Here is a 461373-nt window from a genome sequence, read left to right on the forward strand (position 1 = left end):
GGTAGCGAAATTCCTTGTCGGGTAAGTTCCGACCCGCACGAAAGGCGTAACGACTTGGGCACTGTCTCGACGGGGGGCTCGGTGAAATTGTAGTACCCGTGAAGATGCGGGTTACCTGCGGTAGGACAGAAAGACCCCGTGGAGCTTTACTGTAGCCTGGCATTGGGTTTTGGTACCTCATGTACAGGATAGGTGGGAGGCGTAGAACCACTCTCGCCAGGGGGTGGGGAGCCGGCCTTGGGATACCACCCTTGGGGTACTGAAATTCTAACCTGGGGTCGTGAACCGGCCTAGGGACAGTGCCAGGTGGGCAGTTTGACTGGGGCGGTCGCCTCCTAAAGGGTAACGGAGGCGCCCAAAGGTACCCTCAGCGCGGTCGGAAATCGCGCGTGGAGTGCAAAGGCATAAGGGTGCTTGACTGCGAGACCGACGGGTCGAGCAGGGACGAAAGTCGGGCTTAGTGATCCGGTGGTACCGGATGGAAGGGCCATCGCTCAACGGATAAAAGCTACCCCGGGGATAACAGGCTGATCCCGCCCAAGAGTCCACATCGACGGCGGGGTTTGGCACCTCGATGTCGGCTCATCGCATCCTGGGGCTGAAGTAGGTCCCAAGGGTTGGGCTGTTCGCCCATTAAAGCGGTACGTGAGCTGGGTTCAGAACGTCGTGAGACAGTTCGGTCCCTATCCACCGCAGGCGCAGGAAACTTGAGGGGGGCCGTCCCTAGTACGAGAGGACCGGGATGGACAGACCGCTGGTGTACCAGCTGTCCCGCCAGGGGCATCGCTGGGTAGCCAAGTCTGGAGGGGATAAGCGCTGAAGGCATCTAAGCGCGAAGCCCACCCCAAGATAAGGTTTCCCACCGGGAAAGCCGGGTAACGACCCCTGGAAGACTACCAGGTAGATAGGCCGGGAGTGTAAGGGGGGTAACCCCTTTAGCGGACCGGTACTAATCGGTCGAGGGCTTGACCCTAGCACACTATGCAGTTTTGAGGGAACAAGGCCAAGGATAGGTTACAAAGTGAAGAAGAGAAGGAGAGTTAAGAAGAAGATAGAGGGTATAGAAAAGAGGATATAAGGGAAGGAAGGCTTTCTGGTGGTTATAGCGGAGGGGAAACACCCGTTCCCATCCCGAACACGGAAGTTAAGCCCTCCAGCGCCGATGGTACTGGGGGTCCGTCCCCCGGGAGAGTAGGTCGCTGCCAGAAAGCCTGCAATAAGAAAAGGGGCGCGTGAAGACGCGCTTTTTTATTTCCATGAGAGATCATGCCCTGATAATATTTAGGAAGTGATGTAGTATCCTGGCAGTTAATCCCCAGATGATGCGGCCTTCAAATTCGTAAAATAATTCGGGCCAGCGGGCCTGCCGCCAGCGGTAGTTACGTCCGCGGGGTATTTTATGAAAGGGGAAATCGTCGGGAGGCTGGGCCCGGATAGTTATCTCATGATATTCAGGGGAAAGCTTAAGGAGGAGCTCTAGCGGGGCAGTAAAAATCTCTTCTACCTCTTCCGGATTAGGTTTTAGGTTTTGGGGCTCCTTTAACAGGCCTACGAAAGGATGGATAATTTGCATAAAAGGAGTTATAAGGATATCTAGACCACCCCAAGGTTCGAGGGTACCAGGGGAAACCCCTAGCTCTTCACAGGTTTCCCTTAAAGCTGCCTCTTCTTCATTAGCATCCTCCGGCTGGATATGCCCGCCGGGAAAACATATTTCTCCGGGTTGCGTTTTAAGGTGGCGGGAGCGGACTTCAAAAAGCAAAGAACATTTCCCATCTTCCTGCTGGATAAGGGGTAAAAACACAGCGGAGTGTATATACTTATGAGTATCTAGAATGCGGGTTTTGTGCTGCTGGACTTTAGCCTTGAGCCCTAAAGTATTTAGGATAGTAGACATAAGACTAGATAACCACCTTTGCTAGAGAACCTTAGAAGACTACCATAAATTTTTGTAGATGTTTTCCAGAAGGTAGCCACCTTCTAAGAAAGGGATTCGCTTTTGCGGTAGTTTTTCCTCCTTAAAGGGAAATAGCGAAGAAGGGGAAGAAGTATCCATAAAAAAATTAATAGAGGAGGCAATTTATCTTCCGCTTGCAAAAATGGGCTAAAATAGAGTAGGATAGGCCAAAATAATCCATAACAGGATTTGCCTGAGCGCTTTTTAGGCGCTATAAAAAGAATAAGAAGGTCAAATAAAATCAAAAGGTAAGAGTTAGTCAAAGGTGGTGCTATGGAAGGGAAGACTTTAGCTGACCGGATTGAGGAATACTTGAAATGGCTCCTTAGTTCTAATCCAGAAGGAGTAATTGAAGTCCAGCGGCAGGAGCTAGCCAGGGTCTTTGCCTGTGTCCCTTCGCAGATAACCTACGTCCTAGGTACTAGATTTACTGTGGAACGTGGGTATCTAGTGGAAAGCCGGCGGGGTGGGGGCGGCTATGTGCGTATTATACGTTTACCTTTAAGGGATCGCCAGCGTTTTCAAGAATGGGTGGAGAGTGTAATAGGTGAATATGTTTCCCAGGAGGCGGGCGAAGCTATTCTAGCCCGGCTTTGCCAGGAGGGGCTCCTGTCAGAGAGAGAAAAAATACTTCTTAAGTCTGTTATTCACCGCCAGGCCCTACCCCTTGAGCTTCCCGAAAGGGACCGGGTGCGCGCGGCCATCTTGAGATCAGTACTTTTAACCCTGCTGCGAGAAGACCTTTAGTAGTGAAAATAAGGAGGATAATTACCAATGCTATGCGAGCGCTGCCAGCAGAACCCGGCCAGCGTCCATGTTACCCAAATTATAAATAACCAAAAGACTGAACTCCATCTGTGTCAAGAATGCGCCCGAGAGCTTGAACCCCAGTGGCACTGGGATTTCTCTTTACCTAAGTTCTTGGCCAGCCTATTGAACTATGAGCCTAGCCTGGGGTTAAGCCTAGAACAGGGGAGCTCCCGTTGCGGAGAGTGCGGGCTTACCTTTTCCCAATTCCAGCAGACAGGGCGCCTGGGCTGTCCCGAGTGCTACCGCTATTTTGCCAAACGGCTGGATCCTTTAATTAGGCGGCTTCACGGAAGCAACCATCACCGGGGGAAAGTACCTCGGCGAGCAGGGGGAAATTTACGGGTAATGCGGGAGATAGAAAGGCTTAGACTCGAACTACAGGAGCTAGTGGCGCGGGAAGAATTCGAAAAGGCTGCTCAAATCCGTGACCGCATCCGTGAGCTAGAGGCTAAGCTGGAAAGGCAGGGATAAGTATGGGTATCCGTTTAGAGCATTTGAGCAAGTGGATGGAAGGTTCCGGACCCCATGCTGACATAATCATATCCAGCCGCATACGCCTGGCTCGCAATTTAAAAGGGATGCCCTTTCCCCATCTTATGGATTCCCGCCAGGAGGGCCGGGTGGTGCAGCTTGTAGGCCGCGCCATTCAAAGCCCTACAGTAGAGAAAACTTCAGGCCAGTTGTACTTGCAGCGCCTCCGGGAATTGACCCCCCTAGAGCGGCAGATACTAGTAGAAAAACATCTTATAAGCCCCCAATTGGCAGGGGATAACGGGGAAAAGGCAGTGGTCTTAAGGGAAGATGAAGCTATAAGTATTATGGTCAATGAAGAGGATCATCTACGCCTCCAGTGTCTGTTACCTGCCCTTATGCTTCATGAGGGTTGGCGTATGGCCACGAGCTTAGATGATGCCCTGGAGGAAGAGTTAGATTATGCCTTTGATCAGGAACGGGGGTACCTTACCGCGTGCCCTACCAATGTAGGTACGGGTTTAAGGGCGTCAGTGATGGTCCATTTACCGGCCTTGGTGATAAGCAAACAGGCTGGTCAAGTGTTATCTGCTCTAACTAAAGTGGGGTTAGCTGTGCGTGGCCTTTATGGGGAAGGCACAGAGGCGGCAGGGAACCTCTTCCAGATTTCTAATCAGATCACCTTAGGCCGGACAGAAGAAGAGCTCATTAACAACCTTTCTGCTGTAGCTGTTCAATTGGCTGATCAGGAGCGGGCAGCAAGAGAGCATCTTTATAAAAAGAGCCGCTGGCAGCTAGAAGATCGGGTGGGCAGGGCTTATGGAATACTTGCCCACGCCAGGATCTTGAATAGCCAAGAGGCCTTAAAACTCCTTTCCGATGTCAGGCTGGGGGTAGAAATGAAGATAATACGAGGGGTAGACCAACGAGTAATAAATCAACTTATGTTCATGATCCAGCCGGCTTTTCTGCAATACCTAGCTGGAAGGGAGATGCCCCCTCACGAACGCGATGTCCAGAGGGCTAATCTTATCCGGGAACGCCTGCAGGGTAGGTCATCTTAATTCGAGGTACCTTGTTGGATATTCCTTATCCAGCAGGGCAAGTTTTTCGGTTATAAAATTTATTATAGAAAAGCCAGTTTTTACCTTAGAAATTATTTACCTTAGAATATTGTTAGAAAGGAGGAAAATAATTTTATGGGTTTACGTTTTACAGAAAGAGCGCACCGGGTTTTACGTTTAGCCCAGGAGGAAGCGCGGCATCTTAATCATCCCGCGGTGGGGACGGAACATCTTTTATTAGGCCTTTTGCGGGAAGGGGATAGTGTAGCAGCTAGGGCTTTGGCAAGCCTGGGTGTAAATCTTAAGAGTGTACGGGAGGAGGTACGCAAAGCTGTACGACCAGGGGAGGGGGTACCTCCAGGGGAGCTGGGCCTTACCCCTAGAGCTAAGAGGGTCCTAGAGTTAGCCCAGGAAGAGGCTCGACGCCAAGGTGTAAACTATGTGGGTACGGAACATATACTTTTGGGGCTTATGGAAGAAGGAGAGGGTTTGGCCGCGCAAGTACTGGGCTCCTTAGGCCTTACTCCCGAAAAGGTGCGCGAGAGAATAATGGCCTTGTTAGGCGGTGCACAACAGCAGCCTGCAGCCCCCTTCGGTATTCTCTTTGGTAATCTACCCTTTGGTATGGGGGGTATGGGTATCCCTGGGTTCCAGCCGGCGGGCGCTCCTATGGGAGCCAAAGCTACTCACCGTCCGGGGACCAATACCCCAGTTTTAGATCAGTTCAGCCGGGATTTAACAGCTTTGGCCCGGGAAGGCAAGCTAGACCCAGTTATTGGCCGGGAGAAAGAGATCGAACGGGTTATCCAAATTTTAAGTCGGCGCACCAAAAATAATCCGGTACTCATCGGCGATCCAGGTGTGGGTAAGACCGCCATTGTGGAAGGTTTAGCCCAGCGCATTGAACAGAATCAGGTACCAGAGGTCTTAAGAGGTAAAAGGGTAGTAGCCCTAGATATGTCCGGTATGGTAGCCGGGACTAAATACAGGGGCGAGTTTGAAGAGCGCTTCCGGCGGGTCCTAGATGAGATCCGCGCCGCGGGCAATATAATTCTTTTTATTGATGAACTCCATACCCTCATCGGTGCTGGCGCGGCCGAAGGAGCCATAGATGCTGCTAACATCTTAAAGCCCGCCCTGGCCCGTGGCGAGCTCCAGACCATCGGGGCTACTACTATAGATGAATACCGTAAGCATATTGAGAAGGATGCAGCCCTGGAGCGCCGCTTCCAACCCGTTATGGTTAGTGAACCTACAGTGGAAGAGACTATAGCTATTCTAAAGGGCCTGCGGGACCGTTATGAGGCCCATCACCGCGTCAAGATAACAGATGAAGCCTTAGAGGCAGCGGCTAAGTTATCTGACCGATATATTACGGATCGTTACTTGCCCGATAAAGCTATAGATCTTATTGATGAGGCTGCTTCGCGAGTCCGTCTGGCTATTTACACAGCACCTAAGGAAGTTAAAGAATTAGAGGCTCGGTTGGAAGAAGTGCAGAAAGAAAAAGAAGCAGCGGTACACGCTCAAGAGTTTGAGAAGGCAGCCCAGTTGCGGGATGAAGAGAGAAGGATTCGCGAGGAATTAGAGGCTAAGAAGAGTAAATGGGAAAAAGAAAAGGGGATGGAGAAGTCTACGGTTACAGCGGAAGATATAGCTTATATTGTCTCCAGCTGGACAGGTATTCCTGTAGCTAAGCTGGCCCAGGAAGAGACCGAACGGCTACTTCATCTGGAAGAAATTTTGCACCAGCGGGTCATAGGCCAAGATGAAGCGGTTCACGCTGTAGCGCGAGCTATCCGCCGGGCGAGAGCTGGTCTTAAAGATCCTAAGCGACCTATAGGTTCCTTCATTTTCCTAGGGCCTACAGGGGTGGGTAAAACAGAACTAGCTCGAGCCCTAGCTGAAGCCCTTTTTGGGGACGAAGATGCCATGATCCGCCTTGATATGTCGGAGTATATGGAGAAGCATACGGTCTCCCGCTTGGTGGGTGCTCCTCCAGGTTACGTAGGATATGAAGAAGCTGGTCAGCTTACAGAAGCTGTACGCCGCAGGCCCTACAGCGTGGTTCTTTTTGATGAGATAGAGAAGGCTCATCCTGAGGTGTTTAATATTCTCCTTCAAGTTTTGGAAGATGGGCGTTTGACTGATGCTAAAGGTCGGACGGTAGACTTCCGTAACACAGTAATTATTATGACCTCTAACGTAGGGGCTTCGACCATTAAGCGGGAAACCCTGGGCTTCAAAGCAAGCGCGGTAAAGGTAGGGGCGGAATCCTACGAAGAGATGAAGAAGCGGATCATGGAAGAGCTACGCCGTACCTTCCGGCCGGAATTCCTTAACCGTATCGATGAACTAATCGTCTTCCATGCTTTGACTGTGGAGGATATAAAGAAGATTGTAGACCTGATGCTTAAGCAGCTCAATGAGCGCCTTAAGGAGCATAACATTCAGGTAGAAGTCACGGAAGAAGCTAAGGATATCCTTGTGAAGGAGGGTTTTGACGAGGCTTATGGCGCCAGGCCCTTGCGACGGGCCATCCAGACTCTTATTGAAGACCAGCTTTCAGAAGATATGCTCCAAGGTAAGTTTGGGCCAGGCGATAGAGTCCAGGCCGTGGCTGAGAACGGTAAGATAGTGTTAAAGAAAGCCCCGGTAGCTTAAATTGGACTAGGCCTTGTTAAGATGCTTAGTTGGGGAAGGTCGGGATAGCTTCCCGGCCTTTCCCCGTTTCCACTAACTTAAAAGTTTGGGCCAACCAAACTTAATTCCTTCCACCGTCGACAGGGAGGTAGTAAAGTGTTAAAATACTAAACATGAAAGTGTTAGGGATAGCTTCTAGTCCCCGGCGTAGAGGTAACTCGGAACTCCTTTTGGACGCTGCCTTACGCGGCGCTCAAGACCAGGGAACGGAAACCCAGAAGATAATCCTGGCAGAACTTAATATATGGCCTTGTCGAGGGTGTGAGACTTGCCGACAAGGGAATTGTATCCAGCAGGATGATATGGAGAAGCTTTACCCCCTGCTAAAAGAAAGCGATGCCTTAATTTTAGCCTCTCCCATTTATTTTTACGGCCTGCCAGCCCAAGCTAAGGCTATGATTGATCGTTGCCAAGTTTTCTGGCATCGCAAGTATGATACAGGGAATGAGGGTAAGAGGGAAGTGGTGGCTAGGCGCGGGGCTTTGATAGCTGTAGGAGCTACCCGTGGTGCTAAATTGTTTGAAGGTGCTGTGCTGACCACTAAATATTTTTTTAAAGTTTTAGGGATAAGTTATTGGGGCGAGCTTCTTGTACGGGAAGTAGAAGGCTATCAGGAGATCCTAAAAAGGCCAGATGTTTTAGAGGCTGCCTATTCTTTGGGGAAGCAATTGACCCAGGGTTAAAAGCCTAGGTTATGGCGAATGCTTCAAGAAAGAGAGGGAGATAGGAGGTTAAATGTATATGGATAAGGTTAAGACGGCTTTAGAAATAGCCCTCGAGCGGGCTAAGGCTATAGAGGTAGATGAGGAGAAAATCTTAGAACTAGAAAATTTACCGCGGGGCAGGGTTTTAGGAGCCCAATTCCTAAGCAATAAAGATTTTAATCTAGAAGAGGAGTTACAGAAATTTAATGGAAAGGCTAAGGCACATGTAGTGAAAGGCGTAGAAGAAACCTTTTTGGGTAACCTCCGGTTGCCGCGGGACGGAAATTCTATGGAGACCAACCGCCGGTGCATGGAGGGGCTTCTCCTTATTAAAAAGAATAAAGCTGCGCTTAAGCAAGTGTTTAAAGAAATAGAAATGCTTTTCCAGTATTATGCTCGGGCCCTAGAGCAGGCTTATGTTAACTTAAAGGAAGAGTATGCAGCGCGGCTGGCGCAAGCTGGGCGTAGCTTGGGAAAACAAGTTGTTCCTTTACGCCTTCCCAATGTGGAGACTTTACCCGAATTCCAAGAAGAGTGGTTACGCTTCCGCGAACAGCTCTCTGCCCAATATGAAACCCTTTTAGAGGAAAAAAGGCAGTACATCCGTAGTATAAGCTGACCTACCTTAAAATTTTGTTGACCCCAGAGGTAGCCCCACTAGCTATCTTCTTTATCGTTGCGCACCTGACTATGAAAAATTTCTTCTAAGGTCTTAAGGGGTTTTTTCACTTTTACCTGGCTTATTACCCTTTTTACACCCCGGGCTTTAGCTGCAGCGCGGCGGGCAGCTTCTATTTCGTGAGGCTTAAGAGCCTCTCCTTTAAGGAGCACTGTTCCCCGGTGGCTTTTGCCCCCTATATGCTGGAGTTCTACCCCTGGGGCTTGAGCTAGCTCTTCAGCAACTTCGAATTCCACTTCGCTATCCGTTATAGGTCCATCGGTACTTATAGATATAGCATTATCTACCTTTTCCACGCCAGGTATATCCTGGGCTAGGTTAGTGGCCCGTTCTTTTTCTATTAAAGTGTCTACTATACCCTGAAGGCGGGCTTTCCCTTCTACCACTTCTACTTTAAGGCCGTAACCTTTAAGGTCTTTATCAGCTTTAAATGCACGTTGGAGTTCTTCTTGCACCTTTTTAAAGTTGTTTTTCTTTTTTCTACTTGACATGTGACCCAACTCACCTTAAGCTATTTGATAAGCCCTTTTTATTATTCTCCATAGGCCCTCTTTTTAGCAGGAAAATTTATAGGGATGGCGAATATAGTTATATCTAATCGTTATATAAAAAGTGTATACCAATACCCCGGGGGTGCCCGGAAGGGCTGAGAAGTGCTACTTTGGCACTAACCCTTGGAACCTGATTCTGGGTAATACCAGCGGAGGGAAGTGGGGTTTTAAAGTTTTTAAAGTCACCTATTTCCCGGGGTGACTTTTTTAATAACTTGTTAGAGGAAGGGCTTAAATTTTATTTATACTTAAGGCTTATAAAGGAGTGGTATACCATATGACACAGCTAGAAGCGGCTAAACAAGGAAAGATAACGCGGGAAATGGAAAAGGTGGCGGCTAAAGAAGGTATAGATGTAGAAATCTTACGGCAGCGCGTGGCTGAAGGTAAAGTAGTTATACCAGCCAATAAAAACCATACCAACCTGGATCCGTGCGGTATCGGCTTGGGCTTAAGGACCAAAGTTAATGCCAATATAGGGACTTCTACAGCTTACCCGGACATAGAACAAGAACTAAAAAAATTAGAGGCAGCTTTAGAAGCAGGTGCTGACGCAGTTATGGATCTTAGTACCGGTGGGGATATTGACGCCTGTCGCAGGGAGGTTTTGGCCCGCTCCCCGGTAGCTGTAGGAACTGTCCCTATCTATCAGGTTACGGTAGAGGCTCAAAAGCGTTATGGTAGTATGGTAGAGTTCACCGCTGATGACTTATTCCGGGTGATTGAGCTTCAGGCTGCTGATGGGGTAGATTTTATCACTGTGCATTGCGGTGTAACCTTAGAAACGGTGGAAAGGCTAAAAAGGGAAGGACGGCTTACCGATATAGTAAGCCGTGGGGGCTCTTTCCTCGTAGGATGGATGCTCCATCATAGGGAAGAGAATCCCCTTTACGCCCAGTATGATCGCCTTTTGGAGATAGCCCGGCGGTACGATGTTACTTTAAGCTTGGGTGATGGCCTGCGGCCTGGTTGTTTGGCCGACGCCACAGATAGAGCGCAGATACAGGAATTGCTCATCTTAGGTGAATTAGTAGACAGAGCCAGGGAAGCTGGAGTGCAGGCCATGGTGGAAGGGCCCGGGCATGTGCCTCTAAACCAGATCGAGGCTAATATACTTTTACAGAAGCGCCTTTGCCACGGAGCTCCCTTCTATGTATTAGGTCCTATTGTAACGGATGTTGCTCCCGGATATGACCATATTACTGCGGCCATTGGAGGAGCAATAGCTGCTGCGGCTGGTGCTGACTTTATTTGCTATGTTACGCCTTCCGAACATTTGGGCCTTCCTACAGCAGAAGATGTGCGGGAGGGGGTTATTGCGGCCCGCATTGCTGGACATGCGGCTGATCTGGTAAAAGGGATCCCGGGGGCTTGGGAATGGGATAGGGCTATGGCCCAAGCTCGTAAAGCTCTAGACTGGGAAAAACAAATATCTTTGGCCTTAGATCCTGTTAAAGCTAGGCATTACAGATCCAAACGGAACGTAGAAACAGCCGAAGCCTGTTCCATGTGTGGCGATTTTTGCGCCATGCGTATTGTAGGGGAGTATTTAGGTAAAACTATGGAACGTTGTTAACTTACAGTCGGCCACTGGAGCTTAGATGTTTCTTTTTTAAGCATAGTGTTACTTTGTGCCAGCATACGGGCTGGAGTATGGGGCTGACTAAGCTTTTCGTTAGTAAAAACTTAAGGATAGCTTTAGGAGCAAAGCTCTGTAGTAAACTAAGAGACGGCGAGGCAAACTAAACGAACGGTGAGGTTTTATGGCCAGGATAAAGTTGGCTCGAGGGCGAGAGGCAAGGCTAGAGAGTGGTCATCCTTGGGTTTACCAGACGGAAATTGAGGATATATACGGTGATTTTAGACCTGGGGATATTGTAGAAGTGGAAGACTGGCGGGGCAAGTTTTTGGGCCGGGGTTATATTAACCCGGCCTCTATGATTACTATCCGACTTTTAACTTATGACCCCCGGGAAGAGATAAATAAAAACTTTTGGCGCCAGCGCCTTCAAGCGGCCTGGGACTACCGGCAGAAGATACTTAGAGGGGCACCCACAGATTCTTTTCGGGTGGTTTTCGCTGAGGCGGATTTCCTGCCCGGACTTATTGTAGATAAATTCGCCTCTTATCTTGTGGTCCAGACTCTAGCCTTAGGGATCGATCGTCACAAGGATGTTTTGGTAGAAATATTGGAGGACTTAATCCGGCCAGATGGTATTTATGAGCGAAACGATGTGCCTGTCCGGGCCCTTGAGGGATTAGAATTACGTAGCGGGTTTCTTAAAGGGCCTTTTGACCCACTAGTAACCATTGTAGAGAACGGACTTAAGTTTTGGGTAGATTTAGCTCGAGGCCAAAAGACGGGGTATTTTTTAGACCAGCGTGAAAACCGGGCCGCTTTACGTCCCCTGGTAAAAGGTGCTCGCGTGTTAGACTGTTTCTGCCATACAGGTGGATTTGGTCTTCATGCTGCTTATTACGGCGCCCGTGAAGTTTTGGGTTTAGATATCTCGGAGGAAGCTATAGAGCTAGCTAGGCAAAATGCCGAACTTAATGGTTTAGAAAGTATTTGTTCCTTCCAGGTAGCCAATGTCTTCGATGCCCTTAGGGCTATGGATAAAGCCAAGGAACGCTATGATGTGGTGATACTGGATCCCCCGGCTTTTGTTAAAAATAGGAAAGCTTTAGAAGGGGCCATACGCGGATATAAAGAGATTAACCTTAGAGCCATGAAGATTTTAACACCCGGAGGTTTCCTTATTACTTGTTCCTGCTCTTACCATATGCCTCCCGAGCTGTTCTTAAAAATTATCCAGAGCGCAGCTAAGGATGCACGCCGGAGGCTACGCCTTTTGGCCTGGCGTGGCCAACCCCCGGATCACCCTGTGCTTTTAGGGTACGAGGAATCCTGTTATTTAAAATGCTTGATCCTTCAGGTTTTGTAATCGGTTTAGTAACTGTTAGGAGGTTTATTATGTCCTTAAGCCTCCCCTCGAACTTATATCCAGCAACTTTTATCGAACGTATCAGTCGGTTTTTAGTGCGGGCGAAAATGGGAGAGCGAGAAGTTTTAGCCTTTTTAGCTGATCCAGGAAGGCTTAAGGAGCTTTTACAGCCGGGGGCTGAAATTTACTTAACCCCTAGGGCTGGCCCGGATCGGCGGACCACCTTCGATGTGGTCCTGGTGCGCTATGATAGCGTACTGGTGTCTGTGGATAGTCGACTACCCAACCGTATCTTTGCTTTAGCCGTGGAGACCGGCGAGCTTCCGGAGTTTACTGGATACAGCATAGTAAGGCCCGAGGTAAGGGTTGGTGGAAGCAGGCTAGATTTTTTGTTAGAAGGAGAGGAGCAGCTGCCCTGCTACGTAGAAGTAAAGTCTGTAACCCTGGTGGTGGAGGGTGAAGCCCGCTTCCCGGATGCTCCAACTATACGGGGTGCCCGTCACTTAGAAGAGCTGGCTAAACTTAAAGCCCAAGGATGCCGGGCAGCGGTAGTATTTCTAATCCAACGGGAGGACGCCCTTCGTTTTGCTCCCAATGAAGATACAGATCCCTGCTTTGCTGCAAGCTTAAGGCGGGTGGTCACCCAGGGGGTAGAGATAGTGGCCTACCGGTGCCGGGTGGATTTGAAGACAGTAAGGATAATGGGCCCGGTAGAGGTAACGCTTTGAGGAGGTGTGCAGTCCGGTTACTTTTGCTGAAGGTGGGTAGTAGCCCATCTTTTCAGTTCACCCAGGAGGGCTTCCCGGGTGTTAAGGGAGGGGTCTTCCAGGACCTTTTCCAGTAGGTAATTTAAGGCTTTACCCACCGCTGGGCCGGGGGAGAGGTTTAAGTGTTCCATAACGTCGTAACCATTAATGGCGAGATTTTTAAGGCTAAAGGCTAAACTTTCTTGCTGGATCTTTTTTAAGCGCTGGGAGAATTCCTCCAAGGGTGAAAGATCAGCCTGAGGATCAGTCCCTAAGATATCGGCCCGTCTCAGTTCCAGGAGATCCTCTACCGCTTCTGGGCCTACGCGGCGCAAGAAACGTCGTAGTCCGGCTGGGGTGGTGGGATAAGAAAAGAGGTGGTGGCTAATAAGGTGGAGGACTTTCTCCCTAAACTCCCGGCTAAACTTAAGACGCTCCAAAACAAGTCTTGCCAGCTCTACACTTACCTTTTCGTGCCCATAGAAATGTATATTTTTTTCTTCCTCCTTCCGGCAGGCAAACTTTCCTATATCGTGAAGCAAAGCCGTCCACCGCAAGTGGGGAGAGGGGGAAATTTCCCGGACTACCGCTAGAATATGCTCAAATACATCCAATTTATAACTTTGATTTCCCTGGATAACCCCCTGATTCCGGCTAACCTCGGGTAATATCACTTCTAGTAAGCCTACTTGTTGCATTTTTCTTAAGCACTGGTCGGGATTGGGTCCTAGTAAAATTTTGGTGAGTTCTTCCCGTATACGCTCTGCTGAAACGCGAAGGATTTTTCCCAGGCTGGAAGATATAGCTTTTAATGTGGCTTTATCCCAGTAGATTTTGGCTCCCACGGCTCCTGCGCGACTCATAAGGTAAAAAGCGCGTAACATCCTCAAAGGGTCTTCTTCAAAGCGCTCTATAGGATTGCCTACTGCTTTTATTTCTAGAAGTTTACACTTAAGCTTAGGTATGACCTGGTAAGGATCATACCATTTTTGGGCTACCGGATCGTAGGCTAGAGCATTTACAGTAAAATCGCGGCGTTTAAAATCCTCTTCTAGGGAAACCCCAAAGTTTACTTGACCAGGTTTTCTTTTTAACGTATAGTCCTTTTCCTGGCGGAAGGTGGTAATCTCCAGGGCATGACCCTCTATCATTACAGTAACGGTTCCAAATTTAAGACCAGTAGGAATAGCCCTTTCAAAAAGGCTCATTACTTCTTCTGGAAAGGCGTTAGTAGCGATATCCCAATCCTTGGCTTCAAGCCCCAGCCAATAATCTCTAAGGGCCCCACCTACCACCCAGGCGGCATAACCTTTTTCTTGTAAAGTTTTAACAGCTTGATATACAAAATTAGGAAGCATTATTTTGGTAGGCAACCTATATTCAACTCCTTAATTTATCACTTTATCTTATTATCAAGTTACATCAATTCAATTCTAGCTTACTTTGGCTTACTCCTATAACTTAAACTTTGCAGAAACACTAGGCTAAAGATAGGGCAAAAATATGATAAAATTAAGGAGGAGCAATTTTGTTAACGCCCCAATTAAATAAAAAGCAAAAATGGGGGAGTAAAGTGCCGAGACCACCTAAATGTCGGCGTGTGGCTTTCATTCCGGGTATTACCTATTTTCAACCAGCTGGTATCCCTCTAGAACAGGTAGAAGAAGTTGTCCTGGCGTTAGAAGAATTGGAAGCTATCCGCTTAAAAGATCTAGAAGGATTAGAACAAGAAGACTGCGCTGCTAGGATGCATGTTTCCCGCCCCACCTTTGCCCGGATTTTAAATGCAGCCCGGGCCAAGGTTGCGGAAGCTTTAGTTAGCGGGAAGGCTATTAAGGTAGAGGGGGGTTGCTACCAGCTGGTGGGAAGAATATGCTGTCCCCAATGTGGCAGGAGATGGGAGCCAGAAGAGGATAGCTTAGAGTTTTGTCCCCACTGTGGAAATAGGGGCTCAATAAGGGGGGCAGGAGCTCCGCGAAGGTGCCGTAGGCGGCATGGATGGCAGGAAGGGGAGGATACTTCATAAACCTTGCCAGGCCCTAAGGTAGGAATTAAAGTAGGAATCAAGAAAAGAAGTAGCGAAGTACGGGTGCCCTTAACCTTTAAAGGGTAAAGGGTTAAAAGGGAAGCCGGTGAGAATCCGGCGCGGTCCCGCCACTGTGAAGGGGAGGGCCTTACATTTAGGTCACTGGGGTTTTAAGCCCTGGGAAGACGTAAGGTTCCGGTGAACCTGAGCCAGGAAACCTGCCCGTTGACTTTTAGCTTGCCCACCTACGCGGATAGGGAGGGGAGCGGGGAAAGACATCCTCCACCAAGGTAGGTGGAGGATTTTTTTCTGCGCTTTTAAATTAGAGGGGGAGGCTTAATGGGGTTTAAAATATGCTTTTATACAGCCATTGAAGGGGAATTAGGTGTTTTAAGCCGGGCTGTCCTAAAGGTACAGCAGGATTATGGCCAGATAGTAGAAGTTAGGGCTTTTTCTCACCGGGGAGAAGGTGGAGAGTCGACCAGGCAAATTTGTCAATTAGCCTGTGGTGTTGATCTCATTATTGTGCACCTCATGGGGGGGCCAGATTCCCTGCCCGGGCTTCAAGATCTGGTACAACTAGCCAGGGGGAATAACCTTCCCTTGGCTGTAGTACCTTCCGTGGGAGACGACAGCCAACTTCTTCTTTCTTTAAGCAATATGGAACCTGAGGATTACCGCCAGGTGCGACTTTATATCGCTTATGGTGGGGAAGAAAACCTTAAAAACCTTCTTCTTTGGGCGGCTAGCCGTTATGGTGGCGTAGAAGTGGTGGCAGCCGAACCCCGTCCCCTACCGTGGGAGGGTTTTTACCATCCGGACTACCCGGATCCAGAGAGGGCGGCCGCTTACCTAAAGGAGAAACTTAAAGAAAATAGGCCAGTAATAGGGATTCTTTTCTACCAGAGTTCTTGGGTAGCGGGTAATACAGCCTTTATCGATGAACTCGTTCGGCAAATAGAAAAACGGAATGGAGTGGCTCTTCCAGTCTTCCTTTACGCCACCAGAAATGATGAATTAGGTAGCCACGGCTTGGCCTGGGTACTAGAAAATTATTTCATGCAGGACGGCCTTCCAGTAGTAGATGTAGTGGTCAATACCCTCATGTTTTCCCAGACCATGGCTACACCTACTTTTAGCCGGGTAGGAGAAAAAGGGTTATACGAGCGGCTGGGCGTGCCCCTGATTAAAGCTATCGTTTCCTTAACACCTTATGAGGAGTGGGAAAAAAGCCAGCAGGGCCTGGGTCCCCTAGACGTAGTTATTAGCGTGGCTTTACCTGAGTTTGACGGGAACCTAATCAGCGTGCCTATAGCTACCCGGGAAGAGAGCGGGGAGGATCCTTTAACTGGGGCTGTCCTTACTAGGTATGTACCCATCCCCCAGCGGATAAATAAAGTGGCCTCCCTGGCCTTGCGCTGGGCCTGGCTCCGGCGCAAACCCAACCGGGATAAAAGGGTGGCTATTATCCTCCATAATTACCCACCGCGCAACGACCGGATAGGTTGCGCCTTTGGTCTAGATACTCCAGCCAGCGTGCACCGTCTGCTGGTAGCCATGCGGGCGGCCGGTTACCGGGTGGAGGACTTACCGCCGGATGGAGCAGCCCTTATGGAGAGGATTTTGTCCGGGTTGACCAATGAGCGGGGCTGGCTGGACCCGCGAGAACTGGACCAGCGAGCAGAGGCCCGGGTGGAAGCGGAAACCTACCAGGAGTGGTTTAATAGTTTCCCGGATCCTGCCCGAAAGCGTTTAAGCCGGGATTGGGGAGAGCCGCCAGGTGAGGTTTTTACCTATCAAGGCCACCTCCTTATCCCAGGCATTCTCTTAGGAAATGTTTTTATAGGCATCCAGCCACCCCGGGGGTTTTTGGAGGACCCAGCTACCATTTATCACAGCCCGGATCTGGCTCCCCCTCACCATTACCTGGCCTATTATCGCTGGCTGCGGGACGTATTTCAGGCGGATATGGTTTTTCATATTGGGAAACACGGTTCTCTGGAATGGTTGCCAGGGAAAGGGATAGGTTTGTCTGAAGCTTGCTTCCCCGACCTAGCCATAGGCGACCTGCCCCATGTCTATCCCTATATTATCAACAACCCTGGTGAAGGTACCCAGGCTAAAAGGCGGACCCATGCTTGTATCATTGACCATCTTCCGCCTATCATGACGCGGGCTGAAACCTATGATGAATTGGCTGAAATAGAAATACTGGTAAAGGAATACCACACGGCCAAAACCTTAGATTATAGCAAGCTTCCTACCCTCCGAAACTTGATCTGGCAAAAGGTAGAAGCTGCTAAACTGGAGTATGACTTAGGCCTTAAGAGGGAAGAGGCAGAAGCTAACTGGGAAAGCTTTCTGGAACGCCTTCACTCCTACCTTTATGAGGTTAAAGATAGCCTTATCAGGGATGGTCTCCATATTCTAGGACAACCACCTCAAGGTAAGGCTCTGGTGGAAATGCTTCTTTCTTTAACGCGCTTTCCCAACGGTGAACTTCCTTCCTTACGGGAGCGACTAGCTTCTTTAAAGGGGTACGATTTTAGAAAACTTCTTGAACAGCCCGGATACTTTGACCCTCAAAAGGGACGTACTTATGCAGAGGTCCTAGACGAAATAGAGGAGCTGAGTCGGAAGTTTATTGAAGGCTTATCAGATTCCGGTTTTAATAAGGAAGCCCTCTCCCGGATTACAGAAGAGTTATTGGGTTGCCAGGATGAAGAGATAGAACGTTTAGGCATTTATATTTGTTCTAGCCTGGTGCCAGCCCTAAAAGCCACGGAGCAAGAAATCGGTAATTGTATAAGGGCTCTGGAAGGAGGCTTTATCCCTCCCGGCCCTTCCGGCGCTCCTACCCGCGGTATGGCGGATATTCTTCCTACAGGGCGCAACTTCTATTCCCTAGACCCCCAGGCCATACCCACACGTGCGGCTTGGGAAGTGGGGAAGAAGTTGGCGGAGGCCTTGCTTGAACGTTATCTAAAGGAGATGGGGGCTTACCCCCAGAGTGTAGGTATGGTCATCTGGGCCACCAGCACCATGCGTACTGGCGGTGAGGATATAGCGCAGGCCCTATATTTATTGGGGGTACGGCCGGTATGGGAGGAAAAAAGCGGGCGGATAAAGGGCCTGGCTGTTATACCCTTGGAAGAACTGGGGCGTCCGAGGGTGGATGTAGTTATACGAGCTTCTGGCCTCTTCCGGGATGCTTTCTTAAACGTTATTCATCTGCTGGACCGGGCGGTGGAGATGGTAGCCGGGCTCAATGAGCCGGAGGATATGAATTTCGTTGCCGCCCATGTACAGGCTGAAGTGGCGGCCCAAATAGCAGCTGGAGTAGAAGAAGAACGAGCGTGGGAACAGGCTCTATGGCGCATTTTTAGCGATGCTCCTGGTACCTATGGAGCGGGCGTGAGCACATTGATTGCAGCCAAAAATTGGAAAGATGTTCGAGACTTAGGGGAAGTTTATATTACCTGGGGTGGATATGCTTACAGCCGCCGTGCATATGGCCAGGAAGCTAAAGAAACTTTCCGCCGTCGCCTCATAACGGTAGAAGCCACAATAAAAAATGAGGATACGCGGGAGATCGACATGTTTGACAGCGATGACTTCTATTCTTACCATGGCGGCATGGTGGCTGCAGTCAAAGCCGTAAAAGGAGTGGCTCCTATATCCTTTAGCGGTGACAGCAGTGACCCCAGGCGGGTACGGGTGCGCACTCTAGAGGAGGAAACAAGGCATATCTTCCGTTCTCGGGTACTAAATCCCAAATGGATAGAAAGCATGAAGCGTCACGGGTACAAGGGTGCTGCGGATTTCGCTTCTTTGGTAGAAGTTTCCTTTGGTTGGGATGCTACAGCGGAAGTCTTAGATGACTGGCTTTATGAAGCCTTAGCTCAAAAGTATGCCCTGGACCCAGATATGCAAGAATGGTTTAAAAAAGTTAACCCTTGGGCGCTCCAGACCATCACGGCCCAGCTTTTGGAAGCTATCGAACGCGGAATGTGGCAGGCTCGATCTGATATGGTGACGGCCTTAAAAGAACTGTACCTGGAGATAGAAGGAGAACTAGAGGCTAAAACAGAAGGACAATCTACATTAGAGATATCCAGTTTGCCAGTAGGTACCAGTAGAGAAGGAAAATGGTAAAGAGACAAATTATTAAAGAAAAAGTTGGGGAAATGGGTATTCCATGGAAGAGATCAAATTGTTGATCTTGCGCGTTACCGATGCCTGCAATTTATACTGTAGTTACTGTTATGCCCGGGGAGGAGAAAGCAAGAAAAATATGTCCTGGGAAGTGGCTAAACAGGCCGTAGATTATGTGGCTGCTAGGGCTTCCTCATTTAAGATCCAATTTTCGGGTGGTGAACCCTTGCTCAATTTTTCCCTTATTAAAAAAATAATCTCTTATGTTAGGGAGCAAGGCCTAAAAGCTACTTTCCAGCTTCAGACCAATGGAACTTTACTTACCCCAGGCCTTGTTCGGGAGTTAAAAAGGTTGGGCCTCTCCTTAGGTGTAAGTCTTGACGGTATGCCAGAAGTAAATGATTCTTTGCGACCCTTTGTAGGAGGCCGGGGTTCTACCTTGGCTACTATTCAGGGTTTAAGAAATTTGGCTGCCGAAGGGATTAAAGTAGGCCTCACCGTTGTTTTAACCAGAAGGAGTACAGAAGAGCTTCCTAGGCTAGTGGAATTATGTGCTTATCTGGGGAATATTTATGGTTTATCCTTGGATTTAGTACGGCCGTTGGGGAGAGCCCAAGATAATGAAATTCTACCTCCCGATGAAGAACTTCTTCGTCAGAAGCTTAGGGCTACTTTAAGACGGGCGCAGGAAATAAGCTCTTTAGGTGGGCCAGTTATACGGTTCCGGGAAGTTGAACGTATAAAGTACTTGTTAACCCATGGCTATAGACGCCTATATTACTGTTATGGTACTACAGGCCAGTCCTTGGCTATACTACCTGATGGTAGTGTTTATCCTTGTGCCTCTTTGAGCGAGTTACCGGATTTTTACTTGGGTAACATTATGGACCCCCATTTTTCCCTGCTACAGGCAGTCAAGGGGAAGCCGTGGTGGCAGCGGAAGGTCGAAAATATGGAAGGCTGCCGGGACTGCCCGGATAAACTCCTTTGTGGTGGAGGGTGTCTAGCCCGCGCTTATGCTTATACTGGACGGGTGGATAGGCCTTACCGGGGAGATTGTGTATTAAGGAAGGTCTTTATAGAATGGGCCTTACTCAGTGCTCAACGGTAATGAGCCTTCTTAAGTCGTTTCGCTGGTTACCTCGAATATCTTTCTCTACTATAGATATGGACAACTTATAAACTCTACTATAGATATGGACAACTTATAAATACCCATGCTAAACTATACTCGAATAGTTGGATATTAAAATTAAATAGCCTGTAGGAGGTAACGGGTGCCCTTAACCTTTAAAGGGTAGGGGTTAAAAGGGAAGCCGGTGAGAATCCGGCGCGGTCCCGCCACTGTGAAGGGGAGGGGCCTTACATTTAGGTCACTGGGGTTTTAAGCCCTGGGAAGACGTAAGGTTCCGGTGAACCTGAGCCAGGAAACCTGCCCGTTGACCTTTAACTTACCAACCTACGCGGATAGGGAGGTGGTTATTTTATGCCCGATTCCAGTCCCCCACTCCGGGTAGGGGGACTTTTTAGTTTGGCCAATGCAAACCTGGCTTTTCTTGATGTTTAAAGGATGGGTGGCTCTAGATTTAAATCACTATTGATTAGGAGGGTTCATAGTTATGATTAATCCCTGCGGATTTAATGATAAATTTATCCGGAAGCCTAAGCCCCAATTTCCCCATAGATTAAATTTGTTTCTCCTCTCTTTCTATATTTTACTTATTACATTTTTCGCCTTAAGTTTTTTAAACGGTTGTGGAACAAAGAAAGAAGCTTCTGCTCCGGTGGAAGCGTTAAATCTTAAGTATGCCACCGGATTCAAAATAGAAAAGCTACCTGGGGGATATCAAAAGATTACTGATGGCGAAAGCCGGACTTTACTTCTAGTGCCTCAAGGGAAGAAGCCGCCGGCCGAGTATAAGGATTTGCCGGCGATATATACGCCGGTTAAGCGGGTAGCGGTGTTTTCCACTACAGATGCCGCCTTGCTTAAGGCGCTGGGGGAACTGGATAGTATTGTAGGAGTAACCAGTAAAAAGGAAGAGTGGTACATCGATAAAGTTAAAGAGGGCCTCGAACGAGGTACTATCACTTATCTTGGAAGCTCTATGGCTCCAGATTATGAAAAAATAAAGGCCTTAAAGCCGGAGGTTGTTTTTATCTACACGGGAGCTATGGGAGGTTCGGAAATTGTAAAAAAACTGGATGAGCTAGGTATACCTTATGCCGTAAACAATAGCTGGTTAGAGAAGGAGCCCCTAGGGAGGCTAGAATGGATTAAATTTATGGCTGCATTTTACAACAAGGGCCAAGAAGCCGAAAGTTATTTTGAAGATGCAGTTAAAAAGGTAGAAAGCCTAAAAGGAAAGGTTGGTTCTGGACAGCGGCCGAAGGTGGTGTGGGGAAGCATCTTCAAGGGTAAGGTATATGTACCCGCGGGTGGTTCCTATGTAGCCAGGATGATCGATTTAGCAGGGGGCGATTATGTCTTTAAAGATCTAGAAGCTGATAAGGGAGGTAGTGTCACCATTAGCCTGGAAGAATTTTATGCCCGGAGTAAGGAGGCCGATATCTTTATTTATGCTAGTAGCCCCAATTACGGAATTTCTTCCCTGGAAAAACTTGTACAGCAGGGTCCGGTGCTAGCGGATATAAAACCTGTGAAAGAAAATAAAGTTTGGGCTTTCCAGCCTTGGTACTATCAGTCCTTGGATAAAACCGCTGAGCAGATAGAGGATCTAGCCGCCATCTTACATCCTGCAAGTTTTGCTGGCTACCAGATCAAGCACTTCTTGCTGCTACCACCTAAATGAACTTAAACAAATAAATGGTAGGACTTAAGCTCATAAGCCTTTTCTTAAGGCGGGATGGCGATTGCGAAGCTTTATTAACCCATGGCTTAAATACTGGTTTATTTTTCTAGCCTTTGTGGGCCTCTTGTGCCTTATCTTTTTTTTAAATATCGCGCTGGGTTCAGTTTCTATATCCTTGGGAGAAGTGGTCCGCATCCTTGGAGAGGGGCCAACGGGAAAGGGGGTAAATACAGCCGTAATCTGGGAAATCAGGTTTCCCCGGACGCTAGGTGTTATCATTGGGGGAGCCTCCTTGGCTACCAGCGGCCTACTCCTCCAGGTATTTTTCCGCAATCCTATAGTGGAGCCCTATGTCCTAGGGGTTTCGTCTGGTGCCACCCTGATGGTAGCCTTAACTATGCTTACTAGCCTTTCCCTAGGGATGACTAGGTTTTCCCCTTTGTTTTTAAGCGGAGCAGCTTTGACGGGTGCTTTGGGGGTCATGGTGCTAGTTATGATCCTGGCTGCGCGGGTTCAAAACATAATAACCCTTTTAGTTACTGGTCTTATGATGGGCTACCTGTGTAGTGCAATAACTACCATCCTAGTTGCCCTGGCCGAAAAAGAAAGGCTACATGGTTTCGTGTTATGGACTTTGGGGAGTTTTTCGGGTTTTACTTGGCAACAGGTCTACCTTCTGGTGATGGTTGCCGTCCCTTTGTTAGCCTTTTCATTTTTTCTAGGTAAACCCTTAAATGCCTTTTTATTAGGAGAAAACTACGCCCGCAGTATGGGAGTAAGTATCAAGGCTTTACGGGTAACCATAGTAGTCTTAGCTAGCTCCCTCACAGGTGCTGTTACTGCCTTTGCTGGGCCGGTGGCCTTTATCGGCCTGGCTGTTCCCCATCTGGCCAGGCTTCTCTTAGGCAGCTCCGATAACAGAATCCTTCTCCCTGCTGTAGTTTTACTTGGCGCAGTAGTTACTAGCCTCTGTGATTTGCTGGCCAGATCAATACTTAGCCCTGTAGAATTACCCGTAAGCGCCCTGACTTCTTTTTTCGGCGCACCTCTAATAGTAAGCCTTTTGCTTAAAAGGAGGACGGCTTTATGAAGGTGCTGGAGGCTAAGGAGCTGGCTATTGGCTACAGGGATCGTAAGGTAGTGGAGGGGGTAAATTTTAAAGCCTTTAAGGGTCAGTTTATCTGCCTTTTAGGACCTAACGGGTCGGGGAAATCTACCCTCCTCCGCTGCCTGGCCGGGTTACTGGCTCCCCAGAAAGGGGCGGTCTATCTTAAAGGCCAAAGCTTATACCACTTCCTAGCTAAGGATCTGGCTAAACATATGGCCGTAGTTCTGACAGAGCGCGTATCAGTAGAATTATTGAGAGTCTTTGATCTGGTAGCCATGGGGCGCTATCCCTATACCGGAATCTGGGGCCGGCTTAAGGAAGAAGATAATAAAAAGGTATGGGAAGCCTTAAACTTAGTCCATGCCCAGGACCTAGCCTTTCGATATTTTGGTGAGTTAAGCGATGGGGAAAAACAGAAAGTATTGTTAGCCCGGGCCCTGGCCCAGGATCCTGAACTGATTATCTTAGATGAACCGACCACCCATTTAGATGTACGTCACCGTCTGGAAGTCACTTCTATTTTACGTCACCTGTCCGGGGAAAAGGGTATTACCATAATCGCTTCTTTGCATGATCTAGATCTCGCCCTTAAAACCTGTGAGTTAGCCATACTAGTTAAAAATGGAAAAATTTTGGCTTGGGGGCCCCCGGAAGAAATTTTAACAGAGAACATAATAGCCGAGCTATATGATATTAAGGATGCTTGTTTTAATGAATACCTGGGAAGCCTGGAGTTAAAAGCAAGGGGCCATCCCGAAATATACGTATTCGGTGGAGGAGGAAGGGCGGCTACGTTGTATCGCATTCTGGCCAAGAGGGGGTTTGGTATCCTTACGGGGGTAATTCACGAAAATGATATTGATTACTATATCGCCCGAGCTATAGGGGCTACCATTATAAGTGAGAGGCCCTTCGAGGAAATAAGTTTAGAGGCCTTTAAAAAGGCGAGCAAGCTTTTGGAGCGGGTAAGTTGGGTGGTGGATGCTGGGTACCCCGTGGGGTTATTAAATAGGCGAAATTTAGAACTCCTTCGCCAGGCTGTGGCCAGGGGCAAAGAAGTTTATACTTTACGATCTCAGAAGGAGGCCTTTAATCTTTATGGAAACCTAGCTCAAGGATTTATTTACTGTTCTAACTGGAAAAACCTAATAGATTATTTCTGTAAGCCCCAGGAGAGGCCTAGGCAGGAGGCCTGGGCAGAGGTTAACCAGGCTTCGCCTTGTGCAAGTGTAGGAAGGGGCAGAGTTATACCTAAAGCAGATAGGGAGGAAGCAGGCCATGCTCCCGTATAAGATTGAGAAGGACACCCTTATTGTCCATTTCCCTGGCCCCCGCCGGGTAGTAAGCACAGCGAGATTTAACGGTGGATACCGTGAGGATTTAAAAGCTATATTCAACCATCACATTCCCGCAGATAGACATGATCCTTCCACCTTACCAGGGGGGAGCCTCCAGGGCTATTTTGATTATCTGGTAGATACATTAGGGCTTTCCCGGGAACATACAGCGGGGTTGTTTACAGCAGCTCATATGGAAAATGCTGCTGTCAAAACTATAAGCTTTCGAGAGTTAGAAGTTAGCGCCATAGTTACTGCCGGGGTAGATGTGAACGGAGGCCGGGCTGGAGATCCAGCGCGGTATTATGAAATCGATGGCCAGTGGATTTTTACCCCCGGGACCATTAACATCATTCTACTTATCGAAGGAAACCTTCCTCCCCCTACCCTGGTACGTACGCTAATTACAGCTACGGAAGCCAAGGCTGCCGCCCTTCAGGAGCTTATGGCCCCCAGCCGTTATTCCCGGGGCATTGCTACCGGATCAGGGACTGATCAAATAATTGCGGTAGCTAATCCTCAATCCCCTTATATGTTTTCTGATGCTGGTAAGCATTCCAAATTGGGAGAACTGATAGGTGTAGCGGTAAAGGAGGCCGTCAAGGAAGCGCTGGAGAAGGAAACTGGGCTAAATCCAGAGCGCCAGTGCAGCTTCTTGGTAAGACTTGAGCGGTATGGGTGGCGAGCGGAAGATTTCTGGCGCCAGGCTGTCCGGGAAGGGTTTAATCTTAACCGGGACCAGTACCTAAAATGTTTGGTTCAGATAGAAAAAGATCCGGCCTTGGTAGCTTTGGCGGCAGGCTTAATTCATTTGTGTGACGAATACGAATGGGGGCTTTTACCGGCTGAAACTGTGCTGGAGGCAGGCTATAAGTTTATCCAGGGCTACCTGGGAGGACCAGGAGACCTTCTCCTTTCTAGAGAAAAGGATCCGGTAACTTGTTTAGGAAAGTGGTTTATAAGCTTGGTGAATAAAGTAATAGGCGATGGATAGAGTATATGAAGCTACAAAAGCCTGAACCCTTAACAAGGGAACTGAACTAAGTGTTCCATTAAGGGTCAGCAGAACGCTGTTAAGGATTACCCTAAAAGAAGGAGGAAATAGGCGTAGTATGGAGAATTAAAAGAATACATATTACAGGCCACGGAGGCCTCGGGGTCCCCTGGGAGGGGGAGGGGTCAGAGTGGCCTTAATTTTTCCCTAGGAGATCTAAATCCTTTGGCTAACGGAGGAAATAAGAGGTATTATGCCGGCCTACCGACGTTATGTTTATCCCTTTACTGCCCTTATAGGCCAGGACAAGATGAAGTTAGCCCTTATCCTTAATGTTATCAACCCCCGGATAGGCGGGGTACTAGTGCGGGGTGAAAAAGGGACGGGCAAGTCCACGGCGGTGAGGGCCTTAGCTAATCTCTTGCCGGAAATTGAGGTGGTGGCCGGGTGCCCCTGCAACTGTGATCCCCGGGATACCTGCAGACTTTGCCCCTTTTGCCAGGAACGCCGGGCAGCAGGGGAGACTTTGGCCTCTATTACCCGCCCGGTTCCCGTAGTGGATCTTCCCGTTTCAGCCACCGAGGACCGGGTGGTAGGCTCCCTTGACATGGAATATGCCCTCCGCCAGGGCCGGCGACGCTTTGAACCGGGGATTTTAGCCCAGGCTAACCGGGGTTTCCTTTATGTAGATGAAGTTAACCTCCTGGATGATCATCTGGTAGACATATTGCTCGATGTAGCTGCTTCAGGGGTCAATGTGGTAGAGCGTGAGGGTATAGCCTTTGTCCACCCTGCTCGGTTTGTCTTGGTAGGCACCATGAACCCTGAGGAAGGGGAACTACGGCCCCAATTTTTGGATCGCTTCGGCCTCTGTGTACCGGTGGAGGGAATAACTGACCTTAAGGATAGAGTGGCCATCCTCCAAAGAAGGGAAGCCTTTGATAACGATCCCTTAGGTTTTCTAGCTTCTTTCGCCGAGCAAGAACAAGAGATGCGGGAAAGAATCAAAAAAGCTTGTGCCCTCTTACCGCAGGTTACCTTGCCCCCACCGGTACTAGCCCTTATTGCGGAACTTGTGGAAGAAGCTAAAGCGGCCGGGCAGCGGGCGGAGATCACTATGGCGGAAGCTGCCCGGGCTCTAGCCGCCTGGGAGGGGCGCGGGGTAGTAGAAGCTAAAGATGTAGAAAGGGTGGCTGATCTCGTTTTATACCACCGGCGGCGTAAAATAATGCCACCGCAGGAAAGGGAAGAACTCCAGAACCCCTCGCCTCCCTCTACAGATGATGGGGGAGAGCCCAAGGAAAATGAAACGGGGCCATCCTCAAGCCAGGAGAACTCTAGCTGGGAGGTCTCAAGCACTAAAAGGACGGAAGAATCTTTAACTACAGAAGAAACTCAGGAGGAAGGAAAGATAGAGAAGCTTCCTTCACCCGGCCGGGAAACAGTTTTTAGCATGGGTGAACCCTTCCCGGTAAAGCGGATCGAATACCAGCGGGACCGCAAATTACGCCGAGGCTCTGGTCGGCGCTCGCGGACCAGGACTCCCACCAAGCTTGGCCGTTATGTTCGGGCTACCCTATGGCGCGGTGGACAGGATCTAGCCTTTGATGCCACCTTACGGGCTGCTGCACCTTACCAAAACGTAAGGCCAAGGAATGGGCTAGCTCTGGCGATTGAAAGTTCTGACCTACGGGAAAAAGTGCGGGAGAGGCGCATCGGGAATTTCCTGTTGTTTGTAGTGGATGCTTCGGGATCTATGGGTGCTGAGCAGCGCATGGTGGCAGCCAAGGGGGCTATACTTTCTCTACTTATAGATGCCTACCAGAAGCGGGACCGGGTAGGCATGGTAGCCTTTAAGGGGGAAAAGGCTGAAGTTTTATTGCCTCCCACCAACAGCGTAGAGCTGGCCGAAAAGCGCCTGGCCGAGCTTCCTACCGGGGGACGTACTCCCCTGGCTGCTGGGTTATGGAAAGCCTATGAAGTATTACGCGCTCACTTGCTTAAAGATCCTTACCTGGCACCCATGATGATAATTGTCTCTGACGGCAGGGCTAATGTGAGCCTGACAGGAGGCAAGCCCTGGGAAGATGTCCAGCGGGTAGCCGGGGTTATCCGGGAGGAAAGAAGGATAAAAACCTTGGTAATAGATGTAGAAAAAGAGGGATACCTTTCCTTTGGCCTAGCCCGAAAGTTAGCGGAAGGGCTTGAAGCGCAGTATTACAAAATCGAAGATTTGAAGGCTGATATCCTAGTTAAAGCCATCCGGTCCTTTAAAGGTAGTTCATAAAGCTAGGATTGGTGTCTTCCAACACCCAGTACCGCGAAGAAAACCTCCTTAAAGTGGTTTGGTACGACCAAGGTTAGCGCTAATTTTGGTCTTTCTAAGAGATGGGGAGGAAGGCAATTTATGGAGAGATACGTTTATCCCTTTACTGCCATAGTGGGGCAAGATTTAATGAAAAAGGCCCTGCTTTTAAATGCTATTAATCCCAAGCTTTCTGGGGTGCTTATCCGGGGGGAGAAGGGTACTGCCAAATCTACGGCGGTCAGGGCCTTAGCCCAGCTCCTACCTGAAATAGAGGTGGTGGCTGATTGTCCCTTCAGTTGTGATCCCGAGGACCCCACTGCCATGTGCGAGGGCTGCCGACAGCGTCTAGATAATGGGGAGAAGCTTCCCCGTTTAAGAAGAAAGATGCGGGTGGTGGATTTGCCAGTTTCCGCTACTGAGGACCGGGTAGTGGGAACTCTGGACGTGGAGCACGCTATAAAAAGGGGTGAAAAGCGTTTTGAACCAGGGATTTTAGCTTTGGCTAACCGGGGTATCCTTTACGTAGACGAAGTTAACCTTCTGGACGATCACCTGGTAGACGTTTTGCTGGATGCGGCGGCCATGGGAGTTAACATTGTCGAGCGCGAAGGGGTATCCTTCATTCATCCGGCCCAGTTTATTTTAATCGGTACTATGAACCCGGAAGAAGGGGAACTTAGGCCACAGCTCCTGGACCGCTTTGGCTTATGTGTAAACATTACAGGGGTTACAGATCCGGCTTTAAGGGTAGAAATTGTAAAGCGCCGGGCGGCCTTTGAAGATGACCCGGCTGGTTTCCTTTTAGCTTGGGAAGAGGAGCAGCGGAAATTACAAGAAAAGATTGTGCAAGCCCGCCTGCTTTTACCCCAAGTCTATATTCCTGAGGAAATGCTTCTTTTAATAGCCCGGACAGCTATTGAGATGGGAGTAGATGGGCATCGGGCGGACCTCGTTATGATGAAGGCGGCTAAGACCCATGCTGCCCTAGAGGGGCGTACACAAGTGACTGAAGAGGACATCCGGGAAACTGCCGAACTGGCCCTGATCCACCGCATGCGGCGCCAGCCTTTCCAGGACTTAAGGTTAGATTATGAGAAGCTAGCGGGGATTTTAGGGAGTAGATAGACCATGGGGTCATAGGAGGAAGTAAAAAAAACAGGGCGAATAATATTTTATTAAAATAAAGGTGGCCGGAGCCACCGGGGTGAGTATAGAGAGCTATCTTTGGTAGCTTAAGTATGTGTGTGGCTTGAATCTTAAAGGAAGGCCACGGAGGCCTTAACTCCTGCCAAGGAGGACAGGTTTTTTCGTGGCCTTTACTTTTTCTTTTTAGCGGGGTGGAAAAAGCCATGCGGAAAATCACCGCCATTGTATGGCACAGTTACGCTACCACCATGCGCAGGGCAGCGGCCAAGGTACAGGATCGCCTTAAAGTAAAGGTATATTCTGCCCGCAACTTGCAAGAAGGAAAAGAAGATCTAAAGATGGCCCAGGCGGACTTGGCCGCTTCTGATCTCGTCTTCCTTTACCGTTCTACAGGGGAAACCATTTGGGAAGAACTGGAGGGTTTCCTCCGGGAGCTCAACCGGCCGGTGGTCTCTTTAGCCCATGACCCCTCCTTATGGTCCCTTTCTACAGTGCCTGCAGAAACTGTAGCCAAGGGGTATGAGTACATTGTACAAAATGGGGAAGAAAATTTCGCTCGCCTCTTTATTTACCTCGCCGCCACGGTTCTAGGTGCCCCCTTTAAGGTGGAGGAACCGTTGATTTACCCCTGGGACGGAATTTATCACCCTGAGGCCCCTTTCTATTTTTCTTCCATAGAAGATTATCTGGCCTGGTATAAGCGCGAATCTCCCTTAGTGGGCATTCTCTTCGCCCGCAACCACTGGGTGAATAGAAACCTAGAGGTAGAGGATGCCCTTATTCGAGCGTTAGAGGCCCGGGGCTTAGGCGTTGTTCCAGTTTTCTGTTACCCCCTCAAAGATGAAAGCCTGGGCACCAAGGGTGCGGGGGAGATAGTTAGGGAGTTTTTCTTAGAATCTCCCGGCCGGAGCCGTATAAGGGCTCTCCTTAAGCTTATTTCCTTTTTCTTAACAGCCCGGGCCCGCACAGATGAGGTAATTAAGGAAGGGGTCGCGGCCTCTGGTGTTAATATCCTAAAGGAACTAGGGGTTCCCGTTTTCCAGCCTGTTATTTCCTTTTATAAGACCATTGAGGAATGGTTGGCCGATCCCCAGGGATTAAACCAGGACATCTCCTGGAGCATAGCTTTACCTGAATTTGAAGGGGTTATCGAGCCTATATTTTTGGGTGGGGCCCAGAGGGAAGGAGAGCTGGAAGTAAGACAGCCGGTGCTGGAACGGGTGGAGCGCCTAGCTGATCGTGTGGCCAAATGGATAAATTTACAAGAGAAACCAGTGGAGAAAAGGCGTGTGGCTTTTATCCTACATAACAACCCTTGCGCTTCTGTAGAGGCCACGGTAGGCGGGGGTGCTAATCTGGATACTTTAGAGAGCGTGGCCAGGATTTTAAAGCGGATGCAAGAAGAGGGTTACCGGGTGGAAGCACCAGCGAGCGGCAAGGAATTAATCGATACCATAATGGAACGTAAAGCTATTTCTGAGTTCCGCTGGACTACTGTGGAAGAGATCGTTTCTAAAGGCGGAGCATTAAAGCTTATGACTGTGGAAGAGTACCGAGAGTGGTTCGATAAGCTCTCCCCCCGGGTGAAGGAACGGGTTATCCAGGCCTGGGGTACCCCGCCGGGAGAACCTAAGAATGGTGTACCTGCGGCCATGGTCTACCAGGGTAAGATTGTTATAACTGGAGTTAGGTATGGCAACGCCGTGGTGTGTGTACAGCCCAAGCGGGGATGCGCCGGTGCCCGCTGTGATGGACAGGTCTGCAAGATTCTCCATGACCCAGACCTCCCGCCTCCCCATCAATACTTGGCTACTTACCGTTTTCTAGAGCGGGACTTTGGGGCGGATGTAATTGTACATGTAGGTACCCACGGTAACCTAGAGTTTTTACCCGGCAAGGGAGTGGGCCTTTCCAGGGAATGTTATCCTGATCTGGCCATCGGCACTCTCCCCCACCTTTACATTTATAATGCGGATAACCCGCCGGAGGGAACCATCGCCAAAAGGAGAAGCTACGCCACCCTAGTAGACCACATGCAGACGGTGATGACTGGGGGCGGACTTTACGACGAGTTGGCCGAGCTGGAGCGGTATCTGGAGGAGTACGAAAAGGCCAAGGTAGCCGATCCGGCCCGGGCCCATACCCTAGAACATTTAATTATTAAAGAGATCCAAAAGACCAACCTGGATAAACAAATCCCTGTGGAAGACGGCCATGGGAACTTCGCCGCCATAGCTGAAAAGGCCCATGCTGTGCTCTCAGTTGTCCGCAACACGCAAATCCAGGACGGCCAGCACATCTTTGGTGAGCTACCGCAAGGAGAGCGGCGCATAGAGTTCATTAACTCTATCTTGCGCTTTGACGTGGGGGAAAAGGTTTCTTTGCGCCGGGCCGTGGCCAAGCTTATGGATCTGGATCTGGCCGAGCTTTTGGCTGACCAGGGGAGGTTTTCCTTACGCTTTGGCAAATCCTACGGCGCTCTTCTGGAAGAAGTTGAGACGGCGGCTAAGGCCTTTATTGGCCGTTTCCTAAAAGGCCAGGAAGTGGACCCCGCCTTTGCCCAGGAGGTCTTAGGGGATAAGTTCCTCTGCCCTGAGGCTTTGGCGGAAGTAAACGCCCTTTTGCCTCGGGTGTTGGATTTGAACCAGCGCATTGAAGCCTCCGAGGAGATAGAATCCCTTTTGGCCGGCTTTGATGGCAAGTATATTCCTGCTGGCCCCTCGGGGCTTATCACCAGGGGGCGGGATGATGTTCTACCCACGGGAAGGAATTTTTATTCCCTCGACCCCTACCGGGTGCCTACCCGCGCGGCCTGGGAAGTAGGCAAGCGCCTAGCGGAGAAGATCCTGGAAAAACACCTGGCCGAAGAGGGCCGTTACCCAGAGAACATTGCCCTTTACTGGATGGCTAACGACATTATGTGGGCAGATGGTGAAGGCTTAGGGCAAATGTTCTACCTTTTGGGTGTGCGGCCCAAGTGGCTGCCCAACGGCCGGGTGGCGGGTATCGAGGTTATTCCGCTAGAAGAGCTGGGGCGTCCGCGCATTGACCTGACCGTACGGGTTTCTGGTATCACCCGGGATAACTTCCCCAATTGTATAGAGCTTTTGGATGAGGCTATCCAGCTTGTGGCAGCTCTAGAGGAGCCCCTAGAACAGAATTACGTGCGCAAGCACACGTTAGAGCAACTGAACGGCCAGAAGGACCCGCAGGCCTTTAGAGAGGCCACCTTCCGCATCTTTGCTTCCAAGCCAGGTACTTACCAGGCGGGGGTAAACCTGGCCGTTTACGCTTCGGCCTGGAAGGATGAAAAAGACCTGGCGGACATCTTCCTTTACTGGAACGGCTATGCTTACGGCAAGGGCGTCTTTGGGAAAGAGGCCTTCCGCCAGCTTAAGGCTAGCCTTAAGACTGTAGACATTACCTACAATAAGGTGGTCACCGACGAATACGACCTGTTTGGCTGCTGTTGCTATTTCGGTACCCACGGCGGTATGACTGCTGCTGCCCGGGTGGCTTCTGGTAAAGAGGTGAAGACCTACTACGGCGACACTAGGGAGCCCGAGCACGTGGAAGTGCGGACCTTGGCAGAGGAAATTCGGCGGGTGGTACGTACCAAATTACTCAATCCTAAGTGGATCGAAGGCCAGAAGAGGCACGGCTACAAGGGCGCCGGAGACATTTCCAAGAGAATCGGACGGGTCTTCGGTTGGGAAGCTACTACCCAGGAAGTGGATGACTGGATCTTTGATGATATTACCCGGACCTTTGTGTTAAATGAGGAAAACCGTCGCTTCTTTGAAGAGCACAATCCTTGGGCTTTGGAGGAAATCGCTCGCAGGCTATTGGAGGCCCACCAGCGGGGCCTGTGGAACGCCGACCCCGAGGTGCTGGAGGGCTTAAAAGAATATTACCTGGAGATTGAAGGATGGCTAGAGGAGAAGATGGGCGAAGTTAAAGGCGACTTCCAGGGAGGCGCTATTGACATCCTCACCGCTGAAGAGGTAGCCGATTGGGGAGCTAAAATGCGGGAGATTAAAGAAAAATTAGGGAGGTAGAGGAAAGTGACTAGAAGCTACCGACTTCACCCAAGCGGCAGCTCTTCAAAAGAAGGCCTTGCAGAATCAGGTTCTAGGGCAGACAGTAACAAGCTTTTGAGCAGCCACAAGAGTTGTGCGGCAGCAAATTTAAATTTTGAGGGGGTTGGGTGATGCAGTTAAAAAAGAGTGCTTTTGCAAGTTTTATCATTGTTGCTATTATGCTTGTTGTTTGGCTGACTGGATGCGGACAGCAAAAAGAAAAACCAGAAACCGCTGGGATTGTGATTACCGACGCTGCAGGGAAAACTATTAGCCTATCCCGACCGTTGCAGCGGGTAGTGATATTGACCCCTTCCATTGCTGAAGCCATGCGCCTTTTAAAAGTGCCGGATGAAGCAATAGTGGGCGTAAGCGATAACGTGCAGAATATGCCATTCTTGGGCCTAAAGAACAAGCCCCTGGTAGGTAAATGGACTCAGCCAAATGTGGAAAAAATAGCGGAGCTTAAGCCAGAGGCGGTGCTTACCTATGGCAAATATCCGTCTAAAGAAGTAAGGGATAAGATTGAGGCCCTAGGGATTAAGGTAATTGGCGTAGATTTCTACTATCTGGATAAATACGATGAGGATTTTCTCCGGGTGGCCAAAGTCTTTGGTAAAGAAGCAAGAGCACAGCAGTTTCTACAGTGGAAAAACCAACATCTAGCAACTATTGAGAAGCGTCTGGCCGGGAGCAAAAATAAACCGGGGATACTATGCCTTTGGACAACTTACTTTACTAAAGGAACTTGGAAAACTTTTGCCCCGGGTTCTTCCTACGACCAAGCAATAAATTTAGCCGGAGGGATCAACCTGGCCAGCGAACTCCCTGCTTCGCCGGAAACACCGGAAGTAAGTGGGGAGTGGGTACTCAGTAAAAATCCTGAAGCTCTGGTGATGGTTTATACTAGCGATGGTCTGGGCTACAACATACAAGATCTAAATAAGGTTAAAGAGCTGGAGAAAGAGGTAAAGAAGAATCCCGTGCTAAGCAAAACCAAAGCGGTAGAAAATAAAAAAGTTTACTTTTTAAATATCTCAGGTCTGGGTAGGTTTGTGGAGGTTATTTACCTGGCCAAGTGGCTTCATCCTGAACATTTCCAGGATGTTAATCCCGAACAAATTTTAAAGGAATACTTCGAGAAGTGGCTTGAGGTGCCTTTTAAAGGCAAATGGGCTTATCCCGAGCCCTAAAGTTTTGAGGAAGGGAGTGTTTTTAAAAAGTGAAAACCCGGAGGATTTTAGGATTAGCAATTGGTTTAGTGCTTATTTTATCGACCTTAACAGGTTGCGTTCAAAAACAGACGGCACAGCCAGCCAAGGGAAAAATTACCATCACCGACTCTTTAGGCCGGCAGGTAGAAGTTCCCTGCCCACCCCAGCGCATAGTCTCCGTCAACAGCGATGTCTCGGAGGTGATCTGTGCCCTGGGAGCTCAAGATAAAATTGTAGGGGTAGCTGATACTGCTGACTTCCCACCACTTATTAAAGACAAGGCCAAAGTGGGACAGGCTTTTACCCCTAGCGTGGAAAAGATTTTAGAACTTAAGCCGGATATTGTTTTTGGCTACGGAAAGTTCCTCAAATCCGAATTGGCTCAAAAGATCGAGGCTGCCGGCATACCTTTAGTTTACCTGGACTGTTACAAAGTAAAAACCATGGCTCAGGACATAAAAACCCTGGGCCAGATCCTGGGTAGGGAAAAAGAAGCCGCGGAATATGTAGCCCTGTTTGAAAACTCCTTAAAGCAGGTTACGGAACGTGTAAAAGACCTTAAGCCCGAGGAGAAGGTACCTGTTTACCTGGAGGGCTATACTGATTATAGTGCCAACGGACCCGGTTCCGGCGGGGCGGAGATGCTGGAATTGGTTGGTGGGAAAAATATTGCAGCGCATGAGTCTGTCCCTTACCCTACGGTTAGCCCGGAGTGGGTAGTGAGCAAAAACCCGCAGGTTATTATTAAAGCTGCTAGCAGCCGTGTTAAACATGGCTATGGGGCTCCTGAGGAAGGGATGAAGAAAATGCGGGAGCAGATTATTTCCCGTCCCGGCTGGCAGCAGATCCGGGCCGTAAAAGAGGGCCGGGTTTACGTCATCTCTAGTGAAATTTACACTGGCCCACGAGCGTCGGTGGGTATAGCTTACTTTGCCAAGTGGCTTTATCCAAAGCTTTTTGCCGACCTTGATCCTGAGGCTATCCATAAAGAATTTTTAAGCCGGTTTCACGGGTTAGAATTAAAAGGAACCTGGGTTTATCCGCAAGCTCGTTAATTTGGATAAATTCCTCTTGGGGTAGTTTTAACCAGAGAGGAGCTCAACGGGTTATGGACCTACTGGGCCAAGTACATGGCCTTGCGGAAGAGAATTTACTAGCTATTAGAAAGGCTTATTCCCGTCATACTGGTCGCAAGGTGTTTTTTCTCATTATTTTGCTGGGCGTGCTTGTGGGAAGTATACTTTTTTCCACGGCTTTAGGAGCTGCCGGGATAAGTGTAAGGGATGTGGGGAGGGCTATCCTCTCCCATTGGGGCCTAAAGACTTTCCCAGAAAATGAGCTGGCGGAAACAGTGGTCTGGCAGCTCCGCCTTCCCCGCGCTTTTCTGGCTGTCCTTACGGGGATGAGCTTAGCCGGTGCCGGGGCAGTAATGCAGGGGGTTTTACGCAACCCCCTGGTCTCTCCTTATACGTTAGGTCTTTCTAGCGGAGCAGCCTTTGGAGCGGCCATGGCCATTGTACTGGGGACAGGTTTACTGGGCGGGAGCTATTTGACTCTTTCCAAGTGGCTGATCGTTACCAACGCCTTTATTTTCGGGGCTTTGACCATGGTTTTGGCCTTTTGTTTAGCTGCCCTTAAGGGGTTAGCCCCAGAGGTGTTGGTGCTGGGAGGGGTAGCTGTTGGCTATCTCTTTCAGGCTGGCGTCTCCCTTTTAAAGTACATTTCCAACCATGAGGCCTTAAGGGAACTGGTAGTGTGGTTGATGGGAGGGTTTTGGGGAGCGAACTGGCAGACTGTAGGGGTGCTAGCGCCCATAGTTTTGGGTTCTATTTTGGGGCTCCTCTACTTTGCCTGGGACTTAAACGTGCTGGGGGCTGGGGAAGAAGTGGCAGCAAACCTAGGGGTAAATGTAAAGCGGGTACGCTTTTTCACACTAGGGCTTTCTACCCTGGTCGCCTCGGCAGCAGTTGCCTTTACGGGGATTATTGGCTTTATAGGCTTGGTTTCGCCCCATATCTGCCGCCTGCTCATTGGCAGCGACAACCGGTTTCTTATACCATCTTCCTGCTTGATGGGGGCAGTGCTGTTGCTTCTTTCCGATACCCTGGCCCGGACTATTATAGCGCCTACTGAGTTACCAGTGGGAATCATTACTGCTTTTATTGGCGCGCCGTTTTTTATCTACTTGCTGGTTAAGAAGAAGAGACAGTGGTGGGGGTAGTAGGAGGGACTTGGGGGTGCGCCTTCAAGTAAAAGGGGTTTGTTTTTCCTACGGGAGTGTAGCGGTTTTGGAAGACGTGACTTTTAAAGTGGAACCTGGAGAGGTCTTAGGAATTGTAGGCCCCAACGGTTCCGGGAAGAGTACTCTTTTGCGGCTCTTGGCCAGGGTCTTACGGCCTCGCCTGGGAACCATATTTCTGGATGGGAAAAGCCTGGCTAACTTGCGTGGCCGGGAGGTAGGGCGTTATCTAGGCTATGTGCCTCCACCGGGTAACGGGCAGGCCTTTTCCTGTACAGTTTTAGAGGCAGTTCTCCAGGGACGCAGGCCCCACCTTACCTGGGGAGTGAGCCAGCGGGATCTGGCTGTGGTTTCCCAGGCTCTAGCCTACTTAGGGTTAACTGGCATGGAGGATCGGCAGCTCCATGAGCTTTCCAGCGGTCAGAGACAGAAGGTGTTTATTGCCCGTGCCCTGGCCCAGGAACCGGAGGTTTTTCTCCTGGATGAGCCAACGGCTACGCTGGATGTGCGCTATCAGCTGGAAGTCCTGGCGCTTATGCGGGAACTAGCCAAAAGCTATGGCCGGGTAGTAATAGTTGTTCTACATGATTTAAATCTAGCTGGCCGCTATACTGATCGTTTACTTCTTTTATACCAGGGATGTATTTTTGCGGCTGGGGTACCTAAGGCCGTATTAACACCAGAAAATATCAAAATGGTCTATGGTATAGAAGCAGCAGTAAATGAATCGCCTTGGGGTTTGCAAGTGATACCGGTTGCACCAGTTAACTACTTAAAATAGTGGCCGATAACCATCTAAAGCAGGGGCCTTTAAAAGAAGGGATTTAGAGTTTTTAAGTAGAATACCCAGTTAAAAACTATGGTTCCACATCCTTTGGTCTCCAAGTCATTAGAAAGGGTGAAAACTGAGCAGTTGATTAAAATCCTGGGCCTCACTAAATGCTATGGCCAGATCCGGGCAGTAGATAATCTGTACTTAAAGATACATGAAGGCGAAATTTTTGGACTCCTGGGGCCTAATGGTGCGGGGAAAACCACTACTGTTCGCATGTTGACTATGCTCACGCGCCCTACCTCGGGCGAAGCCTACATTGCGGGCTATGAAATACGCCGGGATCTCGCCAAAGTGCGCCAGGTCATCGGTGTAGTACCGCAGCACTTTAACCTTGATAACGAACTTACTGCTTGGGAAAACTTAGAGCTCCATGGACGGCTTTACCATATACCTGCTCCAGAGCGGAACCGGCGGATAGAAGAACTCCTAGATTTCGTGGAACTTAAAGCGCGGGCTGACGATCTGGTGGGCACTTTCTCCGGGGGAATGAAACGGCGCCTTATGATTATAAGAGCCCTCCTACATAAGCCCCGGGTTCTTTTTATGGATGAGCCTACCGTGGGTCTAGATCCCCAGGCCAGGCGCAAGATCTGGGACTTTATCCGGCGGCTAAATAATGAAGGGGTGACTGTTCTTCTTACCACCCACTATATTGAAGAGGCCGAAGCCCTTTGCCACCGGGTAGGCATTATGGATAAGGGGAAACTTATCGCCTTGGGGAGCCCGGCTGAGCTAAAGCAAAAAGTAGGGCGGATAGTAGTGGAAACTTTTAAGGATAAGGAAACAGAATACCGCTTCTTTTCTTCCCGAGAGGAGGCTCTAGGCTATGCGCGCGAACTCTCCGGCAATATAGTTATAAGGGAGTCCAACTTAGAAGATGTTTTTGTAGAATTGACCGGCCGCAAGGTCGAGGCAGATTAACTAAGATACGCCTTAAGTTAAGGTGGTGATAAAAATCGAGTTTTATACTGTTTTCTGGCGCGAGATGCTGGCCTTCAGGCGCACCTTTTACAAGTTTTTGGCCTCAAGACTCATAAGTCCCCTTCTTTATCTTGTAGCCTTCGGTTGGGGTTTAGGTAGGGGGATAAGGCTTAATGGCTATAATTATCTGGACTTTGTAGTACCCGGTATTATTGCCCTTTCGGCCATGAGCACGAGCTTCAATGCTGTCGGTTTCTCCCTTAACATGAGCCGCTTGTATTATAAAACCCTAGAAGAATATCTCCTGGCTCCCATAAGCAGCATAAGTTTAGTATTAGGTATTACCTTGGGTGGCACTGTGCGGGGGTTAGTGGCCTCCCTTATTATCCTGGTACTGGCTTTTCTTTTTGGTTCTTCTATGTTCCTTAATCCATGGTTTTTTGTAATAATTATCTTGACTAGCTTTCTCTTTTCTGCTCTGGGAGTGGTGGCGGCCATGACCATCAACTCCCACGAGGATATGTCTAACTTTTCTACCTTTGTTATTTTACCCATGTCCTTCTTAAGTGGGACCTTTTTCTCACCGGAACATTTGCCCCGCCTTGTGACCTATATCATCAATGTCCTGCCCCTTACACATGCTAGTTATGCCTTACGGGCCCTAGCCCAGAGGGGGGAACTCTTACCTTTTTCTTTAGTAGTGTTGCTGGCCTACGCCTCAGCCCTTTTTGCTGCCGCTGTGGTAATTGTTGGAAAAGCGAGGTAAATGGGGCCAAACGACTAAACGCGGAAGGAATTTCCCTTTTTATGTCGAAACGCCACTTTGATACGAAAGCAGGTTTAACCCAGGATAAGGGGGAAGCCAAAGGTGTTACCCAAGAAAATAATCAAACGAGATGGCCGGGTAGTTGATTTTGACCAAGAAAGGATAATCAATGCCATCTTTAAAGCAGCTAAAGCTGTAGGGGGCCAGGATCGGAGGCTGGCTTGCGAACTGGCCAACCAGGTTACAGCACTAATTGCCCAGAAATTTACAGATCGTTTACCTACAGTGGAAGATGTGCAGGATTTAGTAGAAAAGGTTTTGATAGAGAATGGGCATGCCCGGACGGCTAAAGCCTACATCCTTTATCGCCAGCAGCACGCGGAGTGGAGGGATTTCCGGAATCTTTTAGTTAATGTAGAGAAAATGGTACAGGACTACCTGGACGGACGCGACTGGCGTATTAACGAAAACAGCAACATGAACTATTCCCTCCAGGGCTTAAACAACCATATTATCTCGGCAGTAACCTCTAAATATTGGCTGGAGAAAGTGTATCCTCCAGAAATACGCCGGGCCCATGAGGAAGGTTTCATACATATTCATGATTTGAGTTTACTTGCGCCCTACTGCTGTGGCTGGGACCTAGCGGATCTTTTGGAAACCGGCTTTGCTGGAGTAGGCCAGAAGGTAGAGAGCGCCCCGCCCAAACATTTCCGCACAGCATTGGGCCAGATTGCCAACTTCTTTTATACCCTCCAGGGCGAGGCGGCTGGTGCCCAAGCCTTCTCTAACTTCGATACGTATCTCGCGCCCTTTATTCGTTATGACGGCTTAGACTATCGCGAAGTAAAGCAAGCCATGCAAGAATTTATCTTTAACCTTAACGTGCCCACCCGGGTAGGGTTCCAAACCCCCTTTGTTAATATTACCCTGGATGTAGTAGTACCCCAGATACTAGCTAACGAGCCGGTGATAATCGGGGGCAAACGGCAGAAAGCTTGCTATGGTGAATTTCAGAAGGAAGTGGATTGGCTAAATCAAGCTTTCTGCGAAGTAATGATGGAAGGGGATGCCCGGGGGCGCATTTTTACCTTCCCCATCCCTACCTATAACATCACCGATGAATTCCCTTGGGAGAGCCCGGTGGCTGAGCGTATCCTGGCTATGACTGCTAAGTACGGCATCCCTTATTTTGCTAACTTTATTAACTCTGATCTAAAGCCCGAAGATGTCCGGAGCATGTGCTGCCGCTTGAGGCTGGATAACCGGGAACTTAAGAAAAGAGGGGGCGGTCTCTTCGGTGCTAACCCCCTTACAGGATCCATCGGAGTAGTCACTATAAATCTGCCCCGGCTAGGATACTTAAGCTCTACAGAAGAAGAATTTTTCCTTAAACTGAAGCAGTATATGGACCTGGCCAAAGAAAGCTTGCTCATAAAGAGGGGTGTGCTGGAGAAATTAACGGAACAAGGCCTTTACCCTTACTCCCGTTTCTATCTACGGCATGTTAAGGAACGTTTTGGCAGGTATTGGGAGAACCATTTTAATACCATTGGCATCGTAGGGATGCATGAGGCTTTACTTAATTTCCTGGGGCAGGGTATAGAGACGGCGGAAGGTAGACAATTTGCCTTAAAAGTCCTGGATTTCATGCGGGAAGTCTTGACTTCTTACCAAGAAGAGACAGGACAGCTTTTCAATTTAGAAGCCACTCCGGCTGAAGGAACCTCTTACCGCCTGGCGAGGCTAGATAAGTCCCTGTATCCAGATATTATAACTTCGGGAAGGCAAGAACCCTATTATACCAACTCCACCCACTTACCAGTAGACGCTACCTGCGATGTTTTCGAGGCCCTGGAGCACCAGGATGAGCTACAGATCAGGTACACGGGCGGTACTGTCTTTCATGCTTACCTAGGCGAGAGGGTAACGGACCTTACGGCTTGCCGCAAATTTTTGCAAAGGGTTTTTACTAACTTCCGCCTACCTTACCTAACCATCACCCCCACCTTTAGTGTTTGCCCAGAACATGGATACCTTGCAGGGGAGCAATGGACATGCCCTTCTTGCGGCCAGGAAACTGAAGTGTGGAGCAGAATAGTGGGCTACTACCGGCCGGTCAAAAATTGGAATAAGGGTAAACAGGCTGAATTTAACATGCGCCGGACCTTCCTACTGGAGGGAGCAGCAGGATGAAAGGAAAAAATATAAAGATGAATGATAGCCTTTCTCCCACCTATGAGGAGCTGTATTTTAGGGGGGTACACAAGACTAGCCTGGTGGATTTTCCGGGTGAGGTCTGTACCACCCTTTTTTGTGGCGGTTGCAATTTTCGCTGTCCTTGGTGTCACAATGCGGATCTGGTTTTACGTCCCCAGGTTTTACCTATTTTCCCAGCTAAGGAAGTTATAAAGCTTTTAGAGCGACGGCGCCATCTAGTAGAGGCGGTTTGTGTAACCGGAGGGGAACCCACCTTAAGTAAAGGTTTGGAAGATTTCCTGGTTCAACTAAAGAATAAGGGATTTAAAGTAAAGTTAGATACCAATGGAACCCAGCCGGGTGTGCTAGCTAGACTTCTAGAAAAGAACCTGCTAGATTATGTGGCCATGGACATTAAAGCGCCTCCTGAAAAGTACGACCTACTTGCCGGAACTAAGGTAGAGATGACAGCTCTCTTAGAAAGCATAAAAATTCTTAAAAATAGCCCTATAGCTTATGAGTTCCGCACTACAGTAGTTCCTACTCTTATTACCCTGGAGGATCTTAAAGCTATAGGAAAATGGCTTTTAGGAGCTAGATGCTTTGTTTTGCAACCCTTTAAGGCTTCAAGTTCCCTTATTGATATGACCCTTGCCCAACTTCCCCCTTGCCCGGAAGAACTGTTAACTAAAGCCGCCTCCTACCTGCGGTACTACTTTATGAAGGTAGAAGTTAGAAACTAAAGTTCCCGCTGGCCGCTTATGCTTAAATAATGCAAGTCCTGCACGCTACAAGGTATTTGCCAACAAAAGCCAAGTAGCCTGTCCTAGGTGCAAAACAGGAGATAACTTAGGCAAATTAAGTATTGAGTTTCCTTTTTTCATACCTTAAAATAAAACTACATAAAGATTGTCGATTGTGTAGGAGGTTTTTGTTCAATGTCTGAGGATATCATTATTGAAACCCTAAAACTTGGAGCCAGGTGCCAAATGGTTTTGCCCTATAAAATCCGGAAAAGCCTTGGCTTGTCTGAAGGGGATGAAATTTTAGTCCAAAAAACAGGAAACACAATAGTAATAATCCCTAAACCGAAGAGTTATGCCGAACGTCTTTTAGGTCTCCACCGCGAGATATGGAACGGGGTAGATCCTGACAGCTATGTCAATAAGGAGCGGGATTCATGGGGGAATTAGCCAAAGTTATTCGTGGTCATAAAAAAGTTGCCCTTGATACCAACTGCTTTATTTACTACTTGGAGGCGGCTCCTAGGGCAACAATACTTAAGGAAGACGTTTTTAGCCCTTTAGAACAAGGGAGATTTCAAGCGGTTACTTCTACTCTAACATTGGCAGAAATACTGGTAAAGCCTAAATCGCTTGGTAGGGAAGACATCTGTATGGAATATGTAATATTACTTTCTTCCTATCCCAATCTGACCATCATTCCTTTTACCCTGCCGATAGCTGTCCGCTGTGCAGAAATCCGAGCCGAATACCATATCCGTACACCCGATGCCATACAATTAGCTACAGCAATCGAAAGCCAAGCTACCATATTCCTTACTAACGATTTGAATTTACCCAAACAAATAGGCCAACTTACCATACTGTTTCTCAAAGATTATTTATAGCCTTGAAATCGAGGCGTGCTGAAAAAATGGTGTTGGGAAAGGAATACCAGGTTTACCGCAATGTATGCCCACGGAATTGTTTTTGTACTTGTAGCATGCTTTCTTACGTCCGGCACGGGCGCTTAGAGAAAGTTGCCGGGGATCCCTTGCATGGCTTTACCCGGGGACGCCTCTGCGCTAAGGGGTATGCTTATGTTCAGCGCGTGTATGCTCCCGAACGTGTTGTATTCCCTTTACGTCAGGAACCCCGGGGTTCCGGGAACTGGAGGCGGATCTCCTGGACAGAAGCCTTGGATATTATAGCGCGTAAGATATTGGAAATTAAAGGTCGTTATGGCTCCCTTTGGCCCATAGCCCTTTATGTGCATTATGGGCACCTCGGTCTTTTGCACTTGGCCGTAGAGGGTTTTTTTGATGCCCTCGGGTTTATAACCAAAATTCAAGGAAACTTGTGCTGGTCAGCCGGTTTAGAGGCCAATCTCTTGGACATGGGCCGCAATCTACAACCGGATCCCGAAACTATGGCGAACGCCCGGTCAATTATAATCTGGGGGGCCAACCCTGCCTGGACAGCCCTCCATCAGATGCATTTTATAGATGCTGCTCGTCGCCTGGGGGCTCTAGTGGTGGTAATCGATCCTTTAATAACAGCTACTGCTGCTCAGGCTGACCTTCATATCCAGGTAAACCCGGGCGGCGATGGCGCTTTGGCCTTGGGGGTAGCTAAGTACCTGGTAGAAAAGGGATGGTACGAAAAAGATTTTGCTAAAAAATATCTCTTAGGTTGGGAGGAGTTCAAATCTTATCTCCAAAACAAAATAAAATATACCGATATATATCGGGTCGCCGGAGTGGACCAAGCTAGCATAGAAGAGCTGGCGAAAATCCTTGTAGAGCATCGGCCGGTAGCTTTATGGAAGGGCATGGGGCTCCAGAGGTATACCAACGGCGGACAGAACATCCGGGCTATAAACGCCCTGGCTGCTCTGGCTGGTTGCCTTGGTTCTTCTGGTGGTGGGCTTTACTACGCCAGCCTACAGACGTGGGATCTATTCAACTTTCATGCTAGGAACTGGTCGCCACCACCGGGGGTCAAGGGCGAACATCGGTACTTGCCCATCACCAGGGCGGGAGAAGGGTTACTTGCGGCCCAGGAACCCCCAGTCAAATTCTTATGGATTGCCCGGGCCAACCCCTTATCCCAGGCCCCGGATCCGGCAGCCTTGCAGCAAGCCATGTCCAATATGGAATTGGTGGTTCTGGTGGACCAGTTTTTGACTTCCACATCTCAGTATGCTGATCTATTTTTACCTTGTACAACTCAGTTTGAAGAATGGGAAATAATTCCTAGCTATTGGCACTGGTGGGTAGCCATCAATCAGCAGGCTATCTCCCCAGTAGGAGAATCCAAGTCAGATCTGGAGATTGCCTGGAATCTTTCTGCGCGCCTTAATGAACTCTCGCCTGGAAGTTGTAATTTCCCTACTGGTGGGGATGAAGAGGAGTGGGTAGCGGCCGAATTCAATCCTTATGTTTACCAGCTACTAGGTATCAAGGATTACCGCGAGCTCTTGCAGGGCCCGCGCAAGCTTAAAATGCCCGAAAGAGGAGGGGAGCCTAGCTTTGCCACCCCTTCGCGCAAGTATGAACTTTATTCTGCAAAGGCTAGGCAAGCGGGATTACCGGCCATTCCCGTCCTGACAAGCCCCCTTTCACCTCCTCCACCTTATCCCTTCCGATTGCTGACTCCTCACTTCCAGGGAGGTAACAATTCCCAATTTTTAAATCTACCATGGTTGATATCTGGTAGCCGGGAACCTGTGCTCCGGTTGCATCCTGCTATAGCGGATAAGTTAAACCTAAAAAGCGGGGACTTGGTCCGGGTTTACAACGACCAGGGAGAACTGGTTTTACCAGTCTTGGTGACCCAAAGGGTTCCTCCCCAGGTGGTCGTCTGTTACCAGGGGGGAACAGGTGGAAAGATAAATAGGTTATTGGGTGGCGTGGAAACCGACCTGGGTAAAGAGGGAGCGGGGGCCCCGGCTCCCGCTTACTTTGAAACTTTTGTAAATATAGCGCGAGTATAAAATAACTATTTTACCCTCATGCCGTACAGGCGGCATCATATTTTCAGAGCAGGCTACTAGTTTAAGGAGGTCTTATGGGATACAGAGTATTTTTGCTGGATATAACGCGCTGTATCGGTTGTCGTAGCTGCGAACTGGCTTGCAAGAGTGAATATCATTTGGCAGAGGGCCAGTCTTTCCGGCGGATATATGAGGTAGAGTGGCTCACCCCGGAAGGGTTAGTAGTCTTATATCTTTCCCTAGCCTGCAACCACTGCGAGCATCCAGAATGTTTCCGGGTGTGTCCTCACCGCACCTACCGGAAAAGGAGAGACGGGGTGGTGATTCACGAGGCAGGTCGTTGCGATGGCTGTGGCCGATGTGTCCAAGCGTGTCCCTATAAAGCCCCCCAATTTGACCAGGAGAGGGGTAAGGTAGATAAATGCCATTTTTGTTATGCCAGGCTGGATGCTGGTCTACTACCGGTATGTGTGGAAGCCTGCCCTACAGGGGCTTTAAACCTCGAGGAGGGAGAAAGAGGCCTGGCAGATACGGTAGATAAAATTCCTGGTCTTCCAGATCCTATACTTACAGGACCTTCCCTTCGTTTCCGTTTATCAGGGAGGTTAAAACCCTTGTTAAACAGGCCAAATATTCTAAGTTCTTTTTTGTAACTTTAGGCAACTAAGTGAAGGACTTAAACAAAGGATGTTTCCCCAAGCGCCAGTGCCCCGGTCTGGGAAATGTTTCGGAAACATCTAAGCAAGGATGAGGGTGGGAGGGATGAAACCTAAACCTGTAACCCGCCTGCTTTTAAGTATGGCGAGGGAAGAGGGCTTGACAGGCCTGGCTAAGATAGTCGCCGAGGAATTCCGGAATCCAGTAATCATCACTGACGCCACCTACCGGATCTTGACAGGCCAACCTTTCCTAGGGGTTCAATATCCTTGGCCTGAGCATCTGCCTCTACCAGTACCCCTTCCTTCATCTTGGCCAGAACTGAAAGGACGCTTGCTTAAAGGCACTCTGTGGAACGACGAAGGGTCTCCAGTGAATTACACGGCTGTACCTTTAGGAGAGGAGCGGTTGGAAGGCTTTCTTTTTGTCCTGGAGATGGTTGGCCCTGTAAATAAGGATTTGGGCGATCTTCTTACTGAGGTATCCCTTCCCGTACTAATAGAACTTAAGAAAGAGAAAGCCCTTTTAAACCAGGAGAAAAAGTATAAGAGAGAATTTCTTTTAGAGATCCTTTACAATAACTTCGAAGACTTTGAGAGCTTGGTAGATAGAGGTAAGACATGGGGGTGGAATTTAAACCTGCCTTATGCTTTGCTCGTCCTTCAACTAGACGAAGAACAAGGACTTCCAACGACAAGCGAAATCACACTTAAGGAAATTAACGAGAAGTTTAACGAAATAGTAGTGGCTTATGCCGAAAAGAGAGGGGCGATAGCTTTAGATATCAAGGGCCAGGTGGTCATCCTTCTACCTTACACTTTAAAGGAGGATAAGCCCCAAAGGAAAAAAGCCATAGAAGACTGGGTAAGGGAGCTGCGGAGATATATTCTAAAGCGATCCCCCAGTTTTTCCTTCTCCGCCGGGGTGGGTGAGTTTTATACCGGAGTGACGGAACTTTACAAGGCTTATCAAGAGGCCAAGACAGCTCTTAAATTGGGGGTGCTGTTTAAAGGTAGAGGAACCCTCACTTATTTTAGCGAGCTGGGGATAATCCGCCTGCTTTATAAATTAGGCGAGCTGGAGCTGCGGGACTTCTGGCAAGGGATCCTTGGACCACTGCTAGATTACGACCGGGAACAAGGCTACGAACTTCTTAATACTTTGAAAGTATATTTCCAGTGTAATGGTGATCAACAGGAGACGGCAAGAAAGCTATTCATCCACCCCAATACTCTAAAGTATAGACTAAAGAAAATTGAGGAGATCACAGCCCTGAAACTGGATAATATTGAGGCCTTGGTGAACCTGTATTTGGCGCTACAAGTTATGCACCTCCAAAGGGAAAACAAATAAGCTTAGGCTTTATTAAATTTGTCCCTCTATACAAAGGGGGCTTTTTTTATTTTAGCGGAGGGGACAAAGGAAGAGTACCTGGCCATCTAGAAAAAGTGAAAGCAATCTCAATATTTGTCTGGAGAGGAGGAGAAAGGATTGTCGGGCAGGATATCCCGCCGAACCTTTCTAAAAGGAGCGGCAGTTCTGGCCGCGACATCTGGGGTAAGCTGGTCAGCTACCAAGGCTTACCGGTGGCTGTCTCCTGCGGAAGCTGCTCCTTTAGCCCGGGAGGAAAAGGTGGTAAGAACCGTCTGTTCTCCTAATTGCTGGCAAACATGCAATCACCTGGTCACGGTCCGGGAAGGGAAGGTAGTTAAGATAGCTCCTGCCCCCATGCCGGATCCGGAATATAACCGCATATGTCTCCGGGGCCTTACCCATATCCAGCGCCTTTACCATCCTGATAGATTAAAATACCCTATGCGCCGCATAGGCGAGCGGGGAGAAGGTAAATGGGAGAGGATAAGCTGGGATGAGGCGCTAGATTTTATTGCCGGCAAATTCAAAGAGTTACGTGATAAGTACGGTCCCCAGGCTATAGCTGTAGTACATCAGTCTGGCAATTACGGGCTCTTGAACGGGGGATATGGTGGCGCTTACCGCTTCGCCGGGGTTTTAGAGAGCGTGTTGGCCTCGGGTAGCGTCGATCAGGCCGTATCCATCGGGTTTTCCTCTGCTCTGGGTACAGGTATTTTCGATGCTTATAGCAATGAATGCGCTGACTGGGTGAACGCCAGGACTATTATCTTGTGGGGCAGCGCCTGCGCTGAAAGCCAGATCAATGAATGGCATTTTATCTGGGAAGCGGTGGAAAAGGGTGCCCATCTAGTGGTTATCGATCCTATTTATACCACTACGGCCCAGAAGGCCCATACCTGGGTCAACTTAAGGCCAGGTACTGATATAGCCTTTGCCTTAGGCTTGCTTCATGTCATCATCACCAGAGGCCTCGTAGATAAGGAATTCACCTTAAATAAAACATGTGCTCCTTTCCTGGTAAGAGAAGATAACAGGTTGTTCTTGCGGCAGGGAGAAAAGCCGCTGGTGTGGGATACCCGTTCTGGGCGGGCAGTTCCCTATGATACTCCCAGTATTGTTCCTGCCTTAGAAGGCCTGTTCGAAGTAAACGGGGTTAAATGCGCTACTGTCTTTAGCCTACTTAAAACGGTCGTCCAGGATTATAGCCCGGCTAAGGTGGCTGAGATAACGGGTGTAAGCCCGGAAGTAGTGGTTAAGGTGGCCACTTTACTGGCTACCAACCGGCCGGGAGGTATCAAACATGGCTATGGTGCGGACCGCTACCACCATGCGGATCTCCTCGGCCAGGCCATGATAACCCTTTTAGGTCTTACTGGCAATATCGGAAAATCGGGCAATATTCTAGGGATTTTCTTTGCGGGCTTCGATCCTATGGTTTATAACGTTAATTGGCTATTCCCCCGAGGAACCTTTCCTAAGATGCTGCCCTTGGTCCAACTCCAAGATACAGTCATCAAACAAAATCCCTATCCTATAAAGGCCTTTTATATCACTTGTTCCAACCTGTTGGTTCAGACTGCTGACCGGAACAGATGGCTGCGCGAGGTATGGCCCAAGCTGGAATTGGTGGTGGCCGTGGACCAGTTCTTCAATAACACGTTGAATTATGCAGATATCGTCCTCCCCGCTGCCCATTATTACGAAACCGAAGAGATAGTGCTTTCCGGGGATGTTCCCTATGTCCTGTACCGGCAGAAGGTTATAGAGCCCTTATGGGAAGCCAGGCCTGACTGGGAGATATACCGCGGGATAGCTTCCAGGCTTGGTTTAGGCCAGTATTTCGGTTCTATAGAAGAAGAATGTGCCAAGTGGTTAGATATGCCTTTGATGCGCCAGCAGGGCATCGACTACCAGCGTCTTAAAAAAGAGCAGGCCATCCGGTTCCTGCCCAAACCCTATATCCCCTGGCAAGATGGCAAGTTTAAAACTCCCACCGGTCGCTTAGAGTTTTATTTAGAGAAGAAAGTGCCCCAGGGAGAAGAGCTGCCAGTGTTCAAGTGGCCCTTGGAAGCAGGCCCTGATAGCCCCCAGGCGGCTAAGTATCCTTTGATCCTTATTACTCGCCACGAGAAGTTCCGTATCCATTCCCAATACGAAAACCAACCTTGGTTGCGGGAAATTAATCCGGAACCCTTTGTGGACTTAAACCCCCAGGAAGCCCGTAAGCGAGGGATCGGCGACGGCGATCTGGTAGAGGTCTTCAATGATCGCGGCCATGTTACTTTACGCTGCCGCTATAACGAAGCTATCCCGCCGGGAGTAGCCCACATCCAGCAGGGTTGGTGGTTTTACCGTGACGGCCATCACCAGGAACTCACCCATGCCCGGTACAAAGAAAACACCCTTAACTATTCTTTCTTTGATGTGCGGGTAGAAGTAAAAAAAGCCTAAAGGAGAGGGGAGGTGCTCTTGGTGGCTAAAAAGTATGGTATGGTTATCGATCTTAGACGCTGCATCGGGTGCCATACTTGTGCTATAGCGTGTAAGCTAGAGAACAACGTACCTATGGGCTTGTTTTGGAATCGCGTTCTTACCAGAGGCGGTCCTGGCCTGGATATTCCTGAGGGGAGTTATCCTTATTTAAAACGGGAATATCTACCCGTAGCTTGCCAACACTGTGAAAATGCCCCTTGCGTTAAGGTGTGCCCCGTAGGGGCTACTTATAAAGATCCCGACGGACGGGTGCTCATTAAATATGATCGGTGCATAGGATGCCGCTACTGTATGACGGCCTGCCCCTATAATGCCCGGGTCTTCAACTGGCAGGAACCCCTTAGGATTCCGGGACACTCTTACGGGAGCCAAGGGGTGCCTGATCGTAAGCGAGGAGTAGTAGAGAAGTGCTCCTTTTGCCAGCAGCTGGTAGATGCTGGGGGCGAGCCCTTCTGCGTTACCTGCTGTCCGGCTAGGGCGCGGAAGTTTGGGGATTTAAACGATCCGGAAAGCGAGGTTTCCCGTCTCCTCCGGGAACGTCCTGCAGAACGGCTACTAGAGGACCGGGGTACTAGGCCCCAGGTTTATTATCTGCGTTAGGGGGGTTAAGGATGAAGGATAAAGGATATTATCTATGGCTGGGGATTTTATCGGTCCTATCAATCTTAGGCTTGGGGGCCTGGATTTATCAGGTGACCCATGGCCTGGTAGTTACAGGGATGCGCAACATCGTAACTTGGGGGCTTTATATTACCGCTTTCATGTTTTTGGTGGGGTTGTCGGCGGGGGGTATCATCGTATCTTCTTCGGCTACGGTTTTTAACCTACCTCAGTTTAAACCTGCAGCCCGGCCCGCCGTCCTCCTTTCGGTAGTTTCTATACTTATGGCTACTCTCTTCATCTTTGTTGATCTCGGTCGGCCAGATAGGGTACTGAATCTATTAACTTCGCCTAAGCTTAATTCTCCCTTGGTCTGGGATGTGATCATCATAACTTTATACTTGACCCTTTCCTTGTACTACCTCTATCTAATGGGCCAGCCAGAAACGGGTGAAGACAGGTTACGGGTGGTCTCGGCTTTAGCCCTTCCTACAGCTATACTGGTACACTCGGTTACCGCCTGGATATTTGGTCTCCAGATCGCCCGCCCCACCTGGCATAGCGCGTTGCTCGCCCCTTTGTTTGTGGTCTCAGCTTTGGATTCTGGGCTTGCCCTTCTGCTTTTGGCCTTGCTGGTTCTAGATCGTTCTGGCTGGTACAGGGTGGATAAATCTCTTTTTTCTACTCTAGGAGGAGTACTGGCAGTTTTAATTGCCGTAGATGTGTTCTTCGTATTTTCTGAGGTCCTTACCGCCCTCTACCCTGCTGAAGAACGGCTTATGAGGTATGTAAATCTTCTGCTAAAGGGGAGCCTGGCTCCCTATTTTTGGGGAGAGATTCTCCTGGCTGTTATTCCTTTCTTGCTCCTTGTGTTTCGTTCCAACCGAGAGAAACCTGGGCTGGTGGGCCTAGCCGCAAGCTTAGTAGTAATAGGTGTGTTTCTAAAAAGGATATGGTTACTTTTCTCTGCCTTACTTCTACCCTTGCTTCCCTACGCACCAGGGGTACCCTTGGGAAGCTATCTCTTTCCCCCTTTTGAATTCACCCGTTATTATCCTGTGGCTTGGGGGATAACTGGTAAGTATACCCCTACTTGGGTAGAAATAGGGATATTTATAGGCATTTTTGCCTTCGGCGCCCTTCTGTTTATTATACTTGCCAGGGCCATTTTAGTGCCAAGTACCCTTAAAGGAACCCGAGGGCTTTATTCTCGTGGCCTGACCAGCTAAAGAGACTAACTCCTAAAAGACTGAGCGTTTTATTTCCTTATAGTGGGATTGGAATGAGACCAGTATGGGCTTTAAGCCCCCGCTGGTCCTTTTTTTGCTAATATGTTCATTAAGCGGAGTAGAAGCGGAGAGAAAGTGGCCAATATAGGACCTCAAGGGATTTGTCCGCCTTTACTCCAGAAGAACTTATGGTCGGTTTGGTTTCCTAACCCCGGCAGTGTAACAATCCCGAAGAGATGATAACGCCCGGCCCTTTCACTAAGGCTGGGTTTTCTTGTTGCCCTTTTACATTTTGTACTTGTATAACTAAATGGAATACCATTTATGAAGGAACTTTTTTGATCATGCCGAACTATAACCTGTATCAATTACCTCTTTAATAACGCAGGTCACAATTAACAAAAAGATAAAAGGGGTGGTGGGGATGACGAACGAAGCTTACCGCCAAATGTGGCAGGAGCTAGGGATGGACTTAAGACAACATGATCTTTTTCTAGCCGCTTTACCAGAGGCCTTTAATACGGTTTTCCTATCCCAATCTAACCGGCCCCAGGGGATGGCTTATTTTGACAATCTTCTTATGGAGGCCCATGGAGGGCGTATCCGGGAGATTCTGGACCGAAAAAAAGAAGGGAAGCCGGTAGTGGGTACCTTTTGCGTTTTTGTACCGGAGGAATTAATCTTTGCCATAGATGGCGTTAGTGTAGGGTTATGTGGGGGTGCTCAGTTTACTGTACCTGCTGGAGAAAGGGTCCTTCCCCGTAATTTATGCCCTTTAATAAAGTCGCTGATGGGATTTAAATTGGAAAGAATCTGCCCCTACTTTCAGGCTGTGGACTTTTTGATTGGAGAAACAACCTGTGATGGAAAAAAGAAGACCTGGGAGATACTCAATGAGTACGTGCCCACTTATGTTATGGAGCTACCCCAACGCAAGGAAGAGCCCGATCTGGCTCTGTGGGAAAGGGAGATCTGGCGCCTTAAGAAAGAGGTGGAGCGGCGCTCTGGCCAGATAATCGATGAAGAGAAACTGGCCCGGGGGATAAGGCGAGCCAATGCTCGCCGGGAGGCCCTGCGGAGGCTATATAAAGCCCGGCAGGCAGACCCGGTGCCTATAAGCGGTAAAGATGTCCTGCTTATATCCCAGCTGGCCTTCTTTGATGAACCTGAGCGATTTGCGGCTCGGGTAAACGAGCTCTGCGAGGAATTAGAAGGCCGCATGGCCCGAGGAGAAGGGGTAGCTCCTAAAGGGGCTATACGTATCGTGGTCGCGGGTACACCTATGCCCATACCTTACTGGAAGCTCCACCATATAGTAGAATCCGCGGGGGCGGTTATAGTGGCCGAGGAGACTTGCACCGGTACCCGCTATTTTGCCGGTCAGGTAGAAGAAGGGGGGGAGACGCTAGAGCAGCAACTTAAAGCCCTGGCTCGGCGCTTCCTGGACATTAACTGCGCCTGCTTTACTCCTAACTCTGGCCGGGTGGAGGATATTCTAAACTTGGCCCGGGAATGGCGGGCTCATGGGGTTATTTATTATACCTTGCAGTTCTGCCAGACCTATGCTTTAGAAGCTAGGCGGGTGGAAAAGGCCTTGAAGGAAAGAGGTATACCGGTGCTCACTTTAGAGAGCGATTACAGCGAAGAGGATGTGGGGCAACTTAAGACCCGTATAGAAGCTTTCCTGGAGATGTTGAACTAAGCTTACTTGGTAATTACTGCAAAGGGGATAAAGTCGTACACAGAGCCCTGGAGCAGTTGAGCTTTCCACCGAGCGGCTGCTCCAGGGCTTGTTTTGTAGCAAAAAGCCCGATGTTTGCAGTTTGTATATCAATTGTGCTACAATGAATATATCACTTTAAGAAAGGTTGGGTGTTTTACATGCGTTTTATCAGCGTTCGAGACTTAAAATTAAGAACAAGCCAGATTTGGCATCAACTTAAAGAGGAAGGCGAAGTGGTCATTACTTCCAACGGCAAGCCTATTGGAATACTTTCTAGGATAGAAGAAGATAACCTGGAAGATTACCTTAAAGCACTTCGGCGTGCTCGTGCAATAGCTGCTTTAAACAAAATACAGGAACGTTCCCGGCAAAAAGGTTTAGATAAATTAACAGAAGAAGAAATAGAAGAGGAAATAAAGGCCACTAGGCGGGAGCGCTACCAATGAGGATTGTATTGGATACTAACGTATTAGTTTCAGGTCTGCTTAAACCTTATAGTAATGCTGGGATGCTCCTCCGTATGATTGTTGGAGGTTTAGTGCAAGTAGTATACGATGCCCGAATTATTTCGGAGTATAGAGAAGTTTTACGCCGTCCTAAATTTGGACTTAGCATGGCCGAAGTAGAAGCAATTCTGTCACAGATTGTAGCCGAAGGCATCTCAGTAATAGCCGAACCTTTAAAAGAGAGGTTACCGTATATAGATAATGAGCCTTTTTTAGAAGTAGCTAAGGCTTATCCGGGAAGTATTCTTGTTACAGGTAATAAAAGGCATTTTCCCCAAGAAGTTTGCGGAAATATAATTGTTCTAGATCCTTTAGAGTTTCTTGAGCTTTGGCGAAATAGCCCTATGGAGAGACCAGGAAATTGAGGTGAACTACCAGGCTATGCTTAAAAGCTACTCAAGTAAAAAAGGCCCTGAAAGATAATATACTCTAGCCCTAGCTTGGGTTCCAGGCGGGCCGTAATAAAAATATACAAGGGTAGGCTGTTTTTCTAGGGGCTTTTCCGGATGGCAGGGGAAGAGCTCCAGATATCCGTGACGGCGTAAGGTAGTCGGGTCTAAACTTAAAAGTTCTGGGAGGTGCTTACGCCGGAAGGCCTGGTCACTTAATCGGTCCATCCAAAGGGACCTTTCTTTTTCTGTCAAGGGTGAAGGCGGAGCCCAAGAAGGCCAGCGCCGGCTACGATCGTATAACAAGAGATCAAATTTGAGCAGGTGATAAAAGAGGTTTAAATCTATCTTGGCCCGGAAAGTAGCTGCAAACCGGGCTAGATTATTATATAGGTCTTGCCGGCTAGGGGCGCGGCGGTGAAAGCCCTTTTCTTCCCACCAGGAGGCCAAGGCCTCAAAAAGGTTAAAGGGGGTGGGAAAGGCTTGTTCGAGAAAACAAAGGGCGTGGTCAGCTATATGGGAGTTCCAGTATCTTTCCAGGAGCTCAGCTATACGGTGTAGGCGCAGAAGCTCAGCATAGGACATATCGCGGCTAGCTAGGACCTCGTAGGGAGGATCCTCCAGGAACACGTAGCCATATCTAGAAGCCTCCTGACGTAAAGGAGTCCCTTTCAGGAGCTTAAGAAACCCTAGCTGGATTTCATGGGGTCGCAAGCTGTAAACAGCATTGAAGCTTTGGGCGAAGGAGGAGTAAGTTTCTCCTGGAAGCCCAGCGATGAGATCCAGGTGCAAGCGGATGTTACCAATAGAATGGAGCTTTTTTATGTTCCTGGCCAACTTTTCCCAGTTCTGGCGGCGCTGGCAGCGCAGGTTGACCTCCTCATTGATGGTCTGGACTCCGATCTCAAATTGGAAAAGGTCTGGAGGGACACCCTTAAGGAAGTTTAGCATTTCTTCATCTAGTAAGTCCCCTACTATTTCAAAGTAAAACTTGGGTTTAGGGTTTAACGATATCAGGGGTTCGGTGATTAGAAATTTCCAGATAGATAGAGCTCTTTCCTTATGGGCATTGAAGGTACGGTCCACGAATTTGATCTCCCGTACCCCGGCTTTAAGGAGGCGACGGATATCCTCTTTTACCCGTTCTAGGGAGAAATAACGTACCCCAGAGGTGGTAGAAGATAGGCAAAAGCCGCACCCAAAGGGACAACCTCGCGAGGTTTCGTAGTACACAGTGCGCTCTTTGAGGCTTGCTAAAGTGTTTTCAGGGTAGGGGTTGGGGAGAGAGTCCAGATCTTCCACTACCGGTGCCCACCCGTTAGAAAATATATCCGCTCCTTTCCGGTAAACGAGACCAGGTAGGGAAGTTAAAAGGGAAGAGGAGATCCGCTGAGTTAGGTCTGTGACAGGGTACCGAGGGGGCGCTTCTTCCAGTAGAGCAGAAAGAAACCGGGCCCAGGCGAGCTCCCCTTCCCCACGGATAATGAGATCTACCTGGGGATTAGCTTTAAGGAAAGCTTCACTTTCAAAGGATACCTCCGGCCCTCCAAATATAATAAGTAGATCGGGCCGTACTTTTTTTAGTATAGCAGCTACTTCTAGGCTAGGTTTAATATTCCATATATAACAAGAGAAAGCCACTATCTCTGGATGGCGGCGATATATTTCTGCGGCTATGCTGGTTGGGAGATCATTGATAGTGAATTCCAAGACCTCTTGCTCTACAGGAAAGAAACACCCTACAGCCCAGAGGTAACGCAAGGCCAGGGAAGAATGAATATATTTGGCGTTGAGGGTGGTAAGGATGATGCGCATAAGAAGAAACCTCTTTTCGGTTTTCCCTAGAGACGCCTATCTTTAAGTTTAAAAGGTTTCTAAAGGGTTTTTATACAATTTGGCAGTTCGGTTTCTGATAATGTTCTTTAAGGGGTGATTTCCATTACCTCCAGGTTGTCCAAACATTCCTTTATAAGGCCTTCCACATTAAGCTTTTCTTCAGCCTTTTCCACCTTAGCCAGGCGAGGTTTGGTGGCCGGATGCCGGGGGATGAAGAGGGTGCAGCAATCTTCATAAGGCTTAATGGAAATATCATAAGTCCCGATTTTGCGAGCAAGATTCATGATCTCGGTTTTGTCCCAGGAGATAAGGGGGCGGAGCACAGGGAGATCTACGACCTTGTTGATCACTGCTATACTTTCTAGGGTTTGACTAGCCACCTGGCCCAGGCTTTCCCCGGTAAGGAGGGCTAAAGCCCCTTCTTGCTCGGCCACTTTCTTTGCTATACGGAACATCATCCGGCGCATGATGGTTATATATAGTTCTTCGGGGCAATTCGTGCGGATGGCCTTTTGAATAGCTGTAAAAGGAGCTATAAGTAACCGTAAGTCTCCCCCGTAGCGGGCCAGAACCCGGCATAGGTCGATGACTTTTTCTTTAGAACGTTCGCTGGTGAAGGGAAAACTATAAAAATGAAGGCCCGAAATTTTAAGGCCCCTCTTTAAACCTAGCCACCCAGCCACCGGGCTATCTAAGCCTCCCGAGATAAGGAGGATACCCCGGCCAGTGATGCCCACAGGGAGCCCCCCCGGACCCGGGATAACCTGGGAGTATAGGTAAGCTGCTTCTTCCCGGATCTCTATATGGATCACCCGATCAGGATTATGGACATCTACCGGATGTCCCGTGCAAGCCAGGAGGTAACCGCCCACCAAGCGGTTTACCTCTGGGGACTGATAAGGGAAGCGTTTATTAGACCGCTTGGTTTCCACTTTGAAAGTCTGGCCAGGGGTATTCTTAAGGAGATAAAGGGCTTTTTCTCGGAAGGCTTCGATGTTGAGAGATGTTTCTATCACGGGGCTTAAAGAAACTATCCCGAAAACACGTTTAAGCCTCTCTATCACCTCTTTAGCATCCCCGTTGACTTTTACAAAGATGCGTCCAAAGGTATGCTCGATCTTCCGGGAGGGAAGATCGGATAAGGCTTCCCGGATGTTATTAAGGAGGCACTTTTCAAAGTCCCCGCGATTCTTGCCTTTAAGGCTTATCTCGCCGTAGCGGACCAGCACCGCGGTATACACCCTTGGCGTACCCCTTTCTAGTTAATTCGAACCACCCTTGTAACAACGTATTCTACAGTCTACGCAGCTCCTCTACACATTCTTTGATGGAGCGAACGGCTTCATCTATCTCTTCCTCAGTATTAAGCTGGGACAAACTTATACGTATGGCTCCTTCCATGTACTTTAAGGGAATCCCTAAGGCCTTAAGGACATGGCTTACTTCCTGCCTGCGGGAGTGGCAGGCCGAACCCGTGGACACATAGATGCCCCTTTCCTCCAGCATATGGACCAGGACTTCTGCTTTAACTTCAGGGAAGGAGATATTAAGGATGTGGGGGGCACCAGTTTGGGGTTCCGGCCCGTTTAGATGTGCTCCGGGGATACCTTCCAGTAACCCTTCCGCTAGCCGGATTTTTAGCCGATGCATTTTCTCTGTGCTACCTGGCAGGGCTTTTCTGGCCAGGGCCGCGGCCACGCCGAAACCAGCTATACCCGGCACGTTCTCGGTTCCTGCCCTTAAGCCCCTTTCCTGATCTCCGCCCACAAGGAGGGGTTCGATACGTATGCCCTGGCGTAAGTATAAGGCTCCCACTCCTTTAGGCCCGTGTATTTTGTGGGCGCTTAAAGAAACAGCGGCTAGGTTTAACTTTTTAATGGGGAGGGGGATCTTCCCGTATCCTTGGATGTGGTCTACATGGAACAGGGCAGGGCTGCGGGCAGCTATTAGGCTGGCTATTTCCTCCAAGGGCTGAAGGCTCCCTAGCTCATTGTTTACGCTCATTACACTAACTAAAATGGTGTCTTCCCGCAGGGCTTGTTCTAAGGCTTCCAGGCGGACTATTCCCTGGCTGTCTACAGGTAGGTAGGTGACGCTAAAACCTTCCCTTTCTAGCAACCGGCAGGCCTCAAGCACAGAGGCGTGCTCTATAGCCGTGGTAATGATATGCCGTCCCCGTCGCTTTAAAGCATGGGCTAGCCCTCTTAAAGCCCAATTGTTAGCTTCTGTACCGCCGGAAGTAAAGTAAATTTCCCCCGGCTGGGCTCCTAGAAGATCTGCCACCTCTTCCCGAGCCCGACGTAAGATCCGTTCCGCAGCTACCCCCATACCATGGAGGGAAGAGGGGTTACCGTAGGTTACCGTCATAGTTTCTCTTACAGCTTCAGCCACTTCCGGAAGCACCATGGTGGTGGCGCTATTATCGAGATAAATTACTTTACCCATATACTTCCTACCCCTGTTGGCTAACCTTGTACTTACTCCGATTCTTCATTTAGTATACTATTTTTTTCTTCCTGTAGCTACTTATAGCCGTTCCCTGGAGTTTATCGGTTTAAATTCAGTGAGTAGCCAACCGGACGGGGGGCGCATATCCATAAAGTAAAATTTACTTGGCTTGTGGGAGTGTTTAGGTATGTACCAGGTAGAGAAAGCCTTTAACCGCTATCGCCAGGAATTGATGGAGCTACCAGGGGTGGTTGGAGTAGGTATAGGAAATAAATTGGTAAGGGGAGAGGATACCCGCCGTCCGGCCCTAGTAGTGTTGGTCAAAAAAAAGACCCCTCTTTCTTCCCTTAAAAGGGAGGAGAGGATACCTAAATTGTTGGGAAAGGCGGAGACTGATGTATTAGAAGTAGGGGAACTTCGCCTCCTAGGGAGGACTGATTACCAGCGGCCAGCCCAGCCGGGCTTAAGTATTGGGCACTACAAAATTACCGCTGGAACCTTTGGAGCAGTGGTAAAAGATCGGCGTACTAAGGAGCCTCTAATCTTGTCCAACAACCATATTCTAGCCAATATTACCAATGGCCATGATGGCCGGGCAGCTATAGGGGACCCCATACTCCAACCGGGTCCCTATGATGGAGGAACTAAAGATCAGGTGATAGGGTATCTTGAACGCTTTATTCCCCTTTATCCGGAGGTGGAGGAGGTAACCTGCAGCAAAGCTTTGCGGCTGGAACGGATGTTGAACGCTTTTCTTCAGTTATGGAAGACAGATTACCGCCTAAGCCTTCAGAAATTAACGGATGCGCCCAATAAGGTGGATGCGGCTGTGGCTCGCCCCGTAAGCCAGAAGGCCATTACTCCTGAAATCTTGGAATTAGGTTATGTTCAGGGAGTGAGGGAGCCCCAGGTGGGGATGGAAGTGGTAAAGAGCGGCCGTTCTAGTGGGGTCACCCGGTCGCGGGTCCAGGTAGTCCAGGCTACTGTCAGAGTGCTCTTGGAAGAAGGATTAAAGGGTATTTTCGAGGACCAGTTCATCACCGGTCCCCTGGCCAAGCCTGGGGATAGCGGTTCCCTGGTCCTAGATAAAGAAAACTATGCGGTGGGCCTGCTCTTCGCTGGCTCTGATAAGACTTCGGTGAGCAACCGTATAAGCAATGTATTGGAGGCCCTCCAGGTAGAATTTTGACATCTATATACGTTTGACCCTTACATGGTGAGCTGGCCTCCAGGCAGATCAATTATCTTCATTATCTTTTCTTCTTCACCAGTTAAGGCGTTAAAGTATAGTAAATAGCGCTCTGTATCGAGCTTGGTGGACACTTCATAGGTTAGGACCTCCCGCCCACCACCGGTGGGAATAAGGGCTAAGCGGATCCCTTCCACTTTAAGGTGGGGCTTGAGTTTGGCCGTAATCTCCTTGGCGCTTACCTGGGGTGTCGGCAGGTCCCGCTTATGATGAGCCATAAAGAAGGGAGTGGCATCGAACCCGACTATCTCCCCGTTGTCCAAAGCTACTTTAACCTTAATCTGATCTGGATAAAGGAGAATATCTCTTTCCCTGGCTACAAAGGTAAAGAGCTGGGCATGGCCTTGGCTAAGGGTATAAGTGGGTACCATATCGGGGAAGCCCTGGGCTTTGAGGAAAGCGGCGGCACGCTCCTGGGCAGCCTTAACGTCTATGGTGGGTGCCTCCACAGCACGGGGGTTTAAGAAAGAGATTATATGCCCGCCTTGCCTGCTTACATCGATGCGGGCCTGCCTGCCTGGCCTTTTTTCATCGGTCAGGGACATTCCAAAGCAGGGGATACGGCCATTAACTGGGTTTACGCTAGCTACCCGGTAAGTTGTGCCGCTGGCATCATTGGCGAACTTTAAAGCATTTTTTTCTGCTGCGGGCTGGTCGACGGACTGGGCTGCTAAACCTAAGGGTCGAGCTTTTTCCAGGTGATCCGAGAAGGGTCCGTCGTAATTTAAACTGGGCAAGGTTTGCAGGTGCCGGTCAGTGTTAACAAATCCTTCTAAAGGATGGGGCGTAGCTTGGACTGGCCGCGCTTTAAGCCAGGCCATAGTGCGCGGAAGGGAAGGCATGTGGAGGGAATAAAAGCTGCTCCAGCGTATGGCATGAGTAGCTACTTGGCCCTCAATATTGTGGAGGTCTGCCGCTAGCCTACCCATTTCCTGGCGCAACCGGATTAAGTTTTGTATTTCTTCGTTAGAAGGTGGCTGCCCGTGGGCTACCCTTTGGGCCAGGTACTGACAATAATCAGCTGTTTGAGCCAGGAATTTACGGGTACCGATGAGGTTGATACCCGGGGTAGGTAACTGGCTTAAAGAGGTTTGGGCCCCGGCAGCTTGGTTTGAGGCTTGCGTAAGCAGGGCTGCCTGCTGGGCCTTGGAAGTGGAAACTAAGGCTTTCCCTAAACTTACCTCGGTCTGTTCGACTTGGGTTAAAAGGTTATAAAAATCGCGCTGACCAGAACCCTCTACGGCATGAGCTAGGGCCAGACGGTTGGCCCGTTCCCAGAATCCCCAGCTTATAGCTGCTAAAAGTAACAAAGACAGAACCCAGACTGTCCACCTTTTACGCTCCATAGGTTAGAAACCCCTCCTTAATCTATCGGGCAAAGACATGGCTACCGATCTGAGTGATAATGGTCCGGGTCCATACCCAGGGGTTTACCGCCTTGGCGGGATTCCAGAAGAACAGGGCGCCGTAGGTGGGGTCCCAACCGTTTAAGGCATCGATGGCAGCGTTGGTAGCTGTGGTAAGGTCGGTAACTTGCCAGATTAGCCCATTATGGACGCTCTCAAAGGCCCAGGGTTCGTAAATTACCCCGCTTATAGTATGGGGGAAAAGGGGGGAACGCACCCGGTTTAAAACTACAGCGCCAACCGCCACCTGTCCTTCGTAAGGTTCGCCCATAGCTTCAGCGGCGATCAGTCGGGCCATTAAATTTATTTCATCGCTAGTGGCCACGGGAACTCCCGCCTGGGTGGGCTGGATCCGCCTGCCTGATATTTGACCTCCGGCCCATAAAGCGCCAATGACCAGCAGGATGGCTAAACTAACCGGTAAAATATATTTCCACCACTTAGCCATTGACTGTTTAGCCCTCCCTAAAACCCCTAATCTCTGTTACTTTTATAGTTTGGCTGGAAGGGCTAACTTCTATCCCTAAATTAAAAATAAAAGGCCGGGCGCTTTAACGTCCGCGCCCGGCCACCCGGTGAGGTTCTTCGTCTGGTTTACCCTCTGGTGTTTCCTTTTCCTTAGGCTTAATCTCCTTGGAGCTTAAAAGGAGATTTAAGAGGGTGTTGAACAGGGCAGAATTTTTTCCCAGGGTCCCGGCTAGTTCAGCTGGGTTAAAACTCGTTTCCTTTCCTTCCGAACCCTGTAGCACTGCCTTGAGGGCCTGCTGGAGGATCTGATTTCCCTTACTTTGAGCAGCGCTTCCCCCTTGCAGGAGAATAAGTATCCCTAAAAGATCTATCAGCCCCAGCAGCCCGGCTAGCTCCTGTACGCTTAAGTTTTGTAGCTCTTTGGGGTTAATTAACTGGAGCAACCCGGCGAGATCTGTGTTTTCCAGGGCCTCCCCCTCCCTTTAAAAGCTACCCTCATTTCCTTTTAATACACAATATATGCGGAAGAGGGGAATTTTCTGCACCAACCCTCCCCTTATTACATATTTTGAAAGCAGAGGAAGGCTTTAGAATAGGGGGTGGAAAGATGCCCGGCGAGCTGGTACACCCTAGTTTTTTAAATTTTATCCGGAGCTTAAAACCATATATGGGACGCACGGCTTTACAATATACGGAACTAGTAGAAAACTTGCTAGAACTTTTAGGTACGGAACAGGCCAAGAGAATCCAAGATGGTTTTGCCTCTCTAAGGGAGAAAAAGACCGCGCGTGTCTCTATTCTGGAACCCTCACCAGACAGGGATGTGGAAAGGGATCCTCCCCAAGGCCGGGACCCCTTTATCTTGTTTCTAATTCTTATCCTGCTTATACTGTCTTTCGATAAATAAATAGAATTAAAAAGGCGACGCCTTAACTGGCTGCCTTGGCGTCGCCTTTGTTTTCGCTTTCGGACTTGGCCTTTTCCTTATATTCTTTACTCCGATAATCGGTGGTATGGAATCCAGAGCCCTTGTAAATCACGCTTATCTTACCACTTATTAAGCGCTTAACCGGACCACCGCAGGTAGGGCAAGTTGCCAGAGGTGGCTCGGTGATACGCTGTTCTGTTTCAAAGGTTCCGCACTTGCCACATTTATACTCATAAATAGGCACCGCCCCTCACCTCCGTATCAGTGATCACTAAAATGATTTATATTCTTAACTTAAGGTCTTGTCAAGACTTATAAAAAACCCGTTGACGGCACACCGGACCCAGCCTATAATCAAGTGGGAAACCACACGCGAGGGGAACGCCAACGTGAAAAAAAGTATCAAGCTTTTGCTTTTTTTGTTCCTAGCCCTTGGTGTAGCCGCTAGTTTAAAGATAGCGGTAGAAAGGGTAAGGGTGGAAAGGGCTAACCGGTCGGTCACCCTGGCGGTGGACTATCAGGAGGTAAGTAGACTTGCCTGGTGGACAGGCCTAAAGGAAGAGGAAGTTTTAGATCGCTTTAAGGCCCGAGGTATAAACGCGGTGCTTTTTAAGGAGCAGACTCTAGCTGAGCTTGTACCCCAGTACTTGCGGGTGTACAGTGCCGAGGAAGCAGCACGCCTTTTCCCCGAAATGAAAGGTTACTTCCACCCTGGCCGTCTGTATTTGGTGGGAGATAGGGTTGTCCTAAAGAGGGTAAAAATCCACCTAGAAAATAAATTACCCTCGCCGCTGGAAGTTATACCGGATGTCTCTTCTGGCGACCTTTTAGCTTTAAGTATTCCTTCCTTTAATCCGGCGGAGCTAGAGAACTTGGGGGTAGGATTTCCAGAAGATAAGCTTGACATGGTTATAAGGAAGGGGCTTTATCTTCTGCCCCAGATCAGGACCTGGCCTGGAGCCCGCGCTGCTTCCGTGGCGTCTACTTTAAGGTCTATAGAGGGTTATGGTCCATATATTGCTGCTTTGCTCTTTAATGACAATGTACTGCCCGGCTATCCTGGGGCGCTACCTGTTATGGCTGAAGAGATAAAAAGGCTGGGGGTGCCCGTAGGGCTTATAGAGTTTTTCCCCCAGCAAGGTTTAAAACAGCTTGCTCTTTTGCTGGACAAACGGGCGGTGCGGGTCCATTCTATACCCCTTAAAGATATGGCGAGCCTTTCTTGGGAAGAAGGAGTAGAAAGGCTTAGTCTGGCGGCCAGCGAGAGGAATATCCGGATCCTTATCTTGCATCTTTTCTTCCGCGGGGATACCTCGGAGTGGTTAAATACTAATTTAAAATACGTGGACACTGTAAGAGCATCCCTAGCTAAGGAAGGGTTAGAAAGGGGCCTGGCGCAGCCTTTTTCTGGACTCCCCTCTTCTAGGATTTGGTGGTCTCTTATGGCTTTAGGCATCCTAGGTGGAGGAATCCTCCTCCTAAAGGAACTGGGTCTTTCCCGGTTGTCCTGGATTTTGGGGGGCTTGGGCTTGCTGGGCTGGCTTTTTGCTTTGGGGTTGGGTTACGTAACCTTAGCCCGCAAGATTATGGCCCTAGGATCGGCGGTTATTTTTCCTACCCTAGCCTTATGGCTAGCCTTTAAGGACGGGCATAGGCCCCTTGGGCTAGCAGCTTCCTTTAAGCTAGTTTTACGGAGCACCTTAATTTCCCTGGTGGGGGGCTTAATCCTAGCTGGACTTTTGACGGATACCACCTTCCTCCTTAAGCTGGATGAGTTTATGGGTGTGAAAGCCTCTTTTCTATTACCTTTGGTCCTCTTTATAGTAGCTGCTGTCTACTGGGAAGAGAAGGAGCGGTTCTGGGCAGTCTGGCGGAGGTGGCTTAACCAGAATTTAACTGTGCTTTTCCTATTGCTTGCTAGTTTAGGGGCTATAGTCATCTTCCTTTACCTTAACCGGACCGGTAATGAGAGCGTGGGTCTCCTTCCCCTGGAAGGACAGCTTCGCTCTTTACTGGAGCGGGTACTTCTGGTAAGGCCGCGGACTAAGGAATTCCTTCTGGGTTACCCCTTTTTCTTACTGGCCTTAGGTTGGGGGTATAGACATCGCTACCTGCCGTTCTGGCTTTTGGCCTTGGCAGGACAGATTTCTATAGTTAATACCCTGGCTCACCTTCATACCCCTCTTCTCATCTCCCTCCTGCGTATCTTTAACGGGCTATGGTTGGGTCTCCTTTTGGGTATAGTTTTGGTGGCCTTGGCTAATGGGGTAAGATCAAGGGTGAAGCTATAAAGAATAGGGGGCTAGGCCATGGCCAGGGTGGTTCTTTCGGGTTATTACGGGTTCGGCAACCTAGGGGACGAGGCCATTTTGTATAGCATGGTTCAGGCCTTGAAATCCCTAGAACCGGAACTAGAGATCCTTGTCCTTTCCCACGACCCCGCTGGAACAGAGAGATTTTTACCAGTTAAGGCTGTGAACCGCTGGAGGTTGCTGGAAGTGGCCTGGGCCCTTCGCCGGTCAGATCTTTTGATAAGCGGGGGAGGTAGCCTGTTCCAGGATACTACCAGCCCTCGGAGCCTCTTATATTATCTGGGAATCTTAGAACTCGCCCGGGTTTTAGGCCGGCCCAGGATGGTTTATGCCCAAGGGTTAGGGCCTCTAAAACGGAGCTGGGCGCGCTACCTTACAGCTAAAGTATTAGACCGTGTGCAGCTTATAACCTTGCGCGATAGCAATTCCCACGTCCTGCTCCGGGAGCTGGGTGTGCAACACCCGGAGGTCAAAGTAACAGCTGATCCGGTCCTGGGCCTTAAGGTAAGTGCTTTTAACCTGGGGGCTGGCCGAGAGAAACTTTTACGCTTAGGCTTTAAGGCGGGGGTTAAGCCTCTAGCTGGATTTTTTTTACGGTACTGGCTCCTCCCAGAAGGTGCTTTGGAAGCCCTGGCCCGGGCGGCGGATTACCTTGTAGATCAGGGCTGGGGGGTTTTGTTTTTACCCTTACATTTTCCGCGGGATGTAGAAGCCTGTTGGCAGGTGCAGAGGCTTATGAACCGTCCAGCAACGGTAGTTAAGGAAAAGCTAACTTTGGAGGATGCCGTGGGGATAATTAGCTCCCTAGATTTCCTAGTAGGCATGCGCTTGCATGCTCTTATTTTGGGAGCAGTTTTAGAGGTACCTTTTATAGGGTTATCTTACGATCCTAAAGTAGAAGCCTTCTGCCGTCAGGTAGAACAGCCTTACTTACCTTTAAATTTCTTACATTATGAGGACCTTATCTTTATATTCAAACGCGTATTGTATGAGCTACCCTCTATACGGGAAGGCTTACGCCGGGCGGTGGAGGAGCTACGACCCCTGGCCCAGTCCAATGCTGTATTGGCCTTAAAACTTTTAGGGGGTGAAAAGTACAGGGTGGGTAGCCAGCATGGATAGTCAGACTAAAGGGGTGAGCTTAGACCGCTTAGCCCAGGCCGCTTTAGCAGTATTCGTGCTAAATTTAGCTAGCCGGTTGCTGGGCTTTGTCCGGGACGCAGCTATAGCTGGTAAGTTTGGGGCGGGGCCCGAAACCGATGCCTATATGGTGGCTTATACTATCCCTTATTTCCTGCAGACTGTTTTGGGTATGGCCTTTGTCACGGTCCTTGTCCCCGCTTTGACTGCCTACCTTGTTAAAGGCGAGCGAGAAGAAGCATGGAAGGTAGGTAGCGCCTTAACTAACTGGATAGGGTTGCTTTTGGGTGTTTTGGCTATCCTGGGGGTGATTCTGGCTCCCTGGCTGGTAGCTTTACTTGCCCCGGGTTTTCCCGCAAAAGTCAAAGGGTTGGCTGTCCAGCTTACCAGGATTCTGTTTTTTTCCCTTCCTTTCATGGGAACAGGTATGGTGCTTAGCGGGATTTTAAATGCTGGTTATTACTTTACTTCTCCGGCTTTAGCTCCGGCAGTGAGCAACCTGATTATAATAGCCTCTGCCTTATTTTTGGCCCGGCCCTTAGGGATTTATGGTTTGGCCCTGGGTACAGTAGCGAGTTTCCTAGCCTTTTTTTTGGTACAGATCCCTGATCTTTTCCGTTTAGGTTTTCGTTATTTCTTCCTTCTGGCCCCTCGCCACCCCATGGTCAGGCGGGTAGGGATTTATTCTCTTCCCGTTATTTTTAGCCTGGCTGTAAACCAAATTTACCAGGCCACCAACCGCTTTTTTGCTTCTCATCTTGCAGCTGGAAGTATTACGGCCCTCGATCTGGGATTAAGGCTAGTAAGCGTACCTTTGGGTGTTTTTGCAGCAGCGGTTTCTACAACGGTTTTCCCGGCTCTTTCTGAGGAAGCCGCCCAGGGCCGAAAGATGGAGATGGCTAGGCTTACCCGCCAGGGTATTTCTTTAGTAGCCTTCTTGGTGATCCCGACGGCTGTGGCTTTGATGATCTTGCGGGAACCCTTGGTACGCCTCGTTTTTGAACGAGGAGCCTTTCAGGCCCGAGCCACTCTCATGACCGCGGAGGTGGTTTTCTATGCTTCCTGGGGGCTTTTGGCTCAAGTTGCCCAGCCCATATTGTTGCGTGCTTTTTACGCTTTAGGGGAGGTGAGGACCCCGGCGCTAGCCGGTTTGGCCTCCGTGGGGCTTAATATAGCCTTTAGCCTTATTCTTGCTCCGGCTTTAGGGCACGGTGGTCTGGCTTTGGCTAATTCCCTGGCGGCGAGTTTCTATGTTTTGGCTTTATATATTAGCCTTAAAGGGCGGCTTCCGTATTTAGAGACCAGAGCCTTGTTAAAAAGCTGTACTTCCATAGCTATGGCTGCTACCTTTATGGGGGGCACCCTTTATATATTGGGTAAAGTCCTTAACCTTTTTAACCCCCTTCAGGCCACCTGGGCGCTGGGGGTTAAAATATCCATTTTGGCCGGGGTTTCCCTTATAGTATTCTTGGTTTTAGCTTGGGCTTTTAAAGTAGAAGAGATGGAGTTGGTGCAAGGACTTGTTGGGCGGCGGAGATAGGAATAGAAATTTTGTCTTTAGGGGAGGGAGTGCCCTTCCTGTAGCGAATACATATTTGTATTGTTATTTGTATTGTTAAACTTGACGACGGAACACTGATACAGTAAATGAAAATGAGGGGAGGAAAACCCTTCGTTGGTGATGGATATTAAAGCCATACAACAGATTTTACCCCACCGTTACCCTTTTTTGTTGGTAGATCGCCTTTTGGAAATGGAGCCTGGCCGGCGAGCGGTGGGTCTTAAGAATGTTACTGCCAATGAATGGTACTTTAGCGGGCATTTTCCCGGTTACCCTGTCATGCCAGGGGTTCTTATTGTAGAGGCGCTGGCCCAGGTAGGGGCCGTAGCCCTGCTCAGCCAGCCGGGTTTCCAAGGGAAGGTACCCTTTTTTGGAGGTTTAGATAAGGTACGTTTCCGGCGCCAAGTAGTTCCTGGTGACGTGTTACGGCTAGAAGTAGAGGTACTGAAAATTAAAGGGAAAGCAGGTAAGGCCCAGGGACGGGCCTTTGTAGGAGAAGAACTGGTGGCAGAAGGAGAGTTACTTTTTGCCTTGGGGGAGAAGGAGGATCCGTCGTGAATTGGGGAGCTATAGCTCTGGCCTTTTTAGTCAGTTTATCGTTAACACCGGTTGTTAAATGGTTGGCTCCCCGTTTGGGAGCTCTGGATCAGCCAGATGCTAGGAAAATACATACTGGGGTTATACCCCGGCTGGGAGGATTGGCCATTTTTGCAGGTTTTATAGCTGGTTACTTGGTAGGGGGAGAAGGGGAAGCCAGTTTCCGGGGTATGCTGTGGGGAGCCGCCCTCATACTCTTGGTAGGCCTGGCCGATGATATTTGGGCCTTAAACCCACGTTGGAAGCTGGCCGGCCAAGTAGCGGCAGCCCTAATAGTCATGGTGATGGGGGTGAGGGTAGAGTTCCTCACTAACCCCTTTAATGGCCTCCTTTTTCTCGGACCTTTAGCCATCCCGGTGACCCTCCTCTGGCTGGTAGGTGTCACTAATGCCCTTAACCTGGTGGATGGCCTGGATGGGTTGGCCGGGGGTACGGCCTTGATCGCAGCAGTTACTATGTCTATAATAGCCTGGCTTCAGAAAGAAGTGGCTGTATCCTTTTTAGCTCTAATTTTAGCAGCCTCGATTTTGGGATTCCTCCCCTATAATTTCCATCCTGCCAGCATCTTCATGGGCGATAGCGGTTCCATGTTTTTAGGCTTTACCTTGGCCTCTTTGGCTGTACTAGGCTTAACTAAGACAGCTACAGTTATCTCCCTTTTTGTACCGGTTGTGATTTTAGGTTTGCCTATATTAGATACTTTTTTAGCCATTATCCGGCGTCTTCTAAACCACCGCCCTATTTTCCAGCCTGATAAAGGGCATCTACATCATTGTTTAATAGCCCAAGGATTTTCCCAGCGCCAGGCGGTCTTCGTTATCTACCTGGTAAACTTAATCTTAGGGGCTAGTGCCATTTTGCTTACGCGCCTGACCACCGACCAGGGGATGGTGATTTTAATCTTCCTTACCTTCCTCGCCTTGTGGGGAGGCAATAAATTAGGAGTTACAGGTTACCGTTTCAAGCCTTCCAAAACGCGGCGCAACGCCTTCCCCTCTTAAAAACCCTTTACTTCACTGCCAAATTTACTGCCAAAGGGCCTGGCCAGGTGCTCCTTCCCTGCATTTCCGGCCTTCTTGTGGAGATACTATACATTTAGAACATGGAGCTACAGGGAGGGAGTGTTACCTTGCGGGAAGTCGTCCTGGAGGGGTTAGCTATATTAGCCTTTATTGCAGCAGGCCTTGGCCTGCTCTTTTATCTCCACAATCGCGAACTCTTATAAAGCCTTAAAGAGAAGGAGGTTGGGCCCTTTGGAAAATACCCTGGAGGTAATTTTACAGACCCTCCTAGCCTTTGCGGCTATTTTAATCTACACGCGTATTTTAGGAAAGCAACAGGTTGGACAGCTCACTTTCTTTGAATATATCAACGGCATCACCTTCGGGAGTATCGCAGCTGCCTTGGCCACCGATATAGATCCTGATCGTACTTGGCTGCATTTCCTGGGGTTGACCCTTTTTGCTGCCTTGACTTGGGGTGCAGGATATGTGGCTTTGTTAAGCCGGCCAGCGCGCAAGCTCATTTCTGGTGAGCCCACAGTGGTTATCCATAATGGGAAGATCTTGGAACAAAATATGCGTAAGATGCGCTATAATGTAGATGAATTGACCATGCAACTCAGGCAGAAAAATGTTTTTGATATAGCTGATGTAGAGTATGCTATTTTAGAGCCTAACGGTAATTTAAGCGTCCTCCTTAAATCCCAAAAGAGACCTTTAACCCCAGCCGATCTTCAAGTGCCCACCGAGTACGAGGGGGTACCTACGGAGTTAATAGTAGATGGGGAGATCTTGTTTGAAAATCTTAAGCAAGTCAATCTAGATGAAAAATGGCTGGAACAACAACTTAAAGCCCAAGGGGTAGAGGATGTAAGCCAGGTGGATTATGCTGTGTTGCGGAGTAACGGCTCCCTATATGTTAATCTTAAAAAGGATCAGCTTACTACACCTGTAGACATTACAGATACTCCTCAAAGCCCTCTCAAATAAAAGATTTTTAGTTTTTAAGGGGGGAGGCCTTTGGGCATTAAGTTTGGGACTGATGGCTGGCGGGCCATTATTGCCGATGAGTTTACCTTTTCTAACGTACGCTATGTCGTGCAAGCCATAGCTGATTACTTACTAGAGGAAACAGATAACCGCCGGATCGTGATAGGTTACGATCACCGATTCCTGGCGGAGAATTTCGCCGCTTCTGCAGCTGAGGTCCTGGCTGGTAATGGGTTCACTGTGTTCCTCCCGGAAAAGGCGATACCTACGCCGGTGACAGCCTTCGCGGTTAGAAGTTTAGAGGCGGCGGGGGCCATAATGTTCACGGCTAGCCATAACCCGCCAGAGTATCATGGACTAAAGTTTATTCCTAGTTATGCTGGTCCAGCTGTTCCAGAAATAACAAGTAAGATAGAAGAAAGGATCGCCCTTAAACCCCAAATTAAGCATCTTAATTTAGATATGGCCCGCAAGAAAGGCTTGCTCCAAGCCTTCGACCCCCAGGAAAGATACCTTAAGCACCTGGAAGGCTTGCTAGATATGGAGATCCTTGGGCGTTCTGGATTAAAAATTATAGTGGATCCCCTCTACGGGGCTGGTTTGGGGTATTTAGAGAACCTCCTTTCTCGGGCAGGGTGCCAGGTAGAAAGTATCCATAACTGGCGCGATCCCCTGTTCGGGGGAAGGCTACCTGACCCCAGCGCCCGGGGGCTAGAAGAGCTAGCGGAAAGGGTGCGCCTCCAGGGTGCCCATCTGGGTTTAGCCTTGGACGGTGATGCTGATCGTTTCGGGGTGGTGGATTCCGACGGGACGTATCTTACGGCCAACCAGGTGCTCTTCTTGGTGCTGGCTCATTTGGTGGAGGTAAGGGGGAAAAGGGGTGGAGTAGCTCGGACCGTGGCCACTACCCACTTGCTGGACCGGCTGGCTAGGGCTTACGGGCTAGAAGTAGAAGAGACCCCCGTAGGTTTTAAGTATATAGCTCAAGCCTTATTACATAAAGGCTGTATCCTAGGTGGAGAGGAAAGCGGGGGCTTAAGCATTGAGGGGCATATACCCGAGAAAGACGGGATTTTGGCCACTGGACTGGTAGCGGAAATAAGGGCCAGGTCAGGTTGCCCCTTGAAACACCTTCTTGCGGAACTTCTTAAGCGTTATGGTCCCCTGTTCAGCGAACGCTTAGATATCCATGTTTCACCGGAGAGCAAGAAAAAGGTTTTAAATAAGCTAACCCATTATGAACCTGCTAGGTTAGGCGAGCAACCTGTAGTTGGCCGGGTCACCATCGATGGTGTTAAATTTTTACTGGCCGACGGGAGTTGGGCCTTGATAAGGCCCTCAGGTACAGAGCCCTTATTCCGGGTATACATAGAGGCTCCTAACCAGGAAACTCTTAAAGGGATACGGGAAGACCTTAGAGCAGGGCTAGAAATTTAGGGCCGGACTTTGGGGTCCGGCCGTACTTTTTTACGATTTAAAGTAGGAATTGTATTCTTCCGGGGATAAATCCCGGTAGCAGCTGGGGCATAAGGCCCCTCTGTGGGGGGCCTCTACTGGGAGTTCTCCTAGAACTCGTGTTATAAGGCTGATGGGTGCTCCGCAGCGCAAGCAAGCATCAGCCGCTGGTTCCATGGCTATTTCACCACCTTTATTTTTAAGTATGGAATCTTCAGAGCCAGGGCATACCCCGAGTAAGCTGGGAAGTATTGGAGGAGCTCCCTTGATACTAGAATTAGCATAAAATGAACTGAAGATAGATTGAGGGGATGCCCCATGGCTTTGGTAGTATGGTATATTGTAATCTTCTTTCTTTTTATGGTAATGTTTTGGAATTTTATTTCCCTCGCCCGGGTAGGAAAGGTTAAACATCGTCTTTTGCTCCTGGTCCAGGATCAGGAAGAAGCTATAGAAGGGATACTACGGGCTATCCTATGGTGGCGTAGTTTAAAAGGATGCTGGCTGGAACTAGTGGTTATCGATTGCGGATCGCAAGACAATACGTACCGTATCCTAGAGCGTTTTAATTTCCCTTACCCTATCTGCACCGTACATTATATACCTAGGGGGAAGGAGGAGGAAGAAGACCTGGTTGGTTTCCAAAATTACTTACAGGGGCCTTATAAGCTCCTTACCTGGGATCTAAGGGACCGGCTTTCTGGTAGATTATGGTTTAGGCAAATATCTACTTGGTTGGAAAAAGATATGGTATTTTAAGGAGGAAAGATGCTAGCAGTAGCGAATTGGTAATTGACTGGTGGGAAAGCAGGGTAGGTATGGAGAAGAAATACATTTTTACTTGGCGGTTGAGCTGGCTACTGGTGGGAATAGGAGCAGGCTTCTTTGCCCTGTTAGGGGGAAGGGGTCTCTCTCTTTTTTACGGCCTGGCCCTGGCCGCCCTGCATATAACGGCAGCCCTGTTACCACCTTCTTTGTGGCAAGGCCGGTTCTGGCAGAGGGGCCTTCTTTACCTCACAAGTTTAATCCTGGGCTGGCTGTGGTTCGTTTCCCGTCGGGGTTACATAGGAGATGAGCCCTCGGGTCCCCTTTTATCTCCGATTTTATTTTTAGCTACAGGGGCGGCCCTTTTTTTGGATCAGCCTGGGGAGGCCCTTATTTTGCTCTTGGCTTCGCTTTTACCCGTCTATGGCCTGGTGTTGGCCGCGGGGGCCATGAAGTTAGTATACCACCTACCTGAATTGGGGGGATGGATAGCCCTAGGCCTTGCAGCTTGGGCTCTTTTCCATCTCTTGCGGGAGCAAAGGGAACTATCTATTAAACAGGGGGAGGCTTTAAAAAAATTAGAGCGAGAATATAGGGAGCTTAAGGATAGGTTAGCCCAGGCCGAATACTTGGCTATAACGGATCCTTTAACAGAGTTATATAACTTGCGCTATTTTGAACAGGCGCTAGAGGTATGGCTAAAGGATCTGCACTCGGCTTCCAGGCTAGCCATACTTATGGTAGATATTGATTATTTTAAAGAGATAAATGATACCTTTGGTCACCAGGTAGGTAATAGGGTGCTGGTGGAAGTGGCCAGACTTCTTAAACGGCAGGTAAGGGAGAAAGACGTGGTAGCCAGATACGGTGGGGAAGAATTCGCCCTTCTTCTCCCAGGAGCAGACCGGTATCGAGCTCAACAGGTAGCTGAGCGTATCCGGAGTGCAGTGGCTTCTTCTGTTTTTGCTTTAGATATGGGATTAGAGGTGCGGCTCACTGTAAGTATCGGTATAGCTGCGTGGCCAGAGGATGCTAGGGACAAGGGAGAGCTTATTAGGCAGGCGGATGCCGCCTTATACGTAGCTAAGACCAATGGCCGCAACATGATCTGGCCTTATTATTTAGTTGAAAAGGGAAAAGGAGAGACATTAGGAGGACTGGAACAGGATGGTACCCTCCCGGAATAGCGTTTTCTGCTGGCAGGGCTATTTATACTTAATTAAGCAGGGAGGGTACGTACAAGTAGGTTTTAGCCACCAACCCGGTCTGGATCGGGGTTTTTGGGAGTCCCAGGGTGTACTTTCCTTCGAGCTTTTGTCCCCACTACTTAATTTGGGCCTCGCCGATTTTTTACTCCGTAATTTACCTATCCATGGACTAGCGACCTCAGAATCACCGCACCAGCTTAAATCCAAGTTAGAAGCCTTAGGCCGACGTTTTGGCTTAAGTTTTTCTTTTCAGCGGGCAAGACCTCCTTTACCCCCACCCCCGGAGGAAGAGTTAAAGCTTGTACGCGAGGTGTTGTCAGGACGCCTCCTCTTTTTAGAAGAAGTTGCTCGTGCCCTGGACGAGAACGGTATAAAGGTCAAAGCTTCCCTGGCTGATATCTTGCATTATCTTTATTTACAAGGAGAATGTGAAATCTGGCCGGCGGTAGGATTTACTGAACAAGGGGTCCCTTTCTGCCGGAGATGTGGTGGAAGAGAGCATCTATTTCAAGCCCGTTGCGGGGCCTGTAATAGCCACTTTTGCTATGTATGCGAGGGCTGCCTGGAGTTAGGAGAGGCCCGTTCCTGTCGGGCCCTTTATGCCCGGGCTGAGCCTAGAAAGCACTTAAAAGGACGTAGTATCAACCCCCAACTCCCTTTCCCCTTAAAGCTTGCCCAGAGGGAGGCTTACGAGCAAGCAGCCAAGTTTGTTGAAAAAGGGGAAGAGCCCCGGTGCCTGGTTTGGGCTGTCTGCGGGGCTGGGAAAACGGAAGTGGCCTATGGCGCCATAGCAGCTGCCCTCGCTCAAGGGCGAGAAGTCCTTTATGCGTCTCCGCGCAGGGAGGTGGTTAAAGAGATATATCCTCGTTTGAGGGAGAGTTTTCCCCAAGTCAAGATAGCTGTCCTACATGGGGAGACTAGCTTAAAATTTCTCCCTGCCGAGCTAGTGGTAGCTACTGTTCACCAGGTCCTGCGGTTTTATCAGCGCTTCGACCTGGTAATCTTGGACGAAGTGGATGCCTTTCCTCTGGCGGGAGATACCCGCCTTTACTATGCCTTAGAGCGCTGCCGTCGTCCCCAGGGCCAGGTTCTATATCTTACAGCTACCCCACCCCTTAAGTTAATACGGGAAGTACGCTGGGGGGTACTCCCTGTAATTTACTTACCCGCCCGCCACCACGGATATCCCCTTCCGGAACCTGAGCTAGTAGTAATTAGAAATCTTAAGGCCCAAGGCCAGTTGCCTTTCCCTTTAGAGAAATTTTTCCAGCTTAGTCTGGTAGTAGACCGGGCCAAAGTTATAGTTTTTGTACCTACGGTAGAATTGGTTGGGGATACAGTAGGATGGCTCCAAAGTTTTTTTGAGTACCAGGGCCAGGAATACGTCCGGGGATGTTATGCTGCGTCACCAGAGCGGGAAGAGGTCTTGGCTTCCTTCCGCCAGGGTGCTTTTCCTGTACTGGTAACCACTACAGTTATGGAACGTGGGGTTACTTTACCCCGCTTGAACGTTCTTGTCCTGTTTGCCGACCATCGCTATGTCTTCGATGAGAACACCTTGATCCAATTGGCTGGTCGCGCTGGGAGAACATCTGAATATCCCCAGGCCAGGGTATGGTTCGTAGCCAGGAAAGTTAGCCCGGAGATGGCTAAAGCCTTAGAGACCATCAGGTGGTTTAATCGTATGGCTGGGGAGAAAGGGTATCTAAAGAGTTATAGATAAATGGGTTTTCCTAGGAGGGCAAAATATGGGAAAGTGCTCCTTCTGTGGAAAGTGGGTATCCCAGGGTATCCTTTGTCCCGTTTGTATCAGGGCCCTGGAAGAGTGGAAAAGGGAGTTTCGGGTTTGCTTTTTATGCGGCCGTCTAATGGGTAAGGAGGTATCCCAGGAACTTTGCCCCCAATGCCAAGAGGAAAGGCCTCCCTTCCGCCTGGCCCGCGCCGTAGGTCCTTACCGGGGTTTATTAAGGGATATTATCCTTGAGTTTAAATATAAAGGCCGGCGCTCCCTTTATCGGCCCCTCGCTTACCTTTTAGCGCAAGCTGTGGCAGCAGAGCCTCTATTTGGGGAACCCCAGGTAGTGGTACCAGTTCCCTTGGCCCGCGAGCGGCTCCGGGAGCGAGCTTTTAATCAAGCAGAATTGTTAGCCTGGGAAGTAGGGCGGCTCTTAGGCCTTAAATTTTTTGGCGATGTATTGCTTAAAGGACGGGACACCCTCTCCCAGGCTGGGCTTAGTCGCCAAGCCCGGTGGCTAAACCTTAAAGATAGTTTCACCGTGGGAGCTACCTCAATAGTGACTGGACAAGACGTGCTGCTTGTTGACGATGTGTTGACTACTGGGGCCACAGCGGCTGCCTGTACTACAGTGTTGTTGCAGGCAGGAGCCCGTTCGGTGTGTGTAGTTACTTTAGCTACAGGCGTTTTTTAAAAAACGATAGGATTCGAGCTGTATTTTACCTTTTTCTTCTTGCTACGACACATTTTTTCTCCTTCCACATAGGAGTCCACAATATAGGGGCAGAGTTTCCAAGTTATTAACAGAGTTATCCACGTTATCCACAGGGATACGGGCTTGTCTTAAGCCTTAGGACAGGTGTTTTCGACAAGACAGCGTATGACAAAGGAAATTTTAACGGCCTAAACTTTTGACATGTGCTGCCTTCCGTGGTATAATGGCACTGCTTCTCGGGTTCAAAAAGCCTGGGGGTAACAATTTAAATAAATCTTTAAGGAGGAAGGTTGTTTTTTATGAAAATGTTGGGCAAGGTTAAATGGTTTAGCCCGCAAAAGGGGTACGGATTTATCGCTGGAGAGGATGGGAAGGATGTATTTGTGCACTATTCAGCTATCCAGGAGAAGGGTTTCAAAAGCCTAACTCCCGGGCAGGAAGTGGAGTTTGAGATTGTAGAGGGACCGCGTGGCCCCCAGGCGGCTAACGTGGTAAAGCGATAACAAAGGGAATATAAAAGAGCCCCGGAACACCGGGGCTTTTTAACATGGATGGCAGGAAATTGCCCTTTAAGCGGGAATAATATTTGGTAAAAGCCTAAAGATGGCATGAGGGGTGTTAAGTCCATGCGCTTGGTTGTGCGGGGTAAGAACTTTGAGGTTTCCGATGCCCTTCGCCAGTACGCGGAAAAGCGCCTTAAGAAACTAGAGAGATTCTTGGGTGAGGAAGTAGAAGTCCAGGTAACCATGTCAGTAAGCCGGGATAGGCATATTGTGGAGGTTACAGTGCCCCTGGACGGGTATTTACTGCGCGGGGAAGAAGCTACAGGAGATATGTATGGTTCTATTGATCTTGTTTTGGAAAAACTGGAAAAGCAGATGGAAAAATATAAAACTCGGTTGGCTAAGAAAGTCAAGGGGAATGCCTTGAAAGAAGAAGCTATTATTTCACTCCTTAAGGAAGAGGAAACTGAGGAACCCAAGGTGGTGCGTACCAAACGCTTTCCTATCAAGCCCATGAGCGTAGAAGAGGCTATACTACAGATGAATCTTCTAGGACATAATTTCTTTGTATTTGCCAATGCGGAGACCGAACAAGTAAATGTCCTTTATCGGCGGAAGGATGGTAATTACGGGCTGATCGAGCCAGAATTATAAAACCCGAACTTCTTTTTTTGCTCTGCTCACCCTTCCCCATGGGAGGGAAATCCTTCTGTAAAGCGAAATTAACGTAAAGTTAAGATATAAGGTCCTTAGATATAAGGTCCTTACAGGAAGTTTTGTAAGGGAGATTTTGCCACGGGGAGAAGGGTGAGGAGGCAAATTGGTCGCTGAAAAATCTACTGAACCGATAGCCGCAGCAGAATATGAACGCGTAATATGCCAAGTTAAGGGGGTACTTTCAGCCCGTCTGGTGACAGGTGTGGATGGGCAAATCGAGGAGATCCACGTCTTGGCTACCCCTGACCGGAATCCCAAGCAAGTGGTACGGGATATTGAGACCGCTGTTTTAGTACAGCTAGGTACTACTCTAGATCGTAAAAAGATTAGCGTAGCCCAGTTGGAAGAAGGAGTGGCTGGGGCTGACCATGTAAATGAGGCTGGTGCATCTTGCGGGAGGGCCCGGCGAACCCAGCTCCGGTTGGTTCGCTTGGGCTTTTTTTCCCGGGGTATCCGCCTGGAAGCCAATGTAACGGTAGAGATAGGTGAGGAAGGTAACTTCTATGAAGGTAGTGCTATAGGCGCCAATATGCCTGGTAAAGGCTGCTACTTGGTAGCCCAGGCCACCCTAGAAGCAATTAAGAAATACTTAGGGGAAAGCTGTATATTGACCTTAGAGGATCTTCTGCAGCTGGAAGTGGCTAAAACGCGAGCGATCCTAGTGGTTATAGGTATGTTAGGAGATTGGGGACGTGAACGTCTGGCGGGGATAGCTTTTTTGGATGAGAGCCCTGATGAGCTGCAAGCTACGGGTACGGCTGTTTTGAGGGCTCTAGCTTGCCGGTTCTGCATACATGTACATACATAGACCTGATTGCCTTTCTGCTAGAAAAAGTGCTACAATAAAAGTGATGTATAGGAGGCAAGCAAGGAAGGTCGAGGGGGTACTCTTCCCCCTCGCTTTATTCCAAAGGGGAGATATCCCGTGTTGGGGTTGCTTAAAACTATATTAGACGATAATGCCCGGGAGATTAAGAAGCTTTCCCAAAAAGTACAGCTTATAAACTCTTTAGAACCCGAGATCAGCGCCCTAAGGGATGAAGAGCTTCAATCCAAGACTCCGGAGTTCCGCCGGCGCCTGGAGAGGGGTGCTACTCTAGATGATCTTTTACCTGAGGCCTTTGCAGTGGTACGGGAAGTAGCGCGGCGGGTTCTAGGTATGCGCCATTTTGATGTCCAGCTTATGGGGGGCATTGTGCTGCACCAGGGCCGCATTGCGGAGATGAAAACGGGAGAAGGAAAGACCCTGGTGGCTACCTTGCCGGCTTATCTTAATGCTTTAACGGGCCGGGGGGTTCATATTGTAACCGTAAATGATTATCTAGCTCGGCGAGATAGCGAGTGGATGGGTAAGATCTATCGCTTTTTGGGTCTAAATGTGGGACTAATTGTCCATGGGTTAAGCACCCAGGAGCGACGCCGGGCCTATGCTGCTGACATAACTTACGGCACCAATAATGAATTCGGCTTCGACTACTTGCGGGATAATATGGCTTTGCACCCGGATGAACTCGTCCAGCGGGAACTCCATTATGCTATCATCGATGAAGTGGATAGCATCCTCATAGATGAGGCCAGAACACCCCTTATCATTTCTGGCCAGGCGGAAAAGCCTACGGAAATGTATTACCGTATAGCTCGTATCATTCCTAAGCTTAAAGCTGGTGAAGATTACCATGTAGATGAAAAGGCTAAAGTAGCCACCCTGACTGAGGCTGGGGTAGCCAAGGTAGAAAAGCTTCTAGGTATTGATAACCTGTATGACGATGCTAATATAGAGCTAGCCCACCATGTCCTTCAGGCCCTAAAGGCCCACACCCTTATGAAGCGGGACCGGGATTATGTGGTTAAAGATGGCCAGGTGATAATCGTAGATGAATTTACTGGAAGGCTTATGTTCGGCCGGAGGTATAGCGAAGGTCTCCACCAGGCCATCGAGGCCAAAGAAGGGGTAAAGATAGAGCGGGAAACCCAAACCTTGGCCACTATAACCTTCCAGAACTATTTCCGTATGTATGAAAAGCTGGCTGGTATGACCGGTACGGCCGCCACAGAAGAGGAAGAGTTCCGGAAGATTTATGGGCTGGATGTGGTAGTGATACCCACCCATAAGCCCATGATTCGCATCGATTATCCGGATGTGATTTACCGAACGGAAGAAGGAAAATTCCGCGCTGTTGTGGAGGAGATAGCTCAGCGACATGCTAAGGGACAACCGGTACTGGTGGGCACTACCTCCATTGAAAAATCTGAACGCTTGAGTGAAATGCTTAAGAAACGGGGTATTCCCCACCAGGTGCTCAATGCTAAATACCACGAAAGGGAAGCTGAAATTATAGCCCAGGCCGGTCGTCTAGGCGCGGTGACCATCGCTACCAACATGGCGGGCCGGGGTACGGATATTATGCTGGGGGGGAATCCTGAGTACCTGGCCAAGGAAAGGATGCGCCGGGAAGGTTACCCGCCAGAGATCATCGCCGAAGCCACAGGTTTTGGCCCTGTCTCCTCCCCGGAGGTAGAAGAGGCCCGCCGTGTGTTTAGGCAGTATTTAGAAGAGGCCCGGAAGGAAACCGAGGTTGAACACCAGAAGGTAGTAGCCTTAGGTGGCCTCCATATCATAGGGACCGAGCGGCACGAGGCACGGCGCATAGATAACCAGCTCAGGGGCCGCGCCGGCCGTCAGGGAGATCCGGGCTCTACCCGGTTTTACCTCTCCTTAGAAGACGATCTCATGCGCCTTTTCGGAGCAGAAAACATCGCTGGGCTTTTGGACCGCCTGGGGATGGATGATAGTCACCCTATAGACCATCCCCTGGTGTCCCGTTCTATAGAAGCAGCCCAGAAGAAGGTAGAAGCCTATAACTTTGATCTGCGCAAACATGTCTTGGAATACGACGATGTGTTAAACCAGCAGCGGGAGATTATTTACCGCCAGCGGCGCCAGGTGCTTATGGGCGAAAACTTGCGGCCCATCATTGAAGATATGATAACTACGGTGGTGGACCGCACTATAGAACGGTTTGCCGGGGATAGCAAATATCCAGAGGAATGGGACTGGGAGGGCTTCCTGGATTACGCTGGGAAACTATTTCTTCCTGGCTGCGACCGGGCTCTGGCGGACGAGTTACGGAAGATGAATAAAGAAGAGGTTTATACTTTCCTGCGGGAGAAGGCCCTAGAGCTTTACCGGCAGCGAGAGAAAGAATTGGGTGCGGAGACACTAAAGGAGCTTGAGCGGGTTATCCTCCTTAGGGTAGTGGATGCTAAGTGGATGGATCATTTGGATGCTATGGACCAGCTCCGGCAGGGTATAGGTCTTAGAGCTTATGGCCAGCGGGATCCTTTAGTAGAGTACAAGTTTGAGGCCTACCAAATGTTCCAGGAGATGGTCGCCTCTATCCAGGAAGAGGTTGTCCGGTATTTGTACCATGTTAAGTTAGCTATACCAGAGGAAAGACGGCCCCGGAAGCTCATTGAAAACCGCTACCAGGAAGAAGGCCCTCGCCAACCCATCCGGCGCGAACAGAAGATAGGCCGCAATGATCCCTGCCCCTGCGGTAGCGGCAAGAAATATAAGAAATGCTGTGGAGCCCTTAAGGGGGCTAGCAGCATGTAGAGGGGATTGACCGCACGCCTTAAATTAGAGGTAGGAGGGAGGAAGTAATGCTAGAAGATCTGAAGCCCTATTTTATAGAGCTTAAAGAACACCTAGAAGAATTGAGGGTTTCTCTTTGACCTGGATAAGAAGCAGGAAGAAATAGCCAGCCTGGAAGCTGAGATGGGTTATCCAGGCTTCTGGGAGGATCGGGAACGGGCAGAAGAGGTTACCCGGCGAGTAAGCTTTTTAAGGGAAAGGGTTAAGCGCTGGGAGGAACTGGCCAATAAGTTACAGAACTTGTATGAGCTTTGGGAGTTAGCTATAGCTGAAGGGGATCACTCCTTAGAGCCGGAGCTTGAGGAAGAATTGGAAAGTTTAAAGGCCCGGGTGGAAAGGATAACTTTAGACACTCTGCTTACCGGGCCCTATGACCGGAATAATGCTATATTATCCCTGCACCCTGGAGCAGGGGGAACGGAATCCCAGGATTGGGCGGCCATGCTCTTAAGGATGTATATGCGCTGGGCTGAGGAGCGCGGGTTTGAAGTAGAGATACTGGATTATCTAGAAGGTGAAGAAGCAGGTATAAAGAGCGCGACGCTACTCATAAAAGGGGAAAACGCTTATGGGTACCTTAAGGCGGAAAAGGGGGTCCACCGTCTGGTACGTATCTCCCCCTTTGACGCTGCTGGACGACGGCATACCTCCTTTGCTTCAGTGGAAGTGATCCCCGAAGTGGAGTTCGATAACGAGGTGGAAATACGGCCGGAGGACCTCAAAATAGATACCTTTCGTTCCCAAGGTGCAGGAGGCCAGCACGTTAATAAAACGGATTCTGCTGTACGTATCACCCACTTACCTACAGGTATTGTAGTGACCTGCCAGAACGAGCGCTCCCAGCATGCTAATAAGCTTACGGCTTTAAAGATTTTAAGGGCTAAGCTCCTAGAAAGGAAACTGAAAGAGCAAGAAGAGGAGCTTTTGCGGCTTAAGGGAGAACAGCGGGAGATCGCCTGGGGGAATCAGATCCGTTCCTATGTTTTTCATCCCTATAGCCTAGTAAAGGACCACCGCACAGGCGTGGAAATAGGGAATGTCCAGGCAGTAATGGACGGTTGGTTGGATCCCTTTATTAAGGCCTACTTACAGCAGCAGATTAACAAAGGGCTCTCTTAAAAAAGAGAGCCCAACTTTTTCCTTGACAGGTTTTGTTCCTTGCCTTAATATGGTATTAGTATTTTGGGTCTTTTGGGACATAACTTTAGGGATTTTTGGGTATCTTGGCTACTAGAGCATCCCTACACCTAAAAAGGGAGGAGGAAGCCCATGGCTTTACCTAGCAATTGGCAAGCGGCTAAAAAGTTGGTAGCGGAGAGAACCTTACAGGAGGTTTTCAGATATATAGAGCGCAATCCGGAGGAAAACTTCCCTCGCCTCTTGGGTATTGCGCGCCTTATAGCCCGTAAAGAAGAACATAAACAGCAGATAGAAAGTCTCCTTAGGGTCTACCAGCAAAATCCTGCCATCCGAGCTTATGTAAACCGCCTGTTTACAGAGCTCCATCCTAACGTAAAAAAGCGTATGGTATATAATTGGTTTGTAAACGCTATGCTCTTAGGTATCCCCCGGCAACAGCAAGTGGAAGAGGAAACTGGTATCCACATACCTAACTTTTTCTTGATCGATCCTACCAGCGCCTGTAACTTGCGGTGTTATGGCTGTTGGGCAGGGGAATATGCCAAGCATGATACCTTGGAGCTTGACTTAGTGGATCGGTTGTGCCGGGAGGCCAAGGAAGTAGGTATTTATTGGTTAGTCATGTCCGGAGGGGAGCCTTTCTTATGGCCCCATCTATTTGAACTAGCCCAGAGGCACCAGGATATGGCCTTTATGTTATACACCAATGGTACCCTTATAACCGATGAGATAGCCGACCGCATTGTGGAAGTGGGCAATATTTCGCCGGCCATAAGTCTTGAGGGATGGCGAGAGCGGACAGATGCCCGCCGCGGACGGGGAGTCTTCGACCGGGTAATAGCCGCTATGGACCGCCTGCGGCAGCGAGGAGCAGTCTTCGGAGCTTCTATTACCATTACTAGGGAAAATGTAGAAGAAGTAACTAGCGACGAGTTTGTGGATTTCTTAATCGAGCATGGTGTGGCTTATGTGTGGACTTTCCATTACATTCCTGTGGGTCGGGATCCGGATCTCTCCCTGGTGATAACTCCTGAGCAGAGGGCTTATTTGGCCGAACGCATTCCTTACCTCCGTACCCATAAACCCATTCAGATGGCCGATTTCTGGAATGATGGCGAATTAACAGGTGGGTGCATAGCCGGCGGTCGGCGTTACTTCCATATTACCGCTAGCGGTGATGTGGAACCTTGCGCTTTTGTCCATTTTGCTGTAGATAATATTAAAGAGAAAACTTTGAAGGAGGTCCTGGCCTCACCTTTCTTCCGGGCTTACCAGCGCCGCCAGCCTTTCAGCCCCAACCTTCTTCGCCCCTGCCCCATTATAGATGTGCCAGAAGCCCTGCGGGAGATTGTGGCGGAGACGGGGGCTCGTCCTACCCATCCGGGAGCGGAAATGGTTCTTAAGGGTTCCATCGGTTCCTTCTTGGACATGAACTCTAGGCGGTGGGCTGAGGTAGCCGATACTATCTGGCAAAAGCGGCATCCTGAGGATAGAGCAAGGGAATGGACAGCAGCAAGATAAGAATAAGGGAGCGATTAGAGAAGTGCTTACCAAAAGGCGGCTCCAGTTCTTAAACAAGATAAAGTCTTTATATGAAGAAAGCGCGGCTCCAGTCCACTATGCTACGGTGGCTGAAAAGCTAAAGGTGAGCAAGTGGACAGCTTATGATCTCTTGCGCGAACTAGAAAAGGATGGTTTCTTGCGCCGAGAGTATGTAGTTAACACTACAGAAAAGCTACCTGGCCGCTCCATGATAATGTTTGTTCCCACTTCCAAGGCCTATCAAATGGAAGCAGTAGAGGGAGAAGGGGGAAATCATCTTCACTGGTACCAGGACTGGCAGGAAGTTAAAGAGAGATTGCTTAAGATTTTTTCTGGGCTGTCGCCTCAAGAAGCTAAAGGGGCGGTAACCCAGCTCCTCCAGGAAATAAAAGGTAAAGAGCACCCCCTTATTTTAGCCACTTACACCTTAACTGTTTTATTGCTTTGCCTTAAAACTTTCGGGGAGAAGGGCTTGAATTTAATGCGAGCTGCTCTGCAACGGGTAACCGGGCCAGAGATGGGTCTTGTTCTAGCCACAGGTACAGGGTTGGGGTTGGCAGCTCATACCTCCCCTCATCTTCCCTTCGTAGGGCAGGTTACGGGACTAATCCACCGTTTTCACGAGCAACTGGATAAATTTACTAACCGCGAAAAAAAGCTGTTATCTGATTTTCTTAAAGAAGCCCTTGAACGTTCCCTTGGAGTAGGATAATCTTTTAGCCCGGGGGAGTAAATTCCCGGGCTTTTTCATGTAGGAGTACCTAACTTTTATGTGGAAAACAGTAAAACAGCACCCTATAGGGAGCTATTTAGGGATTACAGCTGGCTGTGCCCTTACGGCAGTGGGGCTAGCCCTTTTTTTAGTACCCAACAGAATAGCAGCTGGCGGGGTAAGCGGCCTGGCCACGGTCCTCCATTATGTTCTGGGGGTACCGGTGGGGCTAACCATGCTGGTTCTCAATGTCCCCTTATTTTTAGCTGGGCTTAAGATATTAGGTTTTCATTTTGGCCTTAAAACTTTATACGGCACTGTAGTTCTTTCCGTATTAACCGATTTCCTGGTCTGGGTAGCTAGGCCACCTACCTTTAATCCTCTCTTGGCCTCCATTTATGGTGGACTGCTTACCGGGGCTGGATTGGGGGTGGTTTTCCGCTTTGGCGGTAGTACCGGGGGTACAGATCTGGCCGCGCTGCTCTTTCGCAAACTTTTACATATAAGCGCTGGGATGGGGCTCCTTGTTACAGATGCCCTGGTTATAGGTTTGGCGGGGCTAGTTTTTAATATGGAGCTGGCCCTGTACGCGTTACTTTCCCTTTTTCTTACCAGCCGGGCTATAGATGCCATCCAGGAGGGGAGCGGATACGCTAAGGCGGCTATAATTATCTCGGATCATAGCGAGGAGATCGCCCGGCGTATCTTGACGGAGCTGGACCGGGGGGCAACCGGTATTCAGGGAAGGGGGCTTTATACCAGGAAGGAGCGGGAGATACTCTTGGTGGTGGTACATCGTTCAGAAGTAACCCGCCTTAAAGATTTGGTGGCCACCCTTGATCCCCAGGCCTTTGTTATAGTGAGTAATGTGCACGAAGTATTAGGAGAAGGTTTTCGGGAATGGAGGGAAGTGTAACCTTGGACCTGATAGAATTTTTGCAGGAGAAGGCTCGCCTTATCCGGCGGGATATAATCACCATGATCGGGAGAGCAGGATCCGGTCATCCTGGAGGATCTTTATCTGGAGTGGAAATTGTTACAGCCTTATATTTTCACCTTATGCGGGTGGACCCGCAGAATCCCGAATGGCCTGACCGGGATCGCTTTATACTTTCTAAAGGGCACGCCGCACCCCTTCTTTATGCCGCTTTGGCCCGCCGGGGTTACTTCCCACCAGAGGAACTCCTCACTTTAAGGAAGCTCGGTAGCCGCCTCCAAGGCCATCCTGACCGCAAATCCCTACCTGGAGTAGAGATGTCCACGGGGTCCCTAGGCCAGGGGTTGGCGGTGGCCAATGGGTTAGCCCTAGCTGCTCGTCTGGATGGACGTGACTTCCGCATTTATGTTTTACTGGGCGATGGCGAGTTAGAAGAGGGTATGGTGTGGGAGGCGGCTATGGCTGCTGCCCATTATAAGTTGGACCGGATAACGGCCTTTGTAGACCATAACCGCCTTCAGATCGATGGTCCTATAGAGGAAGTGTTGTCCCCGGAGCCTGTATCCGATAAATTCCGCGCCTTCGGCTGGGAAGTGCTGGTCATCGATGGCCATGATTTTCGCCAGATAATCCAGGCTGTGCACCGCGCCTGGGAGGTTAAAGGTAAACCTACGGTTATCATAGCGGAAACTGTTAAAGGTAAGGGTGTATCTTTCATGGAAAACCAGGTGGGTTGGCATGGCGTGGCGCCAAAGCCACAAGAAGTGGAAAAGGCCCTGGCCGAGCTGGGTGGGTCTTAAGTCAAGGAGGAGAGATCTTATGTCCAAAATTTCTACACGGGAAGCCTATGGCCGGGCCCTGGTAGAGCTGGGCCGCCAGGACGAACGTGTGGTGGTCTTAGATGCGGATCTATCCAAATCTACTAAAACCGAGTATTTTGCCAAGGAATTTCCCCACCGGTTTTTTAATTTAGGAATCGCCGAGCAAAGCCTTATGGGTACTGCGGCTGGGTTAGCCCTGGGAGGCAAGATACCCTTTGCCAGTACCTTTGCTGTATTTGCTACAGGCCGAGCCTTTGATCAAGTACGCAATTCCATAGCTTATCCCAAGCTCAACGTTAAGATCGCGGCCACCCATGCAGGGATCACGGTGGGAGAAGACGGGGCTTCCCATCAGTCGGTGGAAGATCTGGCCTTAATGCGGGCGGTACCTAATATGACAGTCTTAGTCCCCGCTGACGCTGTAGAAACGCGCCAGGCAGTGTTTGCAGCAGCTAAATATGAGGGGCCTGTTTACCTCCGCCTAGGCCGGATGAATGTACCCGTGATCTATGATGAGGATTATCGCTTTACCATCGGCCGGGCCCACTGGCTTAAAAAGGGGCGGGATGTCACCATCATAGCCTGTGGGATTATGGTGGCTTTAGCTTTAGAGGCTTCTAAAGATTTGGAGGCAGAGGGGTTAAGTATAGGGGTGATAAATATGAGCACTCTGAAACCCCTAGACAGGGAAGTTGTATTGGCTGCTGCACGGGAAAGTAAAGCACTGGTGACTGCTGAGGAACATAGCATTATCGGAGGGCTGGGGAGCGCAGTGGCTGAAGTCCTGGCTGAAGAGTGTCCTAAACCCTTAAAAAGGATAGGGGTGCCGGACACCTTCGGGGAATCGGGGACCCCGGAAGAGCTTATGAGCAAATACGGCTTGACTGTACAAGATATAAAGAAGGCTATAAAGGAAGTTCTCCTACAAAAATAGACGGGTCAAGAGGAATTTAAAGAGCTATGTCGAAAAACAACCCTACGGGGTTGTTTCTTTTTTGACCGTTTCTGGGGGTGGGGTAAAGGTTTGATCCAGTTTTTTAATGTTACCAAAGTTTACAAGGGAGATATTTACGCCCTTAAAGATATTACGGTAAAAATCGATAAGGGTGAGTTTGTATTCCTTGTCGGTCCTAGCGGTGCTGGCAAGACCACCTTTATCCGGCTTCTTTTTCGGGAGGAACTCCCTACTAAAGGTCAAATATTGGTAGGGGGGCGGAGCATAACTAGGTTGCGCCCTAAAGAGATCCCTTTTTTACGTCGCAACATCGGTGTAGTTTTTCAGGACTTCCGCCTTCTACCCGACCGTACTGTATATGAAAACGTAGCTTTTGCCTTGCAAGTTCTAGAGGTGCCTCCTAAAGAGATAAAAGCCAGGGTAGAAGAGGTGTTAGCGCGGGTGGGGCTTTCGGGAAGGGCCCATCTTTTCCCCCACCAACTATCTGGAGGCGAGCAGCAGCGCACGGCCATTGCCCGGGCTATTGTGAATAAGCCGCGGATCTTGGTAGCCGACGAGCCAACTGGTAACCTGGATCCCGTTACTTCCCGGGAGATCATCTCCTTACTGGTAGATATCAACCGTCTAGGTACCACGGTGATTATAGCCACCCATGCTTGGGATATTGTGAACAGCCTGAAGAAACGGGTTATTGCCCTGGATAAGGGGTGCCTGGTCCGCGACGACCGGGAAGGGGTTTATGGTTATGAAGCTTAGGACTTGGGGGTACTTTTTCCGGCAAGCCTTCCTCTCCTTATGGCGAAACGCTTGGATGAGTATGGCGGCAGGTACCAGTGTGGCCGTAACCCTCTTTATCCTAGGTGCCTTTATTCTTTTAGTTTTGAATATCAACTTTATTGCCCTGGCCCTTCAATCCAACTTGGAGATAGCTGCGTTTTTACGCGTGGATACCCCCCGATCCCAAGCGCTAGCCTTAAAGCATCAAATCCAAAACCTACCTGGGGTCAAGGAAGTGGAGCTAGTAACCAAAGAGCAAGGTCTTAAAATTTTAGCCCAACAATTTGGAAGCGAAGAAGAACTCCTCGGGGCTACCGGCGGTGTTAACCCCTTACCTGACTATTTCCGTATTAAGGTGGAAGATGCATCCCGCATAAGTGAAATAGCAGCCGCTATCCAAAACCTTCCGGCTGTGGAAAAGGTTAATTATGGCCAGGCGGTGGTGGAAAGGTTGCTGGCTGTGATCCGCTGGCTCCGGTACTTAGGGGTGGGGATAATCGGTTTGCTAGGGATAGCTTCTCTTATGCTTTTGATGATCACTATTCGCCTGGCTGTCTATGCTCGGCGCCGGGAGATTAACATTATGAAATATGTGGGAGCGACCGATTGGTTCATCCGCTGGCCCTTTTTGCTGGAAGGCTTACTTATAGGTCTCTTCGGTGGAGGGGTGGCTGCTGGGATCTTGGCCTGGGGGTACGGCCCCTTAACCCATAAAATCAAGCTTAGCCTTTTTTTCCTTCCCTTAATTGAAGATCCAGCGGTAGTTCGCTATACCACGCTGGGGCTGGTGGGCGGAGGAGGGTTTGTAGGTGCCTTAGGGAGCCTCCTTGCCATCCACCGTTTTCTAAAGGTTTAATTAGCCCTTATAAACGAGTAAAGGGAGGGATATCTCCTTTGCCTTTACGTTTAGTAGCTAGCAGCCTGATAGTATTACTGCTCTTACTTCTTTTCCCTACCCCGGGTAATGGCTCTACCTTAAAAGAACTACAAGAAAAGCAGCAAGAGATCCAGGTAAAGATCCGGGAGCAAAACGCCCTCCTAAAGAGTAAAGAGAGCGAGGGGCAGGAGCTTCTAGAACAGCTGGAAAAACTAGAAAGAGAGATCCAGGCCAAGGAACAAGAGGTCAGGCAACTAGAACTTGAGCTTAAGGTAGCTCAAGATAGGGTGAACCAGGCAGCTATAGAGCTTAATAAGGCAGAAGCCGCTTTAAGGCAACGGATGGATATCCTGCGCAACCGTCTAAAGGAAATTTACGAGAGGGGACCTGTCAACTACTTGGAGGTGCTCCTTAACTCCACCAGTTTTAGCGATTTCTTGGTACGCCTGGAGCTTCTGGGTAAAATTGCCCAGAACGATGCCCGCCTGGTGGAGGAAGTAAAACAGGAGCGGGCTAAAATAGCAGCTCGCAAAGCGGCCCTGGAAGCGGAAAGGGATGCTTTGGCTGGGCTTAAACGGCGGGCCGAAGGCGAGCGGGCCCTTCTAGCCTCACGTCAGGCCGAAAAGAGGCAGCTTTTAGCCCGGGTGGAAGAGGAAAAGAAGCGCGTGGCTCAGGCCCTGGATGAACTGGAGGCCCTTTCCCGGCAGATCGCCCAGAAGATTCGGGAGATCCAGCAGAGAAACAGGCGCCAGCTAGGCCCCCGTGGTACCAGCCGGTTCCTCTGGCCTGTACCGGGATACACTAGCATTTCTTCTGGCTTTGGATGGCGGATACATCCCCTTCTTAAGACTCCTCGCTTCCACCCTGCCATCGATATTCCAGCACCGGAAGGGGCTGAAGTTGTGGCTATAGAAGATGGGCAAGTGATCTCTACAGGATATCTAGGTGCTTATGGTAATCATATTGTAATAGACCATGGAGGTGGCCTGTCTTCCATGTATTCTCATCTGTCGGCTATTCTAGTACGGGAAGGCCAGGAAGTAAAAAGGGGGCAAGTTATCGGCCGGATAGGGAACACAGGATGGAGCACAGGGCCCCATCTGGATTTTCAGATACTACTGCAAGGGGAACCTACAGATCCCTTACAATATTACTAAAAGAAACTTCTCACAGCCACAGCAATAGCCAGGCTCATTACCCAACAAATCCCCTGCAATATGACTAAAGAAACCCTTATATCTAGAAGGCGAACCTGCGTAGGATAGCAAATACTACTTTTGATGGGACTAAAGCTAATAACGGCTACATATAATTGAGCGTAACTGTAAGTAAGCTTGAAGAGACAGGCGGTGACGGGTTTGCGCAGGAACTTGCGCAGAATTATTAACCTTTTTTTAGCCCTGTGCGTGGTGAACACCCTGGCTTTAATGCTGGTGGTCGCTGCCTATTATCCGAAGGTGGAACAGGTTATCAGGGTATATACTCTTTTGCGGTTTCAAGCTTTAACCCCTCCTACCCTGGATAAAATCTTCGAAGGGGCCATCAAGGGGATGGTAGAATCCCTTGGTGACCCTTATTCTTCTTATCTTACTCCTGAGGTTTATCGGCGGTTGGAGGAACATGTCCAGGGAACTTACGGCGGCGTGGGTTTACTTATTACTCTAGAGGAAAAGGAAAAGCGACCAGTGGTGGTATCCCCCTTTAAAGGGACGCCGGCCCAACGGGCAGGGATCACCAGTGGGGATTATATCCTGGCCATAGATGGCCGGGACACAGCAGGGATGGATCTGGAGACTGCCGCCAGCCTCATGCAGGGTGAGCCAGGAACTAAGGTGGAGTTAACGGTCCTTAAGCCGGGAGAAAAAGAGCCACGGCGGTTTACTTTGATCCGCGAGACTATAAAGATCCCTACTGTGGACGGCCGGATGCTTCCTGGTTATCCCGGGATAGGATATATATCTTTAAGCATGTTCAATGAGCAAACCAGTGGAGATCTGGGGAAGCTTTTAGAGGAATTGCGACGCCAAGGGCTCAAAGCCCTGATCCTAGATTTGCGCAATAATCCCGGGGGTTCCCTGCAGGCGGCCGTAGAAGTAGCGTCTTACTTTATACCTAAAGGCCCTGTAGTGTATATTGTGGACCAGAAGAAGAAGGAAGCCTTACAGGCTACGGGAAAATATATTAAGTTACCTTTAGTGGTGCTGGTGAACAAAGGAAGCGCCAGTGCTGCGGAAATAGTGGCTGGAGCCATTAAGGATTCCGGTTCAGGGGTTTTGATAGGCGAGACCACCTTCGGTAAAGGAGTGGTCCAGACCATCTTTCCTTTGAAGGGTGGTGCTGCCGTGAAACTAACTACCCATAAATATTTGACACCGGCCCAAAAGGATATTGATAAGGTAGGTATTACTCCCGATATCCAGGTTAAGCTCGATCCCCGGTTGGAACAGGAGGTCTTAAGCCATTCTCCAGATCTGGAACGGGATACCCAGCTTAAAAAAGCCTTAGAACTTCTTCAAGGGAAAATGGTTACTTCCAAAGCTGCCTGAACTTAGGAGGCGAAAGAACAGCCTTGTTACCCTTAAAGCAGATAGTACCTTTTATCCTCCAGGCCCAACTTAGCCTGCTCATAAGCCCCTTGTTCTGGCTGTTGGTCCTTGTTGTAGCCTATCAGTACCGGCGCCTGGCCCGCCTTAAGGAAGAGCTTTTCGGGGTGCGCGGGGAGTCTGCCTGGCAGCCCACCCTGACCGCCGTAGCCTATGGCGTGTTAGGGGGGTTAGGAGGGAGTTTTATCATGGTGCTGGTAGGTGTTTCCTTAAGCGGTATTGGAATTAACTATTTGTGGGTTTTAGCCCTACTCCTCATGCTCCTTAACCCCCGCTTCCTATGTTTTTCCTACGCGGGGGGCTTAATTTCCCTTTCCGCCCTTGTTTTCGGGAGGCCGCAGGTGGACGTGCCTCATCTTATGGGCCTGGTGGCCGTACTGCATATGGTGGAAGCCCTTCTTATCCGCTTGAGCGGTCATTTAGGAGCTATTCCCGTATATACCAGCCACCAGGGCCAGGTAGTAGGGGCCTTTAACATGCAGAAGTTCTGGCCGATCCCTATTGCGGCCTTAGCCCTTGTAACGCTACCTCCCTGGCTTCCCCCAGGAGCGGCGGTCCCTATGCCTAATTGGTGGCCCCTTATCCGGCCGGCGGTTATGCCAGAACCCGAGCAGGCGCTTTTTGTGGTATTACCTGTAGCGGCCGGTTTAGGTTACGGCGATCTGGCTTTAAGTTCTCGGCCTGAAGAAAAAAGTAAACTGTCAGCCCGTAACTTGGCAGTTTACAGCCTTACTCTACTAGGCCTTTCTATCCTAGCTTCCTATTATCGTCCGTTGACCTGGCTGGCAGCCCTCTTCGGCCCTTTAGGTCATGAGTATACTATATGGCTGGGGCGCCGGGTAGAAATTAGGGGTGAGCCCCTGTATGTACCTTCTGACCTAGGGGCCCGTATTCTGGACGTGGTGCGGAACAGCCCGGCAGCGAAGTTGGGTCTCAGATCCGGTGATGTATTATTAAAGGTTAACGGCTGGCCAGTCCGGGATCGGGAGACTTTGAGAGCGGCCTTGGAAGGAGCTTGGGAGCAAGTGGAGGTAGTATTTTACCGGGCTGGCGAGGAAGAGAGGACGGCAAGGGTTTATAAAGCTCCCTCTGATCCTTTAGGAGTAATTTTGGTACCCGAACCTGGGGATAAACCCCAAGTGGAGCTTATGTCCCCCGGTTGGCTTGGCCGTTGGTGGCGGGAAAAGAAGAAATAATTTGTGGTATAATACTCCCAAGGGGGGGTGCCATGGACCGTTTTATACTTAAAGCTGATTTTGAGCCGCGGGGCGATCAGCCTAAGGCTATAGCTGCCCTGGTAGAAGGGCTAAAGAAAGGGTACCGGCACCAGACCCTTTTGGGGGCCACAGGGACAGGTAAAACCTATACCATGGCCCAGATCATCCAGGCTGTCCAGCGGCCCACCTTGGTACTCGCTCCTAATAAGACCTTGGCTGCCCAGTTATGCGGGGAATTTAAGGAATTCTTCCCTTATAATGCTGTAGAGTACTTTGTCAGCTACTACGATTACTACCAACCCGAAGCGTATGTTCCGGAAACGGATACCTATATTGAAAAAGATAGTTCCATCAATGAAGAGATAGACAAGCTGCGCCACGCGGCTACTGCGGCCCTTTTTGAACGCCGCGATGTGATCATTGTAGCTAGCGTTTCTTGTATATACGGCTTGGGTTCCCCGGAGGATTATAATAAACTTATGGTCTCCTTGCGGGAGGGCCAGGAGTACGATCGGGATGTTATTTTGCGGAAGCTGGTGGATATCCAATATACCCGTAATGATTATGAACTAAAGCGGGGAACCTTTCGAGTTCACGGGGATGTTTTAGAAGTATTCCCGGCTTCTTTTGACGCCCGAGCCATACGGGTAGAATTCTTTGGAGATGAAGTGGAGAGGATCCTAGAGATAGATACCTTAACAGGAGAGATCCTGGGCCGGAGGTACCATGTGGCCATCTTCCCGGCCAGCCACTATGTAGTGGAGCAACCCAAGCTAGAGCGAGCCCTGGCTAGTATAGAAGCTGAGCTGGAGGAGCGGTTAAAGGAACTTAGGGCGGCGGGAAAGCTTTTAGAAGCCCAGAGGCTAGAACAGCGCACCCGCTTTGACCTGGAGATGCTGCGGGAAGTAGGTTATTGTAAAGGGATTGAGAATTATTCCCGGCATCTTACAGGCCGGGCACCAGGAGAACCTCCCTATACCTTATTAGATTATTTCCCACCGGATTTCCTGCTTTTTATTGATGAATCCCATATCGCCGTACCCCAGATCGGGGGTATGTACGAGGGGGACTACTCGCGGAAGAAAACCCTGGTGGAATACGGCTTCCGCCTACCTTCGGCCCTGGATAACCGGCCCTTAACCTTCGAGGAGTTCATGGCCCGGGTGAATCAAGTTATTTATGTATCGGCTACCCCTGGCCCCTTTGAGCTTGAGCATTCGGAACAGGTGGTAGAACAGATCATCCGGCCCACCTACCTCGTGGATCCCGAGGTTATAGTAAGACCCACGGCTGGCCAGGTGGACGACCTTCTCCAGGAGATCCGGAAAAGGGTGGCCAAGAAGCAGAGGGTGTTGGTTACTACCCTTACTAAGAGAATGGCCGAGGATCTGACCGATTACCTCCAGGAAATGGGGGTTAAGGTCCGCTACCTCCATTCGGATATTAATGCCATCGAGCGCATGGAGATAATCCGGGATCTGCGGTTAGGAGTTTTCGATGTTCTGGTGGGGATAAACCTTCTGCGGGAGGGGCTGGACCTACCTGAGGTGTCTTTGGTGGCCATCCTGGATGCTGATAAAGAAGGATTCTTGCGCTCGGAGCGTTCCCTCATCCAGACCATCGGTCGGGCAGCGCGTAATGCTGAAGGGCAGGTTATCATGTACGCTGACACTATTACAGAGTCCATGCGCCGGGCCATTGAGGAGACTAACCGCCGGCGCCGCCTCCAGATGGAGTATAACCGGCAGCATGGTATAACTCCTCAAACGGTGGTTAAGCCGGTACGCGATATTATTGAAGCTACCCGGTCCGCAGAAGAACCGCGTATCTCCCGGCCAGGGACCCAGGTTGAGGCTAGGGACGTACACAAGAAGATGAGCCGAAAAGAGCTCCGCTCCCTTATTAAGCGCCTAGAGAAGGAGATGCGGGAAGCAGCCAGGCGCCTGGAGTTTGAACGGGCAGCTGAGCTTCGGGATGCCCTTTTGGAGCTAAAGCTCCAGGTGGGTTAAAAGCTTTAAGGAAATAGGCTAAAAATTAACCTTGCCTGACCTGAAAAACCGGGTTAATTAAGAGATCAAAAAATGAAATGGGCTAGTGATACTTTAGAGGGAAATTAGAAGGGAAACAAGTAAGAACGTAAAACAAAGGGAGATTCCTTTATGTCCAAAGATAAGATAATAGTTAAAGGTGCGCGTGCCCATAACTTAAAAAATATCGATGTAGAAATACCGCGGGATAAGTTGGTGGTCATCACCGGGCTGTCCGGCTCAGGGAAGTCCTCTTTAGCCTTTGATACCATATATGCGGAAGGGCAGCGACGGTATGTGGAATCCTTGTCCGCTTATGCCCGGCAGTTTTTAGGCCAGATGAACAAACCGGATGTGGATTATATAGAAGGCTTGTCTCCAGCCATAGCTATAGACCAGAAGGCAGCTAGTCACAACCCCCGTTCTACAGTGGGTACAGTAACGGAGATCTACGACTATCTTCGTCTCCTTTTCGCCCGGATAGGCCGGCCCCATTGTCCCCGCTGTGGCCGGTCCATAGCTCCCCAGACAGTATCCCAGATGGTGGACCGGCTTCTCACCTTTCCAGAGGAGACCAGGATGCAGATCCTGGCCCCGGTGGTCCGCGGGCGTAAAGGAGAGTACAAGCAACTTTTGGAGGAGCTCCGGCGTAATGGGTACGCCCGGGTACGTGTTGATGGCGAGGTACGGGAGACTTCGGAAGAGATTAAACTAGATAAAAACAAAAAGCACACCATAGAAGTTATAGTGGATCGCATAAAGATCCGTCCTGGTATCGCCCAGCGGCTGGCTGACTCCTTGGAGACAGCTTTAAAACTTTCCGAAGGTTTGGTTTTAGTAGAGGTGGTGGGGCAGGAAGAAATACTTTTTAGCTCCGAGTTCGCCTGCCCTGAGTGCGGTATAAGCTTGCCGGAGATAGCCCCTAGGCTTTTCTCCTTTAACAGCCCCTATGGTGCCTGCCCGGCCTGTACCGGCCTGGGGACCAGCATGGAGGTGGACCCCGACTTAGTGATCCCGGACCCCAACCTTACTTTGCGGGAAGGGGCTATTGCGCCCTGGGGTGGGGGAGAAGGATATTGGCATATTCTAGAAGCCGTGGCTGATCATTATGGCTTTAGCCTAGATGTACCTGTACGGGACCTAAAACCGGAGCATTTAAAGATTATCCTTTATGGGAGCGGAGAAGAAAGGATACGGTTTAGTTATATAAATCGTTTCGGTGAAAGAAGGACCTGGGAGGCGCCCTTCGAAGGAGTTATACCTTCTTTGGAGAGGCGTTACCGGGAGACCCAGTCGGATTGGTCACGGGCCGAAATCGAAGAGTATATGAGCCAGAAGCCCTGCCCTGTATGCCAGGGAACCCGGCTTAAGCCCGAGGCCCTGGCCATTACAGTAGGGGGTAAGAATATCTATGAAGTGACCAAGCTCTCTGTGGCTGAGGCTGAGGAATTCTTCGCTGGTCTTGAGCTTACAGAGAAGGAAAAGGTAATAGCCCACCAGATCTTAAAAGAGATTAGAGCCCGGCTCAAATTCCTAATGGATGTAGGTCTGGACTACCTTACCTTGGATCGGCCGGCGGCTACCCTTTCCGGCGGTGAGGCCCAGCGTATTCGCTTAGCCACCCAGATCGGCTCAGGATTAGTGGGCGTACTCTATATTCTGGACGAGCCCAGCATAGGTCTGCACCAACGGGATAATGCCCGCTTGATCCGTACCTTAAAGCAGCTCCGAGACCTGGGCAATACGGTTATTGTGGTGGAACATGATGAAGAGACCATCCGCGAGGCCGATTATATTATCGATATTGGCCCGGGTGCTGGGGCGGGCGGCGGACAAGTAGTGGTAGCCGGCACGGTGTCTGAGGTTATAAATTGCCCAGCCTCCCTTACTGGCCAGTATTTGAGCGGCAGGCGTCGTATACCAGTACCGGCTGTTAGGAGGAGACCAGGGGATAAATGGTTGGAAGTGTTGGGGGCCAGCGAGCACAACCTTAAGAACATCGATGTGCGCTTTCCCCTGGGTACTTTTATCTGTGTCACCGGAGTTTCGGGTTCGGGCAAGAGCACTTTGGTTAATGAAATCCTTTACCGCGCCCTGGCCCAGAGGTTGAACGGGGCCCGGACTATTCCAGGGCGCTTCCGGGAATTAAGGGGTGTGGAGCACCTAGATAAGGTTATAGCCGTGGATCAATCGCCCATCGGCCGCACCCCGCGTTCTAACCCTGCTACCTATACCGGGGTGATGGACGATATACGAAGCCTTTTTGCTGCTACGCCGGAAGCCCGGGCCCGGGGTTATAAGCCGGGCCGTTTCAGCTTTAATGTTAAGGGAGGGCGCTGTGAAGCTTGTAGCGGGGATGGTATTATAAAGATCGAGATGCACTTCTTGCCCGATGTATATATTCCCTGTGAAGTATGTAAAGGTAAGAGATACAACCGGGAAACCCTAGAAGTGAAATATAAAGGTAAATCCATTGCGGATGTATTAGATATGACGGTAGATGAGGCGGTGGAATTCTTCTCCGCCATACCCCGCTTATACCGTCGGCTCCTTACTCTACAGGATGTGGGGTTAGGTTACATTAAACTGGGGCAGCCGGCCACCACCCTTTCTGGTGGGGAGGCCCAGCGGGTGAAACTAGCGGCCGAGCTTTCCCGGCGGAGCAACGGCCGTACCTTGTACATCCTAGATGAACCTACCACCGGGCTTCATATGGCCGATGTACACCGTCTTTTGGTTGTCCTGCAGCGGCTGGTAGATGCAGGGAATACAGTGGTAGTTATTGAGCACAACTTGGATGTCATTAAATCAGCGGATTATATCATAGATTTAGGCCCAGAAGGAGGCGAACGAGGTGGCCAGGTAGTGGCCGCAGGGACGCCGGAGGAGATCTGCCAGGTACCGGCTTCTTATACCGGGCAGTTTTTGAAACCGGTGCTGGAGAGGGACCGCGTTGTCCCAGGGCAGGAGGTACGACAGGCAGTCTAAGTTTAAATAAGGGGGGCTTTAGATGACTACTTACTGGCCTACGGCAGGTAAAGAGCATACAGAGGCTACAATAAACTTAGCGGTGGAGAGAGCTAGAAGCTTAGGCCTTAAGCACCTAGTGATAGCCTCAGTTACAGGTTACTCTGCCCAGATGCTTTTAGGTCATAAAGACCTAGAAGTGGTATGTGTCACTCACCAGGCTGGCTTTGCGCGACCAGGGGAGCAAGAGATGCCTCCAGATATGCGACGGAAATTAGAAGAGGGGGGTATTAAGGTCTTAACCACTACCCATCTCATGGCCGGGCTAGATCGGGCTTTAAGGCTTAAGTTTCAAGGTTTGTACCCTTCGGAGATCATTGCTAATGCTTTGCGGCTCTTTGGACAGGGTACTAAGGTGGCTGTAGAGGTAGCTGGTATGGCCCTGGATGCTGGTCTCATACCTTATGGGGTAGACATTGTGGCGCTCGGTGGGACTAGCGAAGGGGTGGATACAGCTTTAGTCTTACGGCCAGCCCATTCCCAGGACTTTTTTGCCACAAAAATTAAGGAGATCATTTGCAAACCGCGGGAATTTTAGGGAGTTAAGGTAGAGTATGTTACTGGAGGAAAAGCTCGCCCATCTCCCCGATCATCCTGGCGTCTACTTGATGCGTGACGCCCAGGGGCAAGTTATATATGTAGGTAAGGCAGCTTCTTTACGTAACCGGGTACGCTCTTATTTCCACGGCCAGCACCCGCCGCGCATCCAGGCCCTGGTGCGGCAGGTGGCTGATGTAGAGTATATTCTTACGGATAATGAAGTGGAAGCCCTGGCCCTGGAATGTAACTTAATCAAGGAATACCGCCCCCGGTATAACATTAACCTAAAGGACGATAAAAGTTATCCATATCTTCGTCTCACCCTACAGGAGGAGTTTCCGCACCTAGAGGTAACGCGGCGCATAGTACAGGACGGTTCGCGATATTTCGGACCCTACACCCGGGTAGGGGCCTTGAAGGAAACCCTAAAACTTTTGGGGAGCCTTTTTCCTTTACGCACCTGCCGAGATACTCCTTTAAAGCTTAAGAGCCGCCCCTGTCTTAACGCTCACTTGGGCAGGTGTCTTGCCCCTTGTACGGGTAAGGTTAGCTCTGAAGAGTATCGGCGAGCCGTGCAGGAGATGATACTTTTTCTGGAAGGTAAACAGGGAGACCTGATACGCCGGTTGAGGTCAGAAATGGAAGAGGCTGCCAAAAAGTTAGAATTTGAAAGGGCAGCCCGGTTAAGGGACCGGATCAAGGCTATAGAAGAAGTCCTAGCCCAGCAGAAGGTGATAAGTCCTGGCCGGGAGGATCGCGATGCTATTGCCCTAGCCCGGGAGCACGATGAGGCTGTAGGTATGATCTTTTTCATCCGGGAAGGGAAACTCATAGGCCGGGAGCACTTTTTCCTGGAAGGTCAGGCCGGTTTGGAGGCTAGGGAAGTGATGGCCGCCTTAGTAAAGCAGTTTTACAGCCGGGGAGTGGAGATACCGCCGGAAATCCTTCTGGAGGAAGAAGCTGAGGATCAAGAAACAATAGCTACCTGGCTGTCCCAGCTTAAAGGGAGCAAGGTTAGTATAAAAGTCCCCCGGCGGGGGGAGAAGGCCAGGCTTATGAGTATGGTGCGGGAAAATGCCTTTTCTGTTCTAAAGGAGTACTTGTTAGCCCGGGAAAGGGAGGAGGTTAGCTCCCAGCAGGCCCTGGAGGAACTTAAAGATGTTTTATCTCTTCCTGCTATTCCTTGGCGGATGGAGGCTTTTGATATTTCTAACCTGCAGGGGACCGAGGCAGTGGGATCCATGGTGGTTTTTGTGGGAGGGCGGCCCGATCCCTCCTCTTATCGGCGCTTTCGCATTAAGAATGTACAGGGGCCGAACGATTACGCTTGCCTGCAGGAAGTTTTGTCCAGGCGCTTCCGCCGGCTGGCTGAAGGTGACCCTAAGTTTTCAGCCCGTCCCGACTTTGTGTTGATCGACGGGGGTCAGGGGCAGCTTTCGGCAGCGCGGGAAGTTATGCGGCGCCTGGGAGTACAGGATATACCCACCTTCAGCCTGGCCAAGGGAGAGGAGCTTATTTTCCGGGAAGGGGATGCCCAGCCGCTGGTCCTACCTAAGGATAGCATCGGCTTGCGGCTCCTGCAACGCCTCCGGGATGAGGCCCACCGGTTCGCCATTACCTACCACCGCCAGCGCAGGGACAAAGGGGCCCTAGCTTCAGTATTGGATGATATTCCAGGTATAGGTCCTAAGCGTAAGCGAGCCTTGCTCCGTCATTTTGGCTCTGTAGAGAACATCCGGCGGGCCAGCCTGGAGGAGCTATTACAGGTAGAAGGCATGAACAGGGTTGTTGCCGCCCGGCTTAAGGAAATACTCGGGTAAGGTATGGGGTAACGAAAATATAGTTCGGGGCAAGTAACAGGGAGAGGAGAGATCTGATGTCACCCATTAAGCTTGTAGCCCTGGATCTCGACGGCACCCTCCTGGATAGCACCTTTAACGTGGAGTCTAGGGCGCGAGAGGTCATCCGTCAGGTCCAGGAAAGAGGTGTAGGGGTTACCCTAGCCACAGGCCGCATGTTCCGCTCGGCCTTGCCCTTCGCCCAGGCGTTAAGCTTAAAGCTTCCGTTGATCGTATACCATGGAGCTCTGATTAAAAACCCGGTTTCCGGGGAAGTTGTGTGGGAGAGGCTTTTGCCTTTAAGTATAGTAGAATTCCTGGTCCGCAAAGCCCGCTCCTACGGCTTCCCCTTCAACGTTTATGTGGACGACGAACTGTATGTGGAGGATGTTCGCCCCGAAAACCGGGCTTATGCTGATCAGGCCCGGGTACCTTTGCACAGGGTTGATGATATTTTAGCCTTCTTAAGAAAGGAACCTATTAAATTTGTAGCCCTCCATCATGGTCCAGAGTTAGATAAACTGGAGGAGGAGATACGGAGGGAACTAGGGGAAAGCGTATATATAACCCGCTCCTTTCCCCATTTCTTAGAAGTTATTAGCCGGGAAGCTAGCAAGGCCAAAGGGCTGGCTATCCTAGCCCACCTCTTAGGGATAAGTCCTAAAGAAATTATGGTTATAGGCGATAGTTTCAATGATCTAGATATGTTCCATTTTGCTGGGTTGGCCGTAGCCATGGGCAATGCACCACCGGCTGTCCAGGCCCAAGCCCATTATGTGGTAGGTACTAACGATGAGGGCGGAGTAGCCGAAGCTTTAACTAAATTTATCCTAGAGAGGTAAAGGCTTTTATGGATAAGGGTGAGGAATGGCGTCTGGTAATTGTGACAGGTTTATCGGGAGCTGGTAAAACCCAAGCTATACGCTCCCTGGAGGATTTAGGCTTTTTTTGTATTGATAATCTACCCCCTTCCTTAGTACCTGGGTTGGTAGAACTGCTAAGCAAACAGGGACCTGGTCCAGAGGAGAATAAAAAAGTAGCTTTAGTTATGGATATCAGGGGAGGCAAGTTTTTTGAAGGTCTGGAGGAAGCTCTAGATTACCTTGATGAGCAGGGCTTCCCCTACGAAATCTTATTTTTAGAAGCTTCGGATGAGGTTCTGGTCCGGCGGTATAAGGAGACGAGGCGGCGCCACCCCCTAGCAGGGGAAAGCATCTTGGAGGGAATTTTAGAAGAGCGCCGGCGTTTAGAAAGTATTAAGGAACGGGCGAGCAAAGTTATCGATACCTCAGAACTTACACCCCGTCAGCTTAAAGAAGAAATAGCTGAATTATTTGGTGCCCAGAGGCAGAAGCTGACCGTAACAGTGGTGTCCTTCGGATATAAGTACGGTTTACCCTTAGATGCCGATTTAGTTATGGACGTCCGTTTTTTACCTAACCCTTATTATAACCCGGCCTTACGCCCCTTTACAGGCCACGATCGGTGTGTGGCTGATTTTGTCTTAAGCTCTCCTGCTACCCAGGAGTTTTTGCATAAGTTTATGGACTTATTACGTTTTCTTATTCCCAGCTATATTAAAGAGGGTAAATCGCATCTCGTGATAGCTATAGGTTGTACCGGTGGTCAGCACCGTTCTGTGACCTTGGCCAACAAGATAGGAGAGCTGCTTAAGCACGAGGATTTTCGGGTTATTGTGAAGCATAGAGATGTAGTGCGCGCCTCCTCAAGCCGTAGGAGGTGAGGCTTTTGCAGAGCTTTAAGTGGTTATACCCGGGCCTTAAGGTTAAACGCTTTATACTTTTAGCCGCTTTAGGCCTTTTCTTTCTTGTTTCTGGAGTTACTATAGCCTTAGGCTTAACCTTACTTACCTCAGCAGAACAAACCTTATTGTGGCTGGCTGATTATATCCTGCGGCTGGGGATTTCTCCTTTAGCTAGTGGTATTTTCCTAGCCGGGTGGGGGCTATTATTATTAGTGTTAGGCATTGATAGGCTAGTACGCTCGGTTTTACATGTCTTATGGCCGCGGGAAAAAAGCCCATGGGAGGTTTTTTATCGGCGGCGCCTGTTGGAGGGAGGGCCCCGGATAGTGGCCATCGGTGGTGGTACAGGGTTAGGAGTTCTTCTGCGCGGTCTTAAGAACTATACCCGCAATCTTACCGCTATTGTTACAGTAGCAGACGATGGCGGGAGTTCTGGGCGGCTCCGGGCTGAGCTAGAAATACCCCCACCAGGGGATATCCGTAATTGCCTGGTAGCGCTGGCGGATACCGAAGCCTTAATGGAAGAACTTTTTAGCTACCGCTTTCGGCGGGGAGAAGGGCTGGCCGGGCATAGTCTGGGGAATCTATTGCTGGCGGCCATGATCGATATAGCTGGGGATTTTGACAAGGCTATAAGCGAGTTGGGACGGGTTTTAGCTGTAGGCGGCCGGGTTGTTCCTTCCACCCTTACCCCGGTGGTGTTGGGAGCTGAAAAGGAGGATGGGACCATCGTCTGGGGAGAAAGCCGCATCCCCTGCCCCGGCCAGCGCATAAAAAGGGTTTTCTTGCATCCCCCTGATTGTCGCCCCCATGAGAAAGCCCTGGAGGCTATAGCCCAAGCCGAGGCTATTATAATCGGGCCGGGAAGTCTTTATACCAGCGTCTTACCCAATCTTCTAGTGCCGGGTATAGCAGAAGCCCTGCGTAAGGCCAACGCTCCAGTATTTTACATAAGCAATGTGATGACTCAGCCGGGAGAAACAGAAGGCTATACTGTAGCTGATCATGTGCGGGCCATTCAAGCCCATTGTGGTCCCGGCCTTATAGACTGTGTCATTGCCCATAGCGGCCCGGTATCCTGGGCTGCTCGGAGAAGATACGGAGAAAAGGGAGCCCAGCCAGTAAAGGTGGATGCGGCAGCGGTGGCACGTATGGGAGTGGCTCTCCGGAAGGCCTGGCTAGTGGATGAGACCCTAGTAGTAAGGCACCACCCTGATCGCCTGGCCCAGGTGATCATGGAGGAGCTATATAAACGCCGAGCTTGGAGGCCGCGAAGTAAGTTCTGCTTTTTCTTCCAGAAACGGATGGAGAGAAGCCGCCTCCCTATATCTACTAGACATAAGGTATCTCTATAGAAGCGGGGGTAATTTAAAGTATGCCGCTCTCCTTTTCGGCCCGGGTTAAGGAAGAGCTAACCCATGTCCAGGCTAAGGGTAAATGTTGCCGCCTGGCCGAACTGGCCGCTTTATGGCATTTTTCATCTTTACCTCCCTTAGAGGAGACCTTACCCCAAGGTTTCATCATGCTGGTCACGGAAAACGCTGCCCTAGCTCGTAAAGCTTACTCTTTGGCTAAGGAGGCAGGCTTTAATGTAAAAGTAGAAAGTATGGATTCTAAGACCCGGCGCAAAACCCATCTATATTATCTAGTAACCCCACAGGATGGATATAAAAAAATTTTACAAGAAAGGGAGCGAACTTTACACCCTTGTTGTCGTCCAGCTTACCTCCGCGGAAGTTTCTTGGCTTCCGGGTATCTGGCCAGCCCAGGAGCTGGCCACCACCTGGAACTGGTGGTAAAGGCTCGGGATCTTCGTTTTCTGCAGCGCCTTATGAGGGAGCTAAACCTTACTCCTGGGGTCCACCAGCGCTCCCGGGGGGTGGCCTTGTATTTTAAAGATAGCGAGCAGATCATCCGTGCTTTAAGCCTTATGGGCGCCCATGCTGCAGTTCTAGAGTACCAAAATGTTTTAGTTTATAAAGAAATGCGCAACCGGGTAAACCGTCTGATAAACTGCGAGACGGCCAATTTAAGTAAAGCGGTAGAGACGGGTTTAAGGCAGGTAGAGGCTATAAGCTTCCTTAAGGACAAATTGGGCTTGGAGAACCTTCCACGCGCTTTACGGGAGGTAGCTGAGATGAGGTTGCGCTACCCAGAAGCTACACTTAAAGAATTAGGCGAAATGCTTACTCCTCGAGTAGGGAAATCCGGAGTGAATCACCGCCTCCGCCGTCTGGAGGCCTTAGCCAAAAAATTGATGGGCAGTGAAGTCAAAGATGCGCCAAGTGGAGAGGTTTCCAGTAAGTAAGGGCAATTCCATGGTCTATTGGCGCAGGATAACTCCCCTGTGGCGGGTAATCTGGAACTTTAGCCTTATTGAATTAAGCCGCTTTATCCCCTTTTTAAGGTTTAAGAATTTTCTTCTGCGGCTAGTGGGGATAAAAGTGGCTCCTTCAGCTTCCATAGGGCTGATGGCTATGTTTGATATACTACGCCCAGACTTAATAAGTATCGGCGATAATACCATCATCGGCTACAATGCTACTATTTTAAGTCACGAATTTTTACCTCGGGAATACCGCTTGGGCAAAGTGGAGATAGGTTCCTGGGTCCTAGTGGGGGCTAACGTCACCATCCTTCCCGGAGTGAGGATTGGCGATGGGGCAGTGGTGGCGGCCGGGGCAGTGGTAACCCAGGATGTGCCTCCCGGAGCTCTAGTTGCGGGAGTACCCGCCCGGGTGGTTAAACGGGAAGGTGAAGTCTAAAACTTTACTCCACAAGGGGAGGCCCAAATTTACAAACCATGTTCCAATTTCTTAAATATTTACTATGGTATAACCCATTCCAGCCCTTTTTTCTTAAAGGGCTACTGATTATCAACTTCTTAGGCTCCCTTTATGGGTATTACTGGTACTATGAGCAGTTACTAGCTACTCCTTGGCCGTGGTGGATTTTTACCCCGGATAGCCCCCTTTCCACTTCTCTCTTTACCTTGACCTTAGCCTTGTTGCTCTTGGGGAAGGGCGCAAGTGTCAAATCCGTAAAAGAAGTTTTGGGCCTGTTGGCTTGTGCAGCGCTCATCAAGTACGGTTTGTGGGCGGTTGTAGTTATCGGGGATTACTGGATAAGGGGAGCTAGCGTAACCCTGGTAGAAGCTTTATTGTTCTTAAGCCACTTAGGCATGGCTGCTCAAGGTTACCTTTTTTTACGCCACTGGCCCTTTTACCTATGGCAGGGCCTTTTAACTGGTGCTTGGTTGATACTCAATGATTACGTCGATTATATTTTAGGTTGGCATCCTTACCTTTTCCGAGACGACCAAGTGCCCTTGGCAGCTGTTACAGCCCTTGTTTTAAGCGGTTTTTGGTTTCTTTACTGTTTAGGCAGGAAAATAGCCAGGAACACAGAATATTAATATTAATACAAGGGGCAGAAAGAGGGTAGAAGGGGATGCGGGCCGGTATAGGGCTGCACCTGGAACAGAGCCAAAAATTAGTTATGACCCCGGAATTAAGGCAGGCCATGGTTATCCTGCAGCTCTCTACCCTGGAGCTAACCGAATACCTAGAGCAGGAGCTTCAAGAAAACCCTATTTTAGAGATAGGGGAAGATGGGGAGTTTTTATCCCCTGAAGGCTTAAATATACAGCAGGAAGAGCAAGGAGAGTTAAGTCTAGACTGGGCAGAATATTTTGCTGATGGTAGCGACTTAGGCTTTGTATGGGTACCCCGCGAAAATCCGGAAGAACCCAACTTTAATAATTCCCTGGCTGCCGAAGGCCCAGGCCTTCACGATTATCTTCTTCTCCAGCTTAATTTAAGCGTAAAGGATAAAAAAGGGCTATCCATCGGCACCTTTCTTATTGGCAATATCGACCAAAACGGTTATTTAAAAATTTCAGTAAAGGAAGCAGCAACAGCCCTTAAAGTGCATCCCGGTGAGGTCTGGCGAGTGTTAGAGATAATCCAAGGGTTTGATCCTCCCGGCGTGGGAGCCCGGGACCTGGTGGAATGCTTGCTATTACAGCTTCGCCACTATAAAGAAGTACCGACGGGGGCAGAAAAGATCATCCGACATTTCCTGCCGGATGTAGCCCAGGGGAGGCTCGCCAAAATTGCCCGGCAGCTCAGTCTTAGTTTGGCTGAAGTACAGGCTGCTGTGGACTTTATCCGGAACCTAGATCCTAAACCTGGCCGCACTTTTGGGAGCCAGCGGGATGTACGTTATATTATCCCTGACGTAATAGTAGAACGGGCGGGGGACGACTATGTGGTGTTAATTAACGACGTAGCCACCCCTAGGTTGAGGATTAATCCCCATTATCAGGCCCTTTTACGACAAGGCGTTTGTGACTACCAAACACGTAAATTCCTAGAAGACAAATTGAATGCGGCCACCTGGATTATCCGCAGCATGGAGCACCGGCGGGTTACTTTATATCGTGTGGTACAAAGGATAGTGCAAGAACAACGGGAGTTCTTGGAGAAAGGGATAAAATACCTTAAGCCTTTGACCATGCGCCAAGTCGCGGAAGCTCTAGGGCTCCACGAGTCCACCGTTAGCCGGGCTACCGCGAATAAATATGTACAAACTCCCCAGGGACTCTTTGAATTAAAATTTTTCTTTGCTAATGGTATTACCAAGAAGGATGGAGTAGCTGCAGCAGAAAGCATAAAGAAACTTATCTCCGAAGCCGTGGCCAAGGAAGATCCCTTTGCTCCTCTAACCGATCAGCAGCTTACGGAGCTTTTGAACCGGCAGGGAATCCAGATTTCCCGGCGGACTGTAGCCAAGTATAGGGATGAGCTAGGCATCCCTACAGCGGCTAGGCGAAAAAGGTACAATTGATTTGTGGAAGCTTAAGGGGGTGGCCGGAAAGGCCACCTTTTAAATTTTTTCTGGAAAAAGGATTTTGCCCATCAATGTTGAATACAAAGAGGTGATTGCTACCAACGCCGCACTCATAATTTCCATTTTCACCAGGTATACTAAGGTTTTGGAAGGGGGATTACATAGATGCCAGTAAAGGTTGCTATCAATGGTTTCGGCCGCATTGGACGGCTGGTCATGCGTGCCTCTTTGCAAAATCCCGAGGTAGAAGTTATAGCCATTAATGATCTCACCGATGCCCAGACCAACGCCCATTTGCTAAAGTATGATTCTGTCCATGGACGGTTGAATGTAGATGTAGAAGCGCGGGGAGATGTAATGATAGTGGGTGGCCGGGAGATCAAAGTTTTCTCTGAAAAAGATCCGGCCAAGCTTCCCTGGAAGGATTTGGGTGTAGACATCGTAGTAGAATCCACAGGTGTTTTTACCGATGCAACTAAAGCGGCTGCCCACCGCCAGGCTGGCGCCAAGAAGGTTATCATTACTGCTCCCGCCAAGAATGAAGACATTACCATTGTGATGGGCGTTAATGAAGACAAATACGATCCTCTTCACCATCATATTGTTTCCAACGCTTCCTGTACCACCAATTGCTTGGCACCGGTTGTGAAGGTGTTGCACCAGCATTTCAAAGTCTTAAGAGGCCTTATGACCACTGCCCACTCCTATACTAACGACCAGCGCATTTTAGATCTTGTACATAAGGATCTGCGCCGGGCGCGGGCAGCGGGGATGTCTATTATTCCCACTACCACGGGTGCGGCCAAGGCTATCGGTTTAGTATTGCCAGAACTAAAGGGCAAGCTCAATGGGTTTGCCATGCGGGTTCCCACCCCTAACGTATCTGTAGTAGATTTAGTGGCTGATGTAGAGAAGGCTACTACCGTAGAAGAAGTGAATGCGGCCTTTAAGGCAGCCGCCGAAGGAGAACTTAAAGGTATCCTCGGTTATTGTGAGGAGCCCTTGGTCTCCCGGGATTTCAATGGTGATCCGCGCTCTTCCATTGTCGATGCCTTATCCACCATGGTCATGGACGGTACCATGGTCAAGGTCATAGCCTGGTACGATAATGAATGGGCTTATTCCAACCGAGTAGTGGACCTAGCTGCCTACATGGCTTCCAAGGGATTGTAAACTTTCCTTCCCGGGAGCGGTCGCCTGTAAGGCGGCCGTTCCCATTGAGGCGTTAAGGGATACATTCTTCGAGGGGGGCTTTACCCGTGCAGAAGATGACGGTTAAAGATATAGATTGCGCCCAAAAGAGGGTGTTGGTTCGTGTTGATTTTAATGTACCCCTAGAGAACGGGGAAGTAGTTGATGATACACGTATCCGTGCCGCCCTGCCTACTATTCGTTATCTTATGGAGCAGGGGGCCAAGGTCATCCTTGTTTCCCACCTAGGACGGCCTAAGGGCAAAGTAAATGAGACTTTGCGCCTTAACCCAGTCGCCCGCAGGCTTTCCGAGCTTTTGAATAAGCCGGTGAAAAAAGTAGATGCTTGTATAGGCCCGGAGGTAGAGGAAGCGGTAAACAACCTTAAGCCCGGGGAAGTCCTTCTCTTAGAAAACATCCGCTTCTACCCAGAAGAAGAGAAAAACGATCCTGAATTCGCCCGGAAGCTGGCGGCCCTAGCTGACATTTACGTCAATGATGCCTTCGGTGCTGCCCACCGTGCCCATGCCTCTACCGAAGGAGTTGCCCATTATCTTCCCGCCGTTGCTGGCTTCCTTATGCAGAAGGAAATTGAAATTATGGGTAAAGCCTTAGCCGACCCCGAACGTCCTTTTGTGGCTATCCTCGGTGGAGCTAAGGTATCTGATAAAATTGGTGTTATCCGCAATCTCTTAAGTAAAGTAGACACCCTCCTCCTAGGTGGCGGCATGGCTAACACTTTCCTTAAAGCCAGGGGTTGTCAAATGGGCAAATCTTTGGTAGAAGATGATAAGGTGCCTTTAGCTTCTGAGCTCATGGAGGAAGCCCGCAAGAGAAATGTGCATTTGCTCCTACCTGTGGACCTGGTAGTAACCCAAGATCTCTCTGCCGAGGCCCCCCATAGGGTGGTGAAGGCGGAGGAGGTGCCGGAAGGGTGGATGGCGGTGGATATTGGACCGGAGACCAGGCAGGCGTTTGCGAAAGCCCTGGAGGGGGCGCGCACAGTGGTATGGAATGGGCCCATGGGTGTCTTTGAAGTAGAACCTTTCGCAGCAGGGACCGAAGCTGTAGCCCGCGCAGTAGCCGAAGTTAAAGGCACCACTATTGTGGGCGGAGGGGATTCCGTGGCAGCAGTGGAGAAGGTGGGAGTGGCCGACCATATAACCCATATCTCCACCGGTGGTGGTGCGTCCCTGGAGTTCTTAGAGGGTCGTGAGTTACCTGGAGTTGTAGCCCTTAAGGACAAGGTATAAGATAGATGCTACTTAAGAGAGGGGGAACACTTTGCGCCAGGTAATCATTGCTGGTAACTGGAAAATGTATAAGACAGCTGGCGAGGCCCGCCGCCTGGTGGAGGATTTAAAACCTCTAGTAGGTGCGACCCAGGTGGAGATTGTGGTCTGCCCCCCCTTCACCGCCCTGGCCGCGGCAGTTAACGCAGCTTCCGGAACCAACATAAGTGTAGGGGCCCAGGATCTCTTCTGGGAGGACGAAGGGCCCTATACTGGCGAGGTTTCGGGGCCCATGTTAAAGGATCTGGGTTGCCGCTTCTGTATTATCGGGCATTCTGAACGCCGCCAATATTTCGGAGAAACCGATGCTAGTGTACGTAAGAAAGTCCAAGCTGCCTTCCGCTCTGATCTCATCCCTATTGTCTGTGTAGGGGAAACCCTGGCCGAAAGGGAAGATGGAAAAACCTTGGAAGTATGCCGGCGCCAGGTAGAGGAAGGATTGGGAGGCCTCACCCCGGAAAAGATAGCCCGGTTGGTTGTGGCCTATGAACCGGTCTGGGCTATAGGCACAGGTAAAACGGCTACCCCCCAGGATGCCCAGGAGGTCATCGGATTTATCCGGGAGCTTCTAGGTAAGATGTATGGGAAAGATCCGGCCCAGCGCTGCCGGATACAGTATGGAGGAAGTGTAAAACCAGAAAATATCGCTTCCTTTATGGAGCAGCCGGATATCGATGGGGCCCTGGTAGGGGGGGCAAGCCTAGATCCTATTTCCTTTGCGGCTATTGTAAATACAGCGGCAGAGGCTAAAGGAAAACAGAGGGCTCATTCCTTAATTTAGTTTGGAGGTGGCTAAAGATGACCATTATCAATGATATTTTTGCCCGGGAGATACTAGATTCCCGGGGGAATCCTACAGTGGAAGTAGAAGTGGTCCTGGAGAGCGGGGCCCGGGGCCGGGCTGCGGTACCTTCCGGAGCCTCCACCGGCGCCCATGAGGCAATAGAGCTCCGGGACAACGATCAACACCGTTACTTAGGTAAAGGAGTACAGGAGGCGGTAAACAACGTAAATTCGGTCATTGCCCCTGAAATAGTGGGGATGAACGCCCTGGAGCAGCGGGCTGTGGACCAGCAGCTTATAGAGCTGGATGGTACCCCTAACAAAAGCAAATTAGGAGCCAATGCTATTCTAGGTGTTTCCCTGGCCGTAGCCAAGGCCGCAGCAGCAGCCTTAGACCTACCTTTATACCGTTACCTGGGAGGAGTAAACGCCCATACTTTACCGGTCCCCTTAATGAACATCTTAAACGGAGGCAAACATGCCGATAACAACGTGGATATCCAAGAATTCATGATCCTTCCAGTAGGTGCCGAAACCTTTGCCGAAGCCCTGCGCATGGGAGCGGAGGTTTTCCATCACCTTAAAGCCGTCCTAAAGGGTAAGGGGTTAAGCACAACTGTTGGCGACGAGGGCGGGTTTGCGCCCAATCTTCGCTCCAATGTGGAAGCCATAGAAGTTATCTTGGAGGCCATCACTAAGGCAGGATACCAACCCGGGAAAGATGTTTTCTTAGGTCTGGATGTGGCGGCTACCGAATTGTATAAAGATGGGAAGTATGTCTTTGCTGGAGAAGGAGTCACCCGCACCAGCGAGGAAATGGTCGAATTTTATGCTTCCCTAGCGAATCAATATCCCATTATTTCCTTAGAAGACGGCCTAGCGGAGGACGACTGGGAAGGTTGGCAGCTCTTGACTAAGCGGCTAGGGGATAAGATCCAGCTTGTAGGCGATGATATCTTTGTCACCAATACAGAGCGGCTCCGCCAGGGTATTGAAAAGGGAGTGGCCAATTCCATCCTTATTAAGGTAAACCAGATCGGCACCTTGACGGAGACCCTGGAGGCCATGGAGATGGCCCAGCGGGCAGGATATACGGCCATCGTTTCCCACCGTTCTGGGGAAACTGAAGATACTACCATTGCCGATATTGTGGTGGCTACCAATGCAGGCCAGATAAAGACAGGCGCTCCTTCCCGTACCGACCGGGTGGCCAAATATAATCAACTTTTGCGCATTGAAGAAGATCTGGACGCGGCAGCCACTTATGCTGGGCTAGGTGCTTTTTATAACCTTAAGTTGAAAAGCTAGAGGATATGTGCTACAATAAAACCGCTTTGCAAATAAATGTGCTATACTATTGCCGTGGCCAGAAAAGTGCACCTCTAGGGGACAAGGGGGTGAGAAGGTGTTACACAGTATCTTATTAGTTCTTCAGATTTTAGTTGCTCTGGCCCTTATAGCCACGGTACTCTTGCAGTCTAGCCGTAGCGCGGGGGTTTCCGGGGTTATCGCTGGAGGAGCGGAGAGCTTGTTTGGGAAAAAGAAGGGTTTGGATGAGTTTTTCATGAAGATTTCCACCTGGCTGGGAGCCCTCTTTTTCTTACTAACTTTGTTGCTCTCTTTAGTATGAATCGGCCTTAAGGGGGTAGATGGAAAGTGGAGTTATTTCCCTTTGTGGTAGTAGTAGGCTTCCTGGCTTTACTAGCTGCTGCCTACATGACAATCTCTGTCCTGCGGGAAGATACAGGGACAAAAGAAATGCAGGAGATCGCCAGCGCTATTAAAGAAGGGGCCATGGCTTTTCTTAACCGGCAGTACAGTACCATAGCTGGTCTGGCCATAATTGTGGCTGTGGTTTTAGGCTTTCTTACCCGCCAGTATCATACAGGTATCGCCTTTATTACGGGAGCTGCCTTTTCAGCCTTGTCAGGATATATAGGGATGTATGTAGCAGTAAGTTCTAATCTACGTGTAGCAGCTGGTGCCCGGCATAGCCTTAATAAAGCCCTGGTAGTAGCTTTTCGAGGAGGAGCAGTTACGGGGCTTGCGGTTACTGCCTTAAGCGTATTAGGAGTGGCTTTATTGTTCTATGCCTTTGGCGGTTTACTTCATCCTGATAAGGCTCCTTTAGAGATAGTAGGTTTTGGTTTCGGCGCAAGCTTCGTCGCCCTTTTTGCCCAGCTAGGGGGGGGCATTTATACCAAGGCTGCTGATGTGGGAGCCGATCTAGTAGGAAAGGTAGAAGCTGGTATACCAGAGGATGATCCCCGTAACCCGGCAGTTATAGCTGATTTAGTAGGAGATAATGTGGGTGACTGTGCCGGCCGTGGTGCAGATCTCTTTGAATCTACGGCAGCAGAAAATATTGGAGCCATGATCTTGGGGATTAGTCTGGTTCCCGTCTTCGGGGCCAAAGGAATTATCTTTCCCCTTGTAGCCCGTGCTGTCGGTATACTGGCTTCCATAGTCGGTATGTTTTTTGTGCGTGGTAGAGAAGAAGGAGATCCCATGTCGGCTTTAAACAGGGGATATTTCGTAACTACGATATTGGCTATAGCAGGTCTTTATCCTGTGACTCGCTACATGCTGAGCGGGCCAGGGGTCAATTTCTTATATTTCTACGGTGCTGCTGTTATCGGTATTCTTCTTAGCTATATCTTTGTTTTTCTCACCCAGTATTACACTTCTTATGATTACCGGCCTGTACGGGAGATAGCCCGGGCTTCTATAACTGGGCCGGCTACCAATATTATCGCAGGCCTGGCTGTGGGATTTGAAAGCACAGCCCTGCCGGTAATCTTCATTTCTATGGCTATTTTAGGAGCTTATTGGCTGGGTGTACAAAGCGGTCTTCCAGGTGGGGGGTTATACGGTACTGCTGTAGCTACCATGGGTATGCTAAGCACGGCTGCTTACATCCTGGCCATGGATACCTATGGTCCTATCACCGATAATGCTGGTGGTATAGTGGAAATGTCCGGGGCACCCCCGGAGGTGCGCCGCCGTACAGACCGCCTGGATGCTTCAGGAAATACTACTAAGGCTTTGACCAAGGGATATGCCATCGGCAGTGCAGCCCTGGCCACCTTCCTTCTGTTCTCCGCCTATATCGACGAAGTAAAGCTACTTCTAAACATAAAGGGTGATTTTCCGGTAGATATAGGTAAGCCAGAGGTTTTTGTAGGCGCTTTTATCGGAGCCATGATGGTTTTCCTGTTCAGCTCTGCAGCCATTCGAGCCGTAGGGCGGGCAGCCCAATATGTTATTCTAGAAGTAAGGCGCCAGTTTAAAGAGATCCCCGGTCTTATGGAAGGCAAAGCCAGGCCCCAGTATGGGAACTGCGTAGACATCGTAACCCGTGGGGCCTTAAAGGAAATGGTATTACCAGGTATGGTAGTGGTGGTAACTCCCATACTTGTGGGCTTGATTTTGAAAGCAGAAGCTGCGGCGGCCTTCCTTATGATAGGGACTATTACAGGGGTTATTGTAGCCCTTTTCCTTAATAACGGGGGCGGGGCTTGGGATAATGCTAAAAAGTTTATTGAACTAGGTAACTATGGAGGGAAAGGTTCAGAGGCTCATAAGGCCGGAGTGGTAGGAGATACAGTGGGAGACCCGTGTAAGGATACGGCAGGGCCTTCCCTACACGTTCTTGTTAAGCTTATCAGTACCATAACCTTAGTGTTAGCTAGGCTTTTCGTGTAATGACTTGGAAAGAGACCTAGGAGTGTTCTGTTGTGCAAAGGGAGGATGCTCTAAAGCTTCTACATCGGTATTTAAAGACCCCCAACCTCATCAAGCACTCTTTGGCTGTGGAGGCTATTATGCGAGCCCTGGCCAGGCATTTCGGCGAGGATGAGGATAAATGGGGCCTGGCTGGGCTCCTCCACGATATAGATTATGAGGAAACAAAAGGGGATCCCTTACGGCATAGCTTGGTAGGTGGGGAGATTTTGGAGCGAGAAGGGTTGGACCCTGAGATTGTCTATGCTGTAAAGGCCCATAACGAAGCCCATGGTCTTCCCCGGGAGGATGGCTTAAGCCGCGCGTTGTATGCAAGCGATCCTCTGACAGGGCTTATCGTGGCTGCTGCCCTCATCCGGCCAGAAAAGAAGCTTTCACCCGTGGATGTACCTTTTCTCCTCAACCGGTACCACGAGAAATCCTTCGCCCGGGGTGCCAAGCGAGAACAGATAGCGTCTTGCCGAGAACTGGGGTTGTCCCTGGAGGAATTTTTGGCCTTAGGCTTAGAGGCAATGAAGGGGATAGCTGAGGAATTAGGCCTATAACTTAGAGGAAATAACTCACTATACGAGCAATAAAAGGCTCCCTTGGACGGGTCACGAGGGAAAGGACCAGTAGGGTAATAAGTAAAGTAATAACTTCGCTATATGGGTAATAAAAGGGGGCGGAAGGCGCCCCTTATTGCTTTTCCGCGTCGCCTTCGGCGATCTTCTCCTTATAATAATCCCACCTCTCCATAACTAAGTTGCGGAGATAAGGCTCCAAGTTATGTATGTGTAGGAGGCGGCTGAGCCACTGGCGGGCTACAACATAATTTCCCAGCCTTCCCTCTAGTTCACCTATGAGATAGATCCACAGGTGGGCTTCTTCGGTCGTCTTGGTATCTTCCTGGGCGTAGGCTTCTTGATAGAGTTCGCTGGCCCGGCGGAGGTAGCGGCGCTCTTCTTCAGCTTCGTGATTATACCGGTAGAACCAGCCTAGCCTCAGGCAGAGGCCGGCCAGGAGGGAACTTTTTTCTTGATTTAAAGTGCCAGTTAGGTAAGCTAGCTTATATACTTTAATGGCCGTGGGTAAATCCCGCCGGCCAGTATAATCTTTGTACCTGATCTTTTTTATATATTGCTCTGCAATAATTTCTCGCCGTTCTTTTTTCACCGGTCCGAAGTTCGCGGTGAAAGCATATCCGCAATAGGGGCACACAGCTACATCATAAAAGTAAGGATTTTCCCCCTCAAAATAGCCACAGAAATCAGTATCGCGCCCTACTTGGCGTATAAAACTTAACCGTACCTTTTTATTGGTAAACTTCTCCTGGCAGAAGAGGCATTGATAGCGCTTATCGTACAAGGGTTCGATTTTGCTCATGATCAGCCAGCCTTTCTTAAGGTGAGGGAGACTTACCTGCAGGATTTCGGTTTGAATTACCAGTTACGAAGGGATTATGCTTGTAGATAATAATATCCACGCGCCTGTTCTTTTTACGGTTTTCCTCGTTAGTGTTAGGAAAGAGGGGATGGTATTCTCCATAACCTAAGGCTACAAAGCGGGTAGGTTCCAGGCCCGCATTTTCCGTGAGGTAACGTATTACGGTGGTGGCTCTGATGACGGAAAGTTCCCAGTTACTAGGAAACTGAAGGGTATTGATGGGCAAATCGTCGGTAGAGCCCACAACGCCCACGTAGTTGGGTACTGTTTTTAAAAGGGCTGCGATTTTATTTAAAATAGGAAGGGCCTCCGGTCGAAGCTTGGCTTCTCCTTTATCGAAGAGGACAGAGCCGGTGAAGCTTATTATAACTCCCTGTTCAGTTATGGTAATGAAGACTTCATTTTTAAGCCCCTGCTCAGCGATGTATTCGCTTACCCCTGCGGCTAGGGAAGCGAGGGGGTCACCAGGCTCCTCAGGTGGGACTACCGAGGAACCACCGCCTAGTTCAGGCAAAATCATAGCCGAACCCCCGGTAAAAATTTGGGCTAGGGCCCGAACAAGCTGCTGGTATCGTACTATATCTACTTTAGAAATGGCATACATTACGATGAAGAAAGCCATGAGGAGGGTAATCAGATCGGCGTAAGTCAAGAGCCAGCGCATGATGCCAGCTGTTTCGTGTCCCCCACCATGGCCCTCCTCTGGATCCATCTTGTCCCAGGAAGGCAACTGGCATCCCTCCTTTATTCTTCCCGGCGCCGCTCAGGGGACGGCTTTTCCTGGAGTTTAAGTATTTCCAATTCTCTCCGGATAAGACGCGGATTTTTGCCTTGTACAATACCTAAGACGCCATCGAGTATTATCTGATTAGCTACCACTTCTTCTGCCGCCTTAGCTTTAAGTTTGGCTGCAATGGGTAGCCATAAGATGTTAGCGCTGGTAATCCCATAGAAGGTGGCTAGGAAAGCTACCGCGATGGATCCGGCGAGTTGATTCACATCGCTTATATTGCTTAGCACGTGCACAAGGCCCACTACAGTACCTATGATCCCCATGGTGGGCGCATAACCCCCGGCAGTTTCAAAGATAGCAGCTGCTTGTTTAGCTTGGCGCTGCCGTTGGAAAATTTCATTTTCCATGACCCGGCGTATCTCCTCAGGATCTATACCATCAATGGCGAACCCCAAGCCATTTCTTAAGAGGGGATTTTCTTCTTGATTGGCATAGGTTTCTAAAGCCAAAAGTCCCTCGCGTCTAGCTATTTCTGCTAAACGAACTAGATTATCGATGAGTTCATCTATGTTGATTTTATCCCGGGTAAAGGTTTTAATCAGAAGGGCTGGAACCCGTTGGATCTCCCGCATAGGGAAAGAGAACATGGTGGCACCGATGGTACCGCCCAGGATTATGACCAAAGCCGGCAAGTTTAACATCCCACTAAGACTTATACCTTCCATCAATATAGCGCCCAGAAGGGCAAGTACAGCTAAGGACAAACCAACGATGCTGGAAATATCCATGAAACATGCGGTGCCCAAAGGCTCCTTTAAAATTAAGAGCCTGCACCTGTCACCTCCCCTATAATCTCCCCCGGCTTCCCGCCAAGTTACCCACTTGTATTATATCGTCTCAAGGAAAGAAAAAGAAAGCTTTTCTCTAACTTGTTCTCCTTAGGATTTTGGTGTTGTAAAAATAGCAAAAGAGGAATAATATAATTTCTGTGTAGCGATAAGAAGAAATTTTTAGTAGTTTAAGCTATAGCTAAGAAAGTTAGGAGGCGGCCGGTTATGGAAGAACTGCCTCGTTTCACTAATATTTTTAGCCGGCTACAAATCCAAGAAGAAGGGGAAGATGAGAGTTTAATAGTGGTAGAAGCCACAGGCCCTTTTCCTTTTGAACTGGTGGCTGAAGATCCTTACCTTTATCGGCTTAAAGCCCGGGGGAAGCTTAATATGTTCGCTGGCCCTTTAGAGGTGCGGGATGGGATCGTAAGGCAAGTGTTCATCCAGGAAGAAGGAGCGGGGGAGGTTAGTTTCCTCATCCATCTAGAGGTTCCGGCTGAAGGTTTTGCCACGGCTCAGGGAGGCTTGCCAGCCAGGGCGATAGTCCACATAAGCCGTAGGCCCATGAGGGAGTTTTATCAAGGCCGCCGGGTAGTTATCGATCCAGGCCACGGCGGTCCAGATGCCGGCTACCGGGGCCCGGTAAACCTTTGGGGGAAGGATGTAGTATGGACTACAGCCCAGGAATTCGCTACTGCTTTAAAACACCTGGGGGTTGAGGTGGTGATAACGAGGGAGGGAGAAGAAAACCCTTCCTGGGAGGAACGAATAAAGAAGGCAGGGCCGGGGACTGCTCTCTTCTTAAGTATACATACCCATGGAAGCATGGATAGGAAGGTGCGTGGCGCAGCTGTAAGATATAATCCCCGGGTTAAAGGAGGAGAAGTTTTAGGCCGCATGGTTTTAGAAGCCATCACCTCTAAAACCAAGGTGCCTGGAAGGGGAATAGAGCCTTGTCATGAACTAGCTGACCTAGGAGAAATCCCCGCCCTTCTTTTGGAAACAGTAACTATCACCAACTGGGTGGACGAGGGTATCCTCCGTAACCCTTACTTCCACCGCAAGTTAACCTTAGCTACTTTGAGCGCTTTTTATCATTTTACATTTAAGGGACAACACTAAAGGATGGGGGAAGTCCCTATGCCTCCTATTACTTTTGCGGCTAAGATTCCTATCCGTACCCACATTATCACGGAAGAAGATAATATAGTAGAAGTAGCTAAGCAGTATACAGAAGGTATCGCCACTTCAGGGGATGTTATCGCTTTGGCCGAAAGTGTAGTGGCCATTTCCCAGGGCCGGGCTATCCTTCCAGAAAATGTTAAGCCAGGCTGGCTGGCGCGGTTCCTATGCCGCTTCCCAGGAAAATCAGGTAGCCTGGCTACACCGGCAGCCATGCAATTGGCCATCCAGGAAGTAGGCCGGTTTCGCATTCTGGCTGGATGTGCGGCGGCCGCAATAGGTAAGCTCTTGCGCCGCAAGGGGTATTTTTATATAGTAGCAGGAAGGGAACTGGCCCTAATCGATGATATAGCTGGTACCATGTATCCTTACGAGCGGCACATTGTTTTGGGACCCCGGGAGCCCCAGAAGGTGGTCCAGGAGATCAAAAAAGCAACTGGAGCAGAGGCAGTGATTGCTGATGTAAATGATCTAGGATGTGTAGATATCTTGGGCATAACCAACAAAGCTTACCTAGAAGCTGTACAAGAAGCCTTGCGCGATAATCCCTTTGGTAACGAAGACGAGCAAACACCCATTGTAGTGTTAAAACGTGTAAGGGGCCCTAAAGGTTACTAAATAAGAAAGAGTAAGGCCTTTAATAAGGTTGGTGTGAACTCTTGGGAAAACAAAAGAGAGGCTCAAAGCGGTTGAATGGGACTGTAACAGCAGAAAAGCTTTTACAACTTATGGAAGAACATAGTTATAAACCCCTTACCCTCGAGGAGCTCCACGAGGTTCTGGGCGGCTCCTATGAGGATTTGAAGGAGATCCTTCAGGGGCTAGAGCTGGAGGGCAAAGTGGTACGCACCAGGAAGAACAAATACGGGCTGCCTTCCAAGATGGGCCTGGTGGCGGGTTTCCTCCAAGTTTCTCCTAAGGGTTTCGCCTTCCTTTCCCCTTTAGATAAGGGGGAGGATGTATATATCAGCCCGGCTAACCTAGGAGGAGCTATGCACCAGGACTTGGTACTGGCCCGTCTTCTCCCCTATCAGGGCCTTAGGCGCCGGGAAGGGGAGATAATAAGGGTTCTAAAGCGGGCCTGTACCAGGGTGGTAGGTACTTATGAACGTAACCGGCGTTTAGGGTTTGTAGTTCCTGATGACCCCCATCTGCACCAAGATATCTTTGTCCCCCTGGAAGAAAGTAAAGGGGCCCGGCATAAGGACAAAGTAGTGGTGGAGATAACTCGCTGGCCGGACGGCCGGCGTAACCCCGAAGGCAGGGTGGTGGAGGTGCTGGGCCCTGCTGGAGCTCCAGGGATCGATATTCTATCTATAGTGAAAAAATATGATCTAAAACCCGAGTTTCCCCCGGCCGTTAAACGGGAAGCCAAGAAAATTAAAGAACAGGTGGAATCGGAAGACCTAGTAGGCAGGCGCGACCTGAGGGATTGGCGGATAGTCACCATAGACGGCGAAGATGCCAAGGATCTAGATGATGCGGTATCTATCCGGCGCCTAGAAAACGGGAACTACCTCCTGGGTGTCCATATAGCTGACGTAAGTTATTATGTGAAAGAAGATAGCGCTCTGGATAAGGAGGCCTACCGCAGGGGTACTAGCGTTTACCTGGTAGATAGAGTTATCCCTATGCTACCGCCCCGCCTTTCCAACGGCATCTGCAGCCTGAACGCAGGGGCTGACCGTTTAACTTTGTCTGTGGTCATGGAGGTTTCACCCCGGGGCGAGGTAATCAATTATGATATATTTCCTTCTGTCATCAGGGTACGCGAGAGGATGACTTATACGGACGTGCGCCGGATCCTGGTGGATAAAGATCCTGTGTTGCTAGAGCGTTACCGGGAGTTGGCAGATGATTTCCATGTGATGGAAGAGCTTTGCCTTATCCTGGTGGAGAAGAGGAAAAGGCGTGGCGCTTTAGATTTCGATTTCCCGGAGGCCAAAGTAGTTTTGGATGACGAAGGCCGCCCTGTAGAAATCCTTAAACGGGAACGGAGCATAGCCGAAAGGATAATTGAGGAATTCATGGTCCTGGCCAATGAAGTGGTGGCCCAGCATTTGCACTACCTAGAGGTTCCCTTTATCTACCGGGTACATGAGGAACCGGCGCCGGACAAGCTGGAAGAGCTAAACACCTTCCTAGGTCACTTTGGGTTTTATGTGCGGCGAGACGGAGAAGGCCGGGTGCACCCCAAAGCCCTGCAGCGCATACTGGAACAGGTGCGAGGTAGACCAGAAGAACGGGTGATCCACACTGTAGTCCTCCGCTCCCTTATGCGGGCTCGTTACGCTCCAGAAGCTTTGGGCCACTTTGGACTAGCTTCTAAGTATTACTGCCATTTCACTTCCCCTATTAGGCGTTATCCAGATCTAGTGGTACATCGTATCTTAAGGGAGGTATTATCTAAGGGCAGAATACATCCCCGGAGGATAGAGAAATTAAAGGAATTTGTAGCAAAGGCTTCTGAACATGCTTCAGAACAGGAAAGAATAGCGGAGGAGGCAGAAAGGGAATCCCTAACTTTAAAAATGGTGGAGTTTATGAAGGGCCGCTTAGGCGATGTGTACTCCGGCATTATAAGCGGAGTGGCGCCCTATGGATTTTTTGTGGAACTAGAAAATACCGTGGAAGGGTTGGTCCACATCTCTACTTTAACCGACGATTATTATCAATTCCAGGAGGAACAGTTAGCTTTAGTGGGCCAGCACCGGGGCCGTAGCTTTAGAATCGGGCAACCCGTCCGTGTACAAGTGGTTAGAGTTAGTGTAGAGGCCCGGCAGGTGGATCTGGAACTGATAGAAGCCTGTTAGGAAAGCCTTTGTAAAAGGAGAAGCGCTGACTAAAAGCTACTTACTTCTAAGATATCTTATCCGTTTGTAGGGGCTTCTCCAAAAATTTGGCCGTCCTTATCCCAAAGGAAACCTTAAAATCCATAACTCTTACTAGTAAGAAGCCTTACAAATTGGCGCATCCATTCCGGGTTACCACGCCACGAGGCACAAGAGACCAGGTTGCCATCGACATAGACGTTAGATAGAGTTTCGTCTACTTCACCCCATATAGCACCGGCTAAGATAAGATCAGGCTTAAGGCCGGGATAACCTGTACAAAGCCTACCCTTAAGTACGCCGGCGGCTATCAGAATCTGGGGCCCGTGGCAAGTAACGGCTACGGGCCTATTGGTTACAAAAAAGTAGCGGGTGATTTCTAGCACCCGTTCGTTCAGGCGCAAATACTCAGGTGAGCGACCCCCAGGGATAACTAGGCCGGCATACCTATGGGGCTCAATGGTATCAAAAGTGGCCGTAAGAAGGAGCTTATGACCGGGTTTTTCACTGTAAGTTTGTTCCTTTTCGAAATCATGAATAGCGGTTTTTACTGTTTCCCCGGCTTGTTTTCCAGGGGAAACAGTATGTACGATATATCCTAACATGGTTAAAGCTTGAAAAGGGAACATGGCTTCATAGTCTTCTACATAATCACCGACAAACATAAGGATCATTTTGCTAGCCTGCATTTTAGCTTTGCTCCTTTTCTTAATTCCGGTTTTTAAATTCTGCTGGTTTATTTTATTTTGAGGAGGAGATTATAGTGCAGAAAGGAGAGTGGGGCTTTTGCACCAGCTTAAAAGAATCGGTGTGATCAGCGATACCCATGGAGATGTTGCAGCGTGGGAGAAGGCTTTGGAAATTTGGGGTCCGGTGGATTTAATCGTACATGCAGGCGATGTGCTGTACCATGGGCCGCGCAATCCTTTAGTTCAAGCCTACCACCCGCCGGAACTGGCCGAGCGCATTAATGCTTCCCAGGTACCAGTACTTATAGCCCGGGGCAATTGCGATGCTGATGTAGATCAATTAGTCTTAGAGTGGCCTTTGCAGAGTCAGATGGTGCTGGTACAGACCCCGTATATTCGCCTTATCGCTACTCATGGGCAGGGTATGGATAAGGCGGAAATGGTGGAACTGGCCAAGCGGTACCGGGTAGATATATTTATCTTTGGCCATACCCACGTACCCGCCCTGGAAAAGGTAGAAGGGATTGTTTTATTAAATCCCGGCAGCCCCGCTTTACCTAAAGGCCAAGAAGGGGCCACCGTAGCTCTCATAGATGAAAACTCTGTTTATCTTAAGGCTTTGAAGGATGGAAAAACCTTAGGTCAGATCCATTTATAGGTTACCCCTATTTTCTCTTGCTTTAAGACAGGGATTTTTAGGGTTTCGTCGAACTTAAAGTGAGGTAATAAGTGTAGTAAAAATAGAAAGCGCTTTCAAACCTTAGAACAATAGGAGGCGAAGCAAGTTGCAACCTTTAAACAAGATCTTACTTAGAAAAGGATTTCCTTTTCCATCCAACTTAGAAGTAAGCGAATATCCGGAAGGATTGCCGGAGCGGGTCATCCAATTCGGCGAAGGAAACTTCTTGCGGGCCTTTGTAGACTGGATGTTCCATAGACTAAATAAAGAGGGCCTGTTTAACGGGCGGGTGGTGGTAGTACAACCTTTGCCCCAAGGCTTGGTGGATAAGTTAAACGAGCAGGATGGGTTGTATACCCTCCTCCTCTATGGCTACCAGGAAGGGAAGTTGGTGGAGAAGAGGGAGATAATAGGCTCCATAAGCCGGGCCTTAAACTCCTATACCCAGTGGGAAGAGGTTTTAGCTTGCGCGACCAATCCAGATCTAGAGTTTATAATTTCTAACACCACAGAAGCAGGCATCGCTTATGATCCCGAAGATAGGCTAGAGCTAAATCCCCCTCGCTCTTTCCCCGGCAAAATTACGGCTTTCCTTTACCGGCGGTTCCAGCACTTCCAAGGCGATCCCCCAAAAGGGATGATCCTTTTACCCTGCGAGCTAATTGACCGAAATGGGGACAACCTTAAGCGTATTGTTTTACAGTTAGCCCAGGATTGGGGCTTGCCTGTAGAGTTCCGGGAGTGGGTGGACCAGTATAATCTATTTCTTAATACCCTGGTGGACCGGGTAGTACCTGGCTATCCCCGTGACCGGGCAGAAATGCTAGCCCAGGAGCTAGGTTACCGGGACGATCTCATGGTTGTGGGGGAGCTTTTTCACCTCTGGGTAATAGAAGGGCCAGAAGAAATAAAGGAGAAGCTACCTTTCCACCGGGCCGGGCTCAATGTAATTTGGACATCGGATCTTACCCCCTATCGCACGCGCAAAGTTAGAATACTAAACGGGATTCACACAGCTACTGCTGCTCCCGCTTTTTTAGCTGGAGTAGATACGGTAAGGGAAGCTGTAGAGCATCCGGTCTGGGGTTCTTTTATGAAAGAGGCTATATTTGAAGAGATTATTCCTTCTATGGATTTAGATATGGAGATGCTTAAGGAATTTGCGCGGGAAGTTCTGGAGCGCTTCCGTAATCCTTATATCATCCATTACTGGCAGAGCATTCTCTTAAATACCACCTCCAAATACCAGACCAGGGTTTTACCTTCTATCCTGGGGTACTTAGAAAGAAAGGGGGCCCTTCCGCTAAGGCTAGTTTTCTCCTTGGCTGCTTTGGCTTATTTGTTCAAAGAAGGAAAGATTAGCGGGCGAAAGTTCTATGGACAGCGCCTCAAAGGTGAATTTACCCTTGAGGATGATCCCAAAGCCCTTGCCTTCTGGCAAGAAGCCTGGGAAAAGTACCAGGGGACGGAAGGGAGCCTCTGTGAGGTGGCAAGGTTTATCCTACGGAGGAGCGATATTTGGGGGCAGGATTTAACTCCACTTCCTGGGCTGGTGGATCTCCTGGCCCGGTATCTGGGGATTATAATGAGCCGTGGGACAGAGGCGGCTTTAGCAGCGTTTCTGGGATGAGCTATGGTTAGCCACCCCGTAGAACTGACAATTTACTAAATCGATAGGGCACTTAGATACTGTTATTAACCTACCGACTGCACAGGTTTATGACCAGGGCCTTACTTAGTTATGGCCGAGGTACGGAAAACTTCTAGCCAGCTACTTTGGTGTAAGATTACAAGCGAGGGCCTTACTTTATCTATCGGGGGTACCCTACCTTCATTTGAGGTGATATTCTTATGAGCAAAGCCTTACACATACACGAACGGGACAACGTAGCTGTAGCCTTAGTTTCCTTGCCAGCAGGCGAGGTAATCCGGGTAGGAGGATATGAAGTTAAGCTCCTAAATGCCATAAAGTCCGGCCATAAATTTGCCTTAAGCCCCATCCCGGAAGGAGCGGAAGTAATAAAATACGGATTTCCCATTGGCCGGGCCACCCGCTCTATCCAGCCTGGTGAATGGATTCACACCCATAATCTCATTAGCGGTCTTAAGGAATTACAGGAATACACTTATAATCCCCAGTCAACCTTAGCTTTCGAGGTCAAGGGCCAGGATAATAAAGGAAACCTTACTTTTTCCGGTTTCTACCGTCCCGATGGACAGGTGGGGGTACGTAATGAAATCTGGATTATCCCTACTGTAGGTTGTGTAAACCAACTTGCAGAAAACTTAGCTGCGCTAGCTCGCCAGCGTTTTTTCAGTCTTTCCCACATAGACGGGTTTTACGCCTTTAAGCATCCTTATGGCTGCTCCCAGCTAGGGGAAGACCATGCCAACACCCGGAAGCTCTTAAGCTCCCTCTGCCATCACCCGAATGCTGGTGGGGTACTGGTGTTGGGCCTGGGTTGCGAGAACAATAGGATGGAGGAATTTAAGGAAGCCTTAGGAGAGTTCGATCCCCGGCGGGTGAAATTCCTTGTAGCCCAGGAAGCAGGAGATGAGCTGGAGGAGGGCCTAAAGCTTCTGGGTGAGCTTGCCCGGTACGCGGCAGAATTTGAAAGAATCCCTTGCCCTATAACTGAACTTAGAGTGGGTCTTAAATGCGGCGGCTCAGACGCTTTTTCCGGGATCACCGCCAACCCCCTTGTAGGCCTGGTGGCTGATCATATTGTGTCCCAGGGCGGTACAGCAGTCTTGACTGAGGTGCCGGAGATGTTCGGTGCTGAAACTATACTTATGGGCCGGGCTATCGATAAAGATGTATTTAAAAAGATCGTCCACCTTATAAATAGCTGGAAGAAATACTACCTTGACCACGGCCAACCAGTCTATGAAAATCCCTCACCAGGCAACAAGGAGGGCGGGATCACTACCCTGGAGGAAAAATCCCTAGGGTGTGTCCAAAAAGGCGGAAGTTCTGCGGTGGTGGATGTACTGGAGTATGGTGAACGGTGCCGGGTTAAGGGGTTAAACCTTTTAAGCGCACCGGGTAATGATCTTGTATCTTCCACCGCCTTGGCCGCCGCCGGGTGCCAGATTATCCTTTTTACCACCGGCCGGGGTACACCCTTCGGTACCTGCGTGCCTACCTTAAAGGTCGCCAGCAACAGTACAATTTACTTTAAAAAACCCCATTGGTTTGATTTTAATGCTGGACAGATACTGGAGGGTGAGGGGATGGAGGAACTAGCCTTAAAGCTTTTAGAACGTGTCTTACAGGTGGCTTCCGGCCAGCACGTCAAAGCAGAAATCATGGGTTATCGCGAGATAGCTATTTTCAAATCAGGGGTTACTTTGTGATTTACCTATAATCAGGTTTAGTTTCTCTTTAAATAGATTCTCCATTGACCTCGCCTAAAAGACTAGGCTATAATCAATAACAAAGATAATACTTAAATAGCTTTTCTCCGAGCCGGTCGAACCTACGGGCGAAAAACGGCCTATGGTAGCCGGCCTGGGTTCCTAAAGAACCCACGGGGTATGCCGGGAAACGGGCATGCCTCCCTACGCTCGGAAAGGAGAAAGGCCTTGCCTAGTGGACAAGTGCCCCGGTATCCTTTGCGAGCCGGGGCTTTAATTTTGCCTTGGGAGGGGTATTATAAAGTGAACAAGCAGGATGGGAAAGGATTACTTATTACCTTAGCAACTTTTTTACTCGCCTTATTTGGGCTTATCTTTCTTCCGGGGTGCTTAACTACCCAGAAGAGCTTAAGCCTACCGGAAAGGGAGCTTTTAGTTTTTGCTGGAGCAGCTAGCAAGCCCCCTTTAGAGGAGATAGCGAATAAATTCCAAGAAAAGACAGGTGTAAAGGTACGCCTTACCTTCGGCGGCTCAGGAACTGTTTTAAGCCAGATGAAATTATCCCAGCAAGGAGACATTTATTTACCAGGGTCTTCCGACTTTATGGAAATAGCCAAGAAGGAAGGAGTAGTGGACCCCACCACAGAAAGGATAGTTGTTTATTTACTTCCTGCCATCAATGTACCCAAGGGGAATCCCCAAAACATCCAAAAACTTGAAGATTTAGCTAAGCCTGGACTAAAGGTAGCCCTCGCCCGGCCTGATACCGTGTGTGTAGGGTTGTATGGTGCAGAGATATTGGAGAAAGAAGGATTAGCAGAAAAGGTCAAGAAAAATATAGTCACCTATGCGGAAAGCTGTGAAAAGGTAGCTAATCTTGTGGCCTTAAAGCAAGTAGATGCAGCGTTGGGTTGGGAAGTCTTTGCTTCCTGGGAACCCGACAAAATTCAAACTATTTTTCTCCCACCCGAAAAAGTGCCTCGTATCGGATATATACCCGTAGCTATCTCTAAGTACACTAAGCAAGAAAACCTAGCGCGCCAATTTATCGAGTATTTGACCTCTGAGGAAGGGAAAAGCGTATTCAAAAAATGGGGGTATATAACTACTGAGGAGGAAGCCCGGAAATTAGCCCCCCATGCGCCAGTAGGAGGGGAGTATAAGCTAAAATCCCCATGGTAAGAAGACCGGATCCTTTTCATATAGGGTTAGTAGGCCTGGTGGCCCTAATAGTGGCCTATCTAGGTCTTCTCTTTTTTTCTCAAATCACTTACTTAACTCCCGGTAGATTACTGGATAGCCTAAAAGACAAAGAAATCCAGTTTGCCTTAGGGCTTTCCTTAAAGACCTCTTTTTGCGCAGCGGGGATCGCAGTATTTCTAGGCACGCCCATCGCCTATTTTCTAGCTCGTACTAATTTCCGGGGTAAGGTATTAGTGGATACTTTGCTGGATCTACCGACAGTGATTTCACCGGTAGCCCTAGGGGCAGTAATGTTGATATTTTTCAATACCCCCCTTGGTCTGTGGATACAAGAATATCTTTTTCCAGTAGTTTTTACTGTAGCTGGAATAATCGTGGCCCAGGCTACCATAGCCTTGAGCTTGGTTATACGTTTAGTTAAAGCTGTCTTTGAGACCATCGATCCCCATTTTGAGATAGCCGCGCGCGTTCTTGGAGAAAGCAAGTGGGGGGCCTTCCGGCGGGTCACCCTTCCTTTAGCCCGGCCGGGGATACTTTCCGCTTTCATTTTGGCCTGGGCCCGGGCATTAGGGGAATTTGGTGCTACTGTAACTTTGGCCGGAGCCACTAAATTTAAAACGGAAACCCTCCCCATCGCTATTTATTTAAATTTAGCCAGCGTGCGGATAGAGAAGGCGGTTATCCTTATATGGTTCCTTTTAATTCTTTCCTGTTTAGTTCTTCTTTCTGTACGTTACTTATATAGGAGGGGAACTTACCTTTGAGCCTTACCCTATCAGGCCTATGTGTAGAAGTACAGGGTTTTCGCTTAAAAGACATATCTTTTCAAGTAGAACAAGGAAAATGCTTAGTTATTGTAGGACCCTCTGGTGCCGGGAAGACGTTGCTTTTGGACACCATCGCTGGCGTGTACACCCCTAAAAAGGGAACTATCCTATTGGCGGGCCGGGATATTACCCGGGCCCGGCCAGAGGAAAGGAACCTAGGATATCTTCCCCAAAACTTGGCCCTCTTTCCCCATTTATCCGTCTTGGACAATATCCTTTTTGGAGCCCGGGCCCGCAAGATACCCTTGGAGAAAGCCCGAGCCAGGGTGAAGGAGTTAGCCGAGCTCCTCAGGATTGAGCACTTGTTAGACAGGCCTTCTCCTTTAACTTTAAGCGGTGGAGAAAAGCAAAGGGTGGCTCTGGCTAGGGCGTTGCTCGTGGAACCTTCTGTCATTTTGTTAGATGAACCTTTTTCCGCCCTGGACAATTTCATAAAGCGGGAACTTATCTTTTATCTTAAGGAAGTCTTTTCAACTTTAAAAAATACAGTGATCCATGTTACCCATGACCTGCAGGAGGCTTTTCTATTAGCTGATATTTTAGGGGTTATGTTAGAAGGGAGACTGGAGCAAGTGGGCCCTCGGGAGGAAATATGCTACCGCCCGCACACCTTAGGTGTGGCCCGGCTTTTTGCTGGCTCTAATATCTTTCACGGTCATATTGTAGAAATTAACCCTGGAACGGTGGTAGTTAAAACCTTTCGGGGTTTAACCCTAGAACTGCCTTCTAAAGAAGATTTCCGGTTAGGGCAGAGGGTAGTTTTTGGGATAAGCCCTAGAGAGATTATGATAATCCGGCCGGGTCGTCCTTTACGGGCTAAGGTGCAGGTTAATGTCCTTCCCGCCCAGGTGGTTAGTATCTTGGACAGCTACGGCAGCCACCTGGTGTTTTTACAGCTAGAGGATTCAGGAGAAAAGGCTGAACTAGAGATCCCCAGTTACGTCTTCCGGGACTTAAGTTTAAATCCTGGATCTATGGTAGAGGTATGCTTCAAGAAAGACTATTTGTGGGTATTGCCGGAGGAGTGAACCTTACAGCTTAAAAACAAAAACAGCGGATGCTTCCGCGTCCGCTTACCACCTGGTGGAGGCGGGGGGAGTTGAACCCCCGTCCGAAGGAACACCCACAGGAGCGTCTACCAGGATAGTTTCCGCTTTATATCTCGCCCCGGCGCCCCCCGGAAACTAGGTGCCTCCGGGGCCAGCCTGCTTTAAATTTCTCCCTGGGCCCGCAAGGCGGAGGCCCTAGGGATAGCCCGCTATAGATTACACCCACTCCAGATCTTGCGGGCTAGACCCGGGTGGATGTGGCCGCTTTAGTTTAGGCAGCCAGAGCTAGTTCTTCGTTGGCACTTATTGGGGTCCACCGTTTAACGAGAAGGTGGGATCTCGCCTGGCAACTCCTGCCAATGCTTCCCCCGTCGAAACCAGTACGCCCCCACGCTACAAAGTTATACGTTAAATTATCATTATCCAAAATATATTATAATGCAGACCCCTAAAATATAGCTAGAGATATTATACCCCAATTATCCTCACTTTTAGCTCCTAGCCTGCTTTAGCTTGAGCTTTTAGTTATCTTTGCCGGTCGCGGAAAGCCCTTTCTATTTCACGCTTAGCATCCCGCTCACGGATGGCTTCCCGCTTATCGTAAAGTTTTTTACCCTTAGCTAGGGCCAGTTCCACTTTAGCTCTACCCTGGGTAGTAAAATAAACCTTTAAAGGGATAAGCGTATAACCCTTTTCTCGGGTTTTACCAATGAGTCGGCGTATTTCATGCTTGTGTAAAAGCAGTTTCCTCGGCCGCTTGGGTTCGTGATTAAAACGGTTACCCTGTTCATATGGGCTTATATGCATATCGTAAAGGAAAACTTCTCCGTTTTCCACGCGGGCAAAGCTATCACGGATATTGGCTTTGCCACTGCGGAGGGATTTTACCTCCGTTCCTGTAAGCACTATACCTGCTTCTAAGGTTTCTTCGATAAAATAATCGTGGCGGGCCTTGCGGTTTTCCGCCACCACCTTTATGTCCCGGCCCATAGTACTCCACCCTAATTTACGTGCAACTTCATTATACCATGGAGCCTGGGGGAAACGTCAAGCTAAGGTGCTCTAAGGAAGCTGTCAAGTAGAGCTGGTGATTTTGTTGATTTTCTTTCCTATTATCTTATCGTGCTCGATGTAACGTCAACCCCCAATCCGACTTGCTCAGCTTGGGGCTTAAAAGGCAAGTAGCTCTTGTTGCTACAAGCCTTAAGAGGGCCTAAGAATGTATGCTTAGCCCGTGGACTGCTTCCGCCGCCTCCATTACAGCCTCGGAGAGGGTGGGATGGGCGTGGATACATGCAGCTAGCTCTTGAGCTTTGATTCCTTGAGTTACAGCAAGAGTTGCTTCGGCAATAAGCTCTGTAGCATGGGGGCCCATGATGTGAACCCCTAAAACCTTGTCACTAGAACCATCAGCTACTATCTTCACTAACCCCTCTGTTTCTCCAGTGGCTTGCGCTTTCCCGCTGGCCAAGAAGAAAAACTTGCCTACTTTAACCTTAAATCCCCGCCTTTCTGCTTCCTCTTGGGTAAGGCCTACGGTGGCAATCTCCGGAGAGGTAAAAATGCAACTGGGCACAGCATCATAGTTTACTTTGGTCGGACGCCCAAGTATAGTTTGTACAGCCGCAATACCCTGGGCCGAGGCCACATGGGCCAGCTGTATCATACCCGTTACATCTCCTATGGCGTATACGCCCTCTACGTTGGTGCGCAGGTAATCATCTACCACGATTTCCCCTTTAGGCCCTAGAGCTACTCCCACATTTTCTAGCCCCAGCCCTTGAGTGTTAAACTTCCGGCCAATGGAAATTAACACTTTAGCAGAAATTAAAGTTTCGCCGCTGGACAGGGTTACTTTAACTTGTTCGCCTTCCTCCTCTACTGCCGTAACCCGGGCTTGGGTTTTAACCTCTACACCAGCCTTTTTAAGGAGCATCTGGTAGCGCCGGGATAGCTCGCTGTCAATCATAGGCAAAATGGAGGGCAGTAGCTCCACTATGGTTACTTTGACACCTAAGGTGTTAAATAGAGTGGCAAATTCGCACCCTATAACGCCACCACCGATGATAATTATACTCTCTGGCAGGCTATCCCAGGCCAGAGCTTCGGTACTAGTTACTACAGTACGGCCATTGTAGCCAAGGCCAGGAAGCAGAGCTGGTTCTGACCCGGTGGCAAGGATGATATTCTGGGCCTCTATCTCCTGGACTTCGCCACCGGGACCAGTGACCGCCACCCGCCGGGGGCCGGTGAGATAACCTTTGCCAGGGAAGAGATCCACCTTGTTCTTTTTGAATAAGTAGCTGATACCCTGGCGCAGTTGTTTTACCACTGTGTCCTTGCGGGCCACCAGACGACTGTAATCAACCTGGTACCCTTGCACTTGTATTCCAAAGGAGCTCGCCTTCTTTATAGTCTCCACTATAGAGGCACCAGCCAGGAGGGCTTTAGTGGGAATGCATCCGCGATTAAGGCAGGTACCACCTAAAGCATCTTGTTCTATTACCGCTACCTTGGCTCCCAGCTGGGCGGCCCGGATGGCCGCCACATAACCGCCTGGACCGGCCCCAAGGATAGCAATTTGATACTCCAAGGAAACCACTCCTTTGGGTTAACTACAGTCTTTAGGGTCGCCCTTCCGGCCCCAAGAGGGCTTCAGGTCGGGAAAGAAGCTCCGCCAGCCGGGCTAGGAACCGGGCCGCAGGTGCACCGTTGATCACGCGGTGGTCCACCGTAAGGCTGAGGGTTAGGACGTGCGCTGGGCGGACCTTGCCACCTTCCAGGACTGGTCGCTCCACCGTTCGCCCGACACCCAGGATTGCCGACTGGGGTGGATAGAGTACCGGGGTGAAGAAATCGATACCATAGGTACCCAGGTTCGTGACCGTAAAGGTGCCACCCTGGAGCTCATCGGGCCGGATACGGCCCTGTAGCACTGCCTCGGTGAGACGACGCCGCTCGGCAGCCAGTTCGTTCAGGCTTAGGTTCTGGGCGTTTCGGATCACTGGTACCAGTAGGTCATCGCCGCGGGCGACAGCGAATCCCAGGTGCACCGCAGCAGGCAGGACCAGCTCGTCCCCATCCAAAACGGCCTGGAGCTCACGATGTTCCACAAGCGCCAGGACCACGGCCCGATGGATAAAATCCGTCATGGTAACGGGTGAACCCGCCCGCTTCAGCTCTGCCCGGAGTGCGGCCAAGGCGCTGACATCGACCTCCCGCCCCACCGTGAACTGGGCGGTCTCTCGCAGGCTCTGGAGCATCCGCGCACCGACTAGGCGCTGGGTCGGGGTCAGGGGCACTCGCTGGGGGCCGGTATCTGCCTCGGTGGTAACTCCAAACGCTCCGGGGGTCGCGGCCGACGCGGCTGATCCAGTAACATCACCACTTGACGACCCTGCGGAACGGCGAGCAAAGGCCTGCACATCTTCCTCGGTAATGCGACCGCCCGGGCCGGAACCCGGGACTGCCTCCAGCGGGATCCCCAACTCGCGGGCCAGCCGCCGGGCCGCCGGGGTGGCCCGGACCTCATCCTCCCTCTTCCCGGTGTCCTGGCGATCCACTATAGTCTCCCGGGAGCCGTGCTCCGTCTCACCGGGGATGTGGGCCGCTTCCTCTGGCGCGTGGGCCGGAGGCGTCGCGGTTTCGCCACCCCCGGCCTCCACCGTGGCCTCTTCTTCGATGAGGCAGAGCGGTTGCCCGACCCTTACCACCTGCCCCTGAGGACAGAGGATCTTGACCAGCACCCCGCTCACCGGGGCATAAACTTCGAACGTCACTTTTTCGAACTGGACTTCCAACAGCAGTTCGCCTGCCTGCACCGTCTGTCCCTCGTCCTTGAACCAATTCACAACGAATCCTTCCATTTCGGGGACTGCGACGTCAGCGGGCAGGCGGAACTCGTATGGCATGGGGTATCACTCCTCAAGCACGGGAATCATGGCTCAGGACCTGAGCAATTCCTTAACCGCTGCCACAATTTTGGGAGCCGAAGGTAACACGAACTGTTCCAGGGGACGCGAATACGGGATAGGGACGTCCGGCACGGCCAGCCGCTTGACCGGTGCTTCTAGGTAGTCGAAAGCGTGCTCAGCGACGGTAGCGGCTACCTCACCGGTCATGCCGTAGCTCAGGTAGTCCTCGTCCACTACCAGTAGCCGGTGGGTCTTCTTTACGGAATTGATGATAGCCTCCCGGTCCAACGGTACCAAAGTCCGGAGGTCCAGCACCTCGACGCTGATGCCCTCTTTCTCCAACTCCCTGGCCGCCTCCAGGGCCTGGTAGACACCCATGGCCACGCTGACGACCGTAACGTCCTTTCCTTCCCGTTTTACATCTGCTTTACCAAACGGGATCATATAAGGCTCCTCCGGGACGGGATCGGTACTATCCTTAATGAGGGTCATCCAGCCTAGCCCCATCAGGCCCTTGTGGAACATGTAGATGACCGGGTTATCGTCCCGGATGGCTGAGATCATTAGCCCCTTGGCATCGTAGGGGGTGGACGGGATAACCACCTTGAGCCCAGGCAAGTGGGCGAAAGTCCCCCACAGGCACTGGGAATGCTGCCCCGCGTCGTTGTAGCCGCCGCCCACCGCTGTCATAAGCACCAGGGGTACTCGTACATTTCCAGCGGAGAAGTACGTGTTCTTGGCGATGTGGTTGTAAATCTGATCCATGCAGACACCGAAGAAGTCCACAAACATAAGCTCGACGATGGGACGCATCCCCTCCATGGCGGCTCCCAGGGCCGCACCGATGAAGCCAGTTTCGGAAATGGGTGTGTCGATAATCCTGTCCGGCCCGAACTTCTCGTAAAGCCCGGCCGTGGCTCCAAAGATGCCACCGTACACACCTACATCCTCGCCCATTACGAAGACCCTCGGATCTCGCTCCATCTCCAGACTGATGGCCTCGGCGATCGCCTTGGCCATGGTAAGCTTTCGCGTGGTGGTCACCGACACAACCTTCTCCTCCTTCACTGTGCTATTCCCAACGCGAACGCAGACTCAACGTTACTCGACAAAAACATGTAGCAGAGCCTCTTCCGGTGCCGGGTAGGGGGACTCCCGGGCGAAAGTGAAGGCGTCCTCCACCCGCCTCCGGGCCTCAGTGTCCAGTTGGTCGAGTTCTACCTCCGTGACGATGCCGCTCTCGAGGAGGTGGTTGCGGAACCGCTTAATCGGGTCGTTCTGCCGGAGGCGTGGAACCTCGTCCTTCGGCCGATAGACCTCGGGGTCGCCCTGGAAGTGACCGAAGAAGCGGTCAGTCTTGACCTCGATCAGCGTCGGTCCCTCACCCCGGCGAGCACGGGCCACTGCCTCGCCAGCGGCCTCGTAAACGGCTAAGACGTCGTTCTCTCCCACGTAAACCCCGGGCATGCCGTATGCGACGGCGCGGTCAGCGTTCCGGTTGATGGCCGTGGACTTGTGTTTTGGTACCGAAATCGCCCAACTATTGTCCTCGCACACGAACACCACCGGTAGCTTCCAGAGCGCGGCGAGGTTAAGCCCCTCGTGAAAGGCACCCTGGTTCGCGGCACCGTCACCAAAGAAGGCCACAGCTACCCGTTCCTCTTTGCGCATCTTAAAGGCCAGGGCTGCCCCCACTGCCTGAGGAATGCTGGCACCGATGATGCCGCTGCAACCGAAGTGCACGTCAGGGTCAAAGAGGTGCATGTGACCACCCTTACCGCGCCCCAGACCGGTAGCCTTCCCGAAAATTTCCGCGGTCATGCGGCGGAGGTCCACGCCCTTGGCAATGGCGAAGTGATGCGGTCGGTGGGTGCCGACCACGGTGTCATCCTTGCGCAGGTGCATGCATACTCCTACAGCCACCGGCTCCTGGCCCGCGGCTAGGTGCATCTCACCGGGAACCGGGCCCGCTGCAATATTAAATACCGGGTGCTTCCCCTCCTGGTAGGCCTCTGCCATGGTCTCCTCATACAACCGGATAGTGACCATGTCCAGGTACATGCGCAAGAGGTTTTCTTTGGGAATATTCATGTCTCATCACTCCTACAAGACACAGATTGCCAGATTTCTCGCACTATGCCACTAACCCGTACAAGGTCGCTGCCGAATATGTCTCTTGTGAACTGACACTATAAAAAATCATTTGAGCGAGTTGTTTTTGCTTAATATAAGTCTGCCCTAAGTTTGGTCTATATACTATCCATACTATCCCTCCTTTTGCTGAATTTCTCTTTTTACGTCTTTTTTATTGCAAAAAATATGCCAACACCCGTTATTGAGTGCTGGCTCGCTCGGTCCTTAACTTCCTCCAAAAGCTAGGAAGCTCATGACCTGCCGACCTGTTGCTTCTGGCTCCTTTCGAAACGTCTTATTTTGAAACACCCCAACGAGTCCTCAGCCCATACTTATACAGTTTCCTATATAAGGTGCTCCGTGCTATGCCCAAGGCTTTGGCCACCTTAGTTATATTTCCACCGTAATACTCGAGAAGGCGCCTAATCTCCTGTCTTTCCAGCTCTGCCAGAGTGACCGAAGAAAAAGAAGAACAACAACTGTCCTCATGGGGAGTTCGGGAATCTGATAAGTAAGGTGGCAAATGACCTGGAGAAACAGTATTACCTTCTGCCAAATTTACTGCCCATTCGGCCACGTTGCGCAGTTCCCTTACGTTTCCTGGCCAGTCATATTTTTCTAATAGAGGCCAAATAGATGGATCGATATAGGTAATATTTTTACCTAACTTTTGCGAAACTTTACGCACAAAATGTTCAAAAAGAAGGGGTATATCACTTTTACGCTCGCGTAATGGGCATAGGTGAATAGTAAAAACTCCCAGGCGAAAATACAGATCCTCTCGGAATTTTTTCTCCCTAACTAGCTTCGGTAAATCCGAGTTGGTCGCCGCAATAACTCGGACGTCTAAAGGGATCTCCTTATGTCCACCCAGGCGCACTACTTTCTTTTCTTCCAGCACCCGTAAAAGATACACCTGTATATCTGGAGGCATCTCGCCAATCTCATCTAAAAACAGAGTACCTCCTTGGGCTTGTTCAAATTTGCCTGGCTTACCCTCTGGCCGTGCACCAGTAAAGGCCCCGCCCACATAACCGAAAAGCTCGCTACCTACTAGCTCCCGCGGCAAGGCGCCGCAATTTATCGCCACGAAAGGCCCCTTCCGGCCGCTAGCCTCGTGTATAGACCTAGCAAACAGTTCTTTACCAGTCCCTGTCTCACCCAGAATAAGCACCGGAGCATCACTACGGGCCGCGATGTAGGCCAATCGTATACTTTCACGCAAACGAGGATGATTCCCTAAAATATGTTCAAACCCTTGTAAAGTTAGGGGAGAGCTCATATAAAATTGGCTGCTGTCAGGCAATTTAAGGGCTATCAGAGCCGCTACGCTTTCATTGTAGTCACCAGTTACAGGTGAAAGGTCCGCCCTGCACCGCAAGACTCCTTTCCTGCCTTGTACTAATATTTCCTTACCCTTTATACTTTGTCGCCCTTCTATGAGGGATAAAATTTCCTGCGGATTGCCAAATATTTCTTCAACCCTTCGCCCTATTAAATCTTCTATTTTGCATCCCAGAACTTTCTCAGAGGCACAATTAGCTCTGACTAGTCTTCCTGTCCTATCCACAACTAATAAGGGATCGCTGTTGTTTTCTAAAAAGTGTTTTGTGAGTTGCCTGTAAATCATAGTTTCTTTTTGGGCCCTATTCTGTCTCAAATTGTTTTCGATAGCTACGGCAGCAACTACTACAGTAGCTAGGGCCTGCTTATTTTCCCGGTACCAGGGCCCAGAAAGATCTATTATTCCAATAGGTTGTCCTTCAGGGCCAAAAATGGGGGAACCAGCGCATGTCCAGGAATGAAGGCCGCAGCAGAAATGCTCGGCCCCAGTGATCTCGAGGGCTTGCCCTAAAACCAAGGCAGTACCTATACCGTTAGTACCCACCTTATCTTCTCGCCAGCAAGCGCCGGGAATAAAATTGATCCTTCGAGCCATATCTATAGTTTCCTGGTAGTTCCCTAATATCTCCAGTATGTAACCGTCCTCTCCCACTAAAACTGCGAGAAAACCCAGGCTACCGCACAGCGCCAAAAGCTTTTCCATTATCGGCTGGGCAGCACGGATCAGCTCTTCTTGTCTCTCCCTAGCTTCCTTTAAGGCAGAACCCTCGATAATCTCCTGCCCTTGTCTCTGGTACGGATTGACGCCTATATTCTTGCATCTTTCCCAAGATTTGAGTATTTCTGGCCTTATAATTTGTCCCGAAATGGTACTAGTGTTAAGATATCTATTCCATTCATACCACACTTTTCGATATACTCCATAAAAATTTTCCACCATGCACCTCTCCTCCCCGTACCAATTTGAACTTACTCTATTTGTCAGTGAAGTTGTACATACAAGTTGTACACTTGTCAAAGGAGCGCAGGCTCTATAATAAAAAGTGTGGGATAGGGGTAGGCGGAGTGGAATAAAATAAAGGTGTAAGGATTTTAGCTGTAAAGAAAGGAAAGAACGGGGGCACATCCAAATTAAATGTTACCAACACAAACCCCTTTAAGAAAGGAGTGCCTCCAAGAATAAGATTAACACGTTCACCCTTTGAAGGACAAGAGAATTTTAAGAAAAAACCTAGTAAAAGTTATACCCGTAAAGTTATACTCAGCAAGGTGCCGGTACACTAATGGCTATATATAAGGTAAAAACACCTTAAGTAAAATGCTGAAACGCTTAAGTTTCGGCTTTAGAAATCGCACCTATTTCATTAAGAAAATGTTCTTAGGATGTTGCCCCCAAAATTTGATCCCACAAATATTGACATAGAGCCAGGCCGTGTAAAATTTCAGTAGGTAGCGGCAGGAGGATGGGGATGTAATAAAGAAAAAAGAGACCTCACCGGGAAAACAACAAAACCAAAGCAAAAGGAGCGTGAGGTCTCATGATAGATATTCGCCAAATAGTAGGGGGAGTCCTTCTATTTGCGAGTGGACTTGAGAAACTAATTGGGGAATGCAAGGATTTTTATGAGCTGGAGAAAGGGATACACGAACTAACGCAGAAGGTTTGTAGCCAGATGTTAACCTGGGCACTAGAACAGATAGATACACGGCTGATGAATGAACGTGACCGGAGCCTTTGGGAAGTGGTAGGATTTCGGGCCAAGACAGCTTTAAGCACCTTTGGGGAATTTATTTACAGGAGGCGCCTATACAGGAACAAAGAAACTGGGGAGAGCAAATTTTTCCTAGACGAAGTTTTAGGCTGGCCTTCTCGGGCGAAGGTTACTCCAAGGCTAAAGGAGCTATTTCTGAAACTGGGTAGCGAAGTATCCTTTGGCCGGGCGGCGGAGATACTAGGGTATTTAGCACCTGGGGTAAGCGCCATGAAAGTATGGCAAGCCCTTCAAGAAGTGGGGGAGGCTTTAAAGCAGGAAGGGGAAGAGAAGAGGGCAATAGTTTTTGAGAATGGTGAAGTACCTGGAGGGGAAGAAGTGGCGCCGGAGCTATACATAGAAGCCGACGGGGTGATAATACGCCTGCAGAGGGAAAAGGAGAAGCGAGGGGAAATCAAGCATATAGTAGCCTATGAAGGGAAGGAAGAAGTAAGACGGGGACGCTTTAGTTTAAAGAACAAGCTGGTGATAAGCAGCTTAAGGGATGGGGAAGGAGCCTGGGAAGAAAGCTATGCTTTAATAGGGGAAAAATGGGACTTAAGCCAGACCAAGAAGATTTACATAGGCGGAGACGGGGCGGAGTGGCCTAAACAAGGGGTAGAATACTTTCCTGGTGCTGAATATCGCTTAGACCCTTATCACCTAAGCAAGCATTTAACCGAGGCTCTCTGGCATGATGAAGAAACCTTTAGTAAAGTAGGTTTAGCGATATCCCAGGGCAACTGGGAGGAAACCCGAAGAGTACTTGAGGAAGCGGAGAAGAAGAGCCGGGGTGACAGGAAGAAAAGGATCACCAAGCTATTACAATACCTCAAAGAGAACTGGGCAGGGGTAATTAATTCACCTGGAGCGCAGCGACTAGGTGCTATAGAGGGGCAGATACAACACAACATAGCCCGGCGGATGAAACGTCTGGGGGCCAGGTGGACGACCTCAGGTGCAGACCGCATGGCTCGTGTATTAGCCGCCAAGGCCAACGGAGAGCTAGAACAGTACATATGGCGCTGGCCAGTGGAACAACAGAAATTGAAGGAGGTGGCGAAGGCGAAAGCGAAAGAGGTAGAGAGACCCAAGGTGGAGGATATAGAGAAATGGTTACGGGTATCCTTACCGGCTCTAAGGGGTCCATATGCCGACCGGATATGGGTAAAGCACGTTTTACGGGAACTTACCCGGCCAAGTCTTTGGGCTCTTGTGGGGTAGTCGGATGTTTTTGAGCTTTAGAGGGCGAAAAGGTAGAACTAAAGCTAGTATAGCCTTTCAGAGGGAAGGGCTAGGAGGGGTGTCTTATTACCTTCTCTTACAGCTTTGCCAAGCCAATATCCAAGGTTTGCCATGGGTAATATAGCCGCCATGACCTGTACGGCAAAGCTATATTATCGAACGGTGGGGTCTCATCCGGAGAAATTCTTTCTGAACGCACCTACTATATCTTGACACGGACATAGAGCCAAATTTCCCTTGACAGACAAGAATACCCTAGCCTATAATAACATCAAAAAGTTAGGCGATGGCGTCTGAAGGCGGGTAAAGAAGCTCTCATTTCGCTACTGAAATGAGAGCTTATTATTTTACCTGCCATCCGCGCAAAGAAGCTCCTGGCCGGTAACTTGAGCTACCGGCGGGGGCTTTTTTGTTAGTTAAAATTCAATTTAAAAGGAGGTCGTTTTATGTGTACTTATGCAACTCCAAGATTAAGCCACGGCCTGCTCCTCTTAATCCTGGCCGTCGTCCTCGCCTTGTCCTGGGTCCTACCGGCCTGGGCCGGCGACCCTTCCGGTGCCGCTACCGGTACGGTGAGCGACATCATAGCTGCCCAGTCAGGGTCACCCACACTAGATGAGCTGGCGTGACTGGTCTGTTCTATGGAGACCCTAGCCAATTGATAGCCCAGCTAATCGATATAGCAGTAGTCTTTGTTTGGGGATTCGGCATATCTTACCTCTTCTATAAGGTCCTGGATAAAATCATCGGCCTGCGTGTGCCCCCTGAAGTGGAAGAGCAGGGCCTGGATATTCCCGAGATGGGGGCCCTGGCCTATCCCGACTTTCTCCTTTCCTATACCGAGCCTTTTAGCCCTGCCCATCTCAAACAGAGCAGTACCGCCTGGGCCCGGCAACAACAAGAATTGCCTGCCCGCAATTAAGAGTAAGCACTAAGAGAGGTGCCTGTTTATAAAGGCGTAGAGAATACGTAAGGAGGTAAATACTGGAAAATGAAAAAGATCGAATGTATTATACGTCCTTCGCGGCTCGAAGCCGTGAAAGAGGCCTTGGGTCGCTACGGCATACATGGCATGACAATCACTTATGTCCTGGGTTGCGGCCTCCAGCGGGGCAAAACAGAATATTACCGTGGAAGCGTTTATACCATTAATCTACTACCGAAAGTTAAAATTGAAATCATAACCCGCGACAACTGGGTAGCAGAAATTGTAGAGATCATTTCCCGTGAGGCCCGTACGGGCGAGATAGGTGATGGTAAAATCTTTATCTACCCGATAGAAAATACCATCCGCATCCGCACTGGCGAACAAGGAGAAGAGGCTATCTATCGAATAGGAGTAAACTAATAATCACCGTTCCCTACACCACCGCCGTTTAGTATACAGCGATTCATAAGGCAAGCGAAGTTCTCGATACCGTTCGACTAAGCTCGTTAGCCCTTGGTTTCGCCAATAGGCAAGGCCGAGGGCTTTGTTGACTCTAGGAGAGCCACAGTTTCGTTCAAAGGGAAATCCCTAGGTATAACTTATTACCGTATTTCTACAAATTAATACGGTTTAGATTATAATCTTTTCCCATAGCGTCTCGCTCTATACTGTCGATGTTATAAGAAAGAAATACAAAAAGGAGGGCTGGTAAATTGGTACGCGAGGAAGAATATTCCCTTCTCTATTGGCTAGCAGAGCTGGCTCCATTATTTCAAGCTTGTTTTCCCCTCGACTGTACTATTTCGGTTACGGATCGGGAAAAATATCTGGCTTACTTCCGGGGTCAAGAGCTAGACCTGAAAGTAAAACCAGGTATGGCAGTTCCCGTTGGGGGTACTATCGAGGAAGCCCTCAAGACCGGTCGTCCAAGTCGGAAAGTTATCCCAGAACAAGTTCTGGGCGTGCCTTTTAAATCAACCGCTGTCCCGATCCGGGATAAAAAGGGCCAAGTCGTTGGAGCCCTAGGGATAGGTGTTAGTTTAAAAAACCAGGAGAAACTATTGGAGGCAGCCAACAATATTACCGCCACCCTTGAAGAAATAACGGCTACTATGCAAGAATTGGCTGCCGCAGCCACCCAGCTAGCCGATAGCCAAAACAAACTTTTAAAATTAGGAGAAAATATCCGCGAAAAAATAAAAAAGACTGATACCATTTTAGGGTTCGTCCAGGAAGTAGCTGAAACATCCAAGCTTTTAGGTCTAAATGCTGCCATTGAAGCCGCTCGAGCAGGAGAACATGGCAGAGGATTTTCGGTAGTGGCAGAAGAAATCCGCAAATTAGCCTCCAACAGCGCTCAAGCGGTAAAAGAAATCCAGAAAGTCCTAGAAGAAATTAGAAAAGATGTCCAGGCTATGTACCATCAGCTCGCCATTATATCTGGCATAAGCCAAGAACAAGCCCAAAGCACCCATGAGGCAGCTGGTGCGCTAGAAACCCTTTCTGCTACTGCTATGAACTTACGTGAGCTCGCTGAAATTATTTAAAACTGCTACCATGTATCGCCGCATGGATCTAAGGAGTAATATTTAAGATATGCTTGTGTCTAGCGAAAGAACGGTTAGATTAAGCTAGCCTATTTAAGTGCAATTTTATTAAATACATATGGCTAGAAAGCGAAGAAAAAGTGGATAGAAAGTGGAGATGCTTCCTAGAAGCTTAATTAAATGTAGTCTAACTAGGGTTCGAGCCTTTAAGTTCCCAGAATTTTTGGCATATAAGTAATGGAACTCCCAGTTTAAGAAATAAGCATAAAACTACCTCGCGGGTCCATAATAAGCAAGTAGAAAAGATTAAATTAGAAGGGGAAGGAGCGGGATAGTGGACAGCTATGATGCCATTGTTGTAGGCGCAGGACCCGCGGGCAGCACCGCCGCCCTCACCCTAGCTCAGAATGGTCTTTCGGTAGCCTTGTTAGAGCGTGGCCAGTTCCCGGGCTGCAAGAATGTGTTTGGCGGGACCATTTACGCTCAGCCTGTGGCCGAAATACTTCCAGCTTTTTGGGAAACAGCTCCCTTAGAGCGTCCGGTAGTGGCAGAGGAACTTTGGTTTTTGCATACCGATTCGGCCGTACGTATAGGATTCGGTAGTCTACGTTTTGCCCGCCAGCCTTACAATAAATTTACAGTACTTCGTTCCCGTTTTGATCGCTGGCTGGCTGAAAAAGCCGTTAAAGCAGGAGCAGTCCTCTACACCAAGGCTCATGTGCGCGATCTCATCTTCGATAAGGGACTTTTCACCCGCGGACCGGTCCAAGGAGTAAGGCTAGATAACGGGGAGATTCTGCTTTCCAATGTAGTTATTATTGCCGAGGGTGTCCTCCCCTTTCTCACTACTAAGGCTGGTCTTTTTCCCCAGCTACCACCTGCTTATGCTTACACCCTTTACGTTAAAGAAGTATTGAGCCTGCCCAAGGAAAAGATCAACGACCGTTTCCAGCTGGAGGACAACGAAGGAGCTATCATAGGGATGATAGGCTTCCCTACTTCCACAGCCATTGGTAAAGCGGGCCTCTGGACCAATAAGGATACCATTTCCCTTATAGTAGGTGGGTATTTAAACCAACTAGCCTCCCACGGTCTTAGTCCCTATATGCTTCTTAAGCGGCTAAAACAGCACCCCTTCGTGCATAAGATAATTCAAGGTGCGGAGCTTGTCGAATACCAGGCTCACATGATCCCCAAAGGTGGATATACCTTTCTCCCTAAACTTTACGGGGACAATATCCTAGTAGCAGGAGATGCTGCCCTCATGATTAGCGGCCGACGGGGGAGCGATCTGGCCATGCTTTCAGGAAAGTATGCTGCTGAAACCATAATCCAGGCTAAAGCTAAAGGGGACTTTTCGGCTAAGATGCTAGCTAATTATGCCCTAAAAATCAATGAAGCCTTCTTTATGGAGGATATCAAGGCTCGTCGTGGTAACCTGGAATATTACCAGAAACGGTCAGACGTAGATTATCTCATAAGTAGTACCCTCAATGAATTAGCTAACGAGTTTTTCACTGTAGACCTCTTAAATGAAAAAGAAAAAAGGGAACGCCTCATAAGTATCATTCGATCTAAACAGTTTCCCCTAAAGACTTTAAGTGATCTTTGGGCTGCACTCCACCACTGGGAGGCTTTCTAATGCTGGAAGCTAAATTTCCTGAGGATCCCCTACCTTTGATAGAGATAACCGTAGACAATACCTCCCATATTTCCCTACGTGATCTTAAAAGTTGTTTGCTCTGCGCCAATAAACCGTGTACCTATATTTGTCCAAGCCAGGTTTTCGAGTGGGAAGAAGATTCCCTTAAGATCAACTACTCCCGCTGCGTAGAATGCGGCGCTTGCCAGCAAATATGTCCAGAAAATATAATTTGGGAGTACCCCCGGGCAGGCTATGGAGTAACTTATCATTATTAGTTGGTATTTTTTACCATACAAGAAGGAACTTTTATTCTCTTTGGCGAATACCTTGGAGGTAACCGGGAGCGGGAGGAAAACCCATGCGGTTAGTGGCCATCCTGGTACTAGGGTTTTTTTTATTTGCAGTGCCCGGAAATACTTGGGCCGCAAGCACAAATCCGCAAGAAGAGATCAAACAGCGGCTAAAGAATACCCAAAGCCAAGAATATGCCCTTTTGCAGGAGATCTTCCATTTAGATGCTAACCTCCAGGCTCTAGCTGCTAAGAAACTTGCTCTGACTACCCGATATCAAACTCTAACCCAAGAGCTCGCTTTAGCCCGAGAAAAAGAGAAAGAGTTAACTCAGAAGTTAGCCGCTAGCCGGGAAAATTTCAGCCGCAGCCTCCAGTTCTTTCAAAAACATATGGTGACTCCTTATCTTATGGCAGCTATTCTCAGCCAAAATTGGGCTGATTTCTTCATCCGCTGGGAACTGTTAGAGCAATATATGTACTTCCTTCTTAACCGGGTGTATCACCATTTAAGCCTTTATAAGGAAGCACAAAAGATTAGAGAAACTGTGGAGCGCCAGGAAAGAGAGGTGGCCAAGGCTGCTCTAGAAGTAACGCAGCTTGAGGAGAAATTAGAAGCAATGAAAATAGCACGGCAAGAAGCCCTGGAAAAAGTGAAAAACCAAGTTGCCCAATACGAGCAAGCCCTTTTCGCTTTAGAAAGAGCTTGGCAGGAGACCTTGCCTACCTTAATGGCCCTGTTTCAACGTTTTCCGCAGTTTCCTTGGGAAAAACTTACACCAGATAAACTCCGTGTAAATTATGCCCGAGGTACTGTGGTAGCTGAATTTAGCCAGCAAAAAATTAACAAAGTTCTTTTGGAAGGGCAACACTCTTTGAAGCATATAAAATTTGTGTTGTCACCGGGAACCTTAAGCATTCCTGGGCCGGGTTTTCTCCTCCAGGGTACGCTGGCTATAGCTGGAACCCATAATTTAACCTTTACCCCCCAGACCCTCGAACTATCCGGGGTGCCCTTAGATAAATCTGTATGGGATGTACTCCTTCCCCAAACCGCTTTTAGTATTGAACTGCCTGCTCCCGCCTTCGATCTAAAATTCAGTCACCTGGAAATCCAGGAAGGACGTATAGTACTGGAACTCTCCAGGATATAAAAAAGCTACCCTTAAGGCTTAAAGGGTAGCATTCAGGGGATGGAAGGTGTCATTATTAAATTAGGGATGCCTTTTAAGTATACACCATCTTGTCTTTTTCCTTGTGTAAATTAAGTTTATGCTTATACATCCTGCGATCAGCAACCGCTACTAAAGTACCGCTTTCCTGGCCATCGTCAGGATAAAAGGCTAAGCCTACCGAAATGCTTACCGGTATCTCCCCGATCCCGGGAATTTTAAATACCAAATTCTCAGCTAGCCGTTCGGGAAACTTTTTCACTTCCGGCCCGTCTGATCGGAAAAGAATAGCAAATTCATCCCCTCCATAGCGGGCTACTATATCTTCTGGTCCTACACTTTTCTTAAGGGCTCCTCCTACTGCCTTCAGAACTTCATCCCCCTTTTGGTGACCCAGGCGATCGTTTATTTCCTTCATATTGTCCAGATCCAGTATGGCTACAGCAAATCTACCGTGTGATGGATATTTGTACAAGGTATCTTCCAGCCTCTTAATGAAATACTTACGATTATAAAGTCCAGTAAGGAAATCTGTCTCCGCTTCTTTCTTAAGGTGCGCTATAGTCCTCTCCACGTCTAGAAAAAAGAAATAAACCCCAGCCAGGCTTAAAACAGCACCTAAAGTGTAAAAAAGCACCCCTCCCAGTACCCACGGGTAGGTACCTACTGCAAAGATACCCTCCAATCCTAGTACAAAGAAGAGCCAACAACAGAAGTCTGTTTCCTGGATATTTCCATTCCAGGAAACGAGAAAAGCGCCGGTGTATCAAAAAAGCCCCCATAAGGAATAGCAACACTGGGGTTATTAGTAAAATTTGGATCACGAGTTTAGTTCTCCCCGTGGTCTAGAGTTTAGGGATAACTTCTATTCGCTCCGGAAGAAAAGTTCATCTACTGTGACACCAAAAAACTCAGCTAATCTTTTCATAGTTTCTTTACGGGGATGCCGCCAACCCCTTTCGATCATGGCGTAGCCGCTCTGGGTGATACCTACTGCTTCAGCCACTTGCCTTTGGCTAAGCCTGCGCTGTAATCGCAGCTCATATAGCTTTTGGTTTCGCAAGGGGACCACCATACCCATTGTTTTTTTGCTAGTTATTAATATAATCACAAAACGCGATTATGTCAAGAACTACCAGGATAAAAAAATTACTTTTTGTGATTAACTATTGCTTAATATCACAGAGCGTGTTACATTGGCAACGAGGTGTATCCCCGTGCCCTCTCTGGGCCAAAGATTAGCAGCTTTACGCAAAGAAAAAGGCCTTTCTCAAGCCCAGCTGGCCAAGCTACTAAACATGGGTCAGAGCACTATAGCCATGTATGAAAAGGACAAGCGCCGGCCTGACGCGGAAACTTTAAGAAGGCTGGCTGAGTTTTTCCAGATCTCCGTTGATTATCTCCTGGGATTAACTGATTCCCGCGAAAGACCAGTCTATACCCTCACTCCAGAGGCTCAAGAATTATTTTCCCTCCTCTTGCGGGAACCCGATCTACAATCAGGCCTAGCGGACCCCCTCTTTCGCAACCTCCTTAAACGTATTCCTGACCTGACTCCGGAAGAAAGACAACTTCTGGCCCAACATTGGGAGTGGTCCTTAAGGTTAATAGAAAGAAATAAGGAAATGAAAGAGGAAGAAAATAGAATCACTAGTAAGAAAGACTATAACAAGAAAGATTAGAATGAGAAACCCTTTGCTCATCCGCTTAAAGTGAGAAACACCCGCAAGAAGAGGTTAAAGCAGTCTATGAATAAAAGGAAGGAGTATTGTTCATATTATCTTAGGCACTTAATAAATAAACTATAGCCATTCAAAAAAGGAGGAGTAAAGGATTGGGCAAGCGGGTGGCCGTAGAACGTACCATCAGCGCTATAGGTGATCACTTGGCCGGACAGGGCTTTGAGGTAGATTGGGTAGATATGAGCGAACTTAAGCCTAAGGACTTGCAAAATTACGGGGCTATAGTCATTAGCGGCCAGGACTCTAATCTTTTGGGTAGGGAAGACATATGGACAGAAGTTCCTGTAATAGCAGCAGAAGGGAAAACCCCGGTGGAAATCGCGGAGATGGTACGAGAAAGACTTGAACTCACTTCTTAAAGGCGGTAATAGGCCATAGTTTCGTTCACAAGCTTCAAATTTTTGGGGGAGTTATCCCAGGGGATAGTGGAGATATTCCAGAAGTAGTCAAGATATAGCGAGACCTGGCTACCACGCTTTCGATATGTTTGGGCGTACGGTTAGGCATGGGGTTTTTGGGGCCTTTCTTGTGGATACAAGCACTAAGATCTTGCCCTGAGTTTCTATAACGGTGGAGGAAGCTTATACACCCAACGGACGGAGACCCCGACGATTTCAGCGACCTGTTTCTACCTGAGCAGGAGCCTGAGGGTTTCCGGAAGCTTTAAGTTGTTGGTATAATGTCATTGGGTGGGTGTCCCTCCTTTCGGGGTTTTGGTGGCTACTTTGATAATACCCCTGGGATACCCACCCTTTTCAATACCTGTTTAACCCTCTCAAAGTACTGTGAACGAAACTCTGGCCTATCTACAATTCTAGAGCCCGCGTACCCTTGACAGGTGAGAAGGCGGGAAGGTATAATAGTTTTGCACCTTACAGGGGCGTGTAGCTCAGTTGGGAGAGCGCTAGAATCGCACTCTAGAGGTCGGGGGTTCGACTCCCCTCACGTCCACCAAATTTTGTGGGCGCGTAGCTCAGTGGGAGAGCGCTTGACTCACATTCAAGAGGTCGCAGGTTCAATCCCTGCCGCGCCCACCAGAAACCTAAGGCCTCCCGGAGCCGGGGGCCTAAAAATTTGCCCGCTTCTACCCAACTCTACCCCACTCTACCCCACTGGAAACTACACCTTGTCCGGGATCGGATCGCGTACCTGCAGGATTTCTTCCACCTTGGCTGGCGCCTTCCTCTTGATACGTGGATATCCTGGCCAGTGTTAAAATAATAAATTAAGAAAGACTTTGCCCGGCGCATGTTCATATACTTTAGCTGGCAACAATCCAATTGCGGCGGCCTTTTAAGCAAGATGGACTATAGCCCTAAGGAGAGGCTTAAGTTAAAGATAGAATTTTTAAGGATGATAACCAGGATGGAGCTAGACCCGGCTAAGCTAGGGTTCCCCAAGTATCGTAGGCAGGATCTTTGGGCTTTTTTAAACGTGTCGTCGAAAGAAGTATAAATTAAGTTTTAAGAATGCAGTTCCTGTCTTAAATAGGGGTTTGACGAAGACCCAAGGAGAGCCTCCTAAGGTTTGCGCATTATACGTCCTCCATGGTAATATAGTGTTGCATTGGAAATGATAACAGAAGAAGGAGAAAGCCAGTGGTAGCAGTAACTCACATTTTTACTTTTGAGGCCGCCCACCGCCTGGAAGGCTATAATGGGGATTGTGCGCGATTGCACGGGCATACTTACCGCCTGGAAGTAACTGTTAAAGGGCCAGTGAAGGCCGATGGTATGGTTATCGACTTTTCGCAACTTAAAGCACTAGTGGAGGAAAGGATTATCCAGCGCATTGATCACCAGTATCTGAACGAGCTTTTTCCTTTTAACCCTACTTGCGAAAATCTACTTTTACACTTCTGGAGGGAATTGGAGGAAGCCCTTAAAATACTTCCACATCTTACCTTAAAGCGCCTGGTACTATGGGAAAGTCCCTTTGCGTATGCCGAGATGGAGGATGATAAGGGGTAGAATAAAATGCTGGTAAAAGAGATATTTCTATCCATCCAAGGGGAATCAGCTAGCGCAGGTTTGCCCACTATTTTTATCCGCTTTTCTGGGTGTAATTTGCGCTGCCGCTATTGCGATACTACCTATGCTTATGAGGGAGGAGAAAATTTTACTCCCGAAAAACTTAAGGCCCGGGTATCGATTTATCCTTACAAGAGGGTTTGCCTAACCGGTGGGGAACCTCTTTTACAGCCTAGAGAGGAGTTCCAAGGGCTTTTAGATTTGCTAGGAGAATGGGAAATATCGATAGAAACCAATGGTTCGCTTCCATTAGAGAGATTCACCTTAAAGCCGGGCCACCGGTGGGTAATGGATATTAAATGCCCAGGTTCGGGGGAAGTAGAGGCTAACCGTTGGGAGAACTTAAAGGTGCTCCGGCCATGTGATGAGGTAAAATTTGTGTTAACCTCGGAAGAAGATTATATGTGGGCCCGGGAGATTATCCGCCGCCACTCTTTAGAGGGCCGCGTAGGATTACTTTTTTCACCTGCTCATGGTTGGCTAGACCCCCAAAACTTAGCAGAATGGATTTTGCGTGACGGGTTAGATGTCCGGCTACAGTTACAGCTCCACAAGCTGATATTTGGGCCAGATACCAGGAGGTAGCCAAAACGAGTATTAAAACCTAAAAAAGGAGGGGGCCATTTATTGAAGGATAAAGTCATTGTAGTTCTTTCCGGCGGCCTGGATTCTACAACCTGTATGGCTATAGCCCACGCGGAAGGCCAAGATATTTTTCCCCTGACCTTTGTTTATGGCCAGAAACATACTGTAGAATTGGAAGCGGCTCGAAAAGTAGCGGAGTATTACGGGGTGGCGGAACGCCACAAAATTATAAATCTAGAAGGATTATTGTTCGGTTCTTCACTGACAGATAAAGATAAAGATATACCTACAGGTCGGACCTTGGAGGAAATAGGGGAGGGGATACCTTCAACTTACGTCCCGGCGCGGAACATTGTTTTCCTAGCCTTGGCCTTAGCCCAGGCAGAGCCTTTAGGTGCCAGGGCTATTTACTTGGGCGTTAATGCCCTGGACTTTTCCGGGTACCCTGACTGTCGACCGGAATTTATCGCTGCTTTCCAAGAAGTAATAAACCGGGGGACAGCAGCCGGAGTGGAAGGCCGTGGCATCCGCCTGGAGACTCCTCTTATTAATCTCACCAAGGCGGAAATAATTAAAAAAGGGCTGGAGCTAGGGGCTCCCTACCACCTTACGTACTCTTGTTACCAGGGCACAGTGCCTTCCTGTGGCGTTTGTGATGCTTGTATTTTACGCTTGAAAGGCTTCCGGGAAGCCGGGGCAATAGATCCCATCCCTTATCGCCAATTCTCGGCTCTATGTCGATAGTTGTGGGATCCCTACACATCCCACTTTTGCCTTCGTCTTCTGCGGCCTCCCAGGAAGAAAGCACGGAAGGTCGCCCTGCTGGAAGCCTAATTCCATATTAAACATGAACTTTATTTAAGGGTACCTGGGCGGGTAAAGCCAGGTGGAGGCGTTTTTCTACTTCAGACCAGTCGACAACATGCCACCAAGCTTCAATATAATCCTTCCTTCGGTTTTGGTAGTCCAAGTAATAGGCGTGTTCCCAGACATCCAGAACTAAGACAGGAATAACACCCCACTGGGTTAAATCTTGGTGTTTTCCTTTCTCCTTCTGTAATCCCTTAAAAGTTTTTTCCTTCAGCATCTTATGTAAGGATTAATACCTGGGTGAACTGGGGGGCAATATTATGGAGGATCTATTCGAAGCCGTTGCTAAGGTTAATCAAATTTTAAAGAGATCGCGTAAAACCTTGGTGCTAACAGGTGCCGGTGCCAGCACAGAAAGTGGTATTCCCGATTATAGGAGCAAGGGCACAGGTCTGTGGCAAAAATTTGACCCCATGGAGAAGGCCAGCATTACTGCTCTGCTTACCAACCCAGAAGAGTTTTATCGTTTTAATCTACCCCGCTGGTCAAAGTATATACAGGCGGAACCTAATGTAACTCACCGGGCCTTGGCTAGGTTGGAAGAGAACGGTCTCATTTACGGAGTGATCACCCAGAACATAGATGGCCTACACCAAAAAGCAGGCTCTAAGAGAGTTTGGGAAGTTCATGGCCATTTACGTACCTGTCACTGCCTGGAATGTGGTACAAGTTACCCCTTTACCGAGCTTATTGGGCAATTCAACCAAGGAATAAACCCACCTAACTGCCCCCAATGCCGTGGGATACTACGACCAGATGTAGTGCTTTTTGAGGACCCTATGAGCCAGGACTATTACAGCGCTCTGGAAGAAATGAAGGACTGTGAGACCCTTATGGTAGTAGGGAGTAGCTTGCAAGTTTATCCGGTAGCCGAATTGCCACGCCTAGCCCCCAAGCTGATAATAATAAATAAAGAGCCTACTCCCTGGGATTTCAAGGCTATAATAGTAGTTCACGAACAAGCCGGTAAATTTTTTGAGAAGTTTATATAGCCTTAGTAAGGCTGGCTGAAAAATATGAAAACCTTGGGAGAGTTGAACGCAAAAATATACATCGGTACCTCTGGGTACAGTTACCGAGACTGGATTGGATCTTTTTATCCGCCGGGAATACAACAGGAGGATATGCTCTCTTATTACGCCCGGGAATTCCCTTTTACAGAGATCAATTTTTCCTATTACCGCCTTCCTTCCCCTAAAGTTTTTGAAAGTATGTTGCATAAAGTGCCGGAGAGTTTTCTTTTTACCGTAAAGGCCTTTCAAAGCTTAACCCACGAACGCGGGGATACAGTAAAACAAGACGCTATCAAGTTCCGTGAAGCTTTAAAGCCCCTTAGGCAGCAAAACAGGCTAGGGGCCTTGTTGCTCCAGTTTCCCTATTCCTTTCCCTACAATGATAGCAACCGATCATATTTGGCTTTTTTGCGGGAACTACTAGGCGACCTGCCCCTGGTGGTGGAATTTCGTCATAATAGCTGGCTCAAGGAAGCCACCTGGAATTTTCTTAAATCCTTGAGTATAGGGTATGTTTGCGTGGATGGTCCTAGGCTGGCAGGCCTAGTGGCTAATATAGTTAAAGTTACTGCTCCTGTGGCGTATGTACGTTTTCATGGTCGGAATGCTAATAAATGGTGGAAGCATGAGAAACCCTATGAACGCTACGATTATCTTTACTCGGAGAAAGAACTTGCAGAATGGGTACCCCGTATTTCTTTACTTTCCCGCCATTCATCTCGCATATTTGTGGCCTTTAATAACCATTTTGGTGCCCAGGCGGTATATAATGCCCGCATGCTAAAAAAGCTTCTCGCTTTATAGCTATTACAGTACTATCTATACATGGGTAGCCGATACCAAAGGTCCTTTAAATGTAACTGTGTAACAATGTAACTAACTACAAAACGCAATAACTATTGCGGCTAAGAGCAACCAAAACACTACAATAATTCCAGCAGCTATCCAATTTACAGGTTTATCCTGTAAGGCTAGCCGGGCTTTCTCGCGGCACTCGAGCATGACAAGTTGCGGGATCATCCTCAAAGCCAGGGCTACTCCTAGGGGGATGATAATCAAATCATCTAAATGACCAAGAACCGGGATAAAATCAGGTATAAGGTCCAGGGGACTAAAGGCATATCCCACCAGGCAGGCGGTGAAAAGCTTGGCGTACCATGGCACCCGCGGGTCCCGATAAGCTAGATATAAGGCATATATTTCTCCCTTTAGCTTCCTCGCCTGCTCCTTCCAAATAGTCCAAAACTCGCGTACTCTCATTTTTCCTCCTAATCTATCCCTTGTATTTTATGAGAGGTTCTGTCTACATTAATTATAACAACAAGATCGAAACCGAATAAGTTGGGACAGTAACAGTATAATGAAGAGGGTATTTTTACCTAGAGAAGGAGACAAAGAGAAGGAGGCAACAAATTATGGGTACTGTTGAACTCATAGGCCTTCCCCTTCCTGAAATCCATCCTGGAGAAGATTTGGCTTCCTTCTTGGTAGAGAGCGCAATTAGTGTCTGTGGGGGTTTACGGCCAGGCGACCTCCTGGTAGTAAGCAGCAAGGTTATATCTAAAGCCTTGGGTCTTATTGTCCCCCTAGCTGAAGTACAACCCTCCCCAGAAGCGAAACGCTTAGCTACTAAGACTGGCCTCGACCCCCGGTTTTTGGAGGTTGTATTGAAAAATAGCGAAGGAATAGTATGTGTTATACCTTTGCGGGTTTTAGCGGAAGAAGGGATTTTAGACCTGGCAAAACTTACTACCGAACCAGAAAAAGGGAAAGCCCTTCTAGAGCAATTCCCCTACGAAATTTTTGTTATCCGTCGGGGACAGATATATTCCAGTGCTGGGGTAGACGCTTCCAATCTCCCTCCTAACCATGTTAGCTTCCTTCCGCTGGATCTAGATATGGCAGCCCGCGACCTCAGGGAAAAGGTTTATAAATTAACTGGTTTTCTTATCCCTGTGGTGATAAGTGATACGGAATACACCCTAGGGCTAGGGAGCCAAGAAGTGGCTCGCGGTTCCTATGGGTTAAAGCCTATAGCAGGCAAATTTGGCCAGCCAGACAGGTTTGGCCGACCTAAATTCGGAGGTGCTGACTTGATAGTTCATGAACTGGCCTCAGCGGCTGCACTCCTTATGGGCCAGACCTCGGAAGGCATCCCTGCCGTGCTGGTACGGGGATTTAAATATGAGGCTGCTGAGGAGGGGATGGGAGATTACTGGTTAGGCGAAGCCAAGTTAGGAAGGATTGTGAAACTTATTTTAAGGGAATCTATTAAGGTGTTAGGATGGAAGTGGCTAAAGGGGGGCATAAAACTCCTTCTAATCCCTTCCAACATACTCTAGAATTTTCAAAGGCTTTCAGGGCACCTAAAGGTCTAAAATCCTCTAAAAACTAAGGTCAGGTGCGGAAGTAGGGAACCAAGGACTTGTGGTTTTTCAAAGACCACGTAAGAGTTTTTATACAAACCGGTCAGAGGGCTAATTAGGGGGACTGCCCCTAGTTAAGGACACTGAATTATATCTTGTGCCCAAAGACAATCGGCACAAGAAGGCTCATTACCCCAGCAATCGCAATTCTCGACTGGATAATCACAAGTGTAGGCCAGTTCGCAATCGACACAGGAAGGGAACCTGAACAACCTAACTTTTCCGCGGAACCTCACATATTCTTCCGAGGTCCAAAGAGAATACAGGCTGGAAGCCTTAAGATTCCCGAAAGAATACCTTTTTACCTCCTTGCGGCGACCGAAAACAAAGCATGAGTAAGAATGGGATAAAGGATAGCAAGGAACTACCTCCCCATCCCAAGTGACTACAGCTGAATACGAATTAACAAAGCGACAATTGCGGGCTGCCCCCCAGACCATCCTGGGCAATTTTATTGTTCCCCAGGTAAACCATTTTTTTGCTGCCGCTTCCCACACTATAGAAGCTATATCCACATAATTTCCTGGCATTAGACCGTGTGCCTTGGGTATCTTGCTTGCCGCAGGATAAGTATAAAGTATTTCCCCCATTGTATCGGCACTATAGGGCATTACATTAGTTACCAATAAAGCAAAGGCTCCCCAGCGGCTGGCCAGGCCAGGTAAGTTCTTAAGCTCATTGACATTACACTTCATAGCCACAAACTCCAGAACCAGACGCGGATGGATACTTTCATATTTCTTTTTGGCCCGATTTAGCGCCCGTATGCCCTCTTCCAACTGCCCAAGGGAACCGCCGCGAATAGCTTTAAAGCTTTTTTCGCTGGCACTGTCGCAGGAAACTATAATTTCCTCTACTCCAAGTTGGACCAGGTCTTGAGCTATGGCCGATAGATACTGCCCGTTGGAAGAAATTTTGATCTTTAAACCTTTCTTCCTGGCACACCTTATCATATCCAGAAGCCGGGGATGCAACAAAGGCTCACCGAAACCGCCGAAGTAAAGCCATTTCAATAAGGGAAAGCAGGGTACTTCCTCTATAAGTGCCTGGAACAGGTCGTAAGTCAAATATCCTTCAGCCTCATTCCAGGTGCGACGTACACACATGATGCATCCTGCATTGCAACGGTTGGTAACTTCCACATAAAGGCGCCGGAGATCGGGTAAACCCTGGTACAATATGGTTGCACCCTCGATTTCCTCTTTATAGACAGAGTGCTTAATCATAGCAATCCCACCATTTTTAACCCCGTGGCAACCAATTGCCTTAAAGCCTCTCGTAACCCGACATATTCTTCCCGAGCCCGTGGCCTTAAAACTAATACCCCAGGGATTCCTTCACTGCTTTTACCACGCGCTTAATTTCTTCATCCGTCCAGACAAAATCGTGGTGTTTTTTAACTCCCAATTGGGTTACCATAACGTAGTCCGTTACCGGAAAGCCAGAATGTTCTACTGTTTCTTTAGCACAAGCTATGGGACAGCCGTCAATAACTACGATCCTTTTGGCCACTTTGGTGGATTCCACAATGCTTTGCACATGGCCCCCAAGCCCGGCCAGGCAGAAAAGTTTGCCCACACCCTCTTGATCTAGCTTTATGGCTGCCTGGTTAGCTATTTGCCCTACGTTTGAGCCTCCGGCGCAAGGGAAAATCATAATTTCTGTCGGGTCGCAGGTGCACTTTTCCGCCATACACTTCTCTCCCCTTCATTGGCTCAATTCTTCATTAATCCATTTCTTAATCTCTTCTTTATCCGGCACCCGGCCGAAGACTTTAACTTTGCCGTTGATGACCAGCCCGGGTGTCATCATGACTCCATAATCAGTGATCTTGTTGATGTCCGTTACCTTTTCGACGTCAGCCGCCACACCCATTTCGACCAGAGCGTTTATGACATTTTGTTCCAGCGCCTTACACCGGACGCAGCCCGGACCTAAGACCTTTATTTCCATTATTTATCGTCTCCTCCTTCTCCATAATTTCCCTAGGCGGTAGCCCCTTCCCTCATGGCCCGCTGGGGGCCCACCATCTTTTGCGCTAATTCCCTTACGGATGCGGCCATAAATCCTCTGACCCCCCAAGAAATTTTTTCTTTTTTAACCGACCAGCGCCCCGAAAATCATACCCGTTAAGGTAGCCATTATGACCACCAGGGAAACATAGGCGAAGGTTTTTTTGAAGCCCAGGACGCTGTTAATAACCAGCATACTGGGCAGGCTCAAGGCCGGTCCTGCCAGAAGCAGGGCCAGAGCAGGCCCCTGCCCCATACCGGAACCCAGAAGCCCCTGTACAATAGGCACCTCCGTTAGAGTGGCAAAGTACATAAAGGCTCCCACAATAGAGGCAATGAAATTAGCCAATAGCCCATTGCCTCCCACGACCATGGATATATACTTGGCCGGGATTATCCCTGTATCCACGCCTGGTCTCCCCATAAGAAATCCGGCTACCAGTACGCCTCCAAATAGAAGGGGCAAAATCTTGATACTGAAATCCCAGGTGGAATCCAGCCAGGCAGACAGTTCTTCCCAGGTAAACCAGGCCTTTAAAATTATAGCCAGGGCTATGAGCAGGCCTATCACCAGATACCACTTTATGCTGTAGACCGCATACCAGAAACCTATCTTTTCCGCAGGTTTTCCCCAAGCGGCAAAGACGAGTATCAGAACCAGAACGAGGAAGTACAGCGTAGTCTGGCCTAAAGTCCGCCGGGGTTCCCCTCCTCCTTCAGGCATAAGCAACCCTTTGGCTCTCTCCTGTTCTTCTCCTCTGAAGAGAAGAGCTATGATTAGGCCGATAATTACCGAAAACAGGACCGCTCCCAGGGCCCTAGCTAGACCTATCTGCCAGCCCAGGACTCGGGCTGAAAGGATTATAGCCAGAACATTTATAGCTGGGCCAGAGTAAAGGAAAGCTATAGCTGGCCCCAGTCCCGCTCCCCGCTTATAAATACCCATAAACAGGGGCAGTACAGTACAGGAGCAGACGGCGAGAATAGCTCCCGAGACAGCACCTACCCCATAGGCCGTCACCTTGGGGCTATCTGGTCCCAGGTATTTCATTACAGCTTGGGAGGAGAGGAAGTTGCTTATGGCTCCGGCGATAAATAGGGCGGGCACTAGGCAGAACAGCACGTGTTCCCTGGCATACTCCTGTAGCATATAGAAAGCTTCAAGAATAGCACTCTGCATCCTGGGATGGTGGAAGGGTAGGAAGTAGGCGGCAAGGAATACGGCTACAATTAGCAGGAGTTTAGTTTGCTTGCTCATAGGAAGAGCGTCTCCTTTTAAATTAAGTTTAAAAAGCTGCATCAAATTTAAACTAAACTAAGTTCTATAGTTATTTTCTATAGGCGGGGGGCAAGAACTTAGTGCTTTACCGCTGGCTACGAAGGCTTCATAGCGCTCCCATTCTTCTTTCATCTGGGGGATGTTTTTGATGGGAGTAGCCCAAAATATTTCTAGTCCCCTCTGGCATTTATCCCACACCTCCTTGACCAACCGGTAACGTACACGCTGGCCTTCTTTTTTTTCCTCCGCCAGGCCGATGGCCTTCAATCTTCTAAGGTGCTGGGATACAGTGGGTTGGGCGATGTTCATTACTGCTACCAGTTCACAAACGTACATATCGCGCTCTAAAAGGAATTTAATTATTTTCATGCGAGTAGGATCGGCTAGGACTTTGAGATATTCTGTTAATTGCTCCATACTTTTTCTCTCCTTCTGTACTTTTATATTCTTTTTTCAATATTATTATATTGCTATATGCCTATATAAATTATGACTCGAACCTTCTAAGCTGTCAACCTTTCTTGTAAGAAAAGCCATTCCCAATATTCTACGTCGACGTTACTTTGGTTAGAGCGGAGTTGAAGTGAGGTTGAAGCGGAGTAAAAGCGTAAGGCCCCCAAGAAGGCTACCGCCAGCAGCTCCTTGACAAAGAGCAGCTTGACAGAGAGCAAAAAGTAAAATAATATATAAGCAAGTATTTATATAAAAAGCAACATACTATCTACAAAGGACCAACAGCCAAAATAGCAGTCTAAAAAGGGGGGTCAAAATCGATTATGCCCAATAGTCAAGCTATAGCCCGTCTTTCCTTGCTAGATCGCTTTCTTACTCTATGGATCTTTTTGGCCATGGCCTTTGGCGTAGGCCTAGGTTATTTCGTACCCGAAGTGGCTACTGCTTTAGATAAGCTTTCTATAGGCACTACTTCTATCCCCATAGCTATAGGCCTTATTGTTATGATGTACCCTCCATTAGCCAAAGTAAAATACGAGGAGATGGGCAAAGTTTTTAAGAATAGTAAGGTATTAACCATCTCCCTCCTCCAAAACTGGGTAATCGGCCCTATCTTGATGTTTATCCTGGCCATAATCTTCCTCCGGAATTATCCTGAATATATGGTAGGGCTGATACTCATAGGGCTGGCCCGCTGTATCGCCATGGTTATCGTGTGGAACAGCCTGGCTAATGGTGACAGTGAATATGCGGCCGCTCTCGTAGCCCTTAATTCCATCTTTCAGGTGGGGTTCTACTCTATATATGCTTATATCTTCATTACTGTATTACCCACTCTCATAGGGCTTAAGGGTATGCGTGTACAGGTATCCATTGGAGAAGTAGCCACCAGTGTAGCCATCTACCTAGGCATCCCCTTTGTAGCTGGCTTTCTTACCCGGCGGATACTTCTGCCCGCCAAGGGTAAGGAATGGTACGAAAAGGTGTTTGTACCCAAGATCAGCCCCTTAGCTTTAATAGCTTTGCTCTTCACTATTGTGGTCATGTTCTCCTTAAAAGGCAACTATATTGTTAGCCTGCCCATGGACGTAGTGCGGGTAGCTATACCCCTTATTGCCTACTTTGTAGTGATGTTCTTGATATCCTTTTTCTTAAGCATGCGCCTGGGAGTAAATTACGCCCAGACCACGACCCTCTCTTTTACAGCCGCCAGCAACAACTTTGAGCTGGCCATAGCTGTGGCTGTGGCCGTTTTTGGCATCAATTCTGGCCAGGCCTTTGCTGCGGTAATCGGCCCCTTAATTGAAGTGCCGGTTATGATCGGCCTGGTGAATGTGGCCCTAGCTTTTTCGCGTAAATATTTTACCCCTACAGGAGAGCCTAAGACAGCGAGCAACAAGGAATAAAGCGTGGTATAAGAGCAGATTTTTATGTGAGTAGCACTACTTCCGTCGTGTGGGGGTCAAATAGGGAATCAAAGGGGAACACGGGAGAGAGTTCTTTCAGAGAAAACCCAGCCCGCCGCAAGCTGCTGGGCTTAAGCTCAGCACTAGTAGGCAATGCTCATTTTTCTATTCTAATCTTCCACTCTCCACTATTTAAAGAAGTGACTTCCCCGACAGCACAACCCTTGCTTTTAACCAGCTCAGGTACATCTTTCGTCGCAGCAGGACAGTCTACTATAAGGTCCAGAAGGCTTCCCGGCGGTAGTTTTTCCAAAAGCAATTCTACCGCATATTTCGGATACGGGCACATCCACCCTCGCATATCAACTTGGTAATGATTATTATCTATTTTTACTGGCTTAAGCTCTCTCATGCTTCCCTGCCTCCACCCAGAGGATAAACAAATAAAATACCAGTAAAAACGTATAGACAAATGCCAGCGCACCGCCCCAACCGAGTATATCGGGCAAAAATACAGGTTTACCGTACAACCATCCCTGCCCGACCTTCTGGCCATAAAGGTGTACCCAGGCTCCAGAAGTTAACATGCCACTTAAAATTGCTATCCAGGAACGGGTATATCCTTCGCCGCTGCGTACCAGGATCCCAAGACCGCAACCCCCTGCGAGAACCATCCCGATTCCGAAGAGGAAGCCACCCATAATGTTATGCCACCCTACCGGCCCAGGGTTGAAGCCCTGTCCCTTATGAAGGGCAAAGCCCAGGGCACCAACAGCCATGCTCAACAAAACCCACTTCATGACCTTACCGTCACGGCTGATCAAGATTTCCCGAAAAGCAGCAGTAAAACACAGGCGCGAGCGCTGAGTGATGAGTCCAACAAGTACACCAAATAAAAAGAGACCTCCGTGCTTAGGCATTCCCAGGAAATAATAAACTAGAACGATAGCGAATATAAAACCAAACACTATTAGTCCTCGCGTCGTCTGTCGAGACGCTATTTGCGGTATTATAGGTTTCGCCGCAAACGCTCGAGTAAAATCCACATTTTGCAGAGCTTTGCGCATCTGGTGCTGTAGGATTTTGCCTCCTACAAAAGCTCCTAGCAGAAGACCTATAGCAGCCAACGGCCCGCGCAATGAAAAAGTCATGGTAGCCACCCAAAATCCCCCCAAATTACATGACGGCAACAGGACGGTGCCGAGACCCATTAAAATGCCACCAACAGCTCCCCAAAGATAACCCTGCCAGTCTTCTCTCCGTATTTTAAATTCACGTGCTAATAGGGCTGTACCCAAGGCGCCTAAGATAATGCCTATATTAAGCAAACTGGACTTGTCCTTAAAAATAGGGATTAACGGGTTAGAGGCAAATGGGCTTTCAGTGTTGAGCCCTAGTAAATTGTAAATCCAGCTTCCCCACATGGCCATTGTAGGAAAGGTACCTAGGGTGCGGGCGGCATATATAAACATAAAAAAATTGACAAGGGACAGGGCGAGGGCCCCTACTCCTAAAGGCCAGGGTTCAGTAAATAGCCGCAACAAAACTTCCTTTAAAGAATTTCTCATGTAAACCCATCTACTCATAGGGCACATAACTATTTTACTTTTCAAGAAACTTTTCCCTCCTCCGACTGGGTATTTACTCTGACATTATTTTCGTTGTTACTTTATAAAATCCTACTATGCTATGTATTCCATTTTGGAATGTTGCTTAACAAAAAGGCCTACCAACTTTAGGCTAATAATTAGATAGTTGTCGACATATCTCTTGGTTCGGCCGCTCCATGCCATTTATGGTCGGAACTTTAGGTGGCTCAGGGACGACGGCTGGGACGAGGTTAGTAGGCTAGGGGTGCAGATTATAGGCGTATTAGGAATTTATTTCGGATAATTGAACCCTAGCGCACAAATAGGTGGGTAACCCCCAAATCAGGTTATTGGACCAACAAGTCCAAGTTCTTTATTAGCCTTCTTAAGGCTTGGTATAGTGATACGGTAAGAACCATTCTCACATGATGTTCTTCGAGCACATGCTGCAGGGCAAAATCAAAGGTTTCTTTGCCTGGGGGCAAAACCCAGTAGTTGGTGGTCCCAATGCGGAGATGGAGTGTAAGGCGTGAAAAACTGGATTGGTTGGTAGTTATTGATCTTTTCGAAACGGAAACAGCATCTTTCTGGAAAGCACCAGGGGTAAACCCACAAGAGATCAAGACGGAGGTCTTCCTCCTGCCTGCGGCTGCTTCGTACGAGAAATCAGGAAGTATCACCAATAGTGGTCGGTGGATCCAGTGGCGCTACCAAGCTATTAAACCTCCGGGCGATGCTAAGAGTGACCTCTGGATTGTCGACCGGCTATTTAAAGCGGTACGGCAGGTGTACGAGACGGGCGGTATAAGAAATAGTGCCTCCCGAAGTGTCAGCCAAGAACCCCTTTATCATGCTTCCTGAAGGACAGGGGTGACTATTTGTTGCGGCCCCACTACCCACCGGTGATGGCATGAGCAGGTTTACGGCCACCTTAACAATATCATAGACGCATCATACTACGCTCCTTGTTATTGACAGCGAATTATAGCAGTAGTATTATAGTATTAGGTTGATAAAACAAAATTCGTAAAACATTGTCAAGTACAGACGGAGGGATTAACCATGGAACAGCAAGACCTCAGCTATACCGTAACTACTGCCAAGGATTTTGAGGCTGCCGTCAAGGCCGTAGAAGAGGCTGCTGCCACCCAAGGCATGAAGGTCCAACACGTCCATGACGTCCAGGTCACCCTTAGGAGTAATGGATATGCTTCCGATCCCTTAAAGATCATCGAAATCTGCAACGCCCGCTACGCCCACGAAGTCCTGGCGAAGGACATCCTTATCAGCCTGATGATGCCCTGCAAAATCAACGTTTACGTCCGGGATGGTAAGACCTATATTAGCGCCCTCCGGCCAACGCTGCTGGCTCAATTCTTCCCCCACGCTGAACTAAAGGAAGTAGCTAATCAAGTAGACGCTAAAATTAGAGCTATTGTGGATGCAGCCCGATGAAGCAAAAAATGAACCTATAATTGGCAAGTAATGCTCGACTGACTGCCATGAACCATTGATATTAACTGCAAGATTTTACGAATTGAGGAAAAAGGCAGGTTTACAAGACGTAAACCTTCACGCCTTACACCATACCTATGCTACTCGTCTCCTGGAGCTCGGTGAGGATCTTAAGGTGGTACAAGAATTGTTAGGGCACAGCAGGATAGCCGTTACTGCTGACACCTATGCTCATGTATCGCCAAAATTAAAACGGGATGCCGTGGCCAAGCTCGATGGCATGTTAACACCAAAGAAAATACCCTCCGCTTAACGGAGGGCTCTCGAAACCCAATACGAACCGCCAGGGTTACCTGGCGGTTAAATTTTACCTTCCCTCCGGGCCCGGTTGCAGTAGAATTCATTCTTTGAAGTACTGCCCGGATCCCCGGAGGCCTTGAGATTCTTTGGTGGAGCTAAGGGGATTCGAACCCCTGACCTCTTGAATGCCATTCAAGCGCTCTCCCAACTGAGCTATAGCCCCACGTGCAACACTTATTATATAGAGGAGAGTGTCGGTTTGTCAAGAGAAAAAAGCTTCTGAGGTTGTAGATAGGCCAGAGAATCATTCTTCACCCCGGGTGGGTATCCACCAACGTAGTATCTAAGTGGCTAGAATCTTTGGGAGATGGGATACCCACCCGCAAGGGAATCCTTCCTTATTTCGCTTTTTACTTTACCTGCTCTAAATAAAGACGTTCGCTCTGGGGATCGTAGGAGATAACCTCTGCAAACCGGCCCCAATCTACAATGGTCTTAAAAAGCTGTTCTGCATCTTCATCAGACATGCTCTGCTCGAAAAAGTCCACTAGCTTTTCCCGCCTAATACTACGCTTGCCTGTTGAGTTTAGTAAGCGAAATACTTCCTTAAAAACTTCTATACCTTCTAATTGACGAGCTAGTATAGCCTTTCGCCCGTTTATATCTGCTGCTAGGAGATTTTTACCTACTTCGGTAATAATAATATCTCCATCGCTTATCTTTACTAATCCTAACAGCACGGCGGCTTCAATGACTGGTTCAATATCATCTAGCTCTAGGGAAAGACCCCTAGCTAGCTTGAAAATATCCTCTCTTCCCTCAGCGTCCTCTAACATCTCCAGAAGCCCCAATACCATCCCTATACCCACAGGGGGTAGAGGCACAACGTCCACAGATTTTTGCCCTCCCTTTTGCCGCCTGCTCTTTTTACTTTTTAAATATTATTATACCAGCCTTCTAGAAGAGAAGCGAATAAATTTTATCCACTATAGCTGCAAAAGCCTGATCCCTCATATTGCGGGGGCGCGGTAATTCAATTTTTATATCCGCCAAGATCCGGGCTGGTCTTTTGGAAAGCACAATGATTCTGTCGGCCATGAACACAGCTTCCTCTATGCCATGGGTCACCATCAGCACCGACTTAACCGGTAGAGTAACATCCAGCCACAGATCCAATACTTCCTCCCGTAAGTTCTGGGCGGTAAAGGCGTCCAAGGCGGAGAAAGGTTCATCCATACATAGGAGTTCTGGGTCCATGGCCAAGGCCCTGGCGATACCCACCCTCTGTTTCATTCCCCTGGAGAGTTCTCGCGGGTACGCTTCTTCAAATCCATCGAGCCCTACTTTATCAATATATTTACTAGCTATCTTTTCCCTCTCTGGCCGGGGGACTCCTTTGGCCTCCAGCCCTAAAGCTACGTTTTCCTTTACGGTGAGCCAGGGGAATAAGCCGAAGGACTGAAAGACAATGGCTATTTTATCCGTGACCCCATTAATTGGCCTGCCGCGATAACGGATCTCACCTTGAGTCGGCCGGTCCAGCCCGGCTATCATCCTTAGAAGGGTACTTTTTCCAGAACCCGAGGGTCCTACCAGGCATACAAATTCACCTTTATTTATAGTAAAGGTAATATCATTTAGCACAGTCAAGGAACGGGTAGCATCTTTATAAGTTTTATATACGTGTTCAACTTCTAGTAACGCCACCTCCTACACCCCCTCACTCTTCCGCCTCGAACGAGAACTTGGCTGCAGCCCATTCATAAAGCCTGCGCCAGAAAAAACGATTTAACAGCACGATGACGAGGACCATGGTCATAAGGCTAGACCATATTACTTGGAAATTTCCACTAATATACATAGCCTTATCTAAAAGGGATCCAATACCGAAAGTCATATAGGTTTGGCCAGCATATACTACATACTCAGAAACAATAAGGGCATTCCAGCCCCCTCCCCAGGCAGTAATACTTCCTGTAACGAGGGAAGGAATGAGGGCGGGAAAGACTACCCGGCGTAAATATTTAGAACCCCGTAGGCCGAAAACCATGGCGGCTTCTTTCATATCCCGGGGAATACTTTTTACACCAGCTATTAGGTTAAACAGGAGATACCATTGCATACCAGTAAGAACCAATAAAATGGCCGCTAGCTCCATACCCCCGGTAAACCCTACCAAAAGGAAAACAATAATGGGGAATAAAGCGGTGGCTGGTACCGAGGCCAGTACTTCAAAAACAGGTACAAGGACTTCGTAGGCCCTCTCATTATGTCCTATCCAGATGGCTACCGGCAGAGTCCAAAGCAAGGACAAAACATAGGCTGCTAAAAGGCGCAAGAAGGAGTAAAAGATGGCTTGGGGGATGGTAAAGATTTCTGCCTGCCAGGGCTGCAAAAAGAGACCTATTAAGGCTATGAGCCCCCGAAGAAGAGAGTAGGCCAGTAACAAAATCAATCCCCAAGAAATAATGCGGCCTACCCAAGGGAAGTATAAACGCCCGGGAAACTTAGAACCTAAAGAAACTATAACCCTTCCCAGGGCGCTTCCACTAGCCAGTATCAGTCTCCTTAACTCGCGAAAGACCGGGGCTTCATACCATAACCGGTAACCCCAACCTTTGGGGATCTGTCGTCCACCGCCGGTCTCAAACTCGTACTTGAAATTTTCCGCCCAGGTAGAAAGGGGATGCCAGATAAAAGTATTCATAAGGGTAATTATGGCTACCAGCGCCAAAAGGCCAGCCATAGTTAGACCTAGTTCCCCTTCTTCTGCGGTCCGTATTAGATAGCTACCGAGACCGGGCAAGGAGTATTCCACCGGGCCTATAGTTATGATCTCAGCGGCGATGAGAAAATACCAACCACCGCTCCAAGAAAGAATACTGTTATACACTAGCTTGGGGATACCCGCTGGAAGATAAAGCTTTAGAAACCGGCGCCATCCAGTAACCCGGTAAGCATCTGCTGCCTCCTTTAGTTCACCGGGAATGGTGGTTATAGCTTCATAAAACCCAAAGGTCATGTTCCAGGCTTGGCTGGTGAAGATCAAAAAAATAGAGGCTAGCTCAATACCCCAAATACTGCCGCGGAATAAGTTGACAAAAAAATAAATAGCCGCGGGGAAAAATCCTAAAATGGGTACTGATTGAAGTACATCGAGAACGGGAAGCAAGATTTTTTCCGCCCTGGCGTCAGTGGCTGCCTTATAACCATAAGCAAGGGAAAATATTAAAGATAGAAAATAAGCTGCCAGCATACGCAAGAAAGAGCGCAGGGCATAATAGGGAAGTATTCCCAAGCTGACTAGGACAGTAGTTTGCCCGGCCAGCTCGGTTATCCGATGCCCGTGATAAGCAAAATAAGCAAAGGCACTAAGGAGCGCTACCGCCACCACAGTTAAACTCAGATTACCAGCCCTTCTCAACACCTTCACCCACTTCTTATAGCCTCCGATATTTAGACTTCTTATAGATAAAAAAGTCCTCCCGAGCAGGAAGACTTAAAATTTATCCCCCACTCGTTGAGCTTTGGCTCATGCATAGCTAGAGATTCCTCTCAGCCACATTAGGTAAAACCTTAAGCCGGTAATACCTGTTGACCCATTGGCGTCTTTCGACGTTTCCGGGCAGTGGCTTTTGTCTATGCAGTAGCCTCACCTAACGAGGAAATATATATGCAATTGTCGTTCTCATTATAGTTTAACGGAATCAAGCTAGTCAAGGAAAAATCTTAGCTCAAATAAGGCGGCTAGTGGGAGGGTACATTAAAAAGTGAGACTCAAGTTTTTGGAAGGGGACAAGGTGATATGGCTGATATAACGTTATGGATGGGCCCTTTCATCAGCCAGAAAGACGTAGAGCGGGTACAGGATATTTTACCCCATATAGGAGACGGGGATCATCTCACTATCTCTATGGAGGCGGCTGACGCCCACCAAGCAGATTCTATAATACGCTTGCTAGACGAATACGGCTTTAATTACCAAAGTCGGGGGGACAGTGATGGCCACACGTATCATATAGTGGCCTGTAGGCGGCCAAAGTAAATTAAAAATCATGCTCTTAAGCAGGTTTTTACCCCAGGGATAGCGAACTTTCCTTTGTAACAAAAAACGCCTCCCTGGGGGGATAAGGAATGAAGCGCATTATAATTGCCCCGGATTCTTTTAAGGAAAGCTTAGACGCGCCCCAGGTGGCTAAAGCCATCGCCGCCGGAGTAAAAAAAGCCCTTCCGAATGTGGAAACAGTGGAAGTTCCCCTGGCGGATGGGGGGGAGGGGCTTACGGCTACTTTAGTAGCCGCTACTGGAGGGAAACTTATAGAAACAGTTGTTACGGGGCCACTAGGCGAGCCAGTAACCGCCCGATGGGGTCTTTTGGGAGATGGCCACACAGCAGTGGTGGAGATGGCCCAGGCTTCTGGCCTTCCCCTTGTTCCTAAAGAAAAGCGCAACCCCCTTTTTACTACTACCTATGGAACAGGAGAGTTAATCCGCGAGGCTCTGGCTTCTGGGTGTCAACGGTTGATAGTAGGTATAGGAGGTAGCGCTACCAATGATGGCGGCGCGGGTATGGCCCAAGCCTTAGGGGTAAAGCTTTTAGATGAAGCTGGCCGCGACATCCCTTGGGGTGCCGTGGGGCTAGAGAAACTTCAGCATATTGATATGCAGAGCCTTTTCCCGCGGGTAAAAGAAGTAGAAATATTAGTAGCCTGCGATGTGGATAATCCCCTCTGCGGCCCGCGGGGGGCTTCGGCCGTGTATGGTCCTCAGAAGGGGGCTACCCCCGAAATGATACCTAGGTTAGATGCCGCCCTGGCCCGCCTCGCTGATATAATAGCCCGGGATTTGGGGATAGAGGTACGTGATCTTCCTGGCGCTGGGGCTGCCGGGGGCCTGGGTGCCGGGCTGGTGGCTTTTTTAGGGGCCACTTTACGTAGGGGCATTGAGCTAGTGATGGAAACTGTAAACCTGGAAGGGATCTTGGCAGCAGGGGCGGACCTAGTGATAACAGGAGAAGGCGAAATAAATCGGCAGACGGCTTATGGGAAAGTTCCTACTGGTGTGGCTAAGGTGGCCGGGAAATATGGTATTCCGGTGGTGGCCCTGGTAGGTTCCATCGGCGAAGGTGCCGAAGCCGTATATGAACATGGAATTAAAGCGTATATGAGCATAGTCCCCCGGCCGGTTCCCTTATCCTATTGCTTAGAAAATGCAGCTACTTTACTTCTTGATGCAGCCGAAAGGCTGATCCGCCTGCTCACCGTTCTATCCACTGGATAGGATAGAAACTCTTACTAAGTAAGGCCTGGATATACTAATGTACTTAGTAGTGGGCAGTATGAGGAGGGTTAAATTCTATGCGCTTGATTATCCTTGGATGCTACACTCCTTACCCTCCCCCAGGGGGAGCCTGCCTGGGATACCTCCTTAAGGGAGAAAAAACCCAGGTTCTCTTGGAGTTCGGAAGCGGCGTTATGGCCCGGTTGCAGGAGTTCATTCCCTTCTGGGAATTGGACGCTATACTCCTTTCCCACCTGCACGGGGATCACATGAGCGACCTTGGTGTTTACCGTTATGCCGCAGATCAGGCTATAATAGAAGGAAAAAGGAGAAGCCCTATACCTGTCTGGGCTTTACCAGAGCCAGAAGAGGTATTTGCTACCTTTACCTACAAGGAAGCCTTAAGAAGTCAGAAGATAGAGCCTGGCCAAGAGATTACCATAGGAGAGTTCACCTTTACGTTTCTTCTTACCCGACATGCTCTTCCCTGTGTAGCTATGCGCATAACTGACGGTAATAAAACCTTGGTCTATACTGGGGATACAGAATACTTTGGGGAGCTGGTTGACTTCGCCAAGGGAGCCGACCTATTGCTGGCGGAAGCTACATATCTTGGGGTAGACTTAGAGACAGGAGCCACAGGTCACCTATCAGCCGGTCAGGCCGCCCAGATAGCTCATGAGGCAGGGGTGAAAAGACTCATCCTTACCCACCTGCGTTCCTGGTATAAGGTTAGTGACTTACTGGGAGAAGCTAGAGGTTTATTCCCGTATTCCCAGGTGGCAGTAGAAAGGGCTATAGTGGAAGTCTGACTTTATAAACCCCTGGGATACTAAAAGCCCCGGATAACCGGGGCTTTAAACTTATAATGCGCAGGCCATTTTCTTAAAGCCCACCTGGAACCCAGAACTAACAGAGTTTAAAGTTTACGAGGTACAAACTTAGTCATTGGGGATTTCTACGCTACATACTTGCTTTAGGGGAATTATGATAGCCTCTACAAGTTCTTCCAAGACAATAGTGCCACCAGAGATGGTGAAAACTTGGATCTTTTCTTCTTGAGGTGCTTCAAGCTCGAGAAAGTCCCTGCCCACTAGGGTCAGGGTCCCTCCCACTGCTTTTTTGCAGCACTCACCGCAAAAGAATTCGACGTTGACCACCTTATCTTGGAACCGCCGTACTAGCCTTACGATAAAATTCTCAAAGGTCAACCGCTGGATCTGTACGTTTTCGGCCAAGGTAAACCTCCTCCCTTACAAGTAATTCCTTGGTAACCTTTACTATCATAAATATGAGCAAACCCCGGTTGGGGTTACTTTTTTACTTAAAGATTAAGATTTAATTCTGCTTGTTTCTTCATTTTTTACCTGATATTTTAAAAAGTGGGGGTGAGTAATTTAGAAAAAAGAACTTAAGGTGAAGCTCTAGATTATAGATATAGAACTAGAACAAAAAGGTGGGTGGAATAGGAATGCCCCTTACCGTCCGGCAAGCTTTGAATATAGGGCCCCTACGGCGGGCACGCGTAATTGCCGGTACTCAGGGATTGGAAAACGAGATAACTTTTGTAAACATTATGGAGGTCCCTGAAGTAGCTCGGTGGATGAAAGGTGGCGAGCTATTATTAACTGCTGGTTATGCCTTAAAAGACAATCCCCAGTTGCGCCAGAGGATTGTATATGACTTGGTTGGTAAGGGTGTAGCTGCTTTTGGGATTAAGCCGGGCCAGTATCTTCATAATGTGCCGGAAGATATGGCAGAACATGCCGATAAGATGGGTTTGCCTTTACTTGAGATCCCGCCTGATGTTCCTTACATGGATATTATGCTACCTATATTTGAATTGCTAATTAACGAACAACTTTACCGGCATCGCCGGGCTGAAGAAATTCACGATCTTCTTCTTAATGTACTGCTTGGCGGGACTGGCCTGCAAGGTGTCTGCAAAGCCCTGGCCCAGTTTACTACTAATCCTGTCTTTATCTTTAGCCATGGGGCTTGCCTAGGGGCTGGTTATCCTCCTTTACCTAATGGGCAGCTCTTGCCTGCCTATGGGGATATCTTGGAAGTTATTTTTAAGGAAACTTCAAAAGAATTAAGAGAGTTACCTCCCCACCGTGCAGCTCTATTACGTTTAAGGCCTGACTTGCCGGAAAGCGTTGTTGTACCGGTCGCTACCCAAGGAAGTATCGATGGTTATTTAGTTATTCTCCAAAGCAATCGTCAGTTAGATGATGTAGAAATACGAGGGATTGAAGCAGGGGCTACCATAGTGGCACTGGAGTTTGCCAAAGAGAAGGCTGTGGCAGAAACAGAACTCCGTCTTCGGGGAGAGCTACTTGAGGAGTTACTAGAGAGGAGAATAGAAAACCCTGAAATAATAATGAAACGAGCTGCTTGTTTGGGTATAAACTTGGCTGGTAAACTGGCAGTATTAATAGTGGGTTTTGACCCGGGATACCAGGTATCTAATTACCGGCTGGACCTCCAGTCCGAGATAATTCATCTCTTGCGCTCTCGTTTCTCGCACCACCCAGGAGGTATATTGGTGGTAAGCAAGGGGAATCAAGTAGTAGGGTTGTTACGCTTCTATGCTGACACGGAAAAGGAATTGTCTAGGCGTTTACGGGAAATTTTGAGTTTAGCCAGGGCCAGGTTTCCCCGGGTAAGGATGGCCATAGGCGTGGGTAGGCCATATGAAGGCTTACACTATATTAGAACTTCTTATGATGAGGCCCAGCTGGCCTTAAAGGTTGCTTGGGAAAGGGGAAGCCCAGGGGAACCAGTATTTTTTACCGAGCTAGGGGCGTGGCGTATACTTTTTAATCTTAAAGAGCTTCCTTCTGTACACGAGTTTTGCCAGGAATATATCGGCAAGCTCCAGGATTATGATGCTCAAAATAATACCGACTTGGTGGGTACGCTGGCTTGCTATTTACAAAATGATGGTAACTTGCGTAAAACCGCCCAAGCTCTATTTGTCCATAAAAACTCTGTTATTTACCGTATAAAAAAGATTGAAGAAATCACGGGGCTTAATTTAAACGAAGCAGAAAATCGATTTGCCCTAATGATGGCCTTAAAGTTAGCTCAGTTAATTTCAGGGTAAAAGGGTTAATAGTACCTCAGGTATAACCTGAGGTCTTTTTATTTGTACTATTGGCCCAAAGGTAAAGATTAATGTGGCGCAGAACTATTTTAACGTCCTTTTAAAGGGAGGGTTTTGATAGAGGAGGGCAGTAAGTTGCACCAACGCTTAGGTTTAATAGTTCCTTCTTCAAATTCAGTTATGGAGGTCGACTTTTACCGCAATTTACCACATCACATTACCCTTCATGTGGCACGTATGTATCTAAAAGATACTACGGTCGAAGGTGAAGAGGAAATGCTTGATATACATTTTCCTCGCGCCTTACAAGATTTAGTTACTGTACAACCTCATGCTATTGTTTTTGGTTGTACTTCTGCAGGAGCACTGAGGGGTAATGCATATGATAAGGAATTATGCCGGCAGATAAGTGAAGTAGCCGGTTGCCCAGCGGTTAGTACTGTTGCCAGCGTAAGGGTTACTTTAAAGAATCGCGGTATTAAAAGGGTAGCGGTGGTTACCCCATATGTAGATGCTTTAAATTATCGGATTGAGCAGAGCTTAAGGGATGATGGATTGGAAGTAGTTGTTATTGCTGGCTTGGGGATCGATTATAATTTTGCTATTGCAGATGTACCCCCAGAAGAAATTTTGGCTTTTGCCTTAAAGACTATAGATAAACATAGCGCGGAAGGTATCTTTATTTCCTGTACTAACTTTCGGGCTATGGAGATTAAAGATCGGTTGGAATACTTAACTGGTTTACCTGTAGTTACTAGTAATCAGGCTGCGCTGGAAGAAGCTTTGAGAGTTTTAAGTGACATTGAAACTCATAAATAAATGCAAATATAGATTATAATTTATCACTATCAACAAACACTATCAAAGAGGTGTATATAAGTGGCGGAACTACAAGTAAATTTTGCAGGAGTAAATTTTCGCAACCCTTTAGTGCTGGCTTCAGCTACACCTGGCTGGGATGGATTAAGGTTAAAAAAAGCAGGAGAGGCAGGGTTTGGGGCTGTAATACCCAAAACCATTGGCCCTATTCAGGACTGGGCTGTTCATCCCCGGAATGGTCGCTTGTTTCTTTACCGTGTAGGGAACCGGCCTGTCGGAATGATTAACCTGGAATTATTTACTACCAAAACCCGAGAAGAATGGATCGCCCGAGATCTGGCTTTGGCTCGCGAAGGTGGGGCGAAGATATTTGCTAGCATCTTGGCCATGCCAGAACCGGAACAGACTGCGGAATTAGCCAGTCAAGTAGAGGCTACTGGTTTAGTAGATCTTTTTGAGTTAAATGTTTCTTGTCCGATGCCCGCTTCTACAGTAGGTATGCACATTGGAAAAAATCCTGAGCTAACCTACCGGCAGGTTAAAGCGGCTAAAGGAGCTATTAAATTACCTCTCTCAGTTAAATTGACCCCTAACGTAGCGGATATGGTGGAAATTGCCCAGGCGGCAGTGGAGGCTGGGGTTGATGCCATTACCATTAGTAATTCAATCCGCTCTTTTGCCGGCGTAGATATTGAAACTGGTAGACCTTATCTAAGGGGTTATGGTGGTTATACCGGCCCGGCTATAAAGCCCATTATTATGCGCCATTTCTCGGAAGTAGCCAGGGCTGTGAAAGTACCCCTTTCTGCTGTGGGTGGTGTAAGTAGCTGGCGCGAAGTGGTGGAATATATCATGCTGGGGGCCACCACTGTCCAGATCGCAACAACTATCATGTGGGAAGGCTTAGGCAAAGTCCAGAAGATCTTGGACGGCTTATCCGAGTTTATGGACCGCAAGGGCTACCGTACCATTGAAGATTTCCGCGGTATCGCGCTGCCGTATATAAAGACTGTTGAAGAGCTGGCCCAGGAACCTCCTCGTTTTGCTACCATCGATCAAGAGCGTTGCAATAACTGTGATATTTGCTCCAGGGTATGCTTTTATGGTGCCATCCGCCAAGAAGAAGGCCGGACATGGGCAGACAAAGCATCATGTGATGGGTGTGGCTTATGCGTCCAGTGGTGCCCTGTTGGAGCTATTGAACTTAAGGAATAGGTGGTTATCCTATGCTGGTAAATCTTCAGGGTGCTATCGATCTCCATGTCCATACCTACCCTTGCCTATTCCCGCGGCTCTGCGATGATTACACGGCTGTGGTAGCTGCTGCCCAGGCGGGAATGGGGGGTATGGTGCTCAAATGTCATCATGAAAGCACCGTCTCCCGGGCCAGGGAGGTAGGCCGCCAGGTAGAAGGGTTTAAGGTTTATGGAGGGATAGTTCTAAATACTTATGTAGGCGGCATCAACCCGGCTGCCGTGGAAGCGGCCCTAAAGATGGGCGGTAAAATCGTCTGGATGCCTACTATTGATGCGGCCTACCACGCCAGGGTTCACGGCTCGCGGGGTAGATATGATGTACAGGAAGGGGGAAATACTGGCCGGCCAGGCGAACAGGAAGGAATTACCATATGGGATAACGAAAAGAATATTACTCCGAACACATTAGAAGTATTAGACTTGGTGGCCCAATATGATGCCATTTTAGGTACTAGCCATCTTTCTCCCGAGGAAATTTACGAATTAGTTAAAGCCGCACGGGGAAGAGGGGTTAAAAAAATCCTAATAACCCACCCCTTTTTCAAAGTGCCCAAGTTATCACTACAAGAGCTTAAGGAATTGGTGGAGCTAGGAGCCATCGCTGAGTTTGGCTACTGTACTATTTCCCCTATGTGGCATTACGCCACTATCGAGGAAGTTTTTATCGCCCTAAAAACTATTGGTATAGAGAACGCTGTCTTGATGAGCGATGCCGGCCAGAGGCATAATCCTTTCCCCCATGAGGCTTTGCGAATTTTTGCCCAGTGCTTGTATGAAAAAGGATTGAGTGAGAAAGAAATACGCCATCTCACCGTAGAAAAGCCGGCAGAACTTCTGGGAGAGGAAGTGAGGTGAGGTTAGGTGTCCGGTCGCCAGATCAGCTTAATTGTTAATGGGCAGCGGGTAACTGCTACAGTGGACCCAGGGCTAACCTTGCTCCGTTTCTTACGGGAAAACTTGAGATTAACCGGTACCAAGGAAGGTTGCGGTCAGGGTGAATGTGGTGCCTGTACGGTGCTGGTTAATAACCAGGCGGTGAATTCCTGTTTAATTCCCGTAGTGGCCGTAGATGGCTGTGAAGTGGTTACCATTGAAGGATTAGCCCGCGATGGGGAGTTGGATCCTCTCCAACAGGCTTTTATCGATGAAGGTGCTATCCAGTGTGGTTTCTGCACGCCAGGTGCTATTATGTCAGCTAAGGCCTTGCTTTTATCCAATCCTAAACCCACGGAAGAAGAAATTAGGGAAGCATTATCCGGTAACTTATGCCGCTGCACAGGTTACCAGAAAATAATTCGCGCCGTTAAAGTGGCTTCTGGCCAGATCCCTCCGATAGAAGTATCACCCTCTTCTAGTTATAGCATTATCGGCCAGAAAGTGCGCCGCCGCGACGCAGTGGAAAAAGCCACGGGGAAAGCTGTTTATGCCGATGATATTTCCTTACCTGGGATGCTTTACGGGAAAGCTTTGCGGAGCGCTTATGCCCATGCCCTCCTCAAAGGGATAGATTATTCACGTGCCCAAAAAATCCCCGGGGTTGTAGCTATATTAACGGCACGGGATATCCCCGGCATTAACCGTTATGGCCTCGTGTATTTGGACCAGCCGGTACTGGCCGATGATAAGGTTCGATGTGTAGGAGATGCAGTAGCGCTGGTAGTAGCAGAAAGCGAGAAGGCAGCAGAAGAAGCGCTGGAGCTTATTAAAGTAGACTACGAGGAACTACCGGGTGTATTTTCGGCAGAGGAAGCCTTGCGACCTGGTGCCCCTTTGGTACATGAGAAGGGAAATCTGGTTCAGCACACCAAGGTTAGAAAAGGGGATGTAGAAAAAGGCTTTAGTCAAAGTGACGTTATAGTAGAAAGGACTTTTCGAACCCAAGCCGTTAAACATATCTATCTAGAGCCAGAATGTAGCGTTGCCGCTATAGATCACCAGGGAAATCTCACTGTATGGACTTCTACCCAGTATGTCTTCCGCGACCGGCGGCAGATCGCTCCCGTTCTAGGCCTGCCAGTGAATAAAGTAAGGGTGGTACAAATGACCACCGGCGGGGGCTTTGGAGGTAAAGATGATATTACTACAGAAATTTTGGCTGGCTTAGCTGCCTTAAAAACAGGTCGCCCGGTTAAAGTTCGTTTTACCCGGGAAGAGTCCATGCGGGGGGCTGCCACCAAGCGCCATCCCATGACTATTAAGGCACGTTTAGGAGCTAGCCGGGAGGGGAAGTTGCTGGCGCTGGAAGGGGAGATTTACGCCGATACGGGTGCTTATGTTTCCCTTGGCGTTTATGTAGTAAAAAAGGCTGGTCTCCATCTCAGCGGGCCCTATTATATTCCCAACATTAAAGTAGACACCTATACGGTTTATACTAACAATCCCCCATCCGGAGCCATGCGCGGTTTTGGTGTAGTACAGGCAGCCTTTGTGCATGAGTCTCTCATGGACCTTCTGGCGGAAAAGCTGGGGATGGATCCCTGGGAGATTAGGTACAAAAACGCTCTAGAGCCGGGGTTAAGTACCGGTACAGGTCATGTCTTAAAGCATGGTGTAGGTATTAAGGCTACTCTACGGGCCGTCAAGGAATATTTAGAAGCGCATCCATTAGAAGAGGGTGCTCCCGAGGTGGGGGTGAAACAGAAATGAAAAAGAGGGGTATAGGATATGGTTGCATGATGTATGCTATAGGTTTTGGTTTTGGTCGACCAGATAATGCGGCTGCTTCAGTAGAGATAGGGGAGGATGGAACGGTCACGGTACTGAGCGGTTGTGCAGATATGGGTCAAGGCTCGACTGAGATGATCGCCTTGATTGTGGCAGAAGAACTGGGTATTTTGCCTGAAGATGTGCAAATTTTTACCGCTGATACGGCCACTACTCCTGATGCGGGTCCCAGCACAGCTAGCAGGCAAACTTACGTTACTGGGCATGCTGCCAAGAAAGCAGCGGCTGAAGTAAAGGAGAGCCTTATTGAGAGCGCCGCGGAACTACTAGGGGTTAAACCGGAAGGCATTACCTTTAGGAACAGGGAAGTGTACTATAACGGAGAAAAAACCCGGCTGACTATGGCTGAGGTAGCTGCTCATTGCCGACGTACAGGCCGCAAATTTATCGGTTGGGGATGGCATAACATCACCACCCCTGACGTAGATCCAGAAACCAATCAAGGAGATGCCTATGCTGCTTATACCTTTGCTACCCAGGCAGCTGAAGTGGAAGTAGATACAGAAACAGGAGAGGTAACTGTTTTGCGGGTAGTGGCTGCCCACGATGTAGGAAGAGCTATCAATCCCTTAGCCATTGAAGGTCAGATCGAAGGTGGGGTAGCCATGGGGCTGGGTTATGCCCTTATAGAGGAACTAATTTTAGACCAGGGTCGACCTTTAACTCCAACACTAGCGGAGTACTTGATACCTGCAGCCCAGGATGTGCCGCCTGTTGTCAGCCTAATTGTAGAAGAAGAGGAACCTACAGGTCCCTTTGGAGCTAAGGGAGTTGGCGAGCCACCTAATATCCCTACAGCGCCAGCTATTATTAATGCTATTTATAACGCGGTAGGGGTAAGAATTACTGAATTGCCTGCGACACCAGAAAAGATTCGGCGGCAATTAAAGGAGAAAGGCTATTAATTTGGAGGTGGAGATATGTGGGAAGAGTATTATCGTCCTTCTACCTTAGAGGAAGCTTTAGAGATACTTGCCTCGTGTAAAGGAGAAGCAAGGGTTATAGCTGGCGGAACTGATCTGATACTGGATATTAAAAAGGGTAGCAAAAAAGCCAAGTACTTGGTTGATATTCGGAATATCGACGGGATAAATGTTATCGAAGAAAAAGGAGATAAACTTTATCTGGGCGCTGGTGTTACTCATACTCAAGCAGCAACTAGTCCCTTAGTAAGAAACAAAGCCACTGCTCTAGCTGAGGCCGCTTCACAGGTGGGGAGTGTGCAAATTCGTAATGTAGGTACCATAGTAGGAAATATTGTTAATGCCCAACCTGCGGCTGATACTGCAGTGGCCCTGGTAGCCTTGGAAGCGGAAGCAGAGATAGCCTTCACGGATGGTAGTAAACAGCTAGTAAAGGTAGAGGAGCTATATGAGGGGCCAGGGAAATCCAAAGTAGATAGTACTTCCAGTATAGTGACAGGTATATATATTCCGTTACGAGAGAGAAGCAAATCGGTGTTTAAACGACTGGCACGCCGGAAGAGTTTAGCTTTACCTGTAATAAATGTGGCAGTAACAGTAGTACTGGAAGAAGGAAATCGTGTTTCTTATGCTGGAGTAGCTGCTGGACCAGTTGGACCCCAACCTCAGCGGCTAAAAGAAGTAGAGGAATTTCTCTGGGGGAAGGTTCTTACAGCTTCTGTGATAAAGGAAGCCGCTCAGCTAGCAGCAAGGTTAGCCCAGCCTAGGGATTCGGTGCTACGAGGTAGCAAGGAATATCGAAGAGAACTATTGCGGGTATTAATTACTCGCAGTTTGCAGTCACTGGCTACTACAGCTTAATAAAAGAGAGGGATTTTAAGAAATTATGGAAGGTTTGGCTCAATCTATAGCTAACGGAATTATTATTAGTGGCACCTATGCCTTGTTAGCGGTAGGATTAACCTTGATTTTTGGATTTATGGAACTAGTAAACTTTGCCCATGGAGAATTATATATGTTAGGCGCTTACTTTACCTTTACTTTTACTGTGCTTTTAGGATTTCCTTATTGGGTTGCTTTATTACTTTCGATAATTAGTGTAATGGTATTGGCCTATATACTCGATTTAGCTTTATTTCGCCCCTTAAGAGATCAAGATATTTTAGTACGTATGTTAACTACAGTGGGTCTTATGGTTGCTTTTCAGAATTTAGCACTTCTTATATGGGATCCAGTACCTAAAAGGGTACCGGTTCCTCTTCAACTTCCACCGTTAATAATAGGTTCCATACATCTTTCTGCTCTTCATCTTATAGTAGTAGTGATAGCAATAATCCTAATTATTGGGTTTCATCTATTTATGCAATATACAAATATAGGAATGGCCATGAGAGCTACTTTTCAGGATCGTGAAGTAGCAAGTGCTTACGGAGTAGATGTTAATCGGGTTTATGGGTATACATTTGCTTTAGGTGCTGGGATGGCAGCAGCTGGAGGGGCGTTGCTTTCCACAATCTATCTTGTTACTCCCACAATGGGTTCTATGGCTACTACAAAAGCCTTTGCTGTAGTTATTCTGGGAGGCTTAGGAAATTTTGTGGGGGCTATAGTAGGAGCATTTATTTTAGGAATAAGTGAGACGTTAGCCGCTACTTATATTGCCTCAGGTTATAAGGATGCTATAGCTTTTATCTTACTAGTAATGATCTTGCTGCTTAAACCTGCAGGGATTCTGGGTAAGGCAAGAGGAGTGGAATAAAGTTTCATGAGAACATGGAAAAAGCTATTTTTAGCCTTAATAGCTACCCTGATACTTCTTCTATTACCCTGGATACTTCCGACTACCTATGCTTTACATGTCATTATCCTAGCTTTGGTATATGCGGTATTAGCTACAAGCTTAAATTTGGTCACCGGATATTCTGGCCTTTTATCTTTGGGTCACCAGGCATTTTTTGGTATCGGAGCTTATACTTCTGCTCTTTTGACTGTAGACCTACACCTTTCATTTCCCATAGCTTTTTTAGCAGCAGGGTGTTTAGCAGCTCTAGCGGCTTATATAATTGGTAGTATTACTTTACGTTTTCGTAGTGCCTACTTTGTTATAAGCACCATTGCCTTTGCAGAAATGTTACGCCTAATAAGTTTAAACTGGTATTCCTTGACTCGGGGGCCTTTGGGGATTACAAATATTCCCCCACCTAGCTTAGGAACCCTAATTTTCGATACCCCTGCTAAAGCATATTACCTTATCCTTATTATTACTTTGGGTGCGGTATTTATAGCCTATAGAATAGTTAGCTCTCAATTAGGAAGGGTATTAATAGGTTTGAGAGAAGCAGAGTATGTAGCTAAGGCTGTAGGAATAAACCCCCGAAAATATCTTATTCTTTCGGTTATAGTATCAGGTTTTATGGCCGGAATAGCAGGTAGTTTTTACGCTCATTATATTAAATTCCTTAGTCCCGATGTGTTCTACTTTGGGGTAGCAGTCAATTTGATAATTATGGTAATTGGAGGTGGAATTGGAACTATTGCGGGACCTATATTAGGAGCATTCATGTTTACTATTATCCCTGAATTATTAAGAGCTAGCGATCAATTTCGCCTTATAATATATGGAGTTGTCTTAATACTAGTTGTTAGGTTTCTTCCCGGTGGACTCTATTCATTATTTGTAAGCTTGTGGCGGAAATTCCTACCAGCCCAGACGACCTACTGTTGCGAAAAGGGTGGGATCCAGATTCATGGAGACGCTTAAAGTAGAGAATTTAGAAATAAGATTTGGAGGATTAGTAGCTATTAACAGTTTAAGTTTTGAAACAAGGGAAAAAGAAATACTTTCTATTATTGGTCCTAATGGAGCAGGGAAAACCACTCTATTTAATGCTATAACAGGATTTCTAAAACCTGCTCGAGGGAAAATATTTTGGAGGGATATAGATATAACTGGATTTCCTCCTTATCGCGTTACTGAATTAGGGATAGCCCGTACCTTTCAAAAGCGCAGCTTTTTTCCTGCTTTAACTGTTTTAGAGAATGTACTTTTAGGATGTCATCTAAAAAATTCAGTTTCCTTGGGAGAAGCATTATTAAAATACCCAGCCTTAAAAAAAGAACAATATGCTAAAGAATATGCTATGGAATTACTAGATTTTGTTGGTTTAAAAGGAAAAGAATATTTGTTGGCCTGCAATTTGCCTTATGGTGAACAACGCCTTTTAGGTATAGCTATAGCACTTGCTTCAAAACCCAAATTGCTACTATTAGATGAGCCTTGTGCAGGAAGCAATCCAGCTGAAAGTCAAAACATTACTCGTCTCATTGAAAATATAAAACACATGGGGATCACAGTGATTTTGGTAGAGCATCATATGCGTGTAGTTATGAGTATTTCCGATAGAATAATTGTTTTAAGTTCGGGAGAAAAATTGGCAGAGGGTTCAGCAAAAGAAATACAAGATAATCCTAAAGTAATAGAGGCTTACTTGGGAAGGAAGAGTGAGGGTAATGGCCTATTTACTTGAAGTAAAGGATCTTTGTGTAGGTTATTATAACGTACAAGTATTAACTGATATAAATTTTTACTTGCAACAAGGCGAAATTGTAGCACTTATCGGCTCTAATGGTACTGGGAAAAGTACCTTCCTTAAAACACTAATAGGATGGTTAACTCCTTGGAGGGGAGAGATAGTATTTCAAGGTAAAAAGCTTAATAATTTATTACCTCACGAAATTATTCGCCTTGGTATAGCCATATGTCCTGAAGGCCGGAGGGTATTTCCAGGGTTAACAGTATTAGAAAATTTAAAAATGGGTGCTTATACCCGCCAAGCTCAAGAATGGAGAGCCGACTTAGAGAAAGTGTTTAACTTATTTCCCCGCTTAGCGGAAAGAAAAAATCAACTAGCTGGGAGCCTAAGCGGGGGGGAACAGCAAATGTTAGCTTTAGGGAGAGCCCTAATGGCAAAACCCAAATTACTTTTAATAGATGAACTTTCTTTAGGGCTAGCACCAGTTATAGTAGAGAATTTAATAAACACGGTAAAAGAGATTAGAGAACAGGGAGTATCAATTCTTTTAGTAGAACAAAATGCCCAATTAGCTTTAGAAATTTCTAATCGAACATATGTTCTGGAAGGAGGGAGGATTGTTTTAAGTGGTTTAAGCCAGGAGTTGTTAAATGAAGAAAGCATTAAAAAAGCTTATTTAGGAATTTGAAAGGAGGGCTAGAGATGTTATTTTCACAAAAAAGGCGGGCGTTTTTAATCCTTTCCTGTTTATTGTGTCTCTTTTTAGTAACCCCAGGATGTGGTTCCTCAAAAGGTACAACTTCCGAACAAACCAAAGGTCAAGGGCCTAAAGGTGAGCCTATTAAAATTGGCTTGATTCAACCCTTAAGTGGTCCTGTGGCCGCTGCTGGTATAGCAGTTAAGAATGGAGCTTTTATTGCTAAAGATGAGATAAACGCAAGCGGAGGAATTAATGGGCGACCTATAGAGTTAATAGTAGAAGACAGTGCGAATGATCCAGCTACAGCTACTAATGCAGCCAACAAACTTATTACTCGAGATAATGTGTTAGCTATTATAGGAGCTTGGGGAAGCTCTCCTACATTAGCAGTAGTTCCCGTATGTAGAAATAATAAAGTTCCTCAACTCGTAGAGACAGCTAGTTCTTTTAAAGTTACTGACCGGAACGAACAGGGGAACGAATGGGTTTATAGACTTAATGCTCCTACCCGTATGGAAGCAGCAGCTATGAAAGAACATTTGGTCAAAGATCTGGGGTTCAAAAAGGTCATGTTTTTATCCGTCAATAACGACTGGGGTAGAGGGGCTATTTTAGATTATACTAAAGTCTTAAAAGAGACCGGAGGAGAAGTAGTTGGCCAAGAATTTTTTGAACAAGATGAAACTAATTTTACTCCCATTTTAACCAGAGTTAAAAATTCACCAGCTGATTCCATAATTTTAACCACTGATGCTGCTCAAGTTGCTTTAATTGCTGAGCAAGGTAGGAATATAGGTCTTACGCAAAAGATTTTAGTAACAGGAGGCAGTTGTTTCCTCGATAAAGTTATCAAACTCGTAGGTCCTAAGGCTGCTGAAGGGCTATATGCTAGTATGTTTTATGCTGGTGCTTATGATCCCAATAAGTCTGCTAATCCTGAAAAAGCTAAGTACTTTAATGAAGAATGGAAAAAACGAGGTTATGATTGGGTGGAAATAACAGAAGGTGCACGTGGGTATGATGCAGTAATGACTTTAGCTGAAGCTTTAAAGCAGCTACCCTCCCAAAACATTACTAGGGAAGGCATTCGCGAGGCACTAGCTAAGGTGAAACTAAAAGGGATTATCTTTGGAGATATTTCCTTTGGAGAATGGGGTAGCTTTATTAACCAGAACGCTGCTCCTGTTGCTATAGCGGTAGTTAAAAACGGTAAAGGCCAATTAGTTATGGATCCTGTAGTTCCCAAGCCTTAAATCTAGTAGGAGGGGGGCGGCTAGCCCCCTTCCTCGTACTATAGGGTAAGACTCCCGGAACGGCAAAGATAGCCAATGGAGGGCTGAAACAGGTAGGCGATGTTGGGAGCTAGGATTCGCGAAATCCGGCAGGAAAAGGGTTTGAGACTAGAGAAGGTGGCCAAGAAGGCAGGGCTTACTTGTGGTTTTCTAAGCCAGGTGGAGCGGGACTTAGCAAATCCCTCTATTACTTCTCTCCGAAAGATCGCTGAAGCACTGGATGTTCCAATATTCTATCTTCTTTTGGACCATAAGGGCCTCAAACCGGTGGTTCGACGGGATCAGCGTAAGGTTTTGCGGTTTCCCCAGTCAGGTGTGACTTACGAGCTCTTGTGTCCTGAGCTCAACCGTAAAATGGAAGTGATGATAGGTAGGGTGGACCCCAGCGCCGTAAGTTGTGAGGAGCCCTTGTTTCACCCCGGGGAAGAATGTATTGTGGTGCTTCAAGGATGCATGGGCATTAATATTGGGGGAGAGGTTTATCGCCTAGAAAAAGGGGATAGTATTTATTATTGTGCCGCGGTGCCTCACAAGCTGTGGAATCCTGGAGATAAAGAGCTGGTCTTTCTGTCGGCCGTAACACCCCCTTTGTGGCATTGCTAAATAGGGAGCCGGTAAAGTAACCGGCTCTTAGCATTTAGCGAGAAAGAAATTTTAGAGGAATAGCGGGCAGGCGCCTCAAGGTTTTGTTAACCGGGTCCACCAGAATCCCCACCGACTCCAGGGCGGTTACACCGAGCAGAGGTTCGCACCCAGGCGGGCCGAAGACTACCCTTCCGGCCGTGATTTCCCCTATGAACTCAATCCGGGTCAGGCCATACTGATACTCCTGCAGGCGGCCCTTGGCCAACTCAAAAACCATCTTGCCGACGGGTTTTATCCCCGCTGCTTGGAGTTTATCAGAGGGGGTCACGGTGTCAGTAGCTCCGGTGTCCACGAGGAAGTTGTCCTCATAGCTCTGAATTTGTTCTCCATTTTCGCTAAGCGCCGTAAGCTTTACGGTGACATATGTCAAGCCCATGCTGATGTCCCACCTTTAAAATCATAGTACCACATTTTGTAAGACAGGCCAACAATAAATTCCCTGTGGGACCTTAAGTGTAAATAAAAATTTTCCTTAATCTTGAAGGAAAATTAACCTAGAGGGCGAAATATTATATTTGATAGACGTACGTACAAGGTGATCAGGGGGGCCTTATATGACCCTTAATTTAAAATTGGAGCGTAATACGTTGCGGAGCCAGGCAGCTGAGATACTCCTTAACATGATTAAAGAAGGGCGATTTGCTGGTAACCGGCTACCAGCGGAAGAAGAATTAGCTCGCATGATGGGAGTTAGCCGGGCTACTGTACGGGAAGCCTTATATTCTTTAGTGCAGCTAGGGATAATCACTAAAAGGCAAGGTAAGGGCAACTTTTGTCACCCCAGTATCGCTAATTTACCAGCCCGCCTGGATATAAGTACGGATTTTCTAGAGCTTTTAAAGACCAAGGACCAGGGGGCACGGGTAATCCATAAGGATTTAAGGTGCACTGCTTGTTCTCCCAGGGCTAGGGAAAATTTAGGGTTAGCAGAGGGGGAAAAGGTGGTTAGGTTTGATAGGCTATATTACCAAGACGGGCGACCGGCCATCCTAGCAGAGATTGAAATACCCCAGAGATATTTCCGGCAGCTACCCCCTACGGAAGAAGTTAGGCCCACCTTGAAGGAATTTTACGAGGCTTATTGCGAAGGGGAGCTAGTGAAGATGATAATCCAGATGAAGTCCCGGATTTACCCGCAAGCGGCAGAGATTTTTCAGATCGACAGCCAAACCCCTCTTTTATGGTGGGAAGAGAAGTGGCTTACTTTAGAAGATCAGCCCGCTTGCTATGCCAGCGTATATTTTAACCCTGGGGTAACCTCCCTTTCCTTGGTAGTTACTCTAGGGTAAGGAGGAAGGGGAGGATGGGGGATGGAAATAACCTTGAAATACTATAACTTGGTAGCTGAGGTAGCGGGGAAGACTACCGAAAAGCTGGCTTTACCAGTGGGGAAAGAGGGCATAACTTTAGGCGAGTTACTAGAACTACTTATACAGAAATATGGAAGGGAGATGGCTAAACTCCTTTTCCGGGAACAAGGGAAGATTAACTCTAGTCTGCTTATATTAGCTAATGGAAAACTTCTTACTAAAGGGGGGGAAGAGACAGAAGAGATTTTAAAAGAATTTATAGCTCCAGGTACAGAGATAGCCCTCCTTTTAGCTATAGCGGGAGGCGAACGCGATTAAAAAGGGAGGAGGAAAGCCTTTGTATTTAGATGTTAATCCGGACCTATGTACAGGTTGTAGACTATGTGAGGCTTTTTGCTCTTTTCGGCGGGAAAAAGCCGTATGGCCCAGCAAATCTTGCATTTCAGTTTTAAAGTACGAAAAAGAGGCCTTATATATACCCTTTACCTGCCAGCAATGCGAGAAGGCCATATGTGCCGAGGTGTGCCCGGTCCAGGCTATACAACGCAATCCTAATACTGGGGCCTGGGAGATAGAGGTTAGCCGATGTATGGGATGCAAGATGTGTGTGGCGTCCTGCCCTTTAGGTGGGGTAGCCTTTGATCCTAACAGGGGTCAGGCTTTTAAATGTGATCTCTGCGGTGGGGACCCTGAATGCGTAAAGGTCTGTGCCCCGGGAGCCCTTAGATTAGTAAAGGGACCTGAGGCTACCCTAGCCAAAAGACGCCGGGTTGTGCAGAATTTAGTCCACCTGCTTAAAAGTTGGGGGAAAGATTGGGGGGTAGAAAAATATGTTTAAATACAAAGGGTACGCTGGAAATATATTGCGGGTAGATCTTACCAAGCAGAAGATAGAAATACTCCCTTTAGCCGAAAGTCTGGCTGAAAAATATTTAGGCGGCAATGGTTTCGGTATACGTCTTTTATGGGAGGAGGTTCCTCCCCAGGTAGACCCCCTTTCCCCAGAGAATCTTCTCATATTTGCTACGGGACCCCTAGTAGGCACCCTTATCCCCAATTGTGGCCGGATAGAGGCCATCGCCAAATCGCCTCTGACTAATATATACGGGGATTCCAATGCCGGTGGTTTCTTGGGTCCAGAGATCAAATTTGCAGGCTACGACATGCTCATTTTCCAGGGTCGCGCTCCCCAGCCTGTGTACTTATATATTGAAGACGACCTAGTGGATCTGCGCGATGCCTCTCATCTTTGGGGTAAAGATACTATAGAAACTGAGGAGGCCTTAAAAGAAGAGATTAAAGACCCGGATATTAAGGTAGCCTGTATCGGGCCGGCAGGGGAGAATATGGTGCGTTATGCTTGCATCCAGGTTACTCCCCAGCGCTCTTTAGGTAGGAGCGGTATGGGTGCGGTCATGGGCTCTAAAAATTTAAAAGCCGTGGCCGTCCGGGGGAGTAAAGGTGTATCTATTGCTGAACCGGATAAATTTCACGAGTTGGCTTTAGAATTTCACCGGCGGCTGCGGGCTAACGATGTGTACCCCGCTGTGTCTAAATACGGTACTCCAGGTATTGTATCCATAATGAACATGATAGGTCGTTTTCCCACCAAAAATTTCCAATATGGTGCCTATGAATGGGCAGATGAGATAAATGCTGAAGCCCTTCACCAGAAGCATTTTGTAAAGCACTTAGCCTGTTATGCTTGTCCGATAGCCTGTGATAAGCTCTTTAAAGTAAAAGAAGGAGAGCACCAGGGCCTTGTCTGCCGGAGTGTAGAATACGAGACTCTAAACGGTTTCGGGGCCAATATATTAAACCGAGATCTTTCCTTGATCCTTAAAGCTAACGATATGGTGGATAGATTAGGGCTAGACAGCATATCGAGTAGCCGGGCCATATCCTTTGCCATGGAGCTATGGGAAAAAGGGATACTTACTAAGGGAGAAGTAGAGGGACTAGATCTTTCCTGGGGTAATATGGAAACTGTATTTAAGCTCCTTACCATGATCGCTTACCGCCAGGGTTTAGGTGATCTCCTGGCCGAAGGGGTAAAGAGGGCAGCGGAGAAAATAGGTCGCGGCGCAGAATATTACGCTATGCATGTTAAGGGGCAAGAGATAGCAGCCCAAGATGGGAGAGCCCAGCAGTCTATGGGCCTGGCCCACGTCACCTCTAACCGGGGAGCTGACCATCTTAAAGCCTTCCCCACTATAGATGAAACTGGGTATCCTGCCGAGGCTGAGCGGCGCTATGGCAAAGAATATTTGCCGGATATGGCTGATCCCCGCAGTATCAAATACAAAGGGTTTTTAGTTAAAGATGGAGAAGATTTTGCCGCTGTAGTGGATAGTGCCGGAAACTGTAAATCAGGGGGGACCTTTGTCCTGGCCGAAATTTACTGGGAGGATATGGCCAAGGCTATCCGCTATGCTACAGGCCTAGAACTTGATGTAGAGGGTTTAAAGAAAATAGGCGAGCGTATATATAACCTGCAACGCTGCTATAACATTTTGTGCGGTATTTCCCGGAAGGACGATACTTTGCCCCGCAGGTTCCTGGAAGAGCCTAACCCTTCTGCTGCGGCTAAAGGATTAGTTTGTAAGCTTAAGCCTATGCTGGAAGAATATTATTACTTGCGCAACTGGGATGCCCGCACCGGCTACCCCACCATAAAGAAGCTAGTGGAATTGGACCTTAAGGAGGCTGTGGATAGGATCGGCCAGGAAAAGCTGATCTATTCCCGTGAAGATATAAAACCAGGCCAAAGTGAGTGATAAAGGAATGCGCTACCTTATTATCGGGAACAGCGCTGCAGGGGTTACGGCAGCCGAGGCTATCCGTAAGATGGATAAAAAGGGAGAAATTGCAATCGTCTCGGATGAGCCTTATCCAGCTTACTCTAGGATCTTTATTACTAATATCCTAGCTGGCACGGCGAGTTTAGAAAATATACTTATGCGGCCGCCGGATTTTTATGAGAAGTTTAAGATAAAGGCTATCTTGGGGCAAAAAGTGATACAGGTCGATCCCTTAAGCCATGAGGCTTATCTGGAAAAGGGCGATGTTCTCTCCTTTGACCGCCTACTTTTGGCTACCGGAGCTTCACCCCAACTTCCTCCAGTGCCTGGAAGCCACTTATTAGGGGTTACCGGCATGCGCACCCTGGCGGATGCCCTAGAAGTAGCAAAAAGGCTAGAGGATTCGCCAGGGTTGCCGGTAGCCGTGATCGGTGGCGGGTTGGTCAGTCTTAAGTCAACTGAGGCTCTAATTAACCGGGGGGCTAAAATAATCCTAGTAGTCAAATCGACCCAGATTCTTTCCCAGATGCTAGATGAAAGGGCGGCATCTATTATTCAAAGGCGGATGCTGGATGCTGGTATAAAGGTAATGCTAGGGTATGATCTTGTTGCTTACGAGGGTGAGAAAGAGTTAGAGGCTGTTTATCTAGATAATGGGGAAAAGATAGTGGCAAGGCTGGCTATAGTAGCTAAAGGTGTGGTTCCCAATCTTGAGCTGGCTAAAGGGATGGGTTTACAGGTGAACCGGGGGATAATGGTGAACCCTTACCAGGAGACTAGCCAGGAAGGAATCTATGCGGCCGGGGATGTGGCAGAGACTTACGATCCTGTCCGGCGCCAGGGCACTGTTAACGCCATGTGGCCTAACGCTGTCTTTCAGGGCGAAGCGGCAGGCTTAAATATGGCTGGGCTACGCGTCCCTGCTCGCACGGGAACCAGGGTGAATGCTGCTTCCTTTTTTGGCCTTCAAGCAGCCTCGGTGGGTCGGATCCGACCCCTAGAAGGGGACGAGGAGGTAACGGTGGTAGACCGCGGAAATAATTACCATAAGCTTATATTCCGGGAGGAATCCTTAGTAGGGGCAGTGCTGGTGGGCGACATAAGAAATATAGGCTACTACCGGTGGCTAATCGCTGAACAAAGGTCGGCTAGTTCTTTACGCCAGGAACTAGGAAGGAAAATCTATAATTTTAGCGCTTGCTGGGCCAGAGTAACCCCTTTAAGGTGCTCTATTTAAGTTTTAGATATTCGACCTCTTAATTAACTACGATTAAACTCTTAGCAAGTTAGGTGGATTCATCCCTAAGAAAGGGGCTTTAACAATGAGGGAAAACTTAAATACTTGGGTAGAAAAACAGCAGGAAGAGTTAGTTTCTTTTCTTAGGCGCCTTATTGCTATTCCTAGCCCTTCCGGCCAGGAAAAAGAGGTGGCTGCTTATTTAGCGGAAGAGATGCGGCGAGTAGGGTTTGAAGAGGTTATCGTGGATTCTCTAGGGAATGTGGCCGGGAGGATAGGTAGGGGCCGGGTGACCATAATTTATGATGCCCATATGGATACTGTTCCCGCTGGGGAGGCTAAGGAATGGGGCTTCGACCCTTATAGTGGGAAATATGAAGAGGGCATTGTGTATGGTCGCGGGGCTAGCGATGATAAAGGATGCCTGGCCTGTATGGTGTATGCAGGAAAGGCTATTAAGGAGCTAGAGTTAAAAGGGGACTTTACCCTTTATGTAGTGGGTGTAGTAGGGGAAGAGATAGGGGAAGGCAGGGGTATAAAGCATTTTCTAGAAGAAACAGGGATTAACCCTTCTTATGTGGTTATAGGAGAGGCGAGTGGATTAAGGATCTGCCGGGGTCACCGGGGCCGCGCTTTATTTAAGGTTACTTTACCTGGGAAGGCTGGCCATGCTAGCGCTCCCGAACTAGCAGATAACCCCTTATATAAAGCGGCCGCTTTTTTAAACCTGGTGGAAAAAATGGGAGGAACCTTGGCCGAAGATCCTTTCCTAGGCAAGGGGAGTATTGCCGCTACCCAGGTGGAATGCTTTACCCCTTCTTTAAATACCATTCCTGGGGAATGCGCTGTTTATCTTGACCGCAGGTTAACCTTAGGGGAGAGCAAAGAGGTAGCTTTAGCCCAGGTGGAAAGGATAGCTTCTCTTTTGGGAGGCAAGGTGGAGATCCTTAAGTATGATGAGCGTTCTTATACTGGCCACCCCTTTGGGGGTGAAGAATTCTTCCCTGCCTGGTGCTTACCAGAGGAACACCCCTTTTTAGCTGCCTTTAAGGAGGCCTTCCAGGAAGCCTTGGGCCGGGAGCCAGTGGTGGGGCGCTGGGGTTTTTCTACGGATGGCAATTATACAGCAGGGCAGGCGGGGATACCCACCTTGGGGTTTGGACCAGGAAATGAACAGCACCCCCATTCTTACCAGGACCAGATAAGTGTAAAGGAGATGCTGGAAGCCTTGAAAGTATATGCCCTTTTACCCCTTAAATTAGCTAAGACTTCCTAAAGGAATAGGGGGTGGTGGGGGAGGTAAAAAGGGATGGCGGTAGAAATTTTGGGTTTGGCAGGTAGCCCGCGCAAGGGAGCCACGGAATATGTGGTGGAAGAGGCCTTGCGAGCAGCCCAGGAGCTGCCAGGGGTGAGCACCAAGTTTATGACCTTGCGCGGTAAAAAGATACAGCCTTGTACGGGCTGTGACTATTGTAAAACCCATAAAACGCGCTGTTGTATCAAAGATGACATGGAAGAGCTTTTTGAGGAATTTGTCAAGGCTGATGCTTATTTAATCGCTTCCCCTGTTTATGTCATGGCTCCCACACCCCACCTGGCCGCTTTCTTTAGCCGCCTGCGGCCCATCCACCATGTTTATCCTGGAATGCTCCGCAATAAACCTGGGGGCGCCATAGCCGTGGGTGGTACGCGCCATGGAGGACAGGAAGTGACCGTAAATATACTCATAAATTATATGCTCACTCGGGGGCTCATAGTGGTGGGAGGCGAGATCGGTGGTTACGCTGGGGGAAAAGTGTGGTCTCAGGATAAAAAAGAAGAAGGCGCAGCAGCTGATAGTATAGGCCTGGAGACTGTACGGGGTTTGGCTAGGAGGGTGGCCGAAGTAGCGCTACTGCTTAAGGCAGCCCAGCGAGGTGGGTAAGAAGACTTAATATCAGTTAAGAAAAGGGAGGGAGAATCCTAGGCTAGAAGTCTATTTTTTAATTTCTAGCCTAGGGGAAAATATGGCTAACATTAAGGTTAGCTTATGCGGTAAAGAGCTTAAAAATCCTTTTATTTTAGGTTCAGGCCCCCTTTCTTATTCTGGGGAGGCCCTGGTCCGGGCTTTTAAAGCTGGAGCGGGGGCGGCAACGACCAAGACTTTACGGCTTAAACCTGCGGACAACCCTTACCCCCATATGGTAATGTCTGCTCCAGGTACCTTGATTAATGCGGAAAAATGGGCAGACTTGACTGCTGAACAGTGGATAACCCAGGAGATCCCTTACGCCAAGTCCAAAGGAGTAGTGGTAATAGCTTCGGTAGGCCATACGCCAGAAGAAGCCCGGGCGCTGGTAGAAGGCGTAGAGGAGGCTGGAGCCGATTTTATTGAGCTAGTTTCCTATACAGAAGATACCATGGTACCTATGATTGAAGAAACTAAGAAGAGGACAAGCGTCCCGGTATTGGCCAAACTTTCTCCTAACTGGCCCGATATCGTTTCGGCCGCTGGGCGTTGCCTTGAAGCAGGAGCTGATGCTTTAACAGTGGCCGACTCTTTCGGGCCGGTTTTACGCCTTGATATCCGGACAGCCCACCCCTTGCTAGGCAGCCCTAGAGGGTGGGGCTGGCTTACAGGAGCAGCTTTAAAACCTATTACTTTGCGCTGTGTAGCTGAAATAGCCTTAGCCTTCCGGCCCACCGTTGTGGGACTTGGTGGGGTGATGGATGCTTCTGATGCTCTAGAGATGCTGTTAGCTGGGGCTAGCGCTGTGGGGATATGCACGGCAGCTATACTTAAGGGCCTTAAAGTTTTTCAAGAATTAAACCAGGGTTTAAATACCCTTCTAGACGAGTTAGGATATCCTACAGTCTCTTCCGCCTCTGGCCGCGCTTTGCCCTACTTAAGAGAAGAAGAGGATCAAGACAAGCTAAAGTTTAGTTATGATCCGGAGAAATGCAACTTATGCCTTCTATGTGTTACGCGTTGCCCCTACCAGGCGCGTAATCTTACTCCCGATAAAGTCATGTCTTTAGATGAAACAAAGTGCCGTTATTGCGGATTTTGCGTATCTTTATGCCGGAGGAGAGCTTTGACTAGCGACCGCCTTTCTGGGCCAGCTTATTAAAATACTTTTGAGGTTTGGAAACTAAGAGGAGGAACCGCTAAATTCATGGCGAATATGTTCAACTGAACTTAAATATTCCTGGGCAAAGGAGAGGCCTTAAGGTAGTAGAGGGGTCTAAGGGGGAAGTTACAGCGTGGACTATATTTTAGAGATGCGGGAAATTATTAAAGAATTTGGTGCTTTACGGGCCAATGACAGGGTCAACCTTAAAGTAAAACGGGGCGAAATCCATGCTTTATTAGGAGAAAACGGTGCGGGTAAAACCACCCTTATGAATATACTTTATGGCCTATATCAACCCACTTCCGGTGAAATTATTTTTGAAGGCCGGCTAGTCAAAATAACTTCGCCCAGGGAAGCCATTGAATTAGGTATCGGGATGGTGCACCAGCACTTTATGCTTATCCCGGCTTTGACTGTGGCTGAAAACATTATCCTGGGTATGAAGGCCGGTCCAGGAGGTCTATTAGATTTAAAACAGGCGGCTACGCGCATAAAGGAATTATCACATCAGTATGGGTTGGATGTAGATCCTTATGCTAAAGTTTGGCAACTCTCAGTGGGTCAGCAACAGAGGGTAGAGATAGTCAAAGCCCTTTATCGTGGAGCTCGGCTCCTTATACTAGATGAGCCTACTGCTGTGCTTACTCCCCAAGAGGTGCGGGAGCTTTTTCGAGTGCTAAAGCAGTTTACCCGGGAAGGTCATACGGTCATATTTATTAGCCACAAATTAGACGAGGTTATGAGCCTCTGTGATCGGGTTACAGTGTTGAGGGCTGGACGGGTAGTAGGTACCGTGGAAACTTCTAAGACAAGCAAAGAAGAACTAGCCCGTATGATGGTAGGTCGGGAGGTCTTCTTTAAAGTAGACAAAAAACCCTGTTGCCCAGGAGAGGTGATTTTGGAGCTTAAAGGGGTCGAAGCCCTGGATAATAAGGGATTAAAGGCTTTAAAGGGGATAAGTTTTTCCCTCTACCGGGGAGAGATCTTAGGGATCGCCGGAGTAGATGGAAACGGGCAGAGTGAACTGGTGGAAGTAATTACAGGATTAAGGAAAGCTATAGCGGGTAAGGTCTTTTTAAAAGGACAGGATATTACTAATTTGCCTCCCCGGAAGATCTTGGAGCAGAATGTCGCCCATATCCCAGAAGACCGCCACCTGCGAGGACTGGTAATGGAGATGTCTATAAAAGAGAACCTTATCCTCCAGACCTATTACCAGCAACCTTTTTCTAAAGGGTTTATTCTAGATTGGAAAACTATTAAAGAGCATGCTTGCCGCCTTATAAAGGAATACGATGTGCGGGCCCTTTCCGAAGAGGTACCGGTCAAGAATCTTTCTGGTGGTAACCAGCAGAAGGTTATATTAGCCCGAGAAGTATGCCGGCAACCCGAACTCCTTATTGCCATGCACCCTACCCGGGGGCTAGATGTAGGTGCGACAGAATATATCCACAGGCGCCTAGTAGAAGAGCGTGACCGGGGAGCAGCTGTTCTGCTCATTTCCACTGAGCTAGATGAGGTTCTTTCTTTAAGCGATAGAATAGCTGTTTTGTACGAGGGCGAGATCATGGGTATTGTACCAGGGGGAGAGGTAGATATAGAGGAGTTGGGGCTGATGATGGCTGGCTCCCGCAGGAAAGTAGCTTGTTAGAGGGGGAGAGTATCTATGCTTGATTATCTTTTTATCCACGGTACAGTGGTGACTATAAATGCCAGACGGGAAATTATAGCTGATGGCGCTATAGGTGTACGGGGAGATCGTATTGAAGCGGTGGGCCCCACAGAAGAGGTATTAGCTACTTATGGAGGGGCGCGCAAGGTCATAGATGCCCAGGGGAAGGCTATATTTCCAGGTCTTATCAATACCCATAACCACCTCTTTCAATCTCTGCTTAAAGGATTAGGGGATGACCGGGTTCTTAAAGATTGGCTGGCTTACATGACCTTTCCTAGCGCTGCCTTTCTTACCCCGGAAGATACTTATTATGGGGCTATTTTAGGGTGCTTGGATGGGCTGCATAGCGGTACTACAACCATGGTGGATTTTATGTATCCCCATTGCTGCCCTGGTTTATCGGATGGGATTCTTACGGCCTTCCGGGAGCTGGGTGTGCGAGCCGTATATGGCCGGGGGATGATGAATACAGGGGAAAGGCATGGGGTTCCCCGGGCCATTATGCAAGATGTAACCACGGTGGAGGCGGACTGCCACCGGCTCTTTAAAGAATTCCACCAGGCAGATAACGGCAGGATCCAGATATGGCTGGCCCCGGCGGCTGTATGGTCTAATACGCGGGAGATGCTTCTTAAAGTTAAAGAATTAGCCAAAATATATGATACTGGGATCATGGTGCATATTTCTGAAACCCCCTTTGATAGGGAAGCAAGCTGTGTTGAGCACGGCTTGCCTGATATAGATGTATTGGAACAATTAGGGATGCTAGGCCCCAAAACTTTAATGGTCCATTGTGTTTATTTAACTGACCGGGACGTACGCCTTAGCAAATTTTTTGATGCCCGGGTCTCCTATAATCCAGTAAGCAATATGTATCTTTCTTCGGGGGTTGCGCCTATACCTAAACTTTTAGGATGGGGTGTGACAGTGGGGCTGGCCACTGATGGGGCGGCGAGCAATAATAGCAATGATATGTTGGAGACCTTGAAATTTGCTGCCCTCCTTCTTAAGGTAGCCCATCTAGATCCCACAGTGATTACAGCGGAAAAGGTGCTGGAGATGGCTACTATAGATGCTGCCCGGGCTTTAGGTTTAGAAGATAGAATAGGCTCCTTAGAAGTAGGGAAAAAAGCTGATCTTTTCATATTTAATCCAGCACGTACAGCTAAGGCTACTCCTATGCATAACCCTGTTTCTACCCTTGTTTATTCCGCTAGCCCAGAAAATATAGAGCTAGTCATGATAGATGGCCGGGTAGTTTTGGAAGATGGGCGGGTTACCACAGTAAATGAAGCTACCAAAATAAAGGAAGCTAATGAGAGGGCTTATAAGCTTGCGGAAAGGGCAGGCACCTTACGTTTTGCGGCTGAGCGTCCCTGGCGCTCTTTAGCCTACTAGATTTACTTTCAGGAGGGACAATATGAAAGAAGAAAATCACCTTGTAAGGTTTATAGCTCAAGGGGCAAAAACCTTAGCCACTCCGATTATAGCTACTGTTTTAGGGTTAATTTTAGGAGCCCTAGCTATAGCCCTCATGGGTTTAAGCCCTGTTAAAGCTTATCAGGCTTTGCTCAAGGGAGCCCTAGGTTCTTTAAATGGTATAGGGGAAACTCTAGTTAAGGCTACGCCCTTAATTTTCACTGGTTTATCCTTTGGCCTAGCTAAAAAAGGCGGGCTTATAAATATCGGGGCGGAAGGGCAACTTTACTTAGGCGGCTTAGCTAGCGTGTGGGTGGGCTTTGCCCTTAAAGGGTTGCCGGTTTTCATCCACCTCCCTTTAAGCATACTAGCAGGGTTTTTGGCTGGAGGTATATGGGGATTTATCCCAGGATGGCTTAAAGTGCGCTTCGGAGCCAGCGAGATCATTACTACTGTAATGTTAAATTATGTAGGTATTTATCTTATAAGCTACATGGTAACTGGTCCCCTTATTGAGCCTCCGGGTAATTTTCCCCAGACCCCACCTGTAGCTAAGACAGCCGAACTCCCCGTTATTTTAAGTGGTACTCGTTTGCATCTGGGATTCTTAATAGCCCTCCTTATGGTTTTAGGATATTATTTCTTCCTTTGGCGGACGAATATAGGGTATGAGATACGCGTAGTGGGGAATAATCCCCAGGCAGCAGCTTATGCTGGAATAAATGCTTCCCGCGACACTATGCTTGTAATGTTTTTAGCTGGAGGCCTGGCGGGGCTAGCTGGAGTAGGAGAGATTTTAGGTATACAGCACCGTCTTTTCCAGAACTTTTCTCCTGGATATGGGTATGATGGTATTGCAGTATCTTTATTAGGTTATAATTCACCGGTAGGTATATTGCTAGCTGCTCTCCTTTTTGGGGTGTTACGCAGTGGAGGAAATATGATGCAGATGGTAGCTAAAGTTCCGGTGGCGGTAGTATATATTATCCAAGCTTTTGTGATCATTTTTGTGGCTGCGGAAGGGATGCTACGCCGGTGGCAGAAGAGGCGAGGCTTGAAGGCAGCACAAGCCTTGGACGTTAAGGAGGTGAGAGGTCAAGATGGGCAATACTTGGCTAGCCGAAATAATTAATTTTCTAGCGGCCGATATCCGTACAGCTGTTCCCCTTTTGATCGCGGCTACCGGCCTTATATTTAGCGAGCGGGCAGGGGTAGTTAACATAGGGGTAGAAGGAATGATGCTTATGGGTTCCCTGGCCGGGGTAGCCGGGAGTTATTTTTTAGGGGATGCCTGGTTAGGGGTACTGGCGGCTGTTCTTACAGGAGCTATTTGTGGTTTGTTTTTTGCTTACCTGGTAGTAAGCGCCCAGGCGGATCAAGTAGTAATCGGAACGGCCTTTAATATATTGGGGTTAGGCGTTACCACTTCTTTTGCCCGTGTAATCTTCGGGGTTAATACCGCACCTCCAGCTATAGACTCCTTTCATCCTGTAGCTATCCCGGTATTGTCTAGGATGCCTGTTTTAGGCCCTGTCCTGTTTAACCAAACAGAGCTCGTATACCTGGCCCTGGTGTTAGTACCTGTGGTTCATTTTATATTATTTAAAACCGCCTTAGGCCTTAAGATAAGGGCAGTAGGAGAACATCCGCGGGCCGCCGATACAGTAGGAATCAATGTTTACCGGGTACGCTATGGCGCCTGCATCGTCGGCGGGGCTTTAGCTGGCCTGGCCGGATCCTATCTTTCTTTAAGCCTTCTTAATTTCTTCACCGAAAACATGACCGCTGGCCGCGGTTTTATCGCCTTAGCAGCCGTGATTTTTGGTAAGTGGACACCTTTAGGCACTTTAGGAGCCACTTTGCTCTTCGGTGCGGGCGATGCCTTGCAATATAGACTTCAGGCGGCTAACTCGGGTATACCTTACCAAGTTTTGCTCATGATCCCTTATATTTTAACTATAGCAGCCTTAGCCGGCTTTGTAGGGAAGGCTATCCCGCCAGCAGCTAGCGGTAAACCTTATAGTAAAGAGTAGTTTAATTTATTAGGTAAACTAAGAAATACAAAGTGGGGGCAAGCGTACTTGCTCCGTATAGGTGGCGAGTTTGGCTTAAAAAGCTGGACTCGCCACTTTAGCCTTGGAGAGGAGGGGAAAACCATGAAGGGCTCTTTAAAACGGGTGGATGCCTATGAGAAGGTTACTGGGCGGGCTAAATATGTAGCCGATTTAAAGTTTCCTGGTATGGTAGAAGTTAAAGTTCTTCGCAGCCCCTATGCCCATGCTCTTATTCGTTCTATAGATACAAGAGAGGCTATGGGGGTTAAAGGGGTATTAGCGGTACTTACCGGCAAAGACCTACCTGGGATACCTTGCCGACCTAAAGAGCGACCTGTGCTGGCCAGGGAAGAGGTAAGATATACAGGGGATGGGGTAGCCATAGTAGTAGCCGAAACAGAGGAGGCCGCTGCTCTAGCTTTAGAGAAAATTAAAGTAGAATATGAAGTGCTACCTGCTGTATTTGATCCCGAGGAAGCCCTTAAGCCAGGGGCGCCTGAAGTGCATCCTGGGGGCAATTTAGTTTGCCAACATAAGGTGCGCCGGGGAGATATAAGGGAAGGTTTTAAAGAGGCAGAAATAATATTGGAACGTACCTACCGGACTCAGCGGGTCTACCATGCTGCCTTGGAACCCGAAGCAGCTATAGCAGTTCCTGAACCTTCGGGAGAAATCACCATTTATTGTCCTACCAAAAGCCCCTTTAACATGCGCAGGATTGTGGCTGAGGCCATGGGCATGGATCTAAATCGCATCCGCATTGTAGAAACTACTATAGGGGGCTCCTTTGGGGGCAAGGATTACGATATGGCGGTTTTAGGAGCGCGGGCAGCTTTGGCTGCTAAAGTTACTGGGCGGCCAGCGCGGATAGTTTTAACCCGGGAAGAATCTATACTGGAGAGCACTAAACGCCATCCCTATATTTTACATTACCGGCTGGGAGCTAAAAGAGATGGGACTTTATGTGCCCTGGAAGTAAAGGCTATCGCTGATGCGGGAGCTTATGTTTCCAAGACTCCCTTAGTAACCTGGCGCTCGAGCATAGAGGCGGCCGGGCCTTATGAAATACCTAATGTATCCATAGATGTTTATGGAGTTTTTACTAACAACGTATCTAGCGACGCTTTACGGGGATTCGGTTCTCCTCAAGTTAATTTTGCTATGGAGCTTCTAATGGATGAATTGGCGGAAGTTCTAGGGCGGGACCCCCTGGAGCTACGCTGGCAGAATGGGTTCCGGGAAGGATCTGTAGCAGCTTGCGGGCAAGTATTACATGAAGTTAGTCTAAGGGAATGCCTGGATGAGGTAGCCCGGGCTTCAAACTGGGAAAACAAAAGGAAAGCTTACAGCCAGCAACAGGGGTTAAAGCGCCGGGGTATAGGTATGGCTTGTAGCTTCCGGGGTTCCTGCTTAGGTGCTGGTGGGGAGGGTTTGGATGCCGCGGGTGCAGCTATTATCGTTCACCGGGATGGGAGTTTAAGCATATCCACTGGAATCGCCGAAGTGGGCCAGGGTTCCCGGACTGCCTTCGCTCGCTTGATAACCGAGATCCTGGGGGTGCCCCCGGAATCTTTAAGTTTTAATCCCGTAGATACCTCCCGGGTGATAGATAGCGGGCCCACGGTAGCTTCCCGGGGTACAGTTATAGGTGGACAGGCTATCAAAATAGCAGCAGAAAAGATACGCCAAGCTATGGCTGAAGTAGCTGGTGAGATGCTAGGGGTAAAGGCAGAAGAGATAGCTTTTGCAGGAGGGCGCATCTTCTGGAGAAGGGATCCCTCGAAGGGCTTAAGTTTTAAAGAAGTAGCTGAAAAGTGTTATGCGCGCGGGGTAAGCCTATATAGTTTTGGATGGTATAAAGCGCCTGATCTTTATTGGGACCGGGAAAGAGGTCAGGGAGAAGCCTATTTTAGCTATGTATATGCGGCTTGTTGTGCAGAAGTGGAGGTAGATCTCGAAACTGGTCAAGTACAGGTACTCAATTTTTGGGCTGCCCATGATGTGGGTAATGCCCTAAACGAAAGGGAGGTTAAAGGACAGATCGCTGGTGGGGCAGCCATGGGGATAGGGTATGCTCTGCTTGAAGAGGTGAAAGCACAAGAAGGAAGGCTATTAAATTTAAGTTATTCTAACTACCTCTTGCCTACAACTCTAGATACAGGAGAGATTATCCCCTTGATAGTAGAGCACCCTGATCCTTTAGGTCCCCTTGGCGCCCGGGGATTGGGAGAGCCAGCTACCCAGATAGTAGCCCCGGCTATTATAAATGCCATCTGCCATGCTTTAGGCTGTCGCCTGTATGAGATACCTGCCACCTTCGAAAAAATATGGAGGGTTATAAATAAACAAGAGCCTAAGAGTTAAATTTTGTTAACATTTTTCAGGTTTCTTGCAGGAATATTGGAGAAAAGGGAGAATATAATATAGCATATTTTTACCTTGAGGTACCCTAAAAGGGAGGTTAAAAAAGTGAAAAGAATTATTCCCTTAGTGGTGTTAACCCTAGTAGCGCTCTTGGTGTTAAACGGGTGTGGAGGTAAACAAAGCGCCCCAAAGGAAGGAGCTTCGAAGGAAGGGGCCCAAGCTGAGGCCAAATTTAAAGTAGCCGCCTTATTACCAGGCCCTATTAATGATGGTGGATGGAACGCTTCCTGCTATGATGGCATCAAGAAAGCTGAGAAAGAGTTAGGAGCTGAAGTGGCTTACCGGGAAAGTGTACCCCAATCTGATTTTGAAGAGGCGTTCCGGGCCTATGCTTCCCAAGGATACAACGTAATTATCGGCCATGGCTTTCAGTTTGCTGATGCGGCAAAGAAAGTAGCCAAGGAATTTCCCAAGACTACTTTTCTTATAACCGATAGCCGGGAATCTCAAGAACCTAATGTGGGTTCCTATAGCGTCCTGGCTAAGGAGGCGGGCTTTTTAGGTGGCGCCCTGGCGGCCCTTATGACCAAGTCGGGTAAAGTAGCCTGTGTAGGGGGATTAGGCATCCCTCCCGTAACTGATACCATTGAGGGATTTAAAAAAGGTGTTAAATATGTAAATCCTAAAGTCCAGCCTTTAACCGCTATTACAGGAAGCTTTGAGGATGTAGCTAAGGCCAAGGAGACAGCCAGGGCCTTTATTGAAAATGGGGCTGACATAATTATGCATAATGCTGACCAGGCTGGACTAGGGGTCATTCAGGCCGCCCAGGAGAAGAAGATCTTGGCTATCGGGGTTATTAAGGATCAAAGCGGTATCGCACCAGATACTGTGTTTGTCAGCGCTTATCGTAACATAGCTGATGGGATAGTATATATGCTTAAGCAGGTTAAAGAGGGTAAGTTTAAAGCCCAGTTTTACCCGCTGGGGGTAAAACAGGGAGTGGTAGGGCTTTACTGGAATCAAAAGCTAGAAAGCAAGGTACCCGCCGAAGCTAAGGCTAAGATTGAGCAGATAATAAAAGATATGAAAGAGGGCAAGATAGATATAAACACTCTGCCGGAGTAGTTAGTCGAGCACTAAAAAGAGCTGGTTTTTTTCTGATATTTTCCTCCCAGAGGCCGAGCTTCTTTAAAGTCGGTCTCTTCTTTATCTTTATAGAGCATGGTTGAAATTCTTTTTTGCTTTTAGCAGGAGAACGGGAAAAGATGTGGAATAAATTTAAGTAGAACTTAATCTAAAGCCCATTTAGTTACTGATGCCAAACTAAATTCTAAATGGAGGGAGTTAGACATGATAACAGATCTTAAAGGGAAACATGTTATTACTTGGCAGGAATGGACTAAAGAAGAGATCGAGACTTTACTCGATCTTGCTTTTGACCTTAAGCGCCGGAAGATGCTTAGGGAGAAGCATCATCTTTTAGAGGATCGCACCTTATATATGCTTTTCTTTGAAGAATCCACCCGGACTCGTAATGCCTTTGAAACTGGTATGACGCAGTTAGGAGGTCACGCTGTTTACCTCACTCCCAAGATGACCCAGATCGGCCATGGAGAGACAGCTAAGGATACAGTAGAGGTTTTAGGCCGTTTTGGTGATGGTATCGGAGTGCGTAATTGCGCTTTTAAAGTAGGCAACGCTTATATGCGGGAGCTGGCCAAGTGGTCTAAGATTCCCGTTATTAATCTACAATGCGATCTTTACCATCCGACCCAGTCCTTAGCTGATTTGATGACTATACGGGAGAAATTCGGACCTAATCTCCGGGGTCTAAAATTTGTTATATCTTGGACCTATGCCCCTAAATACATTAGACCCCTCTCTATGCCTCAAGATCTTATATTGCTCATGCCGCGCTTTGGCATGGATGTAACTTTAGCCCATCCCCCCGAGTTTTATCTCCTTCCGGAGATCGTAGAGCAGGCCAAGAAAAACGCTGAAGAAGCGGGAGTTAAATTTGAAATCGTACATGATATGGATGAGGCTTGTAAAGATGCCCATATAGTATATGCCAAGAGCTGGGGTCCCATTGCTTATACGGGTAGCGATACAGAAGGTGCAGATCTCATCGAAAAATACTCTAATTGGGTGATGGATGGCCGGCGTATGAACCTGGCCAGGCCCGAAGCTATTTACATGCATTGCATGCCTGCTGACCGCGGGATTGAGGTTACTGAGGAGGTTATTGATGGGCCGCACTCGGTAATCTATGATGAGGCCGAAAATAGACTGCATGCGGCAAAGGCTATTTTAGCGGCCACTATGCGTTAAGTTTTAAAGATGATTAAACCGGTGCCGGGGAAATCTTTTAAACCCCGGCCTTTATTTTTGAGTGGCAAAGGGGATTTAGTACACCTTAAAAAATTTATGTAAATACCTTAACAATTAGGAGGAACCTCTTTTAGTACAGCGAATTTAATCACTGAGATAACCTTAAAGGGGGGCGAAAAGTAAAGTAGTAGAAGATAAATAAGAGAAGCTAAAATTAAACTTTTAGCATAAACCTTTAAAAAGAGATCGCTTTTAAATAATCTCCATAAAAATAATAAAGTAAGGGGGTAAGGGGATTGCGAATCAAAAAGAAAAAGTTTCTAGTTACTACCTTAGCTTTACTTTTAGTTTTTGCCTTAACACTCCTTTTAGCTGGCTGCGGCGGCCAGAAAACGAGTGAGCCGCCCAAGGGGCAAAGCCAGGAAACGGCTAAGGCTGATAGTAGCGGAACGAGCGGGAAAAAATTAAAAGTTGCCTTGCTCTTACCCGGCCCCATTAACGATATGGGGTGGAACGCTTCGGCCTATGAAGGTATTAAAAAAGCGGAGAAAGATTTAGGGGTAGAAGTGGCTTACCGGGAGAGGGTTAGCCAGTCTGAGCAACTGGAAGCTTTTAGGGCTTATGCAGCTCAAGGGTATGATGTAGTTATCGGCCATGGCTTTGAATTTGGTGAAGCAGCTAAAAAAGTGGCCCAGGAATTTTCTAAAGTCAAATTTATCGTTACCAGTAGCGATATAAGCCAGCCTCCCAACCTAGCTTCTTTACAGGTGATGAATACGGAAGCCGGGTTTTTTGGCGGAGTCCTAGCTGGTCTTATTACCAAGACAGGCAAAGTTGGCTATATCGGGGGCATGGAAATACCGCCCATAGCCAATGCCTTAAAAGGATTCATAGCCGGGGCTAAAATGGTAAATCCCCAAGTTAAAGTGCTGTCGGCCTTTACAGGGAGCTTTGAAGATGTAGCTAAGGCTAAAGAGACAGCGCTAAGTTTTATTCAGCAGGGGGCTGACGTGGTGATGGGTAATGCTGATCAGGGCGGCTTAGGCGTTATACAAGCAGCCAAGGAGAAAGGAGTAATGGCTATAGGCTATGACCATGATCAGAGCTCGGTAGCCCCCGATACTGTAGTAGCTTCATCCCTCCAGAGCTATCCTATTGCCATAGAATTTCTTATAAAGACCGTCCAGGAAGGTAAATTTGAACCCAAATTCTACCCCATAGGTGTTAAGGAAGGAGCTACCGGGATAGTGTGGAACCCCAGCTACCAGAAACTTCCGGCTGGAGTTAAAGAAAAGATAAACCAGGTTACAGAGGATCTTAAAGCTGGTAAAATCGATATATTAAAGCTGTATGAGCAATATAAATAAGAAACCTTTCCTCCCGCTTTCGAGCGGGAGTTTTTATTGGTTTAAGGAGGATCCTTTTAGGGGGAGAAGAATATTTAACGTACACTTAAATTTTCTCTAAAAAATTATTTAACACCTTGAAAGCGGGGTAAATCAAAAGGTGGATATTCTTATAAAACAAGCCCGGCTAATGGAGGGCGAGTTAAAGGATATAGCTATAAAAGATGGCCAAATACAAGATATAGGGGAAAACCTTTCCTACCCTGCCCAGCAAGTTATAGAGGCTCAAGGGAGGCTAACCATCCCTTCCTTTGTTGATGTCCATACTCACCTAGAAAAGGCCATGGTGGGAGTAGAGTCGGGGGTAAACTCTTTAGAAGATGCTATCCTGGCTTTTGGCTCCCGATATTCTTCCTTGACTAAAGAAGATATACAGACTAGGGCTCGCCAAGTACTGGAATTAGCCATTGAAAATGGTACAGGTACTATACGGAGCCATGTAACTGTGGTACCCGAAATCGGCCTTATAGCCCTGGAGGCCTTGCTAGAGCTTAAAGAAAAAGCTAAAAGGGTTATTGATCTTCAGCTTGTAGCCATGCCTGCAGGGGTAAAGTATGAATTGGACAGGAAAACGCTAGACCTTCTAGAAGAGGCCGCCCGTTTAGGTGTTGAGGCTTTAGGTGGCGCACCCCATTTAGCCCTAAATCCATTTGAGGCAATAGATAAGACTTTGGATTTAGCCGAAAAATATGATTTAGCTATAGATTTCCATGTGGACGAGACCGATGAACCCGATGTAAGGACGCTAGAATACCTAGCCGATCAAGTACTCAAGAGGGGATTTAAAGGGAGGGTGGTGGCGGGTCACTGTTGCGCTTTGGCGGCAGTTTCCGATGAGGTGGCTAACCGGGTTATAGCTAAAGTGAAGGAAGCGGGCATTAGCGTAGTGACTCTTCCTTCCTGTAATCTTTATCTAATGGGGCGTAAGGATAAACAGCCTATCCGCCGTGGGGTTACCCGGGTACGTGAACTTCTCAAGGCGGGGGTAAATGTGGCCTATGCTTCTGATAATATACGCGATCCCTTCCGGCCCTTTGGCAATGCAGATATGTTGGAAGAAGCGTTAATTACCGCCCAGGTAGTACAGATGGGGTTGCCTCAGGAGCTAGAAACTGTGTTGCGTATGGGGACTTATAATGCGGCCCAAGCGGCAGGACTTGGGAAGCTTTATGGTTTACACCCCGGCGCCCAGGCTGATGTGGTTATCTTAGATGCCCGGGATCCAGCGGAGGCTATTATAACCCAGGCGACTAAACTATATGTCCTTAAAAGGGGACGCGTGGTAGCTAAAAATAAAAAGCAGGTTGAGATATATCTCCCCTGGTAAAGTCCTTTAAGATACCTCCCCAACCTGCCAAATACCCTGAAATCAGTCCAGAGGAGGGGTCCCGTGGTAGGCGTTAAAAGTGCTCAGGAGATTCTTTCTATGGTACGGGAGAAAAAACTCACCTTAAGTCAAGCCGCCCAGGAATGGGAGAAAGAGACAAGTGGTCGGGAGCTTATAGAGATCCGGCACGAGATGCGGAAAAGGCTTCTGGTTATGCGCCAGGCAGCGCGTAAAGGCTTGGAGGAGGATATGAAATCACCCAGCGGCTTGATAGGCGGCGGGGGGCGGCTCTTGGAACAAGCCCGAAGGGAAAATAAGCTTTTGTCCGGTGGTACCACAGCACGGGCTATAACTATTGCTTTAGCCATAGCCGAAGTCAATGCTTGCATGGGGAAGATTGTAGCAGCTCCTACGGCTGGATCTTGTGGTATTTTACCAGGAGTTCTGTTAGCCCTGGAAGAAGAAAGAAAGCTTCCTGAGGAAACCCTCATCGATGGGCTGTTCACTGCTGCCGGAGTGGGAATGGTGATGGCTTCTATGGCTTCCCTTTCGGGAGCTGCTTTGGGTTGCCAGGCTGAAGTAGGGGCCGCTACAGCTATGGCTGCGGCAGCGGCAGTGGAGATGGTAGGAGGTAGCCCCTGGCAAGCTTTAGATGCAGCAGCCATTGCCCTTAAAGGGCTGATGGGGTTAGTATGTGATCCAGTAGGAGGCCTAGTGGAGATACCTTGTGTAAAACGAAATGCCCTTGGTGCAGCCCACGCCCTAGCTGCTGCGGATATAGCGTTGGCTGGCCTTAAATCCTTTATCCCTTTGGAAGAAGTTATAGAAGCCCTGGTAAAAGTAGGTAGAAGCTTACCACCTGAATTAAAGGAAACAGCTGAAGGTGGCATTGCTATTTGTCCCACTGCCCAAAAGCTAGTTTCCCAGCTAGTTTAATCTTTTTTCCTCCATGCCAGAAGCAGCGACGGGCCGTTCAAAAGCTTTCACTAGAGAGGATGAGGGATGCATGGGTATCCTTATAAAAGATGGGTGGATTTTGACTTGGAACGGAAAGAAAGCAGAATTTAAGCGGGGATACGTCTGGGTGGAAGGGAATCTTATTAAGGAGGTAAAAGTAGATGAAGGGGAAAGACAAGATAACGGACGTCAAAAGGTGTTAGAGCAACAATGTTCTCTAGTAATAGATGCTAAAAACTGTGCTGTTCTCCCGGGGTTTATAAACGCCCACTCCCACCTCTTCCAGACCTATATAAGGGGGCTCGCCGATGATAAGCCTCTCTTTATGTGGCTTAAGACAGCCGTCTGGCCTTTGGCCTTAAATATGACCGAAGAGGATTTCTACCTTGCAGCTTTAATAGGGTGCCTAGAAAACTTAAAATGTGGTTCCACCACCGTAATAGATATGCATTATGTACATACCGTTAAGGCCAGCTCCGATATGGTATTGCAAGCCATGCGAGATGCAGGTATACGGGGGTACTTATGCCGTACCTCGGCGGACCAGAATTACCACCCGCCGCTTATGGAAGATAAAGATACGGTATTTAAAGAAATGGACCGGTTACTATCCAAATGGCAGAGAGAGACCGGAGGACGCCTAAACGTGGCCTTAGGGTTACTTAATCCCTGGGCCTGTTCGTCAGAACTGGTGAGGACGGCTGCAGAATATGCCCGGAATAATGATATTTTCATTCAAATCCATGTAGCAGAAAGCGAGGCGGTGGTACAAAAAACAATTGAAAAGTATGGCCAGCGCAATGTGGACTGGCTAAAAGCGCAGGGGCTTTTAGGGGAGAATATACAATACGTGCACGGGGTTTGGCTGGAAGATGATGAACTGGAAGTATTGTCTCAAAGCGGAGTATCCTTGGTCCACTGCCCTATAGCCAACATGTATCTAGCCTCTGGGGCGGCCCGGGTTACCGACTGGCTTAAGAAAGATATCAATGTGGCCCTGGCCACCGATGGTCCGGGGAGTAACAACAGCCAGGATATGCTGGAAGTTCTCAAATTTACGGCTTGCCTGCAGAAACTCCGCACCATGGATGCCGCAGCTATTTCTTGCGACGAGGTACTATGCATGGCCACCCAAGGAGGTGCCCGGGCTTTAGGGAGAGAAGACTTAGGAGTATTGCGGGAAGGGGCTAAGGCCGATATTATAACCGTGCGCCTCGACCGCCCCCATATTTCACCTGTGCACCGCATAGAGTCGGCCCTAATATACAACGCCAACGGAGGTGATGTGGACACTGTCTTGGTAGACGGTAGAGTGGTAGTATGGAAAGGCCGTTCTACTTTGGTGGACGAGGAAGAGATTTGGGAAAAAGCCCAGAAAAGGGCGCAGACCTTAAGAAGAAAACTTTATGAAGGGAGTCAAGGGGTATGAAAAAATGGATGGCGTTTTTTTTAACTTTAACTTTGCTGGCCGTATTGGTAGGTTGTGGATCTAAACCCCAACCTGGTAGCAGCGATACGGGGGTCGAGGCTTCTCCCAGCGGTGAGGCTAAAGGAGGGAAGAAACAGCTTAAAATAGCCCTTCTCCTTCCGGGACCTATAAATGATATGGGCTGGAACGCTTCGGCCTATGAGGGGTTAAAACAGGCAGAGAAGAAATATGGGGCTTCCGTAGCCTATGTAGAAAATGTGGCCCAGTCGGATATGGAAGAAAATTTCAGGGGTTTCGCCCTACAAGGATATGATTTAATCATAGGCCACGGGTTCCAGTTTGGCGATGCGGCTAAGAAAGTGGCCTCCCAGTTTCCTAAAGCTAAATTTGTAGTAACCAGCAGCAATATATCCCAGCCTCCCAACGTAGCTTCTGTGAATATAGATAACGAGATGCAAGGATTTATAATGGGTGCTATAGCCGCCCTCATGAGCAAATCAAAAGTAGTGGGCAATTTCAACGATATTAATAAAGCTAAAGAGATGGCTTTAGCCATGATAGCCCAGGGGGCAGATAATTATAATGGCCAATGCTAATCAGGCCGGACTTGGCTCTATCCAGGCTTGCAGAGAGAAGAAAATCTTGGCTATAGGTAGCAATATGGATCAGAACCCCGTAGCTCCAGATACAGTATTGGTTAGCGTTATAAAGAGTGTTCCTGTTTTAATTTTTCATGTAGTAGATCTTATTTATAACAACAAATTTGAGCCCAAATTTTACAATCTAGGCGTAAAAGAAGGGGCCATATATCTTTCACCCTGGCATGGATTTGAGAATAAGGTTCCCCAGGAAGTTAAGGACAGGATAGCTAGGATTATGAAAGATCTGGAGGAAGGCAAATTAGATATCCGTCAATACAAATAGAATGCGCAATTATGGAGGTATATTCTTGTTTCATGGCTAACCTATTTTGGCTTTTGCGCCTTCAAAGGGCAAGACACTTCTCCTAGAAAATGGACTGAAGTCGGGCCAGGCCTATTAAAGGCTTGCCCCAAAGTCTGGCCTTTAAATAAAGAATGAGCAGGAGGAATTTATAAAATGGCGGTTGTTCTGGGGGGGTTTCTTATTCCTTCGGTTACCCGGGGGGCCCTGCGAGAATGGGGAATACGCATAAAGGGTGGAGAGGTCCAGGAAGTAAAATCTAACGAAGAACTACTGCAAAACCTTAATGGAGAAGAAGTATACGATTTTCGCGATTGTATTATAATTCCTGGCTTTATAAACGGGCATATGCATATGTATGGCGTCCTTTCCCACGGTATCGAAGTCCCGGTAACCCTTACGGGCTTTAAAAGTTTTCTAGATGATTTCTGGTGGCCCATGATCGAAAACCGGCTAGATCACGAAATGATCGCAGCTTCTACGGCTTGGGCTTGCTTAGAGATGCTGCGTTCTGGTATTACCACCTTTTGCGATATCCTGGAAGCGCCCAATGCTATACCAGGGGCTCTTCTGATGGAAAAAGAAGTGGTGGAGAAGGCCGGCCTTAGAGGAATTCTCTCCTTTGAAGCTTGCGAGCGCGTAAATACAGAAAATGGCGAGTTGGGGCTAGAAGAAAATGCACGGTTGATTAGGGAAAGTTCCGGCGGGTTAGTAACAGGCTTGTTAAGCGTGCATACCACTTTCACTTGCTCTCCTACCTTCCTTAAAAAAGCGGATGAGATGGCCCGTGAGCTAGGCGCCATGTTCCATATGCATCTTTCGGAGAGCAGCTATGAACCCCAGTATTGCCTGGAGACCTACGGGAAGCGGCCGGTAGAAGTGTACAGGGACCTAGGTATTCTAGGCCCCCATGTGCTGGCTTCCCAGGGAGTTGATTTAAGCCCGGGAGAAATAGAACTCTTAAGCCAATATAAAGTAAACTTGGTGCATATGCCCCTTTCCAACTGTGAGGTAGGAGGAGGGATCGCCCCTGTTCCCCAGCTTTTAGAACGCGGGGTAACTGTGGGCCTAGGAACCGACGGCTATATAAACAACTTTTTTGAGGTTATGCGGGGAGCTTTTCTTTTACATAAGGCAGCCCAGAAGAACCCGGCGGTAATGCCAGCGCGGGCGGTCCTGGCCATGGCTACGGAAATGGGTGCCCGGGCGTTAGGAAGACCGGAACTGGGACGCCTGGAAATCGGTTGTAAGGCCGACCTGGTGGCCATCTCCGCTGATACTCCCACACCAATAAATGAAAAGAATATCTTCGACCAGCTCGTTCTTTATCGCAATCCAGAAAACATTAGAGCGGTTATGGTGGGAGGCCGGCTGGTGGTGGTTGAGGGCCGAGTTCTGTCTTTAAATGAAGATAAAGTTAAAGAGGACTTAAAGAAGGCCACCTTAAAACTTTGGGGTTTCCCCCTCTAATGTAGCTCCTCCTTCTTTTGGGGGTGAAAGGAATGGAGCGCATTAAACTTAAAATTAACGGACGGCTCTATACCCTGGAGGTAAAACCTAATTGGACGCTCCTTAAGGTGCTCCGTGAGGTATTAGGTTTAACAGGCACCAAATGTGGTTGCGCTACTGGGGATTGTGGCGCTTGCAAGGTACTGGTGGATGGCGAGGCGGTGAAATCCTGCACTCTGCTGGCCAGGAAGGCCCAGGGTAAAGAGATCATCACCATAGAAGGTTTAAGCCAGAATGGTGAGCTTCATCCTTTGCAGCGGGCTTTTATAGAGACCGGTGCTGTACAGTGCGGATTTTGTACCCCGGGGATGATAATAGCGGCCAAAGCATTGCTAGACAAGAATCCCCATCCTACCCGAGAAGAAATATGTGAGGCCCTGCAGGATAACTTATGCCGTTGCACGGGCTATGTAAAGATAATTGAAGCCGTTGAACTTGCAGCCGCTTGGCTCCGGGGGGAGAAGGTGAAAGTAGCTAGAGAGGAGACGCGTACCGGTCAGGTCGTAGGTCGGGGCCGGCCCTTACGTGATGCAGTGGATAAGGTAACAGGCCGAACTTGCTATGTTGCCGATATGCGGCTTCCCGGGATGTTGTATGGGCGGGTGCTTTTTAGCCCTGTAGCCCATGCTAGGATAAAGCGTATTGATACAAGCAAGGCGGAGGCGCTACCAGGGGTAAAGGCTGTAGTGACCTATAAGGATGCCCCGCGAATACCCTACAACAGTGCCCTCCGCTTTAAAGGACATGATATTCCCCGGGACGAATATATCTTTGATGAGAAAGTGCGCTATGTGGGCGACCGGGTGGCGGCGGTAGCGGCCGATGATCCGGAAACGGCGGAAAAAGCCCTTAGGCTCATCGAAGTAGAGTATGAAGAACTACCGGCAGTATTCGACCCTGAAGAAGCTTTAAAACCGGAAGCACCACCAGTCCACGAGGGCGGTAACTTAATTAGGAAACTTGAAGCTACTGTCGGCAATGTGGAACAAGCGTTGGCGGAGGCTGATTATGTTTTTACCGACCGCATAAAGTTGCCTATGGTGACTCATGTAGCCTTGGAGCCCCACGCGAGCCTGGCCCATTTTGATACTTTGACCGGTAAGCTTACTGTTTGGACCGCTAACCAAAATATTTTCGCTACTAGAGTGATCTTATCGGAGATCTTCCATCTTCCTCTGCATAAAGTGCGCGTTATTAAGCCGCCGGTAGGTGGCGGCTTTGGGGGAAAATTGGAGGCTATTCTAGAGCCGGTGGCCGCCCTTTTATCCATGAAAACCGGGAGACCCGTATTAGTGGAAATGAAACGAAAAGATGTTTTGGTGTCCACTAGGACGCGCCATTCGGCTATCTTTTACTTGAAGACGGGAATGAAAAAAGACGGTACTATTGTGGGCCAGGATATAGTGGCTTACTTTAACACCGGTGCTTATGCCACTAGCGCCTTGAATGTCCCTGGTGCTATGATAGATAAAGCCTTCCGGCTTTACCGCATTCCCCATTTGCGCGTAACCGTTTACCCAGTTTATACCAATTGCCCGGTGGCAGGGGCCATGCGCGGTTACGGTTCTCCGCAGCTCATGGCCGCGAGGGAAATCCACCTGGACAAAGTGGCTAAGAAGCTAGGCCTGGATCCAGTAGAATTTCGGAGAAAGAATCTAGTAAGACCTAATGATGTGAATCCACGCTTCGGGACCTCCCTGGGGAACTGCCGGGTGTTGGACTGCCTGGAGAAAGGCGTAAACGAATTTGAGTGGGAAGAAAAAAGACGGAAGCCTAAAGGGGAAGGGCGCTTCCGCCGCGGTATAGGGGTGGCTGCGGGTAACCACGGTAATGGCACCTTTGGGGTACACGTGGACATGACCTCTATCGCTTTAAAGATGAACGAGGATGGAACCTTAACTATGTTCACTGGTACCCAGGATCTGGGACAGGGGAGCACCACAGCGTTGTGTATGATTGTAGCCCAAGTCTTAGGTATCTCTCCAGAGGATATAGAAGTAATAGAGGCGGATACCGACCTTACCCCTTGGGATCTCGGCACCTATGCTAGCCGGGGAATATGGGTAGGCGGTAATGCAGCCCTTAAGGCGGCCCAGAGCCTCCGGCAACAGCTATTGAAAGTAGCCGCTTCTAGGCTTGGGGCTAAAGAGGAAGAAATTGAGCTAAAAGAAGGCTTCGCTTACTGCCGGGATAATCCCGAAAAGAAACTTCCTTTAAAGGAGATTGTAATAGCCGCGCAGCTTAGCAAAGAAGGAAGCCGGGAGATAAAAGCTTATGAAAGCTTTGCCTCCCTAGCTGGGCCCAATTCTTATGGTGTGCACTTCGCTGAAGTGGAGGTGGATACTGAAACAGGTGAGGTCAAAGTTTTAAACTATGTAGCCGTACATGACGTAGGCCGGGCCATCAATCCTTTACTAGTGGAAGGGCAGATAGAGGGCGGTATCCAGATGGGCCTCGGTTACGGGCTTACCGAGGAACTCGTTCTAGATAAGAAGACAGGTAAGGTGGTAAACGCTTCCCTTAAGGGGTATAAACTTTTCCGGGCCAAGGACATGCCTAAGATAAAAGTTTTGCTGGTGGAAGAAGGAGAGGATCCGGGTCCTTTTGGGGCCAAAAGTATCGGTGAGGCGGCTACAGTCCCGGTAGCCCCGGCGGTGGTAAACGCTGTGGCCGATGCTTTGGGCCTGGATTTTGATGAATTACCCGTCACACCGGGAAGGATACTAGCTAAGATTAGAAGCAATTAAAGGAAATTAAAGGATATTTTGGGGTCGAAAAAATTATTATATCGGGGAGGAGAGATATATGCCTGTAATCTTAGGTATAAGCGGGAGCCCCAGAAAAGGAGCCACTGAGTATGCTGTCCAGGTGGCCCTGGAAGCTGCTTCCCAGTTCCCGGGTATTACTACACGTTACTGGAGCGTGCGAGGTAAAAAAATTAACTTTTGTACCCATTGCGATAAGTGTATACGAGAAAAAACCATGTGCCATATCCAGGATGATGTGAAAGAATTGGAGGAATTGGTCCTCGAAGCTGATGGCTTTATTATAGGATCACCAGTATATGATATGAACATCACTGCCCAACTAGCCGCCTGCTTTAACCGCTTGCGACCCATATTCTTGGTACACCCAGGAAAACTGCGCAACAAAGTGGGAGGAGCTATTGCCCTGGGAGGTACGAGGCATGGAGGACAGGAAACGGCTCTGCAAGCTATAATCAATTTTTACCTTATGCATGAAATGCTAGTATGTGGAGGCATAGGTGGGTGCTATACAGGAGGTACTGTCTGGACTAAGGATGGCAAGGCGCAGGGTGCAGCTGAGGATGAAGTGGGTATGGCTACAGTCAAGGGATTAGGACGGGCAGTAGCAGAGGCCACTTTGGTCACCTTTTGGGGGCGGGAAGCTTGGGAGAAGACAAAAGCAGAGTTAGGGATTGTAGAGGCTGGACCAGTGAGGGATCATGCTATATAGTACGTCAGATTACATTAGAATTGAGATATTGTGTATAGCGGGTAATTCTATTCCAAAGTAATAAACCTGTAGTATAACAAATCTGCAAATGTAATATAACAAAAAATCCACAGTAGTATAAGGGGCATCTATAATGGGGGTATTTGATATTATTGGTCCTATCATGATAGGGCCTTCAAGTTCCCACACCGCCGGGGCTATCCGCATAGGAAGGCTGGCGCGGTTTATCTTGGGAGAAGAACCCCGTAAAGCCCACATTTTTCTCCACGGTTCCTTTGCTCGTACTTTCAAAGGCCATGGTACAGATAAGGCTTTAGTGGCGGGATTATTAGGGCTTACGGTCGACGATGAAAAGGTGAGGGAAGCTTTAGAGTTAGCCCGGGAGAAGGGACTGGAGGTTTATTGGGGCTTTAAAGATCTAGGGGAAGTCCATCCCAATTCTGTGGAACTGGATCTTAAAGGAAACCAAAACCATGTTAAGGTAGTGGCCTCTTCTATAGGAGGAGGGGAGATCCTCCTTTCCCGGCTGGACGGGTTTGAGGTAGAGTTTAAAGGGGAGCTTCCCGGGTTGGTAGCTATTTACCCTGACCAGCGGGGTGTGGTAGCCCAGGTGGCTTCTATCCTGGCTTACCATAAGATAAATATAGCCACGATGCGTGTGTCCCGGGAAAGGGCAGGTGGGCGGGCTTTAATGGCTGTAGAGACTGATCAGGAAATATCACCGCCAGCCCGGGAAGCCTTGCTTTCCTTGTCGGTGCTGGAAAGACTAGTTATCCTTCCCCGGGTTTAATTTCCCAGGTTTAATTTTTTTGTTAAAAAGGCGGCAGGAACAAAGTAAAAGGTGTCGAATATAGTTTTATGTAACTAAGTTACGAAGTAAATTGCTAGTATAGCAGATATTAGTTACCACCTAAAGCAACTGTAAAAGGTTTTTCGGCTAATGTGGCCGCGGAAAAGCTCTCCCTTAAGGAGTACTAAAGGAGCCGTAAAAGGAGCAGCAAAATGGGATCCTATCTTGCCCGGAGGCTGGCCTTGCTTTTAAAAGAATTACCTCCTGCAGAAAAAGCGGTAGCTGAGCTAATCTTGGCTGATGTAGGAAAAAGTGTTTCCCTTTCTATTTCTGAGTTGGCGCGGCTTGCCCGAACAAGTAAAACCACTGTCTTACGCTTGTGCCAGCGTTTAGGTTTTAGTAGTTTTAAAGATTTTCGCTTGGCCCTGGCCCGGGAGTCCAGTTACTCTTTGGAAAGCTTAAATCTTTGTATTACAGAAGAAGATGATATCCCTACTTTAGTAGCCAAGGTGCGCCAGCTCCATACAGAGGCTATCAATACTGCCCTCTCCAGTGTAGATCCTAAAGTGCTAGAGCAAGTGGCCAAGCTACTGCTTAAAGCACGGTATATAAGATTATTCGCTTCCGGAGGCGCAGCGGTTACTGCTTTAGATGCTCATCATAAATTAATACGCATGGGTTTACCTTCCTATCTTTCTTTGGACCAGCGGGAGCAAAAGATGCTGGCCGGGCTTTCCGAGCCTAATGATGTGGTATGGGGTTTTTCCTTTTCTGGTGCCAGTATAAGTATCTTAGAAGCCTTAAAGATAGCGAGGGCTACAGGGGCTACTATTGTTTCCTTGACTAACAACCGAAATTCACCTATTGCCCGGATAAGCCATTATAGCCTCTTTGGGGTAACTAATTACTTATCCCATTTTACGGGGACCATAGAGTTTCGCATCTCCCAGCTTAGCATAGTAGATAGCTTATTTCTAACTATGATTAAAATAGGTTTGCCTGAAGTATATAGCCCCTTACAGAAGACCCAGGAGATTATAGAGGCTGATTTATATAGGAGAAACAAACATAATTCAAACCCGGAAGAAGGAGGGGACCATGGTTAAATACATCGAAGGTACAGTAGTCTCTATAGAAAAGGAATGTAGCGCGGGGTTAAAACCCGGGTATTCCTTTAAGGTAAAAGTGAATAGCTGCCTTAAGCTTTACGAAGCAGACGGGATGTGTCTGGAGTTACTCCATAACGCTTTCCCGGCCATAATGGCCATGGCCTTCGGGCAATTACCTTTTGAGAAGGAAGGCGAAGCCCTGGTGAGCTGCCCAGATCCTGTAAGTAAGGTGGTGATTCGGCTAAGAAGAATTACTTGAAACTCACTTAAAACGTTAAGGTAAGCTGGCGGTTAAGTAAGGTACTTGGCAAAAAGTTATCACAAAATAGGGGGTTGAGACTATGAAGTACATTTCTAAGATTTTAATGATAGGACTTTTGGGGATTTTCTTATTGGGCTGTGGTACCCAAGGAGGCGGAGGAGCTAAAACTTCTAAAGAAGAGCCGAAAGAAAAGAAATTCCGGGTAGCCATGGTCTTGACTGGTCCTATAAATGATGCGGGCTGGAACGAATCTGCCTATAAAGGTTTAATGGAAGCTCAAAAGAAATTTAACATTGAGACAGCCTATACTGAAAATGTACCTCAGCCTGATTTTGAGAGCGTCATCCGGGATTACGCAGATAAAGGCTATAACCTTATCATAGCCCACGGCTTTGAATTTACAGATGCGGTCAAAGCGGTTTCCCCTTCTTTCCCCAAGACCATCTTTGCAGTGGTAAACGGTAATTCATTTCAGGAACCTAATATGGTATCTTATCGATTTAATACTCCAGAAACAGGATTCCTGGCTGGGACAGTGGCTGGCCTTGTTACCAAGAGCAATGTGGTGGGTATGATAGGGGGCATGAAGTTCCCCCACATTGTAGACTCCCTTAAAGGGTTTGAAGCTGGCGCTAAATATGTTAACCCCAAAGTTAAAGTGCTTACCGGGTATACCGAATCCTGGACTGATATCCCCAAGGGTAAGGAAATGGCTATGGCTATGATCGAGCAGGGGGCTGATGTGGTATGCGCCAACGCTAATCAGGTAGGTTTGGGAGTTATAGATGCCGCTAAACAGAAAAAGATCAAGGCTATAGGGTATATAGATGATCAATATAATGTAGCCCCGGAAACCGTGGTAGTCTCTGCTATACAGAGCGTGCAGGATATGATGCTTCATATCATCGATCAAGCCATGAAAGGCCAGGCTAAGCCGGGTCTTTACCTCTTGGGTCACAAGGAAGGGGTAATAAGGCTTTCTTCTTTCCACGGCCATGAAAAGGAACTGCCTCCTTCCGCCATGGACAAGATAAATGAAGTGCTAAACGGGATTAAAGATGGGTCCTTAAAAGCCAAAGGTATCCTGCCTAAGTCCACCTTTGAAAAGTAATTTAGCCTTATAAGCTTTCCCGGGGGCACCCTCCCGGAGGAGCTGCCCCCGGGTTTTTAACGAGGAGTGTTTATGGTGGATTCAGAAGTTGTACTGGCCATGCGCAATATAACCAAGCGTTTTCCAGGTGTAATAGCCAATAAGAAAGTAAATTTTGAATTGCGCCGGGGCGAGATTCATGCCCTTTTAGGAGAGAATGGGGCGGGGAAAACCACCTTAATGAACATCCTTTACGGGCTTTATGCCCCTGATGCTGGGGAGATATATGTTAAAGGCGAGAAAGTTAACATCCAATCCCCCAAGGATGCGATAGCCTTGGGTATAGGTATGGTACACCAGCATTTTATGCTAGTTCCCACTTTAACTGTGGCCGAAAATGTGATCCTGGGAATGAAAGGTAGCCCCTTTAAACTCGATCTAGAAAAAGCCCGGCAGGAGATAAAAGAACTTTGTGCCCGTTATAATTTCCAGCTAGATGTGGATAGCAAAGTGCAGGATCTTTCTGTCGGTGCCCAGCAGAGGGTAGAGCTCATCAAGGCTTTTTACCGGGGAGCAGAGATTTTAGTTATGGATGAACCCACCGCTGTACTCACCCCCCAGGAGGTAGAGGAATTATTCCGCATCCTTAGGCAATTTGTAGAGAGTGGCAAATCTGTAGTTTTTATTTCCCATAAGCTTTGGGAAGTTATGCGTATTTCCGATAGGGTTACGGTCTTAAGGGGAGGGGAAGTAGTCGGGACTTTAAACACTAAAGACACTACTAAAGAGGAGCTAGCTTCACTCATGGTGGGGCGGCCTGTTATGATGGAATACGCTAAGGTAGCTTGTACCCGGCCTTATCCCTTGCTTATATTAGAAAACCTTCGGGTAAAAGGTGAGAGCAGCGCTTCCAGTCTAAAAGGGATAAGCTTTTCTGTACATGGAGGCGAGATAGTAGGTATTGCCGGGGTGGACGGCAACGGCCAGAAGGAGCTGGCGGAGGCCATTATGGGCCTAAGACCAGTAGAAGGTGGAAAGATAATTTTTGCCGGCCAAGATATAACCTCCTGGCCTACTAGAGCCCGTATAGAAGCTGGCCTGGCCCATGTGCCGGAAGACCGGCACCGAGAGGGCCTTATCCTCGATTTTACAGTAGCCGAAAACTTGGTGCTCGATACTTATGATAAGCCTCCTTTTACCCGGGGTAAGGTTTTTTATCCGGTAGAAGTAAAGGAATTGGGGAGGAGACTGGTAAAGGAATTTGACATTCGCCCTCCTAACCCGGAAGCTTTGGCGCGTTATTTTTCCGGCGGAAACCAGCAGAAGATAATACTTGCGCGCCAGCTTTCCCGCCAGCCCAAGTTTTTATTGGCTGTTCAACCTACTAGGGGCTTAGATGTAGGAGCTACTGAATTTGTCCACCAGAGGCTTCTAAATGAAAAGCAGAAAGGGGTCGCCATACTTCTTATTTCTGCCGACTTAGATGAGGTATTGCTTCTTTCGGACCGGGTATTGGTGATCTATGAAGGAAGGATCATGGGAGAAGTTATACCTGGTCAGGTCTCTTATACCGAGATAGGGCTCTTAATGGGTGGTGCCCAAGTGGCGGAGAGGAGTGCAAGTTAATGGAAGTAAAATGGGGAAAATGGATGCTTAAGGTAGAACGTAAACCAAGACTAAAAGGAACAGTCCCTGCCTTGATAGGTCCTCTGGTGGCCTTATCTTTAGCCCTCGCTGTAAGCTCGCTGGTAATAGCCCTATCCAAGGTTAACCCCCTGGTGGCTTACCAGTATATGTTTTATGGCGCTTTTGGTAGCGTACGGAGTTTTACCGAAACCCTGGTCAAGACCACCCCTCTTTTGCTCTGCGGTTTGGGCTTGACTATTGCCTACCGCACAGGCCTTATTTCTGTAGGTGCGGAAGGGCAGATGATAATAGGAGGGTTATTTACTACTTTAGCAGGCCTTTATATGGGCTGGCTCCCTGGCTTCCTGCTTCTGCCCGTTCTTATGTTAGCTGGTCTTATCGGCGGGGGGTTATGGGGAGCTATCCCAGGGTATTTAAAAGCTAGGCTGGGTGTATCGGAAGTTATTAACACTATTATGCTAAACTATATAGCTTATTACCTGGTGGCTTACCTATTAGATGTACCTTTAAGGGAACCCCCCGGTTATTTTCCCCAGAGTGCCCAGATTGCCCGGCAAGGGTGGCTACCTTACCTTCTACCGGGAACCAGGCTTCATTTAGGAGTTATAATAGCGTTTCTCTCCTGTTTTATTGTATATTTTATCCTCTGGCGCTCGCCCCTAGGATACCAGATGCGGGCTGTAGGATACAACCGCGAGGCAGCCAGGCATAGCGGCATAAACGTAGAGAAAAATATGGTGTTAGCCTTTACTTTGTCCGGTGCCTTTGCTGGCCTGGCGGGTATGGTGGAGATAGCAGGGCTACATCATCGCCTTCTAGGAGGATTTAGCTCAGAGTATGGCTTCGATGCCATGGCCGTAGCCCTTTTAGGTAAGCTCCACCCAGCAGGTGTAGCTATTGCCGCTCTCTTCTTCGGAGCCTTACGGGTGGGGGCTAATATGATGCAAAGGAGCGTTCAGGTACCTGCTTCTTTGGTATTTGTGATTCAAGGGTTGGTGATACTCTTTGTTCTTATGGATGAGCTTTTACGTAACTATGTAATACGCTTTCTTAAGCCCTATGTGGAGGAAGAAAGCCATGGAGCTTAACAACGTTGTAGGATTTATCCAGGCCACCATCCGGATGAGCACTCCTATACTGCTGGCCAGCTTAGGCGGTGTTTTCACTGCTCGGGTAGGTATTATCAATTTTGCCCTAGAAGGTATTATGCTGGTGGGGGCTTTTATGGGGGTCTATGGTTCTTATTTTACAGGTAACCCCTGGGTGGGAGTAGCCTTAGGTGCTGTGGGAGGAATGTTGACTGCTTTAATTTTAGGTTATATGAGCATCACTGTAAAGGTAGATCAAGTAGTAGCAGGCACAGGCATAAATATCTTGGCTATCGGGCTTACCAGTTACCTTCTTAATATGGTTTTTGGTATAGGAGCTAAACCCTCCGCCGTAGCCTCCCTTAAAGCCTGGCCCATACCTGGGTTAAGCGAGATCCCCGTTTTAGGTCCTGTCCTTTTTGACCAGATACCCCTTGTATATATCGCTTTTTTACTGGTGCCCCTTACTTGGTACATCATCTATAAAACCCCTTTTGGTCTTAGCCTGCGGGCTGTGGGAGAACATCCCCGGGCAGCGGATAGCCTGGGTATTAATGTGGGCCTGGTACGCTATATAGCTGTTATAATCTCCGGTATCTTGGGGGGCATGGGTGGCGCCTTTTTATCCATAGGTGAACTCTCGGTCTTTATGGAGAAGCTTACTTCCGGCCGAGGATATGTAGCCTGGTCCACCGTGACAGTAGGGAAGTGGAACCCGCTAGGGATCATGGGCGCTTCCCTTTTATTCGGGGCGGCTGATGCTCTGCAGTTGCGGCTACAAGCAGTAGGGATAAAAGTGCCTTATCAATTTTTCCTTATGCTACCCTATATTCTCACTATGCTAGTCCTGGCGGGTGTGGTGGGCCGCACGGTGGCCCCTGCTGCTATGGGGAAACCCTATAGCCGGGAAGGAAAATGAGAGAAAAGTTAAATATTGGAACCTAAAGGATTAGAACAAAGAGATTAAGTAGGAGGAGAAGGAGAGAAGTGGATTTAAGGGAATTCTTGGATAAGCTTAAGGCTAAAGGCCAATTGGTAGAAATTGAGCGTCCGGTGAGCATTAAATTCGAGTTGGCTAACGTGATCAATACTATGCTACAAGAAGGAGCGCCTGTTGGCCTATTTAAAAATATCGATCATCCCTCAGGTATACCTATTGTTGGTGGTCTTTTAGCTCATACAGAGAGGATAGCCATCGCTTTAGAGTGCGAGGTGAAGGATATAAATGCCAAGATAGAGAGGGCCTTAGTTAATCTTATAGATCCTATAGTGGTGGACCGGCCCCTATTCCGGCAGAACGAATTGTTGGGTGAGGAGGTAGATCTAACCCAGCAACTACCCATCCCCCACCATAACCCCGGGGATGGGGGGCCTTATATAACAGCGGGGATAGTCATTGCCCGGGACCCGGTAACTGGTCGCCATAACTATTCTTATAATCGCTTGCACCTTAAAGGGCCGCGAAAATTGGCAGTCATGATGAACGAATGGAGGCATATAGCCTGGTTTTACCGGGAAGCTGAAAAACGCGGCCAGCCCTTGGAAGTAGCCATAGCCATAGGGGTAGATCCTGTAGTAGAGATCGCAGCAGGCTTCAGGATAGAAGAGGATGAAGCGAAACTGGCTGGCGCCTTACGGGGTCATCCTTTAGAGATCAGCCGCTGCCGGACTGTAGATATTTATGTGCCCCAGAAGGCTGAAATAGTAATCGAAGGACGTATCCCCCCCCATTACCGGGAAGAAGAGGGGCCCTTGGCTGAATTTACCGGTCATTTTGGGGAAGTTTACCAGCACCCGGTGGTAGAGGTTACAGCTTTATGCTACCGTCACCAACCCATTTACCGGACTATTGTACCGGGTTCTTTTGAACACGTCTATATTGGCAATGTTTTACCTCGAGAACCCATGCTTTTCCGTTTCTGCCGCCATGTATCCCCTAATGTACAGAATGTACACCTCTTACCCTGTACGGGCGGGTTTATGGCTGTAATTGCTCTGGATAAACAAAACCAGGGAGAACCTAAAAACGTAGCCCTGGCTGCCCTCATGACCCATGTAAATATTAAGATGGCTATTGTGGTAGATACAGATGTTAATATCTACGATCCGAGCGAGGTACTCTGGGCTTTAGCTACCCGGGTAGATGCGGCGCGGGATGTTTTCCATATCCCCTATGCCCAGGGTATGGAAAACGATCCTACTACTAATGCTGAAGGCACCCATACTAAAGTGGGGATTGACGCCACCTTAGATCTGGCTTTACGCAAAGACTACAAGCGAGTGATCTATCCCAAGGTCAACTTGAAGGAGTATGTGTAGCTTTGGGTTGCTCACCTTAAAGGAGATAGCTCCTGGCCACTTAGTAGCCTGTCATTACCCGTTAGAGTGAAGGGGGTATATTATCTTTTGGAAGCTTTAAGCTTTAAGCTACAAAATCTCAAATATTGCTTGGCCTTCCGGAATGAAGCGCTTCTTAAAGAAATAGAAGAGAAATGTGCTTTTTCTACCCCGCCTAAAGTAGAAAAAGTCTTAGGTTCCCTCCTTTTCCCCTGTCCTTCTGATAAGAGGCCCTATATTTATGGGTGTATGGTCCTATCGGCGGACGGTAAAATGGCTTTCCTGGATAATCCAGCAGGCCATTTGATTTCAGCGGGAAATCGCATAGATAAAGAAGGGGCCTTGACCGATTATTGGATCTTAAATGTATGCCGTGCTTATGCTGATGCTGTAATTTTAGGCGCGGGAACCTTAAAAGTACCAAGGAAATGGACAGCCAAAATAGCGGATCCAGAACTGGTGGAGGCGCGCCGGACTATACTAAATAAACAGGAAGATTATCCTTATCCTTTAATAGCTACCCTTGATGGCACTGATCTTCCCCTCGAACATGAAATCTTTTCTTCTTACCCTTCAGTAGGTATTATTACTTCCCCTTGGGGGGCGGAATGGCTTAAAGAACGGCTGGGTAGGGATTGTACCCTTATCTCTTCGGATGGGGAATTTAAAGAAAAGAAAGCCCGGGTAAAGATTTTTACCCGGGGAGAGGGGAAGGTTCCCGCTACTTCTGAGATAATGAAGCTTTTGCGCCAGGTGGGGATAGAGTACCTCTTGGTGGAAGCCCCTAGTTATATCTGGCATTTAATAGAAGAGAAGCTGCTGGATGAATTTTTCCTAACCTATTCTTGTGTATATGTTGGAGGTGAATACGGGCTAGGCCGGACCCGGCCCTTTACTACCAGTGACCATCCCCATAGCGTACTTTTAACTTTAGGATACCACCAAGGTTTTATATATACGCGTCAGAAATTGATTTACTAAAATATTTACCAGGAAATGGTATCATTTCCACGGTATAATGCTCTTTTTAGGGAAGATCTTTAACCAAATCCTCGAGGCCTAGTTCTTTAAGGCGATCAGGAGTGGGGATGCCTTCTTTGGTCCACCCGCCCAAGGTATAGTATTCGTCTAGCATAGTATCGAGATCAATGGTCAATCCTTTATAAAGGAGTTCGGCCTCCTGGGGGGAAACCCTTTCAATATCTTCAGGGTGAACGTATACGTCTAAAGGTTCTTTTAAAAAGCGTGGCGGGAGATAATCGTCTTTCCGGTTAAAACCATGGCGCACGTTATACATGCGTTCTAAATTTACTATCCGCTGTCCAGCAAGTAAAATTTCTTCGTCTTTAATAGGTATCCCTAAGGTTCGTAATCCTTTGGCCAGGTCATAAGGGGATAAAGCATAGGTTTCGGTAAAGCTAAATTTACAAATTCCTAAGGCATCCGCCAAGGCATTACAAGCTTCAGTAAAGCGGACCATATGGGCTTTAAACTTTTCGGAAGTTACTTCCATAAGCTCGGGGCCGCATTTCGGCAACCACTCTTTAGCTATATCTATTTTCCCAGCCACATCGATCACTGGCAGGGCATAGAGATGATCTGCTCCCCGGTTGCTGGTAGCATGGGCTAACCCAAAGGCTTTAAGCACCCGGCCTTCTTGCCGCGGGATCTCTACTCCCTTTACATGAAGAGCAAACTCACGGCTTAAGCCCCCTAGCTTCATACTGGCCTCTTTTACCCCTTCCGCGAGAAGCTCGCCTATCCCTTCCCGGTAAGCTATATCCCGGATGAGCCCCAAGATGGTTTCCGGATCTCCCCAAGCTAGGCTATACTTATCCCCTTGGAGGAGCCCTTTTTCCCTAGCTTCCATAGCAAAAGAGATAACCAGACCAGTGGAGATGGTATCTAATCCCAGTTCATTACATAGCTTATTAGCATGGATGATCACTTCTATATTATCGTTCCACAAGTTGGAACCCAGGGCATTGGTGGTCTCGTATTCGGGCCCTTCGGTTTCAGGGGTTTTAAAGGGTCCTTCCGGGACAGAAGTTACGCGGGAACATTTAATGGGGCAGGCAAAACAACCTTGGGTGCGAACTGTGTAACGAGCTACAGCTTCTGCATCAATGTTTTTACAACCTGGGAACTGTCCCCAGCGGTGATTTTTAGAAGGCATATCGCCTATCCTGTTCTTAGAAGCGATCAACGCTACAGTGCCCCACTGGCGGTAAGCCTGGCTACCAGGATGTTCGCGCACCCGGGCCATGGCTTCCCGCGCTATAGCTATAAATTCAGGGGGAAAAGAGAGCTTCTGGGAACCTTTGACTGCCAGGGCCTTGAGGTTCTTAGAACCCATGACCGCACCCATGCCAGTGCGGGCTGCAGCCCGGGCGTAATCGTTAATAATAGCCGCAAAGTATACCAGATTCTCCCCCGCGGGACCTATGGAAGCCACCCGGCTTCCTGGATATCTTTGGCGGAGGATACTTTCAGTTTCGGCGGTAGCTTTCCCCCATAGATCCCGGGCTGGTAGGATGTTGATTTGTTCATCAAATATAGTTAAGTATACAGGTTCCCGCGCTTTGCCAGTGATAACTACCAGCTCGTAGCCTGCTTTTTTTAATTCAGGGCCAAAGAAGCCCGAACTGTTAGCGTAGCCATAGGCGCCGGTGGCTGGTGATTTGGAGGTAACTGTATAGCGAGCCCCGCAGGGCCAAGGAGTTCCTGTAAAGGGACCCACCGAAAAGATTAAAAGATTGCGGGGATCAAAGGGGCTAATATCTGGCCCTACATGATCATAGAGTATTCTAGCTGCTATCCCCCGGCTCCCTAAGTACTTTAAGGTATATTCTTTGGGGACTTCTTGTACCCTAATTTGACGGGTTGTAAGATCTACCCATGCCATTTTTCCCATTTTCTTAATCTCCCTCCTAATTAACCTCCTACTATAGCGTTGAAAATCTCAATTTTATCTCCTTCTTCTACTAAGGTCCTCTCCCACTCTTCCCGGGGGACTCGCCGGCCGTTTAAACTTAAGCCTAACATATTGGCTAAGGTGGGGTCCCGCAAGGAAGGAAATTGAGAGGATAGAAGTTCAAGTAAAGAAGAAATGCTTTGCGGGGAAGGGATATCGAGCTCAAAGCTATTAGTTTTAAATAACACCTGCCAGAAACCGAAAAAGGAAATTTCTACCCCACTAATTTAGCCCTCCTTGAAGCTTTATATCTATCTTAAGACCTTTTCCAGGATAGCTTCGCAAACAGATACCGAAACTGGCCGCGGGTTGGAAGAAGCTAAGGGCATATTGGCTGCCTCTTGGGCAAGCTGATTTAGATTCTTTTTCTCTTTAAGAAAGTCTGCCAAGGTAGAAGGCAATTCTAGATCGCTTAAAAGTTCGCGTACAGCTGTTACGGCTTCCCTGGCCCTTGCGCGGATTTCTCCCTTTGTCTTTTTCCCCAAAAGGGTGGCTATATAGGCGTACTTTTCAGGGACAGCCACCAAATTATATTCCATGCCCCAGGGAAGAAGTATAGCATTAGCCAAACCATGAGGTATATCATAATGGCTGCAGAGGGGGCCGGCTAGGGCATGGACAATTCCTAATCCTGCTTGGTCCATGGCTGCCCCGGCTAAAGTGCTGGCCATAGCCACCTGCTCCCTAGCCCTAAGGTCATCACCTGCAGCAAAGGCCCTTCTTAAGTACTGGCCTAAAAGCTTTATAGCTGTAGCTGCCCAAGATTCGGTTAGAGGGTGGCTTCCCCGCGCCACTAAAGCTTCGATAGCATGGGTGAGGGCATCCATACCGGTTATAGCTGTGATAAAAGGGGGGAGAGTCAGCATAAGCTCAGGATCTATGAAAGAAGCCAAGGGCAACAATTTTTCGCTCCGGATACCTTTTTTAGTAGCACGATCTACTATAACGGCTACCTGGGTTACTTCGCTCCCTGTACCGGCGGTAGTGGGTAACATGTAGAGGGGGATACCTGGTAAAGTGAAGGGCTTACCTTCCCATTGGTACTCTTCTAACCTACCGCCATTGGTGATAAGGGCGCTGACCACCTTGGCCACATCCATAGGGCTGCCTCCGCCCAGGGCGACAACAGCCGTCACTTTAAAATCCCTAGCTACTTTTAAGGCTTTTTCCACATCTAAAGCTTGGGGATTAGCCGGTACTTCGTTGAAAATTTCCCAGAGGCATCCTATTTCGTTTAACACTTCTTCTAGTTTGCCTATGGTCCCGCTTTGCACCAGTCCCTGATCAGTGATCACTAGCACGCGATCTCCTGCTTGCAAAAAGGAAGAAAGCTTTCGCCGCGCCCCAGGGCCAAAATATATTCTGGTGGGCAAATAGAAGGATTTGATGGTCAAGGTTTTCTTCCCCCTACCTTAAGATTTTCCCAAAAGCAGGCCAGCTCTTCTGGTGGTATATCCCAAGAGAGGTGATAAGGGTCTAAGGGTTCCTCCTTCATAAATTCTGGTAGCTCTTCTACCTCCGGTAAACCGGCCGCCGTGTTGTAAGCCTTCTCTATAGAGATGACTTCCGCACCTAATTCCTCTAAATAGTGAGGTTTAAGCTCTAAATCATAACAAGCATTAAGCAAGTTTACTACTTTATCTGGATGTTGACCGGTGGCGGAAAGGAGGAAAACGCAAAGGCCTAAGGCGTCATAGGCTGCCCGGATAATCTGTGTTCTAAAGGATAATTCCTTTTGACCTTCTTTGGTGTGATGGTCTACCGGAGCAAAAACAGTCAGGCCTGCTGTATGATCAGCTCCCATGGGAGAAGTTAAATAAGTGAGGCCTGTTCCTTTAACCCCCCGGGGATCGTAGGCGGAAATAGCTTGACCTTTGATGGCAGGAACCCGCTCAGTTCCTAAAGCCAGGCCGCAGAAGGAGGCTCCCATACCAGCTAATCTACCTAGAAGGCCGTCCTTATATATTTCTAGGATTATTTTTTCGAAGCTTAAAGGTTGGCCGAAGGTGGCCAGCCCCGCTTCGGCCATAACTCCTAAGGCAGCCCCTACTTCAATGGTGTCTAAACCCAGATCGTTTAAATAATAATTCCAGCGCGCGATGCTATCCAGATCAGAGACGCCTAAATTGGCGCCCATAAGGCCCAAGGTTTCATATTCTAAAGGAGCCACTATCTCTGTACCATCAGGGGCGGGAACGACATTTGAGCACCGGATTAGGCAAGCAGCCATGCATTTTTCGGTATGCTTACCCGCTCCTTGCCGCTCTTTTATTAGATTAAACAAAGCCTCCCCGTTGATTAAGTGGGCCAGCTCAAACTGGCCCTGCCGGAAATTTCGCGTGGGCAGAGCTCCCAAAGTGTTCACAAGCCCTAGAGTTTCCGCAGTACCGTACTTAGCTAGTATTTTAATGCGCTCGCTTTTTAATATAAGGTGGTGAAATTCTTTCTTGGCTTCTATAAGTGACCACCTTTTTTCCCTTAGGGAAGGTGAAACTTGTCCATAAGGGAGCAAGATCCCCTTTACCCGCTTGCTCCCCATTACAGCTCCCAAACCGCCTCTTGCAGCCATGCGGCTGGGACGGCCGCAAGGGTCAGTGACCGCAACCCCGGAGGCCCACAACTTCTTTTCTCCTGCCGGGCCGATGAGGATGAGGGAATAGTCCTTTCCCCATTCTTGGTGCAAAAGCTCGGCGGTCTTATAATTGCCTAAACCCAAGTACCTTTCGGCAGGTAAAAACTTTACCTCTTGCTCTTCTAATACCAAAATAACCCATTCTGGCGAGCGTCCTTCTAGGATTACCGCGTTCCACCCGAGCCTCGCTAAAGCATCGCCTGCCGTGCCTCCAGCGTTAGCTTCTTTTATCCCCCCGGTTAAAGGACTTTTAGAGCCTACGGACAAACGGCTAGCGCTGGATATGCCTTGGCCAGCTAAGGGTCCGCAAGCGAGTATGATTTTATTTTGCTCTGAAAAGGGCCGGGTATGGGGAGGCACTTCTCGGCTTATTAGGTAAGAGGTTAAATAGCGCCCACCAGCCATTTTACTTAAGGAGATCTTTTCTTCCTGCCAGCATTTTTTAGTTAAATTGACCCGCAGTATTTTAGCTTTCATGCTAAAAATTACTCCTTCCTAAGGAAAAACTAAAGAAATAAGAGCAAAAGCCCGCCCTTTAAGTTTATCCTTTAAGGCGGGCTAAAGATTAGGTGTCCTGTTTATTTATATAGTTGAGCGCTGGACTTTAATCTTTCCACTTTTTATATCCTCTACTACTTTGTTGATTTTTTCTTTTACCTCTGGCGCAAGTTTATTTTCAAACCCATGGAAAGGCGCAAGATACACAGCTCCTTCCTTTACCCCCATGTAATACACTTTAGGTTCGTATTTCCCTTCTTGTACGATTTTACCCAGGGCTACCATGGCTTTAGCCCAGCTTTGTACCACACTAGTAACCACCGTATCCGGCGCCACGTTATTTAAATCAGCACCATAACCAATAGCTAGTACCTTTTTTTCTTGGGCAGCCTGGATAGCTCCTAGGCTGGCCTGGTTAGCATCGCCCATAACTACGTCCACACCTTGGTTTATAAAGCTTAAGGCCATTTCTTTCATTTTAGCTACATCAGTAAAGCTCCCTGTCATGGCTGTCTTCACATCGATATCCGGTTTTATATATTTAGCCCCCTGGACAAATCCTTCTAAAGTCTGGCGAATGGGCGGCATCTCTTCTCCTCCTATGGCAGCTACTTTACCTGTTTTACTTAAAATAGCCGCTATGGCCCCTTGCAAGAAACCTATCTGGTAATTATCTACTACCAGGGAGCATACATTTTCTTTAGCTATGCTACCGTTATTAATGACGAACTTGACCTTAGGGTATTGGGGGGCCACCCTTTGCATGGCATCAGCGAACTGGAAACCATGGGCGATGATCATATCGTACCCTTGTTGGGCATACCCGCGGATTATCTCTTCCTGGTCAGACTGGCTTACATTTTCAGTATAACTACCTTCCACCCCTAACTCTTTTTCCATGGCCTTTAATCCTTCATAGGCTGTAGCATTCCAGCCATTATCGTTTATAGGACCCGGTAGCACTAAAGCTACTTTAAGCTTGTTGGATTCCTTTTTCTCTTTTTTTACTTCCTCTTTTTTGGACGAAGGAGTGGCAGAGCCTGTTTTAGGGGTACAGGCACTAGTAAAAGTAGCTAGGGTAAGCATACCCACAAGTAAAAGGAAAAGCGATATATAGCGTTTTATATACATGATTTCCCTCCTTGAGAGTAATGTTTTAAAAAATGTTCTATATTTGTTACATTCTTTAGGAGTGTAGAGGATCCTTCTTTTATCTATGGCTTGTTTTTAAGTAAATTGTACGAGTTAGTCAGCAGGAGATTTAAGGCTTGTACTAGAGTAATAACCCTTTTTATTTGCGCATTTTGTTCATATTTTCCCTTTACTAGTTTACTTACTTAAAGCTAAAATTAAAGCAGATGCAGTATATACCGGTCTATGCAGGTCTAGACTACAAGGTAAAAGGTAGGAGGTAAGTTGTGGTTAATAATAAAGTAGAAGGTCCTGTACCTGCTTATTTTCAAATAATGCAAGATCTCCAACAGCAGATCTTAAATGGCATTTTAAAACCTGATGACCGGGTACCTTCGGAGACTACATTGGCTAAAATTTATGGTGTTAGCCGTATGACGGCCCGCCATGCTTTGACGGAATTAGTAAACCAGGGGTATCTTTATCGAGTATACGGGAAAGGAACTTTTGTTTCTCGTCCCAAAATTGAGCGTAGCTATGCGCCCTTAACCGGATTTATGGAGGATATGCGGGAGCGAGGGTTGCGCCCCTCTTCTAAGCTATTGAGTTTAGAACAAGTTTTACCTGATCCTGAACTACGTAATAAATTAAAACTTCCTGTAAATGCTAAGGTATATCAAATTGCACGATTGCGCTATGCTAACGCTGAGCCCATCGTTATCCAGATTTCTCGGATACCTCAGTATTTATGTCCGGGATTAGAAGAAGTAGATTTGGAAAATAGCTCTTTATATTTTGTGTTAGAAAAGCGTTATGGGATTCGCCTTTATCGTGCTGTGCAGCGGTTAGAGGCTACGCAAGCTACTCCAGAACAAGCGAAGCTATTGGAGATCCCCCGACATAGCCCTCTTCTTTATGTCCACCGTTTAAGCTTTCTTGCTGATGATACACCGGTTGAGTTTGTGGAATCCTGGTATAGAAGCGATCGTTATGCTTTTGAAGTAACCCTGTATAAAGACTGGGCGGGTAGGCGATAAGCTGAATGGTTATTGATGTGATAGGGATAGTAGGTAGCCCTCGTAAAAAAGCTAATACAGATCTTTTGGTAGAAAAAGCCTTAGAAGGAGTAAAGGCAACAGGGTTACAGGTGCAGAAGTTTTATTTGAATGACATGGAAATTAAGCCATGTCAGTATTGCAACTATTGCCGTAAACATGGGAGTTGTTATATAAAGGATGATATGAACATTTTATATTCTGCTATTGAACAAAGCCGAGGTTTAATATTGGGTACTCCTACTTTTTACGGTGATATCTCTGCTCAAACCAAGCTTTTTATCGACCGGTGTTACCGGTATGTGGAAATAATTAAGAAAGAAGATGGAGGCTTTCTATTTTCTAGCCGGCTTCCAGGAAAGCGGTTGGGCATGATGATAGGGGTAACGGGTAGTTTTGGACCTGAAACTTTTAATAAGCAAATTGAAGTAATTCAACTCTTATTCAACGATCTAAATGCCGAATTCGCGGACCGGTTGCTATATACGGGTACCGATTTTTTGCCAGTAAGGGATAATCCGGACATTTTGTCTTTGGCTTGGGATAAGGGTGTGGCATTGGGGCAAAGGATAAAAAATTCTCTATAAAAATCTTAAAGAACTTAAGCAAAAAGGTTTATAAGAGCAAAGGGTAATTTAAGGAGAGATAAGCTAATATGGTGTGGATACTAGGATTATGCGCTAGCCCTCGGGTAGCTGCTACTGATTTTTGTGTGCAAGAGGCTTTAAAGGCTGCTCGAGAAGTAGGAGAGATTGAGACAGAATATATTTCCTTGCGAGGAAAAGAAATCAAACCCTGCCTTCACTGCGATAAATGTTTGGACACGGGCCTTTGTATTCATAAGGATGATGCCCTTCCTATCATCGAAGCCTTTTTTAGAGCAGATGGGATCATTATCGGTTCCCCTGTTTATGATATGAATATACCCGCCCAACTAGCTGCCCTTTTTAATCGTTTTCGTATGCGTTTTGTTGAAGTATGCGATCGTAGCCCGCGAGCTTTAGAGTATAAAGTTGCAGGTGCTATAGCTGTGGGAGGTAGTCGCAATGGAGGCCAGGAGATCGTCCTAGGAGCCATCCTTAACTTCTGCTTGGCAGAAGGGATGATTGTGGTAGGGGGAGAAAAATTCCAGAATCATGGGGCTGCTGTTTGGTCCCAAGATAGAAAAAGAGCTGGCGCAGAGGAGGATGAGATAGGGTTAGCAGCGGTTAGGGCTGTAGGACGCCGGGTGGCCAAGGTAGCTTCGTTGATTGTAGCTTCTAAAGAAATCTGGATAGAAAAAAGGCGGGGGTGATGTAAAAGGGGAGAAAGGTAGAGAATTTAAAAAGGAGAATTTAAGCGTAGGAGGCAAGATAAGGAAAAGGGGAAAAATCTCAAAAACAAGATTTAGTCTTAAAAAATTAAGGAGGGCATAGAAAGGATGGCGGGTGGCAAAATAGGGAAGTTATTGATAGGGGTGTTAGTTACATGCTTGATTTTAGGGCTAGCGGCCTGCGGAGGGAAAAAAGAAAGCACAAGTGGACAGGGGCAAACTACACAGGAAAGCAAACAGGGAGAGAAAAGATTTAAAGTAGCTTTGTTACTTCCAGGTTCTATAAATGATGGAGGTTGGAGCCAGAGCGCTTATGAAGGTTTGATGGAAGTAAAGAGCAACCTAGGAGCTGAGGTAGCTTACACCGAAAATGTAAAGAAAAACGATCAGGTCCAGATAATGCGCGAGTACGCCCGGAAAGGGTACGATGTTATCTTAGGTCACGGTTTTGAGTTTTCCGATGCCTTAAAACAGGTTTCCAGTGAGTATCCCAATGTAAAATTTGCTGGTATTGGAACTAAGGTAACTGGACCTAATCTAGCCTCCTTACAGTTTAAGTACGGAGAGCTGGGGTACCTAGCTGGTATAGTAGCGGGACGGTGCACTAAGGCTAACAAGATAGGGTGGGTCACCGCTACTAAAGATCCTACAGGGCAAATGGAGTTAGTCAACCTAGAAGAAGCGGCCAAAAAAGTAAATCCTCAGGTATCTGTGACCGCTGCTTATACGGGAAGCTGGGAAGATATTAATAAAGCTAAAGAAGCAGCTTTAGCGCAGATTGCCAATGGAATCGATGTTATCGTTACCAACCATGACGCGGGTAATTTAAGCGTTATCCAGGCTGCTAAAGAGAAAAACATCATGGTCATAGGGTGGACCGGTGATTATTGTGATCTGGCCCCGGATAATGTGTTGACTAGTATGGTACAGAAAGTTTCTTCCCTCATCTTTATGGGTGTAAAAGAGTTTAAAGAGGGTAAGTTTGAAGGTAAGATTTACCAGTTTGGCTTAAAAGACAAAGTTCAATATGTAGGTAAGTATGGTAACAAAGTAACGGAAGAAGTAAAGAATGAGGTAGCTAAAGCTACTGAAGATATAATTTCCGGCAAGATCCAGCTAAAAGGTAGCCTATAAGGAAAAGGAAAGGGCGGGAGAGCTCCTCCCGCCCATAAACTGAAAACCCGGAGGGGACTGTTTCTTCATGCCTGTTCTTCTGGAACTCCGTGGCATATGTAAATCATTTCCGGGAGTAAAAGCCAATGACAATGTGAACTTACAAGTAGCTGCAGGTGAAATCCATGCCTTATTAGGGGAGAATGGGGCAGGCAAAACAACCCTTATGAACTGTATCTACGGTCTTTATACCCCTGATGCAGGCCAGATCTTTTGGGAAGGCCGGGAAGTTAAGATTAATTCTATCCGGGATGCTATAAATTTGGGTATTGGCATGGTGCACCAGCATTTCATGCTAGTGCATAATTTTACGGTTTTAGAAAATATCATGCTCGGCTTGCCTTCTAGGAGGGAGCCTTTTTTAGATAAGGCTAAGGTGGCCAGGGAAGTTAAGGAATTGATGGAAGCTTACGGGCTCTATGTAGATCTTGATGCCCAAATATGGCAGCTGCCAGTAGGGCTACAGCAAAGGGTGGAGATCCTCAAGGCTTTATACCGGAAGGCCCGGTTATTGATTTTGGATGAACCCACAGCGGTTTTAACACCTGGTGAAGTTAAGGAGCTCTTTCACATTTTACGCCAATTAGTAGCCCAAGGATATGCGGTAATTTTTATAACCCATAAATTAGATGAAGTTATGGCCATTGCTGACCGGATAACAGTATTAAGGGATGGCAAAGTAGTTAAAACTTTGGAAGCTAAAGCAGCTGACAAAAAAATGCTAGCGCGGCTCATGGTCGGCCGGGAGATCGCTTACGAAAAACCTAAAACCTCAGCTACCCCTGGAGAAGAGGTCTTAAGGGTTGAAAATTTGCAGGCCTTAGATAATAAGGGACTGCCAGCTTTAAGAGGTGTTTCTTTCACCATCCGGCGCGGAGAGATTTTGGGGATCGCTGGAGTAGCAGGGAACGGTCAAACAGAACTGGCGGAAGTTTTAACGGGGCTACGTCAGGCCACGGGAGGCAAGGTGTTTTTTAAAGGGCAAGAAATCACCAACTGGACTCCCCGGGCTTTATACGAATTGAATATCGCTCATATCCCTGAAGACAGGCAACGCGTAGGACTTATCATGGACTTTTCGGTAAAGGAAAACACCCTTTTGGGTGTGTATTATCGTTGGCCTTTTGCTAAAGGTATCCAGATGAACCACTCTGTTATACGAGAGCATGCCGCAAAACTTATCCAGGAATATGGCATCCGCACCCCGGGACCAGAAGCCAAAGTGCGGTTTCTTTCGGGTGGTAATCAGCAGAAGCTCATTTTAGCCCGGGAGCTCTCACGGAAACCTGGACTTTTAATTGCAGTTCAACCTACTAGAGGACTGGATATCAGTGCTACAGAGTTTGTCCACCAACAGATACTGCTTCAACGGGAACAAGGGACAGCTATACTTTATATCTCTACCGAGCTAGATGAGATTATGAAGTTAAGCGACCGTATTGCTGTATTTTATAAAGGAGAAATCATGGGTATTTTAGAGCCTCATAAAACCGATATAGAGACCCTGGGGCTTCTGATGGCGGGGGCCCAACGTTTGGAAACAAATTAAAGGAGGACAAGGATGCCGGACAAACTATTGGGCTGGGTTAAAGTTTTCCAGCGGGAAGGTTTAAGCGGCATTTTAACTCCAGTTTTTGGTATCATTTTTGGTTTAGCAGTAGCCGCGATAGTTATTATCCAGCAAGGAGTAAGCCCTTTAGAGGCCTATAGGGAGTTATTTTTAGGGGCCTTTGGTGATTTAGGAAGTTTTACCTTTACCCTCTTGCGCTTTATACCTTTGGCTTTCACGGGTCTAGCTGTTACGCTGGCGTACCGGGGTGGAGTTTTTAATATCGGCGCAGAGGGCCAACTCTATGTAGCAGCCCTAGCCTCTACCTGGGTGGGGATATACCCGCTACATGGGCCAGCCTTTATACACGTATTTTTGGCTCTGCTCGCTGGTATGATAGCGGGTGCCTTCTGGGCTTTTATACCAGGTTATCTTAAGGCTACGCGCGGGATCAATGAAATTTTGACTACCATTTTAATGAATTACGTGGCTATAAATCTTGTAGGTTTAGCAGTCAATACTTTTCTTATGGAACCTGGGCAAAGCGCTCCCCAGAGCCCTCCTATACTTGATAGCGCAAGACTTCCCATTATTCTACCTGGCACTTTTCTCCACGCAGGGTTCCTGTTGGTTTTTATTTTAGCTTGGTTAGTGTACTGGGTCTTATGGCATACCACCTGGGGGTATGAGATCCGGAGCGTGGGGGCCAACAGGGAGGCAGCCTGTTACGGGGGAATCAATGTAAAACGAGTTATGATATTGACCATGACTGCTAGTGGTGCCTTAGCTTCTTTGGCTGGAAGCTCAGAGATCCTGGGGGTACAGTATCGGTTGCTAGAAAATTTTATGGTAGGTTATGGTTATGATGCTATTGCTATAGCCTTGCTGGGAGGTTTGCATCCTTTAGGGACTCTAGTAGCGGCCCTCTTCTTCGGGGCTTTACGTAATGGTGCTAACTCTATGCAGATTGCTGTAGGTGTACCCGTATCTATAGTGTATGTGATACAAGCTCTGGCAGTTTTAAGCATTATAGCAACGGTTGCTGTCCGCAATATATACTTCCGGCAGACCTTTAAAAAGGAGGAGAGGTAATTGGAAAATATTTGGGCAATAGTTGGTAATATTGATTTTTTGGTAGCTAGCCTACGCATGGCCACTCCTCTTTTGTTGGCTGCTACAGGAGATATTTTCTCTGAACGAACTGGCGTGCTTAATATCGCTTTGGAGTCCATGATGTTAATAGGAGCCTTTGGGTCCTTTATTTTCGCCTATTATTTTGGGAATCCCTATGTAGGGATACTAGCAGCCGTTGCATTGGGAGCTCTCATGGGATTAAACCACGCTTTTTTTACTGTAACTTTACGCTGCGATCAGGTAGTTACGGCGGTGGGAGAAAATATCTTTGCTTTAGGTGTCACCAGCACCCTTTACCGCATTCTCCTAGGTGCTACTCCTATCCAGCCTGAAGCGCCCGGCTTACCGGTATTACGCATTCCTTGGCTTAGCCAGATCCCTGGGGTAGGAAGCCTTCTCTTTAACCAGAATATCTTGGTGTATCTAGCTTTAATCATGGTTCCTATCACCTATATAATCTTATTTCATACAACTTGGGGATTGAAAATCCGGGCCGTGGGGGAACATCCGCGGGCAGCTGATACCATGGGTATAAATGTATATTTAACCCGTTATATATGTGTTGTTATAAGCAGTATTATGGCTTCCTTGGGTGGAGCGGCTCTTACGGTGGGCGGTTTGAGATATTTTATGGATAATATGACTGCAGGGAGGGGTTTTATCGCCTTTTCAGCGGTGATCTTCGGCCGCTACAATCCTTGGGGAACCTTTGTAGCTACCGCGCTTTTTGGTATAACCGATGCTTTTCAATTGAGGATGCAAGCTATGGGCTTTAGCGTGCCTTACCATATATTCTTAATGCTTCCCTACGTGGTCACCTTGTTAGTTTTAGTGTCTGTAATAGGCTCCACAGTTGCGCCCCGTTCCCAAGGGATACCTTATATTCGGGAGGAACGGTAGAAAGGGAAAAGGGATGAAAGAGTTTTAAGGGGGTTAAATACATGAGCAATATAGGTAAAGTACGCCGGTTAAAGCGGCTGTTTCGCCCAGATGGACGTACATTTATTGTAGCTATGGACCACGGCACCAATGCAGGACCCCTTCCGGGGTTAGAAAGACCGGGGGAAACTTTGACTAAAATAGCTGCTAGCGGTGCTGATGCTGTAATTGTCAATTATGGTGTAGCCCGAGAATTTGCCCGTGAATTAGCTAGCTTAGGTTTAATTCTACGCCTTGATATACCTCCGACGGTGCTCGGACAGGGGTGTGCAAGTCACCTAGTATATGGGGTAGAAGAAGCTTTGCGCCTGGGCGCCGATGCAGTGATTGTAAACGCTGGTCCAGGTGTGGGAGTAGAAGAGGTTACTTTACCCCAGCTAGCCCAAATAGCTCGTCAATGTGATGCCTGGGGTATACCTCTTATAGGAGAGATTTCCCCTGGAGGTTTCGACAGTGATCCGGCTTTGCGCACATTAAAAAACATACAGCTTGGTGCCCGAATCGCCTGCGAATTAGGGGTAGATGCTATAAAAACTATTTACCACCCTGGGTTTGAAGCGGTGGTGAAAAACTGTTTTGTACCCATAGTAGTGCTAGGAGGGGCCAGGGTAAGCGATGATGTAACCTTTCTAGCCTCTATTAAAAGCGCCTTGGAAGAAGGGGCCGCAGGGGTAGCTATAGGGCGAAACGTTTGGGGACATCCACAGCCAGAAAAGATGGCGCGAGCCCTCGAGGCTCTTATCCATAAAGGGGCAACTTTGGGAGAAGCTAAAGCTATATTACAGGGTTAAAGGAGAGGATGCTGTTGCTCAGAGCAGTAATAACGGGACCGGAGACTATCAAGCTAGAAGAAGTTCCTTTGAGAAAATTAGAACCTGATGAGGTCTTGGTAAAGGTAAGGGCTTGTGGCATCTGTACGTGGGAGCAGCGTTTTTTCCGTGGAGTAGAAAAAAGTTATCCTTTCCTTGGCGGGCATGAGATTTCTGGGGAGGTGGTAGAGGTAGGCCCCCGCGTGGCCGAGAGGTTAAAAATAGGGCAGAAAGTAGCTGTAGCCCGGCTTACCCGGTGCGGCGAATGCTATTTCTGCCGCCGGGGGATGGATCATATGTGCGCTAATGCGGGAAATGATCCTACACCTGGTAATTATTGGGGGCCGGCCGGTTTTGCTGAGTATTTAATTGCTAAAGGATATGAAATTTATCCCTTAGCGGATAGGGTCGACTTTACCCATGCCACATTATCCGAACCTTTAGCTTGTGTTATACGGAGTATAGGCAGAAGCGACTTACGGTTAGGGGATACAGCAGTAGTTTTAGGGGCAGGAGTTATGGGTCTTTTGCATCTTAAACTAGCCAGACTTAAAGGTGCCCAGGTTATTGTAAGCGAGCCAGATAGTGAGCGAAGAGAAAAAGCTCTCCAGCTTGGAGCTACAGCTGCGATAGATCCTTTTAAGGAAGATATTATTTCTATTGTTAAAGATTTAACTGCGGGCCGGGGTGTCGAAGCTGTATTTTTTACAGGTGGAGGAACTCCCGCTTTAACCCAAGGGATAAAACTTCTCGCTAAAGGTGGCACTTTGGTAATATATGGTTCTGTCTATCCTCCTAATCCCTTAGAAGTAAATCCTAATGATCTGCATTACAACGAATTTATCCTCACAGGGGCTATAAGGCACGATAGAGAGAGCTTCCGCCAGGCTACTGCCCTGTTATCCGAAGGGTTAGTGGAGGTAGAAGACTTGATCAGCGCTCAGATTCCATTTAAAGAGATTGAAAAAGCTTTTAGATTAGCTATTGAACCGGGTACTTACCGGGTAGTGTTAACCTTCTAATAGAAGTGGTGATCAAAATTGTCCCTTCTATTGGGAGTGGATATAGGCACCTTAGGGACTAAAGCGGTGTTAGCAGATGAAACGGGATGTATTCTGGCTTCCGGGCAAATCCAACATAGCATAAGTTATCCTCATCCGGGATGGGCAGAACAAGATCCAGAGAAAGAATGGTGGGGTGAGTTTGTGGTCTTGGTGCGGGAGGTATTAACCAAGGCTAATGTCACCCCATCAGCAATTATAGGTATAAGTATAACGGGACTGGTCCCTACCCTTTGTGTGCTGGACAGGGAGGGGCGTAGCTTAAGGCCAGCTATTCTGCATTGCGATAACCGGGCCACCGCTGAGTTAAAAGAGTTGCTAGAAAATTATGGGCTAGAAATAACTTTAGAGCAAGTCTTACCTAAGCTGTTATGGCTTAAAAAACATGAACCAGATATTTATAAAAAGGCCCATGTTATCTTAAATCCCCATAGCTATATCGTCTACCGGTTAACTGGTCGGAAAACAACAGACTTTGATACTGCCAATATTTTTGGAGGAATTTTTGATGCTAGTAGTATGACCTGGAAAGAAAAATTATGTGTTGATTTAGGTATCAACCCTAGTTTATTGCCCGAACCACTTCCTGGTACAGCTATTGCTGGTGGTGTGTTACCAGAGGCAGCTCATCTTACAGGCCTAGCTCCAGGTACCCCAGTAATTGTGGGTACAGGAGACTCTTTCGTTACTCTTTTGTCAGCTGGGGTTACACAACCTGGGGAAATGATGATTTATCTAGGTACGGCAGGGACAGCTATTTTAGTCCGGCGGCCTTTAGTTGAAGTAGCTAGCACTTTGCATATCAGTAATAGACCCTCAGCAGTAGAGTTTTGTGCCAATATCTTAACCTGCGGGCAAGCCCTTAATTGGTATAAAAATAATTTCTTTCCTGAAACTCCAGAGCAGGAATTTTTTAAGTTAGTAGAAACCCAAGCCAGATCTCTTCCTCCTGCTGCTCAAGGCCTTTATTTTTTACCCCATCTTATGGGTCGACGCTTACCTTACCCTCAGCCTTTGGCCCGGGGGACCCTTTTTGGCCTGACACCTGCTCACCACCGTTACCATATTTTTCGGGCTCTATTGGAAGGTATAGCTTATGAATTTAAATGTGGATACCTCAAGGTAAAAGAAGAAGTGCGACGGATAGTAGTAACTGGTGGCGGTGCCTACAGCTCCCTATGGCGGCAGATTATAAGTGATGTGCTAGACAAAGAGATATACTCTCCCCTCCATCATAATACAGCTTTAGGGGCCGCTTACTTTACAGGGTATTCTTTAGGCCTGTTTACCGATTTTCATAAAATGCGGGAACAATGGAATCCGGTTAAGGATCACCATAAGCCCCAACTCCAAGCTTCAGTATGTTATCGTAAAGCCTTTAATGTTTATCTAAAATTAAATCGTATTCTCCAGGAGCTTTATTAATCGTAGATAAAGGTATATTTACTCGGTCCATCGCAATATGCTATAACAATGAGCTTCTAGAAATTAACTTTCACTTTATATTTAATATGCCTACAAAGCGGAAGAGGAGCGAAGAGAGAGTGGAGAAGGGCTAGAAGAGCTTAATTAAGTATAATTTAAATCTTTTAGGACACTAGCTATAGAGTGCCCACGGGAAATGTGAAAAATGTGGAAGATAAATCAGACAAGAGGTTAGTAATTAGAGTAAGACTATAAATTCATCTACTGTTAACCCTGCGCTTTTTAAAATGCTTTTAAGGGTCTTAGGTTTTAAGACTTTACCAGCATGTACAGGAACTATAACTTGCCGCTCATACGGTGACCTCCACGAGATTATCACCTTCCTGGTCGTTTGGCGGTAGCGGTTGCCCTGTTAGAAGGAGGTATTCTAGGTAACAGGTTATTGCCTCGCGGGCGTTGGCTAGAGCTTCTTCTTTGTTATCGCCTTGAGTAATGACAGGGGGAAGAGAGGGGACTAATACCGTGTAACCACCCACAGGGTCCTCCTCGTCGGGTTCATTCCATTCCAGTACCACGTTATACCGGCGGGTAATTTTCTCGTTCATCGAGGAAGCCTGGGCAAAGTTAAGCACCATCTGCAAGCGCTCTGGAGAAAGCTTAGAAAGTGCTTCCATAATTTCTGGCGGTAACATTGGGGTATCACTCTCCTTTTAGGTTAATTATTTAATTATAATGTATTTTTTAATTCTATCTACCGCCGCCGGGGATCAGAAGCTGTTAAGTAGACCTAGGTAATTTTTTGTTTTTTTTCCTCCAATGGTAAATGGGTATTTATGTAGTTTATGTTAGTTATTGGTATAACAAAGGTATACAACATTTGACAAAGACACCTTCTGTTAAAACAGTCGTATATTTCTCTAAAAAATTTCTCTAAAAAACTCGGCTAGTGAAGAAGGAAAATATAAGATGATATCGAATATATATCATAGATTTTTGGGACCGGTTTCAAAATTAGTGCAGACAGAGGGCGATTAATAGGCTTATGAAGGTTACTATTAAAGAAATTGCTAAGAGGAGTGGGGTTTCCCGATCGACTGTTTCGCGAGTCATTTCTAATCACCCTAATGTAGATGAGGAAACGAGACAAAAAGTAAAAAAAGTTATGGAAGAGTTAAATTACCGTCCCAGCCGGTTAGCACAAGGGTTAGTAAAAGGGAAAATAAACGTTGTAGGCCTAATAATTGGCGATATTCGTAATCCATTTTATTCTGAGCTTACCCGGGCAATAGAGGATATACTTAACGCTGAAGGATACATGGTGGTGTTGTGCGATAGCGATTATAATCCTCAGAAAGAAGAATTGTACTTGCGAACGGCTGAGGAATTAGGCTTTGCGGGAGTTATCATGACTTCTGCTATGGAAACAAAGGAATTACTACAGACCCTTCAAAGCCTTAGCTGTCCGGTAGTGTTGCTAAACCGTTATTTGCGAGCTTTTGAGACGGATGTCGTATCTTTTGATAATTATAATGGTGGATATATTGCGGCTGAACATCTAATTAAACTTGGGCACCGAAGAATTGCTATTTTAGCTGGACCCAATAATTCCACATCCAGTAAAGATCGTCTGAGGGGGTACAGTGATGCTTTGAGGGATTACGGACTTGAATATAAAGAAGAGGAAGTTACTTACGGTGATTTGCGTTGGGCAACTGGTTATGAATTCGGGCTTCACCTATTGAGACGACAAGAAAGGCCTACTGCTGTTTTTGCCGGGAACGATCTCATGGCTTTGGGTATAATTCAGGCTTATTTGGACAATGGGCTTAAGGTACCGGATGACCTTAGTGTGGTCGGGTTTGATGATATTCCAGCAGCGTATATGGGTGCAGTAAAGTTAACCACTGTGAGGCAGCCTCAATACGAAATGGGTGTAGAAGCGGCAAAACTAATGTTAGAGCGCATTAAAGGGATACCACATGCTCCGAAACGTATAATTTTTGATGCTAAGTTGGTAATTAGGGAAAGCACAAAACCTATTATATAATCCTTTTTAGGGTTATATAAAGAGTAGGTATCGCACTGACCCTCGAAACGCAAATAATATTATTTTGCCTACGAGCTAATCAAACCCAAAGTAGCTACTTTAATGGTACCGGTACCAATATAAACTTTAAGGGAGAGAAAGGCTATGACTTCTAAAGAAGTTGTTATTGTAAGCGGGGTAAGGACACCTATAGGGACTATGGGAGGAAGCCTAAAAGACGTACATCCAACTGATTTAGGTGCTATGGTAATTAGAGAAGCTATCCGCCGGGCTCAAATTGAGGACCATTTAGTAGATGAAGTTATAGTAGGCAATGTAGGGCAGATAGCCGAGAATGGCTTTATTGCTCGTGTGTGTTCCTTGAAGGCTGGTCTACCGTTAGAGACTACGGCTTATTCTGTTAACCGTCAGTGCGGCTCAGGGTTGCAGGCGATTAATTCAGCCGTACAGGCTATTCAAACAGGCGAGGCTGATGTAGTTGTAGCCTGCGGTACGGAAAACATGAACCAATTACCCTATTATGTTCGGAATGCCCGTTTCGGTTATCGTTTTGGCCACGGGCAACTTGAAGATGGTTTGCTAACTATATTGACCTGGCCGCTAGGGCCCTATCCTAATGGTATTACGGCAGAAAATGTGGCGGAACGTTTCCATATTAGCCGTGAAGAACAGGATGAATTTGCGTTACAGAGTCAACGAAAGGCCGAAGCCGCAATTAAAGCAGGAAAGTTTGTCGAGGAGATTTTACCTGTACAAGTTACCATTGGTAAAGAAACCAAGCTTTTCAGTCAAGATGAACATCCTCGCTTTGGTATAACGCTAGAGCGGTTAAGCCAACTAAAACCGGCATTTAAAGAGGGTGGTACAGTTACTGCAGGCAATTCTTCCGGTATCAACGATGGTGCTGCGGCAGTAGTCATTATGTCGCATGAAAAAGCGAAGCAATTAGGGATCAAACCTATTTTAGCCATTAGAAGCCAGGCGGTAGTAGGTATTGATCCTGATATCATGGGTGTTGCCCCGGCACCGGCAACGAAAAAGGCGGTTTCTAAAGCGGGTTTAAGCCTGGATGATATAGACTTATTTGAAATAAATGAGGCTTTTGCTTCTCAGGCTATAGCCGTAATCCGCGAACTTGGTGTCCCACCAGAAAAAGTAAACGTTAATGGTGGAGCTATTGCTTTAGGGCATCCTATAGGAGCTACAGGGGTGATTTTGACTGTAAAGCTAATGTATGAGATGCAGCGTCGTGGCAGCCGTTATGGCGTTGTTACCATGTGCATAGGAGGGGGGCAGGGCATAGCTACAGTATTTGAAAGGCTCTAACAGTCAAAGAAATTGGGGGTAATTAAGATGAAAGCCAAATTTCTTAGCGCTAAAGAGGCTGTATCGCTAATAAAAGATGGGGCTACGGTTGCCACAGTTGGTATGACTTTAGTGGGTATGGCCGAAGCTATATTGAAAGCCATTGAGAAGAGCTTTTTGGAGACTGGGAGACCCCGTGATTTAACCCTTGTCCATTCAGCAGGGCAAAGTGATGGGGAATTGGGGATCCAACATTTAGCGCATGAAGGTTTAGTCAAACGCATTATAGGTTCCCATTGGGGGCTTGCACCTCGATGGATGGAGATGATAACCAACAATAAAGTAGAAGCGTATTGCTTACCTCAAGGGCAAATTGCTCAGTTATACCGCTCTATGGCTTGTGGTCTGCCTGGAAAGATGTCTAAGGTGGGGTTAGGTACCTTCATTGATCCGCGCATAGAAGGGGGGAAAATGAATAGACGGACGCAAAGTTTGCCTTCTTTGGTCGAAGTGATGAACTACCAGGGAGAAGAATATCTCTTTTATAAAGCTATTCCTTTAGATGTAGTAATCATTCGTGGTACTACTGCAGATGAAATGGGGAACATAACTACTGAAGAAGAACCCATGAAGTTAGAGCTTTTAAGTGCAGCCTTGGCTGCTAAACGTTTTGGAGGTATTGTCTTAGCTCAGGTTAAACAAGTTGCCCAGAAGGGGACACTCCATCCCAAGGAGGTAGTAGTGCCCGGCGTCTTTGTTGATGCTATTGTGGTAGCAGAAAACCCGGAAGTAGATCACAGGCAAACTTCATCTTGGGTTTTTGACCCAGCTTATTGCGGTGACTTAAGAGTCCCTCAGACAGCCTTGGAGCCGCTTCCTTTATCCATCCGCAAGGTCATCGGTCGGCGGGCTATGCTTGAGTTATATCCGGGAGCTATAATCAACCTAGGGATCGGTATCCCCAATGATGTAATTGGCTATATCGCTGCTGAGGAAGGAATTTCAGAAGATATTATGATTACCGTGGAATCGGGTATTTATGGAGGCGTCCCGGCGGGCGGGATAGATTTTGGTATCGCTAAGAATACTTGGGCTTTAATAGAACATACCAACCAATTCGATTTTTATAACGGTGCCGGTGTAGATTTTGCCTTTATGGGTGCAGGAGAAATAGATTCGGAAGGGAATGTAAATGCTACTAAATTTGGAGATCGGGCCACGGGATGCGGTGGCTTCATCGATATTACTCAATTTGCAAAACACGTGGTTTTTTGTTCTACATTCACTGCGCAAGGATTGCAGGTAGATTTTTCTGAAGGTAAGGTGCGAATATTACAAGAGGGGAAAATCAAGAAATTGGTCAATAGAGTGCAACAGATTTCGTTTAATGGTATGCTCGCAAGAAGAAAGGGACAAAAAGTACATTTCGTTACGGAAAGAGCCGTATTTGAATTACAACAGGAAGGCCTAGTATTAGTAGAGATTGCCCCGGGTATTGATTTACAACGTGATATTCTGGATCAGATGGAATTTAAACCCAAAATTGCTCCCAACTTAAAGATAATTGATCCAGCTATTTATCAAGAGGGACCCTTTGGGTTGAAGCGCTTATTGGAAGCTAAATAGAGGGGGTTCTTAAATGCGTTTGAGAGATAAGGTGGCTATTATTACCGGCGCTGGACGGGGGATTGGCCGAGCGATCGCCCTTAAGCTGGCTCAAGAAGGAGCTAAAGTAGTGGTTAGCGATATTATTATAGAAAATGCTCAAGCTGTCGCCGAGGAGATTAAAAAAGCAGGGGGGACCGCTCTGGCGATAAAAACTAATATTGCTGTACGGGAGGAGGTGGAACAGCTCTTCACGGAGGCCATCAATCACTTTGGGAAGATAGATATCCTTGTTAACAATGCTGGCATTAACCGTGATGCTATGTTGCACAAAATGACAGATGAACAATGGGATGAAGTCATTGCTGTAAACCTGACGGGTACTTTTTATTGTACCCGCCAGGCGGCTATTTATATGCGAGAACGAGGTTATGGTCGCATCATTAACATCGCTTCTGCCAGTTGGTTGGGCAATATAGGCCAGGCCAATTATGCGGCTTCTAAAGCAGGAGTTGTAGGACTAACTAAAACAGCTGCAAGAGAACTTGCCAAAAAAGGTATTACTGTTAATGCCATTTGCCCGGGGTTCATCGATACTGATATGACTAGAGGGGTGCCCCCAAAAGTCTGGGATCTCATGATTAGTAAAATTCCTATGGGACGTGTGGGACAACCGGAAGATGTGGCAAATTTAGTGGCTTTTCTGGCTTCTGACGAGGCCAGTTATATAACGGGTGAGGTTATAAATGTCGGCGGTGGCATGGTTTTATGACGCGCTTTAAAAACTTAAAGACAAAGGGAGGAGGAGTATGTATCTAACAGACGAAGAAAAAGCGATGCTTGACGGTAACGAAGGGGAAGCAGTTAAATTGGCAATGGAAATATTAGTTACAGCGGGTGAAAGCTTAGGCGCTCAACGCCTAATACCCGTAAGCAGTGCTCACATTGTTTTGGCTATGTATAAAAGTATATATGATGCCGGGGTTGAAGTGTGTGAGAAGTTTGCAGCTCTAGGTGGCAAGTTTAAGATACCAACAACTTTAGATCCTTGTGGGATGGATACAGAAAACTGGGAGGAATTTAAAACTCCCCATGAGTACGCTAGCAAGCAGATAAGAGTAATGAAGGCTTATAAGGAAATGGGAGCTATACCGGTGTGGACCTGTACTCCTTATTTTACAGGTAATTTACCTCGTTTCGGTGAACATGTGGCGTGGACTGAATCATCTGCAGTAGCATTTATAAATTCAGTATTAGGAGCTCGTTCAAACAGGGAGACGGCAGTGCTAGATATTTGCGCCGGTCTTACTGGGCGAGTACCGGAACATGGTCTGCATCTTGATGAGAATCGGAAAGGGGAGGTTTTAATACACCTCCAACTAGGTAATCGAGCGTTGGCTAGCTGGGAATACCCGGTTTTAGGCTACTACCTGGGCAAGACCCTTGGAAGCCAGATAGGTGTCGTTGAAGGGATGAAAGGCCATCCTTCAAATGATGATTTAAAAGCCATGATGGCTGCTGCTGCAGCCTCGGGTTCCTTAGCTCTAATTCATATAGTTGGGATAACTCCTGAGGCTCCAACTACCAAGATTGCCTTCGGGGGCCGCCCTATTTCAAGTGAGTTGGAAGTAACAGAAGATATTTTGGCTAAGACAAGAGAAGAAATGTGTACAAAGGATACTGGTAATATTGACTTGGTAGCAGTTGGTTGTCCCCATTATAGTATTGGCGAAATTGAACGTGTGGTAAGGCTACTTCATGGACGTCGCATTCATCCTAACACCGAATTTTGGGTTTATACCAATAAGAACACAGCTGTGATGGCCGAAAGAATGGGATTCCGTCAAGCATTAAAAGAATCGGGAGTTCGTCTAGTATTGGAAACGTGTATGCTGATTTCGCCGATTGAAACATGGGGTTTTAAAACTATTATGACAGATTCAGGTAAGTGCGCTTATTATGCACCTATGCAGTGCAAGGCAGACGTAATCTTTGGTAGTATAGAAGAGTGTGTCGAAAGTGCTGTCTCTGGCCGATTGTTAAGGGAAGGGGGCAAAAGACTTTGAGAATATTATATGGTAGAGGTATCACTAAGGGTTGTAGCAGGGGAGAAGCCATTGTCACTAGGCAGCCGTTTGGTTTTTGGGGTGGTGTTGACCCTAAGACGGGATTCATTATCGATAAAAGGCATGAATTATATGGTCAAAATGTGAAAGGAAAAGTTTTTGTTTTCCCTGAGGGTCGAGGTTCAACTGTTGGTGCAGCAGTAATACTAGAGCTAGTGAGGTGTGGTAATGCTCCGGCGGCTATAGTTAACCGAAAGACGGAGACTATTTTAGCAGTTGGTGGCGTGTTAGCGGAGAAGTTTTATAATACGAGTATCCCCATTGTTGATAGCTTAAATGAAGATCCTACTGTAGTAATTAAAACGGGAGACATAGTTGAGGTGAATGGAATAACCGGTGAAGTAAAAATTAAATCACACTCGGCGGGACTGTAAATCGGATAGCAGCCAAATAGTACCTATAACGTATCGGAAGGATAATGACAACAAAATTGGGGGGTCGGCGAAGAAGATGATGCTGGCTACCCCGTGTCGGACCCCAATATAAAGTAGCTAGTACAGTGAAGTGACAGGGGATGGATTTGCAACTCTTCTAAAGGGTTTCTCGAAATTGGCGGCAAAACTTCAGAGTAGTCTGGCTTCGGAGTTAAGGATTAGTGTTCCTAAAACAACACCAGCTGGCGCGGTGCTTGTTAACCTTTCCTTAACCCCAACCTCTAAGGTGGGAGAAATCGTTGACGGGCCTTGGACGAAGAAGATCTATACAATGTAGGAGACGAGCGGATACAAGATGACCTTGGCCTGGATATCCTCTAGATAGGTGCCAGTAGGATCTGGCGGGAGCTCAGTGCGAACATGACGGATTGTTTACGAAAGCGTGAGCGCGCTTTACAACATTGAAGAGGCCTTGTGATTGCGGGCATGTCAGGTAAATCACGGGACGACAAAACAGGAGGTGGGGAGCAGATTTAACAACCGGACTGTGGCTAGGATGGCGGAGAGGGACAACAGGCTGCATGGGGCAGAAACAAATGGCGAATAGGGGGCCTGGCGCCGGGGAATTGCTCTGAAAGGAGAGTGAGAACAACAAGGTAGGGGTAAAGTACTATCTCAACCAAGGAGTGGAAATGGTGGCAGGCTGATTTTGGTGGCGTTTCAAAGAGTCGGGAAGGTGGAAGATGGAGTTTGTCAACGGTTACAAGGAGATCTGTTTATTCTCTATGCAAATAACAACTTAGATGGCTATTGTAGCGGCTAACCAGTTTGCATGCTTTCTGGGGAGGGGGGAGATAAGAGGTTATTTTTGAAGGACGGGCATAGATACTATTGGTGGTTCCGAGAAACTACATGAAAAATATGAGGGGGGAAGAATAATGAAAGCTAGACAATGGAAAGTGGTTACCATCCTGGGATTGTTAATGTTAATACTGTTGCTCTCAGTCGGTTGTGGGAAAAAAGAAGGTACCACAATTAAAATTGGACAGATTATTACTTCCTTGACAGGCGAGGCAGCAATGTACGGCCATTACCAAAAGAATGCTGCGCAAATGGCTGCCGATGAGATAAATGCAGCAGGCGGAGTTAACGGAAAAAAAATAGAAATTATTGCTTTGGACGATCAGGCGAAGCCTAATGTGGCCTTGAATGCGATGCAAAAATTAATAAGTGAAGTTAAGCCTGTAGCGGTCTTGGGACCTGACTGGAGTGGTAACACTTTAGCAGCTGCCCCTGTCGCTCAGCAGAATAGGGTGCCGCAAATTACCAGTAGCAAAAGTTGGAAAATAACCCACCAAGGAAATCCGTATATTTTCAGGGTTGTGGCATTGGGTCCATTTGTGGCTGAAGCGCTAGTAAATTACGCTTACCAGCAAGGGTATCGTAAAATGGCTATTCTGTACACTAATAGTGAGTATGGTGTTAGCGGTGGCGAGGGTGCCAAAGCAGCTCTAGAAAAATTGGGGTTAAAACCAGTGGCATATGAAACCTATAATGTTGGAGATAATGATTTCACAGCTCAGCTAATGCGTATTAAAAATTCTGGGGCTGAAGTGGTTATTGATTATTCCATCCAAATTGAGGGAGCAAAATCGTTCCGGCAAATGAGGGAAATGGGAATTAACATCCCGGTTTACGGAGGGGATGCTTTTATAACACCAGAATTCGCGGAGTTAGTTGGTCCCGAAAAGATGGAGGGTATTATTGCTGGGTCCGCGTTCATTCCATCATGTCCCGAGCCGGCTGTGCAAGAGTTTGTCAGAAAGTATAAGGAAAAATATGGGGTTATCCCAGATGATCATGCTGCCCCTTACTATGACGCAGTGAAGATTTTGGCGCAGGTCATCGCTAAGGTGGGCACGGATCGTGAAAAAATAGCCGAAGAACTGAGGAATCTAAAAGGATTCCAGGGTGTTCAAGGTGACTATACTGCGGATAAATGGGGCAATTTAATTCATAGTGTAATGCTGGCAAGGTATACCAACGGGCAATGGCAGTATTTAACAACAATCAAGAATCTCACTGACCACGAATAAAGTTGGTCGTGGAATTCAGTAAAAGTGGGCGTAGGTATAAACGTCTTAGATATAATAATATCAATAACGACGGAATACCTACGCCCAGATATAGAAGAGTATGTATACGTGAATTTAAGACCTTAAGTGTTAAATCTGGACTCAATTGTGGCTGGGAGGTCTGTTGAGTGGATTGGGTAATCCAGGTGTTGGCTGGAGGAATGGCAATAGGACTGTTGTATTCTTTACCTGCATTGGCTATTGTTTTGCTTTGGAACACGGCCGGTTTTTTTAATTTAGCTCAGGGTGATTTTATGGCTCTGTCAGCCTATTGCCTCTTGTTATTCTATATGACCCTAAGATTGCCGTTTATAATATCTGCACTTTTTACAATACTGGTTTTGGCTATAGTGGGCTTTGTGGTCGATAAGATTTTGTTTTATCCCTTGCGCAAATTCCGTGCACAAGAATTATTGACGTTAATTGCTACGGTAGGTTTATCAGTTTTTATGAAGAATCTTATCAGAGCAACATGGGGGACAAAACCATTATCCATTACTAACGTTTTTGGTACTAATCCTTTAAAAATCATGGGAGCTTACATTATGCCCCATGTGCTTTGGATTATGGGTGTATCTATACTCCTTATTATTGTCTTATATTATTTGTCCCAAAAGTCATTACTTGGCATTGCGATGCGAGCTGCAGCTGAAGATAAGGAAGCTGCTCAGCTTATGGGAATCAAAGTAAATACAATGATTGGTCTGTCTTTTGCGATTAGCCTGGCGATCACAGCAGTCGCCGGTATTCTCAGTTCACCGATATTATATCTGGTTCCAGAGATGGGTGATTCGATTGGACTTAAAGCGTTTGCTGCTACAGTAATAGGAGGTTTTGGGAACCCAGCAGGTGCGGTTTTTGGTGGAGTGATTCTTGGCCTTGTGGAAACCCTTGTTGGCATGTTTCTTACGAGTAGCTATAAAAATGCAATTACGTTTGCTGTTTTGATCGGTTTTCTGTTGTTTAAGCCTGACGGGTTGTTCGCCCTGAGAACATCAGAAAAGGTTTAGAGAAAAGATTTAGGTGGTGTCTATGAAGCGAGATAACAAGTTCAAGTGTCTCCCATTAGTTATTCTATTGATCGTGGTAACTACATTACCTTTGGTATTAGAGAGTGAATATTTACTTTTAGTTACCGATATGGGTGCTGCTATAGCTTTGGTAGTATTGGGTTTAGTGGTGTTAACAGGATTTACAGGTTTATTGTCTTTGGGTCAAGTCGCATTTTATGCATTGGGAGCCTATACATCTGCCGTTTTGTCAACTCGATTAGGCATCTCCCCCTGGATAGGTTTACTGGCCGCTTGTGTTATGGGGGGAATTTGGGGGATAATTATAGGCTTACCAGCGTTTAATCTCCGGGAACCTTTTCTTGTAATGGTTACGATAGGTTTTGCCGAGATTGTAAGGATAATGGCATTAAATCTGCAGAGTATTACTGGAGGTCCTTTCGGTATATCCCATATACCTCAACTGGAATTACTAGGGGTATCAATTAGTAAGCCTTTACTGTTCTATTATTTTATCCTTACTTTAGTCACCCTGTGTATCTTAGGAGTAAATCGACTAAGGTCATCACGAATAGGCAGGGCTATGGTTGCTATCCGTGATGATGAAGTAGCTGCTGAAATAATGGGTGTAAATGTGCGCCGTTATAAAGTGATGAGCTTCGCTATTTCAGCCTTGCTGGCGAGTCTTGGCGGAGCCTTTTATGCCCATTTAACTAGCTACATTGTTATTGATCTTTTTTCATTTAACGAGTCGGCTTCCTACCTTACAATGGCAGTATTAGGAGGCTTTAATACCATAGGGTCAGCTTTAGTTAGTGTAGTTCTAACTCTTTTGCCAGAACTTCTCCGGGCTCTTAAAGATTATTATATGCTGTTCTTCAGCTTGGTATTGATGATACTAGTCGTGTTTGTTGCATGGCGTGAATTCAAGGCATCGATGGATAAGTAACAATGTGTAAGTAGAAAGCATGATGAGGTGGTTGTGGTGGACGGTGAAGTAATTCTTGTTGCCGAAGGGATAACAAAAAAGTTTGGGGGACTTGTTGCGTTAAATAAAGTGGACGTTGTAATACGTAAGGGCGAGAGACACGTAATGATTGGGCCAAATGGGTCTGGCAAGACTACTTTTATCAATGTGGTAACAGGCGTATACCAGCCTGACGAGGGCAATATTAGGCTTCAAGATGAGGAAATAACGAGGCTTCCACCGCACAAAATTACCGAGAAAGGAATAGGAAGGACATTTCAAAACATCAGGTTATTTGGGAGCATGACGGTTTGGGAAAACATTGCTGTTGGGATGCATTGTCGGACGCAATCTGGGCTCATTGAAGTTTTGTTACGCCTAGGCAGAGAACGTGAGGAAAGGAAGATAATTGAAAAAAAGATAAGAGAGATAAGTTATTTTTTAGGCTTAGATAAGGTATTAAATCAAAATGTACGTAGTCTCCCCTATGGTAAACAGCGGATAGTGGAGATCGGGAGAGCGATGGCTACCGACCCTAAAATGCTGATTCTTGACGAGCCGGCTGCGGGAATGAATAGCCAGGAGGTAGTGGAACTAGCTACAATCATCAAGAAAATTAGCCAACTGGGAATTACGGTGCTGTTAATTGAACATAACATGGAATTTGTAAAAGATATTGCTGATAGGATAACGGTACTTGATGCTGGTCAAAAAATAGCTGAGGGCAATTTCGAAGAGATTCAAAGCCATCCTAAAGTCGTTGAAGCTTATCTTGGCACGCGAGGTGTAGCAAATGCTTGAAGTTAACAGTTTGAAGGTTAAGTATGGTCGGGCTGAAGCCTTGAAGGGTGTATCACTTACCGTTGGACAAGGTAAAGTTGTTGCAGTTCTTGGTAGTAATGGGGCCGGAAAATCAACATTGCTTAAAGCAATTTCTGGATTAGTACCAGTAAGTAAAGAGAGTAGTATTAGGTTAAATGGGGAGGAAATAAGTGGATTACCACCTGACAAGATTGTAGCTAAAGGGATTTCATATGTACCCGAGGGAAGAAAGATATTTCCGGGTCTTACTGTTCGAGAAAATTTAAGGATAGGCGCTTATTTACGTCAGGATAAAAAAGGAATAGAAGAAGATATGGAAAGATGTTATGAACTTTTTCCCCGCCTTAAAGAACGTTCAAATCAGCGTGCTGGCACCTTGTCTGGTGGTGAACAACAAATGTTGGCCATTAGCAGAGCATTAATGTCGAAACCCAAACTTCTCTTATTAGATGAGCCTTCAATGGGACTTGCTCCTGTTCTCGTTGAGAGAATATACGAGAAGATCGCTCAAATACGTGAGCAAGGGGTTACCATGCTCCTAGTTGAGCAAAATGCTAATTTGGCCCTGACAATTAGCGATTATGTATATGTTATAGCTAATGGCGAAATAAAGCTCCAGGGGGCGGCGAAAGACTTCTTGAGAGAACGAGACCTTGTAAAGGCTTACTTGGGATCTTAATCGCAATAGGGATGTATATATTACTCTTCGTTGTCAAGACTGGTGCTAGTCCGAGCAAACTCGGCCGGGCAGCGTCGCTGCCCGGTGCTGTCCCGAAAATCGCGGGAATTAAAGGCGGTAGTCCCTCAATACCCTGTGGTATAACAGGGGTAAGAACAACAAGCAAAGGTGATAAGTGCGGGCAATGCCGGTTATACCACTAGAGGGTAAGTAATCTAATATCCCATGAGGCTTTTCCTGGTCTCCCGACCTACATTTCAGATTTCTCTGGAGGAAGTTGTTGGTAAAGCTTGGGATGGGCTGCTTGCCCTGTCCGTAGCCGTCTACTTAGATGTAGTTAAGGCAATGATGGAGGCGTAAGTAGCCGAAATCGTTAGACCTAAGGTTGAACATAATCTTTTAAACGTACGGCCAAGCGTCATGGAAGGAGAAGGGTAGCGTGATTTTGGGCTGGTTGAAGGTACCCATCCGGCACCTCGAGTGCCTACAAAGGAGGGCATGAAGCAACGTTAGAAACCTACACTAAACCTTTCAGGACGAAAGCCTGGTAACTGAGGTAGTTTTTGAGTGCATACTCCTTGGGTTATCAACCTGCCACTACAGGCAAGGGCTGAAATCTATAGGCGAGGAAATACCTGCCAAGGGAGCCTCAAAGGGCACTGTAGGTCGGCTTATTGAGGATAAATGTCCTGGTGTGGCTAGGAGTTTGCTCGAAGGACTAGAAGAAACCTTAACGGTTACGAAACCGAAACTTCGAGAGGACTTGAGGAAGACGCTGTGGTCGACCAATCCTATCGAGTCGGCATTTGATAAACTCAGGGCTACTTCCCATAAGGTAAAATGTTGGCAAAACAGTATGCAAGGTTTTACAATGGTCTGCAGCCGGGTATTAGAGGCCGATAGGGGTCTCAGGCGCATCCAGGGATATCGCGGTTACCTTTATCGGCCATAGCTTTCAAAGAAGCGATTAGTGAGCAAGGAGATGACAGCCTGGAGAAAACACCGTAAGGCGGAGAAAAGGGGCGGTATTTAAATCCCAGGACGTTTAGGACATGGCCTTAACAGGCAGGAGTAGGGAATTGGTGATGGATAGAAAGATCAGAGAAGCATATCTAGCATTTGGATTTTTTATTCGGACCACCATAGCAAAAAGGAGAGGGTGAGGCATGAAGATTTTGGCCATAAATGGCAGCCACCGTAAAGGCCGCAATACAGCTAGAATGCTGGAGGCGGTTTTGGAGGAAGCGCGGAGCTTAGGAGCGGAAACAGAGCTCTTGGAATTGAGCGATTATAATATCAAGCCTTGCCGGGCCTGCAACCATTGTTTACGGGCAATAGAATGTTCTATCCAGGATGATGATATTAAACTGATCACGGATAAGATGTTGATAGCTGATGCCATTGTATTAGGTTCCCCGGTGTATTTTTTCAACGTGACAGGGTTAATGAAAAACTTCATGGACCGGACCCGGTGGTTACATATGTGCCGGAATGTGCTTTATGGTAAGGTGGGCGCAGCAGTGACCCATGCGGGGCTAAGAAACGGGGGGCAGGAATTCACGCAGATGATACTGGAGCGTTACCTGGCCAGCCATGGTATGATCGTGGTAGATAGCCGGGATCAAGAGAGTGGGATTTATAACTACGGGCCAACGGGCACCCTGTTTGAACGGCTGGAGGGGAGCAGGGTAATATGGAAGAAAGGCGTGGAAGAAGATCTGCTGGCCCTGCACGAGTGTCGCACGCTAGGGAAGAACATTGTTAGACAAGTGCAGCTTCTGGAAGCTTCTAGCATCAGAAGAGGGCCAGTGGTGGCCAATACACCTAGCTCCCCTTTTTCTTGTTGAGGTGATCCTTCACTGCACTTAAATTGGGAAATCTTACAGTTTATTCCGGAGGGCCGAGGATAGCTTGGGCCAACGGCTCAAAGAATTTTATAAGCTCTTCGGAGGGGAAAATAACTTTTCTATGTAGGGCCCAAGGTATACCCAGAGCCAGGCCAAGGAGGCATAAGACAGCAAAGGCAAAGAGCTCCCGCCAGGCTCGGCGTTGTAAAAGGGGTGGAACCTCAAGTAAGAAAACGCACATGTATAAAGCAAGTACAACTAAAAGCCTTAACAAAAGCCTTCACCTACCATAGAGCTATAGAGGTTAATGTGCCTTGGGTTGCCAGGGACGGCCGGTCAAGCCAGTACGGCGAAGCTTTACCTCCACCTGTATAGTGATGGGAAGTTTCTTGAATTCTTCCTCCCAGTGGGGCTGAATTTGTTTCCAGAGCTTAGGATTTTTACGGTAGAGGGCGCCTCCGAAGTCAAAAACATCGGTTCCTGCTTTTTTGGCCTGGGCAATAGCGCTATTTATTTCCTCTGTGATAACTATTGCCATCTGGCTTTCTAGGGATTTAATGGCTTCTTCGCTGGTATAGTCATGAAAGCATTGTTGTTCTAAGAGATTACCTTCTACTTTTAGGTTAATTATACTTTGAAGCTGGCTGTTGCGATCTTGAAATTTAGTTTTACTTCGCGCCTCGGTTATTTCTACAGAGATTCTTTTTTTATCCTCAGGGCACTGAAGCTCTAGGATAGCCCTGTTCACTTGATTCCTAACCCAGGCTAAGCCGCGGGTTTGGCGCTCGTCAAGCCAACCCACTAGCTTATCATGGTGGAAAAGCCCCGTTCCGTTTAGGCGCACAGTCCTAACTATTTCTGGTTCGGGAGTCCTGGGTGCACCTTGCTTGTTAGATTCGCGGGAAGTAGCTCCTCGAGAAGTCGGTGCCCCTATAACGGGGGGAAAGGGTTGGGGGCTAAGTTCTAAAACTGGTATAGCGGTGGCAGCTGCTCCTGTGGATAGATCTACCAGCACATCGTGGATACTAGGGATAAAGCCATAACCGCTGACTCTTACCCATTTATCTAGACCTGCGATCTCCCGCCCCAGGGTGGCCTCTAGTCCCCCTTGGGCGCGGATTAAAACTTCCTTTGCTGGACCCCGAGTAAGGAGAATAAAGGTGGAACGCCGGAATTCCTGCTGCCGGTCTAAAAAGTCGAGGACCTCTTTAAGTCCTTGACGAGCCAGGTCTTCTCCTACCAGCACACCAGTAGTGTGGGCCACGTAGGCTCGACGGGGTAACCTTAAAGCCAGTTTCCGGCCGGCAGCATAAAGGGTATTACCCCGGTCAATGGCTATAATTGCGTTACGCTGGGGTAGAGCGGCAGCGGTGCCGCCTCCCCCTCCACCTTCACCACCACCGGTAACCGCTGCCGGCCTTATTATCTCAGCGGTAACGATACATTCATCGTTTTCTAGGTCGAAGGCCAAAGAAGATATGAAAGCCAATTCATTGATCTCCCGCCGGTCCCAGCAGCCAGGTAGAAAAAGGAGAAGGATAATTATAGACAGCGAGTGGAAGAGAGCATGTAGTCGCCTCAACGTCCTGGCCTCCTGGAATCCTTTTTATCCTGGGCAGGTTTCTGTTTTTTCATCATAGCCTCTATCTCTGCCTCCGGAGGTTCAAACTCGGCTGGCTCAGGCTTCTTGATGCCTGGCTTTACCCGGAAAAAATTCCTAAGTCCCCCTTCCAGTTTAGGCCGGGACAGCATAGCCCACCAGGGAGCCCGGAAAACGACATCCTTCTGATCTTCCCAGATAAAAGGAGCCAGAGGTGCCAAGTAAGGGAGGCCGAAACTCCTTAAAGTGACTAGATGAATTAAAATGGCTAGGATGCCGGTGAAAATGCCAAATAAGCCTAAGGAACCGGCCAGGAATATCATGGGCAGGCGCAACATGCGTATAGCTGTGCCTAAGCCAAAGGTTGGATTAGTAAAGGAAGAGATGGCTGTAAGGGACACTACAATAACCATGGCGGCTGAAGCCAGCCCTGCCCGGATAGCTGCCTCTCCGATAACTAAGGCTCCCACAATGGTTACAGCTTGCCCTACTGGCCGGGGTAGGCGCACGCCGGCTTCCACCAGTATCTCAAATATTATCTGCATAAGCAGAGCCTCCACAAAGGCAGGGTAAGGCACCCGTTCCCGCTGGGCAGCTATGGCTACCGCCAGGGTAGTGGGTATCATCTCGTGGTGGAAAGTAGTGACGGCCACATAAAGGGAGGGTAAGAGAAGGGCTATGAAAAGGGCTAAGAAACGGAAGATGCGGATGAAGCTGACCACCCAGCGTTCATATAGATCATCAGGGGCCTGAAGCTCTGTAAAAAGGTTCACTGGTAGAATAAGAGCAAAGGGGGAGCCATCTGTAAGGATAGCCACTCTGCCCTGCAAAATGTCGGCCACCACCCTGTCAGGCCTTTCTGTCCGAGCCATCTGGGGGAAGGGAGAGAAAGGAGAATCCTCAATAAGCTCCTCTATATAACCGCTCTCTAAAATACCATCTACATCGATGCGCTTAAGGCGGCTGCGTAGCTCTTTGAGGACCCCTTCTAAAGCTAGGCCTTCCAGGTAGCTTAGCACCACCCGGGTACGGGTGGTGCGGCCTAAGTAAAAGGTTTCAAAGCGTAGGTTGGGTGTGCGCAGGCGACGTCGAATTAGGGATATATTAGTAGGGAGGTCCTCGGTAAACCCTTCCCGGGGGCCGCGGATGACAGTTTCTATCTCCGGTTCGGTTACAGCCCTCTTTTCCCAACTATCGGCTCCTAGGAGCAGGGCCAGGCTATAGCCGTCCATCAGGAGGGCTACTTGGCCATCCAGCAAGCCATAGAATACGCCCTGCCATGACGAATGTTCTTTTAAATTCCCTATAGGTAGGCTTTCACGCATAAGCTTTGGGAGATTTATCTCATTTAGGGCTACCTGGTCGCCAGGCAATCTCATCAAAGAAGGTAAAATATCCCGCTGGATTACATCGCGATCTATCATGCTTTCCAAATATACCAGCGCAAGTTTTTGGCCTTTTACTTCTATCTCCCTGATTATCAAATCGTTGCTTGGACCAAAGGCCTCTTTTAGGTAATGTAAGTTATCCTTTAAGCCGGGCTTAAGCGGGACTTCGTATTTCCCTTTCGTTCGCTCATAGGAAGAACTTTTTTTCTTTGAATGGAATAGTTTCCAAAGGCGGCGAAAGATCTTAAGCAATATTGAACATCCCTTTCCTACTAGATAGCTTGGCTATCCGCGGGAGACAAATCTTACCTAATCTTTTAGTGTTACGATTCTTTGCCGTTTTATGCTATAGCTACATACAAACAGAGGCTATAGGAGATATTAACAAGTAAGGAGATGTTTTCATGTATGCGTGAAGAAGGTAGGATCTCCAGCTGGCAATTTTTCATGCTGATTATGGCTTTCCTTATCGGCACCTCTACCCTGATTATGCCTGTGGGGCCCGCCAAACAGGATGCCTGGATTTCGTACCTTTTGACTGGGGTCTTAAGCATAGGGGCAGCCTACTTTTATACTAGCTTAGGGCAAAGGTTTCCAAGGGAGACCCCTTTCCAATACGCGCCGCGGGTCCTTGGTAAAATATTAGGTACCTTCTTTAATATTCTTTTCCTCTGGTATGCCTTCCACCTGGCTGCTCTGCTTTTGCTCAACTTCAGTGAACTGTATGTTATTGCCATTATGGTTACCACGCCCCTTATAGTTTTCATCGGTATAATGGCTATACTTGCAGCTTGGGCAGTCCGCTCTGGCCTTGAGGCCCTGGCCCGCCTGGCCGAGCTATTAACCCCCTTCCTTATAGTTACAATTATTGTGCTAAACATCTTAACTTTAGCTACACCGAAGTTGCCCCATTGGGAAAACCTTCTGCCTATTATGGCCGAAGGACCTCTTCCCATCCTTAGAGGAATTTTACCATCCTTTGCCTTCCCCTTTGGAGAAACTGTCTTTTTTTTAGTTCTTATTCCTTTTTTAACTAGCCCTCGAAAGTGCCATCGTCCCTTTGCCCTGGCCGTGATTTTAATTAGCCTTCTTCTTACTTCTGTCCTAGTACGTAATATTATTGTCCTAGGGCCTCAAGAAGCTAGCAGGGTTAATTTTCCTAGCTTAACGACTATACAGCTAATAAATATCGGCGATTTCCTCCAGCGTATGGATCCTCTTATTATTTTTATCTGGACCTTTGGTGTCTTCTTGAAATTAACTGTGGTTTTTTATGTCTTTACCCTGGGAACAGCCCAAGTTTTTGGTCTTCAAGATTACCGCTTCTTAGTTTTTCCCACCGGTCTTTTATTAACCTTTTTTGCTCCTGCCGTTTATGAGAATTTCCATCAGATGCTGCGCTTTGCGGCCCGTACTTGGCCCTTTTACTTCTTTCCTGGTTACTTTCTTTACCCTGCTCTACTGCTACTAGTGGCAAAAATCCGGGATATTAAAGGGTGAGCTGCAAAAATTTCTTAGACAAGTTAAGGAATAGGGTGGGCTTAAGATAATCCGAGTTGAGGGATTATGTTCTTCCGGTCAGGTTTGTCCTTATGTTAGAATAACAGTCATGGAAGCGAAGTATATTCTATAGGTTTAATTTCTTATACAGAGAAGGAAATTCCTAGAAGGAAGTAGAATCACACTTTATGATATAGTTTCCTAAAAGGAGCTAAGGCATGCGGGTATCGGCAATAATACCAGCATATAATGAGGCCCCGACAGTAGGGAAGGTTGTAGCTACCTTGCGCCAGGTGCCTTTAGTAGATGAAATTATTGTTGTAAACGATGGTTCCTGGGATGATACAGCGGAGGTAGCTAGGCGTCAAGGAGCCATAGTTATTGATTTAAAAAGAAACCACGGCAAAGGCAAAGCTATGCTCAAAGGGGCCCACAAAGCCCGAGGCGAAATCCTCCTTTTTTTAGATGCAGATTTGGAAGGTTTGACTCCCAGCCATGTAGAGGAACTTCTTCGACCGGTCCTTAATGGCGAGGCTGATATGACGGTGGGGGTTTTTCGCCGGGGTCGCTCTTTGACTGATTGGGCCCAGGTGATAGCTCCTTATCTTTCTGGGCAGCGGGCGATACCTAAGAAGCTCTTTTTAGCCGCAGGGAGAGAAGCCACTGGATTTGAAATAGAAGTTATGCTCTCTAGGTTTGCTCGGGAAAAGGGTTGGCGTGTAAAAAGAGTGCCTCTAGCTAATATGACGCACGTAATGAAAGAGGAAAAAAGAGGGCTAGCCCGGGGGGTAGTGGCCAGGCTGGGTATGTACAAGGATATAGCTACCTTTTTTTGGCGCCAAAGCCTTAAAAAACGCAAATTCCTCCGGCCTGCGCTCTGGCTTTTGTTTTTATTAGGAGGAATAGCTCTCCTAGGCTATGATATTTCCCATACTCGGGTGGCGCGGGCTGCTAGCCGACAACTGGGGGATTTACCCTTGTCGGGTATGGGAGAGCGTATTTTGATTATTTCACCTCACCCTGATGATGAGGTGCTAGCTGCAGGTGGACTGATAGCCCGGGCCAAGTCAGAAGGGGCCAGCGTTCATGTGGTTTTCTTGACTAATGGAGATGGATTCCGGCGGGGATTAGAGGCTTGGAATGGGCTACTTCCGCCGGATTCTGGTGACTTTTTAGCTTATGGTAACCGCCGCCAGGAGGAAGCTAGTAAGGCTTTGGCCATCTTGGGCGTACCTCCCGAGGACATTACTTTTTTGGGCTATCCTGATGGGGGGCTTGGTAAGATCTGGTGGGCTTATTGGTCAACAGAAAAACCTTACCGGTCCCCTACTACCCATAGCAGGGCTGTACCCTATGCTACTGCTTTATCTCCGGGGGCTGTTTACTCGGGGATTAATATCCTGGCTGATCTTTTACGGGTTATAAAGTCTTACCAGCCCACGGTTGTTCTACTTCCCGATACTGCCGATAGTCACCCAGATCACTGGGCTACCGGAGCTTTCACCCTGGCTGCCTTGGCCGCTTGGGAAAGGGAAGGCGGAGGAGAATTTCCTAAAGTTTACAGTTATTTGGTACACTCCGGGGCATGGCAGCTAGCTCCTGCTTTGCACCGGAATGCACCTCTCCTTCCCCCTAGTTTTTTTCTTTACCGGGGAACTTCGTGGTATAAGCTTCCTCTAGATGAAAATGTTTTGCTTAAGAAAAAGCAAGCTTTAGATGAATATAAAACGCAAAAAGAAGTAATGGGCACTTTTTTCGCTAATTTTCTACGGCCTAACGAAATTTTTAGTTATCTACAGCCTAAAAGTATAATAGGTAATGGAGCCCATCTGGTTGCCTTGGATCCCCCCAAGGAGACCTTTACACAACGCTTGGAAAAGGGGGGGGATCTGCGGGCCCTTTATTTGGACGTTAGACCGCAAAGTATGGGGGTAAAAGTAGTTTTATGGGAAGAACCGGATCCCAAGGTAACCTACCGGGTGGGTTTATATGTTTGGGGAGAACAACCCTTAGAGCCTCCGGCTCGTTATATTTTTGAGGTGCCTCCAGGTAAAAAGGGAGAAGTGAAGTGGCGGGAAAAGCCTGTTCATTATACAGGGAGTGCCTGGGTAAGTTATGAAGATAAGGCTTTGCGAATAGAACTTAAGGATTTTCCCCTGTTTCCAGGTAACTACCTTATGCTAGAGGCTGAAACCTGGATTAGCCAGGTTCCCCTGGATCGCATTTCATGGCAGCTGGTGGAGATCCGGAGCTAAAAAGCAGGAAAGAAGCAGAGGAGGGAAAACCAGGAGTTGCCTTCTTTGCGCTGGGGTCTAGAAGAGGAAATATTTATTACTGAACCGGACAGGCCTACTCTACAATCACTTTATTATCTTGCCCGCCTGGTCTGGAAAGACCCGCGCCGGTATTATACCCATACAGCTTGTAATTTTGTACGAGGTAAGGATTTGCGGCAAGGGTTAATGAGCGGGGTGGAAATATCCACTGGTCTTCACGATGGCAAAGAGGGGTTGCTAGCAGACCTTGCTCGCCGCCGCCAGGACTTGGCTTCGGTCTGCCCTGGTCTTTTGGTACCCCTGGGCCATTTATTAGATCACGAAGAGCCTAGTAATATCTGTGGCTTGCATTTGCACCTTAGTGGTTTCCCGGACTGGGAACGCGTTTACCGGAATTTAATCTATTTCCTTCCTTTACTGGCCTTGCTAGTAGCTAATTCTCCAGGGGCCGGAGGTAGATTTTTTGGACCTTCCTATAGATGGGCCAAGGCCTTTGCCATCGGGCCTTTGCGAGAGGATCCTTATTTTCGCTTTCAGGATGTGATTTATTCTAAACGCCTGGGTACTCTGGAAATTAGAGTCTTTGACCCGGTATGGGATCTTGCGCGTATAAAAATTCTTTTAGATTGTGTGGAGGCTATAATTCTGGCCGACCGGGATTATCCAGGGTCTATTGAAGGGTACAATAGGCTAAGGGGTTTGGTGGCCCGTGAAGGGTATATCGAAGAGTTACGGCCAGTATATCGAGAGCTCAGCCTCCTTGTTCCTATAGAGGAGGAAATGTTTGAGGAGCCCCCGGCCTTTCAGGTATGGCGACTGTGGAAGGAAAAAGGTACTTTGGCGGTGTATACTGCTTTAGATAATGCTTACCGGGGTGGGCCTTTAGAACCCCGGCCATTGCCCCCTATGCAGATGAGCTGGCTTAAGGTGCTGGCAGGGATAGGGGGATATTATCTTCCACGCTTACCTTATAATATACATAAGGTGTGGTTAGAATGGTAAAATTTTCTTTATTTTTGCTGGGGTCTTTAAGCCTAATTATGGTGGGGGCCCTGTTTTTCCTTAGAAAGATATGGTTTTACCGTGATCCGGTGAGGATACCTCCCCAGGATGAGGGTTGCCTTTTAGCCCCTGCTGATGGTAAGGTAGTTTACATTAAACCCTTTTCTGGCGGCCAGGTGCAGGTAGAGAAATTGGGTCAGGTTATACCCGTCACTGAGATAACCAAAGCTCCTCTATGGGGAGAAGAGGGGTGGATTATAGGTATATATATGTCTCCCCTGGATGTACATTTTAATTATGCCCCGGCAGATTGCCGGGTAGCCCACCTCGTTTACACCCCTGCTAAGGTAAATCTTCCTATGGTCGATTGGTGGGAATATATACGTTTAACTTACCTACGCCGGGCGGTGGACCTTTTCAGCCACCGTTACCGCCTGGTCAATGAACGCCTTACCCTTTTTTTAGAGGGCAGGGATATGCGTCTGGCCCTAGTCGAGATCGCGGATAAGTTTGTTAACAAAATTAGATGCTTTGTTAAAGTAGGGGAGGAATTACGGGCCGGGCAAAAGATCTCTTTTATTGAACGCGGCTCCCAGGTAGATCTCATTATCTTCAGGGAAGATATAGTGTTTACAGTAGAAGTGGGTCAGCAGGTTTACGGCGGGGAAACGGTGATAGCACGTTATCACCCCTCGGGCAGGTGAGGGAGGGAATGAAGCTAGTGTTTTCTAGGTAGGTGAGACAGGGGATGACCTCAGTCCATGTATACGGGTTGCTTTTTATTTTGCTCTTAATAGAGGGTATAGGGATTCCAGGCATCCCCTTTGAACCTGTTTTTCTTGCTGCTGGATACCTGATAGAACAAGGGCAAATGAGCTTTTGGTGGACAGTACTGGTTGGTACAATTGGCAATTTGCTAGGCAACCTGCTGGGATACTGGCTGGGGGCTAGGCCAGCCCGGAGTTTCCTAGATAGGGTAACTCGTTCCTATATAGGGCCTGAGGCCATAGAACGGGTTAGCTTCTGGTTTAAACGTTACGGGCCGGCCGTGGTGGTGGTCTCCCGGTGGTTTGGGCTTATCCGCACACCAGCTATAGTTTGTGCTGCACCTTTGGGGATGGACGCCCTCTCCTACACCCTCTATTCGGCCATAGGAGCCTTTACCTGGACTTTAGCTTGGCAATATGCTAGCTGGAGAGGGGCCCATTACTTCTTGGAATGGTGGCATAGTTACCGAGGCTTAAGTAGCTGGGGAGAAGAGCTGTTCCTAGCCAGCTCAATTTTATTGGCCTTGGGTGCAGCAGTATATTTATACCGGAAGAAAAAGAAGTAAAAGAAGTAATAAAATATTAGCCTTTGGTGGCAAGGAGTTCATTTAAGGCTTCTTCGTAAGCCTTAAGGATGGGCTCGGAAAACAGTATGAACCGGATTTCCGTAAAGGTATCAGGGTGTTGTTCCAGGTATTCTACTACTGTACGCATGGCTATCCTGGCCGCCCTGTCCACTGGGAAACGATAGGCTCCCGTACTTAGGGAAGGGAAGGACAGGCTTTTAATACCGTGCTCCCGAGCGAGCTCTAAGCTGTTCCGGTAGGCGCTGGCTAAGAGGTTATCTTCTCCTTTGTTACCGCCTGACCATATGGGCCCTACAGCATGGATTACATACCGCGCTTTAAGCCAGCCGCCGGAGGTAAGCACGGCCTGCCCTGTAGGGCAGCCACCCCTTTCTTCTCGTATGCGCCGGCATTCTTCGGCTATAGCTGGTCCCCCTGCTCGGTGGATGGCCCCGTCTACTCCGCCGCCACCTCGTAAACCTTCGTTGGCCGCGTTAACTATGGCTTCTGTATCTTGAACAGTAATATCCCCCTGCATTAAGACTAATTTGGTCTGGCCGAGAATAACTTCCATGGATATTGGAGCCTCCTCTGATTTAAAAATTTTATTTATGGTTTTTAAAGATATTCGGGGTTTTTACTTTTAATCCTTTGGATATTTTTCCCATCAATCCAGATTTTAGCATTGCGTTTTCCGCTCTTTTTTATTATAATTTAAAGTGAAAAAAGAGTATAAGTGAATATGTCGAACGCTGAATCCCTGGAGACAGGGAACGGGGGAACCAATTTATGGGGGTGAATCCTGTAGACCTCTACAGGTAGGGTTAGCTTTCGACCCGAACCCGGCAGCTAACCTCGTAAGCGTGGAAAGCAGGTTAAAGGAGGTCTTTACCTTCTTATAAGAGGTTAGTATGTATCTTAAGCCCCGGTGATGCCGGGGCTTTAATTTAGTCTAAAAAATTTAGGTTAAAGGGGGGAGAACATGCGGATTAGCCTTACAAGGAAACCCAAAGATGAACGGGAGAAGAAGGAAATAGCGCTTAAGCGGGCGGCCGAGCTCAAAGCGCGGATAAGTGACTATTTGGAGGCCAAAGCTAAAATACCGTCTGGTCGGGAGATAGCCCAGGAGATAGCGGCCCGTAAAGAGAAAATTAAAAAGTATTTCGGTGCTAGTGAGGCGGAATGGCGTGACTGGCGCTGGCAGTTACGTCACCGGGTTACTTCGGTAGAAGTTTTGCGAGAGCTTATACCTTTAAGTAAAGAAGAAGAGGAAGCTATCCGCGCGGTGGGGAAGGTTTACCGTTGGGCTGTTTCGCCGTATTACCTAAGCCTTATGGGGGATGAGCCGGATTGCCCCATAAGAAGGCAGGCCTTGCCCAGCCGGCCTGAGATAGAAGATAAGCTAGGTATTCCTGATCCTATGGCGGAAGAATTAACCTCGCCGGCCCCTTGTATTACCCGGCGTTACCCTGACCGCCTGATCATCAATGTAACCAACCAGTGCGCCATGTATTGCCGCCATTGCCAGCGCCGGCGTAACATCGGGGAGGTGGACAGGACCCGGAGCCGGGAGGAACTGGAACAGGCCTTGGATTATATCCGCTCCAACCCCGAGATCCGGGATGTGCTCATTACTGGGGGCGACGCCCTGATGCTAAGTGACCAGGTTCTGGATTGGTTGCTTACGGAGCTGGACCGCATCCCCCATGTAGAGATTAAAAGGATCGGTACCCGGACACCTGTAACCCTTCCCCAGCGGATCACCCCTGCACTATGCCGGATACTGGCTAAGCATCCGCCCATTTATCTTAATACTCAATTTAACCATCCTCGGGAGATCACCGAAGAAGCCAAGGAGGCTTGCGACCGTCTGGTACAGGCGGGTATAGTGCTGGGTAACCAATCTGTTCTTCTTAAAGGTGTAAACAACCATCCCTTCATTATGCGCAAGTTAAATCAGGAGCTTTTAAGGATTAGGGTGCGGCCTTATTATCTCTTCCACGCTAAACCTGTGGCCGGAACCACCCATTTCATTACTTCCATTAAAGAAGGAATCGAAATCATGGAGCAGTTAAGGGGTTATACGTCCGGCTTGGCTATTCCCACGTATATCATTAATGCGCCGCAGGGTTACGGGAAGACGCCAGTGCTACCCCAATATGTGGTATCCAAAGGGGAAGGCCAGGTACTGCTGCGGACCTGGGAGAAACGAGTTCTCCTCTACCCTGACCTAGGTAGCCAGAGTTCGTAGCCTTACTTAATTTCCTTGCCTCTATCCTTACTACGGGGTATAATGGTAGCGAAATCTTGCAATAGGAGGCAGGAGAAATGCGAGTCTCTCTGTCTTGGCAGGGCGGAATGAAACTGGTGGGTACTGGAGAGTCTGGGCGGGAGGTTTTAATGGACGCCGCACCCGAACATGGTGGGGAGAACTTTGGAGCCCGGCCTTCGGAGGTTTTCCTTATAGGTATGGCCGGGTGTACTGCCCTGGATGTATTGTCCATCTTGGCCAAAAAGCGTATAGCTTTGCAATCTTTTTCCTTGGAAGTAGATGCAGAAAGGGCCTCGGAACATCCCAAGGTTTTTACGGCAGCCACCCTCATTTACCGCTTTACGGGGGACAATTTGCCGGAAGACCAAATAAAGCACGCTATCGAGCTATCTTTAAGCAAATATTGCGGCATGGTTAACACCGTTAAGAAAGCGGCACCTATCTCTTACTGTTATGAGATAAATGGCCGGCGCAGTCCTGTCCAGCCTGCACCTTAAATAACTAGGGGAACAAGAAAAGGAGGAAGATCGTTGCTCTTAGACTTAAACCCCGTGGCTTTCCATATCGGGCCTTTGGCCATTCGTTGGTATGGTTTGTTCATGGCTCTATCCTTCCTCATTGGGTCTTGGTACCTATACCGTGAGGGGTTACGGAGGGGCTTAAGCGAGGATTTCCTTTTAAACCTGGCTATGATCGTGGTGGTGGCCGGCGTAGTGGGAGCAAGACTCTTGTTTGTGCTGGCCAACTATCCAGAGTGGTTTATAAAGGATCCCGTGCAAGTCTTAAAGATTTATGAAGGTGGTCTGGCCTGGCATGGGGGCCTGTTGGGGGGAGTTTTGGCCGGGTGGTGGTATGTGCGAAGGCACAAGCTAGATTTTGATACTCTGGCTGACCTGGCGGTTCCGGGGATGGCCATAGGGTATGCCTTTATAAGGATAGCCAATATTTTTAACCAAGAAGTGCTAGGCCGGCCTACGGATCTGTGGTTTGGACGTTGGCCGGCCCAACCTATCGGCACCTTAATTGGGCTGATACTGCTCCTCAGATATTTATACCTTCAGCGCCAGGATCCGCCTGCGGGGTACCAGTTCTGGTCGTTTATATTTTATCACCAGCTCCTGCGCGGTTTAATTGAAGAGACAGTACGGGATAATCCCCTGGCAGTATGGGGGTATGTAGTCCCCCGCTGGGGGTTGGGCTTTTTTACTTTAGCCCAATTAAGCACCCCCTTTATTATGCTTTTCGCTTATTACTTCATGCGCCGGGCCCGGGCTAAAGGGCGTTCTGGTCCCCGCTCCTATCGCCTGAGTCTAATTTCCCGACCCAAGGGGTAATCAACCCCAAGATACTTCATAGATAGATAACCATTTCCAGCTTTTGTAGGATGTCTAGATCGGCCAAAGGGTTCCCAGGTACAGCTATAAAGTAAGGGAGCTTTCCTCGGGTTATGGTTCCTAATTCGGCCTCTAAGCCCAATACTTGAGCTCCTGTGCTAGTGGCTGCTTTTAGAATAGCTAAGGTGGGCAGGCCAGCCGAACGGAAAAAAGCTAACTCATCTAGAAAGCTTTGGCCATGATATACTCCTGGAGCGCCGGCGTCGGTGCCCACTACCAGCCGGACTCCCAATTCATGGGCCTGAGCTATTTTTTGTAACTGATCCTCATAAGTACGTTTAATGATATCCTGTTCTTGGGGGCTATATTCTTCGGCTTTAGAGGTATTTAGACGATTGACCACAGCAGCAATGGTTGGGACCCAAAAGGTCCCGTTATCAGCCATTCGTTTTAGAGTCTCCTTGCTTGCAAAATACCCGTGCTCGATGCTGTCCACACCGGCTTCTAAGGCCTGGACTATAGCGGCATCGGAATTAGCATGGGCCATTACTTTAAGACCAAGGGAATGAGCTTCCTTTACCAAATACCGGAGCTCATCGGTACTGAATTGGAGGGGGCCTACTTCACCCCACTTGCGAAAGGTAATAAGCCCGGATACTATTATTTTTACTTGCTCGCATCCCTGTTCTACCATATCATTTAGGAGTCTCTTCCAGTCTTCCTGCCCTGTTAGACCAGGCCCTAGGAAGGAGCCATAATATCCTTTCTTCCGGAAAGCCTTCCCTGTGGCTACTATACGGGGGCCTGGGTAATGGGCTTGTTCCACCCATTTCTTAGCCTCTAGATTCCATCCTGCCCCGTCACTACCATCCCGTATAGCTGTAATCCCGTACTCTAAGAAGAGGCCTAATTCTTTTTTTATAACTGAAGCCATGGCGCGGGCATCGGGCCAGCGGTTTAAGGAGGTCCGAAAATCCTGGCCGTCCAGGGCCAAGTGGACATGGGCATCGATGAGCCCGGGTAAAAGGGTTAAGTTAGGCAAGCGGAACTGCTGGGCTCCGGAGGGTTGGTATTCGGACTGGTGCACTATTTTTTCTATTTGGCCCCGGCGGATAAGCAAAGCCATTTGGGAGTGGAGGACCGGGCTTTCGCCATCCCAAAGATAGTCGACTAAAAGGTCCAGGTTAGTTTGGTGGTCTAAACGTAAGATTTTCATAGGCTCACCTCCGGACAGGCACTATGCTACACCTTCTGTTCAGGAAAAGCAAGCCCGTACCGAATAGTGGCTACTGTAGTATTGTTTTCGAGCTGCTTTATTATCTGGCCGCCCTAAGCCTATAAAAAATTTACCTTGACAGGTATGGGTCACCATAATATAATTAACTTAACTTTTCCGATGGAAAAACTAAATAAACCCAAAGCTCTTATCGAGAGTGGCGGAGGGACGGGCCCGATGAAGCCCGGCAACCGGCCTTAAGGCACGGTGCCAATTCCCGCAGGAAGGAATTCCTGGCAGATGAGAGCTGGGAAAAAGGCTCTTCGTCTGGCGGAGAGCCTTTTTTATGTGCGCCCGGCATGGGCGTTAACTTGGTGGTGAGAGTCCACTGCAGGCGAGGCAGCACGAGCCTGCTAGCCGAAGGCAAGGGTGTCCATCGTGAGGTGGAATCCGAAGGAAGCCGGAGGCAAAGCCACGGCCCGATGAACAAGAACCCCATAAGAGGCTAAGCCGTTCGGATGAGCTGGCATAACACAGCGAAATCCCAGGCAGACATAAGGACGGCGGAGTATATGGGGCGGGCGCGGGGTGAAGGTTAACGCTCTTACCCGGGGAGGCCTGCCGGATAAGCCAGGTAGAGCTGGTAACCCGTGTCGGAAGGCACGGCTGAACTGGCAGGAGGAAGCTTTGGGCATAGTACCCTGGGGGTCATGAACTCCAGGGGAAGGCCCGAACATCAAGTCAGAGGTGGGACTGGTGCGTTCGCGAGAAGGGCGAAGAAAGCAGAAAACCCCGGAAGGGGCCTGCCCACAGGAGGAAGTGGTGAAGCCACGGGGGACTGGGGGAGGGCCGAGTTCTTCTCCGGCACAAGGCGGGACGTCACCTCGCGGAGGCCAAGGTAGCGGCCTGATGGAGCAGGTGGTGGAAAGAAGCAACATGCTGGCCGCTTTGAGGCGGGTAGAGCGGAACGGAGGCGCGCCCGGCGTAGATGGCATCCCGACCGAACGGCTTCGGGACCAAATTCGTGCCGAATGGCCGCGCATCCGGGAGGAATTGCTTACAGGTACCTATAGGCCTAAGCCCGTGCGCCGGGTCGAAATCCCGAAACCCGGGGGAGGCAAGCGGCTATTAGGGATACCTACCGCAATGGACCGCCTGATCCAGCAGGCTCTCCTGCAAGTATTGACGCCCATTTTCGACCCGCAGTTTTCGGAGGCCAGTTACGGGTTTCGGCCTGGGAGGAGAGCCCATGATGCGGTAAGGAGAGCGCGTCAATACGTGGAAGAAGGATACGAATGGGTCGTGGACCTGGACATAGAGAAATTCTTTGACCGGGTCAACCACGACATACTCATGGCCCGAGTGGCCCGAAAAGTGACAGATAAGAGAGTGCTTACCCTTATCCGTCGCTATCTCCAGGCAGGTGTCATGGTAAACGGGGTGGTCGTAGAGACGGTGGAAGGGACGCCGCAGGGCGGGCCTTTAAGTCCACTTTTGGCCAACATACTCCTGGACGACCTGGACAAAGAACTGGAGAAGAGGGGCCACAAGTTTGTCCGCTATGCTGATGACTGCAACATTTACGTCAAGAGCAAGCGGGCGGGGGAGAGGGTCATGGCAAGTATCCGTAAGTTCCTGCAGGAACGGTTGAAGCTCAAAATTAACGAGCAGAAAAGTGCGGTAGACCGGCCGTGGAAACTGAAATTCCTGGGGTTTAGCATGCACAAGCGCAAGACAGGAGAAATTCTTATCCGCCTGGCGCCTCAGACCATCGAGCGGGTGAAAGGGAAAATTCGGGAGATAACTGCCCGGAATAAACCCGTGAGTATGGCCGAACGCATAGAGCGTCTCAACGCCTATTTGGGCGGGTGGATAGGATACTTTGCCCTGGCCGAAACGCCCAGCGTTTTTGAGGAGATAGAAGGCTGGATGCGGAGGAGGCTACGCATGTGCCTCTGGAAGCAGTGGAAGCGAGTACGGACCAGATATCGGGAGCTACGCGCATTGGGACTGCCGGAATGGGTGGTACATCAATTTGCTAATGCTCGCAAAGGGCCATGGTGGATGGCTCATGGTCCAATGAATAGAGCCCTGGGTAATGCCTATTGGCAGTCCCAGGGCCTCATGAGCTTAACCGAACGCTATTCTTGTCTTCGTCAAGCTTGATGAACCGCCGGATGCGGACCCGCATGTCCGGTGGTGTGAGAGGACGGGGGCTAGCCGCCCCCTCCTACTCGATGTATATGTAAGGGAAAGGGGGCTAGCCACATGCAGCTTAATACTCTTCTTGTGCAGATAGGTGTAGGGGTAGATACCACTACGGGCTCCATCAGCATGCCTATCTACCAAACGGCCACCTTCCGCCACCCGGCCCTGGGGCAAAGCACTGGCTTTGATTACAGCCGGACGAATAATCCCACCCGGAAGGTTTTGGAAGATGGCCTAGCTATTCTAGAAGGAGGCTGCCGGGGCCTGGCCTTTGCCTCCGGTATGGCGGCTATCACCGCTATCCTTTATCTGTTTCGGCCTGGAGACCATCTCTTGGTATGTGAGGACCTTTATGGAGGGACTTATCGACTCCTAAACCACGTAGCTGTAAACTATGGTCTAAAGTTTTCGCTGGTAGACACTACGGACTTGAAAGCGGTGAAGGAGGCTATCCAAGATAATACTAAGGCCATTTTCTTAGAGACACCGACCAACCCTTTGATGAAGATAACTGATATTGCGGCCATAGCAGCTCTAGCCAAGGAACACGGGTTGTTAACAATTGTAGACAATACTTTTATGACGCCCTACCTTCAGCGTCCCCTGGAGCTGGGAGCTGATCTCGTGGTTCATAGTGCTACTAAGTACTTAGGGGGACATAATGATGTAGTTTTAGGAGCAGTAGTTTCTTCCCGGGAGGATCTAGCGGAAAGGCTGGCCTTTATTCAAAATACTGTAGGAGCTGTCCCAGGGCCCCAGGACTGTTGGCTGGTTATCCGGGGTTTGAAGACCTTGGCGGTAAGGTTAGATAGGGCCCAGGCTAATGCCTTTTATCTGGCTCGCTGGCTGGCCAGCCATCCTTTAGTGACTAAAGTATACTACCCTGGCCTTCCCGATCATCCTGGCCATGAGGTAGTCTTGCGCCAGGCCCGGGGCTTTGGAGCTATGCTATCCTTTGAGGTAGCCCGGCATGAATTGGTGGAACAAATACTTAGCCGGGTTAAGGTTATCTCCTTTGCCGAAAGCTTGGGTGGGGTGGAAAGCCTCATCACCTTTCCCGAGCGGCAAACCCATGCGGAAATCCCTGAGGAATTAAGACGCAAGATAGGCATAAATGACCGGTTACTGCGCTTGTCGGTAGGGCTGGAGGACCCCAGCGATCTCCAGGCCGACTTAGAGCAGGCTTTAGGGTAAGTAAAGGAAAGGGTTGAACTTGGATGAAGTTAGGAACGCGGTTGATCCACAACAAATGGGCCCAAGACCCTTATACTGGCGGGGTTAGTATTCCTATCCACCAGAGCGTCATATTTGCCCAGGAAAGCTTGGAAGAAGTAGGCGAATATGAGTACACCCGAACGGGCAACCCCACCCGGAAGGCTTTGGAGGAGACCATTGCCGAGTTGGAAGGTGGGAGATACGGGTTTGCCTTCGCTTCTGGTATGGCAGCTATAACGGCCGCCTTGTGCCTTTTCTCCGCCGGTGATCACTTACTGGTTTCTCAGGATATTTATGGTGGGACCTATCGAGCCCTGACCAGGGTGTTCAGCCGCTTCGGCCTGGAGATAACCTTCGTGGATACTACGGATCCTGACCAGGTGGCGGCCAACATCAAAGGTAACACCAGAGGATTGTACCTGGAGACCCCTTCTAACCCCCTGATGAAGATTACCGACTTACGGACGATGGCAGCCCTTGCTAAGGCAAGAGGTCTCATAACTATTGCCGACAACACCTTCATGACGCCCTACTGGCAACGGCCTTTGGAGCTGGGGATAGACGTGGTAGTCCATAGCGCCACCAAATACTTAGGGGGTCACAGCGACTGCCTAGCCGGGCTGGTGATAACCCAGGATGCCCGCCTGGCCCGGGAACTGGGGATAGTGCAGAACACCTTGGGTGCCGTTTTGGCTCCCCATGAATGTTGGCTTATTTTGCGGGGAATTAAAACCTTAAAGGTGCGTTTAGAGCAACAGGAGCGTACGGCGTCGTACTTGGCAGGATGGCTGGCTGGGTTACCAGAAGTGAAGTCGGTGTATTATCCCGGCTTGCTTAAACATCCCGGCCGGGAAATCCACTTCCGGCAGGCTAGCGGTGCCGGGGGGGTGCTTTCTTTTCGCTTGGCTAATGCAGAATTAGCTCGCCGGGTAATAAACAATGTACGCCTTCCGGTGATCGGATCAAGCTTGGGGGCGGTGGAGAGTATTATTTCCCTACCGGCCACCATGTCCCACGCCAGCCTCCCGGAGGATCTAAAAGAGCGTTTGGGGATAACTGTTGACTTAGTGCGGCTTTCAGTGGGGTTGGAGGAGGCTGAGGATCTCAAGAAAGATTTAGAAAGGGCTCTGAGGGAATTAAATCGGTTTAACATAACTTTAACCCTGGAGTAATTAAGTATTAACATAAACACTGTATAATGAACCCTGGTAGGCTAAACCTGCCAGGGAAAATTGTTTTTATAATCTAGAATTTAAGGAGGAAATAGGCTAATATGCAACTTAACTTTAAGGATAGGGGCTGGCGTAAAAGGTTTATTGTAGGAGTTATTGTAGTAACGCTAGCCCTGGGCTTAGTCGGGTGTGGTTCCCCCAAACAGGAAGGAAAGGCTACACCTGACCAGGCTGGGCAGCAAGCTTATGTGAGTCTTAACGGAGCCGGAGCTTCCTTTCCTTATCCTCTTTACAGTAAATGGATACAAGAATATAAGAAACTCAATCCTCAAGTAATCATTGACTATCAATCCATAGGGAGTAGCGGCGGAATCAATAATATCTTGCAAGAAACAGTAGATTTTGGGGCCAGCGATGCTCCCATGAAGGATGAACAGCTAGCTAAAGCCCCTAGACCTATAATTCACATCCCTACAGTTGCTGGAGCCGTAGTAATTACCTATAATTTAGAAGGAATAAAAAGCGGCTTGAAACTTACCCCAGAAGTGATTGCCGATATCTTTTTAGGCAACATTAAAAAGTGGAACGATAGCAGAATTACCTCCCTTAACCCTGATCTCCAGCTTCCCGACAAGGAAATAGTTGTTGCCCACCGTTCTGATGGTAGTGGTACTACTAACATTTTTACTGATTACTTGAGCAAGGTTAGTCCTACTTGGAAGGAAAAAGTAGGAAGCGGAACTTCAGTCCAGTGGCCGGTAGGTATTGGAGCCAAGGGTAACGAAGGTGTAGCAGGTACTATAAAACAGACACCAGGTGCCATAGGATATGTCGAGCTAGCCTATGCAGTGCAGAACAAGTTACCTTACGCCTTAATTAAGAACAAGGCTGGTAAGTTTGTAGAACCCACCTTAGATACCACCACGGCAGCCGCGGCCGGTGCAGTAGCTAATATGCCCGAAGATATGCGGGTATCTATAACGGATCCCCCAGGTGATAACGCCTATCCCATCGCCGGCTACACGTATATTTTGGCATATAAAGACCAGAAGGATAAACTTAAAGGTGAAGCCCTGGCCAAGTTCCTGTGGTGGGCCATCCATGACGGCCAAAAATATGCTAAAGATCTACTTTATGCCCCCCTACCTGAGAATGTCGTAAAGATGGCTGAAGTTAAGATAAGACAGATGAATTATCAAGGTACACCATTTATTAAGTAAAGGCTTGAGGTGGAAATAAAATGGCTATATAAGGGGATATTCCGGGGTTTTCCTCGGAGATCCCCTTTTTTAAAACGCATTTCTTGCGCTCGCCCGAATCTTTTTATGCTATAATAGAACCTGTCGATTGAAAGTATTAACGCTTCCTGCTGGAGGCTTTTTGATGAATAAAGGGAAAGACACTTTTTTCCTCCAAATAACTCGTCTAGCTGCTTTAAGCATCGTATTTATAATCGGTGTTATGGCTTATGAGTTGTTCCGCGGTTCGGAGTTGGCCTTCAGTCGTTTTGGGTTAGGGTTTCTTACAGGCTCTGAATGGGATCCTGTACACGGTAAATTTGGAAGCTGGCCTTTGATCTATGGCACCTTAGTTTCCTCCCTGGTGGCCTTGGCCCTGGCTGTACCTTTAAGTTTAGGCGCAGCTATTTTCCTTGCCGAATTGGCTCCTCCCTGGCTCCGGGAACCCCTTTCCTTTTTAGTGGAACTTCTGGCTGCTATTCCTAGCGTGGTGTACGGGCTGTGGGGGCTTTTTGTATTAGTACCCTGGTTGCGAGCTACGGTACAGCCTTTGTTGGGCAAAACCTTGGGATTTATACCTTTGTTTCAGGGACCGCCTTTGGGGGTAGGGATGCTAGCAGCGGGAATGGTGCTGGCCATTATGATCCTTCCTATTATCACTGCGGTTTCACGCGAAGTTTTACTGGCTGTACCCCAATCCCAACGGGAGGCCATGTTAGCCTTAGGAGCCACCCGCTGGGAAACTATTCGCCGGGCTGTCCTGCCCTATGGACGTTCGGGAATCATAGGAGCTATTATTTTGGGTTTAGGCCGAGCCCTGGGCGAGACTATGGCGGTGACCATGGTGATTGGAAATAAGCCCCAGGTTTCGGCCTCTTTGTTTGAACTCGGTCAAACTATAGCCAGCGTGATAGCCAATGAATTTAGTGAGGGCTTTGATGAGCTACACTTGTCAGCCTTAATCGCCTCAGCTTTGCTCCTCTTTATGACTACTTTGAGTGTAAATATTATCGCCCGTCTTTTGGTTTGGAAGGTGAGCAATGTGCCTCAAGGAGTGAGCCGAGAATAATGGTAAGCCGGAAGTTTAAGCGGAAATGGTGGAACCGGTTCATGCTTTCCCTTACAATACTGGCCACTGGTATAGCCCTGGTACCCCTGGCCAGCATTTTGGTATATGTGGCCCTTAAAGGCTTACCTGCCTTGAATTGGGAATTTTTCACCCAGCTTCCTAAAGCGGTGGGAGAGCCTGGGGGTGGGCTGGCCAACGCCATTTTAGGCACTATTATCCTTGTTTTATTGGCTGCTGGTATAGCTTTACCTTTGGGTATTCTTACCGGTATTTACCTAGCAGAGTTTGGGAAAGATCGCGTGGCCTTTATTGTCCGTTTCCTGTGCGATGTCTTGACCGGCGTTCCTTCCATCATCGTTGGTATTGTAGTCTATAGCACCGTAGTTTTAACTATGAAGCGCTTTTCAGCCCTGGCAGGCGGTATAGCCTTGGCCATAATTATGCTACCGTTGGTGGCCAGGTCTACTGAGGAAATGTTAAGACTTGTACCGCATAGCCTGCGGGAAGCCTCCTTAGCTTTGGGTGCTACCCAGGGCCGTACTATCCGGAGCGTAGTGCTGCGCAGCGCCTTGGGCGGGATAGTGACTGGGGCCATGTTGGCTATAGCCCGGGTGTCCGGGGAAACAGCACCTTTATTGTTTACAGCCCTCAATAGCCGGTACTGGCCTACAGGCTTGGATGAGCGTATAGCTTCCCTGCCGGTATATATCTTTACGTACTCCACTACACCCTACGAAGACCTGCATCGCCTAGCCTGGGGGGCAGCTTTAGTACTGGTAACCATGGTTTTAGGGACCAGTGTAGCAGCAAGGCTTGCGGCCAAGAAGGTTAACGGGGGGAAATAAGCCCTTGTCAGTTAAGATAAAGGTAGAGAATTTAAATGCTTGGTATGGCCGGAACCATGTGTTAAAGGATATTAATATAGAAATAAAAGCCAATAAAATCACGGCTATTATTGGACCTTCAGGATGTGGTAAGTCTACTTTCATCCGCTGCTTGAACCGGCTACATGAAGTCGTACCTGGGGCTCAAGTTAAGGGGCATGTTTGGGTGGATGGGCAGGATCTATATGCTCTTGGAGTGGATCCTACTGAGGTGCGGCACCGTATTGGAATGGTGTTCCAAAAACCAAATCCCTTTCCAACTATGTCTATTTTTGAAAATGTAGCTGTCGGTGTCCGGATACACGGATTAAAACCGGGGGTTAAACTAGAAGAGATAGTGGAGCGTAGCCTACGCATGGCCGCACTATGGGAGGAGGTTTCTGATAGGCTTTATACTTCAGGAGTTAGCCTTTCAGGAGGGCAACAGCAACGCCTTTGCATTGCCCGAGCCTTGGCTGTAGAGCCCGAAGTCTTGCTTCTGGATGAACCTTGTGCTTCTTTAGATCCTATATCTACTTTAAAAATCGAAGATCTCCTGGTGGAACTTAAGAAAAATTATACCATAGTGATCGTAACCCATAACATGCAACAAGCAGCTCGTGTCTCGGATTATACTGCCTTCCTGCTCGACGGTGAACTAGTGGAGTATGGTCCTACACCGGAGATTTTTACCCGGCCGCAGGACAAGCGCACAGAGGATTACATTACTGGTCGCTTTGGTTAAAAAGAATTAGGGCTGGATGTATAGGCCTAAAGACGAGGAAGGATAAACGATGGGCTAGTAGAGGAGGTTTATTTGTAAGTTATAGCCGAGGAGGATGGAAGGCATAATAAGGTGGAAGGTATAAACTAAAAGGGGGAAAAGGAAAATGGCCGGGCCTATATCAGGGGCAGATAATGCACCCTTAAGTTTCCGATGCAGCCGCTGCGGGAATACTTTTTCTATAGAACCTAAAGGTGAAGCTATTTGCCCTGTTTGCGGTTTTAACTGTGGCGTAGGCGGATGTAAAATACTGGAATCCTCGGATGAAGGATACTAGCAAGTCGGGAAATTGTAGCGTAAAGCTGATCCCCAGGGATCAGCATTTATTTTTTCTATGTCCCCATAACGTACAAATTTCGTTATAATTAAAAAGCAGGGGGTGTGGATATGTTAGTTAAGCAAGTTATGTATCGGGATCCCCAGGTCCTTACTACGAGTAGTACTTTGGCTGATGCTGCAGCCATATATCTACGTGGAGAAGTCAATTGTGCCCCTATATTGGATGAAAAGGGCCAGGTGGTGGGTATTATTACAGTAGCGGAACTCCTCAAGGCCCTCCAGGAAGGTAAGGATTTCACTACACCAGTAGTAGAAGTTATGGACCGGAATCTAGTAGGAATTCCAGAGGATATCCCCTTCGAAGCAGTCTCTGATCTCCCTTTAGAACGCCTCCTGGTAATAAACCGGGAGCAAAAGCTTACAGGTATACTTACCAGGATTCGCCTCATAAGGCAAGTTTATCAGGCCCTGCAAGAGACAGAAAACCAATTGCGGGCTATTTTACAAGCAGCACCCAACGGGATATTAGCTACGGATAAAGTAGGGAAGATAATTCATGTTAATGAAGCTGCAAGAAGGATCCTTGATTTAACCCAAGAAGAGATTTACGGACAGGCTATAGGAGATATACTTCCTAACTTTAACCCAGAAGAAGTTTTATTCCATGGTCACACAGTTGCTGGACGGCGGATAACTATACGTCATACTGTGGCTTTGCTTACTGCTAATCCTATTCTCCATCGTGGGGAAATAGTGGGTGCGGTGATATCTCTCCAGGATATATCTGATCTGGAGGCTGCTTATAGTGAATTGGAGACGGTTAAGGCTTTGAATCAAGAGCTCACTAATATTATTGAATCTTCTTACGATGCCATTATGGTAATAGATCAGCGAGGTAAGGTATTACGGGTCAATAGCAGTTATGAACGTATTTTTGGCATCTCCCCAACTAAGATAATAGGACATCGCCTGACGGAAATAGAAGACTATTGTACCAAGGTTTGGCAGGATGTACTAGATGCTGTCCTTCAGGAAGGTCAGCCGGTAAGCCGTAAATTGAGGACACCGGCAGGGAAAGAAATACTATTAACTGGGAATCCAGTTGTTACTGATGAAGTAGGTATAAGGCGGGTAGTTATCAATATCAGGGATATGACAGAGCTTACCCAGCTCCAGGCTGAACTTGAACAGAACCGTGAAGAGATGGCCAGATTATTCCAAGAAGTTAAGGAATTACGTGCGCGCCTGTTCAGCGAGGAAGGGGTAGTCTTTAAGGATGAACGTATGCAACGGGTGGTAGAACAGGCCTTGCTAGTAGCCAAGGTTGATTCTACTGTCCTTATCACAGGGGAATCCGGGGTGGGAAAGGAAGTTATTGCCAAGATTATACACAAAAACAGCCCGCGGGCTAAAGGACCTTTTATACAGGTTAACTGCGGAGCCATCCCGGAGACATTATTAGAATCTGAATTGTTTGGCTATGAGCCCGGGACTTTTACGGGCGCAAGCCGGGAAGGGAAAATAGGACTTTTGGAACTAGCTAATGGGGGAACTTTGCTGCTAGATGAAATAGGGGAACTGCCCCTTAACCTACAAGTTAAACTATTACGCGTATTACAAGACCAGCAGGTATTCCGCTTAGGGGGGCGAAAACCTATACAATTAGATGTGCGCATAATAGCTGCCACAAACCGGGATTTAAAAGAGATGGTTCAGGCCAAGACTTTTCGAGAAGATCTCTTTTATCGTTTAAATGTAGTACCCCTTGAGATACCTCCTTTACGCGAGCGCCGAGGAGATATCGTTCCCCTAGCTCACTTATTTCTAGAAAAGTTTAACCGGAAATACGGGTTTAAGAAAAAGCTCCATGAAGAAGTATTTTTAACCTTAGAGAATTATAGCTGGCCGGGAAACGTACGAGAGCTAGAGAACCTTATTGAAAGGTTAGTGGTTACTACCCAAGAAAATATAATTACGTGTAAACATTTGCCTCCCCATATATGTGACAGCCAGGGAGGTACCGGGGCGTTACATTTTAATGTTCGAGATGTTATACCTTTAAAAGATGCGACAGAGATGGTGGAGAAAGCTTTAATCAGCCGCGCCTTGGAACGGTACGGTAGTTTGCGCCGGGCGGGGAGTCAATTAGGGGTAACCCATTCTACTCTTTTACGTAAAGCCCGCCAATATGGCCTGCTTTAAGTCTTTCTGGTATCCCGGTACGTTTTTATACCAGGCGGTGCAGAAATGTACCGCTTTTTTATTGAATTGCAGAAGTATAAGCCCGAAAGGTGGTACACTTTTGTACCAAAGCTTCAGCCGAAAAGCTTGGAAACTCGATTTTCCTAGGTGTGGCATGTTTTTTGCTTTATATAAATAAAAGGCAGTATACTTTAAAGGATTAAAACTTGAAGGGGGAACCGATCGAAAAATTTTTTAGGAGGTGGCCTGGGTTTGGAACTCAAACCTATTAACGCCAAGGTGGGTTTTTATCCCAGCTGGTGGTATAAGAATTACGGTATTTCTTATAACAAGCAGTATTACCATGACCCCGACTATCGGGTGGATGCCTTTCAAAAGCAACAAAAAATCCTTTATGAGAGGTTCGGCGATGTAGGTCTAGGTAAGCCTGACCCCCAGCCGGAACCTTTTGTGGACTACGGGATGGTATTGCTACCGGCAGTATTTGGGTGCGAGATCAAGTTCTTTGATGATGCTATCCCCTGGGCTATGCCGCTCAATCTCTCGGAAAAAGAGATTTTTGAACTTAAGGTTCCGGATATCCTTAATACCTATCCCATGACTGATATAATCAAGCAGATGGATTATTTGGAGAATAAGTATGGGCGAGTTACAGGTAGTATCAATACTACTGGGGTATTAAACCTAGGCTTAAAGATCCGAGGAGACCAACTTTATCTTGATTTTTATGAGAATCCCGACCTGGTTCACCATCTATTTAATATTTGTACCGAGGCTATAATACAGCTAGCCCAATATGTAAAGAGCCGGACTGGGATGCTGGCCCCGGCCGTAACTCCCATGGCACCGCCAGAAATGTATGTGTTACCTGACTGTACCGTAGTACAGATTTCCCGGGAGGTTTTTGAAGAATTCGTGTTACCTTACGAAAACAGGCTATCGGCGGTCTTACGTCCCTTTGGTATTCACCACTGCGGGAAAGCTGACCATATGCTGGAGGGATATGCTAAAGTACAGAACCTGGAATTTCTCGAAGTAGGGCCGATGACCAACCTAAAAAGACTACGGGAACTCATGCCTAACATACATGTAAACGCCCGTATAGATCCCGTGCGCATGCTAAACTGCACCTCAGAAGAGATCGCGGAAGACGTAAAACGCATTATAGATACCGGGGCTCCTTATGATAAGCTCTCCATCGACGCTGTGGGCTGCGATTATGGTACGCCTGATGAAAATGTGCGGGCCATGCTTAAGACGGCGCGGGATTATTCTCTGGAGCGTATGGCTGCCTTGCAACAATAAGGAAAGTTTTTCCTAAAATTTAAGGGAGGTATGGAAATTGGCTATTTTAGAGGAAATCAAAAATGCTATCATCACGTATAAGCCACCGCTAGTCAAACAATATTGCCAGCAGGCCCTTGAACAAGGGTATAAGCCTGAAGAGATATTAGAGCAGGGCCTTATAGCAGGCATGAACGTGATAGGAGAAAAATTTAAGCGCAATGAGATTTTTGTGCCTGAGGTTCTTATAGCGGCCAAGGCTACCCATGCAGGGTTGGATGTTTTAAAGCCCTTGCTCTCAGCCTCTCAAACTAATACCCGAGGAAAGGTAGTAATTGGGACGGTGAAGGATGACTACCATGACATTGGTAAAAACCTGGTGGCTATGATGCTAGAAGGGGCAGGCTTTAAAGTCATCGACCTGGGCATGGATGTGGCGCCGGAGAAATTTATAGCTGCGGCCAAAGAGCATGAAGCAGATATAGTGGCTATGTCTTGCTTGATAACTTCTACCCTAAACTGGGTAGAGGCCACCATAAAAGCTTTCCAGGAAGCAGGCTTGAGGGATAAGGTAAAGATTATGGTGGGTGGTGGCGCAGTTCTGGAGGATTATGCCAGGGAAATCGGCGCTGACGGTTACGGCAAAAATGCCAGCGAAGCAGTTGATGTAGCTAAATCTTTGCTGAAGGTGAGCTAACATGGCTGTGATCCTTTCGCGCGGAGAAAAACAAGTGAAAATAGAGATTGGTGCACCCACGGTAATAATAGGCGAGCGTATAAACCCTACCGGTCGCAAAAAGATGATCGAAGCACTAAGGGAGCGAAACTTTGAGTTAATAAAGGAGGAAGCCTTAAACCAGGTAAAGGCTGGGGCCGATGTATTAGATGTAAATGTGGGGGCTGCGGGAATAGATGAAGAAAAGATGCTTCCCGAAGTAGTACGTGTGGTAATGGAGGTAGTAGATGTTCCGCTATGCCTAGATTCTGGTAAACCCGAAGCCCTGGCCGCTGCCTTAAAAGTTTACCAGGGGCGAGCTTTAGTTAACTCAGTTACCGGGGAAGAAACCTCCCTCAATAAAGTCCTACCAGTAGTTAAGGAGTACGGCGCTGCCGTTGTAGGCCTTTGCATGGATGAAAAGGGCATCCCCCCAGATGCAGCTAGCCGGCTGGCTGTGGCAGAGCGGATAATGGAAAAAGCAGTATCCTATGGGCTGGGAGAAAATGATGTAGTTATTGATTGCGTGGCCATGACAGTGGGCGCTGACCAGAAGGCAGCTCTTGTTACCTTAGAAGCCATGCGCCTAGTAGCCGAAAAGCTAAAAGTAAATCTTATTTTAGGGGCGAGCAATGTATCCCATGGCCTGCCGGACAGAAAGTCCATAAACTTAGCCTTTTTTGCCCAGGCGGTTGCTGCGGGAGCTACTGCCCTCATTGTGGACCCCACGGTACCTGGGGTGCGGCGGACCATCCGGGCTGCAGATCTTCTGGCTGGGCGGGATGAATGGGCTATGCGGTATCTGGAAGATTACCGTTCTTTCCCTGAGGGTTAATTTGGCGCCTATTAAACTTAAAAAGTAAGCATTCCTGTAATGATTTAGGATAGCCGTTGCCAATAAGAAAGCCTCCTGGTAGAAAGGAATTGAACGACAAAACCTCAGATACCAGGAGGCGAGCAAGCGATGCAAAAGGCCGAAAAGAAAGCCTTAGTTTATGGCAACGTGCTGATCGTGGGAGTGGATGTAGCTAAGAAAAACCATTACGCCCGGATATATAACAGCATGGGTATCGACGTAGTAAAACCGTTCTACTTTCATAATAGCAGAGAAGGTTTCTGCCGTCTACTAGGGAAAATAAGCGAAGCCAAGGAGAAAGAGAAGGCGGAACGTATCATTATAGGCATGGAACCCACAGGACACTACTGGAAACCTCTAGCCTATTTCCTAAAAGAGGCAGGTTACACTGTAGTAATTGTAAATCCTTATCACGTTAAAAACAGCAAAGAGATGGAAGACAATAGCCAAGACAAGAACGACCGCAAGGATGCAGGCCTTATAGCCCAACTGGTAAAAGAGGGCAAATTCTTGCACTGCATTTTACCGGAAGGGATATATGCAGAACTGAGGACCCTTTATATTACCCGGCAGCAGGAACACAAAAAACTTAACGCTGCCCTCTGCCAGCTTAAAGCCATAGTAGATGAATATTTTCCCGAGCTAATGGAAGTATTTAAGAGTCTTTTAGGCAAGGCAGCCCAGTGGGTCTTAAGGAACTGTCCCTTTCCTAAGGACATATTAAGCCTAAAGTTAGAAGAACTAGAAGAAGGGCTAAAACAAGCCTCGAACAGTAGAGTAGGGATAAAGAGGGCTCTTGCTCTAAGGCAAGCAGCAGAAAAGAGCATAGGTGTTAAAGAAGGGCTAGAAGGGGCTAAAGTCAAACTTCAAGCCTGCTTGGAAGAAATCGAGTTTTACCAAGGTCAAATAAGGAAGACAGAGGAAGCCATGGGGCGATACCTAGAGGAGACAGGTTTAGCGAATTATCTTTTAAGCATTCCTGGGGTAGGGGTAGTAACAGCGGCAGGCTTTTTAGGGGAGATAGGTGACCCAGCGAAATACCAGCACTGGAGACAGATACGGAAACTAGCTGGTTATAACCTAACGGCCCAGAAATCGGGGAAGAAACAGAAGGCCAAGACCACCATATCCAAGAGGGGTCGGCCGGGGCTAAGGAATCTACTTTACCAGGTGAGCCTTATTCTAGTGGCTAAGAACAAAGAATTTAAAGCGCTATATCATTATTTCTTAAAGAGGCCGGAAAATCCTTTAACGAGGAAGCAGGCTCTAGTAGCTGTGGCTTTAAAGCTAGTGCGGGTGATGTTTACCCTTATTACCCAGAAGAAGGAATATGATGCCAGCAAAGTATTAGGGAAATACCGGGAAGAACAACTAAAGAAAGTAGCTTAAAGAGCTAGGGAGGTTTTGGGTGGGGGAAGCCAAATCCCTCCATAAGGGCATAGACCCTGTAATTAAGTAAAGGCAGGCCCCACCCGCCCCCTTAAGGCAGGACGAAGGAATGAAAGGGCAAGACCCTGCGAGAAATGATAGGGTAGCCTGGGGGCGAATTTTAAGGTGAGGGTCCACCCAAAACCTTAGGATAAAAAATACTCAAAAATACCCATGGTAATTTTTAACCCTTCTCTCTCGTTTCTTAGATGGAGGATGAAAAACTTGAAAATCTAAGAGAGCGAGAGATAGAGGGAGATTTAAGCAAAAAATTGAGATAGGAGGGTTAGAACTTTGAACAGCTATGCCCTGTGGATCTTAATTATGGCCCTCATATATACCGCTGTCCTCATTATAAGCGGAAATGTGGCTAGAAAGCGGGCGGCTAGTGGCGAGGGCTTCTGGGTGGGCGGCCGGCAATTTAAGCCCTGGATGGTGGCGGTATGCATCACCGGGCTTTTCTCCGGCTCCACCTATATAGCTGTGCTAGAGCTTTCTTACCTTAAAGGCATCTCGGCTGGCTGGTACGGTGTGGCCGAATTGCTTCACGTTCTCATCATCGCTTTGTTCCTACTAGTACCTCTCCGGAAGATGGCCATGGTTACGGTATCAGGCCTCATAGGCGATCATTTTGGTCGTCTAGCCAAAGGGATAGCGGGGATTATTACTGCTTTTACCTTTCCTATGTGGTCCACGGCTAATGCCATTGCCTTTGCTTCTGCCTTGACAGCCTTTACTAGCTTGCCTCTTCCAGTGACTGTGGCCTTTTCTGCTATCCTCCTACTTATATACTTGCAGGCAGGAGGTATGTGGTCTATAGTATTCACCCAAACGGCTAATAACATAGCTTTTACTCTAATGTTTATAATTGGATTAATAGCCTTCTTTATTAAACCAGGATGGGCAGGAATAATCCAACTTGCTACCACTAAACCTGAGATGTTTAGCTTAACAGGGGTGGGTCTCCAGACTATCCTCGCCTGGTTTGGCACATTTTTAATTAATACTGTTGTAGCTCAAGCTGCCTTCCAGATGGCCCTTTCTTGCCGGACACCCGAAGAAGGGCGGCGTGGGCTTTTTTGGGCTGTAGGTTTTAACGTAATTTTTATCATCTTAGGTATCCTCTTTGGGCTGGCGGCAGCCGTCGTTAACCCCGGAGGCACCCGGGGTCTCATAGCCTTGCCCCAGTACCTAGGACAGGTTTTACCCGCTCCCCTGGTAGGTATTTTCTTCATGGGCATCTGGGCCTGCGCTCTAGGGTGGGGAGCTCCTTGCCAGTTCAGCGGCGCAACTAGTCTAGGTCGAGATGTGACTTCAGCTATAAATCCGGCCATTTCAGATAAACAGATGGTACTATATACCAAGCTTTCCCTGGTACTGCTTACTTGCCTGATGATCATTTTTGGCTCTTTACGCGGGGAACAGGCAGCATGGTGGAATGTACTAGCTTGGACAGCTAGGAACGGGGCTACCTTCGCTCCAGCTGTGGCCGCCCTTTTATGGCCTTTGGCTACTCGCCGGGCCGCGGTGGTAGCTATGATAACCGGATTTTTAAGCGGTATTTGTTGGTACCACCTAGGCCACTGGGATCCGGTCAAATTTTACCTTAATGTACACCCGGTATGGGTGGGTATGAGCTTTAATGTAGGTACCCTGCTATTGGTGACCCTTATAGAAAAGGCCGGGCAATACACCTTTATCCAGGAAGCAAGCCCTGTGCGTAGGACTACCGGGTATTTCGCTTTGGGCGCCATTATAGTCTTAGCCTTTATCCTTGTAAGCCAGTTTGCCTGGCTTCATAGCAAGGGCCTTTCAGGCATGGTATTTTTCTTAATTATTATAGGCTTCTATGTGGCAGCTATAACCTTGCTCCAGCCCAAAGATGTACCGGCGCAGCGGGAGCCGGGCGGGGAAAAGCTGGCGGAAGCCTGAAAGCGCCCTTTTCACCCCTTACCCCTTAAGGATGTGCTTAAAAATGAAAAAACAAATATTCCATCGCCCGGAACGCTGTCTTTTTTGCTTGAGCTGTGAGCTGGCTTGTGCTGCTACCCAGAAAAAGGCCAGGCGGGAAGAACTCCCCGCCTGGCCACGACTTAAAGCGGGGCACCTTTGTAGCCATTGTCAGGATGCACCCTGTGTGCGCGGCTGTACCAGTGGAGCCATGCATTTTGATGAGAGGGGATATGTAATCTCCGACTCCGAAAAGTGCGTTGGCTGCTGGATGTGCATAGCTTTATGCCCGCAAGGAGCAGTAATACCCCGGCCGGATGGCGAACGCAAAGTTTGGAAATGTGACGGCTGCCAAGACCGGGGTACTATACCTGCTTGCACTGCTGCCTGTCCGACGGGCGCCCTGGTATGGTCCGAAAGTCCGTGGGAAATTTAAAGCAAGGGGAAGATAGGCGTGAAGAAAGATATTTTGCTGGCCGAACCCTGCTACCAACTGGAAGAGAAACGATGCGGTTTTGGCCGCCTGGGGTTATGTTGCATCGCCTGTCCTGCTGGCCCCTGCCGGATAGATCCTTTTGGCTATGGAGCAAACTTAACGGGATGTGGACTGGGAAAAGAAGCTTTACAGGCTAAAGCCCTCCTGGCTAAGATCTTGGCCGGGGCAAGCTTAAGTCTACAAGAGCGAGCAGGCCTTGAGGAAGAAACGCAAGCTCTTACCTGGCCAGCGGACAGGATAAAAGTATGGGAGAAGCTTAAATTAGTCTCTAGTGACCCCTTTTACGAATTGAGTGAGGCCGCGCGGGTAGCTCTTAATCCGGCCGGCTGGCAGGCTTTTGAGTTAGAGATGCAAGCTATGAGGCTTACCTTGGCTGTTATAAGCGGTGGGATTCCTATACCCCAGGACAATTGGGGCTTACGGGAAGCTGGTCTAGGTGCGTTATACCCTTCAGGCCCTTGTGTAGTGATAGATGCTAGCAACCTTAAGCTAGCCCGGGAAATGGATATAGCGGCTAGAAAAGAAAAAGTTAAGTTAGTAGCCGGCGGGAGGGGAGCCGATTATCTTTCCTGGTGGCTTGGGCTTCCCCTTTTAGGCGGAAAAGAAGAATTACGGCAAGCCATAAAAATGGGGCTGGTAGATGTAGTGGTGACCGAAGATGCCCTGCTTTTAGGTCGGCCTTTTAAGTTTTTAGGAAGCCCAGTAGTTTTCCTAAATGCCCAACAAGAGAGGGAAGCGGCCAAAATCATAGCTAGCGCTAAAAATGCTTTTAGCCGCCGGGAACCTTACGAAAGTCCAGAAAAAGGAGAAACCTGGCGCTTCCATAGCGGTTGGCGAGAGGGCTGGGGAGAGGCCCTGCTAAAAATAATAAGCCGCCGCAAGTTCAAGGGAGTGGCCTTCCTCCTGGCTTGCTCTGGTGAAGGAGCAGAGGACCTTGCGCGCCGGCTTAGGGAAGAAAACTACTTGGTGCTTGCCGCAGGATGTGGGATAGCTAGGCTAATAAAGGCAGGACTAATGAGTGAGATAAGTATGGAGGAGGCGGCTGGGCTCCTGGACGTAGGGCAAGCCGTGCCACCGCTTTGGCACCTAGGCGGCTGCCAGGCTATATCTAATGGTTTAAACCTTTTGGCGGCCCTGTCTATGCCTATCCTGGTAGCTTTGAACGGTCTGGGCTGCAATCGTGCTTATGTAAGCCTCGCCTTAAGCGTAGCTTATGGGGCCAGGATACTAGCTCCGGGCAAGAGCCCCTTTAGCGAGAAAACCCTAAAACTTTTTGATGCCGCCTGGGAAGGCCTAGAAGCGACGGAGGTGGACCTTCCTTGCGGTATGTAATTATTGGCAACAGCGCAGCAGGCACTTTTGCCGCCGAAGCGTTGCGAGCTTTAGATCCGGAAGCCAAGATAACTATGATCTCCCGGGAGGAGGGGCCGCCTTACTCCCGTTGTCTTTTACCCTATTACCTGGAAGGAGCCATAAGTGAAGAGGGGCTATACATACGGCCGCCGGGCTTTTATGAGGTCCTAGGGATCGAGGCTTATTTAGGGCGGGAGGCTGTACAAATCCACCCGGGGCTTAAGAAGGTTTTCCTGGATGACGGCCGGGAGATAATCTACGATCGTCTCCTGTTAGCCACTGGAGCTGAACCCCGCCTTCCTCCTATTCCTGGCCGGGAGCTTTTTGGGGTATTCACCTTCCGGCATCTGGAAGATGCCCGTAAACTTCGCCAGCAAGCCCTAAAGTCGCGCCGGGCAGTGGTAGTAGGCGGCGGGCTGGTAGGGGTGGAGGTGGCTGCCGCTTTAAGGGGTTTAGGTCTAGAAGTAACCCTGGTGGAATTTCTCCCCCACCTCTTGCCCCAGGCTTTAGATGAAAGGGGGAGCAGTCTAGTCCAGAAGGCCTTGGCAAGCCACGGGATTGAAGTGATACTCGAGCGCCAGGTGGCGGCTATTTTAGGGGAGGACGAGGTAAAAGCTGCCCTTTTAAACGACGGCCGCCTTATCCCGTGCGATCTGGTTGTAGTGGCTGTGGGGGTCAGGGCGGCAATAGATCTGCTTTCTCCCTGGGGAGCGGAAGTAAATTTAGGCTTGGTAGTAAACGACTTCCTTCAGACCAGCCTCCCCGGCATATATGCAGCGGGGGACGTAGTCGAGCACTACGACCTCGCCCAGGGGAAAAGGGGGGTCACTGCCGTCTGGCCCGCAGCGGCAACCCAAGGCCGGGTGGCGGGATGCAATATGGCCGGGCGAAAGGCTCGCCTGGCAGGGTATATAAATGTAAACACGGCGGAAATCTGTGGGTTACGGATAGCCGCAGCCGGGCTGCCCAAGGCTTTATCTAAGGAAGACCACGAGTATTACTACCTGGATAGAGCTTCCTGCCAGTACCGGAAAATAGTGACCCGGCAGGGAAGGTTAGTAGGGATGATCCTTATAGGCAGAATAGAAGGGGCGGGAATTTTGGCTAACTTTATACTAAAAGGGGAAATAATCGAGGGTTATGAACGGGAAATATTGCATGGCAACTTCTGGGCCAAGGGGAGGAGGTGGTGGTATGCCGGGCTACAACCTGGCCAAGTATTGGCGGCTAACCCATACCTTGCCGAAGGAAAAGAGTATACTTATGCCCTATAGCTTAAAGAAAAGCGTATGCGGCCTGTGCAATGGCGGCTGTGGCCTCCTTATAAAAGTAGACCAGGAGGGGAAAATATGTGCTGTTTACGGGGATCCGGAGAACCCCTGGAACAAGGGCCGCATATGTCCCAAACCCATGGAGGCTGCCCAGTCCTTAAATCATCCCTTAAGGGTACGCCATCCCCTAAAAAAGGAGCGGGGGTTTTACCGCCGGATTACCTGGGAGGAGGCTCTGGATCATATAGCCCCCCAGTGGAAGGAGGCCCGGGAGAAAGGAGGCAACTCGGCGGTAGCGGCTATAATTTCCAAAGTAGGTGGTTCCCACAGCAAATTTGCCTTAAGCGTTTTTGCCGAGCTCACCGGCCTTAACACTTACGGCACGGCCCCGGTCTGCTATGAAAGCGAGCGGAAAGTAAGAATCTCTCTTTTCGGCTCTGCTGCTACCCCCAACCCGCTAAGCGATGTGGTGGAAGCGAGGCTAGTTATCCTTTTAGGTAATAACCTGGCCCAGACTAAAGCCGGTCAGTTCCCCTGGATTAAAGAAGCCCAGCGTAAGGGGACTAAGGTAATTGTTATTGATGTGCGCTATACAGAGACCGCCTGCCAAGCGGATCAGTTTATCCGTGTCCGGCCAGGTACTGATGCTGCCCTGGGCCTGGCGCTTCTCAACTTCATCATTACCAGGGGATATTATGACCGCGAGTTGGTAGAAAAGCATACTTTGGGGTTTGAAGAGCTAGCCCGGGCGGTAGAAGCTTGCACGCCGGAGTGGGCCGCTGCCATAACAGGTGTAGAAGTAGATACTATCCTAGCTTTAGGCCAGGACCTGGCCAATTTAAGGCCGGCCCTCCTCTACCCGGGGCGGGGGGTTTGCTGCGTCAATAACGGCGCCCCTGCCCTGTGGTCTTTTGAAGCACTCATGGCCCTCCTGGGTAACATTGGCAAACCAGGCGGGGGTATAATTTCTCATATAGTAGATTATGGTAAAATGCAAGGCTTGATACCGGAAGGCTTGCGGGCCAAGCCAGAGGTAAAATATACTGCCCAGGAACTTTACCAGGCCATGCTGGAGGGCAAAATTCGAGTATTATATATAGCAGGGAATCCTGCTGCCACCTGGCCTGATAGCAACTTGATGCGCGAAGCCCTGAGGAGGGTACCGCTAGTCATCCACCATACCCTCTTTTTTGATGATACCTCAGCCCAGGCCGATATTATCTTGCCAGCTACCCACTGGCTGGAAGAAGCTGGGGTACAGGCTAGTGTTCACCGGGTTCTTCAGTGGCGGGAGGCGGTAACCCAGCCGCCGCCGGAGGCCAAGCCGGCGGCCGAGTTTTTCCGCCTGCTGGCAGGAAGATTAGGCTTGCCTCTAGAATATTTCCCCACTGATCCAGCCGCAGCCTGGGAGCTAGAACGGCAATATACCCCACAGGTAAGCGGTATAAGCGTGGCTGCCTTGAAAGAGGCCAAGGGAGGCATTAGCTACCCCTGCCGCCAGGGCGAAGCCCCTCAAAGGCGGCTTTATAGCCGGTTAAATTTCGGCACTCCTTCCGGCAAGATCGAACTATACCAGCGCGATCCCAAAGTGCTACCAGCAGCCGTGCCTTCTTACCTGGATCCCCTGCAAGGCCCAGGCAACGACCCGCATTTGAAAAATGAATACCCCTTTTTCTTAAGTACTGCCAAAGTGGCCTATCACTACCATACCCAGAATCAATATAGCTCCTTTGCAGGCCGGGTCGGGAAGCCTTACCTAGAGATAAACGCTGAGCTAGCCCGGGTACTAGGTATAAGAGAAGGGGAAAAGATAGAAGTGGAGACTCGCTTCGGTTCCCTAGCGTTACCAGCCCGACTATCTACCGCCGTGCCGCCGGATTGCTTCTTTACCCAGCCCTATTATAGCGAAGCTGGTACTGGTTTAAAGCCAGCCAATTCGCTATATCCCATAGAGGTGGACCCAGTAGGTGGAAACTTTATCCAGAAGAATTTACAGTGCCGCCTTAAGCGGGACTTGAGGGGGTGAACCCGGTGAAAATGCTAATTGATACCACCCTCTGTATAGAATGCCAGGCCTGCGTTGTGGCTTGCCTACAAGAAAATAGCCGCGAGAATCCCTGGCCGCGCATTAAGGCTTGTACCTCTTTCCCCAAAAACTGTCGGCATTGTGCCGAGCCCGCCTGTACCGCTTTTTGCCCCAGTGGGGCGTTAAAGAAAACAGAGGCAGGAGTTGTCACCTGGGAGGAAGAGCTTTGCCTGGGGTGCAAACTTTGCCTTTCCTTTTGTCCCTTTGGTTCGGTCAACTTTGACCTCGAACGAGGCCAGCCTGTCAAATGTCTCTTTTGTTCGGAGCGCCTGAAAACAGGCCTGGAGCCGGCCTGTACAGCTGTCTGCCCTACTGGAGCGCGGGTATTCGGGGAAGAGGAAGAGATTGAAAAGCTGGCGCGGGATAAAATGGCAGAGTTAAAAGGTAAGGGCAGGAAAGCCATCTTCTTTAATACTGATGCCCACCGGGACGGGATAATCATCTTAATGGAAAGCGAGGAGGAACATGGCTTTAATCTTGGGGTTTAGTGGCAGCCCTATACCTGACAGCAATCTGGATTTTATTATTCAGGAGATCCTCAAAGCTTCTGGCCAGGAGGCGGAATTCATAAAGCTTTCCCGGTATAACCTCCGGCCCTGCCTGGGCTGCCTCCAATGTGCCTCTACCAACGAGTGTATCCAGGCAGATGGCATGAACGAGCTTTTAAAAAAAATAAGAGCGGCCCGGGCTATTGTGGTGGGGGGGTTCCCCACTTTTTTTAGCCTAAACGCCCTGACCAAGACTTTTCTTGAGCGTTGGTACCCCCTTAAACACCGGGTTATGCTCACCCGCGGGAAATTAGGAGTAGTGGTGGCCGGGGGCTTTCGGGACTCTGCCAGAGTAGAAGAATATTTAACTTCCTTCTTTAAGTGGTATCATATAGAGGTGATAGGGAGCTTACGGGTTCCGGGCAATGCTCCTTGCCTTTCCTGCGGCTTTGGGGAAGAGTGCACCTATAGCAATGTTCCTTTATTTTACGGGAGCGATAAGATAAAACCGGAGATGTTCTGTACGGCTAGGGAGAACCTGGGGCTGATGGAGAAAGCCCGCAGCTTGGGGCGTGAGTTGGGTAAGAGGACGGGCAATGGACTATACCAGCTAGGCACAAACCAATGATGAAAATTAAATAATGTGTGGGGTGATCTGAGTTATAGCCCTGCTGGAAGCTCTTTTAGGCAAGGCTTCAGAACTAGGCTTTAAAGCGGGAGTTATTGAAGCCAGGGTTGTATTTGAGCGCGGTTTAGCTAGGCTTAAAGAGCGGGAAGAGTACCGGTGGGTGACCCCTTTTGTTTCCGGGAGTTTAGAACAGCGCTGCCGGCCCTTAAGCCTTTATCCCGGGGCGCGGACAGTGATAGCTCTAGCTTATCCCTGGTACTTCCCAGATCCGGCTCCCTGGAAGCCGGGTCAAGGGATAATCGCCATGAGCGCCCGCGGCGAAGATTACCACCGGGTGCTACGGAGACGTCTGGAACCCTTAGTATCTTGGCTCAGAGAGCAAGGAGCTAGGCTAGTAGTTACCCAGGTGGACAATGGCCCGCTCCTGGAACGGGAAGCAGCCTTTTGGGCTGGCCTAGGATATTATGGGTATAACTGTTCCCTGATAGTACCTGGGTGGGGTTCCTGGGTGGCCCTAGGGTTGATAGTAACAGATTTAGAAATCGAACCCACTCCTTACCAGGAGGAAAGGCGGTGTAAGGAGTGTGGACAGTGTTTTGCCGCTTGTCCCTCAGGGGCCCTAATCGGGCCTTACATTTTGAATCCCAGCCGATGCCTTTCCTACCTCACCCAGAAGAGAGGTTTTTTACCCAGGGAGGTAAGGAGTCTCCTAGGTGCGCGGTTGTATGGATGTGATACGTGTCAGGAAGTATGTCCAGAAAATGAAGGTTTATCAAGGGAGCAAGCCCAGTTGGCTAAACCTTTCCCTTTTCCGGATTTAGTTAATGTTTTGCAATTAGATAATCACTCGTTTAAGGAACAGTTTGGTGCTACAGCCCTGGCCTGGAGGGGGAAAGGGGTATTAAAGCGTAACGCGCTTATAGCCTTAGGTAATAGTGGGTATGCTACGGAAGAGGCTATCAAGATCATGGAGCAATTCTTAAGCTCTCCCTCGGCTATCCTCCGGGCCCATGCTGCCTGGGCTTTAGGACAGCTTAAAGTACCCCATTCCCATCTAGCCTTGGAAATGGCCCTCCAGAAAGAACAAGACCCTATGGTTCGCCAGGAACTCGAGAAAGCCTTGTTTAGTTATTGACAGCAGCCAGGGCAGGTGTTACTATGTTGGTAGAAAGTATACTATTACGGTATACTTTACCGGACGGGCCTTAGGGTCCCGGGGCCTTGGGAAGGTTGTTTTACCAAGGCCGAGAGAATAGCGTTGTCCAAAGGGAAGGGTGAATAAAATATCCGCTTAACTCAAGCCACGGACTATGCCTTAAGGGCAACTTTGTACCTGGCCAGGATAGAAGTAGGAGAGGTGGTAGATGCGGAAACCATTGCCCGGGAAGAAGCCATCCCCTTAAGATTTCTCCTTAAGATCTTTCGCTCCTTGATAAAGGCTAAACTCGTAGAAGCCGTAAGGGGAGCAAAGGGGGGGTATCGCTTAGCTCGACCGCCAGATAAAATAACCCTTTTGGATGTGATACAGGCTGTAGAAGGTCCGGTAGAAATCAATCGGTGCTTAGTAGATCCTGAATATTGTTCTAAAAAATGGGCTAATTTTTGTCCTGTGCATGAAACCCTCTCTACGGTGCAAAAGGTAGTAAACGAACTTTTAGATTCAATTTCCCTGGCCGAGCTAGTTCACAAAAGTAAACGTGATACCCGAGATACTAAAGAAGTTATATAAGCACGGTCATTAAGGATGCTATTTTAAGCACAATTATATTAAAAGTAAAACTTTGGTTGATATGAGCTTTTTAGACTGATTTTTATTGAGTTCTTTAGATTAAGGAGACTTTATTTTCACCCTAAAAGTATACTTAATTAGTATACTTTTAGCCTAGGGAGGTAAAGAATTATGAATACCCTTACCCTCTCCCGCATTCAGTTTGCCTTGACCTCAGCCTTTCATTTCCTTTATGTTCCCCTCACCATCGGGCTAGCGGTGCTTATCGCTATAATGGAGTACCGTTATTGGCGAACCCAGAATCCTGTTTGGGATGAGATGGCTCGCTTTTGGACCAAGCTATTGGCTATAAACTTTGCCATCGGCGTAGCTAGCGGTATAACTTTAGAATTTCAATTCGGAACCAATTGGGCCAATTATTCTCGCTTTGTAGGTGATATATTTGGAGCCCCCCTGGCGGCGGAAGGGGTTTTTGCCTTTTTCCTGGAGTCTACATTCATCGGCTTGCTCCTCTTCGGAAGGGATCGCGTTTCCCCCTTTATGCGCTTTTTTGCAGCTTTGATGGTGGCCCTGGGCACCAATCTCTCTGCTTTCTGGATTCTGGCCGCCAATTCCTGGCAGCAGACTCCGGCTGGGTATCAAATAGAGGGCGGCCGGGCCGTGTTAACTAGCTTTGTGGAGGCAGTCTTCAACCCTTCTACAGTCCCCCGTTTCTTGCACACCATTGCCGCGTCCTATATAACTGCAGCTTTCTTCGTTACGGGTATCAGTGCTTATTACCTTCTCAAAAAGAGAAACGAAGATATGGCGGTACCTTCTCTGAAATTGGCCTTCATTTTCGGGCTCATCTTTACCCTGCTCCAGATCCTGTGGGGCCATAACCATGCCCGGCAAGTAGCGCATACCCAGCCAGTTAAATTGGCAGCCTTTGAAGCCCAGTGGGAAACTAAAGAGGCTGCACCCCTGCTTCTCTTCGCCCTGCCTGATCCGGCCAGCGAAAGGAACACCTTGGAGGTAGGGCTTCCCGGGATGCTAAGCCTACTGGTGCACGGCGATACCCAGGGAACAATCCAGGGTTTAAAAGACTTCCCCCCAGAACTCCGGCCACCCCTAATACCAGTCTTCTTCGCTTACCGGCTTATGGTCCTTTTAGGGCTATATTTGGCTGGAGTAATGCTCTGGGGTGCTTACTTGTGGTTACGCGGTCAGTTTACTACCCGTTCCTCTTTCTTAAAGGTGCTCCTTTACTCTATACCTATACCTTATGTGGCCAGCCAGCTAGGGTGGTTGGCTACCGAGGTAGGCCGGCAACCCTGGATAGTATACGGATTGCTTAAGACCTCGGAAGCAGTCTCTCCTTTACCGGCGGGTCAGGTACTAACTACTTTGGTGGCTTTTACTGTTTTCTACATTATCTTGTTTGGTATTTTCTTGTTCCTTATGTTCCGCGAGGTCAAGGGCTACGGTATGGGCCCGGGGGTTAAGGAGCAATTAAAAGTTGGTGGGATAACTGGAGTGCATGGTTCTTATGGAGTGAGATGAAGGGTACAGAATAAGCCGGAGCACAATAGAAAGGGGGAGCCAGGATGACTTTGAATACCATTTGGTTTATTTTAGTGGTAATCTTGCTGGCCGGCTACGCTGTTTTAGACGGATTCGATTTAGGGGTGGGGATCCTTTATCCCTGGCTAGCTAGGGAGGACAAGGAAAAACGAGTACTTCTTAGCGCCCTGGGACCTTTCTGGGATGGGAACGAAGTGTGGTTGCTTACAGGGGGAGGGGCCCTCTTTGCTGCCTTTCCTTTGGTGTATGCCACGGTTTTCAGTGGCTTTTACTTGGCCTTGATGTTAGTCCTCTTTGCCCTAATCCTGCGGGCTGTGGCCATAGAATACCGCAACAAACTCCTAGAAAAGAAACAAGCCCTGGATGTGGCCTTCTTTCTAGGAAGCCTACTGCCTGCCCTCCTCTTCGGGGTAGCAGTAGGGAATATAGCCAGGGGGATTCCCCTGAATGCAGGGCAAAATTATGCGGGTACTTTCTGGACCCTTCTTAACCCTTATTCTCTTCTCCTGGGGCTGGTGGGCCTAGCCGCCTTTATTCTGCAGGGAGCGACTTACGCCATGGTTAAGACCAAAGGGGAGATTTACCAGCGGGCTCGTACCATCGGCGAGTTGGCCTGGTGGTCCTTGGTAGGCCTGTACCTTTTGGCCACCCTCTATTCCGCCATAGAAGCTAGACACCTTTTTGCCAACTACGCTAAAACCCCGCTTATTTATGTTTTCCCCCTTTTGCTGTGGCTGGGTTTGGGGACAACTTTAAGGGCTTTGCGGCGGGAGAAACCCCTGGCAGCCTTCGTGGGTTCCTCCTTGATTTTGGGTGGTATGGTGGCTACCTTGGCGGCGGGCATGTATCCTAACCTGGTTTTTGCCACCGATCCTGCACTTAATTTAACCATTTATAATGCTTCCTCTTCGCCCCTTACCCTGAAAACCATGTTTATCATAGCGGCGCTAGGGGTACCTTGGGTTCTTTTCTATACCGCTTACGTTTATTACGTATTCCGGGGCAAAGCTGAAGAAATAGAAGAGGGTTATTAAATAATTTTCCTGCTGCCAGGGGATAATAAGGGGTGAAACAGGAACAATAACCCTTGGCAGGAGGAGATCTCTATGACCGCCCATTACGGAGCCCATGAGGTTATGGAGCTCCACGAAGTGTTAACTGATACTATAGATGGCATAAATCAATTTCAGCTGTACCGGCCCCATGTAAAGGATCCCCAGCTCCGCTCCATCCTAGATAAGCAGATCCAGTTTATGACCCAGGAGTACAATAATATGGTGCAGGCTATCAACCAGCGGGGGATAACCCAAGCCATACCTTATAGGGGGCCGCGCCGCTTCAACCCCGTATATGGACTTCACAATCCCTCTCCGCAGGTGCCCAACACGTCCATAGAAGAGATGGACGACCGGGATGTGGCCAGTGGGATGCTGGGATGTCATAAGGCCTCGGCCGCCTTCAGAATGATGGCTTCCCTAGAATGCGCTGATCTGGAACTGCGCCGGATGATCCAGCAAGGGGCCGTCAACTGCGCCGAGCAGGCTTATGAAGTGTGGCAATATATGAACCAGAAAGGCTGGTACCAGGTACCTACTATGAAGGAAACTACTACCAGTACCATGATCAATACTTTTGCCCCTGCTAGTCCAGGGCCCATGAGGTACCAGTACCAGATGTAAGGGAGGAGGGAGGCCTAGGCCTCCCTCCCTAAGTTTGGGTGCAACCACATAGATGCTCCTTTGCTGGTGTGAACGCGAGGTATTACCAGCCTCGTTATCTAAGGGCAAAATACTAAAGTACTCAAGTAGGAAGGGTTTTACTGGCTAGAAGCGAAGCTAGAGCGCCCTTTTTCTCTCTCGGTGACTAAAAAACTGCTTAAGGGCGTAATAAACGTCGCTTTTTTCTTTTATAGAGATAGTTACCAGACGGGGATCCTGGATCTTTTTAAAGACGTTCATCAAGGTGCTAGTCCGGTAGTAAGGGTTGACTATCTCGCCGTAACCGAACTGGTTTACCAGGGGGAGCATTTTTTGAAGGAGTTCCAAGCAGGCCTCATTGTCTGAGGGTAAGTTATCCCCATCGGAGAAGTGAAAGGGATAAATATTGTAGTCTTGTGGTGGATATCGCTGTTCTATTAATTCCAAGGCCAGGCGGTAAGCTGATGAGCAGCGGGTTCCCCCACTTTCGCCCTTAGAGAAAAATTCCTCTTCAGTAACTTCCCGGGCTTGGGTATGGTGAGCGATGAAAACTATCTCAACCTGCTCGTATTTAGTACGCAAAAAGCGTACCATCCAAAAAAAGAAAGTGCGGGCGATATACTTTTCATAAGTACCCATGGACCCCGAGGTATCCATCATGGCCAGGATTACAGCACTACTCTCCTGCCGGATCCTTTCTTCCCACGTTTTAAAGCGCAGGTCTTCAGGCTTAAAACCTCCTATACGAGGGTGGCCTAGCCGGGCGTTGCGCTTGAGATTTTCCAGAAGGGTGCGCTTTTTGTCTAGATTGCCCATTATACCAGAGCGTCTTACGTCTCTAAATTCATAAGCCGGGGCGGCTTGCCTGGGTTTCTTTTTTTCCTGCCAGTTGGGCAGTTCCAGATCCCGGAACAAGAGCTCTTCTATCTCTTCTAAGGTCACTTCCGCCTCGTAGTAATCCATGCCGGGCTGGTCCCCCGCTCCTGTGCCGCGTCCTCCTCTGTGGTCTCCTTCCCGGGCAATAACTGTTCCCTTCCCTGTATGCCCGCTCCCTTGGCCTACGTGGCGACCCTGGTTTAGATTAAAGCGAAAACGATACTCTTCCAAGCTGCGAATAGGAACCTTTACTATCTTGCTCCCACCCGCCAGGATTATATTTTCTTCTGTAATGATATGGGGTAGGTTTTTCCTTATGGCTTCTTCTACCTTTTCTTGGTGGCGCTGTTGGTCCAGGTAGCCTTTCCTATGCAGAGACCAATCTTCCCGGGAGACGATAAAATCGGTTTGCATATTTTGGCACCTCCTTAAGCTGGCCTTACCTAGCTTCGCAGACGGGTCTTGCACTCCAGAGTAATGTCCCTTGCGATGCTGCCGCGCAAACCTCTGCGGGAGTAAGCCTATAGAATTATTATCGGTTGAGCAAGCTTCCCACGTATTTCAGGAGTTCATTAGCGCAAATGGAACAGTACCCGTGCTCGGAGATAAGCCGGTCAATAACAGCATTGATGCGCTTAAGCTGCTCCGGGTCAGGGTTGCGGGTAGAGGTGGTAATTTTAACGATATCCCGCATATCAGCAAAAAGTTTCTTTTCGATAGCTTCCCGCAGGCGCTCATGGGAATTGTAATCGAACTGCTTGCCCTTACGGGCATAAGAAGATAGGCGTATAAGGATCTCTTCCCGGAAAGCCTTTTTAGCGTTTTCCGTTACCCCGATCTGCTCCTCAATGGAACGCATTAGCTTTTCATCCGGGTCCAGCTCCTCACCAGTGATGGGATCTTTGACCTTGGTGCGGTTAACATAGGCTTCCACGTTGTCCAGGTAGTTATTAAAAAGGGCACGAGCGGATTCCTCATAGGAGTAAATAAAAGCCCGCTGCACTTCTTTTTTTGCTATTTCGTCATACTCCTGACGAGCTAAGGCAATATAATTGATTAATTTTTCCCTTTCTTCCTTAGTAATAGATGGGAGCTGGTCCAACCCCTCCTTTAGGGCCCGGAGGATATCCAGAGCATTAATGCATTTAGTATCGGAAGTGATGAGGGCGCTGGCTATGCGGTTTACTACATAGCGGGGGTCTACGCCGCTCATACCTTCATCCTCTGCTTCGCTCATAAGCTCTGCTACGTCCTTTTGCTGGAATCCCTCCACATCTTCGCCGTCGTAAAGCTTCATTTTTTTGATCAGGTCCATACCTTGCTTTTTAGATTCTTTTAAGCGGGACAGAATGGAAAAGACCGCGGCCGCCCATAAAGCGTAAGGCGCAATATGCACATCGATGTCGGCCTGGCGGATTAATTTCTCGTAGATTTTAACTTCCTCGCTCACCTTCAAATTGTAAGGTATGGGCAGCACCCAGAGGCGGGATCTCAGGGCTTCGTTTTTAGGGTTGCTGATAAAGGCACGATATTCGGTTTCATTAGTGTGGGCAACGATTAATTCGTCGGCCGAGATAAGGGCAAAACGGCCGGCCTTGAAATTTCCTTCTTGGGACAGGCTTAAGAGATTATACAGGAATTTTTCATCGCATTTTAACATTTCCTGGAACTCCATTAATCCCCGGTTGGCTTTATTCAGCTCGCCGTCGAAGCGATAAGCTCGGGGATCGGATTCGGAGCCATATTCGGCTATAGTGGAGAAATCAATGCTGCCCGTCAAATCTGCAATGTCCTGGGATTTGGGGTCCGAAGGGCTAAAGGTACCGATGCCTATTCTTTTCTCTTCCGAAAAAACTATCCGCTTCACTGGTACTTCCTCTATCCGGCCACCATATTTTTCTTCTACCATTAAGCTGCAGTAAGGGCAGAGGTTCCCCTCAATGTATATACCGTATTCCTCCATGAACTCTTGGCGTAGCTCGTGGGGGATAAGGTGCAGGGGTTCTTCGTGCATGGGGCAATCCTTTATGGCATATACCGCACCTTCATCCTGGCGGGTATAGCGCTCTAATCCCCTTTTAAGGAGGTTTACCAGGGTAGATTTACCCCCGCTTACCGGTCCCATAAGGAGGAGGATGCGCTTGCGCACGTCCAACCGCCGGGCAGCCGCATGAAAGTATTCTTCTACTAATCTTTCTAGAGTTCGGTCCAGCCCGAAAAGTTCATCGGCAAAAAAGCGGTAATGCTTTACTCCGTTAACTACTTCTACGCCTGCAGAAACAATCATATCATAAATGCGGGCATGGGACAGTCTGGCTATCTTGGGGTTGGCGATGACCATCTCGAGGTAATCCTTGAAGGTTCCTTCCCAAGCAAGTTTTTTTTCTTCCTGGCGGTATTGCTCAAGCCTCTGGAGGATCTTCATGAGACCCTTCCCCTCCCATAAAGGGCTATTACTATATTATGAGGGGTAGCCATGAAAAAGAAGGTAACCCTTGGGAGCCCTGGCTACAAAGAAGGAAACGGGCATCTAAGGCAGAATTAATATAAGGGCGCCAGCAAAAAATATACGGCGGGTGATAGGGGTTGGGTTATAAATATGAATTTACTTGGGTTATCCGGCTTCCGGTGGATCGACTACCTAAGGAACCTGGAGAACAAGTAGGTCAAGGGGAAAACTTGATCCTATGGAAGAGGAGTAGCGGGAATATAATCTTGGGTTTTTTTCGCCATGGTCATAAGCTTGCCCATCCAGTGGGGCTTGAGGCCTTGATTGTAACCAAAAGCGAGGAAGTATTGGGGTATGGGCGGATAGTTAAATCTGAAATTTATCAGCATCCAGATGGGTCCCTTACCACGGTGGTAGAGTTTTCAGTAACTCGCCTCTTTGACGAGGAAGAAAAGAGGGTGATTACCAAGGTTTTCCGAGAGATGTATGGTAAGGAGAGATATTCTACGGTATAATGTAGCCGATATTATCACTAATAAGGGGGTTTTTCCATGCTACCGGGCAAAGATTTTACTGTTAGAGCAGACGGCCTCCTGGAATTTGCCCCTGGGATCATTCACCCTGAGCCGGATATTCGCCGCCTGGCTGATGCTTTGCCAGTTTTATATGCCCAGAATATAGCGCCTAGCGATCGTCCTCTTTATTATATGTACCGGGGTGTATGCTGGGCTAAGGATCAACCTGTCTTTACCCAACATGATATACGTTACGATATAACAGTAATTCTCCCTGGTACTATAGAAGGAGAATATATTAAGACGGTAGGGCATTTTCACCCTTTAAAACCCCATTCGGCAGAAACCTACCCTGAGTACTATGAAGTATTAGAAGGGGAAGCCCTTTACTTGTTACAAAAGAACAATCGCAGCGGTGACGTGGAAGAGATCATAGCTGTAGAGGCAAAAAAAGGGGATAAGGTATATATCCCTCCTTCTTACGGCCACGTAACCATAAATCCCGGTTCTAGTATCTTGGTTATGGCTAATCTAGTGGAGAGCAATTTCTCTTCTTTATATGCTCCTTTTAAGGATAAGAAGGGAGCTGCCTATTACTACTTACAGGGACAAGGGGAAAAGGGAGAATTCGTAAGGAATCCCAACTATCAAAACTCTGTGGCTTTGAAACTTATGGCTGCACCCAGCCTACCCCAGCCTACACCCGCTGTAAAAGGTAAATCCCTGTATGAGGCTTTTTTGGCCGACCCAGAAGCTTTCAAGTTCCTGAAATAAATGCCATAATCTACCAGCCCTGGGGAATTTAACCCCCGGGGCTAGTTTTTATCTCGCTATAGCCTTTCTGGGATTAGCTTTGTTTTAAATACAAGGAGCGGAAGACGAGTCTATGCAAATTAGTATGCCTTATGGTAGTAGCACCTTATCCATCGAGGTACCAGAAAGTAATATTATTGGCATTCTCGAGCCCCCGGCTGTGCCGGCCCTAGAAGATCCCTTCGGAGCCATCAGGCAAGCTTTACTCCATCCGCTGGGGGCTAAACCCATCTCGGAGCTAGCTAGACCAGGGATGAAGGTGAGTATTGCCATTTCCGACGCCTCCCGGCCCAACATTGAAAAATGGATCCTCCCGATGGTCTTCGAGGAACTAAGTAAAGCTGGGGTGAAAGACGAAAACATTACCATTATCGTGGGTACAGGTTCCCACCGGCCGGCCACTCCTAAAGAGATCCTCGCCATGGTGGGTGAAAAAGCTCAGAAGGTAAAGGTGCTTAATCATTTTTCCAATAGCAGCCCCTTGGTGAACCTTGGCAAGACTTCAGGAGGCTACCCGGCCCTGGTGAACCGGTTTTTCGTGGAGGCAGATCTCAAGATAGCCTTAGGCACGGTTTTGCCCCATCCCCTAGCCGGGTATAGCGGCGGTGGTAAGGCCATAGCGGTGGGGCTTTCCTCCAGCGAAACCATAAGCAGTATCCATACCCCGGCCACCCTGGATGATCCTTGTTGCGGGCTGGGGAAGGTAGAAGGCAATCCCTTCATCCAGTTCGGGTATGATGTGGCGCGGCTCTCTGGCCTAGACCTTTTGATCAACGCCGTGGTCAATGAAAAAGAGGAAATTATTGATGTAATCTGTGGTGAAGTAGAGATTGCCCACCGGACCCTCATTGAACGTTCGGCCCGCCGGGTTTACGAAGTGGAATTTCCCTCCCCTGCAGATATAGTTATTGTATCCGCCGGCCATCCCAAAGACAATAACCTGTATCATGTGGCGGCAGAAGCCTTAGGGACCATCGCCGGTAACGGGGTGCAGCACCCTTGTGTTAAAAAGGGCGGGACCATTATTGTGGTTTCCCCTATGGGTGAGGGTATTTACAACGAAACTATGTTTTATGCCTTAAGCCAGGCTCCGCCGGCGGAAGTAGTCCGGCAATTAAGGGAAGCCAAAATAGACCGGCCAGGGATGCACCGGGCCTACGCAACGGCGCAGATCCTTTGCGACCACGAGGTTATTTTCGCTCAGACTCTCTTGGACCCGGAAATAATCCGGCAGATTCATATCAAACCTATGGCCACCGTGGCGGAAGCGTTGAGCTACGCCCTAGCCAAGCACGGCCGGGAAGCCAGCATCCTGGTGATCAAGAATTCCCACCGAGTAGTACCGGTGTTAAAGCGAAGCTAAACCCGCAAGACATCGGGAGTCTAACTACAATGGAGCAATGGAAAAACAACCTCTACACTGCTGTGGCTGTCCAGTTAATGGTTACCGCTACCTTTCAGATTGTCACCCCTTTTTTGCCCTTTTTTATTTCCGAACTGGGGGTAACGGAGCCTGAAGCCATACAGAGATGGAGCGGTATTTTGGTAGGTATCAATGCCCTCTTTACGGGGCTTTTCTCGCCCCTTTGGGGCAGCCTTTCCGACCGCTACGGCCGGAAACCCATGCTCATCCGGTCTGCGGCTAGTATTGCCCTTTTTACTTTTCTCACCAGCCTGTCTACCAGCGTATACCATGTGCTGCTCTTTCGCATCCTCTTAGGGGCTTTTAGCGGTTTCTCGGCCGCTGCCCTTTCCCTGATAGGGAGTATGGTTCCGGAAACCCATTTAGGCTACTCTGTAGGCCTGCTTCAGGCCGGCCAGGTGCTAGGCTTTCTCCTGGGACCCCTGCTAGGAGGCCTGCTCGCGGATATTCTACCTTATCGTCGCGTTTTCCAGTTGGGCAGCCTCCTGGCCACAGCGGCCACTTTTTTAGCCTTCTGGCATATTAAAGAAAACTTTCGCCCCCTTAAGGCTAAAAGAACCCCCAAATCTTGGCTTTTTCTTACCTTGCGCTGGCCCTCCAGGATATGGATAATGTTTACGGTAATTTTCTTGTCCCAGTTCGCTACCCGGGGCGTGGAACCTCTTATGCCCCTATATGTGCGGGAACTGGTAGGGGCTTCGCCTGCCCTCAATACCTTGGCGGGGTTAGCTGTGGCTGTACAGGGCATTTCTTCTGTGCTGGGCGCCACCTGTGTAGGGAGGCTAGCGGCCCAGGTAGGGTATAAAAGACTCCTGCTCCTTAACTTGCTGGTAGCCAGTAGCCTTTACTTTCCCCAGGCTATGGTGAGGAGCATATGGCTTCTTATGTTTTTACGGTTGGTTCAGGGGTTCTTCCTGGGAGGATTATTGCCAGCCGCCAATTCCCTCATCGCCCTTTTCACCCCGGTGGAGAAAAGGGGAAGTGTATATGGGCTGACCTCCAGCGCTTTCTTTTTCGGTAATTTCTCCGGCCCTTTGGTTGCTGGTTTTTTATCCGCCCACTGGGGGCTTAAGGCCATCTTTTATGTAGCCACCGGGTTGTTGCTTCTCAACCTAATGTGGGTAGCTTTAGAGGTACAGGAACCCAAAGAGGGAGCTAAAGTGATACGCGGCTATAACCTCTAGCAAACGTGCTTTAGTGTGGGAACCAGAAGAAGGAGCTAAAGAAGGCTACTAGATATCATGGGTAGGAAGTTAGAAAAAAGAGGGTAAGAAAGGATAAAGTTCAGGTGTTGTAAAATTAGGACCTGATCTGGGCTTGCGATTTAGGCTTTTTTACTCATTTTTAGAAAGGGGTTAAGAATTATGGGCAAAATTGGCTTCATAGGACTAGGTATCATGGGAAAACCCATGAGCAAAAATCTTCTTAAGGCCGGTTATAAATTAGTGGTTTACAACAGAAGCAAGGAGGCCATGGAGGAAGTGGTGGCGGCCGGGGCCGAACCCGCCAACTCCCCCCGGGAAGTAGCTGAGCGCTGTGAGAAATTTATCACCATGCTGCCTAATTCTCCCCATGTAAAGGAAGTGGTATTGGGACCCAACGGTCTTATCGAAGGAGCCCGACCTGGTTCCATATTAATCGATATGAGCTCTATAGACCCGCGGGTAACCAAGGAGATAGCCGCTAAGCTGGCTGAAAAAGGTGTGCGCATGCTAGATGCGCCGGTTAGCGGGAGCGAACCCAAGGCCATCGAAGGCACTCTGGCTATTATGGTGGGTGGGAAGCAGGAGGACTTTGAGGAATGCTATGATATCCTTAAAGCCATGGGCAGCTCTGTAGTACGGGTGGGAGATATAGGCGCTGGAAACGTGACAAAGCTGGCCAACCAGATCATAGTAGCCCTAAACATTGCTGCTATGTCTGAAGCTTTGGTGTTGGCCACCAAAGCTGGGGTAGATCCCGAGCTGGTTTATCGGGCCATCCGGGGAGGGCTGGCCGGGAGCATGGTACTCGACATGAAAGCGCCCATGGTGATGTCTCGGAACTTTAAACCAGGCTTCCGAATAAATTTGCACATAAAGGACTTGGCTAATGCTTTGTCAGCCGCCCATGAGATGGGGGTTCCTGTACCTTTAACTTCATTGGTCATGGAAATCCTTCAGGCCCTAAAGGTGGATGGGCTGGGTGATGCTGACCATAGCGCCATCGTGCGTTTCTATGAAAAGCTCGCCCAAGTGGAGGTAAGAAAGCAGTAAGAGTAGCCTTTAGAAAATCCGCCATACAGATACTTAGGGTTGGAGACCGGGGGAAAGTGTATCCGGCCCTAATTTTTTGTTGCCGGTCTTTTTCCCACATGTTATGCTAGGGTGAGGGGGATTTGGTATGTTTTTTCCCATGTTGTGGCCTCTAATATTTCTTTTTTTATTTATCCCCGTGCTGTTGGCTTCCTTTTTCTTGAACCTGGCTGTCTTTTCTTTTGCTAAACTGGGTTTATCTCCTTTGGGGGCTTTGGCTTTACTTTTAGCTTCTATTGTAGGTAGCCTCATCAATATCCCTATTTCTCGCCGCCGTATTTACCACCAGCCCTGGCCGGAAAATATTTTTTTCTTTTTCTTCTATTATCCCCCACGGGTGAATTACCAGCTTATCTGCATCAATGTAGGAGGCGCGGTCATTCCTATACTTTTTTCCCTTTATCTGTTGCTAACCGGCCGGGCGCCCTTAGGTCCAGCTAGCCTGGCTACCCTGGTAATAACAGTGGTCTCCAAGGCTTTAGCCCGGGTGGTTCCGGGGTTAGGCATTTCTTTGCCCACCTTTATCCCGCCCATAATGGCAGCCCTAGCGGCATTACTTGTGGCTCCTCACGATGCTGCACCTGTAGCTTATGTGGCCGGGGCCTTAGGAACTCTTCTCGGGGCTGATATCTTAAACCTAAGGGCCTTGTCCCGCCTCCAAGCCCAGGTGGTAAGCATCGGTGGCGCCGGAGTTTTTGATGGGATTTTTCTAGTGGCTTTAGCTGCAGCGCTGCTAAGCTAATCCCCAAGAGACAGGCCAGGTCGGCGGCCTGTCAGGCGTATATATAAACGTGAGGATATATGATGTTAGGGTTAGGACTTTTCCACCTTAAAGTTTCCGGTCACACTCCTGTTCCATTATGTGTATGGTTTATGCGGCAGCACCTCTTAAGGGGTGAAAGGGAATGGACAAAGAGCTAGCAGCGCTGGAAGAGGCCATAGAAGATATTGCCTCCCTAGCCCGCCGTATGGGGCTGGATTTTTTCCCTGTCTGTTTTGAACTCTGTCCAGCTGATGTAATTTATACTTTTGGGGCTTATGGCATGCCCACTCGCTTTTCGCACTGGAGCTTCGGCAAGCATTTTCGTCGCTTAAAGATGCAATATGATTACAACTTAAGCCGTATTTATGAGCTGGTTATTAATTCTGATCCCTGTTATGCCTTTCTTTTGGAGGGGAATTCCCTGGTACAAAATAAATTAGTTATCGCCCATGTGTTCGGCCATAGTGATTTTTTTAAAAATAACTGCTACTTTAGTTACACTTCCCGGAAAATGGTAGAAACCATGGCTGTACATGCAGCCAAGATGCGGGAATATGAATTCAAATATGGCCGTCGGGAAGTGGAAATTTTTTTGGATGCAGCCATGGCGGTGCAAGAGCATATCGAACCGTTAGGCCCCTTAAGTAAATTAAACCGAGATGGTGAAGGAGAGGAGGAAGAGAAAACGGATCGAGAGTCTAATCGAGAGCCTACCAGACAAACACCTTACGATGATCTATGGGCTCTGGATCGGACGCCTGTGAAGCCCAAATACCAAGAAAGACCCAAGAAAATACCTCTCCGGCCCTGTAAAGATGTGATAGGCTTCATAATGCGCCACAGTTCTATCCTCGAAGACTGGCAGCGGGATATTTTAGCTATGTTAAGAGAGGAAATGCTTTATTTTTGGCCACAACTTCAAACCAAGATAATGAACGAAGGCTGGGCCACTTACTGGCATGTAAGGATAATGCGGGAGCTGGACCTGCCGGACGAAGAGGCGGTGGAATTTGCCCGGCTTAACGCTTTTGTTTTGCAGCCTGCCAAGATGCATATTAATCCCTACTACGTAGGGCTTAAGATTTTCGAAGATATTGAGCGCCGTTGGGATAATCTTACGGAAGAGGAGGAATATTGCGACCCAGGGCGGAAGAAAGGCCAGGGAAGGGAGAAAATTTTCGAAGTACGCTCTCTTGAGAACGATGTTTCCTTCCTGCGTAATTACCTCACTAAAGAACTGGTAGAAGAACTCGACCTCTACCTTTATGAAAGGGTGGGTAACGAATGGGTTGTGGTAGAGAAGGATTGGGAAAAGGTCCGCGACGGTTTGGTTTCCCGTTTGGTTAACTGTGGGTACCCCTATATAGTGGTGGAAGATGCTGACTACGACCGGCGGGGGGAACTATACCTTAAACACTGCTACGAGGGCCTTGAACTAGACATTCCCTATTTGGAGAAAACCCTGCAGCATGTATACCTTCTTTGGGGTCGGCCGGTACATCTGGAGACAGTGGTGGAAGGTAAGAAAACTATCTTTAGCTATGATGGCAAGAAGAACACCCGGCGGAGTTAAGGCTTAAGTTTCAGGATTTTTGTATGGGAAATATAGTATAGGAGGAAGGAAACCTGGCCTAAGTGTGGAACTACATTAATTACTTTTATGTTTTACTACTAGAGCGGAGGGCTAAACTAAAGTGTATTGGAACCAGAAATATGAATGCTTGCCACTGGAGAAATTACAGGAGCTACAACTGGAGAGGCTTAAGGCTACGGTGGAAAGGGTCTTTTATAACGTGCCCCACTACCGCCGGGCCTTCCAGGAGATAGGACTAGAACCGGGCGACATTCAAAGTCTAGAAGATTTAGCCAAGCTCCCCTTCACTACCAAAGACGATCTCCGAGAAAATTATCCCTTCGGAATGTTTGCGGTCCCCATGAGCGAAGTGGTGCGTCTTCACTCCTCATCAGGCACCACAGGGAAGCCCACCGTTGTGGGCTATACCCGGCGGGATATTGATGTATGGGCTGAGCTCATGGCTCGGGCCTTGGTATGTGGCGGGGCTACTAGGAACGATATAATCCATAACGCCTATGGATATGGACTTTTTACCGGCGGACTAGGTATCCATTACGGTGCTGAGCGTCTAGGTGCTTCCGTGATTCCTATCTCAGGGGGTAATACCAGGCGCCAGGTTATGATTATGAAGGATTTTGGCAGCACCGTCCTTACCTGTACCCCTTCTTACGCCCTGCACATAGCCGAAGTTATGGAGGAGATGGGGGTAAGCCCTGAAGAGCTCAAACTCCGGTGTGGTATTTTCGGCGCCGAGCCCTGGTCAGAGAATATGCGTAAAGAGATTGAACGTAGGCTAAAGATAAGCGCTGTGGATATTTATGGACTAAGCGAGGTCATAGGGCCAGGGGTGGCCATTGAATGTCAGGAGAAAAATGGCCTCCATATTTTTGGGGATCATTTCCTGGCTGAAGTAATAGATCCCGCCACAGGAGAGGTTTTGCCGCCTGGCCAGATGGGGGAGTTAGTCCTCACCTCTTTAACTAAAGAGGCCTTCCCCGTAATCAGGTACCGTACGCGGGACATTACCGCTATTTTACCTGGAGAATGCCCGTGTGGCCGTACGGGAGTACGCATAGCCCGTATTACCGGACGTACTGATGATATGCTTATTATCCGTGGTGTTAACGTATTTCCTTCTCAGGTGGAAAGTGTACTCCTCCAGATCGGCGGGACGGAGCCTCACTACCAGCTTATTGTAGATCGCGAAGGGAGTCTTGATACCCTAGAGGTACAGGTGGAGGTTTCCGAAAGCCTCTTTTCTGATAAAGTGCGTGGCTTGGAAGAATTAGAGAGGAGATTGCGCCTGGAGTTGGAGAGCACCTTGGGAATTAGTGTAAAAGTTACCCTGGTAGAGCCTAAGACTATAGCCCGGAGCGAAGGTAAGGCCAAGCGGGTCATTGACCGGAGAAAACTGTAAGAACAAATATTTTAAGTAGAGGGGGCTAGCCCATGAAGGTTAAACAATTATCGGTGTTTCTAGAGAACAAATCCGGCCGCCTGGCAGCTGTCACCCGGGTTCTGGCGGCCAGGGGCATTAATATCCGGGCCTTATCTATCGCCGATACCTCTGATTTTGGTATCTTACGCCTTATTGTTAATGATCCCCAGAGCGCTTACCAAGCCCTTAAAGAAGCAGGATTTACAGTGACCTTAACTGAAGTTATAGGCGTAGAGATGCCTGACCGGCCTGGCGCTTTAAGTTCTATTTTGGCTCACCTCGAGGAAGCCAAGATCAATATAGAATATTTGTATGCTTTCTTGGGTAAGGGGGATAACGGTGCCCTGGTAATCTTCCGGGTGGAGGATCTGGATAAGGCCATTGAAGTTCTAACTTCTAAAGGGGTAAAGATTTTAAACGAGGAGAAAATATATTCTCTATAAAAGGAGTGAACACATCTCATGGATAATCTTGCTCCCCAGTGTCGGGAGGCTATTCTAGAAATAAAGCCTTATGTTCCCGGCAAACCTATAGAAGAGGTCCAACGCGAATTAGGTATTCAAGATGTAGTTAAACTTGCTTCTAACGAAAACCCTTTAGGTCCTTCTCCAGAGGCTGTCCTGGCCCTGCGGGAGGCGGTGGAAAAGATCCACTTTTACCCTGATGGGACCTGCTATTACTTAAAAGAAGCCCTGGCGGCAAAACTAGGAGTAACCCCGGATAAACTTATCATAGGCAATGGTACTGACGAGATCCTTAAACTTCTGGCTGAAGCCTTCGTAAACCCTGGTGAGGAGATTGTAGTGGCTGATCCTACTTTTTCGGAATATGAATTTGCAGCCCAGGTTATGGGAGGAAGGGCTATAAAAGTACCCTGCCGGGATTTCCGCCACGATCTTACAGCTATGGCAGAGGCCATTACCTCCCGGACGCGCTTGGTATTTATATGTAACCCCAACAATCCAACGGGGACCATCGTTGAGCAGGATGAGCTGGACGCTTTCCTGGCCAAGGTTCCGACCAATGTTTTGGTAGTTATAGATGAAGCTTACAATGAATACGTTACCTCCCCTGCTTATCCCGATAGCCTGGCTTACGTCCGGTCTGGTCGGCCCAACGTTATCGTTTTACGTACTTTTTCAAAAATATATGGGCTGGCGGGTTTAAGGGTGGGGTATGGGATATCGCAGCCGGAAATAATCCACGCCTTAAACCGGGTGCGGGAACCTTTTAATGTCAATTTCTTAGCCCAGGTAGCAGCTACGGCTGCTCTAAAAGATGAGATCCACGTGGCCAAAAGCAGGGAAATAAACCGGGAGGGGAAGGAGTTTCTCTACCGGGAGCTAGAAGCCCTGGGTCTCCAATTTATCCCTACTGAAGCCAACTTTATTTTCGTAGACGTAGGCCGGGACAGCCGGGAAGTATTTAATCGGCTTTTGCGTAAAGGGGTCATTGTACGTACAGGGGATATTTTTGGTTACCCCACCTTCTTGCGTATTACTATAGGTACTCCCAGGCAGAATCAAAGGTTGATAGCCTCCCTGCGGGAGGTTCTATCTTGAAAGTAAAGAAGAATTTTAGTAATATATCCCTCCTTTCCCCGATATGAATGAAATAGCAGGGTTAAGAAAGGAGGGTACTTTTGTGTGGCGTATAGTAGGGCTTCTGGTGGTTATAGTTTTTCTTTTAAGTGGTTGCGGTTTAGCCAAAAACTTAAGCGGAAAAAAGGGATCCCAGATAGAGGTGCAGACCCCTCAGCAGGGGATAAGCCAACCTGAAAAACCTCAGCTCACAGAGACCCAGGAGACAAGAAAGGTGATCCTTTACTTTAGCGACCCTAGCGGGCAGAAGTTGGTAGCTGAAGAGAGGGTTATTCCCAAGGTAGAAGGTATAGCTCGGGCTACCATTGAGGAGCTTATTAAGGGCCCTGCACCAGGTTCTAAGTTACTTCCTACTATTCCTAAAGGTACAGTACTTAAAGATATAAATATCCGGCCGGATGGGTTAGCCCGGGTGGACTTTAGCAAGGAACTCATAACCAACCATAGCGGGGGTTCCCTAGGTGAAAGCCTCACCGTGTATTCCATTGTAAATACCCTCACTCAATTTCCTACTGTCAAACAAGTTCAGATCCTGGTGGAGGGCAAAGTAGTAGATACCATTGCTGGCCATGTAGATGTTTCTTCGGCCATGACCAGGAATGAAGCAATAATAAAGAAGTAGGTTGTTTAAAAGATAGGAGAGCTATCCTTGAGGTCTGGGCCTTTGAAAGGTTTGGCTCAGATCTTTATTTATTATTTAGTCCTTTTTCGCCAAATCTATTTCGCTACCAGTAAAGGCCATCTTCGCTTCCTTTCCGCTTTTACTCCCCTTATGCTCTACTTATAGCGAAGAGCTTTTCGGAAATACTATAAAATTTGCGTTAAAACATGCTAACGAAGCTTGGTAAAAAGCCGGGTAGTAGCAGCCTGCTGGGACGTGCGGCTGTGGGAGGCCTTATGTGCTATGGAGTTTGAAGTGGTTTTCGGAAGCAAGGCCTTGATTAAAATGGCAGAACGTTTTAGATACAGGAAGGGAGGAGAGTCGACATAAATGGCGAATTTAGTAGATTAATACCAGTTTTACCAAGGAGGAGAGAAGGGCTTTGCTTAAGATTCGACAGGGTAGCCGGGTCGCCCGTTTACCCTGGAGGCAGGGGGGGCTGGTTGTTTTTTGTTTATTGTTATGGTACATAGGCCTCGTAGGATTAGGAAACCAGCCCGCCCAAGCAGGTAACGAGGTTAAGGTTTATATAAACGGAAACTTGCTTACTCCAGCTGTGCCCCCTTATTTAGATGCTACTGGACGTACTATGATCCCTATCCGTGCTGTTATGGAATATATGGGTGCCCAGGTGGAGTGGAAAAACGAGGAGCAGAAGGTTATTATCCAGCGGTATGGTAATGTCCTGGAGTTGTGGATAGGTAAAAAGCAAGCGCGTTTAAATGGTAGACTCCTTGGGCTTGATACAGTACCTGTTTTAAAGCAGGATACTACTATGGTACCAGCACGGGTGGTGGCCGAGAGCTTTGGCGCTTTGGTAGAATGGGATGAGGCCTCCTTTAGTGTGTATATATGGCTACCGGAAAAGGTGGGCTTTGAGCAGGTCCGGGTTACAGGTAGTTATGTAAATATACGTAGTGGCCCAGGGCTCCATTATGAAGTTCAAACAGTAGTAGAAAAGGGTACGCTACTCCAGATCCTTGGGGGGGTAACGGGATGGTACCAGGTCCGGCTACCCAGCGGTGAAGTAGGGTGGATTTCTGCTAAATGGGTGGAACCCCTTACAGGATCTAAAGAGCCCCCTTCTGAAGGGGATCCTGGAGAGGGAGGGGTTACTCCTTCGGACCGTTCTTATGTAGCCGTAGTAGGGGATAACCCAGTTGCTGTTTTGGAAGGGCCTGGCCCTGTTTACCGGCAAGTAGCTGTAGCACCGGCCGGGGCAGAACTAAAGGTCAAGTCTCAGCAAAGCGGTTGGGTACAAGTAGAGTTAGATGGAGGGCGCCAGGGCTTTTTACCCCTTAGTTTGGTTACCTTAAAGCCTATAGAAAAAAGCTCCGAACCCGGCCAAGGTGGGGGCGCGTTGGTTATCACTGGGCTAGAAGTTATACCAGTGAACGAAGGATTGAAAGTTTGGGTACAGGCAACCCAGGCCTTTAAATATAATTCTTTCCTTTTATCTAATCCTACACGGTTAGTAGTTGATATCCCAGGAGCCCTTTTGGGAATCCCCCGGGATCGGTGGCAGGTGGAGGTGGGGAAGAACGGTATTAGTCGCCTCCGCTTAAGCCAATATACTAAAGATACAGTACGTTTAGTTTTCGATCTGGAAGTTCCATTAAAACTTACTAGTGAAACTGCTTTAGGCGGACAAGGCTTATTCTTTTACTTAAGCAAACCTTCACTTAAGGGAAGCAAGATAGTTCTAGACCCCGGGCATGGGACAGACCCCCAGGGACCAGATCCTGGGGCCATCGGACCTACTGGTGTAAAGGAGAAAGATGTAAACCTAGCCATAGCCCTAAAATTAGCTCAGCTGTTGCGGGCCGAGGGAGCCCGTGTGTATCTTACCCGAGAGGGGGAGAGTACCTCCTTTAGCTTAGCGGAACGCGCTTATTACGCCAATGATCTAAAGGCTGATGTATTTATCAGTATACATAGCAATTCCTCGTTAAATCCAGCGGTAGGCGGAACTGCAACCTACATTTATGCGCCTCCCGGGACCGAACTGGAAGAGCAGCGTGATGAACGGCTCCGCTTAGCTCGGTGTATACAGGAGTCCCTGGTGGCTGCTTTGGGCCTGCGAAACATTGGGATCCTAGAAGCTAACTTTTCAGTATTACGGAATACACAAATGCCTTCCGTTTTGGTGGAAGTGGCTTTTATTTCCAACCCTGAAGAGGAAAAACTTCTTAATGATCCTGCTTTCCAGGCCAAAGCGGCAGCTGGTATCCTGGAGGGCCTAAGGAGATATTTTAAGTAAGCGTAGACACCTTGCGCTCCCGAGCCTTCTTTGTTAGAATGGGCTTGCTGTGTATTCTTAAAAAGCCTGGTATATACATATAAATCTTAAGGGTAAATTTACAAGGACATTACCACCGGAGGGCTCTCCAGGGGAGATGAAGAAGGTGCTGCCAGAGCAGCCGGTAGGGGTATTCGATTCCGGTGTGGGCGGGTTGACCATCGCCCGTGAAATACTTCGCCAGCTTCCGGCAGAAACGATTATCTATTACGGGGATACTGCCCATGTACCCTATGGCTCTAAAACAATAGAACAGCTAAATATTTATGCTCAAGCCATTGTGGAGTTTTTAATAAAGCAGGGGGTTAAAGCCATCGTAGATGCCTGTAATACCACCTCAGCTGTAGCTCTCCCGTATTTAAAGCAAAAATATAATCTTCCCATTATAGGTGTTATTGAACCTGGGGTTAAGGAAGCCCTGGCTGTAACTCGCCAGGGTCGTATTGGTGTAATAGCGACCGAAGCTACTGTGGCCAGTGGTGTACATGAGCGATTGTTGAAATCCTTATCTCCAGGAGTTAGGGTTTACCTTCAGGCCTGCCCCCGTCTAGTCCCCCTAGTGGAGGCAGGTATTATAGAAGGAGAAGAGGCCAGAACTGCTGTCACTGAATATGTAGCCCCTCTGGTAAAGGAGGGAATTGACACATTAATTTTAGGCTGCACCCATTACCCTTTCCTGGCTCCGCTGATTCAGGAAGTCACCGGACCGGAAGTAGTCTTGGTGGATCCAGCAGCCAGTACAGTAAGGGAGTTAGCTGCTATCTTAAGGGAACAGGGTGGGTTACGTAGTTTTCACGGGTCTAAAAGCCATACTTTTTACGTGAGCGGCCCAACAGAAACTTTTCGTAACACGGCCCAAAAGTTGGTGGGCTGGCCTGAGTTACGGTCTGTACAACAGGTAAAACTAGTGGATTAGGTTTAAATAAATTTTAACAGAAAATGGCGGGTGGATTTTATGCTAAGGGCTGACGGTCGGGGACCGTGGGAACTGCGCCCGGTAAATATCCAGCGTCATTATTTAAAGTATGCTGAGGGTTCGGTATTAATCACTTTGGGGGACACCAAAGTGATCTGCAGCGCCAGCGTAGAAGAAAAAGTTCCTCCTTTTTTAAAAGGAACGGGTAAGGGTTGGATAACGGCGGAATATTCTTTGCTACCGCGTTCTACTAAGGAGAGGACGGTAAGAGAAGCAGCTAAAGGAAGACTTTCTGGCCGTACCCATGAGATCCAGCGCCTTATAGGCCGCTCTTTAAGGAGTGTAGTAGATCTGGAGGCTTTAGGAGAAAGGACTATTTGGATCGACTGCGATGTGGTGCAGGCCGATGGGGGGACTAGGACAGCAGCCATAACAGGTGGGTTTGTGGCTTTGGCCGATGCCCTTGCTAGTCTGGTAGAAGCGGGAACCTTGTCCCGGCTCCCCATTCGGGATTTCTTAGCTGCCACTAGCGTAGGTAAGGTGAACGGGCATATCTTGCTGGATCTCTCTTTTGAAGAGGATTCCACTGCTCAAGTAGATATGAATATTGTCATGACGGGGAAGGGGCAACTGGTAGAGGTTCAGGGTACAGGTGAGGGGGGAACCTTTTCCCGGATGGAAATGGAGCAAATGTTGGATCTAGCCTGGGAGGGGATCGCTAAACTTATAGCTATCCAAAGAGAGACTTTAGGACCGTTGGCTGAACGGGTAGGGAAGGACAGTGCTTAGAAAACTTGTGCTGGCCACTCGCAATCCGGGCAAGATAGAAGAATTTAAGGAGCTTTTACAACCCCTTAATTTAGAAATATGGTCGCTTAAGGATTTTCCCGGCTTAAAGCTTCCGCCTGAAACAGGGTGTACTTTTAAAGAAAACGCGGTACTTAAGGCTCGCTTTGTATCCAGTTTAACAGGGTTGCCTGCTTTGGGAGATGATTCGGGACTGGAAGTAGAAGCCCTGAGTGGAGCACCTGGGGTTTATTCTTCGCGTTTTGCAGGGGAGGGGGCTACGGATGCTCAAAATAATGAAAAGCTGTTAGGTCTTCTTAGGGGCTACCCAGAAGAAAAAAGACGGGCAAGGTTTCGTTGTGTGCTGGCTCTATGTACCCCAGAAGGTGATATTTATACTGGCGAGGGATGTTTAGAAGGAGTTATAACTACCGAAGCGCGGGGCACTTATGGGTTTGGTTATGATCCTTTATTTTTATTACCAGAGGTGGGTAAAACTTTAGGGGAGCTAGATCCAAAAGTAAAAAACACTTTAAGCCATCGAGCGCGGGCTCTACAGTCCCTTTGGCCTGCGCTACTTAGAGTTTTTGGCTTGTCGGCGGATGCGCACGGTTGACGATGGTGGGGGTTATAAGGTATAATGAATCTTGCTCCTGCGGGTGTAGCTCAATGGTAGAGCCCCAGCCTTCCAAGCTGGTTGCGCGGGTTCGATTCCCGTCACCCGCTCCACTTAAATTTGGGAAGCCGGGGTTAGTTTTACTACCTAAGTCGCCCCGGCGGGTTCTAGGAGCTAGAGGCTTCTAAAGAAGCGCCTGTAGCTCAGCTGGACAGAGCAGCGGCCTTCTAAGCCGCGAGCCGCAGGTTCGAGTCCTGCCAGGCGCGCCATGTTATAAGGTTAAAATAACCGTGGTGGGTGTAGCTCAGCTGGTTAGAGCACCAGGTTGTGGCCCTGGGGGTCATGGGTTCGAGTCCCTTCACCCACCCCAATTTTAGGACCTTGGCGCTGGGGCGTAGCCAAGCGGTAAGGCAACGGACTTTGGATCCGTGATTCGTTGGTTCGAATCCAGCCGCCCCAGCCATTATTCTACGTGAGCCATTAGCTCAGTCGGTAGAGCACCTGACTTTTAATCAGGGTGTCGGAGGTTCGATTCCTCCATGGCTCACCAAGGTGCGGGCGTGGCGGAATGGCAGACGCGCTAGACTTAGGATCTAGTGGGTTTTCGCCCGTGGAGGTTCAAGTCCTCTCGCCCGCACCAATATCTTTTCTTAAGTTTATTTAGGTACTTACAATGATAGTTTAAGAAAATAGTTTAAGAAGAGGAGGGGCTTAAGAGAAGTAGCCCTTTTTTCTTTATACTTTTGATTGTTAAAGAACTTTAGGGATGGGTGGTTAAGCGTGCTAGATACCCAGTTGCTAGTATTTAAGACGGTAGCTGAGCAGAAAAGTTTTTCTGGAGCAGCCAGAGTACTCCATATGACTCAACCGGCCATAAGCATCCATATCCAGAATTTGGAAGATTATTTCGGCACCCGCCTTCTGGATCGGAATAATAGACATGTATCCCTGACTGAGGCTGGCCGGGTTCTTTATCATTACGCAGTGGAACTAAGCCGGCTTTATGATGAAGCCCGCAAAGCGGTGGCCGAGGTAACCGGCAAAGTAAAAGGTAAACTCGTAATCGGGGCCACTTTGACCATAGGTGAATATCTTTTACCCCGTATTGCCGGTTATTTTAAACAAAGATACCCGGAAGTTGATATAACCCTAGAGATTGCTAACACCCAGGAGATTGTCCGCCGGGTCCTAGGCCACGAGTTAGATTTAGGTCTTGTGGAGGGTCGTGTAGAACATCCTGACCTTATCCAACAGGACATCTACCAGGACGAACTAGTGGTTATTGTTCCGCCCCAGCACCCCTGGGCCGAACGAAAAGAGATTACTTTAGAGGATTTAAGGAGAGAGCCGGTGATCCTTCGGGAAAAAGGGTCTGGGACGCGCCAAGTGGCAGAAGAAGGACTAAAAAAGGCAGGATTAGATCTATGCGCTTTAAAAATAGCTATGGAACTAGGTAGCACTCAAGCCATTAAGGAGGCTGTAGAGGCTGGTCTGGGAGTGGCTATTATCTCGCGGCTGGCTATAAAAAAAGAAAGCAGGAATAACCTGCTCCGGGAAGTTAGACTACAAGGAGTGGACTTTAAACGCTCTTTACGTGTGGCTTATAGCCGACACAAATTCCGTAGCCCGTCAGCGGAAGCCTTTCTGAGATTATTGCTGTCTAAAGAGGCCTTCTCTCTTCTGGATTAAAAGGCTATCTTAAAACTGTAACCAGGTTATGACCAAGTAGCCATACAGGGTAAGGAACAGGGAGCCCAGGAACCCTACACTTAAGCCTTTACTTCCTACCCGTCTAACCATATCTAAGTTTACGTTAAGGCCCAATCCAACCATACCCATAGTAAGCAAGAATACCCCTAACTGGATAAGGGAGCTTACTAGGACAGGAGGTAATATGTGCCAGGTGTTAAACATACTTAAGGCTAAAAATCCCAGGATAAACCATGGAAAGGGGAGCTTCTGACAACTAGGTGTGGTTTTATTGCCTCGAAGGTTATAGTATATCCCCAGCAGGAGGACTACAGGTACTAAGAGGGCCACTCTACCCAGTTTGACTAGGATGGCTAGGTCTAGACTATCTGGACCTCCCGCTTGCGCGGCAGCTATAACATGACCTAACTCCTGGAGGGTACTACCAGAAAAAAGCCCGAATTGACTAGATGAGAAGTGAAGTACGGGGTAAAGCAAAGCATACGCTAAGGCCATGAAAGTACCTGCTAAGGAAATAATACCTACAGATATAGCTACTTCTTCTTCATGGGCTTTAATGACTGGAGCGGTAGCAGCAATGGCCGAGGCCCCACATATACCTGTACCTATGGCGATAAGGGAACCGTAATTACCCGGCAATCCTGCTTTTTTAGCTAATAAGGGGATAAAGGTGAGGGCAGTAAATACAATCCCTAGATCTAGGAGTAGGACCTGGGGTCCGGAAGCAAGGATTTGAGGTATATTAAGGCGCAAGCCCAGAAGGATGATACCATAACGGAGCATATTTTTACTAGCAAAAGTGATACCTGGGAAGGCTGTTTCAGGAACTTCCATGAAGTGACGCCAGGCCATTCCCACTAGGATAGCGAGGACCATACTCCCTAAAAGGTTAAGGTAGGGTAGGCTAGCCAGTTGTTTGGCTACCAGGGCCAAAACAAAGGTTAATACCAATCCGGGCACCAGCCCCAGGCTCTGGCTGTTGCCTTGGGCCGTAAGGGGTTTGGTGCTCATATTGAACCTCCTTCTTTAGATTTAATTTTTGAGATTAGAATACCATGGGATCCCGGAAAATGTAAAATATAGAAGATTTATAGCTTCCATTACGGAAAGCATGGGCAATAAGCTTGACAGCTCTACAATATATTTGCTAAAATGCGGCTACGAAGCCAGCCTCGGCCTAAAGCTTCCTTTGGCCGAGGCCTTCTTCTAGCAGGAAATATCCGGGAGATAGCGAAATGATCCTCTAAGTCTAAAACCTTGAGGAGGACGCAGCATAAATGAAGGCTACGGTGGAGAAGCTAGAAAATAACCGGGTAGTTTTGGAAGTGGAGGTAGAAGCTCCCCAGTTAGCTAAAGCCCTCGAGCGAGCTTACCGTAAGTTAGTACGCCAAGTAAATATCCCCGGCTTCCGACGGGGAAAAGCCCCTCGGTTTATATTAGAGCGGTATCTGGGTAAAGAGTCCCTGTATCATGAAGCCATAGATATGGTGGTACCGGAGGCTTACCGCCAGGCCGTAGAGGAGACTAAGATTGAACCCATCGATCGTCCCCAGGTAGAAATAATCCAGGCAGAAGAGGGGCAGCCCCTTATTTTTAAGGCTACCGTAGAAGTTAAACCGGAAGTAACCTTAGGGCAATATAAGGGCTTAGAAGTAAATAAGCCGGAGGTGAAAGTGACCGAGGAAGACGTTGAGCAATACCTCAAGGGTTTACAGGAAAGGTATGCCGAGCTTAAGGAAGCAGAAGACGGAACGGTTCGAGAAGGCGATCTGGTATTTATCGATTTTCAGGGGCTGATCGAGGGTCGTGAATATCCTGGGCTCAAAGGAGAAAATTATCCCTTAGAGATAGGTTCCGGTACTTTTATTGCTGACTTTGAGGCCCAACTCGTAGGGGCTAAAGTAGATGAAGAGCGGGAGGTTAAGGTAACTTTTCCTGAAGGTTATTTCCGTCAAGAGCTGGCAGGGAAAGAGGCAGTTTTCCTCGTCAAAATCCGAGCTATCAAGCGAAAGCACTTGGCTCCTTTAGATGATGAATTTGCCAAGGATGTAAGCGAATTTGAAACCTTAGATGAGCTAAAGGCTGATATTAGGAGACGTCTAGAAAAACAGCGGGAAGAATGGGCTAAGGCTGAAGTTCGTCGCCAAGTAGTAGAAAAGGTGGTGGAAGATGCCCAGGTAGAAGTACCTCAAATTTTGGTGGAACGCCAGATTGACCGTTTAATAGAAGATTTTGCTTTGCGTCTCCATTCCCAAGGGAGTTCGTTAGAGAAGTTTATGGAAAGAACTGGTAAAGATATCTTTAAGCTGCGGGAAGATTTCCGGCCTCGGGCAGAGAAACAGGTCAAGACAGAGCTGGTATTAGAAGCCATTGCTAAAGCAGAGGGGCTTACAGCCACTCCGGAAGAGATAGATAGGGAAATCCAGGAGATGGCTCGTGTGTTAAAGAAGGATCCTTTAGAGGTAAGAGAGAAAATAGGTGATGGCTTAGAACGGCTAAAATATGATATTATAATTAATAAGGCGGCTCAATTCTTGGTAGATCATAGTGTTCCTGTGGTTAAGAATGGAGAAGGCAAAGAGGACCAGGAAGATTCTGGAGGTGGGATAGAAGGTGTCCATTCTGGTACCGATAGTAGTAGAGCAGACCAATAGGGGCGAACGGGCGTATGATATATACTCGCGGTTGTTAAAGGATCGTATTATTTTCCTGGGTAGCGCTATAGATGATCATGTAGCTAACCTGGTTATAGCCCAAATGCTTTTCTTAGAGGCCGAGGACCCGGATAAAGATATCCACCTTTATATCAATAGCCCTGGTGGCTCCATAACAGCCGGAATGGCTATTTTCGACACCATGCAATATATCAAACCAGATGTCTCTACTATCTGTGTAGGGCTGGCGGCGAGTATGGCTGCCTTCCTTCTTGCAGCTGGGGCCAAGGGAAAAAGATATGCCTTGCCTCATAGTGAGATCATGATACACCAGCCCATGGGAGGTACCCAGGGCCAGGCGGTGGATATCGAAATCCATGCTAAGCGTATTATGCGTATCCGAGACTTGTTGAATAAGATTTTAAGTGACATCACAGGAAAACCTTTAGAGGTTATAGCCAGGGATACGGACCGGGATTACTTTATGTCGGCTATGGAAGCTAAGGAGTACGGCCTTATTGACGAGGTGATCACTAAGCGTGAGTTGCCCGCCAAATAGACACAGCGAGGTGAATCTTCAATGTATAAGTATACTGATGATAAAGGGCAACTTAAATGTTCCTTTTGCGGTAAGCTCCAGGATCAGGTAAAGAAGCTGGTTGCGGGGCCGGGCGTATATATATGTGATGAATGCATAGAATTATGCAATGAGATTATAGAAGAGGAACTAAATGAGGATCTCAGTATGGAGCTGGGAGAAATCCCTAAGCCTAAGGAGATCCGAGAAATTCTGGACCAGTATGTTGTCGGCCAGGACCATGCCAAAAAGGCATTGTCTGTGGCCGTATATAATCATTATAAGCGTATTCATTTGGGTATTAAGCTAGAGGATGTGGAAATACAAAAGAGCAATATCCTTATGATCGGGCCTACAGGCAGCGGTAAAACCCTGTTAGCCCAGACTTTGGCCAAAATCCTAAATGTACCCTTTGCCATCGCTGATGCCACCTCCCTCACTGAGGCAGGATATGTAGGTGAGGACGTGGAGAACATCCTCCTTAAGCTTATCCAGGCTGCCGATTACGATGTAGAGAAGGCTGAAAAAGGGATTGTCTATATTGATGAGATAGACAAAATCGCGCGTAAGTCGGAGAATCCTTCCATCACCCGGGATGTCTCTGGCGAAGGTGTGCAGCAGGCCTTGCTTAAAATCCTGGAGGGAACTATAGCTAGTGTACCGCCCCAAGGCGGCCGGAAGCATCCCCACCAGGAGTTTATCCAGATAGATACTACCAATATCCTCTTCATTTGCGGTGGAGCTTTTGAGGGCTTAGACAAGATAATAAGGAACCGGATTTCTCAGAAGACCATGGGCTTCGGGGCTGAAATCCGTAGCAAAAAAGATATTCAGATCGGGGATATTTTAAAGCATGTCATGCCTGCAGATCTTTTAAAATACGGCCTTATTCCGGAGTTCATCGGTCGTCTGCCCATCATTGTTACCCTAGATGCTCTGGATGAGGAAGCCCTTATCCGTGTATTGACTGAGCCACGTAATGCCCTGGTGAAACAATACCAGAAGCTTTTCGAAATGGATGGTGTAAGCCTGGAATTTAAAGAAGATGCCTTGGTGGCCATAGCTCGGGAAGCCCTTAAGCGAGAAACGGGCGCCCGGGGGCTTCGAGCTATATTAGAAGAAGTTATGCTAGATGTCATGTATGAGATTCCTTCTCGAGGTAATGTGACCAAGGTAATAATTACCAAAGATTGTATTTTGCGTAAAGAAGAACCCCTCATCGTGACTGCAGTGGATCGGAAAAAGAAAAAGGAGGAAAGCGCTTAAAGAGATGTAAAAAGAAGTAAGAGATGTAAAGAGATGCAAAAGGAAGAAGTAGATAAAAAGATAAAAATAAATTAAGAGAATAGAGATAAACTCATTAAGGGTAAAATGGCAGCGCAGAGGGCTGCCTTTTTTATTTTTCTGGACCTTTTGGGGAATTGTCTGGATAAAATACTGCCTTACGGCACAACTTAAGAAACAAAAGCATGTAGAAAGGAGCTTAAGTTGGTGCCGGAAAGCACTCTAAATCTTGGCGGAATGCTAGTTTTTTTGCAGGTTTTCCTGGCCGTGGTAGCCGCCATGTATCTAGCTAACCTTTTTAAAACCCAGCCAGGGAACCGGACAGCCATAGAAAAGGAATCCCGTAAGGAGCTAGAAAAACTTAAGCAATTACGCCAGATTGCCTTGACCGAGCCCCTCTCGGAAAAGACCCGTCCTACGAGTTTCGAAGAAATCATTGGCCAGGAAGAAGGCTTAAAAGCCCTACGAGCCGCCCTATGCGGACCTAATCCCCAACATGTGATCATCTATGGTCCTCCGGGAGTGGGCAAGACGGCGGCAGCCAGGCTAGTGCTAGAAGAGGCCAAGAAGAATCCCCTTTCGCCCTTCCGGGAGGATGCTCAGTTTGTGGAAGTAGATGGGGCTACTTCCCGTTTTGATGAGCGGGGTATTGCGGATCCCCTTATAGGGTCGGTACATGATCCTATTTACCAGGGGGCTGGTCCCTTGGGCCTGGCCGGTATTCCTCAACCTAAACCGGGAGCTGTTACTAAAGCCCACGGTGGTATATTGTTTATAGACGAGATAGGGGAGCTTCACCCCATCCAGATCAATAAGCTCCTGAAAGTGTTGGAAGATCGTAAAGTGCTGCTAGAGAGCGCCTATTATAGTTCAGAGGATACCAATATCCCGCCCCATATTCACGACATCTTTAAAAATGGGCTACCTGCCGATTTCCGGTTAGTGGGGGCCACCACCAGGCTTCCACAGGAAATACCGGCGGCCATCCGTTCCCGTTGCATAGAAATTTATTTCCGCCCCCTCCTGCCGGAAGAGATCGGGAGGATCGTAAAAAATGCAGCTCGTAAAATAGAGCTATCCATTGAGGAGGAGGCAGTGGAGATTATAAAGCGGTACGCTACCAATGGTAGGGAAGCGGTAAATATGCTTCAACTTGCGGCCGGGTTGGCTCTTACAGAAGGGCGCCGGGAGATCGCTAGCCAGGATGTGGAATGGGTGGTAAGCTGTGGCCAGTACTCGCCCAGGCCGCAAGCCCGGGTACCTTCAGAACCGCAGGTAGGGGTAGTTAATGGACTGGCGGTATACGGCCCTAATATGGGGATTCTAGTAGAATTGGAAGCCAGCGCACATTTTGTAGGTGGCCGACGGGGTCGAGTGGTAGTTACAGGTGTAGTGGAAGAAGAGGAGATGGGGGGACTGGAGGGCCGACGCCTAAAGAAGAAAAGTATGGCCCGTAACGCGGTGGACAATGTCTTGACTGTATTGAGAAGCCTCCTTAGCCTCGATCCCCTGGATTATGACGTACACCTTAATTTTGCTGGCTCTATTCCTGTGGACGGACCTTCTGCCGGAGTAGCCATGGTGGTAGCCCTTTACTCTGCCTTTACTGGCATTCCAGTAGACAATCGAGTGGCTATGACTGGAGAAGTTTCCTTGCGAGGTTTTGTACGTCCAGTAGGAGGGATAATACCTAAGGTGGAAGCTGCTCGCTTAGCGGGGGTTAAGAAAGTGCTTATACCGGCGGAAAACTGGCAAGAAAATTTCCGCCACCTCCGGGATATCGAGGTAATTCCTATACGCCGCGTACAGGAAGCCTTGGAATATGCCCTCTACCGGGAAAAGCAGATAAACAATCGCGAAACCTTGGCCCACCATCCTCAAGTTTTAAGCGCTTCACCTTTGGTGTTTCGTTAAAGCTCTTCCTTCTACACCTGGGAACCGCTTTTTTCCTATTGCGGAGGTAATCAACATTTCGTAGAATATAATGAAGACCTGGACGAGGAAGTGAGGGGTAAGGGACCTTATGGAGGTGTAAGCTTTGAGTCGGATTCTTCCTTTGCTTCCCTTACGGGGGGTTATCGTTTTTCCTTATACAGTGCTTCATTTGGATGTAGGGCGCGAGCGATCTATAAACGCCATCGAAGCTGCGATGGTTCGTGATAGAGAAATTTTCTTAGCCATGCAGAAGGAAGCCCAAACTGATGACCCGGGTGAAGAAGATATCTATGCTACTGGTACTGTAGCTGAGATTAAACAATTGCTAAAGTTGCCCGGCGGTACTATAAGGATTCTTGTGGAGGGCTTAAGGCGGGGCAGAATAACCCGGTATTTGAGCTATGACCCCTATATGGCCGTAGAGATCCAGGAATATCGGGATGAAGGGGCCACCACCAACGAAGTAGAGGCCCTAATGCGTACCTTAATAAACGAGTTCGAGCATTACGTTAAAATGTCCAAGCGCATACCGCCGGAAACGGTTGTAGCTGTGGTGAGTTTAGAAGAGCCAGGACGGCTAGCAGATGTCATCGCTTCCCATTTAAATCTCAAACTGGTTGACAAGCAGGCTATACTTGAGGCCTTTAATATCCAAGAGCGCTTAGAGCTTTTATGCGAAATCCTGGCCCGGGAGAAGGAGATCCTCGAGCTTGAACGTAAGATAAATTTGCGGGTCAGGAAGCAGATGGAAAAAACCCAGAAGGAATATTATCTCCGGGAGCAAATAAAAGCCATCCAAAAAGAGCTAGGTGAGAAGGATGAGCGGCAGGCTGAAGTTGAGGAGCTACGGGAAAAGATAGCCCAGGCTAAGCTACCTAAGGAAATAGAAGAGAGGGCTTTAAAAGAAGTGGAACGCCTGGAGAAAATGCCCCCCATGGCTGCTGAGGCTACAGTAGTGCGCAATTACCTGGATTGGCTCCTGGCTTTACCTTGGCAAAAGGAGACCCGCGATCGTCTGGATATCAAAGTAGCAGAGAAAATACTAAACGAGGATCATTACGGATTGGAGGAAGTTAAGGAAAGGATTCTAGAGTACTTGGCCATCCGCAAGCTGGCTAAGAAGATGCGTGGGCCTATTCTTTGCTTCGTAGGACCTCCAGGTGTAGGTAAAACTTCTCTGGCCAAGTCTATAGCTCGAGCTTTGCAGCGGAAGTTTGTGCGCATTTCCCTAGGAGGGGTACGGGACGAGGCGGAGATAAGGGGTCACCGGCGCACCTATGTGGGCGCCCTCCCTGGTCGTATCATCCAGGGTATGAAGCAGGCGGGTAGTAAAAATCCAGTATTCCTGCTGGATGAAATAGATAAGTTGAGTTCCGATTTCCGTGGAGATCCTGCCTCGGCTCTACTAGAAGTCCTAGATCCAGAACAGAACTATATGTTTAGCGACCACTATATTGAAGCCCCCTTCGATCTGTCCAAGGTTATGTTTATAACTACAGCCAATGTAGAGTATTCGATCCCCCGGCCCCTTTTAGACCGTATGGAGGTCATCCGTATACCTGGGTACACGGAAGAAGAGAAGATAAAAATAGCCGAGCTTCACCTCATCCCCAAACAGCTAAAGGAGCACGGCTTAAAGAAGGAACAGCTTATTATTTCTGAGAATGCCTTGCGCCGCATAATCCGGGAATACACCAGGGAGGCGGGGGTAAGGAATCTTGAGCGGCAGATAGCCAAGTTATGCCGCAAGACAGCTAAAGAGATTGTTAGTGGCAATACTACCGCGGTAAAAGTGACAGCTCAAAATGTAGATAATTTCTTAGGAGTGCCCCGTTACCGTCATACTCTTGCTGAAGAGGCGGAGGTAGTGGGTGTGGCCCGGGGGCTGGCCTGGACTGAAGTGGGCGGTGAAGTCCTCAACGTGGAAGTGGCGGTACTCCCTGGGAAGGGCAATCTGACTTTGACCGGGAAGCTTGGCGATGTAATGAAGGAGTCTGCCTACGCTGGATTTAGCTACCTGCGTTCCCGGGCGAAAGAATTAGGCCTGCCCCTTGACTTCCACGAAAAGAATGATGTGCATATCCATGTCCCGGAGGGAGCTATACCCAAGGACGGACCTTCGGCCGGTATCACTATGGCTACGGCCATGGCTTCGGCCCTTATGGGTGTGCCTGTACGGAATGATGTAGCTATGACCGGGGAGATAACCTTACGAGGCAGGGTATTGTCGGTGGGTGGAATTAAGGAAAAAGTGTTGGCTGCCCACCGGGCCGGTATAAAGACCGTTATTTTACCCAAAGACAATGAGAAAAATCTAGAGGAGATACCCCCCCAGGTGAAGCGGAAGCTTAAATTTGTTCTGGTGGAGCATATGGATGAGGTTCTAAAAGAAGCTTTGGTACCCTTTGAACGGTCTTCTAGGCAGCCAGCGACAGAAGTAAAAGAAGCCCGGGAAGAGGCGATAACGCAACAGCCCTTGACACATCTTGCCTTAAGTCGCTAAGATATTACAAGGACAAGGATATTTTTCCCTCGTCCCTGCGGCGGATGAGGGGTTTTTTTCTAAGAGAACCCTAAGGAGGAAGCGGGCGTGCCATCAGTTCAGGAATTACCCTCTGTCTATAACCCGCATAAGGTAGAAAATAAGTGGTATCGGGTTTGGGAGGAAGCTGGGTATTTCCGCGCGCCAGTGGAAAATAGAGGCGACCGAAAACCCTTTAGCGTAGTGATGCCCCCCCCTAACGTTACGGGGAGCCTCCATCTAGGACATGCCCTGGATAACACCCTCCAGGACATCCTGGTTCGCTGGCACCGGATGCGGGGGGATGCCACCCTCTGGCTACCTGGGACGGATCATGCAGGCATAGCCACCCAAGCCCGGGTAGAAGAAGAGCTAGCCAAAGAAGGGATTAGCAAGTACGACCTGGGTCGAGAAAAATTCCTAGAACGGGTATGGGCCTGGAAAGAGGAGTATGGTACCCGTATCACTCAGCAGCTGCGCCGCCTGGGGGCTTCCTGCGACTGGAGTCGGGAGCGTTTCACCATGGATGCAGGGTGTTCCCGGGCCGTACGGGAAGTTTTTGTACGCCTTTACCAGGAAGGCTTGATCTATCGCGGAGATTATATTATAAACTGGTGCCCGCGCTGTGCTACAGTTATATCGGATATTGAAGTTGAACATGAGGAAGAACCAGGACACCTATGGTATATACTTTACCCCTTTAAAGAGGGGCAGGGCGGTATAACGGTAGCCACTACCCGTCCAGAAACCATGCTGGGGGATACGGCTGTAGCTGTGCACCCGGATGATGAACGCTACCGCGAATTCGTTGGTCGTACAGTAATTTTGCCCCTCCTAAACCGCGAAATACCTGTTATTGCTGATGAATATGTAGATCCTAGCTTCGGTACCGGGGCTGTAAAGATTACCCCAGCTCACGACCCCAACGATTTTGAAGTGGGCAGGCGCCATGGGCTCCCCTCCATCACGGTTATTGGAAAAGATGCTATAATGACAACCGAAGCTGGTCCCTATGTTGGCCTGGACCGTTATACCTGCCGGGAAAAGGTGGTAAAGGATTTAGAGACGCAAGGGTACCTCATTAAAGTAGAGGAACATACCCATGCGGTAGGCCATTGTTACCGGTGCGGAACGGTTATAGAACCCTTAGTATCTCCCCAGTGGTTTGTGCGTATGAAACCCTTGGCCGAGCCTGCCATCCAGGCTGCTTTAGAAGGACGGGTGCGGTTTGTACCGGAGCGTTTTACTAAGATCTATCTTAACTGGCTGGAGAACATCCGAGACTGGTGTATATCCCGCCAGCTTTGGTGGGGCCATCGTATACCTGTATGGTATTGCCAGCAGTGCGGGGAAGTTATCTGCAGCACTGAGGACCCCATAGAGTGCCCGGCCTGCAGTAGCACCGCCCTGGAGCAGGACCCAGATGTACTTGATACTTGGTTTAGTTCTGCCTTATGGCCTTTTTCTACCATGGGGTGGCCGGACAAGACTCCGGAGCTTGCCCTGTACTATCCTACCTCGGTTTTAGTCACGGGCAGGGATATTATTTTCTTCTGGGTAGCCCGAATGCTTTTCATGGGCCTTAAGTTTATGGGTGAGGTGCCTTTCAGGGAAGTCCTTATCCATGGTCTGGTTTTGGATGCCCAGGGCCGCAAGATGAGTAAGTCCTTAGGAAATGGTGTGGACCCTATGGATGTAATTGAAGAGTATGGGGCTGATACTTTACGCTTCATGTTGATCACGGGTAATACTCCAGGGAACGATCTTCGCTTCCATCCAGAAAGATTAGAGAGCACCCGCAATTTCTGTAATAAGATCTGGAACGCTGCCCGTTTTGTGCTTTTAAATCTTAAAGATTTTAACCCGGAAGGGGAAAGGGCTCCCTATACCCTGCCGGATCGCTGGATATTAAGCCGCCTTAATACTGTCGTGGATGAAGTCACTAAAAACATGGAGGATTACGAAATAGGGGAAGCGGCTAGAAGCTTATATGAATTTTTCTGGGGAGAGTTCTGCGACTGGTATATAGAACTCGCCAAGATCCGCCTCTACGGGGAGGATAAACGAGCCAAGAGTACAGCTCAAAAGGTACTATTAGAAGTCTTAGAGACTTTCCTTAAGCTCCTACATCCCTTTATGCCCTTTATTACCGAAGAAATATGGCATTACCTCCCTGGGGAAAGGTCAAGCATCATGATAAGCCCTTGGCCTAAGGCTCAGGCCCAAGCGATAGACCCTGAGGCCGAAGAAGCCATGTCCTTAATTACTGAGGTAATCCGGGCCATCCGTAACTTAAGGAGTGAAATGCGGGTTACTCCTGGGCGGAAAGTTCGGGTTATCCTGGTGGCAGCGGGAGAGAAAATTCGCCAGGTGTTAGAGGAAGCTTGTAGCTACTTCAGCGCCCTGGCCCAGGCCGAGCCAGTGGAAATACTGGCTGGCCGGGAGCAGCCTTTGCCTAAGGCAGTCTCAGCTGTATGCGGAGGGGTAGAAGTATATCTGCCCTTGGAAGGCCTTGTGGATTATGAAAAAGAAATAACCAGGCTAGAAAAAGAGTTAGCTACCACTCAGAAAGAGCTAGCTCGGGTGCAAGGGAAACTAGCTAATCCTGATTTTCTAGCTAAAGCGCCAGCTGAAGTGGTGGAGAAGGAACGGAATAAGGCAGAAGAGCTACAGGCTAAGGAAGAGGCCCTACGCCAACGCCTGTCTTCTTTAAAGAGCAGAGGTGAAAGGGATTGAACTACCACCAAGCCCTAAAGTTCTTACGCCAGCTTACTAAGTTTGGCATCAACCTTGGCTTAGGCCGTATGGAGGAGCTGCTGCGGCGGTTGGGGGATCCCCACCGGCGGCTCCGTTTTTTTCATATTGGGGGAACCAATGGTAAGGGTTCGGTAGCGGCTATGGTGGCAACTATACTACAGGTTGCAGGCTACCGGGTAGGCCTTTTCACTTCCCCCCATTTGCATAGTTACACTGAGCGTATCCGCTTAGATGGTCAGGAGATCCCGAAAGAAGACGTAGCTTATCTTTTAACTCTCCTGCGACCTGTTCTAGAGGATATGGTAAAGGATGGCTTTGAACATCCTACAGAGTTTGAGGTAACTACCGCCCTGGCGTTGTATTATTTTGCAGAAGTAAAGCCTGATTATGTAGTACTAGAGGTAGGGTTAGGAGGTTCCATTGATTCTACTAACATAATTCCTGCTTCGGAAGTGAGTATAATCACCAACGTAGGGTTAGATCATATGGAGTACTTGGGTGCCACCCTTCCGGAAATAGCCCGGGAAAAGGCCGGTATAATTAAAGAAGATGGTGTGGTGGTTACTGGTGTGGATAAACCTGAACCCTTGGAGGTAATTGAAAAGGCTTGCCAGCAAAAAGGGGCCACCCTTTACCGGCTAGGAAGGGACATCCACTTTAAAGAAGTGGCTCTTTCCCAGGAAGGGGGAGAGTTAGACTGGGAAGGGTTGGGCCGGTGTTACCAGGGGCTTAAGATATCCCTTCTAGGACGCCACCAGCTTATTAACGCCTCTCTAGCTGTGGCCGCCATTGAAGCTGCCCGCCGGCACCGGGGTCTAAGGGTTACTGAAGACCAGATCAGGGAAGGTCTAGCGAAGGTTTTTTGGCCTGGCCGGCTAGAAGTTGTGGGTAAAAATCCCCTGGTAATTTTAGACGGAGCCCACAATTACGATGGCGCCCTAGCTTTAAAGCAGGCTTTAGAAGAAATTTTTTCTTATCGCCACCTAATTTTGGTTTTAGGAATGCTGGCGGATAAGGAAAGGGAAAAGATGGTAAGTTTATTGGCTCCCCTGGCCCAAAGAGTGATAGTGACGCGACCGAATAGCCCCAGGGCCGGGGACTGGGAAAAACTAGCCTTTTATGCCAGGCGGTTTACACCCCATGTACAAGCAGTTAGGAACATTTCCCAAGCTTTACAGATAGCTTTAAGTCTAGCAGGGCCTGAGGACTTGATTTGCGCCACTGGATCTTTGTACATGATAGCTGACGCTAGGAAATGGTTTCTAAAGCATAAAAAAGAGGATTTTGCAGTTAAATAGCGAATAGGACAAAATCAAGGTTTGGAACAAGGAGGAGATGAAAGTGCTAAAGACACTGAAGATCCCCGAGGCCACTATAATGCGCCTTTCGGTATATTCGCGTTTCTTAGCAGAGGCAGATCGCCAGGGTATAGTGACTATTTCTTCCGGAGAGATAGCGGAAGGGGTAGGGGTTAGCCCGGCTCAGGTACGTAAAGACCTAGCTTATTTTGGTGAGTTTGGTACCCGCGGGGTGGGCTACAATGTAAAAGACCTGTACTGGCATATTATAAAAATACTGGGCCTCAATACTACCTGGCCCATGGTCATAATCGGGGCCGGGAACTTAGGAACCGCCTTATCCATGTACGGTGGTTTTCGTGAGAGGGGCTTTAAGATAGTAGGCATCTTTGATATAGCCCCCCATAAGATAGGTTACCGCTTAAACGGAGTAGAAATTTACAGCATGGATAGGTTAGCGGAGATAATTGAGAGAGAGAAGGCCCAGATCGCCATAATTGCGGTACCAGCCGATCAAGCACAAATTGTGGCGGATGAGCTCGCTAAGACTTCCATTCGCGGCATTCTAAACTTTGCGCCTCGGGTGATCAATGTACCAGACCATATTGAGGTACGCAATGTAGATTTAACTGTTAACTTAGAGATTTTAACCTTTAACCTAGCCTTCCGAAAAAACCTTAAGGCGTACCAAGAGGCCTAAAGGCGCTGGAAGGAGAGGCTTAAATTGCCACAGTTAGTTTTGGCTTCGGCTTCGCCCCGGAGGCAAAGGCTTTTAGCCCAGTTAGGTCTTGATTTTTTGACCATTCCCAGCGATATTGAAGAAGGGGATTATGCTGGTCTGCATACTGGCCTGCCTCCTGCGGAGCGGGTGACAGCCCTGGCTCGGGCCAAGGCGGAAATGGTGGCCCGGGGCTTATCTGATGCTATAGTCCTGGGAGCCGATACCATTGTGGTATGCCAGGGACAGGTGCTGGGTAAGCCGGCCTCGGCCGAAGAGGCGGAAGCCATGCTTTCCTTCTTAAGCGGGAAAAGCCACGAAGTTTATACAGGGATAGCGTTGGTCAGGGTCCCGGGCATGATTTTCCGGCAGGCCTGGGAACGTACAGAAGTGCGTTTCCGCCAGCTTAGTGCACGAGAGATCAAGGCCTACGTGGCTACTGGTGAGCCCTTGGATAAGGCTGGAGCGTACGGTATCCAAGGCTTAGGAGCTCTCTTAGTAGAAAGTATTTGCGGTGACTTTTTTAATGTGGTGGGGTTGCCCCTGGTACGCACGGTAGCCCTTTTACAGGAGTTCGGGATCGATCCGTGGAATAGGACCTAGCCTCTAAAGGGAGGCCCAGGAAGGATGCAGGGGAAGAATGGCACGCTACCCAGGAAGAACTATTAAGGATCTACCTGAAGACTTGCGACCACGGGAGCGAATGTTAGCTTTCGGCGCCCAGTCCCTCTCTAATGCTGAGTTGTTGGCCATTCTTATAAGGACAGGCACCCCGCAGGAGACAGCCCTAGAATTAGCTCAAAGGCTTTTATCCCAACCTGGGGGCTTACGTTACTTGGCGGAAACCTCTTTAGAAGAACTTAAAGACCAAAAGGGTATCGGGTTAGCTAAGGCTGCCCAAATCAAGGCGGCCATTGAGCTAGGGCGAAGGCTAAGAATCTTTCGGCCGGAGAGGCCTTTGATCCATACCCCAGCTGATGCCGCCCATCTCCTTATGGACGAGATGAGATACCTGGACCGGGAGCACTTCCGCACCATTTCCCTTAACACCAAGAATCGGGTCCTGGCTATAGATAATGTGGCGGTGGGTAGCCTCAACTCTTCCTTTGTGCATCCCCGGGAGGTCTTTAAAGGACCGGTGCGGAGGAGTGCGGCAGCTGTTATCTTGGTCCACAACCATCCCAGTGGAGATCCTTCACCTAGCCTGGAAGATATACAGGTTACCAGGCGGTTGGTGGAAGCAGGCAAAATCCTGGGAATAGAAGTTTTGGACCACCTTATTTTAGGAGACGGTTCTTTTGTCAGTATGAAAGAGAAGGGTTTGCTATAAATTCCTTTTTAGGAAGGAGAAAGAGTCATGGTTTTTGCCCGGGATATCGGGATCGACTTAGGTACTGCTAATACCTTAGTTTACGTCCGTGGAAAAGGTATCGTCTTGCGGGAACCCTCAGTAGTGGCCATCCGCCGGGACACAGGTCAGGTTTTAGCTGTGGGTGAGGCTGCCAAAAGGATGATCGGTCGTACGCCGGGGGACATTGTTGCTATCCGGCCTTTAAAGGATGGTGTAATAGCTGATTTCGACGTTACCCAGAGTATGTTGCGTTATTTTATACAGAAGGTGATCCCTAAAGGCTTTTTTGTACGCCCCCGGGTGGTGGTGGGGGTCCCTTCGGGGGTTACTGCTGTAGAAGAAAGGGCTGTACGGGAAGCAGCTATCCAAGCTGGTGCAAAGGAGGCTTATCCTATTGAAGAACCTATGGCTGCAGCCATAGGTGCTGGCCTTCCTGTATATGAACCTACGGGGAATATGATAGTGGATATCGGTGGAGGAACCACAGAAGTAGCTGTTATCTCCCTAGGAGGTATTGTTACTTCCCGGTCTATCCGCATTGGTGGCGACGAAATGGATGAAGCCATCGCCCAGCACATTAAAAGGAACTATAACTTAATGATAGGCGAGCGTACAGCTGAAGAGATCAAGATCGAGATAGGCGCTGCCTATTTCGGGAATACAGAGGAGGACGAAGCCCGCAGGAAACGCACTTATGCTGTTCGTGGGCGCGACCTAGTTACTGGCCTGCCTAAAACCATAGAGGTTACGGCCGAAGAGATTAAAGAAGCCCTTTCCGAACCGGTGGCAGCTATCTTAGAAGCTATAAAAGTTTGCCTGGAACGCACCCCTCCTGAGCTAGCTGCTGATCTTATGGATAGGGGTATCGTTATGGCTGGAGGAGGTGCGCTGCTTTGGGGTTTGGATCGCTTAGTGAGCCAGGAGACCGGCATGCCGGTGAATTTAGCCGAAGATCCCCTTACTGCAGTAGCTTTAGGTACTGGGAAAGTGCTGGAAAATCTAGAGGAACTAAAACGAGTGCTTTTTGCGGTCCGGCGGCACGGGTAGAAGGGGTGTCTTACCTTGCGCGGGCTGGGGGGGAGGCTGTTTTCCTTACTGGGGTTTATGATAATGGGGGGCTTCTTTATTTTTTTACTACGCTGGTCAGGACCAGTAGATGCACCTTGGAGCCTGACTAGTGGGGTCTTGAAGGAAACCATGGCGCCCTTAACAGGCGCCCTAACCTGGGCTATGGGTAAGGTCCAGGGCTCGCTAGATGCCCTTTCCAGTTGGGGGCGGAACCAAGCAGAAAACGAGCAATTAAAACGACAGGTAGCTGAATTGCAGGCTAAAATTATCCAGATGGAGGAGTATCGCCAAGAAAACTTACGACTGAAACAGCTGTTAGCTTACAAGGAGGCTACTGCTTCTAAATGGCAACTAAAGGTGGCTCCAGTTGTCGCCCGGAGCCCTAGCAACTGGTTCAGCACCCTGACTATAGGCCTTGGGGCTACTGACGGGGTGCGTAAAGATCAGGTGGTTCTTACCCCGGCGGGTGTTGTGGGGCGCATCATCCAGGTTTTCCCTAAAACCTCGGAAGTCTTACTCCTTTTAGACCGCGAGGGAGCAGTGGGGGCTATGGTCCAGTCTAGCCGTCTTCTAGGAGTAGTGGAAGCGAGCCCTGACTACCGTGGGTACCTGCAAATGATCCACCTGGCCCATGACGCGCCTATCCAAGAAAATGATATAGTCCTCACCTCTGGCCTAGGAGGGATTTTTCCTAAAGGGTTGCCCATAGGCAGGGTTGTAAAGGTAATGCTAGAACCTGATGGACTAATGAAGCGGGCCATAATTGAACCGGCTGTAGACTTTAACCGCCTAGAAGAAGTATTAGTGATAACCCAAATTTTAAAGGGGGCAGGAGATGCCGACGATAGCCTTGATCCTTATGGGGGCTCTCAGCCTTATCCTGGAAGCCACCGTCCTACAAGCCTTCCAAGTAGCCGGCGTTAAACCAGATCTGCTCCTTATCCTTTTATCCTTCTATGCTTTGTCTCATGGAAATTGGTACGGGGCTCTTCTTGGGGCAGTCTATGGCCTCATGGAAGATATGTATCTAGGCCGCTCTTTAGGATTAAACGCTTTAGTAAAAATGCTAGTGGGGTATGCTGTGGGATGGGGTCAGGAGAAACTTAACCGTGATAACCCGCTAGTTCCCGTCCTAGTAGTCTGGCTAGCCACCCTAGGTGCTGGGTTCCTATTCTTGCTAGTAGCCCCCTTGGTGGGCCTTCATTATCCCTGGGGATTAAGTTGGGTGAAAACTATAGTCCCAGTTTCGGTTTATAATGCCTCCTTAGCCTTCTTAGGCCAGAGTCTTAAGCGGGAGGGAACAGAATGGTTGGCCAGGCGAAGGAGCCTTGGAAGTTAAAGCTTGATGGCCGCTTAAACGTGTACTTGGTCTTTATCATTTTTGTCTTTTTGCTCCTTTCGGCCCGGCTCTTCTTCTTGCAAGTGGTGAACGCCCAGGAATTTGCCCGTCAATCGGCCCAAAATAGCATACGCTTGATTCCCATTGAAGCTAGACGGGGCGATATCTTGGACAGTAAAGGTAGAGTGCTGGCCACTAGCCAGCCAGTCTACGTAATAACCTTTAGCCCTGTTCCCAACACCGATACAGATACAGTCATTCGCCGTTTGGCTGAGCTTTTGGGGGATCCGGAGCTTACAGCAGAGGCTATTTGGGAAAAGATTAAAAACAATCCCTACCGTTATGAACCTGCGGTTATTAAAAGGTTTCCCTCTAGTCCTGAGGCCATGGCCGTAATTACTCGTTTAGAAGAGAGACGACTGGAGCTCCCAGGGGTAAATATATCGGTTGAACCTCAGCGCTTTTATCCCCATGGTTCCTTGGCCGGCCATATCCTGGGTTTTGTTGGGCAGATTACCCGGGAGGAACTTCTAGAGCGACAAGGGAGTAACTACCGCCTTAATGACAAGATAGGTAAAAGTGGTATCGAACGTTACTTAGAATACGAGAAGGAGGGAAGCCTTGAGTTTGGCCTTAAGGGTAAAGACGGAGCTGAACAGGTGGAGGTCAATGCCTTTAACCGGAAAATACGCGATCTTTTAACCATCCCACCAGCTCCGGGAGACACTGTAGAGCTTACTATTGATCTTGACCTCCAAAAGACTTTAGAGGCGGCCATGGACCAAGTTATAGCTGAGGAAAAGAAAAAGAATCCTAAGGCGGGTGCTGGGGCGGCAGTGGTTTTGGATGTTAAGACAGGAGCTATCCTGGCCATGGCCAGTAAGCCAGATATGGACCCTAACGATTTTGTCAATGGCGGCTACGCTAAAAAGCAAGCCTATTATAACGATGAACATCTTAAACCCTTATTTAACCGTGCAGTCCAGGGTACTTATCCGCCAGGCTCTACCTTTAAACCCATTACAGCCCTTGCTGCCCTTCTATCTGGGGCTGTAAGACCCCAGGATGCCATCTACTGTAGCGGGCGCTACTTTAAACCAGGAGGGCTAGATTGCTGGCAGTCCCACGGTCGTGTGGATCTAGAACGGGCTTTGGCTGTTTCGTGCAATACTTACTTCCAGTGGGCTGGCGAGATGGCGGGTATCAAGATGATCGATAGCGTAGCTGAGCAGTTCGGGTTAGGTTCTTCTACTGGGGCCCTGGGGGTTTTGGGAGAAGCGAAAGGGATTTTGCCTTCCCCTACTTGGAAAAAGGAGGTAAATACAGCTATATTGCAGAGATGGCTAGAGAAGCGCCAGGCGGATATAGAAAAAAAGTACGCTGAGCTTCTGGCCTCGGCCTCTCCAACCCAGAGGGAACGCCTCCTTAAACAAAAGGAACAGGAATTACGCCAACTTAGAGCTACCTATGAAATAACCTTCAATTTTGAGACTACTTGGCAACCCTTTGACACCTACAATACCGCCATAGGCCAAGGAGCCAATAGTTTCACTATCCTTCAACTAGCCAATTATGTGGCCACCTTGGCCAATGGTGGTACCCGCTTAAGACCTTTCTTGGTCAAGCGGGTAATATCTCCTGACGGGCAGGTTAAAAAGGAATATCAACCGGAGGTAATTCGTAAGGTAGATATCCCATCCGAAATTCTAGAAGAAGTACGGCGAGGGATGCTAATGGTGACTCAGTCGCCGGAGGGTACGGCTTCTTTTTTGTTCCAGGATTTTCCACCATCTATTAAGGTGGCAGCCAAAACCGGTACTGCCCAGACCGGGTTAGCTGGTGATGATAAAAGCCGGGACTTTTATGGGTTGTTTATAGCTTTTGCTCCCTATGATGATCCTCAAATTGCCTTTGCGGGAGTTATTGAGTATGCTCGGCATGGTGGAGATTCGGCGGGTAAGGTAGCCCGGGAGGTCTTCGCCCGGTATTTTGGCCTTCCTTCTGGAATGACCTCAAGTGTTGGAGCCAGGGCAGTAGAATAAGTTTGGTTTATGTCGTATTTTTTGAGAAAGGAGGAGAAAAAAGCGCCCGGCTTTTTTCCTCTTACGGCAGGATTTACCTAATTCTCGTAGAAAGTAAAAAACATTACTAATTACCTCAGGTAAATTCTTATGGAGGAGTTCCTCGTGCCTTACCCTACTCCTTCCGGTAACCTTTCCTCGGGTCACACCTTGTTGGTTCGCCGGACTATCCGGTCAGGGCAGCGGGTTTACTATCCGGGTAACGTGGTAGTTATGGGCGACGTAAACCCCGGAGGCGAGGTGGTGGCCGGTGGCCATGTAATAGTCATGGGGGCTTTAAAGGGTCTAGTCCATGCTGGGGCGGAAGGGGACGAAAGTGCGGTAGTCATCGCTTTTAATCTCCAGCCTACCCAGCTGCGTATTGCAGGATACATAGCCCGTCCTCCAGATAAAGGGGACGAGCCCCTAAAGAAACCGGAGATTGCTAGGGTACAGGATGGGGTCGTAATTATTGAAAGATACCAGCCTGGTGGTGACAGGCGTTACCTGGAGCCAGGCAATTTAATAAAAGAGGAGGACCGCAATGGGTGAAGTGATTGTTATCACTTCCGGTAAGGGCGGAGTCGGGAAGACTACCACCACCGCTAACCTGGGTACCGGGCTGGCCCTCCTGGGAAAAAGGGTGGTTATGGTGGATACCGACATCGGCCTCCGGAATTTGGATGTGGTATTGGGTTTAGAAAACCGCATAGTCTATGACTTGGTAGATGTAGTAGAGGGAAGGTGTCGTTTAAAACAGGCCCTCATTAGGGATAAGAGATTGGAAAACCTTTACCTACTCCCAGCTAACCAGACGCGGGATAAAACAGCAGTCACTCGCCACCAGATGATAGACCTGTGTGACCAGCTTAAGGAAGATTTCGATTTTGTTCTTATTGATTGCCCTGCCGGTATAGAGATGGGCTTCAAAAACGCCATCGCTGGTGCAGAAAAGGCGCTAGTGGTGACTACTCCGGAGGTAGCTGCTGTACGCGATGCAGATAGAATAATTGGACTTCTGGAAGCGGCAGAAATGGAAGCTCCCCGCCTTATAATAAACCGTATCCGCCCGGACATGGTACGGCGGGGGGACATGATGGATATCGACGATATGCTGGAGATCCTGGCTATAGAGCTCCTAGGAGTGGTACCAGAAGACGAGCTTATTGTAGTGTCTACCAATAAAGGAGAACCGGCTATTTTGGATAAGCGTTCCCGGGCGGGACAAGCCTATTATAACATTTCCCGACGCCTTTTAGGCGAGGAAGTGCCTTTACTAAATCTTGAAGGCAATGAAGGCCTGGTGGCTAAACTTAAAAAGTTCTTCGGCCTGGGCTAAGGAGGGGACCAACCGTGCTAGATTTTATCCTGCGCTTTTTTGGGAAAGAAACTACAGCCAGTAAAAAGGTAGCCAAAGAAAGGTTGCGGTTGGTCCTGGTCCACGACCGGGTAGGTGTTTCTCCCCACCTTTTGGAAGCTCTTAAAGAAGACCTGATAAAGGTCATCTCTGAATATCTAGAAATTGATCTGGCGGGGCTGGAAGTAACCTTAAGCCGAAATGAGGATACTGTGGCCCTTGTAGCTAATATTCCCATCTTGCGTATTAAACGGACCTTCAAGCAGGCTAGCGGAGAGGAACTGAGCTACTAGAGCGGGTTAATATGCCACCTGTCTAGGCCGCCAATTATTTTCCCTTTAGATCCCTAAATGGGGAAGTCAGTATTGGTGTATAATTGAGTAGGGTATTCTACACAGGGCCTTAAAGGTGGCGGGAAAATGCTTAGTCGCCGGTTCTGGCGCAACCTGGATTATTCCTTGGTCTTTGTAGTTTTTGCTATTCTAAGCATAGGGCTGGTGGTGCTGGATAGTGCGGCTACGAGCATCACTCCCAATCCTGGTTATTATGTAAAAAAGCAGATAGTGTGGATCCTCTTAGGTCTTTTAGGAATGGGTCTTGTCCTTTGCCTGGATTATCAACACCTGAGGCGCTATTACTATTTCTTTTATGTCCTTAACCTGGCGCTTTTGGCTTCGGTATTAGTAATAGGCAGTGAAGCTAAAGGTGCCCAGCGATGGATAGCGCTGGGACCCTTTATTTTTCAACCCTCCGAGTTCAGCAAGCTCATTATTATCATTACCCTGGCTAGATTGCTGGAGATCCGCCAGGGTCGCTTAAACCGTTTTAGAGACCTTCTGGTACCTGCCTTACATGTGGGAGTACCTATGTTGCTCATCTTTAAACAGCCGGATCTGGGGACAGCGCTAGTATTTATGGCTATTTTTGGGGGTATGTTATATGTAGGGGGAGTTAACAGCCGGCTTTTTTTTGGCCTGGCAGTGGGTGGCGCGGTTGCTGTTGTCCTCCTATTTTATGCTCATTTCCATTGGGGGTTACCTCTGCCTTTGGAAGAATACCAGGTTAAAAGACTGGTAGTGATGCTTAATCCTTATAATGATGGAGAAGGTGGGCGCGGCGCAGGTTACCATCTTATCCAGTCCCAGGTAGCTATAGGCTCCGGTGGACTGTGGGGCAAAGGCTTATATCATGGCTCCCAGGTCCAGTACAATTTCCTGCCCGAGCATCATACAGATTTTATTTTTGCAGTGGTAGGTGAAGAGCTGGGTTTTTTCCGCAGCTTAGGTATCTTGGGATTATATTTTTATCTCCTTTATCGAATGGTCCGTATCGCTTCCCAAGCCAAGGATTATTTTGGAGCCCTCCTGGTTACAGGGGTTTGCTCTATGTTCGCCTTTCACCTTTTGGTAAATGTAGGGATGACCATCGGGGTTATGCCAGTTACGGGTATTCCCCTTCCTTTGTTTAGTTACGGTGGTAGCTCCATGTTAACTAATCTCTTAGCTTTAGGGATAGTGCTGAATGTATACTTACGCCGGCAAAAAATTGTATTTTAGAGGGGGTTCCTATTGACAACACCTACGAGCTTGTATATTATTATAGTTGGCTGTTAGCACTTACCTTTGGTGAGTGCTAACAAAATTTATAGCCCAGGAAGGGAGGAGAAGGGTGTATGCTGCGGCCCCTCGGCGATCGAGTAGTGGTTAAAGTGATTACTGCCGAGGAGAAGACCCAAGGAGGAATTTACCTGCCAGACACGGCCAAGGAAAAGCCGCAGGAAGGAGAAGTGATAGCCGTAGGTCCGGGCAGGGTCCTCGACAATGGAACCCGGATCCCACCAGAAGTTAAAAAAGGCGACCGGGTAGTCTTCGCTAAGTATAGCGGTACTGAAGTCAAGGTGGATGGGGAAGAATACTTAATTATTCGGGATAGCGACATATTAGCGGTAAAAGAGTAAATTAGCCTAAAAGGAGGTTGCGAGGGATGGCTGCCAAGCAATTAGCCTTTGATGTGGAAGCACGGCGAGCCCTGGAGCGGGGCGTCAACACCGTTGCCCAGGCAGTTAAAGTAACTTTAGGCCCTAAAGGCCGTAACGTAGTGCTGGAGCGTAAATTTGGTTCTCCCGTTATCACCAAAGATGGTGTAACGGTAGCTAAAGAAATAGAGCTTAAAGATCCCATGGAGAACATGGGAGCTCAGCTTTGCCGGGAAGTTGCTTCCAAGACCAATGATGTAGCTGGCGATGGTACGACCACCGCTACAGTTCTAGCCCAGGCTATTATGTTAGAGGGTCTTAAGAATGTAGCGGCGGGCGCTAATCCTGTCTTCCTTAAGAAGGGTATAGATCGGGCCGTAGAAGCGGTGGTGGAGGAGATTAAGAAGATCAGTATCCCAGTGGAATCCAGAGAAAGCATCGCCCATGTTGCCTCCATAGCTGCTAATGATCCGGCTATCGGCGAGCTTATTGCCGAGGCTATGGAAAAAGTAGGTAAGGACGGCGTCATCACGGTAGAAGAGTCCAAAGGTACCACCACCACCGTAGAAGTAGTGGAAGGTATGGAATTTGACCGGGGTTATGTATCCCCCTACTTTGTAACTAACCCTGAGGCCATGGAATGTGAACTAGAGGAGCCTTATATCCTTATCCATGAGAAGAAAATCTCTGCCATCAATGACCTCCTCCCCTTGTTAGAGAAGGTAGTCCGCACCGGTAAGCCGCTCCTCATCATTGCTGAAGATGTGGAAGGCGAAGCCCTGGCCACTTTAGTGGTGAACAAGCTCCGGGGCACCTTAGCTTGCGCGGCTGTCAAAGCCCCTGGGTTTGGCGATCGCCGGAAGGCCATGATGGAGGATATCGCAATACTCACTGGCGGTACCTTCATCTCTGAGGACTTGGGCGTTAAGTTAGAGAATGTAGAACTGCATATGCTTGGCCGGGCCAAGAAGGTTAAGATCGGAAAAGAGAAGACCACTATTGTGGAGGGTTATGGTAGCAAAGAAGCAGTAGCTGGTCGTATAGCCCAGATTAAGAAGCAGATCGAAGAGACGGACTCTGATTATGACCGGGAGAAGCTACAGGAGCGCTTGGCTAAGCTGGCTGGTGGCGTAGCCGTAATCAAGGTAGGTGCAGCCACAGAGACCGAGCTCAAAGAGAAGAAGCACCGCGTCGAGGATGCGTTGGCGGCTACCCGGGCGGCGGTGGAAGAGGGTATCGTCCCTGGCGGTGGTGCCACCCTGGTGCATTGCATCCCGGTGTTAGATAACCTCAAGGCCGAGGGCGACGAGGCTGTAGGTATAAAGATTGTTAAGAGGGCCCTGGAAGAACCTTTGCGTCAGATCTGTGCCAACGCAGGGCTTGAAGGTTCGGTCATCGTGGACCGGGTCAAGAATGAGAAGACTAATATCGGCTTCGATGTGGTAACCGAACAGTATGTAGATATGATCAAGGCTGGTATTGTCGACCCGGCCAAGGTAACACGGTGCGCCCTCCAGAACGCAGCCAGCATCGCTTCCATGCTCCTCACCACCGAGGCGCTGGTGGCTGAGATACCTAAGGAAGAGAAGACACCGCCCACCCCGAACATGGATTATTAAAGTAGAGGATGTAAAGATAAAGGAGGATGCCCGGAGGGGTATCCTCCTTTACTGTTTTTCTGTTTTCATAGTATAAATTTATTGGCACCTGCCTAAGTATTAAAGTGCCCGTGTTCTAAAGTTAGAACATCTGGCTTAAGGCTCGCTCCAAAAAACTTTTCCGCCGCCGGCTGCTAAATTCATCCACTTCAGTGTAAAGAAGGGCGCCGGTGGGGCAGGCCTTTACACAGGCAGGGAGCCCTTCCTCGTCCCGGCATTCCCGGTCGCATTTCAAAGCCTTAAGGCCTTCTTCATCGCTTCTTATTACGCCGTAAGGGCAAACCATGACGCACATCCAGCACCCAGTGCATTCTTGTTCTCCGCCCACATTAGTCACTGTGCCGTCCTCTTTCCGGTGCATGGCCCCGGCAATACAGGCGTCGATACAAGGTGCCTCCTGGCAGTGGCGGCAGTTTAAGGGGACCTTTATCTTTCCTGCTTGATGTACAAATATGCGGCTTTGGGGCCTCTCGCCCCCCAATACTACCTTAAAGATATCGCCTTCCCGGGAATGGGCTACAGCACAAGCTAGCTTGCAGGATAGGCAGCCCAGGCACCGGTCAAAGTTAATCAGCACTTCTTTTGGCATTTTCTCCGCCCCCTATATCTCTAAAACTGCCTGCTTTTCGTTAAGGTGACTATTATAAGCGCTATCGCGGCCTCCCATTAAAGCCAGGCCTCCTACTTGGCCTTCCAATAGCTTATAGCGTAAAGCCCAGGCTGGGCGGCCTGATTTCACCAGAGCAGTGTAGATACCTGCGCCATCCACTTTTCCGGCTAAGATAAAGCCCACCAGCCGGTTGCCCTCAAAGACTAGCCGGCGGTAAGAGAGGTTTAAAGGGTCATACCGGGATAGCACCTCCGGCCCTTCTAACCGTCCCACTGAGATAACACCTAAAGTCCCAAAACGGACGCTGTTAAGCCGGGTAAGGGGAAGGGGGTAAGGGCGCAAGATCCCCAGCATGTTGGCTGCAGCATAACGGCCTTGTTCAAAGGCCAGGGTCCAAAGGGCAGAATTCACTTTTTCCCCGGTTAACCGGTCGGTTACCTGGATACAATCTCCTGCCGCGTAAACATCCTCGAGCGAGGTTTTTAGGTGGCGGTCTACCGCGATCCCTCGCTCCACCCTGCCACCAGCTTTCTCTACCAGTTCGGTATTGGGGCGCACCCCCTTAGCTACTATAGCTAAATCAGCGGGTAGCTCACGGCCGTCCTTTAGCACAACGCTCTCAAGGTTACCGTAATGGTCGGCGGCAAAGGAAGTTACTTGGCAATTATAAATGAACTCAATGCCTAGTTGGGACAGTTCCGCTTCTACTAAGCTTGCTGCTTCGTTGTCCAACTGGCGGCTTAGAAGGCGAGGACTAGTTACCAATACTGTAACCCGCGGGACACCGGCCTTTTTCAAGGCGTAAGCAGCCTTAAGCCCCACTAACCCCCCGCCAGCTACTATGGCCCTGGAAATACCGGGAGTAAGAGCCAAGATCTTTTGTGCATCATCCAAGTTGCGCAAAGTAAAAACGCCTTGGGCTTCTTCGTTGGGGACTCCCAGGCCCACTGGGCTAGCTCCTGTAGCTACTAAGAGGTAGTCGTAGGCGAGTTCGCGGCCGTCTTCCAGGACTACCCTTTTTTCCTGAGGCTTTAACTCAACTGCTGCTAAGCCAGAGAAAGCTTCTACACCCAATTTCTGGTAAACACCTGACGGGCGAATACGTAAAGAGTTTTCTGTCTTATATCCTGCTATCAAGTCGGGTAAAAGGCAGCGGGAATAGGGTTCTCCCGGATCCCGGGTGACTAGGCTAATCTTCACCTTTGGCCCGCCCAAGGAGCGCAAGGTTTCTAGAGCAGCTATTCCTGCTGCACTACTGCCTATCACTACATAGCGCAAGCTGGTCCCACCTCCTCCTTAACATTCTATCTCTCGAATTTTTTGATAGAATTTTTAGCAAAAAGCGTGCCAAAAGAAATAAGGTCGCTAGAGCTAGGCGGCCTAACAATTCCAATGTCAATGTGGGGTTTACACGTTAAAAAAAGTTGACATTATTTTTTTAAGTAGGCCATAACGGGACATTTTAGCATAAAGGGCTTCTACAAATAAATTTTTCCCAAATTGGTTTAGGGGGCTAAATAGTGCTGAGGGTATATGTCAAATAAGTTGCCTGCGATTTTTATATGTGGAAAATGTCAACCTTAGAAGGAATATCGGTTGACAATAGAGAATAATATCCCAGGGGAGGGATAGATTTGGCTTATTTTCTAGAAAAAGAACTGGAGTTGCTAAAGGAAAGCCATTTTTATCGCCAGTTGCCCGGCCCACTGGAGGGGCTCGCTGGCCCCAGAACAAGGATAAATGGGCAGGAAATGGTGCTTTTTTCCTCCAACAATTACCTGGGCCTGTCTCATCATCCCCGAGTTAAGGCTGCGACCGTAGAAGCCGTGGAAAGGTGGGGGGACGGGAAGCGGAGGTTCTCGTCTGACTACCGGCAATTTTGTTGCCTTATGCCATGAAGGAGCAAATAGGTCACCGGGTTATCCTGGAGGCCCGTCGTAGGGGGCTGGTCATTCGCCCCTTGGGCAATGTCATTGTCCTCATGCCCGTGCTGTCCATGTCTAACGAAGAGCTAAACCGGGTTCTAGAGATTACCTATGAATCTATAGCCGTAGTAACCGGTAGGTGAGCGGAGGGGTAGGTACATGGGAAAGAATCTAATGTGGGAGAAGATTAGAGAAAAGGTCCTTGGGGGAGAAGGCTTATCCTGGGAAGAAGCGTATTACCTGGCTGGATGGCCACGGGAAAGATTGGTGAACCTTCTGGATCTCTCCCGCCAGGTCCGGGAACGCTTCGGGGGCAGGGATGTGGAGCTGTGTGCCATCATCAACGCCCGCTCAGGTTTGTGCAGCGAGGATTGCTGTTTTTGCGCCCAGTCTTCCCGTTATAAAACCGGCGTGGAGGTGTATCCCCTCATTGATGTGCCAAAAGCCCTGGAAAAGGCCCGGCGGATGGAAGCTGCTGGAGTAAAGCGCTTTGCCCTGGTTACTAGTGGTAAGGGTATTGGGGAAAGGGACTTTGAGAAGGTGCTGGAAATCTACCGGGTCCTGCGGGCCGAGACCCGCCTTAAGCTGTGTGCTTCCCTGGGGATCATTGACGAAGGAAAGGCCCAGCGTTTGAAGGAGGTAGGGGTCACCACCTACCACCACAACCTGGAAACCGGCCGGAGCTACTTCCCCCAGATCTGTACCACCCATACCTTTGAAGAAAGGGTGGCCACTGTCCAGGCGGCTAGGGCCGCGGGGCTAAATGTATGCTCCGGTGGGATCATCGGGCTGGGGGAAACTATGGCCCATAGGCTGGAAATGGTCTTTGAGCTACGGGAACTGGGAGTACGGTCAGTGCCGGTCAATATCCTGAACCCCATTCCCGGCACACCCTTGGCCAATCAAGAGCGCCTCCCGGTGGAGGAGATTCTTAAAACCCTGGCTCTTTTCCGCCTCATTATTCCCAGGGCCGTTTTCCGCCTCTGCGGCGGGCGGGAGCCAGGGCTGGGAGAGAAGCAAAAAGAAGCCTTAGCGGTGGCCGTAAACGGCTTGATGGTGGGCAACTACCTTACCACCCGGGGCAACGAGATCCAAGAAGACCTGGACATGATTGCCGAGGTGGGGTTGAGGGTAGGCTGAGGCGGAGAACCTGTCAGGTTGACAGTTAGTCTTTGGGATAGAGGCTTTTGGTTTTGCTGAGCTATCTCTTGGATTGGCCTGAAGAATTTTGGGAGCCAATATTACTTCCATCGATATTCCCTTCGCTCTTTTTTAAAACGTTCAAGCTATACCCTTTCTGCCACAAATAGAAAGAAGCCATTAGGATTAAAATTACGATAGCATTTACTCCCAATTCGCCGAAATAAATAAACGGGTCCACACATAGAGCATCTGCCGGATACTCAGGAAAACTTTTTTATTTCGATAAGTGACTGAAAGGAGATCCCTATTGCCGCTATAATGAGCAGGATCGCTGCTAAAATATGAATTATATGTTCTGCTAACATTAATAATCGAGTAATGACTGTGGCGGTATCCTTCCAGGGTGATCCCTTCAAGGGCAATCCTTCCCAGGGTTCATTCGCCCTCATAGAAATCAATATAAAGCTCTCTTCCTTGATCTATAGAAACCCTCCTCGACCCGCAGGAAGGGCACATAATACACCAATTATCCAGAACAACTTCCGCCAGGCAATCCCGGCAATGTCCCCGCCCAGGCCTTTCCTCTATTTCCAATTGGGCCCCCTCAAACAACGGCCCTTTTTCAAGCGCGTAAAAAGAAAACTCCACGGCAGACGCTAAAACCGAGGTCATCGCCCCTATCACCAGCTTAACTTTCTTTATGCGCTTTATACCTTTCTCTTGGGCATCGTGTTCCAATAGCTTTAATAACTCAGCCGTAAGGGACAGTTCATGCATCCTAATCCCTCTCCCTAATCACCCGAGGTATGCAAAATCAAGCTTTCCCCGCCTAGAACCTCACGGCCAAGCGGCAGGCCTTGGCTCCGCGCAGCATGCAGGCCTCCTCGCGCCAGGATAACGGCCTACCGTTATACCGCAGCCCTATGCCCTCGATCAGACCCTTTAGCAGCGGGCAGAGCTTCCTCTCGCTGCGGTAGACGACCACCAGCTCGCTGCCCCGGTCCTCGTACTCGAACCGTGGAGGTGCGGCGCCTGGTAGGGCTTTGGTGGCCTGGACGTGGACTGAGTCCATCTTCATTAGGAAATCTTTGGCATCCTTGGCATTCCTAAAATACGCCGCATAGGTCTTCTGCACTAATGGTGATTCCGCCACGAAATAGCGGCCGAAATCGGCCAGCACCTCCTCCGGCTTCTTGCCGGAAAGCTCGGCCAGCGCCTCCACGGCCGCCGCCACTTTCTCGTCGGGATAGTCTGAAGTGGCGAGCGGCGTTGTCAGCCCGGTCGCCCTCCTAAAGGCTTCCCTTCCTTCGTCGCCGTGCCGGTTCCCGGCGTACTCCTGGAGCACGGAAAAGATAATACCTTTCATTTTAGCTATCCTCCTTCCTGAAGTTCTTCAAAAATTTTTCTTGGGCCCACGCCCTGGCGGCCTTGTGCTTCGCCTCTACAGGGCGTTGTCCACCAAGGTAGGGAAAATCGAGCTTCCCGGCTTGTAACTTTTGATACACGATCTCTACTGCTTGCCTTACTTCAGGAGACACTGGCCAACCAAAGGCAACTACCGCAGGCTGGATACCAATAAAATAGACTTCCGACACCAGTTCCTTCAAGGCTGAGATGAAGAATGACAAAGGTAACCGATGCGTGGACAAAATAAACTCGCAGGCAATGTCACTTTCACAAAGGAGGCGTATGCTCCCGGGCTGCAGGTTCATCTCACAGGCGTCAACCAGTACTACCACTTGCGGTTTTAACTCCCGTACCTGATGCAGGTAATTCTCGGGCGCTGACCCGCCATCAATAACCTGCCAGCCGGGTATACGCTTTTGTTCTAAAAGCCGGGCCAAGAGCGGCCCTGCTCCATCATCACCCATCAGCTCGTTGCCTACAGTAATCACTAGCCCCTTCACTTAGCCTCACCACCAGATATATAGCTGGTTCTTTTTGTATGGATTGGAGAAGCTGTAGCAGGCAGTCGGCCCATTTCTTCTCCTCCGGGAGGAAACTGGGAGAAGCTTTTACCAGTGCCGATACTAATGGGGCAACGTGCTCTCTATTTATCTCTAGTTCTCCCCACTTGGACAGGCCTTCCAGCTTGCTCCTGGCTTTCCCCTGGGGCAGTTTACTAATCCATTTAAAATAGTCCTTCTCTTCCATAACCATAACGGGCGACAAACAATCAACTACTCCTATATGGTGACCGAGGGCCAGGGCATAATACTCTAGCTGCTTAACCTCGGGCGGGGCGTCTTTTTCGTCCACAAACCTCTTGCACAGCTTAAAGAATTTTACCTTACCCGGCATTATGGCCTACCCTCTCCATATAAATCTTGTGCAAGCTCAAAAGAATTTCGGCCAGTCGCGGATCTTTCTCCTGCTTTACCAGCTCTTTAATTTTCCGGTCGACCGCCAGCGGGTCTTTTTCCCTCACGAACTTGAGATATTGCGCGGCTATGCGCCGGCCATGCAGGTAGCCGCTCAAACGGCGGGCCTCCCGCTCGATGTCTTTAGCCAGGGCGGGGCAAACCCCTTCGTATTTCGGAGTAACCCGGGTAACTTCCGTTTCTACCAACTGCTCTCCTTTAATCTTTTGCTGGAGCAAATCCAGGGCCATAGCCAGGCCATATAAGGTCGCTGCCGGAGTGGGAGGACAGCCAGGAATATATACATCTACCGGGAAAAGGCTATCAGCCCCTCCCCACACACAGTAACAGTCGTGGAAGATACCGCCGCTACAGCCACACGCGCCGTAAGCTACCACGATTTTGGGATCGGGTGCCGCTTTATACGCCCGTATAGCCGGAAGCCGCATAGCCCTGGTCATGGGTCCGGTGAAGAGAAGAATATCGGCATGCCGTGGGGAGGCTACCACTTTGATCCCGAACCTTTCCGGGTCATAAACAGGTGAGATAGCGGCGAAAATTTCAATCTCGCACCCGTTGCACCCACCACAGTCTACGCGGTACACATAGACGGAGCGTTTTATAACGTTTTTAAGCTTGGCCTTTAGCTCTGCCAGTTTTACTTCCTGGTCCATATTTTACTTGCTCCCTCCTAGAACCTTGCCCGCGCGCCCAAAGATTCTAGCTGTACTCTTCGCGATCTCCTGTCGCCGGCACTTCGGGCATACTTTAAGGAGTTGCTCCCAGCCTTCGTGGCCGCTTGCCAGCAATCTTGCCTGTTTCAGGATGGCCAGAACGTATTCCAGCTCGCGAGAGGGTCCAAAGTATTCCCCACAGGAGATGCACTTACAGAGCTGGACCTCAGCCCGGCAGTACAGATCCTCCTTTCGGGCAACGGCCAATTCAAACTCTGCCGAAAGGGCGATGGCGCCCGTAGGGCATACTTCCTCGCAGCGGCCGCAGAAAATGCAGCGGCCGTAGTTTATATTCCAGGACTTAATCCCCCGCTCTAAATCGCAGTCCATGGTAATGGCATTGGGCGGGCAAGCAGTAGCACAGGCCCCGCACGCTATACACCGGCTGAAATCATAAACCGGTTTCCCGCGGAAGCCAGGTGCCACTTCCACTGGCTTAAAGGGGTACTTAACTGTGGCTTGCCCGACCTGCAGCGCTTTCTTAAGCAGTCTTAGCACTCATAGATCCCCCTTCCTTTGGCTAGCTTTAGCCGGGTTAGACTTTTAGCGGCGAGTATTTCCTTTCCCGGCAGTATCTTTCCAGCTCCTTGTATCCAATAGTCTTCGCTTTCTTTTTACGCACATCGACCACCGTAACCCTTTCCGCGCAGGAGTAGCAGGGGTCGATGCTGGCTACAATCAGCGGCGCGTCAGACACCGTGTTGCCGCGAAACATATACCGCAGGGCTGGCCAGTTATTATAGGTAGAAGCCCGCGGCCTCCACCGGTACACCCTCTGGTCGTTTCCTGTCATTACCCAGTGGACATTTTCTCCCCGGGGGGCTTCCACATATCCCAGGGCGTAGGTTCCCGGTTTATAGGTAAACCCCTCCACGAGGACCGGGCCGGGAGGCATTTCCATCAAACACCACTCAATAATTTTTAAGGACTCATATAGCTCTTCTGCCCGTACCAGCTCCCTGGAAAGAACGTCACACCCCTCCTTGGAAATGACGTCCCAGGATACCCGGTCGTAGGCCCCATAAGGGTGGTCCGCCCGCGTATCCCGGGCATATCCGGAACCCCGTATATTAGGACCCACCGGGCTATAGTCCCGGGCTACCTTGGGGTCCAGGCGGCCTACTCCTTGGGTTCGTGAGATAAAGTTGGGAGTATTGAGCAGCATATCGATGAGTTCACCCAGTTCAGACCGGATCTCAGAAATTAATCGCAAGACCCGGTCCTTCTCCTCTTTTAAAATATCCCGGCGCACTCCTCCAATAAGGTTCATGCCGTAGGTTTTCCGGCCTCCGGTGAGAATCTCGGCCATTTGCATAGCCTTCTCCCGCACCCGGAAGAAATGCATGAAACCCGAATCAAAACCCACCAGGTGGGCCGCCAGCCCTAGATTTAAGAGGTGGCTGTGCACCCTCTCCACCTCGAGCAGGATGGTACGGATATATTGGGCCCGCGGCGGTACCTCAATCCCGTTGGCCGTTTCCACCGCCGCAGCATACGCCACACTATGGGCGTAACCGCAGATGCCACAGATCCGCTCGGCCAGGAAAGTAACCTGGTCGTAGTCCATGCGGTTTTCAGCCAGTTTCTCCAGGCCCCGGTGCACGTAGAAAAGGCGGTAGTCAGCGTCCACTATATACTCGCCGTCGACAAAGAGCCGGAAGTGCCCCGGCTCGTCGGAAGTAATATGCAGTGGACCTAGGGGTACCTCGACAATACCCTCTCCTTCTACTTCGATAAACTCGTAGTTTTCTTCCTCTGCTACCGGGTCAGGGCGTAACCGGTAATCCATATCCTTCCGCAGGGGATACAGGTTATCCGGCCAGTCATCGGGCAATACTAGTCTGCGCGCATCCGGGAGGCCCACCGGCTCCAGCCCCAGCATATCCCGCACCTCCCGTTCGTACCATACCGCCGCCGGTACCCGCGGGGTTACCGAGGGGAATTCGGGTTTATGGGAAGGAACGAGGGCCTTCACCGTCAGCCAGAAGTTTTTATGGGGATCCCTTTCTTCTTCGATGGATAAAACGTAATATACCGCAAAGTGTCCGTTCAAGCTGCGCTCATCATTTCCGATCACATTAGAGAGCCACCCACTCTGCCCATAATATACCTCTTCCACAACTTCTGGGAGGGAGTTAAGTTCCACCGTCAGGGTTACTTGATCCGGCGTTTGCCAGCTCTCTTCCAGGATAACCGCTCCAAACTTAGAGCGCAGGGCCTTCACGTATTTTTTTCTATCCTGTTCGGATTTCGTTTCCTTGGGCATACTATCTCAGCCTCCCTTTGTCTCTAGCTTAACAAGAGCAAAGCAAGGTACTGGGAAATCAGCGTCATGATCATAAGAAGGACGAGCACAAATTTGATGGCCCAGGGCGGTTCAGCGGCACTGGCCACTACCTCCGAGGGTGTGCCCAAGACGTTGGCTCCCATCCACTTTAGGAACCAGATGAAACTTCCCACAGACTCCATAATCGTAACGATAATTAGGACAAGGATCAGCGGATAGTGCTTACCAATTTCGAAACCGCCAGTTACGATCATAAATTTGCTAAAAAAACCATTAAAAGGGGGAACGCCTGTAATGGCCATGGCAGCCGCAATATAACCCAAACCCGCCACCGGAATTTTATTTAGAATCCCCTTGAGCATCGAGAGCTGGCGGGTACCGGTGGTATAGGACAGCGCACCGGCAACCAAGAAGAACAGGCCCTTAGCAAAAGCGTGGTTAAAGATGTGGGCCACCGCACCATTTAAGGCCATCTTGGAACCGTAGATATAAAGGGAGAGGGCCAGGAAAATGTAAGAGAGTTGGGTGATCGTAGAGTAGGCGAGCAGTCGCTTCATATCATCTTGCGGGAAATACATGATAAAGCCGTATATCATGGTAACTGTTGCCATGATGGCCCCGATCAGGCCGATAACCTGGGGAACCGCCCCCGCTGCCAGGACGGTGCGGGCGAAGATGTAGACCCCTACCTTAACCATCGAAGCGGCATGCAAATAGGCGCTTACCGGGGTCGGCGCCACCATCGCCCGGGGCAGCCAAGGATGAAAAGGAAGCTGAGCGGACTTGCCCCAGCAGGCGATCAGGATTCCGATAAAGGCCAGGGTTTTCCCGGCGTCCGTTAATTTGTTAAGGGCGGTCACCGAGAAGCTCCCGGTCTTTACATAAAGATAGGCCGTAGCCACATAGAGTCCCAGCGCGGCGGAGTGGGTGAGTGCAATCGCCCAGAGCGCGGACCTTCGGGATTTTTGATCCCCGTAAAATCCGATCAAACCCCACGAGCAGAGACCGGTCATTTCAAAGAAGAACAGGAGTCCGAGCAGTGTGGAAGAGAAGACCACACCCGCCATAGAGCCGATAAAAAGCAGCATGAGGGCATAAAACCTGGGAATCCCTTCTTTAATTGGATGCTCTCTGTTATCAGGGCTCATATACCCGGCCGAGTAGGTGCAGATCAGCCAGCCGATAAAAACTACTAAGAAGTTAACCAAAACGCTGAGGGTATCTATAGTTACACCATAATAGGTGATATCGCCTATAGTCACTAGTTCCCGGGTAAAACTTGTGCGGTTGACAGCAAAAGCGAGCAGCAGAAGCAAACCGCTGACAAAAGCCAGGAAGGAGAAAAACTGAGCCACCTTTTTTACGTGTCGCTCCGGTAAAAATGGTACAAGGAGACTTCCCCATACGGGTAGCAAGATGCTTCCTAGCGCATACCAAACCATTCTATATCGCCCCTCCCAGGACAACGCTCACTGCGCTCTGTAGCAATCCATTTAACGGAGCAGGTAAATATATCCCCAGCCCGGCCATGAGCAGAAACAGGAGCCCCAGAGGCAACAAGGTCAGCCAGTTTACATCACCCCGGGGTAGATCTTCCGGAGGGGAACCGAGGACCGTCTCGCTTATCAGGATAAAAAAGGCGACAAAGACGATGACCAGCAAGATAAGGAAGAGTATCATCGGCCAGAAATACCCGGCTTGCAGGCCCGCCGTCAGGGTCATAAACTCGCTTATGAAGACGTTAAAAGACGGTGAACCGACCACAGCCAGAAGCCCGGTCGCCAACATAAAGGCAGTAGCGGGGGCTACCTTGAACATACCGCTAATCTTCTGGGAGTCCCTGGTACCATACTTGAGAGTCACATTGCCCACCGTGCAAAACAGAAGGGATTTAGTGATGCTATGGTTTACGGCGTGAAAGAGCGCGGCAAATATTCCCAGCGGACCTCCTACGCCCAGGCCGGTGGCGATGATGCCTACATGTTCAACACTACTGTAAGCCAGCTTCCTTTGGATATCGTTCTGCACCAGGATGAAAAAAGCCGAGACACCCACAGACAAAAGGCCAAAAATGAGGAGCAGGGTCTGCGGGAACTCCTGGCCGACGGCCTGCAAGGCAATGGTATAATATTTTACTATCGCAAATAGCGCGCACTTCATCAGTACACCCGACAGCAGGGCGCTAACCGGGCTTGGGGATTCGCTGTAAGTATCAGGCAACCACGTATGCATAGGGGCTAGGCCCACCTTGGTCCCGAAGCCGATCAAAATGAATACAAAAGCCAGTTTCATCACCTGCGGGTCGAGACCCCGGGCCATCCTTACTAACTCAGTCCATAGCATCGCCCGGTGGGCATCCTGCACCATGGCAAAGGCGTTGGAGTAGGTCAGGATGGTCCCATACAGGGCAAAGGCCAGACCGACGCTGCAGATCAGGACATACTTCCAGGCAGCTTCCGCCGAAGTCTTATATTTATAGAACCCGACCAGGAAGGCTGAACCTAACGTGGTTGCCTCCACTGCCACCCACATAATGGCAATATTGTTGGATAGGGCAGAAATAACCATGGTGAACAAAAGTATATGGTAAAAACCGTAATAGGAGCAGACGCCCCTCTCATCTACTTCACCATGATCTAGGTCATATCGCATATATACTATAGAGTAAAAGCCGTTCAGAAACCCCACTACCCCGATAATAAGAATAAGGACCGCTGTCAGGCTATCGGCGTAGAGCATTTCTTCAAGGGCGAATAACCTTTGTCCGTTAAGTACGTACTGCACCAGCAGCAAGGAGAGAAAAGCCACGATACTGATCCCGGCAAAGTGTACGACCTCTACCACACGCCGGGACCTTATCCCGAAGGCCAACAGGGCTGTTCCCAGCGGTACCGCAGGCAAGTAGAATAAAATATTCTCTCCCACTTCTATCACCTAACCCTTTAGTAGTGTGAGCTTATCGGTGTCCAGGGTGCCGAAATCTTTGAAAAGCCGCCTGGCAATAATTGTCATGATCACCACGGCAAAAATAGCGTCAGTCAGGATACCGATCTCTACGGTTTCGGGGGCGTTGTAGGCCATGATGGCCAGGGTCAAATGCGACCCGTTCTCCATAAGGCAATAGCCCAATATCTGCTTGAGCGCATTTTTTCTAGCAAGTATACAGAGCAAGCCCAGTAGAAAATGAGCTATAGAAACGGCCAAGGCCACCCTCAACTTCAGTACCGCTTGCATATGAAAAGGTTCTACTACCGCGAAGGATAAAGCCACCAGGCCCACGGCAAGAAAAACAGACGAACTTGTCTCCGGTGCCCGCCCCTCCTCCTTAATCCCTACCTTTTTGAGGGTCCTGATGAGGAGATAGGGCACCAGGAAGGTCTTGGTGAAAAGCGCACTAAGGGACCAAATATACAGCGGTTTTGCCTCCATAAATACGGCCAGGGATAGAAAAATCGCCACCAGGACCAGGGACTGGATGCTGTACATGTACGCCGCCGTCCGGAGCTTCCGGGTTTCCACCACCAGCATGGAGGTCAGGATGAGCAGCACAGCCAGGGCGTTGACTACGCTAGTGCCGGACACTATTCTTACCCCTCCCACATCAATTAAACATTGGCCAGGTAGAAAACGAAGGACAGCAGGGCTATTCCGAAGGCCACCCAGGTTACTGCGGGGGTCTTAAAAAGGAGCAATCTGGCCATGCCGTTTTCCAGCAGCGCCGCGATCACGTAAAAGCCGGCCACCTTCAGAAGGAAAGTAGCCCCGGATACCAGAAGGGAGGAAGTGCTAACCACCGCCGCGCTCCCAAAGGGGAAGAAGACGGCCAAAAATAAGGCGATGGCCACAACCTGCTTCATATACAAACCCCACTTGAGGATGGCCAGGGAGCGCCCGGAATATTCCGTAAGAGGTCCCTCCTGAATCTCCTGTTCGGCTTCCGCCAGGTCAAAAGGGAGCTTACCGGTTTCAATAAAGGTGGTAACAGCAAAGGCCGCCATACCCAGCCAGACTGCCGGGCTATAATAGGATATCTCACCGGCCGCCACCTTCTGGCTGATCGTTCCCAGATCGGTCGACCCGGCGAGAAGGGCCACCACGAACAGCACCAGGATAATAGTAGGCTCCACTAGAACGGCCAGGGCCATCTCCCGGCTGGCCCCTATCCCGGCGAATCCGCTCCCGGAATCCAGCCCGGCGAGGGCAAAGAAGAAACGGACCACCGCGAACAGGTAGACGACAGCGATGAGATCCCCCGCCATCCCCAGGGGTGACTGCAGGATTAAAATCGGGATTATCATAGCCATGAGCAGGGTAGTGGCCATCACTATATAAGGGGTAAACCGGAAGACCCAGCTAGCCTGGGCAGGTACCACCTCTTGCCTCTTTATGAGTTTAAAGATGTCCCGGTAGTTCTGTAAAATACCGGGGCCTTTCCTGGAGTGCAGCTTCGCCCTTAAAGTGCGGGAAAAGCCCGTAAAAAGAGGCGCTACTACCAGGACGAACAAGGCCTGCACCAGGCCGATGAGGAGTAAATTATTACCGGCCATCTTTTTCTCCTCCTATCTGACCGTGGCTATCAGCAAAGCTACGAGCGTTACAATGATATAAACGCAGTATAGCCGGACATTGCCCATCTGGAGGGCTTGCACCCGTTTGCCCAGATGGACCGTACCACGGGCCAGGGGACGGTAGATGTAATCTTCCCACATCGACTCCATGCGGGCGACGTAGGCCATTGCTCCCTTGCCATACGAGGCAATGGCATAACCCGGCCCCTCGAGAGTAGTCCTAAGCCAATAGGCAGAGCGGAAAAGCACGCGCAACGGCTGGGCAAAGGCAGAAGAGGCGTACACCATCCGGGGCGAATACTTATACCCGCATGCCCACGGCTCAGAGTCCACACGCCGCCCGGCCTGCATCCCGCCTTGAAGCGCAACAATTAACAGGGGTAACGTCACCAGCCCTACGAGGAGAAGGGCAATAAGGGGTGGGGAAAGCATGGCCCATGCGCTGCTGGCCGGAAATACCAGCAAGCCGTTACTTACCCGTACTGGGGAAGTGCCCAGCAACGCTGAGGCTACCTTACCCATATAAGGAGCAACAACCGGTGCGCCCAGCCCGAGGATAATACAGCCAGCCGCCAGAATCGCCATCCCGGCAAGCATCGGCACCGGCACTTCTCTGGCCTCCTGGGCGCGAACGCTGCGCGAAGGACCGGCAAAGGTAACTCCATAGGCTTTTACAAAGCACATCGCCGCTAACGCCCCTGTCAGGGCCAATATGACCGCAAAAAGGGGTGCCAACACTTTGACCGCCAGGATGCCGCCGGTGCTCGCCATAAATAGCGATTGGTAGATAAACCATTCACTGACAAAGCCGTTGAGAGGAGGGATAGCTGAGATGCCTAAAGCACCGGCCAGAAAAGTGAATCCCGTCCACGGCATTTGCCTGGCTAACCCGCCCATCTCCTCCATGTTTTTCGTGTGGAGGCGATAGATTACTGAACCTGCCCCGAGGAACAGAAGGCCTTTGAAAACGGCATGGTTTATAAGGTGATAGAGCCCCGCCAGGATGCCGAGCACTCCTAGAACGGGCTGCCCGCTGGCAACGCCCATCATGCCCACACCGGCACCCATCAGGATGATTCCCACGTTCTCGATACTGGAATAGGCCAGCAAACGCTTGAGATCATTTTCACTTATAGCGTAAAGGACACCCAGGACAGCCGAAATTGCCCCGCAGGCCAGAACCGTAAGCCCCCACCACCAGACGGAAGAGCCCAGGAAATCCACACCAACCCTGAGGATGCCGTAGATAGCGGTTTTAATCATCACACCCGACAGGAGGGCGGAAACGTTGGAAGGAGCCGCAGGGTGAGCCCGTGGTAACCAGATGTGGAGGGGAATAATACCGGCCTTGGCCCCGAATCCGAAGAAGGCCAGTAGGAAGGCCAAATTCTTGGTCACCGGCGAAAGGTTCGCGCTACGGAAGGAGGCGAAATCAAAGCTACCCGTGTAAAGAAAGAATGTAAAAAACGAAAGCATAATCATGGCTGTCCCAGCGTGGGCCACCAGGAAATAGAGAAAACCCGCATCGACAGCCTCTTTGTTTTCTTGTTCAAAACTAACCAAGAAATAAGAAGCCAGGGTCATTAGCTCCCAAAAAATAAGAAAATAGAAGGCGTTGCCGCTGGTAACTACCAGGACCATGGACGTAATGAAAATATTGTTCAAAAAACCCAGTACTCCAGCGCCCCTCCCGATATACTCTTCCTGGTAAGAAAGGGAGTAAATAGCTGTAGCGGCCGCCAGCAGCGAAATGACCAGCACCATAAAGGCAGAAAAGATATCGACCTGGAAAATCAAGCGCGCAAAAGGTATAACCCCCACCGCTTCCATGGTGAAGCCCGTTCCACGAGCGAAGACCGGGATGGCCGAAGCCATCCCGGCGATTGCTGCCGCAAAGGCGCTTATTCCTGAAGCATAGTTGGCAATTTTACCGGCTCTATTCAGCGCCAGGGAGGCAACTGCTCCGGCAATATACAGGAGAACGGAGAGCAGAAATAGCTGCTGAACGATCATTAAGCTTTACCTCCCGCCCCTCAAAATAGACGCTACATTAGTAGCAGCCCCTCTTTTTGAGCTTTTTCAACTTTGGGCCGGGAAGGGCGGAAGGGGGATTTCCCCATCCCGCCCTTACCCGAAAACCGCTATTTCAGTGAAGCGATGGCCGCCAAGCGCCGTTCGGCCTCAAACTCCTCCACAGTCTTAAAGACCAGGGCCCCAGTGGGGCAGGCTCGAACGCAGGCCGGCACACCCTCCTCATCCAGGCACTCTCGATCGCACTTTATGGCCTTGCCCTCGCCCCGGCCCACCGCACCGAAGGGGCAGGCCATGGCACACATCCAGCAACCGATGCACTGGGGTAAGTCAACCACGTTAACGCCATCCTCCCGGCTGTGCATCGCGCCCGTCATACAGACAGCCACACAAGGGGCATCTTCACATTGCCGGCAGACGGCCGGAGCTTTCACCTGACCTACCTGGTCCACGTAGATGCGCTTCTGCGGCTTTTCGCCCCCCAGGAGAGCTCCAAACAAGTCTCGGGCTGCGGTGTGGCTTATGGCGCAGGCCAGCTCACAGGAATGGCAGCCCATACACCGTTCATAACGGACGAAGATCTCCTTCCGTATCATCGCCGCCCACCTCCCGGAACGCTGAGCCCCAGAGCAGCCCGGCGCTCATCGATGGCCGCCAGGAGCTTTTTGGCTGCGGACTCGGGATCAGGATCCACGATGAAGTAACCACCGGTCAAGTCCTTGACTTTCTCCGTCAGCACCTTGGTAACCAGAGGGCCGCCCACAACAGGCAACATGACTCCCACGTGGGTGGGCAAGCCTATAGCCACAGCGTAAGTGCCGATGGAGATAGCCTTCTCCGAAACCGCCTCGGCCGCCGAGGCCACCACCGGGAGCTGATCCGTGTCTACGCCCAGCCGGTCGGCCACTGCCACGGCCACGGCCACCGCCCGCGAGTTGTCTACGCAGGAGCCCACGTGCAGCACCGCCGGCAGAGGCCCACCCAAACCGTTGGCCTCACCGATGGCTGTCAGGACCGCCTTCAAGCCCTCTCCGCACAGCTCGCCCACGTTGGCCGGATCCATGAACCCGTGGCGCATGAGCGCACCTGCTCCGCAGCCGGTAGCCAGGACCAGCACGTTTTCTTTCAGGAGCCTGCGAGCTATTGCGGTAAAGTTCTTGTCCTGCGGGACCTTGACGTTGTTGCACCCGGCGAAGAGGCAGACACCCCGAATATTGCCGGCGACAATCTGGTCGATCAGTGGCTTCAATGGGTCCTCAGCGTTCAGCTTGGCCAGAGCGTTTATGATTGCCTCCACGGAGAAGCCCGCCACCACTTTGGTTTTAATTTGTGGTATATCCACCGGCTTACCCCGGCGACGGGAGAAGGATTCGATGGCCAGGCGGATGATCTGTCTGGCGTTCTCCCCGGCCGTCTCCTCTGAAAAGTCGATGTGGATGGCACCGGGGATCTTGGTGATCTCCATGGTAGTGATGAGCTTAGTGCCCATGCATTCCGCCACCGTAGCCAGGGAGGGCATGATGCACTGGTAATCCACCACCACGGCATCCAGCGCACCGGTTACCAGGGCCATCTCCTGGCTCACCGAATGGGTACAGGCCGGAATGCCATGCCGCATCATCACCTCATTGCCCGTACAGCAGATGCCTACCACATTTACGCCAGAGGCGCCGGCCGCCTTGGCCTCGGACTCCATCTCCTTGGCCACTGCCACGATCACATCCGAAAGGACCGGGTTGTGGCCGTGCACCGCCACGTTGACAGCATCGGCCTTCAGCACACCCATATTGGCCTCGGTCACCACTGGCTGGGGAGTACCGAAGAGGATGTCGGACAGGTCGGTGCCCATATAGCAGCCGGCCAGGTCTGCCAAGCCGCAGCGCAACCCGCCCAGAAGCAGGTTCACGGGGTCCGCGTCTGTGCCGTAGAGGGTGCGGTGCATGATATCGGCCACCTCGTAGTCTATGCCCTTGGGGAGCAAACCTTTTTCCGCAAAGAGTTTGGCCCGCTTCTTAGTCACCGTGGTGGCTACCCACATTACCGGCGTGTCTTTCTCGTGGAAATCAGCCAGGGCCGCCTCCGCCACGTCCAAAGCGATCTCGGCGATACTCCTTCCCTCGGTGGGGATGCCGAGGCGCGCAGCCACAGAGCGCAGCTTGGCTTTGTCCTTAACAGTATAGTCACGTGCCTTGCCCTTGGCCGCCAGCTTCAGGGTGTGGGCCAGGTGTCTGGCATGGCCGGAGTGGGCCGCCGACCCGGCCGCGATGGCCCGGTCGAGGCCCCGGGCTACCATCACATCCGCGGTGGCCCCGCAGATGCCGGTCTTGGGCTCGCCGCCGAAAGGATCAATGCGGCAGGGGCCCTGCAGGCAGTGCCGGCAGCACAGGCCGGTTTCACCAAAACCGCACTGGGGGAGCATAGCCTGGTAGCGGTCCCAGACCGTCTCCACCTTCACGCGCCTGGCCTTTTCTACCATCTCGCAAACAGCCGGATCCAAAGAAACCTTACACGGGTTAGCCATCAACATCAACCTCCTTGAAGAATATGCGGCAACGCCGCAAGCTTTTAAGCATTAGTGCTGGTTTTAAGTTAAAGCCAGACATCCTATCTAACCTTTCTAACCTTCTCAAAATTGTTTATGGTGTAAAGCCCTACCTGCAGCACCCATTTTCCCGCTCTAGGCCCATTTTTACCTTTTGCCCGCCCCCAAAGCGGTGGATTTCTGCAGCAGCTATTCCTACTGCACTCTTGGTCGTTATTAAATATCATTTAGTTAACCTGACCTCCTTGCAAAAACTTTTAGATATGCTATGGAAACCGGCATGAAAGCCTAGATATTTAAACTATGTAAGTTCTATGTAAGTTTTGCCCCACGCCAGGGAACACTCTGGCCCGCTATGGGGCCGGTCACCCAGTTGCTAAATGAAGATATGAATATCGTTGGCCTTTTAGGGGAGGGTTAAGAAAAGGGGGTGGGCCTGTAAGTGGTGATACAGTAGCGGTAATACTGCGGACCCAGGGCATATTACTTAACCTCCTTGGTTTTTACTTCCTTAATTAATGCCACGGCTATCTTTGCGGAGAACTCCGGTTCTCCGGCATATGCCCGGGCAACATCTAGTTAGCTTAGCAACCTAGTAGCCAGTTCGGCGATACCTGCTGCCGTAAAAGACTGCTCATCGATAAAACCGGCAGCCTGGTCTAAAATTTCCGTTTGGAAAGGAATCAGGCCAATAACATCACCTGGGGGCAGGTGGCTAAGGATAAATTCTTCATCCCTGGGGTGACGCAATTTATTGCCCACAAATTTTATTCGTGCAATACCAAGTTCTGCGGCCAGTTTTTGGACGACCCGGGCAGTTTGGATACTCACCAGGGTGGGTTCGGTAACAATAAGCATAAGATCTACCCCCCGGGCCGTACCTCGGGTAAGGTGTTCAATGCCCGCACCCATATCTAAAACTACCATTTCCCGGCGTTTCAAGACGAGGGAATTAACCATAGCATTTAAGACGGCATTTTCCCGGCAATAGCAGGTAGACCCCCCCGGTTTGATGGCTCCCATTTTCAAAAAAAGGATATTACCCTTTCTGATGGTGTAATCCTCCAGCAGGCTATCTACTTCCGGGTTTAAAGAAAAGAAAGCACCGTTACCGCCGGTGCGTTCAACAATCAACTCTCGCATATCAACAATAGGTTTCAGGGTACCAAGTCTTTCCTCAGGAAGCCCCAGGACCATTCCCAGGCTGGTATCGGGGTCGGCATCGACGGCATATACCTGGTAACCCCGCTGGGCAAAGCACCTGATTAAACCTGCGGCGATGGTTGTTTTGCCGACGCCACCCTTCCCGGAAATAGCCAGCTTCACTGGCACGCCTCCTCTGTTCAACTTCTCCTGGTTATCGTTTATTTTCATTAGCAAAAAGCGTGCCAAAAGAAAAAGGCCGCCAGCGCTAGGCGGCTTAAAGATTCTCTATATCAATTTGGGTTTACACGTTAAAAAGAGTTGACATTATTTTTTAAGCAGGCCATAGCGGGCCATTTTAGCATAAAGGGCCTGGCGGGAGAGGCCTAAGGCCTTGGCGGCCCGTGTTTTTTCTCCTCCAAAAGCTTCTAGGGCCTGGATGATGGCCTCCTTTTCCGCTTCTATCCGTACTTTATAAAGGGGGGAGATCTCCCTTACCCCTTTCTTTTTTCCCGTATAACCTATGGCGAGGTGATGGGGATGGATTTCCTGGTCTTCAGCCAAGATGACAGCCCTCTCTAGAACATTTTCCAATTCCCGTACGTTGCCCGGCCAAGAATAGCTTAAAAGGCACTCCCTAGCCGCGGGGGTAAGCCGTAATTCTTTCCCGTATTCTTCGTTTAGCCTTTGCAAGATACTCTCTGCCAGGAGAGGTATATCTTCCGGCCGCTCTCTAAGGGGTGGGAGCACTAGCTTAACCACATTTAAGCGGTAAAAGAGATCTTCCCGGAAACGCCCTTCCTGCACCATTTTTTCTAAGTCCCTGTTGGTAGCGGCTATCACCCGCACATCTATTTTTCTGGTCTGGGTGCTACCCAGCCGTTCAATCTCTTTATCTTGCAATACCCTTAAAAGTTTGGCTTGCATATTAAGGGGCATATCCCCAATTTCGTCCAAAAAGATGGTCCCGCCGTCAGCTAATTCAAGCTTGCCAGGTTTGCCTCCCTTTTTAGCTCCGGTAAAGGCGCCTTCCTCATAACCGAAGAGTTCGGATTCTAAAAGTTCCGGGGGGATGGCTGCGCAGTTTACCTTTATAAAAGGCGCATTACGGCGGGGGCTTTCCTCATGGATAGCCTGGGCGAGGAGCCCTTTTCCGGTACCGCTTTCACCCAGGATGAGTATAGTGGCATTGCTCCAGGCCGCTTTCTGGGCAAGGGTTAAAACGTTTCTAAACTGGTGATTTAAAGTCTGGATGTGGTGGAAATGGAAGACTAAGGGCCAACCGGGTTTTAAGTTTTCAGGGTTATGGCTAACTTTGGCTTCTTGTTTTTTAAGCTGTTCCAGGAGAAGGCGTACGAGCTCGCTTTCAGCGGAGAAAAGCTGGCACAGCACACCCTCTATTTTGGCTTGGACCCCAAGGGGCGTTCCTATGGCGATAATAGTGTTTCCCTTTGTTTTCTGGAATTCCCATACCTGGGGTTTACCTGACTTAAGTATTTCGGAGTACCTGGCTAATGGCAATATCTCTTCTAGCAGGCGGCCTTGCACCCTTTGGCCTGCGATACCTAACATTTGGGTGCCGGCCTTATTTATCTTTACCACTCTCCCCTGGTTATCGGCAATTACCAGGCCTAGGGGTATCATATGAAAGATGGCTTCCCCGATACTTAAAGGTAGCCCTTCCATCTCTTTGGCAGACCCCCAGGTGGCCTGGCGGTAGTTTCTAGTTGCCTGCACAGCTTGGAAGGTAAGATCTATGAGCAATTTGTTGTTTTCTTCGGGGAGAAAGAAGGGATAGGGCTCATCAAGGCCAGAAACAGGGGATATGGTGGCTTCCATCTGGCAATACCTTTCACCTGTCCCCCAGCATTTGGTTTCTTCTACCTCTACTTTTTTCTTAAGGAATTTGTTGAGGGCTCCGGCTAATAGGCCCGCTTCCAGATAGCATAGAGGCTGGCCTACGGGTGGCAAGTGAGAACAGGTTAAACATTCATACCATTTGATAGTTATTTTGTCGTCTTTTACACTTTGCAGCTTAAGGTCTCCTATTCCTAATGCGCTTATTTTAGCCGGTATTTCTTCCAGGCCGTTTACCGGAAGCTGGCTGCCGATAGAATAGCCTGCCTGGTAGTAAACTGTATTCTCTGGGGTACTGGCCAGCATACCTTTTCTCCCCCGGCGGCCATTTTTGCTTCTGCCTGATTCCATTCTAGAGCGTAAGATGTAAAAAGTAAAGTAAAGAAAATAAAGTAAAGAAAAAAGCCTTGACTTCGCCCACAGGATTTTAACCTTGCTCATTTCATCTCTTCGGGCAAATGGGAAGGCAAGATGAGCCCGCGGTCAGCGGCTAGTATTACTGCATAATGCATAGCGTTTTCTAGCTTGCGGAACCAGAGCTATAAAAGTGGGGATGGCGCCAGGCCTAAAACATCTTGACGAATAACCGCAAGCATTTTACAATGTAAATAAAATAAAGTGTATATCTGACAACGGGGAGCTCCTGTTAGGGGCTGAGAAAGGGCTAGTGAGCACCTGACCCGCTGAACCTGTTCAGGGTAATGCCTGCGGAGGGAAAAAAGCCGGCTTTTGAAGGTGCACTTTCCTCGCGGGGTGCACCTTTTTGTGTCCTCTATAGACTACTGGTTTTCCGAGCAGGCGAAACCGGAGGGGGCTATATGGCATGGCTATATGTGATAAGTAATCAAAGGTTGACTCGATACCCCCTAGAAGTCTTAGCCAGCCAGCTGGAAGGGATAGACTTCTTCCAACTGCGGGAAAAAGAGCTTCCAGCTAATGAGTTGTACCGCTTAGCTTGTAAGCTAAAGAAAGTTCTCCCTGCCACCACCAAGTTCCTCATCAATGACCGGGTAGATATAGCCCTGGCTGTACAGGCAGATGGTGTTCATTTGGGCCAGACCTCTTTCCCAGTGGATGTGGCCCGCCGTCTGTTAGGACCTGGAAAAATTATCGGAGTCTCGGTCCATGATCTGACTGAAGCCCAGAGGGCAGCTTTAGCAGGAGCGGATTATCTTCTTTTTGGCCATGTTTTTCCTACGGAATCCAAGAAGGGCTTACCGCCAAGGGGTCTGACTAATCTGGAGGAGGTTGCACGTAAAGTTGGTATACCAGTTATAGCCTTAGGAGGTATAACACCGGACAGGGTCCGTCCCTGTTTAGAAGCCGGGGCCAGCGGGGTAGCTGTCATGTCTGCTATTATGGCTGCGGAATACCCTCGCGAAGCGGTGCTTAAGTTTCGCCAGGCTCTAAACCAAGGGGAGTTTCCAAGTAGCTGAAAGGGCTAAAAGGGATAGTTCCTAGGAGGGTAGGTAGGAAAAAAGAAACTATTAATGGAGGTAAGGGAGGAGGTGAGGGGAGGTGGAGGTACTTATAAATGGAGAAAAAAAGGAAGTCAAGCCGGGAACTACAATAGGCGCTTTACTTCGAGAGCTGGGGGTAGATTATCGGTATTTGGCAGTAGAGCGCAATCGAGCGATAGTACCTAAACAAGAATATGACCAGGTAGTTCTGGAAGAAGGCGACGAGATAGAGATAGTGCGCTTTGTAGGCGGAGGATAAAAAAGCAGATGTTTCTTTAAAGATTTAAGCATAAAGATCTAGATTTTCATAAGGAGGTTGAGATTAAAAAATGGCTGACAAGCTAGTGATTGCGGGTCGAGAGTTCAATTCCCGTCTTATGGTAGGCACGGGGAAATATCCTTCCTTAGAAATTATGCGCAAAGCTATAGAAGCTTCTGGAGCGGAGATCGTTACCGTGGCTGTACGCAGGCTTAATCTGGGTAGTAGTGAGCCTTCTATTTTAGATTATCTGGACCTAAGGAAAATCACCCTCCTTCCCAATACTGCCGGAGCTACCACTGTAGACGAAGCTGTACGGCTGGCCCGCCTGGCCAGGGAGGCCGGACTTTCTGATATGATTAAGCTGGAAGTCATAGGAGATGAGGAAACCTTACTTCCCGATCCGGTGGCCACTATTGAAGCTACACGTATACTTGTCCAGGAAGGCTTTATTGTTTTACCCTATACTAACCAAGATCCAGTGGTAGCACGCCGGCTGGTAGAAGTAGGTGCAGCTACGGTTATGCCCTTGGGTTCACCTATAGGTTCGGGTCAGGGATTACCTAACTTTGAACATATCCAGCTTATTATCCAGCGGGTGAATGTACCCGTTATTGTAGACGCTGGTATAGGAGCTCCTTCCGATGCTGCTTTAGCCATGGAGATAGGGGCTGATGCTTGCCTCATTAATACAGCCATTGCCCAAGCTAAGGATCCGGTAGCCATGGCTGAAGCCATGAAGCTAGCTGTAGAGGCGGGCCGGAAGTGCTTCCTAGCTGGCCGCATACCTAAGAGAACCTTTGCTAGCCCCAGCAGCCCAACTGAAGGGATGATAGGTCGGCCTAAAGCTTAAAAAGGAGGAAGGTTATTATATGGGTATACCAGCTTGCGAGAGGGAACGGGAAAAGGGATTGGGGGCCCAAGACCTTACTGCCATAGTAGATCCTAAATCCATCTCTGAGCTCTTGTCCACCCCTCCTCCGGGACCGGCAGGACTTAAGAGTATATTACGTAAAGCTAGAGAGCTTAGAGGTTTAACCCTGGAGGAGGCTGCTGCTCTCCTTAATCTTAAGGAAGAGAGCGAACTTCAAGACGTGTATGCTGCTGCCGGGGAGGTTAAGCAGAAAGTATACGGGCGGCGCATTGTATTGTTTGCTCCCCTCTATATTAGCAACCGTTGCAGCAATAACTGTCTTTACTGCGGTTTCCGGAGGGATAACCGCGACCTTAAACGTAAAGTATTGACGCCGGAAGAGATCGGGCGGGAGGCCCGGGCCCTGGCGGACAAGGGCTTCCAAAGGGTGCTTTTGGTAGCTGGGGAAGGCCGGGAGGGAACAGAGGTCGATTATCTGGTAGAAGCCGTCCAGGCTGTCTACCGCTATTCCCCTTTACGCATAGTTCACCTTAATGTAGCTCCCCAGACGGTAGCGGGGTTTCGCCGGCTTAAGGAAGCTGGGGCTGGTGTCTACCAGTGCTTCCAGGAGACCTACCATCCTGACACCTATAAGCTGCTTCACCCCAGCGGACCTAAAGCTGATTATGGATGGCGCCTAACGGTCATGCACCGGGCCATGGAAGGCGGCTTTGGTGACGTGGGTATGGGGGCTTTACTTGGGCTATATGATTACAGGTTTGAGGTTTTGGCTTCTATAAGCCATGCCTGGGCTTTAGAACGAGATCATGGTGCAGGCCCTCATACCATGTCGGTACCCCGGATGCGGCCCGCTAAAGGCGCAGCCCTTACCCAGGTTCCCTATCCTTTAAGCGATACTGATTTCCGTAAGGTGATCGCTGTATATAGGTTAGCCTTGCCTTATGTGGGTTTGGTGCTTACTACCCGAGAGCGTCCAGAACTCCGGGATGAGCTTATTCATATCGGTGTTTCCCAAATGTCGGCCGGCTCTTGTGTAAGCCCGGGAGGCTATGCGGAACCGGAAGAACCGGCTGCCCAGTTCGAGGTAAGTGACCATAGGCCGCTAGAGCGAATTCTCGAAATCATACTATCCCAAGGCTACCTTCCCAGCTTTTGTACCGCCTGTTACCGGGTGGGTAGAACGGGCGGTCGCTTCACAGGGCTTGCCCGCCAAGGGGACATAAAACGCTTTTGTTTGCCTAACGCCCTCTTAAGCTTTAAGGAGTATCTTTTAGATAAGGGGACACGTGAGCTCCGAAAAGCAGGGGAAAAAGTTATAGCGGAGGCTTTAGAGGAGATCGAAGATATGAGCTTACGCCAAGCTACGGAAGCCAAACTTTCCCAGGTAGAAAAAGGTTTTCGGGATATTTATTTTTAAAATACAGTCATATCCCCCTTGGACAGGCAATAAACATTTATAATAGAGCTTGCCTATCCAGGGGGCCGAAAATTATGCGCCATAATTGGGATTGGGAAGAGATTAAGGGAGCGCCTTTAGGCGGTGTGACCGGTCCGGGGCGTTCCCTTCCCCCCACTCGTTTTTTCCGGCAGTTCCTAAAGCAAGCGCTGGCTGCCGGTTTAATTTTCCTGGCTTTGACTATTGTTTTCCGCCTAGAAGGTCCAGGAGCTACCCGGTTGCAAACGGCCTTGCGCTACTACCTAAGGGATACAGCTTCTGATAAGACAAAAGCAGTGGCTACTTTGCTCCAAGAGGGGTTATGGCTGGATACCTTTGACCGGTGGGTTTTCCATGGGCTAAAACCTTGGAATGAAGCTATGCCCGCCTATAAACCTGGAGATAAGGACCGAGAACTGCCGGTTATGACTTTACCTGTCTCCGGGGAAATTATAAAGCCCTACGGATGGGTAGCAGAAAAAGGGAAGCCCAGTAGTTTTCACCCAGGTATCGATATAAAGGCTAAGGGGGAAGCCCCGGTTAAGGCGGCCTTAGATGGACGGGTAGTGCGGGCGGGGGAAGATCCTGTACTTGTCCAAGTAGTAGAAGTAGACCATGGTGGGGGCCTGGTCACTGTCTATGGGACGCTGGGCAAAGTATATGTACAACCGGGGCAAGTTGTCCGCCAGGGAGACACCCTCGGGGTTTTAGCCCCCGGGCCAGCGGTACAACTACATTTTGAAGTACGGCAAGATGGCCGCCCGGTGGATCCCCTGCTTTTTCTACTACCGGCCGGCCAGATTTGATATGTGGTTAGGCAAGATAGCAAAAACGGAAATAGTCTTAAATGATTATTTTCTTCTTCTCCTGGGCGTATATTTCTTATTAGGAGTGCTCCCCCAGGCTTTATTACTTTTTATATCTGTAGCCTGGCACGAAGTCTGCCATGCCTTGGTAGCTTACAGAGCAGGCCTTCCCCCTAAGAGCCTTGAACTCTTTCCCTTCGGTGGTGTAGCCCGCTTTTCAGTTCCCCTTGCCTTTTACCCTTTAAAAGAGGCCTGGATAGCCTTGGCCGGGCCTTTAGGAAGCTTCGGGTTAGCCCTTCTGGCTTTTATATGGAGGAGGCTCACGGGTATAGAGGCGGATTGGTTTTCCTTTTTCTTACAAGCTAATCTAGTATTAGGGTTCTTTAACCTGCTTCCTGGCCTACCTCTGGATGGAGGTCGCCTTTATCGAGCATGGCGTACCTTCCAGGTGGGCGCGGGTCAAGCTACCTGGGAAGGGGGTGTATTGGGGCAATTCTGGGCCGTAATTTTAGGTTTTGGGGGGCTCGTAGGTTTTTTCTGGGGGATTATAGATTTGCAGAGCGTTATATTAGCCTTGTTCTTGTTTAACCTGGCAGCTACAGAAAAGGAGGCCTGGCCTTATTTGTTCTGGAGACAATTTTGGCGTACCCGCTATGGCAAGGGGGAAGGGATACTGGAAGAAGCAAGGTGGCTGGCGGCTAGCGCAGATCAACCCCTGGGGCGGATAGTACGCCGTTTCCGGCCAGGAAAGCATAATCTGGTGGCGGTGCTAGATGGCCAGGGCAAGATATGTGGATTAGTAGGAGAAAGGGAGATACTTCACGCCCTTTTGGAGGGGCGCTGGGCAGAACCTCTAGAAAAATTGTTGCGTTGAAGGTATATAGTGAGCCTTATCTTTGCTATACTAGAAGCTGCTAAAGGTTTCCCCTTAGGGATACTTACCGCAACCTTGCCCAGGCGGGTGCCTGCAAGTGTAAAGGAGCGACACTTGTGTCTCCCAAAGAATTAAGGTCATACATAATAGATAGTGTGTTACCCCGGGTGGAGAAGCCAGCCCGCTACTTGGGTACTGAGTGGAATAGTGTCCATAAAGAATGGGACAACACTTTAGTGCGTATGGTTTTCGCCTTTCCCGATCTTTACGAAGTAGGCATGTCCCATTTAGGGCTAGCTATACTTTACGGCCTAGTTAATGAACAGGACGGGATGCTTTTGGAGAGGGTTTTTGCTCCGGCCCCCGATTTAGAAGCCATCCTGCGGCAAGAAGGATTACCCCTTTTTTCCTTGGAATCCTATCGTCCCCTCAGTGACTTTGATGTAATCGGTTTCACCCTTCAGTATGAACTTACATATACCACCATCCTTAATATGTTGGACTTGGCGGGTATACCCTTGTTGGCGCGGGAGCGCGGCCAGAAACACCCCTTAATTATCGGAGGGGGTCCCTGCGCCTGCAACCCTGAACCCTTAGCACCTTTTTTCGATTGCTTTGTTTTGGGCGATGGAGAGGAAGTTTTGCTTAAGCTCCTAGAATTGGTAGGAGAACTCAAGAGATTTCCTAGTGGGAGGGTGGACCGGGAAGAATTCTTGCGCCGGGCCGCCGGGCTACCCGGCATCTATGTCCCCTCCTTTTACGAAGTACTCTATCAGGAGGATGGTACCCTTAAGGAGGTACGGCCTAAGCCTGCGGGTGTCCCAGAGAAGGTAAAAAAGGCGGTGGTGGCTGATCTGGATACAGCTTACTTCCCTTCCCGGCCCATCGTCCCTTATTTGGAGATAGTCCATGACCGCTTGATGCTGGAAGTTATGCGGGGATGTACCCGAGGATGCCGGTTTTGCCAAGCTGGAGCCATCTATCGCCCAGTACGGGAGAGGGATATTAAGATATTGTTGCGCCAGGCGGCGGAGCTCCTCCGTACTACCGGGTACGAGGAGGTCTCCCTTACTTCCTTAAGCAGCGCCGACTACTCCTGTATAGAAGAGCTGGCTTTAGCCTTGGCTGAAACTTACGCTAACGAAGGTATAAGCATATCGCTTCCCTCCTTACGGGTGGACACCTTTAGCGTACGATTGGCCCACGCCTTGCAGAAGTTCCGGAAAAAAGGCACTTTGACCTTGGCTCCTGAAGCCGGAACCCAGCGCCTAAGGGATGTAATCAATAAAGGAGTAACGGCTGAAGATCTTTTGAGCGCCGCTGGGGAAGCCTTCTCCGCCGGCTGGCACCATATCAAGTTATATTTTATGATCGGCTTACCCACAGAGACAGAAGAGGATCTTAAGGGGATAGTAGAACTTGCTCGCCAGGTCCTAGAGCAGGGGAGGCAGGTATCTCGGAATAAAAAGCCTAGCGTTACAGTGAGTGTATCTTCCTTCGTTCCTAAACCCCATACCCCCTTCCAATGGGAACCCCAGGCTGCTTTAAATGAACTTAAGGAAAAACAGAGGTTTTTAAGGTTAAGATTAAAGGGACCGGGTTTATATTTCAGCTGGCACCAACCAGAAATGAGTTTTTTAGAAGCAGTTCTTGCCCGGGGAGACCGTCGGTTAGGACAAGCTTTATTTATAGCCTGGCGGGAAGGAGCAAAGCTTGAGGGATGGTCTGAGCATTTCCGGTACGAAGTCTGGGAAAAGGCCTTTCAGGCTTGCGGGTTGGATCCGGCTTTCTATGCCTACCGTCGCCGGGGATATCAAGAGAAATTCCCCTGGGATCACCTGGATTTTGGGATAAGTAAAGACTTTTTATGGGAAGATTATCAGCGAGCCCTGGCTGGCCAAGTAACCCTTGATTGCCGCTCGGGGCGCTGCCTAGGATGCGGGGTGTGCCCTGGGTTAAAGGTGAGAATGAAGTTAAAGGGGGAGGCGCGTAACTTTGCGCCTGCGGGTTAAATTCGCCAAGCTGGGTATAGGCAAATTTTTAAGCCAACTGGAAGTAATGCGAGCCCTGCAAAGGGCAGCCCGCAGATCCGGGATTCCTTTAGCTTTGACGGAGGGTTTTAATCCCCACCCGCGCATGTCCTTCGGCCCCGCTTTAGCAGTAGGCGCAGAGAGCGAGGCTGAATACGTGGACTTAGAATTAAGGGAACCACAAGCCCCAGGCAAAGTATTAGAGGCCTTAGCCCGGGAACTTCCCCCCGGGCTTAAAGTATTGGCTGCCTGGGAAATCCCTCCTAATCATCCGCCAGTTGCGGCACAAGTACGATGCGCAGCCTATCAGGTAGAGGTCGAGGGCTTGGAGCCGAGCCAGATTAAAGAGGCCATACAGAGACTGCTCGCCCAGGAGGAAGCCTGGGTGTCACGTAAGGGGAAGGAGGGTGGCCGGAAGATCAATATACGGCCCGGCTTATATCAGCTTGAGCTGAAGGGGGAGGCTACTTTAGAGATGCTATTATCCTTAAGCCCTGAAGGTAGCGTGCGGCCTGAAGAAGTAGTACGGGCCTTAGATCCTTCCCTGAGCATAAAAACCATACGCCGTACGGCCCTTTACTCAAGGTGTGGCCCAGAGGGATTTATTCCCCTGGACTAGGCTTAGCTAGGCAGCGCTTTGGTTAGTCTTTCTTTACTTCATTACCGCTTTTACTCCGCTTTTGTTCCTAATCTCACAATTAAGCATAGTTTAAAGTATAGAGCTTTGGCGCTCGCTTAACTCAAGATGTTCTGCTGCCTGCCGGACAGTGATTTTTCCGGCTAGGACCTGTTCCATGACGTAAACCCTTTTAGCTCCTTTTTCGCTTAAAAAACTTCTCCTCTCATACTGACATTCTTAAGTCCGCTTACACTATGACAATATCACAGTCCGGTGACATAGAGCCGCCTCGAGCTTGACAGGTATTTACTGCTTATGATACACTGCAAGGGCAGAAAACCAAGTTTAAACCGCTTAAGCAGGGTTTTAAAGGCCTATTACTTTAGGCTACCCTATCTTAGCGAGTCTTAGCTTTGGGAGGAATTTACATGTATGCTATAATTGAAACCGGGGGGAAACAATACCGAGTAAAGGAAGGAGATCTGCTGCGGGTGGAAAAGCTACCGGTGGAGGTAGGGGAGACCGTGGTCTTTGATAGGGTGCTGGCCCTAAAGGATGAGAATGGGTTAAGGGTAGGTAGGCCCTATCTCCAAGAGGTAAAGGTTATAGGTAAGGTGGAAGCGCAGGGGAAAGGAGAAAAAATAATCATCTTTAAGTACAAGCCCAAGAAAAATTACCGGCGTAAGCAAGGGCATAGGCAACCCTTTACTGCTCTGCGCATCGAGAGGATAGAGCTAGGTTAGATTTTAATAAAATGATTTAAAATGATCCACGCAACCCTTTGGCAGGATAGGGATGGCTGTCTGATAGGGTTTGAAATCACCGGTCATGCAGGTTATGCTCCCCGGGGGCAGGATATTGTATGTGCAGCTGTTTCGGCTTTGGCCCAGGCCGCTGTTTTAGGGTTGGAGGAGTTTTTAAGTAGGAAACCCGCAGCGGAGATCCGTAAGGGGAAGCTCCACTGCCAACTGGCCCAGGACCTTTCTCCGCAGGACTGGGAGCGGGCGGAGGCCATTTTAGGTACCTTAAAGCTAGGGCTTGAAGCTATAAAGGAAAGTTACCCTCAGTATATTAAAATAGAAACCAGGAGGTGGACCGGATGCGGAGAATAGATTTGCAGTTGTTTGCCCATAAAAAAGGTGTGGGTAGTTCCCGGAACGGTCGGGACAGCGAATCTAAACGCCTAGGGGTAAAGCGATATGATGGACAATTTGTGTGTGCAGGTAATATTATTGTTCGCCAGCGGGGTACTAAAATACACCCCGGACGTAATGTAGGTATAGGCAAGGATGATACCTTGTACGCCCTCATTGACGGGTATGTAAAGTTTGAAAGGAAGGGCCGGGATAAGAAACAGGTCAGCGTTTATGCAGCTTATTAAAATACCAGACCCCTGGATATCTCCAGGGGTCAATAAATACCCGGACCAAGGGAGACCTGGGGTGGGAAAATGGGGAAGGGGCCAGGAGATTTCTTGAGGCTGCTACGAGGACAGAAACATGAGTTTTTAAACCATTTGCAGGTGATTTTAGGATTTTTGCAGCTGGGCAAACCTGAGCGGGCTTTGGTCTATACTAAAGAAGTGGCGGCTAAGATCGAAAAGAATGGAAGGCTTATGCGCCTTAAGCCCCCGGAAGTGGCCTTCCAATGCCAGTTGAAGCTAGAGGAGGCTGCCCGGTACCAGGTGTCGGTGGAGGTGCAGATGGAGACAGAGATGGAAGAACTCCTCTTACCGGGGGAGATAGCCACCGCCCTTCTGGAACCAGCCTGGGATCTAGCCCTTTCGGCAGTGGGTAGGAAAGGCGAGGGCAAGGAATTGTTCCTAACGATAAGTGAGACAGAAGAGGGATATCGCTGGCACTTTAACACTGGAGCAGAATATTTCGAGGACGGAAGTTTAGATCCTCTCCTGGCTGAACTGGAAGATAAGGCAGGGAAATACCAGGTGCCTTTTTCCTGGTCTCCTTATCCCCTGGAGTTTAGCCTTTGGTTACCACGAAGGGTAGGCTCTCCATAAGCCCAGTAACTTATGCCGCGAAAGGAGTAGCGGTCTTTTGTGTTTTATGATGAGGCTAAAATTTATGTTCGTGGTGGCGACGGCGGGAACGGGGCCGTGGCCTTCCGGCGGGAAAAGTATGTACCCCGGGGAGGACCGAGCGGCGGAGATGGTGGCCGGGGTGGTAGCGTAATCCTGGAAGCTGATCCTGGACTTAGAACCTTGGTAGACTTTCACTACCGGACCCACTACCGCGCTGAAAGGGGCGAGCATGGGCAAGGTAAAAATAAACATGGCCGGAGCGCTCCAGATCTGGTCCTCCGTGTACCTGTAGGTACAGTGGTTAGGGATGCCGAAACAAACAAGATATTGGCGGATCTGGTATATCCTGGGCAGCAAGTAGTGGTGGCGGCTGGCGGTCGCGGAGGTAGGGGCAATGCCCGTTTTGCTACGCCTTGGAATCAAGCTCCCACCTTTGCGGAAAAGGGTGAGCCTGGAGAGGAACGCTGGCTTCTACTGGAGTTAAAACTGCTAGCTGATGTAGGCTTGATAGGGTTACCTAACGCGGGTAAATCCACTCTTCTTTCGCGAATCTCAGCGGCCCGGCCTAAAATCGCCGATTATCCCTTTACGACCTTAACCCCCAATCTGGGGGTAGTGCGTCTAGATGAGGAACATTCCTTTGTAGTGGCAGATATCCCTGGCCTTATCGAAGGTGCCCACCGGGGAGCTGGGTTAGGCCTCAAGTTTTTACGCCACATAGAGAGGACCCGGATTTTGGTCCATGTGTTAGAAGTAGGTCTGCTCACAAAAGAAGAAGTGCTCCGTAACTTTAGGATTGTAAATGAAGAGTTAAGCCATTATAGCCCTAAGCTTCTTGAGCGCCCCCAAGTGATCGCTGCTAACAAGATCGACCTGCCAGGTGGACAGGAAAATGTGGAGTTTATAAAGGCTAGCCTTGGGTCATCCTACCGTATTTTCCCTATCTCGGCTCTAAAGGGCGAGGGTATTGAACCCCTCCTTTGGTATTTGACAGAGCTTCTGGCCAGTTTGCCGGAAACCGGGCCTATAATCTTAAAGGATGAATACGAGGAGACTTCCGTAATAAAGCCCCCCGTGACTATACTGCGGCAGGGCGATGTTTTTCTTGTTTCTGGTCCGGAGGTGGAGCGGCGGGTGGCCATGACAGATTTTAACAATGAAGCAGCTGTGTATAGACTCCAACAAGCTTTAAAACGTCTGGGAGTAGAAGAAGCTCTGCGGCGTGCTGGGGCCCGGCCAGGGGATACCGTCCGCATCGGTAATCAGGAGTTTGAGTGGCAAGAATGACGAAGCGGGGGATCTCCCATTGACTGCAGCTGAATGCCGGCGAACCTTAAGGAACAGCAAGCGATTGGTGGTTAAGGTAGGGACTAGCACCCTTACTCACCCTTCCGGTAAGCTTAATCTTGAGCGTTTGGAAAGGGTGGTAAGGGAGCTGGCCGATCAGGTTAATGCTGGTCGACAGGTAATTTTGGTAACCTCTGGGGCTGTAGGAGCCGGAATGGGCCGCCTAGGTCTTAAAGAGAAACCTCGGACGCTACCCGAAAAACAGGCGGCGGCTGCTGTGGGCCAAGGGATTCTTATGCATATGTATGAGAAGCTTTTTGCTGAATATGGAATAATTGTAGCCCAGATTCTCCTAACCCGGGATGATCTGGCTGACCGGCGCCGCTACCTCAACGCCCGGCATACTTTAGGCACCCTCTTGCGCTTGGGTGTATTGCCCATTATAAATGAAAATGATACGGTGGCCGTGGAAGAGATCCGGGTAGGGGATAATGACACTTTATCAGCCTTGGTAGCCGGTCTGGTGGATGCGGATGTACTTATTTTATTAACCGATAGCGAAGGACTATATACTTCTAATCCCCAAACTTGTCCCGAAGCTAAGCTTATCCATGTAGTGGAAGAGATCACGCCAGAAATAGAATCTCTTGCAGGAGGGTCCAGTTCTACCTGGTCCACAGGGGGCATGGTTACCAAGATCCAGGCGGCACGTTTGGCCACCAGCTTCGGCATACCAGTCGTTATTGCCAGTGGCTTCCTCCCTGGTCAGGTAGCGGCCATCCTCCGGGGCGAAGAGGTGGGTACCCTGTTTCTTCCGCGCGAGCACCGGGCCCAGGCTCGCAAACGGTGGCTGGCTTATGGCCCGTCAGTTCAAGGGAAGATCATAGTAGATGCCGGGGCAGCGCGGGCCCTTATCCATAGCGGGAAGAGCCTGTTACCCAGCGGTATTGTAAGCGTGGAGGGCGAATTCGACCAGGGAAGCCTGGTAAGTATAATAGGTCCTGGGGGGCAGGAGATCGCCCGGGGCATGGCTAATTACTCTGCAGAGGAGATAAGGCGTATCCAAGGTAAGAAGACAAGTGAGATCCTTGCAGTTTTAGGTTATAAGGATTATGATGAAGTAGTGCACCGTGATAATCTAATCATATTAGTGTAAAACGGGGGTGAACAAGAATGGGTGTGCGGGAGGAAGTTATAGCCCTAGCCCAGCGAGCTAAAGTAGCGGCGGTGCAGCTAGCAACCCTCAGCACGGAAGTAAAAAACAAAGCCCTTCAGGCCATGGCCCAGGCCTTGAGGGAAAAGGCGCCTGAAATCCTGGAAGCTAATGCTAAAGATATGGAAGCTGGACAGGCCCAGGGTCTGTCCCGTGCTTTGCTGGACCGCTTGCTCCTTAATGAAAAGCGCATTGAGGAGATGGCCCAGGGCTTGGAAGCCTTGGTTAGCCTTCCCGACCCTGTAGGGGAAATAACTTCCATGTGGACGCGGCCCAATGGCCTTAAAATTGGGCGTATGCGGGTACCCCTAGGAGTGATAGGTATAATTTATGAAGCCCGGCCCAATGTCACGGTGGATGCAGCTGGGTTATGTTTAAAAACAGGAAATGCTGTCATCCTGCGGGGCGGTTCAGAAGCCATTAATTCTAACCGGGCTATCACCAGGATCATAAGTGCGGCTGCTGCGGCTAGTGGTATACCAGAAGGAGCTATCCAGCTAGTGGATACTACCGACCGTGAAGCTGTACATGTAATGCTGCGGCTTAACGAATACATCGATGTTCTCATACCCAGGGGAGGCGCAGGCCTTATCCGGACAGTGGTGGAAAACGCCACCGTCCCCGTTATTGAGACGGGAGTAGGGAACTGCCACGTTTATGTAGATGCTGAAGCCGATCTGGAGATGGCTGAGAAGATCGTTATAAATGCCAAGACCCAGCGGCCAGGCGTTTGCAATGCCATGGAAACCTTGCTTGTGCATAAGGATATTGCTCCAGCTTTTCTACCTGTGATAGCGGAAAAGTTGCGGGACCTGGGGGTGGAGCTCCGGGGCTGCGAGTATACCCGTGCTTTAGTACCCTTTGCTAAAGAGGCTACAGAAGAGGATTGGGCCACAGAGTATTTAGATCTCATCTTGGCGGTTAAAGTAGTGAACGATCTTGAGGAAGCTATAGAGCATATAGGTAAATATGGTACCAAACACTCGGAAGCCATCGTCACCAATAACTATTTAAAAGCCTGGGAGTTCCTGCAGCGGGTGGATGCGGCGGCAGTATATGTTAATGCTTCCACACGCTTTACTGATGGCTTCCAGTATGGTTTTGGCGCCGAAATTGGTATTAGCACCCAGAAACTTCATGCCAGGGGGCCCATGGGTCCCGAACAGTTGACAACTTTTAAGTATATTGTCTTCGGCAGTGGACAGATCCGGCAATAATTGCTAAAATACTCTTGAACTAAAGGCCCCGGAGGATAATATGGCCTTAGCTGATACCTTTAAACGCGTCGGTTTGATGGGGGGCACCTTCGACCCCATTCACTATGGCCACTTAGTTACTGCCGAGGCTGCTCGCTGCGAGTTTAACTTGGACAAAGTTATCTTTATTCCTTCGGGGCAGCCGCCCCATAAGAAGGATTATGAGGTTACGTCAGCCGAGCACCGTTACCGCATGACTGTGCTGGCCACCGCTAGCAATCCGTACTTTGAGGTTTCGCGGATAGAAATAGATCGCCCAGGTCTTTCCTATACCGTGGATACGGTAAGCGAATACCGCAGGCTATGGGGGCCTGAGCCAGAAATTTACTTTATAACGGGGGCTGATGCTATCCTGGAGATTCTCCACTGGAAGGATGTAGATATACTTTTAACCAGGTGCCATTTTATAGCAGCTACCCGGCCTGGTTTTCCCTTGGCTAGGCTGGAAGAAGTTAAACCTCGTCTGCCCCAGGACGCGGAACAGCGTATTCATCTTTTAGAGGTACCAGCTTTGGCTATTTCTTCCACAGACATTCGGCGGCGTGTGAGGGAGGGTAAGAGTATCAAATACCTTTTGCCCGAACCTGTAGAAGAGTATATAAGGGAGCAAGGGCTATATCGAGAATGAAGGAAACGCATTATGATAAACTCTTAGCTCAGAAGCTATCCCCTGCACGCTACCGTCATAGCCAGGGGGTAGCTTCTTACGCTGCGGAGTTGGCCCTCAAGTACAGGGCAGAAATAGGAAAGGCTAGACTCGCTGGGTTGTTACATGATTATGCCCGGGACCTGCCGGATGAAGAGATATTAGCCTTAGCCGAAAAAGCTGGTCTGATAACCTGCGAAGTAGAGAGAAAATTACCTATACTATTACACGGGCCGGTGGGAGCTTACCTTATACGGAGGGAGCTGGGCCTAGATGACGAGGAGATCTTGCAGGCCATCAGCCGTCATACTGTAGGCTCGGCAGATATGACCCTCCTAGATAAAATAATCTACCTGGCGGATGCTTTAGAACCTGGTCGACATTATCCGGGGGTGGAGTTTCTTCGTAGCTTGGTGGAGGAGGATCTGGATAAAGCCTTACTAAAAGCCCTGGAGAGCAGCATAACTTATGTCCTTAAAAAAGGCCAACTATTACACCCGGCTACAGTGGAGGCCAGGAATTACCTGTTGTTAAAGGGGAATAGTTAAATTCCAGGAAGGTATGTGGGGTAATCTTAATTTTAAGGGGGTTTTGCTTGCTTGGTAGATGCTTTGCGGGTGGCCCAGGTAGCCGCTCGGGCCGCTCGTGATAAAAAGGGGCAACAAGTTGTTATATTAGACATACGCAAGATTTCACTAATAGCTGACTACTTCGTTATAACCCATGGTACCTCCATCCCCCAGGTGCAGGCTATTGCCCGAGAAGTGGAGGAGAAGGTCACGGCCTTGGGAGAAAGGCTTTTGCGGAGGGAGGGTTTTGATTCTGCCCGGTGGATCCTCCTCGATTTTGGGGCCGTGGTAGTCCATGTGTTTATGGAGGAAGAGCGCAAGTTTTATGATCTGGAACGCCTGTGGGGGGATGCCGAGGTGATAGAAGATAATGGTTTTTAAAGGGTAGCTGGAAGGGAGTGAAAAAGAATCTTGGAGGCTAGATATAACTTTAAAGAGATAGAGCCCAAATGGCAGCGTCGGTGGGAGGCTAACGAACTTTACAAAGTACGGGAGGATGACCCGCGTCCTAAGTTTTATTGCCTGGAGATGTTTCCCTATCCTTCAGGCAACCTCCACATGGGACATGTGCGTAACTATACCATTGGAGACGTGGTAGCCCGCTTCAAGCGTATGCGTGGGTTTAATGTCCTGCACCCTATGGGCTGGGATGCCTTCGGCCTGCCAGCAGAAAATGCTGCCATCAAGCACGGGATACATCCGGCGGAGTGGACTTGGAAGAACATTGCCAACATGCGCCGGCAGCTAAAGTCTATGGGTATAAGTTATGACTGGGACCGGGAGATTGCCACCTGCCATCCCAGCTATTACAGATGGACCCAGTGGCTGTTCCTCCAAATGTATAAACATGGATTGGCCTACCGCAAAAAGGCTGCCGTGAACTGGTGCCCTTCTTGTGCCACAGTGCTGGCCAATGAGCAGGTAGTAGGAGGGGCTTGTGAACGCTGTGGTACCCCTGTAACTCGCCGGGACTTGGAGCAGTGGTTCTTCCGTATTACAAAGTACGCGGACCGTTTACTAGAGGATTTAAAGAAGCTCCCTGGTTGGCCGGAAAAGGTCAAGGTGATGCAAGAAAACTGGATCGGTAAGAGCTTCGGTGCCGAGGTGGTCTTTCGCTTGGAGGGGAGCGAGGAGGAGATTCCTGTTTTTACTACCCGTCCCGATACCCTTTTCGGGGTAACTTATATGGTGTTAGCTCCGGAGCATCCCCTAGTGGAAAAGCTTACGCGCGGTACGCCCTATGAAGAGGAAGTGCATAGGTTTGTAGAGGCTGCCCGCCATTTAAGCACCTTGGACCGTACTGCCACAGAGAAAGAAAAGGAAGGCATGTTCATTGGCGCTTATGCTGTAAATCCCGTCAATGGGGAAAAGATCCCTGTCTGGATCGCCAACTATGTGCTCATGGAATACGGTACGGGGGCAGTCATGGGTGTACCAGCCCACGACCAGCGGGACTTCGAGTTCGCCCGGAAATATGGGTTACCTATAAAGGTGGTTATCCAGCCTCCCGACCAAGAACTGAATCCCTCCACTATGGAGCAGGCCTATGTAGATCCGGGTATAATGGTGGATTCCGGCCCCTTTACTGGATTGCCCAGCGAAGAGGGTAAAGACAAGGTAATAGCTTACCTGGAAGAAAGAGGGTTGGGAAGACGGAAAGTTAATTATAAGCTACGGGATTGGCTCATTTCCCGACAGCGGTACTGGGGGGCTCCCATCCCCATAATCTACTGCGACCGTTGCGGTATTGTACCTGTGCCAGAAGAGGATTTGCCGGTTATCCTGCCGGAGGGGGTAGAGTTTAAACCTACAGGAGAATCTCCTCTTAAGGAATGCCCGGAGTTTGTGAATACTACTTGCCCAGCCTGCGGGTCGCCGGCCCGGCGAGAGACGGACACCATGGATACCTTTGTCTGTTCTTCCTGGTACTTCCTGCGTTATACCAGCCCCCATAGCCAGGAAGTACCTTTCGAGCGGGAAAAGGTAGATTACTGGATGAACGTAGATCAATATATCGGGGGCGTGGAGCATGCCATCCTCCATCTCATGTATGCCCGTTTCTTTACTAAAGCCCTGTACGATTTCGGATTGGTGGGGGTGGAGGAACCCTTTAAGAATCTACTTACCCAAGGTATGGTTCTTAAAGATGGGGGTAAGATGTCCAAATCCAAGGGAAATGTTGTAAGCCCGGAGGAGATCATCGACCGCTATGGCGCAGATACTGCCCGCCTCTTTATCTTATTTGCTGCTCCTCCAGAACGGGATCTGGAGTGGAGCGACCAGGGGGTAGAAGGTTGCTATCGTTTTTTAAACCGTGTCTGGAGGTTGGTCTATAATTATAGCAGCAGAGTACGGGGGATAGAGGAGAATAAAGGCATTAGACTCCTGAAAAAAGCTGACAAGGAGCTGTACCGCTTGCTCCATGCTACCATCAAAAAAGTAACGGAGGATATAGAGGAACGTTTTAACTTTAATACGGCCATAAGCGCCATCATGGAGCTGGTCAATGGGCTCTACGATTACCAGGAGCAGGTTGTTCCTGAGGAGCAAAATTTACTTTTAGTAAAAGAAGCTTTGAGCAAATTAATCGTCCTTCTGGCGCCCTTTGCGCCCCATATAGCGGAGGAGCTCTGGCAGGGGATAGGTAAAGAGAAAAGCGTCCATTTGGAGAGTTGGCCGGAGTATGACCCCGAGGCTCTTGTGGCCGATGAGGTTACGGTGGTGGTCCAGATCAACGGTAAGGTCCGCGACCGTATTCAGGTACCGGCTGGTCTAAAGGAGGAGGAGCTCCGGGAAGTTGTCCTTTCCCGGGAGAAGGTGGCTAATTGGTTAAAAGGGCAGCAGCTACTTAAAGTTATTGTGGTACCGGATAAACTGGTTAATCTGGTGGTGCGTAAAGCTGGCTAAGGGGGGAAGAAATTATGCCGGTGGCCCAGATAACAGTTATTCCCTTAGGGGGTCCAGGCTCACCCAGTATAAGCTCTTATGTAGCGGAGCTGCAGCGGCTTCTAGGAGAGACACCGGGGATCAAGTTCCAGCTTACGCCCATGGCTACAGTAGTGGAAGGGGACCTGGATATCCTTTTCCAGGTTTTCCGGCGGATGCACGAGCTCCCCTTTAAGAAAGGCGCCTTAAGGGTGATAACTTCCATTAGCATAGACGATCGGAAGGATAAGGAGCTTACCATGGAAGGCAAGCTAGAATCCGTGCGAAAGAAGCTTAAGGAAGGGTAAAGGCCAAGCAGGAATTTGACTTACATGTGTTGTATACAATTAACCTGTGTGTTTTTACGTATTTTTACGGTGCCACCTTTGCTGCCCAACTTTCTAGTCAAAGGGGATGGCCCATTGATCTTAGGGCTGATTATTATCCTCATTCTAGTATTAACTTTACCTTTCTTAGTTAAGCCTGTAGAGCATAACTTAGAGCCCTTCCTCTTTTTTATGGGTTTGCTGGCCACCATAGTCGCCGGCGTGTTAAGGAAGGAGCTGGTGGTAGAGATTTTAGAGAACCACCTGCTTTATATGATCACGCTAGCAGTGCTGCTAGCCGGCATCCTCTTTAAGATACTCCAGAAGAGGGTTAAGGGCGCTATCAATGGGATATTAAAGTTCCTCCCCTTAAAAGTGTTTTTGGCATTGATTATAATCCTTTTAGGCCTTCTTAGTAGTATTATTACGGCCATCATCGCTTCCCTAGTATTGGTGGAAATCATAAACAACCTGCCCCTGGACCGACGTAATAAGATACGGTTAGATATTATAGCTTGCTTCTCCATAGGCTTGGGGGCGGCCCTGACCCCCATTGGTGAACCCCTTTCCACCATTGCTACTTCCAAACTGGATGTCGACTTTTGGTACCTTATGCGGGAAATAGGGGATCTTATTATTCCAGGTATCGTAGCCTTGGGCCTCCTAGAGACTTACCTCCTCCGCACCCAGGGGAGGAGTGAAACACTGGTGGCTGAACAGGAGGAAGAGACCTACGCTGGAGTAATTATAAGGGCCCTAAAGGTTTTTCTATTCGTTCTGGCTTTAGAATTGCTGGGCGCTGGGTTTAAGCCGGTTATTGACACTTATATTATTCCCCTGGACAGCCGCCTCTTGTACTGGATAAATATCATTTCCGCCATCCTGGATAATGCTACCTTGGCGGCTGCCGAGATAAGCCCCAAGATGACCTCTACCCAGATCGAGGCTATCCTTATGGGCCTGCTTATAAGTGGAGGTATGCTCATCCCTGGTAATATTCCTAATATAGTGTCTGCGGGTAGGTTGAAGATTACTAGCAGGGAGTGGGCAGCCCTGGGCGTACCTCTGGGGCTTATAATCCTAACTATTTACTATTTGATTATATTTGTGTTATAGCGTTACCACCTCTGGGGTGAAAAAAATGTGGGAGTGGGATAGCCGGGCGCGTTGGGTACTAATCCTTATCATCGCGGCCCTCCTGTTTGGCGCTGGGGTACAATATGGGAAGTGGAGGCAGGCTGGGGAAATGGCTGGGCCTGCTGTGGAACGAGGGGTAGTAGGTTCGCCAGCTTTAAAGGATAGGCCACGCGAGGGAGAGGATAGGCAGCCTCCTGTTTCAAAAGGGGAGGAGTTCATTAAGATCCACGTAGCGGGAGCCGTAGAACGGCCGGGGGTATACCAGTTGCCTACAGGTGCCCGAGTAAATGAAGCCCTGAAACTGGCAGGGCTTCTTCCTGAAGCAGATCCCCATGCCCTTAATTTAGCCGCACCTTTAGCCGACGGTCAGCAAATTATTGTACCGCGGATGGGTGAGGAAGGTAAGGTTATTCCTTCCGGACCTGTTGGTTCAGGGAGCAGTAAACTGCAAGGGAAGGTAAATATAAACACTGCTGGCCTAGAAGAGCTGGATAGCCTTCCGGGGTTAGGGCCCAGCCTGGCCCAAAGGATCATCGAATACCGCCAACAGCATGGCCCCTTCCAGAACATCGAAGACCTGCAGAACGTGCCTGGTATCGGGGCCAAACGCTGGGAGAATCTTAAGGATTTAATTACTGTGCGTTAAGTAGGCTAGTTAAGCAAGTAGAAGAGCTTATTTTAGTAAAATATTAAGGCGAAGGAAGGTTCGATTAGATGACTGTATTTCAAGCCTTAGTCCTGGGAGCTATCCAGGGGATAGCTGAATTTTTGCCCATCTCCAGTTCGGCCCATCTTATCTTGACCCGCTTTTTTTTCGGTTGGCCAGACCCGGGTTTGGCCTTCGATGTGGCCCTTCATGTAGGGACTTTGGTTGGTGTGGTAACCTACTTTTGGTCTGAATTGACTAGCCTACTTTTGGCTGGCTTTACCCAGCCCCGCAGCCAGGAAGGGCGCCTCTTCTGGTATATTATTGCGGCGTCCATACCTGGTGGGTTATTTGGGGTAACTTTGGAGGAACAGGCCCAGACTGTCTTTAGAACGCCTGCTTTAATTGCCGCTACCCTTACACTGATGGGTATCGGCCTCTGGGCTTCCGACCGATGGGGGCGTAAAAAGAGGGGGCTTAAAGAGATAAATATATGGGATACCTTTCTAGTAGGTTTTTCCCAGGCTTTGGCCATCATACCTGGGGTATCCCGTTCAGGTATAACTATGACTGCCGGTTTGTTAGGGGGATTAACCAGGGAAGCTGCGGCCCGTTTCTCTTTTTTGCTTTCAGTTCCCATCATAGCTGGTGCCGCCTTCTGGGAATTACGCCATATATCATGGCGACATATAGATCTTGCCTTTGCTGGAGGCGTCTTCACTTCGGCCCTTCTAGGATTTTTGGCCATCAAGTTTCTCCTTAGGTACTTACGCCGGGGTAGTTTCGGGGTTTTCGCCTGGTACCGTCTCCTTTTAGCTGGCATCATACTTTTAGTACTAGCCTGGAGAAAGTAAAGAAAATTACCTTTAAGGCAAACCTAAGTCCTGCCTGCGGGGGAAACTTTCGCGAGCGAAAGCCAAGAGGTTTCTGTTTAAAAGTGGGGTGTTTTTAGCTAATTTAAGTTGCACAGGGATTCCTTGCTGTGATAAAATACCACGGGAGGTGAGGGATAGGTGGCCCATACTAAATCGGCCAAAAAACGGATAAAGATCATTGAGAAACGTACTTTGCGGAATAAGGCCATTAAATCCAGGGTTAAGAACGCCATCAAGAAGTTTGAGAAGGCGTTGGCAGGCGGAGCCTTGGAAGAAGCCAAGGAGAACTTGCGGCAAGCACTGCGTATTATAGATAAGGCAGTTACCAAAGGAGTGTTACACCGCAATACTGCGGCTAGGAAAAAATCGCGGCTGCAGCAGCGCTTTAACCGGGCCGTGGCCGGGTAAGGGTCCATATAAGTTGTTCTAAAATCAGGCGAGGCTCGGTTGCTCCTGTTTTTAAAGCCACGTCTGCTTTAAGGATTTTCTCCAGGGCTGAAGCGGCAGAAGCTAGGGAATACTTCTGGGCAAGGCGGGCTATCTTTTTAGCCGCCCAAGGATGGAGACCCAGGACTTCCGTTAAAGGAGAATGTAGCCCATGTATATGGGCTAAAAGTATAAGACGAAACTGGCGGGCTATCATGCCCAGGATGGCCAAGGGAGCTTCGCCGGAAGCTAGGAGCCTTCGACATAGGTCTATAGCTGTTGAACGATCTCCTTCTGTCAAGGCGTCCAGGAGCTGGAAGATAGCCTTAGAGTTTAAAGAGGTAGGGATCAAGGCTTCCACATCACGTAGGGTAATAGGGGTTCCAGGCGGGAGGTATAGATCTAGTTTTGCTAGTTCCTTTAGCCCCTGCTCGAGGCCTATAACAGTTTCGGCTAGAGCTTGAGCCGCCTCTTCTTCCATAGCACGGCCCTGTTTTCGGGCTTCTTCCTTAAACCACTGGGCCAGATCGGTTGGTGGTAGACCCTTTAATTCCACTATCCGCCCTGCTTGTTGAACAGCTTTCACGAGCTTTTTTCTTTTATCTATCTCTTCCCCGGCTATAAGTACTAGGCAGGTGGTGGGGCAATATGGGGATAGGGCGGCGAGCAGGGCTTCTTCATTTAAAGGCGCATCCTTAACCACGATCAGGCGCCTGATAGATAGTACCGGCGGTGTTCGCGTGGCAGATAAGAGGCTTTCGTGAGTTACTTCTTCCCCTTCAAACTCCTGATAATCAAAAAGCTCGGCTCCCGGGCCGAGCAATTTATTTTTTAGGGCTTCAACCGCCCGGGCTATAAGATATTTTTCCTGGCCGTAAAAGAGGTAAACCGGAGCTACAAAACCGGTGGCCAGCTCTTTTTGGAATTCTTGCCAGGTCATTCTAAACTCCCCAGTTTCTAGTATAGAGGTATTAAACGCCTTACCATTATTATAGCAATTATAAAGCGGACTTTCGCGAACGCAATACAAGCTACCCAGCTTAAAAAATGGGGAACATATCAGCAGGAACCTAAGCTTAAGCGGAGTATGATCTATTTTCTAATGGGACAATATTTTATCATTACCGGGACCCTCGCCTTTATAATTGGACTTTGGCTAGCCCGCTGGGTAGTCCTCCCTGTGATCCCGGCCTTAATTATAGCTTTGGGAGCATTGGTTCTATTATCCTTTTTTAACCTGCGGCCCCGTACTAGGATGGTTGTTTTTCTCCTCGCCCTTTTAAGCGGCGGTTATGCTAAAGCTAACTGGGATTATACTTACCGTTCTACCCAACTCGCGAGCAAATTAAATACCTTTCTCGAACTTCGGGGTGTAGTGATGGAGGAGCCTAAAATATACCCCCGCCGGGTGGTTTACCTTTTGGAAGCCTGGGAAATAAAACAGAAGGATGACCAACGGAAAGTAAAGGAAAAGGTGGAAGTCGTCCAGTATTTTCAGAGGGGGAAAGCCCCACCTTGCTATAGGTATGGTGATGTTTTAAAGGTACAGGGTCGCTTGGAACTTCCTACTACTGCCCGCAATCCAGGAGAATTTGATTACCGGGCTTACCTAGCCCGCCGTTACATATATACCCAAGTGATTGTGGATAATCCCAATAATATAACCAAAATAGGAGAAGTTAGTGGCTACCCCTGGTGGCGTCTTGCTTTAAAGGCGAAGGAACGGGCCCGGACAGCTATAACTTCGGCCCTTCCTCCCCGCTTTAGCGGTCTTCTCCTAGCCCTCCTCTTCGGAGATAAAGAAAAATTGGAACAGGGAGATGTAGATGTTTTTAAAACTTTAGGGGTAATGCATGTCTTCGCTGTCTCCGGCCTCCATGTAGGCTTTGTGCTGCTTTTTCTCATGGGCTTGGCAGGGTTTATGGGATTACACTTGGGAACGGCAGTAACGATAAGCATAGCTGGCCTTCTTTTTTATGCAGCACTAGCCGGCTTTAGTCCCTCTATCACCCGAGCAGTAATCATGGGAAATCTGGGGTTATACGCTTACTTAAAACGTCAAAAGTTTTACTTTTACACTTCCCTCTCTTTAGCGGCTTTCCTTATCCTACTTTTTCAGCCACGCTCCTTATACGATACTGGCTTTCAACTATCCTTTCTGGCCACGTGGGGTCTTGTTTACTTTTATCCCTTAGGCGATGGTTTACTAGGCTGGCTACCTTCCTGGCGGCGCTACTTGATAGTACCCTTGGCTGCCCAGATCGCTGTACTGCCTTTGACCGCTTATTATTTTAACCTTCTCCCTCTTTTGAGCTTACCAGCTAACTTAATAACGGTAGCTTTAACTGGAGTGGTTACCCTTTTGGGTCTGGCTAGTTTCCTCGCCGCTCAAGTTTCCTTAGTGGCTGGTCAAGCCTTGGCTGCCACCACCGAACCTTTGCTAGCCTTACTTCTATATGTACTTTATAAGCTAGGCTCCTTGCCTGGCGCTGCCCTCCCGGTCCCTACTCCCTCCTTAGCCTGGATAGTTGGCTACTATACGGTCTTGATCTTGCTACGGGAAATTTATGTAAGGTGGGAACACCCGCGCCTCCTATGGTGGCGCACGCGCTATTTAAAGGCTAAGGCCTTGCCCAAGATCATCGGGTTTCTAGTTTTGATAACGGGTAGTATTTTTTTCTTTTGGAGTCCCTCCCAAGATCGAGAGCTCCAGGTTACCTTCCTTGATGTAGGCCAGGGCGACGCCATATATATCCGCACACCAGCTGGTAAGCATGTGCTCATAGATGGAGGGGGTCGACCAGAGGAGGATATGGGTAAAGAAGTAGGAGAAAAGGTAGTGATCCCCTTTTTGCGGCACCAGGGTATAAGGAAGCTAGATGTTATAATTAGTACCCATCCTGATGCTGATCACATGGGAGGGTTACTAGCGGTGGTGAATAAGATACCTGTTTCCTTAGTGGTAGTACCACCCTTAAAGGGAAAGTTTCTATACGAATATGCGCCCTTGTTAGAAAGATTACGAGCTAACAATATTCCTTGGTCTGAGGCGGTCCGCGGGGACAGGCTTCGCCTTGATGATTCTGTAGAGGTTATTTTTTTTAATCCTGCAGGTGTTATACCAGAAACCAGATCCTCAGATAATAATTATTCTTTAGTTACCCGTTTTCAATATGGCCATATCGGATTTTTGTTCAGCGGGGATATAGAGGCTGAGGCCATGGAGGATATACTAAAGAGTGGGTTAGACATGGCCAGCACAGTTTTTCAGGTTCCCCATCACGGGAGTCGCTTCGGGTTACATGAAAAGTTTTTGGAGGAAGTAGGGCCCGCCCTGGTGGTCATCTCTGTGGGAGTGAAGAATAGCTTTGGTCATCCAAGCCACGAGAGCATTGACTACTGGCAATCCAAGGGAATACCTATTTTGCGTACTGATCAGCAGGGTGCTATTACCTTTTTTAGCAACGGATGGGAACTTAAGATTAAAACCCGAGGCCAGGATCTTAAGATTCCGGCTGTTTTAAAGGGTTCTCGTGTTTTAAGTCCTGAAGGACCTCGGCTATGACACGAGCCAAGAGCTTAGCTGATCTTTCCGCTTGATCTAAAGTATTATTGCTGCTTCCTATTTCTAAAAGAAGGGCCCGGGGATGGAGGTGCTGGTTATATCGACCTTGCTGTACACGGATACCTCGGGATAGCCCAGGATAGAGTTTGTCCATTTTGGCGGCTAATTTTTGGGCAAAGACTTCGTTTTGGCGCCAGTTAGGATGTTCCAGCCGGGCGTTGCTACCTACGATGATCAATATTTGAGCTACTTCTTGATTATTGATATAAGCCACCGGTGGCTGTTTAAGGCCAGCATCCCGGTGGATATCTAGCACAATTTGAATGGAAGGATTTTCGGCTAACATCCGGCGGACCGTTTTTTCCGAATTAGCGTAGGAAAGGGTAAAATCAGGATAATCGTGGATGGTTTCTGAGCGTACTACGGGAATGCCATAATCCTGCGTTAGGGTTTCGGCCAGGACAGCCGCCACCTGGACCACACCACCGTTTTGACCAGGAAGCTTTTCAGCTCCCTGGCTGGGTGCGTAGGATTCTGCGTTATGGGTGTTATAAATAGCTACGAGGGGGTGCTTGCGGCCCTCTTCTAGCTGAGTAATATCTATGGGTGGAGGAGGCGGGGGACTTTCCAGTATGCCCGGGGAAGGATACTCTTCTTCCTCGGCAGTTAACATCTTGACTAGGCCCGGGGCTAGGGCTTGAAGGTAAAAAGGCCATAAATTCCCTTCCTCAGGACGAGGAGGTTGGGAAGCCCTCAGCACAAGGGTGGGTAGACCGGCGTAGAGAACCCTTTCCCAAAAAGAAGAAGGTAGGGAGAAGGAAAAGGTGGCTAAGGTTTGTGGGATCTTAAGAAGATTTAAGGAGCGCGCCCCAAGTATAACCAATAAAAAAACAACTAAAATCCGAAAGAGATTTCTTTTCAAGGGCTTATCCCCCCTCGCTACACCCATTTTATTCCTCCCCCATCCTTTTTAGACCAGGTTGGATGACAAGGAATTAAAGCTTGGAAGGGAAAATATAGTGTTGAAGCCTAAGATTTTTAAGGAGGGAGTTTCTTTGACAGAAAATAAGCTTAAAGAACTCCTTGAAGGTGTATACGCAAGGAAGATAAGTCCTGAGGAGGCTCTAAACCAGATAAAAAAGTTAAGTTATGAAGAATTAGGATTCGCCAAGATCGACCATCACCGGGCCTTGCGCCAGGGTTTTCCTGAGGTTATTTTTGGGCCTGGAAAAACCAAGGATCAAATTTTAACTATATGTCGTCGGCTTTATGCAGCAGGGAGTACAGTATTAGTAACCAGAACCACGGAAGAGGTTTTCCAGGCCATCTGCGCTGAACTACCTTCGGCTCAGTTTAACCCCTTGGCCCGAACTATAGTCATACCTGCCGGAGAGATTCCTCCTACAGGAGGTAAAGTGACTGTTTTAAGCGCGGGTACAGCGGATCTGCCAGTAGCTGAAGAGGCAGCAGTTACGGCAGAAGTCATGGGTAACGAGGTGGAAAGAATTTATGATGTAGGAGTAGCAGGTCTCCACCGGTTGCTGGACCAGATGGATAAAGTGCGGGAAGCCGACGTGATTATCGTAGTGGCGGGGATGGAGGGAGCCCTAGCTAGTGTGGTGGCGGGTATGGTTTCCCAGCCGGTCATTGCGGTACCTACGAGCGTGGGATACGGGGCTAGCTTCGGGGGGTTAGCTGCCCTTTTAACCATGCTTAACAGTTGCGCTATAGGTGTGGGTGTAGTCAATATTGATAACGGCTTTGGTGCGGCAGCCTTGGCTACGGCTATTACCCGGCGGAAAAGGTAAGGAATAGTATAATCCACCTCCTTTTGGGTAAAGCTATGGGAGGAATGGGAAAGGAGGTGGAGTAAATGCAAAACTGGCTAGGGACAGTGGTCAGGTTTATTGTATCGGCTCTGGTATTAATGCTAGTCGCTTACTTGCTGCCGGGTATCAGGGTAGCAGGCTTTACCGGGGCTCTTGTGGCAGCAGTGGTCATAGCTGTTCTAGGTTGGGTAATAGAAACCCTTTTGGGCAAGCGCATTTCACCCCACGCACGCGGTATTGTAGGTTTTTTAGTGGCAGCGGTAGTAATTTATCTAGCTCAATTTCTTATCCCTAGATTTTTACAAGTAAATGTTTTGGGAGCCCTGCTCGCTGCTCTGGTGATCGGTGTTATTGATGCCTTCGTACCCACAGAGCTGCGTTAAAGGTTAAAGGGCTGGGATGTACCAGCAGGAACTATTGACGCAGGTTGCTAAAGATGTACCGGTGGGCCCGGCTTTAAGCCGGGCCTGCTTTTTGCTATAATCAGGGCCAGGAGGTCCAGGTTAACTTGACCAGGCAAGAGCGTATCCGGAATTTTTGTATTATAGCCCATATAGATCATGGTAAATCTACCTTAGCTGATCGTTTGCTAGAGTATACTGGTGCCCTCAGCCCTCGCGAAATGGTAGACCAGGTGTTGGATACCATGGAGCTGGAACGCGAGAGGGGTATCACTATTAAACTTCAGGCTGTGCGGTTAACTTACCGGGCTCGCGACGGCCAGGAGTATATCCTTAATCTCATCGACACTCCTGGACATGTGGATTTCACGTATGAAGTATCCCGTAGTTTGGCTGCCTGCGAAGGGGCCCTATTGGTGGTGGATGCTACCCAGGGAGTAGAAGCTCAAACCTTGGCTAACTTATACCTAGCCTTAGAGCATAACTTAGAGATTATACCTATTATCAATAAAATCGATCTTCCCAATGCAGAGCCCGAGCGGGTGCGCCGCGAGCTAGAGGAGATCTTAGGCTTGGATGGAAGCCAGGCTATACTGGCCTCAGCCAAGACAGGATACGGGACAGAAGAGATCTTAGAAGCCATTGTCCAGCGGATCCCCCCACCCCAAGGGGACTCACACGCACCCCTACAGGCCCTCATTTTCGATTCCCATTTCGATTCTTACCGCGGAGCTATTCCTTACGTGCGGGTTGCCAATGGTCGTTTGACCAAGGGGATGGTCATCCGCATGATGTCCACAGGTAAGGAATTTGAGGTTACTGAAGTAGGGGTGTTTACTCCCTGGCCGCGGCCGGTGGAAGTTTTGGAAGCTGGAGAGGTGGGGTACCTGGCGGCCAGCATCAAAAACGTGCGGGATACCCGGGTTGGGGATACAATAACCTCGGCGGAAAGGCCGGCCGTTCATCCTCTGCCTGGGTACCGGCGCGTAACCCCTATGGTTTACTGCGGGCTTTACCCGGTGGATTCGGAGAAATATGACGACCTCAAGGAAGCCCTGGAAAAACTCCAGCTTAATGACGCTGCCCTAGTCTTCGAACCGGAGACTTCAGCAGCCCTTGGTTTTGGTTTCCGCTGTGGTTTTCTAGGCCTTTTACACATGGAGATCGTCCAAGAACGGTTGGAGAGGGAATATGGCTTGGAACTTATTACCACGGCACCTAGCGTAGTCTACCGGGTTACCCGGACTAATGGGGAGATTCTCCATATAGACAACCCCACTCGCCTTCCACCGCCGGGAAGTATAACTACCATAGAAGAACCTTATGTTAAGGCTACCCTGATGCTTCCGGCAGAATACATGGGCCCGGTTATGGAGCTCTGCCAGGAGAGGCGTGGTGAGTTTGTGTCCATGGACTATCTTTCGGAAAAAAGGGTGGTACTGACTTATGAGCTACCCTTGGCGGAAATTATATATGATTTCTTTGACCAGCTTAAGTCCAGGACCCGAGGGTACGCCTCCCTAGATTATGAACTCATAGGTTACCGGGCTTCCGATTTAGTAAAGCTAGATATTTTAATCAACAATGAAGTAGTAGATGCCCTGTCAGTGATCGTCCATCGGGACCGGGCCTACCAGCGAGGTAGAGCCCTGGTCGAACGATTAAAGGAGCTTATTCCCCGGCAGCTCTTCGATGTGCCTATACAGGCCGCTATCGGGAGCCGGGTTATCGCCCGGGAGACCATCCGGGCCTTACGCAAGAACGTCCTGGCCAAGTGCTATGGCGGTGACGTTACCCGGAAGCGTAAACTTCTAGAAAAGCAAAAAGAAGGGAAGAAGAGGCTTAAAAGACTAGGGAAGGTAGAAATCCCCCAGGAAGCTTTTATGGCTGTTCTAAGGATAGATTAAGATGCACCTTTATATTCATATCCCTTTTTGTCTTAAGAAGTGCAACTATTGTGATTTTATATCCTACGCCGGGATTCCTCCCAGGGAGGTGCGCCGGTACTTGGCCGCCTTGGCCAAGGAAAGTGAGCTGGTAGCCGCCCGTTTCCGGCCGGGAAAGATTTCCACCCTTTACTTGGGCGGAGGGACTCCCACTTATCTTTCTGGGGAGGAGCTGTTTGGTATAATTCAGGGGATCAGGAATATTTTTGGTATGGAGGAAGAAGCTGAGATTACTGTGGAAGCTAATCCTGGTACCCTAACCCCTAAGAAACTTGAGCTTCTACGGTTGGCCGGTGTTAATCGTTTATCCCTGGGGGCGCAAAGCTTTGATGATGGGTTGCTTAAGGTAATGGGGAGGGTTCACCGGGTCGAAGATATCTACCAGGCTTTCCGTTGGGCCCGGGAGGCCGGTTTTAACAATATCGGTCTAGACTTAATTTACGGGTTACCTGGCCAAACCCTCTCCCAGTGGGAAGATACCCTCGACCGGGCTTTAGAGCTTTATCCCGAGCACCTTTCTACTTACGCCCTGGAGCTATCTTTAGATTCTCCTTGGGGACGAAAGCAAAAGCTGGGTGAATTGCTTCTGCCCAGGGAGGAAGAAGTTCTATCTATGTATGAGCTGGCTCGCCAGAAACTTAAGGAAGCGGGCTTCGAGCACTACGAGATCTCCAACTTCGCCCGGGCGGGCTTCCAGTGCCGCCATAATTTAAGTTATTGGGAGAATAGGGATTACTTGGGGTTAGGTGCAGCTGCCGCTTCCCATTGGAAGGGTAGGAGATGGCAAAATAAAGCTATATTAGAAGATTACTGCCGAACTCTAGAAGAGGGTAGGCTTTCAGTGGCCGAAGAAGAAGAACTAGACCAGCGGCGTAGCATGGAGGAGACCCTTTTCTTGGGATTGCGCCTACGTAAGGGGGTAAGCCTTAAAGAATTTAAAGCCCGGTTTGGTGAGGAACTCCTGACTATGTACGGAGCAGAAATAGAGCGCCTTGTTAGCTTAGGCCTAGTAGAGATCAAGGGGGAACGTTTGGTGATAACGGAAAAAGGTTTACCCTTAGCCAATGAGGTCTTCCTGGCTTTCGTATGACCTCCTGAATTTGCTTGACAAATCAAAGTACCGATGCTATGTTGTTAATGAAAGTTTAGCACTCTATAATTTAGAGTGCTAAGTTAAAGATAAGGTGAGGCCATATGCGGGTGGAGGGACGGAAGAGAAAAATTTTGGAAGCCATAATATTGGATTATATCGCCACCGGCGAACCGGTGGGATCGCGTACCATTGCCCGGCGTTATAATTTGGGGGTAAGTCCGGCCACCATCCGCAACGAAATGGCCGATCTGGAGGAGCTTGGCTTACTTGAGCAGCCCCATACTTCGGCTGGCCGAGTTCCTTCTGACCTGGGCTATCGGTATTATGTAGATTGCCTTATGGAGCGGCACGAGCTTTCCCAGGCCGAAAAGGATTACATTCGTAGCCGGTTTGAGCAAAAACTAGGGGAAATTGAACAGGTGCTGGCCGAGGCTACCCGCCTCCTGGCCGAGATGACTAATCTTGCTGCTGTAGGCTTAGGACCTTATCAGGGCCGGGCTTATATTAGGCAGGTCCAGCTTTTCCACATCTCCTATGGCCGGGCCCTGCTGGTGGTAGTTACTAGCAACGGTTTGGTAGAACACCATTTCTTCACCGTACCCCGGGGGGTTAGCCAGTTTGAGTTAGAGCGCCTTTCTCGCTTTTTAAATAAGCGCCTTCAGGGTATAATGCTGGAAGACCTTAGGACTGGTGTGTTGAATGATATTTATCGGGATTTAGTAGCCGAGCACCGTGAGCTTTGTTCCTTGTTGATAGAGCTCCTGGAAAGGTTGAGCAAGCTAGAAAAGGAAGAGAGAATTTTCCTGGAGGGCACCCTTAACCTCTTCGAGCAACCTGAATTTAGGGATATCAACAAGGTAAAAGGGTTGCTATCCATCTTAGGGCAGGCTGAGACCTTACGGGAACTTTTTGCCCAGGGGCCACCAGCTGGTCTGACCATTAAGATCGGCCGGGAAAACAAATATCAAGGCGTAAGTAATTGTAGTGTCTTGACCGTTACCTATGAAATAAATGGCGAGGTTATTGGGAATGTGGGGGTTTTAGGGCCCACCCGTATGGATTACTCCCGCACAATTTCTGTTTTAGAGTACGTGGCCCAAAATCTATCGCGGGCCTTAGAAAAACTTTGTGGATAGGTTAGGGAAAGTATAGAGGGACCCAAAGGCCGGTGCATATGGCGCTGGCCTTTTTTCCGGAAGGAAATGGAGGAAAGGTCTGATATGGTTCAGGAAGAGCCTAAAATTAAAACCCAAGAAGCGCAAGGAGTAAAATTAGAACCAGAAGGGAGAGAAGTAGAGCAGCCCAATGGAGGAACAGGGGAGGCTTCTAATAAAGGGGGAGCACCAGAGCCGGAAAAAGCAACTGCAGAAGCTGCTAAAGAGGAAGTAGAGGCAGCGGAAGAAGGCGAAGTTGAGGAGGAAAGGGATACCAGGGAGGCGGAGATAGCTTCCTTAAAAGAGCAAGTAGAATCCTTGCGCTCCCAGCTCATACGCTTGCATGCTGACTTTGATAACTACCGCAAGCGTGTCCGTCGGGAACAGCAAGAGATAAAGGAAACAGCAGCGGCTAGCCTTATTAAAGAATTGTTGCCAGTGCTAGATAACCTGGAGTTGGCTTTAACAGCAGCTAAGGCAGAGGGGAAAAATGAAGCGTTGGTATCCGGTATAGAAATGGTTTGGCGCCAGCTTCTTAATGTTTTAAGCCGGGAGGGACTTACTCCCATAGAAGCAGTGGGTCGACCTTTTGATCCTTTCCATCACGAGGCGGTAGCCACGGAAGAAGCTTCGGAAGCTAGCCAGTATAATATGATAACTGCAGAGCTTCGTAAGGGTTATCTTTTGCGGGGGCGGCTTTTACGGCCTGCTTTAGTAAAGGTGGCTGTACCCCCTGCTCCTCCGCCAGCAACTGCTTCTAAACCAGAACAGAAGAGGGAAGAAGAAACTAAGCAAACAGAATCCGAAGAAGTAAAACCAGAAGAAACAAAAGTTCGAGAAGAACTTGGAAACCAATCGTGCGACCAAGAAACTAAAGAAAACTAGCTTTAACAAATTCCTTACCAAAGCCTTACCAGGAGGTGCTTCTTAAGTATGGCTAAGAAAGGCAAAGTTCTGGGTATCGATTTGGGAACTACTAACTCCTGTATGGCTATAATGGAAGGCGGTGAAGCAGTCGTAATACCCAACGCCGAAGGCGGTAGAACCACACCTTCGGTAGTAGCCTTTACTAAAGATGGTGAACGCCTGGTAGGTCTAGCCGCTAAGCGCCAGGCCATTACCAACCCCGAGCGTACTATTCTTTCTATTAAACGGCACATGGGAACGAATTATAAGGTAAGGATAGATGATAAAGAATACACTCCCCAGGAGATCTCGGCTATGATCCTTCAGAAGCTTAAGGCGGATGCCGAGGCTTATCTGGGCGAGAAGATTACCCAGGCTGTCATCACGGTTCCGGCTTACTTTACCGATAGCCAGCGGCAGGCCACCAGGGATGCTGGCCGTATAGCTGGGCTCGAGGTGTTGCGCATCATCAACGAACCCACAGCCGCATCTTTAGCTTACGGCCTGGACAAGGGCGAGAATCAAACTATTCTGGTGTACGATCTGGGCGGCGGTACCTTCGATGTATCTATTTTAGAGCTAGGTGATGGCGTCTTTGAAGTTAAAGCTACCAGCGGTAACAATCGCCTAGGTGGCGACGACTTTGATGAGAGGATAATGAATTGGCTTATCGATATTTGCCGGCGCGAATACGGCGTGGATCTCCGGCAAGATCGTATGGCCATGCAGCGACTAAAGGAAGCGGCTGAAAGGGCTAAGATCGAGCTTTCCAGCGTTACCAGTACCAATATCAATCTTCCCTTTATCGCAGTCACTTCTAGCGGCCCAGTACACTTGGATGTCACTTTGACTCGGGCCAAATTTGAAGAACTTATCGCTGACCTGGTAGAAAAAACGGTGGAGCCTATACGGCAAGCTATGGCCGATGCAGGGCTCAAACCCGAAGATATAGATAAAGTCCTGCTCGTAGGCGGTTCTACCCGGGTACCTTTGGTACAAGAGACAGTACGCAGGGTACTGGGTAAAGAACCCCATAAGGGTATTAACCCGGATGAATGCGTGGCTATGGGAGCTGCCATCCAGGGTGCCGTGCTGGCTGGAGAAGTTAAAGATATTCTGTTGTTAGATGTAACGCCATTATCCTTGGGCGTAGAGACCATGGGTGGTGTGTTCACCAAGATTATTGAGCGGAACACCACTATCCCTACGTCCAAGAGCCAGATCTTTACTACTGCGGCTGATAACCAAACTACAGTGGAGATTCACGTCCTCCAGGGCGAGCGTCCCATGGCGGCGGATAACAAGAGTTTGGGCCGCTTCCAGCTTACCGGTATCCCGCCTGCGCCGCGGGGAGTACCTCAGATCGAGGTCAAATTCGACATCGACGCCAACGGCATTGTACATGTGTCAGCTAAGGACCTGGCTACTGGGAAACAGCAGGCCATTACCATTAAATCTTCTAGTGGTCTGACGGAAGAAGAGATCCAGCGCATGATCAAGGAAGCTGAAATGTACGCTGAGGCTGATCGGCGGCGTAAGGAGGAAGCGGAAACCCGGAACCAGGCGGATTCTCTCATTTACCAAGCTGAGCGTACCCTTAAAGAGTTCAAAGAAAAAGCCGATAAGAGCGATGTAGACCGGATCGAGCAGGCTAAGAAGGATCTGCAGGATGCCTTGGCTGGTAAGGATGTAGCTAAGATCAAGGAAAAGATGGAGGCTCTCTCCCAGGCTATCTTCGCCCTGACCACCAAAGTATACCAGCAAGCAGGTCAGCAAGCGGGCGGCCAAGCCTGGCAGGCCACAGGTACTGAAGGGCCCTCTTCAGGTCGCGATAACGTAGTAGATGCTGAGTATAAAGTTATGGATGACGATAAGAAATAAAATACTGGTGATGGGTTATGCCCAAGCGTGACTATTATGAGGTCTTGGGTGTAAGCCGGGATGCTTCCCCAGAGGAAATAAAAAAGGCTTACCGGCGCTTAGCACGTCAGTACCACCCGGACCTTAACCCGGGCAACAAGGAAGCAGAAGAAAAGTTTAAGGAAGTTCAGGAAGCCTACGAGGTCTTAAGCGACCCGGAAAAGAGGGCCCGGTATGACCAGTTCGGTCATGCAGGCTTAGGTGCAGACGGCGCCGGACCGGGTCCTGACTTTGGCGGTTTCGATTTCGGTACAGCTTCCGCTGATTTTAGCACTTTCGGCGACCTGTTCGATATGTTCTTTGGAGATCCTTTCGGGACTCGGCGCCGCGCCGGACCCCAGCGGGGAGCTGACGTGCGGCTGGACCTGGATATTTCCTTTGAGGAAGCGGCCTTTGGAACAGAGAAAGAAGTGGGGGTACCTCGGTTGGAGAGGTGCCCGGACTGTGGCGGCTCAGGGGCCGCAGCGGGGACCTATCCTGTTACCTGCCCGGCCTGTCACGGTACAGGTCAGATACGGATCTCCCAGCGTACTCCCTTAGGGCATTTCCAGACCATACGGACCTGCCACCAGTGCCGCGGAGCAGGTACTATTATTACCAACCCATGTAAAACCTGCCGTGGCCGAGGTCAGGTCCAGCGGACAAGGAAAATTAAGGTTAAGATACCACCAGGGGTGGATACTGGAGCTCGCTTGCGCCTAGCAGGAGAAGGCGAGGCGGGCGAGCGAGGTGGTCCGCCGGGCGATCTTTATGTATATATCAACGTGCAGCCTCACCCCATATTCCGACGGGAAGGCTTTGACGTAATTTGTGAGATACCTATCTCTATGGTCCAAGCAGCCCTAGGTGATGAGATCGAGGTACCCACATTGGATGGTAAAGTACGCCTGAAAGTACCCGAGGGAACCCAGAGTGGTACCTCCTTCCGATTGAAAGGGAAAGGTATACCTCGCCTGAACGGAGCTGGGCGGGGTGACCAGCATGTAGTGGTTCGTGTGCTTACTCCTAGAAATCTAACAGAAAAGCAGAAGGAAATCTTAAGGGAATTTGCCCGCTCCTACGGGTGGGAGCCTTCTGAACGCGAAAAAGAACAGGATAAGGGTTTTTTTAAAAAGGTAAGGGATGCTTTTATAGGATAAAGTTTAGATTTTCAATTTAAGGGGATAACGCTTAAAATGATTATCTGGGATATGAAGTTATGAAGTGGCAGGAGATAACTGTTGCTACCCAGAGGTGTGCGGCGGAAGCAGTGGCCCACCTGTTTTATGAAGCAGGCGCCCAGGGGCTCGTTGTAGAAGAGGCAAAGGATCAGATTATCCTCCGGGGTTATCTTCCGGAGGATCCTTTGCTTATCTTACGAGTCGAGAGATTAAGGGAGCAGGTAGAAAAGCTTAAGTATTTTTTTCCTGGCTTCTATGTTCACTTCTCTACCAGGTGGCTGCAGGAAGAAGATTGGGCTACCTCCTGGAAAGCCTATTATAAACCGACCAAGGTAACCGAACGCTTAGTGGTGAAGCCCAGCTGGGAGGAGTATTCTGCCCGGCCAGGGGAAATAATAATTGAACTGGATCCCGGGATGGCTTTCGGAACTGGTACCCACGCCACCACCATTATGGCCCTTAAGTTCCTGGAAGAATTCTTAAAGCCGGGCTTTATAGTTTATGATGTGGGTACGGGTTCCGGCATCTTAGCCATCGCGGCTGCTTTGCTGGGGGCCAGTGAGGTTATAGCCATCGACAAGGATTTAGTAGCCCTACAGGTTGCCCAAGAGAATATAGAACGGAATCGGGTTGGGAACATAGTACGCGTGGAAGAAGGGGACTTACTCCAGGGATTTACTCAGAAGGCGGATCTGGTAGTAGCTAATATTGTGGCTAGCGTACTCCTCCGGCTTATCCCCCAGGTTGCCGGGATCTTAAGACCAGGGGGCTATGTTATTTTAGGCGGTATCCTCGCCCCGCGCCGGGCCGAATTGCTGGGAGCGCTAGATATCCATGGCTTCCAATTGGTAAAAGAAGACAGCCAGGGTGAGTGGGTAACCTTAGGGGCAAGGAAAGGGTGAGGCGGATTGGCCCACCATTTTTTTATACCCGGCCAACATTTTAAAGGCGGCAAAGTAATGCTTACAGGGGAAACTGGACACCATGCTGCCCGCGTTTTGCGCCTTAAAGCTGGAGAAGAGATCACCTTAGCCGACGAACGGGGAGCTTGTTTCCGGGGTAGGGTCACAGCGGTTCTAGAAGGAGAGGTGGAGGCGGAGCTCTTGGAAGATTTGCCGTCGCTGGAGCCGCCTTTGGCCGTCACTTTGCTACAAGGGTTGCCGAAAGGCGAGAAGATGGATTTAATCATCGAAAAATGTACAGAATTAGGGGTAAAGCGGATAGTACCCCTGTTGACAGAGAGGGTAATAGTCCGTGTGGATGAGCAGGTTGCTCACCATAAAAGGGAACGGTGGCAAAGGGTGGCCCGGGCGGCGGCACAACAGAGCCGACGTTCTCGCATACCAGTAGTTGAGCTACCCCAGACGCTAAGGGCGGCTTTGGCCGGACTCCCTGCGGACACTTTACTCTTGGTCCTTTGGGAAGGGGAAAGGAGCCTGGGGCTTAAGAAAGTATTGGCCCGAGCATCCCCTGGTCAGCCCGTGGCTTTAGTCGTCGGGCCGGAGGGCGGTTTAAGCCAGGAGGAAGTAAAGTTGGCTTGCCAGGCGGGGGGGATACCGGTGGGTTTGGGTCCACGGATTTTACGCACGGAGACAGCTGGTTTAGCCTGTCTCGCTATTCTCATGTACGAATTAGGGGACTTAGGTGGGGGAATCGAATATCCTTAAGCGGCCAAAGCAAGGCGAAAGCCAAGAAATTGTTGACCTTCGGAGGTGAAACCGTGGCTTCCCGGCGGGTGGCCCTTACCAGCCTAGGGTGCAAGGTTAACCAAAACGAATTGGAAGCCCTTAAGGGCCTGTTCCGGCAGGCTGGGTATGAAATAGTGCCCTTTGAAGAGACTGCTGATGTATATGTTATTCACACTTGTACAGTTACCCACTTAAGCGATCGAAAATCGCGCAAGTTAGTCCGCCGAGCCACCCGCCAAAACCCGGAGGCTGTGGTGGCGGTGACGGGCTGTTATTCCCAGGTGGCTCCGGAGGAAGTTTTAAAGATCCCTGGTGTAGATGTAGTGGTAGGTACCCGCGACCGTGCCCGGCTGGTAGAACTTGTGGAAGAGGCGCGGCGTACTGGTCAAGTCATAAATGCTGTACGTCCGCACGAAAAAGGTGAACCCTTTGAAGAGCTACCCCTTACTCAGGTCTCACGGGTCCGCGCTTTCGTTAAGATCCAGGAAGGTTGCGAGGAATATTGTACATATTGTATCGTACCTTACGCTCGGGGGCCTTTACGTAGTCGCTCGCCAGAAGCCATTATCGCTGAGATTAAAAAGTTAGTTGCTGCCGGATATCAGGAGATAGTCCTCACAGGAGTCCACATAGGAGCCTACGGCCGGGATCTAGGGAATATAGATCTGGAGCGACTTTTAAAGCTTGTAGTGTCTATTCCCGACCTAGGCCGGGTACGGGTTAGCTCCATCGATCCCCCAGATTTTACACCAGGGCTTGTCGCCACTTTGACGGGTTCAGAAAAGATCTGTCCTCATTATCATGTACCTTTGCAGAGCGGTGACGACTGGATTTTAAGGCGTATGGGTCGACGCTATACCGTTCAACAATACCTGGATTTGATTGCCAGCCTCCGCGCTGGTCGACCTCGGGCGGCTATTACCACAGATATTATAGTAGGGTTTCCCGGGGAAAAAGAAGAACATTTCCAGCACACCTTAAGTATAGTTAAACAGGTTAAGTTTTCCCGTGTCCATGTTTTTCCCTTTTCACCCCGGGCGCATACTCCAGCAGCTTTAATGCCTGAGCAGGTGACTGCTGAAGTTAAAAAGGATAGGGTAGATAGGCTTTTGTCCCTAGCCCGCGGACTCGCAGAAGAGTATGCTAAAGGATTTTTAGGTGAGACTTTAGAAGTATTGGTTGAGCAGGAAATGATTGAAAAACCTGGTCTCTGGGAGGGTCATACTGAAAATTACCTGTTAGTATCCTTCCCAGCCCAGGAGCCCTTAACAGGTCAATTGGTGCCTATAAAGATATTGGAGTACCGGGAAGGAAGGCTGTGGGGTCGGATTTTTTGAACATAAAAATCCTGGCCAATGGATTTTTGGAGGAGTAAAGGTAGAGGGGCAGGATTTTCTAAAAGACAAGTCGAAAGTAAACATGTACTGGACTTTTGAATACTTTTTTGAAAGGAGGAAAACCTTATCGATGTCCGATTGCATTTTTTGCAAAATAGCCGCGGGAGATCTCCCTTCAGAGATAGTTTATCAAGATGACCGTGTGGTAGCTTTCAAAGATATACGCCCTGTGGCGCCAATACATATCCTTATTATCCCCCGTAAGCACATCCCTGACCTTACGGCCATTACCGAGGAGGATGCCGAACTTATTGGGTATCTGCACCTGGTAGCTGTCAAAGTGGCCCAGGAGCAAGGTCTAGCTGACCGGGGTTTCCGTCTAGTTAACAATTGCAAGCAAGAAGGCGGCCAGGTAATCTACCATCTCCATTACCACCTCTTGGGTGGGCGGCAGATGAGGAACTTATGTTAAAGCCCCTTTTTTATTTAGTTCTTATTCCCTGGCCAAGTGAATAATCTTTCCTATGGGGGTGAGGAGATGAGAACCCTGGGCTTCGCCCTCCTGGGAGCCTTTTGCTGGGGTATAGCCCCCCTATTTGCCAAGCTCGCTCTTCTAGAAGTTTCGGCTACAACAGTATTGGTAGCCCGTACCTTTCTGGCTGGAGGCTTGGTAGCTCCCTGGGTAATTTATCAGGGCGGCCTGGGATATTTTTTGTCTATCCCTCCTAAAGCTTGGTTTTTGCTTGCTGTAGAAGCTTTTTTTACTGCAGTAGCTGGTGACCTAGCTTACTATAAAGCTTTAAAATATGGACACCCAGCGGAAGTGAATCTTATTATATCGTCTGCACCCTTCATTACCCTTATTTTTTCTGGCCTTCTCTTTTCTGAAAAGATTAGCTGGAATAAAGCGTTAGGAGGTTTGCTTATTTGCTTGGGCGTATTTCTAGTAGGATTGGCCGGAAAGTAAAGGTCTTGCTGAAAGATGTATAAGCTTAAAACTGGGCCCGATGAGGCGCGTTATATCAAACAAGGAAGGCTTAGCTAAAGGGGTGTAACCCTTTGCGCCTTATCCATATATTAGCCTTTCTATTGGCCTGTCTCCTCTTAGGCTGGCTGTGGTGGGAGCATCCTAAAGGAGGGCAGGCCTTCTCTCTCCCTTCAGGTCCTTCCCGAGATAAGTTAGAAGAAAGCTCCTCGGCCGAGGAAGCATTGCCCTGGGCGGGGAACAGGGATCTAGAGGAATTTTTAAGGAAATACAATACGCCTGTTTTATTAGCTTCCTACCACGCCAGTTTGCCTGATCCCATCCTTTGGGAAGCCTACAACGTGGCTTTAGCTGCTGATAGGTTAGCCGGTACTGTGGTCCAGCCTGGGGAAATATTTTCCCAGAATAGACTTTTAGGCCCCTATACCAAAGAGCGCGGCTACCGGGAAGGTCCAATGTATGCGGGTAACAAGATAATCCCTAGCGAGGGTGGCGGAGTCTGCAAAGTGGCTTCGGTACTTTACAATGTGGCTATACTAGCTAACCTAGAGATTATCGAGCGCCACCCTCATTCCCTAACGGTGCCTTACGTCCCGCCAGGCCAGGATGCCACGGTAGTTTATGGTAAATATGATTTTCGCTTTCGCAATAATACTTCTAGCCCTATTGTCATATGGGCTGATACTTATAATGATACTCTATATATAGCCTTTTACGGCCGGGAAAAACCACCTAAGGTAACCTGGCACCATGAAACCCTGGAGAAAAAGAAAACCTGGACAGAATACAGGAATAATCCTGCTCTGCCACCAGGTACCGAAAGGGTGGTCTTCCCCGGGCAGGATGGTGTAACAGTACACTCCTGGATAACCATTGAGTATCCAGACGGGAGGGTTATCCGCAAAGATTTAGGGATAAGCCGTTATCAACCTAGCCCGTGCCTAGTTGAACGGGGGCCTTCGTGAAACTGGCATTAGCTGCTCTCCCGAAAAGTGCATACTCTGCGGCTACTGTACTGAAGTTTGCCCCCAGTTCGCTATCCGGATGATATAGCCAGATGATCAAAAAGGAAAACGGCAGTAGATGTGGAATACATATATTTATGAGGAAGCGTACCAACCGCTACTTCACCCTGCTGCTGGTGCCTGAAGGGGGTTCAAAAACTCTTTACCTGCGGCTACCCTGGTGGGGTTTAAAATTAGCCGTTATCTTAATCATTTTTATTTTGGTAGCTACTACCTTCCTGGGGTATCTTTCCTTTAGGCTAGCTCGGCAGGCTCAAAATTTGCGGCATTTGGAGTTTGAAAACTTAAAGCAAGCCCAGGAAATAGCTAGGCTCCGAGCTGATACCCAGGCCCTGGAGGATAAAATAAATGAAGTAGAGGCCCTAGAGAATAAAGTGCGGCAGATATTAGGAGTGGAACGCCAGCGCTCTACTTTAAGCTCTCGGGGTTCTCACGCAAGTCGCAGGGACGCCGCCCCACAAGAACTTTTACCGGAGCTGGTGGTAGTTTCTACCAGGATAGCCCAATTAAAAGATAGGCTCCCTGAAATAGCAAGGCGTCTTCAGGATCTGGACCAGCAGATAGCAGAGCATCTAGCTTATCTTCAAGCTCGTCCCTCTTTGTGGCCGGTGGAAGGGGAAGTAACATCGCCCTTCGGTTACCGTCGTTCCCCCACTAACCGCTGGCGGTGGGAGTTTCATGATGGCCTGGATATTGCGGCCCCTCCTGGCACGCCCGTAAGGGCAGCTGGCGGCGGGCAGGTAGTTTACGCCGGGTGGATGGGGGTTTACGGGTTAGTAGTAATTATAGACCACGGGTATAGTTATCGTACTTTTTATGGTCACAATTCTTCCCTCCTAGTAAAGGAGGGGGACAGGGTAGCTAAGGGGCAGCCTATTGCCCGGGTAGGTAGCACAGGCCGGAGCACCGGGCCTCATCTACACTTTCGAATAGAAGTTGATGGCCAAGCGGTAGATCCGAGGCCATTTTTACCCTAGGAGGTAAAGGATGCTGGGACGCAAAACAGTCTCCTTGCAGGAAAATAGCCCAGTAAGCACAGTCATCGGGCAGGGGACCCGGATTAAAGGGACACTTGTTACCTCAGACTCCCTTCGTATAGATGGCTTTCTAGAAGGGGAGATAGATGCTTCCGGAGACCTCATTATAGGAGAGACGGGGGAAGTAGTAGCCACAGTTAAAGCACGTAACTTAGTAGTGGTGGGAAAATTGAAGGGTAATGTACATACTACAGGCAAGTTGGAAATACTGGCTAAGGGGGCTATTTATGGTGATGTTAAAGTAGGCGAACTAGCGGTAGAAGCAGGAGCTATTTTGTGCGGGAACTGTAGTATGGAAAAAGAGGGAAAGGAACCTGCCCTTAAGTAAGGGTATAGCAGTTGCCACCGGTTACGGGGGGAGGGAGATAGTGGATGAGCGAAGTACGCGTGGGTAAAGATGAGAGCCTGGATAGTGCTCTGCGGCGTTTCAAGCGCCTTTGCCAGAAGGCTGGACTGATGGCAGAGATGCGCAAGCGCGAGCATTATGAAAAGCCTAGTGTGAGGCGAAAGAAGAAGTCCCAGGCCGCCAGGAAGCGGCGCTGGCGTTAAAGCTTTTAGCCCTTCCTCCCGGCGAAGGGATAAGACTCTATACTATCCGGTAAGGCGACTGCTTTTAAATAAAGAATAACCTGCCCGGCTACTTTACGGCCGGGCTTTTCTATTATTTTTAGGAGGCCTTAAAGGGGTCTTTTTCCATAATGAAAGGCATAGATTGAGTAAGAGGGGGCGGATTTAATTATGCCGAAGCGGCGCAAAAAGGGTTGGAAGGTAACCCAGTCTACGCAAGTAAAGACTTTGAGAGCACAGGCGCCGGGAGCGAAAGCCCATATGGCCAGCTTTTTAGATCTGCCCCAGGAAGTAGTCTGTGATTGGCCTCGTCTAACCTTGATCGGAAACAGCCGCTTACTATTAGAAAACCACCGTGGGGTAATTATTTATGAAAACGATCTGGTGCGAGTAAATATAACCTTAGGGCAATTGGAAATAACCGGGCAAGATTTAAGACTTAAGGTCGTCCGGCCTGACGCCATCGCTGTAGAAGGGGCCATAAAATCGATACAGTTTTGCTAAGACAGCACAAATGTAAGAAACTAAGGGGACAAGTAGGCCATGGCTAAAAGGAGGAAGGAGCTGGTAATGGGTTGGGAGTGGCAAGCTCTTTTTAGAAACTATGTGGAAATTGAAGTAGAGGGAAAGAATAGGGAAGAATTCTTGAATGTTGCCTTACTCCAGGGCCTTGTTTTTTGGGATATAATTCAAAGCCCAGGCTCTAAAAAATTTAGGGCCAAAATACCGGTGGCTTCCTTTGCCCAACTCCGGCCGGTAGCCAGGAGAACCCGTTGCCGCGTTCGCCTTTTGGACAAGCGGGGTCCTCTCTTCTGGTGGCGGCGTCTTAAAAGCCGGGAGATGTTTTTGGTAGGGGCTGTTCTTTTTCTATTAGGGCTTTTTCTCCTTTCTAATTTTGTTTGGGCAGTGGAGGTGCTGCCACAAGGAGAGCTTATGAGGGTGGATCCCAGCCGGGTAAAGGCCGTGGCTGCGGAAGCGGGTTTAAAACCAGGTACTTGGAAAGGGAAATTAGATGTACGTACTCTAGAACATAAGATACTCCTTAAAGTGCCAGAACTCGCCTGGGTGGGGGTGAACTTCCAGGGTACCCGGGCGCATATTAAAGTGGTAGAGAAAATCTTTCCTTCGCAGGATGAGATGGGATCTGCGCCTGCCCATATAATAGCCACTAAAAATGGTATAATATCCGAAATTCTTGTCCTGGCCGGCCAGGCCCGGGTCAGCGTAGGCGATACTGTGCGCCAGGGAGATATCCTTATTTCTGGTCTCATTCTACCACTCCAGGAAAAGCCTCCCGGACCGGAAGAGCAACCCAAGCTCCCTGTACTACCTCGATTGGTCCGGGCCAAGGGGATCGTCCGGGCGCGGGTTTGGTACGAGGCCGAAGGAACAGCTCTTAGGGAGGAAATAAAGGAAGCCCTTACTGGACAGCGCAGTACAGCCCTTATATTGCGTACCCCCGGCCGGGAATATGTACTTAAAGGCTCCCTGGAGCCCCCTTATTCAACCTTTCGGCAGGAAAGTAGGGTTATGAAAGCCCCTACGTGGAGGAATTTTACTCTCCCTGTCGAACTGATTATTGTGACTTATTTTGAAACCTCGGTGGAGCGGAGATGGCTCAGCCAGGAAGAGGCGATAAATAAAGCTAAACAAGAGGCTTTATCAACCTTGCGGCAGGGCCTCCCGGCCCGGAGCAAAGTTTTAAGCGAGAGGGTCATCAGGGTTACGGAGGAGCCTGGCCTAGTACGGGTTAAGGTCCTCCTAGAAGCTGAGGAAGATATAGGACAGACAATCAACCTTAAGGAGCGTTAATTGTTAGCTTGGATGGGATTTCCGCTAAAGCTTGAGCTCTAGTGCTATTAAGTGCTAGGTTTGGTTCCGGCTTTACTCTCCCAGGAGAATGGAGTATAATAAATTGTCGCACAAGTATATAATGGGAGGTTGATTATTAAGTTTGGCCGAACATCTGGAGGTTAAAGTAGTTGTAGGTAATAATGGGGAGGCGGCTAACCTTTTTGGCCTCCATGATGAAAACCTAAAATATATTGAAAGCCAAGCGGGTGCTCGTATTGTAGCTAGAGGGAATGAGGTTTATATTTCGGGAGAAAAACAAGAAGTTGAAGAACTGGAGGAGCTTTTTCATCAACTCCTGGGCTTGGTAAGGGTGGGTTCTAGTATTAACACTACCACCATTAACTATGCCTGGAATCAAGTACGCCAGCGAAAAAAGGAAAAGGATACTTCATCCCCTGACTTAGCTGAGGCGCTGGGAGAAGTGCTTTATGTAACACCCCGTGGAAAGCACATACGGCCCAAAACTTTAGGGCAGTTGCGTTATGTTCAGGCTATACGCCAATATGATATAGTCTTCGGTATAGGGCCTGCGGGGACAGGTAAGACCTATTTAGCGGTGGTTATGGCGGTTAACGCTTTACGTTCCCGAAGCGTAGAAAGAATAATCTTGGCCCGGCCGGCTGTGGAGGCGGGTGAAAAGCTAGGGTTTTTGCCTGGTGACCTCCAGGAAAAGGTTAACCCTTATCTCCGTCCCCTTTACGACGGACTATACGATGTATTGGGAATGGAAATAGCACAAAAGTATATGGAAAAAAATATTATAGAAATAGCGCCCTTGGCTTACATGCGGGGGCGCACCTTGGATGATGCCTTTATAATTTTAGATGAGGCCCAGAATACCACTTCTGAACAGATGAAGATGTTTTTGACGCGTCTCGGTTTCGGTTCCCGGGCGGTAATAACTGGAGATATAACCCAGATAGATTTACCTCGTGATGTCCCTTCTGGCCTAGTAGAGGCCCAGCGTATCCTCCAAGGTATAGAAGGGATAGCCTTTGAATACCTGACTGAAGCTGACGTAGTACGGCATCCTCTTGTACAGAAGATTATCAAGGCCTACGAAAGGAGTGAACGGGCTTGGCGTGGCAATGGCTCGTAGGCCAGCTACGCTTGCTATGGGCCCGTGGGGGGCAGATAGGTCTGTTAAACAGGCGAACCCTCTGGGGAGGGATTTTATTTTTCCTGGCTGTAGCTATTATTGCGGCGGATTTCTTGCCTCAAAAGCTCGATCTCAAAGTGGGTCAGCCGAGCCCCAGGGATATCAAGGCTCCCCAAGGTATCGTTTACGAAAGCGAGGTATTAACTGCTCGAGCCCGCGAGGAAGCGGAACGCAAGGTGGAGCCTGTTTATAGAATTGATAATACGGTGGCTGAGAAGCTGGTAGAGGAGGCTCGGGTTCCCTTTCGGAATGTGCGCCAGATCCTCCTTCAAACCCCGGAGGGGGGGGCGCGGGAAGAAAAACTAGCGGCTGCCTTGGTAGGTTGGGAACTAGATGCCTCCACCAGGAAGGCTTTAGCCTCGGTCGATCAGAACAGCTTAAACACCTTGGAAGAACAGCTCGTTCAAGTTATACGCCGGCATATGCAGGGTGCTATATCCCGGGAAGCCCTGGAAACTACCCGCGAGAAAATGCTCACCGAGGTAGGGACGTTAAATGTAGAGGCTAAATATAAACCTTTCCTGGCTGCTATTATCCGGAAATTAGAGCTTAAGCCCACCCTAGTATATGATGTCGCCGCTACCCTGCAGCGCCGGGAAAAGGCCCGGGCTGAGGTGGTTCCCGTACAAGTGACTATCCGTCAGGGAGAGAAAATTGTAGGGGACGGGGAGATCGTTACTGAAGAAGATATCGAGGCTTTACAAAAGTTGGGTTTGTTACGTCCGGGAACACCTTGGAGAAGTCTGGTAGGTTTAATTTTGCTCCAAGGGGTTTTGGTATTTTTAGTACTTTTTTACTTGCGTACTTTTAAAAAGCAGATTTATGCCAGCGATCGTCTTCTTTTGCTTTTGGGACTCCTCTGGGTGGTTTTCCTTCTTTTCTCCCGGGGAGTAACCGCCATCAGCCTGGGGAATCGCCCTGAGATGTCCAGGCTAGTAGGGTATCTCATCCCTGTAGCTGCTGGATCCATGCTTACAGCTATTCTTCTCGATGGCCAGGTGGCGTTAATTTTTACAGTTTTTCTAGCCCTGGAGGCAGGTATCCTCGGAGGAAATTATTTCCAGCTAGTAGCCGCTGGAATTGTAAGCGGATTAACTGGTGTATATTGTGTAACCCATCTCGACCAACGTTCTAGCTTGGCTCGTTCCAGCCTTTTCCTTACTTTGGCTAACATGTTGGCCGTCCTGGCTTTAGGCTTACTTTTAGGGCACTCCTTATTGGAGATAAGTTTGGGTTTAGGTTTGGCCCTGGCCAACGGGGTGCTCTCGGCAGTTTTAACCATTGGTTTTTTACCCTTCTTAGAAAGTACCTTCGGTATTACTACCGCAGTCAAGCTCCTAGAACTATCTAACCCCAACCATCCTCTCTTAAAAAGGCTTTTATTGGAAGCACCGGGCACTTATCACCATAGTTTATTGGTGGCTAATTTAGCTGAAGCAGCAGCCGATGCTATAGGAGCGGATTCCTTACTTGCACGTATCGGAGCTTATTACCATGATATTGGTAAGCTCAAGCGACCTTACTTTTTTATTGAAAATCAAGTGGGCACAGAGAATCCCCACGATAAATTGTCTCCTTCCTTGAGTAGTTTGATCATTTCTTGCCATGTCAAGGATGGGCTAGAGCTGGCCCGTGAATTTGGGCTCCCCTCTGTAGTACAAGATATTATCGCTCAGCACCACGGGACAACCCTCATGTCCTTCTTTTACCATAAGGCTTGTGAAAAGAGCCGGGGCTTAGAGGTAGATGAAGGAGAGTTCCGGTACGAAACACCCAAACCCCAAAGTAAAGAGGCCGCCATTGTCATGTTGGCCGATAGCGTGGAGGCGGGTATCCGATCCTTACCCAAGCTTACGCCGAGCCGTATGGAAAGTTTCGTACGTAAGATTATAAAGGAAAAACTGGAAGACGGCCAGCTGGAAAACAGCGATTTAACTTTCCGGGATCTGGCCATAATAGGGGATGCTTTTTTAAGGGTGCTAAATGGCATTTATCATTCCCGGGTAGAATATCCAGAAGCTGTTTTGCGGGAAATGGAAAGGAGAAAGAACCGCAATGGAATGCTTCATAAACAATCAGCTGGCTAGTGAGCTAGATCCTAACTTAGAAAAGATGATAAGGGTACTCCTCGAAGAGGCGGCCCGGCTTGAGGGGGTACCGGAAGAGGCTGAGGTAAGCTTGACTTTGGTGGATGATGAGGAGATGCGCCGCCTGAATCGTAATTTTCGAGGGATAGATGCTCCCACCGATGTCCTTTCCTTTGCTTTGCAGGAGAAAGTTCCTGGAGAACCAGAGATCCAGGGAGGGGAGGGTGAGCTGCTCCTTGGGGATATCTTTATCTCCTTAGATACAGCCCGTCGTCAGGCTAAAGCTTACGGTCATTCCCTGGAAAGAGAAATAGGGTTGCTTACCATACATGGTTTTTTACATCTTCTAGGTTACGACCATGACACTCCGGAGGCAGAAGAAACAATGTTCCGTCGGCAGCAGGAGCTGTTAAGTAGGGTGGGGCTAGGGGATGATTAAAAAGTTCGAGGCGGCCCTGGCTGGCCTTTTGTATACCTTACGTACTCAGGTTAATATGGCCATTCACTTGGGAGCGGCTGTAGCTGTATTTTTACTAGGCTACTATTTCCAGCTGGAGGGCTGGGAATGGGGTGTCTTAATTCTAACAGTAACTTTAGTGCTTGCTGCGGAAACCTTTAATACAGCCCTGGAGCTAGCCGTAAATTTATCTTGCCCCCATTATCACCCTCTGGCGCAGAAGGCCAAAGACGTGGCCGCCGGAGCTGTCTTGGTTACCGCTTTAGGAGCTGTAATAGCTGGTATCCTCATTTTTTTACCTAAGTTTCTCAGAGCCTTTTAATTGGGTGGCGACTAAGTCCCTTCGCCGGATAGTACGGTAAAAAAGCCGGGGGGGTTCGTCCAGGGGTTTACCGGACAACAGTCCCAAGTGCTGGAGGAGATCTAAGGTTCCGGAGGTAAGTTCATACTTCCGAATTTCCTTTAGGGCAATCCAGCGAGCTTCTGCTACGTCCGAAGCCGGCCTCAGCTCCCCGGAAACGTATCGAGCCCAAAAATCTACAAGGACAAAGTGGTACTTAACCCGGCCCAGTTCATCCAGGTAAATGCTGTCTAATACCGCTATTGGTGGCCCAACTTGGATAACGATACCGCATTCCTCAGCCACTTCCCTTTCTAGAGCTTGGCTTAAGGTTTCCCCTGCTTCTACCCGGCCTCCTGGAATACTCCATAAGCCTTGGGCGGGGGGTTGTCCGCGGAGTACAAGGAGTAGCTTTTCTTCCCTTATAATAACGGCTCCCACACCCACTAGAGGCTGGCTTGGGTAGGTACGCGACACCTGTTTATTCCCCTCCTAAGTTTTCTTTTAGGTAGGCTAGACAATTCACCTTTTATTCCGAGTATGGTACAATGATACCAACTGGAAAATATCCTTGACAAGTACCAGGAAGAGAATGGGGGTATAATAAAATTAGAGAGAGACTTTTATATTTAGCTTACGAAGCCAAAGCGAAGGCTTATGCTCCCTACTCCCATTTCCCGGTGGGAGCTGCCTTGCTGGCTACCTCGGGTCGCATTTATCAGGGTTGTAATATAGAAAATGCTTCTTACGGGCTAACTGTGTGCGCCGAGAGGGTGGCCCTATGGAAGGCTATTTCTGAAGGTGAACGCGAGTTTGTGGCCTTGGCTGTGGTAGGTGGGGAACTTGCGGCTTGTTTCCCTTGCGGTGCTTGTCGGCAGGTTTTAGCAGAATTCGCACCTAACTTGGAGATCATTACCGGCCAGCCTGGACAAAGATATCTTACTCGCAAGCTTAAGGATCTTTTACCGGAAACCTTTACTTTCAAGGAGACGTAATGTCTATGCTGGAAACCCCCTCCTACCGTTCGGGTTTCGCAGGTTTAATTGGCCGGCCCAATGCAGGCAAATCTACTCTACTCAATACCTTGGTGGGCCGCAAGGTGGCCATCATATCAGATAAACCTCAGACTACCCGTAATAAGATTTTGGGGGTTTACACTGATGAGCAAGCCCAGATTATTTTTTTAGACACCCCTGGTATTCATAAACCACGGCACCGTCTAGGGGAATATATGGTTCAAGTAGCCCAACAAACCTTAAAGGAAGTAGACGTAGTCGTATATGTGGTAGATGCTGCCGTGGAACCGGGGGCAGGGGAAGAATATATACTTAACTCCCTGAAGGGTATTTCCACACCCGTGATCCTTGTTTTAAATAAAATAGATTTAATTTCTGAAGAGCAACTCCTTAGGGTGCAACAGTTTTTCCAAAGCCGGTTCGAACCGGCTGGGATGGTGGCCCTTTCTGCCTTACAGGGTACTAACGTCGAGCAGCTACCACCTTTGATAATTCAACATCTTCCTCCAGGACCACAGTACTACCCGCCAGAACAGATTACCGACCAACCTGCCAGACTCATCATAGCTGAACTCATCCGGGAGAAGATCCTCCTTTTAACTGAGGAAGAGGTGCCCCACGCGGTAGCTGTGGTAGTGGAAGATATGCTGGAAAGACCTGGAGGGATCCTTTACGTACCGGCTACTATTTATGTAGAAAGGGATTCCCAAAAGGGGATTCTTATCGGGAAGGGAGGTCGTATGCTTAAAGAAATTGGAATCCTAGCACGCCAAGAGATAGAAGCCCTTCTAGGTAATAAAATTTATTTGGATCTCCGGGTGCGGGTGAAAAAAGATTGGCGGCGGCAGGAAGGAGCCTTGCGACAGCTGGGCTATGAGGTTGGTAGAAGGAGACCAGTATAGGCTGATGATTTTGGGTCAGAATTATAAGGAAGAGGCTTTCGCCTTTAAGAGGAGGAGAAACCCCTGTGCGACCCAGCGACGCTTTATGGCAAATTTTTGCCGCAACAGGTCATATAGGAATTTACTTGTTGTATAAACGGCAACGAGATTATGAATTAAGGGCTTGCGGGCAAGAAACCCAAGGGGAGGTTTTTATAGAGCAGCCTAGCTCTATTACAGGTTAAGACATGGGCAAACTTTATCAGGTAAGAGGTATAGTCTTATCCACCCGGGATTTTCAGGAAAACGATCGGATATTAAATATCTTAACTCCAAGCAAAGGTAAAATCACAGCTATAGCCAAAGGGGTACGCAAGGCCACAAGCAGCTTACGCAGCGGCACCCAGCGGTTGTGTTTGGCTCGGTTTCTCCTTTATGAAGGTAAAAGCCTGGCCATAGTTACCCAGTGCCAGGTGGAAGATTTTTTTGGCCCTGTGAGGGAAAGCCTGGAAAGGCTTTTAACAGCTTGTTATTTGGCGGAGATAGCTGAAGCGGTTACGGTACCTGGACAGCCTAGTTCCGGTATGTTTGGGCTCCTTAAGGGAAGTTTAACCCTTCTTACTAGAGAAGATCCGTTTCTGGTAGCCCGTACTTTTGAAGCCAGGACCATTAGTCTCCTAGGATTAGCTCCCCGGTTGGGTTCTTGCGCTGCCTGTGGAGGAACTTTAAGTTCACGAGGACCGGTAGCGGTATCCCCGGCTGCGGGGGGTGCTTTATGTCCTTCCTGCCAGGGAGGTTATGGCCCAGAATATTACCTTTCGCGGGAGAGTTTGGGTGCCTGGCAACGTTTAAGCGATTTAAGGGGGAAAAACCTCCATTGTTTAAAACTTTCCGCCCGATGTCGGGGAGAATTAGAGGAAGTTTTGCCTGCCTATTTGGAATACTATCTAGAAAGAAAGCTAAAATCCCGGAGACTACTCCACCTTGAGGAGGATGGACATGAGCACTGAATTGGATAAAATCGATATCCTCCGGAAGCGCTTGGGGCTGACTTATCGTGAAGCTAAGAAAGCCCTAGACGAGGCAGGAGGGGATGTTATCGAAGCCTTGATCAGGTATGAGGAGGGGAAGAAATCCGAAGTAGTTGAACAAATAGAAACCTGGAGCAGCAAAATTTTGGCCCGGATTAAGGAAATATTGCAAAAAGGTCAGGCTACTAAAATTAAGATTAAAAAGGATGGAAAAACAGTAGCAGAGATACCGGCCACGGCTGGTGCCTTGGGTGTACTGGGGGTCTTAGCCAGTACGGAGCTAGCTATCCTGGCCGGGATCAGTACAGTGGCAGCCCTCTTTAACCGCTATACCTTGGAAATAGAGCGTCCAGGCGGGCAGGTAGAAGAGCACGCCCTCGATTTAAGGGATAAAGAGCAGGAAATGGGTAGAAGTTGACAATCTCCACCTCCTTTGATAAATTATCAAGCGGAGGAAGGCTCCCGTCCCTGGTGGGGCGGGTTTTTTATGTAGGACGGTACCCAATTATCTTTATAGTGAAGGAGTGCCCGAAGCACGTGAATTTCCAGGAGTTGATCCTTGCCCTCCAGGAATTTTGGGCCCGGCAAGGCTGTGTTATCCAGCAGCCTTATGATTTAGAAAAAGGGGCGGGGACTATGCACCCGGCCACTTTCTTGCGCGTTTTGGGACCTGAGCCCTGGCGCGTGGCTTACGTGGAACCATCTCGCCGGCCTACTGACGGACGTTACGGAGAGAATCCCAACCGCCTTCAGCATTACTACCAGTTCCAGGTTATACTTAAACCTTCTCCCCCAGACGTTCAGGATATTTATCTAAAAAGCTTGGAATACATAGGTATAAATCCACTGGAGCATGATATCCGGTTTGTAGAGGATAACTGGGAATCACCTACCTTGGGGGCCTGGGGGCTGGGCTGGGAGGTATGGTTGGATGGCATGGAGATCACTCAATTTACTTATTTCCAACAATGCGGAGGTTATGACTTAAAGCCAGTGAGCGCAGAGATTACCTACGGCCTGGAACGTCTGGCCATGTATATTCAGCAGGTGGATAGCATTTTTGACATTGAGTGGGTAGATGGTATCACTTATGGAGATATTCACCACCAAGGAGAGGTAGATTACTCCCACTATAATTTTACCGCGGCTGATATCTCTATGTTGTTTTCCCTTTTCAATGCTTATGAAGCGGAAGCCAAACGGGTGATTGAGCAAGGGCTGGTTCAGCCTGCCTACGATTATGTCCTTAAATGTTCCCACACCTTTAATTTGCTTGACGCCCGGGGGGCCATAAGCGTTACAGAGAGGACAGCCTATATAAGCAGGGTTCGTCACCTAGCCCGCCTTTGCGCGACCGCGTATCTCGAGCAGAGGGAGAGGTTGGGTTATCCCCTCCTTAAGAAATGCTCTCCAAGGCTTCCGGGACCGGGAGAAGGAGCAGTTCATATGAAGGTCCCCGTGAGAGGAACTAAAGAAGGAGCCTACGGCACCCGGCAAGACCTTAAAGATAGCCTCGACATCAAGGAGGGGTAGAACGTGGCCCGGGACTTTATCTTGGAAATAGGTACGGAAGAGATGCCAGCACGAGTGATACCTTCTACCTTAGAGCAATTGGAAGAACTGGCTTCCAACCTCTTCCGAGAAGAGCGTTTGGTATATCAAAATTTGGTAGCCTACGCTACTCCACGACGCCTGGTTTTATATGTAACCGGACTGGCTGAGGAACAAGAGGAGCTGGTGAAAGAAGTAAAAGGTCCGCCGGTAAGGACAGCCTTTACTCCCGAGGGCCAGCCTACCCGGGCGGCTTTGGGCTTCGCCCAAAGCCAAGGTGTGGCAGTAGAAGAGTTGGTGATCCGTTCTTTACCCGGGGGAGATTATGTGTTTGCTATTAAGAAGGAAGTTGGCCGGCCGACTTTAGAGGCCTTGCCTGGTATCTTGACCAAATTAGTAGAAGGTCTAAATTTTCCCCGCCCTATGCGCTGGGGTGATCTGGACTGGCGGTTCATTCGACCGGTAAGGTGGCTTCTGGCCCTCTTTGGTAGCGAAGTTGTTCCTTGGGAATTGGCGGGGCTCAAAGCTGATCGGTTTACTTACGGTCACCGATTTTTAGCTCCGGGACCGCACCCGGTACCTTCTCCCCAGGCTTATTTCCAAGTACTGGAGAAGAACTATGTAATAGTGGATCACCGGCGCCGGCGGCAACTCATATGGCAGCAAGTGCAGAACCTGGCTCAAGAAGCTAATGGGCGGGTGGAAGAAGATCCTGAACTTCTAGAGGAGATAACCTTCCTAGTAGAGTATCCCACAGCTTTACTCGGCAGGATAGAAGAAAAATACCTCAATCTTCCTGAGGAAGTAGTTACCACCCCCATGCGCGGACACCAGCGCTATTTTCCTGTACGGGATGGCCAGGGGAAGCTTTTACCCCTCTTTATTGCTGTCCACAATGGTACAAAAACCTACGTTGATAACATACGGCCGGGGTACGAGAAGGTCCTCAAAGCCCGCCTGGCCGATGCAGCTTTCTTCTACCAGGAAGATCGCAAAAGCCCCTTGGCCAGTAAAGTGGCTAAGCTTAAGGAGATACTTTTCCAGGAGAACTTGGGTACCATGTTGGACAAGACCCGGCGGATAAAACAACTTTCTTTATACTTAGCTCGGGTTTTAGATCTACCGGATAAAATTTACCCTTACATAGAACGTACTGCTGAGCTGGCCAAAGCCGATTTAGTTACCAATATGGTCTATGAATTTCCGGAGCTCCAGGGTATTATGGGATACTACTACGCTACAGCAGATGGGGAGGAAAGGGAAGTTTGTGAAGGGATAAGGCAGCATTATTGGCCCCGTTTTTCTGGGGACCGCATACCAGAGTCCCTTACAGGCATGGTTGTAGGCCTGGCCGATCGATTGGATACGTTGGTGGGTTGCTTTGCTTGTGGCCTTATTCCTACAGGTTCCCAGGATCCCTACGGGTTGCGCCGTCAAGCCCTAGGGATGGTGATCATGGCCGTGGAATTGGGATTAAAATTTTCCCTAACAGAGGCCATTTCTACTGCATATAAGACCTATATGAACGAACGCATTGTGCTCCCCCGGTCCTTAGAAGAGGTTAAAGAAGAACTCATGCAGTTTTTCCGGGGAAGGATGGAATATATCTTAAGCGAAAAAGGAGTACGCTATGATGTGGCAGATGCTGTACTGGCCGTAGGTTGGGATGATTTAGCGGATTCTTATGCTCGGGCCCGCGATCTGGAAACTTTTCGCCAGGAGGGTGATTTCGCCGGTCTTCATACTGCCTTTACCCGGGCCTTTAACCTAGCCCGCCAGGCTCCTGAGAAGGCAGAAGTGCTCGAAGAAAGCTGCTTGACGGAAGAAGCTGAACGAAGATTATACTTGGCCTTACAGGAAGCTAGGGCAAAGGTTCTCCCTTATTTGGCTCAAGGGGATTACCTTAAGGCCCTACAAATTTTAACCTCTTTACGGGAACCTATTGATGTCTTCTTTGATAAGGTTCTTGTTATGGCCCCGGATCCTGAGGTACGGCGCAACCGGTTAGCTCTGCTGCAAGGGGTAACGAACCTTGTGTTGCAGGTGGCTGATTTTTCCCGCCTGGTTCCTGCATAGTGAAATTTTTCGATCCTTAAGAAGGAAAAAGGCTGGTAATGTTGTATACGTTATCATGTATACAACTGTGCCGGCGGGTGATTTGAGGGTGGTGACGCCGTGCAACTTTCGCCGCGGCAGGAAAAGATTGTGGAGATTGTCAAGCGCCATGGCCCTATTACCAGCCACCAGATTGCGGAAATGCTTAATTTGACTAGGGCAGCCTTGCGGCCTGATTTGGCTATCTTGACCATGTCAGGTATACTAGAAGCCCGGCCTCGAGTGGGATATTTTTACCAGGGGAGACCCGCCCGGGCCCTGGTAGCCGAGGAACTAAAAAAAATAAAAGTGGGAGATGTAAAGGGGTTACCTAAAGTCATAAGATACGATGCTTCAGTATATGATGCCATAGTGACCTTATTTTTGGAAGATGTAGGGACGCTTATGGTGGTAGATAGCGAGGGCCATCTAGAGGGGGTAGTATCTCGTAAGGACTTACTTAAGGCGGCAATAGGTGGCACTGCCAATCTACAGACCATGCCGGTTTCTGTAGTTATGACCCGTATGCCTAACATTATCTGCACCACCCCTGAAGAAAGCGTCCTGACTGCAGCCCAAAAAATAATTGAGCATGAAGTAGATGCCCTGCCGGTAGTGCGCCCAGTGGCGGGTAAAGAAAAAAAATTGGAGGTTATCGGCCGGATCACTAAAACCACCATCACTCGCCTATTTGTAGAACTGGGCACGGCCGACAGGTAGAAAGGGGGGCTCCACCATCGGAGTCATATATGTTGTTTCCGACTCCTTAGGTGAAACCGCCGAATATGTGGCCCGGGCGGCAGCCAGTCAGTTTGACGGGAGTGACTTCGACATCCGCCGGATCCCTTATGTAACTGAGCTAGAGCACTTAGAAGAAATAGTGAACGCCGCAGCCCAGGAAAAAGGGATCATTGCCTTCACCTTAGTGCTTCCGGAACTTAAAAGAAGGCTTCTTGAGCTGGCTGGTGAATATAAAGTGCCGGCGGTGGACTTACTTGGGCCTATGCTAGAAGCCATTGCTACAGTTACTGGCAAGTCTCCCCGCCTGGAGCCAGGTCTTATAAGACGCCTGGATGAGGATTATTTCCGCAAGATGGAAGCCATCGAGTTTGCTGTTAAATACGATAATGGGAAAGATCCCCGAGGGCTCTTATATGCTGATCTTATCCTTATAGGAGTTTCTCGTACTTCCAAGACTCCTGTATGCATGTATCTGGCCCACAAGCGTATACGAGCTGCCAACTTGGCTTTGGTGCCGGAAGTACCCCTTCCTGAGGAGCTCTTGGCCGTTCCCCGGGAAAGGATAATTGGGCTGACCATCTCTGCTGACAAACTTTACCAAATACGCCAGGAGCGCCTTAAAACCATGGGTTTTTCTGGGCCTGCCGATTATGCCACTTTAACCCGTATCAAGCAGGAACTGGCCTATGCTGAAGAAGTTATGCATCGTTTAGGCTGTCCTGTAATCGACGTTACCAATAAGGCCGTGGAAGACACGGCTATAAAGATATTACAAATTTATAATCGGAGGGAGAAGGATGGCAGGTAAAAAGTACATCTACATGTTTTCTGAAGGTCGAGCTGATATGCGGAACTTACTAGGCGGCAAAGGAGCCAATCTCGCTGAGATGACTAACATAGGTCTCCCCGTACCGCCAGGTATTACCATTACCTGTGAAGCTTGTAATGAGTACAACCGGCTGGGGAAAGAGTTTCCTCCGGGTTTAGAAGAAGAACTCGAAGAGCGTCTTAAGGACCTGGAAAGGATTAACGGGAAAAAGTTAGGAGATCCCCAGAATCCCTTGCTGGTTTCCGTCCGCTCCGGCGCTCCTGTATCTATGCCCGGGATGATGGATACCATCCTAAACTTGGGCTTAAACGACCAGTCTGTTCAAGGTTTAGCAGCCAATACAGGGGATGAGCGGTTTGCCCTGGACTGCTATCGGCGCTTTATACAAATGTTCGGGGATGTTGTTTTAGGGATAGATCACCATAAATTCGAAGCCATCCTAGAGAAGCATAAAGAGCGCCTTGGAGTGAAGTTCGATCACGAGCTTACTCCGGCGGCACTTAAAGAAGTTATAGCGGAATATAAGGATCTGGTAAAAACCGAGACAGGTCGCGAGTTTCCCCAGGAACCCCAAGAACAGCTCCGGATGGCTATACGGGCGGTCTTCGATTCCTGGAATAACCCGCGGGCTATTGTATACCGTAAGATCAACAAGATTCCCGATGACCTAGGTACCGCTGTGAATATCCAGACCATGGTTTTTGGGAACATGGGTTCCACCAGTGGCACAGGTGTAGCTTTTACCCGGAATCCCTCTACTGGAGAAAAGGGTCTCTATGGTGAGTATCTCCTCAATGCCCAGGGCGAAGACGTGGTGGCCGGTATCCGGACGCCCAAACCCCTGGCCCAACTCAAAGAAGAGATGCCCGAAACTTACCGGCAGTTCGAGGAGATCTGCGAGCTTTTGGAGAAGCATTATCGGGATATGCAGGATATTGAGTTTACCATTGAAAGGGGCAAGCTTTACATCCTACAGACCCGTGCCGGGAAACGCACTGCAGCAGCCGCGGTTAAGATAGCTGTAGATATGGTACAGGAAGGTCTTATTACCAAAGAGGAAGCTATCTTGCGGGTGGACCCGGATCAGGTGGTCCAGCTTCTGCACCGCCGTGTGGATCCTAAAGCGAAGGTAGAGGTCATCGCTAAAGGGCTCCCAGCTTCTCCCGGTGCAGCTTGCGGGAAGGTTGTCTTCGATGCTGATGAGGCCGAAAGATTGGGTCTTGAAGGCGAAAAGGTAATTTTAGTTCGTAACGAGACCACCCCTGACGATATCCACGGCATTGTCCAGGCCCAAGGAGTGCTGACAGCCAGGGGAGGTATGACCAGCCATGCGGCAGTAGTGGCCCGAGGCATGGGTAAGCCGGCTGTGGTCGGCTGCGGGGACATTAAGATCGATGTAGGTGGTAAGAGGTTCTTCGTGGGCGACCTGGAGGTTAAAGAAGGGGATATTATCTCCATCGACGGGGCCACGGGGAACGTTATGCTGGGTGAAGTACCCCTGATAGAACCCCAACTTACTGGCGAGTTTAAGACCTTACTCCAGTGGGCTGATGAAGTCCGGCGCCTGAAGGTGCGTGCCAATGCCGACACTCCTGAAGATGCGCGGCGTGCCCGGGAATTCGGTGCCGAAGGTATAGGCCTTTGCCGTACAGAGCATATGTTTATGGCCGTGGATCGTCTCCCGGTGGTTCAGCAGATGATTCTGGCCAAGACCAAGGAGGAACGGGAAGAGGCTTTAGCTAAGCTCTTGCCCATGCAGCAGGGCGATTTCTACGAGATCTTAAAGGTAATGGAAGGATTGCCGGTTACTATCCGGTTGCTGGATCCGCCTTTGCACGAATTCCTGCCTAGCTCGGAGGAGCTGTTGGTGGAGATCACCAGGCTAGAAGCTACTAATGGAGATAAAGCGGAGATAGAAGCCAAACGGGCCCTCTTGCGGGAGGTCCGGGCCCGGGAGGAGTTCAATCCTATGCTGGGCCATCGTGGGTGCCGTTTAGGTATCACCTATCCTGAAGTCTACGCTATGCAGGCCCGGGCGATTTTCCAAGCCGTAGCCCAGCTTAAAAAAGAAGGTATCAATGTGTTACCTGAGGTAGAGATCCCACTGGTAATACATGTTAATGAGTTGCGCCGCCTGCGGCAGCTAGTGGAAGAAGTAGCAGAACAGGTTAAGAAGGAGACCGGTGTCGACTTCGAATATAAGGTTGGTACTATGATAGAAATGCCACGGGCTTGTGCTACCGCGGATGAGATAGCCGAAGAGGCGGAATTCTTCTCCTTCGGCACCAACGATCTTACCCAGACTACCTTTGGCTTCAGCCGTGATGATGCGGAAGCTAAATTCCTACCTCAGTACTTGGAAGAAAAGATTCTAAAAGATAACCCCTTTATTGTTCTCGATAGAGCTGGGGTAGGCAAGTTCATGCGGATGGGTGTAGAATTGGGCCGCAAGACCAGGCCTACTTTAGAGATAGGTATCTGCGGTGAACACGGTGGTGAGCCGAGTTCTGTGGAATTCTGCCACCAGATAGGGTTGGATTATGTAAGCTGCTCACCCTTCCGTGTACCTGTGGCCCGTCTAGCCGCTGCTCAAGCTGCCCTGAAGGAGAGAAAGGCGCAAGTTTTTGAGCGCGATGTATAAAGAGGTAGGGAAGGTTAAGAGCCTAGGTTTTAAGGGGGATGCCGGATCTAGGCGGTCAGCCAGGAACGGCATCCCTATTTCTCATTCTTTCCAAGTTTCCTCGCTGAAAAGCTGAAGGCCTTGCCTTAACAGCAGGGCAGCGGTGACCCCGCAGCCGGTCCTAGTGCAGCCGCTGAAGGTACCGTTATAGATGGCCCGGATTCCGCAGGAGGGGCTTCTTTCTTTAAGGATGGCTACCCTAGTGCCCAGGGCACGGGCTAACTCTGCTGTGGCCCTGGCTCCTTGTAGAAAGGCGGCTGTGACATCGCGGCCCTCTTTATCTACAACCCGCGCCCGGCCTTCCAGGACGTCAAAGCCGTCGCCACCCTGTATTTCCGCTGGCGGACGAGGTATGGATAGCCCCCCTAATTTTTCCGGACATACAGGTATAGCCTGGCGCCGGGTCACAAGTTCTTTAATTTCTGGTACCAGATTAGAGCCCCCATTATACTTACAGTGATATCCTGCCAGGCAAGCGCTTACAAGAATAGGGGGTCGGTTTTCCATAAATATATCCCCACTTTAACTAAAAAGTGTTTTCCTTAATTTTATCTTTAAGCACTACTCCTAACAAGTATGACCGAATCTACTTTCCTAGGGCGAATCCAATTGTCGGAGGGAGGCATATACTATTATGGCTCAGTGCGTTAATATAGCTGAAAATAAAAAGATGTGTACTTGTACGTATGAACCTTGTCCTAGAAAGGGTAACTGTTGTGCTTGCCTTCTTTACCATAGGAGGCATGGCGAGCTACCAGGGTGTTTGTTCCCACCAGAAGTAGAACGGACCTATGACCGCAGCATAGATCGCTTTGTAGCCTGGTTTAACCGGGGGCGGAAGTAAGGCGGTGCTATTCTTTATGAAGCCGCTTAAAGAAGTAACCATTTATACTGATGGGGCTTGTAGCGGAAACCCTGGACCGGGAGGTTGGGCTGCTATCCTCCTTTACGGCAGTCACCGAAAGGAACTTTCCGGGGCTGTGCCAGATACGACAAATCAGCGCATGGAGCTTACAGCTGCCCTGGAAGCTTTGAGGGCCCTGAAGGAGCCGTGCCGAGTAAAACTTTACAGTGATAGTGCTTATCTAGTGAACGCCTTCCGGGAAGGGTGGATTAAGCGGTGGCAAGAAAACGGTTGGCGGACAGCTAAAAAGGAACCGGTGGAAAACCAAGACTTATGGCAAGAGCTGGTACGGGTGGCTTCCCAACACCAGGTGGAATGGGTGAAAGTAACTGGCCATAGTGATGACGAAGAGAATAACCGGTGTGATGCGTTAGCCCGGGCGGCCATTTCTAGACTTCTCAAGGGAGAATAAGCCTAAAGAACATTTTAGGTATAGATATGATAAGTGCCAGCAGGAAAAAGCTCCCCGGTGTCGAACCTTTTCCCGAAAGTAGAAGATGAAGGGTGGCCTTAATGCTGATCATAGGTATCAATGGAAGCCCTAACAGAACAGGTAATACAGCATATCTAATCCAGGAGGGATTAAAGGCGGCTGCCTCGACCGGTGCACAAACTGTGCTTATTCACGTGACGGATGTCCTAGCTGACCAAAAACATCCTTTTTGCAACCAGTGTAGCTCTCCCTGCCAGGGTTCCTGTTCCCGGGGTAACCGGTTAGGGGAAGCTTACGACTTATTGCGCCGGGCCGACGGTATACTTTTAGGTAGCCCGGTGTACTTCGGGAGCGTTTCTGCCCAGCTCAAAGCTTTCTGGGATAAAAGCCGTATTTTACGTAAAGAGAAAGCTTTGTTAAATGTAGTTGGGGCTGCCCTAGCTGTAGGTGGCAGCCGCTTCGGCGGGCAGGAGACTACTTTGAAGGCCCTTTTTGATATGATGTTGGTTCAGGGTATGATGATAATCGGGGATGGATACCAGGATTATGATTGTGGTCATCACGGAGGTTGTAGCCAGGCCCCTGCTGAGGAGGATGAATTTGCCCGGCAGCGAGTAAGGATTTTAGGCTTGCGGTTGGCTGAGGTAGCTGCTGCTACTATGTCCCTTCGTCGGAGGGACTTATAAAGAAGCAAACCGGAGGGCAAGGATTTGGATGAAGTTACTTCTGCGGGAAGAAGCTGAACGTTTGGAGGAGGAATTGTTATCTCCTTTTGCCTCTTTAAGCAGCCGTACTCGAGGCCGGGACCGGCCGGAAGAGCCCTGCCGAGTACGTACCGAATTTCAAAGGGATAGGGATAGAATTATCCATTCTAAAGCCTTTCGACGCCTAAAACATAAAACCCAGGTCTTCATAGCTCCTGAGGGCGATCATTATCGTACCCGTCTCACCCACACCTTAGAAGTAGCTCAAATAGCGCGTACCATCGCCCGCGCTCTACGTCTCAATGAAGACTTAACTGAAGCTATAGCCCTGGGGCATGATCTGGGGCATACTCCTTTTGGGCACGCAGGCGAAGAAGCCTTAAATGAAGTGGTACCTGGGGGTTTTAAACATAATGAGCAGAGCTTGCGGGTAGTGGAGGTATTGGAAGGCGAAGGGGGGCTTAATCTCACTTGGGAAGTACGGGACGGTATTGCCCACCATACTGGGCCTGTTAAGCCCCAGACCTTGGAAGGGCAAGTGATCTGCTATGCTGATCGTATTGCCTATATCAACCACGATATAGATGATGCTTTGCGCGCTGGGATAATTACTTTAGAAGATTTACCTCAAGATTGTCTGGAAGTTCTAGGTTATGAGCATCGTCAGCGCATTAATACCATGGTTTTGGATATCATTCAAAACAGTTGGGGGAAAGATCATATCACCATGAGCTCGCGAGTTCAGGAAGCTACAGATACTTTGCGAGCTTTTCTTTTTAAACATGTATATATAGGCTCGCGGGCTAAGGCGGAGGAGGGCAAGGCTAAGAGGATGCTAAAGGATCTCTATTATTTTTACCTGGAACACCCCGAACTCCTTCCCCCAGCTAAAAGACCGGAAGATGATTTGCCCCGGCGCGTATGTGATTATATAGCAGGCATGACAGACCGCTTCGCCATCTTACAATACCAAAAGCTATTTGTACCTACCGGTTTTCCACTGTAAATAAAATAAAAAGAGGAATAATGGGAAGGTACCTGGAAAATCTCTTCGCTCGTCAGGCTATCCGGCGCTTGACGAAGGCGCCGGCAGGATTTCCCTTGGGTACCTTCCAAGCTTATTATAACCATGAATCCCATATTTTATACTAAACTAAGTTTTTTACTGGCGGGTTTTAAAATAAGGTTCAAAGAGGGGGAGGATAACCCCCTTATATAAAACATAAAGGGTACTTCCACCGAGCAGCGCTATTAACAAAAAGGCAATGAATTTTCCCATGTAGGTCACCCCGTTTTTATTATGGCCAGCCGTACAGGAAGCTAAACTTAAGAGCGAGGTATATTATGGTAAATAGTTACAAATAATAGATTAGGCCAATATTCCCCTAAAAAAAGAGGATATTTGCCTTCAATGGCGAATACAATAAAAACATTTGGGCCGAAAGATTATAAGGGGGCACCCTTCTTGCTGGCCGCCTTTCGGGAGAACTTGATCGAGGAGATTAAGACTAGGGTGGATATTATAGACTTGATAAGTGAATATGTCCCTTTAAAGAGGCGGGGCCAGAATTATGTAGGTCTATGCCCTTTTCATACTGAGAAAACCCCTTCCTTTACTGTTAGCCCAAGTAAGCAACTGTTTTATTGTTTTGGATGCGGGGTGGGGGGCGATGCCTTCACCTTTTTAATGAAGCGTGAGGGATTAAACTTTAGTGAGGCCTTGACACGGCTAGCTGAGCGGGTAGGAATAAACTTAGAAGAAGGGGAAGGGGCAGGGATCTTTAAGCTCCGCCGGGAAAAGGAGAGACTATATCAGATCGGTGCCCTAGCAGCGAGATTTTATCATCTTATCCTGCTCCGGCATCCTACTGCAGCGCAGGCCAGGGAATACCTCCAGCGCCGCCGGGTAAGCCTGGAAGCCGTAAGAAAGTTTGAACTTGGATATGCTCCGGACAGCCCTAGGGCTTTAGTGGATTATCTTAAGCGCCATGGATTTCATCCCCGGGAGATTGCTTTGGCAGGGTTGGCGGCTTCTAGAGCCCCGGAAGGTAGCTTTGATCGCTTTCGTCGACGGCTAATGTTCCCGGTGAAGGATCCAGCGGGTAAGGTGATTGGCTTTGGCGGCCGAGCTCTGGACAATAGCGAACCTAAATATCTAAACACCCCAGAAACACCACTCTTCCGCAAAGGGCATCATCTTTATGGGTTGCACCTGGCCGTAGCTGGGATAAGACGCCGCGGTAAGGCGGTGGTAGTGGAAGGGTACCTGGATGCTATTTCTGCCTGGCAACATGGTGTGGATAATGTGGTAGCTACTCTAGGTACTGCTTTAACCATAGAACAGGCCCGAGCGCTCAAACGATATACGGAAGAGGTTATTATCGCTTACGATGCAGATGCGGCTGGAAGGGCGGCAGCTTTACGCGTCCTTGGTGTCCTGGCAGATATGGGGTTAAGGGTCCGTGTATTACTCTTACCAGAAGGAAAGGACCCCGATGAATTTTTACAGAGGCAGGGAGGCCAAGCATTCCAGAAATTAGTAGAAGAGGCTCCACCCTGGCTAGTGTATATAATTGAACAGGTCGCCCAGTCCTATAATCTAGCCGATCCTAGCGAGTGTGTAAAGGCGATCCAGAAAATAATACCCTATTTGGCCAAAATAGAGGACGCTGTGGAACGGGATAATTACGTTCGTATCTTAAGTAGACGCACTGGCCAATTAGAAACAGCCATCTACGAAGAATTGCACAAATTCCGAGCCCGGCAAATGGGAAGACCCAGGCGGCTAATATTGGATGGGGATATTCGGGATAGTCAGGGTACGGCAGTGACCACTTTTCAGGGTCCGGAAGTATATCTTTTATGTGCTTATTTGGCCAGTGAAGAGTGGGCTGACCGGATCGAAGCTTCTTTAGGGCCAGCCTTTTGGAGTTTACCCCAAGCGGGTATTATAGCTTCAGCAGCTAAGGAGTTGAGGGAGGAATACCCAGGCTTAGAAGGAGAAGATTTTCAGGATAAGCTAAGCAAAAAACTTCCACCGGACGCTCTTCCTTTGCTCGCTCGGGTAGCCCTAAAAGAGGGCCAGGAACCCTTAGAGCCTAAGGCCCTTGAACAGGCTATAAAATCCATACAGCTTAAAAAATGGGAGGACGAAATGCAAGCTTGCCGGCGAAGTTTAAGCTTAGCTGAAGCAGCCGGGCGGGAGGATGAAGTGAAAGCCCTGCAAACAAGAATTTTAGACCTAGCTAGGAATATAAAAAATTTAAAGGCAGGAAGGGGGGAAACTTGATGAAAGAAGAAGTACACAAGTACCAGGATTTGGTGAAAGAACTCATCGAAAAGGGAAAGAAGCGCGGTTCCCTGACCTATCAGGAAATAATGGATACCTTGCAGTCAGTGGAACTCACCCCCGAACAGATCGATGATATTTATGAACAGCTTCATCAGATGGGTATTGAGATTATACCTGAAGTGGCAGAGCTTGAGGCTTTGGAAAGGGAAAACGGCGCTCCCGCAGAAGAAGATCTCGATCTCTCGATTCCGGAAGGCGTGGGAATCGATGATCCGGTGCGCATGTATCTAAAAGAGATCGGCCGGATTCCACTTCTTACGCCTGAAGAAGAGATTGAGCTTGCTAAACGCATGGAGCAAGGGGACGAGGAGGCCAAGCGCAGGCTGATCGAGGCTAATCTACGCCTGGTAGTTAGCATTGCTAAACGCTATGTTGGCCGGGGTATGCTTTTTTTGGATCTGATCCAGGAAGGAAATTTAGGACTGATCAAGGCTGTAGAAAAATTCGATTACCGTAAAGGGTACAAGTTTAGCACTTATGCTACCTGGTGGATCCGGCAGGCCATCACCCGCGCCATTGCTGACCAGGCGCGCACCATCCGGATACCTGTACACATGGTGGAGACCATCAACAAGCTTATCCGCGTTTCGCGTAATCTCCTCCAGGAGCTAGGCCGGGAACCTACTCCAGAGGAGATTGCCAAGGAGATGGATATTCCTGTAGAACGGGTCCGGGAAATTATGAAGATAGCCCAAGAGCCTGTCTCCTTAGAGACGCCCATAGGCGAGGAAGAGGATAGCCACTTGGGTGACTTCATTGAGGATGAGGATGCCCTCGCTCCGGCGGATGCTGCCTCTTATATGCTTTTACGGGAGCAATTAGAAGAGGTACTGGATTCTTTGACCCCGCGAGAAAGGAAGGTTCTCCGCCTACGCTTTGGCCTCGATGATGGACGTTCTCGTACTTTAGAAGAAGTAGGCCAAGAGTTTGGGGTTACGCGGGAGCGCATCCGCCAGATCGAAGCTAAGGCCTTGCGTAAGTTGCGCCATCCTAGCCGTAGTAAAAAACTTAAAGATTACTTGGAATAAATCAAGGCCTAAATCGGGCATGGTATTTAGGAGGGGTTGACCGATCCAACCCTATTGCGTATAATATCAGTAGTGGCTTTCCTCGGTAGCTCAATGGTAGAGCGCCCGGCTGTTAACCGGGTGGTTGCAGGTTCGAGTCCTGCCCGGGGAGCCAATAAAGGGCCCATAGCTCAACGGTAGAGCAGCGGACTCATAATCCGTTGGTTCTAGGTTCGAATCCTAGTGGGCCCACCACCCTTGAAAAATTTAGCTTTCTTCCAGATTAGCCCCCCAAAAAAGTGTCTGTTAGTGCTGACAGGGGGGTTTTATTATGCCCAAAATTGCTAAACTTAACCCTAGGGTAGCCGTCTTAAATCAAGCAGACTTAAGCTAGGCCCTGGAAGAAATTTTCCTTTTCAAGCGGGCCAATAGTGCAGCCCAGTAAACCCTGGAAGACTTAGCGTAATTGAGGAACCGGCATAGCCATCTTTAACTGCCGGTTTTATATTTTAGAATTTCATGGAAGGAGATTAGCGAAATTATGAAGAAAAATGTTATGAAGAAAAAGATTGGCTTTAAGGGAAAGCTAAATGGTGAGCTTAATCGATGGATAGAGATGAGGGAGAGGCTTACTCAGTGTTTAAAGGTTTAGCTGGCTTACAAACCTTATGAACGGATAGAGCTTTTGGTAAAAGTTTTAAGCCTTAGAGGTAGCGACTGGGTTATCTTACCGGAAAATTGATTTTTCTGCCTACCATGTCCGTGGATAAGGAGAGATAAGGATGGGACTGTTGGGGAATTTTTATGACCCCTCCTCAGTAGCCGTTATCGGAGCATCGAAAACACCGGGCAAAGTAGGCCATTCCCTGGTAAAAAACCTTTTAAATTCGGGTTATCCAGGCCGTATATATCCCGTAAATCCTAAGGAAAAGGAAATTGAAGGACTGAAAGCCTATCCTTCTGTCCTGGATATCCCCGAAAAAGTAGAGATGGCCATCGTGGCTATTCCGGCGGCAGGGGTGCCGGCAGTGGCCGAGGAGTGCGGAAAGAAGGGTGTAGAAAACCTCATCGTAGTAAGTGCTGGCTTTAAAGAAACTGGTAAGGAGGGATTAGACCTAGAAAAAAGATTAATACATACTTGTAAGCATTATGGCATACGCCTTTTAGGCCCTAATTGCGTAGGCATGATGGATACCCACACTCCCATTAATGCCTCTTTTACTAAGAATTTTCCCCTGAAAGGGGATATAGCTTTTTTATCTCAGAGTGGGGCCACCCTTATAGCCATTCTAGATTGGAGTTTGTCGGCCGGTATTGGGTTTAGTAAGATGGTAAGCTTGGGGAACAAAGCCCTCCTTTCTGAGATTGATTTTATTGCCGAGGCGGCTGAAGATCCCTATACCCGGGTCATCGCTTGTTATTTGGAGGATGTAGTGGACGGTGAACGCTTTCTAAAGGTAGTCCGTGAGGCCACGCGTAAAAAGCCTGTTATTATTTTAAAATCAGGGACTAGCCAGGCTGGTGCACGAGCTGCTTCTTCTCATACAGGTGCCCTTGCCGGAAGCGATTTAGCTTACGAGATCGCCTTCCGGCAATGCGGAGTCATCCGGGCTCGTACCATGACCGAACTTTTTGACCTGGCCATCACTTTTTCCCGGTGTCCGCTCCCTGCTGGAAAGCGAGTGGCCATCGTTACCAATGCCGGGGGGCCGGGGATTGTAGCTACAGATGCAGTGGAAGCTAAAGCTTTACATATGGCAAGGTTTACCAAAGAGACTATTGAAGAATTACGGGCTGGACTTCCCGTTGAGGCAGCTTTGTATAATCCTGTAGATGTGTTAGGGGATGCCAGGGGCTCGCGGTACCGGTTAGCCTTAGAAAAGATTTTGGCGGACCCCAACGTAGATAGTATAGTGTTTATAATGTGTGCTACGGCCATGGCAGAACCCATTGAAACAGCCCAGGCGGTTATCGAACTGCATAAGCAATATCCCCAAAAGCCGGTGCTAGGGGTTTTTTTAGGAGGAGAATCCTTGGCTGAAGGAGCTCGGCTTTTAACCGAGGCGGGGATACCCTGCTTTACTTTTCCAGAGCCGGCTATTGAAGCATTAAGAGGGTTATCCACTTATAGAGAGTACCGGGAGATGCCTAAAGAAGATCTCGATTTAAATTACCCTAACTTGGACAAGAAAACGGTCAAGGCCATTTTTTACGACGTGTTACGGGATAAACGTTTGGTATTATTAGGTAGTGAAGCGGCCGCAGTGGCCCAGGCTTATGGCATTTCTGTAGCTCCCATATACCTAGCTACTAGCCCTGAGGAAGCAGTGGAAATAGCTCAAAAAATAGGTTATCCGGTAGTCCTTAAGGTGGCTTCTCCCAAGATATTACATAAGACTGATCTAGGTGGCGTCAGGGTGGGGTTGGATTTACCGGAAAAGGTTCACAAGGCCTTTATTGAAATAATGGAGAATGTCTACCGGTTACTACCTCAAGCGGAAATCTATGGTGTTGAAGTCCAGAAGATGATGCCTAAAGGGATAGAAATGATCATTGGCATGACCCGAGACGTGCAGTTTGGGCCTTTAATCGCCTGCGGTCTGGGAGGTATTTACGTTAACCTTATCAAGGATGTTTCCTTCCGCCTTGCCCATGGTCTAACCTATAAGGAAATAGAAGCTATGCTGGCAGAAACCAAAGCTTATACCTTGCTCCGCGGTTATCGGGGAAGCCCGCCGGCTGATATACCTGCATTGATCGAAGCTATCGGGCGGACCGCTCGCTTATGTTTAGATTTTCCTGAGATAGTCGAACTAGATATTAATCCGGTATTTGTATACCCTGAAGGGTTAAGCGCTCTGGATATTAAAATAACTATATCGTGAGGTGACCAAGGCGTGAAAAGTTTATATATCATAGGAACCCCGGCCAGTGGTAAAACGGCCTTGGCCCTGGGGCTTGCGCAGAAACTCCAGAAGGAAGGCTTCAAGGTGGCCTATTTTAAGCCCATCGGGACTCCCTCCCGGGGTGGGGAACAATCTGATGAGGATGCTGTTTTGATGCGGGAAGTTTTAGGGATGGAAGTACCTTTAGAGGTAGTAGTCCCCTGTATGATCGGGCCTTCTTACCTTTCTGGTGAACGGTGTCCGGGAGCATTATCCCGGATCCGCCGTGCTTACCATGAGATTACCCAAAACGTGGATGTACTTCTCATCGGCGGAGCCCTTTACCCCTATGCCTATACTTCTTGTGGCCTGGATGACATCGCCCTAGCTAAAGAATGGGGTGCACTAGTTATATTAGTAGTGACCCTGGAAAGCGATTTTAGCTTGGATCAGACTCTTTTCTTTAACCGGAGTCTGAGCAGCGCCGGGTTAACCCTGTTAGGAAATATTTTTAACAATATCCCGCGTTCCCTCTTAGCTAAAGCTGAAGGTATTTATAGACCCATCCTAGAAGAAAATGGGTACCGCACCTTAGGGTTAATACCCCGCCGACCGGAGATAGCTTCTCCTACTGCTAAGGAATACTATGAAGCTTTGGGAGGAGAAATACTAGCTGGTAAAGATAATCTAGGTCGGCTGGTAGAGGAAGTTATGGTAGGAGCCATGACGGCAGAAAGCGCCCTTACCTATTTCCGACGCTCAGCTGACAAGGCAGTGATCTTAGGGGGTGACCGAACAGATGTAGCCCTGGCTGCCTTAGAAACGAGCACTTCAGTACTTATCCTGACTGGTGGCTTATACCCAGACTTGCGGGTCATTTCCCGGGCCCAGGAAAAGGGGGTTCCCTTAATCCTTGTTCAATATGATACCTATACTACAGTGGAAAAGGTTAGCCATTTATCTCGCCGTTTAAGGCCCGATGATACCGTTGGGATCCGGATAGCCCTAGAAAATGTAGAAAAGTACTGTCAATGGGAGACCATACTGGAAGCCTTACGATAAAAAATTACAAGGGGTGAAAGCTCCGTGCGGCGCTCCCTGGCAAGTTCTGAAATTATATAGTATCTACGAAGATATTTTTCGCTACGACTGGGAGCAGAAGGGGAGTGGAAGTGGAGAAATACCATATCAGAAATTCCTAAGCGGCCGACGGGTTTAAGTACCCGGAAAGCTTCCTTAAGCACCCTGGCTTTGTCCGTAGCCAAGGGTAACATATCATTTCCGTTGGCCGTTACAAAAAACGAAAGTAAGAGCGAAGCCTTATGAGAGTAGAGGCGCAAAATTAATTATTTCACGAAGCAGGAATAAATTATTGTACCTAGTATTTAAAAAACTGAGATTAAACACCAGGTAGTAGGAAATCAACTATGAAAAGGTTATACTAGAAGTCAAAATACACGAAAAGGCCGGTGAAAAAGGTAGGAAATTTGTCGAGAGAAGAGGCAAAAGAGGAGAAAATAGTTTTAGTTATATCAAAAAAATTAAATATAAGAAAAAGGCCCACGCCATAAGAGAGGAGCATTCCCAAATTTTTTTAGAATTATTGGGGGGCTGCTCATGTCAGGCTCGAGCCTAAGAGCTCAATTTACTCTGGAAGATATTCGGGGGTCTTCGCCTGCCATCACCCATTTAAAAGAAATGGCCAAGCGCGTAGCCCAAACAGATTTCCCTGTTCTCCTTGAAGGGGAAAGTGGAACTGGCAAGGAGTTATTTGCCCATGCCATTCATAATTTGAGCCCCAGGGCACAAGGGCCATTTTTGACACTAAATTGTGCAGCTATCCCGGAGGCTTTAATGGAATCTGAGCTTTTTGGGTATGAAGCAGGTGCTTTTACTGGTGCTCGCAAAAGCGGTAAGCCGGGTAAGTTCGAACTCGCCCATGGCGGAACTGTGTTTTTAGATGAGATTAGCTGTTTGCCCCCGCCGCTACAGGCCAAGCTGTTACGCTTCCTGCAGTATGGCGATATAGAGAAAGTTGGCGGTATTTCCCGGACTAAAGTAGATGTAAGAGTTATCGCCGCCTCCAACAGGCCCCTAGAGGCCATGGTAGCCGAAGGGCTTTTCCGGGAAGACTTGTTCTATCGCCTGAATGTAGTTCGTTTAGCAATACCCCCCTTGCGAGAACGTGCCGAAGATATACCCGCTATTGCAGCAGCCATAATGGAAAAACTTAATCGCAAGTATCCCCACCTGAAAAAACAAATTTCCCCGGAAACTATGGTCATGCTACAAAGCTATGTTTGGCCCGGCAACGTCCGCGAGTTGGAAAATGTGTTACAGCGGCTTTTTGCTTTAGTAGAAGGAGAAACCATTTTGCCCCATCATCTGGCAGCTTTCTTGCCTGTGGGACCATGGGAAGTTACAGCCGACAGACCAAGCCTTAGTCAGCAATTGGCCATGATGGAACGTGATATGATCCAGCAGGCCTTACGGTCAACAGGAGGGAATAAAGCCCGCGCAGCCAGGCTACTTGGTATGCCGCGGTCGAGCCTCTATGAAAAACTGAAGACCTATAAACTAGGCTACTGAAGTGTCGAGTTTTGGACATATTAGGTGTCGGCCGTCCGACGTTTCTAAACAGAAATTGGGTTAAAAAAGCCGCCAGTAGGGCGGTTTTTTAGTTACTTTTTTACTGGCACACATCTTGCTATACCCAAATAATTGGGGGCGTTATGGAAGCAGAATATGGGTTTTCTAAAATTGTAGAGTGCTTGGCGGGTAACGTTTCAGCAGCAACCTGTCAGCAGTGCGGTGCTTGTTCCTCAGTATGCCCGCAGGTAGGTTATCCTGGCACTGTTCGCCAGGTGCTCCAGGCCGTAAACAGTGGGTTAAGGGCCTGGGTTTTAAACTCTGAGCTAGTACAGGCTTGCTCCGTTTGCGGCCGTTGTTCTGAGGTTTGCCCGGAAAATATTGAGGTAGCAGAAATTGTATATGCTCTAAAGCGGCTGAGCCTCGCCAGCCGGGCAGATCGAGCCTCTTTCTTCCAGGACTGCTTTGGTCAATTGGCCAGGTTGATGGTGGAGAAGACCGGTACCCAAAACCTTGAGGTCTTATTGCAAAAGGAGCCTATTGCTCTATTGGCGTTTGGTCCTTTGGCCCTTTCCATGGTGGAGGGGAAGGAGGTCAGGATTTCCTCCGAAAGGCAAGTCACGCTAGAAGAAGTACGGGTAATTTATCATGCCTCTATGGAGCTTGGTGAAAGGTGAATACTTATGCTTACTACGCCGGATGCACTTTAAGTTCAATATTTCCCCACTACGATACTGCCAATCGTCTGGTGGCTGAAAACGTTGATTGCCAGTTAGCACCTTTGGAGGCATGGAACTGCTGTGGGGCTCTTTCCTTACCTACGGCTAACCACCTGCTTTCGTTAGCCTTACCCTTGCGCAACCTGGCCCTAGCAGAAGAAAAAGGCCTGGAGCTTTTAGTGGCTTGTGGTACCTGCCTGGCAGCTTTGCGCCGGAGCTATAACGCGTACCTGACCCGCAGGACATGGCAGTCAGCAATAAGCGAAGTTTTGGCTAGGGCCGGGCGTTCCTATACAGGTAAAGCCAAGGTCCACCATATTGTGGAAATGTTCACTGCCCCTTTGGCCATCGCCCGTTTCCGGCGGCAATCACGTAAGACTTTCTTTCGGGGTATGCGGTTAGCAGTTTATTACGGTTGCCAAGTAAGAGACGGGTCTCTGGAATCTCTGCTATTTATGGCAGGAGCAACAGTTTTACCCTTTGACCAAAAGAATCGCTGCTGCGGTAGTCATGCGGGTGCTACCGGGAGAAACCTTCAGGCCGCCTTTGACCTTTTTAAAGAAGCTTTAGCTCGCCAGGCCAGTCACTTGGTAGCGGTTTGCTCCCTATGTTATTTGACACTTACCGAAGCGTGGAATAGGTTTCCTGGGCCTAACTCCTTGCAAGTTTCTTATTTCAGTGAGATCTTAGCAGAAGCTCTTGGGGTAATGGTGTCATGAAGGAACCTCAAATGGGAGATGGCTTTAGCCCTACCGTAGGCTTGTACCTTTGCCATTGTGGCAACAATATTGCCGGTCAGATAGATATGGCTGCCTTGACGCGCTGGGCAAAAGAACAGCCACAGGTCAAGGTAGTCAGGCAAACAAGCCACCTTTGTTCAGTAGCGGGGCAGGAACTACTGACCAGAGATATAAGGGACGAGCATCTTGAGCGCATAGTCATAGCCGCTTGCTCTCCTCGCTTGCACGAAGCCACTTTCCGCCGCGCTCTTGATAAGGCGGGCCTGAATCCATTCTTGCTAGAAATAGCCAATATTCGTGAGGGTTGCGCATGGTTAACGCCTGATCCACGGGACGCCCTCGCTAAGGCCAAGGCTATTCTGGCCGGGGCCCTGGCCAAGGTAAAGTGGCTCTGTCCTCCTAAGCCGCGCACGCTAAAAGTTAATCAGGAGGTATTAGTGGTAGGTGGGGGGATTGCCGGAATACAGGCTACCCTTAAGCTGGCAGAAGCGGGCCACAAGGTATATCTGGTGGAACGGGAACCAAGCCTAGGTGGCAATATGGCACGGTTTGACCGGACTTTCCCCACCATGGACTGCGCTGCATGTACCTTAAGTGCGCTCATGGCGAGGGTAGCTGCCAATCCCAATGTCCATCTCCTAACCCTCAGTGAAGTAACGAAAGTAGAGGGGCATTTTGGCGCCTTTCGGGTAGAAGTGAAACAAAAACCGCGACGTGTAAAGGATGGATGTACTGGCTGCGGCGATTGTGAGCAGGTGTGTCCGGTAAAGGTACCAGATCCCTATAACGAAGGTCTTAGCACCACCAAGGCTATAACAAGACCGTTTGCTTATGCTGTACCTCCAACGTTTTACGTTTCCCACAGGGGTGAGGCCCCCTGCCAAAAGGTATGCCCGGCAGGGGTCAATATTCCGGGGCTTCTTGCTTTAATCCGTGCCGGGCGGCGAGATAAGGCCCAGGAGTTACTAGAAAAAGCACTTGTACTGCCCTCTTTAACGGCAGCTTTTTGCCGCGCCCCCTGTCGCCTTGCCTGTGGGGAGCATACGGGGGAAACAGGGATTAACCTTCCTTTGATAGAAAAGTCGTTGGCCCAGGAGAGGGAGGTAAAGAGGCTGAAAAGAGAGGGCCTTCGCTCCGGGCCCGCCCTACGAGTAGCTGTAATTGGCTCAGGACCTACCGGCCTAGCGGCTGCTTACCGCCTGGCAACTTATGGGTATAGCGTGACCATACTGGAGCGACGATCTGAACCTGGCGGTATGTTGCTGTTAGCGAAAGTCCTTAACCCACCCTCGTTTGCTGCCCTTGAACAGGAGATCCACCATTTACAAGAACTGGGGGTGGAGATAATCACCAATGTAGAGGTGGATGATGGTAGTCTATCCCTTAAGCGTTTGGCTCGAGAATATGATGCCATCATTGTGGCTCAAGGAGCGTGGCATCCCCGTTCTTTAGGTGTCCCGGGTGAGGGAATGGAAGGTATTTGGCCGGCCCTATCTTTCTTGGAGGCAATATGCGAGGAGAAGATCTGCTTACAAAAACAGCGCGTTGGCATAGTTGGTGCCGGAGATACGGGAAAAGAATTAGCTTTGCTGGCCGCCCGGGAGGGAGCCTCCTTGATAGTGGTAATGGAGCAACGGGAGGAGCCCCCTGGCTTCCGGTGGCCTCCAGTACCCGTTGCGGTTCCTATTTACTTTTATTGGCAATTCCGAGTTACTGGTTTTACCAAGAAACAAGGCGCAATAATCGTCAAAGGGCCGCAGGAGGTAGAAGTCGATTTAGTAATTATCGCTGCCGGTCAGGATGTGGAATATCAACATCTGCGGTCGCAAGGGCTAATGGTAGATGAAGCAGGATATCTCGTGGTCGATAATTTCGGGCGTACGTCATATCCTGGTGTTTTTGCTGCCGGGGATGTTGTGGGAAATTGCGGCAGCGTTCCTGCTGCCCTTGCTGCAGGTGGCCGAGTAGCCGAAGCGGTGCACCGCTTTTTGCGTACAGCCCCAGAAGTCCGGTGGCAGTTTAATGGTCGAGCAGAAAGGGAAGCCAGCCTGGCAGCTACTGAACCCGAACAAAAACAGTGCGCTTATAGAGTGCAACCCTTTGACACCGGAGAAAGAGATAACTTTGATGCGGCAGTTGATCCTCTCCTCCAGGAAGCCCTTCGTTGTCGCCATTGCGGGGGTTGCGCCCTGTGTGGCCTCTGTGCTGAAGCCTGCCCGGTAGGTGCTGTTGATCTAGGGGAACCAGCGCGGTTCTTTAACTTTGAGGTTGGAGCCATTATTCTGGCTACGGGTTACCAAACCTTTGACCCTGCGAAAGAGCCAGCTTTTGGCTATGGGATTTACCCCAATATTCTTACTGGTTTAGAGTTTGAGCGCCTTTCCAGCCCCCTAGGGCCCACCGGAGGCCGCATCATAACTTGCGAAGGTTACGAACCAGAGGCAGTAGCCATTATTCACTGTGTGGGAAGCCGCGATCGCCGTTACAATTCTTATTGTTCCCGGGTATGCTGTATGGCGGCTTTGAAGTTTGCCCAAACATTAAGGGAAAGGACCAAAGCAAAGGTGTTTGAGCTATACGTGGATTTATGCACGACAGGAAAAGGGCATGAGAATTTTCTTCGGAGAGTTCGCCAAGAAGGAGTTATCTTTCTTCGCGGCCGCTTACAAGGAGTCCACCAAAAAGGAAATCGATTGGTATTGAGGGTAGAGGATACTCTTTTAGGGGCGATACGGGAGCTAGAAGTAGATATGGTGATATTAGCCACAGCTTTTGAGCCGCGTGCGGATGCTGGAGAGGTAGCTCGGCTATTTGGTATTCAGCGAGATGCTGATGGGTTCTTCCTGGAAGTTCATCCTAAAATGGCCCCTGTAGAGTCGGGTAATCCGGGTATATTCTTGGCCGGCGGGTGTCAGGGACCAAAGGATATTACGGAGACCCTTGCCCATGCCGGGGCGGCAGCCGCGGAAGCCCTTACTCGTTTAGCTTCTGGGGGACAACTTCTCTCCCCTGAAATGGCCTATGTGATGGAGGAACGCTGTTCCGGCTGCCACCTCTGCGTGAAGGTTTGCCCTGCCGAAGCACTCCTTCCAGCGGGCCAAAAAGTTTTAGTACATGAGCCTGCGTGCCGAGGGTGTGGTAACTGCGTAGCTGCCTGCCCTACCGGTGCTTTGGGGCTTTTCGGCAGTGAAAGCAAGGCCCTGCTAGCGCAAGTAAGTGCTGTGTTGCAGGAGGAGGTATCGTGGGCAAGCCGCTCATAGGTTTTTTCTGCCGTTGGTGTGGGTGCACAGCCGCCGATCTGGTGGCCATGAGCCGTCGGGCCTTACCTAAGGAGCTTGTTATAATACCCGTACCCTGTAGCGGCAGGGTAGAACCCGAACTGATCCTCTCTGCATTACGCCAAGGAGCTGCTGGAGTCCTGGTGGTGGGCTGCCCCAGAGGGGATTGCCATTATGGTAATGGTAATCGCCAGGCCGAAAAGCGGGCTGCCCTGCTGAAGTCTCTTTTGCGTGAGCTTAACTGGGAGCGGCGCTTCCGCCTAGAACTTATCGGTCCCCAGGAGGCAGACCGTCTTTTAGAGATAACCTGGGAAATGGTGGCCTCTTTGAAAGAGACTGGTATCTAAGGAGGAAAGATTTGTGTCTAAGGTAAGGCTGGCCGTTTACGGTGCAGCAGGTTGCGGGGGCTGTGAACTATCGCTTTTGGAGAACCCCGAAGCTTTTATGACACTTTTTCGTCACGTAGAGGTATCATTTTGGCCCCTCATTACGGATAGCCGCCTGGATGACCTTGCTGGCTTACCAGATAACAGCGTAGAACTTGGTGTTCTCTGTGGAGGGGTAAGGACAGAACTCGATTACCGGGTTGCCTTGCTTTTGGCTGCCAAATGTCGCTCCCTTGTTGCCGTGGGCTCCTGTGCCCTCTGGGGAGGAATTGCCGCCCTTGCTGACTTACCCCCGGCCGGTTGTTCCCAGGTACAGGCGCAACCGCCGTTACCACCGCTCCTGCCCAGGCTGTTCCCCCTTACCAAACTAATCAAAGGGGTCTATCCTATTCCAGGCTGTCCGCCGAAGCCGGACCAGCTGGGCACCACTCTTCTGGCCTTAATTGGCGGGCAGGAACTACAGGCAGATTTCAAGCAGCTTGAACCAGCTGTTTGCTCTTCTTGCCCTCGCTCAAGGGGTGAAGAGGGGCCTAGGCGCTGGTACCGTTACCAAGAGATAACAGTAAATGACCGCTGCTTTTTAACTCTGGGCTTGATTTGTAGCGGCCCAGCCACCCGCGGAGGTTGCGGTGCTCGCTGCCCTAAAGTGGGGCTCCCTTGCCGTGGATGTTATGGTCCGCCTGCGGAAGTAAACGATCAGGGGGCAAGGCTTATTGGTGCCCTTGCTGCCCTAGAGGTTGCTGAGACATATCAGGACGCATCCCTTCTAGATGCTATAGGTACCTTGTATCGCTACACCTGGGCAGCAACTTTTGCCCAGTGACAGGGGCGATAACCTTGCACCGCGTGGTCTTGGATCCTGTAACCCAAATCGAGGGTCACGGCGTACTCGAAATAGATTTTAGCGGCGGACATAACGTTACCGTTCGCTTGATGGCTACGGAGCTGCGAGGCTTTGAAAAGATATGCGTGGGACGCCCCATTGAAGAAATGCCGCGCCTTGTGTCGCGCATCTGTGGGATGTGCCCCGCGGCCCACCATGTTGCTGCGGCCAAGGCCGCAGACGATATCTTTGAGATAGAGCCCCCATCTTTAGCTCATCGGCTTAGAGAATTGGCCCTGTGCCTTCAGCTGATACAAAGCCACCTAACCCATTTTTATTTGCTGGCCCTGCCGGAACTTATTTATCGGTCTGAACCGACTGAGCGCAACTTCTTCCGGGTGATGGAGGAGCTGGGGCCGGAGGCTAGCCGTTATATTCTAGAGCAGCGCAGCTATCCCGGGAAAATTCTCGCTCTATTGGGCGGAAAGGGAATACACCCCGAATTCGCCGTACCCGGGGGAGTTTCCAGCGCTCTACCCGCGGCAGAGTTGTACAAGGTGCAGGCCATACTTCGCTCCCTGCTTTCTTTTGGATTGTATACCTTGGACCTTTTTCGGGAAAGGGTGCTAAACAAATCCCCTGATGTGGTATCTGCGAATGCGGCATCTGATTTTAAAACTTATTATTTAGCTCGCGTGCTAGAGGGCTGCCCTAACCTATATGAAGGAGAGCTAGTCCTAGTCAGCCCGGAGGGTTACCCCGTGGAACGTCTTACTGAAGCGGAGTACGCTGAACGCCTGGAGGGCGGGCGTGAAGCAGGAAATTATGCGGAGTCCTTTTCCTTCCTTGGCCGTGACGGACAGAGGATTCTCGTTCAGGTGGGTCCTTTAGCCAGGGCCAACGCAGCCCATGGCTTTAGCACCCCCAAGGCAGCAAAGGCTTACGAAGAAATGCTCAGGACCCTTGGTCCAAAGCCTATACGGGGCGAGATCGCTTATCACTGGGCCCGCTTAGTGGAGGTAATTTACGCGGCAGAGAGGGCGTTAGAACTGACCGCGAAAGACCAACCCGATGCTGAAGAAATGAGGGTACTCCTTCCTGCCGCCCGTGGTGGCAGTGGCTTGGGGGTGGTAGAGGCTCCCCGAGGTCTCCTTTTACACAGATACGAAGTTGATGATTCGGGTATAGTGCAACAGGTACGCATCATAACTCCTACGGCAGTTAACCTCCGAGCCATTGACCAGGCGGCCACCGCTGCAGCCAGGGAAGCTTTGGCCTCTGGAGGCGAACAGCAAGCTATTTTCCGGGCTGAGAACGCTGTGCGGGCCTTTGACCCGTGCCTTAGCTGTGCCACCCATATAATTCGGAATGTACAGGCCAACAAAGGAGGTGAGGCGGTCGATAGCGAGTGAGTAGGTCTTTAGGTTAGGAGGTGATAAGCTCTGCCTAAGGAAAAAGAAGAAAGCCCTTCTATGACTAGAGGACAATTCTTAAACTTTACGTGGCGATCGTTTCTGCAAACTGGCCTGGTTCTGTTTAAGGTGCTGGTAGAGGCAGAAGAAGGTGGATGGGAGAGCTTGGGTACAGTAAAGGACTTTCCCAAGCCACGCCTGACTGCCATAAGGGGTACTTACATCCTAGTAACGCAGCGAGAAGATAAAGTTTGGACTTATGTTGCCCTTTGCCCTAAAGATAGGGGTCCACTGCAGTGGGCTCGGGGTGATATGTTGTCCTGTGCGTGGTGTTCAAGCCAATATAGTACGTTAACAGGGCAGAACGAAGATGGTGGGCCAGGCTTGGAACCTCTGCCGGTCAAGATTGCTGACGGGAGAATTTGGGTGAAACTTGGATGAAGAAGGGAGAGCTGCAAAACTTAGACAGAGTAAGCTAAAGAAAGGAGCGGTTTAAATGGTAATGGAGGATATAGCAGAAGGCCTCGCTTCTTTAGCTAGGCGAGGCATATCACGCCGTAGTTTTCTTAAGCTGTGTTCGGCAACCGCTCTGGCCATGGGCCTAGATTTTAAAGTCGGGCGGCGCATGGCGCGGGTGGCAGCAGCAGCTATAAGCAAGAAGCCAGTGGTGTGGATGCAGGGACAGGGCTGTACCGGGTGCAGCGAGTCTCTTCTTTCCTCCCTTGATCCCGATCCTGCTGCTATCGTCCTTGATCTCTTATCGGTGCGTTACCACCCGACTATTATGGCGGGTGCGGGTAAAGTAGCCCAGCGAGCCTGGGAAGAAGCCGTACGCCAGGGTGGCTACATCCTGGTACTGGAAGGGGCTATCCCTTTGGCAGATCCCCGCTTCTGTTTGGTCGAAGGTCGACCTTTTAGCGAACTTTTTATCGAAGCGGCCAAAAGGGCAGAGGTAGTCGTAGCGGCTGGCTCCTGTGCATCTTACGGCGGCATTCCTGCTGCTGGCCCAACTCAAGCCGCAGGGGCACAAGCAGTAGTAAAAGATAAGACTGTAATCAACCTGCCCAGCTGCCCAGCGAAGCCCAGCCGCTTGTTAGGTACCCTGCTCTATTACCTCTCCTTCAGGGAAGCTCCTCCGTTGGACGATTTCGGGCGCCCGATACCTTATTACCAGAGATTTCTGCAACACGACAGTTGCCCGCGTAGGGGCCACTATGAGAGAGGGGAATTTTTAAAGGATTGGAACGATCCCAAGACCGTGGATTGGTGCTTGTTATACAAGGGCTGCAAAGGACCCCTTACTTACACTGACTGTCCTCGTATTTGGTGGAACGATGGGGCTAACTATTGCATCCGGGCGGGCTCTCCCTGTTCCGGTTGTACCCAGCCGGAGTTTTACGCTAAATTAACTCCGTTATATGCTAAACAAGAAATTATACCGGAACCCAATGTATTTGGTCTCAGCATCACTACCGCAGCAAAAGGTATAACCGGCCTAGCTGCTGTGGGCGTAGCTGCCCATGCTGCCGCTCGCTTTATAGCCGGAAGGCAACAAGAAGGAAAGGAGGTTAAAAAGTGAGCCAGCGGGTAGTTGTGGACCCGGTCACCCGCATTGAGGGGCATTTAAGGGTAGAGGTCGAAGTCGACGGCGGCCGGGTAGTAGATGCCTGGTGCATGGGGACCATGTTCCGTGGCTTTGAGGAGATAATACGTGGTAAAGACCCGCGCGACGCCACCTACGTTGCCGAGCGTATTTGTGGTGTATGTATGGGATCGCATGGCTGGACGGCTGCCCTGGCCGTAGAAAAGGCTTTTGGCGCGCAAGTACCTACAGCCGGACGTTTGATCCGGAATCTTCTAGTAGGATCCCTTTGGCTCCACGATCATCCGCTTCATTTCTATCATCTTTCAGCCTTGGATTATTTGGATATTACTGCTATAGGGAAATACCAAGGGAATGATCCGGGATTACAGCATGTAAAAGCAAAGGTAATGGCTCTAGTGGAAGCGGGAGATGCTTATCCTTTGCTACCACGGTATGAACCCGATGAATACTCGGTCAAGGATCCGGAAATCGTAACTACCGCTGTGGCTCACTATCTTAAGGCTTTGGAGATCCAGGCCAAAGCTAAGAAAATGTCGGCTATTTTGGGAGGGAAACAGCCCCATCAGTCCAGCATCATAGTAGGAGGGGTGACTAGTTATCCTAATCTGGAACAATTGCGCCAGTTTGAAGAACTTTTACAAGAAGTCATAGATTTTGTCAAAAATGTTTATGTACCCGATGTGCTAGCCTTTGCCACCGGCCCCCTTTTACCCCTAGCACAGGCAAGCTTAGGTGCTGGCCCGGGTAATTATCTGGCCTATGGCGCCTTCCCCCTGGACGATGCCGGCAACAAAAAATTGTTTGAAGGCGGGGTTATTCTGGATAATAACCTCAATCAGGTACATCCCTTAGATCATGAGCAAATAACCGAAGCAGTAACTCACTCCTGGTATAAAGAAGGAACAGGAGGGTATCCGGGGAAGGCGGTCACAGAGGTGGACTTAGATAAATCAGGGGCTTATAGCTTCATCAAAGCACCGCGTTATGCCGGCCGCCCCATGGAAGTAGGGCCACTCGCCAGGATGCTGGTCAAGCAACATGCCCCGCTGCTACAGGTTATGGCCAAATATAATATTCGCCCAGGAGCGGTAGCCAGGCACGTGGCACGGGCTCTAGAAACCCTTCTTATTGCTGATGCTATGCCGGTCTGGCTGGAAGAACTGATTAAAGTGCTAGATAGTGGTAAAGCATTCCACGATAATGGTTCGGCTCGCATCCACGATGCAGAGCACTGGGAGCCGCCAGAAAGGGGAGAAGGTATGGGCTTAAACGAAGCACCGCGGGGTGCCCTGGGCCACTGGGTGCGAGTGGCAAACCGGAAAGTAGAGCACTACCAGATTATAGTGCCGACAACGTGGAATGCTTCGCCCCGGGATGAGCAGGGCCAGCGGGGCCCCATCGAGCACGCCCTTGTGGGGACGCCGGTGCCCGATCCCGAGAACCCTATTAATATTGTCAGGGTAATCCGCTCCTTCGACCCGTGCCTTGCTTGCGCCGTTCACGTGGTTGAGCCAAGTTCCGGTCGCGAAGGGCTAATTTCCATCATGTAAAGGGGGTAAATAAAGATGGAGGCCACAAAAAGGTTTCAAGGTCCGCGGTCTATTTTCCATCTACTACACGCCTGGAGTATGGTCTTCTTAATTATCACCGGCTTCATACTCCACTGGCCGCCAGCGGGGGTTAACCTGTCTCCTATCCGCTTTTTACATGTTACCGTAGGTATAGCAAATTTGGTAGGCTTGATCCCGCGCATCTATTATGCCTTTGTCGGACCCCAACGTGATTGGCGTGAATTTATCCTTAGTAAAGACGATTGGCGGAGGCTGCTGTGTACCGTAAAATACTATTTCTTCCTCCCCGGGGGCTGCTCTCCACCGGAGGGGACTTATAATCCATTGCAGAAATTGACTTATCTATTAATTGTTGTTTTCCTCGTGGTAGTACAAAGCTGGTATGGTTTAAAGTTGGCTTGGCCTGCTACTTTTGCGCAAAACGAAAGCTTACTACTAGTTCGCAGTCTCCATTATGCAGGAACCTGGCTTATACTCGCTTTTCTGGTGATACACATATATTTGGCCTTGAGCGAATCGCGGGAACACCTGATTACCATGCTGTTAGGTATAACGAAGAAGTTTGGAGAGGTAAAAGGTGCCCAGGATATTGGTTTTGGGAATAGGTAATTTACTTCTTGGTGATGATGGTATTGGTCCTAGGGTAGTACAGAACCTATCCCAACGGATCTGCCGTAGTGATGTGGATTTCCTGGACGGCGGCACCGGTGGCCTGTATTTACTGGGGTATCTGGAGGGTTATTCGCATTTATTGGTGATCGACGCCCTGGACGCCGGGCTACGTCCAGGAACAATCTGCCGCCTTTCACCTGAGGGTATTGGCTACGGAAATATTAAACTTTCTTTTCACCAAACAGGCTTGGGGGACCTCCTGGCTCTGGCCAAGCTAACCGGTCTTCTTCCCCAAACAGTGATTTTCGGGATACAAATAGAACGGCTTGACTGGGGGATGAACTTAAGCCCATCGGTGGCCGCCCAACTTCCCCTATTAGAGGGACTCGTCTTACAAGAAATTGAGGATATATGTAATGGTGGAAAACAGGGCGACCTGTACAGGAAAGAAAAGGCTGAAGGGATGGTTAGGCGGTGCACGAGCTTAGTTTAATGCAATCGGTAATTAACCTAGTAGAAGAAAAAGCTAAGGCCTACGGCCTAGTGAAGGTCACCAAGATTAAATTAGTAGTAGGGAAGATGACTATGGCCTTCCCTGAGGCGCTGGAAATGGCCTTTAGCGCTCTGAGCCGCGGTACCGTGGCTCAGAGCGCTAAACTCGAAATTGAACAACGAGAAGTGCGGCTACGTTGCCCCAACTGTGAATTAGAATTCGTCCCGGAACTGCCATACTTTACGTGCCTTCGCTGCGGCCATGTGGCATACCAATTTATTCAAGGACGGGAACTTTATCTTGAATATTTCGAGGGGGAGGGCGAAGGGTGAAGGTTTTCCTAGTTAAAGATTTGCTGGCGGCCAACGAAGAGATGGCTAGAGAAAACCGCAGCCTTTTAAAACAGTATGGCCTGATAGCCTTAAACCTTATCGGGGGACCAGGGGCAGGTAAGACTACCCTTTTGGAAAAAACCGTTACTGCCCTAAGTAATCGCTTACGTTTTGGTATTATTGAAGGAGATATTTGTACTAGCCGGGATGCTGAGAGGCTTGCAAGACTTGGCGTAGAGGTGATTCAGATCAACACTGGTGGAGCCTGCCACCTAGATGCGGCCATGGTCGGCAGAGTATTGCGCGAGCTTTCACTGGCAGAACTGGATCTTATAATAGTGGAGAACGTGGGGAACCTAGTCTGCCCAGCGGAGTTTGACTTAGGTGAAGATATTAAGGTAGCTGTCTTCAGCGTAACCGAAGGGAGCGATAAGCCGGCCAAATACCCGCTCGTTTTCCAACAAGCCAAGGCCTGCGTCCTCACCAAGCTGGACCTCCTTCCCTACACCGACTTCGACCTAGATGGAGTTCTTAAGGAAATCGCTCAGATTAACCCCGCCCTTAAAGTTTTTCCTCTATCAGCCCGTACGGGTGAGGGGATGGGAGCGTGGTATGAGTGGTTGAGGTGCCAAGCTCATGCCCATAGAGAATTGGCGCCGGCTTTTAGCTAAGGGAACAATGCAGGGGGTTGGCTTTCGCCCCCTTCATTTATTACTTGGCGAAAAAATATCGCCTCACCGGGCAAGTACTTAACACTAGCCTGGGCGTCGTTATTGAAGTTGAAGGGTCGTGCGCCCCAATCCTCCGCGCCTGGCCTGTATTGATGACTTCTGCTCCTTTCTTTTCCCGGGCTTCGCTTATTTTTTCCTAGTAGACGGCAGAAGCCTTCCCTGCTATTATGAAAAGAGGGGGGCTTTCCTGTCCCGATAATAATTGTGTACCAAGTAGCATAAAACGGCATATACCAATCCGCAGGATACATTTCTGGAGGAATTAGTGGTGGAGCCTGTTTCACGCTTGCGCTTGTCGCTCCGCCTACAGGCCGTAGCAAACATGGTTTCTCGTGGGAAAACCTTGGCTGATATAGGTACCGACCACGCTTATCTACCCATTTACCTGGTAGGACAGGGGTGGATTCCGCGGGCGATAGGGATAGAAGCGCAGGAGGAACCTTGGCGGAGAGCCCGCGCCAACGTGGCTGCTGCGGGCTTAAGCCACCTCATTGATATCCGTCTAGGTTGGGGGCTTAAGCCTCTGCGGCCAGGTGAGGTGGGAGTAGTCACTATTGCTGGTCTTGGCGGGAAGACTATTCAGGATATACTTTCTGCTTCGCCGGAAATACTAGAAAATATAGAGTGCCTAGTGTTACAACCCCAAGGGGCGGAAGTTCTTTTGCGGCGCTGGCTAGCAAGTTCTGGTTGGCGCCTGGGGCAAGAGGAGCTGGTTTGCGAGAAGGAGCAGTATTACCTTATCTATGCCTGGGAGCGCGGGTCTAACCCTGAATATAGTGTGTGGGAGTGGGAGTTTGGTCCTTTGCTCCTACAAAGACGACACCCTTTATTAGGTGGATACCTGAAGAAAAGACTAAAAAAGCTAGAGCGTATCCAACAGGGTTTGGCTAGAAGCCGGAGGCCAGAAGCACTGGCCCGCCTTCGAAAACTAAACCTGGAGAGGCAAGCTATACAGGAGGTATTGGCATGCCTGCCAAATGCCGGGAGATCATGAACATTATGGAGACCCTCGCACCCTCTAAACTGGCGGCTGATTGGGATAACGTAGGGCTGCTTCTGGGTGACCCGGAAAAGGAAGTGCGGCGGATCCTGGTTAGCCTGGATATCACCCCTGAGGTAGTAGAAGAGGCTGTAGCTCGGGGAGCAGGTCTTATAATCAGCCACCATCCTCTGTTCTTACGCCCCTGGAAGCATCTCCGGTTTGACCGCGGGCAGGGGGCTTTAGTCCGTCGTTTGGTGCAGGAAGATATCATGGTGTATAGCGCTCATACTAATTTGGACTATGCTACTTTAGGAATTAGCTATCACTTAGCTATTAAACTGGGGTTAGAGGATATTGAAGTTCTGGTGCCTACTTATCAGGAAAAATATTATAAACTGATCACTTTTGTCCCCGAGGAGGCAGAGGCTAAGGTCCGGGAGGCCATATGTGAGGCTGGTGCGGGTTGGATTGGCAACTATTCCCATTGCACTTTCCGTACCCAGGGCATAGGAACGTTCCTTCCCCTCGCTGGTACCAGTCCTTACATTGGCGAAGAAGGTAAATTAGAGGAAGTTAAAGAATACCGGTTAGAAACAATTGTTCCTCAGGAACGGCTACCGGAAGTTTTAAAAGCTCTTCTCCAAGCACATCCTTACGAAGAGGTGGCCTACGATATTTATCCCTTGGCTAACGAAGGTCAGAATCATGGGGCTGGAAGAATAGGTAGCCTTTCCCAGCCATCGACTCTTCAGGAGTTTGCTTTCATGGTTAAGAAGGAATTGGGTGCTGAAAAAGTAACTGTAGTAGGGGACAAGGAACGGAAAATAAAACGGGTGGCTGTATGTGGTGGTGCCGGCAGCAGTATTATGGACCAGGCCAAAAACCAAGGAGCTGATGTATTGGTAACTGGAGATCTCAAGTATCATGAAGCGCGTAGGGCCTTAGAGGAAGGTCTGGCTATTATTGATGCCGGCCATTTTGCCACCGAAAGGGTTATTGTACCTGCGTTAGTAGAGTACCTGCAAGAAGAACTTAAAAGTCGCGAAGTTATGGTCCTGGCAGCCCAAAAGGAAAGGGAACCGTGGTGGCTATTGTAATATGTCATTGTTTGTGGTAAGATAAAATATGCAGACCTAAATAAATAGAAGCCCTTGAGTAAACTGGATGGTCGCGGGAGAAGAATCTCTCCTGAGGAAAGTCCGAGCTCCACAGGGCAGGGTGCTGGGTAACACCCAGTGGGGGCGACCCCAAGGAAAGTGCCACAGAAACAGACCGCCCGGCCTTATAGGGGCGCGGAGGATAGTCCTGCCAAGGCAGGCGAAGGCTCCGGCCCTACATTACGCCGGGCAAGGGTGGAAAGGTGAGGTAAGAGCTCACCAGCGGTTAGGTGACTAACCGGCTAGGTAAACCCCACCCGGAGCAAGACCGAATAGGGGGACAATGGAGTGGCCCGCTCCGTCCCCGGGTAAGGTCGCTGGAGGTACTAGGCAACTGGTACCCTAGATAGATGACCATCCTCGACAGAACTCGGCTTACAGGTTTGCTCAAGGGTTCTATTTTTTGGATTACAGTTGATCTTACGGAGTTATGGCTCACTGAGTGGAGTTATGTCTCACTCAGTGGGCTGTACTCATTATAGGACCCATTTTAATGCCATAGTATTTTAGGTTATCCCGTTATGCAAGCCTGAGAATATATTTGAGTTGACAGTACTTCCCCATGGGATAATTGATACCCCAATTTTCCTTTCCGGATCGCAAGTTTACGCCTGGATGGTTAAGCCTGGATGAATAAAGCCGGGGCTAAAAGGGGAAATATATAAGACAAAAAGCTATGCCGAGGGATGTTCGCCTTGCGCTGGCAGTTCCTTAAGGAGAAAAGGGAAGCTAGGTTAGAAGATCACATGGGAATAAAGCCCATAAGATGGGCTCTCTACAGAAAGGCACCCCGAAAGCCAAAGGGGTGCCTTAAATTTTGGTTTATGCCTACAGGCATAACTTAGCCGTTTTTAACTACTTCAGTCAAAAGGCGGTGGAGGGACTTAACTTATGGATAGAAAAAGGCGGGACGAATACAATCCTGTAGCTTTTAGACTTACAAAAGCCCGGGAGGAGTTCACTATCTGGGACGGCTTTGAGCTGTGGGCCCGACATCACCTGGCGGACAGAGGCGGAAGCCAGGAAACCGTAGGTAATTACCGTAGCGATTTTAAGAAGCTCCAGGAAAGGTTATATCCCCTCTGACCCGACCCAGGAGATCAGACTTCCCCGGGCTGGCAGAAAGGTTATACGTGTTTCGAGGACGATTCCTCTCGAAGTAAGGGAAAGGTTGGCCAGGGATGCCTGGAAGATGGGTTTTAGAGAATATGGCCCTCTCAGCTTCGTTTATTACGCTGGACGGATATTGACTTTGCCAACAGGACAATCCGCTTCCCTAAGGTTAAGAACAGCGGCAGCGGCGGGGGGCCCATTTCCGATGAACTGCTGGAACTTTTAAAGGAATTTAAGGAGGGGGGTTAGGGAGGCCAAATATATGTATTTCGCAGCCGCCAAAGCGAGCCTATTAGTGTAGCCCGTAGGAAGGCTATAGTAGCCAGGCTGCTCAAGGGCAGTTTCCCAGTTAAAGAATACAATTCCCATGATATGCGGACCACGGTGGCTACCGAGATATCCCAGAAGCCGGGATGCAATACCAGGGTCGTACAGGGAATCCTGGGCCATAAGCGGCCGGAAACCACGGTAGGCTATAAGCGAGCAGATTCCGAAATCATGAAAGAAGTGGTAAGGGAACGTTTTGATATGATAGATGTAAGGCCAAAAGTTAAGGATGATATCGCTGCTACCGCACCACCGGCGGGCAAAACGGAAAACCGGAAGGAGAACAAGAACCCTAACTTAAAACCGACCTTTACGTTGTCCCCTGAGATATATGTATTTGTCAATCGAAAAGTTGACCACTTGATCTCTTAAAAGTTGACCACCTGTATAGTTTAGTTTCGCTACGGCTATGTTGGTTTATTTTAGAACGGGAACCATCTCCTGGTTTTGCTTGATTAGTTTGTTGGTCGGGTAATGTTAACCAAGGTTGGCCGGGCTGTGGTCGGGACGCCGTCTAGCTTACTAACAAGTGAAATGCTTTTAACTACTATGCAGAGACAGAGCTAACCAATCCTTCCTCTTGGCGTCGCCTTAAACTCTGACGGAAGCGATAGCTTTCCCCGTTCATGACCAGGATATGGGCATGATGGGTGAGCCTGTCCAGGAGGGCAGCGGTCATCCTTTCATCTCCAAATACTTGTACCCATTCGCTGAATTCGAGATTAGAGGTAATGAGCACAACTCCCCCTTTCATACCGGCCAGCCAAGAAGAGGAAGAGGAGCTGGGGTCCTTCAGTGGTGTAGGGTACATAACCCAGCTCGTCTACCACTACCAGGTCTTGCTTTAGCCACTGCTTTTCCAAAGAAAGTAATTTATGTTCCCGGGCAGCTGCTAAGAGTTCTGTAACCAGGCTGGGGGCAGTATAAAAGCGTACACGGTAACCCTGCCGGCAGGCACATAAAGCCAGGACAATGGCCAAATGGGTTACCGTTGTCACAAGACTTATACCCTTCGTCCTCCGGGTACTAGTCCCTGGGCCAGATTTACAAAATTAGGTGTGCAGACAGTAGTTTATTATACCCAGAGGATGAGCTTAAGCTCGCGGCCCAAATATTGAACCTTACTCCTTCTAGGGTTATAAGATTAGTGGACAAGTATATCCGGCCAAAAAATGTTCCTAGGATGTTGCCCCCAAAATCTGATCCCATAACTATTGACATAGAGCCTACTAAATCTTAACACGGACCCAGGATAAACATTATTATTGATTTTGGTAGAATTTTGGGGTAATATACATAATGTAAAAGTAAACAGGAGTGGTGCCAGAAAGGCACACGGGTGCTTTTGCACCTGGCTGTCAGACAACGGTTTCATATTTTAACGGACAGCGGTGACCACGGAGGTCTCCAGTTAAGCGGGCCGAAGTGGTCACTTTTAATTTCCTCGACCTCACACAAATTCCAAAAGGGGGCGGTTTTGGTGCATATACCCGATGGCTTTTTAGATCCGAAGGTATGGGTAGGTGCCAGCGCGGTAAGTGCTGGTGCGCTGGCCGGGGCGCTGGCCCAGACCAGGAAGGCGCTGGAGGAGCGCCAGGTACCGCTGTTGGGGATGATGGGTGCTTTCATTTTTGCAGCCCAAATGGTTAACTTCCCCGTGGCCGGGGGCACTTCAGGCCATCTCCTGGGGGCAGCTTTGGCGGCTCTGTTGTTGGGTCCATGGAGCGCCATGCTTATCATGACTGCTGTGCTGGTCATCCAGATGCTCTTCTTTTATGACGGCGGCCTCACCGCCCTGGGGGCCAACGTGCTAAACATGGCCGTCATCGCGCCGTGGGTGGCTTATGGTGTTTACCGCTTAATTACGGGCCTTTTCGGGGGAAATGCCAGTCGCGTGGTGGCTATTTTCTTGGCCTCTTGGGTTTCGGTGGTAGCCGCAGCGCTGGGATGCAGCTTGGAGCTTGCTCTTTCCGGCACGGTGCCCTTGGGAGTAGTCCTGCCGGCCATGATGGGCTGGCATGCACTTATTGGTATTGGTGAGGGGGTAATTACCGGTATGGCGGTTTCCTTTGTGTTCCGGCCCCTTGGGGTGGAGCAGCCTGGACAGGTGCATTTCTTGGCGGGTGAGAAAAAATGAGAATGGGTATTCTTCTGGGGCTTCTAATTGCTCTTGTGGTGGCGGCATTACTTTCACCATTTGCCTGTCCTTATCCTGACGGGCTGGAGAGGGTAGCTGAGGATAAGGGGTTTCTTGACCTAGCGGAGGGTAAGGAACTAATTCACGTTCCGATACCCGACTACAAGTTTCCGGGGATTTCTAACGAAGGCCTGGCCACATCTATTGCTGGCATAATTGGTACTGTTTTAGTTTTTGGAGTTGTGTACTTTCTGGGGTGGGCTTTGGCAGGAACCCGTAGGGTAGCTTCGTCTTTCTCCATGGACGGAAAAGAAGAAAAGCGGGAATGACTTTAAAAGGCTGTTGCGGACATTATTGGTGACTGGAGAGCGGGTTGTAAGGCTGTCGTAAATAGGTTTCCAGCGAAGCTCTTTCCAGGTTGTGGTGCTTAGTGTGGAAGTAAAGGGTTTTGCTGTATCTGCCCTGTGCCCCCGTACCTCGGAGAGAAAAAGGGTTTTGCAAGCGGTAATTAGGAAAAAGGCCACGAAGGTTAGCTCTCCAGCCTCATGAAGGGGAGCCTTCGTGGCCCAAATTGTCTTTGGAGGAATTTACATATGGGTGTTTTTGTGGCCAGCAAAGCCACTCTTTTACCCCTAGCCTGCTCTTTTCTGAAACGGTATTTTCCCGAACTTTCCGCTTTCCCGGAATTACTTGAGCACAGCGTGCGTACGGCAAAGTATGCCTTTCAGTTGAGTAGCTTCCTTGGATTCGGCAAGCCCCGGCTTCTTTTTTGGGCTGGTGCCTTACATGACGTGGGCAAACTTTTGGTGCCGCGTCATGTTTTAGAAAAACCCGGCCCTTTGCTGGAAAGCGAATGGGAGATAATCAGGCAACACCCATTGTGGAGCTTTGAACTGGTAGAGAGCAGGTGTTATAAAATGCGGGGCCTGGAGAATATCCTGGCCGCAGTTAAAGCGCATCATGAGTCCTGGGATGGCACAGGCTATCCCGAGGGACTGGAAGGTAACGGTATCCCCCTGGAGGCAAGGATTTTGGCCCTGGCCGATATATTTGACGCCCTGACCTCTCCCCGGCCCTACCGCCCTTCTCTAAGTTTAGGGGAAGCCCTTAAGGTAATGGCAGATATGGGAGGCAAAAAGCTGGACACCTCTCTGTTTCAGAAAGCGCGGGCTTTTCTTCCTTGCCTGGGGGTGAAGAGAATTAGATGCCAGGAGACAAAAGGACGCGCAGTATAATTGAAATATTTACCCTGTGGTTTTTTGGCCTTGCTTTGGTTCCTACTCTTCTGGTTATTTATGCTACGGCCAAGTACCTGGCCATACAAACCGTTGCCTGGGCAAACAGGTACCTGACTCAGGTGGCTTTTGACGAGAGCAGGGTTATTTCTCTTTACTTGAAGGATACCCTTGGGGACGGCAGATTTTTCTTCTCAATTCAGGGGAACGCGATTATAGCAGCCCAGAACGGACTGGTAAGGGAAATAGACCTGTCCCGGCTTGTGCCGGTGTGGACTGTGGAACCCGAGCCGGCGCAAATTTTTGCTCCTAAGCTTCTTTTTGGCTTTGGCTACCAGCCCAGACTAAAAATCAGGGAAAAGCCGTTTATTTGTCTGGAAGATAGTTATGGAAATACTCTTTATCTGGCCGGGAGAGAAGAAAAAATTTCTGCCAGGGAAACGTTTTTACTCAAGGCCTTTGGGTTGAAAGAAAGCATTGAGGTTAGCGCGCCGGTGCCTGAAACCGATCTCAAGGTAAAGGTTCGTGCCTCGGCAGGGGGGATTGTGAGGGAACCCTTGCAACAATTGTGTGTTCCTTTAGGTGGTACGCTCATCCTGGTTGCCTTGCTGTCAGTCGTTCTTTACTCCCTTGCTGCAAGGCAGGTAGTGTATCCTTTAAAAGACCTAGCTGAGCGCTTATCCGGCTTCGACCCTGCAAATGGTGTAGATTTGTGTTCCAGAGACTCTTACGGGGTACGCGAACTGGCTGAGATTGCCTCTTCATTTGGTAAGATGGTTTTGCGGGTGCGCGAAGCTCTGTCCGAGCTGGAGCAGAAGGTAAAAGAACTGGAGGAAAAGAATAAGCTTCTCCACCAGGCCCGACAGCGTTTGGAATGGCTTGCCAGCCACGATGCCCTTACGGGCGTTTTAAACCGGCGGTCGTTTATGGAACGGTGCTTGTATTTGCTTAGACAAGTAAGGGGAGAATTTCCTTATGTAGGCATTTTGATGATGGACGTGGATAATTTCAAGACCATAAATGACACTTACGGACACCTGGCAGGCGACATGGTTTTGAAGAAGGTAGGGGAGTTACTGAGGCACCAGGTGAGGAAGGGTGATCTTGTGGGGCGGTACGGGGGTGACGAGTTTGTACTTTCCTTTTTCCTCAGTCGGCCAGAAGAATTTGAAGCTCTTGCCCGCCGGATTTTTTCCTCCCTCTGTGCTACGCTGGGCTCTCTTCCCGAATTAGAAGTAGGTGTTTCTCTCAGCATGGGTGGAACGGTTACCAGCTGCTTTTTAATAAGAGATGGGCGCGATTTGGAGCAGCTGATTGGCCTTTCTGACCGACTTCTCTTAGAGGGCAAGCGTGGTGGTAAAAAGAGGGTCGTAATCCAATATATAGAAAACATACCTTAAATGTGTTAAGATTACTAGTTTTGGCGGCTATGAAAGGTAAGGACATGGTTATGCCTGTGGTGTATATCGGGTAAGTGCTGGCGGTTGGCTGGTACTCCACGAACCCTAACCATTCACAGTCGTAACGGTACGAGCCCTCGTCGACGCCGGGAGGGCACTTCTACAGAATCCCTATCCTTTCAAGATGGCAGACGACTTCTGCCGCTGACCCGCCCTCTTCCTGTGCTTGTTGTAAGCTCTCGTGTAGCATATCCAGTTTTACCACTTTCGGTCCTCGCATTGTCAGTCACCCCTTATCTGTTAAACTCAATTTAGGTGGAGGAAACCACTAAGTTTGTCAAATTAAAGTTTGAAGGTTATCGGGAAAGGATTTCACCTCCTGGCAGTTCGACTGCTTGGGAAACAACCATCTTCCCTGGATAAGATATTTGCAGACTGCGGTTCATAGAAGGGTTGTGCTTCGAGCACCGCGTTAGATAAGGCACACTGCCAGCCTGCAGTTGTCAAGCGTCACTGAAAATGTCAGGGAAAACTCGTCTGTCATTCTGTCAGGGTAGAAGTAGTATAATTAGGCCTGCGGGGTTTCCGTGGCTTACGCCATGGATGGTCTTGAGCGGGCCTACGGATTAAAGTGGTGCCCAGATTTTCTTTAGTGACGATTTACCTGGTGGTAATTTAGCCCTTCTAGAGCCTGTTCTGAGACTTAGATGCGGTTTGGTTCCGTCTCTGACAAAGTGATCCTCTCCTTGCTCATACCGACACCTATGAAAAACCGCAACCCTGATTTTAGATGATTTAGGCTGCAGGAGAGGGTATTTCTGTCATCGTTTGCTCTTCTCCTATGAGAGACGTAATTTTTTGCGGCAAATCGTTGTCAACTTTGTACGGCAGCGCTCTTTTGTGCATGCGGCGTATTTTCTTTTGCCGCAAGTCCTCCTTGAGGTAGCGATACTCCGTGTTCTTCGTCAGCATGGCCCAGATGATGGTGAGTAGCTTCCTTGCCGCTGCTACGATAGCAATCTTATGGCCTTTGCGCTTTTTGAGCCTTAAGTAGAAGTCTCGCAGAGCGCCGGGCTGCCTCACCGCCACCTGGGCAACCTGAATGAGGATCCAGCGCAGCATGCTCCGGCCCGCCTTGGTGATGTGCCCGGTGTACCTGGTCTTGCCCGACTGGTGCACCGAAGGAACCAGGCCGGAGAAACTGGCAAGCTTCTTCGCCGAGGCAAAGCGCTTGATATCGCCGATCTCGGCCAATATGGTCAGGGCGGCCAAAACGTCTATCCCGGGTATGCCCAAAAAGGTCTCCACCCCGGGCAGGTCAATAGCCCTTAGGTTCAACTCTTTCTCAATGGCCGCGATTTCCTCCTCCAGGGCTTCAAGGATTTTAAGGTTCGAGGTGAGGACTATTTTCTCCACCCCAGGAAGTTCCTCGAGTTCCCGGAGGAACTGCCTGCCCTTTACTCCGAACAAGTCGCTTACCGGCACCTTTATGGCGTGACTGGCTAAAACCGCGTGGATCCTATTTTTAACGCCCACGACCTCCTTCTTTAAGGCCGCCCGGTGGTGGAGTAGAGTTCTTAGCTCTCGCTCTTCCTTGGAGGCCACCCACGAGGCACAGACAAAGTCCGCGGCCAAGAGCCTGACCAAAATCTCGGCATCTACCTTGTCCGTCTTGATCCTGGCCTCGGCGATAGCTCTGGTCCTTATGGGGTTGACGACCACCACTTGTGCCCCGCGCGCTGTTAAGATATCATAAATCATGGAAGCATTGCCGGTGGCTTCAAGGGCCACCTTGCAGTTGCCGTCAAGTTCCTTGGCGAACCGCTTCCATTCCTTCTTCTCGTTGGAGAAACGGAACCGCCTGACGGTGTTATCCGATAACAGTTCTGCTCCCTCACAGTAAGACTTGTGCACGTCAAGGCCAAAGTACCGCAATCCTGGTGCACCTCCATTTTGTGGGGCGAGCAAAGGTAAGCGCGACACTCACCTATCCGGGCTTTCTAGCCCACTTGGGCGGGTCGAGGGGCGGCCAAACATTTTCTCGGGCTTTTATCGCCCATTTCAGTAGACGGCCGCCCTTGCCTGCGCCCCACCTTTGCTTGTATCCCACCCTAATTAGATTAATTCGCCAGGGTTGCGGTTTTATCATGCCAACATTTTCAGTAAAGGATTTCACCGAAAAGATGCTTAAGTATTGCTCTGGTTATGAAGATAAAGTAAAATTAAGCTAAATAACGAAAAACAGGAGAAACCGAAGGTGCCCATAGACCACGACGCTATATTTAAAGAGCTCATCACCAACTTCTTTAAAGAATTCATGGAGCTCTTCTTCCCCGAAGCCCACGCCCTAATCGATTATTCCGAACTAACCTTCTTATCCCAAGAGATCATCACCGACATCACCGCCGGAGAAAAACACTACGTAGATATACTGGCCAGTGTTAAAATAAAAGGAGAAGAGGGCTATGTCCTTATTCACATAGAACCTCAGGCTTATAAAGAAGCAGACTTTGCCCGGCGCATGTTCATATACTTTAGCAGGCTTTACGAGAAGCATAAGAAGAAGGTATTGCCTATAGCTATATTCTCCTATGACAGCAAAGCAGAAGAGCCAGACAAGCACGAAGTAGCTTTCCCCTTCTTTAAAGTGCTAGAGTTTAACTTTTACAAGGTGCAGCTTAAGAAACTGCCCTGGAGGAAGTACATAAATAGTGACAATCCAGTTGCGGCAGCTCTTCTTAGTAAAATGGACTACAGCCCTAAGGAGAGACGGCAGCTAAAGATAGAATTTTTGAGAATGATAACGCGGATGCAGCTGGATCCGGCTAAGCTAGGGCTTATAACAGCGATATTTGAGACCTATTTAGGTTTAAGCCCGGAAGAGGAGAGGGAAGTAGAGGAGATGCTACATAGGGAATTAAGCGCGGAGGAGGTAAAGAAGGTAATGGAACTTAGGACTTCGTGGCATATAAAGGGATGGCAAGAAGGCCTAGAGGAAGGGCGGAGAGAAAAGGCACAAGAGTTGGTGCTAAGGTTATTAAATAAGCGTTTAGGTTTTCTTCCCCCTGAGGTAGAGGAGAGGATAAAGTCTCTTTCCTTGAAGGAGCTTGATGAGCTGGCGGAGAAGATATTTGAGGTGACCAGTGAAAGTGACCTAAGGAAATTCCTGGGCATGGAGCATTGAAAAAGCCTTTGCTAAAGGCGCTATCTTGTGACGTAAGCTAATTAATTGAGCTAAAAATGTGAGCACAATATGTACTAACTTTTTGCTTGGAGGAGGCTATCCTTTGCGCATACTCGTGACCGGCGGGGCCGGCTTTATCGGCCCCCATGTGGTGGACGCTTTGCTAGAAGAAGGGCACGAGGTAATAGTAGTCGACGACTTGAGCAGCGGTAAGGAAGAAAACCTTAATCCTGCCTGCCGGTTTTACCGGATGGACATTTGTTCGCCGGAATTGGAAAGGGTCTTCCGGGAAGAAAGGATAGAGCTGGTGAACCACCATGCAGCTCAAATTGATGTGCGCCGTTCCGTGGCCAGCCCGGAAGAAGACGCCCGGGTAAACATCCAAGGGCTGTTAAACCTCTTATCCAATTGCCTGCGCTATGGGGTAAAGGGGTTTATTTTTGCTTCTTCGGGCGGGGTAGTGTACGGCGAGCCGGATGAGCTTCCGGTGAAGGAGGAACACCCCAAGGGGCCGCTATCGCCCTATGGGGTGAGCAAGCTGGCCTCAGAATATTACCTCTACTACTTTGCCCGGGTGCACGGCCTGCCTTACATAGCCCTGCGGTACGGCAACGTGTACGGCCCCCGGCAGGACCCGCATGGTGAGGCCGGGGTGGTGGCCATCTTCGGGCAGAAAATGCTAAAGGGAGGCGTTCCCACCATCTACGGCGATGGGGAGCAACTGCGGGATTATGTCTACGTGGGAGATGTGGTGCGGGCTAATCTTTTGGCCATGAAGAAGCTACTAAAGGGCCTAGACCTCTCTGCCGTAAGCAGCATTGACACCCTGGCGTACAACATAGGTACGGGCCGGGGCACTTCCGTGAACGAGCTCTTCCGGCTGCTTATGGAAGCGACCAGCTATAAAGGTGAGGCGGTATATGGGCCAGAGCGTGCAGGAGAATTAAGGAAGATATATCTTGACGCAGGGAAGGCGGCGCGGGAGCTGGGCTGGCAACCGCAAGTGAGCTTGGAGGAAGGGCTGAAGCGAACGGTGGAGCATCTGAGAAAGGCCGGAGATTCGAAGGAAGACCTGAAACTTGCTCGGGAAATAATCGAAGGATACCTACCGGCATTAGAGGAACTTAGCAAGAAATAACTTTTGGCAGACAAAAGTGCTTCCATCGGTGTTTTGAAGCTCTCTTAATCCTTTTGCGCCAAGAGGCCGCCTCAAAAAACAATTGCGGGAAATAATGGCGGGCAGGAGCCCAATGGGTAAACTGCTATTGGACCCAGCTATCTGCCCGCTTATAATTTCTTTCTATTATCTGCCGTCATGAATTGCCTGCTCCAGAAATTCCCCACGATTTTTGCCAGCGGGTTGTCATAGATCACCTTCCGTAGATCTCGCCGCGGCAACGTGTGCACGTAAAGTTGTGTGGTAGTGATGGAGGCATGGTTAAGGAGTTCCTTGATCTCGGCTATATCGGCACCGTTTTTCCAGAGGTTGGTGGCGAAGCTGTGCCGCAGGCAGTGGGAGGTGATCCTTTTTTGTATTCCTGCCTTCGCACATAAAGACTTTAACAGCTTATTCACCCACTGCCCGCTAAGTTTCCTGCCTTTAGGCGTAAGGAACAATAAAGACTCTGTTTCCGGCCTCGCAGGTACCAGCCTCCTTTCGCCCCTTATATACGTTAAGATACTGTCCATAACCTGGGGAAGTAGGGGTAAGAGGTACTCCTTCCTGGTCTTAGGCGAGGGTACCAGCAAGGCCCGCAAGTGTTCCACATCTTCCACAAGGGGCAGATTGATAAGCTCGCTTATCCGGAGGCCCGTCCCGTAGAGTGTAGTTACCACCGCCCGGGAAAGCTGTGGATGCTCCGAAGCTCCGGCACAAGCAATCATTTTAGAGAACTCATCGGGGGTTATTACGTCTCTCACAACTATTCGCTCAGGCACCTTGACCTGTATACCTTCAGCCGGGTTGGGTAAGCCCTCCAGGGGGCCACCACTGCTGCAAAGCACCCGGAAAAAGGTTCGTAGTTGGCTTAAGACTTGCCTCTTGTAGTAGGGCTGGGGTATGGTCTTGAGGAACTCCTCGATAAAGGCAGTATCTACCGGGGATACGCTCAAGAACTCACCCCGCTCATTATAGTTTTCATAGAAGTTGCGGAAAGAAACTTTAGCAGGATGTTCCCCGATAAAGCGGAAGAGTTTGCGCAGGGTAATGGCATAATACCTGGCGGTGCTGGCGGCCATCTTATAGTGCTGGAAAAAGTATCGGCACTCTTCATTGGCCATGATGTCCAAATCCGTCATGGTAATGCCTCCTTTGTAACCTCTGATTCCGGTATCTCAAAGGTAAAGTGCTTGCTAAGAATATCCTGCTTTTGTTTCAGGTTTAGGCGGGTGTAGACCTGGGTTGTGGTCAGGAATTCATGGCCGAGCAACTGGCGGATCACTTCTATACCAATGCCGTTAAGGAGGCAGGTAACGGCAAAGGTATGGCGCAGGACATGGGGGGTAACATTTTTATTTCCAGGTACGGCGATACCGAGTTTATTTATCAAGCTCTCCACCAATTGCTGGACTCTCCTTACCCCCACATTGAAGAGCAATTTTTCGGGACAATCTTTAAGGCCATATTTTCGCAGGTAGCGTACCAGGTAAGGGTAGAGCTCCCGGTGGATGGGAACCTCCCGTTCCTTGCTACCTTTGCCGTAAAAGCGGATGGTGCCCTGTCTAAAGTTTATATCCCCAACCTTGAGGGCCACCAGCTCACTCACACGGCATCCGGTATAGAGCATGGTGGCGATCATGGCCTGGTCACGCTCGCCATTCCTGGTGCGACCGGCGATCTCAATCAGTTGCAGGGCTTCCTTGGGAGTGAGGGCTACCGGGAGAAGTTGTTGCAATGCTCTTGTTTTTATCTCATGGGCGGGAGATACCTGGATAAAGCCCCGCATCCGCAGAAACTTAAACAGGGACTTGAGGGTGGCCAGTTTGCGCATGGCCGTCCTTTCAGTGATACCGGCACCCCCATGCTGGAGTTCGGCTATAAAACGGGCAATGTTTGAAGCCTTGATCTCCGCCAAGAGAGGTTCATAACCGAACTGGTGCACCATGGATTCATAAAACTGGCGTAAGGTTATAGCATAAGATTCCTGGGTCGTTGCCGGGTGAAAGCGGAGCTGTGTTAATTGAAAGGGTCAAAAGATAAAAGAATGGAGATCTGGCTTACTGAGCAGTACTGGCCCAGTTAAAATAGAAGTTATGTCGCTTTGAGAAATTCATAACCTGCAAACCGTTGAGAGACAAGGATGCCGAAAAAGTTATCAGAATAATCTGTAACTCGGCTTACAGGTTTGCTCAAGGGTTCTATTTTTTGGATTACAGTTGATCTTACGGAGTTATGGCTCACTGAGTGGAGTTATGTCTCACTCAGTGAGCTATATTCCCTTAAGCGTCTCATTTTACGGCCATAATATTGTATCCGCCGCAGTGTTGTGCAAGCTGGAAGATAACCTCCAATGTTGGAAAATTTCCTATGAACCAGTAATAGTAGCGGTGTTGCTAGACCAATCGCAATTTTGCACAGCGGTGGATAAAAGTGGAAATAGAGAGCAATAAATAACAGTGAACAAAAATATAAGGAATGCGCGGAGGGAAGTCTCCGTGTATTTGCCGTCCAGGAAGGAAAGGATTAAGCTGGTATGTGGGAGCAGCGCTTATAAGAGGCATCCCTGAATGTGAGGGGTGCCTTAAATTTTGTGCGCCCGGCATGGGCGAAGGCTTACGGGTGGAAGTCCCGAACGGCGAAGGTAGCAGTAGTCGTTAGCTTAAGGCAAGGGTGAAGTCTTTGCAGGCCTAATAAGAAATTGGTGGGTTTATTCTAAACAGGAAACAAATGCCCAGCCGCAGGGATAACCCATGGCCTCGGGTTTAAATATTACTTTATGGGCAAATGGTTGAATAAGCGGAGTGGAAGTGGAGTAAAAGCGGAAATGGTTATTATTTTCCAGTTAAGTAAGATTTAATTGGGGCCAGGTACTTGTTTGTAATCTTTCGGGAATACGCTTCGAGAGCTACCTTCTTAAAAACTGGCCTATCAGGCCCTAAAACGTTTGTTGTTTTTTCCATAAATGGGTGTTACAATGAAAAAGGTGATAACTATGATCGAGGCAACAATTAATGCCCAGACAGCCGACTATTTGCCGGAGGAAAAGTTAGCCCGGATGTTAAAAAATATGGAGTTTAGCCCCAAATATATGGTCCATATTTTTAACTTTTTCACCGATGTGCCCCTCCAGGACATAGCCAAATTCATAGCTAAGCATAACATCCCGGAGGCCACCTTGCTAGAGTATTACAAAACCTACGTCCAGGAATTTTATCGCAATGTAGAACTTGAGGAGATGCTAGAACATGTGGGAAGAACTTTTGGCAAAGGCCATTCATCTTCTTGAAGGTTCAAACATCCCCAAAGAAGAATGGACGTGGGGCGGGGGTACCGCCCTTGCCTTTTATTTCCGGCATCGGGAAAGCCGAGATATAGATATTTTCTTAACCGATGCTCAATATCTCACCATTCTTACCCCCCGATTAAACCCTATTGCCCAAGATATGACAGGCGATTATGTAGAAAGCTCAAACTTCCTTAAGCTAAAGTTTCCAGGAGGCGACGTGGATTTTATAATAGCACCTCATCTTACCGCAAATTATTTTAGGCTAGAACGATTTGGGGGGAAGAACATACGCGTGGAGACGCCGGAAGAGATTGTGCTTAAGAAGCTTTTTTACAGGGCTGAGAGTTTGAAGGCGAGGGATATAATAGACATTGCGGTGGTCTACGAAAGAAGAAAAGACCTTTTACTTAAACATGCTCCCTTATTTATAACAAGGCTAGACGCTTTAAAGTCTCGCTGGAAAAACCTAGCCGAAATCTTCCCTCAAGAAGCCTCTGGTCTTCGGATCTTAGAAGCAGGATTAAAAGAGAAAGCCCCTTGCCTCTTTAGAGACTTCTTACAAGAAATCCAACGTTAACTTCTGCCCTTTCCGTCCCAAAAGAATAGGGCTGTATGATGCGGCTTTCAGTGCGAGTACTGGACGGCTGATGAAAAGCTTGTTAGCGCCATCGCAGGGCAGAAAATACGTGAAGTATTTGGAGTTCCATTGAAGTCCCTTTCCTTGGAGAGCATAGCGAATGGAGACCATCGAAGCCAAACGGCTTTGTGTATTTAGGGGTACATAACAGCCTTTCTTATTTCTTTAGCCAAAAGATGATTGCCGATGCTGTTGACCAGAGCAAGCCATTGGGAGAAAACTGGCACCAAGCCTTGCTACAGCAAATGGCTTCGGAAGCTCTATTTGTGGAGAATTTGCCAGAAACTTTTTCGGCGTCTTTAGGTGGATACTGCGTACCAACCTCTTACTGGGAATCATCTTTACTACTTTCGGTTCCTTGTAGTATATTCTGCTTAAAGTAAGATTTATAATCGGAGGTAAGTTTCTGTGTATAAAGTTACTATTTCAGAAAAGGGCCAAATTTCTATTCCTGTTGCCTTGCGCAGGCGGTATGGGTTGAAAAAAGGAGATAAATTAGTCCTCGAAGAAATAGAGGGGGCCATTGTTATACGCCCTTTGCCGCGACACCCTCTGTTGGCCCTTAGAGGCAAATTAAAAGGGGGAGAAGGGGAAAAACTGACAGATCTTCTTCTTAAGGAACGTGCCGCGGACAGGGAGAGGGAGTCAACTTGAGACACAAAAAATTTGTTTTGGACAGCTACGCTATTCTCGCACTGGTAGAGGATGAGCCGGGTGCGCAGGTAGTCGCAGATATTCTTTCTGACGAGGACACTGAGCTGTACCTCAGCGTGGTCAATTTGGGAGAGGTCTACTACATTATTTCACGAAAACAAGGAGAACGGGCGGCTGAAGAGGTTGTGCGAGCCATTATGGAGGAGGAGACGGTAGCTATA

At 49.0% G+C, this 461373-nt stretch carries 425 protein-coding genes, 11 tRNA genes, 2 rRNA genes, 2 other RNA genes, 9 pseudogenes, 8 riboswitches and 1 other annotated feature (2 of these 458 only partly in view); of the genes and pseudogenes, 368 read left to right on the plus strand and 81 right to left on the minus strand.

The genetic code is table 11. The features are described 5' to 3' along the window. Nucleotides 1–973 (plus strand): 23S ribosomal RNA (locus B9A14_RS01940); it begins 2054 nt to the left of the window's first position. Between the two features lie 119 nt (nt 974–1092). Next, nucleotides 1093–1208, plus strand: a 5S ribosomal RNA gene (gene rrf, locus B9A14_RS01945). A gap of 56 nt (nt 1209–1264) precedes the next feature. On the opposite strand, the gene B9A14_RS01950 is transcribed toward rrf, so the two are convergent. Beyond that, nucleotides 1265–1897 (minus strand): NUDIX hydrolase, encoded by a 633-nt coding sequence (locus B9A14_RS01950; protein WP_084663497.1) that lies wholly within the window; start codon nt 1895–1897, stop codon nt 1265–1267. A 333-nt stretch (nt 1898–2230) separates the two neighbouring features. Between B9A14_RS01950 and B9A14_RS01955 the strand changes: the two genes are divergently transcribed. The 6 genes from B9A14_RS01955 to B9A14_RS01980 all read left to right on the plus strand — a co-directional run bounded on the left by B9A14_RS01955 (nt 2231) and on the right by B9A14_RS01980 (nt 8328). Continuing rightward, on the plus strand, nt 2231–2704 hold the full coding sequence (locus B9A14_RS01955; RefSeq protein ID WP_084663499.1) for a CtsR family transcriptional regulator: 474 nt from the start codon (nt 2231–2233) through the stop codon (nt 2702–2704). A 27-nt stretch (nt 2705–2731) separates the two neighbouring features. Then, nucleotides 2732–3238 carry a UvrB/UvrC motif-containing protein gene (locus B9A14_RS01960; RefSeq protein ID WP_084663501.1) on the plus strand — a complete coding sequence of 169 codons (507 nt, stop codon included), beginning with the start codon at nt 2732–2734 and terminating at the stop codon, nt 3236–3238. Nucleotides 3239–3240: 2 nt separating this feature from the next. Then, nucleotides 3241–4302, plus strand: a complete 1062-nt coding sequence (locus B9A14_RS01965) for a protein arginine kinase (RefSeq protein WP_084663503.1) — start codon at nt 3241–3243, stop codon at nt 4300–4302. Nucleotides 4303–4437: 135 nt separating this feature from the next. Continuing rightward, complete coding sequence (locus B9A14_RS01970) at nt 4438–6966, plus strand: ATP-dependent Clp protease ATP-binding subunit (RefSeq protein ID WP_084663505.1); 2529 nt, start codon at nt 4438–4440, stop codon at nt 6964–6966. A 152-nt stretch (nt 6967–7118) separates the two neighbouring features. Further along, the gene (locus B9A14_RS01975; protein ID WP_084663507.1) at nt 7119–7688 is read left to right on the plus strand and encodes a flavodoxin family protein; all 570 of its coding nucleotides are present in this window, start codon (nt 7119–7121) and stop codon (nt 7686–7688) included. Between the two features lie 58 nt (nt 7689–7746). Further along, nucleotides 7747–8328 carry a DUF6657 family protein gene (locus tag B9A14_RS01980; protein WP_084663509.1) on the plus strand — a complete coding sequence of 194 codons (582 nt, stop codon included), beginning with the start codon at nt 7747–7749 and terminating at the stop codon, nt 8326–8328. A gap of 38 nt (nt 8329–8366) precedes the next feature. On the opposite strand, the gene B9A14_RS01985 is transcribed toward B9A14_RS01980, so the two are convergent. After that, entirely contained in the window at nt 8367–8879 is a 513-nt protein-coding gene (locus tag B9A14_RS01985) for a BON domain-containing protein (RefSeq protein ID WP_084663511.1), read from the minus strand. A 128-nt stretch (nt 8880–9007) separates the two neighbouring features. Then, a riboswitch (TPP riboswitch) is annotated at nt 9008–9115 on the plus strand. Between the two features lie 101 nt (nt 9116–9216). Here B9A14_RS01985 and thiC point away from each other — a divergent pair. The 3 genes from thiC to sfsA all read left to right on the plus strand — a co-directional run bounded on the left by thiC (nt 9217) and on the right by sfsA (nt 12612). Continuing rightward, complete coding sequence (gene thiC, locus B9A14_RS01990; protein ID WP_084663513.1) at nt 9217–10515, plus strand: phosphomethylpyrimidine synthase ThiC; 1299 nt, start codon at nt 9217–9219, stop codon at nt 10513–10515. A gap of 187 nt (nt 10516–10702) precedes the next feature. After that, nucleotides 10703–11884 (plus strand): class I SAM-dependent rRNA methyltransferase, encoded by a 1182-nt coding sequence (locus tag B9A14_RS01995; RefSeq protein WP_084663515.1) that lies wholly within the window; start codon nt 10703–10705, stop codon nt 11882–11884. 29 nt (nt 11885–11913) lie between these two features. Continuing rightward, the gene (gene sfsA / locus B9A14_RS02000) at nt 11914–12612 is read left to right on the plus strand and encodes a DNA/RNA nuclease SfsA (protein ID WP_157109746.1); all 699 of its coding nucleotides are present in this window, start codon (nt 11914–11916) and stop codon (nt 12610–12612) included. A 17-nt stretch (nt 12613–12629) separates the two neighbouring features. Here the strand turns inward: sfsA and B9A14_RS02005 are convergent, their stop codons facing one another. Then, a complete protein-coding gene (locus tag B9A14_RS02005) occupies nt 12630–14003 on the minus strand; it encodes a CCA tRNA nucleotidyltransferase (protein ID WP_084663519.1) in 1374 nt (457 codons plus the stop codon). Between the two features lie 200 nt (nt 14004–14203). On the opposite strand from B9A14_RS02005, the gene B9A14_RS02010 reads away from it, so the two are divergent. From B9A14_RS02010 to B9A14_RS02150, 29 genes are all read left to right on the plus strand, one after another. After that, nucleotides 14204–14656, plus strand: coding sequence for a DUF134 domain-containing protein (locus tag B9A14_RS02010; RefSeq protein WP_084667005.1), 453 nt, complete (start codon nt 14204–14206; stop codon nt 14654–14656). A gap of 44 nt (nt 14657–14700) precedes the next feature. Then, nucleotides 14701–14896, plus strand: a riboswitch (cobalamin riboswitch). A 99-nt stretch (nt 14897–14995) separates the two neighbouring features. Further along, nucleotides 14996–18811, plus strand: coding sequence for a cobaltochelatase subunit CobN (cobN, locus tag B9A14_RS02015; RefSeq protein WP_084663521.1), 3816 nt, complete (start codon nt 14996–14998; stop codon nt 18809–18811). Between the two features lie 43 nt (nt 18812–18854). After that, the gene (locus tag B9A14_RS02020) at nt 18855–19922 is read left to right on the plus strand and encodes a radical SAM/SPASM domain-containing protein (protein ID WP_084663523.1); all 1068 of its coding nucleotides are present in this window, start codon (nt 18855–18857) and stop codon (nt 19920–19922) included. Between the two features lie 147 nt (nt 19923–20069). Beyond that, nucleotides 20070–20265: riboswitch (cobalamin riboswitch) on the plus strand. A 165-nt stretch (nt 20266–20430) separates the two neighbouring features. Continuing rightward, nucleotides 20431–21624 carry an ABC transporter substrate-binding protein gene (locus tag B9A14_RS02025; protein WP_084663525.1) on the plus strand — a complete coding sequence of 398 codons (1194 nt, stop codon included), beginning with the start codon at nt 20431–20433 and terminating at the stop codon, nt 21622–21624. A 61-nt stretch (nt 21625–21685) separates the two neighbouring features. Beyond that, nucleotides 21686–22714: a FecCD family ABC transporter permease gene (locus B9A14_RS02030; RefSeq protein ID WP_197686548.1), complete on the plus strand. Its 1029-nt coding sequence runs from the start codon at nt 21686–21688 to the stop codon at nt 22712–22714. Further along, nucleotides 22711–24024 carry an ABC transporter ATP-binding protein gene (locus tag B9A14_RS02035; RefSeq protein ID WP_084663527.1) on the plus strand — a complete coding sequence of 438 codons (1314 nt, stop codon included), beginning with the start codon at nt 22711–22713 and terminating at the stop codon, nt 24022–24024. Before B9A14_RS02030 ends, B9A14_RS02035 begins: the two co-directional genes overlap by 4 nt. Further along, nucleotides 24011–25063 (plus strand): adenosylcobinamide amidohydrolase, encoded by a 1053-nt coding sequence (locus B9A14_RS02040; protein WP_084663529.1) that lies wholly within the window; start codon nt 24011–24013, stop codon nt 25061–25063. The genes B9A14_RS02035 and B9A14_RS02040 overlap by 14 nt, the downstream gene beginning before the upstream one ends. Nucleotides 25064–25316: 253 nt before the next feature. Beyond that, nucleotides 25317–27350 carry a putative cobaltochelatase gene (locus B9A14_RS02045; RefSeq protein ID WP_084663531.1) on the plus strand — a complete coding sequence of 678 codons (2034 nt, stop codon included), beginning with the start codon at nt 25317–25319 and terminating at the stop codon, nt 27348–27350. 120 nt (nt 27351–27470) lie between these two features. After that, nucleotides 27471–28496 (plus strand): magnesium chelatase ATPase subunit I, encoded by a 1026-nt coding sequence (locus B9A14_RS02050; protein ID WP_084663533.1) that lies wholly within the window; start codon nt 27471–27473, stop codon nt 28494–28496. Between the two features lie 224 nt (nt 28497–28720). Then, a complete protein-coding gene (gene cobN / locus B9A14_RS02055) occupies nt 28721–32575 on the plus strand; it encodes a cobaltochelatase subunit CobN (RefSeq protein ID WP_084663535.1) in 3855 nt (1284 codons plus the stop codon). Between the two features lie 152 nt (nt 32576–32727). Next, nucleotides 32728–33789 carry an ABC transporter substrate-binding protein gene (locus B9A14_RS02060; protein ID WP_084663537.1) on the plus strand — a complete coding sequence of 354 codons (1062 nt, stop codon included), beginning with the start codon at nt 32728–32730 and terminating at the stop codon, nt 33787–33789. A gap of 29 nt (nt 33790–33818) precedes the next feature. Further along, nucleotides 33819–34865: an ABC transporter substrate-binding protein gene (locus B9A14_RS02065; protein WP_084663539.1), complete on the plus strand. Its 1047-nt coding sequence runs from the start codon at nt 33819–33821 to the stop codon at nt 34863–34865. Nucleotides 34866–34918: 53 nt separating this feature from the next. Next, nucleotides 34919–36031: a FecCD family ABC transporter permease gene (locus tag B9A14_RS02070; protein ID WP_084663540.1), complete on the plus strand. Its 1113-nt coding sequence runs from the start codon at nt 34919–34921 to the stop codon at nt 36029–36031. 16 nt (nt 36032–36047) lie between these two features. Further along, nucleotides 36048–36830, plus strand: a complete 783-nt coding sequence (locus B9A14_RS02075) for an ABC transporter ATP-binding protein (RefSeq protein ID WP_084663542.1) — start codon at nt 36048–36050, stop codon at nt 36828–36830. A 132-nt stretch (nt 36831–36962) separates the two neighbouring features. Further along, nucleotides 36963–37805, plus strand: coding sequence for an ABC transporter ATP-binding protein (locus B9A14_RS02080; protein ID WP_084663544.1), 843 nt, complete (start codon nt 36963–36965; stop codon nt 37803–37805). Between the two features lie 22 nt (nt 37806–37827). Further along, entirely contained in the window at nt 37828–38571 is a 744-nt protein-coding gene (locus tag B9A14_RS02085) for an ABC transporter permease (protein WP_231967875.1), read from the plus strand. 102 nt (nt 38572–38673) lie between these two features. Further along, the gene (locus B9A14_RS02090) at nt 38674–40767 is read left to right on the plus strand and encodes a ribonucleoside triphosphate reductase (protein ID WP_084663546.1); all 2094 of its coding nucleotides are present in this window, start codon (nt 38674–38676) and stop codon (nt 40765–40767) included. Next, complete coding sequence (locus tag B9A14_RS02095) at nt 40764–41513, plus strand: anaerobic ribonucleoside-triphosphate reductase activating protein (protein ID WP_231967876.1); 750 nt, start codon at nt 40764–40766, stop codon at nt 41511–41513. The genes B9A14_RS02090 and B9A14_RS02095 overlap by 4 nt, the downstream gene beginning before the upstream one ends. A gap of 195 nt (nt 41514–41708) precedes the next feature. Next, on the plus strand, nt 41709–41963 hold the full coding sequence (locus B9A14_RS02100) for an AbrB/MazE/SpoVT family DNA-binding domain-containing protein (RefSeq protein ID WP_084663548.1): 255 nt from the start codon (nt 41709–41711) through the stop codon (nt 41961–41963). Then, on the plus strand, nt 41951–42400 hold the full coding sequence (locus tag B9A14_RS02105; protein ID WP_084663550.1) for a type II toxin-antitoxin system VapC family toxin: 450 nt from the start codon (nt 41951–41953) through the stop codon (nt 42398–42400). Before B9A14_RS02100 ends, B9A14_RS02105 begins: the two co-directional genes overlap by 13 nt. A gap of 26 nt (nt 42401–42426) precedes the next feature. Then, on the plus strand, nt 42427–44487 hold the full coding sequence (locus tag B9A14_RS02110; protein ID WP_084663552.1) for a molybdopterin-dependent oxidoreductase: 2061 nt from the start codon (nt 42427–42429) through the stop codon (nt 44485–44487). Nucleotides 44488–44561: 74 nt separating this feature from the next. Further along, on the plus strand, nt 44562–45140 hold the full coding sequence (locus B9A14_RS02115; protein WP_084663554.1) for a 4Fe-4S dicluster domain-containing protein: 579 nt from the start codon (nt 44562–44564) through the stop codon (nt 45138–45140). Nucleotides 45141–45249: 109 nt separating this feature from the next. Further along, complete coding sequence (locus B9A14_RS02120) at nt 45250–46497, plus strand: PucR family transcriptional regulator (protein ID WP_172839011.1); 1248 nt, start codon at nt 45250–45252, stop codon at nt 46495–46497. A gap of 138 nt (nt 46498–46635) precedes the next feature. Beyond that, nucleotides 46636–48969, plus strand: coding sequence for a molybdopterin-dependent oxidoreductase (locus tag B9A14_RS02125; protein WP_172839012.1), 2334 nt, complete (start codon nt 46636–46638; stop codon nt 48967–48969). Between the two features lie 21 nt (nt 48970–48990). Further along, the gene (locus B9A14_RS02130; RefSeq protein WP_084667009.1) at nt 48991–49611 is read left to right on the plus strand and encodes a 4Fe-4S dicluster domain-containing protein; all 621 of its coding nucleotides are present in this window, start codon (nt 48991–48993) and stop codon (nt 49609–49611) included. Between the two features lie 11 nt (nt 49612–49622). Further along, nucleotides 49623–50840 (plus strand): NrfD/PsrC family molybdoenzyme membrane anchor subunit, encoded by a 1218-nt coding sequence (nrfD, locus tag B9A14_RS02135; protein ID WP_084663561.1) that lies wholly within the window; start codon nt 49623–49625, stop codon nt 50838–50840. Between the two features lie 424 nt (nt 50841–51264). Beyond that, nucleotides 51265–52542: a double-cubane-cluster-containing anaerobic reductase gene (locus tag B9A14_RS02140; RefSeq protein WP_084663563.1), complete on the plus strand. Its 1278-nt coding sequence runs from the start codon at nt 51265–51267 to the stop codon at nt 52540–52542. A 179-nt stretch (nt 52543–52721) separates the two neighbouring features. Then, nucleotides 52722–53009 carry a type II toxin-antitoxin system Phd/YefM family antitoxin gene (locus B9A14_RS02145; protein ID WP_084663565.1) on the plus strand — a complete coding sequence of 96 codons (288 nt, stop codon included), beginning with the start codon at nt 52722–52724 and terminating at the stop codon, nt 53007–53009. Beyond that, on the plus strand, nt 53006–53434 hold the full coding sequence (locus B9A14_RS02150; protein ID WP_084663567.1) for a putative toxin-antitoxin system toxin component, PIN family: 429 nt from the start codon (nt 53006–53008) through the stop codon (nt 53432–53434). Before B9A14_RS02145 ends, B9A14_RS02150 begins: the two co-directional genes overlap by 4 nt. 27 nt (nt 53435–53461) lie before the next feature. On the opposite strand, the gene B9A14_RS02155 is transcribed toward B9A14_RS02150, so the two are convergent. The 3 genes from B9A14_RS02155 to B9A14_RS02165 all read right to left on the minus strand — a co-directional run bounded on the left by B9A14_RS02155 (nt 53462) and on the right by B9A14_RS02165 (nt 57739). Further along, on the minus strand, nt 53462–55273 hold the full coding sequence (locus B9A14_RS02155; protein ID WP_084663569.1) for a B12-binding domain-containing radical SAM protein: 1812 nt from the start codon (nt 55271–55273) through the stop codon (nt 53462–53464). Between the two features lie 107 nt (nt 55274–55380). Then, nucleotides 55381–56535, minus strand: coding sequence for a tRNA uracil 4-sulfurtransferase ThiI (gene thiI, locus B9A14_RS02160; RefSeq protein WP_084663571.1), 1155 nt, complete (start codon nt 56533–56535; stop codon nt 55381–55383). 52 nt (nt 56536–56587) lie between these two features. After that, entirely contained in the window at nt 56588–57739 is a 1152-nt protein-coding gene (locus B9A14_RS02165) for a cysteine desulfurase family protein (RefSeq protein ID WP_084663573.1), read from the minus strand. Nucleotides 57740–57929: 190 nt separating this feature from the next. On the opposite strand from B9A14_RS02165, the gene B9A14_RS02170 reads away from it, so the two are divergent. Then, a complete protein-coding gene (locus B9A14_RS02170; protein WP_084663575.1) occupies nt 57930–58931 on the plus strand; it encodes a chymotrypsin family serine protease in 1002 nt (333 codons plus the stop codon). A gap of 20 nt (nt 58932–58951) precedes the next feature. Here B9A14_RS02170 and ypeB read toward each other — a convergent pair whose 3' ends face one another. The 3 genes from ypeB to B9A14_RS02185 all read right to left on the minus strand — a co-directional run bounded on the left by ypeB (nt 58952) and on the right by B9A14_RS02185 (nt 61308). After that, entirely contained in the window at nt 58952–60337 is a 1386-nt protein-coding gene (gene ypeB / locus B9A14_RS02175; RefSeq protein ID WP_084663577.1) for a germination protein YpeB, read from the minus strand. A gap of 22 nt (nt 60338–60359) precedes the next feature. Beyond that, on the minus strand, nt 60360–60845 hold the full coding sequence (locus B9A14_RS02180; RefSeq protein ID WP_084663579.1) for a cell wall hydrolase: 486 nt from the start codon (nt 60843–60845) through the stop codon (nt 60360–60362). Nucleotides 60846–60948: 103 nt separating this feature from the next. Beyond that, entirely contained in the window at nt 60949–61308 is a 360-nt protein-coding gene (locus tag B9A14_RS02185; RefSeq protein ID WP_084663581.1) for a hypothetical protein, read from the minus strand. Between the two features lie 125 nt (nt 61309–61433). On the opposite strand from B9A14_RS02185, the gene B9A14_RS02190 reads away from it, so the two are divergent. Further along, the gene (locus tag B9A14_RS02190; protein ID WP_157109748.1) at nt 61434–61772 is read left to right on the plus strand and encodes a hypothetical protein; all 339 of its coding nucleotides are present in this window, start codon (nt 61434–61436) and stop codon (nt 61770–61772) included. 22 nt (nt 61773–61794) lie between these two features. On the opposite strand, the gene B9A14_RS02195 is transcribed toward B9A14_RS02190, so the two are convergent. Next, nucleotides 61795–62037, minus strand: a complete 243-nt coding sequence (locus B9A14_RS02195; protein ID WP_084663585.1) for an FmdB family zinc ribbon protein — start codon at nt 62035–62037, stop codon at nt 61795–61797. Nucleotides 62038–62182: 145 nt separating this feature from the next. Here B9A14_RS02195 and B9A14_RS02200 point away from each other — a divergent pair, with 145 nt between their 5' ends. The 44 genes from B9A14_RS02200 to B9A14_RS02415 all read left to right on the plus strand — a co-directional run bounded on the left by B9A14_RS02200 (nt 62183) and on the right by B9A14_RS02415 (nt 113331). Then, nucleotides 62183–64084 carry a DUF5693 family protein gene (locus B9A14_RS02200; protein ID WP_084663587.1) on the plus strand — a complete coding sequence of 634 codons (1902 nt, stop codon included), beginning with the start codon at nt 62183–62185 and terminating at the stop codon, nt 64082–64084. A gap of 18 nt (nt 64085–64102) precedes the next feature. Further along, on the plus strand, nt 64103–65227 hold the full coding sequence (gene csaB / locus B9A14_RS02205) for a polysaccharide pyruvyl transferase CsaB (RefSeq protein WP_084663590.1): 1125 nt from the start codon (nt 64103–64105) through the stop codon (nt 65225–65227). Next, the gene (murJ, locus tag B9A14_RS02210) at nt 65220–66785 is read left to right on the plus strand and encodes a murein biosynthesis integral membrane protein MurJ (protein WP_084663592.1); all 1566 of its coding nucleotides are present in this window, start codon (nt 65220–65222) and stop codon (nt 66783–66785) included. The genes csaB and murJ overlap by 8 nt, the downstream gene beginning before the upstream one ends. Nucleotides 66786–66923: 138 nt before the next feature. Next, nucleotides 66924–67364, plus strand: coding sequence for a 3-hydroxyacyl-ACP dehydratase FabZ (gene fabZ, locus B9A14_RS02215; protein ID WP_084667010.1), 441 nt, complete (start codon nt 66924–66926; stop codon nt 67362–67364). Next, complete coding sequence (locus B9A14_RS02220; RefSeq protein WP_084663594.1) at nt 67361–68404, plus strand: MraY family glycosyltransferase; 1044 nt, start codon at nt 67361–67363, stop codon at nt 68402–68404. Before fabZ ends, B9A14_RS02220 begins: the two co-directional genes overlap by 4 nt. 252 nt (nt 68405–68656) lie before the next feature. Next, nucleotides 68657–69394: a DUF421 domain-containing protein gene (locus B9A14_RS02225; protein WP_084663596.1), complete on the plus strand. Its 738-nt coding sequence runs from the start codon at nt 68657–68659 to the stop codon at nt 69392–69394. A 30-nt stretch (nt 69395–69424) separates the two neighbouring features. After that, nucleotides 69425–70831, plus strand: coding sequence for a phosphoglucomutase/phosphomannomutase family protein (locus tag B9A14_RS02230; RefSeq protein WP_084663598.1), 1407 nt, complete (start codon nt 69425–69427; stop codon nt 70829–70831). 336 nt (nt 70832–71167) lie between these two features. Further along, nucleotides 71168–71608, plus strand: a complete 441-nt coding sequence (locus B9A14_RS02235) for a glycosyltransferase family 2 protein (protein ID WP_084663600.1) — start codon at nt 71168–71170, stop codon at nt 71606–71608. Next, nucleotides 71581–72801, plus strand: a complete 1221-nt coding sequence (locus B9A14_RS02240) for a GGDEF domain-containing protein (protein WP_157109749.1) — start codon at nt 71581–71583, stop codon at nt 72799–72801. The genes B9A14_RS02235 and B9A14_RS02240 overlap by 28 nt, the downstream gene beginning before the upstream one ends. Next, entirely contained in the window at nt 72782–74545 is a 1764-nt protein-coding gene (locus tag B9A14_RS02245) for a DEAD/DEAH box helicase (protein WP_084663604.1), read from the plus strand. Before B9A14_RS02240 ends, B9A14_RS02245 begins: the two co-directional genes overlap by 20 nt. A gap of 25 nt (nt 74546–74570) precedes the next feature. Further along, on the plus strand, nt 74571–75251 hold the full coding sequence (locus B9A14_RS02250; RefSeq protein ID WP_084663606.1) for a ComF family protein: 681 nt from the start codon (nt 74571–74573) through the stop codon (nt 75249–75251). Nucleotides 75252–75577: 326 nt separating this feature from the next. Then, nucleotides 75578–75775 (plus strand): cold shock domain-containing protein, encoded by a 198-nt coding sequence (locus B9A14_RS02255; RefSeq protein WP_084667011.1) that lies wholly within the window; start codon nt 75578–75580, stop codon nt 75773–75775. A 123-nt stretch (nt 75776–75898) separates the two neighbouring features. Continuing rightward, nucleotides 75899–76429: a ribosome hibernation-promoting factor, HPF/YfiA family gene (gene hpf, locus B9A14_RS02260; protein WP_084663608.1), complete on the plus strand. Its 531-nt coding sequence runs from the start codon at nt 75899–75901 to the stop codon at nt 76427–76429. A gap of 166 nt (nt 76430–76595) precedes the next feature. Then, entirely contained in the window at nt 76596–77300 is a 705-nt protein-coding gene (locus tag B9A14_RS02265) for a hypothetical protein (protein ID WP_084663610.1), read from the plus strand. A 117-nt stretch (nt 77301–77417) separates the two neighbouring features. After that, nucleotides 77418–80108: a preprotein translocase subunit SecA gene (gene secA, locus B9A14_RS02270; RefSeq protein ID WP_084663612.1), complete on the plus strand. Its 2691-nt coding sequence runs from the start codon at nt 77418–77420 to the stop codon at nt 80106–80108. Nucleotides 80109–80155: 47 nt separating this feature from the next. Next, a protein-coding gene (prfB, locus tag B9A14_RS02275) for a peptide chain release factor 2 (protein WP_157109750.1) occupies nt 80156–81266 on the plus strand; the annotation gives its coding sequence in 2 pieces (ribosomal slippage) (nt 80156–80224 and nt 80226–81266; 1110 coding nt in all). A 150-nt stretch (nt 81267–81416) separates the two neighbouring features. Then, entirely contained in the window at nt 81417–82808 is a 1392-nt protein-coding gene (locus B9A14_RS02280; protein WP_084663614.1) for a radical SAM protein, read from the plus strand. A 22-nt stretch (nt 82809–82830) separates the two neighbouring features. Beyond that, nucleotides 82831–83541 carry a LexA family transcriptional regulator gene (locus tag B9A14_RS02285; protein WP_084663616.1) on the plus strand — a complete coding sequence of 237 codons (711 nt, stop codon included), beginning with the start codon at nt 82831–82833 and terminating at the stop codon, nt 83539–83541. Between the two features lie 58 nt (nt 83542–83599). Then, nucleotides 83600–84457 carry a YitT family protein gene (locus B9A14_RS02290; RefSeq protein ID WP_084663618.1) on the plus strand — a complete coding sequence of 286 codons (858 nt, stop codon included), beginning with the start codon at nt 83600–83602 and terminating at the stop codon, nt 84455–84457. Further along, nucleotides 84442–85278, plus strand: a complete 837-nt coding sequence (locus tag B9A14_RS02295; RefSeq protein ID WP_084663620.1) for a transketolase — start codon at nt 84442–84444, stop codon at nt 85276–85278. The genes B9A14_RS02290 and B9A14_RS02295 overlap by 16 nt, the downstream gene beginning before the upstream one ends. Before the next feature lie 19 nt (nt 85279–85297). After that, a complete protein-coding gene (locus tag B9A14_RS02300; RefSeq protein ID WP_084663622.1) occupies nt 85298–86233 on the plus strand; it encodes a transketolase family protein in 936 nt (311 codons plus the stop codon). Nucleotides 86234–86323: 90 nt separating this feature from the next. Next, nucleotides 86324–87010, plus strand: coding sequence for a cell division ATP-binding protein FtsE (gene ftsE / locus B9A14_RS02305; RefSeq protein WP_084663624.1), 687 nt, complete (start codon nt 86324–86326; stop codon nt 87008–87010). After that, entirely contained in the window at nt 87000–87887 is an 888-nt protein-coding gene (gene ftsX, locus B9A14_RS02310; protein WP_157109751.1) for a permease-like cell division protein FtsX, read from the plus strand. Before ftsE ends, ftsX begins: the two co-directional genes overlap by 11 nt. A gap of 38 nt (nt 87888–87925) precedes the next feature. Beyond that, nucleotides 87926–89065, plus strand: a complete 1140-nt coding sequence (locus B9A14_RS02315) for a murein hydrolase activator EnvC family protein (protein ID WP_084663628.1) — start codon at nt 87926–87928, stop codon at nt 89063–89065. A gap of 177 nt (nt 89066–89242) precedes the next feature. After that, entirely contained in the window at nt 89243–90454 is a 1212-nt protein-coding gene (locus tag B9A14_RS02320) for a S41 family peptidase (RefSeq protein WP_231967877.1), read from the plus strand. A gap of 23 nt (nt 90455–90477) precedes the next feature. Then, on the plus strand, nt 90478–91707 hold the full coding sequence (locus tag B9A14_RS02325) for a PDZ domain-containing protein (protein WP_084663632.1): 1230 nt from the start codon (nt 90478–90480) through the stop codon (nt 91705–91707). 32 nt (nt 91708–91739) lie between these two features. Next, on the plus strand, nt 91740–93737 hold the full coding sequence (gene uvrB, locus B9A14_RS02330; RefSeq protein ID WP_084663634.1) for an excinuclease ABC subunit UvrB: 1998 nt from the start codon (nt 91740–91742) through the stop codon (nt 93735–93737). 150 nt (nt 93738–93887) lie between these two features. Continuing rightward, on the plus strand, nt 93888–96743 hold the full coding sequence (gene uvrA / locus B9A14_RS02335) for an excinuclease ABC subunit UvrA (RefSeq protein WP_084663636.1): 2856 nt from the start codon (nt 93888–93890) through the stop codon (nt 96741–96743). Nucleotides 96744–96765: 22 nt separating this feature from the next. Continuing rightward, nucleotides 96766–97320, plus strand: a complete 555-nt coding sequence (locus B9A14_RS02340) for a pyruvate kinase alpha/beta domain-containing protein (protein WP_084663638.1) — start codon at nt 96766–96768, stop codon at nt 97318–97320. A gap of 16 nt (nt 97321–97336) precedes the next feature. Then, nucleotides 97337–99142 (plus strand): excinuclease ABC subunit UvrC, encoded by a 1806-nt coding sequence (gene uvrC / locus B9A14_RS02345; protein ID WP_084663640.1) that lies wholly within the window; start codon nt 97337–97339, stop codon nt 99140–99142. Nucleotides 99143–99198: 56 nt separating this feature from the next. After that, nucleotides 99199–100002, plus strand: a complete 804-nt coding sequence (locus tag B9A14_RS02350) for a Cof-type HAD-IIB family hydrolase (protein WP_084663642.1) — start codon at nt 99199–99201, stop codon at nt 100000–100002. A gap of 8 nt (nt 100003–100010) precedes the next feature. Beyond that, nucleotides 100011–100904, plus strand: coding sequence for an RNase adapter RapZ (rapZ, locus tag B9A14_RS02355; protein WP_084663644.1), 894 nt, complete (start codon nt 100011–100013; stop codon nt 100902–100904). A 5-nt stretch (nt 100905–100909) separates the two neighbouring features. Beyond that, a complete protein-coding gene (locus B9A14_RS02360) occupies nt 100910–102280 on the plus strand; it encodes a gluconeogenesis factor YvcK family protein (RefSeq protein ID WP_084663646.1) in 1371 nt (456 codons plus the stop codon). Nucleotides 102281–102300: 20 nt separating this feature from the next. After that, nucleotides 102301–103233, plus strand: a complete 933-nt coding sequence (gene whiA / locus B9A14_RS02365; RefSeq protein ID WP_084663648.1) for a DNA-binding protein WhiA — start codon at nt 102301–102303, stop codon at nt 103231–103233. 10 nt (nt 103234–103243) lie between these two features. Then, nucleotides 103244–103690, plus strand: a complete 447-nt coding sequence (locus B9A14_RS02370) for an acyltransferase (protein WP_269456754.1) — start codon at nt 103244–103246, stop codon at nt 103688–103690. A gap of 38 nt (nt 103691–103728) precedes the next feature. Further along, nucleotides 103729–104340: a DUF1405 domain-containing protein gene (locus B9A14_RS02375; RefSeq protein ID WP_084663652.1), complete on the plus strand. Its 612-nt coding sequence runs from the start codon at nt 103729–103731 to the stop codon at nt 104338–104340. A gap of 35 nt (nt 104341–104375) precedes the next feature. Further along, nucleotides 104376–105773, plus strand: coding sequence for an RNA polymerase factor sigma-54 (gene rpoN, locus B9A14_RS02380; RefSeq protein ID WP_084663654.1), 1398 nt, complete (start codon nt 104376–104378; stop codon nt 105771–105773). 168 nt (nt 105774–105941) lie between these two features. After that, nucleotides 105942–106949, plus strand: coding sequence for an ArsJ-associated glyceraldehyde-3-phosphate dehydrogenase (locus B9A14_RS02385; RefSeq protein WP_084663656.1), 1008 nt, complete (start codon nt 105942–105944; stop codon nt 106947–106949). 86 nt (nt 106950–107035) lie between these two features. Then, nucleotides 107036–108220 carry a phosphoglycerate kinase gene (locus B9A14_RS02390; RefSeq protein WP_084663666.1) on the plus strand — a complete coding sequence of 395 codons (1185 nt, stop codon included), beginning with the start codon at nt 107036–107038 and terminating at the stop codon, nt 108218–108220. A gap of 31 nt (nt 108221–108251) precedes the next feature. Continuing rightward, nucleotides 108252–109040, plus strand: a complete 789-nt coding sequence (tpiA, locus tag B9A14_RS02395) for a triose-phosphate isomerase (RefSeq protein WP_084663668.1) — start codon at nt 108252–108254, stop codon at nt 109038–109040. A 17-nt stretch (nt 109041–109057) separates the two neighbouring features. After that, on the plus strand, nt 109058–110350 hold the full coding sequence (gene eno, locus B9A14_RS02400; protein WP_084663670.1) for a phosphopyruvate hydratase: 1293 nt from the start codon (nt 109058–109060) through the stop codon (nt 110348–110350). Nucleotides 110351–110447: 97 nt separating this feature from the next. Next, nucleotides 110448–110672 (plus strand): preprotein translocase subunit SecG, encoded by a 225-nt coding sequence (gene secG / locus B9A14_RS02405; protein WP_084663672.1) that lies wholly within the window; start codon nt 110448–110450, stop codon nt 110670–110672. Between the two features lie 86 nt (nt 110673–110758). Then, complete coding sequence (locus B9A14_RS02410; protein ID WP_231967986.1) at nt 110759–112747, plus strand: sodium-translocating pyrophosphatase; 1989 nt, start codon at nt 110759–110761, stop codon at nt 112745–112747. A gap of 32 nt (nt 112748–112779) precedes the next feature. Beyond that, nucleotides 112780–113331 carry an HDIG domain-containing metalloprotein gene (locus B9A14_RS02415; RefSeq protein ID WP_084663676.1) on the plus strand — a complete coding sequence of 184 codons (552 nt, stop codon included), beginning with the start codon at nt 112780–112782 and terminating at the stop codon, nt 113329–113331. A 133-nt stretch (nt 113332–113464) separates the two neighbouring features. Here B9A14_RS02415 and B9A14_RS02420 read toward each other — a convergent pair whose 3' ends face one another. From B9A14_RS02420 to B9A14_RS02430, 3 genes are read right to left on the minus strand one after another with little or no spacing between them, the layout of a single operon-like run. Then, on the minus strand, nt 113465–114151 hold the full coding sequence (locus B9A14_RS02420) for a DUF2225 domain-containing protein (protein ID WP_084663678.1): 687 nt from the start codon (nt 114149–114151) through the stop codon (nt 113465–113467). Between the two features lie 16 nt (nt 114152–114167). After that, nucleotides 114168–114941: an OmpA/MotB family protein gene (locus B9A14_RS02425; protein ID WP_084663680.1), complete on the minus strand. Its 774-nt coding sequence runs from the start codon at nt 114939–114941 to the stop codon at nt 114168–114170. A gap of 14 nt (nt 114942–114955) precedes the next feature. After that, nucleotides 114956–115750, minus strand: a complete 795-nt coding sequence (locus B9A14_RS02430; RefSeq protein WP_231967878.1) for a flagellar motor protein — start codon at nt 115748–115750, stop codon at nt 114956–114958. Nucleotides 115751–115999: 249 nt separating this feature from the next. On the opposite strand from B9A14_RS02430, the gene B9A14_RS02435 reads away from it, so the two are divergent. The 3 genes from B9A14_RS02435 to rnr all read left to right on the plus strand — a co-directional run bounded on the left by B9A14_RS02435 (nt 116000) and on the right by rnr (nt 119769). Further along, a complete protein-coding gene (locus B9A14_RS02435) occupies nt 116000–116896 on the plus strand; it encodes an N-acetylmuramoyl-L-alanine amidase (RefSeq protein WP_084663684.1) in 897 nt (298 codons plus the stop codon). An 18-nt stretch (nt 116897–116914) separates the two neighbouring features. Further along, nucleotides 116915–117574, plus strand: coding sequence for a coenzyme F420-0:L-glutamate ligase (locus B9A14_RS02440; protein ID WP_084663686.1), 660 nt, complete (start codon nt 116915–116917; stop codon nt 117572–117574). A 71-nt stretch (nt 117575–117645) separates the two neighbouring features. Further along, nucleotides 117646–119769, plus strand: a complete 2124-nt coding sequence (gene rnr / locus B9A14_RS02445) for a ribonuclease R (RefSeq protein WP_269456755.1) — start codon at nt 117646–117648, stop codon at nt 119767–119769. A 113-nt stretch (nt 119770–119882) separates the two neighbouring features. On the opposite strand, the gene B9A14_RS02450 is transcribed toward rnr, so the two are convergent. Beyond that, a complete protein-coding gene (locus B9A14_RS02450; RefSeq protein ID WP_084663690.1) occupies nt 119883–120476 on the minus strand; it encodes a DJ-1/PfpI family protein in 594 nt (197 codons plus the stop codon). Nucleotides 120477–120573: 97 nt separating this feature from the next. Between B9A14_RS02450 and yfcE the strand changes: the two genes are divergently transcribed. From yfcE to B9A14_RS02480, 6 genes are all read left to right on the plus strand, one after another. Further along, nucleotides 120574–121134 (plus strand): phosphodiesterase, encoded by a 561-nt coding sequence (gene yfcE / locus B9A14_RS02455; RefSeq protein WP_084667012.1) that lies wholly within the window; start codon nt 120574–120576, stop codon nt 121132–121134. Nucleotides 121135–121261: 127 nt separating this feature from the next. Next, nucleotides 121262–122785: a tagaturonate reductase gene (locus B9A14_RS02460; RefSeq protein WP_084663692.1), complete on the plus strand. Its 1524-nt coding sequence runs from the start codon at nt 121262–121264 to the stop codon at nt 122783–122785. Between the two features lie 221 nt (nt 122786–123006). Further along, nucleotides 123007–124512, plus strand: a complete 1506-nt coding sequence (locus B9A14_RS02465; protein ID WP_084663694.1) for a UxaA family hydrolase — start codon at nt 123007–123009, stop codon at nt 124510–124512. A 93-nt stretch (nt 124513–124605) separates the two neighbouring features. Next, a riboswitch (molybdenum cofactor riboswitch) is annotated at nt 124606–124749 on the plus strand. A 66-nt stretch (nt 124750–124815) separates the two neighbouring features. Continuing rightward, complete coding sequence (gene modA / locus B9A14_RS02470; RefSeq protein ID WP_197686549.1) at nt 124816–125694, plus strand: molybdate ABC transporter substrate-binding protein; 879 nt, start codon at nt 124816–124818, stop codon at nt 125692–125694. Further along, the gene (locus B9A14_RS02475; RefSeq protein ID WP_084663696.1) at nt 125688–126479 is read left to right on the plus strand and encodes an ABC transporter permease; all 792 of its coding nucleotides are present in this window, start codon (nt 125688–125690) and stop codon (nt 126477–126479) included. The genes modA and B9A14_RS02475 overlap by 7 nt, the downstream gene beginning before the upstream one ends. Beyond that, nucleotides 126476–127570 (plus strand): ABC transporter ATP-binding protein, encoded by a 1095-nt coding sequence (locus B9A14_RS02480; RefSeq protein ID WP_084663698.1) that lies wholly within the window; start codon nt 126476–126478, stop codon nt 127568–127570. Before B9A14_RS02475 ends, B9A14_RS02480 begins: the two co-directional genes overlap by 4 nt. Nucleotides 127571–127623: 53 nt before the next feature. Here the strand turns inward: B9A14_RS02480 and ssrA are convergent. The 8 genes and pseudogenes from ssrA to B9A14_RS02515 form a co-directional block, all read right to left on the minus strand. Then, nucleotides 127624–127981: a transfer-messenger RNA gene (ssrA, locus tag B9A14_RS02485) on the minus strand. Nucleotides 127982–128116: 135 nt separating this feature from the next. Further along, the gene (gene smpB / locus B9A14_RS02490; RefSeq protein WP_084663700.1) at nt 128117–128581 is read right to left on the minus strand and encodes an SsrA-binding protein SmpB; all 465 of its coding nucleotides are present in this window, start codon (nt 128579–128581) and stop codon (nt 128117–128119) included. 223 nt (nt 128582–128804) lie between these two features. After that, nucleotides 128805–130184: a dihydrolipoyl dehydrogenase gene (gene lpdA, locus B9A14_RS02495; RefSeq protein ID WP_084663702.1), complete on the minus strand. Its 1380-nt coding sequence runs from the start codon at nt 130182–130184 to the stop codon at nt 128805–128807. Nucleotides 130185–130215: 31 nt separating this feature from the next. Next, a complete protein-coding gene (locus B9A14_RS17630; protein ID WP_231967988.1) occupies nt 130216–130893 on the minus strand; it encodes a dihydrolipoamide acetyltransferase family protein in 678 nt (225 codons plus the stop codon). 129 nt (nt 130894–131022) lie between these two features. After that, nucleotides 131023–131502 (minus strand): annotated as a pseudogene (locus tag B9A14_RS18190) (biotin/lipoyl-containing protein); the annotation flags it as partial. A gap of 33 nt (nt 131503–131535) precedes the next feature. Next, a complete protein-coding gene (locus B9A14_RS02505) occupies nt 131536–132555 on the minus strand; it encodes an alpha-ketoacid dehydrogenase subunit beta (RefSeq protein ID WP_084663706.1) in 1020 nt (339 codons plus the stop codon). A gap of 51 nt (nt 132556–132606) precedes the next feature. Then, nucleotides 132607–133596 carry a thiamine pyrophosphate-dependent dehydrogenase E1 component subunit alpha gene (locus B9A14_RS02510; protein WP_084663708.1) on the minus strand — a complete coding sequence of 330 codons (990 nt, stop codon included), beginning with the start codon at nt 133594–133596 and terminating at the stop codon, nt 132607–132609. A gap of 337 nt (nt 133597–133933) precedes the next feature. Further along, nucleotides 133934–135922 carry a sigma-54-dependent Fis family transcriptional regulator gene (locus B9A14_RS02515; protein WP_084663710.1) on the minus strand — a complete coding sequence of 663 codons (1989 nt, stop codon included), beginning with the start codon at nt 135920–135922 and terminating at the stop codon, nt 133934–133936. 598 nt (nt 135923–136520) lie between these two features. Here B9A14_RS02515 and B9A14_RS02520 point away from each other — a divergent pair. The 8 genes and pseudogenes from B9A14_RS02520 (at nt 136521) to B9A14_RS02555 (ending at nt 143542) form a co-directional block, all read left to right on the plus strand. Then, on the plus strand, nt 136521–137957 hold the full coding sequence (locus B9A14_RS02520) for an ISLre2 family transposase (protein WP_084663712.1): 1437 nt from the start codon (nt 136521–136523) through the stop codon (nt 137955–137957). A gap of 467 nt (nt 137958–138424) precedes the next feature. Next, nucleotides 138425–138607: a hypothetical protein gene (locus tag B9A14_RS02525; protein ID WP_084663714.1), complete on the plus strand. Its 183-nt coding sequence runs from the start codon at nt 138425–138427 to the stop codon at nt 138605–138607. Beyond that, a pseudogene (locus B9A14_RS02530) lies at nt 138601–138900 on the plus strand (hypothetical protein); the annotation flags it as partial. The gene B9A14_RS02525 and the pseudogene B9A14_RS02530, both read left to right, overlap by 7 nt. A gap of 69 nt (nt 138901–138969) precedes the next feature. Beyond that, nucleotides 138970–139326 carry a P-II family nitrogen regulator gene (locus B9A14_RS02535; RefSeq protein WP_084663718.1) on the plus strand — a complete coding sequence of 119 codons (357 nt, stop codon included), beginning with the start codon at nt 138970–138972 and terminating at the stop codon, nt 139324–139326. Nucleotides 139327–139619: 293 nt separating this feature from the next. After that, on the plus strand, nt 139620–140453 hold the full coding sequence (locus tag B9A14_RS02540; RefSeq protein WP_084663720.1) for a methyl-accepting chemotaxis protein: 834 nt from the start codon (nt 139620–139622) through the stop codon (nt 140451–140453). A gap of 334 nt (nt 140454–140787) precedes the next feature. Beyond that, nucleotides 140788–142095, plus strand: a complete 1308-nt coding sequence (locus B9A14_RS02545; RefSeq protein ID WP_084663722.1) for an FAD-dependent oxidoreductase — start codon at nt 140788–140790, stop codon at nt 142093–142095. Further along, nucleotides 142095–142373, plus strand: a complete 279-nt coding sequence (locus B9A14_RS02550) for a ferredoxin family protein (RefSeq protein WP_084663724.1) — start codon at nt 142095–142097, stop codon at nt 142371–142373. The genes B9A14_RS02545 and B9A14_RS02550 overlap by 1 nt, the downstream gene beginning before the upstream one ends. 83 nt (nt 142374–142456) lie before the next feature. Beyond that, nucleotides 142457–143542: a murein hydrolase activator EnvC family protein gene (locus tag B9A14_RS02555; protein ID WP_084663726.1), complete on the plus strand. Its 1086-nt coding sequence runs from the start codon at nt 142457–142459 to the stop codon at nt 143540–143542. A gap of 73 nt (nt 143543–143615) precedes the next feature. Here the strand turns inward: B9A14_RS02555 and B9A14_RS02560 are convergent, their stop codons facing one another. Both B9A14_RS02560 and B9A14_RS02565 read right to left on the minus strand, forming a co-directional pair. Beyond that, nucleotides 143616–144245 (minus strand): GGDEF domain-containing protein, encoded by a 630-nt coding sequence (locus tag B9A14_RS02560; protein WP_172839014.1) that lies wholly within the window; start codon nt 144243–144245, stop codon nt 143616–143618. A gap of 180 nt (nt 144246–144425) precedes the next feature. Next, nucleotides 144426–144671, minus strand: a complete 246-nt coding sequence (locus B9A14_RS02565) for a helix-turn-helix transcriptional regulator (RefSeq protein WP_231967880.1) — start codon at nt 144669–144671, stop codon at nt 144426–144428. A gap of 106 nt (nt 144672–144777) precedes the next feature. Here B9A14_RS02565 and B9A14_RS02570 point away from each other — a divergent pair, with 106 nt between their 5' ends. Beyond that, nucleotides 144778–145242, plus strand: coding sequence for a helix-turn-helix domain-containing protein (locus B9A14_RS02570; RefSeq protein ID WP_084663730.1), 465 nt, complete (start codon nt 144778–144780; stop codon nt 145240–145242). A 152-nt stretch (nt 145243–145394) separates the two neighbouring features. Beyond that, entirely contained in the window at nt 145395–145661 is a 267-nt protein-coding gene (locus B9A14_RS02575) for a YkuS family protein (protein ID WP_157109753.1), read from the plus strand. A 103-nt stretch (nt 145662–145764) separates the two neighbouring features. On the opposite strand, the pseudogene B9A14_RS18195 reads toward B9A14_RS02575, so the two are convergent. Beyond that, a pseudogene (locus B9A14_RS18195) lies at nt 145765–145988 on the minus strand (helix-turn-helix domain-containing protein); the annotation flags it as partial. 192 nt (nt 145989–146180) lie between these two features. Between B9A14_RS18195 and B9A14_RS02580 the strand changes: the two are divergent. The 6 genes and pseudogenes from B9A14_RS02580 to queC all read left to right on the plus strand — a co-directional run bounded on the left by B9A14_RS02580 (nt 146181) and on the right by queC (nt 148661). Then, nucleotides 146181–146256 (plus strand) — tRNA-Ala (locus tag B9A14_RS02580). A gap of 8 nt (nt 146257–146264) precedes the next feature. Then, a tRNA-Val gene (locus B9A14_RS02585) sits at nt 146265–146339 on the plus strand. A 224-nt stretch (nt 146340–146563) separates the two neighbouring features. Continuing rightward, a pseudogene (locus tag B9A14_RS18200) lies at nt 146564–146691 on the plus strand (DUF4351 domain-containing protein); the annotation flags it as partial. Between the two features lie 209 nt (nt 146692–146900). After that, entirely contained in the window at nt 146901–147272 is a 372-nt protein-coding gene (gene queD, locus B9A14_RS02595; protein WP_084663736.1) for a 6-carboxytetrahydropterin synthase QueD, read from the plus strand. Nucleotides 147273–147278: 6 nt separating this feature from the next. Next, a complete protein-coding gene (locus tag B9A14_RS02600) occupies nt 147279–147917 on the plus strand; it encodes a radical SAM protein (protein WP_084663738.1) in 639 nt (212 codons plus the stop codon). Between the two features lie 42 nt (nt 147918–147959). Further along, complete coding sequence (gene queC / locus B9A14_RS02605) at nt 147960–148661, plus strand: 7-cyano-7-deazaguanine synthase QueC (RefSeq protein WP_084663740.1); 702 nt, start codon at nt 147960–147962, stop codon at nt 148659–148661. 97 nt (nt 148662–148758) lie between these two features. Here the strand turns inward: queC and B9A14_RS02610 are convergent. Then, a pseudogene (locus tag B9A14_RS02610) lies at nt 148759–148959 on the minus strand (Fe-Mn family superoxide dismutase); the annotation flags it as partial. Between the two features lie 88 nt (nt 148960–149047). Between B9A14_RS02610 and B9A14_RS02615 the strand changes: the two are divergent. Both B9A14_RS02615 and B9A14_RS02620 read left to right on the plus strand, forming a co-directional pair. Next, nucleotides 149048–149779 carry an SIR2 family NAD-dependent protein deacylase gene (locus B9A14_RS02615; protein ID WP_084663744.1) on the plus strand — a complete coding sequence of 244 codons (732 nt, stop codon included), beginning with the start codon at nt 149048–149050 and terminating at the stop codon, nt 149777–149779. A gap of 24 nt (nt 149780–149803) precedes the next feature. Next, nucleotides 149804–150604 carry a DUF72 domain-containing protein gene (locus B9A14_RS02620; RefSeq protein ID WP_084663746.1) on the plus strand — a complete coding sequence of 267 codons (801 nt, stop codon included), beginning with the start codon at nt 149804–149806 and terminating at the stop codon, nt 150602–150604. Between the two features lie 72 nt (nt 150605–150676). Here B9A14_RS02620 and B9A14_RS02625 read toward each other — a convergent pair whose 3' ends face one another. Next, on the minus strand, nt 150677–151060 hold the full coding sequence (locus B9A14_RS02625; protein ID WP_084663748.1) for a YkvA family protein: 384 nt from the start codon (nt 151058–151060) through the stop codon (nt 150677–150679). A 155-nt stretch (nt 151061–151215) separates the two neighbouring features. Here B9A14_RS02625 and B9A14_RS02630 point away from each other — a divergent pair, with 155 nt between their 5' ends. Continuing rightward, the gene (locus B9A14_RS02630; protein ID WP_084663750.1) at nt 151216–152142 is read left to right on the plus strand and encodes a coenzyme F420-0:L-glutamate ligase; all 927 of its coding nucleotides are present in this window, start codon (nt 151216–151218) and stop codon (nt 152140–152142) included. A 158-nt stretch (nt 152143–152300) separates the two neighbouring features. On the opposite strand, the gene B9A14_RS02635 is transcribed toward B9A14_RS02630, so the two are convergent. The 5 genes from B9A14_RS02635 to B9A14_RS02655 form a co-directional block, all read right to left on the minus strand. Further along, nucleotides 152301–153452: a tungsten cofactor oxidoreductase radical SAM maturase gene (locus B9A14_RS02635; protein WP_084663752.1), complete on the minus strand. Its 1152-nt coding sequence runs from the start codon at nt 153450–153452 to the stop codon at nt 152301–152303. Nucleotides 153453–153543: 91 nt separating this feature from the next. Beyond that, the gene (locus B9A14_RS02640) at nt 153544–153918 is read right to left on the minus strand and encodes a putative zinc-binding protein (protein ID WP_084663754.1); all 375 of its coding nucleotides are present in this window, start codon (nt 153916–153918) and stop codon (nt 153544–153546) included. 15 nt (nt 153919–153933) lie between these two features. Further along, entirely contained in the window at nt 153934–154179 is a 246-nt protein-coding gene (locus tag B9A14_RS02645; protein WP_084663756.1) for a thioredoxin family protein, read from the minus strand. Nucleotides 154180–154323: 144 nt separating this feature from the next. Then, nucleotides 154324–155496: a permease gene (locus B9A14_RS02650; RefSeq protein WP_084663758.1), complete on the minus strand. Its 1173-nt coding sequence runs from the start codon at nt 155494–155496 to the stop codon at nt 154324–154326. 57 nt (nt 155497–155553) lie between these two features. Further along, a complete protein-coding gene (locus B9A14_RS02655; RefSeq protein WP_084663760.1) occupies nt 155554–155934 on the minus strand; it encodes an ArsR/SmtB family transcription factor in 381 nt (126 codons plus the stop codon). A gap of 359 nt (nt 155935–156293) precedes the next feature. Here B9A14_RS02655 and arsB point away from each other — a divergent pair, with 359 nt between their 5' ends. Continuing rightward, the gene (arsB, locus tag B9A14_RS02660; RefSeq protein ID WP_084663762.1) at nt 156294–157376 is read left to right on the plus strand and encodes an ACR3 family arsenite efflux transporter; all 1083 of its coding nucleotides are present in this window, start codon (nt 156294–156296) and stop codon (nt 157374–157376) included. Nucleotides 157377–157533: 157 nt separating this feature from the next. Here arsB and B9A14_RS02665 read toward each other — a convergent pair whose 3' ends face one another. Together B9A14_RS02665 and B9A14_RS02670 are read right to left on the minus strand one after the other, a co-directional pair. Then, nucleotides 157534–157788 (minus strand): sulfurtransferase TusA family protein, encoded by a 255-nt coding sequence (locus B9A14_RS02665; RefSeq protein WP_084663764.1) that lies wholly within the window; start codon nt 157786–157788, stop codon nt 157534–157536. Next, nucleotides 157775–158989: a YeeE/YedE thiosulfate transporter family protein gene (locus B9A14_RS02670; RefSeq protein ID WP_084663766.1), complete on the minus strand. Its 1215-nt coding sequence runs from the start codon at nt 158987–158989 to the stop codon at nt 157775–157777. The genes B9A14_RS02665 and B9A14_RS02670 overlap by 14 nt, the downstream gene beginning before the upstream one ends. Nucleotides 158990–159298: 309 nt before the next feature. Between B9A14_RS02670 and B9A14_RS17870 the strand changes: the two are divergent. The 3 genes and pseudogenes from B9A14_RS17870 to B9A14_RS02685 all read left to right on the plus strand — a co-directional run. Beyond that, a pseudogene (locus tag B9A14_RS17870) lies at nt 159299–159769 on the plus strand (molybdopterin-dependent oxidoreductase); the annotation flags it as partial. A gap of 258 nt (nt 159770–160027) precedes the next feature. Next, the gene (locus B9A14_RS02680) at nt 160028–160420 is read left to right on the plus strand and encodes a DUF302 domain-containing protein (RefSeq protein WP_084663768.1); all 393 of its coding nucleotides are present in this window, start codon (nt 160028–160030) and stop codon (nt 160418–160420) included. A gap of 55 nt (nt 160421–160475) precedes the next feature. Next, nucleotides 160476–160733, plus strand: a complete 258-nt coding sequence (locus B9A14_RS02685) for a tyrosine-type recombinase/integrase (RefSeq protein ID WP_084663770.1) — start codon at nt 160476–160478, stop codon at nt 160731–160733. 134 nt (nt 160734–160867) lie between these two features. Here B9A14_RS02685 and B9A14_RS02690 read toward each other — a convergent pair. From B9A14_RS02690 to B9A14_RS02705, 4 genes are all read right to left on the minus strand, one after another. Continuing rightward, nucleotides 160868–160943: transfer RNA gene (locus tag B9A14_RS02690), tRNA-Ala, on the minus strand. Between the two features lie 187 nt (nt 160944–161130). Continuing rightward, entirely contained in the window at nt 161131–161613 is a 483-nt protein-coding gene (locus B9A14_RS02695; protein WP_084663772.1) for an AAA-associated domain-containing protein, read from the minus strand. Nucleotides 161614–161677: 64 nt separating this feature from the next. Beyond that, the gene (locus tag B9A14_RS02700; RefSeq protein WP_084663774.1) at nt 161678–162427 is read right to left on the minus strand and encodes an ABC transporter ATP-binding protein; all 750 of its coding nucleotides are present in this window, start codon (nt 162425–162427) and stop codon (nt 161678–161680) included. A gap of 13 nt (nt 162428–162440) precedes the next feature. Continuing rightward, nucleotides 162441–164153, minus strand: coding sequence for an ABC transporter permease (locus B9A14_RS02705; protein WP_084663776.1), 1713 nt, complete (start codon nt 164151–164153; stop codon nt 162441–162443). A 72-nt stretch (nt 164154–164225) separates the two neighbouring features. Further along, nucleotides 164226–164391: riboswitch (M-box (ykoK) riboswitch) on the minus strand. Nucleotides 164392–164525: 134 nt separating this feature from the next. Between B9A14_RS02705 and B9A14_RS02710 the strand changes: the two genes are divergently transcribed. The 3 genes from B9A14_RS02710 to B9A14_RS02720 all read left to right on the plus strand — a co-directional run bounded on the left by B9A14_RS02710 (nt 164526) and on the right by B9A14_RS02720 (nt 166812). After that, nucleotides 164526–164765: a hypothetical protein gene (locus tag B9A14_RS02710; protein ID WP_084663778.1), complete on the plus strand. Its 240-nt coding sequence runs from the start codon at nt 164526–164528 to the stop codon at nt 164763–164765. Nucleotides 164766–164854: 89 nt separating this feature from the next. After that, nucleotides 164855–166000: a glycerate kinase gene (locus B9A14_RS02715; RefSeq protein WP_084663780.1), complete on the plus strand. Its 1146-nt coding sequence runs from the start codon at nt 164855–164857 to the stop codon at nt 165998–166000. A gap of 77 nt (nt 166001–166077) precedes the next feature. Continuing rightward, nucleotides 166078–166812, plus strand: coding sequence for an MBL fold metallo-hydrolase (locus B9A14_RS02720; protein ID WP_084663782.1), 735 nt, complete (start codon nt 166078–166080; stop codon nt 166810–166812). 129 nt (nt 166813–166941) lie between these two features. On the opposite strand, the gene B9A14_RS02725 is transcribed toward B9A14_RS02720, so the two are convergent. After that, nucleotides 166942–167238, minus strand: coding sequence for a hypothetical protein (locus B9A14_RS02725; protein WP_084663784.1), 297 nt, complete (start codon nt 167236–167238; stop codon nt 166942–166944). A 233-nt stretch (nt 167239–167471) separates the two neighbouring features. On the opposite strand from B9A14_RS02725, the gene B9A14_RS02730 reads away from it, so the two are divergent. The 13 genes from B9A14_RS02730 (at nt 167472) to B9A14_RS02790 (ending at nt 180959) form a co-directional block, all read left to right on the plus strand. Next, entirely contained in the window at nt 167472–169109 is a 1638-nt protein-coding gene (locus B9A14_RS02730) for a PucR family transcriptional regulator (protein ID WP_084663786.1), read from the plus strand. A gap of 135 nt (nt 169110–169244) precedes the next feature. Further along, on the plus strand, nt 169245–169928 hold the full coding sequence (locus B9A14_RS02735) for a maleate cis-trans isomerase family protein (RefSeq protein ID WP_197686552.1): 684 nt from the start codon (nt 169245–169247) through the stop codon (nt 169926–169928). A 60-nt stretch (nt 169929–169988) separates the two neighbouring features. Continuing rightward, the gene (locus B9A14_RS02740) at nt 169989–171143 is read left to right on the plus strand and encodes a 4Fe-4S binding protein (RefSeq protein ID WP_084663788.1); all 1155 of its coding nucleotides are present in this window, start codon (nt 169989–169991) and stop codon (nt 171141–171143) included. An 11-nt stretch (nt 171144–171154) separates the two neighbouring features. Continuing rightward, complete coding sequence (locus B9A14_RS02745) at nt 171155–172039, plus strand: DUF6282 family protein (RefSeq protein WP_084663790.1); 885 nt, start codon at nt 171155–171157, stop codon at nt 172037–172039. A gap of 6 nt (nt 172040–172045) precedes the next feature. Next, entirely contained in the window at nt 172046–173830 is a 1785-nt protein-coding gene (locus B9A14_RS17875; RefSeq protein ID WP_084663792.1) for a molybdopterin cofactor-binding domain-containing protein, read from the plus strand. Further along, nucleotides 173827–174813, plus strand: coding sequence for a xanthine dehydrogenase family protein molybdopterin-binding subunit (locus tag B9A14_RS17880; RefSeq protein WP_084663794.1), 987 nt, complete (start codon nt 173827–173829; stop codon nt 174811–174813). Before B9A14_RS17875 ends, B9A14_RS17880 begins: the two co-directional genes overlap by 4 nt. A gap of 15 nt (nt 174814–174828) precedes the next feature. Next, nucleotides 174829–175692 carry an FAD binding domain-containing protein gene (locus tag B9A14_RS02760; protein ID WP_084663796.1) on the plus strand — a complete coding sequence of 288 codons (864 nt, stop codon included), beginning with the start codon at nt 174829–174831 and terminating at the stop codon, nt 175690–175692. A 25-nt stretch (nt 175693–175717) separates the two neighbouring features. Beyond that, the gene (locus B9A14_RS02765; protein WP_084663798.1) at nt 175718–176590 is read left to right on the plus strand and encodes a branched-chain amino acid ABC transporter permease; all 873 of its coding nucleotides are present in this window, start codon (nt 175718–175720) and stop codon (nt 176588–176590) included. Nucleotides 176591–176596: 6 nt separating this feature from the next. Then, nucleotides 176597–177592: a branched-chain amino acid ABC transporter permease gene (locus tag B9A14_RS02770; protein ID WP_084663800.1), complete on the plus strand. Its 996-nt coding sequence runs from the start codon at nt 176597–176599 to the stop codon at nt 177590–177592. After that, nucleotides 177579–178358 (plus strand): ABC transporter ATP-binding protein, encoded by a 780-nt coding sequence (locus tag B9A14_RS02775; RefSeq protein WP_084663802.1) that lies wholly within the window; start codon nt 177579–177581, stop codon nt 178356–178358. The genes B9A14_RS02770 and B9A14_RS02775 overlap by 14 nt, the downstream gene beginning before the upstream one ends. After that, nucleotides 178342–179052 (plus strand): ABC transporter ATP-binding protein, encoded by a 711-nt coding sequence (locus B9A14_RS02780; protein WP_084663804.1) that lies wholly within the window; start codon nt 178342–178344, stop codon nt 179050–179052. Before B9A14_RS02775 ends, B9A14_RS02780 begins: the two co-directional genes overlap by 17 nt. Further along, nucleotides 179049–180317, plus strand: a complete 1269-nt coding sequence (locus tag B9A14_RS02785) for an ABC transporter substrate-binding protein (protein WP_157109754.1) — start codon at nt 179049–179051, stop codon at nt 180315–180317. The genes B9A14_RS02780 and B9A14_RS02785 overlap by 4 nt, the downstream gene beginning before the upstream one ends. 99 nt (nt 180318–180416) lie before the next feature. Then, nucleotides 180417–180959, plus strand: a complete 543-nt coding sequence (locus tag B9A14_RS02790) for a helix-turn-helix domain-containing protein (protein ID WP_084663808.1) — start codon at nt 180417–180419, stop codon at nt 180957–180959. A gap of 34 nt (nt 180960–180993) precedes the next feature. On the opposite strand, the gene B9A14_RS02795 is transcribed toward B9A14_RS02790, so the two are convergent. Next, nucleotides 180994–181377, minus strand: coding sequence for a retroviral-like aspartic protease family protein (locus B9A14_RS02795; RefSeq protein ID WP_084663810.1), 384 nt, complete (start codon nt 181375–181377; stop codon nt 180994–180996). A gap of 178 nt (nt 181378–181555) precedes the next feature. Here B9A14_RS02795 and B9A14_RS02800 point away from each other — a divergent pair, with 178 nt between their 5' ends. From B9A14_RS02800 to B9A14_RS02955, 33 genes are all read left to right on the plus strand, one after another. After that, the gene (locus B9A14_RS02800; protein ID WP_084663812.1) at nt 181556–182290 is read left to right on the plus strand and encodes a GntR family transcriptional regulator; all 735 of its coding nucleotides are present in this window, start codon (nt 181556–181558) and stop codon (nt 182288–182290) included. A 21-nt stretch (nt 182291–182311) separates the two neighbouring features. Further along, a complete protein-coding gene (locus B9A14_RS02805) occupies nt 182312–182629 on the plus strand; it encodes a MoaD/ThiS family protein (RefSeq protein ID WP_084663814.1) in 318 nt (105 codons plus the stop codon). 19 nt (nt 182630–182648) lie between these two features. Beyond that, a complete protein-coding gene (locus B9A14_RS02810) occupies nt 182649–183149 on the plus strand; it encodes a 4Fe-4S dicluster domain-containing protein (protein WP_084663816.1) in 501 nt (166 codons plus the stop codon). After that, a complete protein-coding gene (locus B9A14_RS02815; RefSeq protein WP_084663818.1) occupies nt 183142–185088 on the plus strand; it encodes an aldehyde ferredoxin oxidoreductase family protein in 1947 nt (648 codons plus the stop codon). The genes B9A14_RS02810 and B9A14_RS02815 overlap by 8 nt, the downstream gene beginning before the upstream one ends. 7 nt (nt 185089–185095) lie before the next feature. Then, nucleotides 185096–186349 (plus strand): NAD(P)/FAD-dependent oxidoreductase, encoded by a 1254-nt coding sequence (locus B9A14_RS02820; RefSeq protein ID WP_084663820.1) that lies wholly within the window; start codon nt 185096–185098, stop codon nt 186347–186349. Nucleotides 186350–186434: 85 nt separating this feature from the next. Further along, the gene (locus B9A14_RS02825) at nt 186435–187625 is read left to right on the plus strand and encodes a YgeY family selenium metabolism-linked hydrolase (RefSeq protein WP_084663822.1); all 1191 of its coding nucleotides are present in this window, start codon (nt 186435–186437) and stop codon (nt 187623–187625) included. A 33-nt stretch (nt 187626–187658) separates the two neighbouring features. After that, entirely contained in the window at nt 187659–188273 is a 615-nt protein-coding gene (locus tag B9A14_RS02830; protein WP_084663824.1) for a flavodoxin family protein, read from the plus strand. An 82-nt stretch (nt 188274–188355) separates the two neighbouring features. Next, a complete protein-coding gene (locus B9A14_RS02835; protein ID WP_084663826.1) occupies nt 188356–189459 on the plus strand; it encodes a dihydroorotate dehydrogenase in 1104 nt (367 codons plus the stop codon). A gap of 151 nt (nt 189460–189610) precedes the next feature. Next, a complete protein-coding gene (locus B9A14_RS02840; protein ID WP_157110025.1) occupies nt 189611–191113 on the plus strand; it encodes an ABC transporter ATP-binding protein in 1503 nt (500 codons plus the stop codon). A gap of 15 nt (nt 191114–191128) precedes the next feature. Further along, on the plus strand, nt 191129–192535 hold the full coding sequence (locus B9A14_RS02845; protein WP_084663830.1) for an amidohydrolase family protein: 1407 nt from the start codon (nt 191129–191131) through the stop codon (nt 192533–192535). A gap of 22 nt (nt 192536–192557) precedes the next feature. Continuing rightward, complete coding sequence (locus B9A14_RS02850) at nt 192558–193688, plus strand: ABC transporter permease (RefSeq protein ID WP_084663832.1); 1131 nt, start codon at nt 192558–192560, stop codon at nt 193686–193688. Further along, nucleotides 193657–194589: an ABC transporter permease gene (locus B9A14_RS02855; protein WP_084663834.1), complete on the plus strand. Its 933-nt coding sequence runs from the start codon at nt 193657–193659 to the stop codon at nt 194587–194589. The genes B9A14_RS02850 and B9A14_RS02855 overlap by 32 nt, the downstream gene beginning before the upstream one ends. Nucleotides 194590–194712: 123 nt before the next feature. Continuing rightward, the gene (locus B9A14_RS02860) at nt 194713–196974 is read left to right on the plus strand and encodes a xanthine dehydrogenase family protein molybdopterin-binding subunit (RefSeq protein ID WP_157109755.1); all 2262 of its coding nucleotides are present in this window, start codon (nt 194713–194715) and stop codon (nt 196972–196974) included. Between the two features lie 105 nt (nt 196975–197079). After that, complete coding sequence (locus B9A14_RS02865) at nt 197080–198102, plus strand: BMP family protein (RefSeq protein WP_172839015.1); 1023 nt, start codon at nt 197080–197082, stop codon at nt 198100–198102. A gap of 225 nt (nt 198103–198327) precedes the next feature. Further along, nucleotides 198328–199308 (plus strand): ornithine carbamoyltransferase, encoded by a 981-nt coding sequence (locus tag B9A14_RS02870; protein ID WP_084663840.1) that lies wholly within the window; start codon nt 198328–198330, stop codon nt 199306–199308. 296 nt (nt 199309–199604) lie between these two features. Next, nucleotides 199605–200675: a BMP family protein gene (locus tag B9A14_RS02875; protein ID WP_084663842.1), complete on the plus strand. Its 1071-nt coding sequence runs from the start codon at nt 199605–199607 to the stop codon at nt 200673–200675. A gap of 139 nt (nt 200676–200814) precedes the next feature. Then, nucleotides 200815–202041, plus strand: a complete 1227-nt coding sequence (locus B9A14_RS02880; protein WP_084663844.1) for an amidohydrolase family protein — start codon at nt 200815–200817, stop codon at nt 202039–202041. Nucleotides 202042–202104: 63 nt separating this feature from the next. After that, a complete protein-coding gene (gene sdaAA / locus B9A14_RS02885; protein ID WP_157109756.1) occupies nt 202105–202977 on the plus strand; it encodes an L-serine ammonia-lyase, iron-sulfur-dependent, subunit alpha in 873 nt (290 codons plus the stop codon). Between the two features lie 70 nt (nt 202978–203047). Then, the gene (locus B9A14_RS02890) at nt 203048–204427 is read left to right on the plus strand and encodes an amidohydrolase family protein (RefSeq protein ID WP_084663846.1); all 1380 of its coding nucleotides are present in this window, start codon (nt 203048–203050) and stop codon (nt 204425–204427) included. Next, nucleotides 204424–205023 (plus strand): BMP family protein, encoded by a 600-nt coding sequence (locus B9A14_RS17525; protein WP_197686553.1) that lies wholly within the window; start codon nt 204424–204426, stop codon nt 205021–205023. Before B9A14_RS02890 ends, B9A14_RS17525 begins: the two co-directional genes overlap by 4 nt. After that, nucleotides 205010–205351 (plus strand): BMP family lipoprotein, encoded by a 342-nt coding sequence (locus B9A14_RS17530; RefSeq protein WP_197686554.1) that lies wholly within the window; start codon nt 205010–205012, stop codon nt 205349–205351. The genes B9A14_RS17525 and B9A14_RS17530 overlap by 14 nt, the downstream gene beginning before the upstream one ends. A gap of 174 nt (nt 205352–205525) precedes the next feature. Next, nucleotides 205526–206839, plus strand: coding sequence for an amidohydrolase family protein (locus B9A14_RS02900; RefSeq protein ID WP_084663848.1), 1314 nt, complete (start codon nt 205526–205528; stop codon nt 206837–206839). Nucleotides 206840–206871: 32 nt separating this feature from the next. Beyond that, nucleotides 206872–209625 carry a molybdopterin-dependent oxidoreductase gene (locus B9A14_RS02905; RefSeq protein WP_084663850.1) on the plus strand — a complete coding sequence of 918 codons (2754 nt, stop codon included), beginning with the start codon at nt 206872–206874 and terminating at the stop codon, nt 209623–209625. Nucleotides 209626–209683: 58 nt separating this feature from the next. Beyond that, nucleotides 209684–210355, plus strand: coding sequence for a flavodoxin family protein (locus tag B9A14_RS02910; RefSeq protein WP_084663852.1), 672 nt, complete (start codon nt 209684–209686; stop codon nt 210353–210355). 133 nt (nt 210356–210488) lie between these two features. Continuing rightward, the gene (sdaAB, locus tag B9A14_RS02915) at nt 210489–211145 is read left to right on the plus strand and encodes an L-serine ammonia-lyase, iron-sulfur-dependent subunit beta (RefSeq protein ID WP_084663854.1); all 657 of its coding nucleotides are present in this window, start codon (nt 210489–210491) and stop codon (nt 211143–211145) included. 212 nt (nt 211146–211357) lie between these two features. Beyond that, nucleotides 211358–212251, plus strand: a complete 894-nt coding sequence (locus B9A14_RS02920) for a MurR/RpiR family transcriptional regulator (RefSeq protein WP_084663856.1) — start codon at nt 211358–211360, stop codon at nt 212249–212251. After that, the gene (locus tag B9A14_RS02925; protein ID WP_084663858.1) at nt 212244–212513 is read left to right on the plus strand and encodes a TIGR04076 family protein; all 270 of its coding nucleotides are present in this window, start codon (nt 212244–212246) and stop codon (nt 212511–212513) included. The genes B9A14_RS02920 and B9A14_RS02925 overlap by 8 nt, the downstream gene beginning before the upstream one ends. 82 nt (nt 212514–212595) lie before the next feature. Continuing rightward, complete coding sequence (locus B9A14_RS02930; RefSeq protein ID WP_084663860.1) at nt 212596–213627, plus strand: BMP family protein; 1032 nt, start codon at nt 212596–212598, stop codon at nt 213625–213627. 72 nt (nt 213628–213699) lie between these two features. Beyond that, nucleotides 213700–215232, plus strand: coding sequence for an ABC transporter ATP-binding protein (locus tag B9A14_RS02935; protein ID WP_084663862.1), 1533 nt, complete (start codon nt 213700–213702; stop codon nt 215230–215232). After that, the gene (locus tag B9A14_RS02940) at nt 215232–216341 is read left to right on the plus strand and encodes an ABC transporter permease (protein WP_084663864.1); all 1110 of its coding nucleotides are present in this window, start codon (nt 215232–215234) and stop codon (nt 216339–216341) included. Before B9A14_RS02935 ends, B9A14_RS02940 begins: the two co-directional genes overlap by 1 nt. Continuing rightward, complete coding sequence (locus B9A14_RS02945; protein WP_084663866.1) at nt 216331–217260, plus strand: ABC transporter permease; 930 nt, start codon at nt 216331–216333, stop codon at nt 217258–217260. Before B9A14_RS02940 ends, B9A14_RS02945 begins: the two co-directional genes overlap by 11 nt. 68 nt (nt 217261–217328) lie before the next feature. Further along, entirely contained in the window at nt 217329–218660 is a 1332-nt protein-coding gene (locus B9A14_RS02950; protein WP_084663868.1) for a UbiD family decarboxylase, read from the plus strand. Nucleotides 218661–218747: 87 nt separating this feature from the next. Further along, nucleotides 218748–219659, plus strand: a complete 912-nt coding sequence (locus B9A14_RS02955) for a RibD family protein (protein ID WP_084663870.1) — start codon at nt 218748–218750, stop codon at nt 219657–219659. Nucleotides 219660–219705: 46 nt separating this feature from the next. Here B9A14_RS02955 and B9A14_RS02960 read toward each other — a convergent pair whose 3' ends face one another. From B9A14_RS02960 to B9A14_RS02980, 5 genes are all read right to left on the minus strand, one after another. After that, nucleotides 219706–221592 (minus strand): aldehyde ferredoxin oxidoreductase family protein, encoded by a 1887-nt coding sequence (locus B9A14_RS02960; protein ID WP_084663872.1) that lies wholly within the window; start codon nt 221590–221592, stop codon nt 219706–219708. A gap of 20 nt (nt 221593–221612) precedes the next feature. After that, nucleotides 221613–221840, minus strand: a complete 228-nt coding sequence (thiS, locus tag B9A14_RS02965) for a sulfur carrier protein ThiS (protein ID WP_172839016.1) — start codon at nt 221838–221840, stop codon at nt 221613–221615. Between the two features lie 63 nt (nt 221841–221903). Next, complete coding sequence (locus B9A14_RS02970; RefSeq protein WP_084663876.1) at nt 221904–223046, minus strand: iron-containing alcohol dehydrogenase; 1143 nt, start codon at nt 223044–223046, stop codon at nt 221904–221906. Then, nucleotides 223043–224761 carry an aldehyde ferredoxin oxidoreductase C-terminal domain-containing protein gene (locus B9A14_RS02975; RefSeq protein WP_084663878.1) on the minus strand — a complete coding sequence of 573 codons (1719 nt, stop codon included), beginning with the start codon at nt 224759–224761 and terminating at the stop codon, nt 223043–223045. Before B9A14_RS02975 ends, B9A14_RS02970 begins: the two co-directional genes overlap by 4 nt. Before the next feature lie 105 nt (nt 224762–224866). Beyond that, entirely contained in the window at nt 224867–225913 is a 1047-nt protein-coding gene (locus B9A14_RS02980) for a BMP family protein (protein WP_084663880.1), read from the minus strand. 287 nt (nt 225914–226200) lie between these two features. On the opposite strand from B9A14_RS02980, the gene B9A14_RS02985 reads away from it, so the two are divergent. From B9A14_RS02985 to B9A14_RS03030, 10 genes are all read left to right on the plus strand, one after another. After that, the gene (locus B9A14_RS02985; protein WP_084663882.1) at nt 226201–226950 is read left to right on the plus strand and encodes a GntR family transcriptional regulator; all 750 of its coding nucleotides are present in this window, start codon (nt 226201–226203) and stop codon (nt 226948–226950) included. Nucleotides 226951–226955: 5 nt separating this feature from the next. Further along, nucleotides 226956–227555: a flavodoxin family protein gene (locus B9A14_RS02990; RefSeq protein ID WP_084663884.1), complete on the plus strand. Its 600-nt coding sequence runs from the start codon at nt 226956–226958 to the stop codon at nt 227553–227555. Between the two features lie 68 nt (nt 227556–227623). Then, on the plus strand, nt 227624–228262 hold the full coding sequence (locus B9A14_RS02995; RefSeq protein WP_084663886.1) for a flavodoxin family protein: 639 nt from the start codon (nt 227624–227626) through the stop codon (nt 228260–228262). Nucleotides 228263–228388: 126 nt separating this feature from the next. Next, entirely contained in the window at nt 228389–229414 is a 1026-nt protein-coding gene (locus B9A14_RS03000) for a BMP family protein (RefSeq protein WP_084663888.1), read from the plus strand. 67 nt (nt 229415–229481) lie between these two features. Next, nucleotides 229482–231002: an ABC transporter ATP-binding protein gene (locus B9A14_RS03005; protein ID WP_084663890.1), complete on the plus strand. Its 1521-nt coding sequence runs from the start codon at nt 229482–229484 to the stop codon at nt 231000–231002. Nucleotides 231003–231014: 12 nt separating this feature from the next. After that, nucleotides 231015–232094, plus strand: a complete 1080-nt coding sequence (locus B9A14_RS03010; protein WP_084663892.1) for an ABC transporter permease — start codon at nt 231015–231017, stop codon at nt 232092–232094. Beyond that, nucleotides 232095–233036, plus strand: coding sequence for an ABC transporter permease (locus B9A14_RS03015; RefSeq protein WP_197686555.1), 942 nt, complete (start codon nt 232095–232097; stop codon nt 233034–233036). A 41-nt stretch (nt 233037–233077) separates the two neighbouring features. Next, complete coding sequence (locus B9A14_RS03020) at nt 233078–233866, plus strand: class I fructose-bisphosphate aldolase (RefSeq protein ID WP_197686556.1); 789 nt, start codon at nt 233078–233080, stop codon at nt 233864–233866. A gap of 8 nt (nt 233867–233874) precedes the next feature. Further along, nucleotides 233875–234906: a zinc-dependent alcohol dehydrogenase gene (locus tag B9A14_RS03025; protein WP_084663894.1), complete on the plus strand. Its 1032-nt coding sequence runs from the start codon at nt 233875–233877 to the stop codon at nt 234904–234906. 18 nt (nt 234907–234924) lie between these two features. After that, the gene (locus B9A14_RS03030) at nt 234925–236370 is read left to right on the plus strand and encodes an FGGY-family carbohydrate kinase (RefSeq protein WP_084663896.1); all 1446 of its coding nucleotides are present in this window, start codon (nt 234925–234927) and stop codon (nt 236368–236370) included. 238 nt (nt 236371–236608) lie between these two features. On the opposite strand, the gene B9A14_RS03035 is transcribed toward B9A14_RS03030, so the two are convergent. After that, nucleotides 236609–236749 carry a type II toxin-antitoxin system HicA family toxin gene (locus tag B9A14_RS03035; protein WP_084663898.1) on the minus strand — a complete coding sequence of 47 codons (141 nt, stop codon included), beginning with the start codon at nt 236747–236749 and terminating at the stop codon, nt 236609–236611. Continuing rightward, nucleotides 236721–237044 carry a type II toxin-antitoxin system HicB family antitoxin gene (locus tag B9A14_RS03040; protein WP_231967883.1) on the minus strand — a complete coding sequence of 108 codons (324 nt, stop codon included), beginning with the start codon at nt 237042–237044 and terminating at the stop codon, nt 236721–236723. The genes B9A14_RS03035 and B9A14_RS03040 overlap by 29 nt, the downstream gene beginning before the upstream one ends. Nucleotides 237045–237412: 368 nt before the next feature. Here B9A14_RS03040 and B9A14_RS03045 point away from each other — a divergent pair, with 368 nt between their 5' ends. From B9A14_RS03045 to B9A14_RS03100, 12 genes are all read left to right on the plus strand, one after another. Next, on the plus strand, nt 237413–238417 hold the full coding sequence (locus B9A14_RS03045) for a LacI family DNA-binding transcriptional regulator (RefSeq protein ID WP_084663900.1): 1005 nt from the start codon (nt 237413–237415) through the stop codon (nt 238415–238417). Between the two features lie 144 nt (nt 238418–238561). After that, nucleotides 238562–239743, plus strand: coding sequence for a thiolase family protein (locus B9A14_RS03050; RefSeq protein WP_084663902.1), 1182 nt, complete (start codon nt 238562–238564; stop codon nt 239741–239743). A gap of 27 nt (nt 239744–239770) precedes the next feature. After that, nucleotides 239771–241348: an acyl CoA:acetate/3-ketoacid CoA transferase gene (locus tag B9A14_RS03055; RefSeq protein WP_084663904.1), complete on the plus strand. Its 1578-nt coding sequence runs from the start codon at nt 239771–239773 to the stop codon at nt 241346–241348. 13 nt (nt 241349–241361) lie between these two features. After that, nucleotides 241362–242099 carry a 3-oxoacyl-ACP reductase FabG gene (fabG, locus tag B9A14_RS03060; protein WP_084663906.1) on the plus strand — a complete coding sequence of 246 codons (738 nt, stop codon included), beginning with the start codon at nt 241362–241364 and terminating at the stop codon, nt 242097–242099. A gap of 37 nt (nt 242100–242136) precedes the next feature. Beyond that, on the plus strand, nt 242137–243393 hold the full coding sequence (locus tag B9A14_RS03065; RefSeq protein ID WP_084663908.1) for an aconitase X: 1257 nt from the start codon (nt 242137–242139) through the stop codon (nt 243391–243393). After that, the gene (locus B9A14_RS03070; RefSeq protein WP_157109759.1) at nt 243390–243827 is read left to right on the plus strand and encodes an aconitase X swivel domain-containing protein; all 438 of its coding nucleotides are present in this window, start codon (nt 243390–243392) and stop codon (nt 243825–243827) included. Before B9A14_RS03065 ends, B9A14_RS03070 begins: the two co-directional genes overlap by 4 nt. Before the next feature lie 938 nt (nt 243828–244765). After that, nucleotides 244766–245923 (plus strand): ABC transporter substrate-binding protein, encoded by a 1158-nt coding sequence (locus tag B9A14_RS03075; protein ID WP_084663910.1) that lies wholly within the window; start codon nt 244766–244768, stop codon nt 245921–245923. A gap of 167 nt (nt 245924–246090) precedes the next feature. Then, nucleotides 246091–246972, plus strand: a complete 882-nt coding sequence (locus B9A14_RS03080) for a branched-chain amino acid ABC transporter permease (RefSeq protein WP_084663912.1) — start codon at nt 246091–246093, stop codon at nt 246970–246972. A 73-nt stretch (nt 246973–247045) separates the two neighbouring features. Beyond that, nucleotides 247046–247921, plus strand: a complete 876-nt coding sequence (locus B9A14_RS03085; RefSeq protein WP_231967989.1) for a branched-chain amino acid ABC transporter permease — start codon at nt 247046–247048, stop codon at nt 247919–247921. A gap of 36 nt (nt 247922–247957) precedes the next feature. Continuing rightward, nucleotides 247958–248740: an ABC transporter ATP-binding protein gene (locus B9A14_RS03090; protein WP_084663916.1), complete on the plus strand. Its 783-nt coding sequence runs from the start codon at nt 247958–247960 to the stop codon at nt 248738–248740. Then, a complete protein-coding gene (locus B9A14_RS03095) occupies nt 248733–249440 on the plus strand; it encodes an ABC transporter ATP-binding protein (RefSeq protein WP_084663918.1) in 708 nt (235 codons plus the stop codon). Before B9A14_RS03090 ends, B9A14_RS03095 begins: the two co-directional genes overlap by 8 nt. 1166 nt (nt 249441–250606) lie before the next feature. Then, nucleotides 250607–251287, plus strand: coding sequence for a flavodoxin family protein (locus tag B9A14_RS03100; protein WP_084663920.1), 681 nt, complete (start codon nt 250607–250609; stop codon nt 251285–251287). Nucleotides 251288–251591: 304 nt separating this feature from the next. Here the strand turns inward: B9A14_RS03100 and B9A14_RS03110 are convergent, their stop codons facing one another. Together B9A14_RS03110 and B9A14_RS03115 are read right to left on the minus strand one after the other, a co-directional pair. Next, entirely contained in the window at nt 251592–252869 is a 1278-nt protein-coding gene (locus B9A14_RS03110) for a Ger(x)C family spore germination protein (protein WP_084663924.1), read from the minus strand. Continuing rightward, complete coding sequence (locus tag B9A14_RS03115; protein WP_231967885.1) at nt 252866–254527, minus strand: spore germination protein; 1662 nt, start codon at nt 254525–254527, stop codon at nt 252866–252868. Before B9A14_RS03115 ends, B9A14_RS03110 begins: the two co-directional genes overlap by 4 nt. 156 nt (nt 254528–254683) lie before the next feature. Here B9A14_RS03115 and B9A14_RS03120 point away from each other — a divergent pair, with 156 nt between their 5' ends. From B9A14_RS03120 to B9A14_RS03140, 5 genes are all read left to right on the plus strand, one after another. Beyond that, nucleotides 254684–255775 (plus strand): GerAB/ArcD/ProY family transporter, encoded by a 1092-nt coding sequence (locus tag B9A14_RS03120; RefSeq protein ID WP_157109760.1) that lies wholly within the window; start codon nt 254684–254686, stop codon nt 255773–255775. A 218-nt stretch (nt 255776–255993) separates the two neighbouring features. Continuing rightward, nucleotides 255994–258030: a PIG-L family deacetylase gene (locus tag B9A14_RS16910; RefSeq protein ID WP_157109761.1), complete on the plus strand. Its 2037-nt coding sequence runs from the start codon at nt 255994–255996 to the stop codon at nt 258028–258030. A gap of 45 nt (nt 258031–258075) precedes the next feature. After that, nucleotides 258076–259053 (plus strand): glutamate--cysteine ligase family protein, encoded by a 978-nt coding sequence (locus B9A14_RS03130; protein ID WP_084667022.1) that lies wholly within the window; start codon nt 258076–258078, stop codon nt 259051–259053. After that, a complete protein-coding gene (locus tag B9A14_RS03135) occupies nt 259047–259757 on the plus strand; it encodes a phosphatidylserine decarboxylase (protein ID WP_084663928.1) in 711 nt (236 codons plus the stop codon). The genes B9A14_RS03130 and B9A14_RS03135 overlap by 7 nt, the downstream gene beginning before the upstream one ends. Before the next feature lie 44 nt (nt 259758–259801). Then, on the plus strand, nt 259802–260386 hold the full coding sequence (locus B9A14_RS03140; RefSeq protein WP_084663930.1) for a DedA family protein: 585 nt from the start codon (nt 259802–259804) through the stop codon (nt 260384–260386). 16 nt (nt 260387–260402) lie between these two features. On the opposite strand, the gene B9A14_RS03145 is transcribed toward B9A14_RS03140, so the two are convergent. Further along, the gene (locus B9A14_RS03145; RefSeq protein ID WP_084663932.1) at nt 260403–260960 is read right to left on the minus strand and encodes an O-acetyl-ADP-ribose deacetylase; all 558 of its coding nucleotides are present in this window, start codon (nt 260958–260960) and stop codon (nt 260403–260405) included. 166 nt (nt 260961–261126) lie between these two features. Next, a riboswitch (cyclic di-AMP (ydaO/yuaA leader) is annotated at nt 261127–261265 on the plus strand. A gap of 103 nt (nt 261266–261368) precedes the next feature. Here B9A14_RS03145 and eam point away from each other — a divergent pair. From eam to B9A14_RS03160, 3 genes are all read left to right on the plus strand, one after another. After that, on the plus strand, nt 261369–262637 hold the full coding sequence (gene eam, locus B9A14_RS03150) for a glutamate 2,3-aminomutase (RefSeq protein WP_084663934.1): 1269 nt from the start codon (nt 261369–261371) through the stop codon (nt 262635–262637). A gap of 77 nt (nt 262638–262714) precedes the next feature. Further along, nucleotides 262715–263155, plus strand: a complete 441-nt coding sequence (locus tag B9A14_RS03155) for an OsmC family protein (protein ID WP_084663936.1) — start codon at nt 262715–262717, stop codon at nt 263153–263155. A 33-nt stretch (nt 263156–263188) separates the two neighbouring features. Further along, nucleotides 263189–263992: a prolipoprotein diacylglyceryl transferase gene (locus tag B9A14_RS03160; protein ID WP_084663938.1), complete on the plus strand. Its 804-nt coding sequence runs from the start codon at nt 263189–263191 to the stop codon at nt 263990–263992. A 16-nt stretch (nt 263993–264008) separates the two neighbouring features. Here the strand turns inward: B9A14_RS03160 and B9A14_RS03165 are convergent, their stop codons facing one another. Beyond that, nucleotides 264009–265208, minus strand: a complete 1200-nt coding sequence (locus B9A14_RS03165) for an amidohydrolase family protein (protein ID WP_084663940.1) — start codon at nt 265206–265208, stop codon at nt 264009–264011. Nucleotides 265209–265413: 205 nt separating this feature from the next. Next, a riboswitch (SAM riboswitch) is annotated at nt 265414–265515 on the plus strand. Between the two features lie 281 nt (nt 265516–265796). On the opposite strand from B9A14_RS03165, the gene B9A14_RS17885 reads away from it, so the two are divergent. The 26 genes from B9A14_RS17885 (at nt 265797) to B9A14_RS03285 (ending at nt 293764) form a co-directional block, all read left to right on the plus strand. Beyond that, nucleotides 265797–265922, plus strand: a complete 126-nt coding sequence (locus B9A14_RS17885) for a hypothetical protein (RefSeq protein WP_269456741.1) — start codon at nt 265797–265799, stop codon at nt 265920–265922. A 195-nt stretch (nt 265923–266117) separates the two neighbouring features. Next, nucleotides 266118–267374 (plus strand): group II intron reverse transcriptase/maturase, encoded by a 1257-nt coding sequence (ltrA, locus tag B9A14_RS03170; RefSeq protein ID WP_231967870.1) that lies wholly within the window; start codon nt 266118–266120, stop codon nt 267372–267374. A gap of 102 nt (nt 267375–267476) precedes the next feature. Further along, nucleotides 267477–268610 (plus strand): trans-sulfuration enzyme family protein, encoded by a 1134-nt coding sequence (locus B9A14_RS03175; RefSeq protein WP_084663942.1) that lies wholly within the window; start codon nt 267477–267479, stop codon nt 268608–268610. A 23-nt stretch (nt 268611–268633) separates the two neighbouring features. Continuing rightward, on the plus strand, nt 268634–269803 hold the full coding sequence (locus B9A14_RS03180) for a trans-sulfuration enzyme family protein (RefSeq protein WP_084663944.1): 1170 nt from the start codon (nt 268634–268636) through the stop codon (nt 269801–269803). 101 nt (nt 269804–269904) lie between these two features. Beyond that, nucleotides 269905–271023, plus strand: a complete 1119-nt coding sequence (gene pstS / locus B9A14_RS03185; protein ID WP_084663946.1) for a phosphate ABC transporter substrate-binding protein PstS — start codon at nt 269905–269907, stop codon at nt 271021–271023. Between the two features lie 163 nt (nt 271024–271186). Further along, nucleotides 271187–272110 carry a phosphate ABC transporter permease subunit PstC gene (pstC, locus tag B9A14_RS03190; protein ID WP_084663948.1) on the plus strand — a complete coding sequence of 308 codons (924 nt, stop codon included), beginning with the start codon at nt 271187–271189 and terminating at the stop codon, nt 272108–272110. Between the two features lie 41 nt (nt 272111–272151). Next, nucleotides 272152–272955, plus strand: coding sequence for a phosphate ABC transporter permease PstA (pstA, locus tag B9A14_RS03195; RefSeq protein WP_197686557.1), 804 nt, complete (start codon nt 272152–272154; stop codon nt 272953–272955). Nucleotides 272956–272959: 4 nt separating this feature from the next. After that, on the plus strand, nt 272960–273718 hold the full coding sequence (pstB, locus tag B9A14_RS03200) for a phosphate ABC transporter ATP-binding protein PstB (protein ID WP_084663952.1): 759 nt from the start codon (nt 272960–272962) through the stop codon (nt 273716–273718). A 145-nt stretch (nt 273719–273863) separates the two neighbouring features. Continuing rightward, nucleotides 273864–274034 (plus strand): hypothetical protein, encoded by a 171-nt coding sequence (locus tag B9A14_RS16915; protein WP_157109763.1) that lies wholly within the window; start codon nt 273864–273866, stop codon nt 274032–274034. Nucleotides 274035–274144: 110 nt separating this feature from the next. Then, nucleotides 274145–276238 carry a sigma-54-dependent Fis family transcriptional regulator gene (locus tag B9A14_RS03205; RefSeq protein WP_084663954.1) on the plus strand — a complete coding sequence of 698 codons (2094 nt, stop codon included), beginning with the start codon at nt 274145–274147 and terminating at the stop codon, nt 276236–276238. A gap of 252 nt (nt 276239–276490) precedes the next feature. After that, the gene (locus B9A14_RS03210; RefSeq protein WP_084663956.1) at nt 276491–277543 is read left to right on the plus strand and encodes a uroporphyrinogen decarboxylase family protein; all 1053 of its coding nucleotides are present in this window, start codon (nt 276491–276493) and stop codon (nt 277541–277543) included. 37 nt (nt 277544–277580) lie between these two features. Next, nucleotides 277581–278219, plus strand: a complete 639-nt coding sequence (locus B9A14_RS03215) for a cobalamin B12-binding domain-containing protein (protein ID WP_084663958.1) — start codon at nt 277581–277583, stop codon at nt 278217–278219. Between the two features lies 1 nt (nt 278220). Next, nucleotides 278221–279072 carry a dihydropteroate synthase gene (locus tag B9A14_RS03220; RefSeq protein WP_084663960.1) on the plus strand — a complete coding sequence of 284 codons (852 nt, stop codon included), beginning with the start codon at nt 278221–278223 and terminating at the stop codon, nt 279070–279072. Between the two features lie 129 nt (nt 279073–279201). Further along, nucleotides 279202–280482, plus strand: coding sequence for an IS110 family RNA-guided transposase (locus tag B9A14_RS03225; protein ID WP_084663962.1), 1281 nt, complete (start codon nt 279202–279204; stop codon nt 280480–280482). A 333-nt stretch (nt 280483–280815) separates the two neighbouring features. Then, a complete protein-coding gene (locus tag B9A14_RS03230; protein ID WP_084663964.1) occupies nt 280816–282453 on the plus strand; it encodes a sodium:solute symporter family protein in 1638 nt (545 codons plus the stop codon). 43 nt (nt 282454–282496) lie between these two features. Next, on the plus strand, nt 282497–282907 hold the full coding sequence (locus tag B9A14_RS03235) for a 4Fe-4S dicluster domain-containing protein (protein ID WP_084663966.1): 411 nt from the start codon (nt 282497–282499) through the stop codon (nt 282905–282907). A gap of 18 nt (nt 282908–282925) precedes the next feature. Next, complete coding sequence (locus B9A14_RS03240; protein ID WP_084663968.1) at nt 282926–284299, plus strand: hypothetical protein; 1374 nt, start codon at nt 282926–282928, stop codon at nt 284297–284299. Continuing rightward, a complete protein-coding gene (locus B9A14_RS03245; RefSeq protein WP_172839018.1) occupies nt 284287–285594 on the plus strand; it encodes an NAD(P)/FAD-dependent oxidoreductase in 1308 nt (435 codons plus the stop codon). Before B9A14_RS03240 ends, B9A14_RS03245 begins: the two co-directional genes overlap by 13 nt. After that, nucleotides 285515–287617 (plus strand): molybdopterin-containing oxidoreductase family protein, encoded by a 2103-nt coding sequence (locus tag B9A14_RS03250; RefSeq protein WP_084663972.1) that lies wholly within the window; start codon nt 285515–285517, stop codon nt 287615–287617. Before B9A14_RS03245 ends, B9A14_RS03250 begins: the two co-directional genes overlap by 80 nt. A gap of 11 nt (nt 287618–287628) precedes the next feature. Beyond that, the gene (locus B9A14_RS03255; RefSeq protein WP_231967990.1) at nt 287629–288165 is read left to right on the plus strand and encodes a 4Fe-4S dicluster domain-containing protein; all 537 of its coding nucleotides are present in this window, start codon (nt 287629–287631) and stop codon (nt 288163–288165) included. Beyond that, the gene (locus B9A14_RS03260; RefSeq protein ID WP_084663976.1) at nt 288143–288793 is read left to right on the plus strand and encodes a flavodoxin family protein; all 651 of its coding nucleotides are present in this window, start codon (nt 288143–288145) and stop codon (nt 288791–288793) included. The genes B9A14_RS03255 and B9A14_RS03260 overlap by 23 nt, the downstream gene beginning before the upstream one ends. A gap of 43 nt (nt 288794–288836) precedes the next feature. Further along, nucleotides 288837–289928 (plus strand): tRNA epoxyqueuosine(34) reductase QueG, encoded by a 1092-nt coding sequence (gene queG / locus B9A14_RS03265; protein ID WP_269456772.1) that lies wholly within the window; start codon nt 288837–288839, stop codon nt 289926–289928. A 150-nt stretch (nt 289929–290078) separates the two neighbouring features. Then, on the plus strand, nt 290079–290522 hold the full coding sequence (locus B9A14_RS03270; RefSeq protein WP_084663980.1) for an RrF2 family transcriptional regulator: 444 nt from the start codon (nt 290079–290081) through the stop codon (nt 290520–290522). Nucleotides 290523–290693: 171 nt separating this feature from the next. Continuing rightward, nucleotides 290694–292064, plus strand: a complete 1371-nt coding sequence (locus B9A14_RS03275) for a cytochrome ubiquinol oxidase subunit I (RefSeq protein WP_084663982.1) — start codon at nt 290694–290696, stop codon at nt 292062–292064. Nucleotides 292065–292108: 44 nt separating this feature from the next. Beyond that, nucleotides 292109–293119, plus strand: coding sequence for a cytochrome d ubiquinol oxidase subunit II (cydB, locus tag B9A14_RS03280; protein ID WP_084663984.1), 1011 nt, complete (start codon nt 292109–292111; stop codon nt 293117–293119). 72 nt (nt 293120–293191) lie between these two features. Next, entirely contained in the window at nt 293192–293764 is a 573-nt protein-coding gene (locus B9A14_RS03285; RefSeq protein ID WP_084663986.1) for a spore coat protein, read from the plus strand. Between the two features lie 156 nt (nt 293765–293920). Here B9A14_RS03285 and yhbH read toward each other — a convergent pair whose 3' ends face one another. Both yhbH and B9A14_RS03295 read right to left on the minus strand, forming a co-directional pair. Further along, complete coding sequence (gene yhbH / locus B9A14_RS03290) at nt 293921–295072, minus strand: sporulation protein YhbH (RefSeq protein WP_084663988.1); 1152 nt, start codon at nt 295070–295072, stop codon at nt 293921–293923. A gap of 118 nt (nt 295073–295190) precedes the next feature. Then, nucleotides 295191–297083: a PrkA family serine protein kinase gene (locus B9A14_RS03295; protein ID WP_084663990.1), complete on the minus strand. Its 1893-nt coding sequence runs from the start codon at nt 297081–297083 to the stop codon at nt 295191–295193. Nucleotides 297084–297244: 161 nt separating this feature from the next. Between B9A14_RS03295 and B9A14_RS03300 the strand changes: the two genes are divergently transcribed. The 22 genes from B9A14_RS03300 (at nt 297245) to B9A14_RS03405 (ending at nt 314497) form a co-directional block, all read left to right on the plus strand. Next, complete coding sequence (locus B9A14_RS03300) at nt 297245–297622, plus strand: hypothetical protein (RefSeq protein ID WP_084663992.1); 378 nt, start codon at nt 297245–297247, stop codon at nt 297620–297622. Between the two features lie 36 nt (nt 297623–297658). Next, nucleotides 297659–298396: a glucose-6-phosphate isomerase family protein gene (locus B9A14_RS03305; RefSeq protein WP_084663994.1), complete on the plus strand. Its 738-nt coding sequence runs from the start codon at nt 297659–297661 to the stop codon at nt 298394–298396. Between the two features lie 112 nt (nt 298397–298508). Continuing rightward, entirely contained in the window at nt 298509–299798 is a 1290-nt protein-coding gene (locus tag B9A14_RS03310; protein WP_084663996.1) for a nickel-dependent lactate racemase family protein, read from the plus strand. A gap of 29 nt (nt 299799–299827) precedes the next feature. After that, complete coding sequence (locus B9A14_RS03315; RefSeq protein ID WP_084663997.1) at nt 299828–301042, plus strand: MFS transporter; 1215 nt, start codon at nt 299828–299830, stop codon at nt 301040–301042. Between the two features lie 180 nt (nt 301043–301222). Next, entirely contained in the window at nt 301223–302113 is an 891-nt protein-coding gene (gene garR, locus B9A14_RS03320) for a 2-hydroxy-3-oxopropionate reductase (RefSeq protein WP_084663998.1), read from the plus strand. A gap of 127 nt (nt 302114–302240) precedes the next feature. Then, a complete protein-coding gene (locus B9A14_RS03325) occupies nt 302241–302894 on the plus strand; it encodes a DUF1614 domain-containing protein (RefSeq protein WP_231967888.1) in 654 nt (217 codons plus the stop codon). A 163-nt stretch (nt 302895–303057) separates the two neighbouring features. Continuing rightward, nucleotides 303058–304488, plus strand: a complete 1431-nt coding sequence (locus tag B9A14_RS03330) for a SpoVR family protein (RefSeq protein WP_084664000.1) — start codon at nt 303058–303060, stop codon at nt 304486–304488. Nucleotides 304489–304609: 121 nt separating this feature from the next. Continuing rightward, nucleotides 304610–305908 carry a phenylacetate--CoA ligase family protein gene (locus B9A14_RS03335; protein ID WP_084664002.1) on the plus strand — a complete coding sequence of 433 codons (1299 nt, stop codon included), beginning with the start codon at nt 304610–304612 and terminating at the stop codon, nt 305906–305908. Nucleotides 305909–305940: 32 nt separating this feature from the next. Then, nucleotides 305941–306372, plus strand: a complete 432-nt coding sequence (locus B9A14_RS03340; protein WP_084664004.1) for an ACT domain-containing protein — start codon at nt 305941–305943, stop codon at nt 306370–306372. A gap of 18 nt (nt 306373–306390) precedes the next feature. Continuing rightward, complete coding sequence (hisC, locus tag B9A14_RS03345; protein WP_084664006.1) at nt 306391–307491, plus strand: histidinol-phosphate transaminase; 1101 nt, start codon at nt 306391–306393, stop codon at nt 307489–307491. Between the two features lie 82 nt (nt 307492–307573). Further along, the gene (locus B9A14_RS03350) at nt 307574–308152 is read left to right on the plus strand and encodes a GerMN domain-containing protein (RefSeq protein WP_172839019.1); all 579 of its coding nucleotides are present in this window, start codon (nt 307574–307576) and stop codon (nt 308150–308152) included. A gap of 421 nt (nt 308153–308573) precedes the next feature. Then, nucleotides 308574–310451, plus strand: coding sequence for an N-acetylmuramoyl-L-alanine amidase (locus tag B9A14_RS03355; protein WP_084664010.1), 1878 nt, complete (start codon nt 308574–308576; stop codon nt 310449–310451). Between the two features lie 136 nt (nt 310452–310587). Further along, the gene (gene murI, locus B9A14_RS03360) at nt 310588–311406 is read left to right on the plus strand and encodes a glutamate racemase (RefSeq protein ID WP_231967889.1); all 819 of its coding nucleotides are present in this window, start codon (nt 310588–310590) and stop codon (nt 311404–311406) included. A gap of 39 nt (nt 311407–311445) precedes the next feature. Continuing rightward, the gene (rph, locus tag B9A14_RS03365; RefSeq protein ID WP_084664012.1) at nt 311446–312195 is read left to right on the plus strand and encodes a ribonuclease PH; all 750 of its coding nucleotides are present in this window, start codon (nt 311446–311448) and stop codon (nt 312193–312195) included. Continuing rightward, complete coding sequence (locus B9A14_RS03370) at nt 312188–312808, plus strand: XTP/dITP diphosphatase (protein ID WP_084664014.1); 621 nt, start codon at nt 312188–312190, stop codon at nt 312806–312808. Before rph ends, B9A14_RS03370 begins: the two co-directional genes overlap by 8 nt. A gap of 39 nt (nt 312809–312847) precedes the next feature. After that, a tRNA-Gly gene (locus B9A14_RS03375) sits at nt 312848–312921 on the plus strand. A gap of 79 nt (nt 312922–313000) precedes the next feature. Next, nucleotides 313001–313077, plus strand: a tRNA-Arg gene (locus B9A14_RS03380). A gap of 24 nt (nt 313078–313101) precedes the next feature. After that, a tRNA-His gene (locus B9A14_RS03385) sits at nt 313102–313178 on the plus strand. An 18-nt stretch (nt 313179–313196) separates the two neighbouring features. Further along, a tRNA-Gln gene (locus B9A14_RS03390) sits at nt 313197–313271 on the plus strand. A gap of 11 nt (nt 313272–313282) precedes the next feature. After that, nucleotides 313283–313358 (plus strand) — tRNA-Lys (locus B9A14_RS03395). 4 nt (nt 313359–313362) lie between these two features. Beyond that, nucleotides 313363–313448: transfer RNA gene (locus tag B9A14_RS03400), tRNA-Leu, on the plus strand. Nucleotides 313449–313588: 140 nt separating this feature from the next. Then, complete coding sequence (locus B9A14_RS03405) at nt 313589–314497, plus strand: selenium metabolism-associated LysR family transcriptional regulator (RefSeq protein ID WP_157109764.1); 909 nt, start codon at nt 313589–313591, stop codon at nt 314495–314497. 9 nt (nt 314498–314506) lie between these two features. Here B9A14_RS03405 and B9A14_RS03410 read toward each other — a convergent pair whose 3' ends face one another. Further along, on the minus strand, nt 314507–315529 hold the full coding sequence (locus B9A14_RS03410) for a YeiH family protein (RefSeq protein WP_084664016.1): 1023 nt from the start codon (nt 315527–315529) through the stop codon (nt 314507–314509). A 266-nt stretch (nt 315530–315795) separates the two neighbouring features. Between B9A14_RS03410 and tig the strand changes: the two genes are divergently transcribed. The 20 genes from tig (at nt 315796) to groL (ending at nt 339031) form a co-directional block, all read left to right on the plus strand. Further along, complete coding sequence (gene tig / locus B9A14_RS03415) at nt 315796–317172, plus strand: trigger factor (protein WP_084664018.1); 1377 nt, start codon at nt 315796–315798, stop codon at nt 317170–317172. Further along, nucleotides 317132–317731, plus strand: coding sequence for an ATP-dependent Clp endopeptidase proteolytic subunit ClpP (gene clpP / locus B9A14_RS03420; protein ID WP_084664020.1), 600 nt, complete (start codon nt 317132–317134; stop codon nt 317729–317731). The genes tig and clpP overlap by 41 nt, the downstream gene beginning before the upstream one ends. A gap of 21 nt (nt 317732–317752) precedes the next feature. Continuing rightward, a complete protein-coding gene (gene clpX, locus B9A14_RS03425) occupies nt 317753–319015 on the plus strand; it encodes an ATP-dependent Clp protease ATP-binding subunit ClpX (protein WP_084664022.1) in 1263 nt (420 codons plus the stop codon). Nucleotides 319016–319270: 255 nt separating this feature from the next. Continuing rightward, nucleotides 319271–320947 (plus strand): ATP-dependent protease LonB, encoded by a 1677-nt coding sequence (gene lonB, locus B9A14_RS03430; RefSeq protein ID WP_157110028.1) that lies wholly within the window; start codon nt 319271–319273, stop codon nt 320945–320947. Between the two features lie 124 nt (nt 320948–321071). Continuing rightward, a complete protein-coding gene (lon, locus tag B9A14_RS03435) occupies nt 321072–323471 on the plus strand; it encodes an endopeptidase La (RefSeq protein ID WP_084664026.1) in 2400 nt (799 codons plus the stop codon). Between the two features lie 87 nt (nt 323472–323558). Beyond that, nucleotides 323559–326225 carry a valine--tRNA ligase gene (locus tag B9A14_RS03440; protein ID WP_084664028.1) on the plus strand — a complete coding sequence of 889 codons (2667 nt, stop codon included), beginning with the start codon at nt 323559–323561 and terminating at the stop codon, nt 326223–326225. Further along, nucleotides 326222–327544 (plus strand): bifunctional folylpolyglutamate synthase/dihydrofolate synthase, encoded by a 1323-nt coding sequence (locus B9A14_RS03445; protein WP_084664030.1) that lies wholly within the window; start codon nt 326222–326224, stop codon nt 327542–327544. Before B9A14_RS03440 ends, B9A14_RS03445 begins: the two co-directional genes overlap by 4 nt. A gap of 43 nt (nt 327545–327587) precedes the next feature. After that, the gene (locus tag B9A14_RS03450; RefSeq protein ID WP_231967890.1) at nt 327588–328244 is read left to right on the plus strand and encodes a redox-sensing transcriptional repressor Rex; all 657 of its coding nucleotides are present in this window, start codon (nt 327588–327590) and stop codon (nt 328242–328244) included. 24 nt (nt 328245–328268) lie between these two features. Continuing rightward, a complete protein-coding gene (locus B9A14_RS03455) occupies nt 328269–328865 on the plus strand; it encodes a Maf family protein (protein ID WP_084664034.1) in 597 nt (198 codons plus the stop codon). Nucleotides 328866–328902: 37 nt separating this feature from the next. Further along, nucleotides 328903–329592, plus strand: a complete 690-nt coding sequence (gene radC, locus B9A14_RS03460) for a RadC family protein (RefSeq protein ID WP_084664036.1) — start codon at nt 328903–328905, stop codon at nt 329590–329592. 27 nt (nt 329593–329619) lie between these two features. Next, a complete protein-coding gene (locus B9A14_RS03465) occupies nt 329620–330660 on the plus strand; it encodes a rod shape-determining protein (protein WP_084664038.1) in 1041 nt (346 codons plus the stop codon). A 57-nt stretch (nt 330661–330717) separates the two neighbouring features. Beyond that, complete coding sequence (gene mreC, locus B9A14_RS03470) at nt 330718–331605, plus strand: rod shape-determining protein MreC (RefSeq protein WP_157109765.1); 888 nt, start codon at nt 330718–330720, stop codon at nt 331603–331605. Further along, on the plus strand, nt 331517–332020 hold the full coding sequence (mreD, locus tag B9A14_RS03475) for a rod shape-determining protein MreD (protein ID WP_084664042.1): 504 nt from the start codon (nt 331517–331519) through the stop codon (nt 332018–332020). The genes mreC and mreD overlap by 89 nt, the downstream gene beginning before the upstream one ends. Next, nucleotides 331987–334062 (plus strand): penicillin-binding protein 2, encoded by a 2076-nt coding sequence (gene mrdA, locus B9A14_RS03480; RefSeq protein ID WP_084664044.1) that lies wholly within the window; start codon nt 331987–331989, stop codon nt 334060–334062. Before mreD ends, mrdA begins: the two co-directional genes overlap by 34 nt. 144 nt (nt 334063–334206) lie before the next feature. Next, the gene (gene minC, locus B9A14_RS03485) at nt 334207–334632 is read left to right on the plus strand and encodes a septum site-determining protein MinC (RefSeq protein WP_231967895.1); all 426 of its coding nucleotides are present in this window, start codon (nt 334207–334209) and stop codon (nt 334630–334632) included. After that, nucleotides 334625–335419: a septum site-determining protein MinD gene (gene minD / locus B9A14_RS03490; protein ID WP_084664048.1), complete on the plus strand. Its 795-nt coding sequence runs from the start codon at nt 334625–334627 to the stop codon at nt 335417–335419. The genes minC and minD overlap by 8 nt, the downstream gene beginning before the upstream one ends. Before the next feature lie 14 nt (nt 335420–335433). Next, a complete protein-coding gene (gene minE, locus B9A14_RS03495) occupies nt 335434–335730 on the plus strand; it encodes a cell division topological specificity factor MinE (protein ID WP_084664050.1) in 297 nt (98 codons plus the stop codon). Nucleotides 335731–335856: 126 nt separating this feature from the next. After that, entirely contained in the window at nt 335857–336993 is a 1137-nt protein-coding gene (gene rodA / locus B9A14_RS03500) for a rod shape-determining protein RodA (RefSeq protein ID WP_084664052.1), read from the plus strand. A 116-nt stretch (nt 336994–337109) separates the two neighbouring features. Beyond that, nucleotides 337110–337394, plus strand: coding sequence for a co-chaperone GroES (gene groES / locus B9A14_RS03505; RefSeq protein ID WP_084664054.1), 285 nt, complete (start codon nt 337110–337112; stop codon nt 337392–337394). Nucleotides 337395–337420: 26 nt separating this feature from the next. Continuing rightward, nucleotides 337421–339031: a chaperonin GroEL gene (gene groL / locus B9A14_RS03510; protein WP_084664056.1), complete on the plus strand. Its 1611-nt coding sequence runs from the start codon at nt 337421–337423 to the stop codon at nt 339029–339031. 121 nt (nt 339032–339152) lie between these two features. Here groL and B9A14_RS03515 read toward each other — a convergent pair whose 3' ends face one another. Then, complete coding sequence (locus B9A14_RS03515; RefSeq protein WP_084664058.1) at nt 339153–339659, minus strand: 4Fe-4S dicluster domain-containing protein; 507 nt, start codon at nt 339657–339659, stop codon at nt 339153–339155. A 12-nt stretch (nt 339660–339671) separates the two neighbouring features. Beyond that, nucleotides 339672–340958, minus strand: a complete 1287-nt coding sequence (locus B9A14_RS03520; protein WP_084664060.1) for an NAD(P)/FAD-dependent oxidoreductase — start codon at nt 340956–340958, stop codon at nt 339672–339674. 356 nt (nt 340959–341314) lie between these two features. Between B9A14_RS03520 and B9A14_RS16920 the strand changes: the two genes are divergently transcribed. The 3 genes from B9A14_RS16920 to bioB are packed head-to-tail and all read left to right on the plus strand — an operon-like array spanning nt 341315 to nt 342745. After that, the gene (locus B9A14_RS16920; RefSeq protein WP_157109766.1) at nt 341315–341578 is read left to right on the plus strand and encodes a hypothetical protein; all 264 of its coding nucleotides are present in this window, start codon (nt 341315–341317) and stop codon (nt 341576–341578) included. Then, nucleotides 341563–341748 (plus strand): hypothetical protein, encoded by a 186-nt coding sequence (locus B9A14_RS03525; protein WP_197686558.1) that lies wholly within the window; start codon nt 341563–341565, stop codon nt 341746–341748. The genes B9A14_RS16920 and B9A14_RS03525 overlap by 16 nt, the downstream gene beginning before the upstream one ends. Before the next feature lie 16 nt (nt 341749–341764). Further along, the gene (bioB, locus tag B9A14_RS03530) at nt 341765–342745 is read left to right on the plus strand and encodes a biotin synthase BioB (RefSeq protein WP_197686559.1); all 981 of its coding nucleotides are present in this window, start codon (nt 341765–341767) and stop codon (nt 342743–342745) included. A gap of 438 nt (nt 342746–343183) precedes the next feature. Here the strand turns inward: bioB and hypA are convergent, their stop codons facing one another. From hypA to B9A14_RS17890, 16 genes and pseudogenes are all read right to left on the minus strand, one after another. Further along, complete coding sequence (gene hypA / locus B9A14_RS03545; RefSeq protein ID WP_084664066.1) at nt 343184–343525, minus strand: hydrogenase maturation nickel metallochaperone HypA; 342 nt, start codon at nt 343523–343525, stop codon at nt 343184–343186. A 52-nt stretch (nt 343526–343577) separates the two neighbouring features. Continuing rightward, nucleotides 343578–344114 carry a heme NO-binding domain-containing protein gene (locus B9A14_RS03550; RefSeq protein ID WP_084664068.1) on the minus strand — a complete coding sequence of 179 codons (537 nt, stop codon included), beginning with the start codon at nt 344112–344114 and terminating at the stop codon, nt 343578–343580. A gap of 94 nt (nt 344115–344208) precedes the next feature. Beyond that, nucleotides 344209–344655: pseudogene (gene hycI / locus B9A14_RS03555) on the minus strand (hydrogenase maturation peptidase HycI); the annotation flags it as partial. Continuing rightward, complete coding sequence (locus tag B9A14_RS03560) at nt 344612–345049, minus strand: formate hydrogenlyase maturation HycH family protein (protein WP_084664072.1); 438 nt, start codon at nt 345047–345049, stop codon at nt 344612–344614. The pseudogene hycI and the gene B9A14_RS03560, both read right to left, overlap by 44 nt. Then, complete coding sequence (locus B9A14_RS03565; RefSeq protein WP_084664074.1) at nt 345039–345782, minus strand: NADH-quinone oxidoreductase subunit B family protein; 744 nt, start codon at nt 345780–345782, stop codon at nt 345039–345041. Before B9A14_RS03565 ends, B9A14_RS03560 begins: the two co-directional genes overlap by 11 nt. Before the next feature lie 3 nt (nt 345783–345785). After that, nucleotides 345786–346340, minus strand: a complete 555-nt coding sequence (locus tag B9A14_RS03570) for a formate hydrogenlyase complex iron-sulfur subunit (RefSeq protein ID WP_084664076.1) — start codon at nt 346338–346340, stop codon at nt 345786–345788. Nucleotides 346341–346377: 37 nt separating this feature from the next. Beyond that, nucleotides 346378–348108 carry a hydrogenase large subunit gene (locus tag B9A14_RS03575; protein ID WP_084664078.1) on the minus strand — a complete coding sequence of 577 codons (1731 nt, stop codon included), beginning with the start codon at nt 348106–348108 and terminating at the stop codon, nt 346378–346380. Nucleotides 348109–348131: 23 nt separating this feature from the next. Then, a complete protein-coding gene (locus tag B9A14_RS03580; protein ID WP_084664080.1) occupies nt 348132–349571 on the minus strand; it encodes a hydrogenase 4 subunit D in 1440 nt (479 codons plus the stop codon). 1 nt (nt 349572) lies between these two features. Further along, entirely contained in the window at nt 349573–351054 is a 1482-nt protein-coding gene (locus B9A14_RS03585; protein WP_084664082.1) for a hydrogenase 4 subunit F, read from the minus strand. 9 nt (nt 351055–351063) lie between these two features. Then, on the minus strand, nt 351064–351711 hold the full coding sequence (gene hyfE / locus B9A14_RS03590) for a hydrogenase 4 membrane subunit (RefSeq protein ID WP_084664084.1): 648 nt from the start codon (nt 351709–351711) through the stop codon (nt 351064–351066). 23 nt (nt 351712–351734) lie between these two features. After that, nucleotides 351735–352676 (minus strand): respiratory chain complex I subunit 1 family protein, encoded by a 942-nt coding sequence (locus B9A14_RS03595; protein WP_084664086.1) that lies wholly within the window; start codon nt 352674–352676, stop codon nt 351735–351737. Between the two features lie 12 nt (nt 352677–352688). Beyond that, entirely contained in the window at nt 352689–354710 is a 2022-nt protein-coding gene (gene hyfB / locus B9A14_RS03600) for a hydrogenase 4 subunit B (protein WP_084664088.1), read from the minus strand. A 128-nt stretch (nt 354711–354838) separates the two neighbouring features. After that, complete coding sequence (locus B9A14_RS03605) at nt 354839–355324, minus strand: 4Fe-4S dicluster domain-containing protein (protein ID WP_084664090.1); 486 nt, start codon at nt 355322–355324, stop codon at nt 354839–354841. Continuing rightward, entirely contained in the window at nt 355321–357249 is a 1929-nt protein-coding gene (cooS, locus tag B9A14_RS03610) for an anaerobic carbon-monoxide dehydrogenase catalytic subunit (RefSeq protein ID WP_084664092.1), read from the minus strand. Before cooS ends, B9A14_RS03605 begins: the two co-directional genes overlap by 4 nt. Nucleotides 357250–357849: 600 nt before the next feature. Then, complete coding sequence (locus tag B9A14_RS03620; protein ID WP_084664096.1) at nt 357850–358596, minus strand: ATP-binding protein; 747 nt, start codon at nt 358594–358596, stop codon at nt 357850–357852. Nucleotides 358597–358740: 144 nt separating this feature from the next. Then, a complete protein-coding gene (locus B9A14_RS17890) occupies nt 358741–360576 on the minus strand; it encodes a sigma 54-interacting transcriptional regulator (RefSeq protein ID WP_172839020.1) in 1836 nt (611 codons plus the stop codon). Between the two features lie 317 nt (nt 360577–360893). Next, nucleotides 360894–361003: riboswitch (TPP riboswitch) on the plus strand. A gap of 85 nt (nt 361004–361088) precedes the next feature. Between B9A14_RS17890 and thiE the strand changes: the two genes are divergently transcribed. From thiE to rpsT, 24 genes are all read left to right on the plus strand, one after another. Next, the gene (thiE, locus tag B9A14_RS03630; protein ID WP_084664100.1) at nt 361089–361706 is read left to right on the plus strand and encodes a thiamine phosphate synthase; all 618 of its coding nucleotides are present in this window, start codon (nt 361089–361091) and stop codon (nt 361704–361706) included. Between the two features lie 82 nt (nt 361707–361788). Further along, nucleotides 361789–361989 (plus strand): sulfur carrier protein ThiS, encoded by a 201-nt coding sequence (gene thiS / locus B9A14_RS03635; protein WP_084664102.1) that lies wholly within the window; start codon nt 361789–361791, stop codon nt 361987–361989. A 70-nt stretch (nt 361990–362059) separates the two neighbouring features. Next, nucleotides 362060–362842 (plus strand): thiazole synthase, encoded by a 783-nt coding sequence (locus tag B9A14_RS03640; protein ID WP_084664104.1) that lies wholly within the window; start codon nt 362060–362062, stop codon nt 362840–362842. A 19-nt stretch (nt 362843–362861) separates the two neighbouring features. Then, nucleotides 362862–364280, plus strand: a complete 1419-nt coding sequence (gene hydG / locus B9A14_RS03645; RefSeq protein WP_084664106.1) for a [FeFe] hydrogenase H-cluster radical SAM maturase HydG — start codon at nt 362862–362864, stop codon at nt 364278–364280. Nucleotides 364281–364354: 74 nt separating this feature from the next. Continuing rightward, nucleotides 364355–365104, plus strand: a complete 750-nt coding sequence (locus B9A14_RS03650) for a murein hydrolase activator EnvC family protein (protein ID WP_084664108.1) — start codon at nt 364355–364357, stop codon at nt 365102–365104. After that, on the plus strand, nt 365037–365978 hold the full coding sequence (locus B9A14_RS03655) for a site-2 protease family protein (RefSeq protein WP_172839021.1): 942 nt from the start codon (nt 365037–365039) through the stop codon (nt 365976–365978). Before B9A14_RS03650 ends, B9A14_RS03655 begins: the two co-directional genes overlap by 68 nt. A gap of 116 nt (nt 365979–366094) precedes the next feature. After that, nucleotides 366095–367990 (plus strand): TIGR03960 family B12-binding radical SAM protein, encoded by a 1896-nt coding sequence (locus B9A14_RS03660; RefSeq protein WP_084664112.1) that lies wholly within the window; start codon nt 366095–366097, stop codon nt 367988–367990. Next, nucleotides 367974–368627: a TIGR03936 family radical SAM-associated protein gene (locus B9A14_RS03665; protein ID WP_084664114.1), complete on the plus strand. Its 654-nt coding sequence runs from the start codon at nt 367974–367976 to the stop codon at nt 368625–368627. The genes B9A14_RS03660 and B9A14_RS03665 overlap by 17 nt, the downstream gene beginning before the upstream one ends. Before the next feature lie 338 nt (nt 368628–368965). Then, nucleotides 368966–369045 (plus strand) — a sequence feature (ribosomal protein L21 leader region). A 10-nt stretch (nt 369046–369055) separates the two neighbouring features. Next, on the plus strand, nt 369056–369370 hold the full coding sequence (gene rplU, locus B9A14_RS03670; RefSeq protein ID WP_084664116.1) for a 50S ribosomal protein L21: 315 nt from the start codon (nt 369056–369058) through the stop codon (nt 369368–369370). 21 nt (nt 369371–369391) lie between these two features. After that, nucleotides 369392–369739, plus strand: coding sequence for a ribosomal-processing cysteine protease Prp (locus B9A14_RS03675; RefSeq protein ID WP_084664118.1), 348 nt, complete (start codon nt 369392–369394; stop codon nt 369737–369739). Then, nucleotides 369736–370008 carry a 50S ribosomal protein L27 gene (gene rpmA, locus B9A14_RS03680; protein WP_084667026.1) on the plus strand — a complete coding sequence of 91 codons (273 nt, stop codon included), beginning with the start codon at nt 369736–369738 and terminating at the stop codon, nt 370006–370008. The genes B9A14_RS03675 and rpmA overlap by 4 nt, the downstream gene beginning before the upstream one ends. A 69-nt stretch (nt 370009–370077) precedes the next feature. Continuing rightward, nucleotides 370078–370644 (plus strand): Spo0B domain-containing protein, encoded by a 567-nt coding sequence (locus tag B9A14_RS03685; RefSeq protein ID WP_084664120.1) that lies wholly within the window; start codon nt 370078–370080, stop codon nt 370642–370644. 39 nt (nt 370645–370683) lie between these two features. Next, entirely contained in the window at nt 370684–371952 is a 1269-nt protein-coding gene (obgE, locus tag B9A14_RS03690) for a GTPase ObgE (protein ID WP_084664122.1), read from the plus strand. Beyond that, nucleotides 371936–373108, plus strand: a complete 1173-nt coding sequence (gene proB, locus B9A14_RS03695) for a glutamate 5-kinase (protein ID WP_277995834.1) — start codon at nt 371936–371938, stop codon at nt 373106–373108. The genes obgE and proB overlap by 17 nt, the downstream gene beginning before the upstream one ends. A gap of 17 nt (nt 373109–373125) precedes the next feature. Continuing rightward, nucleotides 373126–374382 carry a glutamate-5-semialdehyde dehydrogenase gene (locus B9A14_RS03700; protein ID WP_084664126.1) on the plus strand — a complete coding sequence of 419 codons (1257 nt, stop codon included), beginning with the start codon at nt 373126–373128 and terminating at the stop codon, nt 374380–374382. Nucleotides 374383–374422: 40 nt separating this feature from the next. Continuing rightward, complete coding sequence (nadD, locus tag B9A14_RS03705; RefSeq protein WP_084664128.1) at nt 374423–375049, plus strand: nicotinate-nucleotide adenylyltransferase; 627 nt, start codon at nt 374423–374425, stop codon at nt 375047–375049. Continuing rightward, the gene (yqeK, locus tag B9A14_RS03710) at nt 375046–375615 is read left to right on the plus strand and encodes a bis(5'-nucleosyl)-tetraphosphatase (symmetrical) YqeK (protein ID WP_084664130.1); all 570 of its coding nucleotides are present in this window, start codon (nt 375046–375048) and stop codon (nt 375613–375615) included. The genes nadD and yqeK overlap by 4 nt, the downstream gene beginning before the upstream one ends. Nucleotides 375616–375666: 51 nt before the next feature. Continuing rightward, a complete protein-coding gene (gene rsfS / locus B9A14_RS03715; RefSeq protein ID WP_084664132.1) occupies nt 375667–376017 on the plus strand; it encodes a ribosome silencing factor in 351 nt (116 codons plus the stop codon). 30 nt (nt 376018–376047) lie between these two features. Beyond that, entirely contained in the window at nt 376048–378543 is a 2496-nt protein-coding gene (gene leuS / locus B9A14_RS03720) for a leucine--tRNA ligase (RefSeq protein WP_084664134.1), read from the plus strand. Between the two features lie 14 nt (nt 378544–378557). After that, the gene (locus B9A14_RS03725) at nt 378558–378869 is read left to right on the plus strand and encodes an MTH1187 family thiamine-binding protein (RefSeq protein WP_084664136.1); all 312 of its coding nucleotides are present in this window, start codon (nt 378558–378560) and stop codon (nt 378867–378869) included. Between the two features lie 114 nt (nt 378870–378983). Then, entirely contained in the window at nt 378984–380003 is a 1020-nt protein-coding gene (locus B9A14_RS03730) for a DUF1646 family protein (RefSeq protein WP_084664138.1), read from the plus strand. A gap of 25 nt (nt 380004–380028) precedes the next feature. After that, the gene (locus B9A14_RS03735; protein WP_084664140.1) at nt 380029–380670 is read left to right on the plus strand and encodes a ComEA family DNA-binding protein; all 642 of its coding nucleotides are present in this window, start codon (nt 380029–380031) and stop codon (nt 380668–380670) included. Between the two features lie 68 nt (nt 380671–380738). Continuing rightward, nucleotides 380739–381524, plus strand: coding sequence for an undecaprenyl-diphosphate phosphatase (locus tag B9A14_RS03740; protein ID WP_084664142.1), 786 nt, complete (start codon nt 380739–380741; stop codon nt 381522–381524). A 159-nt stretch (nt 381525–381683) separates the two neighbouring features. Beyond that, nucleotides 381684–381953 carry a 30S ribosomal protein S20 gene (rpsT, locus tag B9A14_RS03745; protein ID WP_084664144.1) on the plus strand — a complete coding sequence of 90 codons (270 nt, stop codon included), beginning with the start codon at nt 381684–381686 and terminating at the stop codon, nt 381951–381953. Here the strand turns inward: rpsT and holA are convergent. Then, a complete protein-coding gene (gene holA / locus B9A14_RS03750; RefSeq protein WP_084664146.1) occupies nt 381931–382911 on the minus strand; it encodes a DNA polymerase III subunit delta in 981 nt (326 codons plus the stop codon). The genes rpsT and holA overlap by 23 nt on opposite strands. A 147-nt stretch (nt 382912–383058) precedes the next feature. Between holA and B9A14_RS03755 the strand changes: the two genes are divergently transcribed. Continuing rightward, nucleotides 383059–385536, plus strand: a complete 2478-nt coding sequence (locus B9A14_RS03755) for a DNA internalization-related competence protein ComEC/Rec2 (RefSeq protein ID WP_084664148.1) — start codon at nt 383059–383061, stop codon at nt 385534–385536. Here the strand turns inward: B9A14_RS03755 and spoIIP are convergent. Next, nucleotides 385475–386458 carry a stage II sporulation protein P gene (gene spoIIP, locus B9A14_RS03760; RefSeq protein WP_172839022.1) on the minus strand — a complete coding sequence of 328 codons (984 nt, stop codon included), beginning with the start codon at nt 386456–386458 and terminating at the stop codon, nt 385475–385477. The two genes, B9A14_RS03755 and spoIIP, sit on opposite strands and share 62 nt — an antisense overlap. Nucleotides 386459–386591: 133 nt before the next feature. Here spoIIP and larB point away from each other — a divergent pair, with 133 nt between their 5' ends. The 24 genes from larB (at nt 386592) to B9A14_RS03880 (ending at nt 408463) form a co-directional block, all read left to right on the plus strand. Beyond that, nucleotides 386592–387344 carry a nickel pincer cofactor biosynthesis protein LarB gene (larB, locus tag B9A14_RS03765; protein WP_084664152.1) on the plus strand — a complete coding sequence of 251 codons (753 nt, stop codon included), beginning with the start codon at nt 386592–386594 and terminating at the stop codon, nt 387342–387344. Between the two features lie 65 nt (nt 387345–387409). Further along, nucleotides 387410–387748 (plus strand): phage holin family protein, encoded by a 339-nt coding sequence (locus B9A14_RS03770; RefSeq protein WP_084664154.1) that lies wholly within the window; start codon nt 387410–387412, stop codon nt 387746–387748. Nucleotides 387749–387873: 125 nt separating this feature from the next. Beyond that, nucleotides 387874–389673 carry a translation elongation factor 4 gene (gene lepA / locus B9A14_RS03775; RefSeq protein WP_084664156.1) on the plus strand — a complete coding sequence of 600 codons (1800 nt, stop codon included), beginning with the start codon at nt 387874–387876 and terminating at the stop codon, nt 389671–389673. Between the two features lies 1 nt (nt 389674). After that, on the plus strand, nt 389675–390802 hold the full coding sequence (gene hemW, locus B9A14_RS03780) for a radical SAM family heme chaperone HemW (RefSeq protein ID WP_084664158.1): 1128 nt from the start codon (nt 389675–389677) through the stop codon (nt 390800–390802). Nucleotides 390803–390906: 104 nt separating this feature from the next. Then, nucleotides 390907–391941 (plus strand): heat-inducible transcriptional repressor HrcA, encoded by a 1035-nt coding sequence (hrcA, locus tag B9A14_RS03785; protein ID WP_084664160.1) that lies wholly within the window; start codon nt 390907–390909, stop codon nt 391939–391941. Between the two features lie 84 nt (nt 391942–392025). After that, entirely contained in the window at nt 392026–392844 is an 819-nt protein-coding gene (grpE, locus tag B9A14_RS03790; protein WP_172839023.1) for a nucleotide exchange factor GrpE, read from the plus strand. Between the two features lie 48 nt (nt 392845–392892). Next, the gene (gene dnaK, locus B9A14_RS03795) at nt 392893–394746 is read left to right on the plus strand and encodes a molecular chaperone DnaK (RefSeq protein WP_084664164.1); all 1854 of its coding nucleotides are present in this window, start codon (nt 392893–392895) and stop codon (nt 394744–394746) included. A gap of 17 nt (nt 394747–394763) precedes the next feature. Further along, the gene (dnaJ, locus tag B9A14_RS03800) at nt 394764–395924 is read left to right on the plus strand and encodes a molecular chaperone DnaJ (RefSeq protein ID WP_084664166.1); all 1161 of its coding nucleotides are present in this window, start codon (nt 394764–394766) and stop codon (nt 395922–395924) included. A gap of 59 nt (nt 395925–395983) precedes the next feature. After that, nucleotides 395984–396847, plus strand: a complete 864-nt coding sequence (gene prmA, locus B9A14_RS03805) for a 50S ribosomal protein L11 methyltransferase (RefSeq protein ID WP_084664168.1) — start codon at nt 395984–395986, stop codon at nt 396845–396847. Between the two features lie 6 nt (nt 396848–396853). Further along, on the plus strand, nt 396854–397612 hold the full coding sequence (locus tag B9A14_RS03810; protein WP_084664170.1) for a 16S rRNA (uracil(1498)-N(3))-methyltransferase: 759 nt from the start codon (nt 396854–396856) through the stop codon (nt 397610–397612). 53 nt (nt 397613–397665) lie between these two features. Continuing rightward, the gene (gene mtaB / locus B9A14_RS03815; RefSeq protein WP_084664172.1) at nt 397666–398970 is read left to right on the plus strand and encodes a tRNA (N(6)-L-threonylcarbamoyladenosine(37)-C(2))-methylthiotransferase MtaB; all 1305 of its coding nucleotides are present in this window, start codon (nt 397666–397668) and stop codon (nt 398968–398970) included. 130 nt (nt 398971–399100) lie between these two features. Then, nucleotides 399101–399442: a histidine triad nucleotide-binding protein gene (locus B9A14_RS03820; protein WP_084664174.1), complete on the plus strand. Its 342-nt coding sequence runs from the start codon at nt 399101–399103 to the stop codon at nt 399440–399442. A 66-nt stretch (nt 399443–399508) separates the two neighbouring features. Continuing rightward, nucleotides 399509–399937 (plus strand): EamA family transporter, encoded by a 429-nt coding sequence (locus B9A14_RS03825; RefSeq protein WP_084664176.1) that lies wholly within the window; start codon nt 399509–399511, stop codon nt 399935–399937. A gap of 92 nt (nt 399938–400029) precedes the next feature. After that, nucleotides 400030–400920, plus strand: a complete 891-nt coding sequence (locus B9A14_RS03830; RefSeq protein ID WP_084664178.1) for a VanW family protein — start codon at nt 400030–400032, stop codon at nt 400918–400920. Then, entirely contained in the window at nt 400901–401008 is a 108-nt protein-coding gene (locus B9A14_RS18205) for a 4Fe-4S binding protein (protein ID WP_084664180.1), read from the plus strand. The genes B9A14_RS03830 and B9A14_RS18205 overlap by 20 nt, the downstream gene beginning before the upstream one ends. Before the next feature lie 4 nt (nt 401009–401012). Further along, nucleotides 401013–401957 carry a M23 family metallopeptidase gene (locus tag B9A14_RS03840; RefSeq protein ID WP_084664182.1) on the plus strand — a complete coding sequence of 315 codons (945 nt, stop codon included), beginning with the start codon at nt 401013–401015 and terminating at the stop codon, nt 401955–401957. A gap of 10 nt (nt 401958–401967) precedes the next feature. After that, nucleotides 401968–402345 (plus strand): bactofilin family protein, encoded by a 378-nt coding sequence (locus tag B9A14_RS03845; RefSeq protein ID WP_084664184.1) that lies wholly within the window; start codon nt 401968–401970, stop codon nt 402343–402345. A 44-nt stretch (nt 402346–402389) separates the two neighbouring features. Further along, nucleotides 402390–402566 carry a 30S ribosomal protein S21 gene (gene rpsU, locus B9A14_RS03850; protein WP_084664186.1) on the plus strand — a complete coding sequence of 59 codons (177 nt, stop codon included), beginning with the start codon at nt 402390–402392 and terminating at the stop codon, nt 402564–402566. A gap of 189 nt (nt 402567–402755) precedes the next feature. Beyond that, nucleotides 402756–403088 carry a sporulation protein YqfC gene (gene yqfC, locus B9A14_RS03855; RefSeq protein ID WP_231967903.1) on the plus strand — a complete coding sequence of 111 codons (333 nt, stop codon included), beginning with the start codon at nt 402756–402758 and terminating at the stop codon, nt 403086–403088. A 39-nt stretch (nt 403089–403127) separates the two neighbouring features. Beyond that, nucleotides 403128–404396, plus strand: coding sequence for a sporulation protein YqfD (gene yqfD / locus B9A14_RS03860; RefSeq protein WP_084664188.1), 1269 nt, complete (start codon nt 403128–403130; stop codon nt 404394–404396). Nucleotides 404397–404538: 142 nt separating this feature from the next. Beyond that, complete coding sequence (locus tag B9A14_RS03865; protein WP_084664190.1) at nt 404539–405537, plus strand: PhoH family protein; 999 nt, start codon at nt 404539–404541, stop codon at nt 405535–405537. Next, nucleotides 405516–407684 carry an HD family phosphohydrolase gene (locus B9A14_RS03870; RefSeq protein WP_084664192.1) on the plus strand — a complete coding sequence of 723 codons (2169 nt, stop codon included), beginning with the start codon at nt 405516–405518 and terminating at the stop codon, nt 407682–407684. Before B9A14_RS03865 ends, B9A14_RS03870 begins: the two co-directional genes overlap by 22 nt. Further along, nucleotides 407653–408123 carry an rRNA maturation RNase YbeY gene (gene ybeY / locus B9A14_RS03875; protein ID WP_084664194.1) on the plus strand — a complete coding sequence of 157 codons (471 nt, stop codon included), beginning with the start codon at nt 407653–407655 and terminating at the stop codon, nt 408121–408123. The genes B9A14_RS03870 and ybeY overlap by 32 nt, the downstream gene beginning before the upstream one ends. Next, on the plus strand, nt 408116–408463 hold the full coding sequence (locus tag B9A14_RS03880) for a diacylglycerol kinase family protein (protein WP_084664196.1): 348 nt from the start codon (nt 408116–408118) through the stop codon (nt 408461–408463). The genes ybeY and B9A14_RS03880 overlap by 8 nt, the downstream gene beginning before the upstream one ends. On the opposite strand, the gene B9A14_RS03885 is transcribed toward B9A14_RS03880, so the two are convergent. Then, on the minus strand, nt 408437–408958 hold the full coding sequence (locus tag B9A14_RS03885; RefSeq protein WP_084664198.1) for an NUDIX hydrolase: 522 nt from the start codon (nt 408956–408958) through the stop codon (nt 408437–408439). The genes B9A14_RS03880 and B9A14_RS03885 overlap by 27 nt on opposite strands. A 131-nt stretch (nt 408959–409089) precedes the next feature. Here B9A14_RS03885 and B9A14_RS03890 point away from each other — a divergent pair, with 131 nt between their 5' ends. The 10 genes from B9A14_RS03890 to ppdK all read left to right on the plus strand — a co-directional run bounded on the left by B9A14_RS03890 (nt 409090) and on the right by ppdK (nt 419265). Then, nucleotides 409090–409476 carry a cytidine deaminase gene (locus B9A14_RS03890; RefSeq protein WP_084664200.1) on the plus strand — a complete coding sequence of 129 codons (387 nt, stop codon included), beginning with the start codon at nt 409090–409092 and terminating at the stop codon, nt 409474–409476. A gap of 5 nt (nt 409477–409481) precedes the next feature. Continuing rightward, complete coding sequence (era, locus tag B9A14_RS03895) at nt 409482–410399, plus strand: GTPase Era (protein WP_084664202.1); 918 nt, start codon at nt 409482–409484, stop codon at nt 410397–410399. Nucleotides 410400–410464: 65 nt separating this feature from the next. Continuing rightward, nucleotides 410465–410623, plus strand: a complete 159-nt coding sequence (locus B9A14_RS16925) for a hypothetical protein (protein ID WP_157109770.1) — start codon at nt 410465–410467, stop codon at nt 410621–410623. A 3-nt stretch (nt 410624–410626) separates the two neighbouring features. Continuing rightward, the gene (gene recO, locus B9A14_RS03900) at nt 410627–411388 is read left to right on the plus strand and encodes a DNA repair protein RecO (protein WP_084664204.1); all 762 of its coding nucleotides are present in this window, start codon (nt 410627–410629) and stop codon (nt 411386–411388) included. Beyond that, nucleotides 411378–411827, plus strand: a complete 450-nt coding sequence (locus tag B9A14_RS03905) for a DUF4342 domain-containing protein (RefSeq protein WP_084664206.1) — start codon at nt 411378–411380, stop codon at nt 411825–411827. Before recO ends, B9A14_RS03905 begins: the two co-directional genes overlap by 11 nt. A 119-nt stretch (nt 411828–411946) precedes the next feature. Beyond that, nucleotides 411947–412942 carry a glycine--tRNA ligase subunit alpha gene (gene glyQ, locus B9A14_RS03910; protein WP_084667028.1) on the plus strand — a complete coding sequence of 332 codons (996 nt, stop codon included), beginning with the start codon at nt 411947–411949 and terminating at the stop codon, nt 412940–412942. A 3-nt stretch (nt 412943–412945) separates the two neighbouring features. Then, nucleotides 412946–415036, plus strand: a complete 2091-nt coding sequence (gene glyS, locus B9A14_RS03915) for a glycine--tRNA ligase subunit beta (protein WP_084664208.1) — start codon at nt 412946–412948, stop codon at nt 415034–415036. A gap of 99 nt (nt 415037–415135) precedes the next feature. Continuing rightward, nucleotides 415136–415774: a transcriptional regulator CcpN gene (gene ccpN / locus B9A14_RS03920; RefSeq protein WP_084664210.1), complete on the plus strand. Its 639-nt coding sequence runs from the start codon at nt 415136–415138 to the stop codon at nt 415772–415774. A gap of 16 nt (nt 415775–415790) precedes the next feature. Next, nucleotides 415791–416603 carry a pyruvate, water dikinase regulatory protein gene (locus B9A14_RS03925; protein WP_084664212.1) on the plus strand — a complete coding sequence of 271 codons (813 nt, stop codon included), beginning with the start codon at nt 415791–415793 and terminating at the stop codon, nt 416601–416603. Further along, nucleotides 416593–419265 (plus strand): pyruvate, phosphate dikinase, encoded by a 2673-nt coding sequence (gene ppdK / locus B9A14_RS03930; RefSeq protein ID WP_084664214.1) that lies wholly within the window; start codon nt 416593–416595, stop codon nt 419263–419265. Before B9A14_RS03925 ends, ppdK begins: the two co-directional genes overlap by 11 nt. 81 nt (nt 419266–419346) lie before the next feature. On the opposite strand, the gene B9A14_RS03935 is transcribed toward ppdK, so the two are convergent. Further along, nucleotides 419347–419811, minus strand: a complete 465-nt coding sequence (locus B9A14_RS03935; protein WP_084664216.1) for a 2-thiouracil desulfurase family protein — start codon at nt 419809–419811, stop codon at nt 419347–419349. Between the two features lie 127 nt (nt 419812–419938). On the opposite strand from B9A14_RS03935, the gene B9A14_RS03940 reads away from it, so the two are divergent. From B9A14_RS03940 to B9A14_RS04090, 30 genes are all read left to right on the plus strand, one after another. Then, nucleotides 419939–420148, plus strand: coding sequence for a DUF6485 family protein (locus B9A14_RS03940; RefSeq protein WP_084664218.1), 210 nt, complete (start codon nt 419939–419941; stop codon nt 420146–420148). Nucleotides 420149–420164: 16 nt separating this feature from the next. Further along, nucleotides 420165–420620: a ribonuclease HI gene (gene rnhA / locus B9A14_RS03945; RefSeq protein WP_084664220.1), complete on the plus strand. Its 456-nt coding sequence runs from the start codon at nt 420165–420167 to the stop codon at nt 420618–420620. 101 nt (nt 420621–420721) lie between these two features. Then, entirely contained in the window at nt 420722–421327 is a 606-nt protein-coding gene (locus tag B9A14_RS03950) for a flavodoxin family protein (RefSeq protein ID WP_084664222.1), read from the plus strand. 28 nt (nt 421328–421355) lie between these two features. Then, nucleotides 421356–422351 (plus strand): deoxyguanosinetriphosphate triphosphohydrolase, encoded by a 996-nt coding sequence (locus B9A14_RS03955; protein WP_084664224.1) that lies wholly within the window; start codon nt 421356–421358, stop codon nt 422349–422351. A gap of 459 nt (nt 422352–422810) precedes the next feature. Next, a complete protein-coding gene (dnaG, locus tag B9A14_RS03960) occupies nt 422811–424634 on the plus strand; it encodes a DNA primase (protein WP_157109771.1) in 1824 nt (607 codons plus the stop codon). Next, nucleotides 424634–425725, plus strand: coding sequence for an RNA polymerase sigma factor RpoD (rpoD, locus tag B9A14_RS03965; protein ID WP_084664228.1), 1092 nt, complete (start codon nt 424634–424636; stop codon nt 425723–425725). The genes dnaG and rpoD overlap by 1 nt, the downstream gene beginning before the upstream one ends. A 79-nt stretch (nt 425726–425804) precedes the next feature. Further along, nucleotides 425805–425879: transfer RNA gene (locus B9A14_RS03970), tRNA-Asn, on the plus strand. 5 nt (nt 425880–425884) lie between these two features. Then, a tRNA-Ile gene (locus B9A14_RS03975) sits at nt 425885–425959 on the plus strand. A gap of 527 nt (nt 425960–426486) precedes the next feature. Continuing rightward, nucleotides 426487–428589 carry an acetate--CoA ligase alpha subunit gene (gene acs / locus B9A14_RS03980; protein WP_084664230.1) on the plus strand — a complete coding sequence of 701 codons (2103 nt, stop codon included), beginning with the start codon at nt 426487–426489 and terminating at the stop codon, nt 428587–428589. A gap of 12 nt (nt 428590–428601) precedes the next feature. Continuing rightward, nucleotides 428602–429651 (plus strand): phosphotransacetylase family protein, encoded by a 1050-nt coding sequence (locus B9A14_RS03985; RefSeq protein WP_084664232.1) that lies wholly within the window; start codon nt 428602–428604, stop codon nt 429649–429651. A 555-nt stretch (nt 429652–430206) separates the two neighbouring features. After that, entirely contained in the window at nt 430207–431178 is a 972-nt protein-coding gene (locus B9A14_RS03995; RefSeq protein ID WP_084664236.1) for a sigma-54 interaction domain-containing protein, read from the plus strand. Between the two features lie 143 nt (nt 431179–431321). Then, nucleotides 431322–431855 carry a 4Fe-4S dicluster domain-containing protein gene (locus B9A14_RS04000; protein ID WP_084664238.1) on the plus strand — a complete coding sequence of 178 codons (534 nt, stop codon included), beginning with the start codon at nt 431322–431324 and terminating at the stop codon, nt 431853–431855. After that, nucleotides 431852–432616 carry a heterodisulfide reductase-related iron-sulfur binding cluster gene (locus tag B9A14_RS04005; protein WP_084664240.1) on the plus strand — a complete coding sequence of 255 codons (765 nt, stop codon included), beginning with the start codon at nt 431852–431854 and terminating at the stop codon, nt 432614–432616. The genes B9A14_RS04000 and B9A14_RS04005 overlap by 4 nt, the downstream gene beginning before the upstream one ends. Beyond that, nucleotides 432613–435897, plus strand: a complete 3285-nt coding sequence (locus B9A14_RS04010; RefSeq protein WP_084664242.1) for an FAD-dependent oxidoreductase — start codon at nt 432613–432615, stop codon at nt 435895–435897. The genes B9A14_RS04005 and B9A14_RS04010 overlap by 4 nt, the downstream gene beginning before the upstream one ends. Beyond that, nucleotides 435879–436262, plus strand: a complete 384-nt coding sequence (locus B9A14_RS04015; RefSeq protein ID WP_172839024.1) for a hydrogenase iron-sulfur subunit — start codon at nt 435879–435881, stop codon at nt 436260–436262. Before B9A14_RS04010 ends, B9A14_RS04015 begins: the two co-directional genes overlap by 19 nt. Nucleotides 436263–436275: 13 nt before the next feature. After that, on the plus strand, nt 436276–437124 hold the full coding sequence (locus B9A14_RS04020; RefSeq protein WP_084664246.1) for an NADH-quinone oxidoreductase subunit B family protein: 849 nt from the start codon (nt 436276–436278) through the stop codon (nt 437122–437124). Between the two features lie 23 nt (nt 437125–437147). Beyond that, nucleotides 437148–438536, plus strand: coding sequence for a Ni/Fe hydrogenase subunit alpha (locus B9A14_RS04025; protein ID WP_231967994.1), 1389 nt, complete (start codon nt 437148–437150; stop codon nt 438534–438536). 129 nt (nt 438537–438665) lie between these two features. Next, nucleotides 438666–438977, plus strand: coding sequence for a Rieske (2Fe-2S) protein (locus tag B9A14_RS04030; protein WP_157109772.1), 312 nt, complete (start codon nt 438666–438668; stop codon nt 438975–438977). A gap of 55 nt (nt 438978–439032) precedes the next feature. Further along, nucleotides 439033–440115 (plus strand): hydrogenase small subunit, encoded by a 1083-nt coding sequence (locus B9A14_RS04035; RefSeq protein ID WP_084664249.1) that lies wholly within the window; start codon nt 439033–439035, stop codon nt 440113–440115. Continuing rightward, nucleotides 440112–441692, plus strand: a complete 1581-nt coding sequence (locus tag B9A14_RS04040) for a nickel-dependent hydrogenase large subunit (protein ID WP_084664250.1) — start codon at nt 440112–440114, stop codon at nt 441690–441692. Before B9A14_RS04035 ends, B9A14_RS04040 begins: the two co-directional genes overlap by 4 nt. Before the next feature lie 15 nt (nt 441693–441707). Then, the gene (locus tag B9A14_RS04045; RefSeq protein ID WP_084664251.1) at nt 441708–442322 is read left to right on the plus strand and encodes a cytochrome b/b6 domain-containing protein; all 615 of its coding nucleotides are present in this window, start codon (nt 441708–441710) and stop codon (nt 442320–442322) included. Continuing rightward, a complete protein-coding gene (locus B9A14_RS04050) occupies nt 442309–442818 on the plus strand; it encodes a hydrogenase maturation protease (RefSeq protein ID WP_231967904.1) in 510 nt (169 codons plus the stop codon). Before B9A14_RS04045 ends, B9A14_RS04050 begins: the two co-directional genes overlap by 14 nt. Next, nucleotides 442818–443150: a hydrogenase maturation nickel metallochaperone HypA/HybF gene (locus B9A14_RS04055; RefSeq protein ID WP_157109773.1), complete on the plus strand. Its 333-nt coding sequence runs from the start codon at nt 442818–442820 to the stop codon at nt 443148–443150. Before B9A14_RS04050 ends, B9A14_RS04055 begins: the two co-directional genes overlap by 1 nt. Beyond that, nucleotides 443147–443821, plus strand: a complete 675-nt coding sequence (hypB, locus tag B9A14_RS04060) for a hydrogenase nickel incorporation protein HypB (RefSeq protein WP_084664253.1) — start codon at nt 443147–443149, stop codon at nt 443819–443821. Before B9A14_RS04055 ends, hypB begins: the two co-directional genes overlap by 4 nt. A gap of 44 nt (nt 443822–443865) precedes the next feature. After that, nucleotides 443866–444021, plus strand: coding sequence for a hypothetical protein (locus B9A14_RS18210; RefSeq protein WP_422938466.1), 156 nt, complete (start codon nt 443866–443868; stop codon nt 444019–444021). Between the two features lie 128 nt (nt 444022–444149). Further along, nucleotides 444150–444875: a tRNA (adenine(22)-N(1))-methyltransferase gene (locus tag B9A14_RS04070; protein ID WP_084664255.1), complete on the plus strand. Its 726-nt coding sequence runs from the start codon at nt 444150–444152 to the stop codon at nt 444873–444875. Then, nucleotides 444848–445960, plus strand: a complete 1113-nt coding sequence (locus B9A14_RS04075) for a Nif3-like dinuclear metal center hexameric protein (RefSeq protein WP_084664256.1) — start codon at nt 444848–444850, stop codon at nt 445958–445960. The genes B9A14_RS04070 and B9A14_RS04075 overlap by 28 nt, the downstream gene beginning before the upstream one ends. Before the next feature lie 55 nt (nt 445961–446015). Continuing rightward, nucleotides 446016–446414, plus strand: an RNA gene (gene rnpB / locus B9A14_RS04080) — RNase P RNA component class A. A 497-nt stretch (nt 446415–446911) separates the two neighbouring features. After that, nucleotides 446912–447106, plus strand: a complete 195-nt coding sequence (locus B9A14_RS04085) for a hypothetical protein (RefSeq protein ID WP_084664257.1) — start codon at nt 446912–446914, stop codon at nt 447104–447106. A 285-nt stretch (nt 447107–447391) separates the two neighbouring features. Continuing rightward, on the plus strand, nt 447392–447832 hold the full coding sequence (locus B9A14_RS04090; RefSeq protein WP_084664258.1) for a tyrosine-type recombinase/integrase: 441 nt from the start codon (nt 447392–447394) through the stop codon (nt 447830–447832). A gap of 175 nt (nt 447833–448007) precedes the next feature. On the opposite strand, the pseudogene B9A14_RS18375 reads toward B9A14_RS04090, so the two are convergent. After that, a pseudogene (locus B9A14_RS18375) lies at nt 448008–448455 on the minus strand (ATP-binding protein); the annotation flags it as partial. Nucleotides 448456–448940: 485 nt separating this feature from the next. Here B9A14_RS18375 and B9A14_RS04100 point away from each other — a divergent pair. The 4 genes from B9A14_RS04100 to B9A14_RS04115 all read left to right on the plus strand — a co-directional run bounded on the left by B9A14_RS04100 (nt 448941) and on the right by B9A14_RS04115 (nt 452232). After that, complete coding sequence (locus B9A14_RS04100; protein ID WP_084664259.1) at nt 448941–449597, plus strand: energy-coupling factor ABC transporter permease; 657 nt, start codon at nt 448941–448943, stop codon at nt 449595–449597. After that, the gene (locus tag B9A14_RS04105; RefSeq protein WP_084664260.1) at nt 449594–449926 is read left to right on the plus strand and encodes a PDGLE domain-containing protein; all 333 of its coding nucleotides are present in this window, start codon (nt 449594–449596) and stop codon (nt 449924–449926) included. Before B9A14_RS04100 ends, B9A14_RS04105 begins: the two co-directional genes overlap by 4 nt. A gap of 276 nt (nt 449927–450202) precedes the next feature. Beyond that, nucleotides 450203–450832, plus strand: a complete 630-nt coding sequence (locus B9A14_RS04110) for an HD-GYP domain-containing protein (protein WP_172839025.1) — start codon at nt 450203–450205, stop codon at nt 450830–450832. Continuing rightward, a complete protein-coding gene (locus tag B9A14_RS04115) occupies nt 450802–452232 on the plus strand; it encodes a GGDEF domain-containing protein (RefSeq protein ID WP_084664262.1) in 1431 nt (476 codons plus the stop codon). The genes B9A14_RS04110 and B9A14_RS04115 overlap by 31 nt, the downstream gene beginning before the upstream one ends. A 795-nt stretch (nt 452233–453027) precedes the next feature. On the opposite strand, the gene B9A14_RS04120 is transcribed toward B9A14_RS04115, so the two are convergent. After that, a complete protein-coding gene (locus B9A14_RS04120; protein WP_172839026.1) occupies nt 453028–454167 on the minus strand; it encodes an IS110 family RNA-guided transposase in 1140 nt (379 codons plus the stop codon). 322 nt (nt 454168–454489) lie between these two features. On the opposite strand from B9A14_RS04120, the gene B9A14_RS04125 reads away from it, so the two are divergent. After that, nucleotides 454490–455416 carry a DUF4351 domain-containing protein gene (locus B9A14_RS04125; RefSeq protein ID WP_084664264.1) on the plus strand — a complete coding sequence of 309 codons (927 nt, stop codon included), beginning with the start codon at nt 454490–454492 and terminating at the stop codon, nt 455414–455416. A 103-nt stretch (nt 455417–455519) separates the two neighbouring features. Continuing rightward, a complete protein-coding gene (locus B9A14_RS04130) occupies nt 455520–456554 on the plus strand; it encodes an SDR family oxidoreductase (protein ID WP_084664265.1) in 1035 nt (344 codons plus the stop codon). 149 nt (nt 456555–456703) lie between these two features. Here the strand turns inward: B9A14_RS04130 and B9A14_RS04135 are convergent, their stop codons facing one another. The 3 genes and pseudogenes from B9A14_RS04135 to B9A14_RS17905 all read right to left on the minus strand — a co-directional run. Continuing rightward, the gene (locus B9A14_RS04135) at nt 456704–457714 is read right to left on the minus strand and encodes a tyrosine-type recombinase/integrase (RefSeq protein WP_084664266.1); all 1011 of its coding nucleotides are present in this window, start codon (nt 457712–457714) and stop codon (nt 456704–456706) included. Then, complete coding sequence (locus B9A14_RS04140) at nt 457711–458361, minus strand: tyrosine-type recombinase/integrase (protein ID WP_269456773.1); 651 nt, start codon at nt 458359–458361, stop codon at nt 457711–457713. The genes B9A14_RS04135 and B9A14_RS04140 overlap by 4 nt, the downstream gene beginning before the upstream one ends. Before the next feature lie 6 nt (nt 458362–458367). Further along, nucleotides 458368–458556: pseudogene (locus B9A14_RS17905) on the minus strand (site-specific integrase); the annotation flags it as partial. A 993-nt stretch (nt 458557–459549) separates the two neighbouring features. Here B9A14_RS17905 and B9A14_RS04145 point away from each other — a divergent pair. The 5 genes from B9A14_RS04145 to B9A14_RS04165 form a co-directional block, all read left to right on the plus strand. Beyond that, nucleotides 459550–459861: a hypothetical protein gene (locus tag B9A14_RS04145; protein ID WP_231967907.1), complete on the plus strand. Its 312-nt coding sequence runs from the start codon at nt 459550–459552 to the stop codon at nt 459859–459861. After that, the gene (locus B9A14_RS04150) at nt 459821–460438 is read left to right on the plus strand and encodes a nucleotidyl transferase AbiEii/AbiGii toxin family protein (RefSeq protein ID WP_084664272.1); all 618 of its coding nucleotides are present in this window, start codon (nt 459821–459823) and stop codon (nt 460436–460438) included. The genes B9A14_RS04145 and B9A14_RS04150 overlap by 41 nt, the downstream gene beginning before the upstream one ends. A gap of 188 nt (nt 460439–460626) precedes the next feature. Beyond that, nucleotides 460627–460881, plus strand: a complete 255-nt coding sequence (locus B9A14_RS17335; protein WP_084664274.1) for a hypothetical protein — start codon at nt 460627–460629, stop codon at nt 460879–460881. A 25-nt stretch (nt 460882–460906) separates the two neighbouring features. Further along, nucleotides 460907–461152 (plus strand): AbrB/MazE/SpoVT family DNA-binding domain-containing protein, encoded by a 246-nt coding sequence (locus tag B9A14_RS04160; RefSeq protein WP_084664276.1) that lies wholly within the window; start codon nt 460907–460909, stop codon nt 461150–461152. Next, on the plus strand, nt 461149–461373 hold the 5' portion of the coding sequence (locus B9A14_RS04165) for a type II toxin-antitoxin system VapC family toxin (protein WP_084664278.1). It continues 186 nt past the right edge of the window; the window shows 225 of its 411 coding nt (coding positions 1–225); its start codon is at nt 461149–461151; the stop codon falls past the right edge of the window. Before B9A14_RS04160 ends, B9A14_RS04165 begins: the two co-directional genes overlap by 4 nt.

It is taken from the genome of Thermanaeromonas toyohensis ToBE (assembly GCF_900176005.1).
GTDB classification, from domain to species: Bacteria; Bacillota; DSM-521; order Neomoorellales; family Neomoorellaceae; genus Thermanaeromonas; species Thermanaeromonas toyohensis.

Bases quoted from the DNA above. Each gene is read 5' to 3' on its own strand.
- tig (WP_084664018.1), top strand. From the start codon at position 315,796: ATGAAGGCTACGGTGGAGAAGCTAGAAAATAACCGGGTAGTTTTGGAA.
- B9A14_RS03740 (WP_084664142.1), top strand. From the start codon at position 380,739: ATGACTGTATTTCAAGCCTTAGTCCTGGGAGCTATCCAGGGGATAGCT.
- B9A14_RS04105 (WP_084664260.1), top strand. From the start codon at position 449,594: ATGAGAATGGGTATTCTTCTGGGGCTTCTAATTGCTCTTGTGGTGGCG.
- B9A14_RS02045 (WP_084663531.1), top strand. From the start codon at position 25,317: ATGCCGGCCTACCGACGTTATGTTTATCCCTTTACTGCCCTTATAGGC.
- B9A14_RS03955 (WP_084664224.1), top strand. From the start codon at position 421,356: ATGAAGTTACTTCTGCGGGAAGAAGCTGAACGTTTGGAGGAGGAATTG.
- B9A14_RS01985 (WP_084663511.1), bottom strand. From the start codon at position 8,879: ATGTCAAGTAGAAAAAAGAAAAACAACTTTAAAAAGGTGCAAGAAGAA.
- holA (WP_084664146.1), bottom strand. From the start codon at position 382,911: ATGACCTGGCAAGAATTCCAAAAAGAGCTGGCCACCGGTTTTGTAGCT.
- era (WP_084664202.1), top strand. From the start codon at position 409,482: ATGCTGGAAACCCCCTCCTACCGTTCGGGTTTCGCAGGTTTAATTGGC.
- B9A14_RS02060 (WP_084663537.1), top strand. From the start codon at position 32,728: ATGCAGTTAAAAAAGAGTGCTTTTGCAAGTTTTATCATTGTTGCTATT.
- rapZ (WP_084663644.1), top strand. From the start codon at position 100,011: ATGGATAAGGGTGAGGAATGGCGTCTGGTAATTGTGACAGGTTTATCG.
- thiC (WP_084663513.1), top strand. From the start codon at position 9,217: ATGACACAGCTAGAAGCGGCTAAACAAGGAAAGATAACGCGGGAAATG.
- B9A14_RS02900 (WP_084663848.1), top strand. From the start codon at position 205,526: ATGGCGGTTGTTCTGGGGGGGTTTCTTATTCCTTCGGTTACCCGGGGG.
- minD (WP_084664048.1), top strand. From the start codon at position 334,625: ATGGGTGAAGTGATTGTTATCACTTCCGGTAAGGGCGGAGTCGGGAAG.
- B9A14_RS03310 (WP_084663996.1), top strand. From the start codon at position 298,509: ATGCAAATTAGTATGCCTTATGGTAGTAGCACCTTATCCATCGAGGTA.
- fabG (WP_084663906.1), top strand. From the start codon at position 241,362: ATGCGTTTGAGAGATAAGGTGGCTATTATTACCGGCGCTGGACGGGGG.
- B9A14_RS02375 (WP_084663652.1), top strand. From the start codon at position 103,729: ATGTTCCAATTTCTTAAATATTTACTATGGTATAACCCATTCCAGCCC.
- B9A14_RS04075 (WP_084664256.1), top strand. From the start codon at position 444,848: ATGCCTGCCAAATGCCGGGAGATCATGAACATTATGGAGACCCTCGCA.
- B9A14_RS03020 (WP_197686556.1), top strand. From the start codon at position 233,078: ATGAGCAATATAGGTAAAGTACGCCGGTTAAAGCGGCTGTTTCGCCCA.
- B9A14_RS04115 (WP_084664262.1), top strand. From the start codon at position 450,802: ATGCCAGGAGACAAAAGGACGCGCAGTATAATTGAAATATTTACCCTG.
- B9A14_RS04000 (WP_084664238.1), top strand. From the start codon at position 431,322: ATGGAAGCAGAATATGGGTTTTCTAAAATTGTAGAGTGCTTGGCGGGT.
- B9A14_RS02300 (WP_084663622.1), top strand. From the start codon at position 85,298: ATGTCCAAAATTTCTACACGGGAAGCCTATGGCCGGGCCCTGGTAGAG.
- B9A14_RS03845 (WP_084664184.1), top strand. From the start codon at position 401,968: ATGCTGGGACGCAAAACAGTCTCCTTGCAGGAAAATAGCCCAGTAAGC.
- cydB (WP_084663984.1), top strand. From the start codon at position 292,109: ATGACTTTGAATACCATTTGGTTTATTTTAGTGGTAATCTTGCTGGCC.
- B9A14_RS02140 (WP_084663563.1), top strand. From the start codon at position 51,265: ATGACGAACGAAGCTTACCGCCAAATGTGGCAGGAGCTAGGGATGGAC.
- B9A14_RS03155 (WP_084663936.1), top strand. From the start codon at position 262,715: ATGCGAGTCTCTCTGTCTTGGCAGGGCGGAATGAAACTGGTGGGTACT.
- B9A14_RS02765 (WP_084663798.1), top strand. From the start codon at position 175,718: ATGGAAGGTTTGGCTCAATCTATAGCTAACGGAATTATTATTAGTGGC.
- B9A14_RS02720 (WP_084663782.1), top strand. From the start codon at position 166,078: ATGCGCTTGATTATCCTTGGATGCTACACTCCTTACCCTCCCCCAGGG.
- bioB (WP_197686559.1), top strand. From the start codon at position 341,765: ATGGGAAAGAATCTAATGTGGGAGAAGATTAGAGAAAAGGTCCTTGGG.
- B9A14_RS03340 (WP_084664004.1), top strand. From the start codon at position 305,941: ATGAAGGTTAAACAATTATCGGTGTTTCTAGAGAACAAATCCGGCCGC.
- B9A14_RS02435 (WP_084663684.1), top strand. From the start codon at position 116,000: ATGGAAGAACTGCCTCGTTTCACTAATATTTTTAGCCGGCTACAAATC.
- B9A14_RS02730 (WP_084663786.1), top strand. From the start codon at position 167,472: ATGCCCCTTACCGTCCGGCAAGCTTTGAATATAGGGCCCCTACGGCGG.
- dnaJ (WP_084664166.1), top strand. From the start codon at position 394,764: ATGCCCAAGCGTGACTATTATGAGGTCTTGGGTGTAAGCCGGGATGCT.
- ppdK (WP_084664214.1), top strand. From the start codon at position 416,593: ATGGCAGGTAAAAAGTACATCTACATGTTTTCTGAAGGTCGAGCTGAT.
- B9A14_RS02235 (WP_084663600.1), top strand. From the start codon at position 71,168: ATGGCTTTGGTAGTATGGTATATTGTAATCTTCTTTCTTTTTATGGTA.
- B9A14_RS02170 (WP_084663575.1), top strand. From the start codon at position 57,930: ATGTACCAGGTAGAGAAAGCCTTTAACCGCTATCGCCAGGAATTGATG.
- B9A14_RS02850 (WP_084663832.1), top strand. From the start codon at position 192,558: ATGAAAGAAGAAAATCACCTTGTAAGGTTTATAGCTCAAGGGGCAAAA.
- B9A14_RS03410 (WP_084664016.1), bottom strand. From the start codon at position 315,529: ATGAGCACCAAACCCCTTACGGCCCAAGGCAACAGCCAGAGCCTGGGG.
- B9A14_RS17530 (WP_197686554.1), top strand. From the start codon at position 205,010: ATGGCCAATGCTAATCAGGCCGGACTTGGCTCTATCCAGGCTTGCAGA.
- murI (WP_231967889.1), top strand. From the start codon at position 310,588: ATGAAGAAGGTGCTGCCAGAGCAGCCGGTAGGGGTATTCGATTCCGGT.
- B9A14_RS01975 (WP_084663507.1), top strand. From the start codon at position 7,119: ATGAAAGTGTTAGGGATAGCTTCTAGTCCCCGGCGTAGAGGTAACTCG.
- B9A14_RS03180 (WP_084663944.1), top strand. From the start codon at position 268,634: ATGAAGTTAGGAACGCGGTTGATCCACAACAAATGGGCCCAAGACCCT.
- uvrA (WP_084663636.1), top strand. From the start codon at position 93,888: ATGTCCAAAGATAAGATAATAGTTAAAGGTGCGCGTGCCCATAACTTA.
- dnaK (WP_084664164.1), top strand. From the start codon at position 392,893: ATGGCTAAGAAAGGCAAAGTTCTGGGTATCGATTTGGGAACTACTAAC.
- B9A14_RS03040 (WP_231967883.1), bottom strand. From the start codon at position 237,044: ATGGAAGCACTTTCTAAGCTTTCTCCAGAGCGCTTGCAGATGGTGCTT.
- B9A14_RS02975 (WP_084663878.1), bottom strand. From the start codon at position 224,761: ATGAAAGCTAAAATACTGCGGGTCAATTTAACTAAAAAATGCTGGCAG.
- B9A14_RS04045 (WP_084664251.1), top strand. From the start codon at position 441,708: ATGGAGGCCACAAAAAGGTTTCAAGGTCCGCGGTCTATTTTCCATCTA.
- B9A14_RS02350 (WP_084663642.1), top strand. From the start codon at position 99,199: ATGTCACCCATTAAGCTTGTAGCCCTGGATCTCGACGGCACCCTCCTG.
- recO (WP_084664204.1), top strand. From the start codon at position 410,627: ATGGGCAAACTTTATCAGGTAAGAGGTATAGTCTTATCCACCCGGGAT.
- B9A14_RS02890 (WP_084663846.1), top strand. From the start codon at position 203,048: ATGGGTATCCTTATAAAAGATGGGTGGATTTTGACTTGGAACGGAAAG.
- yqfC (WP_231967903.1), top strand. From the start codon at position 402,756: ATGCCGAAGCGGCGCAAAAAGGGTTGGAAGGTAACCCAGTCTACGCAA.
- B9A14_RS02245 (WP_084663604.1), top strand. From the start codon at position 72,782: ATGGTACCCTCCCGGAATAGCGTTTTCTGCTGGCAGGGCTATTTATAC.
- rnhA (WP_084664220.1), top strand. From the start codon at position 420,165: ATGAAGCCGCTTAAAGAAGTAACCATTTATACTGATGGGGCTTGTAGC.
- B9A14_RS02630 (WP_084663750.1), top strand. From the start codon at position 151,216: ATGGGTACTGTTGAACTCATAGGCCTTCCCCTTCCTGAAATCCATCCT.
- groL (WP_084664056.1), top strand. From the start codon at position 337,421: ATGGCTGCCAAGCAATTAGCCTTTGATGTGGAAGCACGGCGAGCCCTG.
- B9A14_RS17890 (WP_172839020.1), bottom strand. From the start codon at position 360,576: ATGCTGGCCAGTACCCCAGAGAATACAGTTTACTACCAGGCAGGCTAT.
- B9A14_RS03640 (WP_084664104.1), top strand. From the start codon at position 362,060: ATGGCTGACAAGCTAGTGATTGCGGGTCGAGAGTTCAATTCCCGTCTT.
- B9A14_RS02555 (WP_084663726.1), top strand. From the start codon at position 142,457: ATGCGGTTAGTGGCCATCCTGGTACTAGGGTTTTTTTTATTTGCAGTG.
- B9A14_RS02155 (WP_084663569.1), bottom strand. From the start codon at position 55,273: ATGCGCATCATCCTTACCACCCTCAACGCCAAATATATTCATTCTTCC.
- B9A14_RS02465 (WP_084663694.1), top strand. From the start codon at position 123,007: ATGAGCAAAGCCTTACACATACACGAACGGGACAACGTAGCTGTAGCC.
- B9A14_RS02165 (WP_084663573.1), bottom strand. From the start codon at position 57,739: ATGGGTAAAGTAATTTATCTCGATAATAGCGCCACCACCATGGTGCTT.
- B9A14_RS01960 (WP_084663501.1), top strand. From the start codon at position 2,732: ATGCTATGCGAGCGCTGCCAGCAGAACCCGGCCAGCGTCCATGTTACC.
- B9A14_RS02110 (WP_084663552.1), top strand. From the start codon at position 42,427: ATGGTGTTGGGAAAGGAATACCAGGTTTACCGCAATGTATGCCCACGG.
- radC (WP_084664036.1), top strand. From the start codon at position 328,903: ATGGCACGCTACCCAGGAAGAACTATTAAGGATCTACCTGAAGACTTG.
- eno (WP_084663670.1), top strand. From the start codon at position 109,058: ATGACCATTATCAATGATATTTTTGCCCGGGAGATACTAGATTCCCGG.
- B9A14_RS03050 (WP_084663902.1), top strand. From the start codon at position 238,562: ATGACTTCTAAAGAAGTTGTTATTGTAAGCGGGGTAAGGACACCTATA.
- B9A14_RS03325 (WP_231967888.1), top strand. From the start codon at position 302,241: ATGTTTTTTCCCATGTTGTGGCCTCTAATATTTCTTTTTTTATTTATC.
- B9A14_RS03235 (WP_084663966.1), top strand. From the start codon at position 282,497: ATGAAAAAACAAATATTCCATCGCCCGGAACGCTGTCTTTTTTGCTTG.
- pstS (WP_084663946.1), top strand. From the start codon at position 269,905: ATGCAACTTAACTTTAAGGATAGGGGCTGGCGTAAAAGGTTTATTGTA.
- B9A14_RS02370 (WP_269456754.1), top strand. From the start codon at position 103,244: ATGGTCTATTGGCGCAGGATAACTCCCCTGTGGCGGGTAATCTGGAAC.
- B9A14_RS02995 (WP_084663886.1), top strand. From the start codon at position 227,624: ATGGTGTGGATACTAGGATTATGCGCTAGCCCTCGGGTAGCTGCTACT.
- B9A14_RS02825 (WP_084663822.1), top strand. From the start codon at position 186,435: ATGAGGGAAAACTTAAATACTTGGGTAGAAAAACAGCAGGAAGAGTTA.
- B9A14_RS17880 (WP_084663794.1), top strand. From the start codon at position 173,827: ATGAAAAAGAGGGGTATAGGATATGGTTGCATGATGTATGCTATAGGT.
- B9A14_RS04010 (WP_084664242.1), top strand. From the start codon at position 432,613: ATGAAGGAACCTCAAATGGGAGATGGCTTTAGCCCTACCGTAGGCTTG.
- B9A14_RS02550 (WP_084663724.1), top strand. From the start codon at position 142,095: ATGCTGGAAGCTAAATTTCCTGAGGATCCCCTACCTTTGATAGAGATA.
- B9A14_RS03725 (WP_084664136.1), top strand. From the start codon at position 378,558: ATGCCGGTGGCCCAGATAACAGTTATTCCCTTAGGGGGTCCAGGCTCA.
- B9A14_RS02510 (WP_084663708.1), bottom strand. From the start codon at position 133,596: ATGAATATTCCCAAAGAAAACCTCTTGCGCATGTACCTGGACATGGTC.
- B9A14_RS02050 (WP_084663533.1), top strand. From the start codon at position 27,471: ATGGAGAGATACGTTTATCCCTTTACTGCCATAGTGGGGCAAGATTTA.
- murJ (WP_084663592.1), top strand. From the start codon at position 65,220: ATGGATAGTCAGACTAAAGGGGTGAGCTTAGACCGCTTAGCCCAGGCC.
- B9A14_RS02830 (WP_084663824.1), top strand. From the start codon at position 187,659: ATGGCGGTAGAAATTTTGGGTTTGGCAGGTAGCCCGCGCAAGGGAGCC.
- ftsX (WP_157109751.1), top strand. From the start codon at position 87,000: ATGAAGCTTAGGACTTGGGGGTACTTTTTCCGGCAAGCCTTCCTCTCC.
- B9A14_RS02835 (WP_084663826.1), top strand. From the start codon at position 188,356: ATGGCTAACATTAAGGTTAGCTTATGCGGTAAAGAGCTTAAAAATCCT.
- B9A14_RS03575 (WP_084664078.1), bottom strand. From the start codon at position 348,108: ATGCCCAAGGAAACGAAATCCGAACAGGATAGAAAAAAATACGTGAAG.
- B9A14_RS03315 (WP_084663997.1), top strand. From the start codon at position 299,828: ATGGAGCAATGGAAAAACAACCTCTACACTGCTGTGGCTGTCCAGTTA.
- yqeK (WP_084664130.1), top strand. From the start codon at position 375,046: ATGAAGGAAACGCATTATGATAAACTCTTAGCTCAGAAGCTATCCCCT.
- B9A14_RS02710 (WP_084663778.1), top strand. From the start codon at position 164,526: ATGGCTGATATAACGTTATGGATGGGCCCTTTCATCAGCCAGAAAGAC.
- B9A14_RS02990 (WP_084663884.1), top strand. From the start codon at position 226,956: ATGGTTATTGATGTGATAGGGATAGTAGGTAGCCCTCGTAAAAAAGCT.
- pstA (WP_197686557.1), top strand. From the start codon at position 272,152: ATGCTTTCCCTTACAATACTGGCCACTGGTATAGCCCTGGTACCCCTG.
- B9A14_RS02980 (WP_084663880.1), bottom strand. From the start codon at position 225,913: ATGTATATAAAACGCTATATATCGCTTTTCCTTTTACTTGTGGGTATG.
- B9A14_RS02905 (WP_084663850.1), top strand. From the start codon at position 206,872: ATGGAGCGCATTAAACTTAAAATTAACGGACGGCTCTATACCCTGGAG.
- B9A14_RS03295 (WP_084663990.1), bottom strand. From the start codon at position 297,083: ATGAAGATCCTCCAGAGGCTTGAGCAATACCGCCAGGAAGAAAAAAAA.
- B9A14_RS02120 (WP_172839011.1), top strand. From the start codon at position 45,250: ATGAAACCTAAACCTGTAACCCGCCTGCTTTTAAGTATGGCGAGGGAA.
- smpB (WP_084663700.1), bottom strand. From the start codon at position 128,581: ATGGGCCGGGACATAAAGGTGGTGGCGGAAAACCGCAAGGCCCGCCAC.
- B9A14_RS02535 (WP_084663718.1), top strand. From the start codon at position 138,970: ATGAAAAAGATCGAATGTATTATACGTCCTTCGCGGCTCGAAGCCGTG.
- B9A14_RS03605 (WP_084664090.1), bottom strand. From the start codon at position 355,324: ATGATACGGAAGGAGATCTTCGTCCGTTATGAACGGTGTATGGGCTGC.
- B9A14_RS02180 (WP_084663579.1), bottom strand. From the start codon at position 60,845: ATGGCTAAGTGGTGGAAATATATTTTACCGGTTAGTTTAGCCATCCTG.
- garR (WP_084663998.1), top strand. From the start codon at position 301,223: ATGGGCAAAATTGGCTTCATAGGACTAGGTATCATGGGAAAACCCATG.
- yhbH (WP_084663988.1), bottom strand. From the start codon at position 295,072: ATGCAAACCGATTTTATCGTCTCCCGGGAAGATTGGTCTCTGCATAGG.
- B9A14_RS02635 (WP_084663752.1), bottom strand. From the start codon at position 153,452: ATGATTAAGCACTCTGTCTATAAAGAGGAAATCGAGGGTGCAACCATA.
- hydG (WP_084664106.1), top strand. From the start codon at position 362,862: ATGGGTATACCAGCTTGCGAGAGGGAACGGGAAAAGGGATTGGGGGCC.
- B9A14_RS02680 (WP_084663768.1), top strand. From the start codon at position 160,028: ATGGAACAGCAAGACCTCAGCTATACCGTAACTACTGCCAAGGATTTT.
- nadD (WP_084664128.1), top strand. From the start codon at position 374,423: ATGGCCTTAGCTGATACCTTTAAACGCGTCGGTTTGATGGGGGGCACC.
- B9A14_RS03905 (WP_084664206.1), top strand. From the start codon at position 411,378: ATGAGCACTGAATTGGATAAAATCGATATCCTCCGGAAGCGCTTGGGG.
- B9A14_RS04150 (WP_084664272.1), top strand. From the start codon at position 459,821: ATGTGGGAAGAACTTTTGGCAAAGGCCATTCATCTTCTTGAAGGTTCA.
- nrfD (WP_084663561.1), top strand. From the start codon at position 49,623: ATGAAGGATAAAGGATATTATCTATGGCTGGGGATTTTATCGGTCCTA.
- eam (WP_084663934.1), top strand. From the start codon at position 261,369: ATGCGGATTAGCCTTACAAGGAAACCCAAAGATGAACGGGAGAAGAAG.
- clpX (WP_084664022.1), top strand. From the start codon at position 317,753: ATGTATAAGTATACTGATGATAAAGGGCAACTTAAATGTTCCTTTTGC.
- uvrC (WP_084663640.1), top strand. From the start codon at position 97,337: ATGTTACTGGAGGAAAAGCTCGCCCATCTCCCCGATCATCCTGGCGTC.
- B9A14_RS03755 (WP_084664148.1), top strand. From the start codon at position 383,059: ATGATCTATTTTCTAATGGGACAATATTTTATCATTACCGGGACCCTC.
- B9A14_RS03995 (WP_084664236.1), top strand. From the start codon at position 430,207: ATGTCAGGCTCGAGCCTAAGAGCTCAATTTACTCTGGAAGATATTCGG.
- B9A14_RS04135 (WP_084664266.1), bottom strand. From the start codon at position 457,714: ATGACGGATTTGGACATCATGGCCAATGAAGAGTGCCGATACTTTTTC.
- B9A14_RS02095 (WP_231967876.1), top strand. From the start codon at position 40,764: ATGAAAGGAAAAAATATAAAGATGAATGATAGCCTTTCTCCCACCTAT.
- B9A14_RS02920 (WP_084663856.1), top strand. From the start codon at position 211,358: ATGGGATCCTATCTTGCCCGGAGGCTGGCCTTGCTTTTAAAAGAATTA.
- B9A14_RS03700 (WP_084664126.1), top strand. From the start codon at position 373,126: ATGGGTGTGCGGGAGGAAGTTATAGCCCTAGCCCAGCGAGCTAAAGTA.
- B9A14_RS02625 (WP_084663748.1), bottom strand. From the start codon at position 151,060: ATGAGAGTACGCGAGTTTTGGACTATTTGGAAGGAGCAGGCGAGGAAG.
- B9A14_RS02780 (WP_084663804.1), top strand. From the start codon at position 178,342: ATGGCCTATTTACTTGAAGTAAAGGATCTTTGTGTAGGTTATTATAAC.
- B9A14_RS02145 (WP_084663565.1), top strand. From the start codon at position 52,722: ATGCGTTTTATCAGCGTTCGAGACTTAAAATTAAGAACAAGCCAGATT.
- rplU (WP_084664116.1), top strand. From the start codon at position 369,056: ATGTATGCTATAATTGAAACCGGGGGGAAACAATACCGAGTAAAGGAA.
- B9A14_RS02930 (WP_084663860.1), top strand. From the start codon at position 212,596: ATGAAGTACATTTCTAAGATTTTAATGATAGGACTTTTGGGGATTTTC.
- B9A14_RS03120 (WP_157109760.1), top strand. From the start codon at position 254,684: ATGCGTGAAGAAGGTAGGATCTCCAGCTGGCAATTTTTCATGCTGATT.
- B9A14_RS03935 (WP_084664216.1), bottom strand. From the start codon at position 419,811: ATGGAAAACCGACCCCCTATTCTTGTAAGCGCTTGCCTGGCAGGATAT.
- B9A14_RS01950 (WP_084663497.1), bottom strand. From the start codon at position 1,897: ATGTCTACTATCCTAAATACTTTAGGGCTCAAGGCTAAAGTCCAGCAG.
- ypeB (WP_084663577.1), bottom strand. From the start codon at position 60,337: ATGGAGCGTAAAAGGTGGACAGTCTGGGTTCTGTCTTTGTTACTTTTA.
- B9A14_RS02925 (WP_084663858.1), top strand. From the start codon at position 212,244: ATGGTTAAATACATCGAAGGTACAGTAGTCTCTATAGAAAAGGAATGT.
- B9A14_RS02040 (WP_084663529.1), top strand. From the start codon at position 24,011: ATGCTCCCGTATAAGATTGAGAAGGACACCCTTATTGTCCATTTCCCT.
- B9A14_RS03000 (WP_084663888.1), top strand. From the start codon at position 228,389: ATGGCGGGTGGCAAAATAGGGAAGTTATTGATAGGGGTGTTAGTTACA.
- B9A14_RS03205 (WP_084663954.1), top strand. From the start codon at position 274,145: ATGTTAGTTAAGCAAGTTATGTATCGGGATCCCCAGGTCCTTACTACG.
- uvrB (WP_084663634.1), top strand. From the start codon at position 91,740: ATGGACCGTTTTATACTTAAAGCTGATTTTGAGCCGCGGGGCGATCAG.
- cobN (WP_084663535.1), top strand. From the start codon at position 28,721: ATGCGGAAAATCACCGCCATTGTATGGCACAGTTACGCTACCACCATG.
- mreD (WP_084664042.1), top strand. From the start codon at position 331,517: ATGCCGACGATAGCCTTGATCCTTATGGGGGCTCTCAGCCTTATCCTG.
- B9A14_RS03940 (WP_084664218.1), top strand. From the start codon at position 419,939: ATGGCTCAGTGCGTTAATATAGCTGAAAATAAAAAGATGTGTACTTGT.
- B9A14_RS02805 (WP_084663814.1), top strand. From the start codon at position 182,312: ATGGAAATAACCTTGAAATACTATAACTTGGTAGCTGAGGTAGCGGGG.
- B9A14_RS04145 (WP_231967907.1), top strand. From the start codon at position 459,550: ATGAAAAAGGTGATAACTATGATCGAGGCAACAATTAATGCCCAGACA.
- B9A14_RS02255 (WP_084667011.1), top strand. From the start codon at position 75,578: ATGTTGGGCAAGGTTAAATGGTTTAGCCCGCAAAAGGGGTACGGATTT.
- cobN (WP_084663521.1), top strand. From the start codon at position 14,996: ATGGGGTTTAAAATATGCTTTTATACAGCCATTGAAGGGGAATTAGGT.
- B9A14_RS02475 (WP_084663696.1), top strand. From the start codon at position 125,688: ATGGTAAGAAGACCGGATCCTTTTCATATAGGGTTAGTAGGCCTGGTG.
- B9A14_RS02870 (WP_084663840.1), top strand. From the start codon at position 198,328: ATGATAACAGATCTTAAAGGGAAACATGTTATTACTTGGCAGGAATGG.
- cooS (WP_084664092.1), bottom strand. From the start codon at position 357,249: ATGGCTAACCCGTGTAAGGTTTCTTTGGATCCGGCTGTTTGCGAGATG.
- B9A14_RS02960 (WP_084663872.1), bottom strand. From the start codon at position 221,592: ATGGGAAAAATGGCATGGGTAGATCTTACAACCCGTCAAATTAGGGTA.
- arsB (WP_084663762.1), top strand. From the start codon at position 156,294: ATGCCCAATAGTCAAGCTATAGCCCGTCTTTCCTTGCTAGATCGCTTT.
- B9A14_RS01970 (WP_084663505.1), top strand. From the start codon at position 4,438: ATGGGTTTACGTTTTACAGAAAGAGCGCACCGGGTTTTACGTTTAGCC.
- B9A14_RS03685 (WP_084664120.1), top strand. From the start codon at position 370,078: ATGGGGAAGGGGCCAGGAGATTTCTTGAGGCTGCTACGAGGACAGAAA.
- thiE (WP_084664100.1), top strand. From the start codon at position 361,089: ATGGCATGGCTATATGTGATAAGTAATCAAAGGTTGACTCGATACCCC.
- mrdA (WP_084664044.1), top strand. From the start codon at position 331,987: ATGGTTGGCCAGGCGAAGGAGCCTTGGAAGTTAAAGCTTGATGGCCGC.
- B9A14_RS02250 (WP_084663606.1), top strand. From the start codon at position 74,571: ATGGGAAAGTGCTCCTTCTGTGGAAAGTGGGTATCCCAGGGTATCCTT.
- B9A14_RS03770 (WP_084664154.1), top strand. From the start codon at position 387,410: ATGCAAAACTGGCTAGGGACAGTGGTCAGGTTTATTGTATCGGCTCTG.
- B9A14_RS02615 (WP_084663744.1), top strand. From the start codon at position 149,048: ATGGAGGATCTATTCGAAGCCGTTGCTAAGGTTAATCAAATTTTAAAG.
- B9A14_RS02760 (WP_084663796.1), top strand. From the start codon at position 174,829: ATGTGGGAAGAGTATTATCGTCCTTCTACCTTAGAGGAAGCTTTAGAG.
- B9A14_RS03820 (WP_084664174.1), top strand. From the start codon at position 399,101: ATGTCCGATTGCATTTTTTGCAAAATAGCCGCGGGAGATCTCCCTTCA.
- B9A14_RS02640 (WP_084663754.1), bottom strand. From the start codon at position 153,918: ATGGCGGAAAAGTGCACCTGCGACCCGACAGAAATTATGATTTTCCCT.
- yqfD (WP_084664188.1), top strand. From the start codon at position 403,128: ATGGCTAAAAGGAGGAAGGAGCTGGTAATGGGTTGGGAGTGGCAAGCT.
- B9A14_RS03285 (WP_084663986.1), top strand. From the start codon at position 293,192: ATGACCGCCCATTACGGAGCCCATGAGGTTATGGAGCTCCACGAAGTG.
- B9A14_RS03250 (WP_084663972.1), top strand. From the start codon at position 285,515: ATGCCGGGCTACAACCTGGCCAAGTATTGGCGGCTAACCCATACCTTG.
- sfsA (WP_157109746.1), top strand. From the start codon at position 11,914: ATGTCCTTAAGCCTCCCCTCGAACTTATATCCAGCAACTTTTATCGAA.
- B9A14_RS02800 (WP_084663812.1), top strand. From the start codon at position 181,556: ATGACCCTTAATTTAAAATTGGAGCGTAATACGTTGCGGAGCCAGGCA.
- hpf (WP_084663608.1), top strand. From the start codon at position 75,899: ATGCGCTTGGTTGTGCGGGGTAAGAACTTTGAGGTTTCCGATGCCCTT.
- B9A14_RS02645 (WP_084663756.1), bottom strand. From the start codon at position 154,179: ATGGAAATAAAGGTCTTAGGTCCGGGCTGCGTCCGGTGTAAGGCGCTG.
- B9A14_RS02815 (WP_084663818.1), top strand. From the start codon at position 183,142: ATGTTTAAATACAAAGGGTACGCTGGAAATATATTGCGGGTAGATCTT.
- B9A14_RS02600 (WP_084663738.1), top strand. From the start codon at position 147,279: ATGCTGGTAAAAGAGATATTTCTATCCATCCAAGGGGAATCAGCTAGC.
- rpoN (WP_084663654.1), top strand. From the start codon at position 104,376: ATGCGGGCCGGTATAGGGCTGCACCTGGAACAGAGCCAAAAATTAGTT.
- B9A14_RS02070 (WP_084663540.1), top strand. From the start codon at position 34,919: ATGGACCTACTGGGCCAAGTACATGGCCTTGCGGAAGAGAATTTACTA.
- B9A14_RS02860 (WP_157109755.1), top strand. From the start codon at position 194,713: ATGAAGGGCTCTTTAAAACGGGTGGATGCCTATGAGAAGGTTACTGGG.
- B9A14_RS02150 (WP_084663567.1), top strand. From the start codon at position 53,006: ATGAGGATTGTATTGGATACTAACGTATTAGTTTCAGGTCTGCTTAAA.
- B9A14_RS03595 (WP_084664086.1), bottom strand. From the start codon at position 352,676: ATGGCCGGTAATAATTTACTCCTCATCGGCCTGGTGCAGGCCTTGTTC.
- B9A14_RS03140 (WP_084663930.1), top strand. From the start codon at position 259,802: ATGACCTCAGTCCATGTATACGGGTTGCTTTTTATTTTGCTCTTAATA.
- B9A14_RS03275 (WP_084663982.1), top strand. From the start codon at position 290,694: ATGAATACCCTTACCCTCTCCCGCATTCAGTTTGCCTTGACCTCAGCC.
- hyfB (WP_084664088.1), bottom strand. From the start codon at position 354,710: ATGATCGTTCAGCAGCTATTTCTGCTCTCCGTTCTCCTGTATATTGCC.
- B9A14_RS04085 (WP_084664257.1), top strand. From the start codon at position 446,912: ATGGATAGAAAAAGGCGGGACGAATACAATCCTGTAGCTTTTAGACTT.
- B9A14_RS03305 (WP_084663994.1), top strand. From the start codon at position 297,659: ATGCTACCGGGCAAAGATTTTACTGTTAGAGCAGACGGCCTCCTGGAA.
- B9A14_RS02410 (WP_231967986.1), top strand. From the start codon at position 110,759: ATGACAATCTCTGTCCTGCGGGAAGATACAGGGACAAAAGAAATGCAG.
- B9A14_RS17525 (WP_197686553.1), top strand. From the start codon at position 204,424: ATGAAAAAATGGATGGCGTTTTTTTTAACTTTAACTTTGCTGGCCGTA.
- hisC (WP_084664006.1), top strand. From the start codon at position 306,391: ATGGATAATCTTGCTCCCCAGTGTCGGGAGGCTATTCTAGAAATAAAG.
- hrcA (WP_084664160.1), top strand. From the start codon at position 390,907: ATGCGGGTGGAGGGACGGAAGAGAAAAATTTTGGAAGCCATAATATTG.
- B9A14_RS03840 (WP_084664182.1), top strand. From the start codon at position 401,013: ATGATCAAAAAGGAAAACGGCAGTAGATGTGGAATACATATATTTATG.
- B9A14_RS03045 (WP_084663900.1), top strand. From the start codon at position 237,413: ATGAAGGTTACTATTAAAGAAATTGCTAAGAGGAGTGGGGTTTCCCGA.
- hypA (WP_084664066.1), bottom strand. From the start codon at position 343,525: ATGCATGAACTGTCCCTTACGGCTGAGTTATTAAAGCTATTGGAACAC.
- B9A14_RS02620 (WP_084663746.1), top strand. From the start codon at position 149,804: ATGAAAACCTTGGGAGAGTTGAACGCAAAAATATACATCGGTACCTCT.
- B9A14_RS03065 (WP_084663908.1), top strand. From the start codon at position 242,137: ATGTATCTAACAGACGAAGAAAAAGCGATGCTTGACGGTAACGAAGGG.
- B9A14_RS04140 (WP_269456773.1), bottom strand. From the start codon at position 458,361: ATGCGGGGCTTTATCCAGGTATCTCCCGCCCATGAGATAAAAACAAGA.
- B9A14_RS03025 (WP_084663894.1), top strand. From the start codon at position 233,875: ATGCTGTTGCTCAGAGCAGTAATAACGGGACCGGAGACTATCAAGCTA.
- B9A14_RS02745 (WP_084663790.1), top strand. From the start codon at position 171,155: ATGCTGGTAAATCTTCAGGGTGCTATCGATCTCCATGTCCATACCTAC.
- B9A14_RS02025 (WP_084663525.1), top strand. From the start codon at position 20,431: ATGATTAATCCCTGCGGATTTAATGATAAATTTATCCGGAAGCCTAAG.
- B9A14_RS02420 (WP_084663678.1), bottom strand. From the start codon at position 114,151: ATGAGCAAAATCGAACCCTTGTACGATAAGCGCTATCAATGCCTCTTC.
- B9A14_RS03055 (WP_084663904.1), top strand. From the start codon at position 239,771: ATGAAAGCCAAATTTCTTAGCGCTAAAGAGGCTGTATCGCTAATAAAA.
- B9A14_RS02775 (WP_084663802.1), top strand. From the start codon at position 177,579: ATGGAGACGCTTAAAGTAGAGAATTTAGAAATAAGATTTGGAGGATTA.
- whiA (WP_084663648.1), top strand. From the start codon at position 102,301: ATGCCGCTCTCCTTTTCGGCCCGGGTTAAGGAAGAGCTAACCCATGTC.
- B9A14_RS03075 (WP_084663910.1), top strand. From the start codon at position 244,766: ATGAAAGCTAGACAATGGAAAGTGGTTACCATCCTGGGATTGTTAATG.
- B9A14_RS02650 (WP_084663758.1), bottom strand. From the start codon at position 155,496: ATGAGCAAGCAAACTAAACTCCTGCTAATTGTAGCCGTATTCCTTGCC.
- B9A14_RS02665 (WP_084663764.1), bottom strand. From the start codon at position 157,788: ATGAGAGAGCTTAAGCCAGTAAAAATAGATAATAATCATTACCAAGTT.
- rph (WP_084664012.1), top strand. From the start codon at position 311,446: ATGCTAAGGGCTGACGGTCGGGGACCGTGGGAACTGCGCCCGGTAAAT.
- B9A14_RS02295 (WP_084663620.1), top strand. From the start codon at position 84,442: ATGGAGGGAAGTGTAACCTTGGACCTGATAGAATTTTTGCAGGAGAAG.
- B9A14_RS04035 (WP_084664249.1), top strand. From the start codon at position 439,033: ATGGTAATGGAGGATATAGCAGAAGGCCTCGCTTCTTTAGCTAGGCGA.
- B9A14_RS03255 (WP_231967990.1), top strand. From the start codon at position 287,629: ATGCTAATTGATACCACCCTCTGTATAGAATGCCAGGCCTGCGTTGTG.
- B9A14_RS02790 (WP_084663808.1), top strand. From the start codon at position 180,417: ATGTTGGGAGCTAGGATTCGCGAAATCCGGCAGGAAAAGGGTTTGAGA.
- B9A14_RS03825 (WP_084664176.1), top strand. From the start codon at position 399,509: ATGAGAACCCTGGGCTTCGCCCTCCTGGGAGCCTTTTGCTGGGGTATA.
- csaB (WP_084663590.1), top strand. From the start codon at position 64,103: ATGGCCAGGGTGGTTCTTTCGGGTTATTACGGGTTCGGCAACCTAGGG.
- B9A14_RS02450 (WP_084663690.1), bottom strand. From the start codon at position 120,476: ATGCAGGCTAGCAAAATGATCCTTATGTTTGTCGGTGATTATGTAGAA.
- B9A14_RS02035 (WP_084663527.1), top strand. From the start codon at position 22,711: ATGAAGGTGCTGGAGGCTAAGGAGCTGGCTATTGGCTACAGGGATCGT.
- B9A14_RS03005 (WP_084663890.1), top strand. From the start codon at position 229,482: ATGCCTGTTCTTCTGGAACTCCGTGGCATATGTAAATCATTTCCGGGA.
- B9A14_RS04055 (WP_157109773.1), top strand. From the start codon at position 442,818: ATGCAATCGGTAATTAACCTAGTAGAAGAAAAAGCTAAGGCCTACGGC.
- B9A14_RS03010 (WP_084663892.1), top strand. From the start codon at position 231,015: ATGCCGGACAAACTATTGGGCTGGGTTAAAGTTTTCCAGCGGGAAGGT.
- B9A14_RS01965 (WP_084663503.1), top strand. From the start codon at position 3,241: ATGGGTATCCGTTTAGAGCATTTGAGCAAGTGGATGGAAGGTTCCGGA.
- B9A14_RS03650 (WP_084664108.1), top strand. From the start codon at position 364,355: ATGCGCCATAATTGGGATTGGGAAGAGATTAAGGGAGCGCCTTTAGGC.
- B9A14_RS02840 (WP_157110025.1), top strand. From the start codon at position 189,611: ATGCGGGAAATTATTAAAGAATTTGGTGCTTTACGGGCCAATGACAGG.
- B9A14_RS02525 (WP_084663714.1), top strand. From the start codon at position 138,425: ATGTGTACTTATGCAACTCCAAGATTAAGCCACGGCCTGCTCCTCTTA.
- B9A14_RS01980 (WP_084663509.1), top strand. From the start codon at position 7,747: ATGGATAAGGTTAAGACGGCTTTAGAAATAGCCCTCGAGCGGGCTAAG.
- B9A14_RS03175 (WP_084663942.1), top strand. From the start codon at position 267,477: ATGCAGCTTAATACTCTTCTTGTGCAGATAGGTGTAGGGGTAGATACC.
- ltrA (WP_231967870.1), top strand. From the start codon at position 266,118: ATGGAGCAGGTGGTGGAAAGAAGCAACATGCTGGCCGCTTTGAGGCGG.
- B9A14_RS02770 (WP_084663800.1), top strand. From the start codon at position 176,597: ATGAGAACATGGAAAAAGCTATTTTTAGCCTTAATAGCTACCCTGATA.
- B9A14_RS03465 (WP_084664038.1), top strand. From the start codon at position 329,620: ATGGTTTTTGCCCGGGATATCGGGATCGACTTAGGTACTGCTAATACC.
- B9A14_RS02280 (WP_084663614.1), top strand. From the start codon at position 81,417: ATGGCTTTACCTAGCAATTGGCAAGCGGCTAAAAAGTTGGTAGCGGAG.
- B9A14_RS02520 (WP_084663712.1), top strand. From the start codon at position 136,521: ATGATAGATATTCGCCAAATAGTAGGGGGAGTCCTTCTATTTGCGAGT.
- ybeY (WP_084664194.1), top strand. From the start codon at position 407,653: ATGGAATGCTTCATAAACAATCAGCTGGCTAGTGAGCTAGATCCTAAC.
- B9A14_RS03675 (WP_084664118.1), top strand. From the start codon at position 369,392: ATGATCCACGCAACCCTTTGGCAGGATAGGGATGGCTGTCTGATAGGG.
- B9A14_RS03565 (WP_084664074.1), bottom strand. From the start codon at position 345,782: ATGGACCAGGAAGTAAAACTGGCAGAGCTAAAGGCCAAGCTTAAAAAC.
- pstC (WP_084663948.1), top strand. From the start codon at position 271,187: ATGAATAAAGGGAAAGACACTTTTTTCCTCCAAATAACTCGTCTAGCT.
- B9A14_RS03135 (WP_084663928.1), top strand. From the start codon at position 259,047: ATGGTAAAATTTTCTTTATTTTTGCTGGGGTCTTTAAGCCTAATTATG.
- B9A14_RS03220 (WP_084663960.1), top strand. From the start codon at position 278,221: ATGGCTGTGATCCTTTCGCGCGGAGAAAAACAAGTGAAAATAGAGATT.
- B9A14_RS02020 (WP_084663523.1), top strand. From the start codon at position 18,855: ATGGAAGAGATCAAATTGTTGATCTTGCGCGTTACCGATGCCTGCAAT.
- mreC (WP_157109765.1), top strand. From the start codon at position 330,718: ATGATAATGGGGGGCTTCTTTATTTTTTTACTACGCTGGTCAGGACCA.
- B9A14_RS02440 (WP_084663686.1), top strand. From the start codon at position 116,915: ATGCCTCCTATTACTTTTGCGGCTAAGATTCCTATCCGTACCCACATT.
- B9A14_RS03560 (WP_084664072.1), bottom strand. From the start codon at position 345,049: ATGCCGGGTAAGGTAAAATTCTTTAAGCTGTGCAAGAGGTTTGTGGAC.
- B9A14_RS03580 (WP_084664080.1), bottom strand. From the start codon at position 349,571: ATGGTTTGGTATGCGCTAGGAAGCATCTTGCTACCCGTATGGGGAAGT.
- B9A14_RS02820 (WP_084663820.1), top strand. From the start codon at position 185,096: ATGCGCTACCTTATTATCGGGAACAGCGCTGCAGGGGTTACGGCAGCC.
- B9A14_RS02105 (WP_084663550.1), top strand. From the start codon at position 41,951: ATGGGGGAATTAGCCAAAGTTATTCGTGGTCATAAAAAAGTTGCCCTT.
- B9A14_RS03880 (WP_084664196.1), top strand. From the start codon at position 408,116: ATGATTAAAAAGTTCGAGGCGGCCCTGGCTGGCCTTTTGTATACCTTA.
- B9A14_RS02935 (WP_084663862.1), top strand. From the start codon at position 213,700: ATGGTGGATTCAGAAGTTGTACTGGCCATGCGCAATATAACCAAGCGT.
- B9A14_RS16915 (WP_157109763.1), top strand. From the start codon at position 273,864: ATGGCCGGGCCTATATCAGGGGCAGATAATGCACCCTTAAGTTTCCGA.
- B9A14_RS03260 (WP_084663976.1), top strand. From the start codon at position 288,143: ATGGCTTTAATCTTGGGGTTTAGTGGCAGCCCTATACCTGACAGCAAT.
- B9A14_RS02910 (WP_084663852.1), top strand. From the start codon at position 209,684: ATGCCTGTAATCTTAGGTATAAGCGGGAGCCCCAGAAAAGGAGCCACT.
- B9A14_RS03330 (WP_084664000.1), top strand. From the start codon at position 303,058: ATGGACAAAGAGCTAGCAGCGCTGGAAGAGGCCATAGAAGATATTGCC.
- rodA (WP_084664052.1), top strand. From the start codon at position 335,857: ATGCTTAGTCGCCGGTTCTGGCGCAACCTGGATTATTCCTTGGTCTTT.
- B9A14_RS02715 (WP_084663780.1), top strand. From the start codon at position 164,855: ATGAAGCGCATTATAATTGCCCCGGATTCTTTTAAGGAAAGCTTAGAC.
- grpE (WP_172839023.1), top strand. From the start codon at position 392,026: ATGGTTCAGGAAGAGCCTAAAATTAAAACCCAAGAAGCGCAAGGAGTA.
- B9A14_RS02945 (WP_084663866.1), top strand. From the start codon at position 216,331: ATGGAGCTTAACAACGTTGTAGGATTTATCCAGGCCACCATCCGGATG.
- B9A14_RS01995 (WP_084663515.1), top strand. From the start codon at position 10,703: ATGGCCAGGATAAAGTTGGCTCGAGGGCGAGAGGCAAGGCTAGAGAGT.
- B9A14_RS02100 (WP_084663548.1), top strand. From the start codon at position 41,709: ATGTCTGAGGATATCATTATTGAAACCCTAAAACTTGGAGCCAGGTGC.
- rpoD (WP_084664228.1), top strand. From the start codon at position 424,634: ATGAAAGAAGAAGTACACAAGTACCAGGATTTGGTGAAAGAACTCATC.
- B9A14_RS03550 (WP_084664068.1), bottom strand. From the start codon at position 344,114: ATGAAAGGTATTATCTTTTCCGTGCTCCAGGAGTACGCCGGGAACCGG.
- B9A14_RS03225 (WP_084663962.1), top strand. From the start codon at position 279,202: ATGCAAAAGGCCGAAAAGAAAGCCTTAGTTTATGGCAACGTGCTGATC.
- B9A14_RS02115 (WP_084663554.1), top strand. From the start codon at position 44,562: ATGGGATACAGAGTATTTTTGCTGGATATAACGCGCTGTATCGGTTGT.
- groES (WP_084664054.1), top strand. From the start codon at position 337,110: ATGCTGCGGCCCCTCGGCGATCGAGTAGTGGTTAAAGTGATTACTGCC.
- B9A14_RS02290 (WP_084663618.1), top strand. From the start codon at position 83,600: ATGTGGAAAACAGTAAAACAGCACCCTATAGGGAGCTATTTAGGGATT.
- B9A14_RS02515 (WP_084663710.1), bottom strand. From the start codon at position 135,922: ATGGTGGAAAATTTTTATGGAGTATATCGAAAAGTGTGGTATGAATGG.
- B9A14_RS03095 (WP_084663918.1), top strand. From the start codon at position 248,733: ATGCTTGAAGTTAACAGTTTGAAGGTTAAGTATGGTCGGGCTGAAGCC.
- B9A14_RS02855 (WP_084663834.1), top strand. From the start codon at position 193,657: ATGGGCAATACTTGGCTAGCCGAAATAATTAATTTTCTAGCGGCCGAT.
- B9A14_RS02795 (WP_084663810.1), bottom strand. From the start codon at position 181,377: ATGGGCTTGACATATGTCACCGTAAAGCTTACGGCGCTTAGCGAAAAT.
- acs (WP_084664230.1), top strand. From the start codon at position 426,487: ATGGGACTGTTGGGGAATTTTTATGACCCCTCCTCAGTAGCCGTTATC.
- lonB (WP_157110028.1), top strand. From the start codon at position 319,271: ATGCTAGTTTTTTTGCAGGTTTTCCTGGCCGTGGTAGCCGCCATGTAT.
- rpsU (WP_084664186.1), top strand. From the start codon at position 402,390: ATGAGCGAAGTACGCGTGGGTAAAGATGAGAGCCTGGATAGTGCTCTG.
- B9A14_RS02845 (WP_084663830.1), top strand. From the start codon at position 191,129: ATGCTTGATTATCTTTTTATCCACGGTACAGTGGTGACTATAAATGCC.
- B9A14_RS02940 (WP_084663864.1), top strand. From the start codon at position 215,232: ATGGAAGTAAAATGGGGAAAATGGATGCTTAAGGTAGAACGTAAACCA.
- B9A14_RS03735 (WP_084664140.1), top strand. From the start codon at position 380,029: ATGTGGGAGTGGGATAGCCGGGCGCGTTGGGTACTAATCCTTATCATC.
- B9A14_RS02340 (WP_084663638.1), top strand. From the start codon at position 96,766: ATGACTACTTACTGGCCTACGGCAGGTAAAGAGCATACAGAGGCTACA.
- B9A14_RS02655 (WP_084663760.1), bottom strand. From the start codon at position 155,934: ATGGAGCAATTAACAGAATATCTCAAAGTCCTAGCCGATCCTACTCGC.
- B9A14_RS16910 (WP_157109761.1), top strand. From the start codon at position 255,994: ATGCGGGTATCGGCAATAATACCAGCATATAATGAGGCCCCGACAGTA.
- B9A14_RS01955 (WP_084663499.1), top strand. From the start codon at position 2,231: ATGGAAGGGAAGACTTTAGCTGACCGGATTGAGGAATACTTGAAATGG.
- B9A14_RS03145 (WP_084663932.1), bottom strand. From the start codon at position 260,960: ATGGAAGTTATTCTCGGCCAGACCAAATTAGTCTTAATGCAGGGGGAT.
- B9A14_RS02385 (WP_084663656.1), top strand. From the start codon at position 105,942: ATGCCAGTAAAGGTTGCTATCAATGGTTTCGGCCGCATTGGACGGCTG.
- B9A14_RS03100 (WP_084663920.1), top strand. From the start codon at position 250,607: ATGAAGATTTTGGCCATAAATGGCAGCCACCGTAAAGGCCGCAATACA.
- prmA (WP_084664168.1), top strand. From the start codon at position 395,984: ATGAAGTGGCAGGAGATAACTGTTGCTACCCAGAGGTGTGCGGCGGAA.
- hemW (WP_084664158.1), top strand. From the start codon at position 389,675: ATGCACCTTTATATTCATATCCCTTTTTGTCTTAAGAAGTGCAACTAT.
- sdaAB (WP_084663854.1), top strand. From the start codon at position 210,489: ATGGGGGTATTTGATATTATTGGTCCTATCATGATAGGGCCTTCAAGT.
- B9A14_RS03165 (WP_084663940.1), bottom strand. From the start codon at position 265,208: ATGAAAATCTTACGTTTAGACCACCAAACTAACCTGGACCTTTTAGTC.
- B9A14_RS03515 (WP_084664058.1), bottom strand. From the start codon at position 339,659: ATGCCAAAAGAAGTGCTGATTAACTTTGACCGGTGCCTGGGCTGCCTA.
- B9A14_RS03950 (WP_084664222.1), top strand. From the start codon at position 420,722: ATGCTGATCATAGGTATCAATGGAAGCCCTAACAGAACAGGTAATACA.